Below are 461,373 nucleotides of genomic sequence, written 5' to 3' on the forward strand. Positions count from 1 at the left end.
TTGTAATGCTTACCCAGCATATCGATCTCGACGAGACCTGTGACATTGTATGGCATGTGGCAGAAGCGGCTGGAACCGGTAAGGATGTTGCCGTTGGCTGCACGTTTTATGTCGAACATGGTGTTAACGGTCAGCAGCCAGCGGATATCCCCTTTGTAATCATAGGCTGTGGGGAGATTTTTACCTGCCGGGCTGAGGAACATAAAATTATCCTGCAGATAATCCGCTGAAGTAGAGATGTTCCGACAGCGGCAGATATCGTCTGGCAGTTTGGGGGTGGTGATGGTCAAAGTTGACTCGGTTCCATCGGAAAGAGAGATGACAACCCTATTGGCGAAATCCTCATATAAACCGAGTACGGGCAGCTTATGCTCTTTGGCCGGACCAAAGGTGTGGCTCAGGTTTTCCCGCGCGTAACGCTTGCCGCAGACTGTTAAGGTGACTGCGACTTCTTTTTCAGTGCTGAACAAAACGAGAGCACAGAGCGGATTGATCAGATACGGGTTTTCAACAATAAAAGGATTCTCTATGGTGTAGTTGCCTTTACCATACTCGTCGAGAAACGCTTTTTCCGCTTTTGTCTGGCGGGTGATCAAGTGGTCTTCGCTGGTGTAGGTTACTTTATTGTACATTTTCTGCTCCTTATGGTTGGTATCAGCTCAAGGCTTCAATCTCTTTTACAATTGCCGGCTTCTGTTTGAGACCGGAGAGACGATTCACTTCTTCCCCGTCTTTCATAAAGAGCATGGTGGGAAATCCCTTGACGCCAAGCTGCTCCTTCAGTTCCTTGTTCTCGTCAAAATCGATGGTAAATATCTTGAAATCGGGTTTCATTTTGTCGATGTCCTTGAGGACAAAAGAGAGCATTTTGCATGGACCGCACGTCTTGGAGTAAAACTTCACCAACATGGGGCCGTTTTTTTCGAGAGTGTGGTATTGTTCTGTATTCAGTTCCTGAATCATTGTTGTTCCTCCCAACGAATTTTTAAAATATCAGTTTCGTAAACCCTCAACATATTTAGCGGCGCTGTTGGCAGCAATTGCGCCGTCGGAGCAGGCTGTAACAATCTGACGGAGCTTTTTAGAGGTGATATCTCCCGCTCCGTATATCCCTTCAACTCTGGTGTTCATTTCGTCGCCGACTTCGATGAAGCCAAATTTATTGGTTATGCCGAGGTTTTTGAAACTGTCGGTTGTCGCTTCCAGACCGATGTATTCAAAAACTCCGTCACATTTGACATAACGCTCGGTAGCATCTTCCTTTGTGGATTTAAAGCGTACCCCTTCAAGAGCCTCGTCTCCGGTGAACTCGAGGACCTCTTGATAGGGATAGATGGTGACATTGTCCTGTGATCTGAGCTGCTCACAGGCTTTGGGATCGGCGGTCAGATCGAACATCGTGACGATGGTAAGCGAGGTTGTGATTCCTGCGAGGTAAAGGGACTCTTCAACAGCAGAGTTGCCGCCGCCGATGACAACTACATTCTTGTCCCGATACTGTGCGCCGTCACAGATTGCACACCAGCTTATACCGTCTGCAGCGAACTGCTCCTCACCGGAAACGCCAAGCCTACGGGGTACCGTTCCGGTTGCGATGATAACAGTCCGGGTCTCATAGACGGTACCGTCCTCTTCGCAAATAACAGTCTTACTCTGGCCGTTGTCTTTAATCTCCAGTACCGTTTTGTAGTCAAATTCAACCCCGAGTTCCTGGGTATGCTCAAACATCTGCATACTGAGTTCGGCACCATTGATCTTTCCGGTCCCCGTATAGTTTTCGATTTCATTGGTGTTGACCATCTGTCCGCCTGGTGAAAGCTTGTCGAGAATAAGTACTGACATGTTCGCCCTGATTGCGTAAATCGAGGCTGTCATCCCTGCAGGGCCAGCTCCTATTATGATGACATCGTAGGTTTTCATAATTGTCTCCCAAAAAATTTATGCGATACTGCTGTAAAATGTTAAGCGTCCGTGGGACAGTTCAGTTGTCTCGGTTTTTTATGTGATTCAAGCCCAAAGGGTATAAAACCCATAACTAGGATGTTCATAACAGTAGCGTGGTGTCATTATTCTGGTCCAGCTGGTAGACCTAAACCGTGCTGTTGTGTTGGGGTTGTTTTACAAATGACGGCATAAGGCTTCTATGACGGCTGTCATAAAGGACCTATATTTGATGCTTTAAGGGTGAAAATTCGGCAATGAATATGACGACCGTCATATTAAGATCTGAAAATTGTACCTTTTGCTGTGAAGAGATGACTGTCTATAAGAAAATAGTCGGCAATGTTTTTTCTGGGGAAGGAGACGTTGAATTATTTTAATTTTGAAAATGAAGTGATATGAAAGAGGTAGATACGGAGGTTGCCAGATGATATCTCATCAAAAATAAGGCTGGACGTGGATTTTACATGCACCTATTCATACATAGCAAGCCCTTCGATTTATCCGGCACCGAGTTATTGTCAAATGTGTTGTACTAGGGTCAGGCAGCTTTCCTTTCTGGTTGATCGGTAACTCGTACTCCATCTTTGACAATAACTCGCTCTTGCTTTCCCAACATGGACAAGTGTCACTCTGTGACCTCTGGCCTAGTTAGCTCCTGGCTCATAGATACACTTTGTATATGCCCCCCTCTTAACAAAGGGAGGTATCTCGGCAGTGAATCTTCGTATTCTTTTTTCGTGGATAAAAAATGCTCAGCTTATTTTTTCTTCCTTGTTCCTTTTGAGTTTACCTCAACCAACTGAAATATTATTTTTTCAAGAACATTCGCCTAGTGAATAAGCAATATGGAATCACTCGTCACCATTGAAAAGAAAACTTCGCTTGAGCTAAAACTCTTCTAAAAGAGCAGGATAACCTTGTCTTCCGATAGATATTGACCTACAGTTGACGCGTCAACAGTTGACTAGTCAACAAATGGAGGTGTAATGCAAACACAAAACCATCAATCGTTCGGGTTTTACATCAATATGCTCTTTCGCCTGAGCAAAGTAAATATCGAACCTATGGCGCAAAGTCTCGGTCTGACTGGCAGTCAGATTCCGTTTATGGCAGCAATCTATCAAAACTCTGGGATAAGCCAGGGTGAGCTTTCATCCATGTTTTATATCGATAAAGCTGCAACCGCCCGGCAGCTTGGCAAACTTGAGAGTTCCGGGTTTGTTTATCGCGAGGTAGACCCTTAAAACCGCAGAAAAAACAAAGTATATCCCACCGAGCATGCCCTGAATTTGAAAGAGAATTTCTGGAACATGCTCCATGAAAGTAACCAGCGCTCACTTGATGGTCTAAGCGAACAGGAGCGTAAACAGTTCAGGGAGTTAATCGCCAAGGCTATTCACAATCAGCTCAAGTACTACCAGCAAGACAATTAGGGCTTGCTGAATAACGATTAGCCGCTTACGGCTTCGATGGCAACGACCCCGGCCAAAAGGCAAGCAAAGTTATGAGGCGCCCACCAAACATTCGCAAATCGAGCTTTTGTTCTTTGAAAAAATAATAAAACGACGATGGCCAGCCACCGTTTCAGGTTCATTACCAAGAAACTGATCATGATTGCGGTTTCACTGGTACATGACAGCTTGGTCATGATCCGGTTCAAACTATAGCGGCGTTTGCCTTGACCGAACTTGCCCTCAACCGCATTTCTGTCAATTTCATCCTGCCTGGCCTGCTGTTTTGCTGCTTGGAGTGCTTTGGCATTTTCCTGGGTTACTTTTGGCGGTCGGCCAAGCCTGGGGCCAGACAACCGAATCTGGTGGTGCTTGCAATATCGGCGGTTTTCGCGGTTACGATAAATTTTATCGGCATGCACCGATTCCGGGTAGCAACCATATCGCGTACGATACGCCTCGATTTGAGCAATAAGGTCACAACTTTCATTGTAGTTGTCCCAGCTGATATGGTCGACAAAGCTGATGCCGTGCACAAGGCTGATACTGATTTTGGCCCCGAACTCAGTGTCAGCAGCAGCTTTACCACGCTTGATCGGTCGAACATGCGGTTGACTAATGCTGACAATACGGCCATCAATACGATGACTGCGGTTCTCGTACATCCACTGTTGTTGGCGGTATACCTCAGAAATCACCAGCAGCTCTTTATAATGGCGACGGCCGAGCAGTGTAAATCCTTGATGCTCACCAAGTTGATCAATGGAGTTGAGATTGCGCCGCAGATACCCTAATTGCCGACGGAGGCACTTTCGAATCTTTTTGCGACTCATCCGCTTGTCTTTGGCAATAGACAAAAATTGTCTTCTGGCTCGTTGGCGGTAGGTGCGCGGCTTTTTATATCCTCGTCCTCTGGCTTCATGCAGGATATCAATGATCTGCTCGCTCTTTTCACGGGCCTTGTTGAGGAGTTTGATATCGGTAGGATAGGTGATATCCGCAGGAGCACATGTGGCATCCACCAGCAACTGGCCGCTGTTGCGAGATGGTTTTTGGTCGCTCGTCGTCTCGGTATCGCTTCCTGGGGGTGTTTGGCCGGGTGCCGGTGGGTCCTGATCTCCGTGCATCTTCTCTGCAATGGCATTGTTGACCTCGCTCAACACATCTGCCGGAAAGCGTTTACGGAAATGGACAAACATGGAGGCATCAAACGGCGGCATGGTGATGAAAGACTTGAGCCCGCAAAAGTACTGCAGATACGGATTTTCCGTGATCTGCTCAACGCATAATCTGTCACTGACACCTAGTTCTTCTTTGATGATCAGTGCGGCGAGGGCCATTCTCACAGAGAGAGCCGGGTGCCCGGTACCGGATTTCGAGAAATTTTCCCTATAGCGTTCTTCGAACTGCACCCAGGGGATCAAGGCAGATAATTTAACCCATTTGTTGTCAGGTGCCAGCTCTCCATGAAAGGGTAGTGAAAATTCAGGGAGTTCGAGCTGCTTCTGATTATGCTTGTACATGGTGTTACTGTCGGAAGGTGCAAGGGTTTTGGAAGGTGTCAGCCGTTTTCTGTGCACTTACGACGCCGATTATACTATTTTTTAACCACAAAATCATGGTCTTGCTTGTTGCTCAGCAAGCCCCAATTAGTAATAACTTTTTTTCTTAACAGCCTTTATAACAATGCTCGCTATTCAGTCTCAGAAATACGGTATAACCCTGCTCACCATTTGCCTCGTTCAGTTTATCACTCCATTTATGGCCGCAGGTGTCAATGTTGCCCTGCCTGCCATAGGAACCCATTTTCAGGCCTCAACTTTTCAGCTGAGCCTTGCATCTATGCTTTACATTCTCGGGCTGGGCTGTCTGCTGCTCCCCTCCGGTCAACTTGCAGATATTTACGGACGTAAAAAAATATTTTTTGTTGGGATCTCCACTTTTATACTGACTTCGACAATAATTATTTTCAGCCGGAATATCCTGTTTTTCCTGGTTATGAGATTGCTGCAGGGGATGTCCACCGCTCTTATTACCACCGCTACTTTTGCGATTCTCTCTTCGGTCGTGCCACAGGAGCACAGGGGTAGAAGTATGGGTTTGGTCATTGCTTCGATTTATGCAGGATTATCAGCCGGGCCTGCTTTGGGCGGTTTTCTAGTTTCGTATATCAACTGGCAATTTTTATTTATTTTCAGTGCAGCTTTCGCTGTGATAGGTCTTTTTTTATCCGTTCTTGTCTTAAAGGGGGAATGGTGGGGCAATAGATCACAACAGTTTGATTTTTCAGGCAGTCTGTTATTTGCTTTGACCATCTTCTGCCTGACAGTCGGTATCACAGGTAAAGAATTGATTGGCGGTTGGGCTCCATTTCTGATCTCGTTTGGACTAATAGGAATAATATGCTTTTTTATGCTTGAACGTCGAGTTTGCTCGCCCGTACTACCGGTAAACTTTCGGGTCTTTGTCATAGTTGCAGAACAGGGGGTGAAGCTTCCTGTCTGATTTTTAAATAAAGGTAGTCGAGGTCACGGTAGCCGCATGCCCGTTTTACGATCCTGCTGATTGTAGCATTGAATGCCTCGAGTTTTGCAGAAGTGACCCTGTGTTTAATCCAAGCCAGAATCTCTTTTCTGTCTCGATCTACCCCTTTAGCGAACTTCACCAAGGGCTTTAATTCGGTTTCCTTGGCCCATTCAATCCAGTTGTCGAGAAATTTTGAAGCCCATTTGGGGCGAACATAGGTCCACAAGGTACTGAACGCATCTTTAAGGAGATAGGCCTGCAACAAGGATTCATTGGCTTCAAATAATGCTGCCAACCTGTCGCACTGGTTACCTTTCAGGTTCTGTGCGTTACGGAGCAAATTAAAACGCTGCCCTTTTATGAAACGTTTTTCATCCTTGTTTGCATTGCGCCATTCATTGCGTCGAACCTCGTCAACAGCGGTATTGAGATTGGCAACGATATGAAACTTGTCATAAACAATCTGTGCTTTAGGTGCATACTCTTCGACAACAGCTTTATAGGCCCCGGCCCTGTCGATACCAACTGCTTTTATCTTCTTGATTTGCCGAGGAGAGAGCTTTTGAAAAAAAGACTCCAGAGATTTTTTCTTTTTACCTTCAGCAAGGTGCAGGATTTCGCCGGTATCGCCATTCATCACGACTGTCATGTATGAGTGGCCTGAGCCAATTGATTTTTCATCAATTAAAAGAACTCGCAGATTATCCAGGTCTGGTTGTGGTAAATGTTTGGCCAGTATCCTTTTGTCCCATCTCCTGGCAGTGCTAGTTGAAATAGGCAGGAAATATGGGACCTTATTGGCTGGCATAAACCTGCAGAGTTTACACACATAGTGCATCAGTCGTTTGGTGGCATGAGCATAACCCTCAACACCAGGTGGATGAAGAGTAAAGTGGGCTTTACAATGATTGCAATATCCCTGTAGAGCCTCATAATGAACCATGACGAGATTGACCGGCCCAATGGGCAGGTCATATGCTATTTGTGAAACTTTTCTGTTCAACCCGGCTTTTCGTATGCAGTGAGGACAGTAAATGGTGAGCCGTTTATCTCGGTGAAGCTTGATAACGGCCACTTCTGGCAACACTTTCATTTCCTGGATGACCCAGCCTGGAAAATCGTATAAACAGCGTAATGAGGGGTGATTGGACATAACTGAAACCTTCCATGATCAAATAATGTGAGAAACTATCTGATATGGATGAGTTTTCAGCCAGTCAACCCCTCTTTACTTTCTGCAACTATGACAAAGACCCAAACTTTCTTCTATCCAACAGTGCACTCAGTTTAAGTGCAGTAGCTGCAATGCTCAATTATGCGGCAAGCTTTGGTATCATCTTCTTTTTCAGTCTCTATTTGCAGAACGTGAAAGGGTCGTCGCCCCAAAGCGCTGGAATGTTACTCATGATACAGACCCTTGTGCAATGCGTCCTGTCTCCAGGGGCCGGCAAACTTGCAGACCGAATCTACCCAGGAAAGCTCGCAACCATGGGGATGGCCCTTTGCGGTGTTTCACTCTTTCTTGCAACCAATATAGAGCCTGACAGCTCTCTTATCCTGATAGTGCTCATCTTCATCATAATGGGACTCGGATTCGCTCTTTTCTCTTCACCAAATACCACCTTGATCATGAACTCCGTGCCGAAAGAGCTGTATGGTATGGCTTCCAGCCTCACTGCAATCATGAGAAATCTTGGCATGCTAATCAGTATGGCGATTTCAACCTATCTGATTGAACGCTTTATGGGACATGCAGCACTTACAGCAGAAACCGTTGGAACTTTCATGATCAGTATGCAATGGGGAATGGCCTTTTTCGCAGGTATCAGTTGCATCGGTATGATCTGTTCAGCTGGCAGGTTTAAAGAGAAAAAAGAAAATGGAAGTGGCTTCGAATAGTCACGATTGGGTGTGAAATAATGAAGCTTGATATTTTTACTTGCAAGATTTTGCAGGTAAAAATATTGGAATTATCGGAATATTTTTGAAAATTTAGCATAATCAGTTTTTTTCTTTCACGATGATGGATAGTTCGTTTATTGAAAAGGTAACCATGTTGAAGGCCTGATAATTTTTGTGATTACTTAAATGAACATTATTTCCTATCCATGTTCCATTCAATGCAAAGATGTGGGGAGATTTTACAGAACCACCTACTATTTCCGAAGTGAGACAGGAAATAATGCTAATTTATCTATCTTGGTGAAATCATAACCGTGCCAGTGTGCTTCTAAAATACGTCTCAATACTGTCAAATAATTCGACAACCCTCTGACTTTCATGGTAAATTTACCAATCGATTGAAGTCAAAAAAAATATGATTTTCTATGGAGTTTTAAATAAATACATGAGACTTTCAAAGAAATTCTTAAGGCACCGGGACGCTGCAAAAGTTGTCTTCATATATATTCTGTTTGGATCTTCATGGATTTATTTTTCTGATACTATAGTAGGTTGGCTAGTTCACGATGAAAAAATTATAACCAATATAGGTATTTTCAAAGGATTATTTTTTATTGTATTTACCTCCTGTCTTCTATTTTTCCTCATTGTTCGACTGCAGAATAAAATCAATCAATCAACAAATGAATTACGAAAAAATGAAGAACGGTTTCGACTTCTCGTTAAAAACTCCTCAGACAGTTTAGTAATCGTCAATGCAGATGGCAGCCAAAAGTACGTCAGTCCAGCATCGGAAAGGATGACAGGGTTCCCGGTCAGTGAGCTTGAAGGGAGGACGCTAGATACCATCATACACCCGGATGACATAGCCAATGTTATGGCAGCGTGGGATGAGGTTATGGCAAACCCTGAAAAGGTAATCACAGTACAGTATCGACATATTCATAAAACCGACGGGTGGGTATATTCGGAAGCAATTGCCCAGAATTTTCTAAATGAACCTGCGATTAACGGAGTAATCGCCAGTGTAAGGGATATCACCAAGCAAAAAGAATCTGCAGACTTGTTGAGCCTACGCGAGTCATATCTTTCTGCAATAATAGAAAATCTACCTGGTCTAATATGGTTGAAAGACAATGAAGGAAGATTCTTGACAGTAAATTCTGAATTTGCGAAATCCTGTGGCTTGAATGATCCCCAGCTTTTGATTGGCAAAACTGATTTGGATATTTGGCCAAAATATCTGGCAAAGAAATATATTGCAGATGATACGGAAGTTTTAAGATCAAAAAAAACACTCATCAAAGAAGAAGTCTTTTTTAACAAAGGTCAAACAAGATGGTTTGAAACATCTAAAGCGCCAGTAATTGACAACCAAGAGATTGTTATTGGTTCTACCGGTTATGCTTGCGATATAACAGACCGAAAGCGGGCGGAAGATGAACTGAAATCAAATTATGCACTGCTTCAGATTGCTAGCGAAACCGCCAAATTCGGTGGTTGGAGCGCCGATTTGGAAAAGAATATCTGCACATGGTCCGATGCTGTTGCAGAAATTCACGATGTTCCCCATGGGTATTCACCACCTGTGCAGGAAGCCATAAACTTCTACGCTCCGAAATGGCGAGAACAGATTACACGGTGCTTCAACGCCTGTGTCAAAGAGGGCACATCCTACGATGAAGAAATGGAGATCATCACACAACAAGGAAAGCATATCTGGGTAAGAACAACCGGCAAGGCAGTGAAAAATGAAAAAGGCGAGATCATCAAAGTGCAAGGTTCTTTTCAGGATATCACTAGTAAAAAGCAGGCAGATAAAGCCTTGCGGGAGAGCGAAGAAAAACTACAGGCGCTGTTTTCATCGATGACTGAGATGGTGGTTATGCATGAACTTTTATTTGATGACAAAGGTCTGCCTTGTAATTACCGAATTCTGGATTGCAATAAGGCCTTTTGCCGGATAACCAAAATCAAAAAAGAAACAGCTATTGGCAAGACAGCCACCCAAGTTTATAAAACCGATTCAGCTCCGTACATAGATATATATGCCAAAGTTGCTCTGTCGGGTGAACCGTTTGAATTTGTTACTCACTACGCCTCCATGAATAAACATTTTCTTGTTTCTGTAGTTTCTCCCCGAAAGAATTTTTTTGCCACGATTACTTCTGATATCACCGAAATCAAGCGGGCTGAAGCGGAAAAAGAAAACCTTCAAGAACAGCTTAATCAGGCCCAAAAGATGGAATCGGTTGGTCGTCTGGCTGGCGGCATAGCCCATGACTTTAATAACATGCTAGGTGTAATTCTAGGCTATGCTGAGCTGGCCCTCAATAAGATAGATCCTGCGTCGCCACTTTATAGCAATCTGCAGAGGATTCACCAAGCCGGTGAGCGTTCAGCCGACCTGACACGACAGCTGCTGGCCTTTGCCCGCAAGCAGACCATTGCTCCCAAGGTCATAGATATAAACGACACAGTGGAAGAGATGCTCAATATGCTCCGTCGGCTGATTGGTGAGGATATCGACCTGCTCTGGCACCCTGGTAGAAACCTCCAACGGGTCAAGATCGACCCCTCACAGGTCAACCAGCTCCTCGCTAATCTCTGCATCAACGCCCGAGATGCCATTGAGGGAGTGGGCAAGATTATCATAGAAACAGGTGTAAAAAGCATTGATAACGACTATTGCCATGACCACTTGGAGTCTCAACCTGGAGACTACGTACTACTCGCGGTTAGCGACGATGGTTGTGGGATGGACAAAAAAACTCTAAGTCATATCTTTGAACCTTTTTTTACCACCAAGGAAAAAGGTCAAGGTACCGGCCTAGGGCTGGCATCGATTTATGGCATAGTGAAGCAGAATAACGGTTTCATTAACGTCTATAGCGAGCCGGATCAAGGGACGACATTTAAAATCTATTTACCAGTGTATGGTACAAAATCATTCGAAGCGTCCGAAAAAGAGTATGACCTACGCACAGAACACGGAAACGAGACCATTCTCCTTGTGGAGGATGAGCCGGCTATTTTGGAAATGACCACCACGATGCTGGGAAGTCTTGGTTATACAGTGATAGCAGCCTCTACCCCTGGCGAGGCTATCCGCCTGGCTCATGAATATCAGGGACGGATCGACCTGTTGATGACCGATGTTGTGATGCCAGAAATGAATGGCCGGGAGTTAGTCATAAACCTTCTCTCCCACTACCCAGATCTCAAACGTCTGTTTATGTCCGGCTACACAGCGAACGTCATCGCCCAGCATGGCGTGCTGGACGAAGGCGTGCACTTCATTCAAAAACCTTTTTCAATGAAGGACCTGGCAAGGAAGTTGCGGGAACTTCTGGAAGGCTGACATGTTAATTTTGTCAAAATGGTTCCCGGTAGAATATCGCATCAACTCGGACTGGCAATTTCGCTATTTTTCACAGTAAGCCAGTTATGCAGAATAAGGACTGCTTCACCTGTTTTTAAAGGGGATATGGATAAAAGTTCAGTGGTGCAAATCCCGCTTGAGCCTGATCTTAATGGTAACCTTACCATATCGAAGTTCTGAATATCCTGCCGCCACTTGAAGTTGATATTCTTCCGGTCCAGGTATTGGGAGTAGCATGTTGGATAATTGCCGGATGACAAATTGGCATCGGTTCGGAGGTAACCGGTGCTTTTACCCCGATCTCTTTTGTTGGGTGGGTAGGTATCACGATCGCTGAGCCGAAGAGTCGAAATTGATGTACAAAAAAGCTACTAACACACAGGCAATGATGATGAAGCCCCTTTCTCAGCAATTTTCCCGAATATGAGGCATCCAGGCAGGGCATACAGTTTCCTGATCGGCTTGATTCCCCCGCATACTTCGACGGAAGCAAACAAGCGGGGGATAGTGGTATTCCAGACAGTTCAATCTGAGATTACGAACAAGAGTTATACTGAAGGCTGAAAACTTTTGCTCTGGGGCTTCTGGTAACGTTTGACTTCTCTTTTTATCTACTGCCCTACCATGTCTTTTGCAACTTTCATATTGTACCTCAGTTGCAGATTGAGCCAAAACTCAGGTTCAATTCCAAAATATTGCCCAAGTCTCAAGGCAGTGTCAGCTGTTATCTCCCTTTTCCCATGAACAATCTGATTGACCCGATTTGGCGGTACATTGAGATCTCTAGCTAATTGAGCCTGAGATATACCCATAGGCTCCATAAATTCTTCAAACAGGACTTCACCAGGGGTGATAGGAGGTAATTTCTTATTCATTTTTACCTCAATGATAATCTACTATTTCAACATTCCGTGCATTTCCGTCAATCCATTGGAAGCAGATTCGCCACTCGTTGATATTGCACTTCAGGATGTTGCAAACATATTAACTAGCGCCCCACCTCTTTTCCAACCCGCTTATCCGCTTTTCCAGGTCTGCAATTCGTTGCTTGAGGACCTGGTTCTCCTTGCTCTGCTTCGATGCCTCATACAGGACATCGATAAACCCTTCCAGCATCTCACTATATACATCCTGAGCGGAGAGTATATCATTCACCTTCTGGCTTTTTTCTCTATACTGTGGGCCAGCATGATACCTCGACCCATCCTCCCTAACGAGTAGCGTACGATCTGGCAGATCTATCGCCAGTGGTTTCGATTCTCTTGGAGTTGCATCTTCAGATGTATCATCTCTCGGGGATGGAGGAGCGCCGGTTTCTAACAAACTCCGCCCCAGAGCAAGCATTTCTTCATAGGTCAGCTGGAAATGCTCCGCTATCTTTGAACGAACCTCCTCAGATCCAGGTTTTCGCCCTTTTATAATCGCACTGAGATAGCCCTTATCAATCTGTTGTTGCCTTGCGAGTCTACTTTGCGCACCCCTCCCCCCTTTTTCTAACAAATGAACGAGTGCAGCCTGAAAATTGTCTGAAATCGATTGTGCCATAAGGCAAATCCTAGAGCATATGCTCAACTTTTAAAAGGATGGAATACCCATTCGGCAAAACATTCTCATTTTTCAGTTGACTTAAAAGTCTACCTATGGGTATTAAGTAGACCATTAGTTCTACTAAAAAGAGGATCACACAAAAAGAGATAGCCCTATCAGCCAACATTAGTCCAGACTTCCTCTCCCACATTATTCGCGGGAGGCGTCGCTGTCCACGAGACGCGGCTCTACGGCTCGAGAAAGTCACAGGCATAAGCAAAGTAGTCTGGGTATGGGGGACACCAGAAGAAATTCGTTCTGCTGTGCATAACTATAAACATCAGCAAGGACAAATAAATGGATATTGAAGCGAGACTGGCTGCCATCGAGGAGATGCAGAACAAGATCCTTGCCCTGCTATCAAATCCTCAACCGAAATCGCTGCCACTCATGAACCTCAAAGAGGCCGCTGATTACGTTGGGTATTCCTATCACCACTTCAGACGACTTGCTGTCGAGCAGAGAATGATTCCTTTCTCCCGACCATCAGGCCAGCAAAAAGGGAAATTGCTCTTTAAGAAGGCAGATTTAGACCAGTTCATAACAGATTCTACTAAGGAAAACTACCCATCGCTTTCCGCAGGAAGAAAAAGAAAGTCCAAAAAAATCAGCTTCTGGTAGGCCACGATGAAGAATCCAAGAGACATGGACCTTCCTCCAGGCATTGAGAAGTTGCCGCACGAGCTGCAGGAAAAGATTAAGCGATGCATCGCACACTCTCCCCTGCCCAAGTGGCCTGAACATTCCCGCGGGATGCCCAATATCTTCCTCAGATCCTCCCTCTTTGCCATCATCCAACGGGGGCACAGAGAGGCAGTGAAAGGGGAAAAGATCGAATCCGTTCACGGGATCACTATCCGCTATACCGGATGGCGCCTTGACCAGAGCGACCTCGATGTCCTGGCCCATGCATACCACCTGGTCTCAAACAATACAACCGCCACCGGCGGAGATTACATCCAAATCACCGCCAAAGGATTCCTGCGAGGACTGGGGCGCACGGCCGGTAAATCAGGCCGGGAGTGGCTCAAGGACGCCCTGAGAAGGCTCTCTGCCTCAGCGGTCGAAATCACCTTTGAGATCACCGATCAGTGCCGGAACGAGACCTACACCTATGTCGGCTCGCTGATTGATGAGTTTTGCCACAATGAACAGAGCCACACCTACTACCTCAAATGCAACAGCCGGCTGGTCAAGGTCTTTGAGGCAGGCTGGACACAGCTGCAATGGCAGCAACGACTGAGCCTCCGCACCAGCCTGGCAAAGTGGCTCCACGGCTTTTATTCCAGCCACCGCGAACCCTATTGCCTGAAAGTGATCACCATCAAGCGTCTCTGTGGCTCACGGTGCCGCCGACTCTCCGATTACCGAGGCAAACTCCGTCTCGCCCTGGATGAGCTGGTCATTGTCGGCGCCCTGCTCTCTTGGATCATCGATGAGAGTGACAAGGTGCATGTGCAGAAATGCGTCCTCTTTGCGTCTCGGGAAGGGGGGCATAGCAGTCGCACCGAGGGGGCATAGCGATCGCAACCAGGGGGCATAGCAGTCGCATGAGGGGGGCATAACGGTCGTAACCCGGGGGCATAGCGGTCGTAGCCGGGGGCATAGAGGTCGCACCCCAGGGGGCATAGCAGTCGCACGAGGGGGGCATAGAGGTCGTAAGGGCTCGAAAAAAACAACGCATAAGAGGCTGACATTACATGAAATCGAGAACAAGCCGAATTTCGCTAATCTTTTTTAATCTCTTTATAATCTTTTAAGGCCATGACACGCACCGACATATGGAACATCGCCATCCTGTGGACCAAGTCCCATGGAGTGCTCATCCGCTGTGTGGCCGCTCCCTACCGACCCTATATGGGGTGTAGCGCGCACGACATCGAGGGTGAGGCCCTCCTGACGGCCTATCTCACCCTCCGTGGCCTGCTCGACAGCGAGAAAGACCTGTCGCTCATGGACCGCTATTTTCGGGTTGTTTTCCGCTCTCGCTGTATCCACATGACCCTGGGGATCAAAGTGGCCCATGGACTTGATATCGAGCAAATACGGATCCCACTGGATAAAGAACAGCCACTCGACCCGGCGTTGGATCAACAGCTGATCGAAACCGCCCTCCGTTCTCTCACCAGACGGCAGCGACAAGTGGCTCAGTGGATATTACACCAGGAAACCCCAGCAAGTGTAGACCTGATTGGTCAGCACTTTGGCATCACCGCCAGAGGGGTACGAAGACTCATCAATACTGCAATAGATCGGATCGAACATGGACATCACCGAGTATGCCCAGCAGTCTCAGCTCACACGTAAGATCTTACGCTGGATGGTCACCAAGGAAGTGATCCAGAACCCTCTCCAGGAGAGCGATATCGTGGGTTTGCAACTCCTTGAAAAAGTGTGGGCCAAACAGGAGATCATTCGCAGCCAGCTGGCCAAGTACCCGATGCAACGCCGGTTGCGTTTACTGGAAGGTTCCCAGTTCGAGACCAAGTGGGAACGGTACGCCTATGGCCGCTACTGTAACCTTGAGCCGGGGAAGCGACTGGCCATGAAACAGCTCATCGCCGAGATTGCAACCACCTTTGGTTTCACTCCTGGCTACCGAGAGGTCAAGCGCCTCTATAAGGTCCGAGAGAGAGCGTACAACAAGCGCAAGTCGCTTCGTAAAAAGCAACAGCCCAGCGACGTGGAAGTTGAGTAAAAAACTACAAATAAAGAAAAAGAAACAACGTTTCTTTTATTTGGAAAAGACGGAGGGTCTATGCAGCGTAACGTGTTAGTACCGGGGCTCGCGCTCGTGGCAGCCACCAGCATGCTCCTGCCGGCCACAACCACCGGGGCGGAGATGGCCATTAGGCAGGAAGGATATCTCTACCAGCTACCCCATTGCCAACCCCTCATTGCCGAGACCTTTGTCATCGGCCCTGCTCCCAGCGCACAGCCTCCCCAGGAGCCAGCACAGTCGCCAGCACCGGGTCCTGCTCCAACGCCAGCGGTTTTTACTGATCCACTGACCATCTATTTCCCCATCGACAGCGCCACCGTCGACCCAGAAAAAAGAAGCAAACTGCTCGCCAGATTGCAGGAGCTGGATGTTGCTCCAGAGGCGCCGCTGGTGGTCACCGGATACACCTGCAATAAAGGTCCGGCCACCTTCAACCGTTGGCTCTCCCGCCAACGTGCACAAACGATTGCCCGGCTCCTTGAGGAGACGGGGTATACGGTCGCCCGGGTGAAGGGGATGAGTGACGCCGACCTGGTCAGCACCCGTTACCCATCGCTCAACCGCCGGGTTGAGATTACAGCCTTGCCCAATATCCCTGCCGCTGACAGGCAGATCCACCATTCCCATCAAGGAGGAAACCATGAACAGTGAACCCCACACCCGGAAAATCACCCTCGTCACCGCGCTCACCCTTGCCTGCCTGGTTGTGGCCAGCAATGCCCTGGCCCTGACCACCCCGGCGACCGGCTCTTTTGCCTACGACCTCTACGATATCGGGGTCAACCAGATGCTGCTCGGCCCCATCGGCTTTGTCGGCGGTTGCGGGGTAATGGTGCTGGCCGCCATCCTGGCCATCCGCCAGATGCTGTTGCCGGCAGCAGGGGCGGTCCTTGGCGGGGCCTTTCTCCTCAAGGCCGATACCGTAGTCCAATCCGTCGGGGCCCTTATCTCCTAACCTTCACGAGGCGCTGTTCCTGGAGGCTTATCGGGAGTCTCCAGGAGGCGATAACACGACCATGAGCGTCAACGGTCTGCACAAAGGCTTTCCCCAGTACCTCAACAAGCCCATTCAGGTGCTGTGGTTTGAGCTGGACGAACTGATCATCTTCATCTTTACACTGACCTTTGCCCTGATCTATGGCGGCGTGATGTGGCTCATCTTCATCGGGATACAGTGGTTCTACACCCGGACCAAGAGGAAGAATGCCAGGGGCTTTCTCAAGCACATCCTCTACCTGCTCGGCCTGGCGGAGATGAAGAACTACCCGGAATACTTTGAAAAGGAATTTCACGAATGAAAGCCAGCGATTACCTGCAAAAGTCAAGCGCCCTGTTTGACGAGAACAGGCTGCTCAAGTTCGCCTTTGTGGTCATGGCCACTGCCTTCTGCTTCAACTCCCTGATGGTGTACCGGGCCGTGACTTACCAGCGAACCATCCTGCTCCCGCCCAAGCTAAGCGGGGAGGTCGAGTTCGCCAAGGGCCGACCGAGCGAGCGCTATATCCGCGACATGACCCGAACCATTGCCGGGCTCGCCGGGACCTGGTCACCGTCCACGGTCAGGGAAAACTTCGAGGAGCTGCTCTACTATTTTCACCCCGAGACCTACCCCCAGGCTGCGAAGCGCTGGTACTCGCTAGCCAGCCGCGCCGAGGAGGGACTGGTCAGCTCGGTCTTCTACCTGGAGAAAATCAGCTTCGATGACCAGCTGATCGAACTCTTTGGCCGGCTGGTGCAGCACACCGGTGACACCTTGCTCGAGCAGACCTCCAGGACCTACCTGGTCGAGTACCGCCTCGAGGATGGCAGATTTTTCATCAATGCTATCAGAGAGAAAGGGACAAAACCATCCACCAACAGAGAAGAGGACAACAAATGAAGCAGCTGTGTGCAGCCATGGCCCTGCTCTTCGGGTGCAGCGCCACTGTCTACGCGGAACAGACCGTGGCTCCGGATGTAAGGACCACGGTCAGGGTCTCCAGCCATGACATCAACCGTTTTGTCTGCCCGGGCACCATGCAGGACCTGATCTACAGCAAGGAAAAGGACATCACCGGCCATTTCTCTCGGCAGGACGCCTTTATCAAGTTCAAGGTCAAGCAGGTCGGTACCAGCAAGCAATACGCTACCGAGGACAATGAGTTATTCCTGGTCTGTGACGGCAACGTCTACACGGTCATTGCCCAGCCAACGGACATACCTTCCACCACCATCCGGCTGACCCCGCCGGCAGGTGACAGTTTCAAGCGCAATGTGGCCATCTTCCGCAATATGCCCCTTGAGAAACAAGCCCTGCATATCATCAGGCAGGCCTACAGCGACCAGTACCCCTCCAGCTACACCCTCACCACCCCGGAAACGGGAGCACAGGTGGCGATCAAGCCAGAGGTCGAGGCACTCCTCGTCCAGTATGTGGATGTTGAAGGGGTAGGTTTGCGCCTTAAGCGCTTTGCGGTGAGCTCGCGGGCAGCGACCCCTATCAGGATCACTGAGACAGATTTCCTGCGTGCTAGTATCAGCCCTTCCCTGCTGGCAGTGGCGGTGGAAGACCATACCCTCGGGCCCCAGGCAACGACCAGGGCCTTTGTTGTGGAGCACAGGGGAGGCAGGTAAATGCGACGCTTTGACCAGCTCGAACCGCGGCACAAGAAACAGGTGATATGGGCCCTCATTGGCATAGTCCTCTTATCCCTAATCCTGGTCGGCTACAACCTGCGCACCAAGCGCTCGCTCAGTCTTGCCAGTGACCAGGAGACCAGGGCGGTCGAACTCGAACCTGACCTGATTGAAAAAACCATACTCAGAGAGGCCAGAAGGGAGCTGACCGAGCTGCGGGCCGAGGTCGAGGCGATCAAAAAGCAGACCGCCCTGCAAGAGCGAACGCCGCAGAACGAAGACGCACCCCTACCCCAGCTGCCAAGCGCTGAGGAGATAACCGCCCCCTCCTCTCCCCTGCCAACCGGGCAGACGGAGTGGCCCATGCCCCTGGAGGAAGTCCCACCGGGTCCTCGGACCCGAACGATTCCGCCGGCAGTGATTCCTGATCCAGAGCCGGTGGTGATCGGCGAGATCGGTGTCCTGAGTAACCCGGCAGCAGAGGTAAAAGGGCCGCTGGAAAAACCTGAGCGAACCGTCTACCTGCCACCGTCCTTCATGGAGGCCAGCCTGTTGACCGGTTTTGACGCCTCCACCAGCAGCAAGGGTACCGGCAACCCGGAACCGATGCTCCTCCGGATCCAGACCCCGGCAGTGCTGCCCAACGATGTGAAGGGCAATGTCGAAGGGTGCTTTGTGGTAGCCGAGGCGGTCGGCAGGCTCGATAAGGAGCGGGCTGACGTCCGCCTGACCTCGCTCTCCTGCCTCTCCAAGAATGGCCAGGCAGTGATCGACGAGCCGGTCAAAGGGTTTGTGACCGATGCCGATTCCAAGGTGGGGTTGTCCGGTCGGGTGGTCTCCCGTATGGGTGCAGCCACTGCCAGGGCGACGGTAGCGGGCATCTTCGGTGGCGCCGGGGACTGGCTCAAGGCGGCCTCGACCACCACCTCGGTCTCTCCGCTGGGCTCGACCCAGACAGTGGAATCCGGCGACGTGGTCCCCTATGCCCTTGGCGGCGGGCTGGCCGAAGGTGCTGACACCCTGCGCGACTTCTACCTGGATCTTGCCAGGCAGGCCACCCCGGTCATTGAAGTGGGCGCCACCAAGCAAATCACAGTGATCATTTCTGAGGGAAAAGACCTCCACATTCGGGAGATTGACAGTGGAACGATTTAAATGGCTAGCAGCCGTACTGATCATGGCAGGGCTTCCTGCCTGCTCCCCCCTGGAGCGGGCCGTGAACCCCTACGAAGAGACCTTCCAGTGCCGGGCAAGTGATGAAACCGGCAAGTGCATCGATACCCCCAGCGCCTACCAGGAGGCCAGGTACCCCCGGGTCGAACCTGGTCAGCAGGCCGGTACCAGCCAGGTTGACCAGCGTTACCAGCTGCTAGCGGGACTCCTGGAGGAACCGAAGCGACCGATCCTGCAGCCGCCGAAAATCATGCGGGTCCTCTTGCTCCCCTATGAGGGGGAAGAGAGCGAGCTGTTCATGACCCGCTACGTCTACCTCAGGGTCGAGGAAGCGGACTGGATCCTCACCGACATCAACGAAACCCCGGAGTAGATAGCATGCTGCTCAACTTCCTTCACCATACCGGTTTCAGGGGCCAAGATCACCTGCGGCTATCCGATCTTCGGCGGATGACCCGACGCACCCCTTTCTCCTCCTTTCTCAACTATGTCGCCTATGACGAGCACACCGAGGTCTACCTCAACCAAGACAACAGCCTGGGCATGCTATGGGAGTGCTACCCGTTGGTCTATGCAGGTTCCAAGACCATTAACGCCCTGGAAGGGTTGTTCCGTGCCGGGATCCCCAAGGACAGCGTCCTCCAGTTCACCTTCCATGCGGACTCCCATATCGAACCGATCCTGGCGCGCTACCGGCAAAGCCGAACCCGGCCCGATGAGATCATCCGCTCCAACACCGAGGAGGTGGTAGACTTCCTGACCCAGGGCAAGAAGGGGCTCAAGGCCTGCAGCAATATCCCGGTCCGCAATTTCCGCCTGCTGGTGGCCCTGACCATCCCTGCCGGCAGCCAGGGGATGCCCCAACCGGAGGCGCTCCATGACCCGGCCAAGGCCGCCCCCCTGCTGGAGATCAAGCGCCAGCTCAACGAGACCCTCAAGGCAGCGCTCCTCTCCCCCGGGCCGGTCCAACCGGCAGCCCTGCTGGAGTGGCTGCGGCGGTTGATCAACACCTACCCCGAAGGGTACCCGGAACAGAACTTCGGCGCCTACAGCGACCAGGTTCCCTTGAGAAAACAGATCATCACCGCGGACACCCTTATCCGCGAAGCAAAAGATCACATGGTGGTGGGCGACCACTATTTCTGCTGCACCACCCCCAAGATCATCCCCAAGCAGGTGGATGCCCTGCAGACCAACTCGCTCTTTGGCGGGATCTGGGGGGTGATCTCGGATGCCGACCAGATCAAGACGGACTTCCTTTACACCTTCAACATCATCTTTGAGCAGGGGCTGGAGATGAAGATCCACGGCAAATGCAACCTACTGCTCAACCAGCAGGCGGTCGGCTCTCTCTCGCCAACCCTGAGGCGCAAGCAGACCGAGTTCCTCGAGGCCACCGACCAGCTGGAGAGTGGCGAGAAGTTTGTCAAGGTGATCCCCATCGTCTGGGTGTGGCACCAGGACCTGGAAAAAGCCAGGGACTCCCTGACCAGGGTGAGAAGGTTATGGGAGAACCAGGGGTACGTGATGCAGAAGGACAACCTGATCCTCAAGATCCTCTTTCTCTCGGCCTTCCCCTTCTGCATGTACACCAGCGGCAACAACATCGACAACCTGGAGCGTGACTTTGTTGCCCCTGTTGGCTCAGTGACCCCGATTCTTCCGGTGCAGGGAGATTTCTCCGGCTCTGGGGGCGATCCCAACCTGATCTTTACCGGCCGCAAGGGCCAGCTGGTCTCTCTGGACTTCTTTGCCAAGGGTGCACCCAATCACAATGTGCTCTGTTGCGCGACCTCGGGATCAGGCAAGTCCTTTCTCATCAACTACATCGCGTTCAACTACTACGCCACCAACGCCATGGTCCGGATCATCGACATCGGCGGCAGCTATAAGAAGATCACCCGGATGCTGGGTGCCAAGTACCTCGATTTCCAGGCCGACACCGAGGTCTGCCTCAACCCCTTTACCTACATCCTCGAGCCAGAGGAGGAGCTGAAGTCAGTGGCAGCCGTGTTTGCTCAGATGGCCTACTCCAACTCAGCCACGGACAAGTGTGATGATACCGAGATGAACCTGATCCGCAATGCGGTTCGCTGGGCCTGGCAGGAAAAGGGGCAGGCGGCTGATAGCGACACGGTCTACGCCTTTCTCATGCAGTTTCCTGACCTGCCCAATGCTGACTTTACCGAGCTGGCCGACAACCAGCGGCTGATCGAGAGCGCGAGAAAGCTGGCCTTCAATATCCGGGAGTTCACCAGCCACGGGTTCCACGGTAAATTCTTTGTCGGCCCCTCCTCCTTTGATATCCGGCGGGACGAGTTCGTGGTCCTGGAACTGGAGAACCTCAAGATCCAGCCGGACCTCTACCGGGTCGTCACCCTGCTGATCATCAACGCGGTCACCCAAGACCTCTACCTCTCTGACCGCTCACGCCCACGTTTAGTGATCTTTGAGGAGGCCTGGCAGTTCCTGGACAAGGCCGCCATGCTCGCGCCGGTGGTGACCGAGGGCTACCGCAGGGCGAGGAAGTATAACGGCTCCTTCATGGTGGTCACCCAGTCGCTCTTGGACCTGCAGAACTTCGGCGACGTGGGCACCGTGGTCAACGGCAACTCCCAGTTTCGGATCCTGCTCGAGTCCGGTGATTTCACCCTGGCCAAGAGCATGGAGCTGATTGACTATGACGACTTCACCATGGAGCTCCTAAAAAGCCTCAAGTCCAATCCCCCCTACTACTCGGAGATCTTCTTTGATACCCCCTTTGGTCGCGGGGTGAGCCGACTGGTAGTTGATGACTATGCCTACTTCATCTACACCAGCAAACCATCGGAGATCGCGATGATCGACCAGCTGGTCAACGAGGGTCTGAGCCACCATGAGGCCATCCTCCACATGGTCCGCTTGAGGGAACACGGTGAGATCTAAGGGCGGAACAATCATTATCCTGCTGGTGGCGGCAACCGCCTCCTGGGCAGCAACCGATCTGGGTACCGTGGGCGAGGTCTATCCGGTGGTCGAGCCCGATATACGCCGGGAGCTGCGCCAACAGGCGGCCAGGAGCTGGGAGGCGAAGCGGCAGGCCTACCGGGAAAAACTGCGCACCTATCAGCCCTTTGACCTCCACCCCTTACCCAAGGCTACCCGGAACCGAAGTTATGCCGTGGACATGCGCTCCACCCTCAACGAAGACCTCACCGACCAGGACGGCAGGGTGCTCTATCCCAAGGGCTATACCTTTAACCCCCTGGACTTCGTGCCTCTCTCCATCGGCCTGGTGGTCATCGACGCCAGCGATCCGGCCCAGGTGGAGTGGTTCAAGGCCTCCCCCTACAGCCACAACCACCGGGTCAAACTCCTGCTCTCCGGCGGCTCGGCCCAGGCCCTGATCGAGGAGCTGCACCGGGCGGTCTTCTACCTGAACCGGGACCTGGCCCAGCGGCTGCAGCTCTCAGGGGTGCCCTGTGTGGCGGTGCAGCAGGAGCGGCAGCTGCAGGTAACCGAATTTTTACTCGAGGAGGAATGATGCAGGTTCGATCCCTACTGGTGGCCGCCCTGCTGGCCTGCACCCTCAGCTCCGATGGGTGGGCCAAAGCCGGCACCCCGTTCAATCCGCTGACCGATATCCAGTACAACGAAATCCAGCTGACCTTTCTCGGCTTCTGCGTCTGCCCTGCCCCGCCCCCGGCCTCCACGCTCATCGGGGTGCTGTGGACCTACTGGGAGCCCTTTGTGGCCATTGATACGGTCACCACCCCGTTCTACTCCCCCTTTTGGGGCGCCCCGACCGGGGGCTCGCTGCTCGATGAGCTTGGCGGCACCAACGCCAGCCAAGACTCGAGCAGTTTGGCCAATGAATCCACCTCGGCCCAGGCCCATGCCTACCCGATCCCCATCCTCAACTGGTTGCTGTGCAACCGGTGGGACTATCCCTTCTGGCTCACCGAGTTTGATCCCCAGTGGCAGTTTGACGAGCTCTCCCTGCTGATTCATCCGGAGGCCGCCCTCTATGCCAACCCGGCCATGCAGATGGCCTGTACCGCCGATGCGGCTGCCACCAATACCGGGTTTCCCCTGGACTCCATGCCCTGGTGCATCGGCTCCGGGGGTTCTTCGTATCCGATGACCGGCCACGTGGATAATGACAACATCGTCCAGGCCAACAATACCGCGGCGGCACGGCTGATCTACAAGCTCAACCGGATGATGCAGATCTGTGACCATGCCATCACCCCCTGCGGGTGCCTACCAACCCCGGTATGGATCAAGAGCAATTACAAGATGCATGTGGTCCGTCCCGGAGTGCGTGCTCCTGCATGGCCCATGGGAGTCAATGCCAACTATTACAATCCCGGACTCAATGTGCCTTTTGTGGGCGGTGGGCTGGGACCCAACGACGAGTTCCTCTGGATCGTCTACAGGAGGCAGTTTTGCTGTACCTGCTGCGATTAACCCTTTGCCTCTCTCTCTGCCTGTCGCAGGCCTTGGCCGCTGAGCCCGACCTGGCGGCCAAGGTGCAGGAGGTCATGGACCAGGCTAGAACAACTGGCGCTGCGATGCAGATGCCGGTCAACATCCATCAGGAGGCAGGGATGCGCGCGGCCCGGGCAGCGGCTGCTCAATTCGCGGCCCCTGCCTTTCAAAAGCAGCTCCAGTGTGAACAGGCGCGGATCGAGACCGAGATCCTGGCGGGTGCCCGGAAGACGGAGACGCCTGTTCCTGTCCAGCCACGCGGCCCCCTTGCCATGGAGGAAAAGCTCTACCTCTTTGTCTCCAGCTCCATGCCCGAGACCACGGTGCACACCTACGTACAGGCAGTGCAGGCGCTGAGCGAGCCCAATCTGGTCATGGCGATGAACGGCTTGGTCCCGGGAGAGCGGGAGCAGTACCTGCTGCGGATCACCAAGCAGGAGCTCCACTGCACGGACCAATTGGATACAGGAAACATCTGTGAACGCTACCGGCTGCCGATCGCCATCCGCCCTGCCCTGTTTGCACACTATCGCATCCTTCAGGTACCTGCGGTGGTGTATGCGCGCGGCGAGGACGCCTGGAAGATCTCAGGAGACGCTTCGCTTGCTCACCTGCTGGATCAGCTCAATCGGCACGCCGGCAGCCCGGGACTGGACCGACTGATCCAAACCTTACACGGAAACTGACACCATGGATGCACCAGTTAAACAATCTGTGACCACTGGCAAACTGACCCCGAGCTACATCGAGGTGATCCTGATCGTGCTGCTCATCACCTGTAGCCTCCTCTACGGCTATGACCGCTATGTGGCCCAGAAGGTCCGGGTCGTGGACATGGGCAGCTATCTTCGCCAGCAGAAGGCGCTCTTGGTGACCGGTGAGCTGAGCGCAGATGAGCTCAAGGAGGGGTTGGACCGGATTGACCAGCTCGTGCGCCAAGAGGCAGAGCTGCACCCCAACCACATTTACCTCCTTAAGGAGGTGGTGCTGCACAATGGAGAAGAACTTGACCTCGACTAACCAGCAATACCAGGAAAAGAGGCCCTCGTGGCAGCTGAGCAGACGGGAACGGGCAGTCGCCCTGGTCCTGGTGGCGGCCATCATCACCGGCACCTCCCTGCCCGGTCGGATCATTGTCGCCACCAGCGACTCGCTCGACCACCGGGTCTTTTTCCGGGTACCGGTACAACCGGCCAGGATCGAGCGAGGTGACTACCTGCTGTTTCGGCTCCAGGGGGAAGCCTACCGACCCTTTCTGCGCCAGGGCATCCGGGAAAACGACCTGCTGATCAAACAGGTGGGCTGCACCCCCGGTGCGCTGCTGCGCAGAGATAAGGCAGGGGTCTTTTCCTGTGACCAGAGCCGGCTTGGGCAGGCGCTGGCGACCAACAGCCAGGGGGAGCGGTTGCCGGTCTTTGCCTTTACCGGTCCGGTCCCCAATGACAGCTACTTCATGGTGGGGACCAATCCCCGCAGTTTTGATTCACGCTACTTTGGGTTCATTCATGGTGATGCATTTCTCGCACAGGCTCTGCCGATCTGGTAGCGCCCTGCTCCTCGCGCTGGGCCTGGTGTGCTGGCCCTGGTGGTGCGCGGCCCAGGAAGCAGGACAGGCAACCTTCTACCACCGGCACAAGGAGGGCTGGTTCTGGTACCACGACCCTGCCTTGGCAGTGGAAGAGGAGGTAGCCGAACAGGCCCCTGACCAGAAGATCTCACCGGACTCCCAGGAGGCAAACCGGTATCGGACCACTGACCTTACCCAGTACGACCTTCAGGAACTGTGGACCATGTACCCCGATGATTTTCAGGAACTGCTCAACCATGTCCAGAATCTGGCAGTGCAGGAGCCGACCGAGGACAACGTCCTGCGTTATCTGGTGATGCAGGACGTGGCCCGGAGAAAGGCCCTGGCCTACACCAACGCCTCCATGTACGTGACCCAGAAATATGGTCAGCTCCTCAGTGTCAATCAGGTCTACCCTACTGCCAAGCCCGGGGTAACCGCCAGGGTCCAGCAGCAACAGCAGGAGATTGAGCAGACCATCGCCAGGGCGAGCCGTACCCATGCCCTGCTCTACTTCACCAGCCCCACCTGCCCCTTCTGTGACAAGCAAGACGCCATTCTCCACTACTTTGCCGCCAAGTACGGCTGGCGGATTCGGCCAGTGGATATAGCACGGCAACCAGCGACCGCCGCCAGGTTCGGTATTGCAACCACCCCCACCCTGCTCTTGATCAATAAAGGGGTCCCCGAGTATATGCCGGTGGCCGTGGGGGTAGTGGCCCTGACTGAGCTGGAGCGCAAGCTCTACCGGGCTATCCGCTACCTGCAGGGTCAGACCGGTGATGCCACCTTTCTCCTGTACGACTTTGAGCAAGGATCTCCCCTTGATCCTACCTCCATCCTCCACCAAGGCGACCGGCTATGGCAAAACAATTAATCCTCGCACTCGCTATCTTCCTCCAGCTCGTCACCTGGGCCCACGCGGAATGGGTGGATGACTGGCTCCAGCAGCGCAGCACCAGCGGCCCCAACTATCTCCACGGCCAGGAGCGCGGCTTCTATCAGGCCGGGAGTTTTTCGACCCGCTGGCCCAACACCAACGACTATCCGCTGACCGTTGAATCGCCCCGGATCAAGGCCGGGTGCGGCGGGATTGACGTCTTTTTAGGCGGTATGAGCTTCATGAACGCCGATTACCTGGTGGATAAGCTCCAGAGCATCCTCACCAATGCGGCAGCGGTCGCCTTTGATCTCGGCCTCAAGACCCTGTGTGAACAATGCTCCAATACCATCAAGAACTTCGAGGCCCTGGCCGACTCACTCAACGCCATGCAGATCGAGGAGTGTGCCGCCAGCCGGAGCATGGTGGGGGTGGTGATGGATGAGAACGGCTTTCATTCCTCCGAGGTGATGCGGGAAAAGCTTGGCACCGCGATCAAGGAGAACAAGCTCGCCCAGGGGATCACCGAAATGTGGGATATCGCCACCAAGGAGGACCTGGCCCATGACAACGTGCCCCAAACCGCTGATGTGGTCCGCATCAACTCCGGCTGCAACGCTGATATCACCGCCACCTTCCTCTCCGGCGGTTCCCTACTCGCCAACCTTGGTGGCAGCATGGGGATCCCCAGTGGCCACACCGATCTGATCCGCGGCCTGGTCGGGGACGTGCTCCTCCAGGGGCCGGCCACGGCCTACAAGGTCGCCTATGAAGGCCCCTGCCCCCAGAACAACCCGAATGACCTCAAGGGGATTGCTGAGGGGGTACTCTATGCCAAGGATAGCGGCGGGACCTGCAGCCAGATTTCCGACGCCAACCGCGACCTGGTGCAGTACGTGACCGATACCCTGGAGGGGATAGCCACCAAGATTGAGGCCAAGGGGGCGCTCAGTACGGCAGAGCATGATTTTCTGGCCGCTACTCCCCTCTCCCCCTTACCGATCCTCAAGACCGCGATCGGCAGCGATATGCAGGAGAGCATGATCACCAGCCTAGCCGATATCACTGCCAAGGCCTACTCCCTACAGATGCTCTCCGACCTCTACGTCCGGGCAGAGTCCATCGGGGTCAAAGCCAAGGAGATGCTGGAGAAGCAGGCAGGAGCTGCCTCCGGTGCGCCCTCGGAGAACTGCAATCCGGCGGTCTTTGCCGGCCACATCGATGCGGATCTGGGGGTCATGCTCAAAAAAATCCGCCAGCTCCAGGCCGCCTCCAGGGAGGCCTACGTTGCTTCAGCCGAGGAAATCACCACCATCATGACCTACCTGGAGAGGATGCAGCGCATCGAGACCCAGATGGTCAGTGAAATCACCCGTCGCTACGGCAAAGACATGGCAGCACGAATACAACTCTAAGGTGAACCCATGAAAAAGCGCACGTTCCTGTTGGCATGTAGTGTCTGGTTGATTGCCACTCCGGCAATGGCCCTGGATATGGAGTTCTACACCTATGGTGGTTTTAACCCGGTGGTGCAGGCCTTCACCAAGGTGGCACTCATCTTTGGTGACAGTGGCTACAAGGGGCTGCTGGTAGTGGCCACGGTCCTCGGGGTGGTGGCAGCCGCGGTCTCGATGCTCGCCCGCTCAGCGGTCGGTGGCCGTTTCACCCTCACTTGGCCGGTGCCGGTACTTGCCGGGATGGGGATCTACATTGCCCTGTTTGTGCCCACCGGCAATATCACCGTCTATGACCCGACCTTGAACAGGTTCCAGATCGTGCCCAACGTCCCGGATGCGATCGTCTTTACCGCCGGCTTTCTCAACAAGCTGGAGAAAGGGCTGGTGGATATCATCGATAGCGCCGCTGCTCCGGATGCGGCCTATGCCGACACCGCCGGTGGGATCGGGTTCAAGGCGTTGGAGGCGATCAGGGGCTCTTCACCTAAGGACAACCATGCCAGGACCTCGATGATCCGCTACATGCGAGACTGCGTGACCTTTGAGCTGTTGCGGCCCGGCACCACCTTGGACCTCGACACCCTGCGCAACTCCAGCACCAATTTCCTGACCGAATTGGCTGAGGCCCAGAACCCGGCGATCTATACGGTCTACTATGACAGCGGGCACCCGGAAGGGCAGACCATGACCTGCACCGAGGCCTGGAACCATATCCGACCACTCTATGCCAATCCACTCCACTATGACGAGGCCATGAAGCGGGTCTGCAGCAAGGCCCACTTTGATCCCAGCAGTGCGGTGGAGATGACCACCTGCGAGAACCTGATACAGAGCACCATGCTCCATGTCACCGGTACCGTGCAGACACCGGAGCGACTCATTCAGCAGCGGCAGATTGCCGAGATCCTCTACCATTTTTACTACATGGATGACTATGAGACCTCGGTGCTGATGGAGGCAGATCGAAAGATCGTTTCCACCGGGATGGGGATCGGGATCACCATGAACGAGTGGATCCCGATTATCCGGGCGATCATGACTGCGGTAGCGATCGGTACCCTGCCCTTCCTGGCCCTCTTTTTGCCGACCCCGGTGATCGGCCGGGCAGCCTCGGTCATGTTCGGTTTTTTTGTTTTCCTCACCACCTGGGGAGTGACCGATGCGGTCATCCATGGGGCGGCCATGGATTATGCCTCTTATGCCTTTGAAGATGTGCGCCAGTCCAATCTGGGCGTCTATGCCATGGCCTCCTTTCCCAACATGAGCCTCAAGATGCTGGCCATGTTCGGGGTCATCCGTTCAGCCGGGATCATGCTGGCCAGTATCTTCTCCATGATGCTGGTACGCTTTGGTGGATCGGCGCTGGCCCACTTTGCGACCAACCTCAACAGTATTGCCCGGGGAGCCGGTGCCCAGGCCGGGTCGGTGCTTACCCCGGAGGGCAATGCCGCTGCATTGGCGGAACAGGCGAGGATTGCCGGGCTCCTGGAAGGGATGCCGGCGCATAAATTTACCAATATGGCGGCATCGAGTGCCTTCAGGCTGCACCGGGAGGTCGGCGGTTACCATGCGGCCATGAATACCAGGGGTGCCCTGCAGGACTCCGGCCAGCTCCCCCAGGGCACCACCGCTGCTGAGTATGCCCAGGCGGAGGCAGCGGCTGGCAGGTCCGTGGGGACAAGTTCAGGAATGGTTGGTGTGACGACGGGACTGGATGGAGCGGCCTCACGGATGCAGGGTGAGTCGGTCAACCCTGATGGTTCCACCACCACCATGACTACCGGTGCCGATGGGACCGGGCAAGCGGTGGATACCCTACCTGCAGGCACGGCCAGGTACGATGTGGATGGTGACGGCAACCGAAGCCTCTCCTATGCCCAGGTCAATGGGTTAAACCCGATCAGCATTGGGCAATCCCTCCAGCATCAGCTGCTCAGATCAGCGTCGAAGAGTCTTGGCGGATCCACCAACTGGAACATGCTGACTTCGCAGCTGCAGAAGGACAGCCTTACCAGTTCAACAGCCCAGAGCTACAGCAGCAAGCTCGATAATGCCATCCGGGAGAACTGGCAGCGGTCGTTTAATGATGCTTCGAGTTTTGTTCATTCGATGGATGAAACAACCAGAACTCAATTTACAACAGCAATTGGTGCTGGATTTAAAAATTTAGGCATAAATTCGAATGGTCAATTGTCAATCTATGGAAACGATAACGATAGCGTGAATTTTAAAGTCTCAGAAGCTACCGCACATGCTTTTACCCGAGATCAAATAAGGATAAAAGCTGAAGCCATACAAGAAACTTTCAGCGACTCACAAGGACTTGATTATCTGACCAATATATCAAAACAAATGGGAGCCTCCGAGGCTTACTCGTTCCTTAGTGACGCCAAGAGAGTAGAGGCAGCTACCGAAACCTATGGATCAAATGTGCAAACCGCATTTGTCAGGGATTTTGCCACTCAAAATTTTGGTGATGAATCACCGGAAAGTATTAGAAAATCGATGAGTAGCCTTGCTTATACTGCGCAACATTACCCTGCCAGGCTCAACAATATGGTTGAGGGTTTTGTCAGTGGGCATGGATATGGATGGGGCAATACCAGCAAGGCAGTTAGTAGTGCCATAGATACTACCAGTAACAGGATACATGATGATTCGATTTTGAAAGGTGCCATAAATCAAACTACTGGTAGTGCGAGTCAAAAGTCTTCTGCAGCTCTGACACCAAGTGACTTCCAACCTCCTAGCTCAAAAGGTATTCTCGAACCGAATACTACAGAAACAAGCAAGAGAGCAGATCATCTTCGCAGTATAAACAGACATGAAGAAACTGGTCGAGGCAACATCCGAACAACACCAGCTGGAATGGCCAATGAAGGCGTTGGAAAACTGTTTCAAGGGGTCGTGGATACTCAGGGGAACAAGCCAACAACAACTGGCTATTTCGACTCACAAACAATAGAGAACCAGAAAGATATAGAATTCGGGACAAGCTCAATTCCTAAGGATGCACCATCAACCCTTGGGGAGCAAAAGTAGCATTATTTTTCGTTATGCTGCCAGATATTATGAAAAGAATTTCCAGGAAGGTGAGCAAGGCCGGGGTCGTCTGAAGCGTCCACTTCAGGTACTTTGCAATCCAGTTCGAAGTTTTTTTCTAACGAAAGTAACCCCTCCTTCAAGCAGCTCAAAAGCGAAACATCACGAGTAGAGACGGCATCTTCGTCGAACAAATTGCCGCAGGCAGCACAGTATTCGTCATCTTCACAACGACAACCGCAATGAGGGCAAATATTGTGATCGATAGTCATAGATTCACCTTGATAGAAGGCAACTTATTCAAAACTCTACCTGAATAACTACTTACAACGATGCCTAGAAAAGTCAAGTTTGAGGACGAAAACAAGATAGAAGGGAAATTGATCCTTTACAGACATTAATTAGGGCTTGCTGAGCAACAAGCAAGACCATGAATTTGTGTTTAAAAAATAGTATAATCGGCGTCGTAAGTGCACAGAAAACGGCTGACACCTTCCAAAACCCTTGCACCTTCCGACAGTAACACCATGTACAAGCATAATCAGAAGCAGCTCGAACTCCCTGAATTTTCTCTACCCTTTCACGGAGAGCTGGCACCTGACAACAAATGGGTAAAATTAGCTGCCTTGATCCCCTGGGTGCAGTTCGAAGAACGCTATAGGGAAAATTTCTCGAAATCCGGTACTGGGCACCCGGCTCTCTCTGTGAGAATGGCCCTCGCCGCACTGATCATCAAAGAAGAACTAGGTGTCAGTGACAGATTATGCGTTGAGCAGATCACGGAAAATCCGTATCTGCAGTACTTTTGCGGGCTCAAGTCCTTCATCACCATGCCACCGTTTGACGCCTCCATGTTTGTCCATTTCCGTAAACGCTTTCCAGCAGATGTGTTGAGCGAGGTCAACAATGCCATTGCAGAGAAGATGCACGGAGATCAGGACCCACCGGCATCCGGCCAAACACCCCCAGGAACCGATACCGAGACGACGAGCGACCAAAAACCATCTCGCAACAGCGGCCAGTTGCTGGTGGATGCCACATGTGCTCCTGCGGATATCACCTATCCCACCGATATCAAACTCCTCAACAAGGCCCGTGAGAAGAGTGAGCAGATCATTGATATCCTGCATGAAGCCAGAGGACGAGGATATAAGAAGCCGCGCACCTACCGTCAACGAGCCAGAAGACAATTTTTGTCTATTGCCAAAGACAAGCGGATGAGTCGCAAAAAGATTCGAAAGTGCCTCCGTCGGCAATTAGGGTATCTGCGGCGCAATCTCAACTCCATTGATCAACTTGGTGAGCATCAAGGATTTACACTGCTCGGCCGTCGCCATTATAAAGAGCTGCTGGTGATTTCTGAGGTATACCGCCAACAACAGTGGATGTACGAGAACCGCAGTCATCGTATTGATGACCGTATTGTCAGCATTAGTCAACCGCATGTTCGACCGATCAAGCGTGGTAAAGCTGCTGCTGACACTGAGTTCGGGGCCAAAATCAGTATCAGCCTTGTGCACGGCATCAGCTTTGTCGACCATATCAGTTGGGACAACTACAATGAAAGTTGTGACCTTATTGCTCAAATCGAGGCGTATCGTACGCGATATGGTTGCTACCCGGAATCGGTGCATGCCGATAAAATTTATCGTAACCGCGAAAACCGCCGATATTGCAAGCACCACCAGATTCGATTGTCTGGCCCCAGGCTTGGCCGACCGCCAAAAGTGACCCAGGAAAATGCCAAAGCACTCCAAGCAGCAAAACAGCAGGCCAGGCAGGATGAAATTGACAGAAATGCGGTTGAGGGCAAGTTCGGTCAAGGCAAACGCCGCTATAGTTTGAACCGGATCATGACCAAGCTGTCATGTACCAGTGAAACCGCAATCATGATCAGTTTCTTGGTAATGAACCTGAAACGGTGGCTGGCCATCGTCGTTTTATTATTTTTTCAAAGAACAAAAGCTCGATTTGCGAATGTTTGGTGGACGCCTCATAAACTTTCTTGCCTTTTGGCCGGGTTTAAAGCCATCGAAGCCGCAAGTGGTTAATCGTTGTTCAGCAAACCCTAATTAGCCTCCTTGGAAAAAACGCAAGAGCTTGATTTTGCGCAGTAAATCTTGCAAATTATATCACTGTAAATTGCAGGTTATTGCGCTTTTACCCTCCCTTTTCGTTTTACCGGATTACATCTGTAAGGATTACGATCGTTTTCCTTACATTATGAAAAAATGGCTCCACAGCCCCCTTCATGTGCCAGAAAACTCATCAAAAAATCAATGTAAAGTTCTCCCCTTCTGCCTGTACCCTGACACAACCGATCCCTTCAGGATGAAAACTCAATCAAACCCACAGTTACCAGTAAAAGGTTCCCAAGCCTTGATGAGATCCGGTTATTATGAGCAACCTTCAATGTTTTTCTGGGATGCACTCAATATCATAAGTAGCTCACCACCGCCATTATCAAGCTATTCAACATCTTGGAATTCTGAAAAATATTTGATTTATACTGGCGACGGAGTTATCGTCCATCCTGTTAACTTGTGTTAGAAACGGCAATACCGGTCGTTACATATTTTTTGGAGATTTCATTTTTTCAATCTACTGAACACAGCGGTTAGCAATTCGAGGAAAGATGTTTGCCAAGGGGTAGTAATCAAATTTTCTCTGCCTTTTAAAAACGTCCCCCAGGCTATTCCCAGGTCGAAAAAATTTTACCGATGATAGTTATGCATTTAATTGGAATCGACTGTGCTGTTAACTCAAAAAAATGCGGGCTGGCCTTTGGTACATCCTTGGATGGGAAGGTTACTGTAGAGGATGTTATTACGGATATGAGTGAGGCCAGCTTGCTCAAGGTTACCTGCCAGTCAATCGAAAATAATCCAGCCACGCTGCTGGCAATTGATGCTCCTTTAGGCTGGCCAATTAGTCTGGAAGAATCATTACTTGGGCATAAAGCAGGAGAAGAAATTGCGCAGGATCCAAATATCCTGTTCCGCCGAGAAACAGACAGGTTTGTAAAAAAACACATCAACAAGCAGCCTCTTGATGTCGGAGCCGACAGAATAGCACGAACAGCCTGGGCAGCTCTTCGTTTACTCGAGAAAATTCGTAATCATACCCGGCAAAAGATACCTATCTCCTGGACGCCTGGAAGCATCAGCGTTGCTTCATGCATAGAAGTTTATCCAGCAGCTACACTTGAAGCAAGACAGATATCATCTGTTGGCTACAAGGGTCGAGGAGAAGAAAAAGCAAAAAAAAGATTAGAGCTGCTCAATAAGCTGCAGGATATTCTCCGCATTGATGAAAACCAACAAGAGTGCATGCTCAACAGCGATGACGCCTTTGATGCAGCCCTTTGCCTGTTAGCAGCCCATGATTTCATGCAATGTTCTGTATTTACTCCTCCTGATTTATCTATAGCCGAACGAGAGGGATGGATATGGGTAAGACAACCATTTGAAACCTCAGAAGAAAACCAAAATTAAGACCATTTCGCCCTAATCGGAGCAAAGAAACCTGTGCAAAAACAGAACGATAGAATAATTCTTGCCCCAACTGATCTCAGCATGTTTATGAGTTGTCGTCATGGTTCCAATCGTGACCTTCAAGCGGCAATAAGTGGAGCCAAAAGGCCAGTTCGATATGGGCCTGTTCTTGATGCCCTTAAAGAAAGAGGGAGAAAGCATGAAAAATCATACCTGGCGCATCTCAAGGGGAAGAAGCTGTCGATTGCAGAAGTAAACATACCAGAAAGAGCTGATACACCCCACTTAACATGTGGTGAAAAAACGTTAACTACGATGCGTGAGGGGGTAGATATTATTTATCAACCCACATTGATGGATGATGTCTGGTACGGGAGAGCTGACTTTTTAAGGAAAGTTGATAGGCCGAGTGATCTTGGCAATTGGTCTTACGAGGTAGTTGATACCAAGCTGGCTCACGAGACCAAAGCGGGCACCATTCTTCAACTTTGCGTGTACACCTATTTACTCGAAAGCTTACAGGGTGTGCGACCCGAATTCATGCATGTAGTGACACCAGGGGATAATTACACCCCTTCAAGCTACCGTACAGACGATTTTGGTGCATACTACCGCCTGATACAAAAAAGAATCAATCAGTTCATGATGGATCCGGGCGAGACCTATCCAGATCCTGTGTCTCATTGTGACCTATGCGCCTGGTGGACAGAATGTGAGGATCAACGACGCAAAGATGACCATCTGGGTTATGTTGCAGGCATTACAAAGGGGCAAATAAAATGTCTCAGGCAGCAAGGTATAGGGTGCCTGGAGGCCCTAGCCGAGGCAAGTGAAATCCAAAGACCGGAAAAGGGTTCCCTAGATGCTCTGTTAAGAACCAAAGAGCAGGCCAAAGTCCAACTGAAAGGGCGCAAGATTAACAGGCCTTACCATGAGCTGAAGGCACCAATAACCGAAAACCACGGCCTGACCTTGCTTCCCGAACCGTCACCCGATGATATTTTTCTTGATTTTGAGGGGAATCATTTTGTTGAATACGGTGTCCAAGAGTACCTGATTGGCTACATTTCATTTTCAGACGGCCAACCTGAATACACAGCTCTTTGGTCACACACAATTGAAGAGGAAAAAAAGGCGTTTGAGACCTTTATTGACCTCGCAGTAGAAACCCGTCGGCGAAATCCATCTGCCCATATCTACCACTTTGCACCTTATGAGCAAGCTGCACTCAAGAGATTGATGGGCAGATTCGCTACCCGTGAGGTGGAACTTGATGAATTGCTCCGGGGGAACGCTTTCATTGACCTCCATGCAGTGGTCAAACGGTCGTTGGTTGCAAGCGTTGAACAATATTCTATCAAGGACCTCGAGCCTTTTTTTAATTATTCAAGGAAACAGGATTTACGCGAGGCTTCTCTAAGTCGTCGACTAATTGAGTGCGCACTTGAAGCTAACCAGCTTGATACAGATCTCAACGAACATTACCGAATCGTAGAGAAGTACAACAAAGAAGATTGTGAATCTGCCAAGCGATTACGAGATTGGCTTGAACTGCTTCGCAGTGAGTGTATTGCCGAAGGCAATGATTTACCACGCCCCACTCTGCGTGATGGAGATGCCGGGGAAGCCATAAGTGAATTAGACCATGAGTTGCAACGCTTACGAGATTGTCTACTCGACGGCGTACCATTTGAGCCCAAAGAACGAACTGACGAAGATGCTGCACGTTTTATCCTGGCCCACATGATGGAGTTCCACAGAAGAGAAGAAAAGGCCGCCTGGTGGGAGTATTTCCGTATCCTCGACTTAGATGAGGCGGACTTGATCGATGAACGTCGAGCTATTACGGGGCTAGAGTTCACAGAGGAATTGGTAGCAAGTTCTGCTCCATTACATCGTTATCAGTATGATCCTGACCAAGAGCTTGACGTTCGACGTGGAGACGAGGTCCTCGGTGTTGATGGTAAAAAAATTGGGAAAATTGAGGAGGTTAACTACCCCGAATGTACCGTCGACATTAAAAAACGCAAGGATACAGCAACATCACATCCAAATGCTGTGCTGCTCTATAATTATATTTCCTCAAAGGTCCTGCGAGAATCACTTATGCGTCTCGGTGAGAGCGTATTAGAAAGTGGTTTTTTGGACCGGGAGCCATACAAAGCTGCTTTTGAATTGCTTTTACGGCAATTGTCACCTCTAGTTGGCCCAAATGGCTCGTTGCGAGGAGACGAGGAGACAACAGTTGACGCCGCATGCCGGCTTGTTACTGAACTTGATGGGAATGTACTTGTCATCCAAGGTCCTCCTGGCACAGGGAAAACCTATACAGGCGGAAAAATAATCTGCGCCCTAAAACAGCGCGGTTTAAAGGTAGGGGTGACCGCTGTTAGCCACAAGGTGATTGTCAATCTGTTGGAAAGCGCAAAAAAAGAGGCCGATAAATCAGAATTAGATCTGTCTATCGTGCACAAACAGACAGGAAAATACGAGGGCGAATGGGGTATTGTAAGAAGTACCAGCTATCCTTCGATTAAGGGTGGGCTTCAAAGTGGTGATATCGATGTGGTCGGGGCAACTGCTTGGTGCTGGAGTCGACCCGATTTCCAGCAAACAGTTGATGTACTTCTTGTTGATGAAGCCGGTCAGATGTCCTTAAGCAACGTTCTCGCCGTTGCACCTGCAGCACGCAGCCTGGTGTTATTAGGTGATCCTCAACAGTTAGAGCAACCGATCCAGGCAAGCCACCCCGAAGGCAGCGAAGTTTCAGCACTGCATCATTTACTTGATGGTGAAGAAACCATACCACCGAATAAAGGGCTTTTTCTTGGAGAAACCTATAGGCTTCACCCGGATATTTCACGGTTTACTTCGGAGGTTTACTATCAGGAGCGATTAACGTCCCGACCTATGCTTGATAACCAGTCAATTATACATCAAAAATCTATATATAGTGGGGCCGGGCTGAGATACTTTCCAGTGGATCACCAAGGGAATCAAGCCCGAGCGGATGAAGAAGTAAAGCTGATCAGAAATATCGTTAACGAATTGTTGGAAGGCGCTGAGTGGCAAGATAAAGACTTAAAACAACACCGTTTGACAGAAAATCACATACGTATCATAGCACCGTACAATGCCCAAGTTTCAGCATTGACGGCAGAGATACCCCACATGAAAAATCATATCGGCACTGTAGACCGTTTTCAAGGTCAAGAGGCTCCAGTGGTAATATATTCGATGACATCTTCCAGTGCTGAAGACGCTCCACACGGGATGAGCTTTCTATATGATCCCCACAGATTTAATGTGGCAACATCTCGAGCTTCGACCCTTTGCATACTGGTTGGTAGTCCTGTCCTATTTGATCCGGAATGCCGAACGCCCGCGCAAATGAAAATGGCAAATGGATTCTGTCGGTTTCGAGAATTGGCAGAAAAGATACTGCAATATTGACATGCGCCTATAGGGCCAACCGAACTTTACAAGTAACAGCCATAATACTTATTATTGAGGTAATTGCGCAAATAGAACAAAAAAAAGCATGCATCAAAGCGGAGCTCAACGAGTTGATTGAACCGGGATTAGTTCGCCCCCCCTTCCCCCGATTGTATTAACAAAATTACTCCCGAAGGGATAACGATCGTTTTCCTAAAACAATGAATAGATGGCTGTCCTTACACCGCCATCTCGTCTGTTAAGCACCAATCACTCAATATTGCTCAAAACCAGCATTAAGGGTAGCACGGACTTCCTCAACAAATGACTCAGGCTTCAGCACCTTAGCATCGGCACCCCAGGAAAGGATCCACCTTTTGAGTTCCAGCAGGTGATTTACCTTTAGGCTTAGGATGAGTTCGCCATTGGCACACCGCTCCACCTCCTGGCTCGGGTGCCAGTTCCTCTCCAAGATATAGTCCGCCACCCGCTGACGAAACAGGACCTTGACCGTGGTCTCACCGTCACTCCAGTGGACTCCGAAATGGTTTCCGGAATATTTCTGAAAATCAAAATCAGGGGGGATGGCAAACTCCCTCCCAGTTTTTTCCGCCGATAGTATGCGCGAAAGCCCGAAGGTCCGGATCTCTCCGCGCAGGTGACAATACCCCACGATATACCATTCCCCCTCAAATCGGACCGCGTGATAAGGGTCCAATTCCCTGGTGACCGGCTCCTTACCCGGCGTCCTGTATCGAATCGCCACCTGCTGCGACAAGCGAAGCGCACCGATTACCGTTTCCCAGATTGCGGGATTGATGGAAGTGCTGCTGGGAGGGATCACGGTAAACTTGGCCTGCTCGGCGGCAGGACTGGTGCTGACCTTGTCCGGCAGGGACTGTTCGATTTTGCCGAATAAGGAACAGAGACTCTCATAGACCGGTGTTCCCTCATACTGGACCAACAGCTTCTCGGCAAGGTAGACCCCGAAGAGGTCACTCTCCCGGATATCCATTGCCGGCAGCTGAAACCGCTCTTCAGTATAGTAGTATCCCCGCTGCCTGGCCGAATACTCGATGGGTGCATCGAGCTGGTAACGCAGGTAATCAATATCTCGCTGCATCGTCTTCCGACTCACCTCCCATTCCTCTGCCAGGGAGGAACAGTTCGGGTACCTTCCCTCTCGGATTTTTCGATCAATAAATAACAATCGTGAGTGCTGGGGCTTGTATTTTGCCATGCTGATGCCATATACCATTGGTAGGTCGCTATTTGTCCCACCAGGTATGCTATGGTGCTGCTGATGGATATCGACCGATTGTCATTGTGGCCGGCCCCACTACGGGTCCGGACTGCATTACCGACACAACAGATTGTAGGCCATTTGTCCACTCTCTTCAAATCGGAGGCTCAATTAATGACGGAAGCATCAACCATTGATCCAGCTTCACAGCTCCCCGCCTTCGGCGACTCCGCCCCCGCCTGCTGCACCATCTGTGGCACCCCCTTCCGCCTAGAACCTTTTTTTGAGGATACTTCCTCTATCAACTACCGGTTCGGTGTACGCCAAGGACACCGCCGCGAGGCAACCTGCCCCAATGCCATTCACGCCTGGCATTCCAGGGCAAAAGATATCAAGCAAAGCATCGACCTCTGGCCCGATTCCCAAGTTGCCGCCCTATTACACAACGAGCTGCAACAACTCCTCTCCGCTCATCTTACAGCAACCTGATCGCCCCCCCCTGAGCGTTCTACCGTTTCCACACTACAAGCAGGAACCGCATTGCTTCCGACTCGCCCAAAATTCTGCCCCCACTGGTGGGACACTGTTTGTCCTACCAATGGCGTTAAGATACTGCAAACCGCTCATGGCTCTGTCATGCAGCCTCGACTACTGCCCGCCAATCAAGGAGAAATATGACCACACCACTTCCTCTGCAACGTGCCCGCCAGTACACTGCCAACGACCAACTCCCCTTTCTTCGCACCAACAGTAGCGAACAACCGGTTATCCTCAAGGCCTTAGACGTCCAGGTAAAGGTTACAGGCCTGTTTGCTGAAACCACTCAGACGTTGATTTTTTTCAACCCCAACCACCGGGACCTGGAAGGTGAGCTCCGTTTTCCCCTGCCGGATAACGCGATGGTGTGCGGGTACGCCCTCGATGTCCAGGGCGAGATGGTTGATGGGGTAGTTGTACCGAAAGCCAAAGCCAGGCGGGTGCTGGAAACTGAGATCCGCAAAGGGGTCGATCCCGGCCTGATCGAGCAGGTGCAAGGCAACCTGTACACCACCAGGATTTATCCCGTACCGGCGGAAGGAACCCGAACCATCCGGGTAACCTACGTAAGCGACCTGGCGGTTAATGGCCAATCAGCCTCCTATCACCTGCCGCTTGGACACGCAGCAGGTATCGACCAGGCCACACTCAGGGTCGAGGTGCTGCAAAGCCCTGTCACCCCGATAGTGCAGCTGGACGACAACACCACCCTCAGCGGGTGGAGCAACCGGTGGGTAGCAGAGACAAACCTGGACACTGCCGCACCTGTCCCTGATCTCCTGGTCCAGCTCCCGCAACTCCCGGACCAGTGCGTGTTCTGTGAACAGTATAATGGTGAGACGTTTTTTGCAGTCAATCTGCAAACAGGACCCACCAGCCACACCCCCTGGCAACCACGGAAAATCGCTGTTGCCTGGGATGCCTCTGGCAGCCGCTGCCCTGATGAAGCGACCGCCAACGGCCACAAAAAGGCGCTTGAGTTACTCACCGCCATGTTCAAGCAGTGGCAATTGGAGCGCGTCGACCTGCTCGTTTTTCGTCATGCAGCAGCTGACCAGAGCCTTTCGTTTACCTCTGCCTCCGCCCTCACCGAGTTTCTTTCTACCATCGCGTATGATGGAGCTACCGCCCTCGGTGAACTCGATTTTCGTACTTTTGCCCCAGATGTTGAAGCCTGTTTCCTGTTTACAGACGGTCTCGAGAGTGCTGCACAGGAAAAAAGTCCGGTCATCGGCAGTGCACCGTTACTAACCATCAACGCAAGCGCAACCTGCAACAGCACGCTCCTCTCCCACCTGGCGACCATCAGCCGGGGACAGTATATCAACCTGCTGCGATGCCCGGTTACAGAGGCATTGGCGATCATAGAGCAGACCGGCAACTCCTTGTCATTCGCAGATACAACCGGCACCACGGATCTGCTGAGCACCACCAGCAACGGTCGTTTCACTGTTTTCGGTAAACTTGTCGCTGACCGGGGTACACTTCGACTGGCCGGGATGGCTGCTCCAGCACAGCCACTGGAGCTAACGGGAATAGATGCGGCCGAGTCATCGGCCATAGCCCGCTGCTGGGCCGGAAACAAGGTGCGCACGCTGGAAGCAACTGCGGCCAACACCGAGGAGCTGCTCACCTTCTGCAGGCAGTACGGGATTGTGTCGCAGGCGACCTCTCTGCTGGTCCTTGAAAGCCTTGAGCAGTATCTCGAACATGAGGTCGAACCACCGTCCTCCCTTCCCGTCATGCGCAGAAACTACCTGCGCATGATGAATGTCCGGCAGTTGAACGAGGAAAAGCAGAGAGAAGAACACATCGACCGGGTGGTTGCCCTGTGGCAGAAGCGGAAAGCATGGTGGGAACGCGACTTCAAAGCCGAATACCTGCAACATCTGGAACGAGAGAAACTCGTAAAACTGCTCTCCAGGCCCGGGAGTATAAGGGGACCGCAGCAATTTACCCCGCCAGACTCTTCGCACGAATCCGCCTCCTTTTGCCTGATGGACGCACATGAGTCGCTTGACGATACCCCCGAGCGCCTGGGAGATTTTATCGCCGAATCGGACGAAGAGGAGGCGCCAAGCAGACTTCCCACCCCTGCTGCTTCCATCGCCCTCCAGGCATGGGAACCGGGTACCCCGTATCTTCAACTCTTGCGGGATGCCGCACCGCAGGAAAGATATGCAACCTACCTGCATCTGCGAAAGGATTACAGTAGCAGCCCATCCTTCTTTCTTGATTGCGCCCACTTCTTTCTCGAACAGGGGGAAACCGAAACCGGACTGCTTATCCTCTCCAATCTGCTGGAGCTGCGGTTGAATGATGTGGCGCTCCTGCGGATATACGGCTGGCGGCTGCAGCAGGCCGGTCGCCTGGACCTAGCCATCCCGGTATTCGAACGCATCCGGACCATGCGCGACGATGAGCCGCAATCTCACCGGGACCTTGCCCTTGCCCTCAGTGAACGGTGGCAGGCCGAGCACGCCACTCCGGACCTCACTCGCGCCATGCACCTGCTCTACCAGGTTGTCAGCCGTGAGTGGGACAGATTTAAAGAAATTGAACTGATCGCCCTGATGGAGCTCAACCGCCTGGCCTGGTTGGCCGGGCAACACAATATACCAACCCCGAACCGCATCGACTCCCGGCTGCTCGATCAACTTGATGTGGATATCCGAATCAGTCTCTCCTGGGATGCGGACCTCACAGATGTTGATCTCCATGTATTTGAACCGGACGGAGGCCATGCCTATTACAGCCACCCGTTGACCCGGCAGGGCGGTCTGGTATCACGGGATTTCACTCAAGGGTACGGCCCGGAAGAATATATCCTTCGTCTTGCCATGCCCGGTAAATACCAGATCAAAGCCCACTACTACGGTTCCCACCAGCAAACCGTCTGCGGACCATGCACGGTGACGGCAACCGTCTTTACCAACTTCGGCAGACCAGCTGAGCAGCAACAGACCATGAGTCTCAGGCTTGATCAGGCAAGCGATCAGCACCTGGTGGGCGAAGTCGAAATAGCAGGTAATCCATGGCCTACGGACCTGCCGATCGCCCCCAGAAAGCCACCACGCGCAAACCTCACACTACAACATTTTCAGGCACTCCACCTGGGTATGACTATCAGCAACATTGTCAGCAAAGTCGGCACCCCTGATGTGGTGGAGGGAATGGATGCGATCCTTCTCGCCTACCAGCTCAACGAAGAGGAATCCGTCCAAATTATTCTTGCACCGAGATTAGAATCCGCAACCCTTCTTACGCCTGCAGGGGCGACAGTATTCATGAAGAAGGCTCACCGACAACAAAAAAGTAAAACGAAGAATCGAAGAATACAGATTGGCAACACGAGGTGTGCTGTTACTTGTCTGGAGGTGAGTAAACGCCTCAAAAACCATGGATACATCACCTCAAAAATGTACGAGGAGGCAAAAAGTATTCACCTGAGAACAGGCGGACGGCTCGATACTATTTTACTTGAACTCGGATATATCGAACGAGACACCCTTTGTAACTTCATCAGCAGAAACACCAGCTTCGAAATGATCAGCCTTGAGAGGAGAGAGGTCAATCAAGTCGCATTAGAGGTACTTTCCTATACTGTAGCGAAAAGATACCTAACCTTGCCTATTGACATTGAGGGCGATATGCTCCATGCCGCCATGGTAGATCCAACGGATGACAATCTTATCACCGAGCTGGAGAAGGTGACTGGGATGACCATCCGCCCCTCCGTCGCATATGAGTTTGAGCTTATTGATTATTTGGACAGCTATTACGGAGTGAACAATGAAACCATCTGCAATGATTGACTTTCCCTCTCTCATCATCCGTTGCCTCTTGATTCTGCTATACTTGCCCCTCCCACTGCATGCAGGCGGAGAGAGGGAACCGGTAACGAGCGATATCGAAGCAGCTCTCACCCAACTGGCATCCCTGTACACCGACCGCTATGCCACTGAGTTTGCAGCAGCCAGGCAGATCTGCACAGTGCCTGTGAGCGAAAAAGACATTTACCATGAAGAAACCTACGAGATGACCTTGGCCCTGTTTACCCTGGAAGGCTTCGGCGGCGGCAACAACCACACCCAATACCTTGCGGTATTCCGGGACAACAGCCTTATGGGCTCAATGCCGATTGGTGGTAAAGGGTGGCGTTGGGTCACCCTGGGCAAATGCAGTGATCTCCGGCTCACCCTGCACCCGGATGAAGGCGCCCTTCGCTTTTCCCTCAGGGCCATTGCCAATACCATCAAAGATCCACCGAATTTTCCCAGCAGAAAGGGCTCGCTACCGGTCAAGGTAAGCAATACAAGGGGGGTGAATGTTGCTCCCCTGGTCGATGATCAGCCGTAAGTTGATGGGCTCTCCTGATCCATTACCAGCAACGCCCCCCTCCCCCAACCAATTCAGGGAACGATACTGCCTATGAACCACACCGCAATCTCCACTATTTGTCCAATAGCAACGCTACTCTGTCTTCTCCTCTTGGCCAACTCCGCATCTGCCGCGCCAGGTGATGAGCCATCGAAGCAAGGGAGCGACAAACAGGTGATAAGCGATTCCATTGTTGAAAAACTTGTCGGCATTGAGGGAATGGCTACCAACTCCAAGGAAACCAATCAACTGGCCCAGGCCATATTTGAAGCCATCGGCGACCCGGCAACCGATCTGCAACCGTCGGAATTATTTGACGGATCCAAATCAACTACAGATCGGCGGACCAAGGACATCCTCTTCGTCTATGGGCTCATGCTGCTCGCCCTCAAAGATCAAGGTGTGGATGCCTTTGAGCTATTACAGGAATATCAACCGCGCCTGACCTATATGGACGAGCTGCCGGCTACCTATACTGGTGTTTTGGCCTTTACCTATGGGTGGCTGATCAACAACACCGAGGTCACGGTTCCCTGTTGGTTCATCCGTGAGCACACTGAAGTTTTCAACCACCACACCCCTTTTTGGGGAGCGACCAGAGATGCCTATTTTTCGGTCTGCATCCCTCAAAGCTGTGAGCCGGAAACGATCCCAGGGTATAAGGAACTGCTGAGCGCTCTGGAAGATGCCGACAACCCCGGCGGCTGCTGGCTTGGCTCTATAGCCTATGGGCGACATAAATCTACAGCCCTTGAGGTCGCATTGATTGCCAATCGACCTGACTATTATCTGGAGCATGCTCAATGGAACGAACGAGCCAACTGGCTCGACTACTGGCAATACCTTGGCCCATACAATTACCGGGTTGCAGCGCGCATTCGCCAGGCAATCGATACTGCCAAGCCAGCTCTGGCCGATATGCTGTTGACCGTGGGAGCAAGGGACAACAAGGCTGCTGCATCCTTGGCAGCGATCTTTCTCAACAACCTGGTGGCCAACAAAATCGGCTGGTCCTATGAACCGTATGCTGCAAATAAGCAAGCCTACACGCGCTACGGGCTCAGCTACTGGGAGGCCCCGCCTGACAGCGAGTTTGCCGCTGAAATCCTCGGCGGCTACATTCTCCGCAACCGGCCTCCACTTGAATTTAAACGGTATGTCGGCTGGCTGCTGGACCACAACCGGCAGGAGGTTATCCATTCCCTGATGAACTTTGCCGCGGCTGACAACGCAACCGCCCTCCGATGGTTGCTTGAGCTTGACCTCCCCCTACCCGCGCGATGGGGTGCGTTCAACAAGTCACCGCTGATGTACGCGGTACAGTACAACAACCATGCAAGTTACCGGCTGCTGCATGCAATAGCGGCAATGGACACCGTCACCACCCCAGATGAAGATGGCTGGGATTGCGAGGTACCATCCATCTGCCGGAGAACGGTACTAACCTATGCGGCGGAAAACGCCGACGCTGAGTTACTGCTCCAGGTGATCCATGACTTTGGCTCGAAATATGGTTCGACTGTGGACAGCGACGGGAGAGGATTTGAGGACTATTTGGCAAAGAACGCCCAGCTCAGCGAAAAGGAAAAGGCAAGGATGCGGTCAACCTTGGCGTTGGCCGCTAAAATGACTGCCCAAGGAGGAGAATAATGCGTCTGCTGCATGGCGGGAAATCACCGATCAGGCTGGCAAATGGCCTTCAAATTTTTATCAGTCCGCCCAACCAACCTCCATTAGTCCCGGAGAAAATGGTCTTTGAAGAGAATACCAATCTTGTGCTCACCGTGGATCAGACAATGACCTATGAGCAAGAGCACCCGATCAGGACCATGACCGACATCCTCCATGTACAACACCATAAACCGGGTAGCGTGATAAAAAAGCACAAAAATTAGTACGCGGTGGTTATCGATCTCGACACCGAACCGGTCTGCCAATCTTCATGGTGCGATCAAACTACCCGGGAAGTCTTTCGGTTAGTCAAGGAGAAAGGAATAACCAAACTGGCCATGACCATCTTTGGAACAGTCCATGCTGGCCTGAACGCCGAACACCAGCGGCAGTACCTATTTGACATCCTTGATTTTTTGACGTTCAATAATCTTGTTGACCTATGGTTAATCAATTGAGGTAGACCTTGTAATGAGTGCATTCGTCTACCTGACAGTGATCAGATGGGTAACTCGATCTGGCCATTGGTAGATGTAAACAATACGCCCTTAGAACCAAAACTAGTGGTCCAGGATTCAGAATGGTTGCTTCGCATAGTCGATAGTACCTCTCTACTTGCGAGTCGACTTTTGCTAGTCGTGAGGATTCAAGATTGAGGCCGTGGAGCCAATAAACACCAATTTTTACCTTATAAACCCAGCGCCTGTTAAATTTCGCTACTGTATATGCGTACCTCTTGCTCAGCAAGGACGCGATAGATGTCATTATCTATCCGGAACACAAGTCGACAAGGGGATTGCTCCAGGCCAGCTTAACCTAGCGTCCTCGGAGCAAGCACCTTCCTCTAACGGGATTCCTTCGATACATGAAATCGGGATATAATCTTTCAAGAGGGCCAGGGCAGTTTGAGTGCTAATTCAAAGGCAAAAGGAGAGAGTCCAGAATGGCCGGGTATATTCAGGATCCGTTGCACATCATCAACCTCATCACCGATAACCTGCGAGATCGATATGAAAGCGGTTTTCCGGTTCTAAAAGAGATCATCCAAAACGTTGATGACGCTGGCAGAGGGGAAGAAAAACTAAGCCTGGAGTTTGGTATCTCTCCAGGCATTCCTGATGCTGATCACCCACTACTGCAAGGCAATGCACTTTACTTTCTCAACAACGGTGATTTCAGCGACAACGACTCCCGCGCTATCCGATCGTTTGGCCTGAATAGCAAAGCAGCCGAGCAATCAGCTATCGGCAAGTTTGGACTAGGAATGAAAAGCGTATTTCATTTCTGCGAAGCTTTTTTCTTTCTGGCTAAGAACGACGAGAAAACATATGAAGAGGTACTCAATCCTTGGTCCGGGAGCCATGAATTCGAGTGCTTTCATAATGATTGGGATACGTTTTTATCCACAGACGCTCAACGAATCAGAACAGTCCTGAGCGAAACACTCGAGAGGCTGGTTAAAAACAATCAATCCTATTTTTTGCTCTGGCTTCCTCTGAGGAAAAAGGAACACCTGCTGGTTGATGGCCGGGAGGTTGGCTCCATCATCTCCGAATTTCCTGGGGAAGATGATACCCTACTCTCTTTTTTATACGAACATGATCTGGCGGAACGAATAACTGCGCTCTTACCTCTCCTCAGGAGGATCAGCTCCATTCGTTTCAATGATAAAGATGCTCAACCCCTATTTACTATTGATTTAGATAAACGCTCCAAGAGAGCTGGACTGGAAAAAGAAGACTGCGATCCGGAAATGCGTGGAGCAGCCGTCTATCACCCCTCAGGTTACGCAGAACAAAAAAAAACTACTACGCAGGTAGGCAGGCATGGCCCGATACTGCGGAACTAAGACGACTGAGAGAGTCGTCTCTCTGGCCAAAAACCTATATTCGCGATTCACAGGGCCAGAGCGTGGAGGCCCCAGATCGGGCTCAAGGCCATGGTGCCGCTGTATTCTCTCACAGCACTGGAGTTGGAGAAGGACGACTGGACATTCAATGGGCCGTTTTCCTGCCATTGGGAGAAAATCGAACGCCACCGATACGATGCCAGGGGAATACTGTTTTTCGTTTGACCCTGCACGGTCATTTTTTTATCGATGCCGGACGGGTTTCTGTTGAGGGGCTGGCCGATGAACTATGGGAGACTGATGGCGACCCCACAAACGAGTCAGATCTGCGCAAGAAATGGAATCGCTTACTTGCACAGCAGGGAACACTGCCCCTGATCATTCCCGGCCTTGAAACCTTTGTTGGCAAAACAAGGATATCTGCTGATAAAGTGTGGAATCTGTGCCAGGCTCTGGGACAGTCACAACTTTTTACACGCTACAAAAAATATATCTGCTCCAAGCATTCCTGGGTGTGTCTCCTGACACCCAAAGGTCGTTTGTGGGAAAGTGTCGCAAGTGGCAAAAACATCCTGACACTGCCTGCCCCACCTCAGACAGCTCCATCACGGCCATGGGATGTGTTTCCCCATCTCGACGAGCTGACCCGCGAAGGATCAGTATTGCTGCTTGAAGAGGCACCGCATCTGCATCTACTCGTGAGAATGCCTCGATCTTCGCAAGAAAGCAGCCAGCGAAAAGTTCTCGCGCAATGGTCGGAAACAGCCCTATTGAAAATACTCAACCTGGAAGAAAAAATCGTCTTCGCTGACCAAGGAAAACTTGATTACCTGCTTAAGTTTCTTCTGAGTGATTCGGTACACACACTGCTTAACTATGGCAGTGTGCAAGGCCGGCTGAAGGCTATAGCTGTAGAGGCATCTATACAGTTGCGAAATGAGCTCAATCAAAATCGAAGCAAGTTTCAGGAGTTTGTCGGCACCATTCATTCTAAACGCCGCTACCAATTAAAAGCCGGCAACCATCGTATAATACGCGAATTGCAGGGATGTAAGGTCGAGCATTTGATCATTGCCAAAGAGTATGATTACCCCAAATCACCTGGAGATGCCAAGCTCTCCATTGAAGACAGTTTGGCCTTGCTAAAAAAACTTGATGAGCTCATTGCCGCGTATGAGGCACAGGATGATTCAAAAAACTGTGACCACGCCCGGGAGGTTGCTGGAGAGATTCTGCAGCGACTTGAGAATGAAGCTCGCCAAACAGTACTTAACAGATCAATCAATCTGAAGATTCTTGCGGGATATGACTGTTTACGAAAAAAAGAGGTCTCGCTCTCTGTCCATGAACTTGAGCAATGTAGAAACGCTGGCCTTTTATTTCGTAATTCGCAGGGTACCACCAGTGCCGATTGGTATAGGCTCGGCCCAAAACTACAGGCCGTACTCAAGCACAGGGTGCTCCTAATCAACCGTGCGACTGCAGATCTTGTCTTTGGAGAGGAAGCTTCAACGGTGCAGCCATGCAATGCTAACGCCGTACTTTCCTCTTTGGGAAATACCATGCATCAGATTCGAAAAACTGGAGATCGCATAGACCTTATAAAAGGCATGGCGGCAGCAGATTTGTCGCTTACGGAAAGAGTGAGGGGCTTACGCTACCTTCTCCATGGTAATGAGAATTTGTATGACTATGATGGGACCTTATGGATATCAGGCTATGAGCAGAGTCTGGCATGGCGGAAGATCTGGCATCAGCTTGGACAAGAAGCGAGCGAACATATCCTTGATCGGTCAATAGTAGAGGAGCTGTCTAGTAAAAAATGGAGTCAGCTCGCTATTAAAGAAATCAAGCCGCAAGGGATTATCGATGAGTTACGGTTATCAGGGACTGAGCCCATTAATGGGGAGGTTTTTTCTCGTGACGAACGTGATGACATCTTGCGGGAGCTCGATGGTGATGAGCAGTTATGGAAGGCCCTACCGTTTCATGAAACATTGCGTGGCGAGTTGGTCAAAATAGAACAGGAAACTTACCTTGAGAGTGACATTGCACTTACCGGGGAACTAAGTAACCTGGAACATATCATTAAGCGTTCCACGGATAGCCACGTGGCAAGGCAACAACGAGATTGGTTACCCCCTTTAAGCCCTGTGGCAGTAGTGGCTGTTGCTTTGAAGCAGCACGAGCCTGCGCGCTTTTGGCAACAGATAATGGATTCCCTCAATGAGCAAACGATCTCTCATCACCAGGAAAAACTCAAAACCGTTCAATGGATTCTGGACAATGATAATACCAGTGTAAGCCCTGGAGATGTTATCAAGTTAGATGCCATTCAAGATGATGTTGACAGGCTAATAGCGGCTATTGAAGGAGTTTACAGTTCTCCTAAAAATCTGCACCAAGATATCCGGAACCACCCGTCATTTGAACTACTCGCACTACATTGTTTTGCACAGGATCGGGAAGGAATCGAAAATATGTCCATATTTTTGGCGGAAATCAAAGAGTACCATATCGGGAAGATTCACATCGATGAGCACGATATTCAAACAATAGCTAATATCTGCGCACATTTACCAGTTGAATGCCGATTACCTGGTTGGCGCCTGATAGATAATGTGATTTCCGCATACTCTACCGAAGAAACTTTTTTGCTTTTCAAGGAGATACAAAAGCCGGTGAGCCTTGATAAAATAAGAAAGGCTTTGTCCTGGCTGCAAAGGACGCACGAAAGTTCTGATTCTGAAAATGCTCAACATATTATTAAGGCATATAATGGGTATCTTGATGCAATGGCTCAGATGAGCGGAGCTCAAGAAATACTAGCGAATATCAAACTCCTCAACAAAGAGGGCCGATGGAAAGCAAGCAGTAAGCTATGTGCTAAAGCCGAAAGTGCTGCTGGCAGCCACTTACTGGATGAAGAGCAGCAACAAATCTTACATAAGGCAATTACCCTTGCCGACAAGCAAAAGGCAAAAGCTGGGGATAATCACCCTCAGCGACGTGATCTAGAACCGGAAATACGTGCAACGGCTTATAATCTTGACATTTTTTTTGCTGACTGGGAAGGTTTGGTGCCTCCAGAAATCATCTGTGCCTTTCTTTCTCTTCTAGGGGATGATCCGGATTTACTGGCGCTTGCAGAGAAATATCGAGGCAGGCGTCATTTGAAATGGATTAGGGACAACATCCCCTGGGCAGTTCATCAACGAGTTGATAGCAGTGGTAGGCGGGAATGGCTGTATGGTTTGAATAAGCACCAAGCACTGGCACAACACCGATTTATTGTAAGATATTCAGATGGAGAGACTGTTAATGTGTGTTCGATCCTTGGAGAAGAGATTGAGGTCCCGTTGCAAACAAGTTTCACATCGCTTCTAAGCGGCGGCTTGTACTACGAGTTGAGCAATAAAGCTGAAATTATTCCAGTTCGGATCACTTTACGAAAACCGAACCTGGATGAAGCTTCCCCGTCAGAGCTTATTGAATATTTACGTGCCACCTCTGAATATCTGTTGAAGAAGGCCTATAACCAAAAAGAATTCAGTCTGGCTTCCCTGTGGGATGAGCTTGGGAAATCTGAGCAGTTGGACATCCGTATCGCGCAGCAACTCGTGTTAAGCCATGTTCCTTTTTATTTACGTCAACTTGGAGTGCATAAACATGCAAAACTCAAAGAGTTACTCGATAAATGGAATGATGCTAGATATAAGCGGCAAGAATATTATGAGTCTGATGATAAAAAATTCGTGTATGAAAAGCGGCAGCGGGATTCTCTTTTTGAGATTCAGGAGTTGTTGAGAGGGGATGCGGGTGTGCAAAGAGCGGTGCTGGAGGCGGTACGGGCCAAGATGCGTGATTATCAATATACAGTTACCAGTATTCCTTTTGAACTGTTTCAAAATGCGGATGACGCCGTTGTCGAACTTGCGCAAATCCACACCTATCCAACACATCCCGAGGAAAGTGACGAGGATTTGCCTGGGCATATAAAACGGTTTGTTGTGGTGCAGGATGAAGATGCCCTTGTTTTTTTACATTGGGGAAGACCCATTAATGCAATTGGGACTGCTGGTTTTCCTGGAAAAGAACGAGGCTTTCACCAGGATCTTGAAAAAATGCTTGTACTTTCTTCTTCTGATAAACCGGCTGAAGGGGCGGTTACCGGTAAGTTCGGGCTTGGTTTCAAGAGTGTTCTTTTAGCATGTGATAGGCCCCAACTCGTTAGCGGCCAGTTGGCAACCGAAATTATCGGAGGTCTTTGCCCTTCGCCGATAAGTGACTCAAACAGGTTGCGTTCTCGTTTCAAGGGATATCAGGACGACAGGAGGTGGCCGGGCACCCTCATTGAATTGCCAATTAAAAAAGAGTCCCAGGTTGATATCACGGCTTCGTTTAGTCAGCTCTCCGGTATCATGACAATTTTTTCACAACAGATAAGAAAGATAGAGATTGTAGGAGAGGTTAAGAAGGAATGGCAATGGTTACCAGTGGTTACGGAGTTGTCTCAGGGGAGGAAGATTGAGTTCGGTATTTTGCCGTGGCAGGAGAGGCATACGAACCATCTGAGTGCGATATACCTCCGGCTGCCTGATGGAGGTGTTCTGTTTTCGGTTGGGCCTGAAGGGTTTCGGCCGCTTCCAGATATGCCGGCGATATGGGTTGTTGCTCCTACCAAAGAAATTGATGGCCTGGGATTTGCCCTTAATTGTGGTTTTGAACTTGATGCAGGAAGGGAGCGTTTGTCCGGCAGCAGTGCATTTAACCGGGATAAGGCTTCGCGTCTCGGATTGAGCCTGGGCAAAGCACTTGTCGATATTGCTAGCATGGTTAGTGGCAATTGGGAGGAATTGAAGCAAGAATTTTATTTGAAAAGCGACCTCAGTCGCTATGATTTCTGGTCGAGTTTGTGGACAACGCTCAAGCCAGGTGTACTTAGTCGCGGAAATGATAATGTCCGTTCCATTATGGTCAATATGTTCTGTGAGAATCAGGGGCTCGGGTACCTCGCCCAGAAAGTACCAGTACTACCCAATGGCCTTTGGAAAGAGTATCGCTGCCTAACTCGGCCTGAGAGTATCAGAACGGTTTTGAAAGGGTGCCTGGTGAAAGAAGGATTCTTTAACGGGCTCACTGGGTGGGATTTTTTCAAGTTAGTTCTTGGTGATGCCGAAAGTGTTATTGCCTACGATGAATTTACTCTTGCCAAGAGGGTGATACCGAAATTGGGTGAAGTGACCAATCAGTGGAAAACTCTTGAGATCGCCGATATTTTAAGGCGCTTTATCAATGAAGAAATACAAATTCTTCCTTCTGATGCAAAGGCTCTTGGAATAGTTTTTAACTCCAAACGTATGAAACACAAGGACTTGGAGCAAGAGCAAGAAGAATTGGAATATTTATTTCATAAAATACGATTTAAAGCGAAGGATGGGGCGTTCTATTCGTCCGAACTACTTATTTCTGACAAAAAGCATGAACTGGCGAATCCAGATGAAAGCCGTCGTGCTGGGTTTGCTCCTTCGCATTACGTGCTTTCTGAAGGTTATCAAGAAACAGCCCTGGACTTTTTCTTTGTTTGCAGGGAGAAAATTGGAATCGAAATTAAAACAATGGCTGATTGGCTTTTCCAGGCCGAGAGTGATGCCCAGCGAGCAAGTGGCCTACGTTATATCATGGAAGGCGAACATGGAGAAAAAGTTGCTACCCTAGTGAGAAAGAAAGGCATTGTTGGAACATGGCTGGCCGATCTTCAGCCGAGTTCGACTTATTTTAAGGGCTGGGACAAAGAGGAAGTATTAGAGCTGCTACTGAGAAAGTTACCTTCACTTGATGATCTGAGGCGCGAACATGAGGATAGTGAGTGGGAAATGCCTTTTAGTGGCAAACTTACTGGCTATGGATCAACCGAAGACATCTTGAATGCCATTTATGAATGGTGGAACTCTCATCAGGTCGATCACCTACAGGAGTATGAAAACAGCGTCTATCCTCGAAATATACAACTGAACCTTGAAGAAGACGAAGCAGGGCGTATTGATCGAGAGTCCTGGCTGACTTTATTTTGTCTGGCCCATTTTCAGACGATGGGCAGGCAGCGTGACCTTCAACATAGGGGATTTATTGAAACATGCATCAATAGAGGATGGTGGAGCACTTTTGCACGATCTAAACCTGAGAACAGATCCGATGAGTGGATGAATATTCTGGAGGAATACATCGGGGAGCAGGTTGATAGTTCAGATTTTGAGGTATGGATGAATAGATTTCCTGTCATCTATAAGTTTTCCAGATGGCTCGATGAGTACTACGAGGCGTTTTTAAGCATTAACCGCATGGAAAAAATTTCATCGTTATCCTTAATCTTGAGTACTCGCGCCAGTGATACATATCAAGGTGGAGGCTTAAGTGCGCCACCGATTGAAAAGAGTCTTAGTCTTGGCGCATGTTTTGTCATTCGGGAGTTGAAGAGGAAGAGTGTTTTGAACGGGAACCAGGTCGATCGTTATTGCTTTCTGCCTAATGGTCGTATGCGGGAGCTTTTTGAGGGGTTGGGCTGCAGGGGGCTTGAAGTTGGGCATCACGCTGAAAATTCTAAAACCATTCACCAGTTCCTGTGCAAATATTTAGGTGAGGAACGAGCGAAATTTTCCGGAGCTTATGACGTTCCTTTGCAAATTTTTACAGAAAATCAGGACGTTCGATCGTCGATCCTATAAAGATAGAGGCGTAAAATGACGGAGCTCAGCAGCGGTCAGACAGTACACCATGCACAACATGGAACCGGACATGTAGAGATTAGTAGAGGGGAGACCGCAATAGTCCGTTTCAAACATGGACTTGAGGAATGCCCAGTCAGTGAGCTACAAGCGCAAAAGGGTATATACGATTGTATCGAAACGGGACGATTCTACTCCCCGCAGGAAACGATATGCCGTGTCTTGGCCGAAGCAATCATCTCAGTCAATGATACCTGGGGTGTGTTCTCAAAATCGAGAATAGCGCTCTTGCCTCATCAGCTATGGGTCTGCCATCGAGTGCTTCAACACTGGCCCGCTCGTTTTTTGGTGGCCGATGATGTGGGGCTTGGAAAAACTGTTGAAGCAGGCTTGATACTTTGGCCACTTCTTGCCAAATTACGGGTCCGGCGGTTGTTGATCCTGTGCCCAGCTTCTCTTGTTGAGCAGTGGCAATATAGGCTTCGCGACATGTTTGATATTCGCCTAACCCAATATCTGCCGCAAGCTGACACCCCACGGTCCGATTTCTGGAATACGCATAACCAGGTTGTTGCTTCAATGCAGCAGACCCTTCGGGATGACCGAAACGGTCGACATGATCGGATTTTCAGTTCCGACCCGTGGGATCTTCTTGTCGTCGACGAGGCGCATCATCTAAACGCTGACGAGGATTCCGGTGCCACTTTAGGGTATCGCTTCGTCGATCGTTTGGTACGTGAAAACCTGACTCGTTCAAGGATATTTTTTACCGGTACTCCCCATCGCGGGAAAGATTATGGTTTCTTTGCCCTTCTGAGACTGCTTGATCCCGATACTTTCTCCCCCAACAAAGATTTGGCGGAACAACTCCCCTACCTCCGGGATGTGATTATACGAAACAACAAGCAAAATGTTACAGACATGAAGGGCAAAAAACTCTTCAAGCCGGTTACTGTTTCTTCTGAAACATACACTTATTCAGAAGAAGAAGCGGATTTTTACAATTTGCTTACAGAGTTCATTGCTTCAGGCCGAGCATATGCATCGGGGTTATCCGGTACCAATCAGCGAGCGGTAATGTTGGTATTAATCTCAATGCAAAAGCTGGCTTCGAGCTCAATCGCAGCAATCAGAAGGGCACTATCAGGAAGGCTGAAGCGTTTGCATCAAGCCGGTGACCGATTGCATGAAGCACAGGAGAGGCAACGAACAATTAGAAATATTATATCAAGAGCGGGTGAAGAGTATGTTTCCGCCTTATATGACGAGCTTCAAGAGCAGGAAGAGGTCATAACTGAATTATCGGCAAGTCTTCCCCTGATGGAAGATGAGATTCCCCAGTTGGAGACGCTTGTTCGTTTGGCGGAGGAGGTAAGCGTTGAAACCAAAATAGAGAAGATCCTTGAGCTGCTGGAAACCCAGTATACAGACAGGACTGTTCTTTTCTTTACTGAATATAAGGCAACACAGGCATTATTGATGTCCGAACTTATTAAGAGATTTGGTGATGACTGTGTTGCATTTATCAATGGAGATAATCGAATAGATGGCGTTGTCTGTAGTGATGGGAAGGCAAGAACTTTCAATATGGAAAGGTTTGTTGCTGCAGACCATTTCAATACTGGAAAAAAACGTTTTTTAGTTTCAACTGAAGCTGCAGGTGAGGGAATAGATTTGCAGGAGAATTGCCACTCACTCATCCATGTCGATTTACCGTGGAATCCGATGCGGCTGCATCAACGGGTTGGGCGTTTGAACCGGTATGGTCAGAAAAATGCGGTTGAGGTGATAACTCTCAGAAACCCTGCGACGGTGGAGTCACGGATTTGGGACAGGTTGAACACCAAAATTGAGCGGATCATGGCGGCTCTTGGTGGCGCAATGGATGAACCAGAAGACCTGCTCCAGCTTGTATTGGGTATGACTTCTCCATTGCTTTTTACGGAGTTGTTTGCCGACGCGACCTCTGTTGGATCGGAACGGTTGGACAATTGGTTTGATCAAAAAACAAGGACGTTTGGTGGTGAGGACGCTATTGATACTGTGAAGACGTTGATAGGCAACAGTTCACATTTCGATTACCAGGATCTTGAGCAAATACCACCAAAAGATCTCCAGGATCTCGTGCCCTTTTTTGAAACCATGCTGGGTTTGAACAAACGGCGGCCCATTAAAGATGAAAACGGGATGGCATTCAAAACACCAGATGAATGGCTTAAAGATCCTGGAATTAAGCAACGTTATGAGCAGTTAGAGTTCAGGCGTGACGTAAAAGGAAAAGATTCCGCATTGCGGGTAGTAGGAGTCGGCCACAAGGTTTTTGACCAGGCAGTTTCTCAGGCGGTAAATTATGAAGCAAACTTTGCTGTGGTAGCAGGCCTTAAAGAGCAGGTTGCCGTATTAAAGGTTTACGATCGGATTACCTCCAGGGATGGAAATATTCCACAGTTGGTCGTCGGTGTATCGTCAAACAGCACCTCTGTCTTACGGGATTGGCAACTTATTGATTTATTGAATATTTCGGTGAAGAAGAGACGAATTGAGGAAGAGGACAAGGTTGTTTATGACGCTGATGACCTGAGTCAATTTGTTGAAGTGGCGAAAAGTAAAGTAAAGAACTGTTTAAATGAAATGGATACGGCTTTCAGCGTTCCGGAAATCAAATTGATGAGTTTATTGATACCGGCGACATTGCTGCATTCAGAATGAGGTTAACATGTTGAAGTTAATTGTATTTGATAGGTGATCAGTCCTGCCTGTGAAGCAAGACGTCAAAGGAGAGCAGGGATGATAATTAGGGCCAGCCACAGGAGTGATATTCCCGCATTTTATTCAGACTGGTTTGTGAACAGGGTAAAGGCAGGCTATTGTGCGGTTCCTAACCCGTTTAATCGCAAGCAGGTTTCGTATATTTCACTCAAGCCGGAAGAAGTAAAGGCGATAATAACAGGGTACAATACATTTTACCAATTGGCGCTGCTTATGGGGAAGAATAATGAACTCCACCTATAGGTAGCAGTGAAAAAAACAAATAATATACTGATCCTTTTTGAAAGCCATTTCATGTTTTGTAAGGGTGCAATTAGTTACCTGGTTGAATAGTCATTCCTTAGATTAAATGAGACTGAGTGTGTGGATTGAGAGTAGGAAATAACTTTGATAGCAAGCGGTGCCTAAAAATATTGACTTAAAAAAATTATGTATGCATAATTATTTAAGTTAATAACGATTTTTTTCTTATAATTATGATGCTTTCGAGTTTTAAATAACTTTAAATATTAATAATAAACTCGGAAAAAATTAAATTAATACATTCATCAATGTGCAATCAAATAATAATTATTTTAAAAAAAATGAATTTATATTTAAGTTATATTTATAGCTTCACTATTTTTATTTAATTAGTACAGGTAATAAAATGTCAAGATATCATATAAATGAAATTGATGAATATCCATATGGAAGCTCCGATCGCCCGTTTACTGGAGGAAAATCTGCTAAAACAGAAGAGATAAACAGGCTCTATAATATTTCTGACGCTTTAAGCTCTCAAAAGATTATTAACCCTAAAACATCTGAACTTGACAAAAATAAAACAAATGATGCTCGATTAAAATATATTGAAGAGAATACAAGGCAAAAAACGAAGTATAAAAATGTTATTTACCTTAGGCGTGTCTATACTGACGACGAAGAATATATCAATGTTTCATTTGAGACGGAAAAAAATGAGTAAAAACTCTCTGCAACTATCATAAAATAAAAAAATTGGTCTATGGCTATCGATATTTCCAGCATGATCAATGAAAACAAATTCGCACTGGTCAATACCCTCTGCCATTCAGGAAAATGATATGAAAAATGTTTTTAAGAATTGGAAACGCAAAGAACACGAAGACAAGTCCCTGCAACCGTATACTCTTGTCAAAGCATTGTGGAAAGATAAATTCGTTTATTTAGCATTTTTACTATAATGTTGAAAGGATATAGCCCGTAGGCCCTATATCTTTGTTCTCCGATGGTTGGAGACCAAAGTGATTGCTCGTAAAATGCAATTTTATTGATATTAAATTACGCCATTGGACAGAGATGGTGTTGAGATCATTTGGTATGCAAAAATTTGCCGCTATTGATTTATTTTGTGGTGCGGGAGGATTGACTAAAGGACTGGAGGGGGCAAATATTCCAGTTTTGTTAGGTATAGATGTAGACCCAGCTTGCGAATACCCCTATGTGACCAACAATGAAGCCCGTTTTTTAAATAAATCTGTTGAAGTCGTTACCGGTGCTGAGCTGCAGGAAGTTTATGGGGAGACTGATATAAAGATTTTAGCTGGATGTGCTCCATGTCAGACGTTTTCGACTTACAATCAAAAAGCTAGCCCAGTTGACAAAAGGTGGTGGCTATTGCTTCAATTCGAACGTCTGGTTCAGGAGGTTGAACCCGAAATCGTGACCATGGAGAATGTCCCAGGTCTCGAGAAACAAAATGTTTTTAGGGAATTTGTGGCCTCTCTCGAAAAAGATGGCAAGTATCAAGTTAACTACCAAGTTGTCAGGTGTGAAGATTATGGACTTCCTCAAAATAGAAGTAGACTGGTACTTCTGGCATCAAAAAAAGGAAAAATTGAACTCCTGACACCGAAAGAAGTTGGCTGGAAAAGAAAAACAGTACGTAACGTCATTGGTGCACTTGCTCCGTTAGAGGCTGGCGGAGTCGACCCCAAAGATAACCTACACAGATGTTCTGAGCTTTCAAGCCTGAATCTCAAACGAATTAAGGTGTCGAAACCTGGAGGGACTTGGAGAGATTGGCCCCAAGATCTTGTCGCTGATTGCCATAAGAAAAAAAGCGGAAAGACATATCCGAGTGTTTATGGACGAATGCGATGGGATGCACCTTCTCCAACCTTGACGACCCAATTCTTCGGTTTTGGCAATGGACGATTCGGACACCCTGAACAGAATCGAGCAATTTCCCTCAGAGAAGGTGCTATCCTTCAAACTTTCCCAAAAGAGTATCAATTTACTGACCCCATAAAACCTGTAATGATTAAAGCGCTTGGCCGAATGATCGGTAACGCTGTTCCCGTCAAACTCGGTGAGATAATTGGTATGAGCATTGTTAATCATATCAATGAGCTTTAATTCGTTCACAAAAGTTCACCCTGAATTTGGAATATAGAATGGATTTGAATTCGGTAGGTACTGCTGTGCCTGAACCAGGCCAAACAGTTGAAGTCCGCCGACGTCAGTGGGTTGTGAGTGACGTTATGGGCAACAACTCGATAGCTGCCAATGGTCAGCACCTAATTAATCTTTCGTCGCTTGATGAAGATGCGCTAGGGGAAGAGCTCCAAGTTGTATGGGAGATAGAGCCTGGAGCGCAGGTTCTCGAAAAAGCCAGTATGCCAAGGGTTACCGGCGTTGATTCCGAGGAGAGAGCTGAGGCTTTTCTGGATGCCGTCCGTTGGGGGGCTGTAACTAATGCTGATAGGTCTTTCCTTCAAGCTCCTTTCAGGAGTGGAATCACCATCGAAGACTATCAACTTGATCCCGTGGTACGGGCAATCGACATGGCTCGTGTGAATTTGTTGATAGCGGATGACGTCGGTCTGGGAAAGACCATTGAGGCAGGACTCGTCGTGCAGGAGCTGCTTGTGCGGCACCGGGCGAGAACGATATTCATAGTGTGCCCCGCTTCTCTACAGGTCAAATGGCAGCTCGAAATGTGGGAGAAGTTCGGCTTGGAATTTCGTATCGTCGACACGGAGTACATCAAGAAACTCAGACGAGAACGTGGAATACACGTCAATCCATGGACCTCTTTTCCAAGACTGATCACTTCCATGGATTGGATGAAAAGCGGAGAAGGACTCCGATCAATCAAGGACTGCTTGCCACAAGGCTTCACCTACCCAAGAAAATTCGACATCTTGATCATCGATGAGGCGCACAATGTCGCACCATCGACCGCTTCCAAATATGCTCTCGAAAGCCAGAGGACCAGATTGATCAGGACCATCTCTCCACATTTCGAACATAGATTGTTTTTGAGTGCGACGCCGCACAACGGTTACCCGGAATCGTTCTCATCGTTGTTGGAATTGTTGGATGATCAGCGATTTGCCCGCACCGTCAAACCGGATGCGAAACAATTGGAACAAGTGATGGTGCGGCGTCTTAAAACCGCATTGACCGATGCCGACGGGAAGCCCCTGTATCCCAAAAGAAGACTGATGCCTTTGGAGGTCGACTATACGGAAGAAGAACGTGAAATACACGATCTCCTCAGACGATTCACGGACGCTCGCGCGAAGAGTGTCAGAGGCAGTGCCCATGAATTCGGTTCCGACTTCGTTCACAAACTTCTGAAAAAGAGACTTTTCTCTTCCCCCATGGCATTTGCCGGAACGCTGGCGAAACATAGGGAGAGTCTCGAACGGCCCAAATCGAAAAAACTGGGTGGGGCCATGGACGACAAAATCCTCAAAAAGGCAATCATGAAAGCGGAAGAGGATTTCGCCAACGATCAGCTCTATGAAAATGCCCAGGACGAAGCGGTTGAAACGGCCGGGACGTTGTCGGTTCCTCTGGATCAGGAACAAAGGCAGATGCTCGACGAGCTGACCGCATGGGCCGAAAAATCGAAATACCAGGTGGATGCGAAGGCGACGGCCATCATCGATTGGCTGGAAACGCATCTGAAAACCGATGGTGAATGGAACGGAAAACGCGTGATTCTCTTTACCGAATTTCGGGCCACGCATATCTGGATGGAGCAGATCCTCACCATTCATGGCTTCGGTGGAGAACGCCTGATGCTCATGCATGGTGGCGTGGACCAGAAAGAGCGCGAAAAGATCAAGGCCGCGTTTCAGGCTTCTCCCGATATTTCACCAGTACGAATTTTGTTGGCTACCGATGCCGCTTCCGAAGGTATCGACCTGCAAAACCACTGCAATTATTTGATCCACATAGAGATTCCATGGAATCCAAATGTCATGGAACAGCGTAACGGTCGAATCGACAGACACGGACAGAAAGAGTCGGAAGTCTTCATCTGGCACCCTGTCGGAAAGGGCTTCAAATCGAATGAATCTTACCGTTCGAAAAAGGTCGGTCAGATAGAAGGTGATCATGAATATTTGATGAGAGCGGTGCTCAAAATCGACACCATCAGGGAGGATCTGGGAAGTGTCGGCCCGGTCATCGCCCAGCAAATAGAAGAAGCCATGTTGGGTAAAAGAACTGATTTCAACACGGCATACGCTGAAAGCCAGGCCGAAAAAGCGAGGAAGCACGTTCCTACCGAACGTCGCCTCCAAGAAAAGATTGCCAGGTTGCACGAAAGACTCATGGAGGCGAAGACAGACTTTCACCTGTCCGCCGATCATATCCACAGGGCCGTCTCCATCGCGCTGGAACTTGCGGAAAAACCACCGTTGAAACCCGCCACCTTGGCCGGAGCCCCAAATGGCAGCGCGTTCGAGGTTCCGATTCTACCCGGATCGTGGGGACGAGCCACAGCAGGACTCGAACATCCCCATACAGGAAAAAGAAGGCCGATAACCTTCGATCACGATGTCGCCAAAAGTCGTGACGACGTCGTCTTGGCACACCTGAATCATCGACTCGTCCAGATGTGTCTTCGATTGTTACGGGAAGAACTTTGGAGTTTGGATGACGTGAAGAAACTGCATAGGGTGAGTGTCAAGGCCATGTCCGACAGTGAGCTGACGACACCGGCCGTGATCGTCTGGTCCCGTCTGGTCGTAACGGGTGGGGACCATCACCGGTTGCATGAAGAGATTACGATCTCGGGTGGCGAGCTCAAACACACGGGGTTCTCGAGAATACCCCAGCAAGGTCGATTGCGGGAATTGTTGAACAAAGCTGTAGCTCTCGAACCGAAAGAAGGTCTTCTGGGTATCTTGACCGAGCGATTCGAAAAACAGGAAAGTTCCATTCGTGCAACCATGGAAGCCCGATCGAAAGACAGGGTTCGCTTTCTCGAAAACACGTTATCTCGCCGGAAAGATAGTGAGATCAAGGACTTGACGAACATCCTCGACGAACTCGAGAAAACGATACAGAACGAATTGAAAGAGGATGCCCTACCGAAACAGATGCTTCTTCCCGGATTCGCTCCCGAAGAGCGTAACCAGATTCGCAAGGATATCGACGCGCTCCGCATGCGCCTGTCGAGAATCCCCGAAGAGAGGGAGCAGGAGAAAGCGGCGATAGAGAAACGTTATAAGGGATTGACCGATAGGACCTTCCCGGTGGCGGTGGTCTTTCTCGTACCTGAGTCACAAATGGGAGGTCGTTGAAAATGAGAACGATGTCACAACATACCGAGTGGCTCTCGATGATCGAAATTTCCGGCCCTTTTCTAGCCGTATCCGTGCTGGAAAATATTTTTCCGCAAGGGCTGGAATCACTTGAAACGTATAGAAAGAATCGTATCCGTTCCGCTTACGAGGAATGGCGTGATGCCGTCGAGGAAGACGACCCTCAACTTCCCGAACTGCATAGGGCATGGATCCAACTGGTGCTCGAAGAACTGTTGGAATACGAAGATTCGGTACTCGAAGCCGCCCCGGATGAAATTACCTACAAATCTCCGGACGGGAATGGCCAATTCAAGCCGGACTTTGTCTTGAAGGGTGACGGTGGCCCGATGCTGTTCGTCTCCATCATGCCCGAAGGCACGGATCTGGAAAAGGTCAAGGTCGGAGATGGTTGGCCGGTACCGATTTTCGAGCGTATGACTCTGCTTTGCCGGGACAAGGGAGTCCGACTCGGGCTCGTCACCAATGGTGAACGTTGGATGTTGGTGAACAGTCCGGTGGGCAGCACCTCTTCCAAAATATCCTGGTATGCCCGCCTCTGGTTTCAAGAGCCGGTGACCTTGAAGGCGTTTCAGTCTCTTTTGGGAGTTCGGCGTTGGTTCGGTCCTGATGACGAGACCCTCCCCGCCATGTTTGAGGATTCGCTCCAACATCACGAAGAGGTGACGGATACCCTCGGCGAACAGGTCAAGCGAGCCATCGAGGTGCTCGTTCAGTGCCTGGACAAGGCAGACCAGGACAGAAATCGAGAACTCCTGCATGACGTTCGTCCTTCGGAACTGTACGAAGCGGGATTGACAGTGATGATGCGACTCGTTTTCGTTCTCTGTGCCGAGGAACGAGGTCTTTTGCTGCTCGACGACCCGGTTTACGATAATTATTACGCAATCGCTACCCTGCGTGGCCAATTGGCCGAAGAAGCCGATCAGTATGGTCACGAGGTTCTGGAAAGAAGGCATGATGCCTGGTCGCGGCTGCTGGCCGTGTTCAGAGCCGTCTATGGCGGAATCGAACACGAGTCGTTGCGGATGCCGGCACTTGGTGGATCGCTATTCGATCCTGACCGTTTTCCATTTCTCGAAGGTCGTGAAAGGGGAACGAGCTGGCACGAAACGCCTGCACAACCCCTTCCGATAGACAACCGAACCGTACTGCTCCTGCTAGAAGCCTTGCAGGTCTTGGAACAACGAGGTGGCGCTCTGCTGCTCTCCTACAAGGCACTGGACGTGGAACAGATCGGGCATGTCTACGAAGGTCTGTTGGAACATACCGTTCGCAGACTGAAAAAAGACACGCTCGGGCTGATCGGTTCCCAGAAAGCCAAGAATCCGAACATCGCGCTCGCCGAGCTGGAATCGGCCCAGTTGGATAGTCTGGATACCGTGGCCAAATTGATCAAAGAGAAGACATTACGAAGTCTTCCAGCCATCAAAAACGCCCTCAAGAAAGAGGTCGATGAGGCGACCTTCGGCAAGCTAGTCACCGTTTGTGGTGGTGACATGGAACTGGCCGCTCGTTTGAAACCTTACGCTCATCTGCTTCGAACCGATGCATGGGGAGACTTCATCGTCTACCGTGCCAATTCCTTTGCCGTCACCCTCGGGGCCGACAGGCGGGAGACCGGAACGCACTATACGCCGAAATCCCTGACGGAAAGTATTGTCGAGACGACGCTTGAACCAGTTGCCTATTTCGGTCCAGCCGAAGGCAAGCCACGTGAAGAGTGGCAACTCAAACCGTCTGCCGAGTTGCAGGATCTGAAAATCTGCGATCCGGCGATGGGCTCGGGGGCTTTTCTCGTTCAGGTATGTCGCTGGCTGTCCGAACGTTTGGTCGAAGCGTGGGGAAAGGAAGCGGGGCAAGGAAAGTTCATTACCGTTGACGGTGTTGCACTCGAGTCGGCAGGAAGTGCCGAGCCTATGCCCGACTCATTAGACGAACGATTGTTGATCGCCCGTCGTTTGGTGGCAGAAAAATGTCTGTATGGTGTCGACCTGAATCCGTTGGCGGTGGAGCTGGCCAAGCTTTCCATCTGGTTGATAACATTGGCCAAGGGCAGACCATTCGGCTTTCTTGATCACAACCTTCGTTCCGGCGATAGCATGCTTGGGCTTCACAACCTTGAACAGTTGACTAAGTTTTCGTTGCATCCGGAAACGAAAAAAACCATATCCATGTTCGCCTCCAATATCGAAGCGGCGGTCACTGATGCGCTCACGCTCCGCAAACAGCTCCGGAAAACCCCGATTCGGGATATCCGGGATGTTCAATACATGGAGCGGCTGGATCAAAAGGTCCGGCAGAAGCTGGAACATATCGAACATATTGCCGATGCCATGATCGGGGAAGCCTTGGCCTCCGGTGGCAACCAGCGAGCGTTGGATGCCGCCATGGACAACCTGTCCACATGGGCGGCCGCCTACATCGAAGGTGACAACGATACCGGACGAAAGATCATCGACGAAGCCAGGAAGTCTCTGTCCATAGACCTTCCAGCAGGCAAACTGCCACGAAAACCATTCCATTGGGCACTGGAGTTCCCAGAAGTTTTCGAACGTGATGGGTTTGATGGGATTGTTGGAAATCCACCATTTTTGGGTGGGCGTCGGATACGTGGGGCATGTGGTGCAGTATACATTGGATGGTTAACAAAAATACTATATCCAGATAGCAGCGGAAATGCTGATTTATGCGCTTATTTTTTTATTAGAGCTTTTGCCTTATTAAGAGCAATCGGTAGCATGGGGCTGCTTGCTACTAATACAATATGTCAGGGAGACACAAGAGAGGTTGGTCTGGCCAAAATTTTAGAAAATGGAGGGATCATTTACAGGGCTAAACGTAGCGAAAGATGGCCTGGTTCAGCAAGTTTAGAGATATCTCACGTTTGGATTAAGAAGGGAATTTGGCGAAATAAAATAATATTAGAGGATCAGCTTGTAAGCGCTATCACATCTTACCTTTCTGATAAGAGTGTGCTTTCTGGCGATCCATTTATCTTAAATTCAAATAAAAATTTATCAAATCAAGGAACGATAGTCCTTGGGGATGGTTTTATATTATCCCCAAAAGATGCAAGTTTTTTGATCGAAAAGAATGAAAAAAACAAAGATGTTCTTTTCCCTTATATTGATGGTGACGATTTAAATTCATCGCCTAATTATACAGCACGCAGGTGGGTTATCAATTTTCATGATTGGCCTCTTGATAAGGAATCAGCTCCCAAAGGCTATAAAGGGCCTGTTGCTACTGATTACCCAGAATGTTTATCCATTGTTGAAAGAGAAGTTAAACAGGAGCGACTAAACAAATCTGCGTCTGTTGCGAAAGCACCCTGGTGGCAGTTTTGGCGGTCTCGCATAAAGCTATACAAAAAAATTCAAAATCTTCAAAAAGTTGTGGTTACTGCCCGAGTCAGCCCGAGCAATGCCGTTTCAATGCTGTCTCCTAATTATGTTTTTCATGAAAAAATAATAGTGTTTCCAGTCCAAAGCATTTCTTTTTTTACATTTCTTCAAAGCAGCATTCATTGGGAGTGGGCGCGCCATTATACATCAACATTGGGGGCTACTACTCTGAATTATTCGCCGACTGATTGCTTTCAAACACTCGTATTACCAAAAGCAACTACGAGTCTGGAAAACATTGGCAAAGAATACCTATCTTTCCGATCTGATATAATGCGGGAGCATATGATAGGACTCACAAACACACAAAACCTTCTCAATAATTCTTATGAGTGCTCAAACGATATACAAAAACTTCGGGAGCTACATATTAAAATTGATACAAATGTTGTTAATGCCTTTGGGTGGAATGATTTAGAACTCTGCCATGGCTTTTACGAAACCAAGCAAGGTATTCGTTTCACCATTTCCGAAGAAGCTCGACGTGAAGTACTGCAACGACTGCTCAAACTGAATTACGAGCGCTACGAGGAAGAGGTCGCCCAAGGGCTGCACGACAAGAAGAAAAAGAAGACCTCGACTCCCCGCAAAAAGAAAACATCCCCGACCAAAGACGACGGCAATATGGACTTGTTCAATTTCATGAACGCTTCATCGAAGGGGTCGAAATGATATGGAGGGTTGTAAATGACTGACGATGACAATGTGAATCCCGAACAGACCCCGCCGGTGCCTTCGGGAAGAAATAAAAACGCATGGCTAGTGAGGCTTGGTGAAGAAGCCCGCCTTGATGGCTATGTCCTCACTATCGACTTCGGCTCTTCCAGCTTGCGCGGTATCCAGATGGGAGACGCCATGCTGATCACCGAAGAGCGTGACGGGGAATTTATCGTGATCGGTGTTTGTCGTGTATTCAGGACACGCCAATCACTGGAAAACACCTCGTTCTATTTCGACGGCTATCTCCCGGCATCACCAACCGCCACTCTGGACGACTTGGCGATCCCCATTCCAGAAAACGAGACCCAGGTCAATAGACTGGAGTGGACACTTTTCGAGAACGCCCTGAAAACAACCACTGGCAAGACCTGGACGACATTCCCCGTCATTTCAGGTGATACCCCACAAGAACAGGCATACGTGCGGGAGCTGATGCAGAGAGCGATCGAAGACGATATCTTGGGCCCGGCGGATGGTCCGGAAGAAGAAATCATCGGTATGAGCGTCCGTGATCGATACTTGGTCGGCAAACTGGCCCCCAAATCTGCCGATTCGGGATCCTCCGATCCTGTCGTGCAGCAAATGACGGGAAATCCCGACGAGGGAGATGACCTTCCCGAAGATTTAGTCCCCTATGTCAATCCGGATCATATTTCACGGGACAAAGTAAGCGGGGTCAGCAGTGACGATGAGGACGAGCAGGAAACCGAAAGTTCAACCAACCAATCTCTCGTTCCTTCCGCATTCGGTTTCACGTTTTGTGTGGATTCGACAGTCGAAGATATCCGGGTCATCGCCCATTGGGGACGATATAGAAGGACGGAGAGTGAAAGAATAAACGAGAAGACAGAAAAACCGTATCGATGCTGGAAACGGATCCCCTCAGGGGGGGCGAAAGCGATCTCGTTAGGTGAAAGGAGAATACAGCCAATCTCCGTAGACTCTTCCTGTCCGGACGTAAAGATCCAAGGTTCGATCAGTGCACCACTCGCCAATGGAAATCGCTTGGTCACGTTGTTTTTCATGAACGATCAATATGTTCATGAATCCGACTCCAACAAGGATCAGGCCTGGATTTTCCAGCCGGAAATAATCGTCAGGGATGTCGAGGGCAGACCGATCTTCCAACGACGTCCGGTCCTGAGTTCCGATGGGTTCGATCCAGAGCGAGAGGCATTGGAAATGATCTATCGCAAACAGGTCGAATTTGCCGTTGGCCACGGAGTTTCGGTCCATGCAAAGACTTCCGAGGACGACACCGAACGTGCCGTTGAAATACGAACAACCATCTTGCCGAGCTACGAGGTGCCGGTGACCGAGGTCCCTGGCCAGGCGGATGAGGATCGTCCGGCCTTAAAGCGGATGATCGACGAAGGATTCCTCGATATGTCCAATTTGGCGAAGCTTGATCGTGGGGATCTGGTCGACGGTTTGAAGATTCTTACCAGCGACTATGCCGCATGGATAGACGAACAAAATGGCAGAATTGGATCCGAGGTATTGGGCTACGACAATGCAGCCAAGGATGCCGTGGACAGATGTAGCGAAATCATGCAACGGCTCGAAGAAGGTATAAAAGTCTTGCAAGACAGCGACGCCGCGCTCGAAGCGTTTCGTTTCGCCAACAGTGCCATGGCCTTGCAACGCATCCGTAGTATCTATGCCCTGCTCGTTCGGCGAGGTGAAAAACCCGACTTGAACAAGCTCGATGAGAGAAAAAACCGGTCTTGGCGTCCGTTCCAGTTGGCCTTCATGCTACTTTCCCTTCCCGCTTTGGCCGACCCGGAACACCAGGACAGAACCGAACCCCTGCAAGCGTACGCAGATTTGCTCTGGTTTCCTACAGGTGGTGGCAAGACGGAAGCCTATCTCGGCGTGGCGGCCTTCACGATGGCCATCCGTCGTCTGCAAGGTGACCTTGGTGGTTTGGACAGTCGAAGGGGATTGGCCGTCATCATGCGTTACACCCTGCGCCTGCTCACTCTTCAACAGTTCCAGCGAGCCACGACACTCATCTGTGCCATGGAAGTCCTGAGAAGGCAGGACGTCGAAAAATGGGGAGAATTCCCCTTCACCATCGGGCTGTGGGTGGGTAACAGGGTGACTCCTGGAACGACCGAGGAAGCCCACACGGCCGTTCAGGCGTTTCGAGACAAGAAACGGCATGGTCGAAATTCTCCTGCCCAGCTTACGACATGTCCCTGGTGTGGAGCGGAAATTGGCGAGGGAAGAGATATCGAAGTCAGGAGATTCTCATCGGACATAGGTCGTACTTTCATCTATTGTGGCGACAAGTTCGGGCGGTGTGATTTCAGTAAAAGCAAATCGAAGGATTCCGGTCTGCCCGTTCTAGTGGTGGACGACGAGATGTATCGACATCCTCCGACCATGTTGATCGCCACTGTCGACAAGTTCGCGATGATGGCGTGGAGAGGCCAGGTGCGAACCTTGTTTGGCAGGGCGAACCAGGAGTGCGAACGTCATGGCTTGATGTGGCCGGATGGTGAGTGTACCGGCAATCACAACAAAAGGGGAAGTTTACCTCGAGTTTCGGCCAAACCTATCTTGCCCATACGACCACCGGATTTGATCATTCAGGACGAATTCCATCTCATCAGCGGGCCATTGGGTACGATGGTCGGCTTGTACGAAACGGCTGTGGACGAGCTTTCGAGTTGGCAGTTGGGAGAGAAGAAGGTCCGTCCGAAAATCATTGCCTCCACGGCGACGGTGCGTAAGGCGGACGAGCAGGTGAACAACGTCTTTTTGCGAAAAGTGGGAGTGTTTCCTCCACATGGATTGGATGTGGAAGACAATTTCTTCTCCGTTCAAAGGTCGATCGAAGACAAACCCGGCCGTCGATATATGGGGATCTGTTCGCCGGGTAGTTCCCGGCCAGCGGTTCTCATTCGAGTGTATGTAGCGGTACTGACGGCGGCACAGTTCTTGTTCGAACGATTCGGGCAAGCTGCCGACCCGTACATGACGGTGGTCGGTTACTTCAATTCGCTTCGAGAACTCGGTGGAATGAGACGGCTAGCCGAAGACGACGTTCAAACCCGGTCCTACCGCGTGCAGATGGGTGATGTGATCAGACCGGGCTTGAGTCAACGATCGGTGAAAAATGTCGACGAACTGACTTCGAGGGTTTCGAGCAAGGAAATTCCCAAAAAGCTAGACCAACTCGAGGTGAAATTCAACGCCACCCATGATGGCAGCAAATACATTTCGCAGTGGAAAAAAGGTGAAATCAGGGCAATGGATATCGTCTTGGCGACCAACATGCTTTCCGTTGGAGTGGATGTAAATCGACTGGGTATCATGGCCGTCAACGGGCAACCAAAAAACACGGCAGAATACATCCAGGCGACCAGCCGCGTCGGCCGTTCTTTTCCTGGCTTGGTATGTACTGTTCTAACGTGGTCCAGACCACGTGATCTTTCACATTACGAAACATTCGAACATTATCACGCTACCTTCTACAAACATGTCGAAGCGCAGTCGGTAACGCCGTTTGCGCCACGGGCTTTGGATAGGGGGCTTACGGGAACTTTGATTAGCGTTCTGAGATCGGACCAAGAAGATCTCAACCCTAACTTGGGTGCGATGGAACTCAATGATGTCACCAACCCCGATGTACTGAACGTCAAGAAAGGTATTGCAAGTAGGGCCTGGAATGCGACGAACAAGCCGAGAGTGGGAAGTGACGTGGAAATGATGATTGCCGATAGGACGGATAGTTGGGTCAAGGAAGCAACCAAACCAGGCCGAAGACTTGGATATGAGGAGCGGAAAAGGCAAGGTGATATCGTTCCTTTACTGAAAAAACCCGGGCTGCTGGCGTGGACCAAATTTACGGTTCCCATGTCGATGCGGGAGGTTGAACCAGGCGTGAAGCTGATCATGGATGACGGTAAGTTGGATGATTCACCAGCATGGCGAATACGAAAGATGCAGAATGGCGAAGGAGGTGAATCATGAGTACTCATCCAGTGGGCGAGGTGAGACCAAGCCAATTACTATGGACGTACGGGCCGGGTGCGTTGATTGACCTGCCGAATTTGTCGGTAATCACCATGGGCCTGGATAGGTGGGATATCGACAGGTGTTTTCCACTAGAGGAAGCGAGACTGCTCGCTGCCGTCAAACGGGTTCTGGGGCCACAAGTCAACCAATTGCGAGTTCCGCCCTTCGTGAGAGACGAGAACGCTGATCCAAATTCCGCCGAAGGAAAGGTCGGAGTTCCCGTTCGCCCGTTTCCCCGATGGTTGCGATGTGTGCGATGTGGATTGCTGGCTGAATTTGATTCGGGACTCTTTGCCGTCAAGACGAATCCGTATCGACCGGAGGACACACACTTCGTTCACCCCAACTGTCCCAAAGGGAACAATTCCGATGCAGTACCGGCACGTTTTCTCATGGCGTGCAGAAATGGACATCTCGATGATTTTCCATGGCACTGGTTTGTTCACGGTGGTCCGGATCCTTGTAAAGGAACTCTGAGGTTCTTCGAAAGAGGTGCATCTTTGCAGACGGAAAATCTGTGGGTGAAATGTGATACGTGCGGCAAAGCTCGTTCATTGGTACACGCCTTCGGTAGAGAGGCGCAGTCCAATCTACCGGCTTGTAGAGGGAGACATCCGCACCTGGATACCTTCGACTCGGAATGTACGGCACCTCCAAGAGCCGTTTTGCTTGGTGCTACAAACAGTTGGTTTTCAGTAAGCATCTCGGTTTTGGCTATTCCACAAGCGAAAAACAATTTATCGCAGGTAATTATTGATGGATGGACGTATTTTCAAGGATTGCAAAGTCTGGAACAGCTCAAGGGACTCCTGACCGGGCTCGTGGCTGGTGGGTTGTTACCGGGTGCCGATAAATTCACGCCGGAACAGATTTGGCAAGGTATAGAGGATCATAGGGATGGAGAGGACGCGGAAGTAGTCTTCGAAGGTGATATAAAAGGTCCTGAGTGGGATGTTCTGACGGCGACAACCCTTCCGACAGATTGGCCTCATTTTCTCGGACGTAGAGCGAAAAGGCCTCCCAAATACAAGGCTGTTGTCCAGGACGTGTTGTTGCTCGAACGCTTGCGTGAAGTCAATGCATTGGTAGGCTATACCCGAGTGGAAGCGCCAGAAGAAACAGCAGATGCAGACGAACGACCTCCAATGGCAAGCCTCTGTAAAGGTAGGCCCGAATGGGTTCCGGCCAGTGAAGTGCACGGTGAAGGTATTTTCATTCGATTCAATGAAGAGGCCATTTCGACTTGGGAAAAAGTGGCATCTGTACAACGTCGAGATCGGATGATCGAGCAAGGCCATCGACAATGGCGAGCTGCAAGGGAATTGGACCCGGAAACAGGTTATCCCGGTATCCGATACGTCATGCTCCATACCTTTGCACATCTGTTGATAAGGGAGTTGGCTCTCGAATGCGGATACAACGCGGCGAGCATCAGAGAACGTATATATGCGAGCTCCGAAGAATCACCGATGGCTGGGGTTCTGATATACACTGCCGCTGCCGACTCCGATGGCACTCTTGGCGGCTTGGTGGAGCTCGGCAAACCAGACAGTCTCGAACGGTTGATAGAACAGGCACTTAAGAGAGCGAGAGTCTGTTCGTCCGATCCGTTATGCTCCGAGCACGATCCAAGCGAAGACAGATCTTTGCATGCGGCGGCGTGTCATTCCTGTGCGTTGGTCGCCGAAACATCCTGTGAGAGAGGAAATCGGTATTTGGATCGAGCTTTGCTGGTACCGACATTCGAATGCGACGATGCTTTTTTCTTTTGCGAAGACAATTTGACGACAGCCTGGAGTGAGCCGGAAATCGATGCAACGACCGGTTCCATGGAAACGGATGACGATCCCATGACATGCGTGTTGGAGGATTTGCCAAATTTGATGAAACCGGGCCGACAGGTAAAAGTCACCCTTCCCCAAGACCGGCAGCTCGCAATTTGTGATGATTCCGGTGCCGCGCCGTTCAGGTTTTTGAACGATGATGAAGAGGTCGCAATCGAAAAAGATGAGTTTCTCGTGATTGCCGATTCCACACTTACGGTAAATGGGAAATCCACGGAAATAATGGCAGGAAAAGTTATAAAGGTGAGCAATTTGTACGATCCGGAAACAGGTGCGAGACGTGTTCAGGTTAGATTGAAAGCAGGGAAAGGAATGGGAAAGCTTGAATTGAGCGAAAGTGAGTTCAATGATTTCCGGCCTCTTTGTATCGCAGTGGAGGTGTAGCTATGGCTCGTTTGATACCTGCAATCAGCGTGGATGAAATTTCCTTGAAGCCCGAACGTGATACTGCGAGATACCTCGTCGAAGGACTTCCGGACAATGTCGTTATATACCACAGCTATCCTTGGCTGAGGTCGGAGCGTAACGACAAATCAGGAAAAGTGACATTGAAGGAAGGTGAGGCCGATTTCGTGGTGGTCATTCCCGACTTGGGGTTCCTAATCGTCGAGGTCAAAGGTGGAACGATCGATTTCGATCCCGACGATCATGCCTGGTACCGCCTTCTATATACCGGAAATCGAAAGCAAATAAAGGATCCATTCAAACAAGCGAACGGCAACATGCACGAATTGAAGAGAAGAATCGTCGATCGAGCCTTTCCTGGCCAGAAGACTCCTCCTTGTGCCTTTGGTTACGCCGTCGTTTTCCCGGATTGTGATTATCAAGGGTCGGTTCCACCGGGAGCAGACGATTCAATCATCCTTTCTGCAAAAGATTTACCGCACATCGGTCGCCGTATTCCGGAGATATTGAAGAAATGGACTCCATACATACCGGATCAGTTGACGAAAGAACAACTCAGGGGAATTCGCGATGCCTTGACATCGACCTTCAATTTGATACCCGTACTGTCGAGACAGATCGATGAGGAAGGCGAACAGCTCGTCAAACTGACGGAAGAACAAGCGAGACTTTTGGATTTTCTGGAAGAACACGAACGATGCTTGATCGAGGGAGTGGCCGGGTCTGGAAAAACCTTGCTCGCGATCGAACAAGCCCGAAGATTCGCCAGCAAAGGGCTCAAGACTCTGTTCGTCTGTTACAACAAGATCCTGTCCCAATGGGTGTGGGAGAGTCTCGATGAGTCTCTTGGCGAACTGGTCGACGTCTACCATTTCCATAGCCTATGCAGCAGGCTATGTTACGAGGCCAAGGTTCCCTTCTCGCCTCCACAAAAAGATGCTGGTGAATTTTACAGTAGTGAAGCTCCGAGTTTGTTGCTGGAAGCGATCGGCATTATCGGTACGAAATATGATGCGGTGATAGTGGATGAAGGTCAGGATTTCGATTCCGAATGGTGGCTGCCTCTCGAAATGTTGTGTCACAAGGAGGAAGAGGCACCATTCTATCTGTTTTACGATCCTGTGCAAAAGCTCTTTGTCGACAGCATAGGATTACCGGACCTGGGAAAACCGTATTCTCTCAAGACGAATTGTCGAAACACTCGAAACATCGCGAAGGTATGTGCTTCGGTACGAGAAATAGATATCAAGGTACATGATGCCGCACCCGTGGGAGTCGATGTGGATAGTGGTGTATGGAAAAAAAGCGACGGCCAGCGAAGAAGATGCGAGCAGATACTCAAGGAGTTGAGCAAAGGTGATGTGCAGTCGAGGCAGATCGTCATCCAGTCCCCATTTCGCCAGAAAAACCCTCATTCATCGTTCAATAATATCTCGAAAATTGGTGGATTCAACCTCGTCACCGACGTCAAGGAATGGCGTGATGGTCAAGGAGTCTTGTTCACTACGGTGAGGAGCTTCAAAGGATTGGAAGCCGATGTGGTGATCATGGTCGATGTGCCGGAGCCAAGAGATCGTTCGATCTTCACTGTAAACGATTTGTATGTGGGAGCTTCTCGGGCGAAACACGTACTCCATGTTTTAGGTCAATCAGACGATGCGATCGAAAAAGTTGGCTGTGTCGCTCAAAAATAGAGTCAGGGATACAAGTGTGAGGAATGGCCGGTTATGACGCAATATGGAAGGTGGTGGCGGAGGTCGCTTCGGAGCTACATCCCGACAGGATAGCCGTTGTGGCGAGTGCCATTTCCAAGATCGACTCCGTCGTCGACTTTGGTAAGATTGGGTCGAGTTTTGGGCATGGTGTGAGGCCCGGTTTGATCGAAAAGTTGAAGGAAGCATGGTCGAGTTCATCAGATATTCAACCAATCGAGGTAGCCGCTGCATTCAGGACGGCCTCACTGGTATCGGAGCGGGCCAAGGTCAATGAGTCGATTGAAATGGTTTGGACCGGTCCTTCATCTGGCTTGGTTCCATCGAGACACACGGAACAAGTTCTCTTGCAGGTCATACAAGAAGCGCAACGGAAAGTGTTCATCGTGAGTTTTGTTGCAATTGGTGTTGGGCCGGTGATAGACACTCTGCAACGAGCGATAGATCGTGGTGTAAGAGTTGATATTCTGCTGGAATCTGCTAAGCACTACGGAGGGAAGGTCGATGTGGACTCAATCGAGTTTTTCAAAAAAGAGATCCCATCGGCCAATATCTATTCTTGGGATGGCAAGTTGGGTTTTTCCGATTCCTACACAGGGGCCGTGCATGCCAAGTGTGCCGTGGCCGATGAACGTATTGCGTTTATAACCAGTGCCAATCTCACCCAAGCTGCATTGGAGCGAAACATGGAGCTTGGTGTACTCGTTCGTGGTGGAACCGTGCCAAAGAGTCTGGCACGTCATCTGGAAGCCCTAATAGCCACAGGTATTATTCAAAGAGCTTGATGGATACCGTCGACAAAGATACCAGGTCCAAAATAATGCGGAGTGTTCCCCAAAAGAACACCAAGCCAGAAATAGTTCTCAGGAAAGCCTTGCATGGAATGGGGTTTCGCTATCGATTGCACGACAAAAGGTTACCTGGCAGACCGGATCTAGTTTTTCCGAGGTACAAAACTGTTATATTCGTACATGGCTGTTTTTGGCATCGTCACGGTTGTAAATACACAACGACCCCTTCTTCAAGAGAAGAATTTTGGAACGAGAAGTTCAAAGCCAACGTGGAGCGTGATCGAAATAATGTTCGAGAATTGGAAAATAGCGGATGGCGCGTATTGACTGTATGGGAGTGTCAACTCAAGAATGGGATTGACCGCGAAACAATCAAACAACTAACCGAAATGATGACAAATATTCGATAAGATTAGCGGTGTTTTTTGCTGAATATTTTGAAAGAAGGTTATTCTATGGTACCGCGTATCTCCCGCAGAGCGGAAGCCCTAGCTCCAGGTTCAGCCCCCAAAGGAACATAATAGCACTACTTCTTTCACGACCTATTGGATAATAGATTAAATTCCACCAACATCTAATCATTATATATTTCTTTTTTGGTCCCCTTCTCTTTTCACCGCATCAATTCACTTTGTCTCAAAACTTATGAATTATTAGACAAAGAAAACACTTCGCGATATATTGTCTTAAAAATCCTTTTGAGATAATTAAAAGACAAATATTCTCAAAATCGATTAATAAGACAAAATTATACCATGAGACTCTTTGGATACGCCAGGGTATCAACCAGTCAGCAATCCCTCGACATTCAGGTGAAAGCTCTCAAAGAAGCCGGGGTAATCCACAGTCGTATTTTTTCAGACAAGGCCACCGGCAGCAATACCGATAGAGAGGGGCTCGACCTCTTACGAATCAAAGTTGAACGAGGTGACGTAGTCCTGGTCAAAAAACTCGACCGGCTAGGTCGTGATACTGCAGACATGATCAACTTGATCAAAGAATTTGACCACCTTGGTGTCGCTGTCCGCTTTCTTGATGATGGAATTAGCACAGAGGGCACTATGGGCAAGATGGTGGTGACTATTCTATCCGCTGTTGCTCAAGCCGAACGCCAAAGAATTTTGGAGCGTACCAATGAGGGCCGGATTGAGGCCAAAGCCAACGGTGTAAAATTTGGACGCAAACCCACTGTCAACCGACAGCGAGTGGCACAGCTAAATGAACAAGGTGTGCGAGCTATAGAAATAGCGGAGCAGCTTGGTATCAGCAGGGCAAGTGTCTACAGGGTACTGAGTGAAGAAAAGTCACGAAACATCTAAAGGGGTGGGGATGAGATAAGCTTCAACAAATCACCAAATAATGCTCCTTGGTTAATATGACCAGCTTACCCCCCGATTGTCTCCAATGTCACAACAATACGGAATACAACTATATTGTGGCATTTACAGATGGGAAGCATAATCCATCCGCCCATGGAGAACGCGTACAATTTGGATTTTATCGTTTTCTATCTGACGATAAAAAACAACATGGGAGCCAACATTCATTTTCCTGTAGCCAATTTTAATCTCGCTACAGTCCCGGCCTTGGGTAGGGATTTGCGCAATAGACTTAAAGCTTTCGTCTAACAAGGTCAGATATTTGTCTCTTTGAACTTGGCCCCAATGTTTTTCAGTGTAGCGGCCTATTTCCAGTACGTCAGCAATGGCTTTATTTGTGAGAGAAAACGAAGGCATTAAAGAAGCCTTTCCCTATCCAAAGTTTCCAAAATGGTCTCCAAGGAATAATTACCTTCGCCGCTTTCTTCCCCTTCGATAAGGGCTTTGCGCAGGAGAGCTTTCTTTATTTCACGCTCTTCTAAAAGCTGCAATCCAGCTCGAATTGTCTCGCTTGCTGTACTAAAGTGGCCACGGGAAACTTGGTCGGCAATGAACTTTTCGTAATGCGCTCCAAGAGTGACACTTGTGTTCTTTTGCATATCGTTACCCTCCAGCAATACCAAAAAATATTATTTATTAATATAGCTCTTGAGCAAACTCAGGTCAACATCTGTCACTTTACCTAGACGATCCTACCGTGCAACCAGATGGAAGACAGGTGAGAACAATGGCTACTGCTTGAGAAAAAAAGCATGGGGATGGTTGTTCGTTACGTTAATGATGGAATCAGAGGGCACTTGCCGCACCAAAGGCAAAATAGTGGTGACAATTCTTTCCGCTGTCGCGCAAGCCGAGCGCCATAGATTCCGGAGCTTACCAATGGAAGGCCGATTGAGGCGAAAACCAACGGTGTAAACATATGCGGTGATTATAGGGTATTTGCCGCAAAGGCTATTCAATGGCGCAAATCATGCGGTGAATAGCAACCTTAATCACCGCACACGCACCCTCCCCTGCTGTCAAACAGCTTTCGACATTGTGCCCTATCAGCATCCAAAGCTGCCCCATTTGGCTTGAATATCTTTTCTCTTTAAATGGGTCTTACCCCTCTAAAATAAAGATACTTTAAAAAGAAAAAATATGCAGTCTTCACATAGCAAGAGGGTAAAATTCAAAGCTGAAAGGGGTCAAATTTCGACACTGATCAACACCTGCTCATGCAAGGCGACTGAGGGTTATTGCAATTGAAGACGATTGCTCTTTCTTTTTTCAAACTTTTTTATTTTAGGATAGAATAAAAAAGTAAAATAAGAATAGGGCTTATTTTAGTTTCAAGGTAGATAAAATGAAGCGAGAACTTCAAGGTAGATACGTGGCTATATCGACGGTAGGTGAGATGGTTCAAGCTTTTGTACCCTCTTCGCTACCACCGCATCCACCCATAGACTGGACACCAGAGCTACGCATTAAGTTTGAGCAGGCTATGTTAGCACTCGGAAGGCTTGATAGTGTCTCGGTCTTGTTGCCAGACACCTCGCTGTTCCTCTATATGTACGTCCGCAAGGAAGCTGTTCTCTCCTCCATGATCGAGGGTACCCTGTCTTCGTTGTCAGACCTTTTGCTGTTTGAACTGGATCAGGACCCGGGTGTGCCTTTAGATGATGTTCGCGAGGTCAGTAACTATGTTACCGCACTCAACCATGGCCTACACTTGTTGGAAAGCGGTCTTCCTTTATCACTGCGGCTGTTACGAGAAATCCATGGCGTATTACTGACCAAGGGCAGAGGGAGCAATCAGACCCCGGGCGAATTTAGACGCAGTCAGAACTGGATTGGTTGTACCCGACCGGGTAATGCTGCCTTTGTGCCGCCTCCGGCCGAAAAGGTGCTGGAGTGCATGAGCAGCCTTGAACTTTTCTCCACGACTAGCCGGAGCCGAGTCCAGTCCTGCTCAAAGCGGCGTTGGCTCATGTTCAGTTCGAGACAATTCACCCTTTCCTCGATAGGAACGGTCGACTGGGGCGTCTATTGATCACGCTGCTGTTGAGCGACCAAAAAGTGCTCAAAGAACCGATGCTTTATCTCAGTCTTTACTTCAAAACACACCGTCAATATTACTATGAACTCCTCAACAACGTGCGCCTAAACGGCGATTGGGAAGCCTGGCTTGACTTTTTCGCCGAGGCGGTCATTGTAACAGCTTCTCAGGCCGTAGAAACGGCGCAGCAACTTCTCGACCTGTCGAACAAGGATCGAAACAAGATCAGCGGTCTGGGCCGGGCAGCTGCATCCACCTTACAGGTCCATCGTGCGCTCATGGAACATCCCATAGCAACCTCAGGATCGTTAGTGAAAAAGACAGGCATTACCCCTGCGACGATAAATAAGGCTCTCGGGCACCTGGAGCAAATTGGCATAGTGAAGGAATTGACTGCCCGAAAACGTAACCGTCTGTTTAGCTATGCCGGATATATCGAGATCATGAATCGTGGCACGGAACTTCCGAGCAGATAAAAACATTCGACTATGAAATCAACCTAATTTTAAGGATTTACGAAGTGTAACCATAACCAACACGAGCCTATCCCCCTGCGCTAATGCTCGTCCTCACAGCTCCACAAGAAGAGCGGTAACCTTCTGAAATAATACGAAATTAACACCTTGAACTTGGCATTGTTAAACCCAGGGATCAGGTGCTGAAATCTCCTGACCAGGCAACAGAGCATAACCGATGCCGCTCCCCTCATGATGAGACTATCTTTGGGAAAGCTACACTCTCCAGTTGCTCCATTTGAGGCCAGATACATTGGCGTTGAAAGATCCTTCCTGTAAGAATCATCATGACTTCTTAAAGCAAGAGTATTTTGAGATTGCCAGTACAAATCTCCTCCCAGAACGTACAACAGTGTAATCATTGTCGGCATTTTCCTTGACCCCAAATCCTTCGACATATTATAATATTTGTTATTGTATAGTTATTATCAAACGTGTTGAGAATAGATCGCACGCAAAAGGTGAAGATATGGCTAAAACACAAAAGAACGTGAGTTTCTCACTCGGATCACATGACCGAAAATTCATTGAAAATCAAGTAAATGAAGGACGCTTTGGCAATCGCACCGAAGTTGTAAGAGCTGGATTACGCCTCCTTGAGGACTACGAGAATAAACAAAAACTGCAAAGATTACGCCTTGAAGTTGCAAAAGGAGATTCCGATCTTCAAGCCGGTCGAGTAACTGAATATGAAAACGGACAATCTCTTTTTGACGATATTGTTAAAAAATAGGAGATTGTCATCAAACCACTTCGCTTATTTTTAACGGATGTAGCAAGGTCTGACCTGAAAGCCATATATGAGTATATCGCAAAAGATAACGAAGCCGCAGCTATCTCGTTTATCCGGGATTTATCAGATAAACTAGAGCATCTTGCCCAAACGGGCATCACAGGATCCTCTAGAGATTGGGTCAGTGTAGGCTTGCGGGCTTTTCCATATAAAGGTCGGTGTTTCTATTTTCGAATTATTAAAGACCAAATGATAGTCATTCGTGTCTTGCATGGTAAGCAGGATGTGAGTGCTCAATCTTTCTACGATGAATTTTAGCTCAAGACATTGCCAAGAGCCGAACAGCCTATGTTGAAATACCTTTCTCCCGCATAGCCGTGGATGACCTGTGAAGCTTTCCCGGTTCTGCTTTCATTGCGGGCGCTCAGGAAGGTGAAGCCTTCGTTGCTCCCAACCGGTTGCAGACTATCTTTGGGAATCTCTACTTTAAAATTTTATTATTTTCTATCGATTTCGAGGAAATAGAGAGTTTTCCTATAGGTAAAACCTAAATTGAAAGCTTCGGCTTTAAAATATAGGCTGCCAGAAATAGTTACAACCCTTACATCTTGGCAATAATTTTTCCCAATAAATCTGAAAAGGTATTAATTTCTTTATTCGTCAACTACGTTGATATTTCATGAGTGAATGCTTCATAAAAGCGATGATGCTCTAGACTGATCAAGCACCTGGGTTTCAGGTGCTTGTCAAGTGGGATATAGTTCTGATCTTATTTAGATTAAAATATTCAAATTTAAACAGAGAGTATTTCTCGATTAATTAATGATGTTGATATTTGAAATGTTTGGTATTTTCCTCTCCCTGCTCTGAAAAATTGCAAGTCACCCCCCAGTCGCCAACTTCATCAAAACTGAAGTTTGCTGCATACATTCCGCCACCGAAAGGCATTAATTTACCGGTCTGTTTTTTACCAGATGGTGAGATAACTTCAATTTCTCCTTTGGCCTGTTTCAGTTGTTTGCTATTTTTTGAGAGCGAAACCATGATATGATGTGTCTTCCCCTCAGGATCTTTCATTTTCATGCTTTCCAGGCTCATAACTTGAAAGACGGCTTTTACCCCATTAGAATCATCTACGTACTTGAAGTGCTCTGCGGAATTTTTCTTGTCATGTGCCATTGAGCCGTGATCCATTTTGTCACCTGACATATCTCCGTGGCTTCCATGGTCACCACTTTTCATAGCCCATGCGGACGATACGGCAAAAAAAAGTACCAAGGCAACTATCATTCCTTTAGACTTGATCATACTATTCTCCAGAAATTTTACTGTTTAAATTTTTCAATCCCTTTCAAGAAATACACACCAGATAGGGCTCATTAATTTAGAATTAGATTATGATGCTATCAGCATTGGCTCCCCATAATGCTTAAAGCGTGAAATACTCAGTAAATCAACACATTGAGCATTATAAGAAAAGCGGCTCTTCGCAGGAAACGGTGCATAAAAAAACTTAACAAATTAAAAAGCATGAGTTCTTTTAGGTAGATAGAGGCCGGCCAGCCATCCTTCTACCTACAGAGGAACTCATGCTTGTTGAACAGATAATCAAACAGACGGTTGATTTGCAAGGTTTTCGAGTACATAGGGTCACCAATGATCCAGACGGATTTGTAGCTGAAATTCGACCTGACGCCCGGTATGGAATCCGCTGTGGAACATGCGGCCACCTTGCCACGTATCGAGACAGGCGTGATGAACGTTATTTCCGTCATGTGCCCTTGTGGAATATTCCAGTCTGGTTCAGGTATCAGCCCCGAAGGGTATACTGCCCCAGGTGCAGAGGTATCCGCATTGAAAAGCTTCCCTGGGTAAAGGGCAAGCACCGATTTACCCTGGCCTACAGCTGCTTTCTTGCCAAATGGGCTGAAATGCTTCCGTGGTACTCGGTGGCCAAACTGTTCAACTGCTCCTGGGGCACCGTGGCCGCGGCCGTAAAGAGCGTGGTCAGCTTTGGCATGGAGCACCGTGACCTCAGTGGTATCACCCACATCGGCGTTGATGAGATTTCGCGTAAGAAGGGTCAAGTGTATCTCACCAATGTCTATGATCTCCGCTCAAAAACATTGATATGGAGCGGAGTGGAGAGAACCAAGGACGCTTTGCGATCTTTTTTCACCTATCTCGGGCCAGAGCGTACGGCAGCCCTCCAGGGTATTTGTTGCGATATGTGGAAACCCTATGTCGAGGTGATCAAGGAATGCGCTCCCCAGGCAACTCTGGTCTTTGACAAATTTCATATCGTTCGCCACTTGATGGAGGCCGTAGACCAGGTCCGCCGTGACGAGATCCGCGAGAAAGGCAAAGAGCATAAAGCTCTCATGAAAGGCAGTCGGTATATCTGGCTCAAGAACCCTTGGAACCTGACTCCGAAGCAGCAAGTCAGGCTCAGCAGCCTTGAGCATATGAACCTGAAGATCAACAGGGCGTATCTCCTCAAAGAGCGTTTTCGCGACCTGTGGTCATACAAGACGAAACCGTGGGCCAGAAAGCATCTGAAGCAGTGGTTCTGGTGGGCGACCCATTCCCGCCTGCAACCCATCCGTGATTTTGCTTGGATGGTCCGGCGCCACGAAGAAAACATCCTGACCTGGTTTCACATGCCCATCAGCAACGGCACTGTCGAGGGGCTCAATAACAAGGCCAAGGTGGTCAGCCACAAGGCCTATGGGTTCCGAACTGCCGAGAACTTTATCTGCAATCTCTACCACTGCATGGGTAACTTACCGACTCCACCGATCTTGCACCGATTTGTGTGAGGAACCGTTTTTTTTATGGCCCGAAACCGCAACTGGCTTACGCGCTCATTGTTTCAGTATCAGTACTTATCATAGCCTGTCCCTGCGCACTTGGACTTGCCACACCGATGTCGATCATGGTTGCGACAGGTAAAGGCGCAAGCTTGGGAGTTCTTTTCAAAAATGCTGAAGCAATTGAAACATTATGTAAAGTTGACACGCTTGTTGTCGACAAGACCGGTACGCTTACCAGGGGACGACCTGAATTGACTAATGTAACAACGATAGGAAATATGGCCGAAGAGACATTGCTTTTCCATGCTGCAAGCCTGGAAAGGTTCAGCGAGCATCCCTTGGCTGAAGCGATTGTCCGCAATGCAAAAAAGCGTGATATAGCCCTAACCGACACGAGCGGATTTGAATCATATACGGGGAAAGGCGTTTCCGGTACTGTTGACGGTATCACCGTATTACTTGGCAATCTTAAACTGATGGAAGATTTTGAAATTGATACCTCTTCCTGTCATGATGAGGCCGATGATCTACGAGGTGAAGGCCGAACTGTTATGTACGTTGCTGTTGATAATAAGCTGGTTGGTATACTGGCAGTGTCAGATCCGATAAAAGAAACAACGCCGGAGGCAATTGCAAAACTACACAGCGAAGGGTTAAAAATTATCATGCTAACCGGTGATAACCGTTCTACAGCCAAAGCAGTCGCTGCCAATCTCAATATTGATGACGTGATGCCAGAAGTCCTGCCAGAGCAAAAAGCAGAAAAAATAAAAGAATTTCAGAGCTATGGCAGTGTCGTTGCCATGGCCGGGGACGGCATCAATGATGCGCCTGCCCTGGCTCAGGCTGATGTTGGCATAGCAATGGGTACCGGAACTGACGTGGCTATGGAATCAGCCGGAGTCACACTGGTGAAAGGAGATCTCAATGGAATTGTTCGTGCAAAAATCCTTTCCAATGCGACTATGACCAATATTAAACAGAACTTGTTTTTTGCATTCATCTATAACGGGCTGGGAATACCTGTCGCCGCAGGCATTTTGTATCCTTTTTGGGGCATCTTGCTTTCTCCAATCATAGCGGCAGCCGCCATGAGCCTGTCATCTGTTTCTGTTATCGGTAATGCTCTGAGACTGCACCATAAAGAAATCGACTAATATAATCCACGGTGTTGACATGAACAATAACATGAAAAGAAAGTACCTCCTTTTTCTCCTTTTGACAGTTCCTCTGGTGGTCTTGTCAGGTTGCTCCCACCAGAGAATGGGCCAGTCTTTCCAGGGATGGAATCACATGATGGGGGGAGGCTTTGGAGGGATGTTCATGTGGCTTATCTACCTTCTCATAGGAGGAGCAATTATCTATTTTATTTTTTCGCGGAGAAATGATGTGCATAAAAAAGATAATTCCGCACCGCAGAATTATCTCGATATTCTTAAAAAGCGATATGCCAGTGGAGAAATAGATAAAGAAGAATTTGACCGGCTCAAAAACGAGCTCGAAGATTAAGCAGTGTATCGTTTTGGGTAAAGATATCGAGTTCGTTACGATTGTTGTCAATTGACAAAGATTATGTTCATACAACAGTGGATTAATGCCATAGAGAGGAAAACCATATGCAGGGAAAAGACAAAGGCAGCATTAAAGAATATTTGAGATTCTTCGCAATGATTGGAACATCAATGGTGGTGATGTTCTTTCTGATGTATTTGCATTCTTACCAGATCATCAGTCATGCCTGGTTCAGCGAAACGCGATTATTTATGACCTTCATAATGGGTGGTGCAATGATGATTGTCATGCTGTCGTTTATGCTCGGTATGTATAAAAACAGCAGAGTCAACATGGTCATTTTTACTGGAGCCGCCATACTGCTATTCACTTCTGTATGGCTTGTCCGAAGTCAGGTGACTGTAACAGGAGTTGATTACATGGAAGGTATGATACCGCATCACTCAATTGCTATTCTTACAAGTGAGCGAGCCAAAATTTCAGATCCACGTGTACGTGAACTCGCAGATAAAATTATTGCTGCACAGCGAAGAGAAATCAAAGAAATGGAGTGGCTGATTGAAGATATCAAAACTAACGGTATAGCAGCGGACCGGCTAGAAGCCACAGCAAGGCCTGTGCCGCAATTTTCAGGCATGTGAGATTAAGAACCAAGATATCTGTCCTATACATGGTTAACACACCAAAATCACCAGAAACAGTTTATGCTAATTACGAACAGAAAAAGATCTTCTGACGGCGGATGGTCTAAGGCTTAATAAGCCAGCCGCCATACTTATTCGTGAGATTAATCTTGTCCTTTTCTCATTCTAAACGAACAATAGGTACGAACTTTGAAGTCGCCCAAATCGCGTTCTTGAAATTGAACTCGATCCTGTTGTTACTGCGGTCAGGAGGTTAGCCAGGCTTACCGTTTTGCGACATAGTTAATTTGCCTAAATTGTCTGTTGTTTTTTCGACCTCCTGCAAGGCCTTTAGGAGGTCTTTGCAATGAATGGAGTATCTTACCATGGCTGAACATATCAAGTTGCCTTTCGGCTTCATTTTTTTGATTTTATTATTTTCTTCGACTGGATACGGCATGGTCCGAGAATACCGCTTGGTTATCGATCAACAGGAGATCCGGATCGGCGACAAACATGCTTCCGGCATGACCATCAACGGTTCGATACCTGGTCCGACGCTCTATTTTGAAGAAGGTGATCTGGCACGTATCCATGTCGAAAACAGGATGGATGTATCGACCTCAGTACATTGGCATGGCCTTTTGGTACCACCCACCATGGATGGCGTTCCTTATGTTACCCAGGTGCCAATACAGCCTGGGACCACATTTATTTACGAGTTCCCTATCAGACAGACCGGAACTTACTGGTATCACTCCCATTCAGAGCTACAGGAGCAGAGTGGCCTGTACGGCTCCATCGTAATTGCCGATAACCAGCACCAGGTTGACCGCGATCTGATCCTGTTGCTATCGGATTGGACAACCGAAGAACCTGCTTCAGTACTGCGTACGCTTAAACGCGGCAGCCATTGGTATGCTCTGGAAAAAGGTTCTTCCCAGTCAATTTTCGGCGCCGCGACTGTCAATCATCTGGGTGACTATTTTATGCGGGAATTGCAACGGATGCCAGCCATGGATATTGCCGACATAGCCTATGACTATTTCCTTTCAAACGGTTCTCCTGAAACACGACTTGAAGCAAAACCGGGTGAACGTATCCGCTTGCGTGTGATAAATGGCTCTGCCACTACTTATTTTCATCTCAACTTTGGAGGGGGGCCAATGACCATTGTCAGCGCTGATGGGCAGCTGGTTGAGCCGGTGAAAAGCGACCTTTTCCTTATCGGTGTGGCTGAAACCTATGATTTGCTCCTAGACCTGCCATCTGCTGGAAGCTATGAGTTCCGGGCAACTGCTCATGATGGTTCGGGTTATACTTCTACCTGGCTTGGTTCCGGAGCCAAACACCCGGCCAAAATGATCCCAAAGCCGAACCTCTACCAGCCGATAAACCATGGTGAAATGACCTCCATTTTTGCCTTAACTCCTGCAGGGACAATGGGTATGCCTGATACGGCAGTGGACAAGGGGATGTTTGACCAACCCGGCATGTTCCATAACATGAAAGACACAATGTCCGGCCATTCGATGCACTCCTCAACTCATAACGGGAATCGACCTAATATCAAAAATGAGAATCAACGCTCCATGCCTATGAATTCTCACTCCATCGCGGATAACAAAGCAGGCAATGGAATGGATATTTCGGCAGAAAATCATCAGCCGCAATCTATGCCAACTATCCAGGAACATTCGGGTTCAGCCCGGCCATATGGTTCCAGTTTTGGCCTCTTGGTACCTGATATTGCCTCGCGTCTGTATCTTGCCAGTGAAGGTGGACCAAAGCGACCACAAACCCCATACAAAATGCTCAGTTCTGCTGCTCCCTCAAGTCTACCGGAAGATGCCCCTGTTCGGGAAATAAGACTGACTCTTGATGGCGATATGGATCGCTATACCTGGTTTATCAACAACAAACCAATCTCAGAGAGCGACTCTATTGTCATCCGAGAAGGTGAGATCACCCGCTTCATCATGATCAACCGGACTATGATGCACCATCCGATGCATCTTCATGGTCATTTTTTCAGGGTACTCAATGGTCGGGGTAGCAAAGCTCCGCTCAAACATACCGTAGACGTGGCACCCATGAACACCACGGTTATAGAGTTTTATGGAAATGAAGTTGGCGACTGGTTCTTTCACTGTCATCTGCTCTATCACATGAAATCAGGTATGTCACGTGTGATACATTACAAACAATACAATGCATCGCCAGAGATGGCAGCAGTCAGACATTTTATCTATAAAGATCCTTTCTACTTTTACGGCATGGCAGATATACTTTATTCCATGACCGAAGGCGAATTAACTCTTGCCAATTCACGCTGGGATTTTTCGGCTGCCTGGGAGGTAGGCTGGCAAGGTGTGGAAAAGACAGAATGGGAAGGTTTACTTAGCGCTAGTTACTATATCAATCGATTTACTTCTTTTTTTGCAGGAATGAACATTAGGGGTGAGGATTCTGAGTCTGAAGAAACACGTGGAGTATTTGGCTTTAACTATCTTTTACCCTTGAACTTCGAATTTGGAGCTTGGCTCGACACCGATGGGGGTGGACGTTTCATGTTAGAGAAAGAATTTGAACTGACGCCACGGCTTGGCCTGCACGGGGAAGCAAGATATGACACCCACGAACTATGGGAGGGCAAGATTCAGCTCGAATATATGATCAATAAGGATTTCTCGGGGATAGCTAACTGGCATTCAGAGTATGGAGTCGGGATAGGGGTTCAGGTTCGTTTTTAGACTGATAATTTTTAAAATAAGGGGCGATTTTTATGAAATATGTTGGTGTGTTTACTATCACGCTGTTATCTGTTCTGGGAGTAATTCTCGGAAATGCCAGAGCACATCAGTGGAAAGCACCGAAGAAAGCTGCAGAGCTGCGCAACCCTTTGACCGCTAATGAGCTTACTATTGCTACCGGAAGAACCTTGTACCGGCAGCACTGTAACTATTGTCATGGTGACGATATGCAGGGTATGACGGTCGAGTCGACTGGTCTCAGCAAGCCAACGCCGGATCTGATGAAAACTTGAAGATGCACAGTGAGGGAGGATTTTTCTGGAAAATACGTGAAGGTAGAGGTGATATGCCAGCCTTTAAAGAAGTACTTACGGATAAGGAAATATGGTCGATTATCACTGCCATAAAACAAGCTACAAAAGAGAAATGATTGCAATACTATTTGGCTATTAACAAAGCGGAGTTTGTGTTGTTTTTATTTGTGGCAAACTTTACGTATAATTTCTATCCAGAAAGATTGGTCACCCTTAAATTCTGCCCAAAACTACGAAATATTGGATTTAAGATTGTCCATGAGCATCTCAATGCGGTGCAGATACGCATAGGTTTGATGCGCCTACTATGTTTTCTACAGGGATTCATTTTTACCGCATTGACAGAGGCTAGAAATGGCAAGATCAACCACCCCTGCAATACTGCAGCTTACAGGCTTATCATCGCCAGGTCAAAGGGGGAAGGTTAGCAGTCCCGCTTTTCCCTTCAACTTGCGGTGTTCCCTGAAGGTATTGCGGAGAAATTAGTGGTGATTTAAGCGATCAGGAAACAAATCAAATAGATCTACCGGTTGGGTAACTTAGACCTATGACCTGGCAACGCTAACTATTAGCGTAACCGGCGGAAGCAGCAGGCTGGCGATCCTTGTTGGCGCATGCATTTTGCCCAGTAATTGCCTTAGCGGACAATTAAGGTGGAGTTTCATCAATATCTTCGTAATCACTTGTGGTGAACGGTGGCGTACAGAGTGCCAAGAACACCAAATCCTCCTGACCTGTGTTCGTAATTCGCTGCCGACACATCGGAGGAATAATTACGACATCACCTGGTTTCACATCTTCAGCCGACAACGTGCCAATCTCTACACGGCCAAAACCACTGAGAATATAGTAACGTTCGCCTGATTTTTTAAGACGATGCCATCGAGTTGTTACTCCTGGCTCGACGCGTGCTCTGGCAATTGACAAACTTTCATCATCAGCGGAATTGGATAACTCCACTATGAAGCATTTTTCAGGTGTGTAAAACTCGCCTGAAAGGTCCTGTTTTCTGATCGATTGCTTCATGGCTATTTCCTTTTATCTATCTCACCTTATACAGGGAGCGACCCTGTTTTTTCATGAAATAATTATTTCATGAAATATTTATTTTCCTCAACAGTTCGTTTATTCAAAACAATTATTTAGAATCAGGAGGTTACCACCTTACGAATGCCGATCGCGATACTCATAAAACATCACTTACCGGCTACTGCATCACAGTCATGTGCTCACCATCCGAGGCGACAGTTACCGATTAAGAGAAAAGCGGCGTTCAGGTCTGATGCGCTCAGAGGCCCAGTCTAAAGAAAAAAGAGCAACCCAATATCGACACAGGGGGGCAATTCTTCGTGTCGCTAGGGGGTCAATTTCTGATGTCGTTTGACACCCTCACCACCTGCTCCTGCAGCTCATTGAGGGTGTTCAGGTCTAATTGTGAGGCGGTGAGGCGCAATCAAAAGATCCGCCACGGTGGCCCCGGTAACCAGCTCCCGTGAATTCCGCCCTGCTACATCAACCACCACCATGTCAAATTTGTCATTCAAAATGCCCAGGTCCGAGGAAATGTTATTCTCCTTGGACACGACGAGTAATTCCGGCTGGTGCTGCTCTTCAATTCGGTACTGGTGCCACTTGGATGCACTGCGCTGACGGTCTGCATCAACCAAAACCACGTCCATTCCCCTCACTGTTATGGCATTAAAATAACCGAGGGAGCTGCTGTCTCGACGTTTTTTTTGGGTAATCATTAGAAGAAAACTGAACAGGAGGCTGTAGTATTATGGCCTGTTATTCAGATTTGTTTTTCACGAAAGATCTAGTTTTGAAGCGATTTTTCATGACAAAGAAACTTTTTTCGTGCCATAATAAACTCAACAATGGAAAAAGAAATTCATAACAATGACCATATATAACCAAAATTCACATACCGGAACCATTTTTCGTGGTTTTTCAATCCCAGAAAAAGGATCCTTCCTGGCAGGGTACGCTGAGCTCATTGCAGCGTATGGGCTAAAAGTACCTTTGCCTGATACCCTTTGTATCATAGGGACCAAGCATAAAAAATACGTAGATGGACGCTGGAATGTGTTTACGCCACGTCATAGGCCAGAAGATACGCTTTATGGGCACCTCACATTTGCTCTAAAATATGAAGCGATTGATTTAGGACTCCTTAACGCCTTGTTCCAGGTGGTAAGAGCGACAGACATTGAATCCATGGTTCGATCAGAGCCAACCGGGATGTATAGCCGGAAAATCTGGTTTTTATGGGAGTGGTTACGTGAAGAACTGCTCGATCTTGAAGACGCGGCAAAATGTAACTTCGTCTCCTTGGTTAATAGCAAGCTGCAGTTTGAAGGCATACACACCCTTTCCAAACGTCACCGGATCCGGAATAACCTGCCAGGAACTAAGAATTTCTGCCCTCTCATCAGAAAAACAAAAAAGCTTGAACAATTTCTGGGTAAAAAGCTCTCAGAGGCAGCTGTCAACAACATTGGCCAGACGCATCCCGACCTTTTGAGCCGCGCAGCATCTTTCCTTCTCCTGAAAGACTCCAAAGCCTCATACACAATCGAAGGGGAGAGCCCACCACATAACCGCATCGAAAGGTGGGGTAGAATTATCGGTGAGGCAGGAGGCCGCCCTTTAAGTGTCGAAGAGTTTGAGTACCTACAAAAGCAGGTTATTGCGGATAGCCGTTTCATTAAACCGGGACTGCGTACGGAAGGCGGTTTTGTCGGTGGACATGACCGGGTATCAGGCATGCCCATGCCGGATCACATTTCCGCACGTCCGGACGATCTGGAAACGCTCATGTCAGGCCTGCTTGATACTTACGGGCTTCTTCAGGAGAATGACTTTGACGCGGTCCTCATGGCCACGATCATCGCATTTGGCTTTGTGTTCATTCATCCTTTTGAAGATGGCAACGGCCGGATTCACCGCTACCTGTTTCACCACATCCTGATTGAGAGTGGTTTTGTTCCCCAAGGGCTCATATTTCCGGTGTCAGCCGTTATCCTGGAACGTATCGATGAATACCGGAAAACCCTGGAGCACTACTCAAAGCCCAGGCTTGGTTTAATTGAGTGGCGTCCAACAGAGAAAAATAACGTGGAAGTGCTCAATGAGACAATTGACCTGTACCGTTTTTTTGATGCGACCAAGCAGGCTGAATTTTTCTTTGAATGCATTGAGGAAACAGTGTCACAAACTTTGCCTGAGGAGGTTGAATATTTACGAAAATATGACCTGATCAACGAGTTTATAAAGAACTATATCGATATGCCAGACAACTTGGTTGACCTGCTGATCCGCTTTTTGTCCCAGAATAACGGTAAGCTCTCAAAGCGTGGTCGAACCAAAAAGTTTGATAAACTGACAGATAAAGAAATACAGGCTATTGAGATAAAATACGCAGAAATCTTTAGGTAATTGATGCATCAGACATTTCTGCACCGCCATGAGCTAGAAATTTTGGCTCATTTTTCGAGTAAAAACAATATTATTTCGCTTTTCTCTGAACGTGAGGAACCTGTCAAAATGTAAGTTGAAAGCGGATTATACAACTCTGCCAGCGAGGTCGCCCAAGAGGCCCTGAGGCTTCTCAAATCTCGTGAGGATCTCACTGAAAGCCGAATTAACGCTCAAAAATTAGACATCCAAAAAGGAAATACCTCTTTGGATGACGGGATGGGAATGGAGATTCACCGAGCTGTTTGAAAGATTTGAGATTAGCGTGCTAGCTAGTCTGCAAATTTCTGCTGTGCAGTACGAGGTTTTCGACCTCGTAGGGGCCGGTAAAACCCTGGAAACGTTGGGGTCAATTCTGTTATCTTTTGCATGGTGCAAGACTAACAATTTTTTACCATATTTTCAGGACTATATTAGGTAAATTAGGTAAACTTTAGTTTGAGAACTGTAGGCACGTTTTACTGCAGTCGAAAAATAAAATCACCAAATATCAGCACGTTGCACTTTCAAGTCTCCTGATTTTGGTCAAAACCTGTAGGCACACGTTTGAGTAGTTTGTTATTGACAGGTTGGGGATACGCATTTAGCATGATAGGCAATCATGTATTTGCGAACTACTCAACGAAAGAACAAAGACGGCTCGGTAACAAAATACTACCAGCTGGCCCATAACGAACGGCATCCGGTCACCGGTAAGGTGACTGCTAAAATTATCCACAGCTTCGGGCGGGCAGACCAGTTGGACCGTGAAGCCTTGGTGCGGTTATGCCGATCCGTTGCCAGAGTCTGCGGCGTCGAGGTTATTGATCCTCTGGACGGTGAAGTGCGCAAAGGCGGCTTACCGGAAGATGTCAAGATCCTCCGGACCGTCGATTTCGGTACAGTTAAAATCATCGAGGAACTGTGGGAGCAATACGGTATCGGCAAAATATTCAGGGAGGTTGCCAAAAAGAAGCAGGTTCCCTATGAAAAAGCCCTGCTTGCCATGGTTGCCAATCGACTGTGTACTCCGGAATCAAAACTTGGTGTTTGGGACAGGTGGCTTGAAACTGTATATCTGCCAGGGTGTGACAGCTTGCAACTGCATCACATGTATGAGGCCATGGACTTGCTCCATAGCCATTCGGATAAGGTAGAGCGGGAGATCTTTTACAATGTGGCCAACCTGCTGAACCTGACGGTGGATCTCATCTTCTATGATACCACTACAGCATCTTTTGCCATTGATTATGAGGATGAGGAAGGCCCGCGGCAGTATGGTCATACGAAAGAAGGGACATGGGCGCCTCAGGTCGTTGTCGCCCTGGCTGTTACTCGAGAGGGTATCCCTGTGAGAAGTTGGGTATTCCCCGGCAATACTGCTGACGTCAGTACTGTCGAGACCATAAAAAGCGATCTTCGAGGGTGGAATCTTGGCAGGGCGCTGTTCGTTGCTGATTCCGGGATGAACTCCGAAGGGAATCGAAAGGAACTGGCTAAGGCCTGCGGCACATATCTGCTTGCCACCAGGATGGCCAGTGTCAAGGAGGTTAAGGAAACAGTTCTTTCGCAGCCAGGTCGTTACAGGGAATTCTCTGAAAATCTTCATGCCAAAGAGGTGAACCTCGCCAACGGCAAGCGATATATCGTCTGTTATAATCCGTCGGAGGCCAGACGGCAGGCCACCCACCGAGAAAAAATTGTTGCCATGCTTGAATGGGAACTCAAGCAGCACAAAGACAAGAGTGCAACCAGGAAATGGGCTATAGCCCTGTTGGGTTCTCGAAGGTACAAAAGATACCTGACCATAACTGAGAAGGGCACCGTCCGGATCGACCGTAAAGCCATAAAGGCTGCGGCAAAGTATGATGGCAAGTGGGTACTGGAAACCAACGACATCCACCTGAGCCTTGAGGATGCGGCCTATGGTTACCGTGGCCTGATGGTCATTGAGCGGTGCTTCCGCTCACTTAAGCGTACGCAGATCAAAATGATGCCAATGTACCATTGGGCTGAAAGGCGAATAGAAGCCCATGTAAAAATATGTGTGTTGGCACTATTCGTAGAGCGGATAGCGGAGCTGAAATGCAAAAAACCCTGGTCACAGATTAGACGGGTTGCGTCTAAAATACAGGCAACGGAGTTCGCCACACCAGATCACAGTTTTTACCAATTAAATGAGCTACCCAAGGGGGCGAAGTCCATGCTGAACTGCCTTTCAATTGACCGACTTCACGAGGTTTTTGGTATAAAAACTGTTAAAAACGGTACTGCAATAACGTAGGCACACGCGAAAAACAGCGTCCTTTGCCAAGGCCCGCGGGAGCAGGCTTAGCGCCGAGGTGTTGATTTTGAATTTTAAACCCCAGGTAAAAAAAATGGCTTAAACTCGTGCCATTCTGGTCTGTCCCTTAATATTCACTTGGTTTTCAACCTTACTGCGATAATAGGTATCCACCATTGCTCAACGGGGGAAGAAAGAGGCAGGCTAAGAAAGAGGACAGAAAAAAAAGCCTGGAATGTATGACGGTCTTATAAGCGATATACACCCAGGCTTTATTCATAACGAGTGGGGTTACTCGTTATATTTGGTCGGAACGAGAGGATTTGAACCTCGCGCTCCGCGTTTAGTTAACTGAAATTAAATAACTTTTTTCATAATGAGATACCAGTGTGATACACATTGGCATCACGGAAGATGAGTTTATGCCCTACCCTTTATTTCAGTTTAAATTGATTTACAATCGCAGCCAATTTCTCCGCCAATGCGAGTAATTCATTGGCCTGACTATTTACCTTGTCACTATCCTGATTAATAACCCCAGCCACCTGACTCACCTCATTTATCTCTTGAGATATCTCCTGGGACACAGCAGAACTTTGTGCCACATTTTCATTTACCTCGGCGATTCCTTGCGCAGCTTGTGAGACATTGGTGGCGATCTCCGCTGTCGAGGCTGATTGTTCCTCCACCGCTGTCGCAATGGTACTCACTATATCATCTATATCATTTATGATATTACTAATATCATTCATCTCTCCAATAGTAAGATTTGTAGAATTTTGAATTGCCTCAATTTTATCACGGATTTCGAGAGTTGACTCTGAGGTTTGTTTGGCCAAATCTTTGATTTCATTTGCAACAACTGCAAAACCTTTCCCAGCTTCACCGGCTCTTGCAGCTTCAATCGTTGCATTAAGTGCGAGCAGGTTGGTTTGCTCTGAAATTTCCGTAATAGCCTCAGTGACTTTACTGATCTCAGTGGCTGCTAATCCCAATTCATCCATTCGACTGGAAGCCACTTTTGATTTTTTCACAGCTTGTTCAGTTACTTGCCTTGCCCTAGAAGCGTTTCCAGCAATTTCATTCACCGTAGAGCTCATTTCTTCGGCAGCTGAGGCTACCATGTTTACATTGGTAGCGGCCTGTTCTGAAGCAGCAGCCACGTTATTCATATTTGCACTCATCTGCTCGGCAGCAGCAGCTACTGTAGTAGAACGATTTGCTGCGTTCTCAGAACCAGTAGTCATGGTTTTCGACAAGCCCGATAATTCTACAGCTGAACCATTCAGATTTTTAATATTATCACCAATTTCGCTAATTACTCCATGGAGTTTCTCAACAAACGTATTAAACCAAGTAGAGAGTTCACCGACCTCATCTTTTGTTTTAACCTCCAATCGCATGGTGAGATCGCCCTCACCTTCAGCAATGTCCTTGAGACCAAAAACTGCTTGATTCAAAGGACGCACTATAGATCCTGAAACAATGAGTAGAAAAATAATTACTAAGACCGTTGAAATCAAAGCCGTTAAAATAATGCTATTTCTAATTGAAATCGCTGAACGCAAAAATTCATCTTTATCTTGTGTTAGAGCAACACTCCATCCTTTTAATGAAACTGGCGCATATCCGGCTATTTTGGGTACTCCTTTGAACACATAACCTTGAGAACCATTTTGGCCAGCAATCATAGCCTGAGTAATTTCAGACATATCCTTTAAAGTTTTTAGATCAAGCTTCATTTCAAGTTCTTTATTAGGATGAGCAATGACGATTCCATCCTGATCAGCCATGAACGCATAGCCAGTAGTCCCCATTTTCACTTCTGAAACCAATGTAGTTAATGGTTCTGCTTTTAGAGAAAGACCGAATATACCCAAAAACTCATTCTTTCTTGAGTAAATTGGAGAACTAACCACATAAATCCTATCACCGGTTACTTTAGAAACTACAACGTCACCAGCGACCGCTTTCCCGGAATTTTTTGCTTGTTTAAAATATTCCATATCAGCAAGATTGACGCCTTTATACTCCTGGCCATTCGTCAATTCACCAGTATACATATGCCCTGTACTATCGGTAACAAAAATGCCGAGATAATTTTTATCCAACAACTTGAACTTTTCTTTCATTTGCTGCCGTAATTCAGCAATTTCGGACAAGGCTCCTTCAACCCCAAGCTCTTTTACCTTTTCCCCCACTATCCTGACATTCATGTCAGTGGCATGAGCAGCTGCGGTTTTGGTTTGTGCATCCAGTGTCTTATCTATGATGGCCGCGATTTTTTCGGCCTGAGATGAAGCACTATCCCTTGAGATAGACACCAATCCGTTCGAGGCTTTTTTTACAGATACCATCCCCACTATCACAAGCGGGAGAATGACCGCAATGCAGCCACCTAATATCAACCTAAAGCCTATTGCCCTTACATTCATCTAACTCCCCCTCTCAAAAAAATTGAATCACACCAAACCCTTCCAAACATAAAACACATTTCTATGTTAGGATTCGGTTAAGTCAAAAGTCAAAAAAAAGATTCTCTAACAAGGGAAAAAAGTAAAAAATACGGAAACGATAATTCACCAAATCCTAGCATATACAAACAAAGAATATTGTTTTGCTTCAGATGGAAATGGAGAATCCGCCAAGTTGAGTTAGTGAGTTCTTTCTTTCAAGAGTTCTTACCTACCCTTTACCGCGAGGGTAGCCCCGCCAAGGCCCGATATCCGAGAATGGGCCTCGACTAAATGCTCGCCGGAGGATATCGGGCCTTGGCGGGGCGGATTATTTCCCTGAAACATACCTACTCTTTTTTCCTTTCTCGCCTGTCTGGCCATTTCAAGCTTCAGATCCCGTTTTTTAAATATTTCGTCTGCTGGCTCCTTCAATTTATCGATTGGTGCTATGTAACCAATGGCACTGTTAAGCCGAACATGATTGTAATGGTGGATATAATCGCAAACAACTCTTCTCGCATCATTGAGGCTCAGTAACACTCCAGGCCTAATGCATTCTCTTTTCAGGGTGCCGCGCCATCGTTCAAGCTTTCCGTTGCTTTGAGGGTAATACAGAGAAGGCCGGACAGGGGTCATCCCGGCAATCCGGAATACTCTTTGAAATCTTTGGCAACAAATTGCGGCCCATTATCCGATATGATTCTCGGCTTCTTATCCAGAAATTGTTCCCGTGCCCGTTTCAGCACAATTTCAATATCCTGCTTCGTCATGGATTTACGCAGTTCCCAGTGGACGATATAGCGGCTACACCCATCAAGAATGGAACACAGGTAGTAAAAGGTCCCGCATATATTGATGCAGGAGACATCGATATGCCAGTGCTCATGGATACCCAAAGGTTGGCGGAATCCATTCCCCTTTTTCGATTTTTTATTATTCCACTTCTGCAACAGCCCCTCAGCACTCGCTTAATACCCGATAGGTAGAGCTTAGGCTGACGGCAACAATATCATTGTCCAGCATCATAAAGGTGAGCCGTCGATAACCTTCATCTGGAAATTTATGATGGTACGCAATTATTGCCTGCTTTTCCCAGGCATCAAGCCAGAAATCACGAGGAACAAGACCGTTGTGCTCATTGGCCTTGCCGTAATGGTCTTTCCAGTTGTGTAGTACTTGCTCGATTGAATTTGCAGCCAGTTAATAAATGTCTTCACGGGGAGACCTGTGGCCTCTGACCAATACCTCACAAAATCGATAATGCTGTCCCGGATATCGTGAGGAACCCAGGTGCCTCTCAGATCTCCCCAAGATCTTTTTTTCGCTTTACGTGTTCCTCCATCAATTCAGAGAGCACTTCGTTCTTGCGCTGGAGTTTGTCTTCCAGGGCTTGAAGCTGAGCTTATTCCTGCTTCTGCTTTCTCGTCTTCGAGCGATCAAAAGCTGCTACACCGTGCTCGAAAAATTCCTTTTTCCACCGATAAAAAACCGGTGGGGTTGAGATTATATTCACATCATGGGGCACTCGCGAGAAAACTTGCTACCTTAACATTCAAAAACTTCAAGGTGGGCAGTTGATCCTTCTGCAATTATGACCGAAACCCAAAAAATTGTAATCTGCTCTATTCCGGTTCCTATCGTTGGATAAGGCACTATAATATCTATTGCAGGATGTTATAATGCTTTAATTTTACCATCAAATACATTAATTAAAGATGCTTTCCTTTAGCGTGATTCTGAAAATAGTACCGCCACTGGCATTATCCATAATCTGCAGTGACCAACCGTGGGCCATGACTATTTTATGCACTATTGGCAACCCAAGACCAGTACCATCCTTTTTAGTGGTGAAGAAGGGGGCAAATAGCTTTTGCCTCTGTGTAAACAGAATGCCGTTGCCATTGTCAGTCACATCAAGAATAGCATTTCCAAAAGATGTAAGGGAAAGTGTTACTGTTACGGTATCTCCCTCTGTAGAAGCCTCAATAGCATTAAGCACCAAGTTCACTATCACCTGCTCAAACCGTAAACTATCATAGTGGATGTCAACCACTTCGGCCGCAGGATCGGACTTGTACTTAATAGATACATTGTGCCTCCGAGCTACTTCCTTTATTCTAAGAAGAGAGTTCTGGATAGTTGTGCTAAAATTTTTTCGAATCAGATTTAGAGTCAAAGGTTTGGAAAAGTTGAGCATATCTCCAGTCATTTTTTCCATTTTATCTGCCTCTTTTATGATAAGCTCCAGTTTCAGGCGATCCGGATTTTTGTGATTATTTTGTTTTAAAAGTTGCCTAGCAAGACCGCCGATAAGCACAACGGGTGTTCTCATGTCATGAGCAGCTGCGGCTAGAGACCTGCCCATTACAGCCAGGCTTTCTGTTTGCAACACCTCCTCTCGGGCTTTTGCCTGATGGTTTTTCAGGGTACCTACGAGTATAGCCAGGCTGTTGTATAGCAAAAGGGACAGAATGCTATCTAGATCATTTTTGGAAAAATCCTGCCAGTTCAAGAGCATAAAGGGCAGATAACATACGGTAATAGTCGTAGAGACAAGCAGCGCCCCACGCAAACCGAACCAGAAAGCAGCCAGTACAATTGGCAACAAATAGAGTTCACCATAGAATACCTGAAAATGATTATGACTCTGATTGGTGCTGTAATGCAGCAATGTGATTCCTGCTATGAGCAGAGCCAACAACGTGATTTTTTGTATCGCTTTGGGAATGTTTTTCATTATAGTGTCCCTCTGCATCAAGAATGTCTCGGTCATCCGGCGTCACATTGACGAGTAATGTCACTGTCGCCAGTTGTGAGCAGAGCGGCATACAAATCGCCGCGTTCTCAACCGTTTCGATAGAAGCCGCTGGCGGGCAGCCCTGATGCAACATGAAAACCGGACTCGATTAAATTCTGAAAGTCTTGCCCTCTTTTCGTAAGGAGCCATTAAGAACGAAAATAGAAAAAACCGTTTTTCCGTGCGTTGCTGCTCAGACGTCTCTTAGCACCGGCGTCCTGAAGCCAAGGGGCTAAATAGTCAGAACAAGAAAATTGGTCGAGCATAGCCTCATCAGTATTGTCGATAATCATGCCCATGGCCTCTGTACGGAGGAATGTTCCCGAGATCATAAGGTCTGCGTCAACGTTGGTTGCAAGTGATGCTATTGTTTCTTGACCTACCCTTGAAGACGGTGAAAGCAGGTGGCGAGCCCAGCATAGGTATTTTACCGATCGCTTGACTTAATTCTTCCGTCAGCATGGCAAGAGCTCTTTTGTGCTGTGCGTAAGCCAATTCAGCATGACCGGGCAGTGAAAATTACGTAGCAAATGCAAGTCATTGTTGCTGAACAGCATGTGCGACTAGGCTGGCTTCTCAGCGGGCTTGATGACCAGATCGTGTCCATTTTTTATTACTGCGCGAATCAATTCAATAACTGCTTTGCCTATCCGCACATCCACACGCATGCTTGGGCATTTTTCATAGGACCGCAGCATGCTTTTCAGAGTGTTGCGGTGGTCAGCCGCGACAAAATCCTGTAGTTCTCTGGAGACTGGTTCACCCGGAAGGCCTCGATCGGGAACTACGTCTACGACTGTTAAAACCGCCTGGTTCTTTTTTGCCTCTTCGTTAAACAATTCACTGATTATGATAATTTTGCATGATGCACTATTTATTTTTTTGCCGGGATCGCCAGCCTCCACGTGGTACAAAGGTCGGCCTGAGTATTCTATTCATATTCCTTGCCGGTTCGATAACGTAAAAGATCTTTTCGTCAAACTCGATGATCATGGGCAACAACCATTTGAGGTGTCGTCGCCCACACGCGATATACAGTTCCAGAACCGGACCGTTCATACCTTCTCCCTGAAATACAGTCACCGGCTGTCCCGTGTTGCGAATTTTATCCGCGAGTACCTGTCCATTGGTGGCAGCAAAGACTTTGAGGATGATCTTGCCGAAGGCCAATTTGTTTTCGACCAGGATTCCTGTAACATTTCCACATGCAAAACCCAGGGAGTAAAACATAACCAGAATCGGTGACTGATCGATCTGTTTGATTATGGTGCTGATAGCGGTTATCCAAATGGTTACCTCAATTACGGCAAGAAAAAAGGCGACGATGGCTCGCCCTTGAACCGTAACAATAGTACGGATGGTGCCTAAAGAAACATCGACGACACGGGCAGAGAAAATAAAAAACCCGGTCAGCATAATGTGTGGATCAAAGAGAGAAAGCATAATTTGGGCCTCAGGCAGTCGTTAGAAAATATTAAAGTTTGTTTAAAAAAAATGTCATGCACCTCTCTTTATTGCAGAGCAGTCAACTTTGACGATGTAAACTTTTCCCACCTATGTTCCTTACCAATCCAGTAGTTTAATGATTGTCGTGCACCATTTATCACTGCATGCAATGGATCAACTGCAACTGTAACTTTGATGTTGGTTTTCGATGCTATCAGATTATCCATTCCTGCAATACATGCTCCACCACCTGTCAAAGTAATTCCTGATTCGAGTAGTTCGCAATATACGTTTTTCGGAATTTTTTTTAGAAATTCGACAACAATAAAAATAAATTTTATTAATATAGGTTCGATTGCATTGATCACATCTTTTATATTTACACAACAATTGACTCTTTTTCCGTTGACAGCATCAATGCCGTGAATATCAAATATTCCAACATAGGATTCTTGTTTATTGAATATAGATGAGGTGACATGGGTCAATTTTTCAAGAGAAGTATCTTCCAGTTGCACCCTGTGTCTTGAAAGGATTGCGGAACGAACCAATCTCTGAATATCACTGCACGCTATGTGCACTGTTGTATTATAAATAATGAGTCCTTCCCGAAACACCGCTATTTCTGTTACTCCAGCACCAATATCTACAAGCATTTGCGCATGGGGAAGAGCTGGATTCATTCCAGCTCCGATAGCAGCAGCTAGTGTTTCTGGGATTATTGCCACATGCGATGTTCCGGCATTCATAAGTGCTTTACGAAGGAGTTCGCGCTCTTTCTCTGTTGTACCTATTGGAGCGGTGGCCAAAGCCATTGGCGAAAAAAGATATTTTCTATTCTTGCTCACTAATCTTTTCAGCAAGATGGTTGCATTTTTTAAATCGACAATTACGCCACGACGAAGTGGTTTTGTAGTAATTTTATTATTGATATACTGAAAATAGTCATTTGATACAGGAGCTGTTTTTCCTGACACCTTCTTCATTGAGGAAGGACTATTTATAGTCTCACCATTGAGTGAACTATAAATACGAGTATTCGCGGTACCAACGTCTACTGCAATATTTGGCCGCAACATAAAGGGTAATAAATTGTTTAGCATAGCTTTCACTGCTGATCTATTTTTAATAATATGTCCCACTACCGCCCCAAAAATTAAACATCGATACTTTGTAAATGCTGCGTGCAGGCTGTTTATGGCTTCCCTAGCATCACACATCTTCATGTGTCGAACCTGATTGGATATTAGTGGTTAGCTTCACTCGCACCAATTTTTCTTATGGATAAGACCTGGAATAATGCCAGAGAAGATATTTCATGCTGTCAATATGTTCCTGCACTTTACCTGTCATATTCTCCCGAGCGTTCCGGCTGATAAACGATCTTTTCGATGGTGACCTCAAGAATACCACCACCCGGTCGAGGCCATTCGATGGACTCTCCCTCGGTAAGTCCGAGGAGAGCTCCGCCGACCGGAGCGAGAATTGAGATCGTCCTGCCGCTCTTGTCTATGTATTCCGGGTATACGAGGGTGAGACAGAGCACATCCTTGGAGGAGGATGTGCGGAAACTAATGGTCGAGTTCATAGTTACGACGTTTGGGGGTATGTCTTTGGCGTCTACTATTACAGCTCGTCCCAGCTCCTCTTCCAATTCGGTGATGTTCGGAGAAGGGTCACCGGAGTGATTGCTCAGGATGTCCTCGAGGCGATTAGCGTCTTGTTGTGAGACAATAATTCTTGGTCTTTTTTTCATTATAAATATCCTCTTTAATTTTTTATGAGATGACGGACACCGTCGTTATACTCTCGTTTTCAGGTAGCCCGTGAACCGCTTTGGGCGGTTTTGCTCTGCAGCGCTCTAAGCAGAGTGGTGGTCGTCTCTTTGGCGTCCCCAAGGATCATGATGCATTTAGGGTTGTCGTACAAAGGATTCGGGACCCCTGAATAGCCTGGTTTACGATCGAAGTTGCATACGATTATCTGCTTGGCCTCCTGGGCGAGAAGTATCGGCATACCTGAAATGGGCGTGTCCACACTCTCAATGGCGGCCGGGTTTACCACATCGCAGGCTCCGATGACCACTGCCACATCTGTTTCGGCAAAGCAGGGGTTGACCTCCTCTAACTCCAGCAGGTTTTTATAGTCGACGTCAGCTTCAGCCAGCAGGACGTTCATGTGACCGGGCATCCGGCCGGCCACCGGGTGAATGGCATATTTGACACTGGCACCCCGCTGTTCCAGAAAGGAAACCATCTCTACAAGCTTGAACTGAGCCTTGGCCAGAGCCATACCGTAGCCGGGAATAATGACCACGGTTTCTGCTTCGAAAAGAGCCTTGGTGGCACCTGATATGCCATCGACTTCCGCTCCGTCGTCGGCTTTGGTCTCCAAAGCAGGTGCGGCCGTCAAAGAATGGAACAGCTCTTCGACCGTCTTTTTGGCATCCCCTAAGAGGAGCACACAGTTGCCCTGCTCGTATAGCGCGTTTTCGACTCCTGAGTAGCCCGGTTTATGATCGAAGTTGCAGCAAATGACCCGCCTGGCCTCATGCGCCTTGAGAATAGGCATACCTGAGATGGGCGTACCCTCGACCTGGATGGCCGCCGGATTGACCACGTCGCAGGCCCCAACCACCAGGACCAAATCGGTCGAGTGGAATTCCGGATTGATAGTTTCCATCTCAATCAGCATGTCATAGTCGACACCGGCCTCGGCCAGCAGCACGTTCATGTGGCCTGGCATCCGGCCAGCCACGGGGTGAGTGGCATACTTGACGTCCTTCCCCCTGGCTACCAACTCGTTCGCCAAGGCCACCACCTCCGTCTGCGCTTTTGCCAGCGCCATACCATAGCCGGGAACAATGATAATTCTTTTAGCGGTCCGCAGGGCTTCGGTCGCTTCGGTAAGGCCCTTTGCGTCAAATGGTGGCGGTTGCACCGAGGAAAGGGAGGCAGCCCCTGGATCCCTTGTTGCTGTCTTCTGTACCTGGTAGTCGGGAAGGATCACCTTGAGGAGTTTACGGTTCATCGCTTTGCACATGACATAGGTGAGAATCGAGCCTGAGGCCGCAACGGTTGCGCCGAAAGCAATCAGCAGCTGACTTTCGATGATCATGCCACAGAGGGAGGCGGCCAAGCCAGCTGTGGTGTTGAGTGATGAAATAACTACAGGCATGTCTGCGCCGCCGATACGTATGGTCAGGAGGATGCCGAAGCAGGTGCCCAGCAGAATCTCGAGAAGAAAGAGAATGAAAGCGCCTCCTGCCGGCACCATCAGCGCCAGGACACCGACGACAACCAAAGCGCTCAGGTTGATGAGTACAAAGCGGTTATGATTTGCGAGAACTTGGGGGGTCTGCCGCATTTTACCTGCCAGTTTGGCGCTGGCGATCATGCTCCCACTGAAGGTGAGTGAACCGATGGCAAGACCGAGTACACCAGAGATCTCGCTCGTTAGGCTCAGGTCATGGCCGCTCCGATTTAGCTCCACAAGGGCGACGAGAAAGGCGGCCACGCCACCGCAGCCGTGCTGGAAGGCCACCATGGCCGGGACCTGGATCATATTGACCGCACGTGCCAGTGCGTACCCGGCTGCCGCCCCCACCAAAAGGGAAATGGCGACGGTACCGACATCAAGGATGCCGTTGCGATACAGCACCAGAATGAAAGCCAGGAAAAGAGAGAAGGCCGCAGTCCAGTTGCCGCGCTTGGCCCATTGAGGAGCACGGAACTGCCAGATACCGGAGATTAGAATGGCAATTACGGTGAAGTCGATTAACAGTCTCATTTACGTCGGTTTCCTTGTTGGAGTGTCGGGCTATATTCTTTTGGTGTCTTGGCCATAGTTGCAGAAAGGCCTCTAATCTCTTCTGCAACTATGACAAAGAGCCTCTTGTTTTATCTTTGAACATCTTCAGCATCTTGTCCGTAACAACAAAGCCGCCCACCACGTTGAACGTTGCAGTGACTATAGCAATGGAGCCAAGCACCTTTTCAAGAGGTGTCGTCGGCAGGGAAAAAAGGATGAGCGCCGCCAGAATGGTGATGGCGGAGATCGCATTAGTCATGGACATTAGGGGGGTGTGCAGTAACGGTGGCACTCTTGAAATCAGCAGGTAGCCGATGGCAAAGGAACCAAAAAAAACAACGACCATCAGGATCAGGTTACACACGGTACTTACTCCGGTTAGATGGGATATTGGTTGAGGGCGGAAGTGGTGAAAACAACCGTCCGGGAAATCCAAGAACGGTTGCTTGCTAGCTCAGCTTTTGTCTGCAGAGTGCGGGAGGCTACTTCATCGCCTTCAGGGCGCCCTCATGAATGATCTTGCCTGCATGGGTTACCAGAGAATTCTTCACAATCTCGTCCTCGAAGTCGATCTTGTTCCCTTCTTTTTTGAACAGGTTTTCCACATAGAAGTAGAGGTTGTTGGCATAAAGCCAGCTGGCGTGGACCGCCATCCTGCCGGGGATGTTCTGGATACCGCAAACCTGCACACCGTGCTTCTCTGTCCACCGGCCCGGTTCGGTCACGGCGCAATTACCGCCTTGATCGATAGACACATCGATGATAACCGAACCAGGCTTCATGGAGGTTATCATCTCGCCGGTGATTAGCACCGGGGCCACCTCACCCGGTACAAGGGCACTGAGTATGATGATGTCAGTGGCTGGCAGGTGCGAGGTGATGAGGTCGCGTTCTTTGGCGAGCCATTCTTCGTCCAGAGATTTGGCATAGCCGCCGTTGCTGGCGGCCAGCTCCTGCGGAATATCGAAATCAATAACCTTGCCACCCAGGCTATCCGCCTCGACTGCGGCATTTTTACGAATGTCAAGGGTCCGGACAACACCGCCGAGCCGCTTGGCGGTGGCTATCGCCTGCAGGCCGACGACTCCGGTGCCGATAACCAGGCAGTTGGCGGGCTTGATCGTGCCTATGGCAGTGCCGATCATTGGAATAAACTTGGGCATCTGGTTGGCGGCCATTAAGACAGACTTGTATCCAGTAACCGCACTCATCGAGGACAAGGCATCCATCCTTTGCGCGCGGGAAATTCTCGGAATACCGTCCATGGTCAGGGCGGTGATGTTCTTCGCCCGCAGGTTTCTCACCATCTGGTGGTTATCCGGTGCGGCGGGATGGAGGAAGGTTATCAGGATGCTATCCGTGCCCAGCATTGCCACTTCGTGCTTCTTCTTGGCCTCGTTGAAGACCGGTTGCTTGACCTTGAGGACTATGTCGGCCTCGGCTAACATCTGTTCCACGTCGACTGCGATGGTTGCTCCAGCTTTTCTGTAGTCGTTGTCGGAGAAAAAAACGCCCGCACCTGCTCCCGCCTCGACGACCACGCTGAATCCCATGGCTACGTACTTCTTGACAGTCTCAGGGGTGGCAGCCACTCGTTTTTCTTCTGGAAGGATTTCTTTTGGTATTGCAATCAACATAATTAGTCTCGTTTGGTAGAGTTTTTGCTCATTGTTCAGAAAGGTAGAAGCGCTCTCGTGCCTCTGAGGAAAGCTGACGAAGGGCATCTGTGAAAATCGGTGGCTGCGGGGTGGCTAGCTGTTTTTCGAGGGTTCCGATTATTGCGTCACTGATGATGGCATCGAATGGGTGACCTCTTCTTTTCAACAGTTGTATAATCGATTGGCAGGCAAGGATGCGTACTTCGAAGTAGAGGTTTTTATCGGCAATTATGTGCAGCACTTGCTCTATCAAGGCATTGCTCGGTTGTTCTATAGCGCTGATGCGATGAAGCGTTTCCTCCCGGAGACGCCAGTTGCCTTGGTAACGAAGAATGCGGATCAGCTCGGACTGATGATCGCCCAGTTTGCCTTCATGGGTCAATTGACGGAGTTGGTCCAGAACTGGTCCCCAGTCTTGCAGGTTTCCAAATGATTCGGGTTGCATTGTTATCTCCCTAGTTGGATAGATGAGTTGTTTAGCTGGGCTGGTCTGTATCCATGGCGCTAGCCTTGGCTACGTTTCCTTGAGCCTCTTTTCATCGCAAAGGAGATGCCAGGTGAAAAAAATACAGTTAATTATTTAGTATAACAGAACAAATAGGGAAAACTCAGTTTGGCGGGGTCCACTATAGCAGGGCGAATGCGCCCTGCTATAGTGTAGTTTTTCAGCTTAATTAATTGAATTTGTATTGTTTTTTTGCAAAGGGCGATATCGCCCAATGTGGGCGATTGTGGCGCTCACGGTCGAGCGATTTTTCGGAAAAGAGCTCTGCGAGAAATACCCAGCAAGGTAGCGGCTCGGGTTCGGTTACCGTTCGTCTGCGCTAGTGCCCGGGCGATCAGGGTCTTCTCTAGCTGCTGCACGGCTTGAGGTAGATCGAGATCTGCCGCCGCAGTACTCTCGAGCGCTGTGGCCGACTGTGACGTCGCCCCGTCCGGGGCGAGGAATTCTAGTTGTCCCAGTGTTAGATAGCGCTGCAGAACGTTGCGCAGTTCACGCACATTGCCTGGCCACTCGTATTCCAGGAGGATGTCCATAATGTGGCCGGGAATCTTGGTCGTAGCCGGGGCCGGTTTCATCATCTTGACAAAATGGTCCACCAGCAGGGGGATATCCTCCTGCCGCTTTCTCAGGGGTGGAAGACGAATCTGGATAACCTGGAGACGGTAGAAAAAATCGCTGCGCACCTGTCCCATCTTTACTTTTTCACCCAGAGCGACATTGGACGCAGAGATGACACGGAAGTTGCTCGTGACTGTTTGGGTGCCGCCCACCGGTCGGTAGCCGCTTCCCTCAATGGCTCGCAGGAGCTTGGCCTGCATGTTAACGGTGAGTTCGCTTACCTCGTCAAGGAAGAGGGTGCCCCCATCCGCAAGGTCGAGATAACCTGCGGCGTTGGCATAAGCACTCGAAAAAGCCCCCTTGCGATGGCCAAAAAATTCACGTTCAAAAAGTGATTCCTGGATGGCGCCGCAGTTAACTGCGACGAAAGCAGCGTGCTTTCTCGGACTGTGCTCGTGAATCGCCTGGGCAACCAGCTCTTTGCCGGAACCGGACTCGCCGAGAATGGCGACGCTGGCTTCCGAAGCGGCCGCTTTCAAAATCAGTTCGTAGACCTCTTGCATGACCGCCGAGCGGCCAAGGATATTGCCGAAGCGGTAACGCTCTTTCAACGATGAGCGCAGAGTCTTGTTTTCATCGTGTAATCGTTCCGCTAGGCGCTCGGCCGCCTCCTGCTGCTTTTTAATTTCGGTGACGTCGTTGAAAGTCGAGAGCAGGGCGGTTTGTCCCTGGAAACTGATCGGGCTGTGACAAACCTGGATCCAGAAGGTACCGTTCGGGCGTGCAAAGCGGTGTACGTGCCAGGAACGCTCGCTGATGCCAGCATCGAGGCAGGCCTGGTACATGCAGAGGACCTCATCCGCATTGCCGACGGTGACGCCGCGCATGAGCTCACCTTGGATCTTTACCGGATCGTCGATGTTGAACATACTGCAGAAGGCCGGGTTCACATAATAGAAACGGGAATTCTGGACGAGAGCGACGCCGTCGGTAACCTGCTCGGTGAGGGTGCGGTATCGTTCTTCGCTCTCCTTGAGGGCCTTTTCCGTACGTTTCAGGTCCAGTACCCTGCTCAAACGCTCACTGATGGAGCGCAGAAGATCTGCCTCCTCCTTTAGAAAAGCGGTTTTGTCGTCTCCGGCCACCGGTTGGCTGTAAAAAACTTCCAATGCGCCGATCTGTTCACCAGCTAAGCGAATCGGGGTATGTTGGCACCACTCGGTTCGTTGAAAATTCTTTGATACGAAGGTCTCGTTCTCTATTCGGATCAGGGCGCAGGCCAGTTTCGGAAACTGCAGAGCGGCAGGGATCAGCTCGACCGCACGCTCAAACACCCAGTTCAGAGAGACTTCCTGATTTTCGAGCAGATTGGAGATACCGTAGAGGCAGTTCAATTCTTTGATGCGCTCGGCTAAGGGATTCTGCTGGGCATATCGAGGTCGAGTAGCATGCAAAGAGCAGTCATTATCGGAGGTGCGAGTTTGATCGCTTTTGGCCTTCATGGGAATCTTTATTAATTGTTTTATTTACAGGTGAGATAAAAAGTCCCATATTATTTGGTTGAATATGTAGGCACAGTCCTGTTCAACATTTAAATTATCGTTTTTGGTTGATGGCTGTGGCCTCTTTTGCCACGCAAACTCGTACCTTTGACTATGTGGCAAGCGATGTCCCCAGCCGATCCGTGTTGTACGCAAGGTTTCTCATCCAAATTTTTGCCGTTGCCATTGCCAGGCAAACTGTTCTTACGAGTAGATTTCCTGTCTTCTGAGTGTGCATACCGAAAACATGCTCAACCCTTACGCGAAGCTTCGACTTGGTCCTGTTGTTCTTCTGGTCACGAGCTGTCAGTTTTCGATTCCGAGTTCCTTTGCGATGGATGTGCTCCCGATAACCTGCCTCCCCTGAGGCTTATATACAGTCTTTGGAATAGTAAGCTGAGTCTGCCCTGACATTACGATTCGTGTCTTCCGCCAGTATTTCTTTGAACATATTACTGTTATAGACAGAGGTGTCAGTTACTTTCCAACCGCAGATGAGTTTATGCTTAGCATCAACGGAAATATGATTTTTGTATCCAAAAAAAAGATTTCCTATTCTTTTTGATCCAGCGATCGTCAACATTTTTTCTCCGCCGCTTGTTCTTGCCCCATTGAATCGGGGTCTTGCCTTCGCCCTTTATCTGCTCATTTTCTTCACGGCTGTTAGGCTGTATCGGAGTTTTCACAATAGAAGCTGTCAATCAGCATCGAAAATTGACCCCCTATCAGCGCCCAAAAATGACCCCAAAAAGTCAAAGACTGCTTTATGGTTATTTCCTTCTATCTATCTCACCTTATACAAGGAGCGACGCTCTTGTTTCATGAAATAATTATTTTATGAAATAAATATTCCCTCAACAGTTCGCTTTTTCAAAAAAAAATCATATGTAATCAATTTGTTATTGTCTTATGAATGCCGATCGCGATACTCATAAAACATCACCTTGAAGAGCTCGGTCATGGTCATGTCGTTCTCCATGGCAAACAGCTTGACCTCTTTATGGAACCTGGCCGGCACCTTAAACTGCATCGGTTTGTATTTCTCTTCAGGTGGCTGGGCTGAGACAGGTTCATCATAGGTTTTGTCGGCCAGGGACTCAGCCAAAGCATCTGCTGCCGATGGATCGATCTTTTTCTTCGGCTTTTTAAATGACGTTGCCATTATTGTGCTCCCTCCAATATCTCTAATACCTCATCCACAAAAGATGTAACCTCGGCCAAGGCTTTTTGATTCTTGGTTTCAATCACTGATAGCCCACTGGGAACAACGTCTCGGTAGACCTTACGATAGTAATTGACCGACTGCAGTTGCTTGAGCTCAGCAAACTCATTCACGTAACTGACGAATTCTTCTCGCTCATTACCCATTACACTAGGATTGGTGTTGGCCATGGCATGATACACATACGCTTTAAGGCTGGGATTCAAGTCCCTTACCCTCACCACCTGCTCCTGCAGCTCATTGAGGGTGTCCAGGTCTAATTGTGAGGCCTGGTGAGGCGCAATCAAAAGGTCAGCCACGGTGGCCCCGGTAATCAGCTCCCGTGAATTCCGCCCTGCTACATCAACCACCACCATATCAAATTTGTCATTCAAAATGCCCAGGTCCGAGGAAATGTTATTCTCCTTGGACACGACGAGTAATTCCGGCTGGTGCTGCTCTTCAATTCGGTACTGGTGCCACTTGGATGCACTGCGCTGACGGTCCGCATCAACCAAAACCACGTCCATTCCCCTCACTGCCAAGCCAACAGCCAGATTGGTTGCCGAGGTTGTCTTTCCTGAGCCGCCTTTGTTACAACCGACGATGACGATCATCCCCTTCCTCTTAGTATGAAGTATACATGGTTGGTCAGCCAATCATACATACTTTCATGATTGGCCGTAGCCCACTCTCTTGCGAATGCAATCAAACAGGTTGAACGCCTGTTAAACAATTAATAATTTCATATAATCACTATATCAATATTTATGCAATTCATTATTTAATGACAGAGCCAAACCCCACCAATAAAGATGAAAAAACGATGACATAACTGCAGACACCTACCCTTTAATGATTTACTGATTGCATAATTTCATAATACAAAGTGTGCTTTCCGCCAGCGTTTGACCAATTCTTGAACACCTTACTTGCAGTGGTTGGGTTGTGGATGAGCTTCAGGGAGGAGGCACAAATTTGCTGGAAGTGATGACGTCTTTGACTTCAAGAAGAGTGCGGAGACTCCCTCTCATACGTCTAGAATATCTTGAATGGTTGAAACGAGTTCATCTGCACTGACGGAATCGCCAATTGCCATTGAATGGATCCGCCCAGGATCGCTATTTCCGCATTCGACAGGGTTGGGATGGAGTAAAATATCGGCGAGGTCTTCCGCTTCCTCTTCTGACCACCCCAAGACCAATACGGGCTTCGTGTTACAGGAGTCATGCATTATATTCTTCAGTTCCGTGATATACACCCTATCCCGAGACAAGCCGTATTTACGCGCAAATGATGTACTTGAAAATATCGTCAATTCGGCGTCTACAATATCCCAATCCGGTTCGTAGTTTCTTTTATTCGGCGGCAGGACGAGCACAATATCAGAGTCCATCATTCTCCCGCACGCATACTCTTGAATAAACTCTACCTTCTCAATGTGATAGCTGAGCGGGTAAGATACATCCTCAATTGACACTTTCTTTTGAGTCGTCAACAGGCTGGATAAAGTGGCCTGCAATTCGGACATATCTGACCTGTGAATCATAAAAACTCTAATGGGCGCGTCAACCATATATCCCCCCTTTTTTGCTCACGGCCTGTCTATCGCAAATGAGACGCACAGTTGTTGTGGAATACATCGGTTTCCGCCAGGGCAAAATAATGGGCTCTTGTTTCCATTGTAACTGATGAGCGCACTAACAAAAAATCTCTGAGCAAGTATGCTCTTGGCGGGTTGACAATGAAGAAATCATACCCTTTCTTCACCTTGGGGAACACTCACTTCTTTGAGTTCCTCTGGCGTATAGTAGCGAAAATCAACCTTCCTGCTGAGTTTTTTGGTTAACGCTGAAAACTCCATGGTAATCTCCCTGGCCTTCTCCATTAGCTCGGCCCCTTCTTCATACGAAATCCCGCCAGGCTCACCAAGCCGTCCCTTAAAATTTGCATAGGCCTGGTCAAACTGGCGTAACACGTTGAACATTATACTGCCCAGGGGAGAGTTGATCTTCACGACCCTGGCCCCCCTCTCCTTAGCCATAGAGATTTTTCGTTCAAGGATCTCTTCCCGACTGCGCTTGGGGCGTTGCTGTACACCTGAGGTTGCACTATTCATACTGTTCCCATCTTTCTTCTGGTTCTCCATGTGCTCTCCTTTTTGCTGTTGCTATTGAATTTGCTGTAAATTTTTCTTCACCCGGTGCTGCCTCCACCTGTCGAGGACATAGGCCGCCAGATACGGCAAGAGTGCAGCACAACACATTCCCACCGCCGTCTCGGTGGCAAGCGGTACCAACCGTGGCAGAATCTCCAGATAGCCATAGTAGATTCTCTCCGGACGGCTGAACCGCTGGGCAAGAGCCCACACGTATTCCGGAGTACTCAGCTTAAAGACTACCTGATACACCACATAGACCAGGAACCCCTTGAGCAGGAGCACCACACCTCTGCCGATGAACAGTGAATTGATCGCCCTCCTGGTAATATTACCCACGTAGTACCGGCTTATGTAGACGCAGAGAAGGGTGTTGATGACCAGGGCCAGGTAAGGAACGAGGGCGACCATTGCCTTGACAAAGGAATCCGAGGTATCGAAGACAAAGGGGAGGAGGTAAAAGGAAAACACCGGGAAGAGCAGAATAATAACCAGCCCTTCGCCAAATCCGCTGCGCATGCCGATCTTAAAGAGCCCCAGCGAACCCTCCAGGGTGAGAAACTCTGCCGGTATATCCTGCCCCTGGCTTTCAATCACGTAAAACTGCTGGATTTCCGAGATAGCGCTGATGAGGTTCCGTGGCCGATAGCCACCGCTTTCGCCAAAGGGAATAATCGTGGTGTTGGTGGAGTAATCGCCCCTTGCTGACATAACCGCCCCTTTATCCTTGGCCCTGAAAGATCTCGACCGAGCTAAAATTCTTGATCAATCCTTTTTTCTCTCCTTCCATTTCTGCAAGCGCGCCAAATGCCTCTGCCAGAAACGGGGTGTAATACCCCTTCATGGCCGCCTTTCCGCCCTTCAGGTGAATGGTGAAGTAGCCGCCGAAATAGCGCTCCTTGATAAGGCCCGGAGCAATCAGTCCCTCATTACGGAAGTGGTCCACTATGGCCAACAAGACCCGCTGCATGGTCTTGTCCTTCTCAGCCATGGTGGCAATATCCATTGCCCCTGCCTTTTCGGCCTGCCCTCTGGCCACCTCCTCCATGAGCTTAGGTTGCACATAGACATATCCATCGGGCATGGAAAAGGCCTTGAACCGTCTTCCCTGGACCAGGTTAATCGAAGGTTTGAGCGCCTCCAGGAAAGCCTGGCCATCAAACCAAGAGGAGATATTGATCTGCTGCCGCATGGGACCGTTGCCCCCGGAGGCAGCCCGCTCACGCTCGCCGTCACCATAGATGTCAGCATCTGCTCGCCGTGCCAGACCGTTTTGCGACATCGACCGCTGGCCCGGCTGGGAGACCGGCGGCCCCATTTTTTCCGGTTGCCCTACGTGGGAAGTTGGAGATTCATGGAGAACTTCTTCAATCGCTTGCGCGGATGCAGCCCTCCCCTGCTCTTCCCTGTCTGGTCCGGCCACGGCTACCCCCTCATCGAGTTCCTGCTGCCGGGCCTTTTGATCGGCCTTTTTCAGCATCTTGCCAATGAGCCCGTCCGCCTTCATATGGTGTTGCTTGATGGCCTTGGAGATCTCCTCTTTGCGTGCCAACTGTTTAAACAGCCCGATCTCCGCCAGCACTCGGCCGGCAGCCAGAGGATGCTCACCCAGGCTGTAGAGGTGAGGCCGGTTGGATGGCAGCTTGCCCAGGTCATGGGCCAGGGCCGCTATCATCGCATCGGGGATCACATGCTGCGCTTCGCCCTCGATCAGGAGCGAAACAATCTGCTCACCCACATGTAAGCTATGGTCGAGCAGGCTGGTCCTGCCCAGCAGGGTGTAGGTGTTGCTGTCCCAGGAGGCCTCCACGTCATTGGCCGGATTGACCACGGACGGGCAAGGGTCCTCCTCCTCGAGCATTCGCAGGATCTGGTAACAGATTTCCTGGTGGGCCTCGGCCTGGTCGAACCACGGCTCACTCACGATGTAGGCGTCAAACCATTGCTGCACCCCGGTGTACTTGAAGCGATAGGTGGATCGCTCAGCAGTATTGATGACACTTTTTCGCCATAACGGGGCAAGGTCCTTGATATGGATTTGCCCTGAACGCCTACTCGCAGCCCACAGCCTGGCAAGCTCGCCTAGGGGAATCTCCTGCTGCTGGACCACAACCTTTCGCCGTTTTCCGGACCACAAGAGCAAAGCAACAGCGTAGATAGCCAGTGCGAGGATGATAGAGAGCAAGGCCCCGTTCATGCCAGCGCCTCGGTGATATCCGGAAAGACAACCTTGATGGATGCCTCGGACACATCCTTGGTCACCCCGCGGTATACACCGCCGTAGGTGGTGAGAAAGAACTGGCGGGGAGCCAGGTGCAAAACCTCGGTGTGTTTGATCCGGGTTTCTTCAGTCTCGCGAATTGACAGGCCGCCGCCCAGGGAGATGATCGGGCTGTAGGTGCGTTTTTCGCCCAGGTGGGTGGAGACATACTTGGCGGTTTTGCTGTCGGGCACTCGCATAAACAGCTTGGTATTGCAACAATCAAGGATGGTATTGGCCCGGTCCTGGCCGATCTCTGCATACAACTGGCTGAGTGACTGGCAATAGCCATGGATAAAGATGCCCGCCCCGCCGGCCTTGGCAAAGAGGTCCTCAATGCCGTGATAGAGCACTGACTGCGCCTCATCGATGTGGAGCGCCAAGGGCGGTATGACCCGTTTATCACTGGAATAACGTCGGCCGACAAAGGCCTGGATCATAGAAACCAGAACCTTGCCTGCGGAATAGGCCGCCCGTTTGGTAAGGAGCGAGCCAAGCTGGACTACCAGGATGACCTGCTTGCCAGCCTCCAGCCGTTCGATGAACCGGTCCTCTTCGGCATGGCCGATGATCCGGCCGATATTACCGGAGGTGAGTTCGGTAAGGGCAACCCGTAGCGAGCTTCCGACCTTGGAGTTAAACTCTGCCGGGGTCATCAGGATCTTGCCGAGATCCCGGGAGAGCTGCTCTGCTTCCGGGTGATCGATATAGTCGAGCTTCTCCTTGAGCCCTGCCAGGTCCTCATGACCGATATTGTTTTTGATATCGCTGAGGTTAAACGAGGATTTCTGTCCGGTGGCCCGGGCGAGCATGATCAGCGACTGCACCACCAGCAAACTGGTCTCGTAGGCAACGGAGTAGTAATAGGGGTCCTTCCCCACGGCCACCCCGGCTGTGATATGGGCAACCAGCTCTTCGACCATGTAGTAGGAGGCAAGCGGGTCAAGGGTTGCGCTGTACTGGGGGAAGATCGGATTGATCAGCATCAAGTCCTCCTGCCGACCGGTTGCAAAGGCGACCTGGACAATCTTGGAGAACAGGTCGGCATCCCCCTTGGGATCGATTGCCACCACCGAATACCCCTTGCGAATATCCTGCTCGATAATGTTTTCCATGCAGCGGGTCTTGCCCACCCTGGTGGTACCAAAGCACCAGAAATGCCCCTTGCGATACCGGTCCGGATAACTGATCGGAACGATAGTCTCCGGCGTTTCCAGATTGATCCCGGTACCCAGCTCCACCCTGCATTCCCTGGTATTTTTTCGGCCGAACAGCATGCGGTTGCTCGTTATTGTTGGTGGTCTCGCACGACCTTGACCTGGATGTGTTCTCCCAATTCCCTGGCCGCTGCCACGATCACCCTTTTGGGGAGAAAAACGCTGGACTCCACAAAGCTCTTCTTGCCCACATAGCGTTTCCTGCAGCTGAGCCTGATGTCCCGGCCATGAGGCTGCTTGTCACCGATGAGCTGTTCAACCAGCGTTTTCGAGACCCGGTCCACGGTCAGCTGGGTCCGGGGTGTATCGCCAACCATGACCGCCTCAACCCGGCGCAGGTGAAAGGCCCGCCGCTCACCAACAGACAAGCGATACCGCTCATGGGGCCCCAGCAAACGCAAGGGGCAGCGGGCATAGAGGACAACCCCGAACTCCATCTCTAGCTCTATATCTAGCTGGTACTCCCTCCTGCCAGCCACCTCGCCCCAGACCAGCCTGTTTTCCCTCCGCTTGTACCTGCAGACCTCCTCCATGCAGGCTGCCATGCTGAGGTTCTTGTCCAGTATCCGCTTGATGGTCTTCCACCCCCGCATGGCGGTCAGGTCGATCGGGGTCTGCACAAGACCGGTGGGGTGATCATGGTAGCCCACCGCCGAGAGACGGCCCTCGGCAAAGACCACTACCACATTTTTCTGGTGCCAGCGGGAGAGCATGGAGGAGAAGGTGCGCTCGATCTCGGCAATCACCTGCCCCCTGCTCAGACCGTACTTGTCGACAAAAGCGCTGATTATATGGCTGTATGTAATATCCATGGCTGGTCGCGTCGGTAACATTCCCTCCTATCTACTCTTTCCCGGTGGCGGAACATTTTTGGTTGCATTTTCAGCAAAAAGGGATAATTTTTCGTATATTATTCCACTTGATTCATTCAAGTAATCCCGTGCATACGGGAACTAGCTGGACTCCGGACAGGATGTTTCATTGCAGCAGCAAACCTCTCCTGGTTCGTGGATGATCCTTGGAACCCATGTAGAGCCGTAAGGCCTGTTCAGGCGCAGCGTTTAATCGCAGAGGCGAACGTCCTGCATCCCCCTGCAGAAGAGATGCACCTTTCTGCATCCGACTTTCCCGAGAAAACACGTCCATGAACGATGCGTCCCTCTGACGCTGCACGATTGTCGTGCCCTAACTGGACATTTTTCTACAGGCAACACGCCGCCTCGCCACTGAGGCGCGAATGTAACTAGCAACCAACCCCACACAACGGGAGTGAGATCACATACTCCCGACAGGGGTACTGTTGTTTCACTCCAGAACTCAGAGGAGGAAACAACCATGGCAGAAAAATTTTCCCAGAAAGTAGAACAGATCAACGAGCGGCTTCGCGCCTTTGGTCCTGAGGCTGTGCAAGAGATCAAGTTCACCGATCGAGATGGCAAGCTCATAGGTCAAGTACGCTACGGCTATAAACCGCAGTATGTTTTTGATGCGGTTAACGAGATCCTGCAGCCGGAGAACTGGCGCTACGAGATTGTCAGTAAAGAGATCTTTGATTTCCAGGCAGTAGTTGAGGTACGGCTCTTTGTCCGCATCGAGGGTGAATGGCTTTGCAAGGGGTCACAAACCGGGCAGATGAACATCGTCAAGAAGAACGTTGGTGACGCCTATAAGGGCGCGGTGACCGACGCGATTCAGAAATGTTTGTCCCTGCTTTCCATCGGCTCCGACGCCTACCGCGGCCTGCTCAAAGCAGTGTTCTCCAGTGATCCACAGAGGAGCAGAACCCCACCATCATCCCGGCAGCAGCCCCAACACCCGCCTGCTCAACGCAACCAGACGCGCGGGCGACCAAAGAAACCACCGGAATCACAGGCACAACCTGCATACCAGGACCCACCACCCCATGGTGCTGCTGATCAACTCCCCCATGACCTGCCACAGATTACAGGGGTCAATTACCAGCAGAGAAACGGCAGAATCGTCGCCACAGGTGACACCTTTGACAAGAAGGAGTTGCTCAAGGCAGATGGGTTCCGCTGGGACAGGTCTGGCAAGCATTGGTACAAGGAGGTAGCTGTACATTAACTGTACATTTCATATTTGATGAAATAACTGAAGGTTACAACCCATTGAGGGAGATCCACACGCTCCCTCAGGGGAAATCCGTGTGTGCTCCCTCGTCTTATCAAGGAGTGATCACATGGATATTCGCGCAACCCTCCACAGCAGCCTGCAGCTGCTCTCCCAACAGCATACCCAAGAAACCCTTGGTGACCGTAAGCAATACCTGGGCGCATCCGATATCGGCTACTGCCCGCGGAAGGTCATTCTCGAACGAATCAACTCACCAGAGCACGACCTGGCCACCCTGCTTCGTTTTCAACGGGGACACATGGCCGAGGACATTGTGGCGGCTGCTTTTACCGCCGCTGGTTTCAGCAATTTCGAACGACAGCTGGAGATTGACATCTCTACCGACGCCACACCGATCCTAGTGCACATCGACTTTGTGTTCACCTCGGAGTCGCAAAAGATCAAATCCATTTTAGAGGTAAAGGCCGGCAAGGTACCGGACGGGCCATACAGCTCCTGGGAAACGCAGCTCTATCTCCAGATGGGAGCCCTGGCAGAGCAATACCCTGCCTACACGGTCAAGGGAGCACTCCTGTCACTTGACCTCAGCGAGGGAGAGGTTGGTTTCTTTAACGGCTACAGCCCCCGAGCGGGCCTCTATCAGGGGTTGAAAAAACGTGCAGTCTGTATCTGGAACGACTACCAGAATACCCTCAAAGGCCAACCGGCACAGCCGAAAACAGAGCCTGGACCGCTTTGCGGCTTCTGTGACCATATCACGACCTGCCCACGATTTGAGGCAGACGTTATCCCTGAGATGGATGAGATGATTGTCGAATTCCAGGAACTCAGGACTCTTGAAAAGAAATACAAGGACAAGGTAGCGACCCACAAACACATCCTCTTTGCCATGGTAAAGGCACGGGGTGACTTTTGTGCCGGCGGGCATCTCCTGCGAAAGGCGACCAGAACTCGCCAGAATCTGGATATAGCCGGCCTGGAAAAGTTTCTTGTTGAAAATGGGACCTCGCTGTCAGCGTTTCAACTCCCGAGCACCTTTTCCTTCCTGGATATCAAGAAGACACCGTCAAAAATTAAATAGAATACTCTACCCAACCCGACCGGGGGAACAGCATTCCCCTTAAAGGGGATCTTTCTGTTCTCCGGGCTCATTCGAACTCGAACTTTTCAAGGAGAACACCATGCAAAAAACTCTACTTATCGGCAACCTGGGTAAAGATCCGGAACTGCGAGAAGTACAGGGTAAACCTGTCTGCGCCTTTTCCATGGCCACCACCGAGCGGTGGAAGGATCAACAGGGAAACCGGCAGGAACGAACCGAATGGCATAGAATCGTCGCCTGGTACGAACTGGCCACCACCTGTGCACGTTACCTAAAAAAAGGCTCAAGGATCTATATTGAGGGGAAAAACAGAACCCGAAAATGGACGGACCAGGGTGGCGTAGAACGTTACGTCACCGAGATTGTCGCCCGCAAAATGGAGATGCTGGATACCGCCAATAGCGCCACCTCTGATGGTAACCAGGGCAATCCTCCGCAAAGCTTTTCCGACGATGTACCGTTTTAGGAGGTAGTCGTTACCCACCCTTTCCCCAGGGGAACCTTCCCCTGGTAGGGCATTGGTTCCCCTTCGGCTATCGAGGAGGACGAAACAATGCTCTATGTTCTTGAACAAAGCGGCCAATACGCTCTGGCACCTACAGAGAAAATCCTCGCAGCTGCCACCACCATCAGTAAGGCGCGGCTGCAGGCGGGTGTTCAGATCAACTCGTCACGCGACGCCATTGACGCCATAGCATGGCAATTGCGGCCCTACCAGGTGGAGGTCTTTGCCTGCCTCTTTCTTAACAGCAACCACCAGTGCCTCGGATTTGAAGAGATCTGCAGCGGGACGATCAATGCCAATGTGATCCATCCGCGCGAGGTGGTCAAACAGGCGTTTGCACTCAATGCTGCGGCGGTTATCCTGGCCCACAACCACCCCTCGGGCAACCCGACGCCCAGCAAACAGGACAAGGAACTCACCACGCTGCTGGTCAAAGTCCTGGAGCCTTTGCGCATACAGGTCCTGGACCATCTGGTAATTGGCGATGAGGTGGTCTCCTTTGCTGATCTCGGTTTTTTCCGCTAACTAACCATCCCTTTCACAGAGGGGCAATTCGCCCCGACAAGGGAGACTTGCCCCTGCACCACGGAGGCAAGACATGCACCCAGAACCACGCTCACCCACCACAGCTGTTGCCACCCCCCTGGAGCGGGTGACCAGTCTGTTGCTCAGTACTGTTCAGGGGGATATCCTTTTCATTCGCACACCGCACGCGACTACCGTTTGCCAACGCGCTACCAGAAATACACGGAGTAAGGTACTCTCCTGGCTGCACCTGGCAGGGAGAGCCCCCACAGCGATTTTTATCGCTGGCAAGGTCTCGAAGCGGGGCGGTTGGTTTCAAGTCATTGACAGTAACCAGGCGCAAGGATTGCTCACCATCTGGATAATCCAGGAACTGCAGCGTGGCGTGAGCACCACACAGATAAACCAGACGTAAGTCCTCCCTGACCGACAGGCAGGATTTCCCTTATCAGGGGCAACATACCTGCCCCGTCGGGGTGCGTATCTTGTCCCTGATTTCTTTTTTCAATCAAGGAGACAAGACCATGACCCGAAATATTTCCATCCTTTCCAACGACCAAATCATTGAAATGGCCCCTGCAGCTGGTGCCTGGGGACCAATTGATGGTGTATCCTCCAGGTATTCCTTTGTCCCCACTGTCACTGCTGTCGATCTGCTTCGTGATGTAGGGTGGCAGCCGATTCATGCGGCGCAGAGTGGAGTGAGAAAGAAAGAGCGTGAAGGGTACCAGAAACATCTCATCCGGTTTGCGCAGCCAGACTTCATCATGCAGGACGAGCGAATTGATTTGTTGCTCTACAACAGCCATGATCGCGGCTGTTCCTTCAAGCTCATGGCCGGCATTTGGCGGTTTGTCTGCAGCAATGGGCTGGTTGTTGGCGATGAATACGCCAATTTCAGCCACAAGCACGTTGGGTTCAACCCTGGCGATTTTATGCATTCGGCGGTCCAGATCGCCGGTTCCGTTGGCGAGATTGCCGGCCAGATGAATGCGTTCAAACAGATCGAGCTTCATCCGGAGGCCCAGGACATCTTTGCCGAGGCAGCACATAAACTCATCTATGATGAGCCTGAGCAGGCACCGATCCAGCCACATGATCTCCTGCAAGCCCGTAGATCGGAGGACAGAGGCAACGATGTCTGGGCGACCTACAATAAGATTCAGGAGAATATCATTGATGGGGGGATCCGCGGAGTAAAAGTCAGTGGCAATGGACGCCGGAGACGGGTGACAACCCGACCGGTAAAGGCCCTTGATAAGAACCTTAAGCTGAACCAGGCATTATGGGTCATTACCCAAAAAATGGCACAGCTTGCGAACAATCTCCTCTTGTAAAACCCACAGCCGCTTCCTTTCAGGGAGGCGGCTTTTTTTATGGGCGGAGTTTAATTATCACGGAGAGTTGGTAAGAAATGAAGCGCATCAAAGCATGCCAGCTTGACTTTAGTCCACGCATAGCATATGCTATGTCTATAAATAGACTACCAGGGGTTCAAAATGATACTTCCACTACTGAAAGAAGAAAATTTAACGATTCCACAAGTAATACAGGAAATTGAAAATGGACTGCCGTTATCAACTTTCATCGCAATACGTGATGAACTTGGGATAACGGATAGAGAGCTCTCTCAAGTAATAAGAATTCCCAAAAGTACGCTTGCCACCAGAAAAAAAAGGGGCAGGTTTTCATTTGAAGAGTCAGAGCGACTGTATCGGGTCCAGCGTCTTATAGAAAAAGCTGTCGATGTACTTGGTGATATAGACGTGGCTCGAAAGTGGTTAAAGAATAACGCATACGGCCTGGGCGACGTTTCACCACTTGAGTTCGCACAAACGGAGGTCGGGGCAAGGGAAGTCGAAAACCTCCTTGGCCGCCTTGAACACGGCGTTTTTTCTTGATGGAGATATCTTCCTATCGACTGGTTAAACAACGACACGCCGGTTCTGCTTTTGATGGAGAAGGTGCCAGGCTCTATGGTGGTCGTTGGAACAGCCCAGGAACACCGCTTGTTTACACATCAGACTCTCTTGCCCTTTGCTGCCTGGAGATTTTTGTCCATTTGCCATCGTATGAGTTGCTGTACGACTATGTCTACATGCAGGTGAGTTTCGATGCTGAGCTTGTCGAAGATGCTCAACTGGCTGTTGGATGGGAGTCCAGGCCCGTATCCAAGATGTCACAGGCAGTAGGCGATCAATGGGTGAGTGCCAACACCTCTCCTGTTCTTCGGGTGCCGAGTATCATTATTCCGGAAGGTATAAATTATTTGTTCAACATAATCCACCCTGAGTTCCAAAAAATCAAAATTGGCAGAGAGATGCCGATTGATTTTGACCCGCGTTTACGCAAATGAATAAGAAGCAGAAAATGAGAGACAACATACTCATTATCGATATTGAAACTACGGGCTTTCAACGTGATGGAGGGAGTATTGTAGAGGTAGGGATGGTTTCTCTTAACCTCGAAAGTGGGCAGACCATTACACTCTTTGATTCTACCTGCCGCGAATCTATTCTTACAGCCAAGCACAGAGCAGAACCCTTTGGCTGGATCTTCCGCAATTCAAGCCTAACGATTGAGGAAGTTCGGAAAGCACCACCATTTGAAGACCTCAAGCCAGACGTGCAGTCCATCATTGACAATCATCCTTTGGGAGCAACCGCTTATAATCGATCTTTTGATTTTAACTTCCTTGAAAGCAGGGGGCTTCGATTCGGGATCAAGCTTCCCTGCCCCATGAAACTGTGTACACCGATTTGCAAATTACCGTCTCTGCATCCAAGTCATGGTCTTTATAAATGGCCTAAAGTTGAAGAAGCCTGGCAACACTTCTTTCCGGCTGAACCATATGTGGAGCAGCATCGCGGTGCTGATGATGCCTTACATGAAGCATGGATTGTGCATGAACTGTATAAAAGGGGAGTATTTATTCAGCTCTGAAGGAGCAGCATCTTGTTACCCGCTCAAAACCGAGCGACTAACTAATTGATTTCATAATGTAAATACACATATAGCATTTCAATGATTTTCTGTTTCATTGTACCCTCGTCCACTATTATAGTTATACTCCTCCATTCACATGGACAAGGACATACAGTGACAGAACAGTACCATGATGAGGCACAGGTACAAACGTTATGAGTAAGCACAGCGAATTCCTCCAACAGTGCCTACTCCTAGACATTGAGGTAAATGAGAAGAATGTCATCTATTCCATTGGCGCTGTTTTGGGAGACCAAGCCTTTCAGAGTGAAAGTGGCAAGGCGGTTGACAGCGTTACCCTCAGCACCATAGACACGCTGTCCCAAGAGGCCGAGTTCGTCCTTGGGCACAATATCCTGGCCCACGACATCCCGCGCCTCCATCAGACAGCTCCCTCACTCAAGCTCCTTCATAAACCAGTAATAGACACGCTCTACCTCTCCCCTCTCGCCTATCCGGCCAACCCCTATCATCGACTGGTAAAAAATTACAAGATCGTTCGCGACAGCATCAACAACCCGTTTGAAGACGCAAGACTTGCCGGCCAAGTTTTCTGCGAACAATGGGAGGCGTTGGTCGATCAGCTTGACAATGGTTCTGAGGCACCGGTCTTCTATCGTAGCTTTCTCCAGAAAGAAGCAAAGCTTGCAGGAACAGCCGCTGCCCTGGAGGCAATGGGGATTCCCGCACTCACCGGAAATGACCTCTATGAAGCCTTTGCCTGGTTTGCGAAAAAATACGTCTGTGCCACTGCGGTTGAACACCTCCTCGACCAACTGTATGACAAACAGTTCGACAATCCAATACTGGCGTATGTCGTGGCATGGCTCTCCGTTGCCGGGGGTAATTCCTTACTGCCACCATGGGTCAGGCACCAGTTCCCACAGATCGGTCCTTTGCTCCATCAGCTCCGCGAGGTCAACTGCGAGGAGCCTGCCTGCGAATACTGCGCAACCAACCATAATCCACAACACTTCCTGCAGAACTATTTCGGTTTCGATGATTTTCGGCCCCACCCTGCGACGCCAGAGGGAAAAAGCCTCCAAGGAGAGATAGTCAAAGCCGGAAACCGAAACGCCTCTCTCTTCGCCACCCTGCCTACCGGCGGAGGCAAGTCCTTGTGTTACCTGCTGCCAGGGATCATGCGCTATCAACGCCGTAACCTCCTAACCATTGTGATCTCTCCTCTGCAGGCCCTGATGAAAGACCAGGTCGACAATTTCTCCAAGTTGACCGGCACCAAGATCGCCACCGCCCTCTATGGGATGTTGACCATGGTCGAACGGACAGAGGTTCTGGAGTCGGTGCGACTCGGCGACGCCGGCATCCTCTTTGTATCGCCCGAACAGCTCCGCAACCATACCTTTGTCTCCACCCTGAACCAGCGGGAGGTTGGAGCCTGGGTCTTTGACGAAGCCCACTGCCTCTCCAAGTGGGGCCATGACTTCCGGCCGGACTACTTATATGCCATACGGTTTATTCGCGAGTTCGCCAGTAAAAACAAAACCCAAATCCCTCCAGTCCAGTGCTTTACAGCGACAGCGAAAAAAGATGTTCGCTCAGAAATCATCGACACCGTACAGAGCGAGCTTGGTCTTCGGGTTAAGGAGTTTGAAGGGGGTCATGAACGGACAAACCTGCAATACGCTGTCTACCCTTCCGCAACCCATGAAAAGCGGCAGGTAGTGGCGGACCTCTTACGGGACCGTTACACTGGTGAGGGTAGTGTCATCATCTACTGTGCCACTAAAAAAAGTACCGAGCGCTGGGCTGAATTTCTCCACGACCTGGGGTATTCGGCGGAAGCCTTCCATGCCGGTCTCGACAGTTCATTGAAGAAACGTCTTCAGGAAGGTTTTGTTAACGGTGAGATACCGATCATTTGTGCCACCAATGCCTTTGGCATGGGGATTGACAAAGATGACGTACGCCTGGTCATCCACGCCGATATCCCGGGATCGCTGGAAAACTATCTGCAGGAGGCCGGGCGGGCCGGTCGAGACCGAGAACAGGCCGAGTGTATCCTGGTCTTTGACGAACAGGATATCGAAAAACAGTTCCAACTGGGCAGTTATTCACGGCTGACCAAGCGGGAAATCGCCCAAATGCTTCGTGGTATTCGCTATGCTTCCCGGGGCCATCTAGAAGTTGTCCTTACCTCTGGAGAACTCCTTCGCCAAGACGTGGTTGATATCGACCCCGATGATATCCCGGACGCAGACACCAGGGTGCGAACCGCCATCGCCTGGCTGGAGCGCGCCGGTTTTCTGGAGCGCAATGAAAACAAAAACAAGGTATTCCAAGGCAAACCACTGGTCAAAAACCTGCATGAAGCAGCTGATCGTATCAACGACCTGAACCTCTCGCAACGACAGCAGGACCGATGGCTCGCGATCATTAGCGCGCTAATGGACGCAGAAAAGAAAGATGGGTTCAGTGCCGATGAACTGGCCGGACTATCCGCCTTTGCCAAAGATGCAGGAGATATCGACCAGGAAACAGAGACCCAACGGGTCCTCAAGACACTCCACGACATGGCAGAGGCCGGTATTCTCTCTAAAGAGATGACCATGAGTGCCTATATCCGGTACAAGGTCTCCAACAATGCCAAACAACAGCTGCAAAGGGTCTGCGAGTTGGAACGGGAATTCATCAAGGTCCTGGAACAGGAGGCGCCGGAAGCAGAAAAAGATGTGGCCCTGGCCCTTGATCTCCGACAGGTGAACCAGCGGTTGTTCGACGCTCGCTTTGACTATAGCAACCCAGAGGTCCTCAAGCGCCTGCTGCATGGGTTGAAAAAGGATGGACGTGGGCTGGCCGGGCAAACCGGAAGCATGTCCGTCCGCGCAAAAGGCGGGAACTGTTTTTCCGTGTACCTGCACCGTGACTGGGAATCGCTCAAAAAAACGGTCAACATCCGTCAACAGGCTGCCACTGCATCCTTGCAAACCATCCTGGAAACGATCGCCCCAGCCGAAAAACCAAATGCCAACTTACTGGTTGAGTTTTCCTTGGAGCAACTCGTCGAAGGCCTGAAGAAGGACCTGCTTTTGTTACCATTGTTGAAGAAACCGCTGGCTGCGGCAGAGCGAGCGTTAATGTTCATGCATGAGCAGGATGTTCTTGATCTGCAGCAGGGGCTTGCCGTATTTAGCCAGGCGATGACGCTCCAGCTCAACCCGGAGGCCCAAAAACGCCGATATACGGTTACAGATTTTACTCCCCTCGACACGCATTACACAGAACGTAACTTTCAGATCCACGTAATGAATGCATACGCCAGGATGGGACTTGACAAGGTAAGTACCGCCATGCGCTTGGTCAGGGCATATTTTGATGCCGACAAGGATGAATTTGTTCAACGTTACTTTCCCGGTAAAAAGAAAATGCTGGAACGGGCCACCAGCGAGCAGTCCTACCAACGCATTGTCGACGACCTCAACAACAAGCAGCAATCCGCCATAGTGGCTGCTGCACCAAATAAAAACATGCTCGTCCTGGCTGGACCTGGAGCAGGAAAAACCAGGGTAGTCATCCACAGGGTTGCCTACCTGCTCCGAGTTGAACGCGTCAAACCTCAATCTATTCTGGTTCTCTGCTTTAACCGCAGTGCGGTAATCGGTCTGCGAAGACGGCTGAGAGACCTTGTTGGTAACGATGTTGGCCAGGTAACCACCCTCACCTTCCATGGTTTGGCCCTGCGTTTAACCGGCAGGTCACTGGCAGCTGCTCAGCAAAAGGGACAAGAAGAGTTCGACTTTTCAGGACTGATCAAGGATGCCAACCTGCTCCTTAAAGGTGAGAAAGATGCCCTGGGCATTGCAGGTGAGTCAGCAAGGGATGTCCTGATTGGTCGCTACAGCCATATCCTGGTGGACGAGTACCAGGATATCGATGAGGATCAGTACGAACTGGTTGCCCTCCTTACCGGCAAGACTATTGAAGAAAGTGATCGGAAAATGGCTATCATGGCCGTTGGGGACGACGACCAGAACATCTATCGTTTTCGCGGTGCTAACATCGGCTTTATTCGCAGGTTCCGCGACGATTATCAGGCAGACATTCACTATCTTGTCGAAAATTATCGTTCAACTGCCCATATCATTGCTGCCTCCAATGACCTCATTCGGCACAATGTTGACAGGATGAAGACCGATCATCCGATTCAAATCAACCAAGCGCGAGTGTCCCTGCCGGCAGGTGGTAATTTTACCATCAATGACCCTGTGAGCCACGGAAAAGTGCAAGTGCTTAGGGTAAAAAAGAGAAGAGCTCAGGGCTATGGACTTTTAGAGGAACTGAGACGGCTGCAAACAATTGAGGGAGACTTTGACCTGGCAAACTGCGCCATCTTGGCTCGGGAATGGAAAGAACTCGGATTTGTACGCTCCCTGCTAGAACAGGAGGGAATACCGGTCAATTTTCACTGGGGCAGAGGGGGTGGGTTTCCCAGCCTATCGAGAATCCGTGAGCATGCGGTCATTTTAGATTTTCTAAAAGAACAGCGTTTGCAGTCTTTTCCTGGCTCCGCCCTGCTCCCCCTTCTCCCGGAAAAAGAAGAGGAAGATAACCTCTGGCAGGCAAATGCCCGGCGAATCATCGACGAATGGATAGAAGAGACACGGAATAGCCCCCAACCTGCCACAGTTATCGAGGATTACCTGTATGAGGTTTTCTCCGATCAGCGGCGGTCGAGGAATCTGGGAAATGGTATCTTTCTCTCAACCGTACATTCCGTCAAAGGGCTTGAGTTCGACCATGTATTTGTCCTGGGAGAAAACTGGAATACAGGTAAGGGAGACGAAATCGAAGAAGAACGGCGCCTCTTTTATGTTGGCATGTCAAGGGCTCGCCAGACATTACATCTCTTTTCCCTTCATGACCAACCGCACCCCCATCTATCGCTGCTAAAAGGTGAATACCTGGCAGAAAGAGAGCTGTTACCGTTAATGGACAGTAATATAAAAGAGAAGCAGTACCTCTTGCTTGGAATGAAGGACCTGTTTATCGATTTTGCCGGAATCAGGCAAGGACATCACCCCACCAGAAAAGTGCTCACACGTTTACAACCTGGAGACCAGCTTAGGCCTGTCCTCGTTAAGGGACATATAGAGCTTGTTAATGATACTGATGTGCCGGTCGGGTGCCTGTCAAAAGCTGCCTATTCGGTCTGGAGTAGCAAACTGCGCAGTATTCATAAAATGACTGTTGTGGCAATGGTAAAACGATGCAAGGAAAATATTGAGGATCCTTCTTTCAGCAAACGATGTCACGGTGATACCTGGGAAGTACCCATTGTTGAGGTTTGTTTTTTCCAAGGATAAACTGAAATAGTTGAAAGCTGACCCGACTGATTGAAGATGCAGGTCCTGACCCTACCTTGCAGCCCATCATAGAATTTACGGAATAGGAAGGTAGGAAAAAAGTAAAGTTGACGGTTTGACCAGGATGTTAATCTTGGTAGCGCTAATGTAAACTTTAATTAGTCTCCGACACTGTTCAAAAAAAGCCAGCTCTGAGTGTGTAAGCAATACCTAAATACCAATGGTTAGACAACATAACAGGCCGATATCAGAACGCTGTAGAGATAAGATAAAAGTGGTATCCCACGTAGCATATGAGAAGGGTCGCTCCTTCGAGGCGGTTAATGCGCCCTGGACCTCGAAAACCAAAACCAATGAAAAAGAGGGAAACGGTCAGCACGGCCATCACCATCAGGTCCCTCTTGAACACTTCTGGTCCTACGGCCATTGGGTAAATCACCCCAGCGATACCTACGACCGCTAGAGTATTGAACAGGTTGGACCCCAGGACATTACCCAGAGCTATATCATGTTCCCCTTTACGGGTAGCTATCACAGACGAAGCCAGTTCCGGCAGAGAAGTGCCGACAGCGACGATGGTCAGGCCAATGACAAGGTCGCTGACCCCAAAACCATGAGCGATCGTTACTGCGCCCCAGACAAGAATTCTGGAGCTTACAATGAGCAGCATCAACCCCAATATCAGCCAGAAAATCGCTCGCTGGATGGGCATGACGTGAGTAACCAGTTCCTGTTCAATCTCTCTTGCCAGCGCATCTTCTTTCCTCTTCATCCCCTGGTGGAAGGTCCAGACCATTAAGCCGCAAAACACGCAAAGCATAAATATAGCATCAATCCTGGAAATATTGCCATCCCAGAGTTGTCCCGCGGATAGAGCAGTCACCATTGTAAGTAGTGGGAGCTCCTTGCGTAGGACTTGTGAATGAACGGTTATTGGACTGATTAATGCGGTTACTCCCAAAATGAGTGCAATGTTAGTGATGTTTGAGCCATAAGCATTACCAAGAGCAATCCCAGGATTTCCCTGAGAAGCGGCAAGTGCCGAAACGACCATTTCTGGAGCGGAGGTTCCGAACCCGACTATCAACATGCCAATCAGCAATGGTGGCATACCGAAATGGCGGGCAGTGGACGCAGATCCTTCGACAAAGCGGTCTGCGCTCCAAACTAGAAGCGCCAACCCAAAAAATACGGCTATAAAGGCCAGTGTCATACAATTCCTTTTTTCATATTAGACAAGCTACAGTAAGACGCCTGATTAGCTCCGCCAATTACATTCAAATGTTGGTGGGTTAATTTCGTTCTTTCTTTGCCATTCTTGCCAATTCTATACCTTAGATTTTATTCGACCACTTGAGCAACACCAGCAATTTTTAACTAGTGCCTGAAAAGTAACCGAAAAAATGGCACTAAATCTGGTCGATACCACTACAGATGACTTGACACTACCCATTGGCAAAAAAATATTAAGCCCACTTCAGGAATGGAGCAACCGCCATCTGTAAATTTCCCTCTAGAGTCCAAGCTAGCTTTCTTCCGCAGTGACTTTACCTACTTCCTGTGCAGGTATACCTGCTTATTTGGATGGATTTGCACAGAAATGGAGCAACCGCAAAGAAAATATATCCAAAGACAATCTACAGTCGAGGTGTAAGAAAAAATTCGAACTTGATACTGAAAAATATCAGATGGTATCGGAACTACTACATCTAAGTCATTCCCTTGTCTCGCAACTCCTGCAATGCCTGATCCGATTTGCCAAGATCTCCAAGACCCATTGCTTTGAGAACTTCTGTTGTTTTGGTGTACTGGATGTTCTTGTACTCGACTATCTGAATATGGTTGCCCCAGGGATCCATGAAATCAAGGAACGGACCGGAGAGAATTTCTACTCCCTTTTGCTCCAAGATTTTCCTGACTTGATCCTTGTCTTCGACCACCAAACCAAAGTGACGGTGATCATCTCTGGATGTCTCGCCGGTCTCCATTAGGGCTAGAAACTGATCACCCATATCAACAAATGCAGAACTGCTTGTTTTGCCTCGCAGCTCAATTGAAAAAATACTGGAGTAGAATTCGAGAGCTTGATCGATGTCACCCACTTCCAAAGCTACATGATTTATTCCAACAAGTTTAGGTAATTTCATCTATTTTCCTCTATTTTCTTATCCTGTAACTATGCCTATGATGAAATTTCTCACATACTATGTTAAGGTTCTGTTCGGGGGAGTGTCCAGCTATTTCCGCACATCTGATTTCGAGGTAGCTGTATAATTGATTCTTTTCCTTTCTTTCAATTTTCGATCAAGAACAGCAGAGGGGCAAAATACAAGGTTGCGAGCGTTAGCGAGCACTCGAGGCTTAACTTGTTTTGACACTGCTGGGCTCCCTTAGGCTACCTCCTTTTGTTTTTCCTACTCCTGCTGCCTCAGCAATTGCATATACAAATAACGCTTATTGCTCTATGTCGTTCCGGCTAAATGGCGAAGCGGATAGAATTGATCGGAAATAGAGCAACAGCAGATCAGAGAAATCCAAAGATCAGTTAACCCCATTCAATGATTACCGAGCTTGACATTGCCACTACGAAGGTGAGTAATCTACCCATTGTCCCCAATAGAAGATTTCTAGACTGTTAATCAACCCAAGGATTGATAACGTTGCCCCCCGCTGCTTGGAATGGGCCGACGTCTCTTGTCGCGACGCTAAATCGGTTAGCAGCCGCAATAGCCGCAATATATCCATCTGCTGCTGCAATCGCTAAACCGGTGGATTTTGCTTTTACCATGATCTCAGCATAAACAGCTGTGCGGGCCACATCAAACGGAAGCACACGCCCTGAAAAAACCAGTGGTGCTTTGATGCATTGTGCTCGGGAATAAAACAGCTTGTCTTCGTTGGGTACACACCCTTCAAATCAAGAGATTGCCTGCTCAGCTATTACCCGCACCGTATTTCAAATGGCCCCCTTGAAGGGCTGAACAACAAAATCAAGACGATGAAGCGCCAGGCCTATGGATTCCGGGATAATGAGTATTTCAAATTATGACTCTATGACCTGCATAGCTCCAGGTACACGTTTCCCGGATGAACCTTAAAAATGCGCTACATGGTACTTACCACCATGTGAGTTCCCGTCACTTGCCAAGGTATCTTGCTGAGTTCTGCTATCGGTTCAACCGAAGATTTGAGTTGCATACCATGGTCGACATGTTGGCATACATGGCAGTGCGAACACCGCCGATGCCACAGCGTCTCCTAAAGTTGGCTGAAGTTCGTTGGTAATCACGTTTTGATTATGGCTGACCTGGTTCTGATTTCCACCTTTATTCTCAACTCCAATGATAGCCATGCTCATTGCGCAGCCCTAAATAAATGCAATACAATGCGTTTCAAAACCATTGATTTTATTATTGCTTTTTTTTTATTGCTCTGTAAATGTATGATCATATTGTTTGAAGATGGTCAGCGCCCCGGCAGCTGGTTGCATAGCGCTGACCGGCGTGGGAGATGTGCTCAAAACAGAGGCGCTGCCAAGGACGAAAATGGCATTTGCAGAACCTATATTCTGTCACCCATTCAGCCTTCACCTTTTTTCAAACGCCCCAAGCTTTATTGCGCAAAGGCAGAACTTATTGCACTCCAGCATGTTTGGAATTTTGCGGGAAGACTTTGGGAATGAGGTGCTTTTGTTTTAACGGCCTTGTCCTCATTTTGAGTCCGCATCTTTAAGCGATTTACTGTTATAAATCTCTGACTCTGCCGTAGTATGCTGCCTATAGCTGCCGGCTGGAATATCGTATTGGCATTGTTTACTCGGCGACTGAAAGGAATTGCGATGGAAAATAACAAGCAAAACAACTCGACCGACGATCAAGGCTGGTTTCACCTCGATGTCCATCCCTGGGTATTTTTCGTTTCCGGTGGGATGATCATAATGTTCGTTGCGCTGACATTGATCTTCCAATCGACGGTAGATGATTTCTTTTCCAACCTGCAGGCCTTCATCGGCAAGTATACCGGCTGGTTCTTTGTCTGGACGATGAATATCATCCTCGTCTATGTGATATCCCTGCTGCTCGGACGTTTTTCGGGAATCCGCCTTGGTGGTGCCGAGGCGGAACCGGAATTTACCACCTTGGGCTGGTTTTCCATGCTGTTCTCCGCCGGAATGGGGATCGGCCTGTTGTTTTACGGAGTTGCCGAACCGATGTTTCACTTCGTCGCCTCGCCGTTGGTCGAACCGGGTACAGCCGAGGCAGCTCGGGTCGGCATGGACCTGACCTTTTTGCACTGGGGGCTGCACCCATGGGCCATCTATGCTATCGTTGGCCTGTCCCTGGCGTTCTTTTCGTTTAACAAGGGTTTACCCTTGTCGATCCGGTCGGTTTTTTATCCGCTGTTAGGTGAACGGATTTACGGCCCTATCGGCAACATTATCGACATTATGGCCACCGTCGCCACCCTGTTCGGTGTAGCCACATCCCTGGGCCTTGGCGTCCAACAGGTGAATGCGGGCCTGCATCATCTGTTCGACATTCCCCAGAACACCACGGTTCAGGTGCTGTTGATCGTTGCCATAACCGCCGTTGCAACCTGGTCGGTGGTGCGCGGCATTGAAGGCGGCATCAAGTTCCTCAGCCAGATGAACGTCTACCTGGCTGCAGGATTGATGCTGTTTGTCCTGCTGCTCGGACCGACCCTGTTCATCATGAAGGCACTGATGGAGAATATCGGCTTCTACATTCAGAACCTGCCGCAGCTGGCCACCTGGAACGAAACCTACGAAGCAACTGACTGGCAACAGTCCTGGACAATCTTCTACTGGGGCTGGTGGATCTCCTGGTCGCCTTTTGTCGGCATGTTTATCGCTCGGGTTTCCTATGGGCGAACGGTTGGCGAATTCATCAAAGGGGTGCTGCTGGTGCCTACGTTTATTACTTTTGTCTGGATCACCGTGTTCGGTAACAGCGCCATCAATATTGAAATGTTCGGCGCCGGAGATATTGCCAAGGCGGTTCAGGAAAACGTTCCGGTCTCACTGTTCAAACTGCTTGAGCACTACCCGTTGCAATCGGTGACTTCATTATTGGCCGTGATTGTCGTTATCACCTTTTTTGTAACCTCGTCCGACTCCGGCTCGCTGGTGATCGATATCATCACTGCCGGCGGCAATCCAGAACCACCGGTCATTCAACGGATTTTCTGGGCAGTGATGGAGGGTGTCGTGGCCGCAGTACTGCTCTATGGCGGTGGCCTGATTGCCCTGCAAACGGCGGCAATAACCACCGGGTTACCCTTTTCAGTGATTCTTCTGGGAATGTGCGTCGCTCTCCACAAAGGGCTGGCGGAATACAAAGAAGGGCAGAGTTTTGAGCTGTCGATCGGGAAAACCAAGACGCGTGAATTCCGCACCAAGCCAACTGCCAAGCTGCCGACTTATGGTCGGCGCCGTTTCTGGTAAGCAGCCCTTTTAAGTTCCAGCTATTCCATGGGAGGATAAGATGATAGCTCTGTTGCGATACACATTGTCGATTTTACTTCTATCCAACATCCTGCTGCTACCGACATCAAGTCTGGCTCAGCAAACAATCAGGCTGGCCTATGTCGACTGGTCGTCTTCTATCGCCAGTGCTCATATGGTACAGGCAGTGCTGCAGGAAAAACTCGGCTACCGGGTCGAATTGCTGCGCATGGACGCCGATGATATGTGGCAAGCGGTGGCTGAAGGCCGCGTCGATGCCATGCTTTCTGCCTGGCTGCCGACGACCCATGAACACTACCTTGCCAAATATCAGGACCGGCTCGTCAACCTCGGCCCTAATCTGCGCGGAGCGCGCATCGGCCTGGTCGTCCCCGATGTCAGTGTCGGCCGTCAGACCGGAGGACTTGGCCAGCGCGCCCGTTCTCTTATCAAGGCCGAATCGATTCCCGATCTGCAAACGTACGCCGAACAGTTTCGCAAGCATATCATCGGCATCGACCCTGCCGCCGGGATAATGAAAAAAACGGTTGAAGCCCTGCAGGCCTACGGTCTGGAAGACTATCGACTGGTAGAAGGCAGTGAGGTGTCAATGACCGCTGAACTGTCCAATGCCGTCCGCCAACAACGCTGGCTGGTCGTAACCGGCTGGACTCCACACTGGATGTTCGCACGCTGGAAGCTCAAGTTCCTGGAAGATCCGAAAAATGTCTTCGGTGGCACCGAAGACATTCATACCATGGTTCGCCCGGGCCTACGTGAGGCCATGCCGGAGGCTTATGCCTTTCTGGACCATTTTTCATGGACACCTGAGGAAGCCTCCCAATACATGATCTGGAATCAGTCCGATCAAGGACTTTTCCCTTACGAAAAAGCCTTGCGCTGGCTGCGGATGTATCCCGACCGAGCTGCTGACTGGTTGGACAAGTAGCTTTTTGAAATTGGGTGGCAACATACTGAGAACGGCACAGTACAAAGGAGAATTGAATATGCTAGGAACAGTTTTTCAAAAATTCAGCGGTGGCTGCATGATGATCTTTCGCCGCGATGGCGAAACGGTTCAGTTTCTGGGAACAGCTTTTCTGGTCCATGAAGAGGGCTATTTACTGAGCGTTTCGCACATTATACCACAGGAGGGACAGCTGATTGTCGTGCCTGCCGAACCGAGCAACGAATTCACCTCCATCAACCAGGAAACTGTCACCTCGATTCCGGTCGCAGTGGTGCGGCGTGATGTTGAGCGGGATATTGTTCTGCTGAAAATGCAACAGGAAATCGAAATGCAGCTGCCGGATCATTTCATCGGCACTGCAGAGAGCACACTGGTCGGCAATCAGGTGATGACGCTTGGCTTTTCCTTCGGTCACCAAACACTGCACACGTTGGTGACCAGTTCCGCCGTAACCAGCGGTAAAGTTTTATCACGTAACCAGAGTAAAATTCTGCTGTTCGACACCATGATCCACGATGGTGATCGCGGCGGTCCCTTGGTCGGTGTTGAAGACGGCCTTGTGATCGGCATAATCAGCGGTCGCTTCGATCCACTGGAAGCCGCGAAAGATTATACCGACGGCAGCAAGACGATCACAGCAAACACGAATTTCTCTTATGCCGTGGCTATTGATTACGGGATCGCCCTGATGGAAGAAGTGAAACTAGATATCCATTAAAAAAGCGACATGTTCATTGAATCCAAGAAGCCTCGTGAAGTGAAAAAAACTTCACTTGATGGTGCAATGTCACTGATATGAATCTGGCCGGTACGTTTACCTTTCAGGCCAGATCCCGGCAAGCTCACTGAGGGGATAGGTGTCGAACCTGTGATAGGCGGTCAGGGCGTTTTTCACCTCCTGCATCTTGCGGGGCGGAGCGATGCCCCGTTTGTCTTCCAGAATCAGGGTGACCAACCTCCCTTGGCCACGGGCCGTCGATCCAGCGGTAAACGGCGTCATTGCTGTTACTGATATATTCGGTATTCACTTCGGTCAATCCAATCGAGACGGTTTGCGTGATACTGATGTCCTTTTCAATGATAGGCTGTTCGAAACAGCGGATTCGTACAGGTTCCTGCCCCTATAAAAATTAGCTCACCTTGTAAATCGGGTTCGCAGCTTCACTGCCTGACCAACCAACAAGGGAATCAGGCTGGCCGTGAGGATCAGCAGCCATTCCTGAGTGTCTGGTGCAACCAGACCAAGGATGTTGGAGAGTCCGGGTAGATAGATAGCAAACAGCAGCAACCCCAGACCAATGCCGATCGCGCCCCAGATGTAAGGGTTGGTGGTGATCTCGTTACGAAACAACGGGCTTGCGGGGTCGCGCATATTGAAGACGTGCCACAGGCGCGCCAGCACCAAGGAGGAGAACGAGATGGTAACGGCACGTTCGGCGGAAACTTCCCAGAGAACCAGTGCCACGGCAAAAGCACCTAATACTGCGATTGTGAACACTAGTGTGTGCCCTCCGATTCCCAGCCAGTGGCGACGCGTCAACACCGGCTCTTTGGGCTCACGCGGCGGCTGTTGCATGATCTGCGCTCGGGTATCCCCCATTCCCAGTGCCAGGGCGGGGAAAACATCACCGATCAGATTAATATAGAGGATCTGCAGCGGCAGTAGCGGCAGTGGTGCCCCGACCAGGGTCGCCAGAGTAATGATGGCGACCTCGCTGACATTGCCGGAAATCAGATAGTAGATAAAATTACGGATGTTGTTGAAAATACCCCGCCCATAGCGGATTGCCACAACGATGGTGCTGAAGCGGTCGTCCTTGATGACCATATCGGCAGCTTCCTTGGCAACCTGGGTGCCGCGCTTCCCCATCGCCACACCGATGTCGGCTTTTTTCAGTGCCGGTGCATCGTTGACTCCGTCGCCGGTCATGGCGACAATCTTTCCCCTTTCCCGATAAAGTGAAATCAGCGTGAGCTTCTGTTCAGGTGTGACCCGCGCAAAGATCGAAGCGTTCAGAACTCTTTCCAGTTCTTCAGACGAAAGAGAGTCCGTACCCTGCAGGACATCTCCTTTCAGGGTCTTGGATTCATCTGCCTCAAGGCCGACTGCCGCGGCAATCCCTAGGGCGGTGGCCGGGTGATCACCCGTAACCATAATGACCCGTATGCCAGCGGTGGCACATGCTTCAAGGGCGTCTGGAACATCCTTGCGGGGCGGATCGTGCAGGGCGGCAAATCCCAACAGGATCAGATCGGCGTAGGGTTCAGAGCTTTTGCTGTCAGCCTCTTTATATGCCAGGGCAATCAACCGCATCCCCTCTTCGGCTAGCGATCGGTTCTCCTCCACCCATTCATTGCGCGTGTCCTGAGACAGTTCAACTAGCTCATCGCCACCGGCTACGCGGGTGCAGCGCTCCAGCACCTCTTCCGGCGCGCCCTTGACGGCCACCAGGATCTTGCCTTCCTGTTCGTGAAAGGTGGCCATCATCTTCGTTTCGGCACTGAAAGCTTCTTCACGGATTTCGGGATATTCTTCCAACAACTGCTGACGATGAACACCCGCTTCCTCAGCGATGCGCAGCAGGGCGGTTTCGGTGGGATCTCCTATCTCCTTTTCCTGGTTGAGGGAGGCGTTGTTGCAGAGCGCGCCGATCTCCAGGATTTTCTGCAGCCGCACGTCCTGTTCCGGGTCAGGAGTCTGATCTTCATCGATCTCGATTTCCTCGCCGGATAGGATGAAGCGGCGTACGCGCATGCGGTTTTCGGTCAGGGTGCCGGTTTTGTCGGTGAAGATAACCGTTGTTGCCCCTAAGGTTTCTACCGCGGAGAGGCGACTGATCAGCGCATTATGCTCGGCCATGCGCCACATGCCTCGCGCCAGGGCGATAGTTGCCACCACCGGCAGTCCTTCCGGGACGGCTGCGATGGCCATGGCGATGGCGGTTTCCATCACCAGCACGACGTTCCGCCCGCCGATCAACCCGGCTGCTGCCACCACAACGCCCATCACCAGGGTAAGCAACACCAGCCGTCGGCCCAACCGCTCCAGTCTTTTTTCCAGTGGTGTCATTTCATCTTCCGTCCCCTGTACCAGGCCGGCGATGGCCCCCAGTTCCGTGCCCATGCCGGTGGCTGTGACGATACCGGCTCCCGAACCGGAAGTGACGGCGGTGCCTTTAAACAGCATGTTGACACGCTCGGCCAGAGGCGTGGATTGATCGAGTGGATCGGTCATTTTGTAGGCCGGGACCGATTCTCCCGTGAGAGCGGATTCATCGGCCCGCAGCCGGTTCGCCTCGATTATCCGCAAGTCAGCCGGGACGAGATCCCCCGCATCGATCAGCACCAGGTCTCCCGGCACCAGCTCGGCTGCGGGGATTTCGCTGTTTTGCCCATCCCGGTGAACGCGAGCGGTAACCTGCTCCAGGCGGTGCAGCGCTTCCATGGAGCGGGTCGCCTTGAGTTCGGTGAAAAAACCAATCGCGGCGTTGAGCAGCAGCGCAATCGCCACCGCAAAACCTTCCAGCCATTCACCGAACAAAAACGCTGCAACAGAAGCGATGCCGAGCAAGATGATCACCAGGCTCTTAAACTGATTAACCAGGAGCTGCCAGGCAGTGACTTTTTGCTTCTGACGCATCCGGTTGGGGCCATATGAGCGGAGTCTCTTGCCGGCTTCTTCTTTGTTGAGGCCCTGATCCGGATCAAGTTCAAACTGCTCGGCAACTTTCTTTGCCGAAAGATTCCATGGGGATTGAATCTGTTCTTTATTCTTCTCTTTTCTTTCCATGGATTTTATAGGCATTAGCATTCTTTTCCTGATCTAACACATCAATATTCAATTAAAAATTCAAAATTGCCTTGGCAATCAGGAAATATACCAGGAGGCCGCTGGCATCGACAATGGTCGTCACAAAAGGAGCACTGGCCACCGCTGGATCGACCCCTATGAAGCGAGCAATGAGAGGCATCATCGATCCGACCACAGAGGCCAGGGCACAGATGGAAACCAGGGTCAGCGAAACCACCAGAGCCAACGATTGTCCCGCATACACGCTGACTGGCAGGTAGCTGAGCAGGCCCAGCATAGTGCCCAGCAACAGCCCGACGCGCCCCTCCCGCAGGATGATCCTGACAAAGTCCCTCGGCAGTACGTCACCGACGGCCATGCTGCGTACGATAGTGGTAGAGGACTGAGCGCCGGCATTGCCGCCGGTGCCGATCAACAGCGGAATAAAGAGCGCCAGACTGACCGCCGTTTCCAGCGTCGCCTCAAACAGGTTGAGCACCTGCACAGTCAGGGTTGCTGCGACAATCAGCACCACCAGCCATAGCACCCGCGACTTCGCCAGGCGAAAATCGGAAACGGAAAAATAGGGCCGCCCTAAGGGTTCGGTTCCGCCGGAGCGGGCCAGGTCTTCGCTCTCCTCCAATGTCAGAATATCCATGGCATCGTCAACAGTCACGATCCCCAACAACATCTCATTTTCATCAACGACCGGCACGGCCAGCAGATCCGCTGCCTGTAGCAGGCGAGCAACCTTTTCCTGGTCAGCGTCCGGTTTTACGAAGTGAGGGTTTTTATGCATGATTTTAGATACCTGGTTCTCGCGATTCGCGAGGACTAGATCGCTCAGTTCGCATAAGCCCACCAGCCGCTTCTGCTCATTGGTTACCGGCAGGGTGTGAACGGTTTCGGCCTTGTGACCGTTTTTATGGATGTAGTCCAGCGCCTCCAAAACCGTCTGCGCTGGGCAAAGGGCAAGAAATTCCGGGCTCATGATGCGTCCGGCCGACTCTTCCGGATAACTGAGCAGCTGATTGGTCAGGCGTTGCTCCTCGGCGCTCAGCTCCTCCTGATATGTTGCGGCGACATCAACGGGCAGTTCATTGAACAGCCGCGCCCGGTCATCGGGATCGAGTTCCTCCACCAGAAAAACCGCATGTTCCCGCTCCACCACAGCCAGCAATCGCTCCTGCTGAGCAACGTTGAGCTGTTTGAAAACATCCAGCGCCAGGTCCCGGCTGATCTGCTGGAAAATGATCTCCTGCTGGCCAGGTTCCATGCGGGCTGTCTCTTCAGCGATCTGCAGCGGTGTTTTGTCTCTGAGCCAGGCGTTGATTTCACTGGAGGTTTTATACTTGCTTTTTTTTTCAGTCTTCAAGGTAGCCTCTGCTGATCAGTCTTTTCGATAAGCTAAAGTCGGGCCACAGCGATTACCTGATCACGACCGGATTCTTTAGCCTGGTACAGGCTTGTCATTGATTGGGTCAATTTTCAATCGATATTTCTGCATAAGGATCAAAAAGGCCAAATAAAAAGCAACATCGGCACTGAAACAGCTGTCACGATAATTTCCAGCGGCAGGCCCATCCTCCAGTAGTCACCAAAACGAAAACCGCCGGGACCAAGGATCAGGGTGTTGTTCTGATGCCCGATCGGTGTCAAAAACGCGCAGGAAGCGCCAATGGCTACGGCCATCAGAAAAGGATCAGCACTCACCTCCAGTGTCGAAGCGGTTCCGATGGCAATAGGACACATGACCGCTGCGGTAGCGGCATTGTTCATCAGGTCGGAGAGAAACATTGTGCCCACAAGAATCAGTGCCAGGACGGCAATGGAATGCCCCTGTGCCACGTTCTCTATCAAAAACCGTGAGATAAGGTCTGCTGTACCGGTGGTTTCCATCGCACCCGCAACCGGTATAAGGGCAGCTAGCAGCACGATCACTGGCCAGTCGATCGACTCATAGACCTGCCGTGGCGGCACGGTATGCAGCACCATCGAAGCAAGCACGCCCAGCGAAAATGACACGGCAGCCGGCAGGAAACCAAAGGCGGCAGCGCCGATTGCAAGGAGCATGATCAGACTCGCCTCAATAACTTTGCGCTTGTCTGGAATCCGAAAATCTCGCTGGGCCAGCGGCACGCAACCGTTGTCACCTGCAAATTCGGCAATCGACTCCGGTGGACCCTGCATCAGCAACAAGTCACCGGGTTGGAGGGCAATTGATCGAAGACGCTTCATTGATCGTATGCCATCACGGGAAAGCGCGAGCAGATTGATCCCGTAACGTGTTCGCAGCAGGATGTCGCTGGCCGAGCGCCCGGATAATGGCGAGCTCGGCAGTACAGCTAATTCCATCAAGGTAATCTCGCCGGATTTCTCTAGAGTGTCAGAGGTGGATTCTTCTTCGCTGTCGGCACTTCGCTGCTCGGCCTGGCTTTTGGTCGCGGCATCCGCCGCTGGAGCAGAATCTTCGTCTTCGTCAGAGTTCTCGGAGTCGATCGACTCCTCGAGCTTCAAGCCCAGAATGGACAGAACATCGGTCAGCGAGTCTGCTTCGGCCTCGATCATCAGGATATCACCCTTATGCACTCTGCGGGCGGGGTTTGCTGCGATGATCCGAACCTCTTTTTGTACCAGGCCAACGATCTGCGTGTCGACCTCAACGAGTTCAGTCTCAATCTCACACAGACTCATGCCGTCGGCTTTACTCCCTTCCAGAATCCGAACTTCAGTGACATAGGCGCCGGATTCGAATTCTTCGATGCCTGATTGTTGGCGCGCTGGCACCAGGCGCCAGCCGATGAGTGTAACGAACAACAAGCCCGCCAGGGCAACGGCCACACCAATTGGCGTGAAATCAAACATGGCAAAACTGCCCAACCCTGCTTCAGCACGAAAACCGGAAACGATCAGGTTCGGGGGGGTGCCGATCAGGGTAGTCATACCGCCGAGGATAGTACCGAAGGCCAACGGCATGAGCACCTGTCCGGGGGATAGTTCGAGCCGCTGTGACAGGTGGATGGCAACCGGCATCAACAGTGCCATGGCACCGACGTTATTCATAAAACCTGACAACAAGGCGCCGAGCCCCATTAACGCGGCAAGACTGACGAGACGCCCCGCGTTGGCAGGCAACATGATGCGCGTCAAGGCATCAACCGCCCCCGAGTTTTGCAGACCACGACTCAGAACCAGAACACAGGCCACGGTGATCACTGCCGGATGGCCAAAACCGGTGAACGCCTCGCCAGGAGCGACCAGTCTGGCCAGCACACAACCTAACAGTGCACCGGCTGCCACCATGTCATGACGCCAGCGTCCCCAAAAAAACATAGCGATAGTAGCCGTCCCGATTAACAAAATTATCCATTGATCATTTGTCATGAGCACTCTCAGCGTTTATGTAGAGTGTAAAAAGAGTCACAAAACCTGCCGTTCCATGAAAATTCACCCAGCAACAAAAAGCAGCGATGGTGAGAAAAAAGCCGCTACCAAGTTTTTTCAATCCAGCGCCTCGGAAGGCATGCAGCTTACCCTGCCACACGTTGCGCCATTGGTGCCATGGTTGATCAAAATAAAATTATCGCTTTTCTTTTTGATCTGTCGCACGGCAACCAGCCCCACCGAACCAGCACCCATAACGATGACGTCGAGTTTCATAATCATGCCTGTTCCTTTCATTCACATGTTTGTTGTTGACCAGGTGTTCGCCGGCACTTGACGCATCTTTTTTGACATCATGACTTAATACGCGCTTCTGTTCGAGCTCTTTTTTATTGCAGTTAACACTGCCAATTCGAAGATTTCAATTCCCTCTTTTCTCAACCGGTTAATACTATTCCTGTTGCTCTAAAGTTGGGCGTGTGTAAGGAGCGGTTCAAACCTTTTGAATAGCAAAACCGGTGATGCACAGTAAAAGGTTAACCGTCGCATTTTCACCGTCTATTAACCTTACCATATCGAAGGTTTGAATTTCCAGCTGCGACATCGGATTAATCTTTCTACTAAGGTCATTTTTTTGCTCATGTGATCAAATACCACTCAGTTCCCTTGCTTTCTCAATACACCAGACCATATACTATTGTTATGTAATTGCAGTATTAAGCCAGAAAAAAAGGGTCTTTGTCATAGTTGCAGAACAGGGGGTGAAGCTTCCTGTCTGATTTTTAAATAAAGGTAGTCGAGGTCACGGTAGCCGCATGCCCGTTTTACGATCCTGCTGATTGTAGCATTGAATGCCTCGAGTTTTGCAGAAGTGACCCTGTGTTTAATCCAAGCCAGAATCTCTTTTCTGTCTCGATCTACCCCTTTAGCGAACTTCACCAAGGGCTTTAATTCGGTTTCCTTGGCCCATTCAATCCAGTTGTCGAGAAATTTTGAAGCCCATTTGGGGCGAACATAGGTCCACAAGGTACTGAACGCATCTTTAAGGAGATAGGCCTGCAACAAGGATTCATTGGCTTCAAATAATGCTGCCAACCTGTCGCACTGGTTACCTTTCAGGTTCTGTGCGTTACGGAGCAAATTAAAACGCTGCCCTTTTATGAAACGTTTTTCATCCTTGTTTGCATTGCGCCATTCATTGCGTCGAACCTCGTCAACAGCGGTATTGAGATTGGCAACGATATGAAACTTGTCATAAACAATCTGTGCTTTAGGTGCATACTCTTCGACAACAGCTTTATAGGCCCCGGCCCTGTCGATACCAACTGCTTTTATCTTCTTGATTTGCCGAGGAGAGAGCTTTTGAAAAAAAGACTCCAGAGATTTTTTCTTTTTACCTTCAGCAAGGTGCAGGATTTCGCCGGTATCGCCATTCATCACGACTGTCATGTATGAGTGGCCTGAGCCAATTGATTTTTCATCAATTAAAAGAACTCGCAGATTATCCAGGTCTGGTTGTGGTAAATGTTTGGCCAGTATCCTTTTGTCCCATCTCCTGGCAGTGCTAGTTGAAATAGGCAGGAAATATGGGACCTTATTGGCTGGCATAAACCTGCAGAGTTTACACACATAGTGCATCAGTCGTTTGGTGGCATGAGCATAACCCTCAACACCAGGTGGATGAAGAGTAAAGTGGGCTTTACAATGATTGCAATATCCCTGTAGAGCCTCATAATGAACCATGACGAGATTGACCGGCCCAATGGGCAGGTCATATGCTATTTGTGAAACTTTTCTGTTCAACCCGGCTTTTCGTATGCAGTGAGGACAGTAAATGGTGAGCCGTTTATCTCGGTGAAGCTTGATAACGGCCACTTCTGGCAACACTTTCATTTCCTGGATGACCCAGCCTGGAAAATCGTATAAACAGCGTAATGAGGGGTGATTGGACATAACTGAAACCTTCCATGATCAAATAATGTGAGAAACTATCTGATATGGATGAGTTTTCAGCCAGTCAACCCCTCTTTACTTTCTGCAACTATGACAAAGACCCGAAAAAAATTGGTTCAACACCTGAGTACAAAAGGACTTGCTATGGATAATTATCTACAGCCTGTGGATCGACGGTACCATGACCGCTACCTAATAAAGAAAGGTGAAGATATTCTTATAAACTTTGAGGAAGATATAATAAAGGGTGTCCCCACCGTAAGGGATCTAAGCGAGGGGGGTTTAGGGTTTTACGCACAAGGCGTAAAAAAAGACGTGACGTGCAAAACTCTCCGAATTGATTTAGTTTTTGGAAATCACGATGTGATTTTCCGTTCTCTTGTATCACAGGTTGTCTTCTGGGACCATTGTTCGAGGTATGGCTTGAAATTTTTGCACCTTTCTGATTTTAAGAAAAGAGCATTGAGAGTGTTTATGAATCAATATTGTCAGTAAGTTTTTTTCCTCTCCAAAAGAAAACACGAAACTGTTCAACGAAGAAGGTGAATTTGCAGACCTGCTTAAATGGTTGATATAGCCAATGTGCTAGCCTTTGCCATCATACAAATCTGTCTTGGTGTTTAAAAAAGATTTTAGTCAATGTTAAACGGATAGAATATTAGAAAGGAAGTATAAGGCTGCTCGACGATTAACTGAATAGCTTCTTCAAAAACCGGCCCAACGCCGTAATCCTAGAAAAAAAGGTGAATGCATGAAAAATATTGTTTTTTTTGTCACGGTGATCGGATTTGTTCTCAGCTTCCAATTAACGGCGCAGTCGGCAGATTATGCTGCTCAAGCTTTTCTGCAGGGAACGGATGGCAAGAATGTGGGTACAGTTTGGTTTACCCCAACAGGTTCCGGCGTAAAAATAATGGCTGAAATAACTGGGCTCGCTCACGGCATACACGCTTTCCACATCCACGGGACCGGAGTCTGCGAGCCGCCGTCTTTCAAATCGGCAGGCGGACATTACAACCCGGGCAACAGAAAGCACGGTTTTCTAAACAGCATGGGCCCCCACGCTGGAGATATGCCCAATATCACTGTGGGCGAAACTACCAGCTATGAATGGGTCACATCTCTGGTGAGCCTGGACGACAATGCAGACAACACACTTTTCCCGGAGTCTGGAACGGCCATTGTCATTCATGAGAATCCGGATGACTATATAACAGACCCTGCCGGACGTGGCGGGAAACGAATCGCCTGCGGAGTCATCAAGAAAAGCAAAATGTAGCAATGTCGCTTACGCGCAAAAAAAATGGCAATCTTGTTCCACAATCTTTTCGACCAGGACAGTGAACAGGATTGCCCGGTGCGCCGGTGGCAGTCTCCTCGTTCGATTTTCAGCCAACCATAAAAGTGAATATGCGCTGATCAATCATTTGCCCATTTGTCTATAGGCTTTGGGGAATGCCCGCTTCACTCCTTCTGGTACCCCCTAGCAAAATTACCATCACTGTTGCAACCGAAATTAGATGCCATTGAACAAACAGAATTGATCAGGAATGGAGTAACTTCCGACTATATATATCCAAAGAGTATATCAAGATGGCCTTATGGAAATTGGAATTGAGCGTAGACTTAACTTAAATCCGTACTTTCAGTAACTGATCTATGAGCTTGATATTGGCAAGTCGAAGGTCACAAATCCATTTCCATCTGAAGCAAAACACTTGATATGTTTTACTGTCCATGACCGATGCTGCCAAGTCGGTCTTCAACGCCATATCTTCCCAAAAATATTACTCCAATTTCATGACTATTGGTCGGTTCACCGTCATACATCTAACACAAAGGGAGTGGAGAGGCGCTCTGGTTGGCAATATTGCAGTATCAACGAGAAAAAAGGAAAGAGGAGGAAGGTGCCGTTTATATCATCCTATAAACAGGCTTTAAGATAGATGTTTCAGAGGCAGGTTAATGTTCTGCAGAAATTGCTGATAAGGTTAAATCATACCTCAAATGACCTGTCTGCAGCCGTTTTCTGTACTAAAAACGCCTCTTCCGACAAATCTGTGGGTAGATTTTCACCCAGATTTATATAACTGGTTAATATGATAACAATTTAGCCTCGAGATAAGGCTGTTCGTTTTGAACGTTAATTTCATATTCCTTTTCCGGAGGTAAAAAATGGCGTTCCTCCGCCATTGGCACCCACAGGTGCAGCGGCAAGTAAACAGGTTGTCAAGGCTGCGGAGCACCCGCGGAGCGGGCTTGGCCTTTACCACCTGTTTGCCTTGTTGCTAACTGCCATACGATAGTGTGGGGTTAACAGTACATGTGGTTCCTGCGATAATGGCGATTTTACCCACAAATTCTCCAGAAGAGCCCTAAAAACTGGTTCAATTCACCTTCATCAGGAGTTATTTCCGAAATACAGGAAGAATATCAACTTCAAGTGGTGGCAGGATATTCAAAACTTCGATATGGTAAGGTTAGCATTAAGATCAGGCTCAAGCGGGGTTTGCACCACTGAACTTTTATCCATATCCACTTTAAAAACCGGTGAAGCAGTCCTTATTCTGCATAACTGGCTTACTGTGAAAAATAGCGAAATTGCCAGTCCGAGTTGATGCGATATTCTAACGGGAACCATTTTGACAAAATTAACATGTCAGCCTTCCAGAAGTTCCCGCAACTTCCTTCCCAGATCGTTCATTGAAAAAGGTTTTTGGATGAAGTGCACGCCTTCGTCCAGCACACCACGGTGAGCGATAACATTGGCGGTGTAGCCGGACATGAAAAGTATCTTCAAGTCAGGATAGTGCTGTTTCAAACACTCAGATAGCTCGCGACCATTCATCTCGGGCATTACCACATCGGTGATAAGGAGATGAATCGGCTGCTTTGCAGCAGTCTCGATCGCCTCGCCTGGCGTGTTGCAGGCCAGCACCGTATAACCTAGCCTTTTGAGCATAAGGGAGGTCATCTTCAGGATCGATTCTTCGTCTTCAAGCAGTAAGATGGTTTCATGCCCCTGATTGATCGTATGGACCAAAGCAGGTTTTGATTCGGTGGGATATTCTTTTTCCAAATAGCGAGGGAAGTAGATGGTGAACGTGGAGCCTTGACCGGGTTCACTATAGACGTTGATAAAACAATTATTTTGTTTGAGGATACCATACACGGTGGCCAAACCGAGCCCGGTGCCCTTGCCTCGAGCCTTGGTAGTAAAAAATGGTTCGAACAGTTTGTCCCGAGTTTGCCGGTCCATTCCGCAGCCATTGTCAGTAACGGACAGCAAGACAAAGTCCCCGGGGATGAAGTCAAAATGGTTTCGACAATATTCTTCGTCGATGGTGGTTTTGTCGGTTTCGATTGAAATTGTACCCACGTCGGTAATGGCATCTCGGGCGTTGACACAGAGGTTGATTAAAATCTGATCCAATTGGACCGGATCCATATAGATCGGCCACAGTTCGCTTCCGGGATGCCAGATGATCTCGATATCCTCGCCTATGAGGCGTCTGGCCATTGATTTGAGCTTTGCTATCGCCTCGTTCACGTCCAACATCTTGGGCGCAATCGTCTGCTGCCTGGAAAAAGCAAGGAGCTGCCTGGTAATGTCGGCCGATCGTTTAGCCGCTTGTAGAACTTCCGTGAGATCCTTGTGGAGCGGATCGTCTTCATAAAGCTTTTCCAGCGCCATTTCGGTATAGCCGAGGATGACCCCGAGCATATTGTTGTAATCGTGCGCAACGCCACCGGCAAGTCGACCGATCGATTCCATCTTCTGGACCTGTATCAGCTGTGCCTGGAGATCGTCCCGTTCCTGTTTCGTCCGCTTGTAACTGGAGATGTCTTCGATCATGGCTAGCATACCGTTGACTTTACCAGCAACATCATAAATGGGTGCTATGGAGAGGCTAATCTCAACGAGCGAACCATCTCTTCTGGTTCTTGTCTGATCGATTTTTGATAGCGTTTCACCGTGTATCACGCGTTCACGCAACTTGAAAAACTCTTCCTGCTGCTCAGCAGAAAAGAATGGTAGTAATTGACCTCGCACTTCATCTTCGCTCCAGCCAAAAATACGCTGAGCAGCTATGTTCCAGCTCTGGACCCCCCCTTCAACATCGGTGCTGATGATTGCCATGGGCGCCGAGGAAATCATAGCCCGCAGATATTCCTCGCTCTCTCGCAAAGCCTCCTCGGCACGTACACGATCAGTGATCACCTCCGTATAAACGATGAATCCACCGATGGTACCGTCCGGCTCAAACCAAGGAAGGCAGCTCCACCGGGTCCATTCGATACTGCCGTCTTCACGTGGATAGGCATCCCGCTCGGAACCAGATATTTCTCCTTGCAGGGCTTTTTGGTGGACGTCACGCCACTTCTGCGGTAGGTCGGGAAAAACCTCATAATGATTCCTGCCAATCACCTCGCTTTCGGTAACATTATATTGCTCCAGATAATTCTTGCTGACGTACACATAGCGAAGCTCGCGATCATGGATCGCGATGGCGCTGTTGGCATGTTCAATGATATAGCGCAGCAATTCGTTGCTGTGCGTGATAGCCTCTTGTGCTTTTTGACGCTCGGTGATGTCGACATTGATAGCGAGATAGGCCTGCTGTCCTTCCCAATCGATCGGCCGAACCATGACGTCCACTGGGAAGCGATTTCCGTCGCGGTCGACCTGCGTGGATTCAAATCGTAGCTCGTTCTGTTCAGAGATTTGTTTGATACGCTGAGAAAACAAATCTTTCATTTCGGGAACCATGAACTCCGTGAGGTTCCGTTTCATAAATGCTGCTCGGCTTTCGTAACCGTACATGGTGCAGGCGACCTGATTGGCAAAGATCAGCCTGCCGTCGTGGTCATGCAGCAAGACGGCAACAGGTGCGGCATCGAGCATCTCGCCAAGGGCGGCAATCTGTTTTTCCTGCTGTTTACGGTCTGTGAGATCGCGGCAGAAGCAGACAAAGGTGCCGTTTTCATCACCGATGTAGCTGACCGAGATCTCCACGGGGAAGGTGCCTCTGTCGGAATGATAATGGGTTGATTCGAAGATCAGAGCTTGTTTTTGCTTGATGTGCTGGAGGCGTGCTTTGGTCTCCTCTGCCGACTCTGTCGCGTCGAGTTTGCCAATATGCTTGCCGACCAATGTTTCACGAGAAAAACCGGACATGGAACAATAGGTATCGTTGACTTCGGTAACGAAACCAGCGGCGTCGATGACCAAGAATCCGTCCGCGGTTGTTTTGATAATGCTCCCGAGAAACTGCTGGCGTTCGGCCAACTGGCGCTGAGCTTCTTTGCGCGCGGTAATGTCGTGTATGATCGAATGTAGATACTTATGACCGTCAATACTCACCGTGCTGCTATACACCTCGACATCCTTGCAGGCCCCCGAGGCGGTATGATGACGAAATTCGAAGTAGTTACGGTTGCCCGCTTTGGCCAGGACCATCTCCGAGGCGACTTGGTCGGAGGTAAGATCGTTGATATCCGTGATGTTCTTTTTTTTGAGCTCGCTGGTCGACCAACCATAGAATTTCCCCGCTGCCTCGTTGGCTTCGATTATATTTCCCGTGTCAGGTTCGATCAGCAGTTTGACCGCGGAGTGGTGCTGGAAAATGCTTCTGAATTTCTCCTCGCTCTGCTTGAGGCTAAGATCAGCGAGTTTGTGGATCCTCCGATTTTCCATCAGCTTGCCGAGGATCGCGGTAGCGAGTGGATAGATCAGCAATACCGGCACACTGATGTGTTTGAGCACCTCGATACCGGTCTTGACCGGCAGCATGAGCATCCAGGCCAGCATGGCCAGGTGGACGATGATGCCGAGCAGGTATAGTTCAGCAAATGAAGGTGTCTTGCCCTTGTGCATTCGTAGATGCCGCCAAGCAAGGCCGATAGCACCGGAGGTTATTATGACGCCGACGCCGACAAAAATGCCGCCCCCGCCCAGGAAGATCCGGAAGGTACCGGTAAACAGTATGGCCAGGAGCGTGGGAATGGTGCCGAAAAAGAGCCCGGTGATGCATAACAACACGGAGCGGGTATCAAAAAGGACGCCTTGCCCGAAACTCCATGGATTGAGCATGATGGCGATGCCGATGACACCAAGGATGCAACCGATGAGAAGTTGTTGAGAAACCGAGCCGGAGTCCTTGAGCCGAAAGCCGGCAAGTTCGTAGAGCAAACCCAACGACAGCAGTAATGCCGCATTATTGATCAAACCCAGATAGATGGCATCTTGCATGGCTACATGTCCAGCTGATAATGGATTGTTGAAAGCAAGGGCCAGCAGGGTCGGCCGCAATTTTTGACTAGCAAACCTATCCGATTTGATATCAGGTTTCAAGGTTTGAGTGCTGCCGTTGCTTCTCGTTCCTTTTGATTTTATGAAAAAAATACCCTCTGTCCCGACCGCCTTCCACGTAACCTGGGGGAAGTGTTGTCTTCTGGAAAGTTTATCAAATGCCTAGAGCGGTCGGTAGATCTTATTCCTGTAGATATTCAGATCGGCGGATTTTTCCTCCTGGGAAATGACAAGCCAACGATGCATATAGAAATGATCGTTCCTCAACTTCAATACCCTCTATGAGCTTGATATTGGCAAGTCGAAGGTCACAAATCCATTCACATGCCTCAACTTGATATGTTTCCTGTTATTGAAGTGGCTAGTTACTCGAAAATGGCCAGAAATGGAGCAGCTGCAGTATCAAGGCAACCAAAGATATTTTTCTGTAAGAAGCATGGATATTGTAAGGCAACGGTTTGATCAGGCCGGAATTGCGCCAAATAAAATGGCACGATAGTTATTTACGCCGGAAGAGTGAATTATTGTGGCGTGATTTTTTCAATCGCGCCATAATAAACGAACTATGCCAAAAAAAATCTCTCAAAGCGACCTAGATAGCATTGTCAAAATAGTGGCCATCTTCCCTAACGGGGCTGGCATTGAAGAAATCTCCTCCGCTCTTGAAGGTAGAGTGCCTCGTCGGACCTTGCAAAGGCGTCTGGCACTACTTGTAGAACAAAAACGCCTCATAAAAGAGGGGCTGGCGAGGGCCAGTCGATATCGGTGTTTGCCTGGCCTCACCGGTAAGGCAAATCTAGAAAAGGAATCCGATGTATTGGTTGACAGTCAGGAAGCATATATTCCATTATCCCCTGAAGGCGAAGAAAGTAAAAAGGCTATTCGAAAGCCTATCCACCGCCGCCAACCTGTAGGATATAATCGCACTTTTCTTGATTCATACCGGCCGAACAATACATTCTATCTTACCGAAGAAAATCGACAGCAGCTTTACGAAGTTGGCCGTTCGCCGGAAGAGCTGAGAATAGCCGGAACCTATGCACGGCAGATATTCAATCGTCTATTAGTCGATCTCTCATGGAACTCGAGCAGATTGGAAGGGAATACTTATTCGCTTTTGGAAACCGAGCGCCTACTTGAGCTTGGCGAAGCTGCAGAAGGCAAAAAAGCAGCGGAAACACAGATGCTCCTCAACCACAAAGACGCAATCGAACTTGTTGTGGAACAGGCCGACGAGGTGGGTTTCAACAAATACACCATTCTTAACCTGCATGCCTTGTTGTCCAACAATCTTCTGGCAGACCCACATGCATGTGGTCGATTGAGAGCAGTCCCGGTAATGATTGGCGGGTCAGTCTATCATCCCTTGGAAATACCCCAGCTGATAGAGGAATGCTTCGAACAAATCCTAACCCTTGCATCAGAAATAGAGGATCCATTCGAACAGTCCTTTTTTGCAATGGTACATCTCCCATATTTGCAGCCGTTTCTCGATGTAAATAAACGTGTTTCCCGACTTGCCGCAAATATCTCGCTGCTTCACCGGAATCTCTGTCCTCTCTCATTCCTCGATGTGCCAGGGCAGGCTTACATTGATGGTACAGTGGCTGTTTATGAGCTCAACCGGGTTGATCTGTTACGTGATGTCTATATCTGGGCCTATCAACGATCATGTGCACGTTATTCTGCGATTCGACAGTCTCTTGGTGAACCCGATCCTTTTAGGTTGCGATACCGTCTGCAAATAAAAAATCTCGTGGCAGAGGTCGTGAAAAATTGTATGGATAAACGTAAAGCCATTCAATGGATAGCCAAATGGTCTGAAAAAGAGATTCCATCCAATGATCAATCACGTTTTATTGAAGTGGTTGAGACAGAACTCAGCAACCTGCATGAGGGGAATTTCGCCCGTTACGGATTACGCCCATTGGATTTCTTGGGTTGGAAAGAAGCTTGGCGTTAAGAGGAGACAATCTAAAAATGGAAAATAGAGTTTACACCGTCCAAAATGCTAATACACATTATCTTAAAAAGATAACTGGCAATGTCAAATGAAGAAACAGAATTTATTGCGTAGGTAGGGCTTGCTGAGCAACAAGCAAGACCATGAATTTGTGTTTAAAAAATAGTATAATCGGCGTCGTAAGTGCACAGAAAACGGCTGACACCTTCCAAAACCCTTGCACCTTCCGACAGTAACACCATGTACAAGCATAATCAGAAGCAGCTCGAACTCCCTGAATTTTCTCTACCCTTTCACGGAGAGCTGGCACCTGACAACAAATGGGTAAAATTAGCTGCCTTGATCCCCTGGGTGCAGTTCGAAGAACGCTATAGGGAAAATTTCTCGAAATCCGGTACCGGGCACCCGGCTCTCTCTGTGAGAATGGCCCTCGCCGCACTGATCATCAAAGAAGAACTAGGTGTCAGTGACAGATTATGCGTTGAGCAGATCACGGAAAATCCGTATCTGCAGTACTTTTGCGGGCTCAAGTCCTTCATCACCATGCCACCGTTTGACGCCTCCATGTTTGTCCATTTCCGTAAACGCTTTCCAGCAGATGTGTTGAGCGAGGTCAACAATGCCATTGCAGAGAAGATGCACGGAGATCAGGACCCACCGGCATCCGGCCAAACACCCCCAGGAACCGATACCGAGACGACGAGCGACCAAAAACCATCTCGCAACAGCGGCCAGTTGCTGGTGGATGCCACATGTGCTCCTGCGGATATCACCTATCCCACCGATATCAAACTCCTCAACAAGGCCCGTGAGAAGAGTGAGCAGATCATTGATATCCTGCATGAAGCCAGAGGACGAGGATATAAGAAGCCGCGCACCTACCGTCAACGAGCCAGAAGACAATTTTTGTCTATTGCCAAAGACAAGCGGATGAGTCGCAAAAAGATTCGAAAGTGCCTCCGTCGGCAATTAGGGTATCTGCGGCGCAATCTCAACTCCATTGATCAACTTGGTGAGCATCGAGGATTTACACTGCTCGGCCGTCGCCATTATAAAGAGCTGCTGGTGATTTCTGAGGTATACCGCCAACAACAGTGGATGTACGAGAACCGCAGTCATCGTATTGATGACCGTATTGTCAGCATTAGTCAACCGCATGTTCGACCGATCAAGCGTGGTAAAGCTGCTGCTGACACTGAGTTCGGGGCCAAAATCAGTATCAGCCTTGTGCACGGCATCAGCTTTGTCGACCATATCAGTTGGGACAACTACAATGAAAGTTGTGACCTTATTGCTCAAATCGAGGCGTATCGTACGCGATATGGTTGCTACCCGGAATCGGTGCATGCCGATAAAATTTATCGTAACCGCGAAAACCGCCGATATTGCAAGCACCACCAGATTCGATTGTCTGGCCCCAGGCTTGGCCGACCGCCAAAAGTGACCCAGGAAAATGCCAAAGCACTCCAAGCAGCAAAACAGCAGGCCAGGCAGGATGAAATTGACAGAAATGCGGTTGAGGGCAAGTTCGGTCAAGGCAAACGCCGCTATAGTTTGAACCGGATCATGACCAAGCTGTCATGTACCAGTGAAACCGCAATCATGATCAGTTTCTTGGTAATGAACCTGAAACGGTGGCTGGCCATCGTCGTTTTATTATTTTTTCAAAGAACAAAAGCTCGATTTGCGAATGTTTGGTGGACGCCTCATAAACTTTCTTGCCTTTTGGCCGGGTTTAAAGCCATCGAAGCCGCAAGTGGTTAATCGTTGTTCAGCAAACCCTAGGTAGATTGTGAGGGTAGGAGGAAATATTTCATTGGAATTGCCCAGAAATGGAGCAATTACTGACTTTACCTTACCAAAGAATCCGTTAAGTTCTGTGGTTGATTACCGGCATTAACATTGCCAGTACGAAGGTGAGTAGTCAAGCCGGCTACTCCGGTTGAAGATGTTTCCTGTTTATGACCGATACTGACGAGTCGGTCTTCAACTCCATATCTTCCCAAAAATGTTACTCCATTTCCATGATCATTGGAGGGACCACCATCATGCTTCCAACACAAAAACAAGTGGTGAGGCACTCTGTCAGGTAATATTATCGTGTCACCGAGAATACAAGAAAAAGAAATAATGTGCCGTTTCTTTCACCCTGAGAACGGGATTTAAGGTAGACATTTCTGAGGTAGTTTAATGTTCTGCAGAAATGACTGGTAAGGTTAAATTATACCTCAAATTACCTACCTACTGCCGTTTTCGGCACTAAAATCCGGTTCAATTTACCTTCATCAGGAGTTATTTCCAAAATAGACAATCAAGAAGGTCAATCCAAAATAATTTTCCATTTGCTTAACCTTATCAATGGTCACCTACAGTTAGATTGCCATCGGCCACGGGTTAAGATGCTGCTTGTCAGGTGGCCGCAGGCAACCTAACTTACAGGCACTATATATATCAAACCGTAGCCTAAAGTCCTTTACTTTCGATTTTTTCTTGCCACCTCATCACCAAATTGTTCCAGTTCTTTTGCCGTGATCAGACGGTAACTTGTACTTCGTCCTCCGCCCGGATTTTGAATTAGAATATGCCGGGTGACGAGTTCTCGTATATCCCTAAGTGCAGTGTCCGATGAACATTTGGCGCACTTGGCATATTTCGATGTGGTCATGTGTCCCTTAAAATTATCGAGCATGCGATTTATAATAAGGCGCTGTCGTTCATTCACTGGGTCAAAATTGACCCGGTTCCACAGTTCCGCCTTAAATAGGACCAAGGACAGTGTATCTTCTGCATTATCAACAGCATGCGAAAAACAGTTCAAAAACCATGACAACCAAGAGGTAATATCGACATTACCTTTTTGCTGTCTCTCAAGCTGTGTGTAGTATGCTTTGCGTTCCTTCTCAATTTGTCTGGACATAGAATAGAAACGACTGGATGTTCCATCTGCCCTTGCCAGAGCCATATCCGCAATTGCACGAGCAATTCGTCCATTGCCGTCTTCAAATGGGTGAATAGTGACAAACCATAAATGGGCAATACCCGCTTTAAGCACCGGGTCCAGCCTCAAGTCAGTTTCGAACCACGAGAGAAACTTCGCCATTTCCGCATCAAGCCTGGATGCCTCCGGCGCTTCATAGTGCACCGTTTCATGCCCTATTGGACCAGACACAACCTGCATCGGGCCCGCTTCTGCTGGTCGCCAAGCACCAACGGTGATACGATGTATACCGCTTCGACCTGTCGGAAACAAAGCCGCATGCCAGTCGAACAGACGTTCCTCTGTCAAAGCCTGATTGAAATTTTGTGTCGCATCCAACATCATCTCAACAATGCCTTCAACATCGCGACCGACAGACTTGTTGTTTTGTAGCGGAATACCTAATCTTCGAGCAATAGAAGATCGGACTTCATCAGTATCAAGTTTTTCGCCCTCTATAGCTGACGAGTTTACAACATCAGTTGTGAGGATATTCAGGCTGGCCTCCTGTCTGATCGGGAAACCTAACGCCTCCATCTTACCCAGTAAACGCCCCTGCCGGTGCCGAGCATCGGCGAGCAACAACGCAAGGGTTTGATCGTCCCAAGTAAAATTTGGCCAGTCTTTCTCTTCATAAATCCACATGCATAATCTCCGTATCATATGCGGTGATTATATAGAATATTTGCCGCAAAGGGTATCAAAAACGCAAATCATGCGGTGAATAGTAGCCTTAATCACCGCAAACGGCCCCTGCTTCGAAGCAGCAAAGGAATACTCTTAACTTTTGATATTTTCCTTTAATCGAGCGGGGAAATTATTATCTCGGTTGCCGTTCTCAGGTAGCACTTTAAGGTGCAATTGATTTATGCCACAACAGAATCGTACAAAAACAGATCGAAGATTAGAACTAGCAGTTCTAAACACAGAGCATTGCCACTGATTTTACATTCTTCCTGTTTCCTTCAAAATCAACTACCGACCGATATTTTTATTCTCCAGAAAGGTAAAACTGTATCTGCACAGGAACAGCCTAAAGTTCAGACACCTCTAGCAAAGATGCGGTTAACAATTAAACACATGCTTGACAATCGATCTGTCGGCAATAATGTAATTTTGAGATCGCTCGTTTCGCAATTTCTTCCACTAACCCATCCAACTACGAGCCGTTGTCAATGACGGCTTAATTAAGGCTTTTCGACCGCGGCGTTATTTCCTTTGGGGAGTATTATGAAAACAACACTTTTTCTTTCAGTTTCAATTGACGGGATGATCGCTGACAAGCAGGGTATACCTCTCTTCCCAGAGGGCGCGTGGGAAGATTGGTGCTCTTTAGTAAATGATACTGGAAACGTCATTGCAGGGCGTAGTTCTTTCGAACAGGTGAACAACCCGGAAATGGGTGCGGCTCTGCATCCGGAATACAAAGTTGTTCTTTCTTCCAAAGACCTAGATTTGGCCGATTCTGGTTGGCAACAAGCAAAATCTCCTGAAGAAGCGTTAAAAATTTTAGAGGAGGCAGGGGTTGAAGAGGCTATTATAGGTGGAGGCCGCACTGTCGCACGTACTTATATGAGCGAGGGACTTATTGACTACATCGTTATTGACTTACAGCCGGTTGCCTTTGGTGAAGGCACCCCTATGTTTGGTGACACTATCGAGTTCCCCCAACTGAAACTTTTAGAATATAAGCCCTTGAATGAAAATACACTTCGCTTACGATATGAGGTTGTTAAATTAGAGGGATAACAACGCAATGCTCGCGTAGTTAACCTTATTCGTTATATCAAAGGGCTGAATATCTGCCAGCACTATTCGTTGAGGTAATTACTGTTAATCAACCCAAGGGTTGATAACGTTGATACCCGCTGCTTGGAATGGGCTGACGTCTCTTGTCGCGACGCTAAATCGGTTAGCAGCCGCAATAGCCGCAATATATCCACCTGCTGCTGCAATCGCTAAACCGGTAGATTTTGCTTTTGCCATGAGCTCAGCGTAAACAGCCGTGCAGGCCACATCAAACGGACGCACACGTCCTGAAAACAACGGCAGAAGTTGATTTTCAATACTGGTATGCAGTTCATCTCGTCGCTTTCCAGCTGGAAGGCTTGCAACTCCAAAACGCAGTTCAGCGACAGTGATAGCTGATAAATATAGTGTTTCTAGTGATTGTGCATCAATCCAGTCAATAACACGGGCCTCAGGGGCGCGACGCAACGGTTCCGAAATTACATTTGTATCTAAGAGTATCATTCAAAATCCATCGGTTTCGCTGGAGCTTTATCTCGGCTCTGCTCAAAAATCGTAAACTCATCATCGGTCAAGTTGATTTTACGACCAATGCGAGCAAGCAGTGAGCCAAGTTTTACCCTTCCTTCTGGCTGGACGGCATTTTCCAATATCTCACGAATTTCAGCTTCGGCGCTTCGGCCATGCTTTGCGGCTCTAACCCGCAGAGCGCGATGCACCTCATCCGGTACGTTTCTGACAGTGATTGACGGCATGATTTCACCTTTACCCCATGCTTTATTTGCTTGCATTTTAACATAATGCAAGCAACCGTCGCAAGCCTACTTTTCACAGATCGGAATAGCTTAGCCCAACCGCTACCCTGTTTCACGTTTAGGACGTCGAACCATTTTTAAAAAAACTGCAACCGATGATATTTCATCATCAACCAATTAAAAACTCAAGACTTTCAAAGGCAGGCCAAATACCAATTACAAGTATTTCAGAATTTAGATTGCTCCCGGGAACAATCACACGACATCTTTCCTCGGTTGGCGACATGGTACTCATCCCATTGCTTCCACAGGTCACTGAAAATTCGACAACCATCATCGATACAATTCTGGGGCTCCACCCCCAGTTCTATTCTTCCCTGAATAACAAGTATTGCATCATAAAAATGACCCATATCCAAAAAACCCAGGTCAACGACATTAAGCTGTGAAGGCCTCTCCATTGAAAGCCGACAACAACACCTGTGCCGCCGCTCTACTGCCGCTTGTGTCATTCTGCGCTGCTTTCACCAAAGTTTCTACAGCTAATCGGTATCTTTCTCGCTTTACAGCCATTACCCAGACCAGATTCTGACTGGTTTATATTGATGCTTGAAGCGTTCTTTACGCACCCGTTCAAACTCTTTCATCATCGCGCCTTCATCGAGGAAACGCTGGGTTAGTTTTGGTTGTCCTCGGGTGCCGATTCTGCCCCAATGTCGAATGACAATGCATCCAAAAAGGTCTCGACCAGCGATTAAATTATAGAAAGCTCGTTTATTTCGTTCAGGGATAACACACTCGAAATATATCCTCGTTTGACAAATCATCCCTCAACCTCTCCGCATTAAAGGCTCCTTGCTATTTTCAGCTACCCCCTACCTTTTTCCCCAATCCAAGCTCCAGCGAACCGTAACCTGGGTAAATCAACCACTAGGATATTAATGAAAAAATGAATTATTGAATTCATAATTTACTGCCAGCAACGATGACAGAGTCTCTATAACTCGTAACACTCTCAACAGCACCGATCAACTTAAAATATCGATATATCAAGCATTAGCAAAAGATAGCGAATAATAGAAACAAACAAGTTATTACGAAAAAACAGGTCCAATCTGATTTATAATCGGAAAATCCGTAAAGGATATGGCGGGTAAATTTTAGAAAAAGCTTTTGCTGGAAAGGTGGTTACCTGTTGACACACTCAGAGAAGGAAAATACGGGTTACATGGTGCCAGCTACTTAAAATCTCATTATGACGTCAACCTGTTTGCCATATGAAAAATGGATCGCTACAATAATCTTGTGCCACAGTGTTGCTGCCAGCACCAGTGTAGACAACTTTTGCTCACAGTACCGTGGCACTTCCTTCATACTCCATATCCGCCACCCCTCTTTTACATAAATCCAAGATGAAACACTTGCTTCTCGTAGCATCCCTGATCGTAATCACCACATTCCCGTTGCCAGTGAATGCCGAACCGAACGATGAGCCTGGGGACGACAATTACTGCACAGATGAATCAAGCTGGCACGAGTGGCATGCCCTCCTCGAAAAGCATCCAGATGATGATGCCATCTATTCACTCTATGCCTTACGGCTGGGTCTATGCTCGATGGTAGAGTCTGGCGCCATAGACAAAGAACGAGCTATCAACATTTTTGAACGAATGCGAGACACTGTGATTCAATTCCACCAAGAGAGAGGAAGTAATCAGGAAAGAAAAAATGATGGTAGGCTGAACTTGACCTGACAGACTCTTTAAAAGGGCCGAAAACTGACCGGTCAAACCCAAGCTACAAAAGTTAAACCTCAACCACCTTTGCCTCAGGAGCAGCTTTTTCAACCGCCTTGGCACCTGACCTTGCACCACTTGCTGACGCATATCCCTGTGAACTGAGAATAACTTGGTGGTTTTTGGCTTTGAGATTGAAATAGTGTTTACCGTTTTTGCCTTCCTTAAAATCATAGAGGGTTGCTTCAGCGGCATTCTTCTTGACTGAATCAATCCCCTTCTGAGCAGCTGCTTTCGTTGTATACGCTTCAGACGATCCAATATTTTCCCCATTACCTGCTTTCAGACGGAAACGAAATTGGCCGCTCTTGTCTTTGTACAGTTCGAATTTACCAGCCATGATGCACCTCTTAATGTTTATCAATACTTGTTGTTGAGACCACAATCGTATCATTCAATAGGATGATAATACCTGGTTTGCGGACCTGCTGTAAACATTTGGGAAATACATAGTCCTCAAGCTCTGGCCATGGGTATAAAAACGTACTAATGACAACCTGAATTAAAATGGAGCAAAAATGGAGCAAAAATGGAGCAAAAATTAAAAAAACTCAATTTTTCTACATTAAAACAGATAAATAATTACAAATAAACCTAGGTTCAGGGTCTAGTGAGGGTTCCCTCGTGGGAGTTCGACTCTCCCCTTCGGCACCATAAAAAAACAAGGCTTTATCCTTTAATTTCAAGGATAAAGCCTTTTTTTGTGCTTTTACAGACGCTTCCACCACCTGCCTTGGCCGCAGAACTTTGCAGATGGTACAACGGTATCCCCCCCCTCATCCATGACCACAAATGAGCTGTCATAGACAAAATTGGTCTGCTGGGCCAGTCAAAGAATTAACGTACACGCCTGCAAGCAATCTGTGTCTACTATCCTTCAAACTGAGCCATCAAGTTTTGCAAGCAAAAATGATCTGTTGAGATTGCATCGCAGGACCTTTACCCCCATTGAAATGGTGCTTGAGGAAGAAAACCGAAGGGCTTTACAAAACGCCTCCGCCCATAGACATCTTCTATTTCAATAATTGCTTTTATTGTTTTTTCCATTTGGACAGATGTGCAAATATCCTTTTATATTTACGGCAATTATACTGAGGTCAATGGATAAACCTGCTCGTTTTCAACCACCCTGCACATAACGACAGCACCATTGATAATTCTGTTTTACAAACTAAGGAACGAAGAAAATGGGCGAAGATTACACACAAATGTGGACGGATTTGGGGCTTGATTTGGAAGGTCATGATGCACTGCTTGGAGTACTTGGAGCAGCATATGGTGATATCTATATGGCCCAGAAGGATCGGCCGGAGGGTATGGGCTATTTTGACTTTGTAATGAGCGAGGTTCATGGCCTTCGTATCAAAGAACTGCTTGATGAAAAAGCCTCGGGCAGAAAAATTATCGGCTCCTATTGCGTTTTCGTGCCTGAAGAGATCGCCCTTGCAGCAAATGCCACACTGGTTGGCCTCTGTTCGGGAGCCGACTTTGCCATGGAAGAAGTGGAAAAGCTGCTTCCGCGCAACACCTGTGCGCTTATCAAATCCTCATTTGGTTTTAAGATCGGCAAAGTCTGTCCGTATCTTGAAAGTGCTGACATGATCGTTGGAGAAAACACCTGCGACGGTAAAAAGAAGGCCTATGAGACCTTGGGCGGGATGGTCGACAACCTTTATGTCATGGACCTGCCGCAAGTAAAATCTGCAAACGGTAGAGAACTGCTCAAAGCTGAATTTATTCGTTTCAAAGAAGCGGTAGAAGAACTTACCGGAGTACAAATCACTGCCGAGTTACTGAAAGAGGCAACAAAAACAGTCAATGCCAAACGCGCAGCAGTGCATAGGCTGTCAATCCTGCGTAAAGCTGACCCTGTTCCCATTTCCGGCCTTGATGCCTTGCTTGTCAATCAGGTCTTCTTTTACGATAATCCTGCACGATTTACAGAATCAGTAAATAAAATCTGCGACGAGCTTGAAAAACGAATCGCAGATAAAACAGGTGCCTTTGAAAAGAGCAGGCCAAGAATTCTGATATCCGGCTGTCCGATGGCAGTGCCAAATTGGAAACTGCCCCTCATTGTTGAAACTTCAGGTGGTGTTATCGTTGGCGAGGAGTCCTGTGTGGGCGAACGAGGTACCAGAAACCTGGTAGACAATTCTGCACCAAGTGTCGATGACATGATCGAAGCCCTTGTTGAGAGGTACTTCAAAGTCGATTGTGCCATCTTTACCCCAAACAATGACCGCTTAATGCATATTGAAGAGATGGCAAGAACCTATAATGCTGACGGCGTGATCCATTACGGTTTGCAATTCTGCCAACCATATCTCATGGAAGCGATTCCTGTAGAGAAAAGCCTGGAAGACAAAGGCATTCCCTGCCTACGAATTGAAACTGACTATTCTATGGAAGATATGGGGCAATTGAAAACTCGGGTGGAGGCATTTGTTGAGCAACTCAGTTAGGAATACATTATGCGCTACGCTGGAATAGACATAGGCTCCAGATCCATTGAACTTGTTGTGATTGATGAATCCGGCAAGAAGGTGAATTCCTTGCAGGCGGATACAGGCTTTGATCCAATCTCCGAGGCTAAAAAAATGATCACCGAGGTAGAATATGACCATATTCTCGCCACAGGCTATGGACGCAGCCTTTTTGAAGTTTCGTTTGATGCGTCTACGGTGACGGAAATAAAGGCCCATGCGACAGGCGCATGGGCTAGTTTTCCAGGCGTCCACACAATTCTTGATATTGGAGGTCAGGACAGCAAAGCAATTTCCTTACGGGATAACGGCAGTGTAAAAAAGTTTGAGATGAACGATCGATGCGCCGCCGGCACAGGAAAATTTCTTGAAATAATGGCCAAAAGCCTTGGTTTTGATATTAGTGATTTTGGAAACGAAGCTCTTTTATCAGAAAAAGAACTTAACATTTCAAGCATGTGCACTGTATTTGCAGAATCCGAGGTCACATCACTGATTGCAAGAGGTGAAAATCCAAGGGAAATTGCCAGAGGATTACACGACAGCGTAGTGCGAAGGGCTGCGGGGATGATTAACCGGGTGTCCACAGAAGGAAAAATCGTCTTCACAGGAGGGGTTGCAAAAAATCCCTGCATGGTTGCACTGCTCTCCGAGAAACTGGGCCGCCAAGTCCTTATCCCCGAAGACCCACAGTCTACGGGAGCATTTGGAGCTGCGCTCCTTGCTCAGAAGGCTGGTTCGACCACCGTAGGATAGTTTTTATATATTTGATTATCAGGAAACACCTCGGATAGCACATCTATCCGAGGTGTCACTTTTTCACCACCCCTCTTACAGCACCTCCTACCAGGAATTCGGTCCCGGTGTCAGGTCTTGAAATGCTACATTATCTGTTGCTGGCACTATCAGATGTTTAGCAGTTCCCTGCTCAACCAGCATTAAGCCTGGGGTTTAAAATCCAAAATCAACACCTCGGCGCTAGGCAAGCTCCCGCAGGCCTTGGCAAAGGGCGCTGTTTTTCGCGTGTGCCTACGTAATTGCAGTACCGTTTTTAACAGTTTTTATGCAGAAAACCATTTCAAGTCAGCTGGTTGCAAGGCTACTCAGTATCTTCTTCTCCCCCTTGGGCAGCTCATTTAATTTGTAAAAACTGTGGCCCGGGGTGGCGAACTCCGTTGCCCTATTTGAGACGCAACACGCCTGATCTGTGACCAGGGTTTTCGCATTTCAGCTCCGCTATCCGCTCTACGAACAGCGCTGTCTAACAGCTTGCTACATTGCCCCCATTAGCATCCAAAGCTGACTCTTTTGACTTGAGCATCTTTTCTCTTTTAACGATCCTAACCAATTAAAATAAATATACTTTTAAGAGAAAAAATATGCAGCCCTTCGCCGAGCACGAGGGAAAATTCAAAGCTGAAAGGGGTCAAACTTCGACGCTGATCAACAGGAGTACGAGTGGAACAGGGGGATTCCCCCTATTGAAACCTGACATTTAATGACTATTTTGTAATTTATGTCTTTTTGTTAAAATGAAAAAAGGACTTCTAGCTGGTTCACCTGGAAATTCAGCAATGCGTCATGGGTTGTGGATACGCCATGGCAGCGCAGCTAACCTATCAATCGGCCACCTTGCGAAGATAGGGGGGCTGGTGCTCTAGCGAGGTAAAGTTGGACTCTGGAGGGTACCGTTGGGGAAGCGAATTGTGGCTTGTGCGCAAATCGGCGAACAGCTGTCAGCGGCTGATACAGCAAAAAGAAAAAGGACTAAAAGGACTATATGGGGTTAGACAGGATATTTTGATTTGTAGGTATTGATCGGCACTACCTGCTTATCTGAAAGTTTTTTCCATGTTGAGAAAATACAGGACCTGTTCAGTACAGGCTGTAAACACCAATTCATTATTTGGCCTCCCTATGAATCCCTATGAATCCCTATGAAATACTTAATTCATTAGCTAGCCATATAAGTGTCATTGATTCAAATGGAATTATTCAATTTGTCAATGAATCATGGCTGGATTTTGCCCAAAATAATGATGGTGATATCGAGAAAATAAGCAAAGGTACCAGCTATGTAGAAGTCTGTGAGAAAGCATGCAAAACTGATAAATTACCAGAGGTTCAATCCGCACTAGATGGTATAAAACAACTTCTTCTTGGAGAGCTCGACACCTTTGAGATAGAGTATCCCTGTCATTCGCCCTTGGAAAAAAGATGGTTCCTTATGCGATGCTCGAAAATGGCAACGCATGAAAATCTCATTGTTATCTCCCACATAAATATATCGAGACAGAAAGAGCTTGAAATCGCAATAAGAGAGGAACAGGATAAGTATCAAACAGTTGTGGAAGCTTTAATGGTGGGTGTTGCGATTGTAAATTTAGACGGGATAATTCAGTATGCAAATTCAGCCTTCTCCGAACTGTATCAATATACGAACAATGAGCTTATTGGTATGCATGCAACTCAGATTATACACCCAGATTTTCGCACTGAGTTCAATAGGTTCACAGAGGAACTGGCAGCCACGGGTCGATTTACAGGTAGCACGATAGATATAAGAAAAGATGGGAGCACATTCCACACTGAAATAAGCGGTGTGGCAATATGGTACAAAGGAAGTCCGTGCCTGTTGGCAGTGGTGCATGATGTCAGCGACAAAATAAAAGCAGAAGCGGCGAGAAAGCAAGTCCAGGAGTTGTACACAGCGCTGTTTGAAAACAACCATAGCATGATACTTCTTTTGGACCCACTGAATGGAAAAATAGTCGATGCCAATCCATCTGCATGTGAATTTTACGGGTATCCAAGATTAAACATGCAAAACATGAATATATCCCAAATCAATGTACATTCAAAACCTGAAATCAAGACGGAAATGACACATGCTGCTACGGAGGAGAAGAATTATTTCAATTTCAAACACCGTCTCGCAAATGGTTCTACACGTGACGTCGAAGTGTTCTCTGGGCCTATAAAAGTAAGTAAAAAAACACTTATTTGTTCAATAATTCACGACATCTCAGAGAGAAAAGCATTTGAACAGGAGCGTGAGAAGTTGATTGAACAGCTACAAAACGCTATCGAGGAAATAAAAACATTACGAGGGATAATCCCCATCTGTGCGCACTGCAAAAAAATTAGAGATGACCAAGGGTACTGGCAACAAATTGAAAAGTATATAACCGAACATTCAGAGGCTAAGTTTAGCCATGGCCTCTGCCCGGACTGTATAGTTACGCTCTACCCAGATTTTGTTTCTTCCAATAAAGACTGAACCTCACACCTGCCTATCTATCTGATACGTATGATAGATTTTTGGCTCTACGCAGGAAACGGTGCATAAAAAAACTTAACAAATTAAAAAGCATGAGTTCTTTTAGGTAGATAGAGGCCGGCCAGCCATCCTTCTACCTACAGAGGAACTCATGCTTGTTGAACAGATAATCAAACAGACGGTTGATTTGCAAGGTTTTCGAGTACATAGGGTCACCAATGATCCAGACGGATTTGTAGCTGAAATTCGACCTGACGCCCGGTATGGAATCCGCTGTGGAACATGCGGCCACCTTGCCACGTATCGAGACAGGCGTGATGAACGTTATTTCCGTCATGTGCCCTTGTGGAATATTCCAGTCTGGTTCAGGTATCAGCCCCGAAGGGTATACTGCCCCAGGTGCAGAGGTATCCGCATCGAAAAGCTTCCCTGGGTAAAGGGCAAGCACCGATTTACCCTGGCCTACAGCTGCTTTCTTGCCAAATGGGCTGAAATGCTTCCGTGGTACTCGGTGGCCAAACTGTTCAACTGCTCCTGGGGCACCGTGACCTCAGTGGTATCACCCACATCGGCGTTGATGAGATTTCGCGTAAGAAGGGTCAAGTGTATCTCACCAATGTCTATGATCTCCGCTCAAAAACATTGATATGGAGCGGAGTGGAGAGAACCAAGGACGCTTTGCGATCTTTTTTCACCTATCTCGGGCCAGAGCGTACGGCAGCCCTCCAGGGTATTTGTTGCGATATGTGGAAACCCTATGTCGAGGTGATCAAGGAATGCGCTCCCCAGGCAACTCTGGTCTTTGACAAATTTCATATCGTTCGCCACTTGATGGAGGCCGTAGACCAGGTCCGCCGTGACGAGATCCGCGAGAAAGGCAAAGAGCATAAAGCTCTCATGAAAGGCAGTCGGTATATCTGGCTCAAGAACCCTTGGAACCTGACTCCGAAGCAGCAAGTCAGGCTCAGCAGCCTTGAGCATATGAACCTGAAGATCAACAGGGCGTATCTCCTCAAAGAGCGTTTTCGCGACCTGTGGTCATACGAGACGAAACCGTGGGCCAGAAAGCATCTGAAGCAGTGGTTCTGGTGGGCGACCCATTCCCGCCTGCAACCCATCCGTGATTTTGCGTGGATGGTCCGGCGCCACGAAGAAAACATCCTAACCTGGTTTCACATGCCCATCAGCAACGGCACTGTCGAGGGGCTCAATAACAAGGCCAAGGTGGTCAGCCACAAGGCCTATGGGTTCCGAACTGCCGAGAACTTTATCTGCAATCTCTACCACTGCATGGGTAACTTACCGACTCCACCGATCTTGCACCGATTTGTGTGAGGAACCAGATTTTTTATCCACCAAGAGAAATCCTTCCACCACATTCGCTGAAGGAGTGTCAAACAGCTTGCAACTTTGTCCCTTATCAGCTTCCAAAGGTGAAAGAGGGCAAACTTCGACGCTGATCAACACCCGGATGTCAAGAGGGGGAGAATGCTGTGGAATTTTATCGGTCACACTATTCGTTCCTTTCCTATACATTATTAATCCTCCATGCCGCACAGCCGGCGTCAAAGCCGGTATCAATGCTGACCACGGTCATTGCTTACTCCTTTACATCATTCACGGTCACAAGCCGTAAAGGCAAACCATTTGTGATAGAGATTACTCCCTACTCATGCCGACCAATGAGACCAGAGCCTTCAGCCAGAGGATTACCTTTTCTCCGGGCTACCTCTCGGCATCCCTCAAATTACGGTTTGGAGCAAAGAAGTTCACCATTGAGCAGTACCCGCTTCATGGTAACCGAACCAAGCTGGGTTTCCATATCACCGCTAATGCCGAAAAAGCAGTCGTAGTGTAAAATTTTCATTGCAGTATGTCATGCGGACGCCGAAGCTGCCGGGCGCCCGCACGGAGGTTTTGGTTAATGACTCTGGTCGCCGGACATGAACTGCTTGACTATCTGCTCGATACCGTCGGTTTCACAGTATTCCGCCACTTCCTTGAGGCGCTCGGGAATGTCGATGTGCTGGGGACAATGCTCCACGCATTGACCGCACTCAACGCACAGAGACGCCTGAGTCTCCTTGCCGGAGACGAATCCGTTGAACACAGCATACCTGAACTGGGTCACTTCTTGCGGCTCTTCAAACATTGTGCCGGTATTGTAGTACTCAAAACAACCAGGAATGTTCACCCCTTCCGGACAGGGCATGCAGTACTGGCAGCCCGTACAGCCCACAGGCATGAGTTCGCGATACTTGTCCGCCACCTGGTCGATGAGGGTGAGCTCGGCATCGGTCAAGGAATCAGTCTCGGCCTGTTCGGCAAGAGCGATATTCTGCTCTATGTGTTCATCTACATTCATCCCGGACAGGACCACGGTGACCTCGGGAGCGTTCCACACCCAGCGCAGGGCCCATTCCACGGGTGTGCGCCTGGTTTCGGCTGTGTCCCAGATGGTCTGGACCTGGGGCGGAGCGGCAGGACGGCTCAGGTTGCCTCCACGAAGGGGCTCCATGATGATCACTGCCATATCCTTGGAGGCAGCATATTTGAGCCCAGCGGTACCGGCTTGGTTCCTGGTGTCCAGAAAGTTGTACTGGATCTGGCAGAAGGTCCAGTCATAAGCATCAACGATGCGATTGAAATCCTCGTTGGTGCCGTGGAAAGAAAAGCCAATATTAGCAATCTTGCCTGCCGCCTTGGCGTCTTCCAGGAAGGCAATGACACCCAGGTTCTTGATGCGGTCCCAGGATTCTCCCTCCAAAGCGTGCAGCAGGTAATAGTCGATGGTGTCCACGCCGAGCTTTTCGAGCTGTCTGTTGAGGATAGAATCCATGTCCTCGCGGTTGTTACACATCCACACCGGCAGTTTATCCGCAATTTTGACTTTTTCGCGGTATCCATCCTTGAGGGCTTTGCCGAGCACCACTTCGCTCTTGCCATGGTGGTAAGGCCAGGCAGTATCAAGGTAGTTGACGCCTGCGTCAATGGCCATGCGCATCTGAGCAATAGCGGCCTCTTCATTGATGGACTGGTCTTCGTTCAGCGGCAGGCGCATGGCGCCAAAACCCAATATGGATAATTCATCGCCATTCTTCGGTACCTTTCTGTACAGCATCTTTGTCTCTCCTTAACATCAAATATAGTCAGCCAATAGTGTGCAGTGGTATCAACATCAACCCCAAACCGGGAATACAGGATCAAGAAGATCAAGCGTGTTTTCTGCGTTAATCATCCCCACAACCTTATCGCTCTCGTAAAGCTCGTAGGCATATTCCGCAAGCTGCTCGGCAGTGATAAAGATGCTCTTGTCGGTAAAAATATCATCAGGATTCATGGCCGCATTTTTACCCGATTCTATCATAAATTCACTCTCGGTAGCTCCTGGTGCCAGTACTTTTGCACGGAAAGGCTTGCCTGCTGACTTTGCCGCAGCGGCAATACCTTCGGTGAATGATGAAACATAGAACTTTGTCGCGCAATAGGTTACTGCCGGAGGAAATTGATAATACCCGCCCACTGATGCGACATTGATCAGGGTTACATCATCGTCCGACCGATCTTTTGCAAAACGAAGCGAAAGATCGGTCAGCGCTTTGATGTTCAGCTCAATCATCGTGTCCGCTTTTTCCAGGTTCATATCCCATGGCATGCTGAAATCGCCAAAGCCGGCGTTATTGATCAGCACATTGACGTTGTATTGGCTCAGTTTTTCGTAAAGCTCAGCCGGTTTGCCGCTTTTGGCGAGATCGCAAACATAAACGATGACCTCCACCTGATACTGCTCCTCAATATCCTCTTTAATAGAGTGGAGTTCAGCTTCACGGCGAGCCGTGATGATGAGGTTGTGCCCCTTGGCTGCAAACCTGTAGGCCAGTGCTTTTCCGATTCCTGAGCTTGCGCCCGTAATTGCCGTATATTGCATTGTTCTCTCCTGTGCTTAATGACGTGATTGGTTTTGATGAGCAACATAAACAACCGAGGGCGAAAGAGCCATACACGGAACTACGCAATATGGATACATTTCAGTTCAGCGCCTGATACTCTCTGGGACTCATTCCGGTTTTCTTTTGAACATGCGAGAAAAGTACTGCGGGTATTCAAAGCCGTGCTGACAGGCGACATCAGAGACCGTAACCCCTGGAGATAAAAGTAAGCTTTTGGCTTTTTCCACTAAATAAAGATGAAGATGCTCCATGGCGGTTTTACCGGTTTCCGCTTTCAATGAATCACTCAAATATCTGGGCGAGAGGGCAAGCTCCTCTGCAATCATATCGACATTGGGCAGCCCTTTTTCCTTGAAGGCTCCTGATCCGAAATATTCTGTCAGTACTGCCTGAAAACGGGATCCAATATGGGTGTTAATCTCTTTTCGGTTAATAAACTGGCGGTTATAAAACCGGGTTGCATAGCGAAGCAACGAGTCCAGATGAGCCAGAATTATATCCTTGCTGTACTCATCGGGGTTCCCGAGATACTCATCGTTGATGGAGTCAACTATCTGTTTGACGATATCCTCTTCTCTGGGAGAGAGATGCAGGGCCTCATAAACCGCATAGGAGAAAAAAGCCGCCTTTTTAAATCGTTTTTCAATCGCAGAGCCAAGCAAATAGTCTTTATGGATCAAGAGCATCACCGCATTCTGCTCGATCTCCCCCACTGACGCATCCCACCCGAGGGCCTGGCCGGGGGCGACAAAAATAAGGGAACCACTGGCAAAATCATACTTGGTTCGACCATAGAGCAGTTCGCAGGTGCTGTCCCATTTAAGCTTAATGGTATAGATATCGGTACTGAAGGGGGGAGAGCTTGGACGTAGATCGTACCGATGCCCCGGGCCAATGATGACGACACTGAACATCGGGTGCATCGGTCATGGAAGTCCCAGATATTCATGATACTCCTGGAGTGAAGCGAAATGCTGCATGCCCTATCCTTTTCCTTTTTTTCTGTAATTGCTCACTGGCGCCCCACGGAGTCTCACTATGCTCGCTTACCTGCAAGGAGGAATGCTTGGCCTAATCCGGGTCACCTGAGAACAGTTACGGTTCAGAGGATAACGATACTGCGGAGTGACCACCCTGTGAGGGGTTACCTTTTTCTTACGATATACAACGGGCGGTTTGGTAGCAATGCACAAAACTGCAGAATTTGGATACAAAATGTGGGGTCCGATAAAACCACGTACCCATTTTGAGTCTCCTCATCTCTATCAGGAATCACTTCAGGGGTATTCTGGTTGAGTTCAAGACAGCCGAGCGGATAACCTTTTGCGCACTCACCACACTGATTACATGTATCGTCACCTGCAACACATTCAAGAGCTTTGGTTGCCACTGCTTTTCCTATGCTCCCATTAAATTTTCTGCGAGAGCGACAGCTTCAGCCTGAGCGCTTGATACATCCTCATCGGCTCTTCCACTTAAAAGGGAGGTCGCCCGAATAATCTTCAAATCGTAGCCATAGAGTTCAAAAAAGGGACGGTACCGCTCGATAATGTCTCCATGTTTTTCATCCACATCTCCCTGGGTCAGGATAAAGACCGCTGTTTTCCCTTCCGGCAGGCGGGATGTGAACGGATTGGCGTTGGCGTAATCCACAGAAACCTGCGACCAGGTTCGGTCAAAGAACAGCTTGAATTGACCGGAGACGTCGCTGTAATAGACAGGACTGGAAAAAACCGCCACTTCTGCCGAGCGCATAGCATCCAAAACCGGAGCGAGATCGTCTTTGAGAATGCAGCGGTCTTTGTCTGTATGGCATTTTTCGCACCCCTGACACCCTTTGTAATTCATCCCATTCAGGTAATACTTTTCGACTTCAGCACCCCGTTTTTCCATTACTTCGGTAAAACTCTCAGCAATGCGGGTACTGGTTCCTCTCTTTCTTGGACTTCCTACGATGTTCACGACTTTCATGACTTGATCCTTTTGTAATTGAATTTTTTTAAGGGAAAAACTAGACTAGTACACGTGACCTAGTGCGAATTTAGGTCACGTGACCTAATATGTCAACGCTCAATTTGCCTGTAATTACCCACGGGGTGATAACTCATCGATATCATTACCCTACGAACCGTAACTGTTCTCAGGTACCCCAGATTTGGCCGAAGAGATAAGCGACCAACGGGAGACTCCGTAGAGTGCCTGTGAGCGGTTACTTTTGCTTGATGAATCGGTTTTCACCCTGAATAAAGACCTAAGCGACAGAGGAGTTCCGGATTGTCTGAAATTACAAAAAAACAACAGAATCCCAAAATCGCCCTTATCATCGATTGTACCATTGAGGTCCTCAGGGAACATGGCGAGCAGGGGCTGTCCGTACGCAAGGTAGCGGCAAAGGCCGGTATGTCTCTGGGGAATCTCCAGTTTTATTTCAATAACAAGGATGAGCTCTTAATAGGTGTGGTTGATACCTATTTTGAACGATGCTACGCGGATTACAGCAAACGCCTCATACTGCGTGCACCAAAGAGCAAACAGGAGGTGATCGAGTTTCTGGTGAATTATGGAATGGATTATGCTCATTCCGAGATAGGTGAAGTGTTCAGGGCGCTCTGGGGTATGGCAAACCGAAATGAGGGCATCAGAGAACGCCTCCATGAATATTACCGGGTCTATGGAGAAGAACTCACCCAGCAGCTTACCCCTTTTGCGAAAAATCCGATTTCCATTCCAAGGGTGGTGTCTCTACTCATTTCCTATTTTGACGGGCATGGCATGATTACCTGCCCAATGCCGGTGAATACACAGGAAACTGTCCAACTTCTCGTGCATATCGTAGATTCGCTGCTTGAGGATAGTGATCCACATATTCAAGCTCAACAACATGAAAAATCAGGAGAATAGAGTGGGATACGTCTACCTTGCAATCGCAATTATTGCTGAAGTGATTGCTACAAATACCTTGAAGGCATCAGAAGAATTTACCAAACTCGTCCCCAGCATAATCGTACTCGTGGGTTATGGAATCGCATTCTACTTTCTGGCGCTTGTTCTCAAACACATCCCGGTTGGGATCGCCTACGCAATCTGGGCTGGCATGGGGATTGTTCTGGTCGCAATCGTTGCTGCCGTAGCGTTCAAGCAAATACCCGACTGGCCGGCAATTATCGGCATGGCACTGATCGTCGCGGGTGTAATTGTCATCAATGTGTTTTCTACAACTGTCAGCCATTGACGATTGCTCCAGGAGACGAGCGAGAGTGTGACTCCCGGCAGCTTGCTTCCCTATTCACTTGCAGCGTGGATTCATCATGGTTCCTCACCCGGATAACAATTATCCGATGAAATCGTAGATAAAACCGGAAATAACTGCTCCGGAGAAGCCGAGAAAAACATACGCGGCAAAAACCTCCCGCCTAACCAAGGCGTACACTGCGGTCATGGCCGGAATGGAACTGATGGCACCAGCCACTATAAAGGCCATTCCCGACCCCACGCTCATCCCCTGCTCTATCAGCCCGGAAACCACCGGCGGTGCAATGTAGGAGTTGAGATACGCCGGCACCCCGACCAGGGCACTGGTGACAATAGGCAGGATCCCCTCTCCGCCTACAAACGAGGCAATTCGCTCGGCCGGTACGTACTGGATCATAAGACTCTCAAGGGTGTAGGCAAAGAGCATCCACTTTAGCAGGAACAGGGCATTGGATTTGAATTCCCGAGCAAAGGTGGTTCTCCGCGCCTGCTCTCTCCAAAACAACCACATTGGCTTGTCTGCTGCCGGTATTTTCTCGTCTGTACAGCAACTCGTCAGGGGAATTTCAATCTGTGGTGAGCAACAACTGGAAGCCTGAATACCATCCTTAGGCTTCAGAGGATTGCTGAGATGCCCGGCTCTATTCAGGAATTTTATGGCAAATCCACCGCCCAGACCGAGAACGACGGCGAAAAATGTTTTGCCGAGGGCGAACTTCCACCCTAGGGCCCCGGCGGTAATACAAAGCGTCGGCGGATCAATGAGCGGAGAAGATAACCAGAATGCCATGATGGGAGCAAGCGGAGTGCCAAGTGCCAACAATCCAGCGATAAACGGAATAACCTCACAAGAGCAGAATGGTGCTAAACCGCCAACCAGGGCCGCCAGGACAATCATCCGGTTTTCCCTCCCTTTGAAAACCGCTGCCACCATGGTTTCCGCCCCGGTGGCCTTTACTGCCGCGATCAGAAGGACAGCAATGGCCATGTACATGGAGGTATGGGCAAGGTTAGCCAGAGTAAGTGTACCCAGGGGCACTACACGCCCAGGGTCCAGGAGGCTGATCCCCATGAATATGGCAAAGATCAGGAGATACACCCTGTCAATATTCTTCAGGACAGCGAGGCCAAGAGATCTTCGGGAGATTGACATTGTTTTCAGTTGCGGCATTTAAATCTCTACAAAACTAGTTTATTGGTTATATTTGAGCATAAATAAGCACTGATGATACCCTATTGTACCTTTTCATTTGTGCAGCACTCAAGCAGGAGAAAGTTGCCCAATTCCTCAAGATGATGGAAATGTGCTGTATTTCTGACTTCCCGCCCCTGCTTTTCCTGGATCACCATCCCTGCAGTGACCAATTGCCTGAGGTGGTGGGCCAAGGTGGAAGGAGCCATTTTGAGCTCTGCTCCTATTTCGCTGATAGTAAGTCCACGCTCACCGGTTCTGACAAGAAGCAAGAGGACCGCAAGGCGTGATTCTGAGCCTATTGAGGCGTACCCTTGTGCTGCCTGTTTGATGTTGATCATGTTGTACCTCTAGCGTAGACTTTATCCATAAAACTAGTTTTATAGTTTTATTTCAGTACACAGTCAAGGTATTATTTCTTTCATTATTTTTCTTTTATTTACCTGACCCTGCAAGACTCGCTGCAGTCGCTTTATGGGAAGGCAGTCAGGAAAACCTAAACTACGGGATGCTTGCACACCAGACAAGGTGTCTATTTTTTTGCCATTAATAAGAGTCAAGTTGCTGAGTTGGTAATGAAGACAGAAAAGGAGGGGTGGACTACAAATATCATGTACTGGACTCGCGGGTCAGTGGCGGAGAATTCCTGGTCGATCCGTAGCTGTTACCTTCTACGGCATTCACCAATGCGTCACGCAGGTTTTTTAATACGCCAGATCCAGGATGTGTGTATGACATAGTGCCCATGCCATATATACCCACCACAAGAAACTGTGCCAGCAAAGGTGACATCACGGTAACTTTTAGTTAAGAGTACGTTGTCAAATCAGCTCTACCCTAAAATACAGAACCAAAGAGTTAAAAATGCCCCAGCAATCCATTACCGCCATTTTCTTCAGTCCCACAGGAACCACCAGAAAAGTCCTTGAACACATTTCCGCAGGTCTGGGCGGAGAGACTGAACTCATCGACATCACCGTACCCGCGACAAGAAACCATTCCCCGGTCCCGCCCAAAGGAGACGTTGTCATCCTGGGAGCCCCTGTATACGCCGGCCGTATCCCCAGAGACGCGGCCCAATACTTCAAACGTCTCAAGGGCAATGGTAAACCAGCCATACTGACCGTGGTATATGGCAACCGTGAGTTCGAAGACGCGCTCCTTGAGCTGAAAACCATTGCAAAGGAAGCCGGATTCATTCCTGTGGCAGGTGCCGCCTTTATCGGAGAGCATTCTTTTTCATGTGAAGAGTTCCCTATTGCCGACAACCGTCCCGATGAAGACGATCTTGCCCTGGCCGCAGATTTCGGCAAACAGATTGCGGCGCGCCCCGACCTGCTAGACCAACCGGAAGGTGTCGGAGACCTTAACGTCCCCGGCAACTCCCCCTATCGGGATGGAATGGGAGAAAAGGCCTTTTCGTTCATCGAAATCTCAGAGGCCTGTACCGGATGCGGCACCTGCGCCGAGGTCTGCCCTAAAGAAGCCATTGATGCAGGCAATGGCTACACCACTATAGACGACCGGTGCATCTTCTGCTGTGCATGTATCAAAGCCTGTCCAGAGAACGCCCGCTCCCTCATGGACGGCCCCATGAAAGACATAGCCAAGCAGCTCCACAACAACTGCACATCCCGCACCCCCCCCCAACTGTACGTTTAGAACATAACTGGTATCTGCACATGAGTTTGTGTCCGTAAGCTCATAAAAACCGCCTGACAAAAAAACATAACTATCTACAATAATTAATCATTTAAAAAAAGAGCATGGAAAAGGGTACAGGAAAAACAAAATCACACACCATCTCATCGATCGAAACAAGGGTGCCTGGTTGAATGAGCAGTGCGATCTTATCGTGCCTGCACAACTGTGGGCCCAGGCGTAGATAGCACAGAGTGATTTAGTAGTGTGGATGACACAACTTGCCTGATACACCCTGACGACCTAATATACTAAGGAAACAGTGGACCGTGCCTTGGACCGCAGCAAATTTGGAATAATATGTAGGTGAGGCAATTATGAGTGATCTACAGAAACAGCTGGACGAGACTGTCCAGTCCATCAAGCAGAGCGTTCCGGCGGACATGTTTGACACCATTGTCAGCGAGACGGAACAACTGAAAGCCACTGGTATTGAAGGACGAACTGTCCAGAACGATGAAACGGCTCCGGATTTTACGCTGAAAAACCACCTTGGAAAGGTAATGAACCTGGGAAGCATGCTCAAGGAGGGCCCCTTGGTTGTCAGCTTCTACCGAGGCGGTTGGTGACCATACTGCAACCTGGAGCTGGCAGCTCTGCAAAAACACCTTCCTGAAATGGTATCCCTGGGCGCAAATTTGGTATGCATAACCCCCGAAACCCCGGACAACTCACTGTCCACCAAAGAGAAGAATGAGCTTACCTTCGAGGTACTCTTCGACGCCGGAAACCAAGTAGCCGAATCATACGGCCTGGTCTTCACCCTGAGCGATTCGCTTAAGGAGGTGTACAAGAACTTCGGTATCGACCTTGAGGCGAGCAACGGAGACGGCACCTGGTCCCTGCCCCTTCCCGCAACCTATGTGATACGACAGGACAGAACCGTGGCCTATCATTTCGCTGATGCTGACTACACAAAGCGGCTCGACCCGGAAAAAGTCGTCCAGGCGCTCAAGGAGATTACCCCATAACAGGGAGCAGCAAGGAGGTTACCGGGTTACTCTCGAACGCTCATTGCGATATGGGCCGAGGCTTACCTGCAGGTGGTCTTGACCACCAGGTTGGACAACACATCGCGCCCCTCCCAGACGGTCTGGAGGAACATCAGCCCGTTGCATCGTGCTCGGTGGGCATTGGTGGAAAAGAAAGGATATTTGTTGAACATAGACCTCTGGCCACACAACTTCCGCAGCCATGCAGCCACCCAGCTCCACAATCGAGCACTCCCGTAGAAATTGTCAGCAAATGCTTCTTACCAAATGTGGACCTTTCAACCAGTCAACGGTACCCGATAACCTTTGGCTGGGGAGATTGAATGACAAGATGCAGGTAATTGAGAAACTGAATAGGGTGGACGGTAAGGTGAGAAGTCCAAACCGGCAGACAAACAGAAAACAGGTCGATTCCTCCTATGAATGAGTTAGAGGTGCCCCCACAATATTTAGCTGCCATAGACCTTGGCTCCAATAGTTTTCATATGGTCGTTGCCCGTATCGAGAACGGACATATCCATATCCTGGACAATCTCAAAGAAATGGTACGCTTAGGAGGCGGCCTGGATAAAAATGGCAGATTGTCTGAAGAAGCACGCGTACGCGCTCTTTCCTGTCTTGATCGTTTTGCAGAACGTGTACAAAAATTACCTCAGGGCAGTGTGGCTGCCGTAGGAACAAATACCCTGCGTCGAGCGGTAAATTCTCGTCAATTTCTGGAAAGCGCCAGTGAGGTTCTTGGTCATCCAATCTCAATTATTGGAGGAAAGGAGGAGGCTCGTCTGGTTTATCTAGGAGTTTCCCATTCCCTTGTGGCGGAAGAGGGAAAACGATTTGTGATGGATATTGGTGGTGGAAGCACAGAGTTAATTATCGGTGAAGGGTTCAAACCTCTTCATCTACGCAGCCTTGAAATGGGTTGTGTGAGTCTGAGCCAAGCTTGTTTTAAAAACGGGAACCTTGGCAAAAAGAATTGGGAGAAGGCGCGCATTGCCGCCCATATGGAACTCCGTCCAGTGCGACGCGATTATCGAAAAGTCGGCTGGGCTTCTGCTACCGGCGCATCCGGAACGATTAAAGCCGCGGGCAGCATCGTCAAAGCACTTGGACTTGAAAGCTATCATATAACGCTGGAGAGTTTATACGAAATACGAGAAAAAATGATCGCTGCCGGACATGTATACAACCTTCGCCTTCCCGGTTTGGATAGTGATCGGCAACCTGTTTTTGCAGGAGGACTAGCTATCCTTATCGCCACCTTTGAAGCACTGAAAATTGAAACCATGCAGGTTTCTGAGGGAGCCTTGCGCGAAGGTCTTCTGTATGAGCGCTTGGGACGGATTCAGAGTGAAGACACACGATTAAAAACCATTTCCAGTGTGCAGCAACGATTTAAGGTCAGTCAGAGACATGCGCGAAGGGTGAGCTTGGCTGCGCATCGCCTTTTTTCAGCCTGCGAAAAAGCCTGGAATCTGGAACCGGTAGACGCTGAACGACTTCACTGGGCAAGCAGCCTGCATGAGATTGGCCTTGCGGTTTCATTGAGTGGATACCAGAAACATGGCGCGTACCTTTTAGCCAATGCAGACCTTCCTGGATTTTCTCTGGAGGAGCATGACTGGATGAGTGTTCTGGTACGGAGCCAGCGTAAAAAAATATCCAAAACATATTTTAAAAGTTTACCGAAAAAAAACCGCAAGACGGCATTGAGGCTTGCAATTATACTGCGTCTCGCGACCCTTATTCATCGTTCCCGGAAAGATGAGACGGCAGTTATTGAGCAGGTAGTTGCCAATGAAAACACTTTGACTCTGCAATTTGCCCAGCATGAGTTGATAAACCATCCTTTGCAAAAAATAAGTTTTAAGCAGGAAGCAGAGTATTTAAAAAAGGTGGGATTTACTCTTAAGATTATCTCGTAATCGTTTTGAACCTCAAGCGAACAAAAATATTATACGATGAATTTGATTTTTAAAAAATCGTTTCCTGTCAATCTCGCGCCGTAGTAATGTTTGTACATTGCATCGTATTGCTTTGGCAGCATTGACATTCCACAGATATCTATCTCTGAACCGTGGCCTAAGTCGGCATGGCGTAAAATTAGGCTATAGCCGGGGTTTCCAAAAGGGTTTACCCCGTAAACTCGCACTGCTGTAGGGATTGAGGCGACTATAAGCATTTTCAGCAATTCAATGCTGCTTGCCCTCAATTATTGCAGTAATTGTGACCTCTCCTTCAGGCCCAAATGCTACGAGAGCCCCCCTTCCACTCCGTCACACTGCCCACTGCCGTCATTCCAGGCTTTTCAGGTAAGACTGAAGCCCATGATGACGAAGCTACAGGGGGGGTAAGCCCAACGCTGTTACATCCCTAATGCAGTCGGGAATTCCGGACAGACCCATTTTTTTCCATTCAAGCACGGGGTTCGTGCTCTGAATTTAGGGATTTCAGGTACTAACCCATTGACGAAATAAAATACCCAGCAGCAAGGGCACTACCGATGACCCCGGCCACGTTGGGTCCCATGGCGTGCATGAGCAGGAAATTGGATTTATCCGCCTTCTGCCCTTCTACATGGCTTACCCGAGCAGCCATGGGAACCGCAGAAACGCCAGCTGAACCGATCAAAGGGTTTATTTTGTTTTCTCTCCAGACCAAGTTCATGAGTTTGGCCATAACAACACCAGATGCTGTGGCAATACCAAAAGCAAAGATGCCCAGGACCAAAATGCCAAGGGTCTTGGCATCAAGAAAGTTGGCTGAAGACATTTTTAGACCAACGGTCAAACCGAGAAAAATGGTAACTATGTTAATAATTTCGTTCTGAGCAGCTTTCACGAGTCGCTCGGTAACCCCACATTCGCGTAGAATATTACCAATAAAAAGCATGGAGATAAGTGGGGCAGCATCAGGGACACAAACAAGGCAGAATACCATCACCACCAGGGCAAAGACCAGCTTTTCAAGCCTTCCAACCTGGCGCAGTGATTTCATCCGGATACACCGTTCCTTCTCGGTGGTGAGCAGCCGCATAATGGGCGGCTGAATCACAGGGACCAGTGCCATATAGGAATATGCTGCCACGGCAATGGCTCCCATGAGATCAGGTGCCAGCTTGTTGGCAACAAAGATTGAGGTCGGCCCGTCTGCTCCCCCGATGATACCGATGGCAGCAGCTTCTTTCAGCCCAAAAAGTCCACTGGACGCTGCCCCCAAGAAGGTGGCAAAGATTCCGAACTGTGCGGCTGCACCTAAAATCAGGGTCTTGGGATTGGCGATAAGCGGACCAAAGTCGGTCAATGCGCCAACACCCAAAAAGATGATCGGCGGGAAAAGTTCCAGCTTGACCCCCTGCTGGATATAGTAAAACAGACCGCCTGCTTCAACCAGATGCCCCGCCTCATAGACCGGAGCTTTAAGAATAATGTGCTCAATAGGCAGGTTAGCCAGCAGCGCACCCATGGCAATGGGTACCAGTAAAAGCGGCTCATACTGCCTGCCAATTCCCATGTACAGGAGCGCAGCCACGATGATCCACATAAAACACATCTGCCAGCTAAGTAAGGAAAACCCTCCAGCCTGCAAGGTAGCAAGTATTTGTTCCATAATTAGGTTTCCTTTGACCTATCAACCGATGGTCATGAGCGCCTGTCCCTCTTCAACACTTTCTCCCTGGCTGACACTTACTGTTGTTACAGTGCCAGCGCTTGGAGCGGTCACCTCGGTGTTCATTTTCATTGCTTCCAGCACCAGGAGCACGTCACCGGCAGCCACCTGGCTCCCTTCTGTCTTGGCTATGGAGACAACGGTTCCTGCAAGGGGGCTTGGTACAAGCCCAGGCGTTCCGCTACTCACAACTTTTGCCTTTGGTGCAGGGGCTGCTTTCGGTGCAACAACACCGGCTACACCACCTACGGCGGCAGAGGAAGCAGGTGCAGCAGCTTGATTATCGTCAAGTATCTCTGCTTCCACCTCATAGGTGTGACCGTTAACGGTAATCCGCATTCTTTTCTTCATGATGACTTTGTCCTGTGTACTCGAAATCTGAATTTGAAAACCGCGAGGTTGCAACTCTGCGGTAGTGTTATCGTCTATGCTGGGGGAACCTGTGAGCGGTTACCTGAAACTGTGGGAATGTAAATGCTGTCTCCGTCCCTCACGGCCCCAGTTTGCGTTGGCATCACGGATGGAAACCAGTCGGTGTTGACTGCCAAGCATTAAGGTGACAGCGGCGGTGATGGCAACCAAATGTTCTTCCGGCAGAAGATCCGGCTTATCAACAGGTTGAGCAGCAGGTTCAGCTTGCTTCCGTGCCAAGGCTTTTGCCGCTGCCTTTTTCTCCTGATCCCGGAAGAACAAGCCTATACCGTCTACCACCAGCCACAGCACAAGCAGCACCAATAACACGAAAAGGAAACCAGATAGATACGGTGCGGCTTCTGCAAACCCAGGCGTTGTAGCAACATTTTCCATAATCGTTCCTTTTACAGCGGGATATTACCGTGCTTTTTGGGTGGACGGGTTTCCCGCTTGGAGTAGAGGCTGCGCAGACCAAGGGAAATAATCCCTCTGGTTGCAGCAGGATTAATGACATCTGTAATCAGATCATTTTCAGCAGCCTGATAAGGAGAGGCAAACTCTTCCCGGTACTGGGCGTTAAGCTCAGCCATTAACTCTTCAGGATGTTCTGCATCTTTGAGCTCTTTGCCATAAATAATTTGCACAGCACCATCTGCTCCCATGACCGCTATTTCCGCTGTGGGCCAGGCATAGACCAGATCAGCGCCCAAATCTGAGCTGCACATGGCAAGATAGGCGCCCCCATACGCTTTACGCATGATGAGGGTAATCTTGGGAACGGTGGCTGCGGCATAGGAAAAAAGCATTTTTGCACCGTGGCGAATGATACCGCCCTGCTCCTGGGCAAGACCAGGGATAAAACCAGGGACGTCCACCAGAGTGACAATGGGAATCTGGTAAAGGTTACATAGACGAATAAAACGTGCCCCTTTATCAGATGCATCAATATCCAGGCAACCTACCTTGTAGGCAGGCTGATTGGCAACAATGCCCACCACCATGCCGTCGATTCTGGCAAAACCAATGACCAGATTTTTGGCAAAGTCCTTCATAATTTCAAAAAAGCTGCCCCCGTCCACCAATAAATCAACGACCTTGAGGACATCAAAAGCCATTTTTGGATCTGCTGGAATCAGCTCGTTAAAGGCTTCTTTTTCGTCAAGGCTGATCTGTTCAGTGAGCTGATGTGGCGGTTCATCCATATTGTTGAGCGGCAGATACGAGAGCAGCACCTTGGATAATTCAACTGCGTGTCGATCATCTTCAGCGACCAGATGAATATTACCGCTCACCGAAGCGTGGGCCGCTGCACTGGCAAACTGTTCAAGCTCCGCTTTCTCGCCGGTAGCGCTCTGGATTACCTGCGGCCCGCAGATGAACATATTGGAATCTTTTCTGGTCATGATAAGAAAATCGGTCAGCGCTGGCGAGTATGCTGCTCCACCGGCACAGGAACCGGCAATCACCGATATCTGTGGCACCAAACCAGAAGCCTGGACATTTCTAAAAAAAATCTGCCCATAACCCGAGAGCGCCTGCACCCCTTCCTGGATACGAGCACCACCCGAATCGTTTATACACACCACAGGAATGCCGACTTTCATCGCATAATCCATAAGCAGACAGATTTTTTTAGCATGGGTGTGTCCCAGAGAGCCGCCGCTCACAGTGAAATCCTGCGCATAAGCCGCGACCTGTCGGCCATCGACATAACCGATGCCGGTAACAACACCGTCACCGGGAAGTCTTTTCTTTTCCATGCCAAAGCCGCGGGCACTGCTTTCGGCATGCATGCCAAACTCCTGAAATGAGTTGGCATCAAACAGGATATCAAGCCGGTCCCTGGCTGTCAGCAGCCCTTTTTCCTTCCTTTTGGCAAGCTTCGCCTTGCCGCCACCTTCAAAGGCTAACTGCCTTCTCCGTTCAAGTTTCTCCAGTAACGATGGATCAATTGCCATGGATATTAACCTTTATATGTTTTATCATAATTCTGATCGTGCCGTTCCACTTCAAGCTCGGCATAAGCATACAAGAATGCGTTTAAATCTGGGTGTACAGGGAGTTTACAGGATGTGCAAAGTCAAGATTATATGTTCTTCAGATAACGGTAGTACGCATCTATCTGATATACTGCCCCCAAAGGATTATGAGCTAAAACGCGATCTTTTACCGCAAGGACAGTTACCGGAGCATTTGCGTGCATGATAAAAAGAGAATCATGTCCTACGCACAATCCTAAAAGGATATTCAACTCTACACCGGATTCGTTAGTGACTTCGGCCTGAAATACCGGATTGCACATAGTTTCGTCTTCAACAGTTGCATCAACTTGTTCATCCTGGCGCAAACCAAGTTCAGCCTTTGGAACACGTCCGGCTTTGCAGACCACCGAAACAACTTCAAATCCTGCTGATTCAAACAGCTCATGCACCACCTTGGCTTCTGAGCGCACGCCAACACAAAAAGCCAAACCAAGGCGTTTGTACTTCATTCTCCGGGCAAATTCGATAATCTCTTGGATGCGAGGCTTGCAGGGTTTAACTGCAGCATACCCTTTTTCACTATTGGCATACCCTTCACCCTCCTGACGGGAAGCTTCGCTGGCAAAAGGGAGTACATCGTCACTCAACGTGGCTTGATTGGCTCGTTGGAGAGCGTCTCTCATCTGGATTGAGGGACAACTTTTGGGACCTTTACCGCCTGGCTTTCGGCAAAAACGCTCAGACCAGTCGTAAGGACAAACCGCACACTGGGGATATACATCTGACATGGTACCTCCTGAGTAAGTATATTAGGAATGGATTTAAGTCTGGAAAAGATATCACTCAGAGTGCAGAAACTAGAGGTTTTCTTGGAAAGAACACACCTTATGTGGGTATGCATTATACTGCCAGGCTTTCACTCCATCTTAACCAGAGAACAGAAAAACATCCAGCAAACTTGAAACAATCTTTAAAAGTGCTGGTAAGTTACTATTCTATCAGAAAAAAGCGTAACCTTACTTTGGGAGAGGTAGTGAAACATCAACCCGGATAAGGGGAATAGCTCATGACAATTCTTGACTTCAGACGAACTGGAAAGCTACCCTACAGGGTTATTATCCCTTCGGAATAAGTAACAGCCCTTCCGGAAATCAGGACCCTCTCTCCCAAGTTTTGACACATAAGTTCACCGCCTCTTGATGATAGTTGCAACGCGTGCATGGACTTTTTGTTCAATCGCTCACTCCAATATGGAATCAATGAACAATGGGCAGAACCAGTCACGGGATCTTCGAAAATGTGAGCTTGAGGAGTAAAGAAACGGGATACAAAATCAACTTCATCCCCCTTTGAGGTGACACAGATACCGCCGGGATCGAGATTTATTTGATTCAGCAAAGTTTGATCAGGTTGCAGATTGCGAACGATTTCTTCTGATTCAAACACCAACACATAATCTCTGGATTGTAAAATTTCGATTGGATCGATTTTCATCGCATCCGCTATGAGTTGCGGCATTTCGCTCGGGCCTGGTTTACGGGCAGGGAAATCCATGACGAACATTTCACCATCAACACTCACCTTCAACGTCCCGCTTTTCGAATAAAAAATTACCGAAGGCAATGCAGGGTTCAGGTGCCTGACCACAACATGCGCAGAGGCCAACGTTGCATGACCACACAAGTCCATTTCGATCTCCGGGGTAAACCATCTAATCCCAAATCCATCCTGAACTGGTTTAAGAAATGCGGTTTCAGCAACTCCATTCTCTGCGGCGATGCTTTGCATTATGTCGTCGGTCAACCATTGTTCAACAATGCAAACAGCTGCAGGATTGCCACAAAACACCCTGCTGGTAAAGGCATCAACTTGGAAAATTGGCACGCGCATTACGAATTATAATAAAACGCTTCATTTATCGATCTCAATCCTGCCCATGGCGACCTTTCAGGCTCTTCACTTCCGTACTTTTGTGACCAGCCAATCAGGAACAGATAAGCTCCAGTATATGGCTGCAGCACGAATCGCAAATATGAACAAACAACATCCAACGGCACAAACTAATCGGTATTCAGGGAAAATATACAAAATAACAACGTAGGATACACAACCCGTTAACACAGGCGTTGCATAGAGTTCTTTTGTCATCAACAGGGTTGGCCGCCCTGTAAGGACGTCACGGAGAAGGCCACCACCAATTGCTGTAACGACCCCCAGAATAATTGGGGCAAGAGGCTGCCCAAACCCAAGAGCCCATACTTTGTCCACCGCTTGGATGGCAAACAATGCTGCGCCAAATCCATCAACGTATAAAAGAAGACTGTATATTTCTCTTCGTGAAAATAGTGAATGTGCCGTAAAAGAGGCCACACTCGCTGCCAAAGCAACCCAGATATAGTTTAAATCCAAACCCCAAAACACAGGTACATCAAGAATCAAATCTCTTATAGTCCCTCCGCCGATGGCTGTTATTATTCCAAGGACAATAGCGCTAAAAAGGTCAATTCCTCCGGGGGCCAAAGCGAGCACAGCTGTAATGGCAAAAGCAACAATGCCAGCCATTCCTATCCAGTAGATCAATACATCCAATTGGTATATCTCCTCTAGGGGCAAAAAAGTTTTAGAGAATAATGTACGCCTTCATACCAACCGAAAAGCATCGCAGCATTACCATAGAAACCATATCGAGCCAACGAGTCTCGTAATCTACTCATATAAAACTGCAGGATGAAATAAACTCACAGGAGATAAAAAATGACATATAAAATGGAAATTCCTGCGGCCGGCCCCCAGATGAAGAGCTAGGGGCTGATTTTGTCATCGATTATCGTACAGGAGACCTTAAGGCCAAGGTGATGGAGTACGGTTATTCCAACATTTCTCTAATTTTTGCAGCAAGCTCCCTTATGGAGAAAGGTTTTTGAAGAAAGGATACCCCTTGGTCTAACACACCGTGGTTGGCTATAATATCGGCAGTGTATCCTGATATGAAAAAATATCGAATTCCTGGCCGCAAGCTGAGTATTTTTTTAACTAGCTCACGACCATTCATCTCGGGCATGATCAAGTCTGTCAGCAGAAGATCAATTTTTTGATTCATATTTTTCGCCAATTCGATAGCCTCGCTGGGACTAGATGCGTTAATGACGGTATAACCTAGATGTCCGAGCATGGCGGCGGTCATCTCAAGGAGCGCTGTTTCATCTTCCACCAGTAATATGGTTTCGTTTCCACCAACTATTTGTTCATCGAGCTTCTGGTCAGTTTTGTTGTCAATTTCCAAATGACGTGGCAGGTGTATGGTGAAGGTTGTTCCCCTTCCCGTCTCGCTGTAGGCGTTAATGAATCCTTTGTTTTGGTGTACGGCACCGTGTACTGTGGCGAGCCCAAGGCCAGTTCCCTCTCCGATTTTTTTGGTGGTGAAGAAAGGTTCAAAAATACGGGGAAGAATGTCTTCTTTAATACCGCAGCCATTATCGCTGACCGAAATCTTGACATAATCGCCCGACAAGAACTCCGGAGACGCACAATTGTACGTTTTGTCTAACGTTATGTTTTTCGTTTCCACGCTGATCTTGCCGATACCGGCGATGGCGTCTCGTGCGTTGAGGCAAAGGTTGGCCATTATTTGGTCAATCTGGGTCGGGTCTATTTTTACCGGCCAGAGATTTGTGCCGGGTATCCAGGTAAGGGAGATATTTTCACCGATGAGTCTTCTGAGCATTTTTAACATGCCCTCTATGGTCTCATTTATATCGAGAACCTTGGGCGTAACGGTCTGCTTGCGTGCAAAGGTCAATAGTTGCCTGGTTATGTCGGCTGAGTGGCTCGCAGCTTGGTGAATCTGCTGGATGGAGGAAGAAAATCTTGTGCCTGCCCCTAGTTCTTCCAGGAGAAGTTCCGAGTAGCCTAAAATTACACCGAGCATATTGTTGAAATCGTGTGCCACTCCCCCGGCGAGTTGGCCAACTGCTTCCATTTTCTGAGATTGACGTAATTGCCGTTCCAGCTCAAGCTTTTCATCTGCAGCTTGTTTTTGCAGGGATATATCTTGAATAACACCTTCGATTTTCAAAAGATTGCCGGACGCATCTCGTTTCGCCTCGGCAATCGATCTGACCATACGAGATGGTGGACCGGATACCGGATGGATTTCAAACTCGAGATTGTACGGGGTATCGTGCTCGATCAAGTCAACTAAGGCTTGGTGCACCCGCTCTTGATCTGGAATACAGTTTTCAACTTTTTCTATACTAAAATCGTCCTCATCCAGATTAAAACCATAGATACGCTTTGCCTGATCGGATCCCCAGAAGGTCTGCCCAGTGATATCATATTCCCAGTTGCCCACCTTACCAAGACGTTGCGCGCTTTTATAACGCTTTTCACTCTCTCTTAGGGCAGTTTCCGTTTGTTTTCGCTTTGTTATGTCCCGGGCAACCCCGAGAACACCTACAGGGTTGCAATTGGTATCATAAACTGGGGCTTTAATAGTCTCCAGAAGGTATTGGCAACCATCTTCGGCGAAGGTTACCGACTCCTCATTGATGACTGGGCAGCCTGCATCTATGGCCTTCTTGTCGTGAGCAAGAAAAAAATCTGCTAAATCTATATCGACAAAATCGTAGTCGGTTTTTCCTACGATTGCCTGCTCCTTGGCACCAAAGAACCTTTCAAATGTTCTGTTACAGCTCAGGTAGACGCCATTCAGGTCTTTCAGCCATACAAGATCGGGAATGGTGTTGATCAAAGCACGATAATGGGCCAACGCCTTATTAAGGGCGTTATGGGTTCGTTTTTGTTCTGTAATATCTCTTAAAAATACAATGATCTCTTTGACCTCACTACCAGGATGCAGTTGGGCATTAATTTCCAAATCCAGAACTTCACCATTCTTCTTGCGGTGGGTAGTTTCGAATCGGAGCTTTTCTCCTGCGATAACTCTGCGCATTTTTCCGGCAATTTCTTCCGGTGTTTGGCTGGTATCGAGCTGGGTAAAGTCGATGCCGAGCAGTTCACTGGGTTCAAATCCGCTCATCCTACAGTAGACATCATTGACCTCCATCAGATAACCGTCCTCACTTACACACCAGAAACCATCCATTGCTGTTTGCAGAATGCTTTGGGAACGCATCTCGCTTTCCCGTAACTCCTTTGTTCTTTTATCGACAAGTTCTTCCATATTTCGATAAAGATAGGAGTTTTTGAGAACCAATGACAAAACGCCAGAAATATCCTGGAGGGTTTCAAGAATTTTCCGGGAGCCGGAGTCATCCATGAGATCTAGGAGCAACAAAAGACCAACTCGCTCACCTCCTGCCTGCAGCGGGACGGCAAACGACTGTTGCATATCTAATTTAGTCAGACATTTACCCGCTTCTCCCTTATCTCTTTCTATAAAGGTCGCATTCACAAGCTGGTCAGTGGAGTCCAGCAACTGTGTCATTTCCTCCAAGTTGAAAATGGCACGTTTTCTTTCTGGACAAGTTGCCAGCAAAAGGTAATTGCCGTTATGGTCCAGTCCCATCAGGGCGACAACCCGTGCCCCGATAATCTCCCTAATCTGGTGGGTAATATGCTTACCGCACGTGGTAACATCCGAGGCATATGCCAGAATGTTTTTGATAAGGTCGTTTTTAAGAATAAAAAGTGGCCAGTCAGGATTCATCAACATCTCCTCGAACCATAGTATCAACGGCTTCTTTCACAGCTTGCCGGAGTCGTTCTAAAGTAACAGGAAGAACATCTATCGGCATATCGAAATAATCGGCGATGTTATCGAGTGTATCTTGGGGGACTGGAACTAAGCCGGTATCGAGATAGAGAAGTTTTCGCTGGTTCTCGTGCATAAACTCCCGTGCCAACTCTCGATCTGTAAATCCCAGCTCTTTTTCAAAAACTTCATGCCACCGTTCTGTCCACTCCGGCAGAAAGAGAAAGATTTTGGAATTACGACAGGCGCGGTACTCTTCAGTGCCGAGAAGCAGGTGACCACAGTTGACACCGTTCACCTTTGTACAACGTGGTCCCTTTGCAGTTTCACGCATATGTGCATGGCAGTCTCCATATACTAAGAGACAACGTCTCTCTGGTCTGGCTTCGACCTCTTTGTCGATGGCTTCACGCATCTTTTGAGGGTGCATATGGAGCATGGAGTCGAGAAAAACCAACTCAGCCTCCGGGTATTCCTCTGAGAGCAGGTCTTCAATTTCCCGACGGAGGACCGAGCAGCAAATTACGGTAAGAGGCTTCATATCGGCATGTTGAACTTACGTATTTCCAAGGAAACGGCCTGGATAATTTCAGGTGGCGTATCGAACGGAATATCAGCATTGGCGGTTGCAAAGACAAAGTATGGGTCATCTTTACGATCTTCAAGTATGCGATGGACATTTTCGAGAATCTTTTTCGGTGTGAGGTGCGGAAAGCTGAGACCATTGAGGTTACCGAGGATGACCCGTTCCGGACCAAGAATGGTTCGGCCTTTGGCAAGAGAATCCCGATGATCGACTGCAAAACCGGCAACGTTGGGCAGCTCGGCGCACTCTTTGAGATTCGGCACCATGGGGTTCCCTCCGTGATGTAAAATAATCGGGCCTTCTACTGAACGGAAAGAAGTAACCAAGGCCGGCAGGATGGTCTCTTCAATAAGGTACGGGTACAAAATCCGAGGATTGGTAAACATCGTCGGTACACCGATAAAATCAGCACCGTCCGCCAGAAGAGCATTGGCCATGGCGATGAAGTGAGCGGTTGTTTTCTTGAGGATGCGTGTTGCTTTATCCGGCTCAAAAAGCAACGTTTCCAACCACTGATCAATACCAAGAATAATTGCCGGCAGATCGACAGCGGCGGTGAGCAGTGCGCAGATTGGGACGGTGCCGTGGTATTTGTTGGAGAGGAGTGCGGTACTTTCCCTGAGGTATCGGAGGGTTGGGTGGCTGTCGATATCAGGACTTTGCTGATTGATAAGCGCATCAGCGGAACGATAGGCGGGCTTTCGAACGTTAGGTGGATTATTCGGCAAAAACTTCAGTTCGCTTCCAAAGGCTTCGGCTTCCAGGCTCAAACTGAATGGAGTAAAAAGGATATCAGGGCGACAAAGTGCCATGACCTCGTCTTGGCCTTTGGCATAACAATGTGGTCGGCGATAATAGTCGACTAGGGGGCAACCGGTAAGTCGTGCGCCGTACAGGCTCAGGGTGAGAGTGAAGGGGCGCCGTTGTTGGGGCTTCCCCTGTAGAGCACTCAACACCTTTTCCATGGAGTTCATAGTTCTTTAAGTCACTGATAATTGGCGCATAAGCCTTGGAACATCCACAGCGTTTGCAGCGGTGCCGTCGCCTCCCACTTCCTTCACCAGCTCTGGCCTTATTCTAAAAACCGCGCCACCAACCGCCAGTTTGATTTTTCCGGCATACCCTCGCCGATCAATCTCCTGGCGGATGGCAACAATATTCTCAGCAGTGGTGAGCATCATGGCCGATACTCCGATGACTTTCGCCCCGTTCTTCACAGCGACATCGACAAAGGTTTCGGGTGACACATCGTTTCCGAGGTCGATGACTTTCCACCCGCTGGTCTTCAGGAAAATTCCTACCAACTTTCGGCCCAGGGAATGAAAATCGTCCTCGACATTACCAAGCACAACCGGCCCCTTAGTCTCTGGCACGCTTTCTTCAGATTCAGCAGCTTTTATCAACACATCTTCAGCAATTTTACCAGCCATATAGCCTGCGGCCAGACTAATCTTTTCCGCAGTCCAGAGTGTACCGATCGCCTCCAGAGTGGGTTCGAGCAGGATACTTATTACTTCCCGCCAATCAGAACAGGCGGCTCGCTCTTCAAGAAGGGCCATCGCCTCCTGACGGTTACCATGAAGAATAGCGTGAAGTAATTTTTTGCGAGTGTTTTCTATGTTCATGTACAAAGGCATAATTTATAGGGTAAACCTAATGATTTTCATTATTTTTAGTATCATATGGATTAATGGTGAGTCAAGATTGACTGCGTTGGCCACTGTTTTCCCCTTATCTCTATCAGGCTGTTGAAAAAACAAGAACCTTGAAATCAGAAAATACAAATTTAGCGGATTCCGCTAACCTAGATCCAGGGAACTACGCAAGCAAAATTATTTGCTTTGCTGTGAAGGAAAACGTTTTGGAGAGCTTTTCAACACCCTGCTCAATACCGGTGATCAAATCTGGTAGAAAACTTTAAAAGAATGAACTCACAGGTTTTGACGGTGTTTTTTTTGGAATTAGCCCGTTGGCACTGAAGGTGGAAATCGACGGCTTGAGCAATTTTCATGGTGTAGTGTATCTCCTATGGTTGGCGCTGTCGTAAATTAGCTTCCTCATTGGTTTATACGCCATGATACGCGTTGAACGCAGGGGGCAGAGTGGATGGGGAAACATTTTTCAGTGGTACTGTTTCGACATATTTACATTGCCCGGATTTAGTGAGTTCCTTTGCCAGTTGTGAGTATGGCAGATTCTATCCTCTCGGTAAAAAATCCAGGACTGGTACTATAGCAGCCTTGGATAAGCGATTTTCAAGCAGTTTCACAATATTTCTAAAGAGGTCGCCAGTAAACCCGGTGAGACTGCTGTTGGAAAGGACGATGATGGTGATATCCTTTTCAGGGTGGTGGTAAGCTTCTGTCTGGTAATAGTCAGTATCACCACTATGTCCCAGAAAACCGTTATAATCGATCAGACCGAAATGATAGATGTAGTTTGGGGCTTCAGGAAAAGGACGACCTTTGACTAATCGCTTCTGATGTGTTTCTGGTGTGGTCATACTGCCGGTAGCCAGTGCCTTGGCCCATATTTTCAAATCACTCAATACAGAGTAAGCGTTTCCGCAAGCATATTCCGGCGAGTAATCCATCTTATTCGTCCAATCTTCAGACGTATCGGGGTGGTAGCTGTGTGCATTGGGCGCTGGCATATAACTGCCTGATGCCGGGGCACCTGAACGGGACATGCCTAGTGGGGTGAATAAACGTGCTTTCAACTGGGTTTCCAAAGGCTGGCCGCTAATTTTTTCGATAATCTGACCGAGAATAACGGTGTTGGTGTTGCTGTAATTCATGCCGTTTCCCGGGTGGTAATGCATAGCATGCCGCAGGCCTTCATCTATCAATTCCTGCGCTGTGGCAGTAAGGTTTGGTGTATTGTCGAACAATTCTTCATATTCGCCTGAGAGGTAGTCGTAATAACCGCTCGTCATATCGCCCAGCATCCGGATGGTTATATCTTGGGCCTGCTTGAGTGTTGGATAATATGTGGAGAGAGGGGTGTCAAAGGTCAGCAACCCCTCATCCATGTATTGGGCGATCACGGTGGTGACCATTGATTTTGTTACGCTGGCGATTTTGAAACTGTGTTCTTTAGTCAGCACTTCATCTGTCTCGGTATTGGCTAGCCCAAGAGCATAGGTCAGATTCAGGGATTGACTGCCGCTCCATACACCAACAAGTAGACCTGGAGTTTGGTCACTATAGTTTCTTGCGGCAGCGAATTTCTCGTCGGCAAGAGTGATGATCTTCTGTTTCAATTCGTTTTGTCCGTATGACTCGGAAAAGGCACAAAAAAAGAAAACAAATAGGATGCTTACAAGGACAGAGGGCTTATTACCCATTTCAAATTTTCCTTGTGATTTGAAGATTAATGAGCGGCCCCAACCCTTCCGAACAGACTGAACATATTGAACAAACATGATGGAAACAAGCTATTATAATATTAATATAGCCAGCAAAAAGGAAAGTGGCTTCCATTTCACCTAAGCGGTTTTGTATCACTAATTGAATGAATAAGATAAATAGAATAGGGTCATCAACACTTGCATTCCATTGCCCTTCAATCTACTTCGGAGCATGTTGCAATTATTGCTAGTCCTATCCTACTCATATTCAAACATGTTCAATCGCAGTATAGTTAGATATCTCTGAATTGGTCGTGCATAAATCACGAACGGAAAGTTTATGCACATCATCATTTCCAGTTAAACGGGCAAAACTTTTCAGTTCCTCTGTAGAAACTCGTAAAAAGTTTTCAAGCCATCCTGCGGCCTGATCGACATCCAACCGCCTACATAATTCAGGATCCTGAGTGGCTATTCCTGCCGGACATTTACCAGTATTACATACCCTATATTGACCACAACCAATGGCGATTAGAGCAGCAGTACTTATTGCTACTGCATCCGCTCCCATTGCCAATGCCTTTGCAAAATCGGAGGATATCCGTAACCCTCCGGTAATGATCAGACTGATATCTTCGGCGTTGTTCTCATCCAAATATTTCCTTGCCCGGTGAAGAGCAAACAAACTAGGGATGGAGGTACTTGCTTTGACAAACTTAGGGGCAGCCCCAGTTGATCCCGCTCTACCGTCAATGGTTATAAAATCAGGCTTTGCATAAACCGCAAACTCCAAGTCAGCCTCAATATCACCTGCTGCCAGTTTAATCCCTATAGGTCTGCCTTCAGACTTTTCCCTCAGCCAGTCCACTCTACTTTTAAGATCCTCTTTGGTTCGAATATCTTTAAAGTGAGAAGGACTGACAATATCCTCGCCCTCTTTTTTCCCCCTAATATGAGCAATTTCAGCTGTCACCTTCTTCCCCGGTAAATGCCCACCTAATCCGGGCTTCGCCGACTGCCCTATCTTCATTTCGATGGCATCCACTTTTTTCAGATTATCATCGCTGACACTATAGAGGTTGGGAACATATTCAAAGATATAGCGATAAGCGGCATCAAACTCTTCCGGCAGTATACCTCCTTCACCTGAACCAATTAACGTACCGAGAGCCGCACTCCCTTTTGCCAAGGCGGTCTTCGCCTGCTTTGACAAAGCGCCAAAGGACATGTGCGAAATGTATATAGGTGTTTCAATAACCAGCGGCTTGTCAGCTTTCGGTCCGATAACGGTTGTAGTGTTTACCGGATCCTCTTGATTTAACGGTACCCTGGCAAGCTGTGCACCTTTAAAGAGAACCTCATCCCATGAAATGACAGGTTCTTTGGTGCGCATGGGTTCATTCATTGTATCGCTGGACCGAGCAATTGCCTGAATGTCCGAGAAATATGGTTCTGCAGAGGCCATGGTTTTTTGAAGATCTACAGGGACAGTCGTTTCCTCAGCCTTTTCTGAGGGGCTTTCTGTAGGTGTCTGGACAGTATCTCCCTCTGCTATTTTCGTGAAATAATCTTTAGGTGAGTCACAGATCGGGCATACCCAGTCCTCCGGCAGTTGATCCCATTTTTCGCCCGTTACTTCTTCATCATGGATATATTCACAGACATCGCAAATGTATTTTGCCATAACTCCTCCTACACATCCAGATTAGCAGGTTCGTAGTATTCCTGCGGACGCTTACAGTAAGGACAACGTTTTGGCGGCTCCAGACCATCGTGAGTATAGCCGCAGATGCTACATTTCCACTTTATTGGACTATCACGCTTAAACACTTTGCCGGATTCCACTATTTCAAGGAGCTTTTGAAAGCGTTCGTAGTGCTCTTTTTCAATTTTGGAAATCTGAGTGAACAAAACAGTGGCTGCCCGATTATCTTCAATCTCAGCTTCGGTGGCAAATCTGGGGTACATTTCCTCCGATTCATATTTCTCACCCTGAACAGCCTCCCTCAGGTTTGTCAAAGTATCCCGTTTGCCTAAGAGGAGCTTGAGCTCTTCAATAGCATGATATTTTTCATTTTCTGCAATTTCTTCGAATATCTTAGCTATATATCGATATCCATCTCTGTTGGCCATTTCTGCATAGTAGGAGTAACGGTTGCGGGCAAGCGATTCACCGGCAAAAGCTTCCTTCAGGTTTTGCTCTGTTTTGCTCATAAGACTACCTCCTTATGGTAACCTCCAGGGAAGATGGTTTTCGAATAATCGTATAATATCAAATGAAATAACAGCTCAATTGCTTCACTTTATTGAGGCTGAACTTCTTTGTTTTTTACGGTTATTATGACCAGATAATTAATCGTATGATACGAATATTATGCTACATTGGCAAGAAATGCCGCGCCCTACTATTCAAGCCTCTACAATCTGCCGTTGATTGCTAACGCGTACATTCGCATCTCCTTGATTGTTACATTGTTCGACACATTTCGAACCATTAAGACAAAAAACACTACACCGAAAAAAAATCCTGCACCCTACGTAAAGCGTCCTGGTCTATCCAAAGCGCAACATTTTTCCCCCTACGCTCCATATGGATAAGACCAGCTTGTCGTAATTCTTTATAATGATGATTAAGTGTTGAAGCGGCAATCCCAAGTCTTTCAGCAAAGGATCGCTGACACTCTTGTATCTGCTTGTCCGGAGCTCCTGCTACTCTTTCACCATGATATTCAACAAGTGTTTTATAAATAAGAAGCCGATAGGGGTTCGACAGTGCCTTCATGAGTACCGCGACATCTTTAGCCTCTTTAATTTTAGGAGCTGGAATAGCGTTCGACATTCTTCGAACATACCCTTTGTTAAAGCCCCTGGTCAAGGCAGAAAAATAGGAATAAAGTAAACGGCTGCACTCAAGCCGAAACACTACCGCCTTGTACGACGAGGGCTGAAGGATAATATGCTCCTGATCAGCTAAAATTTTCTAATGAGCATAACGCCTGCTATGATTAATGATATCCCGGCAATTCTTTGCCAGTTCATGGCATGTACAGGGATATTAAGCAATCCATAATGATCTATGATGATGGATATGCTTAATTGACCTGCTACCACCAACCCAAAAGTCAACGCGACACCAAGTTTTGGGGCTAATATGATTACGCAGGTAACATAAAAAGCACCGAGGATACCTGCCATCCAAACGCTCCAATGAACATTTCCGGCATGTGCGATGGTCGATAGGTCTGTTTTCATTGCCAATACATATATCAGTAGACCAAATGAGCCGACCACAAAAGAAATGAGTGCAGCATAAACAGGGTCTCCTACCACCTTTCCCATTTTTCCATTCAATGCAGCTTGTATGGGTAAAGCTGCTCCCGATACTATTGCCAGTAAAATGAATATAAATTTCATTGCAGTTAAATCTGTCTCTCCTTGTATTCCGCTGCGGTTGCGGAGGAGAATAGCCAATGGAAAGAGGCCATTCCACTGGCTAAATAAAGATGTTTGGCGCCTCTGGCTTGTGAGATGCTCCTCCAACACCCTGTGCTGAAAAAATAGTTGACATATCTCAGTCACAGGTTATTTGTATGTGCAACTAAGGAGCGACCACTATGGAATGTAACAAAACAACTCCACTCGATTGCTGTCTTTTTTTCACAGCTAATTCACTTGCCCGTGACATCACGAGAATGGGAGAGGAAGAATTTGCAAGTATTGGCATGACACCGTCCTATGCTTTTTTAATGCTCATGGCTCTCGATTCCCCGGGTATTTCTCAAAAAGAAATCTCCACAGGGATGAACATGGCCCCATCAACTGTCTCCCGCTTCATTGATGCCCTGGTGAAAAGAGGACTCATAAAAAAAGACGTGCAAGGACGTTCTACCTATATCCATCCTACTGACAAGGGAATTCATCTACGGGCGAGTATACTGGAAGTTTGGAAAAATCTCTACGAGCGCTACAGCAAAATTCTCGGTCAGGAGAAAGGAAAAGAACTGACTCGTCTTTGCCTGGAAGCAAGCAAAAAGCTGCAGCAAGAATAGCTGTAAATATTTCAACATGATAGTTGCATGCACAACAAACTATACTGTGCGCCGCTAAATCAACGCTCAAGACGAGCAGGTACCTTGTTGCCGCCCTGGAAAGTTACATCGGAAACACGTCAAGAGAGAGAAGCAATGAGCAAGTCACAATTCAAACATACACTTTTTAATGTCCCTACCTCGCAGATGATTCTCGGTGCTATGCGTGAGGGGAAAGCAACCTTTATGGCCCTTGCGTGGGTGACAAGGGTCAATTTCCAGCCTGCCCTTTTTGCCATTGCCGTCAACAAAGGACACGCAACACACGAGGCAATCTTAAAATCCGGTGAATTCAGTCTTTCTTTACCCTCCACCAAACTGGTCGAAATTACAGACTATACTGGGCTTGTTTCCGCAAAAAAGACGGACAAATCACAGTTATTCAACCTGTTCTACGGAGCATTAAATTCAGCGCCAATGATTCAGGAATGTCCTCTAACGCTTGCGTGTAAACTCCATACCACCGTGGATCTACCGACAAATACTGTATTCATTGGCGAACTGGTAGAATCCTGGTGCGAGGACTCCTGCCTGATTGCGGGTAAGCCCGATATGACCACTATTCAGCCATTCATGTTAACCATGCCGGACAATCAATTCTGGGCTATGGGCAAGAAAATAGGTGATGCCTGGAACGCTGGAAAAGCGTTGCTAAAGACCTGATTAGAAAAAAATCGGCAATTCAGCCCTATGCTTTAATTTTCCGCATGCTTGCATGCACAACTTACCAAGTGAGAATACATATCCCATGAACCGTATAGCGATTGGCGACAAAAACGCTCTCTACCCATCACTTACAACCATTGTCGGTGCTGAGGTGGAGGGTAAACCAAACTGGATCACTATAGCCCACGTGGGGATTATGAATCACGGCTATGGTGATTTTTCACAATATCTTTCCATAGGGCTGCACCCTTCGCATCATACAAACAAGGGCATTCATGAGCATGGGGAATTCAGCATCAACATCCCCTCCCAGGCAATGCTCGAGATTACCGACTATACAGGACTGGTCTCCGGAGAAAAGGTTGATAAGAGCCAACTCTTCCCGGTTGAGCGCGGCAGCTTGAATCATGCACCGTTAATCGCCACCTGCCCTGTATCGATGGAGTTAAAACTTTCCCAAACTGTTCAGGTCGGGGAGCATGAGGTGTTTATTGGCGAACTCGTCAACACCTATATTGATGAAACCTGTCTGACGGATGGTAAACCGGATCTGGCCAAGATAGACCCTTTGCTCTTCGATTTTATGAAAATTGATTATTGGTCCATCGGCAAGCGCACGGGCAAACCGTGGCGAGATGGGAAGGCACTGAAAAGATAAAATACACCTGAATCCGTGACGGATTCAGGACACAGAAAAAATATACCAGGGAGAAAGAGGTAATGCCTGTAATCAACTATCAAGGGTCGAATCTCAGCAAGGAAAAAAAGAAAGAACTGATAGAAAAACTCACTGCTACGGCAGTTGAGATAACCCAGATTCCACCCCATTTTTTCACAGTGGTTATTCAGGAATTGAGTGAGGACAATCTTGGTGTGAGCGGCGAAACAGTTTCTGCAATAACAGCCCGCATGCAGAATACAGCCGGGTGAGATGCACAATGAAGATAATCGGGATGAATGGAAGCCCCAGAGTAAAGGGCAATACCGCACAACTCCTCGATGAAGTCCTCGAATATGCCGCAGAAAATGGTGCGGAGACAGTCAAGCATGACCTGAACCGCTTAAATATCAAGGGGTGCCAAGGCTGCTACAAATGGAAAGAGCCGTTCAATGAGGGCAGCTGCATTCTTAAAGACGATATGCATGGGATTCTAGATGACATCCTCTCGGCAGACGGAGTGGTTCTCGCCTCACCTGTCTATATGTGGCAAATGAGTGCTCAGGCAAAACTTTTTACAGACCGTTTGATGCCACCGCTCAGATCAGATTATACCTCGCTTCTCGACGGCCAGAAACTGCTGACAATCTACACCCAGGGACAACCGGACATCACCAAATTTGAACAATACTTCAATTACGTGAACGCCATGTTCTCCTTTTTGGGATTCAAGACGCAACCACCCCTGATTGCAGGCGGGCTTCCGGCCGTCGATGATATACATGGCCAACCAGAGATAAAAGAGAACGCACGAAAAAGTGCAGAAAAGCTGCTGCACAAAGAAGAGTAGCAAACGGATACGTGATATATGCCCTCTTTTCTCCTCAACCCTCAAATAAAGCAGCATTTTCCAGCGCAAAGCCTGTAATATCAAGTAAATCTAAATCAATGAGACCTGCCTGGATAAATCGTACCATATCCCTGGCCGCAGTTTTCGGATACATGAACTTCCCTTTGAGGATGAGTTCTTTTACCATAATTTCTACCTAGGGAATGGTGATCGGTTCCTGCAACGCCCCCATCAACGCTGCTCTGCCCCATTACAGCAACAACCTGCCATACCCCCGCGTAGTACCCATCGATCATGGACAGTGAAAAAACAATTCACGACTTGACATATACACCGGAGTGAATAATTTGACATTAAACATTTAGATATCAAAACAAATAAAGGTATGCATTGAAATACAAAGAACTACCAGATCAACAACGCCAGGCTTTGAACGTCTTTGTCAAGCTCATGCGTGCTACCAATAAGGCAGCAAACAGGATTCATGAGCATTTGAAAGAAGACAATCTGACCGTCAGTCAATTTGGCGTACTTGAGGCGCTTTACCACCTTGGTCCACTTTCTCAAAGCGAACTGGGGGAAAAAATTTTGAAGAGCAATGCAAATCTCACAACAGTTGTGGACACCCTGGAAAAGAAGGCATTGGTGGTCAGAGTAAGGGCAAGCGAAGATAGACGCAGAGTGACAGTTAACCTTACAGCATCTGGCACAGAGCTCATATCACGAGTGTTTCCGAGGCACGCGCAGATCGTGACAAGGGAATTGGAGTTTCTTAATGATCAAGACAAAAACACCCTGGAAAAATTACTGAGAAAATTCAAATAGATATTTCACTTACCCTTTTATTTCGACATCGAAACAAAAGATCCATTCAATCACCCTTTGGCTCAAAGGAGCAATACATGAACGTAACGTATCATAAAAACAACTCAAGGGGTTTGGCCGATCACGGTTGGCTTGTAAGCAGGCATACCTTCAGCTTTGCGAATTACTACGATCCGGACCGGATAAACTTCGGGCAACTCAGAGTACTCAACGACGACATTGTCCAACCTTCAAAGGGATTTGGCACTCACCCGCATGACAACATGGAAATAGTTTCCATTCCTCTATCCGGCTCGTTACGTCACCAGGACAGCATGGGCAATAAGCACATTATCTCTGCCGGCGAGGTCCAGATCATGTCGGCTGGCAGCGGTATAACTCATTCAGAATACAACAACTCCTCTACTCAAGATGTAAACTTTCTCCAGATATGGGTGTTGCCCAAAGAAAGAAACATCACCCCCAGGTATGACCAAAAATTTTTTGATGCCAACCAAAGAAAAAACAGGTTTCAGCTGCTCGTTTCACCACAGGCCTCTGATGAAACAGTTCGGATCAATCAGGATGCCTGGTTTTCGCGTGCTGATATTGTCGCCGGACAAGAGGTCGTCTACGACAAAAAGAAGAAAGAAAATGGTTCCTACTTCTTTGTTATCAAAGGTGATGCATCTATAGATGGAAACAGTGTTCATCGACGTGATGGACTGGGGCTGACAGAAGCTGAAAACCACACTCTCCAGGCAGAAACCAACACCCAAATCCTGGTAATCGAAGTCCCATTAACCTAATACTACGAATCCTAAACTGTTGATTATATGTGAGGAACCAAAGAATGAAACCACTACATGTGCTGGGCATCTGCGGTAGTCTGCGGCAACAGTCAACCAATATGGGGTTGCTCAGGTACGCAAAAAATCATGCCCCGGCAGGGCTTGAAGTTAAACTGGCAGATTTGCGTGATGTACCCTTTTACAATGCAGATATAGAGAACATTCCGCTCTCCGTGGAGTATCTGAAGGAACATATCAGGGAGGCGGATGCTTTACTCCTGGCATGCCCTGAATATAATTATTCCATTGCGCCCGCTCTAAAGAATGCTCTTGATTGGGCATCACGCACACCTGAGAATAACCTGCTTGCAGGCAAACCAGTAGCTATAATGGGAGCAGGAGGTGGCATGGGCACAGCAAGAGCCCAGTACCATCTCAGACAGGTTTGCGTATATCTGGATCTTTATCCCCTGAACAAGCCGGAGGTATTCAGTAACGCCTTTAATGGAAGCTTTGATGGAGAGGGTAATCTTGTTGACCCAACAATTCAGGCATTGATCGTTGAGCAGCTTCGTGCCTTGCAGACCTGGGCCGAGGTTATCCATTAACACCTATTTACAAACAATTGGAGGTCAATCAGGGCTAATATACTTCCAGATACAGATGGTGGACTGCTGACAAAAGAGAACTGCGCAGTAGTTTTTATTGATCATCAGCCGCAAATGACTTTTGGCGTATCCAACATTGACCGACAGCTCCTGGCAAACAACGTTGTAGTGCTGGCAAAAGGAGCAAAAGAATGCCGGGTTCCCGTTATTCTCACAGCTGTAGAGACCGAGTCATTCAGTGGATTTATATGGCCCGAGTTGATGGATGTCTTTCCGGGTCAGCACCCCATAGAGCGCAACCGTATGAACTGCTGGGATGATGAAAAATTCAGGAAGGCCATTGGCGCCACAGGCAAAAAACATTGTTATAGCAGGTCTCTGCACAGAGGTATGCGTTGCCAGGCCAACCCTTAATCTTTTAGATGAGGGGTATAACGTCTATGTTGTAGAGGATGCTTGCGGTGCGACCTCTTTTTCCCGGGACGCAATGACGACAGGAAGCACGAAAAATTTCCTTGATCGTTGAAACAGGGGAAAAACGTTTCAGGCTCCATGGGATTTTTTGACGTCCTCTCAGAAGTGATGCAGAGAAAAACAGTTCAACATAATCAACCATACATGACAGGGACGTATCAGCGACGAATTCCTGTACACCAAAAGGATTGAAAGACAATGGATATTCAAGAAGCAATTTTTTATCGTAGAAGCGTTCGAAACTATACCGACCTTCCCGTCTCTGACGAGCAGGTTACAGGCCTCCTTGAAGCGGCCATGATGGCGCCTTCAGCCGGCAATGCCCAACCCTGGCAGTTTATAGTGGTCAGAGACAAAGAACGACTGTCCGCCATCAAGGAGATAAACCAATACGCCGGCATGGCCGCAAAGGCCCCGGTAGGCATCCTTGTGTGCGGGGACCTCTCTCTGGAAAAGTATCAGGGATTCTGGGTGCAGGACTGCTCGGCTGCTGTGCAAAACCTGCTCCTTGCCGCCCATGGAGAGGGTCTTGGAGCAGTCTGGACCGGCATCTACCCTCTGGAGGACCGAGTGAGAGGTTTTCGCGAACTCTTTCATTTACCGAAGCATGTAGTACCCCTGGCCTTTATTCCCATCGGACAACCGGCACATCAGCCCAAATCGGCGTCACGATATATTCAGGAGAGAATCCACAAGGAACAGTGGCAGGGATAGCGCAGCCATCAGCAGTGGGTCTTGCATCAGTCCCCGGTTCTGCTTTTGACCAAAATTCCAGTGAGCCCAGGCTTCAGTTCATGACCTCATATGGCTGTCCACCTGGCAGTGCTCCATGGACCCGTTAGCATTATCGCGACGATCACGGTTGATTGACCGATCCACAAGGAACACAGCATGAAATACACAGAGCCCGTTTTTCGTCCTCCTTTTGAGGCTGACTCTCTCCTCCTCCAGGTGACGGTGGGGTGCAGTCACAACAAGTGCAGCTTCTGCACAATGTATCGTGATGTCCCTTTCAGCATGGAAAGCATAGAACAGATACAAAAAGATCTCCTCGAGGCAAGGGAAGCCATTCATCACATAGAGAGGATATTTCTTGTCAATGCGGACCCTTTTGCCCACAGTGCAGGAAAACTGCGAGCAATAGGCGATCTGATAAACGAAATCATCCCAGAGGTGCAGACCATCTCCATGTACGCATCCATCCTCAACGTGATCAACAAGACAGACGAGGAATTAAGGGAACTGCGCGACCTGAAATTCAACGATTTCAATATCGGCGTTGAATCTGCTCTGCCCGGCATGATGGAGCGTTTGAACAAGGGATATGTCCTTGAGACCGCCAGAACCCAGTTAGCCCGGTTAAAAAAAGCCGGGTTTGACTTCAGCCTGAACATCATCATCGGCGGGGCCGGGACCGAGCTTTATCTGGAAAATGCCAGGGCCAACGCGGCCTTTGTCGATGAAGTGAAGCCTCGCCTCATCTTTGTGGCCAACCTGCACATCGACCCGGGCAGTGAATTATTTGAGGAGAGACAACGCGGTGAGTTTGTTGAAAACACCTTACGCCAGAATCTTGAGGAAGAGATTGAACTGCTGAACCAGTTGACGCTTGACGCCTGCTTCTTTTATGGGATGCACACCTCGAACGTTATACCGGTGCAAGGCATGTTACCCCTAGCTAAAGCGACGATGCTGGAACGACTGCAAGCCGGACTAGAAGAAATTGACGAGCGCGTGCTTGATTCCCGTCACCTGAAAAAAGGACGAGAAGGGAATCTGATCCTTTCCGTGTAAACGGCTAGCTGCAACCTTTTTCACTCCAACTAACAACAACTCGATTAAAAATGTCAGGTCCATGCAGCTTGTTGCAGCAACGCAAAGCGGCAACATGACCGTCAATAGTCAATGTACCCGCTCTGCTCTCGGGCTGAAGGGAGCAGAGCATGACCGGGTGTACCCATGATTTCATTCTTGATGCCTATGAACAGCTGGCCAGGGGGTAACCGCTCATATCAGCCATGGCTGCAGAAAGTAACGACACCAAGTGAAGGACAAGGGACATGGTCAGTCCATCCTCATACCTGTTCCCACGAATCTAGCCACCGTAGGCATCGTCAGCACCAGCATTGAATCGACTATGGACGAAGCTTTCGACACACTCATGCAACAATTGATTAAAAAGAGGCATGACGCGAGAAGAGCATTTGCCCTTGATCAGGCAAAAGCGACCCGAAAAGGTACCTGAACTGGATCATGTGGAAGCGGGCTTTTCTGGAACAGAGGAAATGACCCTTGGTTCTGAAGCTGCCAATTTAATGTCCCCTGTCAGTTCTCCAAGGCCTGAGCTACGCAATATATAATCTATTCATATCATTGTGTGATATAAAAAAACAATTATCTACCTACCAGAAGGTTGACACTCTGCAGCTGATTGATTACTCTTAGTTCCACCATACAACAAAGCCAGATCTTTTGGCAAAAGCAAGGCACAGCCTATCTACCATTCAGCATGGGTATGCGCGCACGCAACTTTTCATCACAATACTAGACCCAGAGAGCAGAACTGGAGCATTACCATGAACAAGGTACTTCTTATCAATGCCCATGAGCCCTCCCCTTTCTCGGAAGGCCAATTGAATAAAACACTGGTACAGGTGGCTCAGGAGCACCTGGAAAACAACACGGCACCGGCGGACCCCTCAATGGCAAGAAATATATGCTCTCCCTCACCTTTAACGCTCCGGCAGCGCGTTCAATAACCCGGAGCAGCTTTTTTTCAAGGGAAAAGGCTATGACAAACTGTTCTGGCCTACCCACCTCAATGCCCATTTTCCTGAAATAGTCGAGTAGGCCTGGCCTGAAAAAATTCTGAATGGAAGGCATACTCTCATCTGCCCAGCCGATGGCATCCGAGAGATCTGGTTTCATGCTCATTGGTACGATGAAGAGTGTATTGAAAAGGAGAAATGTTCCATGGCAGACATGTTGCGTTCATTTGACCCAAGCACCGGTGAACTGCTTGGTACGGTATCTGTTAGCTCAAAAGAGCAGATAGACAGTATCATCACTGGTGCCCGAAAAGCTGTTTTACCGTGGAAATCACTCCCTGCTCAGGAGAGGATACGGTACATAGAAGCCGCCTACTCTGTTGTAGAGCCTGAAATACCACGACTTGCCGAGCTGCTGAGCAGGGAGATGGGCAAAGATATACGACGGGCAACCGGTGAGGTGCATGGCACCATTTATGGCGGACCCTCTATTGCCCAGGCCGTGCTCCAGGCATTGCAGCCGACACGCATCGGAAGATCCACGGTCCAGTATACCCCCCACGGCGTTGTTGTTGTCATCTCTCCATGGAACTATCCACTGGCAATGGCCAATAACCTCATCATCCCGGCACTTGTCGCCGGCAATACCGTGGTATGGAAGCCTTCGGAAGAAACGCCGCTTATCGCCGAAGAATTATACGGTATTCTTCGAAAACATCTCCCGGAAAATGTGCTGCAGCTCGTTCACGGCGATGGCACTCAGGGTCGCCTGCTTGTGGAGAGCGAAGCGAACATGATCGCTTTTACCGGCTCTCAGGTTGCGGGCAAAGAGATCATGCAGCGCTCGGCAGCCAACCTGAAACGACTGGTTATGGAGCTTGGCGGCAACGACCCGATGATTGTCATGGCTGATGCCAATCTCCAGGCTGCAGCCCGATTCGCCGTGGCCAGCAGTGTTGAAAACAGTGGCCAGATGTGCACCTCAACCGAACGGATTTACGTGGACAGATCTGTGGCTGAGGAGTTTGAACAGCTGGTAACTGCCTATGCTGGAAATTACCGTGTCGGTCCCTGGAATATGGAAGGGGTAAACATCGGACCGATCAACAACCATCGACAGCATGCCAGGATACTCACACATATCAGCGATGCCCTAAAAAAAGGAGCTACACTGCTTCTGGGAAACGAACAGCAGCAACCGCCCTATATTCACCCAACGGTTATCAGCGGCATGCAACCGCAGATGCTGATCGAGCAGGAAGAAACGTTTGGCCCGCTTATCTGTATCGGCCGCTATGCGAACATTGAGGAAGCAATCGAACGTGCAAATGAAAGTTCCTATGGCCTGGGTGCCGTGGTTTTCGGCGCAGCCGATGCGGAGAAGGTGGCAGATCGCCTTGAAGCAGGGATGGTCGGTATCAACCAGGGCGTTGGCGGTGAAGGCGACTCCCCCTGGGTTGGAGCAAAACAGAGTGGTTTTGGCTTTCACGGCTCACCTGACGGACACAAGCAGTTTGCCCAGGTTAGAGTCGTCAATCACTAAATGAATAACACACCAAGGAGAGAATCATGAGCCTTCAAGACACCCTCAACGCATTGAAAGAGGAACTTGAGTCCGCTTTGCCGCCTGAAATAAGAACGATGATGCATAAGGCCACCGACGAGCTTGCTCACTCAGGCATCATGGAAAAGGTTATACAGCCAGGGAGCACAATGCCTGAATTCATCCTGCCAGACGAGCGGGGAAATGCAGTGAGCTCAACGGCACTCCTGCAAAGAGGTCCTCTGGTGGTGAGCTTCTACAGAGGTGTCTGGTGACCCTACTGCAATACAGAGCTGGAAGCTCTGCAGGCAGTACATGCTCAAATCCTGGCCTCTGGAGCAACCCTTGTTGCCATCTCTCCACAACTCCCGAAATATTCACGGCAGATCGTCAAAAAGCACAACCTCACCTTTCCCGTGCTTGTCGATATAGACAACACCGTCGCCTCGCAGTTCGGTCTCACCTTCTCCTTACCGGAAGAACTGATAAAAATTTACAGCGGTTTCGGGATCGATCTGGATCGTTTCAACGGCAACGATGCGTGGCAACTGCCGATGTCCGGACGTTTTATAAGTGATCGGCAGGGGATCGTCAGAAGTGTCGAAGTCCATCCGGATTACACCCAGCGTCCTGATCCTTCCGAGATTCTGACGATCCTGAAAACCCTGTAAACGTCAAAACTCATCCTCTTATAAAAGAGTGTATCCATGCAAAAAGTGCTCATCAATTTCGTGCACCCGGCAAAAGCGCGTTCAATCATCAACAAGGCGCTCCGGTCGGCAGTCGAAAATCTTGAAGAGGTGACAATCAATGATTTGTATGCTGCCTACCCTGATTTCCTGATTGACGTCAAGCAAGAGCAACACCTCTGCGAAAGTCATGATGTTATCATCTTCCAGCATCCATTCTACTGGTATTCCTCACCAGCACTCATGAAAGAGTGGCTCGATCTTGTGCTTGAGTATGGTTGGGCCTATGGCAGCCAGGCCAAGGCGCTCAAGGGTAAACTTTTCCTTCAGGCAATCACCGCTGGAGGCGATGACAGTACCTACCAAAAGGACGGGTATAACGAGTTCACGATCAGTGAACTGACCTCGCCCTATCGTGCTGCGACAAAGCTTTGTAAAATGGAATGGCTTCCGCCATTTACGGTGCTGGGTATCCACAGGGGACTGCCAGAAGATCAGATTAACGCCCACGCAGAAGACTATCGACGAACGGTTATCGCCCTGCGAGACGGCTCACTGAATATCCAGAAAGCTAAGAAAGGGAAATATCTGAACAGTGATCTCAATGCAATTATCAGGAGACCGTAAATGGAGCACTTCCTCCTTCAGCTTTTCATTTTCCTTGCCGCTGCCGCAATTGCTGTGCCTGTCGCCAAAAAATTCGGCTTGGGCTCGGTGCTCGGATATCTGATAGCGGGCATTCTCATCGGTCCCTTTGGCCTCTCCCTTATTGGAGACATTGAAGAGGTGATGCACTTTACCGAGTTCGGCGTTGTCATGATGTTGTTTCTTGTCGGCCTGGAACTCAAGCCTTCGCTGCTCTGGCAGATGCGCACCCCCATATGTGGAATGGGCGGTGCACAGGTGGTGCTCTCGAGTATCATCATTGGCGCGGTAGCTTTCTTTTTCTTACCCTGGCAGCAGGCGGTTGCCATCGGCCTGATCCTTTCTCTTTCATCGACAGCCATTGTCCTGCAGACCTTACGAGAAAAAGGGATAATGAACACCTCCTCCGGCAGATCAATCTTTTCCGTACTGCTGTTCCAGGACTTGGCGGTCATTCCCATGCTTGCCGTCCTGCCCCTGCTGGCTACAGTTGTCATGCATGGGGGTGACCATCACGGCTCAGCGATGTTTGACATCGGTTCATTGCCCGGCTATCTGCAGATTCTGGTAATCCTGGCTGCCGTTCTCTCTATCTTCCTCCTCGGAAAATTTGCCAGCAGGCCGATGTTCAGAACCATTGCCGCAACCCGAGTCAGGGAGATTTTCGTGGCCGCTGCTCTTGCCCTCGTGGTCGGCATATCCTTACTCATGACCGCCGTTGGGCTATCGCCTGCCCTGGGGACATTTCTTGCCGGTGTTGTTCTGGCAGACAGTGAATATCGCCATGAACTGGAAAGCGATATAGAACCGTTCAAGGGACTGTTACTGGGGATTTTCTTTATCTCGATAGGCGCCAGTCTCAACTTCAACCTGATCGGCGAAAAGATTTTTCTTATTGCAAGCCTGACCGCAGGTCTCATTGGATGCAAATGGCTGGTCCTTCTCTGCGTGGGGTATATTTTCAAAATCCCTCAAAAGGAGCGTTCGATCTTTGCCGTCGCTCTCGCTCAGGGAGGTGAATTTGCCTTTGTGCTGTTCCAATTTTCTAAAAGCAACGGCGTGTTGCCGGCCGCAACTATCGAGCCTCTCATCTCTGCGGTCGCTATCTCCATGTTTCTTGCCCCTCTGCTGTTTCTTGTTCACGATAAGTTCGTCATGAGCCGCCAGGGAGAAGAAGAAGCACAACGTGACGCTGATACCATAGATCGCAGCGGTCATAAGGTCATCGTTGCAGGTTTTGGCCGTCTGGGGACTGATCTGGGTCGATTCCTCATTTCGGCGGGTATCAAGCCGGTTATTCTCGATCATGACGCGGTAAACGTTGATGTGTTGAGGAAGTTCGGTTTTGAAGTGTACTACGGCGATATCACTCGTCTTGATCTTCTTGAAGCAGCAGGAGCCGCTGAAGCGGAACTTCTGGTGATCACCATAGGCGATGCAGAGAAGACAAGCGAGTTGATTGAGCTGGCAAAAAAACACTACCCGCATCTGAAAATTGCGGCCAATGCAGCTGATCGTTCCTCGGCATACCAGCTCATGGACCTGGGGATTACGACAATACGGCGAGAAACCTTTGGCAGTGCCCTGGCCCTTGGGCAGGATGCCTTACAACTGCTCGGGATGGATCCCTATGAAGCCTACAGGCTGATGCGTATTTTCAGGAAAAACGATGAGAAGATGATGCCTGAGTTGCATAAGATACATCGCCAGGATGAAGAGAACTACATTTCCATGTACCAGAAACATAATGCAGATCTTGAGGAATTAATTCGCCTGGATCAGAATGCAAACCTGGAAGAACTCGATAAGGCCTGGACGGTCAAGAATCCGCAAGTGTGATCGACCTGATCGCTCAGCCATTTTCGTGCAGGCCTGGTCAGCGCAGTGTAATGCTATTCCAGGGGCGAAAAAACCGGTGTGCAACCGTTATAGCGACTATCAGCGATTTGTATTCATCAGATGAAGTGCTAATATTTGCACGTAATGTGAAAATATAGACATAGCGTGCCTGGAAATCCCCCCAGTCGAGCTATACTGCCAGCCAGTAGCCAGATCGAGCATAGAGACCAAGGTGCCCAGCGATGAGTCTAACGATTGATTTCAGTAACAAAACGGTGGTGGTGATTGGTGGAACCAGCGGCATCAACCGCGGTATTGCCGAGTTGTTTGCTCAGCATGGAGCCCGCGTTGCTGTTGCCAGCCGCACAGACCATAAGGTACTGGACACGGTAACTTCCCTGAAAACACTGGGTGCTGAAGCCATAGGTTTTTCAGCTGATGTGCGCGATCTAACCGCCATAGAAGAGGGACTGGCAAAAGTCCATGCGACCTTTGGCGAATTTGATGTCCTCGTCTCAGGCGCAGCTGGTAATTTTCCTGCCAAGCTCAATGGAATGTCAGCCAATGCCTTCCGAAGTGTAGTGGAAATCGACCTTCTTGGAACCTTTCATGTCATGAAAGCCGGTTTTGCCTACCTCAAAAGGCCTGGCGCCAGTGTCATCAATATTTCCGCGCCGCAGGCTTTTTTGCCGATGGAAGCTCAATCTCATGTCTGTTCCGCGAAAGCTGGGGTGGACATGATCACCCGTACCCTAGCGTTGGAGTGGGGCCGTGAGGGTGTTCGGATAAACTCAATCGTTCCCGGTCCCATCGACGGCACCGAAGGGATGGCCCGGCTTGCTCCCAACGAATCAGGACGGAAACGGGTGATCCAATCAGTACCACTCGGTCGAATGGGAACACCGGAGGACATCGGTCACGCATGCCTGTTTTTAAGCTCAGACTTGAGTAACTATATCAGCGGCGTGATACTGCCGGTTGATGGTGCCTGGTCCCAGAGAGGGTGTGGCGACATGAGCTCCTACCTCGGTAGCCTCGCCAGTCAAAAAGAACAAAGCTGAGGGACAGACATAACCGTATCTCTCCCCTATTGCCTCGGTACCACGCGCCGGGCCTGTCGTGCTGGACAGAAACAATCCAAAACAGCCCTCTGGGTGGATCCACAGCTATCAAAAACGATACCCCTCTCTATAATGAAGGTTCAGATCATAGATCCATGCAATTGACAACGCTCCTCACGCTTATTTCTCCTTATTGTCTCTAGCTTATACCCCCACCATTTTCTGAGGACGGGAAGCTGATTGAGCGGTTCGCTCGAGAAAGAAAATCCGTTTAACTCATTGAGATGTCCGGTATGTCAACATCGGCAGGGCTAACTATACAGAGTCGATACTTGAGGGACCGTTTGCCGGGATTTGTCTGTTCATATATACGAAGTATACCGAGAACAGGCCGTTGCTCGATGACCCCGAAGGCGTCCTCAGGCTGGACGGTGATATTTCTCCTCTGCACTTCATTTTTAAGATCTTTGTTCAGAGATTCAAAGGTGAATGTGGCAAACTCTCCATACTTCCCCAAACCAAGTATTCTTGTCAGTCCTGTAAAATTGTTCTTTTTATATCGGGTATCGTGACACACGATGATGTAGGGCGGAAAGAGTACGAGCCCTTCAGATGACAAGACGTTCTCCCTTATCTTCCCAAGGTCTTCGGCAAAACGACGAGCCTGTTTTTCTGAAAAATTAAGCTCCGTTTTGTTGTAGGCGAAATACATTGGCGGATCAATCAGGCCAACAGAGGCGCAGGTACTGATTCTTGTGCGCGCTCCGTATGGCTGGCTCATAAAGGTGGGACAATGGCTTTTAATGATATCGTTTGAAGTAATCTCTAAAGAAGAAACACTACTAATTCTCTTTGTTCGTCGAAATGCCGCTTTCTTGTAAGTAAAAATTCTTCTTGCCGCTTTTGAAAAAAATCCGCCATCCAGATTTATCGCTGAAGCGATGCCATCATGGTAGAGGAGCGTGGCGTTATCATTCTGCATGGAACTTCTGATGGCTGCCCTGAAGGCCTTTGCTGAAATCTTGCCATAGCTTTCATATCTGATAAATTGTTCGTCGACATCCTGGTAGACTAAACCTCCAGGAATGAAAATTGCGCCCTTGTTGTCATACTTACCTGTTGCGCCCTCCTCGTTAACTCCTGGCATTTGTCCCGCTTCATATTGCTCAATCATTTTATTCAGGGTGTGGAAACGAATTGTAATTACCTCCTTAATTAATTCGTTCCCTAAAATTCTCTTTTTATGCATAGCGAATATGTTATTTGGCTGGACGTTAATGGCTTTTATCTGACCTGGATCTCTTTACAGGAGCATTGATCTCGCGCATTCAGCAGGCATGGGGCGCTACCTCATCACCTCAGACTCGTAGATGTGGACACCGGTGTCTGTCTTTTCAAGAGCTGCTTTGACCATGAATCTGGCAACAGACTTGGCTTGAACAGGTCGATATTTTTTCAAAGGACCAATGAGCAGCAGATTCAGTAACGGCGTTAGCAGAACCGCTAGCTGCTCTCCCAGGCGAAATTCCTCTCGTGGGCCCAAGAGGAGAGATGGGCGAAGGATATGTAGAGATGGATACCTCAATTCCTGTACCGCCTGTTCCATCTCTCCCTTAACCCGATTATAAAATATCTTTGATTGGATATCGGCTCCCAACGAAGAGATTACCAAAAACTGTTGTGCGCCCTGCCTTCGCATGACCTCTGCAACCTTGAGGACCAATGAAAAATCGACTTTTTTAAAGGCTTCCCGTGAACCAGCTTTGTTCATCGTTGTGCCCAGGCAACAAAAGACATCATCGACCTCTATGTCGTGGAGGTCCCTTTCAAGATGGCCAAAAGTGGTAACGACTGTTTTGAGTTTTTGATGGGATCGAGAGAGCGGTTTTCGCCCAATGGCGATGACTTCTGAATAGTTTGGGTTCTCGAGAAGTGATTCTACACAGTACCCACCTGTCAATCCGGTAGCACCAACTATCAATGCTTTACGAGAATTGGTTATCGGCTCCATAGTTAGCCCCACTCTGCTTCAACCATAGATAGCGTCTCTTCAGCGTATCTTTGACCGGCAAGGTTAACCGTGTGTTTGAAAGGTCTTTGTCTTGTAAACACACTTGCACATATTTTTACGGGTAAAAGCCAAGTACTGATGCATCCGCTCCTGGCCTGTTCGTCGATTACAAAGGTGTTAATAGTTTATTTACTGTGCCTTGAGTTTCATGCGAAAGGCATGCAGAAGTGGTTCGGTGTACCCACTTGGCTGTTCCCTTCCTTTGAACACCAACGCGCAGGCTGCTTTAAAGGCCGCACCATCATAGCTGGGCGCCATGTCTGCATAAGCGGGATCACCGGCATTCTGTTCGTCCACGATCACAGCCATGCGCCTCATGGTTTCCATCACCTGCTCTTTGGAGCAGATGCCATGTTGCATCCAGTTGGCAATGTGCTGGCTTGAAATACGCAATGTGGCACGGTCTTCCATTAGGCCGACATTGTGAATGTCAGGCACCTTGGAACAGCCCACCCCCTGATCAATCCAGCGTACAACATACCCCAGAATGGATTGGGCATTATTGTCGAGTTCAGCCTGAATTTCTTTTTCAGACAGGGTGTTTTCTGTCATCAGGGGAATCTGGAGAAGAGTGTCAACGGAGGCGCTCTCGCGTGATAGCAATTCCTGCTGTACAGCTTTAACATTAACCTGATGATAGTGGGTTGCGTGCAGGGTGGCAGCAGTGGGAGAAGGTACCCAGGCGCAATTGGCGCCGGCTTTCAGATGTCCGATTTTCTGCTCCATCATTTCAGCCAAACAATCAGGCTTGGCCCACATGCCCTTGCCGATCTGCGCCCTGCCGATAAAGCCGGAAGTCAAACCTACGTCCACATTGGCGTCCTCATAGGCTGCAATCCATGGTTGCTCCTTCACTGCATCCTTGGGAAGGAAGGGGCCTGCAAGCATGGAAGTATGGATTTCATCTCCGGTGCGATCGAGAAAGCCGGTGTTGATAAAGAAGATGCGTTCCTGAACAGCGCGCACACATTCCTTGAGGTTGATACTGGTGCGACGCTCTTCGTCCATCACCCCGATCTTGATGGTGTTCCGGGAAAGACCGAGGGCATCTTCTACAGCGATCATCAGGTCGTTGGTGAAAGCGACTTCTTCCGGACCATGCATTTTCGGTTTCACGATATAGATGCTGCCGCAACGACTATTCTTGTGTTTGCCGAGGCCTTTCAGATCGTGCATGCCGCACAGTGACGTTACGAGAGCATCTACAATACCTTCCGGCACCTCATTCCCTTCACTATCCAGTACGACATTGTTGGTCATCAGGTGGCCGACATTCCTGACCAGCAGCAGGGCGCGGCCATGCAGCGCCAGTGGCTGGCCATCGGCGCCCGTATACTCACGATCGGCCGTCAGTACCCGAGTTATGGTTTTATCGCCTTTTATTACTGATGCCGAAAGTTCGCCAGTCATCAGGCCAAGCCAGTTGCTGTACACCAGCACCTTGTCCGCAGCATCAACAGCGGCAACCGAGTCTTCACAGTCCTGAATGGTAGTCATTGCTGATTCCAGAATGATGTCAGCGACACCGGCATGGTGCTGCTTGCCGATCAGGTGTTCAGGGTTGAGCTGTATATCCAGATGCATGCCATTATTCTCGAACAGCAGGGCATTTGGCGCTTCAACAGTACCCTGATAACCGCAGAACTGGTCAATAATGGCGAGCCCTGTCATGCTGCCATCAGTCAGGGCGGCGGAGATGCTGACCCGCCCGCCATGGTCACGCAGATGATAGGCGGTTACCTGCGAATGACTGCCACTGGCAAGCGGAATCGCTGTATCGAGGAAGGTATCGGCCCAGGCCATGACTTTTTCTCCACGAACCGGGTTATAGCCATTGCCCTTCTCTGCACCGTTGCCTTCTGGAATCAGGTCTGTGCCATAGAGGGCGTCAAACAGGCTGCCCCATCGCGCATTGGCGGCATTCAGTGCGTAACGAGCATTCATGACAGGAACCACAAGCTGTGGCCCGGCCACTGTTGAAATTTCGCTGTCTGCATTGGCGGTGGAAATGCATAAATCGTCGCCTTCGGGGACCAGGTAGCCGATTTCCGAGAGAAAGGTTTTGTACGCGTTGAAGTCGTTCAGGTAATCCTCTACAGTGTTCTCCATGTGCCAGGCATCAATCTGCTGTTGGAGAACCTCACGCTTTGCCAGCAGTTCCCGGTTGCGTGGGGTCATGCGGGTCAGGATGTCTTCCAGTGCTGCCCAGAATGTTTCGGGAGTGACACCCGTACCGGGAGTGGCTTTATCCACGATGAAGTCGTGAAGCTGGTTGGAAATCTGCAGGTTGCCGATGCAAGTGTATTGCGTACTCATTCAATCCTCAAGTTCCGTTAGACTAGGTAAAAAGGTAAAAAAACATCACCCCACCACTTCTACTGGGCAACTCGACACAGAGAAAAACGCCATCTTCAATGATAGAGGCAATGAGGGACCTTAGCTGAACCTGTCTCCACAGCAAGGCATTCCAGGCTTCTCTCTGTCTTCGAAATATCAGCATGTACGACGAGGAAAAGTTTACAAAATACCCTTCTAGTGTTCGAATACCGTTTTTGATTGACGACGTATCGAGAACACCAGAAGTCTTTCCACAGGTGATGTTTTTCGCTCGCAGGCGTAACAGTGACTATAGTCCTTTCAACCCGAAACCTCAATGAATCGACCATGCTCATCACCTAGGGGCATCCGTGAAAGGAAAAATTTTGTTCAAAATCAGCTATGCGAAGAATCCAAGGCATGAGACATCATGACCGCAGGCATATTGTTCATAGTTAGCCAGTTAACAGCATTTGAGTCCTCCACGATCCTCGTCAGTGAGGATGAACGTAAAGTGTGGACAACAAGGCAGAGCCTTATGCGTGGAACTGAAAGATCAGATCAAGTGAACCTGTGAGACTATGTACCACGGGAGGGTGCAGCAAGCGAAGTTGACTGATTGTTTGTTTATCTGTGTTTATTATTTGCTTTGTAGCAACTGTTGTTTTTTCAGTTTCTAACTCAACTGCACATTCAATCAATACCACTAGCATTTTACAAAAGAGAGCACCTAACAGCAAAGGCACTACTTTTGATCACACCTTTGAAAAAAACCAAACAACATCAAAAAGATTCATAGTCTTCATTTATCATATTTACCTCATCAACCAATTCGATTGCTTTCGCCTCGTCACCAGGAAGGAGGATTGTACCATCCTCTTCCCCGTATTTTTCCTTGAGTTTGCTTTCCAGATCCAGGTTGATGTCAAATAAGCCAAAACCACGCATGAGCCACCGGGAGAACAAGGGGGAGGTTATGTTGCTGGAAAATATAATGTCAATCTCTCTATGCCTGGGGTCTTGTTCTATCTTTGCAAACGTATCTTTTACCGCTGCTTCCTCTCCTTCCAAAAATTGAAGATAGCTACTTCTTGTTGCTATGAGTGCGCCATTGATGCCATGAAGGCTATTCATCTGAAGACTTGTGTAAAGAATATCCCGAAAAGTTTCCTTGTCAATACTCCCTGCTGCACGACTTTTATAGATTATTCTGTACATATACACTCCATTTCACATAATTGTATTTAACTGATCATTTATTTGTTTTTTTATATTCACCCTTTGCGCTCCCCTTTGTTCCCTTTTTCATCACGCCATTTACACATTTCTGGCGGGAAATCGCCACGAATATGTAAGTACCTGGGACCTGGGTGGCATAGCCCATTTCCCCGGTAGCAAAAAGCCGAACACTACGCAGTCTATGCTATTTGTAGAGCTATTGGCAACCTAAGTCGCAGGCCAATGGGACCGGTATAGATTTTTCCTGCCCCTCTGGAGGCAAGCAACAGGAAATCGAACGCCGCCTCCTTTGGAAAAAAACCGGCGATGAAAAGAAACGACGTTCCCCGGATTAACACTTCACCTTAAAGAAGCGCATGGGCACTGCTCGTGTCGCTGACAAATTCAGGCATTGCTTCAGACACTTTGAGCTGCCAGCGGGTGCTGGTTGATATCAACCACCGCTTTTGGTGCATATGCACCAACACCCGCGGTCGCCCTCCTGCTTTTTTCCTTTTCCTATTAAAATCCAGCCAGTTAGAACGCGGAAGGTTTCTCAACAGCCATGGCACAGCACCTGCAAATTTATCTGCAATAGCGTGCAGAAAAAATACGCACACCCTGAGAAAGACAAACCTGCACTGCCTGGCGCGTCAACCATCATCACCAAAACAATACCAGGAGAAGCAACCATGTCTGATTACGAAAGTGTTTCATCAAATGATTGGGATGAGGATGAACTCGAATTGCACACCGAGGTTTCAAGTGAGGGCAGCACCGCATCCACTGGGGCTTATCAACCTGAATCCGGAGATGATATCGAAGAAGACGGGTTTGATGTCGCCACCCATGGCGGAGGCAGCCTGGAAAATGTGGCAGAGTTCGACGGTTCGTACGCACTCACCGAGGGTTTTACCATACTGGACGAGGGAGAAGCGATTGATCTTGCCACGGTCCCTCCGGCCTGCGATGAAACCTTTGAGCAACCCGAGTCTGTATGCGGCCGCGATGATCGCATAAAAATTTCCGGAACCACATCAATACCATGGCGCATGATCTGCAAGCTCATCATTACCACTGCCAGTGGCAGCAGGTCCGGCTGTACAGGCTGGTTCATTGGCCCGCGGACGGTTATGACAGCCGGGCATTGTGTTTACAGTCATACCAGGGGTGGTTGGGCGAAAAAGATTGAGGTCATTCCGGGCATGAACGGTACAGTCAAGCCCTATGGCTCTCAAATTGGCACCTCATTCAGGAGTGTCAAAGGATGGACGAAAAACAAAAAATCCACCCATGATTATGGCTGCATCATCCTCCCCAATGACACCCTTGGCCGTCGCGTCGGTTGGTTTGGTTTTGCCAACCTTTCTGCAGTTTCGCTACGAAATCTGCTGGCCAACAACTCCGGATACGCAGGGGATAAACCCTTTGGAACCCAATGGTATAATGCAGGAAGAATCACCAAAGTAGAAACCAGGCGACTGCATTACATGCTCGATACCTTTGGCGGCCAAAGCGGCAGCCCTACATGGCGATACCGTAACGGGAAAAGGCATGCCATCGGTATTCACGCCTATGGCGGTTGTCCCAACAAATCAACCAGGATCACCAAATCGGTTTTCAACAATATGAAGAACTGGAAGAACGTATAGAGCTGGTGACGGTCTGCATTGAGAAACGCCGGGCTGCACAGTCAAGGCGCGTCTCAATGCAGCCTAGAGCAACGGGGTGGGAGAAGGCAATCACAAGACCTGTGTGGAGGAAAACAATGGACAACGATGACAAGACTGTAAGTAGTAACGATAGCCCTTCTCCACCTGCAAAGCAATCGTCGTCTGGATGGACGACTGCGATTATCACAGACATCATGGAAAGCTGGCCGCTGCAGCTTAGTCTCTCTACTGACGGCAACCACATGATGATTGAACTCGCTGCAGATGCCGTGATTGAGTCAGAGGGAGTCCCCCTGTCGCCTGGAAACCTCTCACCGGGTGATCGCGTCAAAATTCGCACGGAACGCGATCCTGCAGGTTCCGGAGAGTGCCACGCCGTGCACATCAAAAAAATACGCACGTGAATGTATAATTGTCCCTCCCACCCTGACACTCTTTAACCTGTCTGAATCTGGAGAAGATATCAACATCATTTGCTCGAACACCACAACGCCTGGCCCTTGCCTCTGGTTATACCCAGCGTCCCCCCCCCCGCATCGAAGAGCTGCAACCTGCCGTCAATAGGACAAATGGCTAACGCGCACGAAGGATTCCCTCTTGGTGTTCAATGACGAGTCGGACAGCTCGTCCATGTACTTCGAAACTGTATTTTTTCCATGACTCCATTTTCTCAAAGGATGCAGTCTCCGACAGCATCAAGACGCTTCAGTTCCCTGCATGCAGGTATTGAGTGATTTGGAGTGATCTCCACCTGGGTAGCTGGTATGCTGTTGGCTTCCATGGTGGCATTCTTCGGCTTGACGCCCACCACAACGCGAGGTGTCATAGAAATCGCTTCTTTTGCTTTGTATTTGTTTTCAAGGATATCTCAAAACTTTTTTGCCGAGGCGCTGCTGGTTCGCTCGCGCAATCCTTGGGAAAACGTTGATCTTTTCCAATGGCAGGCTGCAATGTACGTTACCTCAATGCCATTTTGAGCCTAAGCCTATGGTGTAAATGGACGGGGGGCGGTGGAAGGTTTCAGTACTGTAAATGGTTCAATGGAGATGGAAATCGAGCCCTCCTCCCCCACCGGAACCTTACTTTCAACCCCCCCTCCGGTTGTCCAAAGACCAAGCTGAAAAATTGGTAACGTAAACCATCGAATCCAGGAGCCAACACCGGATTGAACCTTGCTGGAGGCATTATACAATGAGAGCATCCACTATCGTTGATACCCCGTGGTCCATGGCTGAATCCAGGCCTATCCTGTTGCAGGTTCTGATGATCCTTGTCCTGCTCTCCCCTTTTGCCCCGCTGTGCCTGCATGCCGATACCGCCAATGCAGTAGAAAAGGAAAACAATGGAACAACACCTCCAGCCATCGAAACAAACAAAATCGTAGCCGTGGAACCGGTCTCACCGGATGCGAAGATAAAGAAACGGCTGGAACGTATTATGAACTCAACCGACTGGTTTTCTCAGACGGAAATTCGGGTAGAGGAGGGAATTGTCTTTATAACCGGCCTCACAGTTGACGAGAAATACAGTGAATGGTTGAGCAATGTGGCGAATCGGACTCAGGATGTTGTGACAGTGATAAACAACATCACCGTGGCGGAGCCTCCCTTGCTCGATTTTTCCACCCTCCTCCAGGAAGTACAACAGATTGGGCCTCGGCTTATAAGAGCGCTTCCAACGGTTCTGTTTGGCGGCCTCATTCTGCTCGGCACAGTATTTTTTGCTCGAATCGGCAGCACCATTGCTGCCAATTCATTGCGACAGCGTCTGAATCCGATGGTACTCAGTGTTGTCTCGCGCGCACTGGCTACTCTCATCTTCTTTATTGGCCTCTACCTGGTACTCCAACTGGCCGGTTGGACCGGATTGGCAGCCACAGTCATCAGCGGCACGGGTGTGGCAGGCATCGTTGCAGGTATTGCTTTCCGTGACATATTGGAAAACTACCTGGCCGGTATACTGATCAGTTTACGAAATCCCTTTCGCCTTAATGATCTTGTGGATATCGGTGGCTACGTGGGAATCGTTCAGCGAGTCACTTCCCGCTCCACGGTCTTGATGGATATGGATGGTAATCATGTTCAGATTCCAAACGCGACGGTGTACAAAAGCATTATTCAGAATTTCACTGCAAATCCCAACCGCCGGCTCTCCTTTGGTGTCGGCATCGGTTATGACGCAGATATCGCCTTTGCCCAAAAGGTCGCTTTGGATGTTCTACGAAAACACCCTTATGTGATAGATGATCCTGAACCTCTTATCCTCGCCGACGCCATGGGTGCGGCGACCATTAATCTTGTTGTGTACTTCTGGTACAACGGGACAACCCACAACGGCCTGCAGATACGATCATCCTTGATACGGATGGTGAAAATTGCCTACCTGGAAAATGGTATCTCCATGCCGGACGAAGCCAGGGAAATCGTGTTCCCTGACGGCATTCCGGTACAGTTGACTCAGGGAGAGACAATGGAAAATCCCCCCAAAGAAAACGAGCAACAATCTGATTTTTCTGAAATATCTGAACAGGCCAATGTTATTATAAGTGCCGAGGGAGAAGGACAAAGTGAAGCCGCGCAGATCCAAAAACAGGGACGTTTGGCCAGAAACCCTGAAGAATCACCCAATCTACTTGAGAAGGATGCATGACTGTCCGGTATGGATATAGTTTCTAAGAAAAAATTGAAGGGCAATTGAAAAAACGGGCATTGTCAAATGGTATCATCAGCAGCAGAGCGAGGCTTCTTGCCGTTTCCAAATCTATCACTGCATTGTGTTGATGAAAGGGAAAGACAACCGAGCCGACTCTTCCCAGAATCCGTCAGGTAGTCGGATACCTTCGTTTTTTAGCTGTTGCAGCATTACACCAAGAGATGAGCTTTTCCCGTCATCTTTGTCAGCGCCTTCCTTACATCAGTTCCTCGAAACGTCAACTATATCATATCCTTTATCTTAGCGACCTCGCTGTCACGTATTTCCCGCATTTCACAAGGGATACGCCGTTGAGCAAAGCAAGAACGCAAGCAGATCATTTTCCACGCGGTAAAGAGAATACAAAATATCATTCCGTATTTAGTGATGCCGCTTGCCATTTATCGGCAAAGATTTTGCATGGATTGAGGTGTGGCTGTCAGAGTTCATCTACAGCAAGGCGGTATCATACCGCAGAAGAAAAGAATAACACCTCAAGGAGGAGAATATGCCCACATTAGAATGGCAAACAAACATTGGCTATGCTGTGGATTCTGCTAAAGCAACCAGAAAACCGATTCTGCTCGATTTTTTTAACCCCCAGTGAATTGGCTGCCAACAGATGGATGCAGTTACGTATCCAGAAAAAGAGGTTATCGACTTTATCAACCACTTTATGATTCCCTTGCGCATCAACATAAAAGACCTTGCTACCCAAGATAAGTTCAAGGCTATCTGGACACCGACTCTGGCCGTTCTCGACTTTAGCGGCGATGAGGTGCAGCGCAATATTGGCTTTTTTGATTCCCGTGAGCTCATGGCCAGTCTCCACCTTGGCATCGCCAAAGTGCATCTGGACGAAGGAGAGAACGACACGGCGGAAGTACATCTGAAGAAGTTGTTGGATGATTTTTCCGACAGCTCCATAGTTCCGGAAGCCATCTACTTCAGGGGCGTTAATCTCTATAAATGGCACCATGATCCCAATAACCTCAAAGCAGCCTATGAAAAACTTGTCGATGAATATCCCGATAACACTTGGACCAAGCGAGCGTTGCCATACAGATTAATTAAATAACCGATTTATACTGAATAAGAAAAAGCCTACAGGTTGGAGAAGACACCCTCTTCCCCAGCCTGTAGGCGACTACAACGCTTGTAGTCCTGCTAGGAGAGATTTTGTCCTCCCTTAAAGGACAGCCCTTCAGGGCAACCCGCACCGTTGCTCTTTCTCCACTTCCTGTTGGAGTCCAGAAACGACGAACCTACTGTTGACACCATATCAGTTATCTGCCTCTCCGCTCATGCCGTCATAGGCATCATGACGACGTGCTTTTCAGAGAGTGGTTGCTGCTATGGCGTACCAGGGGGGCCGCATCTTCAACGAACCTGCTATTCGAATGTGCAGTAACTATCTCATTTTATATATAAAGAGGTGATTGTGGTTTCCTTTTATGCGCTTAGCCCTGTTGCCCAGGCACTACTTGCAACGCTCTTCACCTGGTGGGTTACTGCTGCCGGTGCGGCATTGGTATTTTTGGTACGCGATATTAACCAAAAGGTGATGGATTCAATGCTTGGCTTTGCTGCTGGGGTAATGATTGCCGCAAGTTTTTGGTCATTGTTGTCACCAGGTATTGAAATGGCCGAAAGCTTAGATCAAGTCTCCTGGTTAACTGCTGCGATTGGATTTATGGGTGGGGGAATCTTTATGCGAATAATAGATAAATTCCTTCCACATTTACACCCAGGTTTGAGCGTTGATAAAACTGAAGGCGTGAAGACCTCATGGCAACGTAGTACGCTCCTTGTGCTCGCTATCACTCTTCATAATATCCCAGAAGGCTTAGCTGTCGGTGTAGCTTTTGGTGCTGTTGCTGCCGATTTACCTTCAGCTACTCTTGGAGGAGCAATAGCCCTTGCTCTTGGCATTGGAATCCAGAATTTCCCTGAAGGCACTGCCGTTTCCATGCCTCTAAGGCGGGAGGGAATGTCAAAAACAAAAAGTTTCCTTTATGGACAGGCTTCCGGCATGGTAGAGCCCGTCGCAGGTGTGGTGGGAGCCTTGTTTGTCATGAACATGCGTTCAGTACTTCCCTATGCATTGTGTTTTGCGGCCGGTGCAATGATTTTTGTTGTTGTAGAAGAACTTATCCCTGAGTCCCAGCGAGAGTATAAAAATATTGACCTTGCCACCATGGCAACCATGGCAGGCTTTTCAGTAATGATGATCCTTGATGTAGCACTTGGCTAGTGTAAACGTATTGCTTTGCTTTTGGCAAACTCGCTAGTCATTTGGTTATAGGCGACCTCGAAACTTGTAGAGGCTGTTCAACGAGGTTCATATAATGCGAACAGAACATCGACATTCTATCTAATTCGCCGAAGAGGAGCACTCTGCAGACCAGGGATACAGAGGAGGAAAGCGCATCGGCTTTACCTTGCCCATGCCAAGGAGCGCAAACAAGCCAGTCGACACAGGGGCAAAACCCCTGGTCAACAATGGCATTTCCTCGGTCGGAACGTCAGAACCATAGAACGGTTGAGCAAACAGGTCCCCCTGAATACTCTGCCCTGTCGCTGATACGAGCCTGGCGTGAGGCAAATACCCTGAGATAAAACTTAACGTTCCGATTTTTTTAATATTTTTCAACTTTGCACACACCACTTCCTTGAGGACATGGCACAGAACTGATGCGCATGGTGATCCGTGCGGTAGAACATCTGCAGGAGTTTGTACACAAAATCCCGCCTGGTTGCCGACAGTTCGAGCATGGTTGCTGAAAATAAAGTTGTGGCTCTCACTACTTTGCTTGGCAGGAAAGGCCAAGACCTGATTTTCAGGCGCTTCAGATTCTGCTGCGACAGGACACTGTCTTGTCTGATCAGACAAATGAACGGTTCATCCGGGAAACGCGTACTTTTGAGAAATGAAAAAGTACATGATTTGAGACAACTTGTTTGTTTTCTGGGCAAACAACCAGGAGGTCTCCGTCATGTTCCAATCCATACTTACCATATTTTTGGCATCAAGGGTGTAAACTTACAAATCCACATACGTCCTTGGCACTGCTCTTATCTTTTGTGTTGAAGCAAAACATCGCCATCGATGTTGCCCTCAATGTGGTCAAAGAGAATGCATCTTCAGAGGGTCAAAAATTCGACGGTTGCGTATGCCGTCAATTGGTAGAAAACAAGCCATACTTGAGATCCAAAAACAGGGACGTTTGGCCGGAAACCCTGAAGAATCACCCAATCTACTTGAGAAGGATGCATGACTGTCCGGTATAGATATAGTTTCTAAGAAAAAATTGTGTAATGTACTCACACGAGTGGTATTTCCTGTCGAAAACCTGTCGTGGAGAGAAAGAAAGCCTATCAAACACAGAAACTGAAAACAACCTACTCTGCATCCTCAGCTGCTGAAAAAATACTCAATGGAGATAATAATGAATGAGATACCTGAATCCATGCGAGGTGTCCAGCTTACAGGCCACGGCGGTTTTGATAAATTGGTACTTCGCGATGATATCCCGGTGCCCAAACCGGGGCCTTGCGATGTTCTCATACGAGTAGCTGCAGCTGGAGTAAATAATACCGACCTCAATACTCGACTTGCCTGGTACTCCAAGTCAGGTGGAGACAGTGACGATGCAAGCTGGTCTGGAACCCCCCTTCAATTCCCAAGGATCCAGGGGGCTGACGTTTGCGGCAAGGTTGTTGCTGTTGGGGATAAAGCTGACAAAAACCTCCTCGGCCAAAGAGTGCTCATTGAGCCCTGTATACGGGAAGCTGGGGGGAAAAAACTTGCTTCACCATGGTATTTCGGCTCCGAATGCGACGGGGGATTTGCGGAATACACTGTTGTTGCTGCCAGACATGCCTATAAGATAGACAGCACATTTAGTGATATTGAACTCGCTTCCTTTCCATGCTCATACTCTACAGCCGAGAATCTCCTTACCAGGGCAGATGTCACAGCCAATGAGAGAGTACTGGTAACCGGTGCATCTGGAGGCGTCGGGTCAGCAGCAGTACAACTGGCAAAAGCACGTGGGGCAAAAATAATTGGGGTTACGAGTCCATCCAAAGCAGAAGGAATTCTGAGTCTTGGAGCGCAGCAAATCATATCACGCACTGACAGTATTGTATCACAACTAGGAAAAAACAGTGTCGATGTTGTCATTGACCTGGTAGCCGGAAAAGGCTGGCCTGAACTCTTAGACGTTCTCAAACCGTTTGGCAGGTATGCCGTGGCAGGTGCAATAGCCGGGCCGCATGTGGAACTGGATGTACGAACACTGTACCTGAAAGACCTAAGCCTGTTTGGCGGAACAGTACTGGATGACAATGTTTTTAAAAATCTGATCGATCGCATCGAAGCAGAACACATTCACCCGGTCATTTCAGACACCTTCCTCCTGAGCGAAATTGTTCAGGCGCAAAAACAGTTTGCCACAAAACAACATATCGGCAAACTCGTGATTGACATGATCAGCTCCTGACCTGTAGCCGGTAAAAACCAGGCTAAAGGATACACAGCGCAGGGATGATTGATTCATCAGGGGTCTTGAGCATGGTCTGCTCTCAATAACGCAGTTGTGCGCAAATATTACTCTTGGTAGGCATGTCATGCAGTTGCTTGACATAGACAGTCCCTTTTGTGTTGCAGGTGAAAAAAACAGCCTCATCCAGGAGATTGACAACCGGTCCCTCATCAGAATTTTTCACCGTTACCTGTCGGTTTTCTATATCGAATCCCCCCCACACCTGCTCATTTTCCGCGACAAGAAGAGTTTCCACCCTCCCGTCAAGAGCCGCCGTCAGAATCGACTCCAGATCATCAACAACCTTGCCGGTCCCAAGGTTATCCCGGAAACTGCGAACAACTTCCTGTTCTTGTTCTGAAAAGTATTCGCCAGCGATGTCCCAGGCTTTTTGATGAAGGATTTCAACCGACAAGTCATCCACATTCCCGGCAATACCACGGGGAAGGATGGTGTGACTTTTCGTGACACCTCGATAGGCTGCATGTAACTCCTCTGTACCGGCCAGCACTATTGGCAATCCCCTCTTCTCCAACCGGGGAAAGAGAGAACGATCAATTGCCTGAAAATAGCGTTCAAGGGCATTGTCCCGATCATCAATTCCCACCCCCTGTCCATGAAACATAGCGTCCCTTTTGCCTCCAGTAAGGCCTGTTTTGGTATGAAGTTGCAGCTGTCGCTCCGGATCGTCATACTTCAACGCTTCCGACATACTTTGCGGTGTACCTTCGGGAAGGTCAATTTCATTGAGTTGATAACGGTCTCCCTGGAAAAGCCGGAGGTTATTCCTGCTCAATGCAAGAACAAGGTATTCTCCTGCGGCCGTTAGCGAGAGAAGCGGCCGTACATGAAAGTGCAACCCCACCATGGCCAACTCATGAAACGATACCGGCAGCGCATAGCGTATAACATGCTCCGCTGAAAGGAATACCGCCAATCCATCCTGGCCAAGGCTCTTCCAGTATTCCGCATGCTTTACCAACTCATATTCCGAGGCCAACAGATTTCGTGCTTCTGCTGCTCGCATCCCTCTATGGATAAGTCTGTCTTCCACCTGGGTAAGCAGGTTCTTATAGCGAAGAGAATCCTGTGGATCACCTATCCTGCTCACTGGCATATATATTGATATTGTCGGCCATTCCTCTACTTTTACTAGCTGTTCTATTGCATATTTCTCAAGAGTTTTCATGCCCAAGCCATCCTTATCTTTTTGAGTTAGGACTCCGGGTTTTACGCTGAGCGCGATAACCAATGAGCATACAGACCGGGGTGCCACGTCCAGCCAGCCCTCTGCATTGGAATAATTCAACCATCAACCGAGACGGTACCGGAGCAGGGTTGTTGCTGCCCTCTTGGCATACCTCATTCAATATATATGCCACCTGATAAAAGAGTGCCTCTACGTGAAAAGAGCTATGACTTCTCCTAGCCCGCTGTTTACCTGACCGGCAATATCAGCAGGGACCATGCAACGGGCCAAGCCTTTCACATCGGCCAACAGCGCTGTTCAACCTGGTGACTGCCAAAGACTACCGACAACTGACGTATTGGCATTTTTTTTGCTCCATCGAAGATATTGGACAAAGTATCAATGACGATCCCACGTCAACACTAAAGGCTACAGTACTGGCAGCAAAGCTGACTGAGCAGTAGGGAGAGTTACGCGACAACAAGGAGTGAGGAGGATCACGAATGCTATTAAAAAAAATAAAATCAAAGGGTATCGCTCATTTATCCTATATTATTGGCGACGGCAACGAGGCTGTCGTTATTGACCCTCGCCGCGATTGCCAGATATATATCGACATTGCAGCCGAGAACGGGATGAGAATTACCAGGATATTCGAGACCCACCGAAACGAAGATTATGTTATCGGCTCGCGTGATCTGGCTGCTGCAACCGGTGCGGTAATTCACCACGGTGCTGCTCTGAAATTTTCCTATGGCGAACGTGTCGTGGATGGCGATAGATTTACCATCGGTGAACTCGAGCTGACAGTTCTCGAAACACCCGGACATACGGACGAATCAATTTCCGTCGTTGTCAGAGACAGCAATTTTGGTAATGACCCTGTCGTCGTCTTTACCGGCGATGCGCTCTTTATCGGTGATGTTGGGCGTACCGATTTTTATCCGGATCGAGCAGAGGAAGTAGCCGGGTTGCTCTATGACTCCATATTCGAAAAGCTCCTTCCCCTAGGAGACCAGACAATACTCTGCCCTGCCCACGGTGCCGGTTCAGTCTGCGGTGACGGGATGGCCTCCCGCGAATTCTCAACCATCGGTTATGAGCGATGCAATAACCCGGTACTGCAGAAGCGTGAACGTAGTGAGTTCATCAACCACAAGGTACATGAACAGCATTACCAGCCCCCTTATTTTAAAAAAATGGAGGAATATAACCAGTACGGGCCGCCGCCGCTCAAGGGCCTGCCTCATCCGGTTCCGATGACTGCCCCTGAAGTCAAAGCGGCTCGCGAGGCAGGGGCCCGTCTCATCGACCTTCGCAGCCCCGAAGCCATCGCCGGAGCCTTCATCCCTGACAGCCTTGCACTGCCTGCAGACATGATCCCAGCCTATGCCGGTTACCTCCTTGAATATACTAATGATATTATATTGATACCGGAAGACCAACACCAGTTGCAGGAGGCTGTTACCCACTTCTGCCGTATCGGCTATGACTGTGTCACCGGCTACCTCAAAGGGGGGATGCACAGCTGGGAAGTGAACGGCTTCAAATATGACAGGATAGGTGCAGTGCATGCTGAAGAACTCCAGAAACGCCTGGATCAAGACGAAGACTTCACTCTGCTTGATGTCCGCCAGGTCAACGAATACAAAGCAAGCAGGCTTGAGCAGGCTACCCACATCTTCTTAGGCGAACTTCCCGACCGTCTTGATGAGCTCGATCGGTCAAAACCGGTGGTCACCTTCTGCGGCAGCGGACAACGCGCGATTATCGCTGCTTCGATTCTCAAGCAGAACGGGTTTGCTATGGTCGAGGACAGCCTCGGCTCCATGCAGGCCTGCATTAATGTGAACTGCAACGTCACGAGGGGGTAACAGCTGATGGATACGATTCTGCAATTCCTCCAGGAACCCACCTGGTCACCCTATCTTGTCGGCATCGGTATCGGTATGCTCTCCTGGTGTGCATTCTTCTTTTCAAGTCATCCCATCGGGGTGTCGACAGCACTTGCCAAGAGTGCCGGCCTGGTTGAGGAAGCAATCAGAGGTCCGAAGGTACGGGAAAAGCAATATTATCAGGAAACACCGCCCTCTATCGGCTGGGAATGGATGCTTGTGGTCGGGCTTTTCCTGGGGGCGCTGACGGCAGCCCTATCGGCGGGAAACTTCTCCTGGGTTTGGATTCCCGCCATGTGGCAGGAACAATTCGGTTCGAACCTGTTGCTGCGTCTTTCGGTCGCTTTATTAGGCGGTGTTCTGGTTGGATTCGGTGCCCGGTGGGGGAGAGGATGCACCAGCGGTCATGGTATCAGCGGCTGCCTCCAGCTTGTCCTTAGCAGTTGGCTGGCGGTCATCTGTTTTTTTGTCGGAGGCTGTACGGTCGCCTTCCTGATCTATTAACTCCAGCAGCGGAGCCCTATTATGACGAACACATTCGCGGACCAACCGCCGATACAATATTTTCTCGGCCTGCTGATTGGTTTTGTCTTCGGCTTTCTCCTTCAGAAAGGCGGTGTATGCAATTACGAAGTCATCCTCGGACAACTCCTATTGACCGATTTTACCGTGATCAAAGTTATTCTTACCGCTATAATAACCGGGATGATCGGAGTCTACGGGATGCGTCAGGCCGGTTGGGTGAAACTCCACAAAAAATCTGGATCAGCTGGAGCCACCATTCCCGGGCCGCTCATTTTCGGTGTCGGCTTCGCCCTGCTCGGCTACTGCCCTGGCACCTCATTCGGTGCTGTTGGGCATGGTGCAATGGATGCACTGGTTGGCGGTGTTATCGGCATCACGATGGGCACAGCCCTGTATGCGGCAGTCTACCCCATAATAAATAAAAAGGTGCTCCATTTCGGCACATTTGGGGATATAACTCTGATCGAGCTTCTCGGAGTAAAAAATGTCTGGGTCGTGATCTTCCCGCTAGCAGTGGCTTTTACAGCCTTTCTCTATTTCCTGGAACGATCCGGTTTTTAGCCTTGAGACTCTCTTAATGAAGTTTTTCGCAGGGCAAGACACAAGCCGCGCAGCTGTAATACATCAACGCAAATGGTTTGCAACGCAGATCCACCGGAAGCAGGAACCAATTGGTGCCAATACAGTATACCTTCACTTTTTAGCATTCATCTTCACAGGCAGCTCTTCCAGAAGAAGAGCCTCCTATTTCTGTACGAACGAATCGGACATATACAGGCGATTTCCTGTCTGACAGGACGGCTATTCCTCTCGAAAGGCAACACGCACGGGACTGAGGAATAAATCGATTACAATTGTATAAGCCAAAAAGTAGTTAGATATCCATTGCAGCAGGGCATCGCTAGGCAGTAACCACTACAAATTTGATCCTTTTCTCATCTAATCAGTCAACCTTGAACCGATTAACCAGCTGATTGAGTTGCTCAGCAAGTTTCGAAAGTTCACTCGCACTTTCCCTCACATTGATGCTGCCGCCGTTTATTTCATCATTTCCTCTACTAATCTCTGCAATTTGCCGGGTTATATCACCGCTGGCTATTGAAGACTGAGCCACATTTTCATTGACCTCAGAGATTCCTGCCGAAGCTTGGGCAATATTTTCGGCGATTTCAGAGGTGGCAGCAGATTGTTGCTCTACAGCACTTGCTATAGAATTGATCACATCATTAATCTCAGTGATAATTTGGCCGACCTTCTCAATATCAGCAATGGTACCGTCGGTTGTCTGTTGCATTTCTTCGATCTGATTTTTGATGTCAACAGTGGCATCGGCAGTCTGCCTGGCAAGAGCCTTGATCTCATTGGCAACAACCGCAAACCCCTTACCGGCCTCACCGGCCCTAGCCGCTTCTATAGTCGCGTTAAGCGCAAGCAGGTTGGTCTGCTCCGATATTTCTGTAATTGCTTCAGTCACTTTACCAATCCTGACGGCCGCCTGGCCAAGTGCATTCATTTTCTCCGATGTCTGGACAGACTGCGCTACAGCTTCTCCGGTAATTCCCTTCGCTTTGGCTGCATTCTGAGCAATCTCACTCACCGTAGAGGTCATTTCTTCGGTAGCGGTTGCTACCATACCGACATTGCTGGAAGACTGCTCCATAGCAGCCGATATAGAATGAAGGTTGGCGCTCATCTCTTCTGCAGCAGAAGCTACGGTATTGGAACGAGTGGAAGCATCATCTGTATTTCCAGACAACTGGGAAGAGATCGCGGAAAGTTCGGTTGATGAAGAAGTTAAAGTATTTACACCTTGAATTATCTCTTTAACCATGTTGCCAAGCTCGACCACGGTTTTCCCCAAGACGCCGGACATCTTGCCTATTTCATCCTGCTGATGGATATCGAGCTTGGCTGTAAAATCTCCTTTCGATAAAAATTCTACATAGTTGACTACCTTCTGCACTGGACCGGTTATTGATTTCGTTATGACAAAAGCGGATAATACCCCTATCAGTATTGCCACCGTGGAGACTATGAGAGCAACTCTTGTGGCGTTTTTGCTTTGGGCCTGAACGATCGGTCCAAGGGTATCCTGGTCGTCCTTCACCGAAAGCTTGACCTCTTCAATATCCGATGCAAACTCAGGACCCAATACATCGAGGGTATTTTTAATTAAATCATTACGGGTAAAAATCGTTTCGGCAACTTTGCCAAATGTTTCCCGGTATTGTTTCGCCTCTTCGGAAACCTTTTTGTTCAGGCCACGTCGTTGAGGATTTTGAAGCTCGTTGTTGAGTTCTTCGGTTTTCTTGAATACCTTTTCAAACTCAGCATATACACGTTCCTCGTCAGCTTTGGCATTGGTATCAAGAAACTTTTGGGCATATAATCTCCCCAGTAGCATATGCCGCAATACTATACCTGCGTCATATGCCGCCTCGACATCATTATCCTCCATGGCTGTCTGCATAATGGAGGTGAGATTCATCTCCATGGAAGGACCTATACCATCGAGTACGCCCTTAATGAGCCGGTCCCTTTCTTTCATCAGCTCAACTACTTGTATAAATGTCTCTTCGTACCCCTTGAGATTGGTCGTCAGATCATCGAGCTTGGCGGCTCGTTCCGGATCCTGGATTGCTTTATGCGCTTCCTCCAGGAAAGTGTTGGCTTTTTCAAGATATTCATTGTACTGCTCAACATCTGTACTACTGGCGGTGATGATAAAATCCTTGACGTTCATTCGCATCATCAACATCTGGGCCTGTAGTCGGCCAGCCAGGTTGGTGTCCCGGGCTAGGCCGCGATACTCTACAAAGCCATCAGCCACACCAGACAAACCTCGCCACGAGACGAGAGAAACTATGACCAGAAGCAGTATTACTGACCCAAAACCGGCGCCAATTTTTGCCGCTAAACTCATTTTCTTAAACATCCTTGTTCTCCTTTCTGTGTCTAAGAGCTAATTCAACTCTCGCGTCTAGAGTTAACAACATTTACCTCTGGGCATGTTCTATGTGCAGATCCATATGACTTCACCCACTCTCAAGCACTACGCCGGAACGAAATAGCCACCGCTAATTACTATTTTCCACGAATAAACCAAACTGTTACCCTTCTCCCCTCTCTCAAAGTAACAGCCTCTATCTTGTTTCGAAGAGTTCCAGTACTACCCAACCTGCAGCAGCTCAAAGCACGAAGCATGCCAGAGAGCGTCTGCAATCATTTGGCATCCATCAACCGCCTAGAACCAGGACCATTCTCAGGAGATTTGATAAATGCATTTCGAGATTACCGTATCGCAACCCAAGATCACGGAATGAAAGGTGGCAAAAAGGGTACCTCCAGTAGGGCTCTGAGCTACCAGCGCTTGCCAAACACATACCTGCATGATCACAACCAATTACAATGGTTATTATTTTTTTTATGTTCTCCAGGTGGTTTTTTTACCACCATTCCTACCTGCGTTTGCCTGCTCCAACAAAAATAAAAATCTCGTACTGACAACTCGCCAGCTACAACAACTCTTCAACCAGAAGCAAAAAAAAGCGTATGTATTCAGTCCTGCCATTCACATATACAATCACAAAGGCAACAAGCCTTGCCTTGGAAAACTACGTATTCATGCTTCTTGCACAGACTGGTGGCATTTTTGCTACCTTGGGCCTCCTCTATTGCTTTACCAGCTCATCCTTTTACACATTACATTTTTATAATTTAAAAATATTTCAGCATGTTATTGATAATAGAAATATCCAATTGGCGTTTCTTTGTTTTCAGCTCAGCGACAATCACTGTCGACTAAGGTGATCCCATTTTCATGCTGAAACTGTGTCGTTGCAGCAGTTGCCATACTCCTGGACGCAGTTGACAAGAAAAGGAATTCGCTGGCACTGAAAATGCTAGAATAAAGTGAGTCTTTTTATATCAGCAGTGAAGAGTGAAAGTGGCTATGACCAATGTCAAAGAAAATCAGCGGGATGTATTACAGACCCAACATGTCCAACACAAATCCCGAGACTGAATTAATAATACTGCTCACAGGTATTGAGATGTCCTCTGAAAGGGCGGAGAGGCTGGGACAAGTTGGGCAGTTGCTGTGAACCCGTGAGGACCTGCCAATACTTCTCTGCACAGAAAGCATGGGCAAGGGGTTCAGCCCCGAAATGAACAAGCTTGGTACTCCTTAGATAAGGACAACGCCATGTGCATGGCAGGAAATTACTGCAGCCATGTGCCGGTTGTTTCCTCACGAGTACAGAAAACAACACTATTTTCAATCTACCAAAGCCCATATGATGAAAAACTTTTTAGAGAGATGACAGTATATGCCGCGGAAACCACAGCAAAACAACACGCTGAAAACTCTCCAACAATTGAAATACCTACGCTCTTTGCAGCTCATCACCAGAGGTATCACACACAACTTTAACAACATTTTTACAGGGATTTTGGCTCAGACCCAGTCGGCGAACAACACCTCGACTAGAAACGAGGAGCTGCTTGGCCAATTGGTTGCACGGGGCATTGAAGAAACAGAAACCCTTTTTCATTTTGCAAGGTTACACTGCGTAAAAATGACGGTGCAACATGTTGGCAATCTTATAGAAACCACCGCCAGAAGCCTTAGATCAATTTCCCCCATGCATACCATCACCTTCCATCGGCAGCAGGAGATCGCAAAGGTTAGAGGGTGCCACGAAGAACTCGTGCTGATGCTTTTCTATATAGGAGAAAATGCCCTGGAAACGGGTGTGCATGGCATCAATCTTCGCTTTTATGTCTCCCATTCAACAGGCACCAAGTCACCCTATGTCCAAATCATCATTGAAGACGACGGTCCTGGTATAGATCCTCAGCTCCATGACGATATTTTTTCACCTTTCACCACTACGAAAAATGAGCCGAATAGTGGCCTTGGATTGCCCATGGCTAGAGAGATTGCCAACCGTCACGGAGGGGAGGTAGAGCTTGTTCGATCTAGCCATAACGGATGTTCCTTTTCTCTTCGGCTGCCCATGGTAAATGAGGAAGAGGCAGAGAAGACGAGACCCATAACCTCGCAAAAAAAAATGCGCTGGACCAGACAGGTATTCTTCATCATCGAAGACGACGGCACCATGCTCGAATTTCTCCTCAGAGGTTTACAGCGTAAAGGGCATATGGTTTTCTCCGCTGGCAGCTGCGAAGAAGCAATGGAGGAATTCGGTCATGTCAGCGGTATCGTCACCGTTCTGCTGATTGACATCAATCTTACCGACAGCGACGGCTTCTCCTGTATGAAGCAGCTGCTTGCCACGCATGCTATCCCGTCTGTCATTTTCATGTCAGGCGATGAGGAAAAAGAGCGGCTCAAGGAATTTCCTGATGCTGTTTTCCTCGCTAAACCCTTCTCAATAGGCCGACTGGAGGAAATAGCCGCATATGTCACCGTTTGATGCAAGCAAAAAAGAGAACATTCATGTGCTCGTGGTCGATGACGAGGCAGTCATTGTTGACGCTGTCGCCGATACACTCAACAGTCACGGCTATCACGTGGTTCCCTTCACAGATTCCCTGGAGGCAGGAAAGTACCTGCCAGGCAGGTCGTTCAACTTGGCCCTCATTGATATTAACATGCCAAACAAGGATGGTGCCGTTCTTACACAAGAATTTCTACGCCACAACAGGGGAGCTGAAGTGATTATCATTACCGGTATTCCCGACGAGACAAATCTCGACAGCTTCCTCAACATGGGCTTAACCCACTTCCTGTTCAAGCCCTTCAACAAGTCCCAGCTGATTTATACCGTATACGCCGCCCTGCATTTCCAAAGGTTACGCATGTCGTATGTCAAAAAAATAGCTGAAGGCAAAAGTAGCAAGCTCGTAGGCATCTCTCAACCCATTCGGGATCTTCGCCAAGAGATACTGATGTTAACCAATATCGAAATTCCTGTTTTTATCACCGGAGAGTCAGGCACAGGGAAAGAAATTATAGCTCACGAGCTCCACAGCCACAGCAATAGGAGTTCAAAACCTTTTTTACCAATCAATTGCGCCACGCTTAAAGATCTGGCTGAGTCTGAATTGTTCGGTCATGCCAAAGGCTCCTTCACCGGATCCGTTGCTTCCACATCCGGTCATGTCGGTGCATCCGAAGGTGGAACCCTTTTTCTCGATGAAATCGGCGAACTCTCTCTCGACATTCAGGCAAAACTCCTCCGCTTTCTTGATACTGGCGAATACATGAGGGTGGGTGAATCTATTCTTCGTTATGCTGATATCCGCATAGTGGCTGCGACCAACAGGGATCTCGATGACATGTGCAACAAAGGCCTTTTCCGCGAGGACCTCTTTTACCGCCTATCCGGGGTGACAATTACCACGGTGCCGTTGCGTCGGCGAAAGGAGGACATCGTGCCGCTGATCTGGCACTTCCTCTCGCAATTCGGCACTTCACAGAACAGGACCTTCAATATCTCCGCTGAGGCAAGTGATCGGCTGGCAATGGAAGCCTGGCCGGGGAATGTCCGACAACTCAAGCAGACCCTTTTCAAGATAGTGCAGATGTCCGACAGTAACAAAATCGTCCTCTATGATGTTGAAAAAATAATGGGTGAAGGGGAAAAAAAGGACCATCCGCCCTTTAAAGCAGCTAAGCAGCATGCAGTTGAGGAGTTCGAGCGTAACTATCTGTTAAAGACCTTACAAATTTCCCAGGGCAATTTGAAAAAGGCCCTTGCCTTGAGCGGCATGCACAAAAAAAACTTTTACACCAAGATCAACAATCTTGGTCTTTTGCTGAAAGATTTTCATCCGCCCAACGATTAATTCTCTTCTATCATGAAACTGATTTGTTCATATTGTCGCAAGTTACTGGGTGAAAAAGTACCTTTTGAAAACTCAGCAGTCACCCATGGACTGTGCCCGGAGTGCCACCAAGCCATAATGAAGCAGCTTGAGGGAGTTTCTTTCAGTGAATATCTTGAAGATTTCGGATTCCCTGTGCTCATCGTCAATGAGGAAGGAAGAGTGTTGACAGCTAATGAGCAGGCACTTGCCACGTTGCAAAAGCGGCTACAATCGATACAGGGATTCCTTGGAGGTGAAGCTTTGGAGTGTGCCTATGCTCGGCTACCCGAAGGTTGTGGTGAAACCGTACACTGTGCCACCTGCACAATCCGACGCCTTGTTGATGAAACCAGGGGCCAGCGGCAATGCATTTCTAAGCGGGATGTTACTCTATATACAGAGAAGGGGGAGATGAGAATGACCATTTCAAGTTCTTACTTCGAAAGTATGGTTCGACTAGTCATTCACGATGCCGTTTATTGATAGAGGAAATTGCGATTCATAATTTTCCAGCTCAAATATTTGCTCTGCGAGATTGTGTCCTCGATTTATATGGCCTTTTTCCCTGTTCGTCTCAACTGTTCATATTTTCCATCGAAATACCGGCCAACTTTTCAACATTCATCTTTTCAAACTATCATCAACAGTTACATAGAATTTTATTTTTTTCTGGAAAAGCTCCACCTCCCAACCATAGTATTACAGAGTAAGCACTTTAATGTATTTTAACTGGTAACGAAGAATTGCACGCATAACCCTACTCCCATGTCTAATAAGATTCTGTTTGTTGACGATGAAATACAGGTACTTAACTCGATGAAAAGACAACTGCGCAAACGCTTTCAAGTCGTAACAGCGGAAAGCGGCCAGGAGGCTATGGAAATCATGAAAAGGGATGGCCCTTTCAGTGTTGTCGTCTCCGATATGCGCATGCCGGTCATGAATGGAATCCAGCTACTGACCACCATAAAGGATATCTATCCGGATACGGTTCGCATGATGCTCACCGGAGATGCCGACCAAGAGACAGCCATAGAGGCCGTCAACAAAGGGCAGATTTTCAGATTTCTTAACAAACCCTGCTCCACTCCACTGCTGGTCACATCTCTTGCCCTTGCCCAACGACAATACAGGCTTATCACTGCTGAACGGGAACTGCTTGATAAAACCTTGAAAGGCAGCGTCAAGGTACTGTCCGAACTCCTCAGTTTTGCCAGTCCGACAGCGTTCAGCAGCGGACTGCGCATCCGCTCGATGGCTGCTCAAATTGCCGAAGAAATGGCGATTGAGCAACTGTGGCAGTTGGAAATCGCCGCCCTTATGTCACAGATAGGATGTGTGACCCTGCCCGAGGAAATCATCAACAAGGTGCACGCTGGCCAACAACTGGATGAAAAAGAACAGGAAATGTATGCTGAGCATCCCCAAACAGGTGCCCGTATGCTTGAAAACATTCCCCGTATGAAGGGGGTAACCGCAATCGTCCGCAACCAGTTGAAAGATTTCGAGAAGTATGACCCTGAGGATCAAGAGGATGCCGAGACTCAGCTGAGCGCCCAGATCCTGCGGGTTGTTTTCGAGTATGACCGCATGCTGCTTCAAGGAAAAAATCATGATGAGATAATCCGCCACCTCCACCAAAGAAAACACATCTACCATCCTGAAATCGTTAGGCAACTGGGAAAAACACAGGGAACCGGAGATGTTGCCCGAATCATCAGCCTGAAAATAAAAGATCTTGCCACCGGTATGGTGACTGAGGACGATATCTATGCCAAAAATGATACGTTGTTGGTTCGAAAAGGGCAGGAACTGACCTGGCCGATAATCCAAGGCCTGCAAAATTTTACCAAAAAGGTAGGGGTTAAGGAGCCTGTCCGGGTCAGGGTGAACACCAAATGAGCACTGTAAACACAACTGCTTCCAAGAAAGCAACAACGCTTCTGCTGGCTGAAGACGACGCTGCCTTGCGTAGAATGATGACTCGTTTTCTCGTCAAAGAAGGATACAACGTTATCGGGACGGCAAACGGTTCAACGGCACTCAAGTATATTCGAGAATTTGAACCGGATTTAATCATCGCCGATCTCCGCATGCCTGAACTTGATGGTATTGAATTGTTGAACATCGTCAAAGATGAATTTGGTTCTACCCCGTTCATCATCGTTTCCGGGGCCGGTACGATGGAAGATGTTATCCATGCTCTTCGCCTGGGTGCCTGGGACTATCTCGTCAAGCCCATCCAGCCTCTGGAGTTGCTCGTCCATAGTATTGAGCGGGTCCAAGAAAAAGCTGAATTGCTGAAAAATTTGCATCGCCAGCAGCTGCATCTCGAGGATACTCTCCGGCTGCGTACTTCGGAACTGCTTAGTCAGAACCTCAGCTATGAAAGAGAACTGATAAGGCGGCAGCAGTTGGAGGAGCAAACACGAATTGCCGAAAAAGAATGGAAGCGGACAGTGGACGCGCTTCCGGAAATGATCGCCATCATCGATAGAGACAGAAAAATCACTAGGGTGAACAAATCAATGCTCTCCTACTTCGACAAAACAGAGGCTGAGCTCATCGGCCAACGCTGTTTTCTCTGCAGTGAGGATAACCACTGCCTCCATAAATCATGCCTTGTCAAAAACCGATCCTATTCCAAGGAGATACACCTTGCAAAAGAGGGCAAAGACCTGGAAATGAAAGTTATCCCCTACACCTCCCAGGACGGCAAGAGGCTTGGCTCCATACATGTGTTCCGTGATATTACGGAAATCAAAAAAAATAAAAAAAAGCAGCAGTTGCAACAAACAAAGGCCCTGCATAGTCAGAAACTCGAATCGGTCGGCCAATTGGCCTCAGGCATCGCTCACGAAATCAACACCCCCATTCAGTTCATCAGCTCCAATATTACTTTTTTTGATGAAGCATTCACCGACCTGCAGACCGCAATCAACAATATCGTCAAGGCGTGTTCTACCGAGGCCGTTTCAGCACAAACAATTTTTAACGAGTTAAAGGGAGCGGATTGGAACTACCTGGAAGAGGAAATTCCAACAGCTCTTCAGCAGTCCAAGGAAGGACTTAACCGGGTTAGTTCCATCGTCCGCGCCATGAAGGAGTTTTCTCATCCTGGCGATAGAGAAACTCAAGATGTTAATATTAATAACGTCATTAAAACTACGGTCACCGTTTCTCGGAATGAGTGGAAATACGTTGCCGATATCAAACTGGAACTGGATCCGGAGCTCCCTAAAATATCATGCCTCTCCGACGAGATGGGTCAGGTGATCCTTAACCTTCTTGTCAATAGCGCCCATGCCATCGAAGACAAGCTGGGAGAGACTCCGGAGGAAGAAAAAGGCACGATCACCATTGTAACCGCTCAGCAACCACCATGGGTGGTTATCCGCATTTCCGACACGGGCAATGGAATGCCCAAACATGTCATGAAAAAGATTTTCGAACCATTTTTTACGACAAAATCCACGGGAAAAGGCACAGGCCAGGGATTGGCCATTGCCTATGACGTCGTTGCCAACAAACACGGCGGTAGCATCCAGGTTGACAGTCAGGTCGGCCAGGGAACAACCTTTACCATCGAACTGCCACTGTCATCCATACAGAAAAAGCAGTAGATCAAGAGAGAGGATATGAACAAAAAAGGTGTCCTGTTTGTCGATGACGAACCCAACATCCTCTTAGGAATAAAACGAATGTTGCGCTCCCTGCGCAAAGAGTACGACTTTTATTTTGCCGATAGCGGTCGAGCGGCACTTGAAATCATTGAGAACCACAACATTGATATCGTTGTCTCGGACATGCGCATGCCTGGCATGGATGGGGCAGAGTTCCTTACGGCTGTACAGGAAAATCATCCCCAGATCATCAGAATCATGCTTACCGGCCAGGCAGATGAAGAGTCTGTATTTCGAACGGTGAATGTCGTCCACCAATTTCTCAGCAAACCCTGTGAGCCTGAATTGCTTAAAGATGTCCTGTGCCGATCCAGCGACTTGCACGACCGATTAAGCAACAGTGAATTGAAAAAGATCATATCAGGCATTGACCACCTGCCCAGCATCCCAGCCGTCTATGCCGACTTGCAGCGCATGCTAAAAAAAGATAATGCCACTGCCAATGATATTGCCGAGTTGATCGAAAAGGACATCGGCATGACGGCGAAACTGCTTCAACTGGTAAACTCGTCGTTTTTCGGCCTTTATAAAAAAGTAGAAAGTCCGACCAAAGCAGTGAAATTACTGGGCTTCGATACCATTCGGATTCTTGTTCTCGGCGTACAGATTTTTTCCGAGTTAAAAACCAATTCATCAGCGGTTTCTCTCGCTTTTCTCAAAGACCACAGTATGAAAGTCGCTCAGTGCAGCAAAAAAATAGCCCTTGAGACTTCGGACAATCCGGATACCATTAATGATTGTTTTCTGGCGGGAATGCTTCACGACATAGGGCGCCTGCTTCTGTTGGCCAACTGCCAAGACACGTATTTGTCCGTAGTGGAAACAGCCAAAAATGAAAACGCTCTACTGGTGGAAAAGGAACTGCAACACTTCAAGGCAACCCATGGCGATGTCGGTGCCTATCTTATCGGACTTTGGGGCTTCAGTGGAAATATTCTCGAGGCGATTAGTTACCACAATAACATTAATGCATACCCGAGAGTAACTTTCAGTCCAGCTTTGGCCGTACATATCGCTGATGCCCTCTACTACAAATTCCATCCGCAGCATACGTTAGGTGTGCCCCCTACGATCGATCTTAAATACCTCGAAAAAACAGGCTTGAGCGAAAAACTGGAAGCGTGGGAAAAGCTTTGCACCAGCGTATTGGAAAAAAACGGGGATAACGTCTGAAAAAAGAGTTAGTAGTGAAGAATATCAACGCATTCTCGACGCCACTGTCAGTCAGTTTCGTAAAGCATTATCCCGAAAACTTGTACTAGGGCCGGAAAGCACTGAAGAAAGATAATTGCTGCCACATCGTTGATGTCCTATTTACGCATGCCCTGCACGTTCCTCACAAGCTCAATCATGATTTGAGAAAAATCTTTGGGCAAAGAGTGGCATGCAAAATGCCGCCTTGTGTTTCTCAGAGTATGTTCAGCGCCCTCACCTCAGAGTAATTGACAACTCTCTCTTTATACTGTTTCCCCAGAAAACATATTTTGATATGCCTTTCTTACAGCTTTTTCGAGGAGTTCAATTTCGACAGGTTTAGTGAAATACTTCCATATGGCCCCCTGATTGATAGCATCGATAATGGTTGAAACATCTGAATGTCCCGAAAGAATTATTCGAATAGTATCTGGATATAGTTTCTTAATTGCAGAGAGCAGTTCAACTCCTGTCATACCAGGCATAAGATGATCAGATATGATTATTTGCACCCGATTCAACGCCAATATCTCCAGAGCATCCCTACCGCTATGAGCAGAAAGTACCCTGTAGTCACTTTGCCGGAAAATCCTTTGGAGCACCCTCACCATCTGAGGTTCGTCATCGACCACAAGGATGGTAAAACGATCTTGCTCTGGCAGGGCATCAGCGAACGACCATTTCCCTTTCTCTTGTAACAAAGATGTTATTTGTGCTACCGGAAGGGGCTTACTGAACAGAAAACCCTGTAGAAAATCACAGCCCTGGCGACGAAGAAAGTGCATCTGGGCCTCTGTCTCGACGCCTTCTGCTATGCTGTCTTTATCCAGTTTTTTTGCCATGGCTATTGTAGCCGAAACTATTGATGCGTTAATTGGATTGACAGTGACATCAGACACAAAGGATTTATCGATCTTGACTTGGTCAACAGGAAGCTGGGAAAGCCATACAAGCGAAGAATGACCGGTACCAAAGTCATCGAGGGATACACGAATCCCTAGTGATTTCAATTCACTAATATTTCTTTTAACTTCAACAGGATTTTGCAATATCGCGCTTTCGGTCAGTTCCAATTCCAGGTAATGTGGTTCAAGTGCAACCTTTTGAAGCAGTTTTTTGATATATGGGACAAGATCTGTTCTATGAAAGTGCTTCGCAGAGAGATTTACAGCGACCCTGGTAGACGGCAGGCCCTGTTTGCGCCAACTTACAATTTGCGAAACAGCCTGGTCCAAGACCCACTCACCTAACGCAACAATGAGTTCACTTTTCTCGGCAATGGGAATAAATATATTAGGCGGTATAAGCTCATCTTCATTCCTGAACCATCGCAAGAGAGCCTCAACTCCTACTATTTCTCCGGAAGCGCTGTTTATCTGCGGTTGATAATATAGCTCGAGCTGGTCACGGTCGATGGCGTGAAGCAAATCATTGGCCAGATCGTGACCCGGTTTTTTTACCGTACAAGAATTCGAAAATAGATGGTAGGTGTCTCCACCTTTACTTTTGGCAGTCTTCGTTGCCAAGCGAGCAGCGCTCAGCACTTCCTCGGCATCACCTCCACATTCAGGAAAAGATGCACTCCCAATACTGGCTGTGATAAAAATTTGGCGTCCGCCAACGTTAAAAACCTCACGTATTATGTTGAGAAGACGTTCTATTGTCTTGTTATCATCATCGTTTTTCTTTGGTTCAGAAAGAAAAACACCGAAATTATCATCCTCAAGTCGCGCAACCATGTCATTGAGGCGAAAACAACGCTTTAATCGGCGTGCTATTTCAGCCAGAAGAATATCTGCGGCTTGATTTCCCAGGTTTTGATTAATCGAGTGGAATCTGTCAATGTCGACATAATACACGGTGATGGTACCAGAAGACTGCTCTCTCTTTTGTTCCAGTATAATCTTGTTAAAGTTAAGCAAAAAACCGTTTTTATTAAGTAAGCCGGTGAGGGGATCAATCTGGGAAAGTGCTTTTGTATCATGCTTCTGAACATTTCTTGGGTAACAATCTTTTTTAATGGCCCAAAACGAAGTTACTTCATTCTCATGATTCAGAACGGGGGCGACATACACATTTTCCCAGTGCGCATCTCCATTCTTCTTTTTATTGAGCAACTGACCCTGCCAGAGCTGTCCGGATAGTATCGTGGACCACATTTCCTGGTAAACAGCATGCGGTGTTTCACCAGACTGAAATATTCTGGCATTTTTTCCGATCAGCTCGTCATATCCATAACCACTAGATGCACATTGTCGACTGTTGACATACGTAATGATGCCTTGATGATCAGTTACCACGATACCGACGGCACTGTTTTTCACTGAATGAGCGATTAAGTCGTTAATGTTTTCACAATGCATAGCAATTCTCAAAGTATTTTCAGCCTTGGATGGATGATACGCTACGTATATTGTCACTATTCTTTCGGTATTTCATCGGTATCTGATGGAGTTTTACAAGTCAACAATAGTGACATTATCCTTTTCCCCGTTTCTGAACTTTTTTGCAAATTTACCTTGGAAAATGTTCAATGTTGTAAAGTTCAATTAAAAAACATTCATCAATGTCTATCTCTCTTTTCCACCCTTTTTATCCAGTATTTTTCGTATTACTCTTGCCAGGTCTGCTATAACAATAGGCTTATATAATATCTGATCTGCAGGCAGGTCCACTGAGGGCCAAACTGAGTTGTTTCCGCTGAAGCCTGTGCAGATGATTATCGGCATACCCGGGCAAAGCGCAGAAATTTCAGCAGCCAATTCGTCACCGGTCAGGTTAGGCATGGTCATATCCGTTATGACAAGGTCAAAATTCGATGGTTGGGAACGGCACATATTAAGAGCTTCTAAACTGCTTGTTTGCGTCGTGACAGTGTATCCAAGATCAGCGAGTTGCTGTTCCAGCATTCGTACAAGCGAAGCTTCGTCGTCAACCACTAATATGCGTTCATGTCCTCCAGGAATTTTTTCGTCCTCTTCCGCCCCCCATATTCTTTCATCGTCTACGACCGGGAAAAACACGGTAAAGGTGGTTTCTTTTCCCGGTATGCTCTGCACAGCTATTTTCCCGCCATAGCTCTCTACTATACCGTATACTACGGACAGGCCGAGCCCCGTTCCTTCTCCAATGGCTTTGGTGGTGAAATAAGGGTCAAATATCTGGCCAAGATGCTCAGGCGCGATACCAGCGCCGTCATCGGTAACCTGCACTTGAATGTAATTTCCGCCCGGGAGGTCAGGGTAGGAATTATCACCTGCATCCAGCACCACATCCTTGACAGTGACGAGCACAGTACCTTTTGCCCTGTGCATCGCCTGAACCGCATTGGTGCACAGGTTCATGACCACCTGGTGGATATGTGTTGGATCACCCTTGATCAGCGATTCACTGCGAATGTCGGATTTTATTATAATGGAGGCGGGTATTGATGACCGAAGAAACTTAATTACCTCCTTGATAATTGGGTTGATTAATAGGGGCTGGAGATCGTAATCCGATTGTCGTGAAAAAGTAAGGATCTGCTTGACCAGTTCTTTGGCTCGTATACCTGCTGAAAAAATTTCTTCAAGGTCACGCTTGAGATGCCCATTTTGCCCGACCTCATTGAGGGCCAGTTGGCTAAAACCAAGGATAGCAGAGAGTATATTGTTAAAATCATGGGCAATACCTCCGGCAAGTATTCCAATTGACTCCATTTTCTGGGCCTGCATGATTCGAAATTCCATTTCCTCGGTCTTTTCCTGCAAGAGCTTCTGTTCACTTATATCCATCGTCAGAGCCATCACCGCCGGCTGATGATCCCACTCAACCTTAACGGCATTGACGCGTAACCAATGGATATCTTGCTTATTATCAACGACCCTTATCTCTCTGTCTTGAGGAAACAACTCGCCTGACATTACTGCCTGATAAAGCTCTTTCACACCCTGCTGCTCTTCGACATGAACGTGGTTGAGATAAGGCAGGCCCAGCAGATTCTCTTTTTCGTAACCTAGAATTTGCTCCATTTGCCTGTTTACATAGGCGATAAGCGTATTTTGGATGACGATGATACCTTCCTTGGCATTATCAAGCAGATGTTTGTATTTTAGTTCACTGGCTTTTAATTCCTGTTCGAACCGCTTCCTCTTGGTCACATCTCTCACCATACTTATCACTCCATGAGTCCACCCCCCTACATCATCAATAGGAGTAACCGTGTTTTGGGTGAGTATTTCATGACCATCTTTGTGGCGCATGGTATAGGCGGCAGTGAATGTTTCTCCTCTTTCCAGCACCTGTTCGCTGATTTCGCCGAATTTTTCAAAAGCACGATCGTCGACATGGAGCTGACGGGTAGATCTATCAATCATCTGTTCCTGTCTGTAGCCAAATATTCTTTCCGCCGCCAAGTTACAAATAACAACCTTCCTGTTCTTTGAATCAACAACAAAGACTGCTTCACTCAGATTATCAAATACTTTCTCAAGCAGAAGTTTTGCAGTCGTGAGATTTTTTTCTCTATCAATTTTTTCGGTAACATCAATAAAAAAAATAAAAATAGCGGTATCATCTTCCCATGGGGTGATGGAAAATTTACATTCTGCCCAATGAACATCACCGTTGTAATCAAGGACTCTACAAATCCGATCAATATTTTCCTGCTCCTTTTCGCACTGCCTGAGAGCTTCAAAAAATGCTGTTCTGTCATCGTGGTATACATGTTCGGATACGCCGTTGTCATATGATGCACGTGTTGACAGGCCAAATAGATCCTTGGCTTTCCTGTTCGCAAAAAGAATTTTTTGTGACCTCACAACCAGCACCGCCTCACCGGTACTCTCCACAAGACACCTGTATTTTGACTCGGAGAGCGTCAATCTTCTAATCACCGTCTCAAGATGGGTGATGTCAAAGGCGGAAACAAGGACACGGTCATACTCTTTTTCATGTCCGGGCAGAACTTTCCAGTGAATGCTCAAAACGAGATCTTTGTTCACCCCATCCAATGCTATGGATTGCTGCGTTTCAAATTCCTTTTTTTGCTCTGTCAGAGCTTCTAGTTCTTTTCTTAAAAAAGTATACTCCTCATCCAAAAAGAGTTCAGTACAAGGGGGATGCGATGTACTGTGATTTTTTTTGCCAAACAGATCGTGTACAGCTTCATTGATCCTTACAACTCGGATTTTAGAGAAACACTGCTCACGCAGCTCGGAGTTGTGCGCCACCTGCTCCTGTAGAGCGAGCCTGGAAGACAGACTCTGCGAATCAAGGTAGGCTTTAAGCCGCGAGAAATCGACCTCCCACAGAGGATGAGGAGTTTTTTCGAATGCAGTTCTATACCTCTTTTCACTGCTTGCCAGCTTCTGCCATGCAGCCTTCATTTTTTTTAAATCATAGAGCAGCAAAAAATAGAGCAGAATGGCCGTAACCAGAATATAGCCAACGCCTTTCAACATCTGCATATATTTAAAAGAAAACCCTACCTCTGCCAGGTAAAAAGCGACATAATCACTGAGCAGAATCCAAAGTGAACCAATGATGAGGTATAGTAGAACAATTTTATGGAATTGCTTCTTGTTGGGAGGGCGCATATTTTACTCACCCGTACAGTTGAACAGCTGTTTAAGCCGTTGTCAGCGACCTTAGTTTGCCCCTACATAATAAAGCCAGACATCCTGTAATATTATGGTTGGCCGTGGTAACCCCGCTTCTGTAGACAACTCCTTTGTCTTTTTTAAACACAGCCCGTCTAGAAAGATGACCAGGACAGCATCGCAGGTGCGCTGCATGATCTCTGGAAAGCGGACAGCTCCTGCCTACTGTTCAGCAATATCAGGATAATAGTGATCTAAACATGGAGTACAAATACTGTGGGAGACATTCGGGAGTCGATTTTCCACCAACTCGGGCACCCAGTACCACTTTTCCATGTTTTGGGGATCTCGTATCTTTCCACAATTCGAGCATTGGGTTACAATTTTGGCATTATCCTCAAAACGGCTACTGAAAGCTACTCCTTCCTCAGGATGTTGTTTTTCTATAACGAGATGATTGGTTATCAGCAGTCCTTCTGAACCAATGATTGGATATGCATTCTGGTAAAAAACTCTATATATTTCCGGTGAAGAACACTCATACTTATGAGCAAATGGTGCATTTTCTCTTAAAGCTCTTTCATAAGCTTTGACAATGTAACCTTTAATTGGCTCTACACATACCGCAGCAATATCTGTACCCAGTGGAAACCGTGTAAGTATTGCTTTTCCATTGTTATTCTTGGCAAAACTACACCACGCCTCATTAAAAGCCCTAATTTTCAATGAATTATCAACAATATACACAACATCATTACTATTACTTAGGAAGTCAACGTCTAAGTGGAAAATTAGATTCTTAAAAATAGGATCTATATGCACAGCCATCATCCTCTTTTTTTCGATACATTTTCAATTTATGGTTTATACGCACCAGTGATAAAAGGGGTCAGCAGGTCGTTACACTTTCTTGAAACGATAAAAAATATCCTGAGCGTATACTCAAGTGTATATAAAAACATGCCTATATCAAAGAAAATAGCGCAGCAAGAGTACTTGAACATTGGAACAGACAGGTATCTGGAGCGGATTCTCAACTGTGGAAAAAAGTGCGACTCATCTACGGCCTCACACAGCAAATGTGGGAGACAAGGGTATCCAATAGAACATTCCGTGAGCTGCCGGGCAAGCCAAGGCTAGCCACCGGTTTAAATAGTCATTACAGGGCTTTTGCTCCAGAATAAGGCGTAAACAGTGGCAGAATTGTTGATAATATCAACATCTTCATTTTTTAGACATGCTGCATGGCACCATCACGAGGTTTCGAAAGGTCGCGGAATCAGCGAGTTTACCCTATAATAAGGATCGACAAAATATGTTACTGCAAGGGCAGGAAGCCGGTCACCTCTGACCTGAAACTTTTCAAGGTGCCCTGGGGTGAGGAAAGGTAACGGTCTAGAAACTCTCGACTGCTGTTTTGCTAAAAATCTGAACCAGTATCAGCCAAAACAGATTATCGTTACATGGAAACAGCAATCAAAATCACAGTTTATTGGAAAAGACCTGAGGCACTGGCCAGGTTCATAACCGGTAAAATAGCAGGCGGTTCATCGTTGCTCAGCAACGCCCAGGGTATAATGTTCAGTTCCTCGACAGCCCGATCGCAAAAAACGGCCAAAATGCCGGCACGCTGCCGGTGATGCCTAAACACGCCAATATCCCAATGAGCCGAGAACAGGTAGAGCTGAAGTTGAAACCAGCCCTCCGCCCATGCCAGGCTGATAAAACGACTGTTTCTCGGAGTAAGCACGATGAGCACCAGTTCGTTGATAAGGATCCGCAATGCGGATTAACAGCAGGTCGGAAGCCGTAGTTGCAGTGTCCCCATCGAAGTCACCCAGACCGTAAGCATACCAAGGTTAAGGATAAACCCGAAGCCCCGAACACAAAAAAAACCAAGGGGGTTCCATGCTAACCCCGTGGCAGAGAGCACGGTGACAATCCATATATAGTTTACGACTATGGTAGGCTGAGGGTTGCCAGTTCTCGTGCGATCACCATATCAAAAGAACATGCGAAGAAACGTACAAAATACTCTCAACGACGAGTGGCATAGTGTTGAGTTCGCATCTTTATCAAAACTGGTCCCCTCACCTTTTCAAGTGAAGTGTCAGATCAAATCGAAACTATCTCACATTACTCATGGGCAATGGGTTTTTCGGTGAAGAGATAGTCCTTTAGCTCTTTATTAAAGGTTGGATCTTTACGTCGAATCCATTCAATCAACATGGCGGCATGTTCCTTCTCTTCATCTCGATTGTGCGCAATTATTGCTTTGAGCTCAGCATCTTTACAGGCATCTACTCGCTGGTTGTACCAGTCGACCGCTTCGAGTTCTTCCATCAGCGAGGTGATTGCTCTATGCATGTCCCTCGTGTCGTTGGTGAGTTCGCTGACTGGCTCATGATACCCTTCGCTTGTCATGTATATTTCCTCCTTGTATTCTCGTGTTTTTCCCTGTCACTTGCATCTTCTGCGCTCCTACCGGCTTTTAGACGATGGAGAGGATGGCGCCTGGTCTCGGTACATATTCCTTGGTTGCATCCTTGTGCAGGGGAATAAAGTTTTCCATTCGACAGCACCGTATAGGTGCAGAACAATGAGCGTCTTGGGACTATGACTTTTCTTGTGATTGCAGCTTGTCCACCGCTTTCTTGAGCGCGCTCTCGAGTTCACCTGCTGCCTTTTCAAACCCCTGCTTCAGCTCATCCCAGCCATCCTGCCCGGCTGTTTTGAGGTCGGACCACCTTTGCTGCAGCTCTTTTTCCTTTTCCGATGCTTCCATTACCTGCTGGTAATATTCGCTTTTCTTTTCATAATATTTTTCAGCGGCAGCCGTTTTGGCCTGTTCCAAATCCGCCTGCCATTTTTTCATTCGTACTTTAGCCTGGTCAAGATATTGTTGTGTTTCAGACATAATGCCCTCTTTGTTGTATCCGCGAGAAGTGTGTCGGATGATGAGTATGGTGGAAGATATCTGTTATTGTAAACAAGCAAAAGACATGCCACCGCTACGGTGGAGGAATCTTCTTTTTAAAATATCCCTTTTGCCTGAGCCCTTTACCCTTGAAATGGTACAATCGCCTGCTTGAGCCATGCCTGGTGCTCGCCATCTTCTCATATGGTTGTCTGAAATATCCGGACATGGTCTTGCCGAAAAAGATAAACGGGACAAAGGGAAAAAGGTTCGCATGGAGTGTCGTAAAACAAAAAGGCCTCCTTGTCGAATTGCAGCCGGAACAAACAGGATCAAGTATCGGGGGGAGTTTTTTCCTTGGGCAGATCGAGCAGGGTATGAATTTCCGTTGAAGTCAGGGTTTCCTTTTCCATCAATTCCCTGGCAAGGGTCTGCAGCGCTTGTCGGTGCTCGGTGAGTATCCGGGTGGCCTTGTCCGAACTCTCCTGCAGGAGTTGCCTGATCTCAATATCGATGGTTTCTGCGGTCTTTTCACTGTAGTCTTTTTCCTCGGTCAGTTCACGGCCGAGAAAAGGATGAGGCTCCCCTTTCTTGAATACGAGCAGACCGACTTTTTCACTCATCCCCCACTGGCATACCATACGACGTGCTATCTGGTTGGCCTTTTTCAGGTCATCGCCGGCACCGGATGTGGGCTCTTCAAACATCAGCTCTTCCGCTGCCCTCCCGCCGAGCATGACTGCAATGCGATCAAGCAGGTAGGATCGGCTCAGGTTGTGCCTGTCTTCCTCAGGGACCTGTTCGGTGGCGCCCAGGGAGCGTCCGCGGGGGATGATGGTTACTTTGGCAAGAGGGTCAGCGCCTGGCAGCACGAGGGCGGTGAGGGCGTGGCCTGATTCGTGATAGGCAATGACCTCTCTTTCCTCTGCAGAGAGATGGTCTTCGCGCTTGATACCGAGGATGATTTTGTCGCGGCTTTCGGTAAAATCTTCCATCTCCACCTGTTTCTTGTTTTTGCGGGCCGCCAGAAGAGCTGCTTCATTAACCAGGTTATGCAAATCCGCACCGCTGAAACCGACCGTTGCTCCGGCAAGGAGATCGAAGTCCACCTTTTCCGCCAGTGTGATTTTCTTGGCATGCAGTTCTATAATTTTCCGCCGGGCCTCCTTTTGGGGCAGATCAAGCGTTATCTGGCGATCAAATCTTCCCGGACGAATCAGTGCCGGATCGAGCACGTCCGGCCTATTGGTGGCTGCCAGCACGATGACCGATTCCCGGGAACTGAATCCGTCTATTTCCGACAATATTTGATTCAGGGTCTGTTCCCGCTCATCGTGGCCCCCGCCGATGCCTGTGCCTCTGGCACGTCCGATCGAATCGAGTTCGTCAATAAATATCAATGCCGGCGCATTTTCCTTGGCCTGTTTAAACATGTCGCGTACGCGTGAGGCCCCCACCCCGACAAACATTTCAATAAATTCAGATCCGCTGATGGAGAAGAAGGGAACGCCGGCCTCACCGGCCACAGCCTTGGCCATGAGGGTTTTTCCCGAACCTGGAGGGCCGGAGAGCAGTACCCCCCTGGGGAGTTCAGCGCCAATCTGCTCGAAACGTGCCGGATCCTGGAGGTACCTGACCATTTCCTGCAGTTCGCCTTTGGCATTGTCCAGCCCAGCCACCTCATTAAAGGTGACATCGACTTCCTGCTGACGAATTTTTTTCGCTTTTGATTTGGCAAAGCCAAACGGACCGCCGGCCGACCCCATCTGGTCGCGCATGCGTTTGTTGAGAAAAATGAACAGGCCGATGATCAGTACCCACGGCAGCAGAGAAATGAGCAGGGTCATCAGCCAGGATTGATCATCTGTCCTGACTTTGACCGTCACCTTATGCTCCTCGAGCAGAGGGAGCAACGCCGGATCACCTATCGATGGGACCACCGTGGTGAAACGCCGTGGAGCATCTGCAGCACCCGTTTGCTGATTCGCCCGCTCATTGGCGTCAGTCGCAGGTTGCTGGCCATAAGTCCCGGTAATTTCTTCACCAACCATCTCGACCTGAGCGACCTTACCGGATTCCACTTCGGCCTTAAATACTGAATAGGATATCGCTGTTTGCCGTTGCTGGGAAAAAAATGCCATGTATGCTGAGGAAATAAGTATCCACAATAACATAAAAAGCAGCAATCTGCCCCAGAGCGGTATACGTTCCAAACGGTTTCTTGACAAGTTGGATTGATCACTCATAACGATTGGTTGTTGGGTTCAAGGAGAAGGGGCTGTCCACTCAAGGCGCATCCTCTGGAGCGGCTTGTTCCCCGCCAGACTCTTGATCGGCCAGCTCTGCAAGCCTTGTCAGCGACTGCTCAAGGCGCTGCAGGGCATCGGCAGCCTGCTGAAACTGCCTTTCACCCAACGCCTGCAGGTAGGCGGTAAACGAAGCACCGGCCGACCTGATAAGCGAGGGCATGGAGCCGCTTTTCATGGTTGCTGCCTGCCGGGGAGCCGTGTTCTGGTCCTCGCTGAAAAGTCCGGACAACGCCTCTTCAAATGATTGCCCATACCTGAGTTTATCGTTGTGCATCACCGCCACAAGGCGCAACTCAGGATAGGCGGCAGTTTCAGCCTGCAGGTAAATGGGTTCAACATAGATAAGGGTTTCTTCAACCGGAATTGCCAATACATTCCCCCTGATAACCCGCGAACCGCGTTGATCCCACAAGGTCAACTGGCCGGCAAGGAAACGGTCCTGGTCAATCTTTGTTTCGACCTGCTGCGGTCCCAGTACTCTTCGTTCTTTAGGAAATTTGTAGGCCAGGAGCCGGCCATAGTTGTCTCCATCGCACATGCCGGCAATCCAACCGATGGATACCTGGCGGTTTTTGGGGGTAAAAGGAAGCATGAGGACGAATTCCGGGCTGTTGGAGCCCGGCAGTTCCCACATAATGTAATAAGGCTCAACCGGCTGCACCTGGTTGTAGTATTTTTCCGTTGCCCGAACCCACAAATCCTCCTGATTGTAAAAGACCGTGGGATCACTCATGTGATATTTGGCATACAACAACCCCTGCAGAAGCAACATATCGGTTGGATAGCGGATATGCCGCCTGAGCTGTTCCGGCAGAGTGGAAATGTCTTGAAACATGGCAGGAAAAATCCGTTGCCAGGTTTGAATGAGAGGGTCCTCCGGATCGATCACATAGATATCCACCGAACCTTCGTACGCGTCAATGACCATCTTGACGCTGTTGCGCACATAATTTTTATCGTAGAATTGTGCCAGCTGCTGGCCGGGGGCCAGCGGACTGCTGTAGCGCCCATGCCGCATCCGCCCCTCTCCAATAAAGCGCTCGCTGTATGGATACATTCGCGAGCTGGTATATGCATCGATGATCCAGTACAGCTTTCCCTCTGAGAGTACAATGTAGGGGTCATTGTCAAAACTGAGGAAGGGGGCGACTGCCTCGGCGCGCTCGAGTATCTGGCGGTGAAACATGATTCGGCTTTCGGTGGTCGGGTACCCGGAAAAAAACAGTTTAAGCCCGTCAAATTTCCAGCCGTAGAGAAATTTACGCCACAGGTTTTTCAGGTGCACGCCTCCCTGACCACCATACCTTGCGTAGGCATTCGCTTCCCCCTTGGGGTAATCGAATTCTTCCTCCCTGGTGTTTACCAGCACCGGTGTTCTGGTCAATTCACCGAAATAAATTTCCGGACGCTGGACCTGCAGATCCTGGGAGCTGCTTTTGGGCGGGATGTCGCGGATGAGAAGATCCGGTAATCCCTGGTCAGTGAAGGCGCTGACGTTGGTCATGGTGATGCCGTAGCCGTGGGTGAACTTGAAGCGACGGTTGACAAAGGTCTGGCTTTGGCGGGGCAGGTTGTCGAGCTCCATTTCCCGTGCGGAAACCATCACCTGCTGGTACCTGCCGTCAATGGTATAGCGGTCGACATCCACATCATCAAATTCATAATAAAGGCGAATTTCCTGGAACTGCTTGTACACAGCATCAAGAGCGCGCCAGTCCCACAGTCGTATATTGTTGAATATGGACTGGTTTTTAGCAACGGTTTCACGACTGATAGTCGCGGCGGCCGGAAACTCCCGCTCCTCCACCTCCATCAGGCGGAATCCCTGACGGGTCATGCGAATGTTGTGCTCGATGTAAGGCTTTTCAAAAGTAATTTCATTGGGTTCTACCCGTAACTGCTGAAACGCTGAAGGAAGCAGGGTAAGCAGACTGATATTGAGTGCCGCAAGTATTCCCCCCAGGCTGCACAAAACCGCGGCGTGGGGTCCGGCAGGAACGAACCGCTGGGCCACAGCTGCTAGCCGCCGTCGTAATGGAGCAACCAGCAGCACCGCGCCGGTCGCCGACAGCAACACGGCCATGGTCGTCAATCCCGGAAGGAGAATATGTACATCCGTCCATCCGGGACCGGTTACCACTCCGGTCTCGGAAAATAGCAGGTGAAAGCGATCCAGGTATTTGCCCAGCCCGAGGATCAGGAGCAATACCCCGGCCGCCCGATACAGCTGGCCTGTCTGTTCAGGTTGGGTCGGACGAGTAAGGCTGACCCTGTTGTTCTTGTCCAGGGTCAGATAGCAATCGGCAACAGCAAGCAAGAGGCAGAGCGCACTGAGCAGCAAAAGGTGGGCCGTGAGGGCGTCAAACAGGGGGAGAGAGAAGAGGTAAAAACCCACCGGCTTGGAAAAAACAGGCTCCAGCGTCTCGGTGGGGGCGCCATAAACGAATTGGAGGATTATCTGCCAATGGGTTTCACCCCATTTCACTCCGGACAGTGCCGCTAGAACAAGAACGCCATAGCGACTGTATGCGCCAAGCTTGCGCGAAGGTTTGGAGACCAGCAGAACAAAAAAAATGGAAACAACCAGAACCACCCCTCCGCCAACTGCCTTTACCCCGAATGTTCGCCAGAATCGCTCACTCAATCCAAGGGCTTCAAACCAGAGCATCTCGCCCCAGAATCCCATGAACCAGAAGAAAAAGGCGGCACCTATCGCCAGAATGCTCCCGGCAGCAAGCCGGAGTGGACGGCGCCGTGTGCCGCCGGTAATGATGAGCCACAGACCTGAGGCGACCAAGGCAAAAAGGAGAAAAGAATACATGGCTGCTCCGCACACGTGGATATGTTCGATGACCAACTTTATCGGTGCAGGCGAAATGTCGGTTCGCGCTATCCTATGCCACCGATTATCGGATTGCCCCTCACCTGTTCCTCTTCGGTTGAAGGAGGACGGTGAGCGGATCTATATAAGTGGTTCAATTGTCATGCCATCTTGTCGGAGCATCCCTGGATGGGCGACCTCCATCCAGCTCTGGACGGACCGGAAAGGTGCGTCTTTAACCGCAACATGCGAGGCGAAACCGGCCGTGGACCTCTCTGCTGAATATCCTACGGGTGAGCCAGAAGGCACTGGACGAGGAAAACCCGGCCATGAGGGCGCCCAGGGGGCACCGTTTGCACCAACAGGACGAGTGGGGAACTGTCTGTCCGATATTATGCGCATGTGTCCGGGAAAACCGGACGGCAATGGTTGCAATTCAGCGGAGCAGCCGTGGCGCAAACAGCACCTGAAGAATCGAGTCCGGCGCCCCCTGAACACTTACAGGATGATCACGGGCAAGATGGTCCCCCCGATGAGCCATAGCATGGCCATAGTGACAAAAAAGCGCAGCATGTAGGTGGTTATAGAGGTTGCCTCCTGATCTCCATGGTCATGGTGGTGGTGTTCACCACCTGAACTCTGCTTTCTGGCCGACCACCAGAACCACCCCAGGACACCTGAGATGCAGAGAAAAAGGATATTGAGATAAAAACCATAATTCAGCTTGAAGTGATCGCGATTTGCCATGGAGTCAGCATTGATGGGTTGCGGCAGCAGGTCCAGCCCGGCAAGGGAATAATGCAATACCAGAGAGACAGCAACCAGGCCGCTGAGGAGCATAACCAGGATATACAGGGCCATTTTCCATCCATAATATTGCGAATTGATGCGTAGCACCGGGAGTACGACCAAGTCAGAGAATATAAAGGCCATAACCCCGGCAAAACTGACACCATGACCATAAAGGAGGGCGGCAAGCGGTATATTGCCCATGGAGCCGATGAAGGTAAAAAATGCCGCCAGAGGTCCGATCAGGGTCTGCGTGAGAACGAAAAAAAATCCAGGATTAGCGGCTTCTTCCGTTCCTGAACCAATAAACAGGGAGGTAAAAAAACTATCAGGGACAAAAGCGGCTATGATGCCGGCAACCGTAAACCCTATCAGCACGTCTTGCCAGACCATCTGCCATTCCATCACGTACGTTTGGCCGATTTCCCGCCAGCCTGCCAGGCTGGCAACCTTTTGCTGCCAGTCCTGTCCTTTGTCTGAACTGGAGTCATGTTCTTCGTCCAGCTTCTTGCGTGCTTTGTGTATGAGTTTTTTCGGATAAAAGAGACGAATGAAAAGCCAGGCGAACAAAATGAGTAAAATGCCGCCAAGGTATTCACCTACAACAAACTGCCAGCTTAAAAAAAGGGCAATGATGATCCCTAACTCGATAACCAGATTGGTGGATGCGAGCATAAATGCCATTGCCGGCGCCAAACCGGCGCCTTTTTGAAAGAGGGCACGGGTGGTCGAAAGGGCCGCAAAACTGCAGGAGGAAGAGATAAAGCCGAAAAAGGTACCAAGGATCATACTTTTAGGGCCGGTCGTGCCCATGAAACGTTGCATCCGCTGACTCGTCACCAGCACCTGAATCAGGCTGGAGATGAGGTACCCCAAAGCAAATGCCCAGAGCGCCATCCAGAAAAAGCCGAGAGTCGTCATTGCCGCATTGTGCCATAGTTCCAGGAATTGTTGCATAAGTAAGTGTCTGATGTGATTGTTCAATTACAGGATCAGGCGATGAGCCGGAAAGAGTTTGCTGGGCATATCGAGCAAACTGCCTCTTTCCCCGGTGACGAACCCTCCGTGCCTGATGAAGGGCGTAATCCTCCGCATCACCGGCCTGTGCGTGTGCCAAGCATGGCAGCCAAGGGCCAGGCTCTTGCAACCTCTTTTTTGCGATACTTGCAACAATCATTCCTTCAGAGAATGCTGGAATGAAACCTGCATCACTCTTTTTATAGCAGGATGTATCCAAGGAAACGCACGTTCCTGGATTGTGCATTGCCTCAATCAGGAGTTTCCGGAAAACGCATGCACACCCCTAGATAAACGAGTGGACAGCCCAATGGCTTGCGCCACTGAAAACCCCAAAAAAAAACAACACACCATGTGCTATGAAACCACAGGACCCGCAAACGAAACAGTATGTGAATACCTCGGTCGAAAAGAAAGTTACTCAAGAATACCACCGGTATTTACAGGAAAATGAGCTAGAGGATACCGTTGCGGCAGCAGAATCTTTTGTCCACAGGGTAACAAACGATGGGACAAATAATTACTATGGAAGAGCTGGCGCACAACTATTTGATATTATATGCAAAAAAGGATGACCAAAGGAATTCGAGGAAAACGATAACCATGCGGCGGCTGGCCCGTTGCACCACCCTACCTGGAGGAATACCTCATGGCTGTTCCAGATTTTCTCTTTTCCTTTATCATTGCGTTCTGTATCAGCGCTCTTTTTGCCTGGCTATTGTCGCGGAAAGGCCCAAGAAAAGGATTTGTCTGGTTTTTTCTGCTCATTCTCTTTGCCATCCTCACCGCTGGCATGGTGATTACCACGCTGCAGTCACCGTCCACCGGCAGCAGCTGGATACTGCTCCTGCTTGCCGGCATGCTGATGGCGCTCTTATTGTTCTATCTTGCTCCCAGAGTGCCTCCGGTCAACCGCGATACCCAGTTGAACAGGGAGGAAACCATGGCGTTGCTCGATTCCGTTGAACAGGGAAAACAGGCTGCTGCCCTGGCCTATATCTCGTTAAAGGTGTTTTGCTGGATAGAGGCTCTTCTGCTGCTGATCCTTATCCTCAGTGTTGTACTCTAGCAATAGTGCTCTACCTTGGGAAGATGGCGATGCATGTTCATTGTCGGCCAACAGAGTGACCGATAGGTCCCTTGCTCCTTTTGCCGAACGGGAGGAGTTGCTCAGCCAATGACGGCATCGGAAGGTCTATTTTAAGCACCATCAAGGAGGGGCCGAATGTGAGCACCGCATTTGTGGTACTGGCAGCACTCTGTTGGGGTCTCTCCGGAGGGATCGGCGGTATGCTGATGGATGAGGGGTGGGATCCTTTTGTGGTGTCGTTTTATCGGGGAGCGATCGGACTGGTCTTTGTTGCTCTGTGGTTAACGCTGAGACCGCAGAGCAATGGATTGGCAAGTCGGCGACTATGGTTCTGGTCGACGGTTGCCGGTCTGGGTGTCACCGGCAATTTCACTTTCTATTTTCTGAGCATCGCCAAGGGCAGTGTGGCTGTGGCGTCAACACTGATGTACTGTGCCCCAGTGTTTGTCTATCTCGTGTCCTTCACACTCAAGCTTGAACGCCCCTCTCCACGCAAATGGAGTGCGATCAGCATAGTAATGGTTGGCATCGTTCTGCTAACGCGTATCTACGAGGCTGGCGAAGACAGCATCACGATTTTCGCCATTGTCGCGGGTCTGCTTTCCGGGCTGTCCTATGCAATGTTTATCTTTGGGTTTAAGTACGCAGCGCCGCATGGCAGTCCACAGGCTATTCTCGTTATAGCGTTCACAGTACTCGTCGCTCTCCTCACCTGGCCGGTAGATGCCGATCAGGCCGTTGCCGTTCTGAGCACGTCTAGTTGGCCACTATTTGGCGCATTGGGAACGCTTGGTGCAGGACTATCGTTTATTGTGTACATCGTCGGCCTCAGGCATACCGCTCCGGTAGTGGTCTCGATTGTGGCAATGGTTGAGCCGGTGACAGCTTCCCTCTTCAGTATGGTGGTGTTACATGAAACCCTGATCGGCCCGCAACTACTCGGGATGGGGATGATATTAGCCACAGTGACTGTGCTGAGTTTCTATTCAAGCGATCAAGATGCAGATGCAATCTCTGATTGAACCGCATGCCAAAAAATGATGAACCATACATATTTCGATCGACAGGCCAGGGAAGTGCTGGAACAGTTAGCAGTGGATTTCGATACCGGTCTCCCATCGGAGGAAGCAGAGCAGAGGAGACAGGGGTACGGACCGAACCGGCTTGAAGCTGAATCCCGCCGCAGTAAAGTGCACATACTGATTGACCAGTTTAAAAGTATTGTCATTATTATCTTGCTTGTTGCCGCCCTGTTGGCCCTGATCACGGGTCGGTATCCTGAGGCGATTGCCCTGGTGGCGGTGACGCTAATTAATACCGCCCTTGGATTTTTCACGGAGTGGAAGGCGATCCGTTCCATGGAGGCCCTGCGTCAACTGGGCGAGCATCGCACCCGTGTTCTTCGCGATGGCGAGCTTCAAGAAATAGGCGCCGAAGCACTGGTTCCCGGCGATATTATCCAATTGAGTGACGGTGAACTTGTTCCTGCTGATATTCGCATTGTCGAAACCCAGGGAGTGAGGGTAAACGAGGCGGCGCTTACCGGTGAGTCAGCCTCGGTAAACAAAGGCATCGAGCCGGTCGATTCCTCAAGCAGCCTGCATGAAAGAGCCTCCATGCTCTACAAGGGAACCAGCATCGCCGAGGGCACCATGCGGGGAGTAGTCACTGCCACAGGGATGGAAACCGAACTTGGCCATATTGCACGACTCACCGCTGCTGCTGAAGAGGCAGCAACACCACTGCAGCAGCGACTGGACGGGCTCGGCCGCAGACTCGCCTGGATAACCCTTGCTGTCGCTTTCCTGGTTGGCGCGGCAGGCCTTGTTGCCGGCAGGGAGACGGTACTGATGATCGAAACAGCCATTGCCCTTGGTGTTGCTGCTATTCCTGAGGGATTGCCAATCGTTGCGACCATTGCCCTGGCTCGGGGAATGTGGTTGATGGCACGGCAAAATGCCCTGGTTAACCGGCTCACTGCCGTGGAAACCCTGGGTGCTACCACGGTAATCTTTACTGACAAAACCGGAACCCTTACCGAAAACAGGATGCAACTGGTCCAGGCGGTGACCACAGCGCAATCGTATGCCCTCAACAGCAATGAAAAGCACCTCGACCAGCACCCACAAAAGGAGTTGGCTGCTGATCTGCGAAGGATTCTGCAGATCGGCGCACTTTGCACCAACGCCAAAGCAGCCGAGAACGGTGAGGACAGGTATACCGGCGATCCTACCGAGGTGGCGCTGCTTGAAGCAGCGGAAAGATATGGTCTCAACCGCAAGGACCTGCTCGACAAGATGCCCGAAGAGCAGGAGGTATCCTTTGACTCCAATACCATGAAAATGGCCACCACTCATCATCAGAAAAGCGGCGAATATCCATATTACGTTGCTGTCAAGGGTGCACCGATGGCGGTCATCAAGCACTGTGAATACATCTGGGACATTGACCAATTTTCCGAGATGAATGAGCAACAGCGCACGGAATGGCAGGAACAGGCTGACAAGATGGCTGCCGGTGGCCTTCGCTTGCTCGCCCTGGCTGACAAAGAAATGGAATATGCTGACGGGGAGGTCTACAACAAACTACGGTTCGCGGGGCTGGTGGGCCTGGAAGATCCGCCCCGTGAGGAGGTCGCTGCGGCAATCGAGCAGTGCCGCCATGCGGGCATTCAGGTATTGATGGCCACCGGTGACCGTCCCGATACAGGAGCCTCCATCGGCAGGCAGGTGGGATTGGCGGATGATATGACGGCAATGCATGGCGATAGCCTGCAGGCGCCGGAGAGGATGTCAGCCGAGGAGCGGGCAAAGGTGCGCGATACAACGGTGTTTGCCCGCGTAACCCCCGAGCAAAAACTGGACCTGGTCAAACTTTACCAGGAGGAAGGCCAGATCGTCGCCATGACCGGCGATGGAGTCAACGACACTCCTGCCCTCAAACAGGCTGATATCGGGGTGGCCATGGGAAAACGCGGCACCGATGCAGCCAAACAGGTCGCCGACATGGTACTGCGCGATGATCAATTCTCCACCATCGTCGAGGCGGTGCGGGAGGGACGCATCATTTATGCCAATATTCGCAAGTCGGTCATTTTCATGCTCTGCACCAACATAGCCGAAGTGCTGGCAGTGACCGTCGCTTCCCTGCTCCAGATCCCCATCCCGCTCAAGCCGCTGCAAATCCTCTACCTTAACGTGCTCACCGATGTGTTTCCGGCTCTCGCTCTTGGTGTGGGTACAGGCGGGGATGACGTCATGCAGCGGCAGCCGCGGGCTCCGGAAGAGGCGGTGCTGACCGGGCATCACTGGAAACGCATCGGCCTCTGGAGCGGGATTATCTGTGTCGATGTGCTGCTCGCCCTTGCAGTGGCCCTTTTTGGTTTTGGCTATGGTGAAAAACAAGCCGTGACGATCTCGTTTCTCACCCTTGCCTTTGCCAAGCTCTGGTTTGTTATTAATCTGCGAGACAAAAATACCCCGGCCTGGAAAAATGATGTGGTCGCTAATCCTTGGATATGGGCAGCTTGGGGGATATGTCTCGTGCTGCTGCTTGCGGCTGTCTATTTTTCGCCTCTGGCCGCTGTCATGCAGACAGCCTCACCAAAGACAGCCGGGTGGTTGCTGGTCCTGGGCCTCAGCCTTATACCGGTAGTGCTGGGCATGGTTCTGCCAGGGATACATTTTTACTCAAGCAAAAGCAGCAAGGAATGAAAAGAGAGGGGGATCAACCACCTCATGAATGCAATACGTGCTGAAAAAGCAAGGAGCATTGACTCTCCGCATACATTCTAAGCGATAAAACCAGACAAGGTTAAACAATCCTTGGTTATAAACCTCCAAGCGTCATCGCTCCCGGTATTAGCATATCTTTTTTTGGGGTGTTTCGGAGAATCAGCAATAACTCTGGAGTATCATTCCAACGTTTTCTCCTTTACGGGCATAGAGTGGAGTCGTTCGATCAGGATGCCCCTTTTATAAGGTGAACAAGGAGAACACGATGAATTTCGAATTTTATAATCCCACCCGTCTTATTTTTGGTGCAATTCCCTCGTCACTCTCTCAGTTACAACAGGGTCCCTTTGACGAGTTGCTCAGCCTAATGGCGCGGCGTTCTTGAGCTCCCGGGGCAAGGGTTGACCTGAAGCCGTTATCTGTCAGGCCAATTTACTGGAATCGTTGGGCATCTGCATTTTTACCGTTTGGGTGGGATAGGCAAATTCAATCCCCGCTTCAGAGAATCGATGGAACAGGTCGAGGTTGATAGCCTGTTGAATATCCATATATAATGTATAATCAGGATGTTGGATCCAATATACAACCTCAAAAAGCAGGGCATAGTCACCAAAAGCCTTGAAGTGGGCCCTATCAAAACGAACCTTGGGATTTTTTTCCACTACCTGGCGAATTATCTCAGGAATCTGTGCAACCTTTTCGTAAGGGGTCTGATAGATCACCCCTAGAGAAAAGACGACTCGCCGCTCATACATACGTTTATAGTTACGAATCCGGCTCTTCAGCAGATCGGCATTGGAAAAGATTAACTGTTCACCGGAAAGGCTTCGAATACGGGTGGTCTTCAGGCCGACATGCTCTACCGTGCCCATACAATCGTCGATAATAATAAAATCGCCCATGACAAATGGTTTATCCAGGACGATGGAAAAAGAGGCAAATAAATCGCCTAGTATATTCTGTAGCGCCAGGGCCACGGCGATACCGCTGATCCCGAGTCCGGCAATGAGGGTAGTGATGTTAATACCAAGATTATCGAGGCTCAATAAAACGAGTAAAAGCCAGATCAACATCCGCAGTACAAAGCCAACGGAGATGAGCGTAGTAACTGCCCCGGCATTGCTTTCCAATTTTTCCTTGCGGTAATTGTCAACCCAAAAACTGACGGCATGGGTACACAGCACCGCCGTCTGCACAAGGATGATAATCACAATGCCATGTTCGAGGAATCTCTCCACAGCTTCTGGCAGAGAGATTCTTGTTGTCCCGAGAGAGACTGCTAGTGCGAAGAAAAAGAGTGGGTGCAACCGATTAATCAGCTCAACCACCAGATCGTCCCACGTAGTTTCGGTTTTGGCTGTAAAGGCAACGAGTTTCTTATGGAGAATCTTCTTTACAATCAGGAACACAACAAAGAAGGCCACCATGGTTCCAATTCCAACCAACCAATCGTGGACGAGCTTATTGTGTATCACTTGATCCGGGATCATATAGTCCATTGATTAAATGTTTTTCTTTGCGCCTCAGCATAACAGCTTTGGTGGAGTAGCCCAGGCTTGACCTGATAAGCACCCGGTCAAGCAATACAGGTATTTGTCAAATCAAAACTACCGGGCAAATCCACTGGTATGACGGCACTACGATCAATCACATCCCCCCCTTGCAGATGGTGGGGACGTCTCCGTGTACCAAATCACACCTCAGCGGTCATACACCATCAAGGCCTATTTATTTACTCAATAGAGGAGCGCATAACGCTTGTACCTACACTATTTTCACTTGCGCGCGTACTGTGCTCTTTGCGGCTTCCTCTGGCAGAGAACAATTGGGAGAGATGCAGAGAAAAGGGAGTAAGCTACAGTTTGCTCACGAACTCACGTCCGTATGCTCTGCATCTGTTTTTGCTCTCCTCATCAGGAGACCAGGTCAGACGCAGCCCTTCGTCAACCACCGCAAATCCGGAATCAACCAACCTTTCGCTGATTATTTTCACGGCTTCACCGCTCCAGCCATAGCTGCCAAATGCGGCGGCTTTCTTGTTGCTGAATTTCAACCCTTTTATTTCTTCGATGAGCCCGGCAACGGCAACAAGAATGCCGTTATTGACCGTAGGCGATCCCATCAGTATCGCTTTGGACTTGAACACCTCTGTAATCGCATCGTTTTTATCTGTTTTGGCCAGGTTGTACAGCTTGACCGTGACTGCAGGGTCGGCTTCCCTGATTCCGGCTGCAACCTGCTCAGCCATGATCCGAGTACTGTCCCACATGGTATCGTAGAGCAGAGTAATCTGGTCTTCCTGGTAACTATCTGCCCATTGCAGGTACTTTTCCACAATCTGGGCCGGATTGTCGCGCCAGATGATGCCATGGCTGGTGCAGATCATATCAAGCGGTAGATTGAAGTCGAGCACCTCCTTTATTTTTCGAGTGACCATTGGGCTGAACGGAGTAAGGATGTTTGCGTAATACTTAACGCATTCATTCATCAATTCCCCTTGATCGACCAGGTCGTTGAACATCTTTTCTGAGGCATAATGCTGGCCGAATCCATCATTACTGAAAAGGATCGCATCACCGGTCAGGTAGGCAAACATGGAGTCTGGCCAGTGCAGCATGGGGGCCTCTATAAAAATGAGCTCTTTTGAACCCAGAGAGAGCTTGTCCCCGGTCTTGACAACATGAAAATTCCAGTCCTGATGATAGAGCCCCTTCAGGGATTTTACTCCGTTCCCGGTGCAGTAAATGGGAACATCGGGCAGGTGGCGCATAAGTTCGGGCAAGGCCCCGCTGTGATCGTTTTCAGCATGGCATGCAACGATATAGTCAATCTTCGCAAGATCGATTTGCTGCTTGAGGTTTTCCACATATTCCTTGGCAAACGGGGTCCAAACAGTATCGATCAGTACAGTTTTTTCCTCTTGTATGAGGTAGGAGTTGTATGAAGACCCCTTGTGGGTTGAATACTCATCGCCATGAAATTTTCTTAACTCCCAATCTATCTTGCCAACCCAATGGACGTTGTTTTTTACTTGAAACCCCATGTTGGTTCCTCTTTAATGATTTTCAATGATTCGTGGCTGCAGCGAGAGTTCTCTCCTGCAGAAAGGTCGAGGGTAACAGGCCCTTGTCGCCTCTCTTCTTAAGAATTTATAGCTTTCTCATGTCCTCCGAAGGGCAAGAGGCAAAAGCCTCTTGCCCTCTTCTCCTTTCCTCTCGGATTGTCATGCCTGTTAAATCGGTGGGGCAATGGTCACCAGAATCCGCATCTTTGAGGAGGCACGAACCCCGTGGGGTTCCCGAATCTTCGAGATGAGGAGATCGCCTGCCTTCGCCGGGATTTCTGACTCCTTGTCACCAAGAAAATACCCTTCTCCTTCCAGGACCAGGATGGATAACTCCCCATCGAGATCATGGGAGTGAACAGGAAAGGTCACCCCCTCATCAAGGTTAAAATTAATAATCTTGAAGTTTGGGGAATCCTCCACAAGGAAGAAACGTTTCATCTGGCCTGGGCTGAATTCGTTTGTTTGATCAAGTTGCATGACTTTCATAATTGCTCCTTTATCTTCTGTTATGAGGGAGCCTCCCTCGTTAGTTTCACTGTCACCCTTTGTATAGCGAATACCGTGCCAATATTTTTTTCACCACATTTCAATGGATTGACCCAACCGTTGTGTTTTTGTATACAAAATACACGTTGTGAAAACGATAACATCGTTGTAGAAAGTACACCATGAAGCGACTCGACACCCTTTCAGCCATCGCCAATGACCTGACAGCAGTTATCAATGCAGAGGACCGGTACAGCCGATTGCTGGACGCCCTGCGAATTGCCATTCCCTACGATGCCGCCACTCTGCTGCGGGTTGAAGGGAGCAACCTGGTGCCACTTGCAGCCAAGGGCCTTACCCCGGATGCCATGGGACGGGTCTATAATCGCAGGGAAAACCCCCGGCTTGATATCATATGCAATGCAGCAGATCCGGTTTTTTTCGCTCATGACAGCAGCATGCCAGACCCCTTTGACGGGATGATCCAGCGTGCATCCTCCGCCGCTCACCATATCCATGCCTGCCTCGGTTGCCCGTTGTATGTACAGGAAGAACTCGTTGGTGTACTTGCCTTTGACGCCGTCGATCCGGCAGCGTTTGACAATTTGCCTGCCAAGTATGTGAAAGTGGTGGCCGCCATTGCCGGAGCTCATTTGCAGACAGTCGACCTCTTCAGTGCACTGGAAAGGGAAGCAAAGAAACAGGGGCAGATTACTTCCGACCTCATGCAGGACATCAAGCAGTATAGAGGGCATGAGATCCTTGGAGAGAGCAAAAAAATTCAGCAGCTGCGCAGAGAAATCGAGCTTGTGGCAAAATCAGACTTCACCATTCTGGTACTGGGAGAGACCGGAGTGGGTAAAGAACTCGTGGCACGAGGCATACACAATTATTCAGCACGAAGCAGCAAACCACTGCTTTACCTCAACTGTGCCGCACTTCCTGACGCACTGGCTGAAAGCGAGCTGTTCGGACACGTGAAAGGATCGTTCACAGGTGCGGTAAACAGCAGAACCGGCAAGTTTGAACTTGCGGATGGCGGCACGCTTTTCCTCGATGAAATCGGTGAACTATCCCTGGAGATCCAGGCTAAAATTTTGCGGGCTATCCAGGAGGGAGAAATCCAGAAGGTCGGTTCGGAAAAACTGGTGACGGTCGACGTAAGGCTGCTTGCCGCCACCAACAGGAATCTGGAGGCCGAGGTAGAAGCAGGAAGATTCAGAGCCGACCTGTATCACCGATTAAACGTCTATCCGCTCACGGTGCCGCCACTTCGAGAAAGAAAAGACGATATCCCGATCCTCGCCGGTTTTTTTGCAGAAAAGACCAAAAGCAAACTCGGCCTTCGCCAGGCAAGGCTGAGCGAAGAAGCGTTGACCTTACTGCAGCGGTACAGCTGGCCGGGAAATGTACGTGAGCTGGAAAATGTTATCTCCAGGTCACTTTTAAAGGCATCAGGTCCCCTCGCCTCTGGTGAAGCCGTCATTCTTCACCCAGACCACCTGACGGCGGATCTGGGCGTTGCAGCATACACCAGCAGTCCTGATGATACAGCCCAGCTTCCAGCGGTTTCGCCGACCATGTCGCTGCGTGAGGAGGTGAAAACGTTTCAGGTCAAACTGATCAATCGCGCCCTTGAGCGGAATAACCGAAACTGGGCTGCAGCCGCCCGTGAGCTTGGCATGAACAGGAGCAACCTGCACAACCTGGCAACCCGGCTTGGTATCAGAAAAAAAGGCGAGAACGCCTGAAGGGGCCTTCCCGCTCCATCATTATTCCCATTCCAACAGACGACGCTGGCCAGTAAGCGATCGAACATGCGTGGCATCCTGGCCCACTTCAAGGCACCCGAGGTACGTTCCGGCTTCGTTCCTGAGGGCTATATACTGAATGTGAATGAAGGTACCTCCCAGCTCCAGCCAGAACTCAGCCTTGTCTCGTTCTCCGCTTTTCAACTTTTCCAGAATCTCTGTCACCATGTGGACAGATTTGGGCGGATGACAGTTCTTGACATCCCGTCCAATAACAGCGGGACTGCGGGGAAAAATACGGTGACGAGAATCGGAGTAATAGGCGACTTTGCCATCCGGATCGACAAGGCTCATATCAACAGGGAGATTGCAGAGCATGGTGTTGATAACTTCCTGGCTCAGTTTTCCTGTATCCAGGTCCACAAGGCCGGTGAGCGCATGTCCGTTTTCGTTCTGCAGCGGTACCGGCTCCCATTCCGTACCCGGGGTCACCCCAAAGCAATAGCCGATTTCATTGTCACCATGCCGGATTATGGCCCAGTCCTGAGCAGTGAAGGTCTCTATTGCCATGGGAAACAAAATTCGCTCCTCTTTGTATATCATGTCGTTAATTGCCTCTGCCAGTGCAACAAGCGATTTGATGGCCGCCTCCCGGTCCTGCTCCTTGAGCAGTTCGGTACTCTTGCGCAACTGCTCCCGGATATCATCGTGGACCTCCCACATCACTTGTGCAGGGGCCTCTATCCCATGCTTTTCCAGCAGCGGAAACAGCTGGTTTTCTTTTCGAGTGTAGTGCATTTTGACCTCAGTAAGTTCTGTGACCAGGGTGCGCAGATGGTTGACGGTAAATGACCAGAGGGTATCGCTCGGATCTTGTCCCAGCCGCTGCAACTCCTGATTGAGCACTTCAGTCAGATCAGAAATTTTCTCATTTTCCTCCATGTAGGTATGAACCGGATGGCCAGCCGGCATGACAGGAGGATCCTGGGCATCAAGAGATGTCTGGAAAAGTTCGACATGCAGATTACAGAGTTTTTTAATTTCTGTTTCCTCCAGGCCTTCGTTGACCAGGGTCTGCTCCAGCCTCGCAATTTCTTTTGGGCTGATATCCCCAACAGTCTGCGCAAATTTATCCTGCAGCACCTTGAGGTCGGTACCGTCGTGGAGTTCCCGAATTATCGCCTTCAGGCCGTCCAGACGTTTTTCATCGGAAAGGGCCGGTCGTGAAGCGCTGTTTTTCCCCGCATCGGGCGGCACAATTGCCACCTGCTCACCGGTTGCCGCCATGATTCTTCCGGCGATAAAAAGCAGGAGGTCAAGCGGCTCTTCTTTTCCCATGTGGGCAGCCTTCTCTATGGTGGCAACCCGACCGATGGTGTTGCGCAGTACTGGATTGTGCAGTTTCTCGAAAACAGGGTTTCGTTCTGCAAGGGCTTCAATCAGAAAGGGATAATCCTTTATCAGGCGTAAAATGGTCGTGTCCTGTGTCAGCTGCATATTCGTATCTCCGTAAGCTATGGATGATCAATAGTATTCTCCTGTACCACCGCTTATGAAAGCATACTGCGTGCCAAAAAAAATACCTTTAAATATCAAAATATTATATTCAAAGTTGTTGTTTCAGCAACGCTGCTTCGTTTTCAAAAAAACAACAATGTTGTGGATATGCAAACATTCACCGGGCTCTCAACCAGCCTGGTGTACCCCCTCCCTGGTGGAATACTGCAAAACAGTGCTGGTTAACAGTCCTTGGTTTTGTTGCCTTCCATATCTTTTGCGCAACCATAGACCTCTTTCACCCTTGGGGCCTTGCGGTTGTACACCGAATCACCCCTACCACGAGCATCCCTAACCGTTTCCTCATATTTTCGGTATATAGTCTCCCTATCTCCCTCGGGAATGGTCTACAACCAACTGTTTTTCCATGTGCCAAATTTGACAGATCACACCTTGATGCTATGATAAAAGGAAGTCTTTCTTCTTTCATGCATGCACAACCTTTTGTCAACACCTCATGATTTTCTCCGTGTACACAGCTCACAGAACATGCATTCCCAGCCTCACCTCTTTTACCTGCAACGCTGCAACGACCACCATCCTGCTGCTTGTTCTGTTGTTCACACCTCCCGCTGTTGGTGGCGCGGTTCAAAACATCACCGCAACAGAAAAGGCCTGGCTTGCAACCCATACAACCGTCCGCGTGCAACTTGCCGAAGACTGGGCACCTTATAATTATATCGAACAGGGGGAACCCAAGGGGTACGTCAATGAATATGTCCTGCTGCTTGCTGAAACGTTGGGCATAACTATCGACTTTGTGGGCGGTCATAGCTGGAAAGAGTACCTGGCCATGCTGGATGATGGACAAATCGACTGCATCAGCAATATGACCATCACCCCAGAAAGACGGAAACGGTATCTTTTTTCAAAAGAGCCTGTAGTTGAGGTCATTAATGGTCTCCTCACGCTCAAGCACCACTCCAGCCAGGCAAACCTTGAAAAACTGCAGGGTAAAAGGTTGGCCGTTGCAAAAGGATATGCACACGAGGAGTTGCTCAGCCGCTATTATCCGGATATTGACCTGCTCACTACGGAAAACCTGCTTGACTCCATTCTTCAGGTCGTTGCAGGCAACGCTGATGCTGCCATAGGTGCTCACGAAGTTTTTAACTATTACATACGGCAAAACCACTTTAACGAGGTGATAAGCGCTCCCATCAACGACAATCGCTTTTTCCCCGTTGCCCCCCACCACCTGGCTGTCCATCCTGATAATAAACCTTTGCTGAGCCTGTTGGACAAGGCAGCTTCTTCTGTAGACGCAGCAGAACTCACCCGGCTGAGGGAGAGGTGGTATTCGACAAAAAAGGAAAAGATTTACCTGCAATTCAGTCCTTCCGAACAGGCGTATTTGGCCGAGAAAAAACAACTGAAACTATGTGCTGATCCGGACTGGATGCCCATGGAAAGCATTCGCGAAGGCCGCCACATCGGCATGGCTGCCGACTATATGCAACTCCTGGAAAACAGGCTGGGAGTTGACATACGGTTGGTTCCGACCACAAGCTGGCAGCAAACCCTGGATTTTGCTGAGAGCAGGGCCTGCGATATTATTTCTCTTGCCATGTCAACCCCGAAAAGAAGGCTCTTTCTCAACTTCAGCGCTCCCCTGTTCACTGCACCGTTAGTCGTCGCCACCAAAGCATCATCACCATTTATTGCCGACTTCGGCGCCCTCAAGGGAGAGCGTGTAGGTGTCAAGAAAGACTATGCCTTTGGTCACGTCCTCAAAGAAAAATACCCAGAGATAGATATTGTCAGCGTCGATACGGTGGAACATGGCCTTGGCATGGTTCAGGACGGCAGGATCCATGGCTTCATTGGCTCCCTGCCAAAGCTGGTGTATACCATTCAGAAAAAATTTCCCGCTGGGTTGAAAATTGCCGGAAACATAGGGGAAGACCTTGAACTCCGCATGGGATTGCGGAACGACGAGCCGCTCCTGCTCACGGCTATGGATAAAGCAATTGCGTCATTATCCCCGGAAGAGCATCAGGAGATTCTCAATCGATGGATATCTGTGAAATATGAGGAGGGGGTTGACTACCGACTCATTACTCGCATCCTGGTTGGTGGAGCAATACTCTTTGCCCTGCTCCTGTACCGCCAGGTAACCCTCAGGGGCTTCAACAAAGAACTTCAACAAAGAAACAGAGAAATTGTCAAACAAGCCGAACTGCTTCAAAAAACCCAACAAAAACTGTTGTTAACGCAGCATGCTGTCGACTCGAGCTCTTTTCCTATTTTCTGGATTCACTATGACCTTGATTCCGGCAAAGGGCACATCGTCCATGCGAATACCGCGGCTTCAACAAGCCTTGGCTACACCGTAGATGAGCTCCTCCATGTTGAGCCCGCACGCATTGCCGGGTGCCTGGCGACGATGGAAAATAAACAACCTCCTGCTGCCGGCCACAATAACCTCAGCTCGCCGCCAGCAACTGCATTTCACCGAAAAGATGGCTCTTCCTTTCCGGCTGAGCTGCACGACAGCACCTTTGTGTATGAAGAAAAACAGTACCGCTTTATTTTCTTTTACGATATCACCATGCAGCAAGAGATGGAGGCCAAGCTGCACCGCTCCATGAAAATGGAAGCTGTTGGACTTATGGCCGGTGGAGTCGCGCATGACCTGAACAATATCCTCTCTGGCGTCATCTCCTACCCTGAGCTCCTTTTACTGGAGCTTGAGAAAAACAGCCCTCTGCGCCCACAGATTGAAGCGATTAAACGATCTGGCGAACAGGCGGCGGCGATTGTCGACGACCTGCTCACCATGGCCCGCGGCATAGCAGCGGTGCGCCAGACCGCAAATTTCAACGACATACTGCAAGAGTATCTCGACTCTCCCGAGTTCAGGCAATTACAGAAGCGTTTTCCTCGCGTTCGCTACTCGCTCCACCTGGCCACCGAGCTGGAGAATATTTATTGCTCAGTATTGCATATGAAAAAATCTGTGATGAATCTGATAACCAATGCCTATGAGGCCTCCCCCAGCGAAGGGACGGTGGTCTTGTCAACCTTCAATCGTCACCTAGAGCGCCCATTGGCGAGCAAGAACTATCTCCCTGCCGGGACCTATGCGGTTTTTCAGGTACAGGATACCGGACCCGGCATTCCGGATTCGGTCATCAGCCATATTTTTGAGCCTTTTTACTCGAAAAAAGAGATGGGCAAAAGCGGCACTGGTTTAGGACTGGCCATTGTGTGGAACAGTGCACAGGACCATGGCGGCAGTGTGCTTGTTGAAAACAACAGTACAGGAGTAAAGTTTGAGCTCTACCTCCCGACCACGAGTAAGGAAATAGACAATAAGGGTGAATTCAAGGTGGACCAGAAGCTCTTGGGCGATGGCGAAAAAATCCTCGTCATTGACGACGAGCCTCAGCTGCTGGATATAACCTGTCGCATGCTGGAACGATTGGGCTATGCGGCCCACCCCGTTCCCTCAGGGGAGGAAGGCATCAAGCGCCTCAAGAAGGACGATTTTGACGTGGTTGTGCTTGACATGAAAATGCCAGGAATGAACGGCAAAGATACCTATGCCGCCATGTGCACAATGAACCCCGGCCAAAAAGCTATTGTCATGAGTGGCTTCTCTGAAGATGCAAACGTGAGAGCCACTCTCTCCATGGGTGCCAACGCCTTTATACGCAAACCTTTTTCCCTGTACACCCTAGCTCAATCGGTACACAACGCCCTTAAGGAAAGTTCTTGATTACGGACAACACCAGACAAATCCTCTATTGCTCGGCTTGGTGAATCATGTTGTGCTTAACGGGCTGTATGCACCCTTTTTCTTTCCTCTTCCACAATAGAATTACCTTGAGCAGAACGGCACCTGCCGCAAGGCCGACCACCCAGTGTCCCAACAGACGACCTTACTTCCGTTCATTGCATAAAATACCGGTGCTGGAACTGATCATTGCATCAAAGATACACAGTACGCGGCACCCTTACGTTACGATCGTTGCGTAAAGTCCTCTCATCCTGCACTCCTGCTCCAGGCAACGCATAGAGGATTTTCTGATGCTCTGTACCAAGCCCTCCGCGCCCTGCTTTATTCTTACCAGGCATGAGAATTGCTTTTTATTTTCAAGATCTTTTGATTATTGTCTATCACATGAGCAAGCACCATATTCATTCATCCTGGAGAAGCTCTTATGGCGCAGAATAAACAGGCTATCTCACATGTTGGCCGTTATGAACAACTCATGAAAACGGTTTCAACCAATGATACCGTCTGTATTCCCATCGTTGCAGACCCGGATGCGGTTGCCAGCGCTCTTGCTCTTAAAAGGCTGTTCTGGAGAAAGGTGAAGAAAACGATCATCTGTCGAGTTAACGCCATAAAACGATCAGATAATCTTGCCCTGATCAGAGATTTGAAAATAACGCTCCCGTATATAAAAAGAGCAAAGACCAGTGATGTGACCAAGTGGGCGCTTGTGGATTCCCAGCCACACCACCATAAACTGCTCGGTAATATTGACTTCAGCATCATCATCGACCACCACCCGCCCAACCCCGAACTTGATGCCCCTTTTATCGATATACGGCAAGAATATGGTGCTGTGGCCTCAATCATGACCGAGTACCTGAAAGCTGCCGGCATTCCTCCCTCGGAAAAACTGGCCACTGCTCTTTTTTATGGTATCAAATCAGATACGGATAATTTTGCCCGGTCGTCTGTAAATGCTGATATCAAGGCGTTTCGCTTTCTTTACCCCCATGCAAATCTCAACCTCATCAAAAAAATTGAATCTTCGGAGATCAACAAAAAAAATATCACCGACTTTCGCAAGGCTTTCGAGGTCCTCAAGATTGTCGGCGATACGGCCTACATCCATATGGAGACAGTGGATGATTCGGATGTCCTGGTGATCCTCGCTGATTTTTTTCTCAAGATGGCTGAAATTTCCTGGTGCATGGTATCCGGTGTTTATGGGAAAAAACTCATTATCATCATCAGAAATGCCGGGTTTCGCCTTGATGCGGGAAAGGTTGCACAGCGTTTGTTTGGCAAGCTGGGATCCGCAGGGGGACATACGAGTGCTGCACGTGCCGAAATACCCCTTTCCGATATTGCCGCTGAGGCAGGGGGAGTTGAAAAAATTGAAGGCTACATTATAGCCCAGATAAAAAAGCGGTGAGCACCCTCTTTTGTTGCAAACTATATTCCTCGAGAATGAACCATGTCCGATCAAGAAACGAAGCAGAAAGTGCCTGAACAGCTTCACGCGGCCTGATCCCTCGCTGTCCAGGCTGGTTTGGAGAAACTGCCGACATGGCAGTTTCCAGTTCGAGCAGTTACCCGTTGTTTATTGAGGTCTCCTATGCGTGTCCTGCAATATGCTGTTCGCCTGCCCATGCTGTTGAGATACTTCGGCCAGTTGTGTATTGCTCTTGCTGCGCTGACCATTATCCCTTTTTCTGTTTCCCTCTACTTCGGCGAGTTTGCGGTTAGCCTTCGATACGGCATGGTGGCCCTGTTGGTAGCCGTGCTGGGCATCCTTCTCTCCCGACAGAAAACCGTTGAAACCATGCAGAGTAACGAAGCAATGGTGATTACGGTGCTCATCTTTCTCTTTTCCCCACTGGTCATGACCTGGCCGACCATGGCAGCGGGATTACGTTTTGGCGATGCCCTGTTTGAAACAGTCTCCGCCGTCACCACTACCGGGCTCAGCACCCTCCCCACCCTCACTGATGCCTCCCCATCCTTTCTTTTTTCCAGGGCGTGGATGCAGTGGATCGGCGGTCTGGGAATCGTGGTCCTCTGTATGGCTACTCTCATCCAACCGGGATTGAGCGCCAAACGGCTCGATCTTGCTGAAAGCTTTGAGGAAGATATCATCGGCAGCACCCGCAGCATTGCTCAACGCACATTCTTCATCTATTGCCTCTTGACCCTCATCGGAATTTTCGCCATGGTGCTGGCCGGTGCCGACACCTTCAATGCCATACTCTACGTGTTGGCTGCTGTCTCAACCGGTGGTTTTTCGCCTCACGATACCAGTATAGAGGCGCTCACCCCACCCGCTGCCCAAATCATTGTCCTCGCACTCTCAATGGCCGGCGGGGTTTCCCTGCTGCTCTACTCGAGAATCCACGAAAAGGGCTGGCGCTTCGTCTGCACCGACCAGCAACTCAAGGCGTTTCTTACCGCCAGCATACTGGTTATCCTCCTGCTTGCCTGTTTTCTGCGACTGCAGGACGGACTGCTCTGGAGTGAGGCATTTCGTCATGGCACCATCAACGGTCTTTCAGCAATCTCCACTGCAGGCTTTTCCTCTACCGATATTGCACAAATGGGCAATGGCGCACAGCTCCTCCTCATCCTGGCCATGGCCACAGGCGGGTGCGCCGGCTCCACTGCCGGCGGAATAAAAATGATCCGCCTTCTCGTTTTGTTTCGCATGCTCTACCTGGTGATCCAAAGGGCAGGCGCACCTCCACGAGCAGTTCTGGAGGCTCGGTTGAACAACAAAAAACTCGGCTCAGCAGAGATCATCAACGCGGTGAGCCTTTTTATTCTTTTCACCAGCACCACCGCAATTTCGTGGTTGCTGTTTCTCGCCTTAGACCATGCGCCGCTCGCCAGCCTGTTTGAAATCGTCTCAGCTCTCGGCACAGTCGGTCTTTCAGCAGGGATTACCACAGAAGCACTCCACCCTGTATTGAAAACCATCCTCTGTCTTGATATGCTGTTGGGACGCCTGGAAATAATAGCGTGGCTGATCTTTTTCCATCCAAAAACATGGATCGGGCTGCGCAAGGAGGAGTAAAGATGCGAATAGTTTTCTCAGGCATTAACTCGACCGTCATAAAGGCAGCAAAACAATTGATCGCTCAGGGCCACGAGGTGATCCTCATAGAAATAAACAAAGAAAAAATTGAGGAAATCTCTGACGAGCTGGACTGTAGTTTTCTTCGCGGTGATGCAGGCAAGCCGGCAGTTCTCCGCCAGGCGTCACCCAAAGACTGCGACTTCCTGTTTTGCCTCACCGACAATGATCAGGCGAACATCATTACCTCTCTTTTGGGTCGTTCCATGGGCTTCCACGCTATTATCACCTGTATCCAGGATGAGGACCTGCTGCCCCTTTGTGAAGAGTTGGGCATCGAAGACATCATTATTCCTGACCGAACCATGAGCCAGTATATCGACAACATGGTACGCGGCCTCCACACTGTAGAAATATCAACTCTTTTACGGGGAGATGCCAGGTTTTTCTCGTTCATTGCCGATGAGGATGACGCGGTCCAGGTCAGTGAAATGGAGCTGCCCGATCGCTCCAAAGTGATGTACTACTACAGAGATGGAGCCTTCTTTTTTGCCGACCAGGAGACCCAGCTACGCCCGGGAGACGAGGTGGTCATCCTGACAAGCAGCGAGCACCTGGTCGATTTGAGTAAGCGCTGGCATGCCGAAAAAAAAGAGGAAGGAGCGTAAAGCCCAGGCCAAAATCCTCCGCATGCCCCTTGCGTCAATTTCAACCCAACCTGTGGATATGGGAACTGATTGGGATCTTATATCAAATTTTGCTATCGCCATGCTGGCCATTGTCAACCCCATGGAAAAAATTCCGCTATGGGTGGCCGCTTCTTCCGGAGAGCATCGCTCCTTTCGCTGGCTACTGGCAGGGCTGGTCATCGTAACCTGCGCCTCTATCCTGCTCTTTTTCCTCTTTTTTGGCCAATTCCTGCTGCTGAAGCTGAAAATTGACCTGGCCAGTTTCAAGATCGGCGGCGGGCTTATTTTACTGCAATTTGGCTTTAGTGTCCTTAAAGGCACGGCTGTAGAATTCGACGAGGTGGAGCGCAGCGAATCAACCACCACCCTTTCCAGAGTCCTTCAACGCTACCAGCAGATCTTTATTCCCATAGGAGTGCCGGTCATTGCCGGGCCGGGAGCTATAACGACCGTCATTATTTACGGTCACGAAAGCGGTTCCCTGCTGACGACCATTTTTCTGAGCGTGACCCTGGTCGCTGTCCTGCTCATCCTCCTGATGGCCCTTCTCAGCGGTTCCATCATCCAGAGGGTCACCGGCACCCTGCCGCTTGACCTTGCTTCTCGGGTTTTTGGCATGATCCTCATCGCCATCGCCGTCCAGTTCATGGTCGAGGGCCTGGTGATCACCTTTCCCGGATGGGCCGCTGTGCCTTAGCCGAAATTGCTTTGGCTGCACGATGCCGCGCCCTTTTTCATTGACATATTAATGCGATATGTTCTGTTAGCCGGGATGGGGGCTGCAATACTTTCATAGAAATCTTAACTTTCACCAGGAAAAGGGTAGCGTAAGGTATGCAACAGACACAAACGGATGATTTGGTTGTGGTTGGCATCGGTGCATCAGCCGGAGGGCTTGAGGCACTGAAAGCACTGCTGCCCTCGCTTCCGACCACAGGTAATGTCGCCTATGTGGTGGTGCAGCACATGGACCCACAGCACCACAGCCTGCTCGCCTCGCTGCTGAAAAAGACCACCGACATGGCTGTTGTCGAAGTGGTAAACGATCTTGCCCTGGAGGCCGGAAAAATATTTACTACCCCTGCCGGCCACAATATTACGGTGCGAGATTCAAGGCTCCTCCTTTCCCAAACCAAGTCAGAAGGTGGTCCCACGCCCAATGTTGATCTTTTCTTCACCTCGCTTGCAAACCACTATAAAAAACGCAGTATTGGCATTATTCTTTCCGGCACCGGCAAGGATGGCGCCAGAGGCCTGCAAGCCATCAGGGCCGCCAACGGGATCACCCTGGTGCAGCAACCGGAGACTGCCAGATATGACGGCATGCCCAAGGCTGCTATTGGCCTGGGATGTGTTGACCTTGCCCTTTCCCCGGAAAAGCTCGGCCAGGAAATCGCCTCAATACTGGATACCGGTACCGTCAGCGAGCCCACCCGTGACAGCGAAATCAATCCTGGCGACCTGAACCGCCTGATTACGGCCATACAGGAGCATACCGGATACGACTTTTCCGACTACAAGGAAGCTACCCTGCAACGTCGGGTATGGCGGCGCATCGCTGTCCTCAAATTGAAAAATATAGCAGACTATCTCGCATACACCCACAAAACACCTGCTGAATACCAGGAACTGGTAAAGGATGTGCTGATATCGGTCACTGGTTTTTTTCGCGATCCAGAAGCCTTTGAGGCACTGGGTAAAGAGCTCAAGCGATTACTGGGATCAGAAAACAGGGAACCGCCCTTTCGGGTATGGATTCCCGGTTGTTCAACAGGAGAAGAGGCGTACTCCCTGGTCATCCTGTGCGCAGAAATCCTCGGGCAGGCCTTTTTCAATTTTGATCTCCAGTTCTACGCAACAGACATTGACGCGGAAAATATAGCCTATGCCCGCCAGGGCATATACCCGCTCTCCAGCCTCGAAGCCATCTCTTCTGAACGTATAAGCAAATACTTTACCCATGATGAGGGATTTTATCGGGTCATCAAGCCGCTCCGCGAACGCATTGTCTTTGCAAAACAAGACGTCATTCACGACCCGCCTTTCGCCCGCCTGCAGCTCATCGCCTGCCGCAACCTGCTCATCTACTTCAAGCCGGAACTCCAGATGAAGATCCTGGAGACCTTTCACTATGTCCTGAATGCCGATGGCCTCCTTTTTTTAGGAAAAAGCGAGTCAGCCTCCCAATGCAAGGGACTTTTTCTGCCGGTCTCCAAAAAGCATAAACTCTTCAAAAAAGAACAGGCTGCAGTTCGCTATCTCCCCCTTGAAAGGCGGAATTTTTACTCCACTTACCAGCACTCGCACCTTGGCAAAGCAAAGACGGAAAAAAGCAAACCCTCTTTTGGCGAAATCATCGACAGCGCCATCGCCAGTATGTTTTGTCCCTCTGCGGTACTGATCAACAACAAGACCGACCTGCTGTTTATTAAAGGAGAAGCAAGCAAATACTTCCAGCTCCGTGAAGGCAGCCTGGGAGCGAGTGTCATTGATCTGGTCAATCCGGAAATTCGCCCCGCTTTGCGTTCATCCATCATTCGCGCCCAACGTGAAGAGCGGGAAGTCAGCTGCAAACGCATACGCTACAACGACCCGGACGCCGGAAACAGGTACGTGGATATCCGGGTTCGCCCTCTGGAGGCCACAAAGGAACAGGGAGGGTTACTGGTTGCCACCTTTAGTGAAACAGCGGCGCCTGAGCTTGTCCAGGCGATAGAGGAAGCGGATATAGACGAGAAGGATAGACAACGTATAATTGAATTAGAACAAGAGCTTGCTGCTGCCTATGAACGATTGCAAACCACGGTGGAAGAGCTTGAGACGTCTAACCAGGAGTTACAGTCGCTTAATGAAGAGCTGCAATCCTCCAATGAGGAACTGCAGGCAACCAATGAAGAGTTTGAGACCAGCAACGAAGAGCTCCAGGCAACCAACGAGGAGCTGAACACGGTCAATCAGGAACTGCAGGTAAAATCACAGGAGCTCGGCGAAGCAAACGATGACCTGGAAAACGTGTTCCGCAGGCTCGATATCCCCCTGGTGGTGATCGACAAAGAGATGCGCATTCGACGCAGTACGCCTGCAGCAGCATTGATCTTTGACATCAGGCCAGGGGAAGAAGGGCAGGTGATCACCAACGTCGGCACCCGTTGCACCCTGCCGAATTTTCGCGAGCACCTTGATCAGGTGATAGCCACGGGAGAAGTCATCGAGTTGACCATCTCCGGTGCAACCAGGGTCTATAGCAGTAAATTCCATCCGTATCATGATGAAGCTGAGACCATCAGCGGAGCCATTCTCTCTTTTTATGACGTAACCTCGAGCCATAGGCGCCAGCAGGAATTTCAAGCACTGGCGGAAAACGCTCCTGACATAGTGGCTCGATTTGACCTGCAGTTGCGTCACCTGTATGTCAACGATGCCGTTGAAGAGTATGCGGGCCTGGAGAAAGAGGCGTTCATTGGCAAGACCAATCGCGAACTGGGCATGCCAAAGGATCTCTGCTCGCTATGGGAAGAGGAGATGCGCAAGCCGCTCCTTACCCAGCGTGAACATGACTTTGAGTTCACCTTTCCTTCTGTTGACGGAAAAACCAGCCATTTTCACGCTCGGATTGTGCCGGAATTCTCTGCCAATGGCGCCATATCCTCTCTGCTGCTGGTATCTCGCGATATCACCGAGGAACGAAAAAAACTCCTGGAACTCAACGACACCTTGAGCAGTATCAGCGACGGCTTCTTTTCCCTCGACCAGGACCTGCGTATCACCTATTTCAATCGGGCCGCGAGCATACTCTTGGATCGAAACCCTGAAGAGGTGCAGGGAGAAAAAATCTTCGATGTGTTTCCAGAGGCTGCAGGATCAATTTTTGAAAAAGAGTACCGAGCTGCCCTGCGCGACAAGCAACCTCGAAATTTCGAAACCCACTTTGAGGTTGAACCGTATGCGAACTGGTACAACGTCAGAGTGTTCCCGAAAAAAAACGGGATATCCGTCTATTTTCAGGTCACCACTGCCCAACATACAACCCTGCTGGAACTGGAACGAAACAAAAAAATTCTGCAGGCCATCATTGATAACATCCCGGTAATGATAACCACCTATGATCAGCACCACCATATCACTCTGGTCAACAAAGCCTTTGAGCACATTAGCGGGTGGACCCAGGAAGAGGTCAATACCGTTGACGTGATGGCACAATGCTACCCAGACCCTGAGCTGCGGAAAAAAGCAGCCCAATATATGGAAAAAGGGAGTACTGAATGGAAAGAGTTTCCCTTGACCAGTAAAAGTGGCACAACCGTGGATACAGTCTGGTCAAACGTAAAGCTCGATGACGGGTTCCGCATCGGCATAGGACTGGACATCTCAGAAAAAAAATTGATCGAGAAAAATCTGCGCGAACACCAAAACGTTGAGTCACTGGGGACCCTTGCCGGGGGGATTGCCCACGATTTCAATAATATTCTGGCGGTTATCCTTGGTAATGCAGAGATAGGCCTCGATGCTGTTGACGATTTCAACCCGGCCAAACGCTCCCTGGAAGCGATCATTCAATCAAGCAGGAATGCTGCTGAACTCGTCAAACAGATCTTAACCTTCTGCCGCAGGGAACAGATAAAAAAAGTGGAACTGGATACGCCGGCAGTGGTCAGGGAGGCACTCCATTTTACCCGCGCTACCATCCCAACCACTATCGAGATCAGTGAACGAATCAGCCCGGATTGCGGTCCAATTCTGGCGAACAAGACCTACATCCACCAGGTCCTGATCAACCTGTGCACCAATGCCGCCCACGCACTCACGGACGAAAAGGGAGAGATAGCGGTGGAGTTGCGCCAGGAACAGCTTGCTGAAAGGGATCTCGTCAATGAACCGACAATCGATCCCGGCTATTTTGCCGTCCTCACGGTGGAGGATACGGGGTGCGGCATGAGCAAGGAGACGATGGATCGAATTTTCGAGCCCTACTTCACGACCAAGGAGGTCGGCAAGGGCAGCGGAATGGGTCTTGCCGTTGTCCACGGTATCATCAAGCGAAGCGGCGGATTCATTCGGGTCAGCAGTACCGAGGGAAAAGGAACCCGGTTCAGGGTCTATTTCCCCATCATACCCAGTCGACAACACCAGCAGGCTGCTGGCGGAGAACAGCCACAGACCGGGCAGGCACCACCCAATACACACATCCTCTTTGTTGATGATGACGACGGGATAGTACAACTCAACCAACGCCTGCTCCATCACGCTGGATACGCGGTCACCGCAATCAGCGACAGCGAGCGCGCACTCCAACGCTTCCGCAAGACACCTGCTGCCTTTGATCTCATTATCACCGACCAGACAATGCCTCACCTCTCCGGTGCTGAACTGGCAAAGAAAGCGCTCGCCATCAGAGCGGATATACCGATCATTCTCTGTACGGGACACAGCGCCGTCATCGACGAAGAACAGGCAAAAGCCATCGGCATTAAGGCGTTTTTGATGAAGCCAACAGCCAGAGAAGAGCTCCTTGCCACCATACAGGAAGCGCTCGACCAGCAAAAGGAGGATTCCTTTTCTGATCAGTAGCGGACCAAGCGCCCGTGAGAACCCAGCCCCTGAGGCGTGGAATGTACTTATTCTTTGCCAAAAAACGGCAATCAATCGTGCACCGCAGGCGCACGCTGCCGCCCTGTGAGCGCGAACTATGGATCGCGTTTTTTCAACAAGGAATACGCCCCGATTCCCAAAACAAGGAGAACGGCCAGACCGGCCAGAACAAGCGGATCGACCCGGACAAGCCCTCTGCCGAGCACAATAAAGGGGACATTCACAATAAGGTTGGCCAACCAGCCAATAGCGAGATATTGTCGAAAGGGGAGATCAGCCATGGCCAGCATATAGTTTTTCAATGCATAGGGCAGCCCGGGAACGACCATTAAGGTAAAGCTGAGCCGTTTGCGTTTTTCCTCGGGAAGCTGTGGGATGGTTAGCGCATAACTTTGTAAAATCCGGACGAGCAGTGGTCGAAGCATCGAGTGAACGATACCGTATGTTGTCACGAGATGGAAAAACGTTACACCACTTGCCAGCACTATCCCCTTACCGATCCCAAACAGGACACCAATCAGCACAAGAAAAATACTGATCGGCAGACCAAGGAGCGGCAGCAGCGCCATCAGCAAAAGAAAGACATACCGATTGGCCTCTGCTTGCAGGTAAGCAGAGAGGGTGTCCAATGAGGCATCGGTAAAAAAGAGGAAATAAAAGACGGTCCCCGCAGCAGCCGATGCCATGAACAGCCCAGCAATTTTTTTACACCTCGGTTTACTCTTGCCCATCCTCTTGCTCAGTTCAATGTACTCCACATCCTATGCACGATTTGATGAACAATCATGGAGAAATGCTCTGCGCAAGGGCTGACGCCTTTTCCTGCAGCAGATCCCATTCAACCCGAATTCGTTGGATCAGTTCATCCAAGCTGTCGGTCTCGACCGCCTCTGCCCGTTGCTGCTGGAGCGTACGGGTATAGAGCTGTAAAAGCAGCTCGGTGCATTTTTCCCTGGAAAAATTGCGTGCGGTTTGGCTCGCCTGCGCTCTCCATTGGGCCATGGCATTCCGAGTCAGCACATCGGCTATGGCCGCTGCAAAGGCATCAACCGAGCAATCCGCAGGCAGCACCCGGCCGTTCTTTCCATCGTCAACAACGTCATTGACCCCGGAGGCGTGCAGAGCAATGACTGGTGTTCCGGCAGCCATGGCTTCCATGAGTACCAGCCCCTGGGTTTCTGATTTGGAGGCAAAAACAAAAATATCCATAGCGTTATAGCAGTCTGCCAGCTCATCACCTGCCAGGATTCCGGGCATGATCAGCCGCTCCTCAAGGCCGGCCCGGGCAAAAATCCTTTGAATCTCCTGTTCTGCATCTCCACCGCCTGCAACAACAAAAACAGCATCCGCTCGTTGTTGCATACAGCGTGCTACGGCCCTGGCCAGATAAGGAAGGTTTTTCTCGTGAGCAAGTCGGCCAACATGGCCAATTATGGTGCGCTCTCGGTCCAGTCCCCTGGCTTCTCTGAACCGGAGACCGTTGCCCTGCTGAAATGAATCAAGATCTATACCTGTCGGCAGCACCTCGACACCCGTGGTGACCCCTCTCTCCTGCAAGAGCTTTTGTATGCTTGTGCTCGGTGCAATCACCGTATCGCACAGGTTAGCGTACTCCGTGGCTAGGTGGGTCACAAACCGCTTCAATGCTGCAGAATCAAGGGGAACATAATGGGTGTACTCTTCGTAGCGTGTATGGTGGGTGAATACGATCGGCACGTTCAGGCGCTGGGCCGTACGCAGGGCCGTATCACCAAGCAGAAAAGGATGGTGACTGTGGATAATATCAGGCGCAAAGGCGTCGATATCATTATCCACCAGACCGGGAACCGGAACGCGTACCGAAAAGTCACTGCCGTTGAAATTCTGGATCGCCGTCACCCTGCGTACATGCTGCTCATCTTCCGGAGGGGCTTTTCCGTCAAACGTTGGAGCGACGACCATCACTGCGTGCCCCATTTTCCGCAGCTCCCTGGAAAAAGTAGCAACCGAGGTGGCCACACCGCCCACATGCGGAAGATAGGTATTGCTGAACATGCATATTTTCATGGTTGTACTCCTGGGTTCTTATACGCTGACGGGTTCCAACCTGCAGCGATACTCTGGCGGCGTCAGGTTTACTGCAGTATAACCGGGTATCTCCACCCGAATGTCGGGAAGCCCATTACCTGTTTCAGAAAACTCCACCCGGAGTTCTCGATTAACAACTTCCACCGTGAAACTGCCGTACGGGGTCCTGGTCGGTCCAAAAGAGATCCGGTGTCCGTGCTGCAGCCACTCCGGCCGTATGCCTCTTCCAATGATAACCTGTCCCGTTTCCTCAGCCACAAACATATTTCGCAGCAGCATCACATACTCGGCAGCAGCCCACCCGTGCTGCCCATCACCCATACAGCCTCCATGCGTAATGGGATGAATTGCCTCTGGCCACTGACCGGTGGGGGAAGCCAGATCAACCACACCGCTGAGCAATTGGTAAAATCTTGCATCGCCTGCCCGCAAATAGGATTGAGCCAGCATCAACGTCATGTAGATATTAATACCTGAGTGAATCATGTCTTGAAAAAAACACCCGCCATGGAGGCAGTTCTCCATAAGGAAATCAGCGGTCGCCAAAACCCGCTGTTCCCCCGGCTCCATAAGCTGGAGCGGATAGTCAACCGCAAGCGCGCCAATGGCCCCGGAATCCATACGTCGGTTGGGCGAAGTGGGAATGGCATGCAATTGCCGCTCTTCCATTACCCGTTCGATACTGCGAAAAATGCACTGACGCATTTCCGCTGCATATCGCCTGTAACTCGAGGCCTTGCGTGGAGCATCCGCTTCCTCCATCACTTGGGCGGCTGCCTCCAGGCCGGCAACAGCCCAGAAATCGTCCCAGTAGTAATAATCATTGGGGCCGAAATGCTCAGCACTGAAACCAGGCGGCAGAAGGCCATCATACTTCGCGTCGGCAGAGGAAACCCTCTTGCGGTTGATCCATTCTGCACCCTTGCTGATGGCATCCAGCCACTGCTGGGGCAACTCGCCGCCATACAGCTGCCGGTAACGATTATACAGCCACAGTACCTGGCCGTTGGCATCCCACTCACCCTCCTGGGAATGAAAAAAGCCGTCCCTGTCCTGCAGCTGGGCAAAATGATCGATTTGCCGAAAACCTCTCTCCTGGAATCCTACGGCCAGCATGGGATGAAGCATCAGGCAGGCATCCCGAAACCAGAACCGGTTATAGGTATATGGGCCGGGGACGATAGCATCAGCAGCCAGATGAATCAGGGTGCGAATGGCTGTATCGTAAAGGAACTGGATATTATCATCAGGAATGACCAGGCGGGCAGAGGGTGCGACGGCCTCCTTCCACTCTGAACAGGGGGCGGCTTTAATCCTGGAAACCGGCTGGGCAAGAGGAACTCGGACTCGCACCCTTTTCTCGTTGCCGTGTTCGCCAGCGGCAAAAAAAGCCGCTGCCGATGCCATTCCGATCCGGGACTCCACCTGCTGAACGCTTTGCTCGTCCGGTAAGCGGTGACTTATATCGCCATCGCGATAATTGGCAAAAAGAAGCTTTTCCGCAGGTTCACTGAACACGACCTCCTGCGCCTTGTTTACCAGCCATCCACTGTTCCTGCCGACCCCTTCGACCGACTCAATAAACTGAACCCCCTCGGGGTTATATGGCCGCAGAGCAACAACAAGCCATCCACCTGGAGGAGCTGCGGCAACCGCTGCAGAAATGTTGACCACTGCCTGCTCCCCGGTTCGTTCCAGGTTCACAGTGGTCTCAAGGCACATGCCTTCTGCCTGGCACCGGGTTGTAACGGTACGGTTTTCGTCGTCGACCAGGCGTTGGTCCACCTGCTCCAGCCTAGAGGGAAAAACCGTTTTCCCGTCGCGGCCGTAAAACCAGCAATCAATTGACCAGCCATCTTGTAATGGGGTCACCAGACCGCGTGGATCAACGATGGGATAGAGAGCGATATCGGGCAACCCGACCGCGGTCCAGTTACGATGAGTGAGGTTGACATGGGAAAAGGAAAACGCTCTGGGGATAAACGAAGGATCGCTTGGATTAAACTGCCTGACAGTCCAATAGGGCCAGACCCAGTCCAGATTATGTTGGATGGCTTTGGTATTCAGCAACCCGCGAGCATGAAAGACCATCCCAGCTCGGAGCAGTTCTATAGGCTCCTGAACCTCCGAAGGTTGCGCAAAACTACGCAGTCGAGCCAAAAAGGTAACCGGATCGAGAAAACCATATTTTCTTGCAGCTCGATTGAGCAGGAACTTCCAGGGAAAAAATCGAAAAATCATAGATCACCGTTTATTCACCATCATCTCGGACTCGAATCCTGCCCCAGAGAGTCACCCCCGTAAACAGCGGGCCCCCTCCATCAGCAACACGTGCCCCCCGGCTGTCCGATGCAACCGGAATTATCCTCTATTTTCGGAAAAAACCTCTGCACCGGGCAACCCAGCCACCGCTCTGCCATCGTGCTTGGCATGTACTCGCCCTCTCTCCACATCCCCTCTCCCCCAAGGTACCGGAAAAGTTTATCCCAGCCCCATGCACCAATCATGCTAACCGGCACCAAGATTGCAATGATTCGTTGAAAGCGCGGGCACCCAATAGAGGAAGTGCAGGAGCGCATTGTAGCTCAGCGGCTGCGTTGAGGGGTTAGTACAGGAAGGCATCCCGCAAAGCATTCACGGCAGTCTCAGGTATGTCGTGTTCTTTCATAACCTGTTTGAGCTGCTCAAAGTGCTCTTCTTTTCTGATCAATGACTTTTCTTCGTCGAGCCCTTCTTGAATAAAACCAACGACAACCTCTTCTACTTCGACATCTTTTGCCTCAGCAAGGACGTGTAATTTGTTAAATACATCAGATGCAACAGTAATTTCCATTGTATGCTTTTTATCAGAAACATTATGTTGTGCAGTTTTCATTTTACCTCCTGCTGTTTTTAGAACAATTGACCCGTTATAGGTTTTCACCCCATCCTGGTCATGAAAAATTTAATGAATAATCTCTTCAAATTTTCCATGCCCCCATTTTTATGAAAACACAGGCAAAATATTTCTACATAACCGCATGTACCTCTTGTGGACATGCATTCACCAACCTTTATACAAGGAGATGTAATGGCAACTAAATCAGAGATTTATAAATGTGAAGCTTGCGGCAATATCGTTATGGTTCTTCATGGCGGCGATGGCGACCTGGTCTGCTGCGGAGAGGACATGGTGTTACTCACGGAGAATACGGTCGACGCTGCCACGGAAAAGCACGTTCCTGTTATCGAAAAAGTCTCCAACGGATACAAAGTTACCGTAGGGAGCACCCCTCACCCCATGGAAGAGAAACATTATATTGAGTGGATTGAGCTTGTTGCCGACGGCATAAGCTACTACCAGTTTCTCCAGCCAGGAGCAGCCCCTGAGGCCTTTTTCTGCCTTGAAGCAACCGATGTCTCGGCCCGGGAGTACTGTAATATTCATGGGCTGTGGAAGGCATAGCGACTTCCGCTTCCTGTTTCCCTTTTCTGCCATGGAGGAACCGCAACGCACTGTCCCTTGGGTACGGTGCGTTGCTCCTGTTCTCCGTGCAAGGCCCTCTCCAGCACCAACTCCTGGTTGGGTGCGCTCACGACGATCAGCAGCAGGTCTCCATCTGATAGTGCTTGCCGTCGACATTGACAAAATGTATACCGTCTAGCTTTGGCAACCCGGCTATTTTCCAGGCTTTCATCGGATTGATAAACTCGTTGTTCATACATTGTTTCGGCTGGTCCACATGCTTGCACACATAATTGAGCATGGGAAAGGCCTCGTACTGGCGGTAGTACTTTCGTATAAACTCAATAATTTCTATCTGTTCTGTCGAAAGTTCATCGATATCAAGCCGTCGGGCAATAGCCCTTGCCACATCATGGCTCCAGTCATCCTGGTTGACGAGAAAATCTTCCTCATCCAGAACAATTGTTTTTCCGGCTACAGGTAATTCAGGCATAATGGACTCCTTGTTCAATTCATGGTTTACCCTCATTTTTGCAAAAGGCATACCATGAGCGCGGGGAGTACAGCGAAACCGAGGAATGAAAACGGCGGGGGGCTACTCCGGCTAGGAGGAGGACTGGCGTGCAGGAAGGTTGTATTTTTTCAACAGATCATAGAGGCGTGATCGGGAAAGATCGGCAATCTGGCAGCATTGCTTTATATCGCCGCCGGTCAGGGCGAGCACTTTCTGCAGGTATCTTTCCTCCTGGTAGGCAATGGCCTGTTCGCGCGCTTGCTTTAGGGTCGGCACGGCCTGCCCTGATTCTTCAGCCGAAAAATCGTCGGGAACGTGACGATCTGCAGCTTTACTTTGCTGCAGTTTTTTTTGGGCGACCTGCACCCGAATACCGGGAGGCAGATGAATCGGATACAACACCGTACTTTCCCGCGCATCGACGATCGATCGTTCTATGGCCTGGAAAAGTTCCCGTACGTTTCCAGGCCACTCGTACTGGGTAAGCACCAGGAGAAAGTCCGGGGAGAATTTTTTTTTCTTCAATTTCTCCCGCTTACAGAACTTATCACGGCAGTAGTAGGCAAGCTCGGCAATATCCGCAACCCGGGTCCTCAACGCAGGGAGTTCCAGATGAAAGGTCTTTAAGCGAAAAAGCAGATCCTCTCTGAACTCGCCCGCCTCTGTCATAGCGTGCAGATCTTTGTTGGTTGCAGCTATCAGCCTGAAATTGATTTTTCTTTCCGTGGTTGCCCCAACCGGAAGATAGGTGCGTTCCTGAACAATACGAAGAAATTTTTTCTGGATATCAATTGGCAGCTCTCCTATTTCGTCAAGAAACAGGGTGCCGCGGTCAGATTGCGGGATAAGGCCGGGCTGCTGTTTATCGGCTCCGGTAAACGAGCCTTTGGCATGGCCGAAAAGAATGGATTCTGCCAAAGAGGGGGGCAGTGCGGCGCAATCGACTATGGCGAAGTTGTTTTCCGAGCGGGAGCTCAGGTTATGAATGGTGGCCGCAAAAAGTTCCTTGCCAGTCCCTGATTCCCCGGCTATCAACACGTTTGCATCAGACTCTGCAATGCGCACAGTCAGGTCGATACAGTTTTGCATTATCTTGCTGCTGCCGATAATGCCGCTGCTCCTTAGCTCGGCCCGTACGCCCTGCAGGCGCTTCTCGAGGTCTTCAACTTTGTTCTTTCGATAGCGCAGCGCCCGGCGGACAATTTTCGGCAAGATATCCGCCGGCGATGAATCGATAATATACTCCCACACCCCTGCCTTGAGTGCTTTTTCCGCCTCTAGGGGATCGCCGTCTATGGTGAAGATAATAATTTCAGGACTGTCCAGGCCTGCCTGCAGATCAGGAATTATCTCACTGGCAAGCCCATCGGAAAGGCGATCCCGCAAAAGCACGACGTCGTAGCCGTCTTCCCTGTTTTTCCCTACACCTTCCTGGAGCGTAGATGCGCAAACAATGCGGCCTGCACTGTCAGAGAGATTGTCCTCCAGTAGGGCCCGCAGCTTCGGGTCGCTGTCGATAAGCAGGAGGGCTGGATGTGACGGGGTGGTGGTCATAAAACCGACAACTCGAGTGAGTGAAAGGGTATGAAATCGATAAAACAGTGTTTCCCCATAACCGCTCTATTTAACCATACAATTTAACAAAAACACAACAAAATCAGGAGGAGAAGGTCATGTGCGCCGGCGCGTTATCCATCACCAGACGGTGAGCGCTGCCATACCGCGCCCTGGACTGAGATGGCGGGTGTTTTCCTTTGCTTGACATGCCGGAGCAGATTTTATAAGTATCTGCACTATAGTGGCCTGCCGGCAGCGCACATAGGTGTGCGGGCACACCCGTCAATAAGAAGGAAGGCCCTCGAAAAACTCCTTTTGTCTCTAATCAAGAACGATTCCTGCATGCAACAAGGTATCTAGGCAAAGCACGTTTTCTTGTACAATCGAGGTCTACGAAATACAGTTCGCACCATCTACACAGAGTAAAAAATTGGTCACTACCTACGGGGTGGTAACTCCGCAGTATCGTTATCCTCCGAACCGTAACTGTCCTCCACAGGAACCGCCCTTACACCCGCAGATTCCGCATGCATGCACTGTCAATATTGATTGTAGAAAAACATAGCGATGACATCATCCTGATAAGAAAGTGCCTGGAACAAAAACAGGCCGACAGCGATGCAATCGAGGAGGCTGGCACGTTGCAGAGTGCGCTGGCCCTTCTGGACCATTATGATTTTGATGTGGTGCTCACTAACCTTTTCTTGCCAGACTCTCAAGGGCTGGACACTGTTCGCCGATTAAGCAAGGCTTCGCCCCATTCGGCAATCATCGTTATTACCGATCGGGAAGATGAGGCACTGGCTCTTCAGTGCGTACGATTTGGCGCCCAGGACTATATCGAACGGCAGAATCTCTCGCCCTCCTCACTCGGCAAGTCTATCGCTCACTCCATCGAACGAAGAGGTATTCTGCAGAGTAAAGAAGACCTGCTCAATGACCTCACCTCAGCTCTGGAGCAAATCAACAAACTGGAAACGATCCTCGCCTTATGCGTGGGATGCAGAAAAATAGAGAGTGACGATAAGGGGTGGATGGATATCGATGAATATTATCAGGAAATAATTCAGTCTCATCAGGGAAGAAAGCTTTGTCCGGAATGTCGGGCAACCTTTACCGCACAATTCACTCCAACCAAGAAAAATGAACGATAATCAGGCACACCGCCCACTGCAGGGTAATCGTCTGTGCACGATCAGGTAAGTATCCGGCCGTCATGCTGCAGCAATCTGCCACTTTGCTCCAAAGTAAAGGCCTGGATAATGCTTCTCATTCCAGCAACGCTTTGTTGCGGCGAAATGCCCTCTGTTCCCCCCATACGGCTCATCACCCGGCCGGGATGAAAGAGCAGCACCCCGATTTTTCGCCGCTTCAAGGCCTTGACCTGGCCTTGCATTGCCACATTGAGCGCAGCCTTGCTTGAATGGTAATATATCGCATCCACCTGATCAAGGCCATCGCAGCCCGCTGTTGCACAGCTCAAGACCACCACCAGTCGGACCTGACTGCTTTGTTCGATATTGTCTAACAGGGCCTGGGTTACCCGGACAGTCCCCATGGTATTGGTCTCAAAGGTGCGATACCAGAGATCGTACTGGAAACAATCCGTGCCAGCGTGACCGCTCTTGAAGCGTACGCCGGCATTGTTGATCAATACATTGATAGGGATGTTGTTCAGTTCCCGGATGACACTGCTGATGTCCTCGCTTTTGGTTATATCAAGACGCAACAGGCGAACTTCACTGTAAATCTGGGCAAGGCGGAGTAGCTCTTCTGCTTCAGCCGGTCGACGACAGGTCGCATATACCCGCCACCCGTCCTCCAGGTACTGGCGAACAAACTCAAGCCCCAACCCTCGATTACTTCCGGTGATAAGAACTCTGTTCAAAATATTGCTCCATCCCGCTTCATTCCTGGTATATACAGCACATCGTGCCATACTCCGCAATGCCCGCGCCATTTGGTGCTTGCCCAAAGGGAGCAAGCCATGATGCAGGGAGGCAAAGTGTCCGATTGTTCCTCCTGCAGGTTCTTCAAGTACATGCAACTCTTCACCATCAGGTCACCCGTTTTAGGCATTGTCCGCAGGTTTTTCGGTTGTTTCGTCCTGGCCGAGAGGAATGACAAACAGGGGCACAGGACAGTGCCTGATGGTCGATTCGGCTACGGAACCGATGAGCAGGCGATCAACACCGCTTCGCCCATGGGTTGCCATAACAACCACATCGATGTTTTTCTCTTCGACAAAATCGAGAATCACATCACGCGGATGACCGACTACAACATGGGATTCAGCATCCATACCTTCGGGCACCTGCTGCCTGGCAACAGCAGCCAGGCTTTTTTTCGCTGTTTTCACCAACTCATGCTCGTAGAGTCCAACGTCAAAAGTCGGTACCACTTCCACAGCTGAAACAGATTCGGGAAATATCGGTATGGGTGTTACCGCGTGCAGCACATATATTTTTGCCTGAAACCGCTCTGCCAGGGTGACAACGGCATCAATAATTTTCTGTGACGGGGTATAGCTCTCGGTCGGCCAAAGAATAGCTCTGATTTCCATGCTTAAACACTCCCTGCTGCAGGTAAGATAGCGTAGTCAAGTGCTGCGCCCGGTAAACGATGCGCGTCAAAGAGGACTACACGGTCTACATGTACACTCAACGGCGACTGTCAGCCGTGCATGTTTTTTCGATCTCCGATACCTTTCTTCCCCTGGTCCGGCGCTTTCTGCCTTGTTTTCTCTGTTCGCTGTTTTGCTTTTCCTCCACAATCGCATCAATCTGCTCAAATGTGGCTTGTAATATTTCCTTGGCGCTAGCTGTCGACATTGATCTCCTCGTGTGGGTTGGTTGATCGGTCTGTATACCTGTAATTGTCTCTTCAAATAGCATGCCAGGCCCAGCCGCCATGCCATCCTGAAAGCCAATGCCCTTTGTGCAGCCTGCCCCTCCCACCTGTTGCCATCTATGGCATGCGTGACTGGAACAATATTTGAATCGTAGTCTCCAAACGCTTCGGGGATATTCCCCCAGTTCAGGGAAACGAACCTACCCTGGGAAGAGGAGAAAGAGAAATGGGCTATCAACTGGAGAAGGGAAAAAACATAGAGGATGCCGTTCACAGCGTCGCAGAAGAGCAGGTAAAAAAAGCGATCGATGAATTACGCGACTCGGCATTGGACCCTCACCCCACAGTCCACCAGGTCCGGAAACGGTGCAAAAAGCTGCGAGGGCTGATACGGCTCATCCGCCCTGCGTTTGATGCTTACCGACAAGAGAATGTATTCCTGCGTGATGCCGCACGCGAGCTTTCCTCTATACGCGACGCCCAGTCGATCATCGAATCCGTTGACAGCCTGCAGACCTATTATGCCGGACAGGTGGATGAACACGTCTTCCACCAACTGCGGCAAGAGCTTGTCGCTCGTCGACAACGTATTACGGACGATCAGGAAGATATGGCTCAGCGACTGGAAATTTTCCTGGGAAAGATGCATAAACTGGAGCATCGAATAGAGGAATGGCAGGTAAACGAGGAGGGGTATGCCGCGGTTGCCGATGGCCTGCGCAAGACCTTTCGCAGGGGAAGGAAAGATTTTTCCCGTACCTACCTTTCTCCATCGACAGAGCGTTTCCATGAATGGCGCAAACGGGTTAAATACCACTGGTATCACCTGCGCCTGCTCCAAGGCATCTGGCCGGAAATGCTTACCGTACAGGAAGAAACCGCTGACAAGCTTGCCGATGCTCTTGGAGACGACCATGACCTGGATGTACTGTTGACGACCGTGCTGGCCACCCCGGATGCATTCGGTGATGACCGACAGCGCCAGGTGCTGTACGGACTTATCGACCGCCGACGCCACAGCCTGCGCACAGATGCCAGGCTTCTCGGCACCTATCTGTTTGCGGAAAAACCCGGTTCCCTGGTTCGGCGGTTTGGGACGTATTGGGAGATGTGGCAAAAACAATAACCAGTGAATGGCCCTGTTGAACCATTCTTTTCTAAAAAATCAGCTGTTATTGGGCCAGCGCAGCGCTGGCAGAACGGAAAAAATGAGGCAGGGAATAAAAACATCACGCGCCCTCCCAACTGCGGGAGGGCGCCTCAACTGTTTACAGGTAACGTATGATCAACGGCCATTCATAGGCGGTAATGCATGCCGGATACCTCCCTGTTTAGAACCGGTCTACTCTCCGGCTTTCCCTGCTGCCGAAGCGGCCTCCTCCTTACTGGTGTTAAAGGCATCAACAGCGTTTTCATAGGTCGCAGCAAACCCCTCTTTGACCTCGTGCCATGCTTTATCCGAACTATATTTCATACTTCCATACCATTCGGAAAGCTCATTTCGCTGCTGCTGTAACTGCTTGACCGATGCCCTGTACTTTTCTCGGGAGGAATCTTTCATTGCCGCCCACTGTTCGTCCATTGTTCCCTCCCAGGCCTCCACCTGTTCATCAAAGGATGCCATCAACTCTTTGGCTTTGGCCAGAGCAGCATCTTTCTGGGCGTTACTGTATTCGCCTATGGCGGCAACAGCTTCTTCTATCTCTTTTTTGGTTTCTTTTTTGCTTGTTTCCGCCAGTGCGGTGCATGAGGAAAAAAAGATAAAAAGAACAACAAGATAAAGCATCCTGAGGTAGATAGAACGATTGTTTGTATACATTGATTGCCTCCGATGTATGTGGTGATAAAAGTTTTTTAATAAAAAAACAAAATGTTAAGGCACTACGCCTCCTATCGCATCCTTCTTTTTCTCGCGGTCCCTGCTACCAGGGAAATGACGAACAAGACGATGAAAAGAAAAAATAAAATTTTGGCTATACCAGCCGCAGCGCCTGCAATACCGGTGAAGCCAAGTGCTGCGGCAACCACCGCCACAACGAGAAACAGCAGTGTCCATGTCAACATACGACCTCCGTTTACGTGATGATGAGCGCTAAAGCTACCCTGACAAGAGCGCAAGGACTTCACCCGTTCATCTGTGGACACAGGTTGTCCATATCCGCAGGAACCAGTCCCGAAAAGGCGGACAGGATCTACGCCCTGGTTTACCTAAAACTGCTTTCCCTGGATATGCTTTTTCAACTGGGCGATTTCCAGCCCCAATGCAACGCACTGTTTTCCCTCCATGCAATCGTCTGCATCGGGGACTTCCAGGTGGTGCTTGAGTTCGTGATCATCTTTCTTCAGGTCGACGACCCATGCATTTTTTTCCTGGTCAAATGCAACGTTGACATCAATTCCGCATTCACCGATTTCAGGGTACATAGAAATAATCTGACGACATAATTCATCTTTATCGTGCATCATCCACCTCTCTCTTTCTCTTTATCTGACGTTCGCTTCACTTCATGCGGCATTGTATAGAGCCGAGTAGAAGATGTGCCGAGTTTGGAGAAACTCGATCCATGCTCACGCTTCTACGAAAGAACTTACAAAAAGTATACCATTCACGGCGTAGACCAACGCCTGAACAAAACGACGTGGCCTGCCACCATGCCTGGGAAACGTCTGGGCACATTATTTGCTGGATATGGTGTAGGTGTACCCTCAATCTACGGTTGAAGGTTGAGCGACACTGGAGCGACATCGCCTGCTCTCGGACCTGTAGGTACATGATGATGGTTGAGCAAGTGAACGACCCCGTGAGTACGCCACTACCGCAAATCAACATACGGAGCATGATATGGAACGTCAAAAAGTAATGGAAGAATCGTTTCAACGGGCACATCGGGATTTCATCTCCAGCCTCTCTGAGACTATCGATCTGCTGGAAAAAGATATAGGTGAAGCCGCAGAGATGCAGCAAATATGCACTGACGAGTGGTGTAAGGCGACAGAGCATTATCTTGATGAATTGGGAAAATCCATCTTCTCCATCAGCGAGCCTCGTTGGCTGGGAGAGGAAGATTCAAACAAAATAAAAGAGCTGCGCAAGCGCCTGCATGACCTGTACGCCCAGTTCAAAAACGCAAAATCTGCATAGTTCGTCGTTGTTGTTCCGTTCCTGGCTGCAAATCAACCGGATAGGGGCATGAAGCGCTAACAGTTCCAATTGATACGTGCCCTCTCCTTATCCAACCCGGGGGGCAACATGGTGGAACAATCCGGTGGGACAGGCAACAACGGTTAGCATGCCAGCAGTGCAGGCTGAGGAAACTCATCCCAGCCTGCACCACGAATGGAAGCAAGAAAAGGATCTTAACAGCAGGTCACGGCTTCCTCGGTAAGCAGACTCCCCCTGCTCTTTTTTCCGGCAATACCGGACGATGTCCGATATGAAAGGATTTTTACAGACGTAACCGGTTCACCGGTTTACCACATGACAATAACGGCAGGCACAGCCAGCCCTGCAAAACAGAGCAGCACGTACCAAGCCATCTTCATGGTGCCAATGAAACCGACAAGCGCCAGTTTGAACGCCAAGTTGGCTACAAAAGCGATGAGCAGACTGATACCTGCCTGAGAAAGGGCAAGGACTTCCTGGCCGGCCAGCCTGGAGTTGGACAGGGTAATGGCATCTACATCGGTTAAACCAGAGAGAAGCGCGACAATATACACCCCTTTTTCACCAAAAAAATCCTTACCGCCTGAAACCGCGACCAGGATTATTGCGTAGAGCATACCAAACAGAACGGCCTGTTTTAACTCTGCAGGGTTTTTGGTCTCCGGCACTGGCACCTCCTTGTTGCCGAGACGGTGCCAAATCCACAGCGCCGGCACCAGACCGCCAATAAACATCGTGCCAAGCGGCACCACCAGCTCTTCAAACAGCGGCAGATAAATCACACCAATAAGCAACGCCATGCGCACCAGAGCTATGGCCGAGGCCAATGCAATGACCAGCGCCCCGGTCATCGAGAATGTGGGATTGGCACGGGCATGTCTGCTGATGGAAAAGGTGGTTGCAGTGCTGGACACAAGACCACCTATAAGACCGAGAAATGGACCTCCCCAGCGGCTGCCGATCAGCTTGAGAGTAACATAGCCCACCACGTTGAGCCCGCTGATCATGACGACCATCAACCAGATGTTATACGGGTTGAGCGTTCCATATGGGCCGTATGAACGGTTTGGCAATACCGGCAGGATAACAAATGCGAGCAGACCGAACTGAAAAATCGCCACAAGGTCCTGTCGCTTGAGGCGATGGGTGAATGCATGCAGCTGCGGCTTGAAATAAAGAATAACCGTGGTAGCGAGGCTGAGAGCAACAGCAGAGGATTGGAGATCAAAAGCAATCAGCGCGCCGATCGTAAAGGCAATGAGCAGCGCCGACAGGGTTGTTAAACCAGGCTCCTCGTTCTCCCTATCCAGGCGGAGTATCTGAACGGTTATCGTCTGCGCGGCCACGGCAAGCATACCAGCCATCAGCAGCCACTGATTATCGATGATCTGGCTCAACTGGCCGCAAATAGCACCAAAAAGTACCACGAGAATAAAAGTGCGCAGGCCTGCCAGCCGACGCTCCTTTCGCTCCCTCTCCAAGCCAAGCAAGGCACCAAGCAGCATTGCCAGCACATATGTCTCGAAGTGTTGATAGATGATTGAATCTGTCATGGGTCCAAACGATCTCTATCCCCCTCCTCTCTTCTCCGCTCCTGCTCGTTGATTGCAGATGGCCACGCTGATGGAGGTTTCCCTTTACTCCAACCAGCGTGGTGCGGATGTTGGTTAAGCTCAACTTATCGCCGTGTGCGGAAAATGCACCTGCACCATTTTCGTCCACTCCCGAGGTTCAGCTCTAATCATCCATTTGCAACTTACGGGCCATTGCCCCTGAGGTCCACATTCCTGTCGTTTGCCAACTAGGACTACTACAGAGGATGCGATGCTGTGAGGTTTAAGGAAGGAGGGGGGAGCTGGTCGTGTACCTTGCCGCTACGGGACCTGCGAAAAGGAGCATGAGGAAGGCCACGGTTTATGGGAACGCTGCATGGAGATGCAGAGGCATTTGCAGTTCAGCGCTGTTCACTGTTTCCGGCGCTGCCAATGCCCTCCGTCTTTTTCGTATTTTTGTTTAACGGCAGCCCAAGCAACCTTGTGCGCCACTTCCTCTCGGGAATCATCGCCTTGGCGGGCATCTTGGTCTTTATACTGCTCCCATGCACTGTTGAATGCGGCACGATAAATATCCTGCGCCGCTTCGGGTAAAGCATCTCTGACAGGTTGCGGAAGGTCGCTAGGACGTTGGTAAGGCATGGAATCCTCCGGATACAAACACCAATGGTAAACCCAGGGAGTGGTTGCTTACAGGCGCCAGGTATGTGCTATTGATATATCCCCGGTCAACGATGAAAATCCACCAGCACCCCACGGAGCACTACCGAGGAGACACGACAGTTCCACCAACAGGAGAACGCGGCCGCCTGCGAACAGGGCTGGAGCAGCCCCTGATCAGCCTTCTTCTATCCAGTCTCGAAGTTCCGGAAAAAAGTAGAGCATACCTTCCACTACCCCGGCTGCATAGTTACCGTTCAGCGAAGAGAGGCTGCCCTGAGCACAATACAGCCTGGACTGCTGCTGTTTTTCTGTCAATGCTGCAATCGCCTCCCTGCGGACATCTGCAGCAGCGTTTTTTACCAGTATCGCCTGCAGTCCACTGGTCAACGCATCAAGATCATTGCCGCTGTCTCCTGCAAAAACAGCCTGTTGTTGGGGGATACCCTCCTGATCCAACAAAAAAGTGATAGCCTCGAGTTTGTTGGCCGATGCCGGCAATACGTCAAGCAGTCCCAGGTTTTCGGCCTCATCAAGGCTCCAAATCAGGTTGGCGGCGACCTTGTTGGCTTCCAGAATGGTACGAATCTCCTCTATGAGGCGGCTCCGTTCAACATCGGGATCGGTAAAATAACTGAGTTTGAACGTGTTCTGCTTCTCCGGCGGCTGCAGCCATATATGCTCGACCTCTTTGGCTGCGATCAGTTCATCGAGTTCTCCTTGTTCGAGCCCATTCCAATCCGCTCCGATATGTTCCTGCCACGCCGGATCGAGCAGCCATGCACCATCGCGCAATCGGTAGAGAGTCGTCCCCACATCGCCGATAACAAAATCAGGAGCAGGCAACTGGTAATCGGTCAGCGCCTGCTCCACCAATTTCCTGTCGCGTCCGCTCACATATGCCAAACGGACCTTTGGATGAAGAGCAAGCCTTGTCAGCAGCGGACGAGCAAGCTCCGACTCGGCTTGACTGCCATTGGGAATAAGCGTTCGATCCAGGTCACTGCAGAGAAGTAACGTCTTCATTGGTAGCAAAAACCTTTTTACCTTGTACGGCATGAAATCCCATCAGTGCTGCAGAAGCACTCCAGCACTGGGCTGAATTTCCGCCGGGATGAAAATGTTGGCCATGTATATACTCAGCAAACCCCCATTCGCGACCATCCATGGGCAACTGGTTGGCCTGGTTGATCCCATCCAGATAAGCCCGGGCGCTGCTGACCTGTCCGCGCTGAGCGAGATCAGCCACATAAAAGCCTGTAAGCATCTGCCAGAGGCCACCGTTATGAAACTCATAGGGGTGATTCTTAAAATCGTAGGAAAAGGTGATCTTCAGGTCCTCCCAGTCCCGATCGACCGGTTGAATGACTGGGTAAAAAGCCGGCAGCAACTTCATTGTCTGCGGCGTCACATATTTCTCCACATACTGGTCCACTTTCCCACGGCGTGCATCACTGGCCACACCGAGCAGAGAAACGAGAACGTTGGCAAATGCGTCAAATCGGTACCCGTATCCATGGGGCGAAAAAAACGGCATCCAATACCGTTGCGTACATCGGTCAGCTGCTTTTCGTCCTTTCTCGAACAGCACCTCATGATAGACATGGGTCGGAATTTTATCCTGGGAACCAAACCAGTAGTTGTCTTGTATCATTTGCTCCAGCCGGCGTATCTTGTCCACCAGATCGGGGCGCTCGACATGCCTGAAGCGGTTATGAAGAAAACACCAGGAGCGCAATGCCTGCAGGTAGATCAACTGATCGTAGAGGATATAGCCATTGTGGATGTATTCATCCGACCAGTCACCTGTAGCCGGGACGTACAAAAAACCACGGTTGTTGAATTCCCAGGCACCGAGAAGAAACATGACCCGGTCAAGGACTGGCATGAGCTGTTCAAGAAAGCGGTCGTCACCACTCGAGCGCCAGTATTCGGTTGCACCGATCACAAACCAGAGCGCGGCGTCTACCCGACCGGCTGTACCACCATAACTGACCCTGCCGTTATTCATGTCGACATTGCTGGGAATCTCCCCATGCGGCCCCTGGTGGTCGGCTAATGTCTTTAACGTCAGACGGAATGCATCATGCAGATCCAACTCCTCGGTCATCAGAGCGCCAAGCCCGACAATAACGCCGTCTCGCCCCCAGATACGCCGGTAGTTGTCGTTATCGGCCAGACTGGCAATGAAGCCATGCTTTGTGGCGCACTTTCGCACCAGTTGTACCGCCCGCTCCAGTGGTTCTTCTCCGTAGGTTGGATACATTGCTGTCATCGTCTTTTCAAAGAATAATGGTTCATTGGCATGCATTACAATGGACGGTAAACACCCTAGCCCGACAGCACAAGCAAAGAATTGGGCTCCTCTCCAGCCCCTGCAACAGGCACTGCCCTGCTGAATGGCAAACAATTTGCAATACTTACAATAAAAGGAGGAAAAAAACAGGCGACGTCGGACAAATAGTGCCGACGCGCACTGTACGTTGCTGACCAATAAATCGGACGAAAAACCACCGTCCAGTGAGATGGGAGTATAAAGTATGCAAAATCAACAACAGCTGAGAAGTCTCGATGCGCTGCTCGGGTATGGCCTGGGTGCTCAAGATGGGAACATAGGCTCCTGCAAGGATTTCCTGTTTGATGATAAAGACTGGACAGTGCGATATGTGGTTGCTGATACACGAAAATGGCTTCCAGGCCGTAAAGTGCTCCTTTCACCTCTATCCATCGGCCCGATCGATGTGATAAGCAGGACTATGATAATAGAACTGACCAAGGAGCAGATCGAATCAGCGCCTCCCCTGGATAGCGATGCTCCTGTTTCCCGCCAATATGAACAATTCTACAATCAGTATTTTCAATGGGATGATTACTGGGCCGGGACAGCAATTTGGGGCAATTACCCTTCCCCTCGGCCTCATCAACGGGAGAAAAAGCCACCTCAGGAGGTGAAACTGGTTGAAGAAGACAAGGTCAACCTCCGTTCGACTAGGGAAGTGCTGGGATACAGGATCCGCGCAACGGATGACAGTATAGGCCATATTGAGGATTGCATCGTTGATGAGCAGACCTGGGAAATTCGTTACCTGGTGATCGACACCAGTAATTGGCTGCCTGCAAGTAAGCGGGTCATCATTTCTCCACAGTGGGTTCGCTCCGTGGACTGGGCCGAACGCACCCTGGAGGTTAAGGTAACAAGAGAGCAGGTCGAGAACAGTCCGCCTTATGACCAGACGGTCCCGGTATACAGGGATTATGAACAATCAATTTTTGACCATTACAATTTTCCCTACTACTGGTAGGCACATGCTGTTCACTGCTCCCACAATCGAACCATTGGCGTAAGGTGGCTTCGTACGGTGCATGAAAGATTGGGCGGCAGCGAGCGTATCCGCCTCATCAATCACCAGATAATCATGCACTCTTTACATTGCTGCACAAAAAGGTACACATTGTGCAACATCAGGATACGCAACCAATGTGGTAAAAAATAATGCAAAGGAAAAGAGTGGGGGATGAACGCCCCTCTGATCACAGAGGGAAAAACGGGCAGAGTGCCCCCATTCCCCGATGTTTAACGAGTCGTCTGGAGGAGCAACAATGGAAACAGGGTTTGGTGGATTGATTGGCTTGTTGATTTTGATAGCTGACATATGGGCAATTATCAATGTTTTCAAAAGTGGTATAAGCACTGGCGCCAAGGTCTTATGGACGCTGCTCATTGTTGTGCTGCCACTCATCGGACTGATTATATGGTTTTTTGCTGGTCCCCGCAGCGCCACGATCAGATAGCTTTCCTTTGTCATCAAAACATAATGAGATGACTGAATATCTATCGTTTGATGCGACGCTTGTTCTGCCACACGCCCTCCACCTGGCAATTGCATACCTTTTGGCACTGCCGCTTGGGTGGGAGCGAGAACAAAGTGATCGTCATTTCGGCCTCAGGACGTTTCCTCTGGTTGCCGTTGTGACCTGCGGATTCATGCTTGTGGGGATATCCGTGGTTGACAGCACGGATGGAGAGGCGCGAATAATCCAAGGAATTATTACAGGGATCGGGTTTATCGGCGGGGGGGCCATCTTAACCCAAAAAGACAAAGTTCGGGGTACAGCAACGGCTGCCAGCATCTGGAATACCGGAGCGATCGGCCTTTCGGTTGCTTTTGGCAGGCTGGAGATTGCTCTTATTTTGTCGCTGTTGAATTTTGTGACGTTACTATTATTCGGTAAGGTCAAGGACAGCGACATAATAGATGAGGAAGACAACTAACCTGCATTCTCATGAACTCCCGGCCATGTGCTAATTTTCCATACAGCCCGCAAACGAGCTGCCACAAGGTATATCTCCTGAATACTTGGCAACATTCTCTGGCATTATAATGCTGGATATACGTAGTCATTTACCTGCAAAGTGCCATCGGTTTTGCACGGCGGCAACGGGACTGTGCAGTCCCCGTGATGAACTACCAATGCGCAGCAACAGAGCAAGCCTGACATCCTCCTTTCCCCTTTCCTCCCCCTCTACGCACCAATGCATGATCACCCAGTTGGGATTGAATGGCTTTTCCCCAAGATATGTCGTCCATTCCGGCAAGATTGAGTCCGGACATACCGGACAAACAGGCCGAATGGAACCTGTGCGCGTGGTCTTTCCTGGCGAGAAACACCAGGTCGGTTGAAAGAAAGCATTCTAACCAATTGAAAAAATTAAGCAAAAGGTCGGCTGCAACCACAATGGCACAACAACTGCACCTCTTCTCTACACGTACTCTATTCACTCCTCATCCGACAACCTTTTGCGCGGATACAAAAAAAGAGGTTAAGTATGTCTGATACACAAACGTATCTTAAACAGGCTGAAACACAGATGAAAAAATGGCAGGCGGACCTGGAGCGGGCAAAAGCCGCTGTCGCCGAAAAACAGTATGAAACGAAAAGTGAATATTACCAACAGGTAATGGAAGCGTCTCAAAAAGAAAAAGAACTGCAGGAAAAAATGGCGGCGCTCAAAAAAGCCGGTCAGGAAAGCTGGGATGAACTGAAGCATGGTTTCGAACAGGCCGCAGGGGAACTGGAAAAGGCGGTCAATAAATCGCTGGAAACGATGAAATCCCAAGAAAAAGGATAAGCACGTCCGAGGGATAGTTCGCTTCACTACATGTCACTGTACGCATGTATACCTCTACCTTCCCTACCGGCAAAAGAGATAATGTTCCGGGCAGGACCAAACGTTTTTCTCTCATAGCCTCGATTACCACTCTCCGCTTGCCGCTCTTCCCGGACCGCTAAATTGCATCCCCCAAAAGGCGTGTGTATTTACCACGCCTTTTGGGTTCAGTACCTATATCTTCCAGAGTCGCAGGCAGTTCCAAGGAATAACCATGAGTGATTATTCTTTCGGCACACTCACCTTTCCGACGAGTTCCTCCACTGCTGTCGACAGATAATATACACAGGTACTTGCTTTTCGTATCAATGCCACCAATGAAAAATTTTCCCTAACCGCCCCATTTCATATACCATTGTTCATTTTTTGAATTACAGGGCAAATCCTAACACAGAGCTATAACGTACTGACGACTTGAATCACTTTTAGCCTGGTACATCGCCTGATCGGCAGCTTTCAGCATGGCTTCCTCGTCGGCAAAGCCTGCACAACTGGTGGCGACGCCTATGCTGGTGGACACCTTCATTTCATGTCCCGTAATCGAAACCGATTGCGCACATTTTCGATGAATTCTGGCAACGATACTTCCTATTGTTTCTTCGTCCTCTACATTGTCAAGCAGGACGATGAACTCATCGCCTCCCAGCCTGGCAACGATGTCTCCATCACGTACCGCCTCCTGGAGTGTTCGTGCAAAAAATTTAAGGAGCTCATCACCAGCATCATGACCATAGGTATCATTGATCAGCTTAAACTTATTAAGATCAAGAAAACAAATTGAAAAATGATACCCTTTTCCACGTGAGGCCTCGCGGCAGGCTGCGTGGAGAATAGTCATAAACTCCGCTCGGTTTTTCAGACCGGTGAGGCCGTCATGCCCTGCCTGGTGGGCAAGCCGCTTCTCGTAGAGGACCCTGTCGGTAACATCTCTGGCAACAACATAAAAAAGGCCATCATGTTTATACGATGCCACACTACAGGACAGCCAGCGCTCACCTCCGTGTTTCACCAGAAACCTGGCTTCAATGAGTTGTCTCCCATCATTTTTTTTCAATATGCCGAGCACCTCCTGAAAGAAAGGGAGATCGTCTGGATGAATAAACGAAAAGATGCTTTTGCCATGAATATCATGTGCCTCGTAACCAAGAATCCCTGCCCAGCCGTCATTCCCCTGCTTAATCAGGCCAGAAATATCCACAATCGCCATAACATCCAGGGACAGCTGAAAAAACCTATCTCGCTGGATGATGGTCTGCTGCAACTCCAGCGTTAAAAACGCTTGAGCGGCAAGAGGTGAAAAACGCATGGCCTTTTTGACATGGCTGGGTCCGAAATGTCTGGCTTCCGGATGGGTAATAACCAGAATAGCCTTCCATCCACCGCCGTGAAGCCCTATATGCAGAGCGGATGTCACCCGAGTGGTTATTGCCGAAGGCATGTCTTTCCATTCCGGCACGAGGCTCACATCATATGAAGCTATTGGACGTCCAGCAAGTACCCGAGAAAACAAAGAACCAGGGATCCATTCACTGCGCCTGATTGCTTCCAGGGTAGAAACCAGGGCAGTCATCCTGTTGTCCAACCTCATCTCTAAAATGAATGCGTGTTCAAAGGGGATGACTTTACGAAGGGCTCCAACTAAGGAAAGAAACAGTTCCTGATGATCTGTAGCCGCAGATATTCCACGCAACCCCTGCAGCATAGATTCCGCTTCAATCCGGGTGCGTTGTTCCCGTTGTCTGGACCGTTCAAGATCAAGAAGGACTTCTAACAACTGTTCAGATTTAAAAATCATTTCAGCTCGCTAAATCGCTGGCTTCTCATTTTTTCAGCAATCAGACACTGTTTTTTGCAAACAATAAAACGGATATCATCAGGTTTCCGTGGCGGTTCTCACCATTTAAAAAACACCCTTGCTCTCCAAAAGTAAACGTGCCAAGAAAAGGTACTCCCGGCAAAGCCTGACGAAAACTTTCCACAACCTCATCCAGCCGATGCCGGACACTGAGCATGCACCCCGCACAATACACTACCACGGCCCCTGCCACCTCATCGGCATGCGCCATATTTGTCTCCAAGGCCGATGTGGCGACTCTACCAGCACGAGTAATCAGGCTGTCCACGGTGCCGCGCATCAAAACAATCTCTTCTCCCTCTCTGATGTCTGAAAAAAGGGTAATCCCCCCTTTCTTTGTCACCGTCTCTGGGTGGGAAAGCTGGTAATATGGGACATCACCAATATAGCCCGCCACTCTTCCCAACGGGTGCAAGGTTGTCTGTTGCAGGACGTCTCCGCCTTCTTCGAGCGCCTCTGCAATGGCGCCACCAACCCAGCTGTTGTAGAGATCAGCTGCAGGACGCCCATCGATCTCCAGAAGTGTTCGATTGGATGTCTTTGTAATTTTCCCTTTTTTATCCGTTGCCTCAAAACCACCGGCTTTGGTGATGATGCCTTTGGACTCTGTGGGTTCATATCCGCTATGAAAAGCGCACATAACATCTGTCGATGGAAAAAGAGCGGTTACAATCACTCCATTTGTATATATTTTTTCATGGGTAAATTGCTTCCATTCTCCACTAACCGTGTTATCTGCTGAACTCCCTCCAGCTATTGGCACATCTTTTCCAAGTACATTACCAATCCCCGTGATGAGTTGTTCTTCCCAGCCGGGAGATGAAGTCAACCAGATCATGGCGGGCACCTCTCCCGGACATGCTGAATTCTCCAGAGCTTTCCTGACCGCCAACTCCGCGGCTTCAACAGGGTCGTCTCCTATCGTAGCGGAACCAACTCCGTAATTCCCAAAATGATCGGCAATGCCAAGCATGGCCATGCCGTGATCGTTTTTGGACATGACACCCAACTGGGTCATCGCTCCGGTGCAGGAAGTGGCACCATGTAAAACGGTATTTGGGCTGATTGCCCTGATTTTTTGAGTAATCTCCTCTATATCATAATTGACAGAGCAATACATGATCAGGAGGTTGGGTTCGGCGTCGAGCTCTTGAGTCAGTTCCCTATATCGCGCAATAACTGTATCAGTATCCACTTCAACAGTCGCTGCTGTTGTTATTTTCATGGGTAACTCCGGATCATAATTTGCATTGAATCAATATAGCCATACGGATACCAGGCAGCACTAGCTCCTGGCGACTTTGATTTAGATGAACTTTATAGTAAAAGTATATTGGTCAGAACACCTTGCGTCAAATGGCTATACACGTTTACCCAAACGCCCATGGTAAAATTTCAATGATACGACACCTAGGTCTCCGACATGACCCGATGAATAACTCAGCTAGACGCATGAATAAAAAATCCGTGAACAGAGCATGCTAACCAGGCCTCACTTTTCTGCTGTGTTGCATCCATCCTTACTGCCTGACAGGTGATTTCAATCATATCCTCTTTATGAACGTAAAAACACAATACTCCCTCTCCGTTTTCACCGAGCAAGTCAGGCTGTTGTATGCAGATGCGTTGGTTATACTGCTCGCCTCGCTTGCAGCCGGCATTCTTCTTTGCTGGTCGCAATGGAGCGTCATCGATCACGCTCTCATTGTCGCGTGGTTTGCCGTTTTTTTTCAATTTCAAGTTGTCGAATTGTTCTCGTCTACCTCTACCATAAAAAAAACCCGGGCATGGAAACCATCCACCCCTGGTACACAGTTTATCTGATTGGAACGTACGCGGCCGGCTTCATGTGGGGCATGGCATCGGTTTTTCTTTTCCCGGAAACCAGTCAGATGCACCAATTACTCTTCTGCCTGATCATGGCCGGCCTGGCGGCCGGAGCTATCACCACCCATTCTTCGAGCACATCCGTTGCCATCGGGTTTCTTTCCATTGTCCTTCTTCCACTTGGTGCAAGAATGCTCACTCTGGATGCAGAGGAGTATCGATTCCTCAGTTTACTCATATTTATATTTTGGGTATTTGTCCTTATCGGGTCCAGGAAAATTCATAACAACATCAAGGAAAATATTGAACTTAGGCTGAAAAGTACCGCCCGGGAGAATCAATTAAAAATAAGCGAGGAACGCTATCGGCACCTGTTCAACAGTGCCCCTGTGGGTATTCTCCAGTATGACAAGCATGGCATTATCATTGATTGCAACAACTATTTTGTTGACCTGATTGGATCCACCAGGGAACTCCTTATCGGGTTTGATCTTTCTTCAAACATAGCGGATAAAAAAATGAGGGCCGCAATCATGCGCTCCCTGACAGGGAAAGACGGGTATTTTGAAGGAGACTACCGGTCCGTCACCGGAAACAAAAAAACTTCTATCAGGGCATTTTTCAAGGCTCTGCAGCCCCTGGAAGGAAGCTCCATTCATGGTATGGGCATAGTGGAAGATTTTACGGAAAAAAAACAGTTTGAGGAAAAGCTCTATTATCACGCTACCTATGATTCCCTGACAGGCCTTCCCAATCGACGCCTCCTGCAGCGCAAACTGGAAAAAGAAATATCCCGAGCTATACGCTATGGTCACATCGGTGCGCTCCTTTTCATCGATCTAGACAATTTTAAAACAATTAATGACTCCCTCGGCCACGCTGTTGGCGACGACCTGCTAAAACTGGTCGCCCAACGAATCAGGGAATGCATTCGCCAGGAGGATGCTGCTGCACGAATGGGCGGAGATGAATTTGTTATTATCCTGACAGAACTTGATAGTCAAAGACACATGGCCGCCAATAAAGCACAATCGATTTCGGAAGAAATCCGTCTCTGTCTCTCTGCTCCCTGCACCGTATCGGGATATGAATTGCGCACCAGCCTAAGCATCGGCATTTCCCTTTTTCCAAAACCTGAAAAAAATGCTGATGACATCCTCAAACAGGCCGACACGGCCATGTACAGGGCAAAAAGTGACGGCCGCAACACTATCCGTTTTTTCTCTCCTGATATGCAAAAAGCGGCCGATGAACGGCTCCAGCTCACGCTTGAGATTCAACAATCCCTGCAGAACGATGAATTCATCCTATATTACCAGCCCCAAGTCGATGCTCAGGGCTACCTTGTCGGTGCAGAGGCGCTGTTACGGTGGAACCACCCGCAACAGGGCCTGCTCTCCCCTGCCCGCTTTCTTGAGACAGCTGAAGAAACAGGTCTCATGCCGGATATTGGGAAATGGGTGCTCAATAGCGCCTGCAGCCAAATAACAAACTGGTGTGAACAAGACCTGCTTGGACCTGGCATGACAATCTCCATCAATATCAGCGGCAAAGAACTCTCTGATTCAGCCTTTTTCGACACCATACAAGAGACGCTTACCGCGCAGGGAACCGATCCCGCTCGCCTGGGCATTGAACTCACGGAAGGGAGCCTCATCACGACCAACTCAGAGACCATAGAACGTATGATTGCCCTCCAACAGTTGGGGATCAAGCTCTCGATTGATGATTTTGGGACAGGATACTCCTCGTTGAATTACCTGAACAAACTGCCACTCAACACATTGAAAATTGATCGATCTTTTGTCCAGGAAATCAAGGACAAAGGCCATAGAACTTCAATTGTCGACACCATCATTGTGATGGCACACAATCTGGGTTTGGAAGCTGTCGCAGAAGGCGTTGAGTCCGTAACAGAACTCAATTATTTACAAGCCAAAGGCTGCTCAGTATACCAGGGATACTATTTCAGCAAGCCTCTCCCCCCTGCAACCTTTACACAAATGCTCAGATCAGCAAATAAAGATCAGGTTGTTGCCACCGCCTCCGCCCCATGACCGTTATTCCCCTTTACTGCTGTAAGGCCAGCTAAACAAAGGTCACGACTGATTTTTGCCATTATTTTCTCTTATGCGGCAATCCAAAAAATGGTTGTATTTCACAGGTGCTTTCTGCACCCTTTTCGTCATGTGGCAGCTGCTTTCTCCCATTTTTTTCAAGCAACAGGTTGCAATACACCGCTACATCCGAGACAGGGCCGCCGACCTCTTCCCACAACAGGTGGAAGACTTTACCGCCACCCTTGGGTTCACCCCGTTCATCGGTTCCAAAAAGCGGGAAAAATCGTCAGCTCACAACCGGCAGACGGTCCTCCTTATCTATGGCCTGGATGATCCGGGCAGGGTATGGATGAACCTGACACCTGCTCTGGCGGACAAAGGATTTGATGTTCACCTCTTCCAGTATCCCAATGACCAGCCCATTGCCCAATCCACCGCTTTCTTTCTCCGGGAACTCATAGCCCTCCGCGCTCGCGGCATATCCCGCGCCGCAGTTGTCGCCCACAGCATGGGGGCCCTCATTACCCGCAACCTGTTGACTGCTCCTCATATTGATTACCCACAGCTGGTGCAAGAGCAGCGGGTTCCATGCCTCCACCAGATGATCATGGTCGCTCCGCCAAACCATGGTTCGCAGATTGTCCGCTTTCGGGTACTCGGGGAGGTGCGAGATCAATTGGAACGGCTCATCAACGGCCAGTTCAATGGGCTCGGTTTTCTGCTTGATGGTGCCGGCGAGGCCAAACTCGACCTCTTGCCCGGCAGTCGCTTCCTGACGATCCTCAATCAACGCCCCCACCCTTCCGGGGTCAAGATGCTGATCATTGCAGGGATCGCTGCACCGTGGGGTGACGGGGAACTGCAAACCGGAATCAAGACAGCGCAGGATAATACCGGCCCGGGACACGCTCGGAAGGTCGACCCGTTAGAACACTTCATCCGCTCCCTTTCCCACAGGGTGGGTGATGGCCTGGTGCCCCTCGAGTCGACACGGCTGCCAGGTATCTCTCACCGGACTGTGCAGGGTAGCCACCTGACCATAATCCGTAACTTTACAAAAGACAGCACCAGGATTCCACCTGCAGTCCCGATTATTCTTCAGGCACTCCAGCAAGAGGAAAACACAAAAAAGCGGGAGCTTGACGCCCAGGACCGCAAACAAGGGTGAGCACGCAGAGCACACAGCGGCATCATGTGTTCCTCCATCCTTTCGCGTGAAGATTTGCAACAAAGTATTTACTTGTCCCCCCAAGAATACGTGGTATCTTCCAACCGCAGGAGCATCATTTTCTTTTTCTTCCCTCCCTCACCTAAACCACAAAAAGAGCATCATGTATCACCACCTTTTTGGGCCGGTCCCTTCACGAAGACTGGGCATATCGTTGGGCGTGGACCTTGTCCCACATAAAACCTGTACTCTGGACTGTATTTACTGTGAATGCGGCGAAACCACCAACCTGACCGTTGAACGAAAAGAATACGTCCCCGTGGATGCGGTACTCAAGGAACTGGCAGACTACTTTGCCAAGAACCCGGATCCGGACTACATCACCTTTTCCGGGGCAGGTGAACCGACCCTCAACTCCCGAATAGGCGAGGTTATCGCTTTTATCCGGCACCACAAGCCAAGTATAGCCATCGCGGTCCTTACCAATGGGACCCTGCTCGGCCAGGAGGAGGTAAGAAATGAGCTACTCGGTGCTGACCTGGTCATGCCCTCCCTGGACGCGGCATCTGCGCGCGGCCTCCAACAGATTAATCGACCTCACCCGTCAATTAATATAGAGGGCTATCTCCAGGGGCTCATTGCGTTCAGGTCGGCCTTCAATGGAAAATATCACCTGGAGGTTTTCATCCTGCCAGGATGCAATGACAGCCCGGAAGAACTCTCCCTGCTCAAGGCAGCGTTCGATCGAATACAGCCTGACCTGGTGCAACTCAACACCCTTGATCGCCCGGGTGTCATCGCCCAACTCGATCCCGCCGACAGCAGCGCATTGCAACGCATTGCCGATTTTTTCCTTCCCCATCCGGTGGAGGTCATCGCTGCGCCACCTGAACGCAAAGATCACCGTTCGTTTCGCAAAGATATGGAATCAGCGATCCTGGAAACCGTCATGCGCAGGCCCTGCACCATCCAGGACCTGGCTACTATTCTCGGAAGCCATATCAACGAGATTAACAAATACCTGGGAGTTCTTGAGGAGTCCGGCAAGATAGAAGCCGTCCGGGAGCAACGAGGTGTCTTCTACCAGGCCAAAAACAAATTTAGCGCCTGAAAGACCTCAGCTGGCCGCTTGACATCAGCATCACAAGAAAAATCGTAGAGAGAAGTACCCGACTAACGGACGTTTCACCCTGGCAGCGGGACACCCGTACCCTGCCCCTGGTGCTCTTCCATGGGATGTTGACTGCCTGGTTCAGGCCGTTGCAAGAAACATAGACGGCGTCAGAAAAAGGGGAATTTTTCGGGTATCCTGCCGCGCGGACCAGCTCCTTTACCACTGCTCCGCAGGAAAGACGAGAAGTGCTGATCACCCTGCCGTTTTGCAGAATTCACCACACAGGAAAAGCTTCCTGCGTTCAGCCCGCCAGCTGCAGCACAGGAAGCTTTCATTGGCAACGTGAGAAAGGCGAACGGGAGGTATATGATGCAACAGACGTTACTGCGCTGCCACCATGCGTCGGTTCAACCGAACAAAGCGGATACTGCCTGACCAATCACGGTTCCTGGAAAAACACCCATTCCGATAACGCCAAGCAGGGCCAGACCAAGCACAGCTGCAATGCCTGGCGAATAACTGACCTGAAAGCTCTCCTGCGGATCATCCATGTACATGTAACGGATCACCCGCAAATAAAAATATGCCGATATCGCACTGAAGACAACAGCCCCGATAACCGTGAAGGTATATCCTGCTGACAAGGCGGCTTTAAGCAGATAGAACTTCCCGGCAAATCCGGCCGTTGGCGGAATACCTGTGAGGGAAAACATAAACACCAGCATGAGTATCCCGGCCAGGGGATTAGCTTTGGCAAACCCCTTATAGTCTTCCAGATTTTCGCGACTGGAGTGTGGACTGTTCATCAACAGCAGCACTGCAAATGCCCCCATATTCATAAAAGCGTAGATAAACAGGTAACTCATGGTAGCCGCCACCCCTTCACTGGTTCCGGCGAGCAGACCCAGCAGCGCATATCCTGCATGCGCAACCGCAGAGTAGGCGAGCATTCGTTTTATGTTTTTCTGCGCCAGGGCTGTGATGTTGCCAATTCCCATGGTAAGCAGGGCAAGCAGAGCAAGCATATTTCCCATATCGCCATGCAGCTCCGGAAAACCGACGCTCAGTATTCTTCCAAAGATGGCAAAGCCGGCGGCTTTTGGGCCAACAGACATGAAGGCTGTTATAGATGTGGGAGCCCCTTCATACACATCCGGCGTCCAGAAATGAAATGGCGCAACTGCAACCTTAAAGCAGAGTCCGACCACCATCAGACCAAGCCCTGCCGCAAGAGCCCGGTTTTCCAGCAACCCTTCGGACACAACCAGCTGCGAAATATTGGCGAGATCCGTTGTTCCTGTTAATCCATACACCAGGGAAAGGCCGAACAGAAACAGTGTAGAGGAAAAGGCACCCATCAGAAAATATTTAATCGCCGCCTCTGCACTGCGTCCATCCGTCTTGTTCATGCCAACCAGACAATATACCGACAGCGCCATCAACTCCAGTCCAAGATAGAGCACCATCAGATCTGCTGCGGAGGCCATGATCAGCATTCCCACACAGGAGAGGAGGAGAAGACTGTAATATTCCCCTTCATGCATATTACGTATTCGCCGATAATGCTCACTCATAAGGGCGACCATGATGACCGACAGCAGGCAGATGGTCTTAAAAAAGATCGCGTATCTGTCCACGACAAACATTCCGCCAAAGCTGGAAGAATCCTGACTTCCAAGAACCATCCCCAGAACGGCGAGCGCTCCCAGAACCGTCATCCAGGGCATCAGGTCACGATATTTACTGCCAAGCAGGTCTAAAACTATCACCAGCAGTGCTATCGCTACCAACAGCATCTCCGGCAACAGCGGGGCAAACGTTGTCCAGTTAATCATTGCGGCCTCCCCTGCCGACTCCTTTGCGGTGCATCATTTAAGCTCTTCATCATCGTTCCATTGTTACTTGATCAAATGAGGGACAACCTGTACAGCTGTCTCAACAACCTGTTTTCCATGCACCTGATCCAGCAGATGTGCCACGGATACATGCACGAAGCTTAACAGAGCGTTCGGAAACAGCCCGATCCAGAAAATAAGCACAACCATGGGTACGAGGGTCACTATTTCTCTGGTATCCAGTTCCGGTAAACCACGCACTTTATCATTCACCGGATTGAAAAAGATCCGCTGGTAAAGCCACAACATATACCAGGCACCAAGAATGAGCCCGGTTGCGGCGAACACCGCAGCCCAGGGGCGGGCAACAAAGCCCCCAAGCAGGATAAGAAATTCACCAATAAACCCATTGGTTCCGGGCAGCCCAACAGCTGCCAGGGTAAACAGGAGGAAAAACGATGCAAAGACAGGCATGGTCGAAGCAAGCCCACCGTAATCAGCGATAGCCCTGGTGTGGGTACGCTCATAGACCATACCAATCCCTAAAAAGAGCGCCCCGGTCACAATACCATGGTTTATCATCTGTAAAATGCCGCCTTCAATGCCCTGGGTATTGAGGGCATACAGCCCTAAGGTGACAAATCCCATATGACTGACCGAGCTATACGCTATGAGCCGCTTCAAATCTGTCTGAGCAAGACAGATGATCGCTCCATAGACAATGCCAATGAGTGAGAGGACGATCATGGGAATCATCATTGCCTGGGTGGCATCCGGCAGGATGGGCATAGAGAAGCGCAGAAAACCGTATGCACCCATTTTAATCAGGATTCCTGCCAGGATCACCGAGCCGGCTGTCGGCGCTTCAGTGTGAGCATCCGGAAGCCAGGTATGTAACGGCCACATGGGCACTTTCACTGCAAAGGCCGCAAAAAAGGCCCAGAAAAGTATCAGCTGCAGCTTGAACGAATAGCTCTGCTCCGCCAGTTTCACGATATCAAAAGTCTGCCCGCCCTGGTTATACAGGGCAATAATCCCAACAAGCATCAGCAGGCTTCCCACCAGGGTATAGAGAAAAAACTTGACCGTTGCATACAACCGGTTTGGTCCACCCCAGATGCCGATGATGAGGAACATGGGGATGAGCATTGCTTCCCAGAAAATATAGAAAAGAAAAAAATCAAGAGCACAAAATACCCCGATCATTGCTCCCTCAAGAATGAGCAGGGCAACAAAAAACTCAAGCACCTTGGTCGTCACCGACTTCCAGGAAACCAGAATAGAGAGCAGGGTAATCAGGGCAGAAAGCAGGATAAAAAGGACAGAAATACCGTCGATGCCGACGCTGTAGTTGATGTTTAACGCCGGCACCCATGGATGGAACTCGGTAAACTGCATCAGGTGGGTGGTCTTGTCAAAAAGGAACCAGAGCGGCAAAGTGAGCAACAGTTCCACCATACTGATCGTTAACGCCATAGTGCGAATGGCCCAAAGGTTGTCCCGCTTTACGGTCAACAGAGAAAGGCCGCCAATGATGGGAAAGAAAATCAGAGTACTGAGCAGTGGAACTGACATACCGAATTACCGTCTTAAAAGGAAGGGCAAGTGCCCGGTTGATAGTCCAATCAGAAAATACACATCCAAATCAACACGCAGACCGCACCGCCTCCCATCCACGCAAGGTAGTGAGAGACCTGGCCATCCTGCAGCTTGCGCAGTTGAAAAGAAAAATTACCGATGGAAGCCGGGACACCATTGACCACCCGCTCGATGATATTGGTGTCGATGACCTTAAGTAAAACACGCTTGCTGAACTGCAAGGTCGGCTGAACAATTGACCTGTCATAGAGTTCATCGACAAAGTATTTATGTTTCAGCAACGTGTAGATGCCGCTCAAGCGTGCAGCGACTTTTCCCGGCAGTTCAGGGCGAGCAATATAGAGCAGCCAGGACAGCCCGATACCGCATATCCCGGCCACAATGGAACAGAGCATAAGCAGGAGTTCGCCTGTTGCAGAGATATCCACATGGGGATGGCCGAGGACAGGGGTAAGAAAAGCAGCCCAGTGATTATCTCCTCCAAGCACGGCAGGGACGCCAAACCAGCCAGCACACACAGCCCCTATGGCCAGGAAAACGAGGGGAACGGTGACCACTGGAGAAGATTCATGGAGATGCTCTTTCTGCTTTTGCGTGCCCCGGAACTCACCATGGAAAATGAGAAAAAAGAGGCGAAAAGAGTAAAAGGCGGTCATAAAGGCAACCAGCGTGCCAATGGCCCAGGCAAATTTTCCTGCACCAACAGGTGAGGTGAATGCCATCAGCAGGATTTCATCCTTGCTGAAAAATCCGGCCAGTCCTGGAATGCCGGCAATGGAGAGGGAGGCCAGTAAAAAGGTCCAGTAGGTAATGGGCATTTCTTTTCTCAATCCACCCATGGAGCCGACTTCCTGCTCATGATGCATGCCCAGAATGACTGAACCACAGCCGAGAAAAAGCAGCGCCTTGAAATAGGCATGGGTAAAGAGGTGAAAAACGCCAGCGGAATATGCTCCCACCCCGCAGGCCATGAACATGTATGCCAGCTGACTGACCGTGGAATAGGCAACGACCCGCTTGATGTCTGTCTGCACCAGGGCAATGGTTGCTGCGAACAAACAGGTCACAGCGCCCAAAATGGTGATCACGTTGAGGGCAAATGTTGACAGGGCAAAAAGCGGATTACACCTGGCGATGAGAAAGACCCCGGCAGTAACCATAGTGGCGGCATGAATCAGGGCACTGACTGGTGTTGGCCCTTCCATGGCATCAGGCAGCCAGACATGCAGCGGTATTTGCGCAGACTTGCCTATGGCCCCACAAAGCAGCAGGAGAGCAATCGCGGTCGGAAGATCAAAGGACCATCCGAAAATATTGAACGTCTGACCGACCATGGTCGATGCGGAGCCAAAAACGTCGTGGTAATGCAGTGAACCGAAGGTGACGAATATCAGGAAAAGGCCGAGGATAAAGCCGAAGTCACCAAATCGGTTGACAATAAAGGCCTTCTTGCCTGCATCGGCAGCAGATTTTTTCTCATAGTAAAACCCGATCAGCAGATACGAGGAGAGCCCCACCGCTTCCCAACCAAAAAAAAGCTGCATGAAGTTGTTCCCCAAAACCAGCATAAGCATGGAAAAGGTGAACAGGCTCAGGTAGGAGAAAAAACGATAATATCCCTCCTCCCCTTTCATATATCCAACCGAATAGATGTGTACCAGGGCACTGATGCTGGTTACAACTATCAGCATGACGGTCGTGAGTTGATCTACCAGGAAACCAACGGCAACCCTGGTATTGCCCGATTCAATCCAGGTGTATAGGTCCTGGTTAAAGGTGTGCCCGTTTTTCACGTTAAAAAAAGTCTGCACAGCACAGAAGAACGAAATCAGCACGGTACTGATCGGCAGCCAGTGCGCACGTACGCCCAGGTATTTTCCCCCCAGAAAAGTGATTACAAACGATGCTAGCGGTAAAAACACCAGGAGGAGTACAGGAGCGGGAATACTCCCGCCATCCACCGGTTGAACGATTTCTGGTCCCTCGGTTGCATGGTGCAGTGCATGCTCAGCATGTGCGCCTTCATGGTCAACAGGGGCACCATCGGCATGCGCGTCTGCCTGCATGGTCTCGGCAGTGGCTGCCTCTGCGGTGCCAGAGGCGGCGGGAAACTCGCTTGCCTGCGTGGAGGCCCAAGTGGTTGATACAGCCAGGCCGGCGAACAAAAACACCAGAATATACAGCAACGATCCTCTTTGGCGACTCATGCTCATCCCTTTAACTCATTCATTTGGTTGACATGGATGGCTCTTCTGCTTCGATAAAGGGAAATGGCAATGCCAAGCCCTATCGCTGCTTCTGCCGCAGCCACTGTGATGATAAAAAAAGTCAATACCTGTCCACGCATGGATTCGAGATAATAGCTCATGGCGACCAGGTTCAAGTTGACAGCGTTGAGCATCAACTCAACAGAAAGGAACATGATTATTACATTTCGCCGGGTGAGGAACCCACAGACACCAATGGCAAACAAGATGATCGCCAGGGTCATGTACCAACTCAAAGGTATCACTGTTTACACTCCTGAAAGGGCTTTTCCTGCCTTGTATTCAAGGAACAGGCACTTATTGCAATTGTTGGTTGTGCGTCGCCCAGTGGGACGATCACTCCATGTTCTCCGTCACGGCACCCTTTTTTCTCGCCAGCACAAGTCCGCCTATAACCGCCACCAGCAGTATCAATCCGGCAATTTCAAACGGCAGAATATAGGTGGTATACATGGCCTCACCCAGGGCTTTGGTGTGGGTCACTTCCTGCACCTTTTCCGGTGACCAATTCCCCTTTTGCCCCAGGACAAACGCGGGCAGAACTGTAATCAGCGTAACACCAAGGGCAGTGGCAATGGTGCGGCCAATCCACGATTGGGGAACAAAAGCATCCACTTTCAGCTCTTCACGCAGGTTGACCAGAAAAAGAACAAACAGGTAAAGCACAAGTATGGCTCCGGCATAGACAATAATCTGTACAGCGGCTAGGAACTCTGCGTGCAGGGTGAGATAGAGGCCGGCCATATGGAAAAAGAGAATCAAAACCATCAAGACCGAATGCACAGGATTGCGCAGGGTAATGGCCAGCAGGCCCGTACCAACGATGACCACAGCGCAGTAACAAAAAAATAGCTGATTAAACAGTTCCATGAATTTTCGTCCCAGGGAAAACTTTTCCTTATCCTTCCTTGCTCATCTGCAGAAAAAGGCGAGTAAGGCTGCACCTCTTCCGTTGCCTACCAGCTGCTCACCCTCCAGGGGCCTCATCGGTCCCCAGCCGGGTGCTATCGAGGCTCTGGAATGGTGGCCTTTGGTCCTACATACTGCCCTTCAATCGTCCAGTCAGGCGGCACTTCTCGTCGTTTGTCTGCTGTAAGAAGATGTTCGGGCATACCACGTTGGCGCCAGAAAGGGTTCACGTAGGCTTGGCCATCTTTTCCTGCAATGAACCGGTCCCACTCCCCCAGCATTGTCTCCATGTCAAAATACAGGGAATCCCGGTCAAAAGAGGAATATTCAAAAGCCTCAGTCAAGACAATGGCATCTACCGGACAGACCTCAACGCAATAAGCGCAATAGATGCACCTGAGCGCATCTATTGCATAACTGTCCACCACCCGACGTCCAGATTCATGGGTATGAAAACGAACTTTAATGCAACGCGAAGGACACACCATGACGCACCGCATGCAGGCGACACACTTGGTCTTCCCGCTTTCCTGATCGCGTACCAGGGCATGCTTGCCCCTGAAACCGACCCGTATTTCAGGTTTTTCCTGCGGGTATTCGCGCGTAATCGGCTTTGAAAACAACCGCCGCAAGGTTAACGCCATCCCCTGCAAAATCTCGGTTTGCAGTATGGTCTGAAAAATATTTCGTTTCGGCTTGTACTGGATCTGCATGTTCTCTCCTAACCGGCCATTCCTTTTATGACACCGGTAACAACAATATTTGCCAGGGCCAGAGGTATCAGGAGTTTCCAGCCAAGCGCCATGAGCTGATCATACCGGTATCGTGGAAGAGTGGCCCTGATCCAGATAAACAGGAACATGAAGCCGTAAATTTTGATCACCAGCCAGAAAGGTGGAAACAGTGGTACCGCAAATGGTCCATGCCAGCCGCCAACAAAACAGATAGCCCCAATGGCAGCCATAACCATCATGCCGATATATTCTGCCATGAAAAACATGGCATAGCGCATTCCACTGTATTCTGTACAATAGCCGGACACCAGTTCGGTTTCCGCTTCGGGTAAATCAAACGGAACCCGGTTGGTTTCTGCAAGCATGGAAATGAAAAAGACAAAAAAGCCGATAATCTGCGGAAAGAGATATATCTGTGTCCACCCTCCGCTCTGTGCCTGAACAATCTCCGAGAGATTCAGCGAGCCGGCCATCATCATCACGCCAACCAGGCTCAATCCCATGGAAATTTCATAACTGATCACCTGGGCCATGGAACGCAGACCGCCCAAAAAGGTGTACTTTGAGTTGGACGCCCACCCGGCAAGGATGATCCCGTAGCTGGCCAGTGAACTCATGGCAAAAATAAAGAGCAGGCCAATGTTGATATCTGCCAGGACCCATCCATCGGCAAATGGGAGGACAGCGAGCGAGGCCATCATTGCCACCAGGCTGATCACCGGGGCTACCCGGAAAGAAAAGGCATCTGCCTGCTCGGGGATGATGTCTTCCTTGAAAAAACTCTTGATGCCATCAGCAATTGGCTGCAGCAACCCGTGATATCCGACGCGCATGGGGCCCAGGCGGACCTGCATATGCCCGATTATTTTGCGTTCGAAATAGGTTGCGTAAGCCACGTGTAACATGACAATGGCAAAAAGAAGTAAAATCTGAATGAATATGAAGATAACCTGCATAGTATATCTCTCTCATCCGGTCCGGGCTGCTGCCCGTCCTGTTCAGGTGCTCAGCGGTCGCATTCCCCAAGCACCACGTCCAGACTGCCGATATTGGCAATCAAATCAGCAATGAGCTCACCTTTGCTCAAAGCCGGCAACGCTCCGATATGAATAAAGGATGGTGCTCTGATGTGCATGCGGTACGGTCGTGCGGTTCCGTCGCTGATAAAGTAAAACCCCAGCTCACCTTTCGGCACCTCTGTGGAGACGTAGATATCACCTTTCGGTAAGTGCTCTCGCTCCCGCGATATCCCTACAAGCCGGGTACCGTAGGTGGAGCGGCCATAGTGCACCTTTCTCGCTCCTTGGACCGGCATCAAGAGTTCTGGTGCATCTTTGGAAATGATTGGCCCGGGAGGCAGTTGATCGATACATTGCTGGAGTATGCGGTTGGACTGGTGCATCTCCTCCATCCGGCAGCGATAGCGCGCATAAATATCGCCATCTGTGCCCAGAGGAACCTCAAAATCAAGCTGACCATACACCTCATAGGGACGATGCTTCCGGATGTCGTAGTCTACACCGGAACCACGCAGGCAGGCGCCGGTCAACCCAAGCGAAAGGGCCTCCTCGCCTGATACGTATCCTACACCGACCGTTCGTTTCAGCCAGATGCGATTGGTATCTATGAGGGTTTCATATTCGGCAATCTTGCTGGGAAAGATATTGATAAAACGCTGCAGCTCTTCAATGAAACGAACGGTGACATCCTGACGCACCCCGCCAATGCGAGGATAGGAAAAAGTCAACCGAGCCCCGCATAACTCTTCAAAAAGATCGAGCAGAATTTCCCGTTCCCTGAAGCAATAGAGAAACACCGTCATCGCCCCTATGTCGAGGGCATGGGTGGCCAGCCAAAGCAGGTGTGAGGCTATACGCGACATTTCGCAGGCAATGGTTCGGATATACTTGGCCCTGACCGGTACGTTGATGTCGAGCAGCTGCTCGACAGCGAGGCAGAAACCGACATTGTTGGACATAGCCGCTATGTAGTCCAAACGGTCGGTCAGGACCATGGCCTGAGCATAGGTCCTATTTTCGGCAAACTTATCAAACCCCCGGTGCAGGTATCCAACATGGGGGGTGCATTCAACGATGGTCTCCCCATCCAACTCCAAATCAACCCGCAAAACCCCGTGGGTTGCAGGATGCTGAGGCCCCATCTTTATGGAATACCGGTCACCATCAGCAACAGGGACCTCGATGCTGGTCTGCTCTGTATCACTCATGCTTTTCCCCTGGTTCCTGTGCGGTGCTCCCTTTGTCCGTGCCAGATTGCTGGCTGGAAAAGTCGTATTTTGCCAACTTCGCCACCTTTTCCTGCAGGTCGATCATACCCTGCCATTCCTTTTTGCCTTTAAGGCTATATTCCTTGCGCAACGGGAATCCTTCCCAGTCATCTGGCAGCAGGATCCGCCGCAAATCGGGATGATTGTTAAAGGTGATGCCGAACAGGTCAAAGCATTCACGTTCGTGCCAGTTTGCCCCTGTCCACACTCCGGTCACAGAATCAATCGACGGATCATTCTCCGGAATCATTGCACGAATGCGCAGCGAATGGCGGTGGCTGATAGAATAAAGATTATACACCACCTCAAACCGCTCCCCCTTTTCAAGTTGTCGTTTCTTATTGTCAACCCCGCAAAGGTCCATGAGATGGTTCATCTGCACTTCAGGCATGTCGCGCAGCCACTGCATCATTGCAACGATCCGTTCTCGCCGAACGAGTACACCGACCTGTCCCTGGTAGGCAATAGATTCAAGGACCTCACCAGGAAACGCGGTATCAAGCCGCCTGACTATCTCCATTGGCTCCATCGATATTGCTCCTGGTCAATTTTTTCCTGGAGTTTGAGAAACCCTTCCAACAGGGCCTCCGGACGAGGCGGGCAGCCGGGGACATACACATCCACAGGCAGGATCTGATCAACCCCCTGAGTAACTGCGTAGGTTTCAAATATGCCACCGCTGCAGGCACAACTGCCCATGGCCAAAACGTAGCGTGGTTCAGGCATCTGATCATAGACCCGACGCAGTACCGGCGACATCTTTTTGGTCAGGGTACCGGCCACAACCATACAGTCTGCCTGGCGGGGGCTGGCCCGAAAGATGATGCCGAAACGGTCCAGGTCATTGGTCGAAGCTCCAGCATCCATCATTTCGATGGCACAACAGGCCAAACCGAATGTTACCGGCCAGATTGATCCTGATCGACTCCAGTTGACGATTTTGTTGAGTGGTCCGATGAGGGTATTTGCGCCGGGAATCATCCGAACGCCTTCCTCAATTTCGACCAGGCCCGGCGCCTTTATTTCTCCCATTGCAGAATCTCCTTCTTCCAGGCATAGATGTAGCCGATCAACAGCAGGAAGATAAAAATACACATTTCCACCAAGGCGAAGAGGCCCAGTTTATCGTACACAATCGCCCAAGGATAGAGATAAATCGCCTCCACATCAAAGACCACAAAGAGGATGGCGATCAGGTAAAACTTGACCGAAAAACGCATCCGTGGCTCTTCGGTCGGCTCGTTACCCGACTCGTAGGCAATCAACTTTTCACGGTAAGGCCTGGACAGTCTGAAAAAACGACCAACAAACAGAGTGACCAGACCAAAGCCGATCCCAAAAAGCGTGAGTAAAATCAGCGCGAGGTACTCTTGGGGAAACGCCTGTTCAGTCATGATGTATCCTGCGGTTTTAGTCTCTGTACTTTCGGAGTCCCTCGGCAAACTGCTGCCGCTTTTCTGCCGATGCCTTGTCTGGTGTGGTGAAGGTGAGGGCGTCGGTCACGCACTTGGAGACGCAGGCCGGCTCCAATCCTTCATCAATGCGATCCATACATAGATTACATTTTCCGACTTTGCCGGTCTTCCCGTTCCATTGCGGCACGCCCCACGGACAGGCAGTGATGCAGGCTTTACACCCTACACACTTGCTCTCTTTGACAAAGACGATCCCGTCCTTGCTTCTGCGCTGCATTGCATCTGTGGGACAGGCATCGATACACCATGCCTTTTCACAGTGGAAGCATGACATATAGATAAATTCGTATTTTGGCACCCCTTTGGTCACCTGAGGGCCGACGGTCATAATTTTACAGAAATTTATGTCGCCCGAGGTATCGTTTTGCACCGAACAGTGCGCTTCGCAGGCACGACAGCCAATGCACTTGTCAACATTGTGCGATACGTAATATTTACTCATTCTCTACTCCGCTTGCTCGCCATGAGGCGGCTGGTTATTTCTCGTTTAGCAACAGATCCTGCTTATTCAGCTTCTGGCGGCTGATCACAACGCTTTACCGCAACAAAGGCCTCGCAGAGGTTGATACCACCCCCCAGTTTATCCCATTGATCAATCAGGCCTGCCATAAGTCGCTGATCACTGACGCCTCTTTTGTAGGTGCGCTTCTGCAAGGGGACCTGACGACCGAATCCGTGCAGGGTAAACACCGCTTCCGGGTGAATGTAGTCGGTCACGAATGCAGGTGCCACGCCATTGTAGCCGTCTTGCCCCGTAACCTCAACCCAGTCGCCCTGCGCAATGCCGAGTTTGGCCGCAGCATCAGTATGAATCCACAGGGTATTGCGATCCATCATTTTGTTGAGCAAAGGATTGTTTTGCGTATGGCTATGCGTATGCACGGCACTGCGCCCGAATATCAGACGGAACTGGCCTTCAGGAGGGGCCTCGGGACTCTCGTACGGCTTCAAGGATTCCAACCCAAGATCTGCCAACTTGTTGCTGATAATTTCAATTTTCCCTGATGGCGTCTTGAATTTGGAACCAAGATCCTCCCGATCGTAGTACACCGCTGTATCGCTCAAGGCAATATAGCCTTTCTCCTCAAAATCTTCCACGCTGTACCCTGTGGGTTCAAGCTGCCAATTCCAGAGATCTTCGATGGTCTGATAGGGGAAATGCTCGCTTACGCCCATCTTCTCTGCAAGCAGCTTAAAAATCTCCCATCCGCCTTTGGTATCAAAACGCGGGGTCACCGCCTGCTGGCGCCGAGCAAGCCGGGGTTTCAGCCCTTTCTGTACGACAATATGATTATCCCGCTCTAGAAAAGTGGACTCCGGAAGAATTACGTCACTGAACCAGCCGAATTCGCTGTAATGGGCATCGATGGATACCAACAGTTCGCAATTATTAAAATATTCAAACTGTTTTGCCGGATCGGGCATGGCGGTAAACGGGTCATGACGCATGGCGATCCAGGCCTTGACGGGATATGGCTTGCCGGTTTCCATTGCAGGGAAAAGCAGATGGGCCAGGCCGGGACCTTTATCGAATTGCGCCAGCTCTGTGCCGCACCCGTCTGCCCGGTCAATTGCAGGTTTTGCCAGATCAATGGTATTGATCCCTTTTTTGCCGCAATCACCTGGTCCCTTGGGAAAAAACTGACCGCCGACGATCTCTATATTTCCCATTAATACATTGAGGATGTGGATCATGCGGCTGGAATAGAACGAATCCCTGTAGCGGGCCAGATTCCAACCAGGATGAAAAATCACTTTCGGGCGATCCTCATTGAGTTCCTGTACAAAATCCTTGATAGACTGTTCGTCAACGCCACATTCCGCAGCTGCCCAGGCGGGGGTGTAAGGTTCAACAAAGCTGCACAGCTCATTAAAGCCGCTTACATACTTTTCAATGAATTCAGCATCATAGGCATGCTGCTTGATGATCTCATGCACCATCGCCAGGGCAAGAGCGTAATCTGTTCCCGGTTTTACAAGAAAAAGTCTGGTAGCCTTACTTGACGTTTCATTTACCCGAACTTCGACATGGGTCATTCGACCGCCGTTTTGCAGCATGTCTATAACAGCGCGATTCTCACTGATCTTCAATGCGGAAAACATATCCCGGCCAAAGGAAACGACATGTTTGGCGTTTTTGAAATCGTATTGCAATCCTTTGCGTCCCAGTCCGTACACTGAAAGGCTGGCATGGTGCGTGTTCCGGCCGCAGGTGTTATCATGGTTTGTGTAGTTGGGCGAACCGATGGCATGGCAGAATGTTTTATACAGGTTTTGCCAGGGGCCACCCCTGGAGGAGACAACAACAGACTCTTTTCCATGCTGTTCCTGAATGGACTGCAATCGCTCGGCGATATACTCAAGAGCCTCGTCCCAGGTTGCCTGCTTCCACTTGCCGGCGCCTCTTTCTCCATCACGAATAAGTGGAGATTGCGGCCGCTGGTTATCGTTCACCAGGGCAACACCGGCAGCACCTCGTGCACACAGGGCACCCCCAATCAAATCACGATTCCCCTCCATCCAGGTCACCTGGTTGTCCTCTACTTCTACTCGGATAGGACAACGCACGGTGCACATCCCACATATGGAATAAACTGACTTTTTCATACTCACCTCTTCTTCCTTCACAACGTTTTATGGCTCTTCACGATACAGCATGATCGTAAAATAGATTTTTACAGCGCACCATTTTCTCGACCTAAACGACCTAAGCGAAGAAATGCTGAGTGGTAAAGCAGCCGTACGCTGAACAGGGTGAGAAAATTCCTTCGTCTTCCTCAGTTTGCCAGAAAAAGAGGAAACAGGGCAATCTGCCTGGTAATCCGGCAGAACCGCTATCCAATTCATCGATGACCTGCGCTGGAAACGCTCTCACCGTAACTATTTGATGTAACTTTACTATTTCTCCGGTCGTGCACAGTAACGAAAAACCGGCAGAAAAAAAACACTATTTTTATTTACAATAGAATCAGTAAAATTGATGAAATATACCACTCGCTCTTGCCCGCATTTTCAACAGCACTGTCGGACAAGCTTTTGCTCTCAGTGCTGGGCCCTATTGCAGCGGCACAACCGGTCAAGCGCAACAGAACGAACGAGGCTTTGGCCATGACCCTCCACGGTTTTCCTGCCACCTTGTAACCAAGGGACGCAGCTTTGATACCGATTTGACCTGACATCGCCTTCACGTCGCAATTTCATGCAAACATCACACCACATTTGAAGGGCAAATCCCCTCACCCCCCCTTTTGATCTGATCAGCACCAGAACACCCCTTTGCCGTACCAGGCGTTCCCTGGACGGACATATACTCTGACCACATAATCGCCCAACAAACGTAGCGAGAACGCTTGAACAACAAAACAACCTTCAATCGGTCTTTCACTCTGCACCTTGCCTTGGGAGAGGTGCAGAATAATTAGCTCCATCTTTGGAGGCTCGCGTTCGGGAGATGAATCGCGTATAGAGTGCAGACATAATGCAACAAAAATGTTGCACCACGTGTACTTATCCAACGTAACCTTTTTCAGCTAACTTATTAAGTTTACATATATTACCGATGGCGCATCAAAAAAGATGCACCGCCCTTTGCCATGTCCTCTCTTTTGTTATTTCAGGTAGATCACGGCAGAAAGAGATTTTTCCCTCTTTCTTTTGTGCTTTTCTGCAACTTTTTGGTTGCACCCTGTCGCCATTTTTCCGTAATCTTCCATTTCACCATTTCTCCGCAGGAACAAACAACCATCTAACAAAATGACATTGCGTTTAAAAACAGCTGATAATCGACACAGCCTTCAGTCAGGCATGAATAGTGCTTGCCTTCCTGTATTCAACAAAAATACTACGATATGACACGATACGCTTTTCACATAGGGTTCTCTGCCATCGTCCTGCTCCTGTTGCCCGACTGTGCCCTTGCTCTCCAGCCGCACAGCGCTCCGGAAGGGCTGTATGTACATCAGATGTCTCACCTGCTGTTCATGGGTGCGCTTATCTATCTCTACCTGCATACACGGCATACTCCTGAACTCGACAACAAGGGCTGGCATTATCTGCAGCTTTTCTGCATCCTCTTTGCCGGATGGAACCTGCTGGCCCTCATAGGCCATGAAGCCGCCAAATTTCTTGAACCAACAGATTTTTTCCACAGGGCTAGCTGGCGCGAACAGATATCACCGCCCATGACGCCGATAAAGCTGCTCTATTTCATTACGAAAATGGACCATCTGCTCTATGTACCTGCACTCTTGTTTCTGGTGATTGGGCTGCGCAGCTTCTGTAAGGATGTTCGCCGTCAGGAGAAAGAAAGATGACCAGCCTGCCGTTGCTGCCCGCCCATATTGTCGACATCTTCGGTTCAGGAATGGCTATCTTCCTCTCGTTTCTTGCATTCCGTTACTCCAGAATCCTGGTCAAAACTGAGCCGAACAACTTTATCTGGGGCTTTCTCTTCTATTTTTGCGTAGCCATGGCAGCCTTTTCCCTGAGCCGCGGAGTGGGACATATTGCCCGTATTCTGCTGGTATTCAGTGGGTATGCAGACGTCTGGAAAAAACTCTCCCCCTACTCCGGGGGGTTTAACACCATGCTGATCATCTCCACCGCGGCTGTTACCATCTATTATCATAAGGGACTCGATGCTTACAAGGCACTCCGCTTTGAAGCCGAAAAACTCGCTGATGCCAATACCCGGTTATTCGCCAGTGCCGCGCAACTCAAAGAGCTCAACACCCACCTGGAAGAGATGGTGGAGGAGCGTACCCGCAACCTGTCCAAATCAGAAAAAAAATTCCGTAAATTTTTCGAAAATTCGAAGGATATCATATATTTTTGCGACGCGCTCGGCTACCTCTCCAGTATCAACAGAAGCGGTAAGGAGTTGCTGGCGCTCCCCAACGACCTGAACAACATCAGTTTATTTGATCTCTTTGCTAATGAGAAGGACCGAAAACAGTACATCCAAGAACTGGAACACAATGGTTTTGTTCGTGACCTCGAGGTTGAATGCCAGGGGCTTGACGGATCGACCCACCATATCCTGTTCACCGCCAACACCGTCTATGACCAAGAGGACAACATGATTGGCTGCGAAGGCATCGGGAAGGATATGACCAGATTGAAAACCATCACCAACCAGCTTATTAACCGTGAAAAAATGGCATCTGTCGGCGAAATGGCTGCCGGCGTTGCTCATGAGATCAATACCCCGCTCGGCATTATCCTGGGCTACACCCAGCTAATGATGGATGATTACCCGCCTGACTCAGAAGCCCATGCCAACCTCAAGGTCATGGAAAGGCAGACCAAAGCCTGCCGAAGGATAGTCGCTGACCTGCTCAAATTTTCCCGTCAATCAGAGAGCATAAAAGCTCCGTTGGATGTCAATGGCGTCATTGAGGAGGTTCTTGCTGTATCCGAGCACTCACTCAATATCCAGCAAGTGACCGTGCTGCGCGATTTTGAGCAGGGATTACCTCAAGTCGTCGGCGACGCGGAAAAGCTCCGCCAGGTATTTATCAACCTGTTCAATAACGCACAATACGCCATGGGTGAGGCTGGCGGACAGATCATTGTTCGCACAACCACCCAGGAGCAGTATGTACAGATTTCGGTCATAGACACGGGGACAGGCATCCCGGAAGAGATACAAAACAGAATTTTTGATCCCTTTTTCACTACCAAGGAAGTGGGTAAAGGCACCGGACTCGGTCTTTCCGTCATTTATGGCATTATCCAGGAGCATGGCGGCACCATTGGAGTAGAAAGTCCGGTGACCGACCCGAAAACCGGGGACAAGATGAAGGGTACAGCATTCATCATTCAGCTGCCCATACCAGTAGCCGACCACAGTCAACCCAAGGAGAAGAGATAACCATGGCAGAAATAGTTGTGTTGGACGATGTGCTTGATGCAGTGGTCCTTGTCCAGAAGATTCTCACCCGCCAGGGCCATAACGTCCAGACATTCACCGAAGAGCAGGAAGCAATCGATTATGTGGGGAAAAACGAAGTTGACCTCGCCATCCTGGATATCAAGCTGAAAAAAATGAGCGGAGTCCAGGTGCTCGAGGAAATGAAAAAACGCAGACCCGAGCTCAAAGCCATCATGCTGACCGGCTACCCCACCCTTGAAACTGCCCAAACAGCCATTGAACTGGGTGCTGCCGAATACTGCGTCAAACCCATTGACATAGCAGAGCTGAAAGAAAAGGTGACCCAGGTCCTGTCGAGTTGATCAGCCAGTACCGGTGTATGCCGCACCACAGAAAACGAAAGCAGAGGATGGAACAATCGATTGTTTCCCTCAGAGGATTGGGCGCTCCGTGCTGCTCAGTTCAACTCAAGCCCCAACGAGATGAAATGAGGTTGAGTGAAACGAACCTATCAAGAATGCGCTGGACGCGGAGAACGTGTGAACACCGTCTGTTCATGCATTCCGCAGGCAAACACTTTTGCTTTGGCCGGTGATCGATTTGGATACGCCCGTGAAGACCAAACGACACATGATCGACAGTGACTTTCTCAAAGTATACCAGGAAGTTACTCGCTTAACAAGCACGGTGCATTCACCCCAGGAGGTGATGGACCTGGTGGTTTGTCGGCTCCCAGCCCTGCTTGAGGTGGATGCTGCCACGATCAGACTTTATGACCGGGACACAGACACCTTTGTTCTCGGAGCCGCCTGGGGGGTCTCGGACGAATACCTCTCCCGTTCCACTATTGATACGAAAGAGGTCATGTCCACCCTGATGCAGGGCCGCCCTACTGCACGCAACAATATTGACGTAACCTGCGACCATGATAGCTGCGCTTTTATCTCCGACGAGGGGGTCAAGAGCGCCATGTCGCTGCCAATCATCTATAAAGAAAAGATTACCGGCCTGTTGCGCCTTCTGACCAAGGATCAGCGGGAATTCTCCCAGGTCGAAATCGATTTTGCCATGTCGTTGGCCGAACAGGTGGGGGTAGCCATTTCCAACAGCGCCATGTTTCAGCAACTGGAAAACCAGGTCCATTTTTTCACCGCGCAAAGGGAAATATCCAAGCTGGTCAACTCCACCCTCAATCTGGAGGAAATACTGGCGGCCATTGTGGAGAAGCTCCCAGGAATAATGAACGTAACGGGGTGCACCATCCGGCTCCTGCAGCCGGCAACCAACCGTCTCGAGCTGGTGGCGGCATCCGGTGTATCGGAGAATTATCTCAATCGCGGCAGCATCAACCGTGAGGACTCGATCTTTAAAGTCCTCAGAGGCAAACCGGTTGCAATCTACGATGCGGCCAATGACCCACGGGTCGATTACCATGAGGAAATCAGGGCAGAGGGGATCAAGTCCATTCTCGCAATCCCGATCAAAAACGAACAGGAAATCATTGGGGTGTTGCGCCTGCTCAGCGACAACCATCGCTCCTTTTCAGCCAGTGATATTCATTTTGCGGAAACCGTGGCCAAGGAAGGCGGCAATGCCATTGAAAAGGCCAGGCTCTACCGCAAAATCAACCTATTGTTCAACCAGATCGAAGAACATGAACGGTTTCTACAGACCATTCTTGACGCGCTCTGGCTGGAATTGCTGGTTGTAGACCCTGACCATCGAATCATCATGGCCAATCGACATTTCCTCACCCGGCACGGGTGGACAGAGGAGGACATTCTTGGACGTCGATACCGTTCTGTTTCCCCCTGGCTGGACAAGAACCGGCAGGAATGCCCGCTGGAGCAGGTTTTCAGCTCATGCCGTCCGGTGACGGTAGTAAAACAGTACCAGGAAAGAGACCGTACCCGCTGGTACGAACGCCACCTGACCCCTATCGCCAATGAGGGCGGCGAGGTGGAATTCGTTGTTGAGGCCGTCAATGACATCACTGATCAGGTCATGCTCGAACAGGAGCACTCCCAGCGAATGAAACTGGAAGGAGTGGTTGAAATGGCCGGTACCGCCGCCCATGAACTCAATACGCCGCTGTTTGCTGCGCTTGGCACTGCCCAGTTGCTGTACGATGACCTGCCTGAGCAGGAAATGAGGGAAGAGATGGACACGATCATCACCAACCTGCAAAAGCTGAGCACCCTGACCCGTAAGATGATCGACGTAACCGGCTATTCGAGCAGTGATTATGTGGGTGAAACCCGCATTGTCGCTCTCCACGGTGACCAACAACCGCCCGACAAGGGCGATAAATAAACAGACCTGGAGGTATAAGGTGATTGATATGTGTATGGATACGGCTCGCGTGATGATGGAACGATGGAAACAGTTTCTTCTCTCTCCGACAGGGGTGTACCTGTACGCCGTTATTACCAGCGGAATCGGGGTGTTGATCCTGTTGGGGTTCTTTTCCCTCTTCCTTTCGCCAGGAGCACTCCCGCTGCTGATGCCGCTGATGATCGCCTTTAACGCGGCAGGGGCAGGCTATGGGCTGCTCGATAAATGCCAAACCTTTCCCCGGCCTGCCATCGCCCTGATGAGCATAGCCGTTGTACTCGCTCTGGTCGGTGTCGTTGGCCTTGCCTACCTTCAACCGTGGCGATCACCCTTTGCCCCGACCATGGCCATACCGGCCCTGGTCGGTAGTGTGGCTGCCACCTGCTTCGGAGCATGGATAGCGCGTAAAAAACACTCTGACCACTAAGGATATGACAACCCATTTTGACTGAGGAGGTGCCGCAACAAGACTTTTTCCATCACCCTTTGTGCGCAATTTACCATCAATATTAATAAGGAGAAATCAGTATGAAAATCATGCGCATCCCGATGCTTACGCTGATGAGTCTCACCGCCTTTCTTCTGGTGAGCCTGCAGAACGTAAGTGCAGCAGTTAACATCACCACCGACGGCAAGGTCGGCGATACGGTTACCATTGAAGGGACCATTGAGCCCGGCAAGGAACTCTACCTCACCATTGCCCAGCAAAGTGAGTTCAAGCCGGCAGATGCCACCATGCCCCATGAGAAAAAGAAATTCAGTAGCGAAACCCAGAAACAAGGTTTCGGGATGGATACCTCTATCCCGCCTCTGTACTATGTCCTTACAAGCAACCCGGGAGCATTTGGTCAAAAAACGGATACCAAGTTCGGCGGCCCCAGCATAATCTTCAAAAAAGGCCAGGGACTCTACTCCACCACCAAGTTTCAGCTGACAAAAGATTTCGACGCTATTGACGCGACCGCAAAAGCTGGCCTTGGACCCATCGCCTCTCAAGAGGAGTGGACATTCCTCAAGTGGGCCAATGAAAGCAGCTACGGTATCAACACCATCGTTAAAGAAGGCAGCAAGGTTGGCAAGATCGTTATTTTCTCCCGAACCGTTCTCCAGGACGAATCCAGCGGCAACTACTGGGACAAGGGAACAAAGGTCAATCTTGACAAGGCAACCGGTAAATTCACCGCTACCTTTGACACCTTCCGTCACACCCCACCAGACACCAAGTTTGACGTATATGTCAACGGCGCGAAAGAAGCTGACTTCTCCCTTGCGGGTAAAGGTTTCTGGCTCGCTAAAGGATACCGCTACATGAATCCGCTGTGGATCACCATCGGCGCCATCCTGGTTGGTACCTACTTCTCCATGATCGGTGCCGCAGGCGGTCTGCTGATGGCGGCCTTCCAGGTACTCGTGGTGCAGACCGCAGGTCCGGTTGGTGTGAACGCTGCCAACGTACTCAAGCCTTCCAACATGGCTCTGACCCTTTTCTCCCCACTGGGCTCTTTCTACAGATTCGCCGTTGTTGAAAAGCGAGTTGCATGGCCTGTCGGTATTTCTTTTGGTGTTGGTATTTTCATCGGCTCCATCTGGCTGGGTAAATACGTTTCTGCACTGCTGCCGATGTCCTCCTATAAAGAGTGGCTCGCTATTCTCGTTGTCCTCATGGGGATCAAGACCCTCACCGAGATGACCCCCAAGGCCATGAACAAGCGCAAGAACATCAAGGCAATGACCCAGAAGTTCAATGCGGCGGTGAAAAAAGCCAAAGAGACCGGCGAGGCCATGGAAATGGGTTCGATCGAACCTGTAAAAACTGGTCTGACCGACTACCGGTTCAAGTTCTGGGGTGAAGAGTTCCGCATCAACCCACTGCTTTTTGCATTCCTCGGTGTTCTCATCGGTATCGTTTCCCGTGCCTTTGGTATCGGCGGAGGGTTCCTCCTCGTACCAGCAATGACCTCTATTGGTGCGCTGCCAATGTACGTTGCCGTACCTATCTCTCTGATCGGTACCTGTTTTTCCAGTATCGGATCTTTCTTTGGGTATGTTGTAATCGGGTACTGGCCTGACTGGGTTCTTGCCGGTGCTATTATCATCGGTGGTTTTGCCGGTGGTATGCTCGGCAGCCGTGCACAGAAGCTGTTTAGTGAAATGCAACTCAAGGTCGTTCTGGCCTTAACCCTGTTCTTCCTCTTTTTCCGTTTTTTCAAGATCGAAGTATGGATCTAACAGGAAAAAAGCTATAGTGTAGCTACAGCCGGAGGAAAACCATTTTCCTCCGGCTTTTATCTCACCCATCAACCGCGATTATCCATGGATGCCTTTCTCGATACACTTTGGGACTACATTGCCGCCGGCTTCACGCTGCTTGGCGACAGCTTCTTTGCCCTGCTGCAGCACCTGCACTTTCTTGGTCCGCTCCTCCTGATCACCCTCCTGGCCGCCGTCACGATCGGGCTGACCAAACTGCTCAATCGCCTGATTGTCACCCGCCGCTTCCTTGAACTGGAAAAGGAGTACCATCACTGGCTGAAGGTCCGTCAGGAGGCTCTCCGTTGTTCGGACAGCGAGAAAGGACGACGAATGGCGCGCAATATAGACAAAGCTGAACTCAACAGGGCCTATTATGATTATTTTTTCGAAGGGCTGCTCCTCGGGATCGCCCGCAAGGTACTCCCGATATTCTTTATCTTTGCCTTTCTCAACGAATATTACCGGCCGGAACAGATGGCTGCCCTTTTCGGTCATGAATACGTGGTTCAGCTGGTTTCGCCTGGAGGCACCCCTGTGCCGATAGGAGCTGTTTTCTGGTATTTTCTCTCGCTGCTGAGCGGGTATCTTCTGTGGAGCGTCATCGCCACCGTCCGCAAGCGAAAGAACGCACCGGACAAGGCGTCCGCAACCCCGGGTATGGCAGAGGAAATGCACGCCTAAGGGATAGCTTAGCCGACAGAGTGTTTTTTTCCATAGGCTCTCGGAGTCTGCGCTTACCTGGAGTCTGCGCTTACCCGGAGTCTACGCTTACCTGATCGGGGATCATCCCCTTTAACTGCCCGCCTGCAATCTTTTAGAGGAGAGGGAAATGCTGCTCAACTCGCTGTTCAAGCATTGGAGTTACCGCATATTTGCTCCGGGCACCATCTTGCGGGAGAAATACGAAGCCCTCAAACACCTGCTGCATCATGATATCCGCTGCCATGAACAGATGGCTGAATTTCAGGATATGCTCCACGAAGGATGCCCGGAGGATCTGGCCGCCATCCGTAAACGCTTTGCTGAATTCTCCTCCCATGTCCGCGGCATGGTAGACGCCCTGGAAACCATGGCTCCTGGGAGCTATCTTTCCCTGGGCAGCTATCATAAAAAATTTGACTTTTACACCCGCTTTCTCCTGGCTCCACCAAAACTCGACTTCAGCCCTCCTTATGTGCTTGACCTGGAAAAGGTTACAGCAACCCACAAGGGCATCGGTAATAAAGCGAAAAATATAGCCCTGGTATGTAACGAAATCGGCTTGCCCATACCCCGAGGTTTTGTCATTACCGTCAGCGCTTTTCATTACCTCATCGAGTATAACAATCTGCGCGACACCATCGATGCGCTGCTGGCCGAAATTCATATACACGATACCCGCTCGCTCGGCACGATCGCTGAAAAGCTTCAGCAACTCATACGTGATGCAGAAATTCCACCGGCAATTGCAGAGGAAATCCAGGATGCCTGCAGCCAGCCACTTCCTGCAGGTCAGCCCGCAGTTGGCTATGCGGTCCGCTCCAGCGCCATCAGCGAGGACGGCGCCTTCTCTTTTGCCGGTCAATACCTGACCGTTCTTGACACCCCTGCAGAGGAAATCGATGCCGCCTACCTGGAAGTACTCGCCTCCAAGTATACCCCGGAAGCGCTCTTTTACCGCATAAGTCACGGACTCGGCGATGAAGAGACAGCCATGTCGGTACTGGTGCAGGAAATGGTCGAAGCTCGATGCAGCGGCGTGGTATATACCAGCGATCATCCGACGGACGACAGTCAGGCCGACCTCCTCCACCTCCATGTCATCGAAGGGCAGGGAGACCGTTTGGTCAGTGGCCGGGCCACACCGAAAATCTATTCCTTTTCCAAAGGGGAAAAACCGAGCCTGCTGCCACCTTCACCCAACGACCAGCAGCTGAATCCCGACCAGGCCCTGACCATCGCTCAAATGGGCGTACAGATCGAAAGCTACTTCGACTGTCCGCAGGATATTGAATGGGCCATGGCACAGGACGAGACTATTCTCCTACTCCAGGCCAGACCGCTCCACCCTGAACAAGCCGATCCTTCCGCACTAGAATGGGACCTCAGCGGCCTCGAACTCTATCTGGATGACTGTCGCCGTGCGTCAACCGGCATTGGTTCGGGTCCTGTGTATAAGGTAGATGAAGACCATCCCCTGGACAATATCCCCCATGGAAGCGTGTTAGTCGTTCGCGACGCTTCCCCGGATTACGTGCGGATCATGAACCGGCTTGCCGCTGTCCTGGCCGAGCGGGGAAGCAGAGCCAGCCACTTTGCTACCGTGGCCCGGGAATTCGGTGTTCCCTTTCTCACTTCCATTCCCGATTGCTGCACGCGCTTTGATCAGGAAAACCCCGTTACCGTAGATGCGATACACGGTGCCGTCTATAAAGGGCTTCTCGACACCTCTAACAGGGAAAATCCAGTCCGGCGGTACCAGGACAAATATCATCGTATACTGCGGCAGGCGCTGAAATTTATCACCCCGTTGGAATTGGTCGACCCGACGGACGAAAATTTCATCCCTGAAGGCTGCCGATCCATGCACGATATTATCCGTTTCTGTCATGAAAAGGCCGTGCTCTCCATGTTCACCGCCGGCAGGCCGGGGAGCGGTAGAGGAGCACTGCGCCTGGAAGCCGATATTCCCCTGGACGTCTTTCTCTTCGACGTAGGCGGTGGTTTTTCCACTGAGCCTGGAAAAAAACAGGTCGTCCCTCTCCAGCAGGTGGCCTCCCTGCCCTTTCAGGCACTCTGGAAGGGCCTGAGCCACCCGGGGGTGCAATGGAAGCAAAAACCCTTTGACTGGGAAGCCTACGATAAAATTGAATTGGCAGGCGGCGTTCCCCCCAAAAAGGACAGCTTCGCTTTTGCCAGTTATGCGGTGATCGGAACGGACTATCTTCATTTCAATATCCGTTTTGGCTATCATTTCACCATTGTTGATGTACTGTGCGGCGAAAACAGTGCCGAAAATCACTGCATGCTCCGGTTTGCCGGGGGAGGTGGGGATTATGACCAACGCATGCTGCGTATCGACTTTATTGCCGGAGTGCTTGAGCGGCTTGAATTTCAGATCGACAAAAAAGGCGACCTGCTGGAAGCCAAGCTGCCGAACCTGAAGTCCGAAGTGCTCACCCGCAAGCTTGACATGCTGGGTCGACTGCTGGGAGCCACCAAATTAATGGACATGGTCCTGACCGATCAGCAAATGGTTGCCGATTATGTGGAAGATTTTTATAAAGGACGATACTCTTTCTCCCAGCAAGGATAAGCATCCGTTCTGCAGTGCAACATTCCCGCCTGCAGCCACCACAAACAGGTGTGAATGATGGCGAAATACACAGTAACCTGGATCACCGATTACCTGGCAGTGGGACACGCTCCCATGTCCTACGATGATCTCGACAATATACGAGCACAGGGCATAAGCGGTATCGTCAACCTGTGCGGAGAGTTTTCCGACCTTCACGAAATCGAGGAAAGTGCCGGTTTTGAGGTCTTTTATCTGCCTATCCCCGATGAAACCGCTCCCAATATGGAACAGATGGAAAAGGCGCTGGAGTGGCTGGACGAGGCAGTCTATCTGGGGAAAAAGGTTCTTGTCCACTGCAAACTCGGGGTCGGCCGTACCGGGACCTTTGTTACTGCCTACATGCTTCGCCGCGGCTTTAATCTCAAGAAGGCGGGCAAACTGCTGAAAAAAACCAGGGCCAACCCAACCAATTACTCCCAATGGTGGTTGCTCCGCAAATTCGGAAAAAAAGAGGGGCAACTCAAACTCATCGAACCTTCAGCTGCCAATCGATCCTCCTCTGACCTCAGTCGCTTTTTTGAGCGCTACGAACAGCTGCTGGAAAAAATCGATGCTCACCTGGAAAGCGGCAAGGGCGCATGTTGCGGTAAAGACGCTGAGGCATGCTCCCGTTCCTTTCAACTTTCCCTTATCGAAGCCCTCTATCTCAATAACAAGGTCAATGTTGCCCTCTCCTCCGCACAGCGCAGCAGCGTCATTGAAAAAGCAGCATCCGCCACTGGCAGCGATACACCAGCGGGCAGCGAACCTCCCGCTGTCCAGGGCGACGACGATGCAGGTTCTCCACTGGCCAGTAACGATGCCTGTCCACTTCGTCAGGGTGACCAATGTTTGCTTGAACAGTACCGGCCGATTCACTGCCGGATCAGCGGCTGCGAAACCGGGCTAGATATGGAGGAGATCAATCGCGAAATTGCGGCACTCTCTGAAGAGGTCTTTCAAACCCTGTTTGCCGCATCAGCGAACCAGCCCCTTTCCCTGCCGGAAGTAAGCAACCGGGAAACCATTTCCGGTAAATTCATTCAACGTTACTTTCAATATCTTGTCACCCAAAAAGCAAAGGAAGAGCAGCACAAGAGCTGAGACTGTGGAAAATCGTCGCAGACTGGTCATGATTGTTGATGACGAACCGGACATGCTCTCCATGCTGGAGTTGGTGCTGCGGAAAAAATGCGCCTGCGATGTCATCACCGCCACCTCCGCGGCAACCGCCCTGGAGCAGCTGGTAAATCAACGACCGGAGGTGATTGTCTCAGATATCAAAATGCCGGGCATGGACGGGCTGGAGCTCCTCAAGCGAGTCAGGCAGACTGACCATTCCATCTCGGTGGTCATCATGACCGGGTATGGAACCATCGACATGGCGGTTCAAGCGCTCAAAGAAGGGGCCTACGATTTTCTCCAGAAGCCGTTTGATAAAGACCATATCGTTCGAGTGGTCAACAACTGCCTGGAACGCACCGCCCTGCTGCGCGCCAATTTCCACCTCCAGCAACAACTTCAGGACCTTACCCTGCCCGATGGTTTTGTCGGCCAGAGCCCTGCCCTGAGGGCTGCACTGGAACTGCTGAACAGGGTTGCCGACACTGATGCAACGGTCCTGATCAGGGGAGAAAGCGGCACCGGCAAGGAACTGGCGGCTCGGGCTCTGCATCAACTGAGCAGCTGGCGAGACAAAAAAATCATCACCGTAAATTGTCCGGCATTGCCCGAAAGTGTACTGGAAAGCGAGCTTTTCGGGTATTCCAAGGGAGCGTTTACCGGTGCGGAGAAGGAAAAAAAAGGCCTTTTTCAGGAAGCCGAGGGCTCGACTATCGTGCTTGACGAAATCGGCGACATCCCGGTTTCTCTGCAAACCAAGCTGCTCAGGGTATTGCAGGAAAAAGAAATACAGCCGCTGGGACAAAACAAAACCATTCGCGTGAACGCTCGGGTGGTCGCCTCCACCAACCAGGACCTGGAAGCAAAAATACAAAGAGGAGAATTCCGCGAAGACCTCTTTTACCGGCTGAACGTAGTGACGGTGGTCATGCCGAGCCTGCGGGAAATGAAGGAGGATATCCCGTTGCTGATCCATCATTTCCTGACCCGCTTTAAAGAACAGTACGGCCGGGATGATCTCTCCATCTCGGGTGAGGTGCTGCAGCACCTTTCTCATCGCGAATGGCAGGGCAATGTTCGCGAATTGCGCAATACGGTCAAACGCATTGTCCTCCTTGCCGATGGAGGCAAAGTGCAAATGGCTGACCTCCTCCCCCTTTTACCCGAATCCGACCTTCCGGCATCAGGAATCGATACATGGGATATCCGGGAATATTATCAACTCCCTTACAACGAGGCCAAGGCGGCCTTGCTTGCCGCCTTTTCCACCGGCTACATCACTGCCAGGCTGACAGAGCACAAGGGCAATGTCACCGGTGCGGCTGCTGCCTGCGGCCTTGAACGGCAGGCACTCCAGCGTCTGATGCGAAAATATGCGATCATTTCCTCCCGCTTCAAGCCGGACAAGTAGACCGACGCTCCCAGGTGACCGCTCGCAGGATACGCGGATCAGCCCTTTCTCCTCAACTCAAGAGCGCTGGCAATGCGTCGCGTTAACCTGCTGGTGCAACCGCAAACCAGTCAAGCCTTTCAGGCCCTCAATCCTGTCGGCAGAGAGCACCTTCCACTCCCGCAAGAAAAGGGCTATAACCATCTTCATTTCACGGAAGAAAAATGCGATTTACGCATTGGCTCATAGAAAAAAAAGCAGAAAGCAGCTAATCTAGCCCCTGGACAATCATCTGCTTCACATTCCATATCCGGTAATTTTCCGACTCTCAATCATCGATGAAAACCCTGGCCAGCCAACTTATCTTTTTCTTCCGCCACAAAACAGCGCGGAAAAATTTTTCCGTACTATGGAAATTTTTCACGTCCCTTTTCCTCATCATTAGCCTCTATTCGGTACTCTTCCATCTATTGATGGTGTACGAAGGCCGCGATTTCAGCTGGATTACCGGTTTTTACTGGACCTTGACAGTCATGTCGACCCTTGGCTTTGGAGACATCACCTTTCACAGTGACCTCGGCCTCCTCTTCACCATGATCGTCCTGTTTTCCGGCGTCCTGTTTCTTCTGATCATGCTGCCGTTTATCTTTATCCAGTTTTTCTATACCCCCTGGCTTGAAGCTCAGCAGCGTGCAAAAATACCCAGGGTCTTGCCGGAGCATATAGAAAACCATGTCATCCTGACCAACCACGACCCTATCACAACCCGGTTGATCGAACGCCTGGAAAAATATCACATCCCATATGTCCTGGTGACGCCCGACCTTCAGCTGGCCAACGAGCTGCACGACCAGGGCTACCAGGTGGTAATCGGCGAACCGGATAAGCCCAGCACCTACCAGGCCCTGCGCATTGGCCATGCCTCCATCATAGTGGTCACCAATGACGACCTCATCTCCACCAATATCTGTTTTACCATCAGAGAGGTAGACAGAGTGGTGCCCATCGTAACCAATGCCGACAGGGAGCACTCAATCGATATCCTTGAATTCTCCGGAAATACCAGTGTTTTCCAATTTACGAACATGCTGGGCACGCACCTGGCCAAACGAACCCAGGGGGTGAGCATGACCGCGAATATCATCGGCCGATTTGAAGAGCTGATGATCACGGAAATGCCGGTCAAGCAAAGTGAACTGGTTGGCAAGACCTTGCTTGAGGCGAGTATACGAAGCCTTACCGGGGTAACGGTGCTTGGCCTGATGCAGAAAGGCATCTTTAGCCCATCAGCTCCCAACGCGGTTATGACAAGGGAAACAATACTGGTGCTGTCAGGAACGGCAAAACAACTCAAGACCTTTGAAGATCGCTTTGCCGTCGACAATGTTGCGGCTAAAAAAGACAATCATGTCCTTATTCTCGGTGGGGGGCGGGTTGGGCTCTCTGCCGCCAGAACCCTGACCGAACACGGCATCAATTGCCGAATAGTTGAAAAACGTCCCCTCAAGATTGCCCACGAAAACGAGGAACAATTTATTATCGGTGATGCAGCGGACATCAACACCCTGGAAGCAGCAGGTATTCAGACGGCACAGTCGATTATTGTCACCACCCACAGTGACGACATGAATATTTACCTGACCTTTTATTGCCGGCAGCTGCGCCCGGATATCCAGATCATCAGCCGTTCCATTCTCGAACGCAACGTATCCAAACTTCATTCCGCAGGGGCCGACCAGGTTATGTCCTATGCTTCATTGGGCGCTGGTACTATTTTTCAGTTGCTCAGGCCCAACGAGATCTCGCTGTTTATCGAAGGGCTGATCGTATTCAATAAAAAGGCCGGTTCTTATTTCCATGGCCGTTCGATCATGGAAAGCGGGGTGAGGGACAAGACTGGCTGCAGTATTGTTGCCCTCAGACGAAAAGACCGTCTCCAGGTCAACCCTGAGCCGGAGACCATTCTCGATGTTAACGACGAGTTGATCTTCATAGGCACTGCAGAAAATGAACAACTGTTCCTCAAGCTTACACAATAGCTTGTTTCATCAACTATCACTGTTCCCTCCTCCCACGTCAGCCTCAAGAGAAAGTAAGCTGGCGCTGCTGCAGCTTGTGCCTGCCTGTTGCATGCCCAAAGTATGGAGGCAGGTGATGTTCCATCACTTCGTCCGGCGAACGGTGAAAAAAAGTCGAGCAAGCGCCCCTTCTCCAGCAACACCAACAGGTCAGCCGTCCTTTCTTCCGTCAGGATGACGTGTGCCCTTGACGGCACCAGGCTCTCCGGTGACGAAGTCGTTCTTCAGATAGCCTATCACGTCATCGGTCGGCAGTACCTTTGCAACCGTGCTGCTGGCTATCTTGAGTGCAATCTCCTGATTTGCTGTCGCAGTCGCGACGGCGTCACCCACCACCACCACATCATACCCGCGCGAATTGCCCGCATAGGCCGTGCTGAGAATACATTCATCCGTCCATAAACCGACGAGCACGATTGTATCGATACCGGCTACCTTGAGTTTTTCATCCAAATAGGACTTGCCGTTTTCATCAAAATTCCAGAACATATCCAGATGCTTTCCATGGTAAAACCAACCGTCGGCCACCTCCTCCTCTGTGGGGGCGATTTCCGCCAAGGTCTTCATGCCTGGTGCTCCGGTGAACACATATACAGCATTCTCCGGATCTTCCGGACGGAGGCCTTTGGGACCATACCAACGATCCATCGCATTGCTGATGCCATCGTCAAACCTGCGGGTCCATGCACTCCACATAATTCGGATACCGTCACTTTGCGATTGCGACGCTCGGAACGCATCCACCAGCTTGATGAGGTTGGGAAGAATTCCTCCAGCATAGGGTCGGTACTCTTCTTGACAGTCATCAAGAAGCAAGGCTATTCGCCGAGGCCGATCCTTCAGGTTCCAGGAAGCCCAAAAGCTTAACGGCTGCTTGTTCGGCCCTCCTGGAGTGCAGCTATAGTTTTCCATCGGCTGGAAAGCCAGTTCCATATCACGGTGTTTACGCGGCTCCTGTAGAGCTTCCTCAAGTGATCGTATCTTGCCTTCACTGTTTGTCATGGTCAAGTTCCTCCCGCATAATTTCCATCCATAGACAGCCACCTACTCGACCGCCAATCAACGTAAAAAAACCACTGTTCTTTTCTTTTCCGGAAATGTTACGCTATCTGTTGTCAGGCAAGCTGTCAACAGCATTGACAGAGCGCCCTCGAACATTCCTTTGGAATAGCAAGATAAATAGCTCACAGGCAAGGTGTATCCAGTATGTTAATCACCACGAGGAGTTTCGCTGGTCTGCTCTTGCCAGAGAGGAGTTAGCCCATGGTAAATCCGGATATGGCTGGTACCTTTTCCCTTCAAACATTCCTGTACCTCTGATGCGTGCCTATGATTTCATCGTTATCGGTTTGGGCACGGCGGGCTCTGCGACCTGCATGACCCTTGCTCGTCGGGGCTTCAACGTACTGGGTTTGGATAAATTCCACCCCCCGCACGAAATGGGCAGTCACCATGGCTCATCACGGAGCGTACGCTGCGCTTACCTTGAGGGAACCTCCTACGTCGCTATGGCATTGAGGTCATGGGAACTCTGGCGTAAACTTGAAAAGGACTCGGGCCGAAAGCTGCTGGTTGAAACCGGCAACCTGACCATTGGCCCTCCCGATTGCCCGGCGGTTTCTGGATTTGTAAAAAGTGCTCAGTCATATGGAATCCCGCATGAATGCTTATCTGGTGCGGAGGTTCGAAAGCGCTGGCCGCAGTTGGCCCCGCCGGATGCCTTCGTAGCCGGGTTGGAGAAGAAGGCAGGTATAGTTTTTCCCGAACAAAGCATCATGACCTTCCTGACTGAGGCGAGAAAGGCGGGAGCAACGCTCGTTGTGAACGAACAGGTGGATTCCTGGACTGAAGCGCACGACAAAGTGCTCATCCATACTGGCAGAAAAACCTACTCAACCGATCGATTGCTCATAGCGGCAGGTGCCTGGACGAGCAGACTGCTCAATCTGCCGGGCAGCCAAGTGCAACCAAAACGCGTTCCAGTGCACTGGGTAGACGTACCGGAAAACAGTGTGTTCCATCTGGGAGCGTTTCCTGTGAATTTCTGGCAGATTCCCCTTGAAAAAAATATCCCTTGCCCTCCAGCGTACAGGGAATTCTACGCGTTACCGGTCATTGGCAAGGGAACAAAAATTAAGGCCGCCTTCCATAACAGGCTTGTCGACTGCAATCCAGACACGGTCAACCGTGAAGTATTGCCTGGTGAACAGGACGAGATAAAAAAGACTATTGCGGAATTTCTTCCGAGTCTTGACCGGCGTCCCATTAGCTCTGAGGTGTGCCTTTACTCCATGACACCCGACGGACACTTCTTTCTTGGAAGCAAACCAGGTTCAAAGCGAGTTATTGGCGTCGCACTTGCGGGACACGGTTTCAAATTCGCTCCAGTTCTGGGGGAAATATTAGCCGATCTATTGGCTGATAAGACGCCCGCATTCGATATCAGCTTGTTTTCACCAACTCGATTCGGCCAGGAGCCAGAGAAAGCCCCGCTGACAAGAAATTAATGCCACAGCACCAGAAGGGAAAAAAGAGGATGTCCATTGCCGTGAAAACACCTATCAACGTACCGGCAGCAGGTGCATGGGCTTTGAAGGGTTGGCAATACGAAGGGAATAAACGCGTTGCTCGTTCCGTTGTGCAGATAGAGCAATGAATGGCGCTGCCGGAGGAAACATCCCTCTATTCTTCCCCCATTAATCTCTCCCGCCCGATCCTGGCGGCCAGGACGTTGGGATTAATAGAGACCAGCAGAATACCCAAGAGGGTCATTGCCCCCCCGCCTATCATTTTCCATCCGAGTTCATCACCAAAACAGAGAACTCCGAAAATCGAGGCCAGAATAGGGGCCAGCAACAGAAGCGGGGTAACCGTGGATACCGGGTAGCGGCCCAGCAGAAAATAGACGATGCCGTGCCCCACTACCGAAGCACCAATAGCGGAATAAAGCGGCGCCCATAACTCAAACAGTTCAATCTCGGAGAGAATCTGGCGGTGTCCGTTTTCAAATAGCAGTGACAAGAGCAGCAGCGAAGGCGTTGCAACCAGCGCGATCCAGGCCTGCAGACGAAAAACCCCGAGATTGGGACACTGACGCATAAGAATGGTCGCAACAGCCATAGCCAAGGCTGCACCAGCAACCCACAGGACCGCATCCAGATGGTTGAACACAATGGGGTCAAACCCGATGACCATAATCCCCAACAAGGCAATAATTATAGCCAGAATACGAAGCAGAGAAATGCGTTCGCGAAGCAGGACCGTTGCCAGAATAGCGGAAAAAGGAACATACAGCTGCGTGGTAATGGCTATGGATGCTATGTTTCCTCCGGCATTTAAGCCGATGAAAACCATCCCGAAATGAACAACCCCCAAAAGAAAAGAGACCCGCAGCAAAGGCAGCATATACCCCGGTGCCGGCTTAAGCCAGGGCAGCATAAGAATCAATAAGAACAGAAACCGAATACTAGTAAAAAAGAGGGGTTGAAAGGTGCCGGCACCGATTTTGCCGGCAATAAAGTTAAAGCCCCAGGCAAAGTTGGCGAGCAGAACCAGTAGAAGATCTGGTAGATTCATCGTGTTGTGCGGTGCGGCGCCGACAGTTGCCGGAGCGGAAAATCGACAAACCGGCTGAATTTCCTGTCGGTTATCGCTATTTGAACAGTGTATCTATCCCCATGGCTTTTTTACGTGCAAACTTAGGGATGAGCTTTGGTTTTAACAGAACTATTCCCCTAAATGCAAAGGCCAGTAAATGCAAGGTGAAAAAATAGTCCACCATCCTGTACCCCCTTTTCCTGCGCAGCGCGAGGCGAAGAAACCATCGCATCTGCACACCGTTGAGCGCAAATGGCTTGAAGCTGGTCTTCACCCGATATCGGGGCCGGGTTCCATTGGGATACTGTTGCTTATACCTCTTTTTTGCCTTTTTAATCCGCTTTTTGACGCGCTGATTATAGGGAAGAAAATAATATTCTCTTGCTACGGCTAGCAGGGTAAAGGTGTCATACATATAACGAATATCCGCTGCCGGCAATCCACATTTCTCGGCAAGCGCCTCCATCTGCGGGATTTTTTCCAACGCCTTGTAGCCCTTTTCAACGCTCTGCGCACCGTTGCCTACCAAAGTCCGGAGCACCTTCCGTACCGAATGATTGATAAAAATATTGTTCCAGAAAACCGGAACCAACGGGGGGATACGTATCCGGCGAAAAAATAATTTCTGCTCTGCCACGTCTTCGATGTACAGCAGTTCCTTGATCACTTGATCATCAAGGCGAAGCAGCGCAAGCAGGGCCGAGGGGTCCGGGCAATCAATGGCTTGCGCAAAAGCAGCCACAGCCTCTTCCACATTTCGCCTGTAGCGAAAGAGTTGAATGCAAACAAAGCTGTTCAGCTCATTCCAGATCCCGGCATCCTCCAGGAAAGTCAGCCGACGAAAAGGCAGCCATCCTCCGGTCTGACACCAGACGCTGATCCCGACCATGTTCTCCGCTCCTGCAAGCTGTCGCCTGTACTCCTGATAGTCCCAGCCGATAAACGAGGGGTATTCGCCGGCACCCTCATATTCCCTTCGTGCCTGCAATTCGATGATTTTTTTCACCTTGCTGCGAAAAAAATGCTTATTGAGGGGGAGATAGCGAAAAAAATCCGATTCACCATACTTGAGAGAGAGAATAAACCACTCACTCTCAATGCCATGAAGTACCCTGGATAAGGTTCGCCGGTGCCAGATAAAATCACCGATGGAGTAGGCGCCTACAGTCCAATTGCGCAGAATAAGGTACCGATGAGACCGCTCAAAGAGAGGGAGCAACTCGTGCAATAGACAATTGGCCTGCCCCGGTCGCTGCAAGGTCAATTCACTGACAAAATCACCCCGCACGTCTTTTCCGTCGCACTCACCAATGCGCAAAATAATCCCTTTGACCTCAGGAAACTGCTGGAGGACCGTTTGCACCTGTCTGCGAATAAAGACGTTAGCTTTCCGGGTACTCTTGCCTATCTGCCGCTTCAAACCGGGAGTGAAGGACAGAACATCCATGGTCAGGTATACGTCGAGTTCATGAAGCCGGCAAACAGCAAACAGCTTTCGGTACTGCTCCGCAAGAACAGCAATTTTTTGGTTTATTTCAGGCTCGAGCCAGGGGTCTGGAGCCAGGTGGGTCACATCGTCAAGGGTAATTCCATTGTAGCCTATTTGGCGTACCCTGCCGGCAAATGTATCCATATCCCGGCGTATTTGGGCAAACTGTTGCCCCAACTGGAGAGGCTCTTCACTCAGGCGCTGAAAAGGCACCTTGGACCAATTCACCTGCTGCTTGCCGTACCCGCGAAAAAATGGTCCTATCCCATCTATGAGAAAAATATCCATTGCATTGGACATTAAAGAAATATATCAACAAGCTTAGAAGTGAAACCAAGCCGCACTTTTTCATTTTTATGGTACCGGATCAGTGATCAGATATGATAAGAATATCATTTCATTGTGGTTAGGGTCAGGTAATTCCTCTGTATGCAGTATACCAACAGGGAAAAAGCCACCCCTCTTCTGTTCATGATGCCACTCTTCCCAAACGAGGCTGAGTCAGTTGCCTCGCATGGCCTATGGCGATGATCCCCCTGCGGTACGGCGCACATGAGGCATGACGATGTCGAACCAACCCACCTATGATGAGCTGCGCAGAAAAGTTGATGCGCTCGAACGACAGCTTGCACAGCAGAATACCTCCCTGCGCAAGGACAGCCATGATCGCCCGTTGACGATCTCCGAGAAAGCGCAAACGACAAACGATGTGCTGTCTCTGAAAGCCAGCGAGGAAAAATACCGTACCCTTTTTGAACAAATGGCCCAGGGAATCTTTATTCGCCAGGCGGACGGGACGGTGGCTGACTGTAATCAGGCCGCACTGGACATGCTGGGGCTTGAACGGGAGGAGTTCATCGGTACGACCTATATTGATTCTCCGTGCACAATGCTGGATGAGGGTGGCAGGAGTGTTCCGGCTTCCCAGCAACCATCGGTTCGCGCCCTGCGGGAAAAAAAACCGATCCTAAACTTTGTTGCCTCCATCGTTCACCCTCACAAACAGGACAAAGTCTGGCTCAGCATCAACGCCATTCCCCAGTGGAAAACCGGGAATGCAGCCCCTCTCCAGGTGTTGGTCACTCTGGACGACATCACTGCCATACGGCAGGTCGAGCAGGAGTTACGTCACAGCAGGCAGCGGATACGTGATGCCCATAAACTGCTGCAACTGGTCATCGATACCATACCGGTACGCCTTTTCTGGAAGGATCTGGACCTTTCCTATCTGGGCTGCAATCGGCTCTTTGCTCTTGATGCCGGCTTTTCAAGGCCTGAACAGCTTATCGGGCTCGATGATTACACGATGGGCTGGCGGGAACAGGCAGAATTATATCGGAACGACGATATGGAAGTTATCCGTACCGGCAGGCCGAAACTCCACTATGAAGAACCACAGACCACCCCTGAAGGGAAAAAAATTTGGCTCTCCACTTCCAAGGTTCCCTTACGCGATGCCGAGGACAATATCGTTGGTCTGCTTGGAGCCTATGAAGACATTACCGCACGCAAACAGGCGGAAGCGAAACTGCTCAACGTCCAGAAACTCGAGTCCCTTGGACGCCTAGCTGGAGGAATAGCCCATAATTTTAACAACATACTCATGACCATCATGGGTAATATTTCCTTTGCAAAAATGGAGGCAAAGCCAACCGAGAGACTATACCAACGTTTGCTCAATGCAGAACAAGGGTGCCTGAAAGCCAAAGATCTGTGCAGCCAGTTTCTCACCTTCTCCAAAGGGGGGGCACCGGTAAAAATCCAAACACCGGCTGCTCATGTCATTAGGGCCAACAGCCAACTCGCACTGAGTGGGACCAGATCGCTGTGTGAGTATGCTCTTCCACCCGACCTCTGGGATATTCATGCAGACAGTGACCAACTCGGTCAGGTTCTCACCAACCTGCTGCTCAATGCCGATCAGGCCATGCCGGAGGGCGGCATTATCCGAGTAAGTGCAAAAAACAGGATTCTGGAGAAGGAAAACAGCTACGGACTGGAAGCTGGCAACTATGTACAGATTCTGATTGAGGATCACGGCACCGGCATCGCGGAGGAAGATCTGCCGAACATATTTGATCCCTATTTCACGACCAAAGCCAATGGGAACGGACTGGGCCTCGCTTCGGCCTACTCGATCATGCAACAGCATCAGGGGGCGATCACGGTGGAGTCGACTAACAGTTCAGGGACAATTTTTTCCCTCCTCCTCCCTGCAGCGGCCTCCAAGGTCACGGTAGACACCAAACAACACCCTTTGCCGGTAAAAAAAAGCAGCGGCAACATCCTGGTTATGGATGACGACCAGTCTGTTCTCCATACCATTGCGGCCATGCTGGAACACCTGGGGTATACCGCTCACCTGGTGGTGGACGGTGAAGCAGCGATCAGGGCCTACCTTCGAGCCATGGATACGAACAGCCCCTTTGACGTGGTCATAATGGACCTCGTCATCCCTGGAGCCATGGGCGGCGAAGCAACCGCACGTCATTTGCAGGAGATTGACCCCAAGGTAAAGATGATCGTCTCCAGCGGCTTCAGCCAGGACACCATCATTGCCAATTACGAAAAATATGGTTTCACCGGATTCGTGGTCAAACCCTACCGGTTGGAAGAATTGGCCTCCCTGCTGCGCCAGGTCCTGGGGTCCTGAACAATGAGGTTAGCTGGCTGATCAGGACGATGCCCTTTGTCCATACCCAGACAGCCAGCCCACAACAGATCTCATGGTCGATGAATTCTGGCCAGGTAGCTGCCGTCTGCTCCAGTCACGACTTTTTCGCAGACCAATCCATGGGCGACGGCAACCCTCTGCAAGGAGACATAGTCGATATAAATCCAGGAAAAGGGTTCGGACTCTATGGAGTTATAGGTCATGACAAACTCAGTTTCACCATAATAGCCATCCAGCCGGTCAAGGTCTGTTTCATCTGCGTACAACCCGCTGATATCCGTTGAATCAGCAAGAATCTGTCCATCACCCTCCAATAAATCCCAAGCGAGCTGGAAAAAATAATGTATTCCGGCAAGCGAGCCGCAGATTCCCATACCGTTCATCAACATAAGGATGGTGTTATAGCACTGTTCTCCTTTCAAGGAAAAAACACTCCCGTGCATCGGCCGCTGCACTTGCCGTTGGCGCATGACCTCTATGCAACCTGGTGATATTTCCAGTGCATCCACCTGGAATCCCCGTTCCTGCAGGCGTAAGGTATGGCATCCGCTGCCGGCACCCACATCAAGGATACGCCCGTAGCAACGATGCAGGGCCTGGCGCTCAATTTCTCCCATGTCCGCAAAGGCTCGAAACATAGTCTGCCCGTCCATTGCTGACATTTCCAGCGTGGTGGAATGCACATCCACCTGAACGGAGTGATCACCATGAAGATAATCCAGCAGCATAACACCAAGCGGGTCTTTCTGCCGGTCGCAAATAATCTGCTGCATAGACAACACGAAATAAAAAGGAGTATTGGCATTTACAGGGAGTACCAGGAAAAATCCAGTTTCAAGCCGAAAACATCCCTGTGTAGAAGGGCGGTGGACGAGTGGGCCGGATCACCCTTGCTCACACCAGTCCCATGACCTCTTGGCAGGGACATACGGTGAGGCCAACACTTAGCATAAAGAGTGGAGAATCGCTACCGATAGCTTGCTACACGTATTACTGACTGCGATGTTCGCTCCCGGTATAACGCAACTGCGCCTTCTCTCCTGCTTGTGCAGCCGAAGAATGCGGCTCACCCCAAGGCTATATTTCGTGCTCCCCGCTGCTGCAATGTCCAACGGGATGGCTCTGCGAAGTAGGATAATAAATGGCGACAAATCATGCTAGCGACGGTATAGTACTGTCTGTCTGTGGTGGCAGCAGTCTCTGTCGCCTCGCCTGTTTTGCCTGGGCGCCTGCAGATGCTGCCGGACACCGTTGCGCATAGTTCCTTATCCGCTCACCCAGCTGACCAGGCATTTTCTCCTCTTCATCCTTTCTGCTCTTTGTTCTGATGCCCGCTACACATCGAATTGTTCACCCCTGTCCCGCGACCAATGCGCTTATCGACACCACAAGCGGCGAGTCCCTCTTCCCTCCCGCCCATTGGGCCTTTCTTCAGGCAGGGGACGCTCCGCTCACTAAAAGCGTGAAAAACCGCACCACGACCTGGCTGGTGCAAGTTCGACACGGTAAACGATTGATTGCGCGAGGTGTGTGGGCAGATAGGGCGGTCATTGATGCAGCGACCAAAGAACTGGAAAAGAAGCGGTCGACGCCTGAATACCAGCAAAGACGTACCGCTGATCTTCAGCGGAAACAACGCAAGCACCGGAAATATGTCGAGACATTTTATCAGAGCGTTCTCGACTTTCTTGCCTTTCCGCCTGTACACCATTCCATTGCAGAGCGACTTGCCTGCGCCGTGACCGAACTTACCACCCCTATCGGCTCTGGGACAGTGGCCAGAACCTCCAGGCTGCCGTTGAATAAACGGGCTGAGGCTGCAGTCATTGCCTGGCTTCGCCACCATACCACCGGGTATGACCAGATGCACATTGCCCGGCGAAAGGGACTGCGCAGGGAAGTGCGCCGAAGGCTTGCACAACAATCCATTACCCTGCTTGATCAATATAGGGCCGGTCAGCCTCCGGAGACCGACTGTCCTCTGCAGCGGTCACTCGCACAGGCTTGCACCCGGGCGGCACCCTCTGGGGAGCGCAACATATCAGGATGTCTACACCGGGCTGAATAAAGCCATTGGTGGGATTTTTTAAAAATGGAAAGAAACCACATGCAAACAATATCCAGGAGGAAGAGAGTATGTATGCACTCGCCATAAACGGTAGCCCGCGCAAAGGCGGCAACACGGAACTGCTGCTCAAGGCAGCGCTGGAAGAATTGACAAAAAACGACTGGGAAACAGAACTGGTCAAAGTCGGCGGAACCGCCATTCGGGGATGTATTGCCTGCGAGCAGTGTTTTGCCAATCAAGACAACAGGTGCGCCGTCAACAAGGACGAATTTAACGATATTTACGCCAAAATGCTTCGAGCAGATGCCATGCTCCTCGGGTCGCCCACCTATTTTGCAGCAGTCTCAGGCGATCTGAAGGCACTGATCGAACGGGCAGGTTTTGTGGCGTACGCCAACGATCATGCATTTTCCGGAAAAATTGGCGCAGCAGTTGTAGCTGTTCGACGAGGCGGCGCGGTCCATGTTTACGACTCCATAAACCATATGTTCCAGATGTCTCGAATGATCATTCCCTGTTCAACGTATTGGAATATGGGCATTGGGCTGCAAAAAGCAGAAGTCGCCAATGACGACGAAGGCATGGCCAACATGCGGCACCTGGGCCAGGCCATTGATTGGCTCGGCAAAGCCATTCATCCCCATCTGGCTTCCTACCCTAAAGGGTAAGCGCCTGCACCGTCAAAGCCAAACCACATGCTCGAGAAAAGGCACCTCGGGTTTTGGCCAGCAAACCTCCCATGCATGAACCGATGATGCTGATCGCTGTGAGCGCAGTTTTCCTGCTCGCCGGAGTAGTGAAAGGGGTAATTGGTTTCGGCCTGCCAACCATTGTCCTGGCGCTGCTCACCGTCATCATCGACCTGCACAGTGCCATAGCACTGGTTCTGGTGCCGTCGCTGGCTACCAACATCTGGCAGGCCTTTGCAGGCGGCCATGGTAAACTGCTTTGGAAGCGCTTGTGGCCATTTCTCTGTACCGCCGCCATCACCATTCAGGTGGGGGCGGCAGTACTCACCAGGGTCGCACCTCCAGCCCTCTCGGCATTGCTGGGGGGGCTGCTGGTCACTTACGCCCTGTTCAGCCTCTCGGGTGTCCGACCGGTGCTGAGTAAACAACAGGAACAATGGTTCGGCCCTTTATCCGGCTGCCTCAACGGCATCTTTACCGGTATGACCGGCTCCTTTATACTGCCTGGAATACCCTACCTGAACGCCTTGCGCCTCCCCCGGGATCAGCTCGTACAGGCAATGGGAATACTGTTTATGCTCTCAACCTGTTTCCTGGCAATGGCCCTGGGAGACAACGATCTCTTATCGCCGCAACAAGGACTCCTTTCCTTTATGGGTCTGCTGCCGGCAAGCTGCGGCATGGTGCTCGGCCAGCGAATAAGGCGACGTCTTGCTGGAAACCTGTTCAGAGTCCTCTTCTTCCTGTCGCTGCTGCTGTTGGGCATTTACCTGGTAGTCCGTAACATCCTCTTTTTCTGACCAGTCACCACAACCGTGCGGGCAAGCTAAAAAAACAGATTGCCGATCTACCTGTAATGGTGGTAAAAAATATTTTTCTCTATCTTTATCAGAGGTATGCCTCAAAACGGTAATGAACAGTACGGGCAAACATTTTTTTTTCCTGGTTCTGCTCTCCCTGGGCGCAGCCGCACTCTTGTTCCTGCTCACCGACAGCGGCAGCTTGACCAAACATGCGGCAACCACACTGCTCCGCCGCGAGGTTTTTCCTCTCCAGGATAGTGCACCTTTTCCACTCTATGGCAATAATGCGTACCTCATTGCGAAAAAAGCACTGGAGGTGGACCCCGAGCTCCATGCCCGCCTGTTGCCCCTTGAACGGGGTGGATATATCAGCCTGCAACCGCTCACCCCTCCACCGAAGAAATATATGCACGATCCGCACAACCGGGTGTTCGTCATACAGCCAACCGAAAAAGCAACGTCGTTCATCGAAAAAAGGACGCCCTCAACCATCTGGGTCAAGACGTGCACGCTAAACCTCAGCAAGGTGAGCGCAACAGTAACCGATACCAGAGAGAGTTCGGCGGTTGCCTATGTCACTTATACCACAGTGGACAAGACACCGTTTGCCTCCTTTTCCGATAACTGTGACGATAAAGAACATAAAGCACAGTTTATCTTTTCCAAGGAGGGAAACGACTGGAAACTGGCAGCCGATTAACTGCTCCCAGCTTACCCCCTGTCAACGGCAAACGGTTTCACCTGTATTATTCTCTACAAAACAAGGAGGAAACAATGGGTTTAACATCTGCTCTTTCCGGCCTACTCTTGCTGGGCGTAGGCAGTATGGTTGTCCTGAGCTGTTATAACGCTATACTTCTTTCGAGACTGCGACGGGAAAACGCAGCTGCCCTGCGCCATCTCCTCTCCATGGTGGAGCAGCTGGACACCCAGGTGAAAGACCATTTCCAGTCGAGAGCCTTTCCAAGGGCAGCCAAATTTTGCCCGGATTGCGGCAAAGAGGCCAAGGCGGACGATCTCCTCTGTGTTTACTGCCATGCCGCATTGCCGCATTAATTGCGGTGCTATGAGCGTCTGCTGCTGAGCGACCATTACTTCAAAACGAGCAGTTCGGTGCCTGCGCTCCAACCGTCGCAGATGAGGGTGGAAGCGCCCGCCGACAGGTACTGTTTCCAAGAAAATTCTCATCTATTTACAAAGAGTTCGCCTTCATCAACAGCAAAAAAACTTGTTTTTCCTTGCCGCTTGCGAGTAATCTACTCTACCAGCAACCCAATACTATGCAATGCGTTGCTTCCCGGCATTTACCGCACCTTTTCTCGCGAGGTTATCATGGCCCTTCTCATTGGCATCGATGTAGGCGGAACTCACGCTGACGGCGTTCTGGTAGACGGCGAATCAATCCTGGTCAAAAATAAAGTACTGGTAGATCAAGACAACCTGAGCGAGTCCATCATCGCCCTTCTCCAGTCTCTTGTCCCTGACAATCCGGGCGATGTGTCACGCATTCATCTGAGCACCACCCTCTGCACCAACGCCATCGTCAACCAGACCTACGAACCGGTAGGCATGCTGATCCAGTCGGGTCCGGGAATGAACCCCGCCTTCCTTGACTGCGGAGAACATGTCTGTTTCATTGACGGCGCCATTGATCATCGCGGTCACATCATCAAAAAACCCAGTGACCGGATAATTGAGGATGCTGCCACTGCCTTTCAGCAACATGGCATCACCAGTGTTGGGGTAGTAACGAAGTTTTCGCACCGAAACAATGCCCATGAAGAGTATATCAGCAACCAGCTGACAGATGCTTTTCCCCACATCAGCAAGGGGCACCGCATATCCGGTTTGCCCAACTTCCCCCGGCGAGTCTATTCCACCTGGTTGAATGCGGCCTTGAAATCACGCTTCATGTTCTTTAAACAAGCCATGGAAACCGGGCTCCATCGCTTGGGCCTAACCTGTCCCTGCCACATTCTCAAGGCCGATGGAGGCACCATTCCCTTTGGGGTTGCCGGCGATACTCCCTGTGAAAGCGTGCACTCTGGTCCGTCGGCCAGCGTTATGGGCTGCATGGCCCTGAAAACTGACACCCATGATGCCATCCTGCTCGACATTGGCGGGACAACCACCGATATTGCCATCCTGGCCGACGGGTCTCCCCTGCTGGAACCCTATGGGGTTACCATCAGGGAGCGGCCGACCCTGATCAGGGCGCTCAATACTACCAGCGTGGGTCTGGGAGGCGACAGCGCTGTCTTTCCATCGAATGATGGATTTACCATCGGGCCGCATAAGAGCGGGCCGCCCATGGCGCTTGGCGGTAGTACACCAACCCCTACAGATGCCATGATCGTGATCGGATCCATGAAAATCGGCGATAAACAACGAGCGGTTGATGCCATGCTCCAGCTCCATCCGAACCAGAAACCTCACCAGACCGCAGAACAGTTGCTGGCTGCCTTTGCCGATCAGATATACAACGCAGTGGATCACATGATTGACGAGGTCTTCAGTCGTCCGGTCTATACGGTGGCAGCGCTGCTCAACCGGAAACGGATCAACCCTGAGGAAATCATCATCGTCGGCGGACCGGCTCAGGCCATGCAGGAGATTCTTGCCGAGCGTTTTCAGCTGCAGTGCAGTGTCCCGCATCATTTTGAAGTGGCAAATGCCATCGGCGCAGCAAGGACGCGGCCCACAGTACAGGCAACCCTCTACGCCGATACCACAGACAAAACCCTCTCCATTCCTGAAATAGGCTGCAGGGAAAACATTCGCTCCTATTTTGACATGGAAGATGCGGAGAAGCGACTCACGGAAGTGATCACCACGCTGGCCGGCAACTTCGGCATGGATACCCTGCCGGAAATCGATTTTCTCGAGCGTCAGGAAATGAATACCGTCAAAGGATTCAGCAGTTCCGGCAAAATTATCTCGCTGAAGGCCCAGATTCGTCCCGGTCTTGACCTACTTCAGCAGGAGGACAGAACATGACCCACTTTATGCCCGTCGCCCCGCACCCCACAGGTCTGGTCCTTTTTCCGGCGTTTGACTGGTGTATCAGCCCTACCCACCCGGAACGAGAGGAGCGATTGCTCTATACCAAGGACCAACTTATTGAGGAAGGACTTGAAGATGTAGAAAACATACAGTTTTTCAATCCTGAGCTGGCCCGGTATCACGATGTCGACCGGGTGCACCTCTGTGTGCCGTCATCGCGACAACTGCTAACCGAATCTCACCTCATCTCGGCAGGTGGGGCGATCAGGGCGGCACGGGCCGTTATGGAAAAGGAAGTGGAAAAAGCCTTTGCTGTGGTCAGACCACCCGGCCACCATGCCATGCAGACCGTCTTTGGCGATCGAGGATTCTGTATCGTCAATATTGAGGCCATTATGGTGGAGTATATTCGCCGTCATTACGGGGTGAAAAAAATAGCCATCGTTGATACCGATTGCCATCACGGCGACGGCACCCAGGACATTTTTTACAACGATCCCGATACCCTCTTTATCTCACTGCACCAGGACGGCCGAACGCTCTACCCTGGAAGCGGTTTTCTCCATGAATCCGGCGGTCCCTCTGCTCCTGGCTACACCATCAACCTGCCATTGCCGCCCGGCACCTCGGAAGAAGGGTTTGACATGGCCATGGAACGGACAATCATGCCGATTCTTGAAGACTTTCAACCGGAAATTATCATCAACTCTGCTGGTCAGGACAACCATTACACCGACCCGATTACCAATATGAATTTTACCGCCCAGGGGTACGCCCGCCTCAATCGCCGGCTAAATCCTGATATCTGCGTACTCGAAGGTGGCTATTCCATTGAAGGAGCACTTCCCTATACCAACCTGGGGATTATCCTGGCCATGGCGGGTCTGGATACATCCAACGTGCGAGAGCCGGACTATGATCCGCGAAATTTTACCCAAACGCCGGATATGAACAGTCATATAGCAGCGGTATGCGACCAGGCGCTGGAGTTGTACCGCCAACGGGACAACTTAAAAAGAGAAATGGCCGGAGAAAAAGTGGTCACCACCAACAAGCGTATCTTCTACGATACCACCGGATTTGACGTGGAAGAAAGCAGGTCCTATCATACCTGTCCCGACTGCCCAGGATTTACGGAAATCACCGCATCTGGCCTCAACAACTCTGTCCATGCCTTTTCCGTCCCATTCAACAGCTGCAGACGCTGTCACGACACGGCAAAAAACCTGTATCACGCAACCGATCCATTGGGCTTTGGCGCTGTTGTCCTTCAGGACCGGATAGATGACACCTATGAATCGAAAAAAAACGAAAAGAACGACTAAAAAAATAGCAATCACCGCAGGGCAGGCCAATGTGCACAGGAAAGCCGGTTGCTTGCCCTGCCCCCGACAACCAAGACGAGCCCTATTCAGCCAGTACGCGAGAAAGCAGTGCGGCCAGTTCCCCGAGTTCAAAGGGTTTTGCCAATGCACCGCAAAAGCCATATTCCCTGAAACCGGCCAGTATCGGGTCACTGGAATAGCCGCTGGTTACAATGACCTTGGCCTCCGGATACCTGCTATGCAACCTCTTCACCGCCTCCTTGCCCCCCATCCCTGACGGGACGGTCAAATCCATAATCACCAGGCAAATGGGCGCTTTGCGGTGTGCCTCTGCATAGAGCCGAATCGCTTCCTCCCCATCATGGGCCGTAACGGGCTCAAATCCTAGATATTGCAGCATTTCGCTGAACAGGGTGCAAATGACAGGTTCGTCATCCATCACCAGTATACGTCCCTCCCCTTTGACCACCGGCAGCTGACAGACACTCTCCGCCGCCTCTGCCGGCAGGTCGCTTGCTGGCAGGAAAAAGGTCAACGTCGCGCCCCGTTCACTCCTCTTTTCTGCCGTTATATATCCGCCATGTCGGTTTATTATCGAATAGCAGACAGCCAGCCCTAATCCGTTTCCCTTTGGCTTGGTACTGAAATAGGGGGTAAAAATCTGCTGACAGATCGACTCGGGGATACCGGGTCCCTGATCGCTGACAGTCACAGCAACGCATCGATCACAATCAAGCAACGGGGGAAAATCAAGGTCCTCTCTCACCAAATTACGGCAGTGGATGCCAATGGTTCCACCTTCGGGCATGGCTTCCTTGGCGTTGAGCACCAGGTGATGAACAACCTGGCTGATCTGTTCTTCATCTACATCAACCGGCCATGATTCTGGAGGAAAATCAAAACTGCAACGGACCTGGCTGCCGCTCACCATAAACTGGGCGGCTCCCGGTATTATCGAATCCAAGGTTGTTACGCGGCGAACCGGTGCTCCGCCTTTGGCAAAGGTCAGTAACTGGTTGGCCAGTTCTTTGGCCCGATAGGAGGCGTCTTCCGCCTTTTGTATCAAGTCGGCGACCTTTTTCTGCTCCTGCAGGTAGAGTGCCGCAAGGTTTAAATTCCCTAAAATACCAACGAGTATGTTATTAAAGTCATGAGCAATGCCGCCGGCTAGCTCGCCTATGGACATCATCCTGTCGGCCTGCACCATCGCTTCTTCCATTCGTACCCGTTCGCTAACGTCGTCCACACGGATAACAGCGCCCTTGCTTCCGTCGCCAGAAAGGGGGTAGACGGTAAGTTCCTCATGGAGTACCCCTCCCCCCTGCTCCCGAATATTTGGCACATTGGAGAACATGGATTGGCTGTTGACCGCTGCCTCTATTTTTTTCAGTATCCCGGCCGAAAAATTGGGATAGACCGCCGCCAAAGAACGCCCGACTGCCTGCTGCTGGCTGACACCAGTCTGTTTCTCCGCCTCCAGGTTCCACTGCGTAACTTTTCCTTTTTCGTCGACGCCAATGAGTACCGAAGGCATGGAGTCGATGGTATCGGACAACATCCGCCGCAGCAGCGCTTTATCCTCCTGAACTTGGTGGTGTTCAATAGCGATTGCCGCCAGGTGGGCCATGGTCTCCATCAGCTGAATCTCCTCCCTGACCGGAGATTTCGCCTGATTGTAGTACAGTGCAAAGGTACCGGCCAGCTTGCCGTTGGAGGTAATAATTGGCTCTGACCAACATGCCCTGAGCTGTGCACGTTCGGTCAGCTCCCTTACCCGCCGCCAGTAGGGGTGGGTCTGCAGGTCTTCAGCAATAACCCGCTGTTTTCGAAAAGCAGCGGTTCCGCACGATCCCATCTGGTCTCGTATAGGCGTACCGTCGATGGCGCGCTGGAAAAAGGCGGGCAATCTGGACGGCAAAGGTTGCCGCAACACCCCGGCTACGGTATCAGCCAGTAGAATAGAGGCCGTCATCCCATCGAACTGTTCCTCGGCAATCTCCAGAATCATGCCGAGCACCTTTTCCCTGGTCCCTCCAAGCGCCAGGGTTTCGAGCACCCTGTTGACCTGCCGTTCATTTGCAGTGCAGCCGCAGGATTGACCACCAATCCGTACCACCCCAACCAGAACAGGTTCACCTTGCCCATCCCTGCAGACCGTTTTTGAGACAACCAGGCTATGGTACACGCCCTGCCCATCAACCATCTGCTCCGTGGTGGTGGCCGCGCTCTCTGTGCGAAAGAGCAGATCATCCCGCTCACGAATCATGCTGGCCGTACTTTTCGGGTAGATGGAAAGCGACGGGTCGCTGGGGCTGGTATCGATAGTGGGGAGAAAAAAACGGTGGAAGGCTTGATTGGCGAACACCCTACGGTGTTGCCGGTTGTGGACAAACACCGGGTCTGGGATGGCGTGGACAATGGCCTGAAGAAGGTCCGCATCAACCATCTGATTGGTAAAAAAAAGCGAAGGGGACGATTTCCGGTTCATGCTCCCTCTAGTATGCGATACGGCTGCAAGAGCAAGGCAGGATTTCCCCATGCCGAACCGCTCGCCTTCTGTTCATGTTGACTTCACCGGCACGACTCACCGGACATTATGCCTTGTCGAGATAGCCGCTTACACTGATTGTATCATATTCATTGGCAAAATAAAGGGTCTTGCATTACACTCTTCAAGGTATAATCAATTCTTTTCTGCAATTATTTCTTTTCCCTACCTTTCACCAACCCAAGGAGAGGCTATGGACCTGCATACGGAAACTCCCAATTCTCAAGATGCCTACACATTCATTTTCGGCGAGGCCGGCATTGATCAACTCAAGGCCTGCATACGCCATCACCTGGTGAGCTACCAGGGAAGAGATCCGCAGATGGCCGGCAACCAGGATGTATATCGAGCACTGTCCTATGCACTACGCGATATGCTCATGGAAAAATGGATCACCACGCAGAAAACCGTCTATGCCCGCAACCAGAAGCGGGTATACTATCTCTCGCTGGAATTTCTTGTAGGCCGCTCCCTGGGCAATGCGATCATGAATATGGGTATTATGGGCCAGGTCACCGAAGCACTGGAACAACTCGGGTATGACCTTGAAAAGCTTCAGGAATTCGAGGAGGATGCGGCCCTGGGCAACGGTGGTCTGGGACGCCTCGCCTCCTGCTTCATGGACTCCATTGCCACCATGAAAATTCCTGCTTACGGATATGGAATTCTCTATGATTTCGGTCTATTCAACCAGGCCATTGTCGATGGGTACCAGGTCGAGGCTCCTGACAGCTGGATGCGATTGGGTTCACCGTGGCTCTATGAGCGCACCTCGTTTATGTATCCGGTGCACTTTTACGGCCGGGTCAGCAGCGGTACCGATGCCGATGGAAACTACAGGGCACAATGGGTCGATACCGAAGTCATTATGGCCATGGCCTGCGACATGCTGGTGCCGGGTTTCAACAACGACCATGTCATCAATATGCGTCTATGGAAGGCAAAAGCGTCGCGTGAGCTGGACCTCAACTTTTTCAATGCCGGCGACTACATCAGTGCGGTAGAACACAAAGTACGCTCGGAAACACTCTCCAAGGTCCTCTACCCTTCCGACGATATTCGTGAAGGGCAGGAGCTTCGGCTCAAACAGCAATATTTTTTCGTGGCCGCCACCTTTCAGGACATCCTTCGACGGTACCGCAAGGACAATACAACCTTTACCGATCTACCCAACCAGGTGGCAGTCCAATTAAACGACACCCACCCGGCCATCGCCATTCCCGAGATGATGCGCATCCTCCTTGACCAGGAAAAGCTGGGCTGGGTGGAGGCATGGGACATTTGCGTCAAAACCTTTGCCTACACCAATCACACCCTGATGCCAGAGGCGCTGGAAACCTGGACCGTGGAGATGCTCTCTCGGGTGCTGCCACGACACATGGAAATAATCTATGAAATCAACCGCAGATTCCTAGAAGAGGTTACAGATCGATACCCCGGCAACATGCGAAAATTGCAGGAAATGTCCATCATCGACGAAGGAGAGCCCAAAAGAGTGAGGATGGCCAACCTTGCCATTATAGGGAGTCATTCAGTCAACGGGGTCGCCGCCCTGCACACCGAACTGCTGAAGCAGCACCTGTTTCGCAATTTCCACGAAATGTACCCCCGAAGGATCAACTCGAAAACCAACGGCATTACCCCGCGTCGGTGGCTGCTGAAATGCAACCCGCGTCTCTCTACGCTGATCAGCGAAAAAATCGGACATGATTGGGTTACTGACCTTGATCAACTTCGCCGCCTGGAACCCTTGTCCACGGAACCAACCTTCCAACAGCAATGGCAGCAGGTAAAACAGGAGAATAAACAGCGCCTGGCGGCATTGATTGAAAATCAAACCGGAATCGTCGTCCACCCGGACTCCATGTTTGATATTCAAATCAAGCGTATTCACGAGTATAAGCGACAGTTGCTCAATGTCCTTCATGTCATTGACCTGTACCAGCGCCTCATCACCTCCCCGGAAACCACTTCTCCGGCACGAACCGTCATTTTTGCCGGCAAGGCCGCGCCCTCCTATCACCGGGCAAAACTCATTATCAAGCTGATCAACTCCGTGGCTGAGGTTATCAACGATGACCCTCGGGTAGACAACCGACTCAAAGTGGCCTTTATCCCCAACTACAATGTCACCCTAGCGGAGATTATCATCCCGGCGGCCGACCTCTCCGAGCAGATATCCACTGCCGGTACCGAAGCATCGGGCACCGGCAACATGAAATTAGCCCTGAATGGAGCATTAACCATCGGCACCCTGGATGGCGCCAATATAGAAATCCGGGAGGAAGTCGGTGAGGAGAATATCTTTATCTTTGGTATGACTGCCGAAGAAGCTGCACATGAAAAAAGGATAAAATCCTGCACTCCCTATCAGGTGTATACCAATAATGCTGCGGTGCGTAATGTTATCGATGCCATAGCCGCCGGTGTCTTCAGCGAAGGCGATACCGAATTGTTCCGGCCCCTGGTCAATGATCTGCTCAGTGAAAACGATCAGTACCTGCTGCTCCTGGATCTGGAATCCTACCTGGAGTGCCAGCGCTCCGTGGAAGCGTGCTTCACCGACACCGCCGAATGGACCCGTCGCTCCATATTGAACGTAGCCCGGATGGGCAAATTCTCCAGTGACAGGACCATACGGCAATATGCGGAGGAGATATGGGGAGTAACCGTGGAAAACAACTGAAAATGGTCGCTGCAGTCGCTGTCGTCCTGAAAGAGCAGCGCTGCATCAAGGAAGGCAGCTGATAAAACAGTCCCTGTAATAGAGCAACTCGGCAATGGACTCTCTAATATCATCCAGGGCCAGGTGCCGGTGATTTTTCCTGACCCCTTCGGCGAGTTCTGGGGCCCACCGTTTTGCCAATTCCTTCAGGGTTGAGACATCGATATTCCGGTAATGGAAATACGCCTCCAACTCCGGCATAAAACGACCTAGAAATCGTCGGTCGTGGCAGATGGAATTACCGCACATGGGTGACATTCCCTTTGGCACCCACTGACGAAGAAAATCGAGGGTTTGCTGCTCGGCACTGCGGTAATCCGCCTGGCTGTTGCGTACCCGTTCCAGCAGCCCTGAGCGGGTATGGTGGGAGGTATTCCATTCATCCATGTCCTTGAGGATATCCTCGCTCTGGTGGATGGCCACTACCGGTCCCTCGGCAAGGATAGCCAGGTTATTGTCGGTCACAATAGTAGCCACTTCAATAACGTGGTCAGTGAAAGGGTCTCGCCCCGTCATCTCCAGATCAATCCAAATGAGGTTAGTCGGCTCTTTCATTTTCCCCTCCGCTTTTACAGCAATTGCGCAGGTTGACCGGTGGCGGCAAGGACACTCGACCACAGCCTTCCTTTGGGGTCCACCTTCTTCCGCCCCCGAGTGGCAAGCGGTATCGGAACATGGGTAAATCTATTATTCCAATGACCGATCAGAACATTGGTCAGCCCCGCCATACCCGCATGGACCGCATAATGCCCCAGCTGCAGGCAGAACGCACTATCATATGCCGAAGCCGCCGTGGAACGGATCATATAGCTGGGGTCAATGTACTTGAGCGTGATTTCCGTGCCAATGGAGTGAAAATACCTGGAAATCTGTGCCTTCAACAACATCCCGATATCACCAAGTCTGCAATTGCCCGAGGCATCCTGCCCCAGGTCGTCCTCGAAAAGCTGCTGACCGGCTCCTTCACCGACAACGATAACCGCATGACCGCGTAGCCGAAGCCTGCGCTCCAACGCTTTGAGCAAAGCCTCAAGACGAAATTCCACCTCCGGAATCAAGCAGAAATTCACCTCGCTATTTGCCAACGCGGCCGCTGCGGCAATAAATCCGGACTCGCGTCCCATCAGCTTGACCAGACCCACTCCGTTGCGCGCTCCCACCGCCTCCACGTGCGCGGTGTAAGTAGAGTGCCTTGACTCGGCTACAGCCGTCTCATAGCCAAAAGAAAAATCCACATGGCAGATATCGTTGTCAATGGTTTTGGGAATACCGACCACTGCGATATCCAGACCGCGCCGGTCTATCTCTTCGACCAGGGCCGCAGCACCCCGCAAAGTACCGTCGCCGCCAATGGTAAACAGGATACTGATCCCCAGGTGTACCAGGGTATCCACCATTACCCCTACATCCTGCGGCCCTCGGGATGACCCGAGAACACTGCCTCCCTGGAGATGTATCCCTTCGACCAGGGTGGGCGTCAGCTCGATGGGAGTATGATAATAGCAGGGATTCAATCCTTCGTAGCCGTAACGAAAGCCAAAGACCCGTTTGACGTTGTAATGATGATGCAGGCTGAGCACTATGGCCCGCACAACATCATTGAGTCCGGGACAGAGACCACCGCAGGTGACGATACCGCAGGATATGGTGGGGGGATCGAAAAAAATATGTTTCCTGGGACCGGCAACCTGAAAGGAGGGCGGATCGACCCCTCGTTCAAAATAAGGCCGTATATCCTCATACTGGTTATGGTACAGGACCGACTGTGCCGGGTCAGTAAAACAGACCCCTTGCATGGGAGAAGCGTGTTGGCACTCTCCCAGACACTGTACTTTCAGGTCGCTCGAATCCACTCCTCTCCTCCCTTTTGTGGCAGTACCATTGAAATCACATTAATAGATAGTGTCACTGCCATTCATGTCCTTGCAATGAACAGAGGTCTGACAGGGATCTCAATTCATCAACCGGTTATAGTGTAAGGTATTCCTCATGGGCAATATCCGCAATTTCTTTTTCGTGCCCTAGTTTGGTGCACATAAAAATGCACTGGCCAACGCCGATGAAATATGGCAGAAAGATAGGCGGTCTTGGCTCCGTGGCCTTCGGGCTCACGGCTTTTTCTTCTCTATTTATCCGTGCACGTTCACAAACGCACCATACGAGACACCGTCAATGGATACACCCACCAGCCCCACAACCTATGATGTGATCATTGTCGGCGGGGGACCAGCCGGTCTCTTTGCCGCCTATTACCTCTGCGAACACTCATCGCTTCGTGTGCTCGTTATTGAAAAAGGTAAACCGCCCCTGCAGCGAAAATGTCCCATTGGCGATAAGGGCTGTATTCGATGCCAGCCGTGCAATATTCTATGCGGCATCGGCGGTGCCGGACTTTTTTCCGATGGTAAGCTCAATTTTATTCATAAACTCGGTAAAACCGACCTGACCCAATTTCTCTCCACTGCCGACGCCTGTGCACTCATTGACGAGACGGAAGAAATATTCAACCGCTTTGGCATGGACGGGCAGGTCTTCCCAACCGATCGAGAGGCAGCTGGCCAGATCCGCAAGGAAGCGAGAAAGTGTGGGATCGACCTGTTGATTATCAAACAAAAGCACCTCGGGTCGGACAATCTGCCCTACCATATCGATGCCATGAGGCAATACATTGCCGACAAAGGCGTCACTTTTCACCACTCCGAAATCGTTGAAGACGTGGTGGACGATGGCAGCAAGGTGACCGGTGTCGTCACCAGCAAAGCCACCTATCACGCACCTCATGTCATTCTTGCTCCAGGCAGGGTTGGGGCAGAATGGGTTGCCGGGGTCGTCAAACGCAGGGGCATTAATGTGAGCCAGCGGGGAATCGAAGTCGGGGTTCGGGTGGAGGTACATAATGAGATCATGCAGGATATCTGTTCGATCATCTATGACCCCACCTTTTTTATTCGTACAACCAAGTATGATGACCAGACCCGGACCTTCTGCACTAATTTCGGCGGCTATGTCGCCCTGGAAAACTATCAGGACTTTGTCTGTGTCAACGGCCATGCGCTCATGGATCGCAAGTCGGAAAATTCCAATTTTGCCTTTCTCTCCAAGGTGGTATTGACCGACCCGGTGGAGGATAATCAGGCGTACGGAGAATCCATAGGCAAGCTCGCGACCCTTATCGGTGGTGGAAAACCGATCCTGCAACGTTTCGGCGATTTAAAAAGAGGGCGACGCTCGACCTGGAACCGAATCAACAACAGCTATATCGAACCGACCCTGACCAATGTCGTCTGCGGCGATATTGCCATGGCGCTGCCGGAGAGAATCCTCACAAACCTGGTCGACGGCCTGGAGCAGCTCAATCAGATAGTCCCCGGGGTGGCTAATGACGAAACCCTGCTCTATGCCCCGGAAATTAAATTTTTCGCCACCCAGGTCGAAACCGACAATGAGCTTGAGACAGCAATAAAAGGGCTCTTCGTTGCAGGTGACGGGCCTGGTGTAGCAGGAAACATTGTTTCGGCAACTGCCACCGCCCTTATTCCGGCAAAGGCCATCATTCGCCGGGTACAGGAATAATCACCCCTTTCCCAGGGCCACAAGAACCTCAATAATAAGGAAAACCCATGCAGGTTGATGCAGGCAAGTCCGTCACCGTCCATTATGTGCTGAAGCTGGAGAACGGATCAGTGTATGAGAGCACCCTGGAGGAAGAACCGCTCATCTACATCCACGGCGCAGGGGAGATCGTTGCCGGTATGGAAAAGGCGTTGGACGGGATGAAGGTGGGCGAAGAAAAAGCCTTTGTTGTGGAGCCGGATGAAGGCTACGGTGAACTTACCCTTGACTCCCTGATAGAGATACCACGCGAGCACATCCCCGTAGAGGCGCGGGAAGTGGGGGAAAAAGTGACCGCGATCAACTCCAAAGGGCAGCGGATGGAAGGGGTGGTATACGAAGACAAATTCAACACGCTGGTGGTGGATTTCAATCATCCCCTTGCTGGCATGACGCTCTATTTCGAGGTCACGGTGGTCGACATTCAGGACCAGGAAGAAAACAAAGGCGGGTGACACGGCGTATTGGGGGGAAGCGGAAACCGGCTCCTCCCCCCGTTGACATTCCGGCATGACCAGGGCGTACGGTCACCCGTTTTTATGGGCGGTCAGCCGTTTGACGGAAATCATCCGTAGAATCCGAAGGAACGTTTTTCGATTTCGATACTTTGTAAACAACACAGTGCTCCGATTGTAGTAATTCACCGGAACCTCGATCAACCGTTTGCGATCATTCAGGATCTCCACCGCCATCTCGGCAAGCAGTTCCGGCCCCTTGCCGTGCAGACGGGGCCGGAGATCATCATAGCAGGATCGCCACATGGCCCTAAACGTACATCCTACGTCGGTCATCCTTACTTCACGCTTCCACCAGAGCAGTTGAATAATTTTTGCCAGCAGAACATTGGCTATTCTTACCAGTCCGCGCATGTCTGAGCCCTGCTCGATAAGCTGACGAGTGGTCCGGGTTCCGACCACCATGTCTGCCTCCCGAATATACTGCAGCAACTTACAGATATCATGTTCCGGAAAAGTGTAGTCTGCCTCGGCCATGACGATGATATCACCAGGCATGCGGTCGAGGGCATAAAGCATTTTTTCTCCGTACAAGGTTATTTCCGGCGGACAGGAAATGAGGGTGGCGCCGCATGAACGTACCTTTGCCTCCACCGCATTCTCTAGCGGTGCGACAACATAAATATCGGCAATAGAGCTGTTTCGACGATATCGGTTAATGGTAAAATCTATATTCTCTTCCACCCCCTCGGAGTAGATGAGCAGAGTAATGTGGTTGTCGGCAAAGGTGATATTGCGTTCGTAGTACCCGGCAAGATTAAGGCTGTCCCGATCATTGATATTGACATACGTGCCCTTGATCTCAAAACAACGCACCCCGCGCTCATGGCTACACAGGGAATCCAGAAACGTGACAAACTCGACGTACCCTTCAGCAGAACGGGCAAAGGCCTCCTCAAGCAGAGGAAAAAATTCCGGTGTCAGGATAAACGTTCCCAACCCGAGCAGGTTGTTTTCCAGCACCTGGGGTTTTTCCACCAGACCAAGGGCTGTTATCCCCTCCTTACGTACCGAATAGTTCCGTTTAATCAATTTGGTGTCGTCGGCATCCATCACCGTGCAGGTGGCAATCGCCCGGTCATAGTCAATGCCAAGCAGTTCGCAATGGTTTGATCCGACATAGCATTCATCGCTGAGCATCACGCAGCAGGGCTGTTGGATCTGTCGTCCTGCCAGGAGAATAGACCACGCCAACCCTTTGTCCAGCTCATGGTTATCGACGTAGTGCAGCTTTACCCCAAACCTGGAGCCATCTCCAAAATATTCCTTGATGACATGGGAGAGATACCCGACTGTCATATAGATTTCATCAATTCCCAGCTGGTCGCGCATCAGACAGATAATCCGCTCCAGGTTGGGTTTGCCGTTCACCTGAAGCATTCCTTTGGGGACCATGCTGGTGTAGGGGCGCGCACGCACGCCTTTGCCGGCTGCAGGTATCAGCCCGGTAAGCTTTCCCATGACATCACCTGGTGAAAAAATAAAAGAAAGTGAGGTACAGATATTTCAGGGTCTCAGACAGGTGCTGCATTTTCGCCTCACCTGTGTGACGGGGGGTAAACTCAACCCCTATTTCTCTGATGTCTATTTTTCTCCGGGCAAAAGCCACTCCCAGTTCCAAAACATGTTCAAACCCTTTTCGGGTAAGCTTGACTTCGTACAGCGCCGAACGCCGAAAGGCCTTGCAGCCGGTATACAGGTCAGTCACCTGCTGATCAAACAACAGATTGAACAAGGCTGAGATCAGCTGATTGCCCCATCGTTTGGTGCGCGGCATGAACCGATTCCTGCCCCCCAAAAATCGGCTCGTATAGACCACCTCAACGTGATCGAGCTGCTCGACCAATTCCGGGATGGCTTCAGGCGGATATTCGCAATCTGCATCAATAATGACGATCTTTTCATTGGTTGACTGAGCAATACCATCCAGGAGTGACCCGCCATACCCTTCGTTGGTCTGGTGACGGATCAGGGATGCCCCTTCAAAACCGGCGATGATCTCCACCGAACAATCAGTAGAGGCATTATCCACATAAATAAGGTTAAGCGGAAGGTTCAGCGCGGTCACCCGCCGATGAAACTCCGGCAGAATCTCCTCTTCATTATACACAGGAACGATAACGTCAATATATTCAGTAGTGGTCTCTTGCATGGTAGTGTAATAGGCAAAGGATGGATCGTTGAGCAGGGTCGATTGACGCCCGAAAATCACCTATCCTAGCGATAATCGCCCGCGCCCACAACCCAATTAGTTGCTCATCGGCGGAAAAACAGGCGCCTGCTCACTTTCTGCTTGCTCTTAGTAAGGCTTGGGAGGAAAAAAAAAGCTGCATGCCGAATAACGGCATGCAGCTTTACCGGATGGGAAGAGGAAGTGCTCAGCCTTCGACCACTTCCACTCCTTCAAGTTTCCATTCTTCGGTGCGCTCCGGTCTTGCCCAGGTCCATTTTTCCGCAAATTTGACTGGCTCGCTGGTACTCCCCTCGACCACATCGCCAGTTTGGTCATCCACGGTGTAATCGAGGAGGTTGGCGGTGAACAGGACGGTCACGAAATCTTCGTTTCCCTGCTTACCGGCATCAACAATTTCTACCTTCCTGATGGCGATACTCTCCAGTTTATTGATGTGCCCTTTTGCCTTCATCTCAGCAAAGTGCTCTTCATATTCACTGGCAAGCTGGGTGCCGATCAAGTGGCGAAAACCATCCAGTTCCCTGCGCATCCAGCCGGCCTGCAACTTGAAAAAAACGTCTGACGCGACTTCCAGGAAGTAGTTCTCGTCAAATCCCGGATCAGTGGTGCGGATTTCGGTTAATCCGCTTTCCACAGGATCGGCATCTCGTATGGGAGGAACCGGAGGGGGAGTGGTTTGAGCCTGGTCGGCAGGGGCTCCGGAAAAAGAGTTCCTGTCGAACGGTGGCGGTTGATAACCGGCAGAAGAGGACCCAGCAGGCCGGGTGACAAACCGCTTGTAGAGAAAGTAACCGATAACTCCGAGAACAATCAGCGGGAGAATACCGAAACCGGAGCCGCCCATACCAAAGAGACTACCAAAGAGGAGGCCGCCCAGTGCGCCACCCAGAAGACCGCCGGCAAGACCACGGCCAAAGCCTGATTTATTGCCCTGCTGGGCCTGTTTGGTCTGTGCAGGGGCCTTGTAGTTCTGACTGGGTGCAGACCGACGGAAACTCTTGCCGCCCATCTTGAGACGGGCCTCTGCATAGTCTGTGGTTATCCCTGCTTCGCAAAACAACACGCCGAAAAGAATCAGGAACAACGGTGCTAACTTTGTGAGGTGCTTCATCATTGTTTGTGTGAGTAGTAGTTTTTGGTTTCACTCCGAACCGTCATGGATTCAGATGCAACGCCGACAATTAAAATGTGGGCTTTGAAACTTGAGTGTTTACATTAACTCCAACCGAACTGCAACAATGATAATGACTTTTTCTCCCGGGTCAAGGCAATGTCGACAAAACTACCACACTGTAACCCCGCACCACGATGACATTCCACTCTGCTGAAAACAGCACCACAAGAAAAAAGGGTCTGGTTATCGTAGCCACCGGCTCCCCTGAGGAACTGCACACCTTTTCCCTGGTTCTTTCGGCCATGCATATTGACCATACCATCGACTATGCTGATCAGGTCCTGCTTGTCAGCCAGGAACAGGCAGAAAGTGCCCGGAAGCAATTGGCAGCCTATCGCATGGAAAACAGGAACTGGCCGCCCAGAACTGAGCAACATTGGCAGCCGGAATTTTTCTCTCCCCACATCACTCTCTGCCTGATGGCCCTGCTTGCCGTATTTTTCTGGATAACCGGCGGGTGGTATTCAGGAAACCTGTGGTTTTCGGCTGGCGCCATTGACGGCCTGGCGATTCTCAACAACAATCAATGGTGGCGTTTGGTCACAGCCCTGACCTTGCACGCTGACACGGTCCACCTCGTCGGCAATTGCCTGATCGGCGGACACATTATTCTCCTGCTCAGTCGCTCGGTCGGTTACGGTTACTGCTGGCTGCTCCTCCTGCTGGCCGGTGCCGGCGGTAATCTGCTTAATATAGTGGTACGGGAGCAGCAGCACCTTTCGGTCGGCTTTTCTACCGCAGTATTCGCTGCAATTGGCCTCTTGACCGGCATTCGCCTTCACTTCCCTTTTCGTGAACCACTCAGGCAGCTGATACTGCCGCTGGGTGCGGGCGCCGGTCTGCTCGCCCTTTTGGGCGGGGAAGGACCTCGTACCGACATCGGTGCCCATCTGTTCGGCTTTCTCTGCGGCATGTTCCTTGGCATCGTGAGCAATATGCTGCAGCTGATACGAATAATGGCTTCGGCGCAGGCGCAAAACCTCTGTTTTCTGCTGGTTGTAGCAGTACTTCTTTTCAGCTGGACCCTGGCACTGCAGGGAGGAATCCCTTAGGCTGGAGCCTGTCTGCTTTCTCCGTTTTTCTTGTTATTCGTGATTGACGGCGACTGGCAATGTGCATAGAGTATGGGCGTTTAACTTACACCCAGCAGGAATGACGACAGATCCTTCTCTTTTTTCCGCCACGTTGATACGGCTGACAGCGGTCGGTTTGTCTGTTCCTGCAGCCACTTTGAAAAACCAGAGGTACTTTTCCATGCCAATGAATGAACAACCGCCCTGGGGACAAAAAAAACGCCCCTCCTCACCCGAGGATTTCCTCACCGAACTGATTCGTAAGATCCGGGACTCTTTCACCTCCGATCAAAAGAATAGCGGCCAGGGTGGAGATGAAGAAGGAAAGCCATCCTCCGGCGGCCCTGGAATGTTTGCCGGAATGGGTAAGATCGTCCTGATCGTGGGCGCTGTATTTCTGTTTCAGTTGATCTACTCCTCCTTTTACACCATTCAGCCGGGAGAAGTAGGGGTGATGCTGCGATTCGGGCAGTACTCCCGGACGACTACCCCGGGACTCCATTTCAAGATTCCCTTCATTGAACAGCTGAATAAAGTCAACGTAGAAGCTGTACGAAAAGAGGAGTTCGGCTTTCGCACCAGAACCCCCGGTAAATCAAGCAACTTCAATCGACGAGGGTTTGACATGGAAGCGCTGATGCTGACCGGTGACAAAAATGTTATCGAGGTCGCATGGATCGTCCAATACATTGTCAACGATCCGGTTAAATATCTGTTCAAGGTGCGCAATGTTTCCCAGGCTGTTCGGGATGCTTCGGAAATGGTCACTCGCAGGATTGTCGGCAACATGGACTTCGACTATGTCCTCAGTAATCGTGAGATTCTGGCAGCTGATGCAAAAAGGGAACTGCAGGGCGAGCTGGACAATCTTGAGGCCGGGGTAAATCTTATTGCCCTTCAGCTGCAGGACATCAATCCACCTGAGAAGGTGAAACCTGCCTTCAATGAAGTGAATGTTGCTGACCAGGACATGAAACGGCTGGTCAACGAAGCGGAGGAGACCTACAACCGGGTAATTCCCAAAGCTCGTGGTAGCGCCAAGCAAACCATTGAGGAGGCAAAAGGGTATGCCATTGATCGCATTAACCGAGCCAAAGGAGAGACAAACCGATTTGCGGCCATTGTTAAAGAATACCAGGGAGCCAAGGAAGTGACCCGGCAGCGGATGTACCTTGAAGCCATGCAGGATATTCTGCCCAATGTAGAGCAGGTTTATGTGATGGATAACAACCAGCAGGCGGTTATCCCTTTTCTTGACCTGACCGGCAAAGGAATAAAAGGCACCACCTCCCAGGCCGAATAGTACAACGGCAGACTCTCAAACTATAAGCGAGACCATGAAAAAACTACTGCAAATAATCGGATTACTTATTGTTGTGGCCCTCGGTGTCACTGTCTGGGATGGATTCTTCATCCTCAAGGAAGGACAGCAGGCCGTCATCACCCAGTTCGGAGCGCCGGTAGGTGAACCGCTCACCGAAGCCGGCCTGAAGCTGAAAATGCCTTTCATCCAGAATGCCCGCTTCTTTGAAAAGAAAATACTCATATGGGACGGTGCCCCCAACCAGATCCCGACCAACGATAAAACCTTTATCTACCTGGACACCACTGCCCGTTGGCGGATAGTGGACGCGCTACGCTTTCTCCAAGCTGTGGGTTCGGAGAATCGTGCACGATCCCTCCTTGACGACATCTTGGATGGTAGCCTGCGCGACCTGGTCAACAAGCATGACCTGATCGAAATCATCCGCAGTTCCGACTGGACGACGGATTATGTGACCTCCACCAATCAGGCCAGGGACATGATCGCCCCCCCAGAGCTCGGTCGCGACAAAATCAGTGATATGGTCCTGGAGGCAGCAGCAAAGATAACGCCTCAATATGGGATTGAACTGATTGATGTAATGTTTAAACGCGTTAATTACATCGACTCTGTTCGGGAGAAAGTTTATGATCGTATGATTTCCGAACGTAAACGAATAGCTGCCGAAAAACGATCTGTCGGTGAAGGACGGAAAGCAGAGATCCTAGGCCGGGTTGAACGTGAACTGAAGGAAATCACCTCAACGGCCAATCGTCAGGCAACCGAAATACGCGGTGAAGCGGATGCGGAAGCAACTAAAATCTATGGCGAGGCGTTTTCTACAGACCCGGAATTTTTTGCCTTTATCAAAAGCCTGGAAAGCTACCGGGATATCATTACCAACAACACCTCTCTGGTGCTCTCCTCAGAATCGGACCTGTTCAAGTACCTGGAGTCAGTGGAAGTGAAGTAAAAGCAGTTTTCTTCAACAACAAAAAAGGCCGCGTCCATCCGGACGCGGCCTTTTTTGTTGTACTTGTTTCCCGCTCCTCCCGCGACTACTCAAACACAACTCCCGGCCCCTCATCGGCAAAGCTCGGGCGCTGCTCCGGGGAGTAGGGAATGCGTCCGCGCTCATCCAGCAGGGTCTCGAATTCCTCCAGTTCCTCCTCGTCGGTAATGGCGTCCAATCCAAGCTGCTCAAACCGGCAGTTGCATTGAATCAACTGGCCGCCGCACCAGGGACAGACCTCCACAGGACACCCCAATTCATGTTCTTCACCGGTAAGAGCATGACAAGCCGGGCAGGTATCCACATCGGTCTGTAAAGGTTCATAGGAATTCAACTGCTCAATACTGGCACAAGCCTGACCAAAATCCTCCTGGCTCTCGTACTCGAAAAAATCAAGGAGTTCATCAGCCAGGAACTTATCCTCCATACTTCCTTGGAACTCAATTCCCTCGCTGGAGACCAGGTAAAGATAGCCGGCACCGGTTCCGGTGATAGTACCCAAGAGAAATATTCCACGCTGCCGGGCAATGATCACGATATCATTGACCCACGTTTCAACGGCATCGGGCAACGTACGATAGAACTCATACAGTACGGTCAGGCCGATGCGGTCATCATAGTATACATCCAGCAACTCCTCGGCCTGGTCCATATATCCCTCAGGCACCGCATACTCCATAGCCCGTCTAATATCCCGTCTGACCTCACTCAATTCTTCTTGCATAACCTTACCATTTTTTCCAGACAACCAACCGCTCGTCCGCTTTCAACATACCGCACGGTAAAATACTCCAAGTGCGGTGCTTTGGGCCGGAATCACATGTGAGCTTGTTTTTCTTCGATGAATACAGTATAGTACGCGCTTGATATCAAAGCCGGCCTCAACCACGACCGTGGGAAAGAAACCACTTACGATGCCTTTTCTTTCCTGCAACGGAACCGAAATTCCACCTCGACACATTACCTGAAGCAGCAGTCTGCCGCATCTTTTTTTCGAGGTGACCCTTGTAATCTGTAGTGCTCCATCAATCCCGTTGCCCGCCGTACAGGGCACACGGCGTGACCATTCATCTGCAGAAAAATTGTAACAATACCGGTACTATGAAAAAAAAGACCCATGCGCAACTGATCATTGGTGACAGCACCTTCGAACTCCCTATTCTTAAGGGTTCCGAAGGTGACAAAGCAATAGATATTTCTCAACTGTTGAAAAAGACAGGCTACACAACCTATGATATCGGCTCAAAAAATTCCGCCTCCTGCAGCAGTTCCATTACCTACCTGGATGGAGACAAAGGTATCCTGCGCTATCGAGGGTACGACATTGAGGACCTGGCGGAAAAATGTCTTTTTATTGAAGTGGCCTACCTGTTGCTGCACAATAAGCTGCCCAATCGTGAAGAACTCGAACACTTTCGCACACTGTTAGAGGAGTACGCCCTCCTCCATGAGGACATGATCCACTTTTTTGATCATTTCCCGCCCAATGCGTCCCCAATGTCCATCTTATCGGTAATGGTAAACACCCTCCATAACTACTATCCGGAGATGGGTGATGATCCTCTACTCAATATCGATAATACGGCCGGCCGCTTAATCTCCAAAATTCGGACCATTGCCGCCTTTTCCTATAAAAAGTCTCTTGGACACCCGCTCGTCTATCCGCGCAACGACCTTTCCTACTGCGGTAATTTTCTCAACATGATGTTTGACACCCCGGTTCGTCCGTATACGGTGCAGCCGGAAGTGGTCGCCGCCATGAACAAACTGCTGATCCTGCATGCGGACCATGAACAGAACTGCTCCACTTCAGCCGTCCGCCTGGTCGGCAGTTCCGGCGGAAACCTGTATGCGTCCATTTCTGCAGGTATTAACGCCCTGTGGGGCCCCCTGCACGGCGGTGCCAACGAGGCGGTTATTCAGATGCTGCAAGCTATCTATGACGACAACGCCGATTACAAGAAGTATATCGCCAAAGCCAAAGACAAAAATGATCCGTTCCGGCTTTCAGGCTTCGGCCACCGGGTGTATAAAACTTACGATCCGCGCGGGATGATCATCAAAAAAGCCTGCGACGGTATTCTCAAAGTACTGGACGTTTCCGACCCATTGCTTGAAATAGCTACGACTCTGGAAGAGATCGTGCGCAATGATGAGTACTTTATTGAGCGCAACCTCTACCCCAACGTGGATTTTTATTCAGGGATCATTTATCGCGCCATCGGTATCCCAACCAACATGTTTACCGTCATGTTTGCCCTGGGACGCCTGCCCGGGTGGATCGCCCAGTGGAAAGAAATGCGGGAAGACCCGGCAACCAAGATTCATCGGCCGCGCCAGGTCTACACCGGTGAACCGGCCCGTATCTTTACCCCGCTCGGAGAGCGAGCTTAATCGAGCCAGCCTCCCTTGACTGAAACATTCCTCCTGTTTCCTGGGCCGTAACCTGAAGACAGGAGGGAAACGCCTACATGCGGACCCGAACCCGGTACTGGAGCTGCTGCTCTCCACCTGCGACGACCGGCACCTCCCACTCAAGCAGGCCTGCGGCCGCCTTTTTCGCCGGCATGGATGATGAGATGAGTTCCCAGTCACCAGGAACCGGTTCCTCCACGCTAACGGTTACCGTTTCGGATTTGGCATTTTTCAGGGTAAGGACATATTCGCTTTCAAAGACGTATTCCCGTGCGGCATTTCCGGCAATCTTTTGAAAATCAACCTGGGTTTTCTCCGCTGTAATATCAAACGCCTTGCCCAGCTTAAGCCGTACCTTCTCATTTACAGGGGTATGCTCAATGGTATCTTCTCCCACAAACTGAAGCGCATTTCTACTATCCCTGGTATACACCCGAATCACGCCTCCGGGCAAAGGGTTCCCCAAGCCGCTGGAGTGATCGTTGATCATCTCCACATACACCACAACCGGTTGCCTGTCGGCCTTATCCCGTACTCCACTATGGTAATAGTGGGGGGCTCCACGCACGATATACTGCTGCCGGTAGGCGACGTCGTCGGCTTTCATCAGGGCAACCTGTTTCTGCTGGTTTTCCTTGATGGTCGTTCGTCGTCCAAGGCTGTACAGATGATATTCGAACATGGACTCTTCACCCATATCATCAGCAAGCATTGCCGACTCCGCCATGGCCTGAACCATTGCCCGCTGGAGCCCCTGCTGCTGTACCGGTACGGTATGTACGTCACCGGCTACCAACTGAAGCTGGGCATCGGTATAGGTTGCGCCGCTGTTGTTATTCAGGGTTACCCAACCGTTCAGCTGTAGCCGCTTCTCTCCAGCCTGGAGTTCCGCAACATAGTCGGCCCGCCAGGACAATCCGGTAGTGAGATAGGTCAGGGCAGCCAGTCTTTCACCCTGTTTGGCAGCAGCAATCTGCATAGTCAGGGTGGGCCGGTCCCGTAAATCAGCCGGGACATCGGGGAAAAAAATTTGGCTGTTTCCCTTGGCCCTGATATGTTGGGCGGTCTGCAGAATAGGACCATTGAGCGCACTGAGTACCTGTGCCTCTTCAAGTCGTTCATCGCCGCTCACCGGATTCATTGTGGCAAGCAGCACCGTGCGTCCTACATATTTCCGCAGCAGAGATTGGGGCGAGAGGAGATCATACTCAAAATTCTGCTCGAACACCTGGAGACCATCGGCTGCGAGTAAAGCCGTCTCCGGTCGCATCTTGCTGCTCACCTCGCGAAAGGCCACCGTGGATTCCCCCTTATCGAGCACCAGACGCCGCTGATCATACACCAACGCAAGATCGGTAGTATAAATGGTGAGGCGAAGATCCTGCTGATCCTCCTGAGTTGTCAGCACTTCTGCTGTTCCAGCCGCGCCGACAGCGGCAACAGCGTTCGCCGTCCACAAAACCAAAACAGAAAGTGCAGCCACAATGTGCATTACCATAACGTTGCTCCTGTTAAATGAAGTATCTTCGGCTACAGCAAAAGAAATACCACACTTTCAGCCAAAGGTTGCTCGAATAATGGCAGTATGTACTCCACACACCGTAAAAAAACACATACTCAACGCGAAACCATCACGTTAACACATTCCTACCGTTTAACCTGCCGGATGAATGAGCGGAGCAATGATTGTTGTGTGGCGGTCAGGGGGTCAAATTGTATGCACAGTCGCTTGGTTTGGAGGGTGCAAAACATGGGGATGGGATCGGGAGCTACTTCGGCAATGATTTTGCCTGGAATAGCGGGAAGATAGGCACGCCTTGGGGGGTGAAAAAGGTCAAAAAAATAGGGAGCTGCAGGCTTGTTCCTGAGGGCAATATAGTTGACAGCCATACCCGATTCGCTGATATCGACTATGACATAGGGTGTTGCTCCCCAAAAGGCAAAGGTTCTGTCCTTGGCCGTATAGCGAGGATGTCTCCGCCGCTCTTTTCTACTGTTACTGTGCGGCGGGTTGTCTCTCATTCTGTGCGATCAAAAGGTTACGTCTTGCACGTCTTTACCAGTTCGCAGTATTCGCAAACCAGTTTCCAGCGTTGAGCGGGTCTTAAACGAAAATAGATAGGACTGAGCATCAGGATTCGAATGGCTTCTCGTATACTCATGTGGACACCTCCCGTCTGTCACTGATCTCTGCCCTATACCATGCAATACTCGATCCACCCTCTTATCCTTTCATTTTCCTCTAAAAATGGTTCAATAAAGGCAATATGGTAGAAAAAAGCAACAAAAAACCAGAGAAAAATTCGCAAATGCGGAACAGGCTGAGATTCTATCCACGATTAGGGAAAAACGGCGCCCTTCAATGAAACATCAAGCCGAAAATGTCTAATCCTTGCCGAGATTTTGACCGCTATTGAGGTGAACAGTCAATGGTACATCAAGATCAGCGGCATTTTCCATGGATTCCTGCAGCAATTTCCCCACGGCTGTCATTTCTTTGTCAGGGACTTCCAGGACCAGCTCATCATGAATCTGCAGGATCATGCGTGCACTGTACCCTCCGACAGCAAGGGCATCATCTACCCGTAACATGGCCTTTTTCATAATATCTGCCGCAGTTCCCTGTATGGGAGTGTTGATGGCGATCCGTTCAGCAAATTCTCGTTTGGTACGGTTAGAGCTGTTGATTTCCGGAATGTTTCGCCGCCGGCCGCTCATGGTGCTGACATACCCCTGTTCCCGTGCCTGGGCAACAATATGCTCCATAAATTCCATTATTCCGGAAAAATGAACAAAGTATCGATCAATAAACTGCTGCGCCTCCTTGCGACTGACATCCAACTGATTAGCCAGGCCGTAACTGGACATGCCGTATACAATGCCGAAATTAATAGCCTTGGCAGCACGCCGCATCTCGGCTGTAACCAATTCAGGAGCCACTGAAAAAACCAGGGAAGCAGTCTGTCGATGAATGTCCTCTCCCTTCCTGAAGGCATTGAGCAAGGCCTGATCCTGGGAGTAGTGGGCCATTACCCTGAGATCGATCTGCGAGTAGTCGCCGGAAAGCAGGCAGCATCCCCTGGGGGCAACAAATGCCGAACGGATCCGCCGCCCTTCTTCGGTACGGATGGGGATATTCTGCAGGTTGGGATTACTGGAACTGAGGCGGCCGGTTGCCGTCCCACACTGGTTATAGGAGGTGTGCACCCTCCCGCTTTTGTGGTCGCGCAGAACCGCAAGTTTATCCACATAGGTAGACTTGAGCTTGGCAATATTTCTGTAGTGGAGAACCAGTCCCGGCAACTCATGAGTCCCCTGCAGCTTTTCCAGTACCTTGACATCAGTGGACCAGCCGGTCTTGGTTTTTCTCCCTCTAGGCAACTGCAGCTCTTCAAAGAGTATATCTCCCAGCTGCTTGGGAGACTGAATATTAAACGACTTGCCTGCCGCGTCATAGATCTGCTGTTCACAGCGGGTGAGCTCCTCTGAGAAATCGCTGGCAAGCTCGGCCAACGCCTCCTCGTCAACCATGATCCCTGCCCTCTCCATGGCCGCAAGCACGCTGATCAGGGGTCCCTCGACCTCGGTGACGAGTTCGAGCAAATCCCACTCCTGTAACGTCAACACCTGTTGCCGGTAAAGCTGCAATGCTCCGTATACATCTTCACAGCTATAATCTTTGGCAGCCTGCAGCTCCACCCGGGCAAAAGCGTCATCACGCTTGTCGCCCCCGGTGACCTCCGCATAGGGAGTCATCCGAATATCCATTTCCTCGCACAGGTCATCAAGCTTGTATGAACGCCTGCCGGGATCCTCAAGCCAGGCGCCAATCATGGTATCATGCAGCGGCCCCTGAAGTATAACTTCGCCGTTTTGGGGCGCAGCAAGTACCGCGTAATCATACTTTAGGTTATGCCCGATCTTGGTCGATCTGGTGCTTTCCAGATAGGGGCGGAGTTTTTCCACCAGCTCCCTGCGCTCAAACTGGCCGGAAATCGGTCCCTGATCGTCCAGGTGGCCGCAAGGCAGGTACCATGCTGCAGACTCATCCACACAGAGCGATATCCCGACCAAGCGCGCCTGACGGGGATTAAGGGAATCAGTTTCAGTATCCACCACTATGATGCTGCTCTGGTCCAGTTGTCGACACACTTCCTCCAAACCTGCCGCGTCCGACACCAGAAAAAAATTCTCGGTGTTTATTTTGGCGGACCTTACTTCATTTTTCAACAGGGTATGAAACTCGAGCTCTGTGTAGAGGGAACGCAGCTTCTCGTTGTCAGCGGACTGGAGAGTATACGCGTCTAAATCCACCGGCACCTGTGCCTCACAGTTCAACTGAATCAGGTCACGGGAAAGAAATGCATCATCACGATGGGCAATAATCCGTTCTTTCATCTTAGAGGCCTTCAGCCCATCAACGGCCGAATAAAGATGTTCCAGGCTGTGGTACTGGCTTATCAATTTCTGAGCCGTCTTGGGCCCGACTCCCGGAACGCCGGGCACATTATCAGCGCTGTCGCCGGTAAGGGCAAAATAATCAAGCAGTTCGTCCACTGCCACCCCATATTTTTCTCCGACAGTGGCTGCGCTCATCAACCGGTCATTCATCGGATCCCACAAGGCTACCCGGTCTGAAACCAACTGGAGCAGGTCTTTATCACCGGAAACGATCATCACCTGGCACCCGCGACCGGTCATACGGGTCACCGCAGAGGCGATCAGGTCATCGGCCTCCTGTCCTGACTCCCTCAAGCTGAGGATATTATACGCCTCGATCAATGCATGGATATAAGGCACCTGGACCGCAAGATCATCGGGCATCGGCGGACGATTGGCCTTATACTTCGGATACATCTCATGACGAAAGACCGGTCCTCGACTATCAAAGGCCACGGCAAGGTACTGGGGCTGTTTATCATTAATAAGTTTTTTCAACATGGTGGCAAAGCCGTACACCGCATGGGTGGGCAGGCCGCTACTGTTGGAGAGCGGCCTCACCGCATGATAGGCACGATAAATATACGAGCTGCCGTCTATGATATATATTTCCGGAGTGTTCATATGCATATGCACGATTAAAGGTATGGACTGAGGAGGATGAGTGGTACCCATTTACCGGGTTTCCCCCCAGGGGGCAAATAAAAAGCCCCTGCCGAATGACAGGGGCTGATAAATAAAAAAATCAAGCTGAGGGAATCAGGCGCTTTTCACCCACGCTGCCTGCGGTCCCTTTTCCCCCTCTTCAACGAGCAGGGTAACGGCATCGCCTTCTGCGAGGTCACTCATTGACATATCTTTCAATGCTCCGGCATGGAAGAAGATTTCCTGCTCATCACCGGTAAGAATAAACCCATAGGCTTCTTCGGGAAACAGCCTTCTAATCACTCCTGACGCCGTGGAGTCGACCGTTGCTCCCGCCGCCTTGGCTCCTTTATGATTATGCTTCTTTCGCACCTTCTCTTTCAACTGCATTCCAAGCACGTCAAATGCCTCAACCAACAGTGGTCTGACCATTTCCCCCCAACGCTTCACCACAACGGTGTCGTTTGGAACGGAAGCAACCAGTCGAACCTCATAGCCCCCTTCCTTGTATCCGGGGGTGGCCTCAATCGTTACGCGGAGGTGGAGAACATAATTGGCATAATTTCGGATCAGCTTGGCCCGCTCATCCTCAATCTTTTCCTGCCAACTTTTGCGTATATCCAGATTTTTGGCTTCGATTTTCAGTTCCATACATATCCTCCACTGTTAAAAGCGTTGGCGGCCCCACGCCGCCCCTGTTTCGGCAACTGTCTTCCCCACAGCCATCGCCCCACGGCACAACGCACCTCTGCGTCCGGAATGCAGTAGATCTTGCAGGCATATAGATGCATGGAAAGAGAGAGGCGGGTTGGATGGAGGAAACAACGTAACCATATCTCTACTATAGCCACTCGTTACTCAAGAAATCAAGGGGCTCAATCACATTTTCTTGACGCCCACTCAACCATAGGGTTAGTATTTTCCCTATGAATACAAACAGTCACAAAGCTGTTCTTTTATTGAACCTCGGTGGACCGGAAAAACCTGAAGATATCCGGCCGTTTCTCTATAACCTCTTTTCCGACCGGCAGATCATCCGGCTGGGACCGCCTTTTCTGCAAAAGCCGCTTGCCGCACTTATTGCCAGACGCCGTGCTCCTAAAAGCATGCGCAACTATCAACAGATAGGCGGTGGCTCCCCCCTGCTCCGCATCACCAACCAGCAGGCGGAGGCATTGGCAGCACGACTGGAGCAGGATGGCCACTACCTGGTCCGCTCCTGCATGCGCTACTGGTATCCTTTTGCAGGTGAGGTCGTCGCGGAACTGGCGGAAAAAGAGATAAAAGAGGTTATCGCCCTGCCGCTCTACCCTCACTACTCCATAGCAACCAGCGGTTCATCCTTCATTGACCTGGAACAAACCATCGATACCCTTGGGCTGCGGATAGAGCTGCAAAAAATCACTTCCTGGCCGGTCCAGCCGCAATACATTCAAAGCTTGGCTGCCAGAATAGAAGAAGGGGTCAACGCTTTTAAAGGCGAACCGGTGGAAATTGTCTACAGCGCCCACAGCCTGCCGGTACGATTTATTGAGGAAGGCGACCCTTATGTGGACGACCTGAAAAAAACAATCACTGCGATAGAAGCCCTCACCAAGAAGTGCGGTCATCTCTGCTACCAGAGCCGCAGTGGGCCGGTGGAGTGGCTGGGGCCCTCAACCCCGGAAACCATTGAAACTCTGGCGGCTCAAGGAACAAAAAACCTGTTGATGGTGCCGCTCTCTTTTGTTTCCGATCACGTGGAGACGCTCTACGAGCTGGACATTGAGTATCGCGCAATGGCGGAAGATCTCCAGCTGGGATACCGGGTCACTCGGGCACTCAACGACGATCCCCTGTTTATCGAGGGATTACGGCAACTGGTACTCGATTGCTCGCAAGCCACAGTGCCCCGTTCCTCCTGAACGGTACCCGCCCCCTGCAATCCATGCTTGCCCCGCCGAGAGTGCAGCAGCGCCTCACCCCGTCTGAAAGCGACGCATACGAATGTTCATCAGGATACCGATGGCAACCATGGTAGTCATCAGCGAAGAACCGCCGTAACTGAACAGGGGCAGAGGGATTCCCACTACCGGAAGAAAGCCCATGATCATAAACAGATTGATCACGGCCTGCCAGAAAATCATCATCACCAGCCCGTAAGCCAGTAGAACGCCGAACTTATCCCGCGCAGTCAGGGCAATATTCAGCCCCCAGAGGAGAAGAAAGAAGTAACAACCTAAAAAAAAGACAGCTCCGGCAAATCCCCACTCCTCACCCCACACAGAAAAGGCAAAATCGGTATGCCGTTCCGGCAGGAAGTTCAGGTGGCCTTGAGTCCCCTTCATAAATCCTTTTCCAAAAACCTTGCCGCTGCCCACCGCTATCTTAGACTGCATAACCTGATAGCCGTGATTCATTGGATCCCCCTCGGGGTTAAGAAAGGTCTCGATGCGCCGCCGTTGATAGTCCTTGAGCAGATATTTCCAACCAATCACGATACAGGCTATTCCGGCCCCGCCGAGGATGCCGATGGTTGACCAACGCAATTTGACAAACAGGGTCATGGAGACAAACAAAATCCCCAGCATCAGGGCAGTGCCCAGGTCAGGCTGGATCAGAATGAGCACAAAGGGAACCCCGGTCAATATCCCCGGCTTGATCAGATCCCGAATCCGATAACCGTCATGGATCTCATTTTTTGCATAGCAGGCCGCCAACACGATCACCAGCAACAGCTTAGCCGGCTCCGATGGTTGCAGTCGAAAAAATCCTAGGTTGATCCATCGCTGGGTCCCAGCGATGGTATCCACAAACAAGGTGGTATACAGCAGCAAGAGAACCACCCCGCCATAGAGGAGATAACCAAACTTGGCCAACTCAATATAATCCATCGATATAAAGAGCAATATCAGTACAAAACCAGCAATGCACAGGTACAGCTGCTTAAAAAAAACCGATGAAGGGGCACCGCTTCCATTCCAGGTGGAACTGTACAGGTTGGCAAGGGCCATACCGGTCACCAGGACCAGCATGAGCAACATAACCCAGTCAAAATGAAGAATAAGTCGACGATCGAATCGGAGCATGGTCACTTACCGTAGGAGGTGGGATTACTGAGTGATTGTATTACCGTCCGGAGTGCTGGAAAGCAGATGAGCGTTCCTCCTGACCCCAGTCTGCGACAGGCGTGCTGAGTCAGCCTCGGCAGGCGCCTGTTTGGCGGCAAAATATTCTTCCAGCACTGCCCGAGCCACCGGCGCTGCTGCACTGCCTCCATGGAGGCCGTGTTCAACCACCACTGCAACAACAATTTCCGGATTCTCGGCCGGGGCAAAGCAGATAAACAGGGCATGATCCCGATATTTATAGGGAATATCCTCTTCTTTAAGGTGCATGTACTGCTTTAAGCGCACAACCTGGGCAGTACCAGTTTTGCCGCCAACAACGATGCTCTGGTCGGAAACCCTGGCCCGTCGACCGGTTCCCCGTTTGCCATTTACCGCCTCGACCAGCCCCTCGCGCACCAGGCGAAGATTTCTGCCTTGCCCCTTCAGACGTTCCAATACCACCGGTTCAAATGTATCGATTACATGGCCGTCGGGGTCCTTGACCTCCTCCACCAACGATGGTTTATACAATGTACCACCGTTGGCAACAGCGGCGGTCATCATAGCCAGCTGCACTGGCGTTACCAGGTTGAACCCCTGGCCAATGGCTATAGAGAGGGTCTCTCCTTCCTGCCAGGCTTTGCCAAAACGCTGCTTTTTCCATGCTGCAGTCGGAACCAGCCCTGCCTTTTCGTGCTCCATCTCGATACCGGTTCGCTTGCCCAGACCAAGCAGCGCGGCATACTTTGCCAGCCTGTCCACCCCTAGCCGCTGGCCGACCTGATAAAAGTAGACATCACACGATTCGGACAGAGCGCGTTTAAGGTTTACCGCCCCATGCCCGCCGCGTTTCCAGCACCGATAGGTCCTGTTGCCGAAACGATGATAGCCGGGACAATAGACCACCGAGTCAGGAGTGATCACCCCTTCGGCCAATCCAGCCAGGGCGGTAATGACCTTGTACGTGGAACCGGGTGGATACTGTCCCTGCACCAACTTGTTGACCAACGGATGATGCGGATTTTCCAGCATAGCCTTCCACGCCTTATGGGAGATCCCGCCCACAAACTCGTCCAGGTGTAGGGCCGGTGCACTGGCCAGAACCAGCATCCGGCCGGAATTGGCTTCCATGGCCACCACTGCGCCCGCAAAATCCTCCTGCTCCATGATTTCCTCAGCCGCAGTCTGCAAATGCATGTCGATGGTCAGCCGAAGATCATTGCCGGGCAGCGGCTCCACCCCTTTAAGGTTTTTCTGTTCAAAACCCAAGGCATTCACCTCCATATAGTTGCGGCCCTTTTCCCCGCGCAGGTCTTTTTCCCGCAACCGCTCAAGTCCCATCTTGCCGACAAGGTCGCCACCTCGATAGATGCCAGACTCAGAGGCTTCAAGCTCTTTTTTATTTATCTCACCTAGATAGCCGATCAGGTGGGAAGCATGGTTTCCCCAATGGTAGACCCGTAGCGGCACCACCTCAATCTTGATCCCCGGGAGGTTCATTCGGTTGTTTTCGATCTTGGCCACGGTTTCCCAGTCGATATCTTCTGCCAGGCGTACGGGTATATGGCCTGGATTGTGAGCCATCTTCCTGATTTTTTCCAACAGCTCGGAGACATCCACGTCGAGCACCTTGGTCACCTTTTTCAACCACTCGTCGTCAATCTTGTTATCTTCCCGTACCCAGACCACATTAAACGAAGGCCGATTGGTTACGATTTCCCGATCATGGCGGTCGAGAATATTGCCCCTGGGTGCTGCCACTTCCAGGTACCGCACCCGATTTGAATCAGCAAGTGATCGATAATGCTCGCCTTTCTGCACCTGGAGATACCATAGCCTGCTGACGACGACGGCAAAGAAGAAGAAGAGTACAAAACCTGCATACAGAGCCCTCTTCTTCAGTCCGTCAAGCTCGTTGTCATCCCTGGGAATGAGCTTGGTGACGCCGCCATCCTTTTTTCGCTCCGCATCGAGCATGGGTTCAGGACGCCTGCGGTTTTTCCGTCGAATATTCTTCATTGCACGTTCTCTGCTCTTACCGCGTTGAGCGGCTACGGTATCGGTTGTCGGTCCTCACACGTACTTTTCGCCAGGTAAGCACCCCCTTGCGCAGCCGCTGCTCCGTAGCGTTAAACAGTCGAAACAGCGGATAGGCAAAAAGCACTATCAGACCTGTACGCACCATCATCTTCCACCAGGACCACTCGACCAGAACACCTGGCTCAAACAGGGAAAGCAGCACGTAGGCCACCCAGGAGATAGCCACAAAACTAACCCCGATCAACGGCACCTGATACAGGGATTCATTAACCGGCATCTTACGGCTAATAAAGCGAAGGAGGAAAAAGGCGCTCAGGCACATCAGGGAATACATTCCCAATACGGTGCCTGAAAAGACATCCAACATGCAACCGAGGAAAAAGAGAATAATCAGACTGCGAAGCAGATCGAACCGGTAGGCCAGATACGCCACCAGAATATAATAGAGGTCTGGCGCAAGCAGCCACACTGGGCTTAACAGGCAGATGGAGGTCTGCAGGACCACTGCAAGCACGGCAAACAGGATAAAAACGATTAATAACATGCAGGACTCTTTTCTTTATTTCCTCCTGCATCCGTAACGCGTCGCAGGCCGACGACCTGGTGAGCCAGGGCCGTTTTCTTGATTACAGCACCACCTCACAGGAGGAAACAATGATTCAGCACCCGGCTCTTAGCCGTCACCCATTCAGCCCCTTCCGCATGGTTGACGGAGAGGGCCAGCGCGGATAGGTTCGGTCGCGGCAGCACTATTACTCTGAATGCACAGCTCCCGCCTCTTCCCGCTGAATCACAACAACATTCTCCAGGGTTTTGTAATCAACGGCCGGGGTAACTTCGATTTCATGAAACATTCCTCGGCGCTTGCGTATCACCTTGGAGACCACCCCCACAGGCAATCCTGTGGGAAACATGCCGCCGTAGCCGGCAGTAACTACCACATCACCCTCTTCCACCTCGACGGTTTTCAACACATATTCCAGCCGGTAGGTGAGTTTACCGGTCCCTTTGAGGATGCCACGTACCCGGGATTTCTGCAACAGCACATCGATTGCACTCGAGGGGGCAATGGCCAGCAATACCTTAGAATAACCAGGAGAAGCCGACCAGATCTGGCCGACGATGCCATCGCTACTGGCAACTGGGCTGCCTTTGACAACCCCGTCGTTGGTTCCCACATCCAGCATGATGGAACGAAACCACATGGACGGGTCCTTACCGATAACCGATGCGGCAACAACCGGATAATCCGCTGCATCCTTAAAGTCCAGCAGTTTCTTCAAACGGGTGTTGGTGGCCAGAGCCTCGCGGCTTTTATGCACCAGTTTACGATAGGAACGCAGTTCCTCCCACAGCCGCTTATTTTCTTCCCGAACCCCAAGAATATCGAGGTACTCGCGTTTAAAGGAAAGGAGATAGTTCAGCCCCGAGGCAGCCACCTTCTGCACCGGACCAGTGGCTTCAAGCACCATTTTGTGGAGTCCGCCAAACTTCTGGTTTCCCAGAGTGGACACCAGAAATATCAACGCCAGGGTCATGATCACCCCGGAAAGAAGGACCACCCGAAATAAGCGAAATCGGTTGCTGCGTTTCCTTGTACTCTGTTTTCGCATGGGAACTGGGAATGGAACCGCCGGCTGAAGTGGAGGTCAGATCTGCAATCAAACTCTACATCTATTTTTCCTGACGCCGTATTGAACGCCCAGCCGACCGGATACGCTTCAAAGGCGTCAGGCGAGAGTAAACGCTGACGCAAGGATGCGTCAGCGATCAGTCAATGGCAATTTCACGCAGGATTTCGAGATTATCCAGGGCCTGACCGGAACCAAGCACCACCGAAGAAAGTGGATCCTCGGCCACAATGATCGGCATACCGGTTTCATCGCGCAAGAGCTTGTCCAGATTCTTGAGTAGGGCGCCGCCGCCTGTGAGCACGATACCCTGGTCGACGATGTCTGCCGAAAGCTCCGGAGGAGTGACCTCCAGTGCCACCCGAACAGCGTCGACAATGATGTCCACCTGTTCGGCGATGGCTGACTGAATTTCCTTGGAGGTGATGCTCAGGGTCTTGGGAATGCCGGAAACCAAGTCCCTTCCCTTGATCTCCATGGTCTCGTATGGCTCTTCGGGCTGAACATTTCCGATGGTGGTCTTGATTTCTTCGGCGGTACGCTCGCCAATAGCGAGATTATGTTTACGCTTGATGTACTGCAGAATCGATTCATCCATCTTGTCACCGGCAACCCGGACCGACTTGGCATACACAATGCCGGCCAGGGAGATAACCGCGACCTCAGTGGTACCGCCGCCGATGTCAATAATCATATTGGCGGTGGGCTCGGTAATGGGCAGATTGGCTCCTATGGCCGCGGCCATGGGCTCCTCGATCAGATACACTTCCCTGGCGCCAGCGGATTCTGCCGATTCACGTACTGCCCGCTTTTCCACCTGAGTGATCCCTGAGGGTACGGAAATAATTATGCGCGGGTGAACCAGGGTCCGACGGTTGTGCACTTTGTTGATGAAATAACGAAGCATGGCCTCGGTTACTTCAAAATCTGCTATTACTCCGTCCTTCATCGGCCGGATGGCTGCAATATTTCCCGGCGTCTTCCCCAGCATTTCCTTAGCCTCCCTGCCGACAGCCAGCACCCGGCTGCCGCGAAGATCGCGGCGAACAGCCACCACCGACGGTTCCCGGAGGACAATGCCCTTTCCTTTGACATACAACACGGTATTGGCCGTGCCCAGGTCAACCGCAAGGTCGTTGGACATCCACCCAAAAAGAAAATTAAACGGAGAAAACATCCCGGAATCACCTGTTAAAGTATATATGGTATCAACTGTCCGTCCGGCTGAAACTGCAGGGAAATGCCGGCGCAGTATTTTTTTACTCAGTTGCTGAAACAAACAAGGCACATTACCAAGTGTACCGGGAGTTGGCAACGTATAAGGTTTCTCTGCCGAAAAAGAAGCAATATTCTTGACAGCCACCCGCTCCCCATGGTAGAGAATCGTTCAACAAAGCAACACGGGGCTATAGCTCAGCTGGGAGAGCGCTTGAATGGCATTCAAGAGGTCAGCGGTTCGATCCCGCTTAGCTCCACCACATACGAAAAAGGGTGATGAACAATAATCGTTCATCACCCTTTTTTCTTTTACTTGCTTATCCTCTGTTTGCCTTATGTCCTCCCTAAGGTCATTTCCGAAAGATCGTCACCAGAACGGCTGAGACAATCAGCGCTGCGCCGAGGTAGCCCAGTGGAGTAAAATACTCGCCAAAGAACAGGTAGGCGGCAATGGCGGCCACCACCGGCTCCAACGTTGCGACGACCGAGGCACGGCCGGCTTCAAGACGAGTCACCCCTTTGTAGTAGCAGATATTGGCAATAAAGGTGGAAACAACGGAAACCCCAATCAAGCACGCCCAGGCGGTTGGCGACTTGGGACTGAAGCTGACAAAGGGGAAAATGCACAGCGCTCCCAGGGGAAGAATGATGGAAAATAAATTTGCAGAGGTATATTTTGTAGAGAAATGTTTACCGATAATGTAATAGAGCGAGTAACAAAACCCGGCTGTCAATCCCGCCGCGATTGCGAACAGGCCGACCGGTGCAGCTGAAGCTGCCCCTCCTCCTGTGGAGATAAAAAACACGCCGACGACCACAAGTAACACAGCCAGGATTTTGAGCCGGGTAAGGGGCTCACGAAACAAGAAATAAGCGATGAGCACCACCCAGCCAGGAGCTGTGTACAGCAGAACCGCCGCCAGTGCAGCCCCTCCGGTTTTTACTGCGAACTGATAGGAAACATAAAAAAGGGTTATCCCGAACACGGAGAAAAGTGCCAGAAGCGGTATGTCTTTGAAGTCCAAATGCATTTCTCGCCGAATCACGGCTTGCAGGGCAAAGCAGAGCCAGGCAAGCACGGCGCGCCAGAAGGCGACTTCCATTGGAGCAACACCTTCGGCAAAGGCCAGTCCGGAAAAAATACCGATAAACCCCCAACAGGTCGCTGCCATCAGTATGAAAAAATAGCCGGCCAGATCCCTTTTTATTGTCGTTTCCATCGCTGGTCCCTTTCCTCCATTGCACACACCCACCTTCTTGCCGCACGCAGAACTACCACAGGCGGGGGAACCCAATCAGCCAGTGCAAATGGAGCGCTGGCTTTCCTTTGCAGTGTTCTGGGCTCACGATTTATCCGTGCACCGTGCTCCGGTACGGATGGGCAGGATAGGTGCCGAGCATAAGCACCCGTTTGGCAAAAAACTCCAACTCCTGAAAAGCCCGCTGCAGGGCAGGATCATCAACATGGCCCTCGACATCGGCATAAAAACGGGCAACGTTGAAATGTTTGTCCACATAACTCTCCAACTTCACCATCTGCACCCCGTTAGTGGCAAAGCCGCCAAGGGCTTTATACAGGGCAGCTGGAATGTTGCGGACCTCAAAAAGAAACGTGGTCAGGTAGTTGAGATGATTTTCTCGAAAAGGTATCCTTGCTTCCGGAGCGAAGGTCAGGAAGCGAGTGGTATTATGGTCGGCATCCTGAATGTCTTCCCGAAGGATTTCCAAACCGTAAATTTCGGCGGCAAAGGCTGAACTGATGGCGGCCTGGGTCGGATCGTTCCACTTTTTCACATCTGAAGCAGCCTTGGCGGTGTCAGCTACCACGTGCTTGTTCAAATCGTAATGCTCGATAAACTGCTTGCACTGGGGAATGGCGTGAACATGACTGTGCACATCGGTCAATGCCTCCAGGCTTGCCCCTGGGAGCCCGAGCAGGCAGTGCCGAATAAGTTGAAAGTGCTCCCCAACAATGAACAGCTCTCCATTGGGGATCAAATTATGCACGTCAGCCACGCGACCGGCAAGGGAGTTGTCCACTGGAATAATGGCCAAGTCGGCCTTGCCGTTCCGTACGGCATGGAAGGCCGCCTCAAACGAAACACAGGAAACGGTTTCCAGTTCGGGATAGGCATGATGACAGGCGAGCTCGGAATATGCGCCGGGCATCCCCTGGAAAGCGATGGTTCGGTACTGCTGCTTCATGGACTTCACCTGAGAAAAAACACTTTATCGAAAATGATCCTCATCTTCGGAGAACGAATACTTTAAGTAGCAGATGAATTAACTCCTCTCGGAAAAAGAAAGCAAGCCCTTTGCTGGGCTAAAAAGAGACAAAGCTGGTCACAGCAAGCCTGAGAGTACTTTTCCACCCTTTTGCATCACTTCCGCACTTGCCTGATTGTCAGCGCAATGGTAATGCTATAGCATATTGTCCAGCAATCTGAACAAGGTTCACTCTTTCCGCGCCGTTACCTGGTCGAATGTTGTTCACCGTTCTCCAAGAGGTGCGAGTTTAAGGAGCAAATTATCATGGAATGGATAGCGATTGCCTGGCCCACCCTGTTGGCGATATTATTTGCCCGCGCTTTTCTTTTAGCTTTTACTCCCCTCCTGTACAGAAAACGGCAAACCATCAGCTTAGGTCTGCGTGAAACGCGAATTATCCGCGGCGATGCTCCCCTCCAGGACCGAATCCAGGTCTTTGGCGGAGCGCTTTTCAGCGGCATTTTCTCCCTTTCAGTATACTTGCTCACCGCCTTGGTTTCCTGCACCCTTTATGGGGCACAGCTCTATCTCCAGTGAGGTATCTCCCCCTGCTTCTTCCCGACACGATGGTTTTCCATATCCACTCGATCGATCAACGCTCCACTCTCAACCCATTGACCAAAGAAATTTTGCGGTACTATCTCTCCTGCAACGCCTCATCGATCATTCCATTTTTCCAGACAACTACAGCCCAGCTTTGCGCGCCACCCAGCGACAAAAAACGAACAACTTATTAATTTTATTTAAATAAAAAGCAAAAACAAAGAAGAAGTACTAGGAAATTCCACCCCACCGGACTGTCTGGTTTTCCAGACAAACCATTTTTAAACCCCATCCTGGCGACTGTACCCCAAAAAAATCTCCTCATTGCTGCACCACACCCTCAAGCCAATATCTCCACTCGGCCATGATTGCCTGCAATGTTCCCTACCAAAAAAGACTACGCACTAGCCACTTAAAAATTTGATATTATTATTATTTAATTCATATAGTTCCTGAACTATTTTTCCTCCCCAGGTAAAACCCCTCAAACGAAACCACGATGCATGCCCGTTGCCTGTCACACCTTTTTTTCAAAAAAAAATGTGAAAAAGAAAAATCCTTTCAGACAAAAGGGAGGAGACCAGGTCGGACACGCTGGAACAGCTCCATCCTCAACTTATTGAAAAAACTCAATTTACCAAAATGGCACACAGCTTGCTTAGGTACTGCTACAAGCCGCATTTACCCGGCAGCGTACATGGGCCTGACCATCCCATGTTCTCTTTGCCCGAATGTGTTGGCTAAAACACCACGATGCTTTGACATGAGAGCTTCTTTGGTGCAGCAAGAGGAGAGGGCCCGCTCATACCTACCACGACGTATTTCGGGCCACCTCCGATCTCTTCCTGAGAGCTGATAGAAGTAGTAGACGCAGTAACCTGTGGAAGACGGACAAAAAGGATGTACCACGCTTTCTGTTTCGTCTGGTCGGTCACACAATGCAGGCCATTTACTCCTTACTCCCCTGCATTGTCTGACCACCACCACTGCCCTTTTGTCCAATCCAGGGACAGAAAGGCAAGCATTCCCCCTCACTTGGGAAATGGAGCGAGCCCGTTATATGCCGCTGCCAACGACGTATCCGAACGGGCCTTCTCCGACCTTATCCTCCGACTGTCTGTGGTTGGCAAGGTAAGGTAGCAGGAATGAACAGAGAGGAACACCCAGACTTCTCGTTCATTTGGTCGCGTGATGCAGGGCCCCCTTCTCCTTACACCTCTGCATCACGCGATCACCATGTTGTATCATATGTATGGTCAGACTCCAAGGTTCACCCCCACCTTGGAAAAGGAGTACGTCCAGAGGGATGTGATTGTCAATGATATCCCTGAGCGGGCCTTCTCCTTCCTCTTTCTTCTGTCTCATTAAAGGAAGAGGTCAACGGTGGCAAACGGATCTCGCCTGCATATTCCATTATGCTCAACCCGTTTGCTCGATTATGTGGTGCGGGGCCATTCATCCCTCACACCCCTGCACCACATAACCACCTCCTGGCGCGACCATCCTCTCCTCTCCGACTACGGTTCTCATCATGGTAACGACATCCTGACGGAGGACAGATCGTAATCCAACACCATTCCCCCAATATCGGAAAATCCGTCTGCTCCGTGCTGCACATGGACCTTCATGTCTAATCGGGGCGCTCCTGTGTTACGTTTTTGACGAGGTCACTTCATCTACCAGGTACATGATCGACATATAGGGAATACCGATCTGGGCTGTACAGCCGATTTCACATGTCCGGCTGTTAGAATACCCGACCACGGCAGCCTCGTTTTCAATCACCGGAACCGCTTTCCTCAGGCCATGCGCATTAAGATCGGGCAGGTGAAAGCCTTTATCGCCGGCGAAGCCGCAACAGTTTACATCAGTGGGCCAAACAACCTTGTCCGCGCACATCAAGGCAACATCTTTCAACAGTTCGGCCAGGCCCATTTTTTTTGTGGAGCAGGTCGGGTGAATGGCTACCGTTTGTTTTTTAGGGGTAAAATGCAAGGTATCGAGAAGGAACGTATGGACAAATTCAACCGGCTCGAAAAGCTGCAGCTTGCTGTTCATGACTTTACGCATTCGATATAAACAGGGCGATGTGTCGCACAGCACGGGATACCTACCCTGGTCGGAAGCGATGAGCAGCGCCTGTTCCAACTCGCTGGACTTCATGTCTGCAGTTTCGCCAAACCCCTTTGACTCCCACGGGGTACCGCAACAGAGATTTTTCATACCCTCAGGAAAAATTATGCCGTAACCGGCCTTCTTGAGTACCCGAATGGTTACCTCCGTCACAGATTCCTTGACCGGGTCATCTTTTGCCGGTCCCATGGATCGGGTGATGCACGAGGGAAAATAGACAACTTTCCGCTCGGCGTGGGGGTTGATCGGTGTTGTTTTGGGAGCAGACACACCGCTGGGCATGGCTGGTGTCCACTGTGGAATGCGATTGCCGCTTATACTCCGAGCGGTATCGCATATCTTTCCAAAATTCTTGGTACCCAGAAGACTATGCATTCCGCCCACCACCCCGAGTGCGACCGAAGCGCTGCTGCAGACCAGGTCAAGGTGTTCCCCTGTAAACTTACCAACTTTTTTGCCGAAGGTACTGCGATTTGCAGCACGTATCTGCTTGATATACTTCCCGGTATCGATAGAGACAGGGCATGAGGTTTCGCACAGGCCATCACCGGCGCAGCTTTCATCACCCTCGTAGACAAATCCTTTTTCCAGCTCAGCAAGGCGTTCAGGGTTTTCTCCACTTTTTTTCAGCCTGGCGATCTCCCGCTGCACAACAATGCGCTGACGGGCGGTAAGGGTGAAATGATTCGACATGCAGTTGACTTCACAAAAACCACACTCTATACACTTGTCGATTAAGGGGTCGCACTGTGGCAATGGTTTAAAATTTTTCAAATAGCAGTCAGGATCATCATTAATGATCACGCCAGGGTTGAGGATAGTGTCCGGGTCAAAGAGTTGCTTGATTTCACGCATCAGGGCGTAGCCTTGCTCACCCCATTCCTTTTCGACAAATGGCGCCATATTCCGCCCGGTGCCGTGTTCTGCCTTAAGGGAGCCGTCGTACTTATCGACCGTCATCGCAATGACCGCGTGCATCATTGCATCGTAGCGTTCGACCTCCTTGGGATCGCTGAAATCCTGGTTGAGGATGAAGTGAAAATTTCCCTCAAGGGCGTGCCCGTAAATTACAGCATCGGTGTATCCATACTCAGCAATAATATCCTGCAGCTCTTTTGTCGCCTCGGGCAGGGTTTCCATGTGGTAGGCCACGTCTTCAATAAGACAGGTCGTGCCGATTTTCCTCATGCCACCCACAGCAGGAAACACCCCTTTTCGGATATTCCACAACTGCTGGTTTTCGAACGGGTCGGAAGTGAATTCCACTGGACGAATGGTTGTGAAGTTGCTTAAAATATTTTTGATCTGCGCTATATTCTCAGCAAGGATATCCTGATCCGGAGCCATGGTTTCCATGAGTACCGCGGTAGTTGTTGCATCAAACTCCCTGATAAAATCCGGAATGCCCTCTTTGTTTTCCACCGACTTCAATGCCAACCGATCAAGGAGTTCTGCGCCGTCCACCGGTCCGTCTTTAAGCGCTACCACGGCCTTACACGCGGTGGTGATGTCCGGGAAATAGACCATGGAACTTGCCTTGCAGGGAGACACGGGTACAGATCGCATAACCACTTCGGAAATGAATGCCAGGGCGCCCTCTGACCCGATCATCAGGTTGATAATGATATGAAATGGGTCGTCGTAATCGATAAAAGGATTAATGGAGAAACCGGTGGTGTTCTTTATGGAATATTTTTTTCTTATTCGATCGGCAAATGCCTCATCTGCACGCACCCGGTCTCTGATTTCCTCGATTTTTTCCACGAATCCAGGTCGTGTGCGTAGAAACGCTTCCCGGCTGTCGGCATCTCCTGTATCGAGCAGGGTGCCGTCTGCGAAAATTATTTTTGCCGATTCGATGGTCTGGTAGGCATTTTCATGGGTACCGCAGTTCATACCCGAAGCATTGTTTATGATGATTCCACCAACCATCGCCGAGTTGATGGAAGCAGGGTCCGGACCAAATTTGCGACCGTAAGGGGCCAGAATGGCATTCACTTTCGCCCCGACAATTCCCGGTTGCAGGCGAATTTTATGGCCCTCATCCAGGACTTCGTAGTCTTCCCATCCTTCATTGGCCATCAACAGGATAGAATCGGAGATAGTCTGGCCTGAAAGCGAGGTGCCTGCGGCTTTGAAGGTTACCGGCAGTTTACGGGCCGATGCTTCGCGCAGGCACAGCTGCATCTCCCCTTCATTGAAAACCCTTACCACCACCTGTGGTTCCAACCGATAAAAGCCCCCATCCGTCCCATAGGCCAGGCGATGGAGGGTGTCGGTAAAGATTCGTTCCTCGGGAATAAAGGTGGAGATTGCCTTTACATACTCTTGATATTCAACGTTTTCCATGGCAGCCTTTCCTTCAGATTGGGGTTAATTTTCAGCGCATAGGCACATGCTGGAAGGTTTTGCGCATTCTACATATGACCTCCCTGTCTGGTGGATAAAAGGGTCAGCTTTACAAGCTCTTATTGATCAAAACCACCAAAAGAGAGAAAGAGCAATCATTTTATTTCTTATTCGCTCCTGAATCTGTTCGCGTTCAGGAAAGGGCCAGGAGCAAAGCGGCAACGGCTTCGACAAGACTGCAGGGTGGGAGATGTAACTACTTTGATTTTTCAATCAAACTGAAAAGAGGAGAAAATTTTTCCCACTGGCCTATACCTCATGTGCCGATGAAAAAATTTTGAGCATAACCAAAAAATTGGCAGAAAAAGCATTGATGCAATGTGACATGTATCTGCCCAAGACCTATTGAGTAGAAAAAGCTTATTTTTTCAACATCTCATACAGGCGGGCACGGGATATGCCCGACACTGCACAGGCGGTTTTGACATCACCTTCGCAATAGGCCATGAGCTGTTTGAGATACTGCGACTCCATATTTGCCTTATACTGCTTCCACTTTATCGGCTTTGCTTTGGCACTGAAAGCCTGCTGAGTGGCTTGTTCCTCGGCTGCATGCAGGTTGGCCTGGGCGGCACTGATGCGAATACGACCGGGCAGGTGAAAACCGAACAGGGTCTGGTGTCCATGAGAGCGGGCAACTACTTGCTCAAGCGTCTGTTGCAGTTCCCGTACATTCCCAGGCCAGGAGTAACTCTCTAGAAATTCAAGGAACTCGCGACTGATAGCCTTGGGTTCCAACTGCTGCAGCTTCCACAGTTGACCGAGAATCTGATGGGTCAGCTCGGGTATATCCCCTTCCCGCTGTCGAAGGGGGGGCAGTTCAATATGAAAGGAGCGCAGCCGAAAGAGCAGGTCTTCGCGAAATTCTCCGTTGGCTGCCATCTCTTCAAGGTTTCTATTGGTGGCCGCTATCACCCTGAAGTGAGATGACATTTCCCTGGTACTTCCCACAGGACGATATCGATGCTCCTGGAGGACCCGGAGAAAAGCCTTTTGAATTTCCAGGGGCAGCTCCCCAATCTCATCCAGGAAGAGCGTACCTCCATCGGCCTGATGAATAAGCCCAGAGCTTTCCTTGTCCGCCCCGGTAAAAGCCCCCTTCACATGGCCGAACAGACTGCTTTCAATGAGGGTGGATGGCAGGGCCGCACAATCCACAATAACAAACCTGGCCTCGCTCCTTTTTGAATTGTCGTGAATGGCATGGGCGAAAAGCTCCTTTCCTGTACCGGTTTCACCGGTTACCAGCACGGCGGCATCACTGCCTGCTGCATAGGCAACCTGCTCAAGGACCGAGGTAATGGCATCACTGTTGCCGATGATACGCTTTCGCTTCAGCACAACCGGCGGGCCAGATATTCTGTGCTTTTCCTCCCTGTATTGCAGTGCCCGGGTCACCGGGAGGAGGAGTTCCTTGATTATATGCGTCTTCTCAATATAATCCCATGCTCCGGACTCAATCGCCTGCTGCGCACCATCCGAGTCGGCATCACCGGTCATGATAATGATCTCCGGCCGGGAGGGAACGGTAGAAAATCGAGGGATGGAATCCAGCCCATTGCCGTCAGGCAACTGCACATCCAGCATGAGAATATCAAACGCCTCCTCTGCAGCGAGCGCATAGCCGTCTGTCAGGGAAGGAGCGCTGCGGACGACGAAGCCTGAAGACTCCAACAGGCTGGTGATCATAGTGCACAGCATCTGGTCATCATCAATGATCAGTATACGCTTCATCGGCTTTATTTTCCTCTGGTTGGCGGCCCCAGAGGAGCCCGCACGTTCCGTTCACGTTATCGGTCGACTCGCATATTCCTGTTTTTCTCCTTGCGATTGCTCGTCCAGCACCTCCCGCACTCCCAACGCCAGTTTGGTCATCGACAACGGTTTCTTCAATATCCTTCGTACTCCCGCGCCCCTGGCCTGCTCGACCTCCACCTTGTCACCATATCCGGTACAGATGACGATCGGCACATCTGGTCTGACCCGATGTATCTTTTCGGCAAGTTGGACCCCGGTCATATCCGGCATGTTAAAATCACTGAAAACCAGATCAAACCGCATTGGGTGCTGTTGGAAAAGCTCCAAGGCGGAAACGCTTCCCACAGCAGTGCTGACCGTATATCCGAGATGGATCAGCATCTCGGAACTTATCCGCACCAATGTCTCTTCATCATCCACAACCAGTATATGCGCATCACCCCTCAGCAGCCGCTCTTCCTGTTGCGGCTGTTCCACGATATCCGAACCCGTGAGCGGGAAATACACGGAAAAAGTTGTTCCCTCACTCACCGAACTGGAAACGGCAACCGCACCACCATGCTGACGCACAATCCTGTGCACAATCGCCAACCCCAACCCTGTTCCCTGGCTCTTCTCCTTGGTGGTAAAGTAGGGTTCAAAAATTTTCTCTTTATGCTCTGGAAGAATGCCAACACCTGTATCGGATATACTCAGTCGCACGTATCGCCCCGGCACCAGTTCGGAAAAAAGGGAATCTGGAGTCTTCTCCTCGTCCTCAGTCTCGGCAACTCGGATAGTAAGCTCCCCTCCCCGTTCCTGCATGGCATGATAGGCATTGGTGCATAAATTCATTATAACCTGGTGTATCTGGGTAGGGTCACCGAGTATGGGCGCTACCGCGTTCAATTCTGTCTTGATGGTTATAGTGGCTGGCAGTGAGGAGGAAAGCAGCTTGACCACTTCCCGGACAACCGGAATAATGTTCATGGATATCTGCAGTTGCTTCTGCATGCGGCTGAAGGCACGTATCTGCTCGACCAGTTCCCTGGCTCGCTCAGCAGCCTCCTTAATCGCCTCCAGTTTCCCATGGACCGGTCCTGGTTTGTTTCCAAGATCAAGCAGTCCCAGATCAGAATAGCCGATAACTGCACTGAGGATATTATTGAAGTCATGGGCCACGCCACCAGCCAGAGTGCCGAGCGCCTTCATCTTGTCGGCATGCAGGAGTTGCCTCCTCAAGGACGCCTTCTCCTCTTCCGCCTTAACCTGGGCGGAGATATCTATAAAGCACTCAATAGAGGCATTTCGCCCTTCAATGGTTGTTAGCGATACTTCTTTCAGGATCATGAGGTCCCTGTTGTTAACCCGCAGAGTCAACGGCGCCAACTGCCCGCTCCTGCCGGCCCCTGTCACCTCTCTTTTGGCCTGCAAGACCTCACCATAAGGTTTTTCCAGCAGGTTGTCCCACGACACGCCCAGGATGGCCTGTGCATAGGGATTGGTGTATTTAATCGTATCGGTTTCAGTATCAATGATGAAGATACCCACCGGCAAGGTATCCAGTATTTGCCGTAATCGGGTTTCACTTTCCACAAGCGCCTCGTGGGCTTTCACCGCCCGCAAGGCTTCACAACTGTACGAGGCAAGGATCGCACCTATCTCCTTGTCCTGGGCATTCAACGCAGGCGCCTGTTTTTTTTCAAGGAGAACAATTGCGGCTATTGCCCCTGCCTCATCCTTCACGGGAAAAACCAGAGTGCTGATCAGTTCGGGAGTCACGTCGCTATTCGTACCTTCTTCCTCTTTTATCGCCGGCTGCTGGTGGAGGAGCGGTTCGGAGCGCTTCATCACCTGCTGTAAGAGGGACTGCTCCGGCAACGGAAAAGGAAGAAAAGCGTCGACTGCCTGGTTGTTATCGAGGGCGTGAAGGAGGCGCAGGCCATTGGTTTCCTTAACATAGATCGCACCATCTGCGACCTGCATATGTTGGGCAAACTCGCTGAGCAACAGGCTGGCGAACTGATGCACATCGGTGCAAAAAGAGAGAGAGGTGGTCGTTTCAACAATGTGGTGCATACGCCGGTTGATCTGCTCGAGTTCGGCTGTTCGTTCCTCGACCACATCCTCCAGGTACTGTTTATAGGTAATATTTTCTCTCTGCAGGCGGGCCTTTTCCAATGCCTTGTCAATGGCGTGTTTAACCAACGACAGGTCTTCCACCGGTTTGAGGAGGTAATCCCACGCTCCTTTTTGCAGAGCCTCGGCCGCGTCTTTAATATTCCCGGTTCCGGACACCACGATAAGCGGAGTGAGCGGCGAGCTTTCACTGATACGCTCTAGAACCTGTATTCCCCCAAGTTCAGGCATCCGCAGATCTACCAGCACCAGGTCGGGATGCTCCCGGGCAAAAACGTCCAAGCCTTCACGTCCGTTACCGGCCGTTACCACCTGGTACCCGAAATCCTCGAGGTACTCCTCAAAGGAATCGACGATGGCCTGTTCGTCATCAATGATCAGGATGAGCTTTTCGGTCATGTTATTCATGCACCAGGTGATGTACCGATGAGGCCTCCTCAGCCTGAATTGTCGCCGACCGCCCTCTTTTGGGCAGATGAATGACAAAGGTTGTCCCCTTCCCCCTGAAGGCCTGCACCTGCATTTTCCCCCCATGGTTTTCGGTGATGATGTAGTACGAGACGGAAAGCCCCAGTCCTGTTCCTTTTCCTACGTCCTTGGTGGTGAAGAAGGGCTCAAAGATCCGTTTTCTCGTTGCCTCCTCCATACCCGGACCGTTGTCCGCTATTTCGACCTTCACCCACTCCCCGATTTCCTGCACCAGGAGGGTAAATGTCGGTGTAGCGGTTGCTCCATCTTCGGCCATAGCCTCGGCACCGTTTTTCAGTATATTGAGAAAGACCTGCTGGATCTTGGCCGCCTCGCAGGGGACAGGAAAATCCGTTTCATACCTGCGCACGATTTTCACGTCCTTGAAGTCGTATTCCTTTTTCATGTCGTAGTCCGTCCGTGCCAGTTCCACCGCCTGATCAAGGAGGGTGGCCAGGTCATGACTGGAAACAATCTGCTCACTTTTTCGCGCAAAACTCAACATATTGCGCACAATGGAGGAAATCCTGCTTCCGGAATTTTGTATATGTCCGATAAATTTTGGTATTTTCCGCTCTTCCATGTAAGCATGCAGCGTGGGCAGGGTGATGCCTGCGTGTTCAGCCGCCTTGATGTTTGCCGGGAGTTCGCTGAGCAGCCTGTTCTCCAGCACCTGAATATTTTGCAGCAGGCCAGCCAGCGGGTTATTGATCTCATGAGCCATTCCCGCAGCAAGTCCCCCGACGGAAAGCATCTTTTCGCTCTGGATCATCATTTCTTCCATGTGTACCCGCTGGGTTACATCATCAATACGAATAACCGCTCCCTCTTTTCCGTCCATGACAGGGTAAATGGTTATATCTTCATAACAGGGACGGTCATCGATCGTGACAGGGATATTGGAGGTAACTCTCATTTCCCCCGAATGCAGTGCAGCCCTGATCTGCTCTTCAAGATTCTCTAGCCGGGTGAACACCCTGGTCAACGGCTGGAGTGCAGCCTCTTTCAACGAAATTCCCGTATAGCGTTCAGCCTGACGGTTCCAGTGGGTGACCCTAAGCGTGGAATCTACCCCTATCAGCACCGAGGGCATAGAATTATAGAGATTGGTCAGAAAAACACGTAATTTATCCCGTTCCCTTTCCACCTTCTTGCGCTCGGTATTGTCAAGGTACATGCTCCTGGTACCGATGATTTTACCATGCTCATCATACTCGGGCGTGGAATCAACAATTACAGGTACCACTTCCCCATTGTGTGCGACAAGCTCTCTTTCCGTAGGAATAAAAAAGCCCTCATCAGCACCCGGCACACGCTCCTGCTTCTTTCGTTCTCTTCTTGACCGGGGTGTATAATACTCGGTCAGGAAGGTAGCGACGACCTCCTCCCGGCTGTACTCTAGCCGCTGGAGGAAGGTATCATTTACATCCAGAATGACAGGTTCCTCGTCATTGTTGGCAATCACATACATCATCGGTGCATTGTTAAACAGGTTCCGATAACGGCGTTCGCTCTCTTTGAGCTCTTTTTCCCACTGCTTGCGTTCGGAAATATCTTTCACAAAACAGATAGCGAGCTCCTGTTCTTCAAAAATCAGGTAATTGGTGTGGACTTCAACAGGAAACAAGCGCCCATTCTTGTGCTGATGCCTGGCTTCAAATTGACTATGGGCCATTTGGCGCAGCCTGAAGAACGCCTTGGTCATCACCTCCTGGGTAAAGTCAGGATCCACGTCAATAATGGTCATCTGCAGCATCTCTTCGCGTGAATACCCCAGCGAGGCGCACCCCATCTCGTTCACCCCGAGTATTTTCCCTGTGGAGCCGATAAGGTAAATACTAAACGCCGCCTTTTCAAAGCAAAACTGGGTCAGACGCAGCGAAGCCTCCATCTGTTTCCGCTCGGTAATATCTGTCAGTACGCCATAATAGGTAAGGGCATCCCCATACATTTTCGGATTGGCATGTGCACTGAACCATATAACCTGGCCGTCTGGTTTGATAAACCGCCCCTCATATTGCCACGGTTGCACATTATCAATGGCCTCGTGCATTGACTGCCGGTAACGCTCCTTATCCTCATCCGGGATACATCTGTAGAACTGATCCAGGAGAGTGTCTGTATCCGGCTCAAGTCCGAAAATATCGATGGTTTTTTCACTCAAAAATTCGTTTCGATACATGTGATCCCGGGTGGTTCTGATCTGGATAACGGCGCCCGGGATATTGTTGGTCAACTGCCGTAACCGGCTCTCACTGTCACGAATGATCAACTCCTGGGTAAAGGTCTCGGTGACATCGCGAAAGACCATAACCACACCGACAACCTGTCCATCGACATCATGAATGGGAGCTGCACTGTTTGCGATCAGATACTCATGCCCTTCCCTGCTGATGAGGATGTCGTATTCGCTTCTTTCCGCGGTTGATCCGGTAGTCAAAACTATTTCAACCGGGTCGGCCGGGACGGCTTCGCGGGACTGATTAAGGACATGCACCACAGTGCTGAGTTGTCGACCGACTGCCTGCTCAGCCGTCCACCCTGTGAGTTGTTCGGCCATCGGGTTGAGCTGAGTAATATTTCCCTTTTCATCGGTGGTGATAACCGCATCAGCGATGGAATCCAGGGTAGTGCGCATATGCGCTTCGCTGGCAATCAGCTCCTGCTCCCGCATGTCAATCTTACGGGCCATCCGCTGCAGGCTTTCCCCCAGCTCGCTGTACTCCTTGATCGTTGATTGTGGCCATTGGTGCGTATAATTCCCTTTGGCAATCTCCCGGGCATGGCCGATATAGCGGGCGACAAGAGAGGACAGCCGCGCCCCTTGTCGCAGGGAGACGAGAAGAATGATGCACAGGCATCCCAGAAAACCGACAGCATTGATCAATAATGTTATCCGCACCGGCTGAGCGGCGTTGGCTTCTGGGAGCGATACCTGGACTTTCCATCCAAGTTTTTCCATAGAAGATACGGAGCCGACAAATTGTTTTCCCGCAAGCGTAAAAGGATGGAGTCGCTGCTGACTGCTGTCAGAAGGTGCAAAGGCAAGCGCACTGGACAATTGCTGTCCTGTCAATTGCAGCAACGAATCGGCAAGGATACGCTCATTCCGGTCCCACACAATAGTTCGCAGCTCGGATTGCAGCGGCAGATGGCTGATAAAAGAAGAGAGTTGCTCAAGGGTAATTTCTCCAATGAGCAGTTCAACGCCAATCGGTACAATGACGGCAACCGCAAGGCGGCCGCTGACCGTGGAGAGAAAGGGATCTGACCAGGCAGGCTCACCCTGGTGGCTGATGAATCGCCGGTAGTCTCTTGTTGATACATCAATCCCCTGCAGGTCATTTCGCTGATAGCGACGGCTATCTGCCAGGCCGACGGTATCGATACGTCTACCGGTATCCCCGGTAAGATAAATCGCCTCAAAAATTTCACCATCACCGCAGGTATAATCAAACAGCGCCTCCAGTGCTCTGGCTGTTTCCTTTTCCCTGTCTTCCATTATGCGCGCCAGGGTGTTCAGCTGTCGTTCTCCTCCCATGAGGTGAGCATAGAGCTGCCCCACCACTGTTCGCGCAACAGACTGATTCTGATTGACAATATTTTTTCGTATCAACGGTGAGAGGGAAAGCCACACCAAGACGGTGATAATCACCACTGGTACCAGAGTGGCGACGATAAAACGGCTGGCTATGTAACGTTGAAGAGAGGTGGAGCGCATCATAAATTATTCAAGCACCACAAACTGCTGATTGGACACCTTGCTGATAGTGGCATTGGAGCGCTGCACATCACCGTAAGCATCAAAACGAATTGGTCCCTGGATTCCGTGGTATTCGGAAACTGCAAGTAAACAGGCCTTCAAAGTCTGCCCTCGTTTTTTCCTCCGCAAGGCTTCAATCACCACCAGTGCCGCCTCGCATGCCAGGACGCCGGCATACCCCGGTTCCTGGTTATATCGCTGCACATATTGCTCCCGAAAAACCTGGTAGCCCGGATTCAGGTTGTTTTTATTAAACACCTGGATCGCTGTGGCCCCTTCTACAGCTGCCCCCCCAAGGTCAAGCAGCCTTTCCGTGGCGCCCCAATCGGAGAGAATGATGTGCATATCAGCATCAAACTTGCGAATCTGCTGACAGATCAGGGCCGAATCCATGGAGTTGGCAATGATGAGTACCCCGTCCGGCTGCTGCCGTAACAGGCGATCAATAAGGCTGTAAAACGTTTCACCGGCATGGGCATCAAACCCGACGGTCTCAACTATTTCGCGCCCCTCTCCGGTAAAGTTGGCAGTAAAATATCTCAGCCAGTCTTCACTATAGGGTCGGTTTCGTTGATCATAGATGGCTACAAGCCTGCGCAATGATCCCATTGCAGCATGATAGGTGCCGCTTCTGGAGGCATATTCCTTGCTCGTCGCAGCAACTCTGAAGAAATAATCATCGCGTCCAGCGAGTTGCTCGGTACTTACCGTCGGCGAAATGCCAACGAGATTCGCTTCATTCAACAGCGGGGTGGTGACCATGGCCATGGCGCTGGTCATGGGGCCGATAACCGCCTCCACACCTTCCCTGATCAATGCCTGGACCTCCTTTTTCGCCTTTTCCTGATCCTGCCGATCATCCTTGATAATCAGCTGAATCTTGCGACCATGTATGCCTCCCTCCAGATTGGCCTGCTCAACAATCAACTGAACGGCATCACGCCCGGAAATACCCATATCAGCCACTCTCCCGGTGGTTCCGGCAATAAAACCGATTTTCACGGGCTGATCGGAAGTACAGCTGATAAGTAAAACCAATGGAATACTCCACCAGCAAAGGGAGAAAAAAGGTGCTAACGCATGTAGAAGAGACAACATAGGTCGGTTCCCCATTCCTGTTTCTGCAGGTGTCTTGATTGGTTAATGTATTGCCGTGTGGAAAGGCAAGCCTTTCTTTCCAGGGAGTGGGGATGCCTACCGGGACACTCAATTCTCTGCTTCCCCTTCTTGAGCCGGACGGACATTCCTTCACCGCTTCACCCGGAAACGAGGATGCGACCGCTGCCACCAGGGCAGGCTTACCGGAAGTGGTCCACCGTAAGTATAGCACAGAAAGGAACCGACCGTAACACTGTTCACCGTTCCTCCTTTGCATTGTGCCCCAATCGCAACAAATCACGATCAGTATGGAAAACTAGTACGCAATAGGCCCATAAACATGATAAAGTCCAGCAGTCAGGAGAATACCGGAGCAAAAGCTCCACGCCTTCCCCCCAAGGAAACAACTCGTAGAAATAACGGCCTCATAACGCATGCATTTCCCGAAAAAAGACAATCCCACATGGGCAGCAATTGTTACTGGCAAGGAAGTGTATACCCTGAAATTCCTCGGCGCTAAAATCCTGCTCAGCCGACTGATCCGTACTGTGCAGGCTGAACCCTCAAGCGCCAACGTACGTGCCGCGGTAGACGAGTTGCATGCATTGTATACGAGAAATATTACTTTGCCTTCCGCACGGGACGATATACGCACTATTTTTGGAAAGAAGCAGGAGAGACCATGTCACAGGAATTGCTCGGGGTAGATGAAACAGCAGCTCTTATCACTCAAGGAAAAACACTGCTGATTGCCGGCGATGAACAACTCCTCCACCAACTCCCCAAAGGGAAATGGATCGCTGGAAGCACTCCCTACCTCATCCGCCCGGACCGAAAAAGCCTTTCAGTACGTGACAGGATTCACGTTACCGATATTTCAGCCATTGCAGTGAATGCAACCATCAGAGTATACGACAGGGAGGCACTCAGCACCCTCTATACCGATGCTGGCTGCGGTGGTTTCAGCTTCATCATCATTCCTGCCTCCAGCCCCGCGCATATACGTTTCGCGCTCAATGCCCCTGTATATGAAAACTTCGCCAGCCAGCCTTTAGTCGGCTGGATTGCCGGGATCCACCTCGATGACCTGGGCACCATCCCCCCCTGTGTGTTTGACGGTGAAAGCGGAAAAAAATATACAGATGAAGCCATTGTCATGCACACACGGCCTGTTGCCGGAAAAACAGTTGATGTGGGGATAATCAATATTTTTGAGCAGGGAGACGGCGACTCCCTTACTTTTACCACTGATGGTTTCTCCGCCACGGAACTACTGGTGAACGGCGTACCGAAAAATTTTGCTGAATATATTGCCAGCAACAATCTGGACACACGCCTCCCCCTGGTAGCCGATTATTACGGCGCCTCTATCAACACCAGTTTCCAGAGTATTACTCCAGACGGAACCGTGAACTTTTACGCGCCGGTATTTCAAGGTGTCCGGTATAAGCATGCGAGACCGGTTGCCGATTATGTCAAACTGTTTAATAAGCGGCTGAAGGAAGACAGGACAGCTGATCGGAATATTATTTTCTCCTGCAATTGTCTTGTCAACTATCTCTACCAGGGAGAGATGGTAACCCAGGTCGACTCCTTTTCCGGCCCGGTCACTTTTGGGGAAATTGCTTACCAACTGCTGAACCAGACCATGGTCTATCTGCAACTCAGTGAAGAGTGATGCGTGCCCTGGGCCAGGGTATAAGATTACCCGAATTCACGGCGTTAACGAACAGACTAACCTCTGCAAAGGCCGGTGTTGCTCTGAAAAAAGAATGTCCCGACAGAGCGGGGCGACCAGGGACGTCAGCAGTTCATGTCCTTTCCTGCAGAGCTGTCGGTGATTCGGCGATCTGCCGGAGCTGGTGGAGCAAGAGATCGCGCATCTGTCCGGCAGCCTCGGTCCCCTGCCAGCCAGCCGTGGAAATGGCCGCACGGAAAAATCGCCCGCAGACCTTCCGCTCCTCCGCACTCCATAGGCTTGTTACGCCCTTTTTACCAGTGTCATCTTCCATCTCCTTCAGCGCGGCATCGTAATCCCTGCGCCCGTGGGACCAGTTCACCACGTGGGAATAAAACAGTAAACTGCGATCCAGCAGGATGTAGAGCAGTTGAATGTTGGTCACCGGCCCGATATGCAGTTGCTCACCGCCGACCCGCATACCGAGCAACCGAATCCCTGACAACCATTTCTTGCCTTTGAAAGCCGTGCCCGCCGCCCCAAACAATCCTCCCAACGCTGAAAAAACACCAAAGGAAATACCGGCCGCCGCCACATCCAGCCCTGCCCCCAAAGCTGCTCCTCCCATGGCACCGGCAAGGATAATCTGCCTGTCGGTCAGACCGAGAAACTCCCAGGTGGTTTTGCTAAACAGGTCCTGTTCCAGGATAGAGTGCTCGGGGAGAACGATATTGAAAATGTTGTGTTTAAACAACCCGCGAATAGCCGTATGGGTTGCGCTCTCCCTGTGGGTGACATAGCGCTGGTATTCCTGCCACATCTGCCGGCACATCTGTTGTTGTTCGGCTTGATTGCAGGGAACGGTCTTGCTGTAGGCAAGCACCTCGCCCAGGAAAGCGAGCAGCAGGTCGGCACTCTCTTCGGTACGCGCCTGCCAATCAATACGGAAGGCTTCCACCACCTTGCGCAAGGCGGGTTCCCATTGCTGATCAATGGCCTTGAGGTTTTCCAGGAGTTCGATCCGCTGGGCATAAGTGGCCCTGATCGAGTTAAATATTCGTATTGCATTAAAATGTTTGCGAAATTCGCTCTGCCACTGACTCAGGAAAGCGGTCTCCGATCCCTTGCTGTTAATCACCGCCATTCTCGGTGCACCGCTGAGGCGGAGAATTTCCATCTCCGCCCGGTCAGCATTGCGAACCGGTCGGGCACCGTCAACCACAAAAATGACCCCTGCTCCGGCAGCCACCGGTCGAAGCAGTTCGCAATCATCCCGAAAGGACGGGTCTTCATTATGGGTGGTGATGAACGAACGGATCAGCTCCTCATCAGGCCCCTGGTACTGCTCCATCCACTGCAATGTCCTGCGCGGATTCTGGAAACCCGGTGTATCCACAAAGCGGATGATTTCCTGCCCATCGACAATGACCGGAAAGTCCTGACAGACGACCGTCTCTCCCGGGATGGGACTGACCCGAACCGAGTCGTCTTCAGCTAAAGTGGAGAGGACCGAAGACTTCCCCTCATTGGGATGACCGATAATGGCGAAAACCGGTACCTGTTGCTTGCTTTTCATTCTACCAATGACCTGACCTGTACTTTCGTCGAGTTAAGCGCTGCGATCTTCATTGACCAGATGGCCTGCTGCTCTTCTGTTGCCGGAGTAAGCCAGTTTGTCCCGAGAGGGGCCCCAACGAGCCCGACTACGAGCTCTCGGCCGTCTCCCAAGGCAACACAAAGATCACGCATAAACGACAGAATTTCCTCGATAGGCGGCTGCCAGGCCTCCAGCACCAGAGTGATGTTCATCCGTTCGTTTGCACGGGAATATTCGCTCAGTTCGTGCAGCAGCTCGCTGTCCATCCTGTCAAAATCACCAAAACGCCTCAACCGCAACGCCTCCTCTTTTTTTGGGGCGAACAGGGCCTGCACCTGCTCTTCCATCGATGGAGCGTCCACCTCCTCAGGAACCAGGACCCAATGGACCATTTGTTCCTGTCCACGGACATGTTCCGTTGCAGCCTGTTCCTCTGCCTCTTCGTCTGACGACTGCACCTGTGTCGCCGTTGACCGCACTTCCCGGTTCACGGTACCGCCGGTTTCCACCGTCGGGGTACGCATTCGGCGTATCAGTTGCCGCAGCTCAGGTTCCTCAGGGCTGGGCAGCGAACGGAGCAATCGTCTGCGCAACACCAAACCGAGTCCCAGCATTCCCAGCCTTGGCAACAGCCCGTAAAACAGGACCGCACAGCACATGAACGGCCACCAGGAAACAAGATTTTCAGTTGTAAGTCGGTATATCCCGTCCTTGAGCACAATACGGCTCCCTTCGATCGCTTCTACTCCCGGATAGGCGAGGTGTTCGGGTAAGAGCCAGCTCCATGGCAGGGCGATCCACCGGACTATTTCGGCAAGCACCGAGGTCTCCACCTGGATGGTTGATTGCCAGCCAAAAGCAGTGTCGAAAAAAAAGACTTTGGCCAACGTCACCCCGATGATACCGCAATTGAGCCCTATCCCAAGCAGCTGAAGGGCGAAAAACACCGACCAGAGAAAAAGTACCCCATAGGTGGTTCGCGCCTGTAGCCGTTCCTGCAGCTGGGTAAGGCTGCTCTCCATTTGACTGGAGCGATGGCGATGCAACAGTGAGAGCAGCCATTTCAAGGTGACGACTCCCAGCCTGCCTGCCAGTTTACCGAGCAGCGAAGCAGGTAATGGGCGGCGGCGGAGCCTTCTCCATCCCAAGGCCGCAAGTTGCCCGGCCACTACCAGGAGCTGCAGCAGGACAAAGAGGGCAAAATAGGCGGTAACATTGACTGGTGCCTTGCCAAAGTAAGCAAGCAGGGGTGCGGCAAGGCTGATACCGATGACCAGTCCTGCTGCGGCCCCAATACATGCAATCAAGGTGCGCAACTCCTTCCAGAGTGTTCCCGGCAACTCCTGCTTTTCTCGGGGGTCGATCCCGTTTCGCCGCTCCTGCAACCACCGCCAGATCAAGCTGCGTCTGTCCGGATGCCTGTCTTCAAGCGGAAGCCCAAGGCGGCTATACAGGGCCCGGTCCCGGCGGGCCAGCCCGTCCTCGCCCTCCGACTCCCGGTGCTGACGATCTTTAAGAAGAAAATACTCAAGATCAAGCAAATCGCCAACTTTCCATATTAAACGACTCATGACGCCTTCCCGGTTTTCCCTGCGCTTAAAGCCACCGAAAAACAATTGCAGGAGCAAACTATTTTGTATACAACAGCTCCTTGAGCAGCCCAAGGCGCCTGGAGCAGGCAACCACAGCGTTGACTGGCCTGGTTCGTTTGATCTCTCTTCTGTATGTACATATTGCTATCCATGAAAAACGATACTTCCGATCCATCTCAGGCTGGTGAAACAGCCATGACCGAGACAATCCGTCAGGGGTTTGGCGCCGCCTGGCCCATCTGTCTCGGTTACTTTCCCATTGGTTTGGCCCTTGGCGTGCTTGCCCAACAGGCAGGGATTCCCGTATGGGCGGTGGGCCTGATGTCCATCCTGGTTTTCGCCGGCAGCGCGCAGTTCATCTGCGTTGCCATGCTGGCCAGTGGCGCTTCCACCGCCGCCATCATCCTGACCACCTTTGTGGTCAACCTGCGCCATGCGCTCATGAGCTCGGCGCTGGCTGTCCATCTTCGAGGAGTTGACCGTCGGTTCCTCTCCCTTTTTGCCTATGGCATAACCGACGAAAGTTTTGCCGTCAACATGGCCAGATTCAATACTGGTGCCTGGAGCCGCTGGAGCGCACTCTCGGTCAACCACTTCTCCAACCTGGTGTGGATCATCTCCACCATGAGCGGAACCTTGATCGGGCAATTTATCCCCCAGGGAGCCCTGGGCATTGATTACGCGTTGACCGCCATGTTCATCTGCTTACTGGTCTACCAACTCAACGGGCTGATCTTTCTGCTCACAGCAGGCATTGCCGCCCTGATCTCCGTGCTCTGGTACCTGTTGATTCCCGGTGACTCGTACATCGTCGGTGCCTCCATGACCGCGGCCACGCTCGGCTATCTTATCAAACGGACACGGAGGTGCAGCCATGCAACTTCCTGAGTATCTTCTGCTTTTCGCGGCCATGGGGCTGGTTACCTACGGTCCCCGCTGGTTTCCGCTCTTTTACCTGGCGCACCGACAGCTTCCCCAGTGGCTGGTCGATTGGCTCAGCCTGATCCCTGTGGCCATTCTCAGTGCCCTGTTGGCGCCCATCTTATTCGCAGAGGCGAGTCCCCGTGCTTTAGACCTTACCCGGCCGGAACTGGTGATCGCCCTGCCCACCCTCCTTTTTGCCTGGCGGACCCGAAGCCTCGGCGGAACAGTTGTCGTGGGTATGGGATTGTACTGGTTTGCAGGGTTGTTGGGATAACTTCACGGCAGGCGCTCTCACGGCCCCGGCTCCATTGAACCGGTCGACAATGCCTCAGGCTGCTTCCTGCCGTCTCCCCTCGAGAAAATAGGTGGCTTGCAGTCCTTTCCCCTTCATGTGGATCCGAATAGGTTCGGAAAATATAAACGTCTGCTGCAATCGTGATTGGATCTCCTGGGAGACGTTGATGCGCATTGGCAGGGAGAGGGCCTCCAAGCGGGAGGCAATATTGACCGTATCGCCGAAAATATCATACAGGTATTTATTAGTCCCAACGATTCCCCCCACCACATTCCCGGTATGAAGGCCGATGCGTACCTGCCATCGATGGTCCGCTTCCCTGTTCCGCTGCTTGAGAAAGGTGATCATCTCCAGCGCGGCGTCGGCCATTCGATGAACATGCTGAGGATCGGCCTTGGGAATGCCGCAGGTGCACAGGTAGGCATCGCCAATGGTCTTCATCCGTTCACAACCGTAGCGATTGGCAATGTCATCAAATCCGGAAAAAATATCGTTGAGTTCCCGGATCAGCACTTCCGGGTCAAGCCGGGAGGCAGCGGCCGTAAATTGGACAAGATCAATAAAACAGACCGTCACATTGCGGTAGGATTGAGGGGTGAAGGTCCCTTTTTCGATCAGCTCCTGGGCCACCCGCCTCGGCAAGACATTCAGTAGGAGCGCTTCTGATTTTTGTTTTTCATTATGCAGCTGGCGGTTTTTCTCTTCCAGTTGTCGCTGCAGGCGGCATAGTTTGAGATGGGTATTGATCCGTACCAGCACTTCTCCGGAATGAAACGGCTTGGTAACGTAATCCACACCCCCGGCCTCGAATCCGCGCACCTTGTCCTCGGCATTATCAAGTGCTGAAATAAAAATAACCGGTATATCCCGAAACGCGGGCCGGCTTTTCAGCCGGCTGCACAGCTCTATGCCGTCCATACCTGGCATGATGATATCAAGGACAATCAGGTCGGGGAGACCTGCACCTCCTTTTTCCAAGAATTCCAGTGCCTCTTCGGCACTGCCGGCAACATCCACCGCGAAACCGTTGCGGGTCAACAGCCTATACAGCAGTTTCTGATTGACCGTGGAGTCCTCGACAACCAGTATATGTCCGTACACGGTATCCATGGTCATGCGCCGATCAAGCTCCCAGCTACCGACCTAGCATTCCCTGTATCGCTGTTGCAGGGCCAGATCAATCAGTACCAGAGCGGCCATGGATTCAACAATGGGAACCGCCCGAGGAACCACGCACGGATCATGACGTCCCTTTGCTTCCAGGGTGACCGGGTTCCCCTGGAAATCAACCGTTTCCTGGGCCATACCGATCGTTGCAACCGGTTTAAAGGCCACGCGAAAAATGATCGGTTCACCATTACTGATTCCACCTTGTATTCCACCTGAGTTGTTTGAACTGGTGCCCAACGATTCCCCTTTGCGGATAAAGGGATCATTATGCTCGCTGCCCCGCATCTGGGTTCCGGCAAATCCGCTGCCAACCTCAAAGCCTTTGGTGGCCGGCAGGGACAACATGGCCTGGGCCAGACGAGCCTCCAGCTTATCAAATACAGGTTCGCCCAGACCGGCCGGCACATTCCTGCACACACACGTAAGTACTCCACCGGTGGAATCCTTGGCTTCAAGGATTTCAGCCACCCGCTCCTGCATCCGTCCGGCAGTGTCGCCATGGGGGCAGCGTATGGGGGTAGCATCCACCTCCTGTCGGGTAATGGCTCGATAATCAACGTCAGGGGCTGTAATATCGCCCACAGCACTCACCCAAGCAACAATCTCGATACCATGGGTTTCCCGCAGCCATTTTTCGGCAATGGCCCCACCGGCCACCCGCCCGATTGTCTCTCTGGCACTGGAACGACCACCACCGCTGGAGGCACGGGTACCATACTTGCTTTGATAGGTAAAATCGGCATGAGAAGGCCGGGGCACGGTACTCATTTCCCCATAATCACCGGGCCGCTGGTCTTTGTTATGAACCAGCAGCATGATCGGCGTCCCTAGGGTACGTCCGAACTCGGTTCCCGAATAGATGGTTACCCGGTCCGCCTCCTGACGCGGAGTGGTTAAATCACTCTGCCCCGGTCGTCTCCGCGATAATTGCGGCTGAATATCCTCTTCGGTCAGTTGCATCCCCGGAGGGCAGCCATCAACCACCGCACCGACGCCCTTGCAGTGCGATTCGCCAAATGTGCTCACCCTATAGAGGGTTCCAAGTGTGCTGGACATACATCCTCCCTAATTCCTCTCCCAGCGTTCAGCTGATTCGTTCTTGATGAAGCCATTCTCGGTTTCCGCCCGCACCCAGCCTCCGGAGAGTAAACAGCAGGCAGCAGATTTCTTAGCATAAATCGGTAGCATTGTCTTTGAGATTTCATTCGTGCCTCTGCCACCGGAACGGGCTAACCGCGACTAAAACGATCCAGGTACCACCCCCCGGCCTCCTCTAGTCCAGCGCGGATGGAATAGCGCGGATCATAGCCAAGCAGCCGCCGCGCCTTGTCAATGTCGGCGAGCGAATGACGCACGTCTCCGGCCCGAAAATCACGATACACCGGCTTTACCCGCCGTGCTGAGGGGGTATGGGCTCCCACCAGCTCCTGAAGAAGCGCGTAGAGGGTATTGAGGCTCGTTTGTTCACCAAAGGCCACATTATACACCTGGTTGACAGCATCCGGGTCAACTGTGGTGGCAGCCAGGATATTTGCCTGCACACAGTTGTCAATAAAGCAGAAGTCGCGGCTAGTCTGCCCATCGCCGTTTATGAAAACGGTTTTGCCCTTGAGCAGTCCTGCAAACCACTTTGGGATCACTGCCGCATATGCACCTTCCGGGTCCTGGCGTTGGCCGAAAATGTTAAAATAACGCAAACCAATGGTTTCCAGACCGTAACTTTTAAAAAACACATCCGCATACAGCTCATTCACCAGCTTGGTCACTGCATAAGGGGAAAGAGGGGTACCGATGATATCCTCCTTTTTGGGCAGATCGGGGTGATCACCATAGGTGGAGCTGGAGGCGGCATAAACAAAACGGCTCACCCCCGCATCCCTGGCAGCGACCAGCATGTGAAGGAATCCAGAGATATTGTTCTCGTTGGTCAGTACCGGATCTTCCAGGGAACGCGGCACCGAGCCCAGCGCCGCCTGGTGGAGGACATAATCGACTCCCTTGCAGGCAGTATGGCAGGTTTGCTGGTTTCGGATATCCCCCTCTATCAATTGAAACCTACCCCATTGCTCCGGAGATACCGCTCCCCTGACCTCTGTCAGGTTGTATCGATGCCCGGTGGAAAAATTATCAAGCCCGACCACCTGCTGGTCCAATTTTAACAATGCTTCCAAGAGATTGGAACCGATAAAACCTGCCACTCCGCTTACCAGCCAGGTAGAGGGCTGCTGGGCGAGCTGTTTTTGTTGTTTCTTGTACATGAGCGTAGTATCTTTGCGAAAAGGTAATATATAGAATTAGTGTATGCTCATGCTTACAACATTACCATAGAATTATCAAAGCATACGCTCTTGTTCGCGAGCTTTCCATCCTTTCCGGCGAAATCGTGTCCGCACAGACAGAGCAACCACCTTCCGCGCTCCAACGAAAGATCATCCATATCGACATGGATGCTTTTTTTGCTTCGGTTGAGCAGCTCGACAATCCGGCTCTCCGAGGCAAACCGGTGATTGTCGGTGGCGCTCCCGGAGGCAGGGGCGTGGTCGCAGCCTGTTCCTATGAGGCCAGGGCTTATGGCATTCATTCCGCCATGCCCTCCTCCCGTGCCCATGCCCTCTGTCGCCATGCGATTTTTGTACGGCCGAGAAAAGAACGATACCAGGAGATATCGCGACAGACCATGGCCCTCCTCGCTCAATACACTGATCTGGTAGAGCCGGTCTCTGTGGATGAAGCTTTTCTAGACATCACCGTCAACACCCTGCATAACCCATCAGCCACGCGCGTGGCTCAGATAATCCGGGAAGAGGTCCTTCGCACAACCGGCCTCACTGCCTCTGCCGGGGTTTCGTACAACAAATTTCTCGCCAAGTTGGCCTCGGACCAGCAAAAGCCAAATGGGTTAACGGTCATTCCCCCCGAACAGGCCAGAGATTTTTTGCGCAGTCTGCCTATACGAAGGTTTTTCGGGGTCGGCAAGGTCACGGAAAAAAAAATGCTCAACCTCGGCATCCGTACCGGCATGGATCTTGAGCGGTTCTCGCGAAAACAACTGGCCGCGTCTTTCGGCAGCAGCGGCAGCAGTTTTTATGACCTGGTCCGCGGCATCGACTATCGCCCGGTTCAGCCGCAACGGCTGAGAAAATCCATCGGCACCGAAACAACACTACAAAGCGACATTATCAACCTGGAAGAAGTGCTCACTATTGTCGAGCGATTGAGCTCCCAGGTGGGTAACTCCCTTAAACAAAAAAACTCCGGAGGCAGGACCCTGACCCTGAAAGTCCGCTACGAGGACTTTACCACCATCAGCAGGTCCTGCAGCCGCAGAGAGGGCTTTTTTTCCCACAGGGATATCTGGCAGCACGTCCCACAGCTCCTGGCAGCCACCGAAGCGGGGGTGCGGAAAATAAGGCTGCTTGGTCTGACCGTATCCAACCTGTACAGTGATGAACACCCACGGCCAGTAAAGTGGAAACAGCTGCCCCTGCCTTACACCACGGACGGTACGGCCTCCCCCTTGGCGCAAATTACAACCATGAGAAAGGAAAGAAGCCATGTTGATTTTTCACGGTGACCGGCCATGATTGATGTCACCTTTGGGCTGGCCATTCTGCTGACCGGAGGGATGTTATTTGCAAAGATTGTCCAACTGTTCAACCTCCCTTCGGTAACTGGCTTCATTCTGGCAGGACTTGCCCTCGGACCATCTGGTTTCTCTATCATCACCGCTGAAACGGTCGGTCATAATCTTGACCATTTTATCCAAATAGCCTTAATGCTCATCGCTTTTGGCATTGGTGAACATATTGAATTGCGTCGTCTCGGCAGTATCGCCAAACAGGTTACGTTTATCTGCGTCGGCCAGGCAACGGCAGCTTTCACCATGGTTACCCTCTTCTGCTTTCTCCTGGCCATGGCCATCTCGCCGGAGCAAACGCCGGCGCATCATGCAGTTCTTGCCCTGATCCTGGGGGCGGTATCGCTGGCAAACGCCCCTGCCGCCATTCTCCATATAGTGCGGGAACTGGACGCACGGGGTCCCTTCACCTCCACGTTGATTGCCGTTATCGCCTTGGGAGACGGCCTCTCGATAGCGACCTTCGGGGTGGTGGTTTCCATCGCCCATCAAATGGTAAGCCCGAACCAGGTCTCCCTGCTGGCAGGCATCTTTGGCTCATTCTATGAAATTGGCGGTTCCATAGCCATTGGTGCCGGTACCGGCTTGCTGATCGACCTGGTCCTGCACAAAACCCATAAACGGGGAGAAATGCTCACTACCGGACTTGCCATGCTCCTGCTCTGTGGCGAGATCACCCGCCTCCTTGCGCTGAGCCCGCTGTTGGCCGGCATGACCGCCGGCTTTATCCTTATCAATCGCGAAGAACGTGACATCCGGCTGTTCCGCATCCTCAATGGTTTTGAGCCGCCGGTATATGTCCTTTTCTTTACCTTGGCCGGAGTCCACCTTGACCTTGGGGTGCTCAAGCTCGCGGGCTGGGTCGGTGCGGTCTATTTTCTCTTTCGTTTTTTCGGGAAATATCTCGGCTCCTGGCTGGGCGCCCTCCTGGCCGGAGCTCCTGAAACCGTTAAAAAATACATTGGATTAGGGCTCTTTCCCCAGGCCGGGATTGCTATTGGCCTGGTGTTTGTAATTAACAGCGATCCACTGCTTGCCCCATGGTACGAGAAAATCACCCCCATCGTCCTGGCAGGGGTTGTCCTGGCCGAGCTGTTCGGACCAATCACGGCCAAAAAAGCCTTTGCTGAAGCCGGAGAAATATCCCCGGCAGCGCAGCTGAATCAGCACACCGCAAACACTCCGCTGGCAACCCTGCTTTTCAGTCGCTCCCGGGAGCTGCACCTCAGTCCATGGGCAAGCGATGAACTCTACCCCGCCGCCAATCCTCAAGGTGTTGTTATTTTCGGGTCAGCCAATTACGCGACAGTGCGGGGACTGGCTCGAGTAGCAACTATCCTGGCACATCATTTTGATGCCCTGCCTCTGTCAGTACGGGTGAAGGTTCCGGGCTGCAGATGGACTGACACAGGACCGCAGTGCAAGTCTCTTTTCCTTCCGGAAACCGACGAGGTAAAAAGTCTCGGCTATCCCCTCCAAACCATGGTTATAGAGGGACAAGCTGTCTCAAGCCTTATTCAGGCCGTGCAGCAGACCCAGGCCAAAGCTCTGGTACTCGGATATCCTCTCGGCCGCAACCCGCTTGCCATGCAGAAAATCGTCGAACGGGTCGCCAGAAGTGTCTCCTGTCCGGTAGTGGTTGTTCGCTTTATAGGAACCTTTTCCTGTGACCGTATCCTTGTTCCTTTTCTTTCCCTTAAAGAGCTGGACCTGATCCTGCCTGTTATCGAGGCCATGGGTACGGCAAGGGAACCGGCAATCACCCTTATGCACCTCCTGCATGCCGATTGCACCAGAAAGGAAATTCTTCTCGCTGAAGATGCAATTGGGCAGTGGCTTGCTTCCAACCTCCTTGAGTTATCAGTTGAATCCATTGCTGTTCCTGCCGGCTCCCGATTAGAGGCTATTTTAGATGAGGCACGACACCATGACCTGATCATCATGAAAGCAACCAGGCGCAAAGGAATCAGTAAACTCTTTATCGGTTCCCTGGCAGCCGCAGTAGTGACCAACTGCCCTCACCCTGTTTTTACCGTCTACCCTGGAAAAAAAGCAGATATTCATCAGCAACCGTTCGCCGATCCTCCGGAGGAGCCCTGAAAAGCTCACCTGCCAGGCGCCATGGCTTTTTCTTTGAGTGAAGGGGAATAGACCCTGGGCAGCCCGTTGAAGATGCTTACTTTGTACCCCTGTATGGGTCACCTTGTATATTGCGTCCTATGGTCGGATTATTTAGGGCTTCCTGATTATTTCTCAACCAGTTGAAATTAAATAGGAATTCTTTTGACTACGTGTTATTATGTGCAGGAAAAACGGATAGTTACCTATCAAACCCTTGCACTTTTATTTGATAATGTATCGAAAAAGGTATAGCAAACAACTCAGTTTCGTAGACTTTGTACTCCCCTTTGGAGGTAAACTCCGAAGTGATAATCGTTGGGTCAAACTGGCCGACATGATTCCCTGGGAACTTGCTGAGTCGTTCTATGCAAAGCAGTTTGCTGGAAGCGGCCTTGGTCCTTCTGCTAAACCGGCTCGTGTTGCCTTGGGTGCTCTCATCATCAAAGAACGTCTTGGCGTGAGTGATGAGGAGGCCGTACTGCAGATCCAGGAGAACCCTTACCTACAGTTCTTTCTTGGGTTCAAAGAATTTCGCGATGAACCTCCATTCGATCCCTCCATGTATGTCCATTTTCGCAAGCGTTTTAACCTGGAGCAGCTCAATCAAATCAACGAAGCCATAGTCAATGCCGAGCAAGCGACACAGCAAGCCACTGCTGAGAAAGAACAAGACGATAACGATGATGAGGATGATTCACCGGGCAGCAACAAGGGCAAGCTGATTGTCGATGCGACCTGTGCCCCGGCTGACATCCGTTACCCTACTGATATCAGCCTGGTCAACGAGGCTCGGATAAAAAGCGAACAGATCATCGATATTCTGTTTAAGCCGCTGAAGGGGACGCAGCGCAAACCGCGGACATACCGCAGGAAAGCGCATCGTCTTTATCTTGCCCATGTCAAAAAACGCAAACATGCCAGTCGTCACAGACGCAAAGCCCTTGGGCAACAGTTACGTTTCCTCGGCCGTAACCTCAGAACCATAGAACAGTTGAGCAAACAGGTGCCCTTGACTCATCTGCGCCCTCGCCGATACCGTGATCTGCTGGTCATTCATGAACTACACCGTCAGCAACTGTGGATGTATGAGAACCGGTGCCATCGAGTTGATGACCGGATCGTCAGCATCAGTCAGCCACACGTGAGACCCATTGTACGGGGTAAGGCATCTGCTCCCACTGAGTTCGGGGCAAAACTCTCAGCCAGTCTGGTCGAAGGGGAGGTGTTTCTTGACCATCTTTCCTGGGATCCCTACAACGAGTGCGGAGACCTGATTCCTCAGCTTGAGGACTACAGAAAACGCTTCGGGCATTATCCGGCATCAGTCCATTGTGATAAGATTTATCGCACCCGAAATAATCGGAAGTTCTGCAAGAAGCACGGGATACGCATGTCTGGACCACCCCTGGGGAGGCCCCAGAAGAAGACGGAAAAGAATGCCGGGGCACTCAAGGCCCAAAAGCTTCAGCAGCGACAGGATGAACGTGATCGGATTCCCATCGAAGGGAAGTTTGGACAGGGTAAACGCCGTTTCGGCCTTGCAAGAATAATGGCCAAACTCTCGCAAACCAGTGAAACCATGATCGCCATCACCTTCATTGTGATGAACCTGGAAAAATTGCTGCGGGAGGCGTTTTTGTGTCTATTCTTTCTTTTTTTACGACATGCTGCAGCCCCTCTAACGGCTTTTTTCGGCGTCATAGTAGGGGTGATAGAGGGGCTGTGCTGGTTAGCCCTACAGCGTGCGAGTTGTCAAAGATCATGAGCCAATCTGTTTTCGGCTCAAAACACATTATTCAGGAAGCCCTATTTATTGCCGGCAAGAACAAAGGAATACTTTCGGCATGACAGACTTTCTTCCCACCACTCCCGACGAATTGGCCGAACTCGGCTGGCAGACTCTGGACGTAATTATCGTTACCGGAGACAGCTATATCGACTCTCCCTATATAGGTGCTGCAGTCATCGGTAAAGTGCTGGTCAATGCAGGCTATCGGGTCGGCATCATCGCTCAACCGGATGTTCATTCGGCCAAGGATATCCGTCGGCTCGGCGAACCACGCCTCTTCTGGGGCATTACCGGGGGCTCAGTTGACTCCATGGTTGCCAACTATACGGCAGGCAATCGGCGACGTAAACGCGATGACTACACTCCAGGCGGTCACAACACCCGTCGTCCGGATCGAGCGGTACTTGCTTACGCCAACCTTATCCGCAGATACTTCAAGCAGACCGTTCCTCTCGTACTTGGCGGGATTGAAGCGAGCCTGCGCCGAATTGCCCATTACGATGCCTGGTCCAATAGCATCCGTAAATCCCTCCTGTTTGACGCCAAAGCCGATTACCTTCTCTACGGCATGGCCGAACATTCTGTCGTGGAATTTGCCAGTGCGCTGAGCAGTGGCACCCCCCCCTTCCACGTTCGGGGCCTATGCTACAAATCTGCAACCCCGCCACAAGACGCCGTGATCCTACCCACCTTTACCGAGTGCCGGGACGATAAACAGGCATTCCGGGATATGTTCAGCCTTTTTTATAGCCACACCGATCCGTTAACCGCTCGACACCTTGTTCAACAACAGGATACCCGCTTCCTGGTTCAGAATCCCCCATGCCGCTATTTGTCCACTGAAGAACTGGATGCCATCAGCGCATTGCCGTACGAACGCGAACTTCATCCCTACTACGCGCAGTTTGGCAATGTACGAGCGCTTGATACCATTCGCTTTGCCATAGCCACCCACCGGGGTTGCTATGGTGAATGTAACTTCTGCGCCATCGCCGTTCACCAGGGCAGAACCGTACAGAGTCGCAGTGAACAGTCAATCCTGGAAGAGGCCAGGATATGCAGTACTCACCCGGCATTCAAGGGAATTATCGCTGATGTAGGCGGTCCCACAGCCAATATGTACGGGATTGAGTGCAAAAAAAAAGTAGCAGCAGGGGCGTGTCAGGACAAACGCTGCCTTTTTCCTGCCATCTGCACGTCCATGCCTGTGGACCACGGCCGGCAGATCCGCCTGCTGCGCAGGCTGCGGGCACTTCCCGGCATAAAGAGAATATTCATTGCTTCCGGTATTCGATACGATCTGATCCTGGCCGATAAAAAAAACGGGCGAACCTACCTGCAGGAACTGCTTCGCCACCACATCTCGGGACAGATGAAGATCGCGCCTGAGCACACCAGCAGCAGGGTGCTTCAGGCAATGGGCAAACCAGGCGTCGAAACCCTGACTGCCTTTCGCAGCCTCTTCACTTCGCTGAATAATAAAGAAAAGCGCAAAAGCTTCCTCACCTACTACCTGATTGCAGCACATCCCGGCTCTACCCGGCAGGATATGGAACAGCTCAAGACATTCGCTCGCAGGGTGCTCAAGGTTATTCCTCGACAAATCCAGATCTTCACGCCGACCCCTTCCACCTGGTCTACCCTGATGTACTGGACAGAAAAAGACCCCTGGACCAATGCCCCCTGTTTTGTGGAAAAAAATGGAGATGGCAAACAACGCCAAAAGGCCCTACTCACTGACGCCATTACGGAAAAACCCCATGCACAGCGCAAACAGATAGCGCACAGCCATGGAAAAGCCAAAACTTCCCGACAGCCGCCGCCAGCACATCGCAGGAAAAAAAACAGGCAAAAATAGCCCAGCCCAGAGCGATCGCTTACCCCAGTGCTTATCATTGTCTGTAAGAAATACTCACAGGCGACCTCAAAGGGGTCTCAAGCAATGCAACAGGTCTCTACGCTGCTCAAACAATGCGGGATGTGGATTTTGGTAGTACTGCGGCTGGTGGTGGGATTGACGGTTATGAAAACCGGCTATGATCTGGCAGTGGGTAGCCTCTATGCCGATCGATCAATAGAAACGGACCCTCTTACGCCGCTATTCATTATCGTGCTGGGTGCGTATTTTGCTTTTTCCAGCCTGCTGAGGCGCCTGTTTCCAGAAGAAAAGAAAGAATAATAGGCCCAAAGAATGCTGCCCGCCTCAGTCAGAAACATGAGGCGGGCAGCGGGGTGTTGATGTGTCCTTCAGAGGCGCTTAGAAATTCCAGAAAGTATCGATTTCCTCACCGGAAATGTCCCAAACCACATTATGAGGAGCAATGGGCTCTTCAGTGAAGAACTCAGGCAGACGATCATCCAGGTTGGTGAACCCGGCAGCCTGGTTGAAGGCACGCTCGGTCTTCAGGATGTGTTTACCCAGATTGGTTACATCGTCAGCGGTCAGGCTGATGCCGAACCGGGCATTAATCATATCGATCAGGGATGGCAGACAGGTTGCATCGTCAAGAGCTGCAAAGGCGATGAACAGACACATTCCGGTGGAATCGATGGCCGCGGTGGCAATCTGCAGATTCCTGGAAAGTTCAACCTGCCCTTCGTGGGTCAGCGGATCCAATGAACCACCCACTCCAAGGATATTGGTAGCAATGGTGTAGCCCATGGTATGGTCGGCTCCCTGAGTGGAGGTGGCATAGGTAATGCCAATTCCTTTAACCGCGCGCGGATCGTAGGCCGGAATCGCCTGATTCTTGACCACCGGCACGCGGGTTACGCCAAACGACCTGCCTACTGAGCCGGCGCCGTTACCGATGATGCGTCCGATCGGGGTCCCCTTGGCGACATCTTCTTTGAGCATGCGACAGATGCCGGCACCGTCGCCAAATTCGAGCACACCTGCTTCCATGGCCACGCCAAAGGCTACTGGCGTCTCTATGGAATCGAGTCCTATATCATCCATCAGGTTGTCGGCTTCGGCAACGTAATCCAGGTTGTCCACTGCACAGTCAGCGCCCAGGGCCCAAATGGATTCATACTCAAAACCAGAGGTACGGTATTCCTTGTCCGGTCCGTTGAAGACCTGGGAACATTTGATCACGCAACCCGCATGGCAGTTGTGAGAAGGCTTGCCGCCACGCTCGACAATGGTGTCGTGCATGGTCTCACCGGAGATCTTTTCGTGCCCCTCAAACTGGCCGCTGGTAAAGTTACGGGTCGGCAGCGCGCCAGCTTCGTTGATGATGTTGACGAGCACATTGGTGCCGTACTGGCCCAGTGCCTGGCTGATCGGATTGTCGATCAGCGCCTTGGCAAAGGTGCGGTTGGCGGCCTTAAAGGCATCGGGATCGGCGATTTCCACTTTCTTGTCGGTTTCTGCCACTGAGATGAATTTCACCTTCTTGGACCCCAAAACCGCACCCATGCCACCACGGCCGTTGGAGCGCATTTTTGAATCTGGATCCTTAACAGAGATATTGGCAGCAGACATTTTCATTTCACCTGCAGGACCAATGGTGATAACTCCGGTCTTCTTGGTGTAGCGCTGTTCAACCGCTTCAGCCACGGCAAAGTTACCCTTGCCAATCAACTCGGTTTCCTCGTTAACCGTTATACCGTCATCGCTCAGATGAATATTGTACCAGGCATCGCCTTGTGGCTGTCCTTCGATAATCAGAGCTTTGACACCAAGACGGGCAAGCATCTGAGCCGAGGTTCCACCGGCATTAGCTTCCTTGATGGTGCCGGTAAGCGGACTTTTGGCCCCGCAGGAAAGACGACCGGAATTGGCTGCAGTGGTACCGGAGAGCAGCCCTGGAGCGAACACAATTTTATTTTTCTTTCCCAGGGGATGACAGGTCGGCTCTACCTCTGCTGCCACGATGGTAGAGGTCAGGCCTCTGCCGCCATGCCCTGCCCAGTCCGCCGGCACGTCCTCGATGGAGGTGCTCAGGTCAGTCATGTTTACACGATAAATTTTGTCTGCCATAATCTCTACCCTCTTGTTTCCTTTTCTAATTTTGCATTTACTTCACTTGTCAATGTTTCTGCATGCACCTTTGACCGGGAAAAGCAAGCTAGATTCCCGTTTGTGCAGGTAGAAATCGCACTCGATAGAGTAACGACCGAAACCAAAAGAACGGTCGGTGGTTCCTTACATACAGTGGTCATGCGATGCAGAAGGGTAAGGAGAATGGCTCCTGCATCACATGACCAAGCAAACGGAGCAAGCATGGCGCCCCATAACGCCGGACACTCTCTCCGTTTGCCACATGCCGGTCATACTCCATACACCGGCAGAAAAAACCCGCCCGAAATGTCACAGGCAGCGGTGAGCGGGCTTCTCATCAACCTCTTACAGTGCAGCCTTATAAATCGCAGCCACGTCCATATCGCTCGGACAGCGCGGATTGGTCAGACCACAGGCATCTTTCTGCGCATTACCGGTCATGGTGTCAATGTCTTCCGCCTTGACATCCTTGCCATACCGCTTGCCAAGCTCAACCAGGCCCGCAGGAATACCGATATCCGTGGACAGCTTGGTGATTGCCTCAAGGGCAAGCTCGGCTGCATCGCGCGGAGACAGTCCGTTAACATTCTCGCCCATCAATTCAGCAATCTTGACGAAACGATCCATCTTGGCAATCAGGTTGAAGCGGCTTACGTGCGGCAGCAGGATGGCATTACACTCACCATGGGGCAGATCATAGAATCCGCCAAGCTGATGCGCCATTGCATGCACGTGACCAAGGCTGGCGTTGTTAAAGGCCATACCGGCAAGGTACTGGGCATAGCACATGCCTTCACGGGCTACGATGTCGTCGCCGTTGGCAACTGCTGGGCGCAGGTGGGTGGCGATCAGTTCAATCGCTTTTTCGGCGGCAGAGTCGGTCATCGGGGTGGCGATGGTGGATACATAGGCCTCAACAGCGTGGGTCAAGGCGTCCATACCGGTCGCTGCAGTCAGCGCTGGCGGCATACCCATCATCAACAGCGGATCGTCAAGGGCGATACCCGGGGTGACGCGCCAGTCAACGATGGCCATCTTCACCTTACGGCTGGTATCGGTGATAATGCAGAAACGGGTCATTTCAGAAGCGGTACCGGCGGTGGTATTGACCGCTACGTACGGAGGCATCGGATTGGTTGACTTGTCAACGCCTTCAAAGTCGTGAATCTTGCCGCCATTGGCGACAACAAGGCCTACGCCTTTACCGCAGTCATGGGAGCTTCCGCCGCCAAGGGTGATCAGGCTGTCGCAGTTGTTGGACTTGTAGATATCAACACCATCGTGCACGTTGGTGTCGGTCGGGTTAGGAATGGTATCATCAAAGACGACGTAGTCCATTTTGGCTTCATCAAGCAGATCAGTGATCTGTTTGGTGATGCCGGCACCGGTGATACCTTTATCGGTAACGATTAAGGGCTTGCTGCCGCCCAGGTCTTTAATTTTGGCAGGGATCTGCTTGGAGGCACCAATACCGATCAGGGTAACGCTGGGAATGAAATAACCGTATACTTCTTCACGAATTGCCATAATGAAACCTTCCTCTCAATGTAAGTTGATGAAATACAAGCTTCAGGCGTGTGGATCCAACACAGCGCGTACCCTCTAGGCCTAGCAACCTGCGTGCCAAAGTAAAAAACCATACCATTTCATAAAGTTAACAATTACCCCAGATAACCAATATGGACAACGCTACCCTTCTACTCCAGGAGACCCAAAATTCCATCGACACATCCAGGAACCACAACATACACAAATTCAATAAGTTACAGAACAAAAGACATAATGACCCGCCAAAAACACGAAACGTGTCATTATGTCTCACAAATACCAGGAATTACCTATATGCAGAATGCGATCTCATACAGCAGCTCCACTCAGTACTCTTGGATGGTTGTTGCCTTGATTTAGATCAACACTGGAAGTGAATGCACCAGGGAAAAGACGGGTGGTACGGCAGGATAAAAAAAACGAGGCAGACTCTAAAACAAAGAGAGTGCCTCGCTAAAAAGGAGCATTGAAGAGATTATATTCTCCAACGTTTTTTCTTCGTTAACAGGGCGGTCGACCGAGGACCGCCTGGAGGGGTGGCTGGTATGTCGTGGTGATCATGTGATGCAGAAGGGTAAGGAGAATGATGGCTCCTGCATCACATGACCAAGCAAACGGAGCAAGCATGGCGCCCCATAACGCCGGACACTCTCTCCGTTTGCCACATGCCGGTCATACTCCATACACCGGCAGAAAAAGCCCGCCCGAAATGTCACAGGCAGCGGTGAGCGGGCTTCTCATCAACCTCTTACAGTGCAGCCTTATAAATCGCAGCCACGTCCATATCGCTCGGACAGCGCGGATTGGTCAGACCACAGGCATCTTTCTGCGCATTACCGGTCATGGTGTCAATGTCTTCCGCCTTGACATCCTTGCCATACCGCTTGCCAAGCTCAACCAGGCCCGCAGGAATACCGATATCCGTGGACAGCTTGGTGATTGCCTCAAGGGCAAGCTCGGCTGCATCGCGCGGAGACAGTCCGTCAACATTCTCGCCCATCAATTCAGCAATCTTGACGAAACGATCCATCTTGGCGATCAGGTTGAAGCGGCTTACGTGCGGCAGCAGGATGGCATTACACTCACCATGGGGCAGATCATAGAATCCGCCAAGCTGATGCGCCATTGCATGCACGTGACCAAGGCTGGCGTTGTTAAAGGCCATACCGGCAAGGTACTGGGCATAGCACATGCCTTCACGGGCTACGATGTCGTCGCCGTTGGCAACTGCTGGGCGCAGGTGGGTGGCGATCAGTTCAATCGCTTTTTCGGCGGCAGAGTCGGTCATCGGGGTGGCGATGGTGGATACATAGGCCTCAACAGCGTGGGTCAAGGCGTCCATACCGGTCGCTGCAGTCAGCGCTGGCGGCATACCCATCATCAACAGCGGATCGTCAAGGGCGATACCCGGGGTGACGCGCCAGTCAACGATGGCCATCTTCACCTTACGGCTGGTATCGGTGATAATGCAGAAACGGGTCATTTCAGAAGCGGTACCGGCGGTGGTATTGACCGCTACGTACGGAGGCATCGGATTGGTTGACTTGTCAACGCCTTCAAAGTCGTGAATCTTGCCGCCATTGGCGACAACAAGGCCTACGCCTTTACCGCAGTCATGGGAGCTTCCGCCGCCAAGGGTGATCAGGCTGTCGCAGTTGTTGGACTTGTAGATATCAACACCATCGTGCACGTTGGTGTCGGTCGGGTTAGGAATGGTATCATCAAAGACGACGTAGTCCATTTTGGCTTCATCAAGCAGATCAGTGATCTGTTTGGTGATGCCGGCACCGGTGATACCTTTATCGGTAACGATTAAGGGCTTGCTGCCGCCCAGGTCTTTAATTTTGGCAGGGATCTGCTTGGAGGCACCAATACCGATCAGGGTAACGCTGGGAATGAAATAACCGTATACTTCTTCACGAATTGCCATAATGAAACCTTCCTCTCAATATGAGTTGATGAAAAATATGCTTCTGATGTGTGGATCCGACACAGCGCGTACCCCCTCAACATAGCAAACTACGTGCCAACTAAAAAACCATGCCATTTCAAGTGATTACATCTTCACTCTTCTTCCTGCAGGGGACAATAACGCTATCCCGGGCAAACGACAAACGACTAAAAACTCAATGCGACCATCAAATAAACCGCATGAATTTAAACAGTTACAAGTAATGTCTCAAAATAACCCAACAGAAAAGCTGTTTGCGTCAGAATGACCGATGGTAACCGTTCAGGGATTTCATCTTACTCGTAAAAGAAATCCAGGGACGACCTGGACTTTCCCGTTGTCGCTCGGTCCCATGGCTCATGACATTCTTCAAAAAGATCATCCACAGGACACTCATGAGGAGGCGCATCTCCATTATCTGGATCCGGATTACTCGGCCAGACGCCGCCCCAGGAATTGCCGGGACCAAGAACCAGGGGGGGAGCATATTTCGGGTGTGACAGACAAAATTCAGGGTTATGCGGCTTGTAGCAGTATTGCCAATAGGTGGCACCCTTATCCTCGGTTTGCCCAGCCAGTTTTTGCAGGACCGCGTTTATCTCCGTCAGATCAAGGCTGCCGTCATCGTTTTGGTCTACCACGGCAAACTTCTTCTGATTATGCGAAACAAAGTCCTCTTCAGAGATCCGGTTATCACCGTCGGCATCAAAGGCGGCCAGTATTTTCTGGAATCCCTGGTGGTGATACGCCTTAAACTCTGTGGAGGTGATCCAGCCGTCGGCATCAGTATCCATACTTTTTGCCAAAAATATATAGCGCAGTGTGGACCGCCGATGAAAAAACTCCTCACTGGAAACGGTACCATCCCCATTTAAATCTAGTTTTCTTTTAACGAGCTCAAAGAGTGCCACCACAAACTGATCGAATTCCTCCCGAGAGACCCTTTGATCGCGGTTAATATCGAGAAATGGCGTCTCGACAGGCGCTTCACAACACGATACCTCATGCTTCCGCTGCTTTTCCCTAATAGGAGCAATCTGTGAATCCACATACTCCCGTGTAGCACAGCCGGAAAGAACGATGCAATGGACCAGTACCATCATAATATACCTCTTCATGTTTGCCTCCGATGCATATATGCCTGGTTTTCTGTGGAAATAAATAAGGGGGATGTGTTTTTTCTCTCTGTATTTTCCTGGTCGTAGATCTCGGTCCGATGGGTGAATTCCCAGCCATGAACAACACCGGCAATCATCCGCCGAGCTATTGCTTGCAGCAATGGGTGGTTATCAATTTTTGCTGCAAGGTGGGGCGAGAGGATGTAATACAACTCCACTACCCTCCTGCCCATGGAGTTGGTGAGCAGATACCGATCACGAATTTCCCTGAGCACATTCACTTTATTTGCCAGCGGTGTTCCCTGAACGGCTTTGACAAGAAAACAAGGGCCACCGGGTTGATGTGGACTATAGCCCAAAAAGGCAACGGTAAAGCTCTGCTCATATTCTCCTGCAAACCGTAGCGCCAGCTGTTCTGCAAAGCTCCCACTCTGTTGCGGAGTAAAAGTGACTTCCACGGTGCAGCTCGCATCCGGTGTAAGGGTAGGCTCGATATCGCCGCAAGGGGACGGACCACCGTTGCTGTTGAGGACAAAATTACTGGTATCTGAAAGAGCAATCATTGAGACGGTAACTTCCCGGGCGCCTCGATTGGCAATGGTAATGACAGCAGGTTCGGATCTATTGCCAGCAGGAATGGCGCGGAAATCGTGACTGCCAGGGGTAACAAACAGCGTTGGGCTCCCCCGAACAGGCCAAACCTGAAACGTCCGTGTTTTTTCCCAGAATCCCAACACCCCGCCGCCTCGTATCTGGGCATACGGCTCAAAACTGTAGGCCCAGACGCCATTGCAATCATTTAAGGTTGTTGAGGTCCAAAAATGATCGTCTGCTCCGGGTGAATCCAGCCAGGGAAACGCCTCCTTGTATCCGTGCGGCAGGGCCAGATTCGATGTTGAGAAATCCAGCAGACTCTGCAGCTCTTTACGGTTGGCAAAGCGCCAGTCATTGTAGGTTGCAAAGTATGCTGCGCAGCCAAAGAAATCTGGCTTACTATTAAGCTGGACAACAGCATCAGCCGCTTCCTCCCAACTGTGAACGTCTAAACAATGGGGATCCTGGAACCACATGAGCCCCGTGAGGTTATCGGTCACCGTCCCATCATGGTTGTCTATGAATCGGGGCTGCGGCCAGCTTACCCCTATCTGTGACGAGCCATCATCTCCGGCAGTGTAGGATGTTTCCTGCCCGGTTTTCCATAGTCGGGCAGGCCCATCACTTTCCCCCCGTACCGCAAGCACGGCAGGAATCTGATAAACCTTCGGATTGCCAAAAAAATTCTTTTCTCTGTTCCCTATTCCGCCATTGCACATCACCCACGGTTTATCCTGACCGACATCCCACAAGCCGCCAATCGAGGCTTCCCAGGCATATGCAGGGTTGAAATCAAAGCTGGTAGAGGTCCAATAAAGGTGCTGGACATTTTCAAAAGCCCCCACCTCGGTCAGCCTTGCTCCGGTGCTGCAAAATTGCATATCCGCCAGGCTTTCCTGTTCAACTACATTGGGAAGTCGCCAGTCGGTATATTGGGCAGCATATCCTGCACAAGGATATTCGCCTGGCGTGCTGTTAAAGGTGAGTATCGTTTCCATTGCCTGATGCCAGGTCAGCCTTCCCAGGCAACCGCCATCCGCCAGCTACATCAGCCCGGTCAGATGATCGGTGACAGTCCCATCTCCATTGTCAGAGAATCGTGGCTCAGGCCAGGCAAGACCGACTTGAAGTTCACCATCGTCCCCCGGCGCATAGCTTGTTGTCTGTCCTGTTTTTGGCAACCGGACAGTACCGGGTTGTGTGGCATAGGTGTAATGGCCACGGCGCATGATACTGCCATTTACCCCGCCAGCGAAGACATGATGGCCCAACTTGCCGAGGTGTACTCCACGGGCGGCATGCAGCAATTCTTCGACACCGCTGTCCTCAGCTGGCCATAACGTACCATTATAGTGTCGAATAGCCCCTTCCTCCCCAACCACATATATATTCTGCGGGCCTGCACCCCACACTCCAGTCAAACCGACCCCAACCCCAGAGGTCATAGGCGTCCAGCTTTCCCCATCATAGTGGAGTATGGTCCCCTGCTCCCCCACAGCCACGACATGCTGAGCTGATTCTCCCCAAATAGCCAATAGTGTCCTTTCAGTCGGACATTCCATGGGTTGCCAACTTTGACCGTCGTAATGGAGGATTATTCCGGAGCCAACAGCATAGACATCAGCGGCAGAACTACCCCACACCCCATAAAAACTTGAAAACACGCCGCTATGCATAGAGGTCCAGCTGCTTCCATCATAGTGGAGTATGGTTCCTTCCGACCCCACGGCAAAAACCCTATCCGACGCATATCCCCAAACGGCAAAAAGAGGATTAACAGACGGTACATCCATTTTCCGCCACTGGTCACCATCGTAGTGGTACGCCATGCCAACGGGGTTCCCTCCACTGCCTTTACCCACGCCGACGACAAAGACATCTTCGGCGCCACCTGCCCACACGGCTTTAGGGAAGTCCTCTGGCAGGTATCTGCTCTGAGTCCAGTTGCGCCCATCAAGCTCAAGAACAACTCCACTCGAAGATAATTGGTTGGCGAGCTGGCCGACGGCAAAGGCTTTACTTGGCGAGAAGGGCCATATGTCAAGAATATCAAGACGAGTCACCGCTGCCATCTTAGACCAGGTCGAACCGTTGTAATGCAGAATGGTCTCCTTACCACCAACAGCAAAGATACTGTTCGCTGAACTCCCCCATACACCACGTAGAATATTCGCTGTTCCTGTATCGATGGTATGCCAGCTATCTCCATCATAATGCAGGAGGGTGCCTGCATAGCCAACGGCATAGACATTATATGGGGATGATCCCCATACATGATAGAGCGATTCGTTCGTGCCGCTGTCCATCGCACTCCACTGGTTTCCATCAAAATGAAGAATCCTGCCTGCGCCGCCTACTGCAAACACGTTGTCATAACTACTCCCCCAAACGGAAAGGAGAAAAGCAGTTGTTCCACTCTCCATGCTGACCCATCGCTGCTGCTGGTCGAAAACCAGGATTGTACCATGGCTACCAACGGCGAAGAGCTTCTCACCAACACTAGAAATACCGTACAGCTCATTGAGGGTCGGATCATCCATCTCGTACCATCTTTGGCCATCGTAACGAAGGATGATGCTGTTATCGATTTGAGAGCCCACTTGACGAGGATACTTGCCTACGGCAAAAACATCTCCATCACTAAGACCGCCTACGCCGTACAGTTCCGATGGCGCGTAGACCGGCAGGGGCGTTTCCTGCTCACTCCATTGGTTACCGTCAAAATGAAGAATCGGTCCCTGATTACTTACGGCAAAAATATTTGCTGCCGAACTGCCCCATATTCCATTGAGTGTCGTTCGAGAGGGCGTTTCGACTTCCTGCCATTGGCTGCCGTTATAGTGGAGCACTCCATTTCTTTGTGTACCGACGATGTATACATTATCAGCAGCACTTCCCCATATCCCGATCAGCATGGAACCAAATTCAGGGACCTGCTGCCTTTCCCAATGCTCGGCGGATACATGAGAGACGGTTGCAATCATCAAACATAGAACCGCCCCACATAAACATGGAAACGGATGGAGTAGAGCGAATGGTCGATGCATCGTTTCCGACCTCAAAGGTACTTTTTCAGGTATGGTATTTTGCTTGCTGGATCCTTGCTGACACCTCCCTTGCAGGTTTCACGCCATCTTCACCCAATTCCATACAACCAACTATTATTGCTGCAATTTTCAATTACCCCTGTAGTAATTTTCTTTCCTAGCAAGAAAAAAGTGGTGCATTTGAAACAGGGGTGGTGGTGCTTTTCAACCAGGAATTTGCGAAGTACTTGCAATAATGAAACTAGGAGAAGTGGAGGCTCCCCCCTGGGATTACTGCTGTTTCAACTGCCGCCAGAGTTTATGCGTTTACAGGTGGAGAATACAGGCAAAAAAAGCCGGGGGACGTGAGGCTTTGTGACAGGACATAAAAGTGAGGACATCACACCTGTTACAGTTATTGTCCTCACTTTCAAAAAAAAGGAGTAGGCTTTTCTATCGGATACGGTTTCTCCGGTTGGGGGAAAACAGGAGTTAACGATCCGTAAAACAGGGGAAACAGTGGGTGCCGTGGTGATCATGCGATGCAGAAGGGTAAGGAGAATGGCTCCTGCATCACATGACCAAGCAAACGGAGCAAGCATGGCGCCCCATAACGCCGGACACTCTCTCCGTTTGCCACATGCCGGTCATACTCCATACACCGGCAGAAAAAGCCCGCCCGAAATGTCACAGGCAGCGGTGAGCGGGCTTCTCATCAACCTCTTACAGTGCAGCCTTATAAATCGCAGCCACGTCCATATCGCTCGGACAGCGCGGATTGGTCAGACCACAGGCATCTTTCTGCGCATTACCGGTCATGGTGTCAATGTCTTCCGCCTTGACATCCTTGCCATACCGCTTGCCAAGCTCAACCAGGCCCGCAGGAATACCGATATCCGTGGACAGCTTGGTGATTGCCTCAAGGGCAAGCTCGGCTGCATCGCGCGGAGACAGTCCGTTAACATTCTCGCCCATCAATTCAGCAATCTTGACGAAACGATCCATCTTGGCAATCAGGTTGAAGCGGCTTACGTGCGGCAGCAGGATGGCATTACACTCACCATGGGGCAGATCATAGAATCCGCCAAGCTGATGCGCCATTGCATGCACGTGACCAAGGCTGGCGTTGTTAAAGGCCATACCGGCAAGGTACTGGGCATAGCACATGCCTTCACGGGCTACGATGTCGTCGCCGTTGGCAACTGCTGGGCGCAGGTGGGTGGCGATCAGTTCAATCGCTTTTTCGGCGGCAGAGTCGGTCATCGGGGTGGCGATGGTGGATACATAGGCCTCAACAGCGTGGGTCAAGGCGTCCATACCGGTCGCTGCAGTCAGCGCTGGCGGCATACCCATCATCAACAGCGGATCGTCAAGGGCGATACCCGGGGTGACGCGCCAGTCAACGATGGCCATCTTCACCTTACGGCTGGTATCGGTGATAATGCAGAAACGGGTCATTTCAGAAGCGGTACCGGCGGTGGTATTGACCGCTACGTACGGAGGCATCGGATTGGTTGACTTGTCAACGCCTTCAAAGTCGTGAATCTTGCCGCCATTGGCGACAACAAGGCCTACGCCTTTACCGCAGTCATGGGAGCTTCCGCCGCCAAGGGTGATCAGGCTGTCGCAGTTGTTGGACTTGTAGATATCAACACCATCGTGCACGTTGGTGTCGGTCGGGTTAGGAATGGTATCATCAAAGACGACGTAGTCCATTTTGGCTTCATCAAGCAGATCAGTGATCTGTTTGGTGATGCCGGCACCGGTGATACCTTTATCGGTAACGATTAAGGGCTTGCTGCCGCCCAGGTCTTTAATTTTGGCAGGGATCTGCTTGGAGGCACCAATACCGATCAGGGTAACGCTGGGAATGAAATAACCGTATACTTCTTCACGAATTGCCATAATGAAACCTTCCTCTCAATGTAAGTTGATGAAATACAAGCTTCAGGCGTGTGGATCCAACACAGCGCGTACCCTCTAGGCCTAGCAACCTGCGTGCCAAAGTAAAAAACCATACCATTTCAATTGATTGCATCTATACTCTTCTTCCTGCAGGGGACAATAACGCTATCCCGGGCAAACGACAAACGACTAAAAACTCAATGCGGTCGTCAAATAAACCACATGAATTTAGCCAGTTACAAACAATGTCTCAAAATGACCCAACAAAAAGGCTCTTTGCGTCAGAATGACCGGAAGGAAAGGGGGGGGGAGAGGAAAAGCACCACTCACAACAGCATATTTTTCCTCGCCGAGCGGCATTGGCGGGTGTGCAGAAACTGCACAGAAAACCGGATGAGCAACACGCAAGAGCTATGCTGATAGTTTACCAGTGGTGGAGAAAATACCTTTGGAGATACCAGAAAAGGGATGGAACAAGCCGGTGTTTTCCACTCAGCGCCGGTAATACAAGGCAAAATACATCACGTCCTGCGCCGAGGGCATACCGAACAAAACCAGATATAGAAAAGCGTAAATCTACTTAGGTTCCGGTATAGTTCAACAATTTCCGATAGAGTGTCTTACGGCTTATACCAAGGGTTTCAGCGGTTTTTTGCCTGTTGCCCTCAAACATATCCAACATTTTCATGATATGCTGCCGCTCCACTGACTGCAACGAGAGGGCATTACCCTCTGCTACAGCCCTTTCCACAAGCTCACGAGGCAGGCACCGTTCCGTAATAATGCCATTTTCCGCCAAGATCATGGAACGTTCCAACACGTTTCGCAACTCCCTGACATTACCAGGCCAATCATAGCTGAGCACACAGTTCATGGCGCTCTCCACCATCCGGTACGATGTTCCGTCGGTATTGAGTGTTGTCAGAAAATAATCAACCAGCAACGGCAGGTCCTCCTTGCGCTCAGCAAGTCGCGGCACATGGATATTAAAGGCATTAATCCGATGATAGAAGGCCTCATTGAACCTTCCTTTTTCCACCTCCTCGGCAAGGTGACGATTGGTGGCAAAAAGAAAACGGATATTAGCCTTCCGTTCCTCCTTCTCCCCTACCCGTCGAAAGGTCTGGGTTTCCAGGGCACGAAGCAAAGACGCCTGCACTTCCATAGGCAGCTCCCCTATCTCGTCAAGAAAAAGGGTACTGCCGTCCGCAAAAGCCAACAGACCGTCTCGGGTATCGTCGGCACCGGTGAATGCTCCTTTGATGTGGCCAAAGAGTTCACTACGAGCCAACTCCTTTTGCAAGGAAGCGCAGTTTTTTATGATCATGGGTTGAGCGCAGCAGGTGGAGCGCATGTGGATCAGTCGGGCGATAACATCCTTGCCCGCTCCCGACTCGCCGGTAATCAATACGGGAATGCGTGCTGGAGCGACTTTATTGACCAAAAACATGATCTCATTAATGGCTTTTGAGTTGCCGATAAAGGCAATATCCTCTTCATCGCTGCCGGTTTTATGGCGCAGGATCGCGTTCTCCCTGGCAAGGACTACACTCTGGTGCGCTTTAGCGACCAGTAAATCGAGCCGCTCAAGGTTAAAGGGCTTACGTATGAAATCATATGCACCCAGCTTCATCGCCTCCACCGCAGTATCCACATCTCCGTGCCCGGTGATCATAATGATTTCGGTATTGGTCAGCATTTCACGAAATTTGACCAGCAGATCGAGCCCGGCCACATCAGGAAGCCTGAGGTCCATGATGATAACCGTAAAATGGTTTTCAGCTATCATCCTCAGCGCCTCCTGGGAGTCCGCTGCAGTGAGAATCTCACGGTACTCGTCACGCAACTCTTTTTGGAGAAGACGACGAATAGGCTCCTCGTCGTCAATCACCAAAACATTGTATCTTTCAATGGGCATTATTCTCTCATTCCTGGCAGGGTTACAAGAAAGGAAGTCCCCTCACCTTCCACACTGCTTACTACAATCTCGCCATGGTGGTTTTTCACAATGGAGTAGCAGGTGGAAAGACCAATCCCAACGCCTTTACCTACCGGTTTGGTTGTGAAAAATGGTTCAAACAACTTATCAATAACATCCGGTGCAATACCGTAGCCCGTATCTTCAACAGCCAACTCCACCCTGCTGTTTTCACTTTCCCTGGTGGAAACCAGGATCTTCCCCCCGTCCACCGTAGCATCAAAGGCATTGGTCAACAGGTTGATGATCACCTGTTTGAGCTGCGATTCGTCACCCATTACAAACGGAAGTCCCTCTGAGAGCTGTGTCTCCACCTCGAGGTTTCTCCGGTCCCGGAGGTGATGCTGCAGAATGAACAAGGTATCCTTTACCGAACGATTGATATCCACCGGACGAAGACTTGATGCCACCGGCCTGCTAAACGTAAGCAGGGTTTGCACAATGTCCCGGCAGCGGTCGCACTCCTGGATAATGGTGTTTGCATATTCGGCAAAGTCTGCCTTCAGGTCCTGGTCAAGTTGCCCTTCTAATTTGCTGAAACGACGCTTGAGGCCTTCGGCAAAGCCGCTGATTGCGGCCAGGGGATTATTGATTTCATGAGCCACCCCGGCAGCCAGGGTACCAACGGTAGCCATTTTTTCTGCCTGGTAAAACTGTGCCTGGAACTCCTTTTCCATGGTCACATCCCGCTTAAACAGCAGCACCTGCCGCTCTCCCGTTGGTTCACTTTTCAAGGGAGAGGCGATAATCTCAAACTGTTTGAATTTACCATTCACCTTGTATATCGCCAGCTCCTTGACGATCTCACTCCGATCAAGGGATTTGATGGCCGGACAGCTGTCACATACCGTCATGTTCCCGCGAAATACCTCATAACAGTATTTCCCCACCGGATCAGAATCATTAAACCATTCACAAAAAACATGATTAATCCGCTGGATACGCATATCCTCTGAAAGGACAACCATGAGGTCGGTAATGCCGTCGAGTACAGCCTGCATCTCCTTGCGACCTTTATCCAATTCCACGTTGGAGGTTTTCAGCTGCTCCACCTTCTGCTGCAATTCCTGGTAAAAGCCTTGCTTGCAGTGTTCGATTCCTATCAAATCGTGAAGGGTTGTTACCATTACCACACCTCCTCACATATCTTGAGAAAATCACGCCAGGAAAAGGTTCCAGGATTAGTCAGATTGCAGGCATCGTTGACCGCCATCTTGCAGATCGGTTCCATCTCCGATTTCTTGCTTTCATCAATAATATCGCGCAAGCGCAAAGAAACATCTAAAGAGGCAAAAAACTCATCCAGTTTATCCAGCCCTTGGAGCGCAGTATCAAGGTCCGACCCTTTTTGCCCCCCCAGGATAATCCGACCAATATCCGCCATCTTCTGGATATTGTACTTCAAATTGAACCGCATGACTTCGGTCAGTAAAATGGGGTGGATAACACCGTGGCTCATATCAAAATGCCCCCCCAGGGAATGGGCAAGGGCATGCTCTGCCCCGAGCCCTGCATTACTGAAAGCCATTGAAGCGGACACAGCAGCGGAACTGAGCTGTTCAAGCGCATCAAGTGACCGTGTTTCCACGGCATGATGAAGATTTTTATATATCAGCTCCACCGCCTTCAGCGAATGCATTTCAGTAAACGGCGACGCAATCCGGGAAAGATAGGCCTCAATGGCATGCGCCATGGCATCAGAGGCGGATTGAACAATCAGTGTTTCGCTCTTGGTCCGCAATATTAGCGGATCAACGATGGAAATATTAGGTACCAGGGTGCGTGTGATAATCGACATTTTCACTTCGCGTTCCACATCGGTTATGATGCAGAACTGGGAGACATCCGAACCGCTTCCAGCAGTGGTAGTAATCAACACCATTGGCGGCAACGGCTTTTCGACCTTGTTTGCTCCCTCATAATCTCTTATTTTCCCCCCATTGCTGGCAAGAATGGCGATACCCTTGGCCGTGTCCATGGGGCTGCCCCCACCAATGGCAATGATGACATCAGTACCGTTTTTTCGATACAACTCGGCGCCCTGCTCCACCTGGTAGTCACGCGGATTGGAGGTTACCCCTGGATAGTACACCCATTCGATCCCCTCTTTTTCCAGAATATCCATCAAACGCTGGAGCCAGCCGGCCTTCTCAATGCCCTCGTCACTGACCAGAAAAGCTTTTCTTGCTCCCAGCCGGCGGGCGCAAATACCAGCATAGTTCAGACTACCGCGCCCGAATATTATCTCCGGGACAGCAAATTTTGTTATTTCCATACAAATGCTCCTTTGGCGCCAAGTGCTGGGGAAAAACAGCCGGTCAACAAGCCTACCGTGCGCTTCTCGGCATCAGCACATTCATCCCATTCTGCGTTCACGCTCTGCTCTGGGCAAATACAGCAGCCACCAAACAAGAAAACAGAAACAGCCTTGGGAATATAGCGTATAAGAATAAAAAACAAACGATATTACGGCAAGGTGAAATTACATCCAGAAACAGGTCCGGAACTATTGCGCAGATTGTATTTCTGCGCGGCAGGATCAGTCTGCCAGACTGGGGGTGCTGTGAAGAAAAAGTTGCAAGTCGTCGATGTCCTCAGCAGTCAAATTCAACATACCGGCCTCCTCAGTTGCGAGCAGGTCGAGTTCCTCCTCGTGCTTCATGCCAATCCCAAGATAATGGCAAACATGGTTGGCCATGCGAACCAGTAACAGCAGATAGTTATCCTTCTCCAGTTGCGACTGGTGATGCTCCCGAGCGATATGACAGGCTTCCTCGGGCAGCCCAAGCTGCTTCATCAGCTTGGCCCCCTGCTCCGGGTGCAGGACAGTCATCGCCTCCTGCAGCAGGGCACTGTCGATGCGTGTGTTCCGCTCCTTCTTGGTTCGTTGCTCTATCACTACCAGAATCAACAGCTTGCCGACATCATGAAACAGTCCGGCAAAAAATGCCTCATTCTGCATAACCCCAAAATCCAAACGTTTGGACAACCAGCCGGCAGCAAACGCGCAGCCAACCGAATGTTGCCAGAGCCTCTTCATAATCACCCTGTTTTTGGGATCTTTACTTCTATAGTACCTCCTGTTCATATCCAGCAAAATAATGTTGCCGATCTCGGTAGTTCCCAAACGGACGATGGCCGATCTGACAGTCGTAGTCTTTACCAGCCCGCCGTAGCGAGCGGAGTTGGCGACTTTGAGAATATTGCTGGAAAGCGACTGGTCGGCAATGATAATCTTTTCTATCTTGCGTACATCAGGGTCCTTCTTGATCAGCTCCATCTGTACCCGCATTGCGACGGGGTCAAAGATAGGAAGTGATAGCTTCTCTGACTCTATGTATTTTTTTACAGTTTCTGCAAACTTCCCGGATTGTGACATTATGCGACAACAGGTAAAGGTAGGAATGGCGATAATTGAAAGCCGGTTGAGATTAAGACGGTCAATATACCATAAACTCAACAAGTTCTCACACTATCTTTTCCTCCGCCTTGAGCCGCCCTCAAGCCCATTTCTGCCAGGAAAATTTCCCCTGCAACAGAACGACAACCCATCAAAAAAACCACATTATTTCATAAAGATAAGCACTATAAGAGCGAGCGAACAAATCAATCACTTTTATTGATACCTTGAAATTTTCTTGACGAAAACTATTGCCGACAGTAAAAACTGAATGAGCACTCAGTCAAAAATGCTAATTGACCTTCTCTCTGCAATGCCCCGACTACACAGCAAAAAAGAAGCTATTCTCCGCGAGGCAACCAAGCTTTTTTCAGAACACGGTTACTGGGACACGTCCATCAACGATATCTCCCAGGCTACCGGTGTTGCTGACGGCACCATCTTTTATCATTTTCACAGCAAGGAAGAGCTTTTTCTGGAAGTACTGGAAAATTTCAAGGAAGAGTTCATCCGCAGTTTCACCCAGCACCTGGAAAACCAGGAATTTTCCAACGGGATGGCCATGGTTGAGGGAGCCATTTCCTTTTACCTTTCCCAGACCCACAAGATGGAGGAACGTTTTCTTCTCCTGCACCGTCATCACTATTACCAGATAGCCGAGGACAACCCCAAATGCTGGAACCATCTGGAGGAACTCTACTCCGGACTCATTAGCATTTTTGAACAAGCTATCCTGGTCGGCCAACAGGATCGTTCAATCAAAACGGTCAACGCCTCCAAAAAGGCGCTGCTCATATTTACCTTGGTGGATGGGCTCGTTCGGTTCAACACCTATAAGTTATTCCGGGCAGATGCCGTGTACGACGACCTCATCGAATCGTGCCGAAGCATGCTGCAAAACCCAACCAATTAATTACAGACGACGGAAACCTCAATTATGCTACTCACACGAATCTTTCCCTTTCTCGGCTGGTTTAAAGGCTATAATGCCAAAAACCTGCAAGTTGATCTCCTGGCTGGTTTGACGGTAGCCCTGGTACTTATTCCCCAATCGATGGCCTATGCCCAGTTGGCCGGTCTACCTGCCTATTATGGACTCTACGCTGCTTTTTTGCCGCCCATGGTAGCCTCCCTTTTTGGCTCCAGCCGCCAACTTGCAACCGGTCCGGTTGCCGTGGTCTCACTCATGTCAGCCGCATCGCTGGAACCACTGGCTACCGCCGGCAGCCCTGAGTTTATTACCTACTCCATCGTGCTTGCTCTGGTGGTGGGAATTTTTCAATTTTCCCTCGGGGTTCTTCGTCTGGGCCTGGTAGTTAATTTTCTTTCCCACCCGGTGGTCAACGGTTTCACCAATGCGGCAGCGATTATCATCGCCTCTTCACAGTTTTCTAAATTTTTCGGTGTATACGTCGACAAAGCACCCCACCACTACGAAACAATGATCAGGGTCGTCCAGGCTGCATTTGATTATACCCATTGGCCGACGCTTGCATTTGGTGCCGGGGCGGTGACCATCATGGTTGTATTGAAAAAAATCAACCCCCGTATTCCCAATGTCCTGGTGGCGGTAGCGATCACCACTCTTATCTCCTACTATACTGGTTTCAACAAGGATGCTACTGTCCCCTACCAGACCATTGAACTGGAAGGGATTGAGCAGACCATCACCTCTTTTAATCACAGCGTTGAAGAGATCAAACGACTGGGTAACGAACGTGCGGAAATCGGCAAGGAAATAGATGCCCTGAAGAAAACGGTCACCGGACATGGACCGTTTCTGGATATTATCAACCTGGAGAACCAAGTCACCATCCTAAGTGCGAAAATCTCCCAGGAAAAACATCACAGCCATGAGCTGCGTAAACACCTCCGTGACCTTAAGTTTGAAGCAGTTGTCGAAGCTGACCACTATACCTTTTATCCCAAGGAGCAGGTTCCGACCGGCATCACCACCGATGGCGGTACATGGAGGATCAAGGTATCCAACTCCCCGCTCAACCCTGAAGAGCTCAAAATGATGGGCGGCGGAGCCATTGTCGGAAAAATTCCAGAAGGACTTCCCACCCTGACCATTCCCCAGCTTTCCGTTAAATCCTTCTTAAAACTGCTGCCAACAGCCATCATCATTTCCCTGCTCGGCTTTATGGAGGCGATTGCCATTGCCAAGGCCATGGCCGCAAAAACAGGACAAAAACTTGACCCCAACCAGGAGTTGATCGGCCAGGGACTTGCCAATATCTTCGGCTCCATCGGTTCCTCTTACGCGGTTTCCGGATCGTTCTCCCGTTCAGCGGTCAACCTGCAGGCCGGAGCGGTATCGGGTGTTTCCTCGGTCGTAACCAGCATTATGGTGGTCATTACCCTGCTGTTCCTTACTCCACTGCTCTACCACCTGCCACAGGCTGTTCTGGCGGCGGTCATCATGATGGCGGTCATCGGGTTGGTCAACACCAAAGGCTTTGTCCATGCCTGGCATGCGCAAAAGCATGATGGTATCATTTCCATCATCACTTTTATCGTCACTCTGGCCTATGCACCGCACCTGGATAAAGGGATCATGGTAGGGGTCGCCCTTTCCATGGGTGTTTTTCTCTACCGTTCCATGCGCCCGGTTGTTGCCAAGCTATCCATGCACAAAGATGCCTCTCTGCAAAGCATGGAGCACTATCGTCTTCGTGGCTGCCGACACATTGCAGTTGTTCGTTTTGATGGCGCACTCTTCTTCGCCAATGCCAGCTACCTGGACGAACAGATCATTAAATTCCGTACCGAGATGCCCGACCTCCGCTACATCCTACTGGATGCCAGCGGAATCAATGATATCGACGCCTCTGGTGAGGAAGAACTGGCTCTGATCGTCTCCCGTATGCATGCTGCCGGCTTAGGCTTTGCCGTATGTAATGCAAAGGGACCGATCCTGGAGGTACTGGATCGCACCCATCTTTTTGAGAAAATCGGTGGTGAAAACTTTTACCCGACCACCAAGGATGCCGTTGCTGACATCATTTCCAAGGTCCACGACAATACCGATCTGCCGTCAGAAGGGTGTAAAAATTGCCCCTTGACCCAATACATCCCGCGCTAGTCCTCAGTCATTCGGGATTTTTTAGCAGCTGACGCTACACCCAACGGGCGCTTCTTTTGAGGCGCCCGTTTCTTTTACATCCGATCGGCCGGAATCCATATGCCTCAACGGTTTTCTCTGGCGGTTAGGTCTGTAGTCGATGAAAAAACTCAAGCATTTGCCGGCCTATTATCGTAATATATGCCGCTGGTGTAAGAAACGCCTTCCATACTGTGCTCCCACAGAAACTTCCTCTACGACAATGAACAGCAAATGAACCACTCACAAGGAGAACCCCACATAGCTGCCGATGCCGACTGCCTGCCTGCGGGGAGATGGTACCCGGCCAATCACCAGTATATTCTCAAGACAATGAACGAACTGTTTTCCACACCTGCCGGAAAACAGCCGGTTGCGGTCTTTGATTTTGATAATACCTGTATATTCCGCGATATTGGACAGGCCGTCTTTCGTCATCAGTTGCTGACCCTGCAATACAAGATCCCTCCCCAGCTCTTCACGTCCCTTCTGCCGGAAGAGCAAAAATCGCTTGCCGACAGGCCCATGCAGCAGATTGTCGATACCCTGTCGACACTTTACACCTCTCTCTGGTCATCAATACGAAAAAACAAGCAGCAAGACATTATCGAAACTACCACGCACAGGCAGTTCACCGCGCTCTTGCTCTGGTTTACCGAAAAAGCCCGCCAGGACCCAGCACTCGGGCCACGCTATGTCCTCCCGCTGATGGCAAAGCTCCTTGCGGGGCATACCACCGTCGAGTTACGTGCACTGGCGGAAGAGGTCATCGACTCGCTTGCCGAAGAACCATTGGAAACAGCAGCGGTTTCCGCAGACTTTGATGGGCCAATCGGTGGCGTAACCAGTTCCTATGCCTTGGGCCTCAGACCCTTTGCCGAAATGCAATCCCTGGTCAACTGGCTCACCGCCTCGGGCGTCCAGTGCAATATTATTTCCGCGAGTACGGACTGGCTGGTCAAGGCGACGGCAAAAAAACTAGGCTTTGCTGTTCATCCGGAAAACATCTACGGTATCAGGGTGGAACTTGATGACGGCGACGTGCTCAGTCATCGCGATCTTCCGGAGTATCCGGTGACCTTCAGAGAGGGGAAAGTGGAAGTGATTACGAAGTATATCGGCAAGACTCCCCACTTGGTGGCAGGGGATGCTGATACAGATTACGAGATGCTCACCCTTCCTCATGTACCTGTCCGGTTGATTATCAATCGCAACCAGACAGGTATCATCAGTTCCTTATACGGCGATGAGCGGTATCTCCTGCAGGGAATCGACACCAGCACCGGGCAGTTTCGACCGTCAACCGACACGCTCGGCGCATAAGAAAAGACAACGCCATCACTTCCGCATTGTGGCCGCAAAATCGAGCATTCGCTGAATGGGCAGTTTGGCCTTTTCGGCCAACTCCGGTGATACCAGGATCTCATTTTCACCGGTTTCCAGGACCCATGCCAGCTTCTCCAGGCTGTTCATCCCCATCCAGGGACAATGCGCACAGGTTTGACATGTTGCCCCTTCACCGCTGGTCGGTGCCTCGATCAGCGTTTTTCCCGGGGCCAGCTGCTTCATCTTATTAAAAATACCGGCATCCGTAGCCACGATGAATTTTTCATTGGGCATTGATTGCACAGCTTTGATCATGGCGGTGGTAGAGCCAACCACATCCGCCTGATCAACAATGGCTTGTGGCGACTCGGGGTGAACCAGCACTGCAGCATCAGGATGTATTTTTCGCATTCGTTCCAGGGCAAAGGATTTAAACTCTTCATGGACCACACAGGCACCTGGCCAGAAAAGCATTTCCACCCCGGTTAAACGCTGTACATAACGTCCCAGGTGTTTATCCGGCCCCCAGAGTATCTTCTCGCCCTTTTTTGCCAGGTGCTCTACAATGGACAGGGCTATACCGGAAGTGACGACCCAGTCAGCCCGGGCCTTTACCTCCGCGCTTGTATTGGCGTATACCACCACGGTATGATCAGCGTGTTTATCGCAGAAATCACTAAACAAATCGGCAGGACAGCCTTCATCAAGCGAGCAGGTGGCCTCAAGATCCGGCATCAACACCCGTTTCTCGTTATTGAGAATCTTCGAGGTTTCGCCCATGAAACGGACCCCACTGACCACCAACGTAGAAGCAGGGTGCTGGGTACCAAACCGTGCCATCTCCAGGGAATCGGCAACGCAGCCACCGGTTTCCTCGGCCAGATCCTGCAAGTCGCCGTCAGTGTAATAGTGGGCGACAAGCACAGCATCTTCCTGCTTGAGCAATCGTTTTATTTTATCCTTCAGCTCCGCCTTCTCTTGTGCAGATAGGGCCTTCTTCTCCGGATGAGCGGGAATATTGACTTCAGGTATACGTACATCGGCCTCTTTTTTGGGTAATGCGGTTTCCATAGTTCGTTTACTTCACTTACTTAATATATTGTTGTCATAACCTGTCATTCCCTGCACCTTCTTCTCCAAAGGCACGCCAGGAAAGAAAAAATGCCCCTTTTCCTGGCGGAGTATGAGAGGTTGCCGAGCAATGCCGAATACATGCCCCATGTTCCACTGGTACCAGCAGCGCACTTCAGGCAGTCCACCTGGGGTGTATACCTGCTCCTTTTCAACAATGCCAGCCTTAATGTAAATAATGTAATGCACTATATGCATTAAACCAGGTAATATACCACATTATGCAACCACTTTACCATTCTTCCTGTCAGCGGCTTCTCTGCTGGGTTTTTGATGTACATCGGTATCCAACAGCGATCATGCTCCTCATCATTGGCTGTTGTTTTCTTTTCCAGTGGGAAAAGCCTGCCTTTGCCGAGCAACCCACCAACCTCAACCAGCAGATAGTCGAGGCTCCTGCCGCCTCCATACCATCCGGTCAGGAGGTGGAGGAAACCATGGAAATGCTCTCTTCTCTGCTTGAGTTGCAGCACAGCCTCCAGGAACAGATACAGCTCACGCAGAAAAAATATAAACAGAGCAATTCAGAGACCGAAAAATCCAACCTTGCCCAGGAACTGGAGCAACTGGACAAGCAACTTTCCGAAACGTCCGCCGATTTTGAACGTATTGCCACCGGGGTCGAATCGGCTCTTTTTGTAGAAAAAAAGCCTGAAACCTTTCAATGGAAAGAAGAGCTGGCCAGTCTGGTTGAACCGGCAATCAAAGAACTCAAACGTTTTACCATCAGGGCCAGAAAAAAAAGCAGCCTCAAGGAGTCCATCAGCGAATTTTCCTCCCTCTCGCAAACCGCTCACCAAGCAGTAGCCCACCTTGAAGTCGTTCTTGAAAACGCCACTGACAACAAAATGAAAATGCAGGTTAAAGCCCTGCTCCCGGAATGGAAAAATATAGAAAAGCGACTGCAAAACAAACTGGAACTGGCACAGCTGGAACTCGACCAACTGCACCAGACTGAACGCTCGCTCGTGGAGAGTTCCCGCCACACCGTTCGCGCCTTTTTCAGAGACCGGGGATTCTACCTGATTGTCGCCCTGCTCACCTTTGTTGCGGTTTTGCTCTCTTGCCGCCTACTCTACCGTCTTTTCGTCTTTATTCTGCACAAGCTCCGCCAGTCGAAGCAGCGTTCCTTTCAGCTGCGTCTGCTGGATATCATCTTTCAGGTTGCCTCTATCGTTTTAGCTGTGGCAGGACTGTTTTTCGTTCTTTACCTTGCTGAAGACTGGTTCCTGCTCAGCATGGCCATTATCTTTTTTCTTGGCGTTTTCTGGACCATTCGCCAAGGCCTGCCCCGTTTATGGCAGCAAGGACGACTGATGCTCAATATAGGCTCGGTTCGTGAAGGCGAACGACTCGTTCTCTACGATGTTCCATGGAGGGTGCGCTCACTCAATGTCTTCTGCATACTGGAAAATCCCACCCTGGACGTCCAGTTGCGCATCCCCATCGAAAGCCTGGTGGGCCTCTCCTCTCGACCACACCACCATGATGAACCGTGGTTCCCATGTAAAAAAGGGGACTGGGTAGTTGTCGGCGGCGCTCCCCGGGGTCGCGTTGTCAGCCTTTCCCACGAACAGGTCGAACTGGTACAGCGGGGCGGCAAACGGGTCACCTACCCCACCCGGGTGTTTCTTGACGAGTGTCCGGTAAACCTCTCACGAAATTTTCGCCTTCGGGTGGTGTTTGGGGTCAGTTATTCTCTGCAGGAGCAGATCTGTTCATCCATTCCAGCGATCCTCAAAGAATACCTGCAACAGCAGATAGAAATCCAGGAGTGGGCAGAGCAGTGTCTCAATATTCGGGTTGAATTCTGCCAGGCCAATAGCTCCTCACTCGACTTGATCATCCTTGCGGATTTCAAAGGAGAACTCGCTGATATTTCCAAACGCATTGAACGCACGCTGAACCAGTGGTGCGTCCAGTGTGCTACGGAAAATGACTGGGAGATACCTTTTCCCCAACTCAGTGTGCACCTTCCCGTCAATACTCCGCCTCCGGTGCTTACAACAATACAACCAGCTCACACGTCCCCCCCTACTGGCTAATTGTCATGCATGTCTATCCATCAGAATTAGTCCCGCTCATTATCGAAAAATGGGAATCCTTGCGCGAAAAGAAGATGCAGCGGGCGGGTCACAGCCCCTTCCCCCCCCTGCCTGAATTGAAGGTATTGGAGGAAATGCTGTCCACCTGTTACCAGGTCAGCATGATGCGTGAAGAAAATAGACCGGTCTCCATCCGTCTCATCATTGCTTCTCCTGATATTTTTCCATCGGATAAAGGACCGCCACGGGGCTTTCTCCGCCTGATATTCTCTACGACCAGACCCTTTAATGAATATGAGCTGCGCCGACTATCACCAGCTGTTGATTTCGAACGATCACTGGTCGGCGTGGAATACACTAAAGAGGGAGAACTCCTTATCTGGGGGCTGATCAATTCGGGCACCAGATGGCTGCAAAGCGAACGAGGGGGAGCCAAACAGCCAAACCAGCTACCTGACTCATTGGTCGTCCATGTGCATGGCCCCGGCATGTTGACCGTCAGTTGCGGCATCAAAAACCTGGCCGTGCTCAGTGCCGGCAAGATTATCAACGCCTCTACCAATGTATTCCAGGCGGTGTGGATGAAAAAACTGTTTGCCGATGCCAGGGAAGAACTGCTTGCCGCCCATGAACGATTGCGTACCCACTCGTCCATGCCGATGGCTAGGATCGAAGAGGATTTTGTCGAAAAACTGCAGGGACAGATGCTCAAACGCATTATCAGTGTTGCCCGCATGGCCAACCATGGTGGCACCTTTCTTATATTTCCCGAAGATACCCCTCCGGGCATCGCAAACGACGAACACATCCAACTCAAATACCGGTTTGTCGAGGATGAAGCCATCGGTCGTCAGAAACGACTGTTTCTACGAATCATCGAGACGGTAACCACCGCCCTGGGCGACCCGAACGACCCGGATCGGCTGGTTACCTGGCACGATTATGTAGCCCTGCGTAATGAGGTCATCTATGATCTCGAAGAGGCGATTTACGAACACGCGCAATTTGTAGCCAGCCTGGCGGCCGTAGACGGAGCGGTTGTGGTTACCAAAAACGGTGCCATCGGTTTTGGCGGAATGATAGTCGGCTCGCTGGACCAAGTGACCGAGATAGCCTTGGCCAGCGATATAGAAGGAAAATTGGTAAGCCTGAACAAAATTGAAGGTTCAGGTTCTAGGCATCGTTCGGTCTACCACCTCTGCAATGCCTTGCATCACGCAATGGCCCTGGTGGTCAGCCAGGACGGCGGAGTGCAACTCGCCAAATGGAGAAACGGCATTGTGACCTGCTGGGACCTAACCTCAACCACTTTTACTGAGGACAATTGAGCGGGCATCCATACTGCTGAAAGAAGGATCAACCCCCTGCATGAACTGCAGAGGGCTGACCCACTTTTCCCTCCAAGGGCGCCGCACCTCTGCTGGAGAGCCGAGTAAACCTCGCAGCAACGCGACGAAAAACCCTAAGGGCAGTATACCTTCTACTCGAGTTCTATGGCCATTCCTGCGGCCACTTCCCGTTTCTTCTCATCGCCCATGAGCATGCCCAGCATTTCCAAACTGAACTCTACCGCCGTCCCCGCTCCCCTGCTAGTAACGCAGTTCTCGTCAGTCACCACCGTGGTTGCGGCATAGGCATCACTGGCAAGTTGATCGATAAATAGCGGATGGCAGGTGGCGTTCTTTCCTTCCAGCAGCCCGTGTTCCTTGAGGACAACCGCCGGAGAGGCACAGATCGCGCCGTACAGTTTCTTTTCTGCAGCCTGTTTTTTGAGGATCTCAGCCAGCACAGTTGAGTTACGGAGGTTCTCAGCACCCGGTATCCCCCCTGGTACAGCCACCAGGTCATAGGTTTCGTCAGCACACTCTTCAATCCGTTTGTCCGCCTCAATCTTGACATTATGCGAGGAAGTAATGACCAGTTCGTTTACCGACGCCGTGTCCACCTGTGCACCTGCTCGCCGAAAAACGTCTACAATACTGAGCGCCTCGACCATCTCTATGCCGTCTGCAAGGGGCACCAATACTTTAATATCCATTCTTGTACCTCGTTGTAATTAATGGGAAAGCCTGGATTTTTCCTCACCGATGCCGCAGACCGGAAAACCCACTGTTGCGGAAAATCGGTAAAGACCTCGTCTGCATGATAGTTCAACAAGAGCCGAGCAATTGCAAATAAAAAAAAGCAGCGATTGTGCCACTCCTCCGGTTTCGCTGTTCACCCGCCCTGCACCGTCCTCATTCGTTGCCATACAACCCACAGCACCAGGGAGCAGAGCACCGGGACAACCGTCATCATGCACAGGACAGACAACTTGTCGCTCCATTCGAGGGAGAAAAACCACATGGCAAGGGACCCGGTCAGGAAATAGGAGAAAACCATGAGCGATGAAGCGGCCCCGGCATCGCGATCAACCTGTTCAAGTATCAGGTTGCTGCCTCCCGGCCTGCAGAAGGAAAAAAAGAAGGTAACCACGAACATGGGGCCGGTCAGGCGCCACGGCATGGGTAGCGCAGTACAGAGAAATCCCAAGGATGAGATAGCCATGCCCAGAAACGCCAGCGGAATCATGCGGTGCGGGTCATAGCGACGCGCCAACCTGGAAAAAGTCAACGGCGCAAAAACAAAAGCCATGGCATTCAGGGCAAAAAAGTAGCCAAACTGCCGCTCATCGTACCCCATTCGGGTTATATACAGATCAGATGACCCGGCAATAAAGGCAAATACCGGCATGCCGAAAATAGAGAGAGCCGTTAACAGCAGCATATACGGCAGGTTGGTCAACAGCCTGCCATAACTGGCAAAGGCCAGCAACACCCCCTCTGTCCTCCTTTCCTGTAGAGGGAGAGAATCGTCCATCAACCACACCCCGGCAAGGGCCACCACCGCCATGCCGGCCTGCAACAGGAACACCCATTGCCAGGAAAGCAACTCCATCACCCATGCCCCCAGGACAGGTGCAATCACCGGTGCAGCGGCAACAATCACCCCAATCTGCACAAATACACGTTGCCGCTGGGCACCACTGAACAGATCCTTGCAGATGGCAAACACAATGGCAGAGGCCGCTGCCGCGCCGGCACCCTGTACCACCCTGGAAACAATCAACATGTGCACATTCATGGACATGGCGCACAGCAGACAGGCGACAATGTAGAGGACAATGCCGGTCAACAGCGGCGGACGGCGCCCATACTTGTCCGAAAGCGGCCCATAGAGCAGCAGGCATCCGCAATAGGTGACAAAAAAACCTACCAGGGTCATGTTTACCATGACCAGCGGCTGCTGCCACTCTTTGACCAGCAGAGGGATGGCCGCCAGATACATGTCGGTGGAGAGCGGGGGAAACGCCGCCAACAGGGAAAACAGGAGTATGGGCCAGGAGATTAACTTCAACGATGCCTCGCAACAGGGAAAAAATATATCTCCACCTGATGAGTTTTGGTTCACCTGGCAGAAGACATTGCCATATGCCGCTTGAACGCATTCCGAATCCACGCTGTGCGCAGCATGCAGCAAAAAAAGCACCAACCCTACAGTGAAGGAGGAAAAAGATAAACAACAGAATGGGGCATGCACATGAAAACAGCCGTGATCCTGAACAGAACTGTAACCTTGTCTGGATTCGTCCCGCCGGGACAAACACGCATGCTCGGCAAGCGGAGGCCCCTCCGAAAGGGGCTCCAGGTCCTGGTCATCCCTGGTTCATCGCGGTGGCCACACAACAACACAGGTCATTTCGCCGATACGGTTTGGGCAGGACTTCGCAAAATCCGTGCTCCCGGTAATGGGCCAGTACCGGGTCATTGGAATACCCACTGGAAACAATGAGCCGGGCCTGTGGATGAAATTTTCGAATCTCCCTGGCCGCTTCCTTTCCCCCCTTGCCACCAGGGACAGTGAGATCCATAATCACCACATCCGGTGGTGAAGCCGCCTCCTGCATCTGGTGGTATATGGCGATGGCCTCGTCACCATCCTTTGCAGTGGCGACCACGTAGCCCTCCTGCTGGAGAATTTCGGTTACCAGGCGACGTATCATCTCTTCATCGTCCATGACCAGAACACATTTTTTTCTTCTATCATCATCTTTAAGCGGAGCAACAGGGAGTGGTTGCTGCTCCGGCAAATGCGTTGCTGCCGGTAGATATAGATGAAAGGTCGTTCCCTGGCCGGCAGTGGAGTCAACGGTAATGGTGCCGCCGTGATTCTTTACCACTGAGTGACATATGGCAAGCCCAAGCCCCTGCCCTTTTTTACGGGTGCTGAAATAAGGGTCAAAGATTTTTTCCTGATGCTCTGGCGGTATGCCCTCTCCTTGATCGCTAATGGTAAGGTGCACATACTTGCCGGGCAGCAGCAGAGAATCACCCTCTCCCTCAAGCAGGTGGTGATTGGCAGCAGTTATGGTCACTACCCCGCCGTGGCTCATCGCCTGCACCGCATTGCTCACTATATTCTGAAAAACCTGCGACAATTGCGAGCTGTCTGCCTCCACAGGCCAGAGGTCGGGAGCACAATTATAGATTAGCTCAACTTCGGCCTCTCCGATGGCCAACCGTGCCGCTTCTGCGGGCAAGGAAGCCAGGGAAATGCTTTTTTTCACCGGCTCCCCTCCCCTGGCAAAGGTGAGCAGTTGCTGGGTCAGGTCCGCCGCACGGACAGTCGCCTTATCTGCTGCCTTCAGATAGCCGCGAACCTTACTGCCTGCTTCCAGGGTGGAGAGGGCAAGATGAATGTTTCCCTGGATACCAAAAATAATGTTATTAAAGTCATGTGCCAGCCCACCTGCCAGGACACCGATGGATTCAAGCTTTTTCATTTTGAGCATTTCCGCTTCCATTCTCAGGGTATCGCTGATGTCCCTGAAAACGACTACCGCACCATAGACCTTTCCATCGCGTCCCTTAATCGGCGCCCCGCTCAAGGCTACATGTTTCTCTTGCCGATCTCTGTGGCTGACCAGGATTACGTCCTCCTGCTGGTAGCTGCCATCTTCAATCAACTGCTTTATCAGGTGCTGATCACTCTGTTCTCCCGCCGGTGACCTGATCATGAAGACATCTTGAAAGTGGGTTCCTCTGGCTCGGCTCTGCTGCCAACCGGTCAACTCCTCACCGATATTGTTCAACAACACTACCCGACCGTTCTCATCGGTCGCGATAACGCCTTCGCCGATACTGCGCAGGGTGACTGCCAGTCGCTCCTGTTCTTCTTCCAGGGCCTGGACGGCAACTTTGCGCTCGTGTATATTTCTGGCCACGGCCAGCAGGTACTGGATTTCACCAAATGCTGTCAGCTTAAGCGATATCTCCATCCAGAAGGTATCCCCGTTCACTTTTTTTCCCATCCATTCGAAAGTCTGCGGTCCCTCGTCGATCACTTTTTTTATTTTCAACTGCCCATCCCTGAAGGAATATGGCCGCGTTGCCGGCAGGAGCTCCTTGAGCTGCATCTGCATGGCCTGAGAATAGGAACAACCAAACATCTCCAGCATGCCCCTGTTCACGTCGGCAATCGCACCGGTCTGTGCATCAATAAGCAGGATGGCATCTGTCGGCGTATTAAAGATTTCGCGGTAGCGCATTTCACTCTCAATCAGCGCCGCTGTTGACTGCTTTCGTTGCCTGATCTCTTCCTTGAGCGTCTTGTTCTGCCGTTCGATATCATTGATCTGCCTTTTAATCGCATCCTGCATGAGCCCAAAATGACGGGTCAGGTCACCCACCTCATCACGACGATCACTGGTCAGCTCAATATCCAGGTCTCCCTCGGCAATCGCCTTGGAGGCCTTGGTCAGTGTGATGATGGGCATTACTGCGCGGTAGAGCAAAAGGGACATAACCACCAGGGCCACCAGGCAGATAAAAACAAGCAGGCTGCTGATTTCCCGTTTAAATTGACTGACCTCACGGTATTTGTAATGTTGTGGAGCCGTAAACAACACCACCCACTCCCACGAGGGAAACGACCGAAACACACACCATTTCGGCCCCTCCTGCTCATGGACATAGTCCAATTCTCCTTCGGTCTGGTTTAAGATGGCCTGCACATATGCTTTGTCAGCCAAAGACATATCGCCGGCCGGCAGGGTGGGATGAAGGACTATTCCGCCTTTGTAATCGAGTATTACAGGGTATTCAGGGGTAAAATTCGTATGATAAAAACTGGATGCAACAGACTGCAGCGCCAATTCCTGAAACCCCTGCTTGTAGGCGTCGACCAGACCGGTCTCGGCCAGCTTATCATTATTGAGCTCAAGGATGGAAAGGATGGTGGTCAACTTATCGGTGTAGATAATCTCCTGTTCGGTATCAACAATTGTTGTCAATTTTTTTTCACCGAAATAGAGAACAACCGCCCAGGTCACCACAAAGGTCGCGGCAAGAACACTCAAGAGACGAATAAAAAGAGACTGATGCTTTATCATCATTCTACCAGCATAGCTTGATCAATCATCTGCATTGGAAACGTGATGCCAAGGCGTTTTGCCAGCCGCATATTCAGATACATTGTGGCCGACTTATTGAAGGCAATGGGTACAGATGCGGGTGCTGCACCCTCCAGAATACGTAATGCCGTTTGCGCAGCCCACTGACCTTGCTCCTCGGGCATGGTTGCCAAGGAGATGAGCGCATAGGAAGCCATCCATGTGTCCCAGTTGCCGGTGGGTACCCGTGTCTTTTCATGGATCAGTTGCCGCGCGGCCTCGGCATCCCAGTCACCGAGCGCAGCGGCATTACCGATCAGCAGCATATCGCACTCCTGCTGAAGACGGAGGTACTCCTGTTTCCACTGGGGGAAGGAGCCAACAAAACGTTTATCCAGCGTCCTGCCGATAGACTGTTCAAAATATGCGGCTTCCTTTCGGGCAGAGGCATCATCGCCTTTGAGAAAGGCTATTCGATCGCCCTTGGCGTATGGACGCAGGCTGTTAAGTAACTGGCCGATGAGCTGGACCTCAATCATGCCAGTCACATTGTCGGCTGGAAAACCATACTCGTCCGCACTCCAGTTTATGCCGCAGAAAACAACGGGAAGTGCACTCCCGACCAGGTGGGGAGCCACCAGGTACCTGGCAGCATTGTCATCAGAGATGATCAACAGGTCCGGTCTCCAGGTTTCTATTGTCTGCCTGGCCTGGAAAGCTGCTGTGGTAACAGAGGTTTCGTCAGCATTGCGTTTACTGTCCATGTAGATTATTTTCAGTTCAACCGTCCCTTGCTCAGTAGACAGGACCATACCCTGCTGATCGAGCATTACCTGAAAATAATCAGCTATGGATGCGGTTATGCCTCTGGTCCAGGGAAACTGATAATGGTAGGAGTTGACCAACAGTATTTTTGGGCGCTGTGCTACTGTAACGGTAGTGGTCGTGGTTGAAGAGGGTTGTTTTTTCTGGTCGTCAGGGGGGGAACAGCCAACGCACAAAAGCAGGATGCCGAAGGCCAGGCAAGAGGAGAGCAGTGCGGTGAGAAAAAACTGCCGTCTGTCGGGTGCTGAGAAGTGAACCAGAACTACATTCGCCATAAAGGGTATACCTAGTGGCCCAAGTGCGTCACAACAGGTGGGACCATGAGCTGATAACAGCAGGCCGAAGCTATAGGATAATTGTGCATCGACGCTACCGAACTTCTCTTATATATTCCAACTTTCAACAAGAAAAGCAAGCAGGAGAGCACCTCAAGCCCTGGGTATGGAGTGATAGGTCATCATTGACTCAACCACCTTTCCTGTCAGCCGACATCTTTTTCGCGCCGCGCCCATGCGTGGAGAAAAACCCCTCATGGACCTGAATACCGCTTTCCGCATCCTCCAACTTAACCGACGAGCAACACCCCGGGACGTCAAGCGCGCCTATAGAACGCTGGCCAGCAAGTGGCATCCCGATCGTTTTCCTGACGACCGGAAACGCAGACAGCTCGCCCAAAAAAAAATGCAGGCACTCAACAGTGCCTACAGCCTTGCCATGCAGCAACTAGAGACCGGTCGACAAGAAGCAAGGAGCCCCTGCACCATTTTTTCAGCCCCCCTGCCGGTCAAGCATCGGTTCTGGACCCATCTTTTTTTGGGACTCCTTGTCTGCGGCCTGGTCCTGACCCTGGCAATGAAATTCATGGTCCCTTCCCCGGCAGAGCACCCCTCACCTGAGCGCACTCACTCTTCCCCGGGTCACAGCTTTACCGACAATGCAGCGACATTATGGCTCAAGGCCGAGCGCTTTAACCACTTCCCCCGGTCCGCCCTGAAAACCGTCCAGCGCAACCTGACCCGCCTCGGTTATGATGTCGGACAGCCGGATGGTTTTTTTGGGCCTCGAACGATGAGCGCTCTGCGCCTGTTTGTCAATGATTTCGGTCCAGTTGCGGCCATGCACACTCCGAAAGACATCCTGGAAGCGTTGACCCTTCACGTCCGGGTGGCGGATGCTCATCCCCAGTGGCGGACAATCGTCGGTTTGCAGACCTTTCATCGCTGGCTTGAGGATCACTCATTTTCCGAAACTTCAGTTCAGAGCGGTTCAGACGCAAAAAGCAACCTGTTGATCCAGCTCACAGATCAGTACCTTTTCTCCACCAGCACCCCGCCTCCTCTTCCTCTGCCGGCCACAGGTATCCTGTGGAAAAAATCGCAGGAACCAACGATGGACTCGCTGCTCCTCACAGGGGCTCCGCGTGCAGGAGTGCACTGCCTGATTAAAATGGTGGACGGGACAAACGGAGAAGAACTGGTCTATGGATTTGTACGCGCAGGAGAAGTACTGGAAGTACCCTGCCCGGAGACAAGTTGCCTGCTGAAGCTGGCTGGCGGATCCCATTGGTATGGTAAAAATTTTCTATTCGGCCCAGAAACCATTCATGCACAGGCCAGGATTGCAGGGAACAACGCCCAGAGCTCTCCTGCCCAACGACGGATCGATCTGGCCGCCCACCTTTCCGGGCACAACCACCGGAAAACCACGCGGTCTGTCTTTACGTTTTAAATACAACAGGGCAGCGCCGACACAATCCGGCTGCTGCCCAGCAGAAGAGAGAAAATGGTGTGTACCCTAGCCGCATCCACCACCGGTTCCGGTACAGGCACCGCTTGCGCAAGGGTTTCTTCCCTTTAACCTGGTGGTGGTTTTTCCCTCATACACCACGCGCAGCCCCTCTTCAATAAAGCCAGCGGCCTCCACCGGCCTCACCCCTGAGCTCTTCAGCACTTCAGCCGGTGTCTCGCCTATTCCGCTGACCAGCACTGCCCGGCAATCGCCAAGCAATCTTGCCAGTTGGTGCCACCGTTTCAAACCTCCTCCAGCCTGAACAGCAGGGCGATCCTCAACCTTGCGATAACCATTCCCATCTGGCTCCCATATCTGGAATGAGGCCGCCTCGCCGAGGTGCTGATTAATGAGAATGCCTTCGTGGGTCGCTACGGCAACATACGGACGCCTATCAGCTGGTTGAGGTTTCATGGATGTACAGGCAGAAAGACAGCTTCGAAATTCCTCTGTTCGGTCATCGTCAAGCAGCCCCACCGCATCTGCTCGACATCGGGTGCAGTGACGCATCTGCGGCAGATACTGTTCGGCCATACTGCGGATACTCTCCATGGCTTCCTTTCCAGGCTGTTCCAGGTGCCCAAAGGGCGTATTGGCGTTGGGGAACAGGGCCATACAGTTGAGCAGGTCCACACCCAGCTTTTTCATGGTTTGGGCGATTTCCTCCACATGGTGATCGTTCACGCCCGGGATAACGATACAGTTGACCTTCACGGTGATATCATGTGCCTTCAGTTGTTGAATGGCGGCAATCTGCCTGGAGAGCAGGAGCCTGGCAGCCTGCAGACCTCGGTAGACCACCTTATCATCCTTGACCCAGGCGTAAACCTCTTTCCCGACTTCAGGATCAACCGCACACACGGTAATCGTTACATGGCTCACTTCAATTTCGGCCAATTCGGGGATATAGGGGCCTATGTTCATTCCATTGGAAGATATGCACAGCAGCATTTCCGGATGGTTCTTGCGTACCAGTCGCAGGGTCGCCATGGTCTCTTCGCCGTTGGCAAAGGGGTCTCCTGGACCGGCAATACCGGCAACGGTAATCCGTGGCTCCTTCTCCAGCACCCGCTGCATGTAAATTCCTGCCTGTTCAGGGGTGAGTACCTTACTGGTAACTCCTGGCCGTGATTCATTCACGCAATCATATTTGCGGTCACAGAAGTTGCATTTGATATTGCACTTGGGGGCTACAGGGAGATGCACTCGACCATACTGCCCTTTTGCCTTGGCGTTGAAACAGGGATGCCGATGATAATCTTTATCGGTAATTTTTTTCATCTTTTCTCCTCTTCTCATTCAGGGCGATGGGGTTACATGTAGGTGTAGCCAACCGGAGAATCGCTCTGCTTCTTGGCGATAATGGTATTTGTTACAGTGTCGAACAGGCTCTGGGCGCCGTGATAACCAAGATGGAGTATGCGCTGCCCTCCAACCCGGTCATGAATGGGAAAGCCGACCCTGATAAGGGGGATGTCTAACTTCCTGGCAAAGGTGTAGCCTTTGGAGTGACCGACCACCAGATCCACCTCCAACTCTTCCGCCAGCGCCTCGATATCGTAAAAGTCGACGTTTTCTTTCACCACGGGCATTGCACCTTCCATCCCTTCCATCACCCGGCTGATGGCCTGCTGCATTTGACCGCTGTTGCCTCCCGACGCACACAACACCGGTTTGATTCCTATCTCGGCCAGAAAGGAGGTCAACCCCACCACCAGGTCCTCTTCGCCGAAAACCACTGCCCGTTTGCCGAAAATATACTTATGGCCGTCAACCATCGCGTCAATCAACCGGCCTCGGGCTGCACGATATTTCTCCGGCATCTCTCTGCCGGATAGTGTCGACAGCACCTCCATCAAGGCATCGGTTTCCCGCAACCCGATGGGCAACCCTTCTTCATAGCGCGGGGTTCCGAACTGTTTTTCCAGCACCTTGCCGGCTGTTTTGCCTGGCAGGGTGGAGCCCAGTTCGATACTGGCCTTTGCCCCGCCCATCTGGCGTACTTCATCAAAGGGGGTGCCACCCTTGGGAACGAGAGGGTAGTCATTGAGTGCCGGTCCATCCAGGGTGTCCGAATAATCGGGCATGAGGGTAATGGGCAGCTCGAAATCCTCACACACCTCTTTCAGGTACCGAATATCAGCTGCGGAGATAAACCCGCTAAACAGGTTAACTCGATCGTGCATGGCGGCCGTCGGCTCAACAAGTTGTTCCACCATCGCGGTAGTGGCAGCATGAAACCCCTCCATGTGGGTGCCCGCATAGCTGGGAGTGGAAACGGTGACTACCAGCGGAGAGTCTTCGCTCCCGAACTCCTCATGATATTCCTGAAGAATCATGGGAACATTATCGCCAATGGTCTCCGTAAGGCAGGTCGTGGCCACCCCGATGATCGCCGGCGTGTACTTTTCCGTGACGTTTTTCAACCCCAGCTTCAGGTTGGCTGCACCTCCGTAGACAGCATGCTTTTCCCCCAAAGAGGAAGAGGCAATATCAATGGGCTCATTAAAATGGCTGATGATGTAGCGGCGCATGTAGGTAGCACATCCCTGAGAGCCATGAAGAAAAGGGACGCACCCCTCAACCCCGCGAAACGCCAGCGAGGCACCCAGTGGTTTGCAGAGTTTGCAGGCATTAGTCGTTGAAGTGTAATTGGGCATCTTAGTCATCACGCACGCTCCTCTGATCGACGGGGAACAAATTTCCAGACCGGACTCATCACCGATCCATAGACTTCACGGGCAAAATTGAGCATACCCTGAAAACCGGCCAGCATCTCTTTGCGTTCATGGTTGTGGTCGCAGAAGGCAACCCCAAGTTTATAGGCGATGGGCCGCTCCTTCACCCCCCCCACAAAAAGGTCCACGTCTTTTTCCTTCATGAACGCGGAAAGCTCCAGCGGGTTGGAATCATCGACGATGATGGTGCCTTCATCGGTAATCTCTTCCAGTTCATCGTAATCCTGACGCGTTCCAGTCTGCGAACCAACCATCACCACGTCCATGCCTATCAAGCGGAAGGCCTTGACCAGGGAAAAGGCCTTGAAGGCTCCACCAACATAAATGGCCGCTTTCTTTCCTTGGAGTGCTTCCCGGTAAAACTTCAGTTCGGGAAGCAGGGCTTCCAACTCACTGCGGACCACCTCGGCAGCCTTCTCCATCAATGCAGGATCCTTGAAATACCTGGCCACTTCGTACAGCGCATCAGCCATATCCTCGACCCCGAAATAGGATACCCTGATAGAGGGGATCGCATATCGTTCCTCCATCATATCGGCGAGTTCCATGGTGGCTCCGGAACACTGAACCACATTCAGGGCTGCTCCATGGGCCCGCTGGATATCAGCTATACGCCCGTCGCCGGTGATATTAGCCACCACCTGAATCCCTATCCGCTCGAAATACTCACGAATCAGCCAAATCTCTCCGGCGAGATTGAAATCACCAAGGATGTTGATGGAATACGGGGAGACATCACTGATGTCGCCAGTGCCCACCAGACGGCCCATGGCCTCACAGGCTGCTTCATAACCGGCCCGCTTGTTGCCTTTAAATCCTTCCGACTGCACCGGCAGCACAGGTATCCCCTTGTCCTCGGAGACCTTTTTACAAACAGCCTCCAGGTCATCACCGATGAGGCCGACAATACAGGTGGAATACACAAACGCGGCAGCCGGGTGGTGGCGGTCGATCAACTCACGCAATGCTGCCTCCAGCTTCTTTTCTCCGCCAAAGATCACGTCCATTTCCTGAAGATCGGTAGAAAAAGAAAGCCGGTGCAATTCCGGTCCGCTTGACAGGGCACCGCGGATGTCCCAGGTATACACGGCACAACCGATCGGCCCATGCACCAGATGCAGGGCATCAGCAATGGGATAGAGTACAACCCGTGAACCGCAGAATACGCACGCCCGCTGACTCACGGCTCCCGCAAGGCTGTCTTTGTTGCAGTCAATGTCAAAAGGTGCCGTCCCTTTGGTGTGGACTTGACCTTTTCGCTGATCCAATACATGTGCAGCTTTCATTGCCGGGTATCCTTTAATCATGAATTTGCAGAAAGTAGTTTCCCTTATAGGGCAAGCAGCGTGCCACTCCCCAGAATAAAATTTTAGTAAGTTATATCAAATTGTTATAAAAAAACTCTTCAAATCCAGACTCCTCTGCGATAGAAGGCCCGGTAGGCAACAACACTTAATTGAAAAAAAAACTACAATTTTGAACAATACGATCGACAGTCACCTCCCATGCCGACAAAGAGGTAAACACCGCACACAATCCTTACCTCGTCTATATACTCAAGGACTGTTAAACCGCAGATTGACAAAAAAAAGTATATCTGGTAGGACCCTGCTTGTTTCTGCAAATAGAAACGGAGAGATACATGGACTCATCAAGCGAGCTGGCAACCGTACTTGCCAAAATTGACGACCCGGAAACTATGGCCGGATTTCTTGAGGAAATCCTCACGCCGGGGGAAAAAAAAGATATTACCCTTCGCTGGCGTTTACTCCTCGATCTCTATGCAGGAAAAACGCAAAGGGAAATCGCTGCACAGTACGGCATCAGCCTGTGCAAAATCACTCGAGGATCAAAAATTCTCAAAAAAAGTGCCTCCGTTACCAGAGGACTGCTCAAACGATACGGCGAAACAGGAGAAAACACGTCATGAGTAACAAGCTGATCAGGAAAACGACCCAGTGTCTGGCCGCCTCCATACTGGTAACGACCCCGGCCATAGCCTACGAATTGCCGGCCGTCAACCTGGGATTCACATCCTTTGTGGACGGTGGGCCGCCGGCAGGCCCTGGGCTGTACTTTACCCAGTACCTTCAGTATTACAGTGCAGACAGCTTAATGGATGGTGATGGAAACGAGCTTCCCCTACCTGATCCTGATCTTGACGGCTGGATCAGTTTAACCCAGTTCATCTATCAATCTGATCAAGCTGTACTCCTGGGCGGCAAATGGGGGATGGACGTCATCATCCCGTATGTCTCCCTGGGCCTGGACTACGACGTCGACAACTCCATGCTGCCGCAGGCCAACGGTGCCGGATTCGGTGACCTGCTTGTCGGCCCCTTTCTTCAGTGGGATCCAATCATGGGCGCCAACGGTCCGAAATTCATGCACCGGGTAGAACTGCAGCTGATCTTTCCCACCGGGAAGTACGACCAGGATAAATCCATCAATCCGGGAAGCAACCACTTCTCCTTCAACCCCTACTGGACCGGAACTTATTTTTTCACCCCGGAGTGGACCATCACCAGCCGTATTCATTACCTCTGGAACGCCGAAAACGACAAGCCGCACTCGTCCTATGGAGCGATCGATGATATTCAGGCAGGACAAGCCATCCACCTCAATTTTTCCACCGCCTATGAGGTATTGCCCAAGCAACTGCGCATAGGATTGAACGGGTATTACCTCAAACAGCTCACCGATACCGAAGCAGATGGCAACGAACTGGAAAACAGCAAAGAGCAGGTGCTGGGCCTCGGCCCCGGTCTGGTGTGGCATATTTCCCCAGATGATCACCTGTTTTTCAATGCCTATTGGGAAACGAGTGTGGAAAACCGCCCCGAAGGCAGTCGCTATAACCTGCGCTGGGTCCACCACTTCTAAAAGCTCCTGCCCTATCCATCGGAGTGTCGCCACCGATGGATAGGGCTCGGCTCACCCTTAATTCCTTTCACTAATAAGGCGCTCCCCCAGAAGAGGGTACTCCTTTCCACGGCCAAATTCCGATCCGCCTTTTTCTCTTTCAATGGAGACAAAACTGACCTTTTTTATTACATTCCCTGCAAACTTGTTTACCTGACCCAGGCAGAAATATACCCGAATACTCCCACGGTTAAGAGGCAAGATATTGGCTCCGCATACCAGGCATTCTGTGCTCCTGAAATTCCTGCTCCACCTGCACCCGAAAAAAGTTGCAGCAGACACCCTCCGCTTTCGTCTCAGCTTTGGTCTGGGCGGCATGTGTGTCACCTTGCTCCTGGTCCTCTTTTTTTCGGGCATAACCCAACTCGTTGCCTACACTCCCGAGCCAGCAACCGCCTACGATTCGGTTTCCGCGATGTATGCGCAAGGCTCCCTCAGCGGCTGGATACGAAATATCCACTACTGGGCTGCCAATCTCCTGGTCATTGTTGCCGTCCTGCATTGCTGCCGCGTCTATCTTACCGGCGCCGTCACTCCTGAGCGGGCGTGGAACTGGTACATGGGACTGGGGCTGCTCTTTTTGGTACTTTTCGCCAATTTCACCGGCTACCTCCTTCCCTGGGACCAACTCGCCTACTGGGCAGTGACCATTTTTCTCAACATGCTCGAGTACCTCCCTCTGCTTGGTCCCCAACTGACCGCGCTTCTCCAGGGGGGCGACGAGCCTGGCAGGCAGACGCTCGCGGCCTTTTACGCCCTGCATACCGGCATATTACCCATGTGTCTGCTCATTGCCTCGGCCTACCATTTCTACATGATCCGCAAGTGCGGGGGGCTTGTCCGCAGACGTTCACTGGATAAAGACCGTTTGGTTTTTACTGCCCCTCACCTGATCGTTCGGGAAGCGGCTGTCGGCTGTAGCCTCATTGCCGCTGTCGCTGTGTTTGCAGCGCTGGTGGATGCACCACTGGCGGAAATGGCCAATCCCGGCATGACCCCCAATCCGGCAAAGGCGGCCTGGTTTTTTCTTGGTTTTCAGGAACTGCTCATTCACCTGCATCCCCTGTACGCCATCGGTATCATTCCGGTATTCATGGGTGCGGCCCTTCTCGCTTTACCATGGATAAACGGCGGCTACCTTGAGGAGGGGCAATGGTTTGATGGACGCGGAGGCGGTACGATTGCCTGCTGGTCTGCTGCTGCCGCCGTGGTCGTCAGTGGGGTCCTCATTCTCATAGATGAACAGATCCTCAACTCCAGCAGGACCCTGGCCGCACTTCGTCAGAGTCCGCTGCCGGCGGCCATCCTGATCGGCTGGTACGCTATTCTGTATGCGGTGCTTGTCCGCTGGGGTAAAATCGGACGGGCCCGTGCCATTATGGCAGGATTCATTTTCACTGTTGTCTCCCTTTGCTGCCTGACCCTCACAGGTCTCTGCTTTCGCGGAGCAGGGATGCAGCTTCTCTCCTTTTCCTAAGACGTGCCGGTCATGCTGTCGAACCATCAAACAACCGCAACACCGCCGAAGAAAGAGCTCGAGCCGTCACCAAGGCGACGATTCCTCAATGGGGTGTGGAAACTGCTGGCATTAATCGTCAGCCTGGAATTCGCCTGGGTGTTTGCGTCAATTCTTCGCGCTGCACACCGAAAAAGGAGCGGCCGGACACAGGAAAACTTCGTGCCGGCCGGCAATACGGAGGACTTTGCCAACAGCTCGGTGACCGCCATACCCAGAGGACAATTTTACTTGGTACGACAGGCTGACGGCAGTTTTTTGGCCCTGTCTAAAACATGCACCCATCTAGGCTGCTCCCTGGTCTGGGATGAAGAAACCGACCGCTTCATCTGTCCCTGCCATCGATCAAGTTTTGATCGATCCGGGGAGGTTCTGACTCCTCCTGCCGTACGCGGGCTGGATAATTACCCTATACGCATAGAAAACGGTCTCGTCCTCGTCAACGTGGCAGCTCCGCAGAAATGGACAGGAGCCCAGCAAAATCGATCGGTGAGCCTGTGAACCGCAATCAATCGCCCGGTACAGCATCCTCTACCGTCAAGCAGACCGCGTGGTGGGAAGGTCTCGCTTTGATCGCCCTGGTCATCCTGCTGAGCACCCCGTTTATCTACGGTTATCGACAACAGGCCATGCCTGCCGATCCGGATGCCCCACGGCCAGCCTTTGTCGGTTCAGGTCAATGCCAGGCCTGCCACCTGGCTGAGTACTCCCAATGGAAAGGATCCGACCATGATCTTGCAATGGCGGAAGCCTCGGTTGAGAGCGTACTCGGCGACTTTGACGATGCCACTTTTCTCGATCCACATACAGGCAAAACCAGCCGTTTTTTTACCCGTAACGGCCGCTATATGGTCGAAACAGAAGGACCGGACGGCACCCCGGCCACCTTTACCATCACCCATACCTTTGGCCACCGACCGCTCCAGCAGTACCTCATCCCTTTTCCCGGAGGACGTCTGCAATGTTTACCGATCGCCTGGGATACGGAAAAACAGCAGTGGTACAGGCTTCCTCCATACACCGTTGACGGACCTGATGACTGGCTCCATTGGACCAATGGCGGCCAAACATGGAATGCGATGTGTGCGGAGTGCCACTCGACCAATGTGAAAAAAAACTATGCAATGGCAACCGACAGCTATGCTACCACCTGGTCGGAAATCAATGTTGGCTGCGAAGCCTGTCACGGTCCGGCCTCGGAACATATTGCCTGGGCCAAGAGACCGCCCCTGGGTCGCGGAGATACCCCCACTTTCGGCCTGGTTGTCTCCACCCAAAGCATGTCGCCAGAACAACAGATAGCCCTTTGCGCACCCTGCCATTCCAGAAGATACCAGCTGGGAGACAACACCCATGAAAGCCATGAGGTCCTGGACCTGCTTGTTCCTTCACTTCCGAGCGAACCGCTGTATTTTGTTGATGGACAGATAAAGGAAGAGGTGTATGTATACGGGTCGTTTGTGCAGAGCAAGATGTATCATCGGGGGGTCAGGTGCAGCGACTGCCATAATGTTCACGCCCTTACCCCACTGCTTGATCACGAGCGCTCAAACGCCCTCTGCTTGCAATGCCATCGGCAGGCCGAATACGATGCCTACAGTCACCATTTTCATAAAGCGACCTACAAGGGCAAGCCCAGCAAGGGGAACTCATGCGTGCGCTGCCACATGCCCGGGCGCTATTATATGGGTATTGATTATCGGCCGGATCACAGTCTCAGAGTTCCCCGACCGGATCTCAGCCAGAAGCTGGGCACCCCTAACAGCTGCTCTGCAGCGGATTGTCACAGCGACAAACCCCTTGCATGGATCACTCAGCACTATACGCAATGGTATGGAGAAACACG

363 protein-coding genes, 1 tRNA gene and 12 pseudogenes (2 of these 376 cut by a window edge) are annotated in these 461,373 nt (G+C 50.3%); 196 read left to right on the forward strand and 180 right to left on the reverse strand.

Annotated features, from left to right (window positions below; all coding sequences use genetic code 11):
• The 3 genes in view from ACZ52Z_RS07740 to ACZ52Z_RS07750 are tightly spaced (at most 30 nt apart) and all read right to left on the reverse strand, a layout consistent with a single transcriptional unit that may run on beyond the window.
• Window positions 1-632: the 5' portion of an aryl-sulfate sulfotransferase gene (locus tag ACZ52Z_RS07740; RefSeq protein ID WP_464270172.1), read on the reverse strand. 1,252 nt of this gene lie to the left of the window's left edge; the window shows 632 of its 1,884 coding nt (coding positions 1-632); the start codon lies at window positions 630-632; its stop codon lies off the left edge, out of view.
• A gap of 22 nt (window positions 633-654) precedes the next feature.
• Window positions 655-963 carry a thioredoxin family protein gene (locus ACZ52Z_RS07745; RefSeq protein ID WP_464270173.1) on the reverse strand — a complete coding sequence of 103 codons (309 nt, stop codon included), beginning with the start codon at window positions 961-963 and terminating at the stop codon, window positions 655-657.
• A 30-nt stretch (window positions 964-993) separates the two neighbouring features.
• Window positions 994-1,920: an NAD(P)/FAD-dependent oxidoreductase gene (locus ACZ52Z_RS07750; RefSeq protein WP_464270174.1), complete on the reverse strand. Its 927-nt coding sequence runs from the start codon at window positions 1,918-1,920 to the stop codon at window positions 994-996.
• 1,010 nt (window positions 1,921-2,930) lie between these two features.
• Between ACZ52Z_RS07750 and ACZ52Z_RS07755 the strand changes: the two genes are divergently transcribed.
• Window positions 2,931-3,188 carry a MarR family winged helix-turn-helix transcriptional regulator gene (locus tag ACZ52Z_RS07755; protein ID WP_464270175.1) on the forward strand — a complete coding sequence of 86 codons (258 nt, stop codon included), beginning with the start codon at window positions 2,931-2,933 and terminating at the stop codon, window positions 3,186-3,188.
• A 45-nt stretch (window positions 3,189-3,233) separates the two neighbouring features.
• Window positions 3,234-3,377, forward strand: a complete 144-nt coding sequence (locus ACZ52Z_RS07760) for a hypothetical protein (protein ID WP_464270176.1) — start codon at window positions 3,234-3,236, stop codon at window positions 3,375-3,377.
• Window positions 3,378-3,394: 17 nt separating this feature from the next.
• Here ACZ52Z_RS07760 and ACZ52Z_RS07765 read toward each other — a convergent pair whose 3' ends face one another.
• Window positions 3,395-4,918, reverse strand: a complete 1,524-nt coding sequence (locus tag ACZ52Z_RS07765; RefSeq protein ID WP_464270177.1) for an IS5 family transposase — start codon at window positions 4,916-4,918, stop codon at window positions 3,395-3,397.
• Window positions 4,919-5,081: 163 nt separating this feature from the next.
• On the opposite strand from ACZ52Z_RS07765, the gene ACZ52Z_RS07770 reads away from it, so the two are divergent.
• The gene (locus ACZ52Z_RS07770; protein WP_464270178.1) at window positions 5,082-5,900 is read left to right on the forward strand and encodes an MFS transporter; all 819 of its coding nucleotides are present in this window, start codon (window positions 5,082-5,084) and stop codon (window positions 5,898-5,900) included.
• Here the strand turns inward: ACZ52Z_RS07770 and ACZ52Z_RS07775 are convergent.
• A complete protein-coding gene (locus ACZ52Z_RS07775) occupies window positions 5,863-7,074 on the reverse strand; it encodes an ISL3 family transposase (protein WP_464268293.1) in 1,212 nt (403 codons plus the stop codon). The genes ACZ52Z_RS07770 and ACZ52Z_RS07775 overlap by 38 nt on opposite strands.
• Window positions 7,075-7,226: 152 nt before the next feature.
• On the opposite strand from ACZ52Z_RS07775, the gene ACZ52Z_RS07780 reads away from it, so the two are divergent.
• Both ACZ52Z_RS07780 and ACZ52Z_RS07785 read left to right on the forward strand, forming a co-directional pair.
• Window positions 7,227-7,820 (forward strand): MFS transporter, encoded by a 594-nt coding sequence (locus ACZ52Z_RS07780; RefSeq protein ID WP_464270772.1) that lies wholly within the window; start codon window positions 7,227-7,229, stop codon window positions 7,818-7,820.
• A 418-nt stretch (window positions 7,821-8,238) separates the two neighbouring features.
• Entirely contained in the window at window positions 8,239-11,184 is a 2,946-nt protein-coding gene (locus tag ACZ52Z_RS07785) for a hybrid sensor histidine kinase/response regulator (protein WP_464270179.1), read from the forward strand.
• A 632-nt stretch (window positions 11,185-11,816) separates the two neighbouring features.
• Here ACZ52Z_RS07785 and ACZ52Z_RS07790 read toward each other — a convergent pair.
• Together ACZ52Z_RS07790 and ACZ52Z_RS07795 are read right to left on the reverse strand one after the other, a co-directional pair.
• A complete protein-coding gene (locus ACZ52Z_RS07790) occupies window positions 11,817-12,080 on the reverse strand; it encodes a HigA family addiction module antitoxin (protein ID WP_464270180.1) in 264 nt (87 codons plus the stop codon).
• A gap of 109 nt (window positions 12,081-12,189) precedes the next feature.
• On the reverse strand, window positions 12,190-12,750 hold the full coding sequence (locus ACZ52Z_RS07795) for a hypothetical protein (protein ID WP_464270181.1): 561 nt from the start codon (window positions 12,748-12,750) through the stop codon (window positions 12,190-12,192).
• A gap of 134 nt (window positions 12,751-12,884) precedes the next feature.
• Between ACZ52Z_RS07795 and ACZ52Z_RS07800 the strand changes: the two genes are divergently transcribed.
• The 21 genes from ACZ52Z_RS07800 (at window position 12,885) to ACZ52Z_RS07900 (ending at window position 30,719) form a co-directional block, all read left to right on the forward strand.
• The gene (locus tag ACZ52Z_RS07800; RefSeq protein WP_464270773.1) at window positions 12,885-13,100 is read left to right on the forward strand and encodes a helix-turn-helix transcriptional regulator; all 216 of its coding nucleotides are present in this window, start codon (window positions 12,885-12,887) and stop codon (window positions 13,098-13,100) included.
• The gene (locus ACZ52Z_RS07805) at window positions 13,090-13,413 is read left to right on the forward strand and encodes a MerR family transcriptional regulator (RefSeq protein WP_464270182.1); all 324 of its coding nucleotides are present in this window, start codon (window positions 13,090-13,092) and stop codon (window positions 13,411-13,413) included. The genes ACZ52Z_RS07800 and ACZ52Z_RS07805 overlap by 11 nt, the downstream gene beginning before the upstream one ends.
• A 6-nt stretch (window positions 13,414-13,419) precedes the next feature.
• Window positions 13,420-14,313: a plasmid replication initiator TrfA gene (gene trfA / locus ACZ52Z_RS07810; RefSeq protein WP_464270183.1), complete on the forward strand. Its 894-nt coding sequence runs from the start codon at window positions 13,420-13,422 to the stop codon at window positions 14,311-14,313.
• Window positions 14,314-14,556: 243 nt separating this feature from the next.
• The gene (locus tag ACZ52Z_RS07815; protein WP_464270184.1) at window positions 14,557-15,099 is read left to right on the forward strand and encodes a sigma-70 RNA polymerase sigma factor region 4 domain-containing protein; all 543 of its coding nucleotides are present in this window, start codon (window positions 14,557-14,559) and stop codon (window positions 15,097-15,099) included.
• A 61-nt stretch (window positions 15,100-15,160) separates the two neighbouring features.
• Entirely contained in the window at window positions 15,161-15,490 is a 330-nt protein-coding gene (locus ACZ52Z_RS07820) for a hypothetical protein (protein WP_464270185.1), read from the forward strand.
• A 60-nt stretch (window positions 15,491-15,550) separates the two neighbouring features.
• Window positions 15,551-16,165 carry an OmpA family protein gene (locus ACZ52Z_RS07825; protein ID WP_464270186.1) on the forward strand — a complete coding sequence of 205 codons (615 nt, stop codon included), beginning with the start codon at window positions 15,551-15,553 and terminating at the stop codon, window positions 16,163-16,165.
• Window positions 16,155-16,469, forward strand: coding sequence for a hypothetical protein (locus tag ACZ52Z_RS07830; protein WP_464270187.1), 315 nt, complete (start codon window positions 16,155-16,157; stop codon window positions 16,467-16,469). Before ACZ52Z_RS07825 ends, ACZ52Z_RS07830 begins: the two co-directional genes overlap by 11 nt.
• Window positions 16,470-16,530: 61 nt before the next feature.
• Entirely contained in the window at window positions 16,531-16,812 is a 282-nt protein-coding gene (gene traL, locus ACZ52Z_RS07835) for a type IV conjugative transfer system protein TraL (RefSeq protein ID WP_464270188.1), read from the forward strand.
• Window positions 16,809-17,393 (forward strand): TraE/TraK family type IV conjugative transfer system protein, encoded by a 585-nt coding sequence (locus ACZ52Z_RS07840; protein ID WP_464270189.1) that lies wholly within the window; start codon window positions 16,809-16,811, stop codon window positions 17,391-17,393. The genes traL and ACZ52Z_RS07840 overlap by 4 nt, the downstream gene beginning before the upstream one ends.
• On the forward strand, window positions 17,390-18,127 hold the full coding sequence (locus tag ACZ52Z_RS07845) for a TraK domain-containing protein (protein ID WP_464270190.1): 738 nt from the start codon (window positions 17,390-17,392) through the stop codon (window positions 18,125-18,127). The genes ACZ52Z_RS07840 and ACZ52Z_RS07845 overlap by 4 nt, the downstream gene beginning before the upstream one ends.
• The gene (locus ACZ52Z_RS07850; RefSeq protein ID WP_464270191.1) at window positions 18,128-19,285 is read left to right on the forward strand and encodes a TraB/VirB10 family protein; all 1,158 of its coding nucleotides are present in this window, start codon (window positions 18,128-18,130) and stop codon (window positions 19,283-19,285) included.
• A complete protein-coding gene (locus ACZ52Z_RS07855) occupies window positions 19,272-19,676 on the forward strand; it encodes a TraV family lipoprotein (protein ID WP_464270192.1) in 405 nt (134 codons plus the stop codon). The genes ACZ52Z_RS07850 and ACZ52Z_RS07855 overlap by 14 nt, the downstream gene beginning before the upstream one ends.
• Before the next feature lie 5 nt (window positions 19,677-19,681).
• Entirely contained in the window at window positions 19,682-22,228 is a 2,547-nt protein-coding gene (locus ACZ52Z_RS07860; RefSeq protein ID WP_464270193.1) for a TraC family protein, read from the forward strand.
• Window positions 22,218-22,826 (forward strand): hypothetical protein, encoded by a 609-nt coding sequence (locus ACZ52Z_RS07865; RefSeq protein WP_464270194.1) that lies wholly within the window; start codon window positions 22,218-22,220, stop codon window positions 22,824-22,826. The genes ACZ52Z_RS07860 and ACZ52Z_RS07865 overlap by 11 nt, the downstream gene beginning before the upstream one ends.
• Window positions 22,823-23,752, forward strand: a complete 930-nt coding sequence (locus ACZ52Z_RS07870) for a TraU family protein (protein ID WP_464270195.1) — start codon at window positions 22,823-22,825, stop codon at window positions 23,750-23,752. Before ACZ52Z_RS07865 ends, ACZ52Z_RS07870 begins: the two co-directional genes overlap by 4 nt.
• Window positions 23,731-24,459, forward strand: coding sequence for a TrbC family F-type conjugative pilus assembly protein (locus ACZ52Z_RS07875; RefSeq protein ID WP_464270196.1), 729 nt, complete (start codon window positions 23,731-23,733; stop codon window positions 24,457-24,459). Before ACZ52Z_RS07870 ends, ACZ52Z_RS07875 begins: the two co-directional genes overlap by 22 nt.
• A gap of 4 nt (window positions 24,460-24,463) precedes the next feature.
• Window positions 24,464-24,793 carry a hypothetical protein gene (locus ACZ52Z_RS07880; protein ID WP_464270197.1) on the forward strand — a complete coding sequence of 110 codons (330 nt, stop codon included), beginning with the start codon at window positions 24,464-24,466 and terminating at the stop codon, window positions 24,791-24,793.
• Window positions 24,768-25,319, forward strand: a complete 552-nt coding sequence (locus ACZ52Z_RS07885; RefSeq protein ID WP_464270198.1) for a S26 family signal peptidase — start codon at window positions 24,768-24,770, stop codon at window positions 25,317-25,319. The genes ACZ52Z_RS07880 and ACZ52Z_RS07885 overlap by 26 nt, the downstream gene beginning before the upstream one ends.
• Window positions 25,279-26,217 carry a conjugal transfer protein TraF gene (locus ACZ52Z_RS07890; RefSeq protein ID WP_464270199.1) on the forward strand — a complete coding sequence of 313 codons (939 nt, stop codon included), beginning with the start codon at window positions 25,279-25,281 and terminating at the stop codon, window positions 26,215-26,217. The genes ACZ52Z_RS07885 and ACZ52Z_RS07890 overlap by 41 nt, the downstream gene beginning before the upstream one ends.
• Window positions 26,202-27,635 (forward strand): conjugal transfer protein TraH, encoded by a 1,434-nt coding sequence (locus ACZ52Z_RS07895; RefSeq protein ID WP_464270200.1) that lies wholly within the window; start codon window positions 26,202-26,204, stop codon window positions 27,633-27,635. The genes ACZ52Z_RS07890 and ACZ52Z_RS07895 overlap by 16 nt, the downstream gene beginning before the upstream one ends.
• A gap of 9 nt (window positions 27,636-27,644) precedes the next feature.
• Entirely contained in the window at window positions 27,645-30,719 is a 3,075-nt protein-coding gene (locus ACZ52Z_RS07900) for a conjugal transfer protein TraG N-terminal domain-containing protein (protein ID WP_464270201.1), read from the forward strand.
• Window positions 30,720-30,721: 2 nt separating this feature from the next.
• Here the strand turns inward: ACZ52Z_RS07900 and ACZ52Z_RS07905 are convergent, their stop codons facing one another.
• On the reverse strand, window positions 30,722-30,991 hold the full coding sequence (locus ACZ52Z_RS07905) for a hypothetical protein (RefSeq protein WP_464270202.1): 270 nt from the start codon (window positions 30,989-30,991) through the stop codon (window positions 30,722-30,724).
• Window positions 30,992-31,246: 255 nt separating this feature from the next.
• Here ACZ52Z_RS07905 and ACZ52Z_RS07910 point away from each other — a divergent pair, with 255 nt between their 5' ends.
• The 3 genes from ACZ52Z_RS07910 (at window position 31,247) to ACZ52Z_RS07920 (ending at window position 37,666) form a co-directional block, all read left to right on the forward strand.
• Entirely contained in the window at window positions 31,247-32,770 is a 1,524-nt protein-coding gene (locus ACZ52Z_RS07910) for an IS5 family transposase (RefSeq protein WP_464270203.1), read from the forward strand.
• 678 nt (window positions 32,771-33,448) lie between these two features.
• Window positions 33,449-34,213 carry a DUF429 domain-containing protein gene (locus ACZ52Z_RS07915; RefSeq protein ID WP_464270204.1) on the forward strand — a complete coding sequence of 255 codons (765 nt, stop codon included), beginning with the start codon at window positions 33,449-33,451 and terminating at the stop codon, window positions 34,211-34,213.
• 33 nt (window positions 34,214-34,246) lie between these two features.
• On the forward strand, window positions 34,247-37,666 hold the full coding sequence (locus tag ACZ52Z_RS07920; RefSeq protein WP_464270205.1) for a TM0106 family RecB-like putative nuclease: 3,420 nt from the start codon (window positions 34,247-34,249) through the stop codon (window positions 37,664-37,666).
• 256 nt (window positions 37,667-37,922) lie between these two features.
• Here the strand turns inward: ACZ52Z_RS07920 and ACZ52Z_RS07925 are convergent, their stop codons facing one another.
• Window positions 37,923-38,786, reverse strand: coding sequence for a helix-turn-helix transcriptional regulator (locus ACZ52Z_RS07925; protein WP_464270206.1), 864 nt, complete (start codon window positions 38,784-38,786; stop codon window positions 37,923-37,925).
• A 279-nt stretch (window positions 38,787-39,065) separates the two neighbouring features.
• On the opposite strand from ACZ52Z_RS07925, the gene ACZ52Z_RS07930 reads away from it, so the two are divergent.
• The 19 genes and pseudogenes from ACZ52Z_RS07930 to ACZ52Z_RS08020 all read left to right on the forward strand — a co-directional run bounded on the left by ACZ52Z_RS07930 (window position 39,066) and on the right by ACZ52Z_RS08020 (window position 76,631).
• On the forward strand, window positions 39,066-39,380 hold the full coding sequence (locus ACZ52Z_RS07930) for a hypothetical protein (RefSeq protein ID WP_464270207.1): 315 nt from the start codon (window positions 39,066-39,068) through the stop codon (window positions 39,378-39,380).
• 185 nt (window positions 39,381-39,565) lie between these two features.
• Window positions 39,566-43,243, forward strand: a complete 3,678-nt coding sequence (locus ACZ52Z_RS07935) for a VIT domain-containing protein (protein ID WP_464270208.1) — start codon at window positions 39,566-39,568, stop codon at window positions 43,241-43,243.
• Window positions 43,221-43,787: a hypothetical protein gene (locus tag ACZ52Z_RS07940; protein WP_464270209.1), complete on the forward strand. Its 567-nt coding sequence runs from the start codon at window positions 43,221-43,223 to the stop codon at window positions 43,785-43,787. The genes ACZ52Z_RS07935 and ACZ52Z_RS07940 overlap by 23 nt, the downstream gene beginning before the upstream one ends.
• Before the next feature lie 72 nt (window positions 43,788-43,859).
• Window positions 43,860-45,458, forward strand: coding sequence for a hypothetical protein (locus ACZ52Z_RS07945; protein ID WP_464270210.1), 1,599 nt, complete (start codon window positions 43,860-43,862; stop codon window positions 45,456-45,458).
• On the forward strand, window positions 45,458-45,703 hold the full coding sequence (locus ACZ52Z_RS07950; protein WP_464270211.1) for a hypothetical protein: 246 nt from the start codon (window positions 45,458-45,460) through the stop codon (window positions 45,701-45,703). Before ACZ52Z_RS07945 ends, ACZ52Z_RS07950 begins: the two co-directional genes overlap by 1 nt.
• 719 nt (window positions 45,704-46,422) lie before the next feature.
• Window positions 46,423-47,328: a sacsin N-terminal ATP-binding-like domain-containing protein gene (locus ACZ52Z_RS07955; protein ID WP_464270212.1), complete on the forward strand. Its 906-nt coding sequence runs from the start codon at window positions 46,423-46,425 to the stop codon at window positions 47,326-47,328.
• A gap of 62 nt (window positions 47,329-47,390) precedes the next feature.
• Window positions 47,391-54,053 carry a hypothetical protein gene (locus tag ACZ52Z_RS07960; protein WP_464270213.1) on the forward strand — a complete coding sequence of 2,221 codons (6,663 nt, stop codon included), beginning with the start codon at window positions 47,391-47,393 and terminating at the stop codon, window positions 54,051-54,053.
• 15 nt (window positions 54,054-54,068) lie between these two features.
• On the forward strand, window positions 54,069-56,762 hold the full coding sequence (locus tag ACZ52Z_RS07965) for a DEAD/DEAH box helicase (RefSeq protein ID WP_464270214.1): 2,694 nt from the start codon (window positions 54,069-54,071) through the stop codon (window positions 56,760-56,762).
• A gap of 78 nt (window positions 56,763-56,840) precedes the next feature.
• A pseudogene (locus ACZ52Z_RS07970) lies at window positions 56,841-56,999 on the forward strand (DUF1848 family protein); the annotation flags it as partial.
• Between the two features lie 472 nt (window positions 57,000-57,471).
• A complete protein-coding gene (locus tag ACZ52Z_RS07975) occupies window positions 57,472-57,789 on the forward strand; it encodes a hypothetical protein (RefSeq protein WP_464270215.1) in 318 nt (105 codons plus the stop codon).
• A gap of 374 nt (window positions 57,790-58,163) precedes the next feature.
• Window positions 58,164-59,201 carry a DNA cytosine methyltransferase gene (locus ACZ52Z_RS07980; protein WP_464270216.1) on the forward strand — a complete coding sequence of 346 codons (1,038 nt, stop codon included), beginning with the start codon at window positions 58,164-58,166 and terminating at the stop codon, window positions 59,199-59,201.
• A 38-nt stretch (window positions 59,202-59,239) separates the two neighbouring features.
• On the forward strand, window positions 59,240-62,386 hold the full coding sequence (drmD, locus tag ACZ52Z_RS07985) for a DISARM system SNF2-like helicase DrmD (RefSeq protein ID WP_464270217.1): 3,147 nt from the start codon (window positions 59,240-59,242) through the stop codon (window positions 62,384-62,386).
• An 11-nt stretch (window positions 62,387-62,397) separates the two neighbouring features.
• The gene (locus ACZ52Z_RS07990) at window positions 62,398-66,486 is read left to right on the forward strand and encodes an Eco57I restriction-modification methylase domain-containing protein (protein ID WP_464270218.1); all 4,089 of its coding nucleotides are present in this window, start codon (window positions 62,398-62,400) and stop codon (window positions 66,484-66,486) included.
• A gap of 15 nt (window positions 66,487-66,501) precedes the next feature.
• Window positions 66,502-70,515 (forward strand): DISARM system helicase DrmA, encoded by a 4,014-nt coding sequence (gene drmA, locus ACZ52Z_RS07995; RefSeq protein WP_464270219.1) that lies wholly within the window; start codon window positions 66,502-66,504, stop codon window positions 70,513-70,515.
• A pseudogene (gene drmB / locus ACZ52Z_RS08000) lies at window positions 70,512-72,329 on the forward strand (DrmB family protein); the annotation flags it as partial. The gene drmA and the pseudogene drmB, both read left to right, overlap by 4 nt.
• Before the next feature lie 461 nt (window positions 72,330-72,790).
• Window positions 72,791-74,503 carry a nuclease-related domain-containing DEAD/DEAH box helicase gene (locus tag ACZ52Z_RS08005; protein WP_464270220.1) on the forward strand — a complete coding sequence of 571 codons (1,713 nt, stop codon included), beginning with the start codon at window positions 72,791-72,793 and terminating at the stop codon, window positions 74,501-74,503.
• Window positions 74,504-74,526: 23 nt separating this feature from the next.
• Window positions 74,527-75,306, forward strand: coding sequence for a DISARM system phospholipase D-like protein DrmC (gene drmC / locus ACZ52Z_RS08010; protein ID WP_464270221.1), 780 nt, complete (start codon window positions 74,527-74,529; stop codon window positions 75,304-75,306).
• Entirely contained in the window at window positions 75,306-75,722 is a 417-nt protein-coding gene (locus ACZ52Z_RS08015; RefSeq protein ID WP_464270222.1) for a very short patch repair endonuclease, read from the forward strand. Before drmC ends, ACZ52Z_RS08015 begins: the two co-directional genes overlap by 1 nt.
• 345 nt (window positions 75,723-76,067) lie before the next feature.
• Complete coding sequence (locus ACZ52Z_RS08020; RefSeq protein WP_464270223.1) at window positions 76,068-76,631, forward strand: recombinase family protein; 564 nt, start codon at window positions 76,068-76,070, stop codon at window positions 76,629-76,631.
• A 123-nt stretch (window positions 76,632-76,754) separates the two neighbouring features.
• On the opposite strand, the gene ACZ52Z_RS08025 is transcribed toward ACZ52Z_RS08020, so the two are convergent.
• Together ACZ52Z_RS08025 and ACZ52Z_RS08030 are read right to left on the reverse strand one after the other, a co-directional pair.
• Complete coding sequence (locus tag ACZ52Z_RS08025) at window positions 76,755-77,048, reverse strand: type II toxin-antitoxin system RelE/ParE family toxin (RefSeq protein WP_464270224.1); 294 nt, start codon at window positions 77,046-77,048, stop codon at window positions 76,755-76,757.
• Entirely contained in the window at window positions 77,048-77,290 is a 243-nt protein-coding gene (locus ACZ52Z_RS08030) for a type II toxin-antitoxin system ParD family antitoxin (protein WP_464270225.1), read from the reverse strand. The genes ACZ52Z_RS08025 and ACZ52Z_RS08030 overlap by 1 nt, the downstream gene beginning before the upstream one ends.
• 746 nt (window positions 77,291-78,036) lie before the next feature.
• On the opposite strand from ACZ52Z_RS08030, the pseudogene ACZ52Z_RS08035 reads away from it, so the two are divergent.
• From ACZ52Z_RS08035 to ACZ52Z_RS08045, 3 genes and pseudogenes are all read left to right on the forward strand, one after another.
• A pseudogene (locus ACZ52Z_RS08035) lies at window positions 78,037-79,205 on the forward strand (Fic family protein).
• A 508-nt stretch (window positions 79,206-79,713) separates the two neighbouring features.
• Window positions 79,714-79,977, forward strand: coding sequence for a type II toxin-antitoxin system ParD family antitoxin (locus tag ACZ52Z_RS08040; RefSeq protein WP_464270226.1), 264 nt, complete (start codon window positions 79,714-79,716; stop codon window positions 79,975-79,977).
• 9 nt (window positions 79,978-79,986) lie between these two features.
• The gene (locus tag ACZ52Z_RS08045) at window positions 79,987-80,295 is read left to right on the forward strand and encodes a type II toxin-antitoxin system RelE/ParE family toxin (protein WP_464270774.1); all 309 of its coding nucleotides are present in this window, start codon (window positions 79,987-79,989) and stop codon (window positions 80,293-80,295) included.
• 501 nt (window positions 80,296-80,796) lie between these two features.
• Here the strand turns inward: ACZ52Z_RS08045 and ACZ52Z_RS08050 are convergent.
• Window positions 80,797-81,285, reverse strand: coding sequence for a hypothetical protein (locus ACZ52Z_RS08050; RefSeq protein WP_464270227.1), 489 nt, complete (start codon window positions 81,283-81,285; stop codon window positions 80,797-80,799).
• A gap of 281 nt (window positions 81,286-81,566) precedes the next feature.
• On the opposite strand from ACZ52Z_RS08050, the gene ACZ52Z_RS08055 reads away from it, so the two are divergent.
• The 6 genes and pseudogenes from ACZ52Z_RS08055 to ACZ52Z_RS08080 all read left to right on the forward strand — a co-directional run bounded on the left by ACZ52Z_RS08055 (window position 81,567) and on the right by ACZ52Z_RS08080 (window position 87,971).
• Entirely contained in the window at window positions 81,567-82,796 is a 1,230-nt protein-coding gene (locus ACZ52Z_RS08055; RefSeq protein WP_464270228.1) for an ISL3 family transposase, read from the forward strand.
• A 17-nt stretch (window positions 82,797-82,813) separates the two neighbouring features.
• Window positions 82,814-83,947, forward strand: a pseudogene (locus tag ACZ52Z_RS08060) (heavy metal translocating P-type ATPase); the annotation flags it as partial.
• A 166-nt stretch (window positions 83,948-84,113) separates the two neighbouring features.
• On the forward strand, window positions 84,114-84,299 hold the full coding sequence (locus tag ACZ52Z_RS08065) for an SHOCT domain-containing protein (protein WP_464270229.1): 186 nt from the start codon (window positions 84,114-84,116) through the stop codon (window positions 84,297-84,299).
• 107 nt (window positions 84,300-84,406) lie between these two features.
• A complete protein-coding gene (locus tag ACZ52Z_RS08070) occupies window positions 84,407-84,943 on the forward strand; it encodes a DUF305 domain-containing protein (protein ID WP_464270230.1) in 537 nt (178 codons plus the stop codon).
• A 368-nt stretch (window positions 84,944-85,311) separates the two neighbouring features.
• Window positions 85,312-87,678, forward strand: a complete 2,367-nt coding sequence (locus tag ACZ52Z_RS08075) for a multicopper oxidase domain-containing protein (RefSeq protein ID WP_464270231.1) — start codon at window positions 85,312-85,314, stop codon at window positions 87,676-87,678.
• A 32-nt stretch (window positions 87,679-87,710) separates the two neighbouring features.
• On the forward strand, window positions 87,711-87,971 hold the full coding sequence (locus ACZ52Z_RS08080) for a hypothetical protein (RefSeq protein ID WP_464270232.1): 261 nt from the start codon (window positions 87,711-87,713) through the stop codon (window positions 87,969-87,971).
• 669 nt (window positions 87,972-88,640) lie between these two features.
• Here ACZ52Z_RS08080 and ACZ52Z_RS08085 read toward each other — a convergent pair.
• Complete coding sequence (locus tag ACZ52Z_RS08085) at window positions 88,641-89,018, reverse strand: cupin domain-containing protein (RefSeq protein ID WP_464270233.1); 378 nt, start codon at window positions 89,016-89,018, stop codon at window positions 88,641-88,643.
• A 178-nt stretch (window positions 89,019-89,196) separates the two neighbouring features.
• Between ACZ52Z_RS08085 and ACZ52Z_RS08090 the strand changes: the two are divergent.
• A pseudogene (locus ACZ52Z_RS08090) lies at window positions 89,197-89,376 on the forward strand (hypothetical protein); the annotation flags it as partial.
• Window positions 89,377-89,401: 25 nt separating this feature from the next.
• Here the strand turns inward: ACZ52Z_RS08090 and ACZ52Z_RS08095 are convergent.
• On the reverse strand, window positions 89,402-89,740 hold the full coding sequence (locus ACZ52Z_RS08095; protein ID WP_464270234.1) for a hypothetical protein: 339 nt from the start codon (window positions 89,738-89,740) through the stop codon (window positions 89,402-89,404).
• A gap of 151 nt (window positions 89,741-89,891) precedes the next feature.
• Between ACZ52Z_RS08095 and ACZ52Z_RS08100 the strand changes: the two genes are divergently transcribed.
• The 3 genes and pseudogenes from ACZ52Z_RS08100 to ACZ52Z_RS08110 all read left to right on the forward strand — a co-directional run bounded on the left by ACZ52Z_RS08100 (window position 89,892) and on the right by ACZ52Z_RS08110 (window position 93,732).
• A complete protein-coding gene (locus tag ACZ52Z_RS08100) occupies window positions 89,892-91,430 on the forward strand; it encodes a Fic family protein (RefSeq protein ID WP_464270235.1) in 1,539 nt (512 codons plus the stop codon).
• A 126-nt stretch (window positions 91,431-91,556) separates the two neighbouring features.
• Window positions 91,557-91,718: pseudogene (locus ACZ52Z_RS08105) on the forward strand (type II toxin-antitoxin system ParD family antitoxin); the annotation flags it as partial.
• A 352-nt stretch (window positions 91,719-92,070) separates the two neighbouring features.
• Complete coding sequence (locus tag ACZ52Z_RS08110; protein ID WP_464269885.1) at window positions 92,071-93,732, forward strand: IS1634 family transposase; 1,662 nt, start codon at window positions 92,071-92,073, stop codon at window positions 93,730-93,732.
• A 434-nt stretch (window positions 93,733-94,166) separates the two neighbouring features.
• Here ACZ52Z_RS08110 and ACZ52Z_RS08115 read toward each other — a convergent pair whose 3' ends face one another.
• From ACZ52Z_RS08115 to ACZ52Z_RS08130, 4 genes are all read right to left on the reverse strand, one after another.
• A complete protein-coding gene (locus tag ACZ52Z_RS08115) occupies window positions 94,167-96,167 on the reverse strand; it encodes a methyl-accepting chemotaxis protein (RefSeq protein ID WP_464270236.1) in 2,001 nt (666 codons plus the stop codon).
• Between the two features lie 246 nt (window positions 96,168-96,413).
• Window positions 96,414-96,824 (reverse strand): integrase core domain-containing protein, encoded by a 411-nt coding sequence (locus tag ACZ52Z_RS08120; RefSeq protein WP_464270237.1) that lies wholly within the window; start codon window positions 96,822-96,824, stop codon window positions 96,414-96,416.
• The gene (locus ACZ52Z_RS08125; protein ID WP_464270238.1) at window positions 96,821-97,138 is read right to left on the reverse strand and encodes a DDE-type integrase/transposase/recombinase; all 318 of its coding nucleotides are present in this window, start codon (window positions 97,136-97,138) and stop codon (window positions 96,821-96,823) included. Before ACZ52Z_RS08125 ends, ACZ52Z_RS08120 begins: the two co-directional genes overlap by 4 nt.
• A 755-nt stretch (window positions 97,139-97,893) precedes the next feature.
• Window positions 97,894-98,925 (reverse strand): sensor histidine kinase, encoded by a 1,032-nt coding sequence (locus ACZ52Z_RS08130; protein ID WP_464270239.1) that lies wholly within the window; start codon window positions 98,923-98,925, stop codon window positions 97,894-97,896.
• A 590-nt stretch (window positions 98,926-99,515) separates the two neighbouring features.
• Between ACZ52Z_RS08130 and ACZ52Z_RS08135 the strand changes: the two genes are divergently transcribed.
• Entirely contained in the window at window positions 99,516-99,728 is a 213-nt protein-coding gene (locus ACZ52Z_RS08135) for a hypothetical protein (protein ID WP_464270240.1), read from the forward strand.
• 127 nt (window positions 99,729-99,855) lie between these two features.
• Here the strand turns inward: ACZ52Z_RS08135 and ACZ52Z_RS08140 are convergent, their stop codons facing one another.
• From ACZ52Z_RS08140 to ACZ52Z_RS08220, 17 genes and pseudogenes are all read right to left on the reverse strand, one after another.
• Window positions 99,856-100,428, reverse strand: a complete 573-nt coding sequence (locus tag ACZ52Z_RS08140) for a DUF2179 domain-containing protein (protein WP_464270241.1) — start codon at window positions 100,426-100,428, stop codon at window positions 99,856-99,858.
• 68 nt (window positions 100,429-100,496) lie between these two features.
• Entirely contained in the window at window positions 100,497-101,657 is a 1,161-nt protein-coding gene (locus tag ACZ52Z_RS08145; protein WP_464270242.1) for a rod shape-determining protein, read from the reverse strand.
• Between the two features lie 116 nt (window positions 101,658-101,773).
• Entirely contained in the window at window positions 101,774-102,187 is a 414-nt protein-coding gene (gene rnk / locus ACZ52Z_RS08150; RefSeq protein ID WP_464270243.1) for a nucleoside diphosphate kinase regulator, read from the reverse strand.
• Window positions 102,188-102,246: 59 nt separating this feature from the next.
• Window positions 102,247-104,220 carry an NAD(P)(+) transhydrogenase (Re/Si-specific) subunit beta gene (locus ACZ52Z_RS08155; RefSeq protein WP_464270244.1) on the reverse strand — a complete coding sequence of 658 codons (1,974 nt, stop codon included), beginning with the start codon at window positions 104,218-104,220 and terminating at the stop codon, window positions 102,247-102,249.
• An 88-nt stretch (window positions 104,221-104,308) separates the two neighbouring features.
• On the reverse strand, window positions 104,309-104,605 hold the full coding sequence (locus ACZ52Z_RS08160) for an NAD(P) transhydrogenase subunit alpha part 2 (protein WP_464270245.1): 297 nt from the start codon (window positions 104,603-104,605) through the stop codon (window positions 104,309-104,311).
• A 118-nt stretch (window positions 104,606-104,723) separates the two neighbouring features.
• The gene (locus ACZ52Z_RS08165; RefSeq protein WP_464270246.1) at window positions 104,724-105,878 is read right to left on the reverse strand and encodes an NAD(P) transhydrogenase subunit alpha; all 1,155 of its coding nucleotides are present in this window, start codon (window positions 105,876-105,878) and stop codon (window positions 104,724-104,726) included.
• A gap of 28 nt (window positions 105,879-105,906) precedes the next feature.
• Entirely contained in the window at window positions 105,907-106,344 is a 438-nt protein-coding gene (locus ACZ52Z_RS08170) for a hypothetical protein (protein WP_464270247.1), read from the reverse strand.
• Between the two features lie 293 nt (window positions 106,345-106,637).
• On the reverse strand, window positions 106,638-108,464 hold the full coding sequence (locus ACZ52Z_RS08175) for a sigma-54 interaction domain-containing protein (RefSeq protein ID WP_464270248.1): 1,827 nt from the start codon (window positions 108,462-108,464) through the stop codon (window positions 106,638-106,640).
• Between the two features lie 151 nt (window positions 108,465-108,615).
• Window positions 108,616-109,086, reverse strand: a pseudogene (locus ACZ52Z_RS08180) (transposase).
• A gap of 324 nt (window positions 109,087-109,410) precedes the next feature.
• Window positions 109,411-109,665 carry a hypothetical protein gene (locus ACZ52Z_RS08185; RefSeq protein WP_464270249.1) on the reverse strand — a complete coding sequence of 85 codons (255 nt, stop codon included), beginning with the start codon at window positions 109,663-109,665 and terminating at the stop codon, window positions 109,411-109,413.
• A complete protein-coding gene (locus ACZ52Z_RS08190; RefSeq protein WP_464270250.1) occupies window positions 109,665-110,321 on the reverse strand; it encodes a division plane positioning ATPase MipZ in 657 nt (218 codons plus the stop codon). Before ACZ52Z_RS08190 ends, ACZ52Z_RS08185 begins: the two co-directional genes overlap by 1 nt.
• A 413-nt stretch (window positions 110,322-110,734) precedes the next feature.
• A complete protein-coding gene (locus ACZ52Z_RS08195) occupies window positions 110,735-111,235 on the reverse strand; it encodes a hypothetical protein (RefSeq protein WP_464270251.1) in 501 nt (166 codons plus the stop codon).
• A 222-nt stretch (window positions 111,236-111,457) separates the two neighbouring features.
• The gene (locus ACZ52Z_RS08200) at window positions 111,458-111,853 is read right to left on the reverse strand and encodes a recombinase (protein ID WP_464270252.1); all 396 of its coding nucleotides are present in this window, start codon (window positions 111,851-111,853) and stop codon (window positions 111,458-111,460) included.
• 21 nt (window positions 111,854-111,874) lie between these two features.
• Window positions 111,875-112,573, reverse strand: a complete 699-nt coding sequence (locus ACZ52Z_RS08205) for a hypothetical protein (protein ID WP_464270253.1) — start codon at window positions 112,571-112,573, stop codon at window positions 111,875-111,877.
• Between the two features lie 10 nt (window positions 112,574-112,583).
• Entirely contained in the window at window positions 112,584-114,059 is a 1,476-nt protein-coding gene (locus ACZ52Z_RS08210) for an HD domain-containing protein (protein WP_464270254.1), read from the reverse strand.
• Entirely contained in the window at window positions 114,056-115,399 is a 1,344-nt protein-coding gene (locus ACZ52Z_RS08215) for a type IV secretory system conjugative DNA transfer family protein (protein ID WP_464270255.1), read from the reverse strand. The genes ACZ52Z_RS08210 and ACZ52Z_RS08215 overlap by 4 nt, the downstream gene beginning before the upstream one ends.
• An 11-nt stretch (window positions 115,400-115,410) precedes the next feature.
• Window positions 115,411-116,172: a hypothetical protein gene (locus ACZ52Z_RS08220; protein WP_464270256.1), complete on the reverse strand. Its 762-nt coding sequence runs from the start codon at window positions 116,170-116,172 to the stop codon at window positions 115,411-115,413.
• A gap of 502 nt (window positions 116,173-116,674) precedes the next feature.
• Here ACZ52Z_RS08220 and ACZ52Z_RS08225 point away from each other — a divergent pair.
• The 10 genes from ACZ52Z_RS08225 (at window position 116,675) to ACZ52Z_RS08270 (ending at window position 127,874) form a co-directional block, all read left to right on the forward strand.
• Entirely contained in the window at window positions 116,675-117,424 is a 750-nt protein-coding gene (locus ACZ52Z_RS08225; protein WP_464270257.1) for a hypothetical protein, read from the forward strand.
• A 115-nt stretch (window positions 117,425-117,539) separates the two neighbouring features.
• Window positions 117,540-118,514, forward strand: a complete 975-nt coding sequence (locus ACZ52Z_RS08230; protein ID WP_464270258.1) for a PD-(D/E)XK nuclease family protein — start codon at window positions 117,540-117,542, stop codon at window positions 118,512-118,514.
• 100 nt (window positions 118,515-118,614) lie between these two features.
• Window positions 118,615-119,001, forward strand: a complete 387-nt coding sequence (locus ACZ52Z_RS08235; protein WP_464270259.1) for a single-stranded DNA-binding protein — start codon at window positions 118,615-118,617, stop codon at window positions 118,999-119,001.
• 87 nt (window positions 119,002-119,088) lie between these two features.
• Window positions 119,089-119,565, forward strand: a complete 477-nt coding sequence (locus tag ACZ52Z_RS08240; protein ID WP_464270260.1) for a JAB domain-containing protein — start codon at window positions 119,089-119,091, stop codon at window positions 119,563-119,565.
• Between the two features lie 73 nt (window positions 119,566-119,638).
• Window positions 119,639-119,980, forward strand: coding sequence for a hypothetical protein (locus tag ACZ52Z_RS08245; protein ID WP_464270261.1), 342 nt, complete (start codon window positions 119,639-119,641; stop codon window positions 119,978-119,980).
• 109 nt (window positions 119,981-120,089) lie between these two features.
• The gene (locus tag ACZ52Z_RS08250) at window positions 120,090-120,902 is read left to right on the forward strand and encodes a DUF932 domain-containing protein (protein WP_464270262.1); all 813 of its coding nucleotides are present in this window, start codon (window positions 120,090-120,092) and stop codon (window positions 120,900-120,902) included.
• Between the two features lie 162 nt (window positions 120,903-121,064).
• The gene (gene parS / locus ACZ52Z_RS08255) at window positions 121,065-121,466 is read left to right on the forward strand and encodes a type II RES/Xre toxin-antitoxin system antitoxin (RefSeq protein ID WP_464270263.1); all 402 of its coding nucleotides are present in this window, start codon (window positions 121,065-121,067) and stop codon (window positions 121,464-121,466) included.
• Window positions 121,466-121,921 carry an RES family NAD+ phosphorylase gene (locus ACZ52Z_RS08260; protein ID WP_464270775.1) on the forward strand — a complete coding sequence of 152 codons (456 nt, stop codon included), beginning with the start codon at window positions 121,466-121,468 and terminating at the stop codon, window positions 121,919-121,921. The genes parS and ACZ52Z_RS08260 overlap by 1 nt, the downstream gene beginning before the upstream one ends.
• A gap of 14 nt (window positions 121,922-121,935) precedes the next feature.
• On the forward strand, window positions 121,936-122,508 hold the full coding sequence (locus ACZ52Z_RS08265; RefSeq protein ID WP_464270264.1) for a 3'-5' exonuclease: 573 nt from the start codon (window positions 121,936-121,938) through the stop codon (window positions 122,506-122,508).
• 197 nt (window positions 122,509-122,705) lie between these two features.
• Entirely contained in the window at window positions 122,706-127,874 is a 5,169-nt protein-coding gene (locus ACZ52Z_RS08270; RefSeq protein WP_464270265.1) for a RecQ family ATP-dependent DNA helicase, read from the forward strand.
• Between the two features lie 247 nt (window positions 127,875-128,121).
• Here ACZ52Z_RS08270 and ACZ52Z_RS08275 read toward each other — a convergent pair whose 3' ends face one another.
• The 3 genes and pseudogenes from ACZ52Z_RS08275 to ACZ52Z_RS08285 all read right to left on the reverse strand — a co-directional run.
• Window positions 128,122-129,087: a calcium/sodium antiporter gene (locus tag ACZ52Z_RS08275; protein ID WP_464270266.1), complete on the reverse strand. Its 966-nt coding sequence runs from the start codon at window positions 129,085-129,087 to the stop codon at window positions 128,122-128,124.
• Window positions 129,088-129,583: 496 nt separating this feature from the next.
• Window positions 129,584-130,021, reverse strand: coding sequence for a VOC family protein (locus tag ACZ52Z_RS08280; protein ID WP_464270267.1), 438 nt, complete (start codon window positions 130,019-130,021; stop codon window positions 129,584-129,586).
• 488 nt (window positions 130,022-130,509) lie between these two features.
• Window positions 130,510-130,722: pseudogene (locus ACZ52Z_RS08285) on the reverse strand (PIN domain-containing protein); the annotation flags it as partial.
• Between the two features lie 3 nt (window positions 130,723-130,725).
• Here ACZ52Z_RS08285 and ACZ52Z_RS08290 point away from each other — a divergent pair.
• The 6 genes and pseudogenes from ACZ52Z_RS08290 to ACZ52Z_RS08315 all read left to right on the forward strand — a co-directional run.
• Window positions 130,726-130,923 (forward strand): annotated as a pseudogene (locus tag ACZ52Z_RS08290) (transposase); the annotation flags it as partial.
• Window positions 130,924-130,964: 41 nt separating this feature from the next.
• Window positions 130,965-131,159, forward strand: a pseudogene (locus ACZ52Z_RS08295) (transposase); the annotation flags it as partial.
• Between the two features lie 13 nt (window positions 131,160-131,172).
• Window positions 131,173-131,556, forward strand: coding sequence for a hypothetical protein (locus tag ACZ52Z_RS08300; RefSeq protein WP_464270268.1), 384 nt, complete (start codon window positions 131,173-131,175; stop codon window positions 131,554-131,556).
• A 156-nt stretch (window positions 131,557-131,712) separates the two neighbouring features.
• Window positions 131,713-133,338: a BCCT family transporter gene (locus tag ACZ52Z_RS08305; RefSeq protein WP_464270269.1), complete on the forward strand. Its 1,626-nt coding sequence runs from the start codon at window positions 131,713-131,715 to the stop codon at window positions 133,336-133,338.
• 64 nt (window positions 133,339-133,402) lie between these two features.
• Complete coding sequence (locus ACZ52Z_RS08310) at window positions 133,403-134,287, forward strand: glycine betaine ABC transporter substrate-binding protein (RefSeq protein WP_464270270.1); 885 nt, start codon at window positions 133,403-133,405, stop codon at window positions 134,285-134,287.
• A 58-nt stretch (window positions 134,288-134,345) separates the two neighbouring features.
• Window positions 134,346-135,026, forward strand: a complete 681-nt coding sequence (locus ACZ52Z_RS08315; protein WP_464270271.1) for a S1 family peptidase — start codon at window positions 134,346-134,348, stop codon at window positions 135,024-135,026.
• Window positions 135,027-135,122: 96 nt separating this feature from the next.
• On the opposite strand, the gene ACZ52Z_RS08320 is transcribed toward ACZ52Z_RS08315, so the two are convergent.
• The 6 genes from ACZ52Z_RS08320 to ACZ52Z_RS08345 form a co-directional block, all read right to left on the reverse strand.
• Window positions 135,123-135,308, reverse strand: coding sequence for a hypothetical protein (locus ACZ52Z_RS08320; protein WP_464270272.1), 186 nt, complete (start codon window positions 135,306-135,308; stop codon window positions 135,123-135,125).
• A 135-nt stretch (window positions 135,309-135,443) separates the two neighbouring features.
• The gene (locus tag ACZ52Z_RS08325; RefSeq protein ID WP_464270273.1) at window positions 135,444-138,119 is read right to left on the reverse strand and encodes a cation-translocating P-type ATPase; all 2,676 of its coding nucleotides are present in this window, start codon (window positions 138,117-138,119) and stop codon (window positions 135,444-135,446) included.
• Between the two features lie 31 nt (window positions 138,120-138,150).
• On the reverse strand, window positions 138,151-139,473 hold the full coding sequence (gene mgtE, locus ACZ52Z_RS08330) for a magnesium transporter (protein ID WP_464270274.1): 1,323 nt from the start codon (window positions 139,471-139,473) through the stop codon (window positions 138,151-138,153).
• Window positions 139,474-139,610: 137 nt separating this feature from the next.
• The gene (locus ACZ52Z_RS08335) at window positions 139,611-141,482 is read right to left on the reverse strand and encodes an SLC13 family permease (RefSeq protein ID WP_464270275.1); all 1,872 of its coding nucleotides are present in this window, start codon (window positions 141,480-141,482) and stop codon (window positions 139,611-139,613) included.
• A gap of 117 nt (window positions 141,483-141,599) precedes the next feature.
• A complete protein-coding gene (locus ACZ52Z_RS08340) occupies window positions 141,600-141,764 on the reverse strand; it encodes a hypothetical protein (RefSeq protein ID WP_464270276.1) in 165 nt (54 codons plus the stop codon).
• A gap of 459 nt (window positions 141,765-142,223) precedes the next feature.
• Complete coding sequence (locus ACZ52Z_RS08345) at window positions 142,224-143,435, reverse strand: ISL3 family transposase (RefSeq protein WP_464268293.1); 1,212 nt, start codon at window positions 143,433-143,435, stop codon at window positions 142,224-142,226.
• Between the two features lie 751 nt (window positions 143,436-144,186).
• On the opposite strand from ACZ52Z_RS08345, the gene ACZ52Z_RS08350 reads away from it, so the two are divergent.
• Window positions 144,187-144,714, forward strand: a complete 528-nt coding sequence (locus ACZ52Z_RS08350) for a superoxide dismutase family protein (RefSeq protein WP_464270277.1) — start codon at window positions 144,187-144,189, stop codon at window positions 144,712-144,714.
• 1,380 nt (window positions 144,715-146,094) lie between these two features.
• Here ACZ52Z_RS08350 and ACZ52Z_RS08355 read toward each other — a convergent pair.
• Window positions 146,095-149,688, reverse strand: coding sequence for a PAS domain S-box protein (locus tag ACZ52Z_RS08355; protein ID WP_464270278.1), 3,594 nt, complete (start codon window positions 149,686-149,688; stop codon window positions 146,095-146,097).
• 625 nt (window positions 149,689-150,313) lie between these two features.
• Between ACZ52Z_RS08355 and ACZ52Z_RS08360 the strand changes: the two genes are divergently transcribed.
• Both ACZ52Z_RS08360 and ACZ52Z_RS08365 read left to right on the forward strand, forming a co-directional pair.
• Complete coding sequence (locus ACZ52Z_RS08360; protein WP_464270279.1) at window positions 150,314-151,711, forward strand: Fic family protein; 1,398 nt, start codon at window positions 150,314-150,316, stop codon at window positions 151,709-151,711.
• A gap of 240 nt (window positions 151,712-151,951) precedes the next feature.
• Window positions 151,952-153,475, forward strand: coding sequence for an IS5 family transposase (locus ACZ52Z_RS08365; RefSeq protein ID WP_464270280.1), 1,524 nt, complete (start codon window positions 151,952-151,954; stop codon window positions 153,473-153,475).
• Between the two features lie 709 nt (window positions 153,476-154,184).
• On the opposite strand, the gene ACZ52Z_RS08370 is transcribed toward ACZ52Z_RS08365, so the two are convergent.
• A complete protein-coding gene (locus ACZ52Z_RS08370) occupies window positions 154,185-155,333 on the reverse strand; it encodes a Fic family protein (protein WP_464270281.1) in 1,149 nt (382 codons plus the stop codon).
• Window positions 155,334-155,918: 585 nt separating this feature from the next.
• On the opposite strand from ACZ52Z_RS08370, the gene ACZ52Z_RS08375 reads away from it, so the two are divergent.
• Window positions 155,919-156,437, forward strand: a complete 519-nt coding sequence (locus tag ACZ52Z_RS08375) for a dihydrofolate reductase family protein (protein WP_464270282.1) — start codon at window positions 155,919-155,921, stop codon at window positions 156,435-156,437.
• An 84-nt stretch (window positions 156,438-156,521) separates the two neighbouring features.
• On the opposite strand, the gene ACZ52Z_RS08380 is transcribed toward ACZ52Z_RS08375, so the two are convergent.
• Together ACZ52Z_RS08380 and ACZ52Z_RS08385 are read right to left on the reverse strand one after the other, a co-directional pair.
• The gene (locus ACZ52Z_RS08380; protein ID WP_464270283.1) at window positions 156,522-156,941 is read right to left on the reverse strand and encodes a PIN domain-containing protein; all 420 of its coding nucleotides are present in this window, start codon (window positions 156,939-156,941) and stop codon (window positions 156,522-156,524) included.
• Complete coding sequence (locus ACZ52Z_RS08385) at window positions 156,938-157,192, reverse strand: FitA-like ribbon-helix-helix domain-containing protein (RefSeq protein ID WP_464270776.1); 255 nt, start codon at window positions 157,190-157,192, stop codon at window positions 156,938-156,940. The genes ACZ52Z_RS08380 and ACZ52Z_RS08385 overlap by 4 nt, the downstream gene beginning before the upstream one ends.
• 284 nt (window positions 157,193-157,476) lie before the next feature.
• Between ACZ52Z_RS08385 and ACZ52Z_RS08390 the strand changes: the two genes are divergently transcribed.
• Window positions 157,477-157,641 carry a hypothetical protein gene (locus ACZ52Z_RS08390; RefSeq protein ID WP_464270837.1) on the forward strand — a complete coding sequence of 55 codons (165 nt, stop codon included), beginning with the start codon at window positions 157,477-157,479 and terminating at the stop codon, window positions 157,639-157,641.
• On the opposite strand, the gene ACZ52Z_RS08395 is transcribed toward ACZ52Z_RS08390, so the two are convergent.
• The 3 genes from ACZ52Z_RS08395 to ACZ52Z_RS08405 form a co-directional block, all read right to left on the reverse strand.
• Complete coding sequence (locus ACZ52Z_RS08395; protein ID WP_464270284.1) at window positions 157,631-157,765, reverse strand: DUF7673 family protein; 135 nt, start codon at window positions 157,763-157,765, stop codon at window positions 157,631-157,633. The two genes, ACZ52Z_RS08390 and ACZ52Z_RS08395, sit on opposite strands and share 11 nt — an antisense overlap.
• Window positions 157,765-158,019, reverse strand: a complete 255-nt coding sequence (locus ACZ52Z_RS08400) for a WGR domain-containing protein (protein ID WP_464270285.1) — start codon at window positions 158,017-158,019, stop codon at window positions 157,765-157,767. Before ACZ52Z_RS08400 ends, ACZ52Z_RS08395 begins: the two co-directional genes overlap by 1 nt.
• A 979-nt stretch (window positions 158,020-158,998) precedes the next feature.
• Window positions 158,999-159,328, reverse strand: a complete 330-nt coding sequence (locus ACZ52Z_RS08405; protein ID WP_464270286.1) for a YegP family protein — start codon at window positions 159,326-159,328, stop codon at window positions 158,999-159,001.
• Between the two features lie 847 nt (window positions 159,329-160,175).
• Here ACZ52Z_RS08405 and ACZ52Z_RS08410 point away from each other — a divergent pair.
• From ACZ52Z_RS08410 to ACZ52Z_RS08425, 4 genes are all read left to right on the forward strand, one after another.
• The gene (locus ACZ52Z_RS08410) at window positions 160,176-161,453 is read left to right on the forward strand and encodes a double-cubane-cluster-containing anaerobic reductase (protein WP_464270287.1); all 1,278 of its coding nucleotides are present in this window, start codon (window positions 160,176-160,178) and stop codon (window positions 161,451-161,453) included.
• A 9-nt stretch (window positions 161,454-161,462) separates the two neighbouring features.
• A complete protein-coding gene (locus tag ACZ52Z_RS08415) occupies window positions 161,463-162,230 on the forward strand; it encodes an acyl-CoA dehydratase activase (RefSeq protein WP_464270288.1) in 768 nt (255 codons plus the stop codon).
• 1,171 nt (window positions 162,231-163,401) lie between these two features.
• Window positions 163,402-164,754, forward strand: coding sequence for a PAS domain-containing protein (locus ACZ52Z_RS08420; protein WP_464270289.1), 1,353 nt, complete (start codon window positions 163,402-163,404; stop codon window positions 164,752-164,754).
• Between the two features lie 501 nt (window positions 164,755-165,255).
• Entirely contained in the window at window positions 165,256-166,089 is an 834-nt protein-coding gene (locus ACZ52Z_RS08425; protein WP_464270290.1) for an ISL3 family transposase, read from the forward strand.
• 586 nt (window positions 166,090-166,675) lie between these two features.
• On the opposite strand, the gene ACZ52Z_RS08430 is transcribed toward ACZ52Z_RS08425, so the two are convergent.
• From ACZ52Z_RS08430 to ACZ52Z_RS08445, 4 genes are all read right to left on the reverse strand, one after another.
• The gene (locus ACZ52Z_RS08430; protein WP_464270291.1) at window positions 166,676-167,875 is read right to left on the reverse strand and encodes an aldo/keto reductase; all 1,200 of its coding nucleotides are present in this window, start codon (window positions 167,873-167,875) and stop codon (window positions 166,676-166,678) included.
• 57 nt (window positions 167,876-167,932) lie between these two features.
• Window positions 167,933-168,682 (reverse strand): SDR family NAD(P)-dependent oxidoreductase, encoded by a 750-nt coding sequence (locus ACZ52Z_RS08435; RefSeq protein WP_464270292.1) that lies wholly within the window; start codon window positions 168,680-168,682, stop codon window positions 167,933-167,935.
• Window positions 168,683-168,811: 129 nt separating this feature from the next.
• The gene (locus tag ACZ52Z_RS08440; RefSeq protein ID WP_464270293.1) at window positions 168,812-169,618 is read right to left on the reverse strand and encodes a helix-turn-helix domain-containing protein; all 807 of its coding nucleotides are present in this window, start codon (window positions 169,616-169,618) and stop codon (window positions 168,812-168,814) included.
• A 484-nt stretch (window positions 169,619-170,102) separates the two neighbouring features.
• Complete coding sequence (locus ACZ52Z_RS08445) at window positions 170,103-170,675, reverse strand: flavodoxin family protein (protein ID WP_464270294.1); 573 nt, start codon at window positions 170,673-170,675, stop codon at window positions 170,103-170,105.
• Window positions 170,676-170,978: 303 nt separating this feature from the next.
• Here ACZ52Z_RS08445 and ACZ52Z_RS08450 point away from each other — a divergent pair, with 303 nt between their 5' ends.
• Together ACZ52Z_RS08450 and ACZ52Z_RS08455 are read left to right on the forward strand one after the other, a co-directional pair.
• Window positions 170,979-171,605 (forward strand): TetR/AcrR family transcriptional regulator, encoded by a 627-nt coding sequence (locus ACZ52Z_RS08450; RefSeq protein ID WP_464270295.1) that lies wholly within the window; start codon window positions 170,979-170,981, stop codon window positions 171,603-171,605.
• Window positions 171,586-171,936, forward strand: coding sequence for a DMT family transporter (locus ACZ52Z_RS08455; RefSeq protein WP_464270296.1), 351 nt, complete (start codon window positions 171,586-171,588; stop codon window positions 171,934-171,936). The genes ACZ52Z_RS08450 and ACZ52Z_RS08455 overlap by 20 nt, the downstream gene beginning before the upstream one ends.
• Before the next feature lie 99 nt (window positions 171,937-172,035).
• Here ACZ52Z_RS08455 and ACZ52Z_RS08460 read toward each other — a convergent pair whose 3' ends face one another.
• Both ACZ52Z_RS08460 and ACZ52Z_RS08465 read right to left on the reverse strand, forming a co-directional pair.
• Window positions 172,036-173,127 (reverse strand): permease, encoded by a 1,092-nt coding sequence (locus ACZ52Z_RS08460; RefSeq protein WP_464270297.1) that lies wholly within the window; start codon window positions 173,125-173,127, stop codon window positions 172,036-172,038.
• Between the two features lie 62 nt (window positions 173,128-173,189).
• Window positions 173,190-173,489, reverse strand: coding sequence for an ArsR/SmtB family transcription factor (locus tag ACZ52Z_RS08465; protein WP_464270298.1), 300 nt, complete (start codon window positions 173,487-173,489; stop codon window positions 173,190-173,192).
• Between the two features lie 523 nt (window positions 173,490-174,012).
• On the opposite strand from ACZ52Z_RS08465, the gene ACZ52Z_RS08470 reads away from it, so the two are divergent.
• Together ACZ52Z_RS08470 and ACZ52Z_RS08475 are read left to right on the forward strand one after the other, a co-directional pair.
• Window positions 174,013-174,810, forward strand: a complete 798-nt coding sequence (locus tag ACZ52Z_RS08470; protein WP_464270299.1) for an EFR1 family ferrodoxin — start codon at window positions 174,013-174,015, stop codon at window positions 174,808-174,810.
• Window positions 174,811-175,166: 356 nt separating this feature from the next.
• On the forward strand, window positions 175,167-175,820 hold the full coding sequence (locus ACZ52Z_RS08475) for a peroxiredoxin-like family protein (RefSeq protein WP_464270300.1): 654 nt from the start codon (window positions 175,167-175,169) through the stop codon (window positions 175,818-175,820).
• A 62-nt stretch (window positions 175,821-175,882) separates the two neighbouring features.
• Here the strand turns inward: ACZ52Z_RS08475 and ACZ52Z_RS08480 are convergent, their stop codons facing one another.
• On the reverse strand, window positions 175,883-176,014 hold the full coding sequence (locus tag ACZ52Z_RS08480) for a hypothetical protein (RefSeq protein ID WP_464270301.1): 132 nt from the start codon (window positions 176,012-176,014) through the stop codon (window positions 175,883-175,885).
• A gap of 246 nt (window positions 176,015-176,260) precedes the next feature.
• Here ACZ52Z_RS08480 and ppx point away from each other — a divergent pair, with 246 nt between their 5' ends.
• Window positions 176,261-177,763 carry an exopolyphosphatase gene (ppx, locus tag ACZ52Z_RS08485; protein ID WP_464270302.1) on the forward strand — a complete coding sequence of 501 codons (1,503 nt, stop codon included), beginning with the start codon at window positions 176,261-176,263 and terminating at the stop codon, window positions 177,761-177,763.
• 532 nt (window positions 177,764-178,295) lie between these two features.
• Here ppx and ACZ52Z_RS08490 read toward each other — a convergent pair.
• The 16 genes from ACZ52Z_RS08490 to ACZ52Z_RS08565 all read right to left on the reverse strand — a co-directional run bounded on the left by ACZ52Z_RS08490 (window position 178,296) and on the right by ACZ52Z_RS08565 (window position 195,022).
• Window positions 178,296-179,447, reverse strand: a complete 1,152-nt coding sequence (locus tag ACZ52Z_RS08490; RefSeq protein WP_464270303.1) for a sodium ion-translocating decarboxylase subunit beta — start codon at window positions 179,445-179,447, stop codon at window positions 178,296-178,298.
• A gap of 21 nt (window positions 179,448-179,468) precedes the next feature.
• Complete coding sequence (locus ACZ52Z_RS08495) at window positions 179,469-179,858, reverse strand: acyl-CoA carboxylase biotin carboxyl carrier protein subunit (RefSeq protein ID WP_464270304.1); 390 nt, start codon at window positions 179,856-179,858, stop codon at window positions 179,469-179,471.
• 99 nt (window positions 179,859-179,957) lie between these two features.
• On the reverse strand, window positions 179,958-180,314 hold the full coding sequence (locus tag ACZ52Z_RS08500; protein ID WP_464270305.1) for an OadG family transporter subunit: 357 nt from the start codon (window positions 180,312-180,314) through the stop codon (window positions 179,958-179,960).
• An 11-nt stretch (window positions 180,315-180,325) separates the two neighbouring features.
• Window positions 180,326-181,879 (reverse strand): acyl-CoA carboxylase subunit beta, encoded by a 1,554-nt coding sequence (locus tag ACZ52Z_RS08505; RefSeq protein WP_464270306.1) that lies wholly within the window; start codon window positions 181,877-181,879, stop codon window positions 180,326-180,328.
• A 128-nt stretch (window positions 181,880-182,007) separates the two neighbouring features.
• Entirely contained in the window at window positions 182,008-182,691 is a 684-nt protein-coding gene (locus tag ACZ52Z_RS08510) for a DUF1847 domain-containing protein (RefSeq protein WP_464270307.1), read from the reverse strand.
• Between the two features lie 316 nt (window positions 182,692-183,007).
• Window positions 183,008-183,793 (reverse strand): PhzF family phenazine biosynthesis protein, encoded by a 786-nt coding sequence (locus ACZ52Z_RS08515; protein ID WP_464270308.1) that lies wholly within the window; start codon window positions 183,791-183,793, stop codon window positions 183,008-183,010.
• Between the two features lie 66 nt (window positions 183,794-183,859).
• Entirely contained in the window at window positions 183,860-184,492 is a 633-nt protein-coding gene (locus tag ACZ52Z_RS08520) for a trimeric intracellular cation channel family protein (RefSeq protein ID WP_464270309.1), read from the reverse strand.
• Between the two features lie 277 nt (window positions 184,493-184,769).
• The gene (locus ACZ52Z_RS08525) at window positions 184,770-187,571 is read right to left on the reverse strand and encodes a PAS domain-containing hybrid sensor histidine kinase/response regulator (RefSeq protein ID WP_464270310.1); all 2,802 of its coding nucleotides are present in this window, start codon (window positions 187,569-187,571) and stop codon (window positions 184,770-184,772) included.
• Window positions 187,561-188,157 (reverse strand): DUF1638 domain-containing protein, encoded by a 597-nt coding sequence (locus tag ACZ52Z_RS08530; RefSeq protein ID WP_464270311.1) that lies wholly within the window; start codon window positions 188,155-188,157, stop codon window positions 187,561-187,563. Before ACZ52Z_RS08530 ends, ACZ52Z_RS08525 begins: the two co-directional genes overlap by 11 nt.
• Window positions 188,154-189,176 carry a uroporphyrinogen decarboxylase family protein gene (locus tag ACZ52Z_RS08535; protein ID WP_464270312.1) on the reverse strand — a complete coding sequence of 341 codons (1,023 nt, stop codon included), beginning with the start codon at window positions 189,174-189,176 and terminating at the stop codon, window positions 188,154-188,156. The genes ACZ52Z_RS08530 and ACZ52Z_RS08535 overlap by 4 nt, the downstream gene beginning before the upstream one ends.
• A gap of 6 nt (window positions 189,177-189,182) precedes the next feature.
• Window positions 189,183-189,839 carry a cobalamin B12-binding domain-containing protein gene (locus ACZ52Z_RS08540; protein WP_464270313.1) on the reverse strand — a complete coding sequence of 219 codons (657 nt, stop codon included), beginning with the start codon at window positions 189,837-189,839 and terminating at the stop codon, window positions 189,183-189,185.
• Between the two features lie 560 nt (window positions 189,840-190,399).
• The gene (locus tag ACZ52Z_RS08545) at window positions 190,400-191,548 is read right to left on the reverse strand and encodes a serine hydrolase domain-containing protein (RefSeq protein WP_464270314.1); all 1,149 of its coding nucleotides are present in this window, start codon (window positions 191,546-191,548) and stop codon (window positions 190,400-190,402) included.
• Window positions 191,549-191,819: 271 nt separating this feature from the next.
• Window positions 191,820-193,235 carry a glutamate synthase-related protein gene (locus tag ACZ52Z_RS08550; protein WP_464270315.1) on the reverse strand — a complete coding sequence of 472 codons (1,416 nt, stop codon included), beginning with the start codon at window positions 193,233-193,235 and terminating at the stop codon, window positions 191,820-191,822.
• Window positions 193,236-193,243: 8 nt separating this feature from the next.
• Window positions 193,244-193,765 carry a rubrerythrin family protein gene (locus ACZ52Z_RS08555; RefSeq protein ID WP_464270316.1) on the reverse strand — a complete coding sequence of 174 codons (522 nt, stop codon included), beginning with the start codon at window positions 193,763-193,765 and terminating at the stop codon, window positions 193,244-193,246.
• A 295-nt stretch (window positions 193,766-194,060) separates the two neighbouring features.
• Window positions 194,061-194,390, reverse strand: coding sequence for an ArsR/SmtB family transcription factor (locus tag ACZ52Z_RS08560; protein WP_464270317.1), 330 nt, complete (start codon window positions 194,388-194,390; stop codon window positions 194,061-194,063).
• 131 nt (window positions 194,391-194,521) lie between these two features.
• Entirely contained in the window at window positions 194,522-195,022 is a 501-nt protein-coding gene (locus ACZ52Z_RS08565) for a DMT family transporter (protein ID WP_464270318.1), read from the reverse strand.
• A 143-nt stretch (window positions 195,023-195,165) separates the two neighbouring features.
• On the opposite strand from ACZ52Z_RS08565, the gene ACZ52Z_RS08570 reads away from it, so the two are divergent.
• The 5 genes from ACZ52Z_RS08570 to ACZ52Z_RS08590 all read left to right on the forward strand — a co-directional run bounded on the left by ACZ52Z_RS08570 (window position 195,166) and on the right by ACZ52Z_RS08590 (window position 197,813).
• Window positions 195,166-195,600: a MarR family winged helix-turn-helix transcriptional regulator gene (locus ACZ52Z_RS08570; protein WP_464270319.1), complete on the forward strand. Its 435-nt coding sequence runs from the start codon at window positions 195,166-195,168 to the stop codon at window positions 195,598-195,600.
• Window positions 195,601-195,627: 27 nt separating this feature from the next.
• Window positions 195,628-196,302, forward strand: a complete 675-nt coding sequence (locus tag ACZ52Z_RS08575) for a flavin reductase family protein (protein WP_464270320.1) — start codon at window positions 195,628-195,630, stop codon at window positions 196,300-196,302.
• 85 nt (window positions 196,303-196,387) lie between these two features.
• Complete coding sequence (locus tag ACZ52Z_RS08580; protein ID WP_464270321.1) at window positions 196,388-196,963, forward strand: flavin reductase family protein; 576 nt, start codon at window positions 196,388-196,390, stop codon at window positions 196,961-196,963.
• Window positions 196,964-197,025: 62 nt separating this feature from the next.
• On the forward strand, window positions 197,026-197,235 hold the full coding sequence (gene dmpI, locus ACZ52Z_RS08585) for a 4-oxalocrotonate tautomerase DmpI (protein WP_464270322.1): 210 nt from the start codon (window positions 197,026-197,028) through the stop codon (window positions 197,233-197,235).
• Between the two features lie 8 nt (window positions 197,236-197,243).
• Window positions 197,244-197,813, forward strand: coding sequence for a flavodoxin family protein (locus tag ACZ52Z_RS08590; protein ID WP_464270323.1), 570 nt, complete (start codon window positions 197,244-197,246; stop codon window positions 197,811-197,813).
• Between the two features lie 34 nt (window positions 197,814-197,847).
• On the opposite strand, the gene ACZ52Z_RS08595 is transcribed toward ACZ52Z_RS08590, so the two are convergent.
• Entirely contained in the window at window positions 197,848-198,000 is a 153-nt protein-coding gene (locus ACZ52Z_RS08595; protein WP_464270324.1) for a hypothetical protein, read from the reverse strand.
• Between the two features lie 203 nt (window positions 198,001-198,203).
• Here ACZ52Z_RS08595 and ACZ52Z_RS08600 point away from each other — a divergent pair, with 203 nt between their 5' ends.
• From ACZ52Z_RS08600 to ACZ52Z_RS08655, 12 genes and pseudogenes are all read left to right on the forward strand, one after another.
• The gene (locus ACZ52Z_RS08600) at window positions 198,204-198,638 is read left to right on the forward strand and encodes a MarR family winged helix-turn-helix transcriptional regulator (protein ID WP_464270325.1); all 435 of its coding nucleotides are present in this window, start codon (window positions 198,204-198,206) and stop codon (window positions 198,636-198,638) included.
• 77 nt (window positions 198,639-198,715) lie between these two features.
• Window positions 198,716-199,426: a pirin family protein gene (locus ACZ52Z_RS08605; protein WP_464270326.1), complete on the forward strand. Its 711-nt coding sequence runs from the start codon at window positions 198,716-198,718 to the stop codon at window positions 199,424-199,426.
• Between the two features lie 44 nt (window positions 199,427-199,470).
• Window positions 199,471-200,016, forward strand: coding sequence for an NADPH-dependent FMN reductase (locus ACZ52Z_RS08610; RefSeq protein ID WP_464270327.1), 546 nt, complete (start codon window positions 199,471-199,473; stop codon window positions 200,014-200,016).
• Between the two features lie 63 nt (window positions 200,017-200,079).
• Window positions 200,080-200,488: pseudogene (locus ACZ52Z_RS08615) on the forward strand (isochorismatase family protein); the annotation flags it as partial.
• Between the two features lie 200 nt (window positions 200,489-200,688).
• Entirely contained in the window at window positions 200,689-201,204 is a 516-nt protein-coding gene (locus ACZ52Z_RS08620) for a nitroreductase family protein (protein ID WP_464270328.1), read from the forward strand.
• A 177-nt stretch (window positions 201,205-201,381) separates the two neighbouring features.
• A complete protein-coding gene (locus tag ACZ52Z_RS08625) occupies window positions 201,382-202,284 on the forward strand; it encodes a radical SAM protein (RefSeq protein WP_464270329.1) in 903 nt (300 codons plus the stop codon).
• Between the two features lie 1,179 nt (window positions 202,285-203,463).
• Complete coding sequence (locus ACZ52Z_RS08630; RefSeq protein ID WP_464270330.1) at window positions 203,464-204,801, forward strand: aldehyde dehydrogenase family protein; 1,338 nt, start codon at window positions 203,464-203,466, stop codon at window positions 204,799-204,801.
• A 26-nt stretch (window positions 204,802-204,827) separates the two neighbouring features.
• Window positions 204,828-205,076, forward strand: coding sequence for a hypothetical protein (locus ACZ52Z_RS08635; protein ID WP_464270331.1), 249 nt, complete (start codon window positions 204,828-204,830; stop codon window positions 205,074-205,076).
• A gap of 12 nt (window positions 205,077-205,088) precedes the next feature.
• Window positions 205,089-205,472: pseudogene (locus ACZ52Z_RS08640) on the forward strand (redoxin domain-containing protein); the annotation flags it as partial.
• 36 nt (window positions 205,473-205,508) lie between these two features.
• On the forward strand, window positions 205,509-206,117 hold the full coding sequence (locus ACZ52Z_RS08645) for an NAD(P)H-dependent oxidoreductase (RefSeq protein WP_464270332.1): 609 nt from the start codon (window positions 205,509-205,511) through the stop codon (window positions 206,115-206,117).
• Complete coding sequence (locus tag ACZ52Z_RS08650; RefSeq protein WP_464270333.1) at window positions 206,118-207,974, forward strand: monovalent cation:proton antiporter-2 (CPA2) family protein; 1,857 nt, start codon at window positions 206,118-206,120, stop codon at window positions 207,972-207,974.
• Window positions 207,975-208,216: 242 nt separating this feature from the next.
• The gene (locus ACZ52Z_RS08655) at window positions 208,217-209,035 is read left to right on the forward strand and encodes an SDR family oxidoreductase (RefSeq protein WP_464270334.1); all 819 of its coding nucleotides are present in this window, start codon (window positions 208,217-208,219) and stop codon (window positions 209,033-209,035) included.
• Between the two features lie 271 nt (window positions 209,036-209,306).
• Here the strand turns inward: ACZ52Z_RS08655 and ACZ52Z_RS08660 are convergent, their stop codons facing one another.
• The 4 genes from ACZ52Z_RS08660 to ACZ52Z_RS08675 all read right to left on the reverse strand — a co-directional run bounded on the left by ACZ52Z_RS08660 (window position 209,307) and on the right by ACZ52Z_RS08675 (window position 214,640).
• On the reverse strand, window positions 209,307-210,284 hold the full coding sequence (locus tag ACZ52Z_RS08660) for a hypothetical protein (RefSeq protein ID WP_464270335.1): 978 nt from the start codon (window positions 210,282-210,284) through the stop codon (window positions 209,307-209,309).
• Between the two features lie 96 nt (window positions 210,285-210,380).
• Window positions 210,381-211,046 (reverse strand): NAD-dependent epimerase/dehydratase family protein, encoded by a 666-nt coding sequence (locus ACZ52Z_RS08665; RefSeq protein WP_464270336.1) that lies wholly within the window; start codon window positions 211,044-211,046, stop codon window positions 210,381-210,383.
• A gap of 189 nt (window positions 211,047-211,235) precedes the next feature.
• Complete coding sequence (locus ACZ52Z_RS08670) at window positions 211,236-213,422, reverse strand: malate synthase G (protein ID WP_464270337.1); 2,187 nt, start codon at window positions 213,420-213,422, stop codon at window positions 211,236-211,238.
• Between the two features lie 783 nt (window positions 213,423-214,205).
• Window positions 214,206-214,640, reverse strand: coding sequence for a BLUF domain-containing protein (locus ACZ52Z_RS08675; RefSeq protein WP_464270338.1), 435 nt, complete (start codon window positions 214,638-214,640; stop codon window positions 214,206-214,208).
• 692 nt (window positions 214,641-215,332) lie between these two features.
• On the opposite strand from ACZ52Z_RS08675, the gene ACZ52Z_RS08680 reads away from it, so the two are divergent.
• Entirely contained in the window at window positions 215,333-216,292 is a 960-nt protein-coding gene (locus tag ACZ52Z_RS08680) for a trypsin-like serine peptidase (RefSeq protein WP_464270339.1), read from the forward strand.
• A 116-nt stretch (window positions 216,293-216,408) separates the two neighbouring features.
• Window positions 216,409-216,717: a hypothetical protein gene (locus ACZ52Z_RS08685; RefSeq protein WP_464270340.1), complete on the forward strand. Its 309-nt coding sequence runs from the start codon at window positions 216,409-216,411 to the stop codon at window positions 216,715-216,717.
• A gap of 266 nt (window positions 216,718-216,983) precedes the next feature.
• Here the strand turns inward: ACZ52Z_RS08685 and ACZ52Z_RS08690 are convergent, their stop codons facing one another.
• The gene (locus ACZ52Z_RS08690; RefSeq protein ID WP_464270341.1) at window positions 216,984-217,139 is read right to left on the reverse strand and encodes a hypothetical protein; all 156 of its coding nucleotides are present in this window, start codon (window positions 217,137-217,139) and stop codon (window positions 216,984-216,986) included.
• 365 nt (window positions 217,140-217,504) lie between these two features.
• Here ACZ52Z_RS08690 and ACZ52Z_RS08695 point away from each other — a divergent pair, with 365 nt between their 5' ends.
• From ACZ52Z_RS08695 to ACZ52Z_RS08705, 3 genes are all read left to right on the forward strand, one after another.
• Window positions 217,505-218,962 (forward strand): mechanosensitive ion channel domain-containing protein, encoded by a 1,458-nt coding sequence (locus tag ACZ52Z_RS08695; protein WP_464270342.1) that lies wholly within the window; start codon window positions 217,505-217,507, stop codon window positions 218,960-218,962.
• A gap of 664 nt (window positions 218,963-219,626) precedes the next feature.
• Entirely contained in the window at window positions 219,627-220,082 is a 456-nt protein-coding gene (locus tag ACZ52Z_RS08700; protein WP_464270343.1) for a hypothetical protein, read from the forward strand.
• A gap of 363 nt (window positions 220,083-220,445) precedes the next feature.
• Entirely contained in the window at window positions 220,446-221,258 is an 813-nt protein-coding gene (locus ACZ52Z_RS08705; RefSeq protein WP_464270344.1) for a ZIP family metal transporter, read from the forward strand.
• A 120-nt stretch (window positions 221,259-221,378) separates the two neighbouring features.
• Here the strand turns inward: ACZ52Z_RS08705 and ACZ52Z_RS08710 are convergent, their stop codons facing one another.
• Entirely contained in the window at window positions 221,379-221,897 is a 519-nt protein-coding gene (locus ACZ52Z_RS08710; RefSeq protein ID WP_464270345.1) for a hypothetical protein, read from the reverse strand.
• A 184-nt stretch (window positions 221,898-222,081) separates the two neighbouring features.
• Here ACZ52Z_RS08710 and ACZ52Z_RS08715 point away from each other — a divergent pair, with 184 nt between their 5' ends.
• Together ACZ52Z_RS08715 and ACZ52Z_RS08720 are read left to right on the forward strand one after the other, a co-directional pair.
• Window positions 222,082-222,282, forward strand: a complete 201-nt coding sequence (locus tag ACZ52Z_RS08715; RefSeq protein ID WP_464270777.1) for a transposase family protein — start codon at window positions 222,082-222,084, stop codon at window positions 222,280-222,282.
• 171 nt (window positions 222,283-222,453) lie between these two features.
• Complete coding sequence (locus ACZ52Z_RS08720; protein WP_464270346.1) at window positions 222,454-223,509, forward strand: alcohol dehydrogenase family protein; 1,056 nt, start codon at window positions 222,454-222,456, stop codon at window positions 223,507-223,509.
• 82 nt (window positions 223,510-223,591) lie between these two features.
• Here the strand turns inward: ACZ52Z_RS08720 and ACZ52Z_RS08725 are convergent, their stop codons facing one another.
• Window positions 223,592-224,740 (reverse strand): baeRF3 domain-containing protein, encoded by a 1,149-nt coding sequence (locus ACZ52Z_RS08725; RefSeq protein ID WP_464270347.1) that lies wholly within the window; start codon window positions 224,738-224,740, stop codon window positions 223,592-223,594.
• 503 nt (window positions 224,741-225,243) lie between these two features.
• Here ACZ52Z_RS08725 and ACZ52Z_RS08730 point away from each other — a divergent pair.
• Genes ACZ52Z_RS08730 through ACZ52Z_RS08740 form a run of 3 tightly spaced genes read left to right on the forward strand, consistent with a single transcriptional unit; the run spans window position 225,244 to window position 227,721 of the window.
• On the forward strand, window positions 225,244-226,614 hold the full coding sequence (locus ACZ52Z_RS08730; protein ID WP_464270348.1) for an MBL fold metallo-hydrolase: 1,371 nt from the start codon (window positions 225,244-225,246) through the stop codon (window positions 226,612-226,614).
• Window positions 226,615-226,620: 6 nt separating this feature from the next.
• Window positions 226,621-227,139, forward strand: coding sequence for a YeeE/YedE thiosulfate transporter family protein (locus ACZ52Z_RS08735; RefSeq protein WP_464270349.1), 519 nt, complete (start codon window positions 226,621-226,623; stop codon window positions 227,137-227,139).
• A 21-nt stretch (window positions 227,140-227,160) separates the two neighbouring features.
• Window positions 227,161-227,721: a YeeE/YedE thiosulfate transporter family protein gene (locus ACZ52Z_RS08740; protein WP_464270350.1), complete on the forward strand. Its 561-nt coding sequence runs from the start codon at window positions 227,161-227,163 to the stop codon at window positions 227,719-227,721.
• A gap of 382 nt (window positions 227,722-228,103) precedes the next feature.
• On the opposite strand, the gene ACZ52Z_RS08745 is transcribed toward ACZ52Z_RS08740, so the two are convergent.
• Window positions 228,104-230,095 carry a HAMP domain-containing methyl-accepting chemotaxis protein gene (locus tag ACZ52Z_RS08745; protein ID WP_464270351.1) on the reverse strand — a complete coding sequence of 664 codons (1,992 nt, stop codon included), beginning with the start codon at window positions 230,093-230,095 and terminating at the stop codon, window positions 228,104-228,106.
• A 1,516-nt stretch (window positions 230,096-231,611) separates the two neighbouring features.
• On the opposite strand from ACZ52Z_RS08745, the gene ACZ52Z_RS08750 reads away from it, so the two are divergent.
• The 6 genes from ACZ52Z_RS08750 to ACZ52Z_RS08775 all read left to right on the forward strand — a co-directional run bounded on the left by ACZ52Z_RS08750 (window position 231,612) and on the right by ACZ52Z_RS08775 (window position 238,850).
• Window positions 231,612-232,598: an ATP-binding protein gene (locus ACZ52Z_RS08750; RefSeq protein WP_464270352.1), complete on the forward strand. Its 987-nt coding sequence runs from the start codon at window positions 231,612-231,614 to the stop codon at window positions 232,596-232,598.
• A complete protein-coding gene (locus ACZ52Z_RS08755) occupies window positions 232,585-233,973 on the forward strand; it encodes a sigma-54-dependent transcriptional regulator (protein WP_464270353.1) in 1,389 nt (462 codons plus the stop codon). Before ACZ52Z_RS08750 ends, ACZ52Z_RS08755 begins: the two co-directional genes overlap by 14 nt.
• 117 nt (window positions 233,974-234,090) lie before the next feature.
• Window positions 234,091-234,477 (forward strand): hypothetical protein, encoded by a 387-nt coding sequence (locus ACZ52Z_RS08760; RefSeq protein ID WP_464270354.1) that lies wholly within the window; start codon window positions 234,091-234,093, stop codon window positions 234,475-234,477.
• 282 nt (window positions 234,478-234,759) lie between these two features.
• Window positions 234,760-235,896 carry an HD domain-containing phosphohydrolase gene (locus ACZ52Z_RS08765; protein ID WP_464270355.1) on the forward strand — a complete coding sequence of 379 codons (1,137 nt, stop codon included), beginning with the start codon at window positions 234,760-234,762 and terminating at the stop codon, window positions 235,894-235,896.
• The gene (locus tag ACZ52Z_RS08770; protein ID WP_464270356.1) at window positions 235,893-237,617 is read left to right on the forward strand and encodes a response regulator; all 1,725 of its coding nucleotides are present in this window, start codon (window positions 235,893-235,895) and stop codon (window positions 237,615-237,617) included. Before ACZ52Z_RS08765 ends, ACZ52Z_RS08770 begins: the two co-directional genes overlap by 4 nt.
• Window positions 237,618-237,632: 15 nt before the next feature.
• The gene (locus ACZ52Z_RS08775; protein WP_464270357.1) at window positions 237,633-238,850 is read left to right on the forward strand and encodes an HDOD domain-containing protein; all 1,218 of its coding nucleotides are present in this window, start codon (window positions 237,633-237,635) and stop codon (window positions 238,848-238,850) included.
• 284 nt (window positions 238,851-239,134) lie between these two features.
• Here ACZ52Z_RS08775 and ACZ52Z_RS08780 read toward each other — a convergent pair whose 3' ends face one another.
• The 9 genes from ACZ52Z_RS08780 to ACZ52Z_RS08820 form a co-directional block, all read right to left on the reverse strand.
• Entirely contained in the window at window positions 239,135-241,234 is a 2,100-nt protein-coding gene (locus ACZ52Z_RS08780; RefSeq protein WP_464270358.1) for an EAL domain-containing protein, read from the reverse strand.
• Window positions 241,235-241,441: 207 nt separating this feature from the next.
• Window positions 241,442-244,309, reverse strand: coding sequence for a hybrid sensor histidine kinase/response regulator (locus tag ACZ52Z_RS08785; RefSeq protein WP_464270359.1), 2,868 nt, complete (start codon window positions 244,307-244,309; stop codon window positions 241,442-241,444).
• Between the two features lie 363 nt (window positions 244,310-244,672).
• Window positions 244,673-245,272: a hypothetical protein gene (locus ACZ52Z_RS08790; protein WP_464270360.1), complete on the reverse strand. Its 600-nt coding sequence runs from the start codon at window positions 245,270-245,272 to the stop codon at window positions 244,673-244,675.
• 667 nt (window positions 245,273-245,939) lie between these two features.
• Window positions 245,940-246,200, reverse strand: a complete 261-nt coding sequence (locus tag ACZ52Z_RS08795) for a hypothetical protein (protein WP_464270361.1) — start codon at window positions 246,198-246,200, stop codon at window positions 245,940-245,942.
• Between the two features lie 386 nt (window positions 246,201-246,586).
• A complete protein-coding gene (locus tag ACZ52Z_RS08800; protein WP_464270362.1) occupies window positions 246,587-246,874 on the reverse strand; it encodes an encapsulin-associated ferritin-like protein in 288 nt (95 codons plus the stop codon).
• 190 nt (window positions 246,875-247,064) lie between these two features.
• Window positions 247,065-247,367, reverse strand: coding sequence for a sll1863 family stress response protein (locus tag ACZ52Z_RS08805; protein ID WP_464270363.1), 303 nt, complete (start codon window positions 247,365-247,367; stop codon window positions 247,065-247,067).
• 332 nt (window positions 247,368-247,699) lie between these two features.
• Window positions 247,700-249,613, reverse strand: a complete 1,914-nt coding sequence (gene ftsH / locus ACZ52Z_RS08810) for an ATP-dependent zinc metalloprotease FtsH (protein WP_464270364.1) — start codon at window positions 249,611-249,613, stop codon at window positions 247,700-247,702.
• A 40-nt stretch (window positions 249,614-249,653) separates the two neighbouring features.
• Window positions 249,654-252,497 (reverse strand): UPF0182 family protein, encoded by a 2,844-nt coding sequence (locus ACZ52Z_RS08815; protein ID WP_464270365.1) that lies wholly within the window; start codon window positions 252,495-252,497, stop codon window positions 249,654-249,656.
• Window positions 252,498-252,995: 498 nt separating this feature from the next.
• Window positions 252,996-254,243, reverse strand: coding sequence for a permease (locus ACZ52Z_RS08820; protein WP_464270366.1), 1,248 nt, complete (start codon window positions 254,241-254,243; stop codon window positions 252,996-252,998).
• A gap of 6 nt (window positions 254,244-254,249) precedes the next feature.
• Between ACZ52Z_RS08820 and ACZ52Z_RS08825 the strand changes: the two genes are divergently transcribed.
• The 4 genes from ACZ52Z_RS08825 to ACZ52Z_RS08840 all read left to right on the forward strand — a co-directional run bounded on the left by ACZ52Z_RS08825 (window position 254,250) and on the right by ACZ52Z_RS08840 (window position 259,106).
• Window positions 254,250-254,486: a hypothetical protein gene (locus tag ACZ52Z_RS08825; RefSeq protein ID WP_464270367.1), complete on the forward strand. Its 237-nt coding sequence runs from the start codon at window positions 254,250-254,252 to the stop codon at window positions 254,484-254,486.
• A 466-nt stretch (window positions 254,487-254,952) separates the two neighbouring features.
• Window positions 254,953-255,372, forward strand: coding sequence for an LPXTG cell wall anchor domain-containing protein (locus ACZ52Z_RS08830; RefSeq protein ID WP_464270368.1), 420 nt, complete (start codon window positions 254,953-254,955; stop codon window positions 255,370-255,372).
• A 158-nt stretch (window positions 255,373-255,530) separates the two neighbouring features.
• Window positions 255,531-256,415: a DMT family transporter gene (locus ACZ52Z_RS08835; RefSeq protein WP_464270369.1), complete on the forward strand. Its 885-nt coding sequence runs from the start codon at window positions 255,531-255,533 to the stop codon at window positions 256,413-256,415.
• 15 nt (window positions 256,416-256,430) lie between these two features.
• A complete protein-coding gene (locus ACZ52Z_RS08840) occupies window positions 256,431-259,106 on the forward strand; it encodes a cation-translocating P-type ATPase (protein ID WP_464270370.1) in 2,676 nt (891 codons plus the stop codon).
• Between the two features lie 443 nt (window positions 259,107-259,549).
• Here the strand turns inward: ACZ52Z_RS08840 and ACZ52Z_RS08845 are convergent, their stop codons facing one another.
• From ACZ52Z_RS08845 to ACZ52Z_RS08855, 3 genes are all read right to left on the reverse strand, one after another.
• Window positions 259,550-260,626, reverse strand: coding sequence for a mechanosensitive ion channel family protein (locus ACZ52Z_RS08845; protein ID WP_464270371.1), 1,077 nt, complete (start codon window positions 260,624-260,626; stop codon window positions 259,550-259,552).
• A gap of 356 nt (window positions 260,627-260,982) precedes the next feature.
• Complete coding sequence (locus ACZ52Z_RS08850; RefSeq protein WP_464270372.1) at window positions 260,983-262,170, reverse strand: anaerobic nitric oxide reductase flavorubredoxin; 1,188 nt, start codon at window positions 262,168-262,170, stop codon at window positions 260,983-260,985.
• A 189-nt stretch (window positions 262,171-262,359) separates the two neighbouring features.
• The gene (locus ACZ52Z_RS08855; protein ID WP_464270373.1) at window positions 262,360-262,680 is read right to left on the reverse strand and encodes a cupin domain-containing protein; all 321 of its coding nucleotides are present in this window, start codon (window positions 262,678-262,680) and stop codon (window positions 262,360-262,362) included.
• A gap of 182 nt (window positions 262,681-262,862) precedes the next feature.
• Between ACZ52Z_RS08855 and norR the strand changes: the two genes are divergently transcribed.
• Window positions 262,863-264,431, forward strand: a complete 1,569-nt coding sequence (gene norR / locus ACZ52Z_RS08860) for a nitric oxide reductase transcriptional regulator NorR (RefSeq protein WP_464270374.1) — start codon at window positions 262,863-262,865, stop codon at window positions 264,429-264,431.
• A gap of 21 nt (window positions 264,432-264,452) precedes the next feature.
• On the opposite strand, the gene ACZ52Z_RS08865 is transcribed toward norR, so the two are convergent.
• Window positions 264,453-265,928: a DUF438 domain-containing protein gene (locus tag ACZ52Z_RS08865; protein WP_464270375.1), complete on the reverse strand. Its 1,476-nt coding sequence runs from the start codon at window positions 265,926-265,928 to the stop codon at window positions 264,453-264,455.
• 529 nt (window positions 265,929-266,457) lie between these two features.
• On the opposite strand from ACZ52Z_RS08865, the gene ACZ52Z_RS08870 reads away from it, so the two are divergent.
• From ACZ52Z_RS08870 to ACZ52Z_RS08895, 6 genes are all read left to right on the forward strand, one after another.
• A complete protein-coding gene (locus tag ACZ52Z_RS08870; RefSeq protein ID WP_464270376.1) occupies window positions 266,458-269,709 on the forward strand; it encodes a transporter substrate-binding domain-containing protein in 3,252 nt (1,083 codons plus the stop codon).
• A gap of 445 nt (window positions 269,710-270,154) precedes the next feature.
• Window positions 270,155-271,144 carry a DHH family phosphoesterase gene (locus ACZ52Z_RS08875; RefSeq protein ID WP_464270377.1) on the forward strand — a complete coding sequence of 330 codons (990 nt, stop codon included), beginning with the start codon at window positions 270,155-270,157 and terminating at the stop codon, window positions 271,142-271,144.
• 183 nt (window positions 271,145-271,327) lie between these two features.
• On the forward strand, window positions 271,328-272,779 hold the full coding sequence (locus tag ACZ52Z_RS08880) for a TrkH family potassium uptake protein (protein ID WP_464270378.1): 1,452 nt from the start codon (window positions 271,328-271,330) through the stop codon (window positions 272,777-272,779).
• 2 nt (window positions 272,780-272,781) lie between these two features.
• Window positions 272,782-273,447, forward strand: a complete 666-nt coding sequence (locus ACZ52Z_RS08885) for a potassium channel family protein (RefSeq protein WP_464270379.1) — start codon at window positions 272,782-272,784, stop codon at window positions 273,445-273,447.
• Window positions 273,419-274,165: a MarC family protein gene (locus ACZ52Z_RS08890; RefSeq protein WP_464270380.1), complete on the forward strand. Its 747-nt coding sequence runs from the start codon at window positions 273,419-273,421 to the stop codon at window positions 274,163-274,165. Before ACZ52Z_RS08885 ends, ACZ52Z_RS08890 begins: the two co-directional genes overlap by 29 nt.
• Window positions 274,166-274,302: 137 nt before the next feature.
• Window positions 274,303-279,036 carry a chemotaxis protein CheB gene (locus ACZ52Z_RS08895; protein WP_464270381.1) on the forward strand — a complete coding sequence of 1,578 codons (4,734 nt, stop codon included), beginning with the start codon at window positions 274,303-274,305 and terminating at the stop codon, window positions 279,034-279,036.
• Window positions 279,037-279,152: 116 nt separating this feature from the next.
• Here ACZ52Z_RS08895 and ACZ52Z_RS08900 read toward each other — a convergent pair whose 3' ends face one another.
• The 4 genes from ACZ52Z_RS08900 to ACZ52Z_RS08915 all read right to left on the reverse strand — a co-directional run bounded on the left by ACZ52Z_RS08900 (window position 279,153) and on the right by ACZ52Z_RS08915 (window position 283,999).
• Window positions 279,153-279,788: a VTT domain-containing protein gene (locus ACZ52Z_RS08900; protein WP_464270382.1), complete on the reverse strand. Its 636-nt coding sequence runs from the start codon at window positions 279,786-279,788 to the stop codon at window positions 279,153-279,155.
• A gap of 52 nt (window positions 279,789-279,840) precedes the next feature.
• Window positions 279,841-281,103 (reverse strand): glycosyltransferase, encoded by a 1,263-nt coding sequence (locus ACZ52Z_RS08905; protein WP_464270383.1) that lies wholly within the window; start codon window positions 281,101-281,103, stop codon window positions 279,841-279,843.
• An 18-nt stretch (window positions 281,104-281,121) separates the two neighbouring features.
• Window positions 281,122-283,365, reverse strand: a complete 2,244-nt coding sequence (locus ACZ52Z_RS08910) for a hypothetical protein (protein ID WP_464270384.1) — start codon at window positions 283,363-283,365, stop codon at window positions 281,122-281,124.
• A 364-nt stretch (window positions 283,366-283,729) separates the two neighbouring features.
• Window positions 283,730-283,999 (reverse strand): hypothetical protein, encoded by a 270-nt coding sequence (locus ACZ52Z_RS08915; RefSeq protein WP_464270385.1) that lies wholly within the window; start codon window positions 283,997-283,999, stop codon window positions 283,730-283,732.
• A gap of 195 nt (window positions 284,000-284,194) precedes the next feature.
• On the opposite strand from ACZ52Z_RS08915, the gene ACZ52Z_RS08920 reads away from it, so the two are divergent.
• Window positions 284,195-284,569 carry a desulfoferrodoxin gene (locus ACZ52Z_RS08920; RefSeq protein ID WP_464270386.1) on the forward strand — a complete coding sequence of 125 codons (375 nt, stop codon included), beginning with the start codon at window positions 284,195-284,197 and terminating at the stop codon, window positions 284,567-284,569.
• A gap of 136 nt (window positions 284,570-284,705) precedes the next feature.
• Here the strand turns inward: ACZ52Z_RS08920 and ACZ52Z_RS08925 are convergent, their stop codons facing one another.
• Window positions 284,706-285,062, reverse strand: coding sequence for a TusE/DsrC/DsvC family sulfur relay protein (locus ACZ52Z_RS08925; protein WP_464270387.1), 357 nt, complete (start codon window positions 285,060-285,062; stop codon window positions 284,706-284,708).
• 111 nt (window positions 285,063-285,173) lie between these two features.
• On the reverse strand, window positions 285,174-286,637 hold the full coding sequence (locus ACZ52Z_RS08930) for a sigma-54-dependent transcriptional regulator (RefSeq protein ID WP_464270388.1): 1,464 nt from the start codon (window positions 286,635-286,637) through the stop codon (window positions 285,174-285,176).
• Between the two features lie 530 nt (window positions 286,638-287,167).
• Here ACZ52Z_RS08930 and ACZ52Z_RS08935 point away from each other — a divergent pair.
• A complete protein-coding gene (locus tag ACZ52Z_RS08935; protein WP_464270389.1) occupies window positions 287,168-287,794 on the forward strand; it encodes a response regulator in 627 nt (208 codons plus the stop codon).
• A gap of 41 nt (window positions 287,795-287,835) precedes the next feature.
• Here the strand turns inward: ACZ52Z_RS08935 and ACZ52Z_RS08940 are convergent, their stop codons facing one another.
• From ACZ52Z_RS08940 to ACZ52Z_RS08950, 3 genes are all read right to left on the reverse strand, one after another.
• Window positions 287,836-288,528, reverse strand: coding sequence for an SDR family oxidoreductase (locus ACZ52Z_RS08940; RefSeq protein ID WP_464270390.1), 693 nt, complete (start codon window positions 288,526-288,528; stop codon window positions 287,836-287,838).
• A 183-nt stretch (window positions 288,529-288,711) separates the two neighbouring features.
• Window positions 288,712-289,203: a universal stress protein gene (locus ACZ52Z_RS08945; protein WP_464270391.1), complete on the reverse strand. Its 492-nt coding sequence runs from the start codon at window positions 289,201-289,203 to the stop codon at window positions 288,712-288,714.
• Between the two features lie 97 nt (window positions 289,204-289,300).
• A complete protein-coding gene (locus ACZ52Z_RS08950; RefSeq protein ID WP_464270392.1) occupies window positions 289,301-289,471 on the reverse strand; it encodes a hypothetical protein in 171 nt (56 codons plus the stop codon).
• 245 nt (window positions 289,472-289,716) lie between these two features.
• Between ACZ52Z_RS08950 and ACZ52Z_RS08955 the strand changes: the two genes are divergently transcribed.
• Window positions 289,717-290,616 carry a CHAD domain-containing protein gene (locus ACZ52Z_RS08955; RefSeq protein WP_464270393.1) on the forward strand — a complete coding sequence of 300 codons (900 nt, stop codon included), beginning with the start codon at window positions 289,717-289,719 and terminating at the stop codon, window positions 290,614-290,616.
• A gap of 216 nt (window positions 290,617-290,832) precedes the next feature.
• Here ACZ52Z_RS08955 and ACZ52Z_RS08960 read toward each other — a convergent pair whose 3' ends face one another.
• From ACZ52Z_RS08960 to ACZ52Z_RS08970, 3 genes are all read right to left on the reverse strand, one after another.
• Window positions 290,833-291,309 (reverse strand): sll1863 family stress response protein, encoded by a 477-nt coding sequence (locus ACZ52Z_RS08960; protein WP_464270394.1) that lies wholly within the window; start codon window positions 291,307-291,309, stop codon window positions 290,833-290,835.
• A gap of 71 nt (window positions 291,310-291,380) precedes the next feature.
• Window positions 291,381-291,554 carry a DUF1328 family protein gene (locus ACZ52Z_RS08965; RefSeq protein ID WP_205223806.1) on the reverse strand — a complete coding sequence of 58 codons (174 nt, stop codon included), beginning with the start codon at window positions 291,552-291,554 and terminating at the stop codon, window positions 291,381-291,383.
• Between the two features lie 144 nt (window positions 291,555-291,698).
• Window positions 291,699-291,956, reverse strand: coding sequence for a hypothetical protein (locus tag ACZ52Z_RS08970; protein ID WP_464270395.1), 258 nt, complete (start codon window positions 291,954-291,956; stop codon window positions 291,699-291,701).
• 376 nt (window positions 291,957-292,332) lie between these two features.
• On the opposite strand from ACZ52Z_RS08970, the gene ACZ52Z_RS08975 reads away from it, so the two are divergent.
• On the forward strand, window positions 292,333-292,632 hold the full coding sequence (locus ACZ52Z_RS08975; RefSeq protein WP_464270396.1) for a hypothetical protein: 300 nt from the start codon (window positions 292,333-292,335) through the stop codon (window positions 292,630-292,632).
• Window positions 292,633-292,961: 329 nt separating this feature from the next.
• Here the strand turns inward: ACZ52Z_RS08975 and ACZ52Z_RS08980 are convergent, their stop codons facing one another.
• The 4 genes from ACZ52Z_RS08980 to ACZ52Z_RS08995 form a co-directional block, all read right to left on the reverse strand.
• A complete protein-coding gene (locus tag ACZ52Z_RS08980) occupies window positions 292,962-294,206 on the reverse strand; it encodes an MgtC/SapB family protein (protein ID WP_464270397.1) in 1,245 nt (414 codons plus the stop codon).
• A 411-nt stretch (window positions 294,207-294,617) separates the two neighbouring features.
• Window positions 294,618-294,848, reverse strand: coding sequence for a ChaB family protein (locus tag ACZ52Z_RS08985; protein ID WP_464270398.1), 231 nt, complete (start codon window positions 294,846-294,848; stop codon window positions 294,618-294,620).
• 195 nt (window positions 294,849-295,043) lie between these two features.
• On the reverse strand, window positions 295,044-295,892 hold the full coding sequence (locus ACZ52Z_RS08990; RefSeq protein WP_464270399.1) for an HAD-IIB family hydrolase: 849 nt from the start codon (window positions 295,890-295,892) through the stop codon (window positions 295,044-295,046).
• The gene (locus ACZ52Z_RS08995; protein ID WP_464270400.1) at window positions 295,867-297,141 is read right to left on the reverse strand and encodes an amylo-alpha-1,6-glucosidase; all 1,275 of its coding nucleotides are present in this window, start codon (window positions 297,139-297,141) and stop codon (window positions 295,867-295,869) included. The genes ACZ52Z_RS08990 and ACZ52Z_RS08995 overlap by 26 nt, the downstream gene beginning before the upstream one ends.
• Before the next feature lie 265 nt (window positions 297,142-297,406).
• Here ACZ52Z_RS08995 and ACZ52Z_RS09000 point away from each other — a divergent pair, with 265 nt between their 5' ends.
• The 4 genes from ACZ52Z_RS09000 to ACZ52Z_RS09015 all read left to right on the forward strand — a co-directional run bounded on the left by ACZ52Z_RS09000 (window position 297,407) and on the right by ACZ52Z_RS09015 (window position 299,997).
• A complete protein-coding gene (locus tag ACZ52Z_RS09000; RefSeq protein WP_464270401.1) occupies window positions 297,407-298,168 on the forward strand; it encodes a PRC-barrel domain-containing protein in 762 nt (253 codons plus the stop codon).
• Window positions 298,169-298,466: 298 nt separating this feature from the next.
• Complete coding sequence (locus tag ACZ52Z_RS09005) at window positions 298,467-298,658, forward strand: PLD nuclease N-terminal domain-containing protein (protein WP_464270402.1); 192 nt, start codon at window positions 298,467-298,469, stop codon at window positions 298,656-298,658.
• Between the two features lie 28 nt (window positions 298,659-298,686).
• Complete coding sequence (locus ACZ52Z_RS09010; protein ID WP_464270403.1) at window positions 298,687-299,139, forward strand: MgtC/SapB family protein; 453 nt, start codon at window positions 298,687-298,689, stop codon at window positions 299,137-299,139.
• Window positions 299,140-299,694: 555 nt separating this feature from the next.
• On the forward strand, window positions 299,695-299,997 hold the full coding sequence (locus ACZ52Z_RS09015; protein ID WP_464270404.1) for a sll1863 family stress response protein: 303 nt from the start codon (window positions 299,695-299,697) through the stop codon (window positions 299,995-299,997).
• Between the two features lie 424 nt (window positions 299,998-300,421).
• On the opposite strand, the gene ACZ52Z_RS09020 is transcribed toward ACZ52Z_RS09015, so the two are convergent.
• The 3 genes from ACZ52Z_RS09020 to ACZ52Z_RS09030 all read right to left on the reverse strand — a co-directional run bounded on the left by ACZ52Z_RS09020 (window position 300,422) and on the right by ACZ52Z_RS09030 (window position 303,631).
• Window positions 300,422-301,831, reverse strand: coding sequence for a diguanylate cyclase domain-containing protein (locus ACZ52Z_RS09020; RefSeq protein WP_464270405.1), 1,410 nt, complete (start codon window positions 301,829-301,831; stop codon window positions 300,422-300,424).
• Window positions 301,832-301,871: 40 nt separating this feature from the next.
• Complete coding sequence (locus ACZ52Z_RS09025; RefSeq protein WP_464270406.1) at window positions 301,872-303,116, reverse strand: FIST signal transduction protein; 1,245 nt, start codon at window positions 303,114-303,116, stop codon at window positions 301,872-301,874.
• A gap of 215 nt (window positions 303,117-303,331) precedes the next feature.
• Complete coding sequence (locus tag ACZ52Z_RS09030; RefSeq protein ID WP_464270407.1) at window positions 303,332-303,631, reverse strand: hypothetical protein; 300 nt, start codon at window positions 303,629-303,631, stop codon at window positions 303,332-303,334.
• A gap of 47 nt (window positions 303,632-303,678) precedes the next feature.
• Between ACZ52Z_RS09030 and ACZ52Z_RS09035 the strand changes: the two genes are divergently transcribed.
• From ACZ52Z_RS09035 to ACZ52Z_RS09045, 3 genes are all read left to right on the forward strand, one after another.
• Window positions 303,679-305,775, forward strand: coding sequence for a putative bifunctional diguanylate cyclase/phosphodiesterase (locus ACZ52Z_RS09035; protein WP_464270408.1), 2,097 nt, complete (start codon window positions 303,679-303,681; stop codon window positions 305,773-305,775).
• 130 nt (window positions 305,776-305,905) lie between these two features.
• Window positions 305,906-306,946 (forward strand): esterase/lipase family protein, encoded by a 1,041-nt coding sequence (locus ACZ52Z_RS09040; RefSeq protein ID WP_464270409.1) that lies wholly within the window; start codon window positions 305,906-305,908, stop codon window positions 306,944-306,946.
• 163 nt (window positions 306,947-307,109) lie between these two features.
• Window positions 307,110-308,057, forward strand: a complete 948-nt coding sequence (locus ACZ52Z_RS09045) for a radical SAM protein (protein WP_464270410.1) — start codon at window positions 307,110-307,112, stop codon at window positions 308,055-308,057.
• Window positions 308,058-308,467: 410 nt separating this feature from the next.
• Here the strand turns inward: ACZ52Z_RS09045 and ACZ52Z_RS09050 are convergent, their stop codons facing one another.
• The 13 genes from ACZ52Z_RS09050 to ACZ52Z_RS09110 all read right to left on the reverse strand — a co-directional run bounded on the left by ACZ52Z_RS09050 (window position 308,468) and on the right by ACZ52Z_RS09110 (window position 321,773).
• Window positions 308,468-309,895: an NADH-quinone oxidoreductase subunit N gene (locus ACZ52Z_RS09050; RefSeq protein WP_464270411.1), complete on the reverse strand. Its 1,428-nt coding sequence runs from the start codon at window positions 309,893-309,895 to the stop codon at window positions 308,468-308,470.
• Window positions 309,896-309,958: 63 nt separating this feature from the next.
• Window positions 309,959-311,470, reverse strand: a complete 1,512-nt coding sequence (locus ACZ52Z_RS09055; RefSeq protein WP_464270412.1) for an NADH-quinone oxidoreductase subunit M — start codon at window positions 311,468-311,470, stop codon at window positions 309,959-309,961.
• A gap of 50 nt (window positions 311,471-311,520) precedes the next feature.
• On the reverse strand, window positions 311,521-313,701 hold the full coding sequence (gene nuoL / locus ACZ52Z_RS09060; RefSeq protein WP_464270413.1) for an NADH-quinone oxidoreductase subunit L: 2,181 nt from the start codon (window positions 313,699-313,701) through the stop codon (window positions 311,521-311,523).
• Between the two features lie 2 nt (window positions 313,702-313,703).
• Window positions 313,704-314,006, reverse strand: a complete 303-nt coding sequence (nuoK, locus tag ACZ52Z_RS09065) for an NADH-quinone oxidoreductase subunit NuoK (RefSeq protein WP_464270414.1) — start codon at window positions 314,004-314,006, stop codon at window positions 313,704-313,706.
• A 91-nt stretch (window positions 314,007-314,097) separates the two neighbouring features.
• A complete protein-coding gene (locus tag ACZ52Z_RS09070) occupies window positions 314,098-314,631 on the reverse strand; it encodes an NADH-quinone oxidoreductase subunit J family protein (protein WP_464270415.1) in 534 nt (177 codons plus the stop codon).
• Between the two features lie 134 nt (window positions 314,632-314,765).
• Window positions 314,766-315,383 (reverse strand): NuoI/complex I 23 kDa subunit family protein, encoded by a 618-nt coding sequence (locus tag ACZ52Z_RS09075; RefSeq protein ID WP_464270416.1) that lies wholly within the window; start codon window positions 315,381-315,383, stop codon window positions 314,766-314,768.
• Between the two features lie 8 nt (window positions 315,384-315,391).
• A complete protein-coding gene (gene nuoH, locus ACZ52Z_RS09080; protein ID WP_464270417.1) occupies window positions 315,392-316,360 on the reverse strand; it encodes an NADH-quinone oxidoreductase subunit NuoH in 969 nt (322 codons plus the stop codon).
• Between the two features lie 50 nt (window positions 316,361-316,410).
• Entirely contained in the window at window positions 316,411-317,631 is a 1,221-nt protein-coding gene (locus tag ACZ52Z_RS09085) for an NADH-quinone oxidoreductase subunit D (protein WP_464270418.1), read from the reverse strand.
• Window positions 317,624-318,220, reverse strand: a complete 597-nt coding sequence (locus ACZ52Z_RS09090; RefSeq protein ID WP_464270419.1) for an NADH-quinone oxidoreductase subunit C — start codon at window positions 318,218-318,220, stop codon at window positions 317,624-317,626. The genes ACZ52Z_RS09085 and ACZ52Z_RS09090 overlap by 8 nt, the downstream gene beginning before the upstream one ends.
• Window positions 318,202-318,672: an NADH-quinone oxidoreductase subunit B gene (locus tag ACZ52Z_RS09095; protein WP_464270778.1), complete on the reverse strand. Its 471-nt coding sequence runs from the start codon at window positions 318,670-318,672 to the stop codon at window positions 318,202-318,204. The genes ACZ52Z_RS09090 and ACZ52Z_RS09095 overlap by 19 nt, the downstream gene beginning before the upstream one ends.
• Window positions 318,673-318,710: 38 nt before the next feature.
• Window positions 318,711-319,085, reverse strand: a complete 375-nt coding sequence (locus ACZ52Z_RS09100) for an NADH-quinone oxidoreductase subunit A (protein ID WP_464270420.1) — start codon at window positions 319,083-319,085, stop codon at window positions 318,711-318,713.
• Between the two features lie 16 nt (window positions 319,086-319,101).
• Complete coding sequence (locus tag ACZ52Z_RS09105) at window positions 319,102-319,608, reverse strand: 4Fe-4S dicluster domain-containing protein (RefSeq protein WP_464270421.1); 507 nt, start codon at window positions 319,606-319,608, stop codon at window positions 319,102-319,104.
• A gap of 62 nt (window positions 319,609-319,670) precedes the next feature.
• Window positions 319,671-321,773, reverse strand: a complete 2,103-nt coding sequence (locus ACZ52Z_RS09110) for a molybdopterin-containing oxidoreductase family protein (protein WP_464270422.1) — start codon at window positions 321,771-321,773, stop codon at window positions 319,671-319,673.
• A gap of 1,241 nt (window positions 321,774-323,014) precedes the next feature.
• Here ACZ52Z_RS09110 and ACZ52Z_RS09115 point away from each other — a divergent pair.
• The 12 genes from ACZ52Z_RS09115 (at window position 323,015) to ACZ52Z_RS09170 (ending at window position 337,492) form a co-directional block, all read left to right on the forward strand.
• Complete coding sequence (locus ACZ52Z_RS09115) at window positions 323,015-323,479, forward strand: hypothetical protein (RefSeq protein WP_464270423.1); 465 nt, start codon at window positions 323,015-323,017, stop codon at window positions 323,477-323,479.
• A complete protein-coding gene (locus tag ACZ52Z_RS09120) occupies window positions 323,476-325,038 on the forward strand; it encodes a two-component system sensor histidine kinase NtrB (protein WP_464270424.1) in 1,563 nt (520 codons plus the stop codon). Before ACZ52Z_RS09115 ends, ACZ52Z_RS09120 begins: the two co-directional genes overlap by 4 nt.
• A gap of 2 nt (window positions 325,039-325,040) precedes the next feature.
• Window positions 325,041-325,400, forward strand: a complete 360-nt coding sequence (locus tag ACZ52Z_RS09125; RefSeq protein ID WP_464270425.1) for a response regulator — start codon at window positions 325,041-325,043, stop codon at window positions 325,398-325,400.
• A gap of 250 nt (window positions 325,401-325,650) precedes the next feature.
• Window positions 325,651-327,351, forward strand: coding sequence for a GAF domain-containing protein (locus ACZ52Z_RS09130; protein ID WP_464270426.1), 1,701 nt, complete (start codon window positions 325,651-325,653; stop codon window positions 327,349-327,351).
• Window positions 327,352-327,370: 19 nt separating this feature from the next.
• Window positions 327,371-327,799 (forward strand): hypothetical protein, encoded by a 429-nt coding sequence (locus tag ACZ52Z_RS09135; protein ID WP_464270427.1) that lies wholly within the window; start codon window positions 327,371-327,373, stop codon window positions 327,797-327,799.
• A gap of 101 nt (window positions 327,800-327,900) precedes the next feature.
• Window positions 327,901-329,601 carry a sulfite exporter TauE/SafE family protein gene (locus ACZ52Z_RS09140; RefSeq protein WP_464270428.1) on the forward strand — a complete coding sequence of 567 codons (1,701 nt, stop codon included), beginning with the start codon at window positions 327,901-327,903 and terminating at the stop codon, window positions 329,599-329,601.
• Window positions 329,602-329,685: 84 nt separating this feature from the next.
• Window positions 329,686-330,306, forward strand: coding sequence for a hypothetical protein (locus tag ACZ52Z_RS09145; protein ID WP_464270429.1), 621 nt, complete (start codon window positions 329,686-329,688; stop codon window positions 330,304-330,306).
• A gap of 148 nt (window positions 330,307-330,454) precedes the next feature.
• Entirely contained in the window at window positions 330,455-332,920 is a 2,466-nt protein-coding gene (locus ACZ52Z_RS09150; protein ID WP_464270430.1) for a PEP/pyruvate-binding domain-containing protein, read from the forward strand.
• Between the two features lie 54 nt (window positions 332,921-332,974).
• Complete coding sequence (locus tag ACZ52Z_RS09155) at window positions 332,975-334,045, forward strand: protein-tyrosine phosphatase family protein (protein WP_464270431.1); 1,071 nt, start codon at window positions 332,975-332,977, stop codon at window positions 334,043-334,045.
• A gap of 4 nt (window positions 334,046-334,049) precedes the next feature.
• Window positions 334,050-335,474, forward strand: a complete 1,425-nt coding sequence (locus tag ACZ52Z_RS09160) for a sigma-54-dependent transcriptional regulator (RefSeq protein WP_464270432.1) — start codon at window positions 334,050-334,052, stop codon at window positions 335,472-335,474.
• 72 nt (window positions 335,475-335,546) lie between these two features.
• Window positions 335,547-335,702 (forward strand): hypothetical protein, encoded by a 156-nt coding sequence (locus tag ACZ52Z_RS09165; protein WP_464270433.1) that lies wholly within the window; start codon window positions 335,547-335,549, stop codon window positions 335,700-335,702.
• 89 nt (window positions 335,703-335,791) lie between these two features.
• Window positions 335,792-337,492 (forward strand): potassium channel family protein, encoded by a 1,701-nt coding sequence (locus tag ACZ52Z_RS09170; protein WP_464270434.1) that lies wholly within the window; start codon window positions 335,792-335,794, stop codon window positions 337,490-337,492.
• 189 nt (window positions 337,493-337,681) lie between these two features.
• Here the strand turns inward: ACZ52Z_RS09170 and ACZ52Z_RS09175 are convergent, their stop codons facing one another.
• On the reverse strand, window positions 337,682-338,533 hold the full coding sequence (locus ACZ52Z_RS09175; protein WP_464270435.1) for an isochorismatase family protein: 852 nt from the start codon (window positions 338,531-338,533) through the stop codon (window positions 337,682-337,684).
• 317 nt (window positions 338,534-338,850) lie between these two features.
• Here ACZ52Z_RS09175 and solA point away from each other — a divergent pair, with 317 nt between their 5' ends.
• Window positions 338,851-340,038 carry an N-methyl-L-tryptophan oxidase gene (gene solA, locus ACZ52Z_RS09180; RefSeq protein WP_464270436.1) on the forward strand — a complete coding sequence of 396 codons (1,188 nt, stop codon included), beginning with the start codon at window positions 338,851-338,853 and terminating at the stop codon, window positions 340,036-340,038.
• Window positions 340,039-340,213: 175 nt separating this feature from the next.
• Here the strand turns inward: solA and ACZ52Z_RS09185 are convergent, their stop codons facing one another.
• Entirely contained in the window at window positions 340,214-341,107 is an 894-nt protein-coding gene (locus ACZ52Z_RS09185) for a DMT family transporter (protein ID WP_464270437.1), read from the reverse strand.
• A 76-nt stretch (window positions 341,108-341,183) separates the two neighbouring features.
• On the reverse strand, window positions 341,184-342,905 hold the full coding sequence (locus tag ACZ52Z_RS09190) for a hypothetical protein (protein WP_464270438.1): 1,722 nt from the start codon (window positions 342,903-342,905) through the stop codon (window positions 341,184-341,186).
• 277 nt (window positions 342,906-343,182) lie between these two features.
• Between ACZ52Z_RS09190 and ACZ52Z_RS09195 the strand changes: the two genes are divergently transcribed.
• Window positions 343,183-345,270: a PAS domain-containing hybrid sensor histidine kinase/response regulator gene (locus ACZ52Z_RS09195; protein WP_464270439.1), complete on the forward strand. Its 2,088-nt coding sequence runs from the start codon at window positions 343,183-343,185 to the stop codon at window positions 345,268-345,270.
• A 71-nt stretch (window positions 345,271-345,341) separates the two neighbouring features.
• Here the strand turns inward: ACZ52Z_RS09195 and ACZ52Z_RS09200 are convergent, their stop codons facing one another.
• Window positions 345,342-346,064: a class I SAM-dependent methyltransferase gene (locus ACZ52Z_RS09200; protein ID WP_464270440.1), complete on the reverse strand. Its 723-nt coding sequence runs from the start codon at window positions 346,062-346,064 to the stop codon at window positions 345,342-345,344.
• A gap of 554 nt (window positions 346,065-346,618) precedes the next feature.
• On the opposite strand from ACZ52Z_RS09200, the gene ACZ52Z_RS09205 reads away from it, so the two are divergent.
• From ACZ52Z_RS09205 to ACZ52Z_RS09220, 4 genes are all read left to right on the forward strand, one after another.
• Window positions 346,619-347,359: a DUF2293 domain-containing protein gene (locus ACZ52Z_RS09205; RefSeq protein WP_464270441.1), complete on the forward strand. Its 741-nt coding sequence runs from the start codon at window positions 346,619-346,621 to the stop codon at window positions 347,357-347,359.
• Window positions 347,360-347,427: 68 nt separating this feature from the next.
• Window positions 347,428-348,027, forward strand: a complete 600-nt coding sequence (locus ACZ52Z_RS09210; RefSeq protein ID WP_464270442.1) for a flavodoxin family protein — start codon at window positions 347,428-347,430, stop codon at window positions 348,025-348,027.
• A 71-nt stretch (window positions 348,028-348,098) separates the two neighbouring features.
• On the forward strand, window positions 348,099-348,848 hold the full coding sequence (locus ACZ52Z_RS09215) for a sulfite exporter TauE/SafE family protein (protein WP_464270443.1): 750 nt from the start codon (window positions 348,099-348,101) through the stop codon (window positions 348,846-348,848).
• A gap of 112 nt (window positions 348,849-348,960) precedes the next feature.
• The gene (locus ACZ52Z_RS09220) at window positions 348,961-349,551 is read left to right on the forward strand and encodes a hypothetical protein (protein WP_464270444.1); all 591 of its coding nucleotides are present in this window, start codon (window positions 348,961-348,963) and stop codon (window positions 349,549-349,551) included.
• A gap of 101 nt (window positions 349,552-349,652) precedes the next feature.
• Here ACZ52Z_RS09220 and ACZ52Z_RS09225 read toward each other — a convergent pair whose 3' ends face one another.
• Window positions 349,653-350,027: a hypothetical protein gene (locus tag ACZ52Z_RS09225; RefSeq protein ID WP_464270445.1), complete on the reverse strand. Its 375-nt coding sequence runs from the start codon at window positions 350,025-350,027 to the stop codon at window positions 349,653-349,655.
• A 156-nt stretch (window positions 350,028-350,183) separates the two neighbouring features.
• Between ACZ52Z_RS09225 and ACZ52Z_RS09230 the strand changes: the two genes are divergently transcribed.
• Together ACZ52Z_RS09230 and ACZ52Z_RS09235 are read left to right on the forward strand one after the other, a co-directional pair.
• Window positions 350,184-351,848: a hydantoinase/oxoprolinase family protein gene (locus ACZ52Z_RS09230; RefSeq protein ID WP_464270446.1), complete on the forward strand. Its 1,665-nt coding sequence runs from the start codon at window positions 350,184-350,186 to the stop codon at window positions 351,846-351,848.
• Window positions 351,845-353,179, forward strand: coding sequence for a histone deacetylase family protein (locus tag ACZ52Z_RS09235; RefSeq protein WP_464270447.1), 1,335 nt, complete (start codon window positions 351,845-351,847; stop codon window positions 353,177-353,179). Before ACZ52Z_RS09230 ends, ACZ52Z_RS09235 begins: the two co-directional genes overlap by 4 nt.
• An 82-nt stretch (window positions 353,180-353,261) precedes the next feature.
• On the opposite strand, the gene ACZ52Z_RS09240 is transcribed toward ACZ52Z_RS09235, so the two are convergent.
• Window positions 353,262-355,667 carry an ATP-binding protein gene (locus ACZ52Z_RS09240; protein WP_464270448.1) on the reverse strand — a complete coding sequence of 802 codons (2,406 nt, stop codon included), beginning with the start codon at window positions 355,665-355,667 and terminating at the stop codon, window positions 353,262-353,264.
• Between the two features lie 253 nt (window positions 355,668-355,920).
• Between ACZ52Z_RS09240 and ACZ52Z_RS09245 the strand changes: the two genes are divergently transcribed.
• Window positions 355,921-358,413, forward strand: coding sequence for a glycogen/starch/alpha-glucan phosphorylase (locus ACZ52Z_RS09245; protein WP_464270449.1), 2,493 nt, complete (start codon window positions 355,921-355,923; stop codon window positions 358,411-358,413).
• Between the two features lie 45 nt (window positions 358,414-358,458).
• Here the strand turns inward: ACZ52Z_RS09245 and orn are convergent, their stop codons facing one another.
• Together orn and ACZ52Z_RS09255 are read right to left on the reverse strand one after the other, a co-directional pair.
• Window positions 358,459-359,007 carry an oligoribonuclease gene (orn, locus tag ACZ52Z_RS09250; RefSeq protein ID WP_464270450.1) on the reverse strand — a complete coding sequence of 183 codons (549 nt, stop codon included), beginning with the start codon at window positions 359,005-359,007 and terminating at the stop codon, window positions 358,459-358,461.
• A gap of 14 nt (window positions 359,008-359,021) precedes the next feature.
• Window positions 359,022-360,305 (reverse strand): ATP-dependent 6-phosphofructokinase, encoded by a 1,284-nt coding sequence (locus ACZ52Z_RS09255; protein ID WP_464270451.1) that lies wholly within the window; start codon window positions 360,303-360,305, stop codon window positions 359,022-359,024.
• 319 nt (window positions 360,306-360,624) lie between these two features.
• On the opposite strand from ACZ52Z_RS09255, the gene ACZ52Z_RS09260 reads away from it, so the two are divergent.
• Together ACZ52Z_RS09260 and ACZ52Z_RS09265 are read left to right on the forward strand one after the other, a co-directional pair.
• Entirely contained in the window at window positions 360,625-362,025 is a 1,401-nt protein-coding gene (locus ACZ52Z_RS09260) for an NAD(P)/FAD-dependent oxidoreductase (RefSeq protein WP_464270452.1), read from the forward strand.
• Window positions 362,026-362,072: 47 nt separating this feature from the next.
• Window positions 362,073-362,519 (forward strand): FKBP-type peptidyl-prolyl cis-trans isomerase, encoded by a 447-nt coding sequence (locus ACZ52Z_RS09265; protein WP_464270453.1) that lies wholly within the window; start codon window positions 362,073-362,075, stop codon window positions 362,517-362,519.
• A 72-nt stretch (window positions 362,520-362,591) separates the two neighbouring features.
• Here ACZ52Z_RS09265 and ACZ52Z_RS09270 read toward each other — a convergent pair whose 3' ends face one another.
• The 3 genes from ACZ52Z_RS09270 to ACZ52Z_RS09280 all read right to left on the reverse strand — a co-directional run bounded on the left by ACZ52Z_RS09270 (window position 362,592) and on the right by ACZ52Z_RS09280 (window position 365,887).
• A complete protein-coding gene (locus ACZ52Z_RS09270; RefSeq protein ID WP_464270454.1) occupies window positions 362,592-364,040 on the reverse strand; it encodes a nucleotidyltransferase family protein in 1,449 nt (482 codons plus the stop codon).
• 4 nt (window positions 364,041-364,044) lie between these two features.
• Window positions 364,045-364,791 carry a glycosyltransferase family 2 protein gene (locus ACZ52Z_RS09275; protein ID WP_464270455.1) on the reverse strand — a complete coding sequence of 249 codons (747 nt, stop codon included), beginning with the start codon at window positions 364,789-364,791 and terminating at the stop codon, window positions 364,045-364,047.
• 166 nt (window positions 364,792-364,957) lie between these two features.
• Window positions 364,958-365,887, reverse strand: coding sequence for a Tim44 domain-containing protein (locus ACZ52Z_RS09280; protein ID WP_464270456.1), 930 nt, complete (start codon window positions 365,885-365,887; stop codon window positions 364,958-364,960).
• Window positions 365,888-366,081: 194 nt separating this feature from the next.
• Between ACZ52Z_RS09280 and ACZ52Z_RS09285 the strand changes: the two genes are divergently transcribed.
• From ACZ52Z_RS09285 to hflC, 3 genes are all read left to right on the forward strand, one after another.
• Window positions 366,082-366,999: a rhomboid family intramembrane serine protease gene (locus ACZ52Z_RS09285; protein ID WP_464270457.1), complete on the forward strand. Its 918-nt coding sequence runs from the start codon at window positions 366,082-366,084 to the stop codon at window positions 366,997-366,999.
• A gap of 100 nt (window positions 367,000-367,099) precedes the next feature.
• A complete protein-coding gene (hflK, locus tag ACZ52Z_RS09290) occupies window positions 367,100-368,323 on the forward strand; it encodes an FtsH protease activity modulator HflK (RefSeq protein WP_464270458.1) in 1,224 nt (407 codons plus the stop codon).
• A 34-nt stretch (window positions 368,324-368,357) separates the two neighbouring features.
• Window positions 368,358-369,296 carry a protease modulator HflC gene (gene hflC, locus ACZ52Z_RS09295; RefSeq protein WP_464270459.1) on the forward strand — a complete coding sequence of 313 codons (939 nt, stop codon included), beginning with the start codon at window positions 368,358-368,360 and terminating at the stop codon, window positions 369,294-369,296.
• An 85-nt stretch (window positions 369,297-369,381) separates the two neighbouring features.
• Here hflC and ACZ52Z_RS09300 read toward each other — a convergent pair whose 3' ends face one another.
• Window positions 369,382-370,059, reverse strand: a complete 678-nt coding sequence (locus tag ACZ52Z_RS09300) for a hypothetical protein (protein WP_464270460.1) — start codon at window positions 370,057-370,059, stop codon at window positions 369,382-369,384.
• 377 nt (window positions 370,060-370,436) lie between these two features.
• On the opposite strand from ACZ52Z_RS09300, the gene ACZ52Z_RS09305 reads away from it, so the two are divergent.
• Window positions 370,437-371,729 carry a citrate synthase gene (locus tag ACZ52Z_RS09305; protein ID WP_464270461.1) on the forward strand — a complete coding sequence of 431 codons (1,293 nt, stop codon included), beginning with the start codon at window positions 370,437-370,439 and terminating at the stop codon, window positions 371,727-371,729.
• Between the two features lie 73 nt (window positions 371,730-371,802).
• On the opposite strand, the gene ACZ52Z_RS09310 is transcribed toward ACZ52Z_RS09305, so the two are convergent.
• The 4 genes from ACZ52Z_RS09310 to ACZ52Z_RS09325 all read right to left on the reverse strand — a co-directional run bounded on the left by ACZ52Z_RS09310 (window position 371,803) and on the right by ACZ52Z_RS09325 (window position 377,486).
• Window positions 371,803-373,248 (reverse strand): DUF4139 domain-containing protein, encoded by a 1,446-nt coding sequence (locus tag ACZ52Z_RS09310; RefSeq protein ID WP_464270462.1) that lies wholly within the window; start codon window positions 373,246-373,248, stop codon window positions 371,803-371,805.
• 149 nt (window positions 373,249-373,397) lie between these two features.
• Window positions 373,398-373,772 carry a PilZ domain-containing protein gene (locus ACZ52Z_RS09315; RefSeq protein WP_464270463.1) on the reverse strand — a complete coding sequence of 125 codons (375 nt, stop codon included), beginning with the start codon at window positions 373,770-373,772 and terminating at the stop codon, window positions 373,398-373,400.
• A 363-nt stretch (window positions 373,773-374,135) separates the two neighbouring features.
• Window positions 374,136-376,814, reverse strand: coding sequence for a DNA polymerase I (gene polA, locus ACZ52Z_RS09320; protein WP_464270464.1), 2,679 nt, complete (start codon window positions 376,812-376,814; stop codon window positions 374,136-374,138).
• 135 nt (window positions 376,815-376,949) lie between these two features.
• Entirely contained in the window at window positions 376,950-377,486 is a 537-nt protein-coding gene (locus ACZ52Z_RS09325) for a cold shock domain-containing protein (protein ID WP_464270465.1), read from the reverse strand.
• A gap of 275 nt (window positions 377,487-377,761) precedes the next feature.
• Here ACZ52Z_RS09325 and hemH point away from each other — a divergent pair, with 275 nt between their 5' ends.
• Entirely contained in the window at window positions 377,762-378,739 is a 978-nt protein-coding gene (hemH, locus tag ACZ52Z_RS09330) for a ferrochelatase (protein WP_464270466.1), read from the forward strand.
• A gap of 54 nt (window positions 378,740-378,793) precedes the next feature.
• Here the strand turns inward: hemH and rodA are convergent, their stop codons facing one another.
• From rodA to ACZ52Z_RS09355, 5 genes are all read right to left on the reverse strand, one after another.
• On the reverse strand, window positions 378,794-379,903 hold the full coding sequence (gene rodA / locus ACZ52Z_RS09335; RefSeq protein ID WP_464270467.1) for a rod shape-determining protein RodA: 1,110 nt from the start codon (window positions 379,901-379,903) through the stop codon (window positions 378,794-378,796).
• A gap of 24 nt (window positions 379,904-379,927) precedes the next feature.
• Window positions 379,928-381,943, reverse strand: a complete 2,016-nt coding sequence (gene mrdA / locus ACZ52Z_RS09340) for a penicillin-binding protein 2 (protein ID WP_464270468.1) — start codon at window positions 381,941-381,943, stop codon at window positions 379,928-379,930.
• A 16-nt stretch (window positions 381,944-381,959) separates the two neighbouring features.
• Window positions 381,960-382,508, reverse strand: a complete 549-nt coding sequence (mreD, locus tag ACZ52Z_RS09345) for a rod shape-determining protein MreD (RefSeq protein ID WP_464270469.1) — start codon at window positions 382,506-382,508, stop codon at window positions 381,960-381,962.
• Between the two features lie 208 nt (window positions 382,509-382,716).
• The gene (gene mreC, locus ACZ52Z_RS09350) at window positions 382,717-383,577 is read right to left on the reverse strand and encodes a rod shape-determining protein MreC (RefSeq protein WP_464270470.1); all 861 of its coding nucleotides are present in this window, start codon (window positions 383,575-383,577) and stop codon (window positions 382,717-382,719) included.
• 157 nt (window positions 383,578-383,734) lie between these two features.
• Window positions 383,735-384,772 carry a rod shape-determining protein gene (locus ACZ52Z_RS09355; RefSeq protein WP_464270471.1) on the reverse strand — a complete coding sequence of 346 codons (1,038 nt, stop codon included), beginning with the start codon at window positions 384,770-384,772 and terminating at the stop codon, window positions 383,735-383,737.
• A 225-nt stretch (window positions 384,773-384,997) separates the two neighbouring features.
• Between ACZ52Z_RS09355 and ACZ52Z_RS09360 the strand changes: the two genes are divergently transcribed.
• A tRNA-Ala gene (locus tag ACZ52Z_RS09360) sits at window positions 384,998-385,073 on the forward strand.
• Window positions 385,074-385,163: 90 nt separating this feature from the next.
• On the opposite strand, the gene ACZ52Z_RS09365 is transcribed toward ACZ52Z_RS09360, so the two are convergent.
• Both ACZ52Z_RS09365 and ACZ52Z_RS09370 read right to left on the reverse strand, forming a co-directional pair.
• Entirely contained in the window at window positions 385,164-386,033 is an 870-nt protein-coding gene (locus ACZ52Z_RS09365) for a DMT family transporter (protein ID WP_464270472.1), read from the reverse strand.
• A 130-nt stretch (window positions 386,034-386,163) separates the two neighbouring features.
• Entirely contained in the window at window positions 386,164-387,018 is an 855-nt protein-coding gene (locus tag ACZ52Z_RS09370) for a prephenate dehydratase (RefSeq protein WP_464270473.1), read from the reverse strand.
• A gap of 327 nt (window positions 387,019-387,345) precedes the next feature.
• On the opposite strand from ACZ52Z_RS09370, the gene ACZ52Z_RS09375 reads away from it, so the two are divergent.
• Window positions 387,346-387,618, forward strand: coding sequence for a hypothetical protein (locus tag ACZ52Z_RS09375; protein WP_464270474.1), 273 nt, complete (start codon window positions 387,346-387,348; stop codon window positions 387,616-387,618).
• A gap of 1,656 nt (window positions 387,619-389,274) precedes the next feature.
• Here ACZ52Z_RS09375 and ACZ52Z_RS09380 read toward each other — a convergent pair.
• From ACZ52Z_RS09380 to ACZ52Z_RS09400, 5 genes are all read right to left on the reverse strand, one after another.
• Window positions 389,275-392,106 carry an FAD-binding and (Fe-S)-binding domain-containing protein gene (locus ACZ52Z_RS09380; RefSeq protein WP_464270475.1) on the reverse strand — a complete coding sequence of 944 codons (2,832 nt, stop codon included), beginning with the start codon at window positions 392,104-392,106 and terminating at the stop codon, window positions 389,275-389,277.
• A 420-nt stretch (window positions 392,107-392,526) separates the two neighbouring features.
• Window positions 392,527-393,900 (reverse strand): sigma-54-dependent transcriptional regulator, encoded by a 1,374-nt coding sequence (locus tag ACZ52Z_RS09385; protein WP_464270476.1) that lies wholly within the window; start codon window positions 393,898-393,900, stop codon window positions 392,527-392,529.
• Window positions 393,901-393,951: 51 nt separating this feature from the next.
• Complete coding sequence (locus ACZ52Z_RS09390) at window positions 393,952-396,441, reverse strand: ATP-binding response regulator (RefSeq protein WP_464270477.1); 2,490 nt, start codon at window positions 396,439-396,441, stop codon at window positions 393,952-393,954.
• A 1-nt stretch (window position 396,442) separates the two neighbouring features.
• The gene (locus ACZ52Z_RS09395) at window positions 396,443-400,234 is read right to left on the reverse strand and encodes a PAS domain S-box protein (RefSeq protein WP_464270478.1); all 3,792 of its coding nucleotides are present in this window, start codon (window positions 400,232-400,234) and stop codon (window positions 396,443-396,445) included.
• Between the two features lie 3 nt (window positions 400,235-400,237).
• A complete protein-coding gene (locus ACZ52Z_RS09400) occupies window positions 400,238-401,311 on the reverse strand; it encodes an ABC transporter substrate-binding protein (protein WP_464270479.1) in 1,074 nt (357 codons plus the stop codon).
• A gap of 742 nt (window positions 401,312-402,053) precedes the next feature.
• Here ACZ52Z_RS09400 and ACZ52Z_RS09405 point away from each other — a divergent pair.
• Window positions 402,054-403,049 (forward strand): DUF6976 family protein, encoded by a 996-nt coding sequence (locus ACZ52Z_RS09405; RefSeq protein ID WP_464270480.1) that lies wholly within the window; start codon window positions 402,054-402,056, stop codon window positions 403,047-403,049.
• A gap of 133 nt (window positions 403,050-403,182) precedes the next feature.
• Here the strand turns inward: ACZ52Z_RS09405 and ACZ52Z_RS09410 are convergent, their stop codons facing one another.
• Both ACZ52Z_RS09410 and ACZ52Z_RS09415 read right to left on the reverse strand, forming a co-directional pair.
• Window positions 403,183-404,625 (reverse strand): GTPase/DUF3482 domain-containing protein, encoded by a 1,443-nt coding sequence (locus ACZ52Z_RS09410; RefSeq protein ID WP_464270481.1) that lies wholly within the window; start codon window positions 404,623-404,625, stop codon window positions 403,183-403,185.
• Complete coding sequence (locus ACZ52Z_RS09415) at window positions 404,622-406,217, reverse strand: DUF2868 domain-containing protein (RefSeq protein ID WP_464270482.1); 1,596 nt, start codon at window positions 406,215-406,217, stop codon at window positions 404,622-404,624. The genes ACZ52Z_RS09410 and ACZ52Z_RS09415 overlap by 4 nt, the downstream gene beginning before the upstream one ends.
• Window positions 406,218-406,433: 216 nt before the next feature.
• Between ACZ52Z_RS09415 and ACZ52Z_RS09420 the strand changes: the two genes are divergently transcribed.
• Complete coding sequence (locus ACZ52Z_RS09420) at window positions 406,434-407,126, forward strand: AzlC family ABC transporter permease (protein ID WP_464270483.1); 693 nt, start codon at window positions 406,434-406,436, stop codon at window positions 407,124-407,126.
• Complete coding sequence (locus ACZ52Z_RS09425; RefSeq protein WP_464270484.1) at window positions 407,113-407,436, forward strand: AzlD domain-containing protein; 324 nt, start codon at window positions 407,113-407,115, stop codon at window positions 407,434-407,436. The genes ACZ52Z_RS09420 and ACZ52Z_RS09425 overlap by 14 nt, the downstream gene beginning before the upstream one ends.
• Window positions 407,437-407,490: 54 nt before the next feature.
• Here the strand turns inward: ACZ52Z_RS09425 and ACZ52Z_RS09430 are convergent, their stop codons facing one another.
• The 3 genes from ACZ52Z_RS09430 to ACZ52Z_RS09440 all read right to left on the reverse strand — a co-directional run bounded on the left by ACZ52Z_RS09430 (window position 407,491) and on the right by ACZ52Z_RS09440 (window position 410,885).
• On the reverse strand, window positions 407,491-408,573 hold the full coding sequence (locus ACZ52Z_RS09430) for an adenylate/guanylate cyclase domain-containing protein (protein WP_464270485.1): 1,083 nt from the start codon (window positions 408,571-408,573) through the stop codon (window positions 407,491-407,493).
• A 27-nt stretch (window positions 408,574-408,600) separates the two neighbouring features.
• The gene (gene aroC, locus ACZ52Z_RS09435; protein WP_464270486.1) at window positions 408,601-409,683 is read right to left on the reverse strand and encodes a chorismate synthase; all 1,083 of its coding nucleotides are present in this window, start codon (window positions 409,681-409,683) and stop codon (window positions 408,601-408,603) included.
• A 173-nt stretch (window positions 409,684-409,856) separates the two neighbouring features.
• The gene (locus tag ACZ52Z_RS09440) at window positions 409,857-410,885 is read right to left on the reverse strand and encodes an SDR family oxidoreductase (protein ID WP_464270487.1); all 1,029 of its coding nucleotides are present in this window, start codon (window positions 410,883-410,885) and stop codon (window positions 409,857-409,859) included.
• A gap of 125 nt (window positions 410,886-411,010) precedes the next feature.
• Here ACZ52Z_RS09440 and dinB point away from each other — a divergent pair, with 125 nt between their 5' ends.
• The 5 genes from dinB to ACZ52Z_RS09465 all read left to right on the forward strand — a co-directional run bounded on the left by dinB (window position 411,011) and on the right by ACZ52Z_RS09465 (window position 418,353).
• Complete coding sequence (gene dinB, locus ACZ52Z_RS09445; RefSeq protein ID WP_464270488.1) at window positions 411,011-412,201, forward strand: DNA polymerase IV; 1,191 nt, start codon at window positions 411,011-411,013, stop codon at window positions 412,199-412,201.
• A gap of 6 nt (window positions 412,202-412,207) precedes the next feature.
• Complete coding sequence (locus tag ACZ52Z_RS09450; protein WP_464270489.1) at window positions 412,208-414,364, forward strand: cation:proton antiporter domain-containing protein; 2,157 nt, start codon at window positions 412,208-412,210, stop codon at window positions 414,362-414,364.
• A 253-nt stretch (window positions 414,365-414,617) separates the two neighbouring features.
• Entirely contained in the window at window positions 414,618-416,150 is a 1,533-nt protein-coding gene (locus ACZ52Z_RS09455; RefSeq protein WP_464266804.1) for an IS5 family transposase, read from the forward strand.
• A 79-nt stretch (window positions 416,151-416,229) separates the two neighbouring features.
• Window positions 416,230-418,032 carry a YgiQ family radical SAM protein gene (locus ACZ52Z_RS09460; RefSeq protein ID WP_464270490.1) on the forward strand — a complete coding sequence of 601 codons (1,803 nt, stop codon included), beginning with the start codon at window positions 416,230-416,232 and terminating at the stop codon, window positions 418,030-418,032.
• An 84-nt stretch (window positions 418,033-418,116) separates the two neighbouring features.
• Complete coding sequence (locus ACZ52Z_RS09465; protein WP_464270491.1) at window positions 418,117-418,353, forward strand: hypothetical protein; 237 nt, start codon at window positions 418,117-418,119, stop codon at window positions 418,351-418,353.
• 78 nt (window positions 418,354-418,431) lie between these two features.
• Here the strand turns inward: ACZ52Z_RS09465 and ACZ52Z_RS09470 are convergent, their stop codons facing one another.
• From ACZ52Z_RS09470 to ACZ52Z_RS09520, 11 genes are all read right to left on the reverse strand, one after another.
• Window positions 418,432-420,159, reverse strand: a complete 1,728-nt coding sequence (locus ACZ52Z_RS09470; protein ID WP_464270492.1) for an aldehyde ferredoxin oxidoreductase family protein — start codon at window positions 420,157-420,159, stop codon at window positions 418,432-418,434.
• Window positions 420,160-420,525: 366 nt separating this feature from the next.
• Window positions 420,526-421,707 carry an iron-containing alcohol dehydrogenase gene (locus ACZ52Z_RS09475; RefSeq protein ID WP_464270493.1) on the reverse strand — a complete coding sequence of 394 codons (1,182 nt, stop codon included), beginning with the start codon at window positions 421,705-421,707 and terminating at the stop codon, window positions 420,526-420,528.
• Between the two features lie 769 nt (window positions 421,708-422,476).
• Window positions 422,477-423,658 (reverse strand): iron-containing alcohol dehydrogenase, encoded by a 1,182-nt coding sequence (locus ACZ52Z_RS09480; protein ID WP_464270494.1) that lies wholly within the window; start codon window positions 423,656-423,658, stop codon window positions 422,477-422,479.
• A gap of 317 nt (window positions 423,659-423,975) precedes the next feature.
• Window positions 423,976-424,797 (reverse strand): EF-hand domain-containing protein, encoded by an 822-nt coding sequence (locus tag ACZ52Z_RS09485; protein ID WP_464270496.1) that lies wholly within the window; start codon window positions 424,795-424,797, stop codon window positions 423,976-423,978.
• Window positions 424,794-426,434 carry an Lcl domain-containing protein gene (locus ACZ52Z_RS09490; RefSeq protein ID WP_464270779.1) on the reverse strand — a complete coding sequence of 547 codons (1,641 nt, stop codon included), beginning with the start codon at window positions 426,432-426,434 and terminating at the stop codon, window positions 424,794-424,796. The genes ACZ52Z_RS09485 and ACZ52Z_RS09490 overlap by 4 nt, the downstream gene beginning before the upstream one ends.
• On the reverse strand, window positions 426,435-428,378 hold the full coding sequence (locus tag ACZ52Z_RS09495; RefSeq protein ID WP_464270497.1) for a sialidase family protein: 1,944 nt from the start codon (window positions 428,376-428,378) through the stop codon (window positions 426,435-426,437).
• A 762-nt stretch (window positions 428,379-429,140) separates the two neighbouring features.
• Window positions 429,141-430,322 (reverse strand): iron-containing alcohol dehydrogenase, encoded by a 1,182-nt coding sequence (locus ACZ52Z_RS09500; protein ID WP_464270493.1) that lies wholly within the window; start codon window positions 430,320-430,322, stop codon window positions 429,141-429,143.
• Between the two features lie 580 nt (window positions 430,323-430,902).
• The gene (locus ACZ52Z_RS09505) at window positions 430,903-432,240 is read right to left on the reverse strand and encodes a sigma-54-dependent transcriptional regulator (RefSeq protein WP_464270498.1); all 1,338 of its coding nucleotides are present in this window, start codon (window positions 432,238-432,240) and stop codon (window positions 430,903-430,905) included.
• Window positions 432,240-433,427 carry a two-component system sensor histidine kinase NtrB gene (locus ACZ52Z_RS09510; protein WP_464270500.1) on the reverse strand — a complete coding sequence of 396 codons (1,188 nt, stop codon included), beginning with the start codon at window positions 433,425-433,427 and terminating at the stop codon, window positions 432,240-432,242. The genes ACZ52Z_RS09505 and ACZ52Z_RS09510 overlap by 1 nt, the downstream gene beginning before the upstream one ends.
• The gene (locus tag ACZ52Z_RS09515) at window positions 433,427-434,575 is read right to left on the reverse strand and encodes an iron-containing alcohol dehydrogenase (RefSeq protein WP_464270501.1); all 1,149 of its coding nucleotides are present in this window, start codon (window positions 434,573-434,575) and stop codon (window positions 433,427-433,429) included. Before ACZ52Z_RS09515 ends, ACZ52Z_RS09510 begins: the two co-directional genes overlap by 1 nt.
• Window positions 434,576-434,839: 264 nt before the next feature.
• Entirely contained in the window at window positions 434,840-435,760 is a 921-nt protein-coding gene (locus tag ACZ52Z_RS09520; protein WP_464270502.1) for an HDOD domain-containing protein, read from the reverse strand.
• Window positions 435,761-435,989: 229 nt separating this feature from the next.
• Here ACZ52Z_RS09520 and ACZ52Z_RS09525 point away from each other — a divergent pair, with 229 nt between their 5' ends.
• The 3 genes from ACZ52Z_RS09525 (at window position 435,990) to ACZ52Z_RS09535 (ending at window position 440,129) form a co-directional block, all read left to right on the forward strand.
• Window positions 435,990-436,613 (forward strand): TetR/AcrR family transcriptional regulator, encoded by a 624-nt coding sequence (locus ACZ52Z_RS09525; RefSeq protein ID WP_464270503.1) that lies wholly within the window; start codon window positions 435,990-435,992, stop codon window positions 436,611-436,613.
• 24 nt (window positions 436,614-436,637) lie between these two features.
• Window positions 436,638-438,788 carry a SulP family inorganic anion transporter gene (locus ACZ52Z_RS09530; protein WP_464270504.1) on the forward strand — a complete coding sequence of 717 codons (2,151 nt, stop codon included), beginning with the start codon at window positions 436,638-436,640 and terminating at the stop codon, window positions 438,786-438,788.
• Between the two features lie 252 nt (window positions 438,789-439,040).
• The gene (locus ACZ52Z_RS09535) at window positions 439,041-440,129 is read left to right on the forward strand and encodes a haloacid dehalogenase-like hydrolase (RefSeq protein ID WP_464270505.1); all 1,089 of its coding nucleotides are present in this window, start codon (window positions 439,041-439,043) and stop codon (window positions 440,127-440,129) included.
• 15 nt (window positions 440,130-440,144) lie between these two features.
• Here the strand turns inward: ACZ52Z_RS09535 and nadA are convergent, their stop codons facing one another.
• Complete coding sequence (nadA, locus tag ACZ52Z_RS09540) at window positions 440,145-441,203, reverse strand: quinolinate synthase NadA (RefSeq protein ID WP_464270506.1); 1,059 nt, start codon at window positions 441,201-441,203, stop codon at window positions 440,145-440,147.
• 281 nt (window positions 441,204-441,484) lie between these two features.
• Between nadA and ACZ52Z_RS09545 the strand changes: the two genes are divergently transcribed.
• Together ACZ52Z_RS09545 and ACZ52Z_RS09550 are read left to right on the forward strand one after the other, a co-directional pair.
• Window positions 441,485-443,308, forward strand: a complete 1,824-nt coding sequence (locus tag ACZ52Z_RS09545; protein ID WP_464270507.1) for a hypothetical protein — start codon at window positions 441,485-441,487, stop codon at window positions 443,306-443,308.
• A 5-nt stretch (window positions 443,309-443,313) separates the two neighbouring features.
• Window positions 443,314-444,636, forward strand: a complete 1,323-nt coding sequence (locus ACZ52Z_RS09550; RefSeq protein ID WP_464270508.1) for a putative sensor domain DACNV-containing protein — start codon at window positions 443,314-443,316, stop codon at window positions 444,634-444,636.
• A 152-nt stretch (window positions 444,637-444,788) separates the two neighbouring features.
• Here the strand turns inward: ACZ52Z_RS09550 and ACZ52Z_RS09555 are convergent, their stop codons facing one another.
• The 4 genes from ACZ52Z_RS09555 to ACZ52Z_RS09570 all read right to left on the reverse strand — a co-directional run bounded on the left by ACZ52Z_RS09555 (window position 444,789) and on the right by ACZ52Z_RS09570 (window position 450,838).
• Window positions 444,789-445,346 carry a DJ-1 family glyoxalase III gene (locus ACZ52Z_RS09555; RefSeq protein ID WP_464270509.1) on the reverse strand — a complete coding sequence of 186 codons (558 nt, stop codon included), beginning with the start codon at window positions 445,344-445,346 and terminating at the stop codon, window positions 444,789-444,791.
• Window positions 445,347-445,525: 179 nt separating this feature from the next.
• Window positions 445,526-446,704, reverse strand: a complete 1,179-nt coding sequence (locus ACZ52Z_RS09560; RefSeq protein ID WP_464270510.1) for a multidrug effflux MFS transporter — start codon at window positions 446,702-446,704, stop codon at window positions 445,526-445,528.
• Window positions 446,705-447,002: 298 nt separating this feature from the next.
• Window positions 447,003-449,741, reverse strand: coding sequence for a PAS domain S-box protein (locus ACZ52Z_RS09565; protein ID WP_464270511.1), 2,739 nt, complete (start codon window positions 449,739-449,741; stop codon window positions 447,003-447,005).
• Entirely contained in the window at window positions 449,738-450,838 is a 1,101-nt protein-coding gene (locus ACZ52Z_RS09570) for an ABC transporter substrate-binding protein (protein ID WP_464270512.1), read from the reverse strand. The genes ACZ52Z_RS09565 and ACZ52Z_RS09570 overlap by 4 nt, the downstream gene beginning before the upstream one ends.
• 256 nt (window positions 450,839-451,094) lie before the next feature.
• On the opposite strand from ACZ52Z_RS09570, the gene ACZ52Z_RS09575 reads away from it, so the two are divergent.
• Window positions 451,095-452,291, forward strand: a complete 1,197-nt coding sequence (locus tag ACZ52Z_RS09575; RefSeq protein ID WP_464270513.1) for a DnaJ domain-containing protein — start codon at window positions 451,095-451,097, stop codon at window positions 452,289-452,291.
• Between the two features lie 66 nt (window positions 452,292-452,357).
• Here the strand turns inward: ACZ52Z_RS09575 and ACZ52Z_RS09580 are convergent, their stop codons facing one another.
• The 3 genes from ACZ52Z_RS09580 to nifE are packed head-to-tail and all read right to left on the reverse strand — an operon-like array spanning window position 452,358 to window position 456,375.
• A complete protein-coding gene (locus tag ACZ52Z_RS09580; RefSeq protein WP_464270514.1) occupies window positions 452,358-453,632 on the reverse strand; it encodes a NifB/NifX family molybdenum-iron cluster-binding protein in 1,275 nt (424 codons plus the stop codon).
• A gap of 32 nt (window positions 453,633-453,664) precedes the next feature.
• Entirely contained in the window at window positions 453,665-455,020 is a 1,356-nt protein-coding gene (locus ACZ52Z_RS09585) for a nitrogenase component 1 (RefSeq protein ID WP_464270515.1), read from the reverse strand.
• Window positions 455,020-456,375 (reverse strand): nitrogenase iron-molybdenum cofactor biosynthesis protein NifE, encoded by a 1,356-nt coding sequence (gene nifE / locus ACZ52Z_RS09590; protein ID WP_464270516.1) that lies wholly within the window; start codon window positions 456,373-456,375, stop codon window positions 455,020-455,022. The genes ACZ52Z_RS09585 and nifE overlap by 1 nt, the downstream gene beginning before the upstream one ends.
• Before the next feature lie 356 nt (window positions 456,376-456,731).
• On the opposite strand from nifE, the gene ACZ52Z_RS09595 reads away from it, so the two are divergent.
• The 5 genes from ACZ52Z_RS09595 to ACZ52Z_RS09615 all read left to right on the forward strand — a co-directional run.
• Window positions 456,732-457,019: a Trp family transcriptional regulator gene (locus ACZ52Z_RS09595; RefSeq protein WP_464270517.1), complete on the forward strand. Its 288-nt coding sequence runs from the start codon at window positions 456,732-456,734 to the stop codon at window positions 457,017-457,019.
• On the forward strand, window positions 457,016-457,972 hold the full coding sequence (locus tag ACZ52Z_RS09600; RefSeq protein WP_464270518.1) for a SphA family protein: 957 nt from the start codon (window positions 457,016-457,018) through the stop codon (window positions 457,970-457,972). Before ACZ52Z_RS09595 ends, ACZ52Z_RS09600 begins: the two co-directional genes overlap by 4 nt.
• Before the next feature lie 268 nt (window positions 457,973-458,240).
• Window positions 458,241-459,488 carry a cytochrome b N-terminal domain-containing protein gene (locus ACZ52Z_RS09605; RefSeq protein ID WP_464270519.1) on the forward strand — a complete coding sequence of 416 codons (1,248 nt, stop codon included), beginning with the start codon at window positions 458,241-458,243 and terminating at the stop codon, window positions 459,486-459,488.
• Window positions 459,489-459,500: 12 nt separating this feature from the next.
• The gene (locus ACZ52Z_RS09610; RefSeq protein WP_464270520.1) at window positions 459,501-460,028 is read left to right on the forward strand and encodes a QcrA and Rieske domain-containing protein; all 528 of its coding nucleotides are present in this window, start codon (window positions 459,501-459,503) and stop codon (window positions 460,026-460,028) included.
• Window positions 459,989-461,373 carry the 5' portion of a tetratricopeptide repeat protein gene (locus ACZ52Z_RS09615; RefSeq protein WP_464270521.1) on the forward strand. Its footprint extends 964 nt past the window's final position, so 1,385 of the gene's 2,349 nt are visible here — the first part of the coding sequence; the start codon lies at window positions 459,989-459,991; the stop codon falls past the right edge of the window. The genes ACZ52Z_RS09610 and ACZ52Z_RS09615 overlap by 40 nt, the downstream gene beginning before the upstream one ends.

Source organism: Desulfogranum aggregans (assembly GCF_055398265.1).

Coding starts and splice junctions, on each gene's coding strand:
- ACZ52Z_RS09150 (WP_464270430.1), top strand. CDS start 330,455: ATGCTGCTCAACTCGCTGTTCAAGCATTGGAGTTACCGCATATTTGCT.
- ACZ52Z_RS07825 (WP_464270186.1), top strand. CDS start 15,551: ATGCAGCGTAACGTGTTAGTACCGGGGCTCGCGCTCGTGGCAGCCACC.
- ACZ52Z_RS08050 (WP_464270227.1), bottom strand. CDS start 81,285: ATGATCAAGTCTAAAGGAATGATAGTTGCCTTGGTACTTTTTTTTGCC.
- ACZ52Z_RS09230 (WP_464270446.1), top strand. CDS start 350,184: ATGGCCCTTCTCATTGGCATCGATGTAGGCGGAACTCACGCTGACGGC.
- ACZ52Z_RS09355 (WP_464270471.1), bottom strand. CDS start 384,772: ATGTTTTCTCCGTTTAATTTTCTTTTTGGGTGGATGTCCAACGACCTT.
- ACZ52Z_RS07900 (WP_464270201.1), top strand. CDS start 27,645: ATGAAAAAGCGCACGTTCCTGTTGGCATGTAGTGTCTGGTTGATTGCC.
- ACZ52Z_RS09005 (WP_464270402.1), top strand. CDS start 298,467: ATGGAAACAGGGTTTGGTGGATTGATTGGCTTGTTGATTTTGATAGCT.
- ACZ52Z_RS08140 (WP_464270241.1), bottom strand. CDS start 100,428: ATGCTTTCTCTCTTTGATCCACACATTATGCTGACCGGGTTTTTTATT.
- ACZ52Z_RS09140 (WP_464270428.1), top strand. CDS start 327,901: ATGAAAATCATGCGCATCCCGATGCTTACGCTGATGAGTCTCACCGCC.
- ACZ52Z_RS08555 (WP_464270316.1), bottom strand. CDS start 193,765: ATGAGCAAAACAGAGCAAAACCTGAAGGAAGCTTTTGCCGGTGAATCG.
- ACZ52Z_RS08725 (WP_464270347.1), bottom strand. CDS start 224,740: ATGAAAACTCTTGAGAAATATGCAATAGAACAGCTAGTAAAAGTAGAG.
- ACZ52Z_RS08730 (WP_464270348.1), top strand. CDS start 225,244: ATGCTATTAAAAAAAATAAAATCAAAGGGTATCGCTCATTTATCCTAT.
- ACZ52Z_RS08265 (WP_464270264.1), top strand. CDS start 121,936: ATGAGAGACAACATACTCATTATCGATATTGAAACTACGGGCTTTCAA.
- ACZ52Z_RS08300 (WP_464270268.1), top strand. CDS start 131,173: ATGGCTGACCTGGTTCTGATTTCCACCTTTATTCTCAACTCCAATGAT.
- ftsH (WP_464270364.1), bottom strand. CDS start 249,613: ATGAGTGATCAATCCAACTTGTCAAGAAACCGTTTGGAACGTATACCG.
- ACZ52Z_RS09025 (WP_464270406.1), bottom strand. CDS start 303,116: ATGAAAATAACAACAGCAGCGACTGTTGAAGTGGATACTGATACAGTT.
- ACZ52Z_RS09105 (WP_464270421.1), bottom strand. CDS start 319,608: ATGAGTAAATATTACGTATCGCACAATGTTGACAAGTGCATTGGCTGT.
- ACZ52Z_RS08990 (WP_464270399.1), bottom strand. CDS start 295,892: ATGAAGACGTTACTTCTCTGCAGTGACCTGGATCGAACGCTTATTCCC.
- trfA (WP_464270183.1), top strand. CDS start 13,420: ATGAAGAATCCAAGAGACATGGACCTTCCTCCAGGCATTGAGAAGTTG.
- ACZ52Z_RS09500 (WP_464270493.1), bottom strand. CDS start 430,322: ATGGCAATTCGTGAAGAAGTATACGGTTATTTCATTCCCAGCGTTACC.
- ACZ52Z_RS08510 (WP_464270307.1), bottom strand. CDS start 182,691: ATGTCAGATGTATATCCCCAGTGTGCGGTTTGTCCTTACGACTGGTCT.
- ACZ52Z_RS09420 (WP_464270483.1), top strand. CDS start 406,434: ATGACCGAGACAATCCGTCAGGGGTTTGGCGCCGCCTGGCCCATCTGT.
- ACZ52Z_RS09085 (WP_464270418.1), bottom strand. CDS start 317,631: ATGAGTGATACAGAGCAGACCAGCATCGAGGTCCCTGTTGCTGATGGT.
- ACZ52Z_RS08315 (WP_464270271.1), top strand. CDS start 134,346: ATGCTAGGAACAGTTTTTCAAAAATTCAGCGGTGGCTGCATGATGATC.
- ACZ52Z_RS08580 (WP_464270321.1), top strand. CDS start 196,388: ATGAACCGTATAGCGATTGGCGACAAAAACGCTCTCTACCCATCACTT.
- nadA (WP_464270506.1), bottom strand. CDS start 441,203: ATGGAAACCGCATTACCCAAAAAAGAGGCCGATGTACGTATACCTGAA.
- ACZ52Z_RS08515 (WP_464270308.1), bottom strand. CDS start 183,793: ATGCGCGTGCCAATTTTCCAAGTTGATGCCTTTACCAGCAGGGTGTTT.
- ACZ52Z_RS09095 (WP_464270778.1), bottom strand. CDS start 318,672: ATGATTCCCGGCGCAAATACCCTCATCGGACCACTCAACAAAATCGTC.
- ACZ52Z_RS09210 (WP_464270442.1), top strand. CDS start 347,428: ATGTATGCACTCGCCATAAACGGTAGCCCGCGCAAAGGCGGCAACACG.
- ACZ52Z_RS09425 (WP_464270484.1), top strand. CDS start 407,113: ATGCAACTTCCTGAGTATCTTCTGCTTTTCGCGGCCATGGGGCTGGTT.
- ACZ52Z_RS07955 (WP_464270212.1), top strand. CDS start 46,423: ATGGCCGGGTATATTCAGGATCCGTTGCACATCATCAACCTCATCACC.
- ACZ52Z_RS08910 (WP_464270384.1), bottom strand. CDS start 283,365: ATGATTTTTCGATTTTTTCCCTGGAAGTTCCTGCTCAATCGAGCTGCA.
- ACZ52Z_RS09240 (WP_464270448.1), bottom strand. CDS start 355,667: ATGAACCGGAAATCGTCCCCTTCGCTTTTTTTTACCAATCAGATGGTT.
- ACZ52Z_RS07750 (WP_464270174.1), bottom strand. CDS start 1,920: ATGAAAACCTACGATGTCATCATAATAGGAGCTGGCCCTGCAGGGATG.
- ACZ52Z_RS08145 (WP_464270242.1), bottom strand. CDS start 101,657: ATGAAGATGTGTGATGCTAGGGAAGCCATAAACAGCCTGCACGCAGCA.
- ACZ52Z_RS09185 (WP_464270437.1), bottom strand. CDS start 341,107: ATGAATCTACCAGATCTTCTACTGGTTCTGCTCGCCAACTTTGCCTGG.
- ACZ52Z_RS08935 (WP_464270389.1), top strand. CDS start 287,168: ATGCATGCACTGTCAATATTGATTGTAGAAAAACATAGCGATGACATC.
- ACZ52Z_RS08760 (WP_464270354.1), top strand. CDS start 234,091: ATGAAGCAGCTTGAGGGAGTTTCTTTCAGTGAATATCTTGAAGATTTC.
- ACZ52Z_RS07770 (WP_464270178.1), top strand. CDS start 5,082: ATGCTCGCTATTCAGTCTCAGAAATACGGTATAACCCTGCTCACCATT.
- ACZ52Z_RS09070 (WP_464270415.1), bottom strand. CDS start 314,631: ATGGAACTGTTTAATCAGCTATTTTTTTGTTACTGCGCTGTGGTCATC.
- ACZ52Z_RS08800 (WP_464270362.1), bottom strand. CDS start 246,874: ATGACAAGCGAAGGGTATCATGAGCCAGTCAGCGAACTCACCAACGAC.
- ACZ52Z_RS07935 (WP_464270208.1), top strand. CDS start 39,566: ATGACCACACCACTTCCTCTGCAACGTGCCCGCCAGTACACTGCCAAC.
- ACZ52Z_RS07790 (WP_464270180.1), bottom strand. CDS start 12,080: ATGAATAAGAAATTACCTCCTATCACCCCTGGTGAAGTCCTGTTTGAA.
- ACZ52Z_RS08920 (WP_464270386.1), top strand. CDS start 284,195: ATGGCAACTAAATCAGAGATTTATAAATGTGAAGCTTGCGGCAATATC.
- ACZ52Z_RS07845 (WP_464270190.1), top strand. CDS start 17,390: ATGAAGCAGCTGTGTGCAGCCATGGCCCTGCTCTTCGGGTGCAGCGCC.
- ACZ52Z_RS08975 (WP_464270396.1), top strand. CDS start 292,333: ATGGAACGTCAAAAAGTAATGGAAGAATCGTTTCAACGGGCACATCGG.
- ACZ52Z_RS08745 (WP_464270351.1), bottom strand. CDS start 230,095: ATGTTTAAGAAAATGAGTTTAGCGGCAAAAATTGGCGCCGGTTTTGGG.
- ACZ52Z_RS08890 (WP_464270380.1), top strand. CDS start 273,419: ATGCCGAAAAAAAAGAGGAAGGAGCGTAAAGCCCAGGCCAAAATCCTC.
- ACZ52Z_RS09170 (WP_464270434.1), top strand. CDS start 335,792: ATGAAAACCCTGGCCAGCCAACTTATCTTTTTCTTCCGCCACAAAACA.
- ACZ52Z_RS08740 (WP_464270350.1), top strand. CDS start 227,161: ATGACGAACACATTCGCGGACCAACCGCCGATACAATATTTTCTCGGC.
- ACZ52Z_RS09565 (WP_464270511.1), bottom strand. CDS start 449,741: ATGATGATAAAGCATCAGTCTCTTTTTATTCGTCTCTTGAGTGTTCTT.
- ACZ52Z_RS09305 (WP_464270461.1), top strand. CDS start 370,437: ATGAAAAAAAAGACCCATGCGCAACTGATCATTGGTGACAGCACCTTC.
- ACZ52Z_RS08855 (WP_464270373.1), bottom strand. CDS start 262,680: ATGAAAGTCATGCAACTTGATCAAACAAACGAATTCAGCCCAGGCCAG.
- ACZ52Z_RS08190 (WP_464270250.1), bottom strand. CDS start 110,321: ATGATCGTCATCGTCGGTTGTAACAAAGGCGGCTCAGGAAAGACAACC.
- ACZ52Z_RS09410 (WP_464270481.1), bottom strand. CDS start 404,625: ATGAAAAGCAAGCAACAGGTACCGGTTTTCGCCATTATCGGTCATCCC.
- ACZ52Z_RS08930 (WP_464270388.1), bottom strand. CDS start 286,637: ATGACCACCACCCCGTCACATCCAGCCCTCCTGCTTATCGACAGCGAC.
- ACZ52Z_RS08210 (WP_464270254.1), bottom strand. CDS start 114,059: ATGAACGGGGCCTTGCTCTCTATCATCCTCGCACTGGCTATCTACGCT.
- ACZ52Z_RS08040 (WP_464270226.1), top strand. CDS start 79,714: ATGGCTAAAACACAAAAGAACGTGAGTTTCTCACTCGGATCACATGAC.
- nuoH (WP_464270417.1), bottom strand. CDS start 316,360: ATGCAGGTTATCTTCATATTCATTCAGATTTTACTTCTTTTTGCCATT.
- ACZ52Z_RS08840 (WP_464270370.1), top strand. CDS start 256,431: ATGATGAACCATACATATTTCGATCGACAGGCCAGGGAAGTGCTGGAA.
- rnk (WP_464270243.1), bottom strand. CDS start 102,187: ATGAAAAAAAGACCAAGAATTATTGTCTCACAACAAGACGCTAATCGC.
- ACZ52Z_RS08440 (WP_464270293.1), bottom strand. CDS start 169,618: ATGTTCAGTGTCGTCATCATTGGCCCGGGGCATCGGTACGATCTACGT.
- ACZ52Z_RS08985 (WP_464270398.1), bottom strand. CDS start 294,848: ATGCCTTACCAACGTCCTAGCGACCTTCCGCAACCTGTCAGAGATGCT.
- dmpI (WP_464270322.1), top strand. CDS start 197,026: ATGCCTGTAATCAACTATCAAGGGTCGAATCTCAGCAAGGAAAAAAAG.
- ACZ52Z_RS07945 (WP_464270210.1), top strand. CDS start 43,860: ATGAACCACACCGCAATCTCCACTATTTGTCCAATAGCAACGCTACTC.
- ACZ52Z_RS08070 (WP_464270230.1), top strand. CDS start 84,407: ATGCAGGGAAAAGACAAAGGCAGCATTAAAGAATATTTGAGATTCTTC.
- ACZ52Z_RS08845 (WP_464270371.1), bottom strand. CDS start 260,626: ATGGACTATATGATCCCGGATCAAGTGATACACAATAAGCTCGTCCAC.
- ACZ52Z_RS08135 (WP_464270240.1), top strand. CDS start 99,516: ATGCAAGTCATTGTTGCTGAACAGCATGTGCGACTAGGCTGGCTTCTC.
- ACZ52Z_RS08375 (WP_464270282.1), top strand. CDS start 155,919: ATGAAAACAACACTTTTTCTTTCAGTTTCAATTGACGGGATGATCGCT.
- ACZ52Z_RS08645 (WP_464270332.1), top strand. CDS start 205,509: ATGCAAAAAGTGCTCATCAATTTCGTGCACCCGGCAAAAGCGCGTTCA.
- ACZ52Z_RS09215 (WP_464270443.1), top strand. CDS start 348,099: ATGCATGAACCGATGATGCTGATCGCTGTGAGCGCAGTTTTCCTGCTC.
- ACZ52Z_RS08075 (WP_464270231.1), top strand. CDS start 85,312: ATGGCTGAACATATCAAGTTGCCTTTCGGCTTCATTTTTTTGATTTTA.
- ACZ52Z_RS08240 (WP_464270260.1), top strand. CDS start 119,089: ATGCTCTATGTTCTTGAACAAAGCGGCCAATACGCTCTGGCACCTACA.
- ACZ52Z_RS09220 (WP_464270444.1), top strand. CDS start 348,961: ATGAACAGTACGGGCAAACATTTTTTTTTCCTGGTTCTGCTCTCCCTG.
- ACZ52Z_RS09020 (WP_464270405.1), bottom strand. CDS start 301,831: ATGATTTTTAAATCTGAACAGTTGTTAGAAGTCCTTCTTGATCTTGAA.
- ACZ52Z_RS07755 (WP_464270175.1), top strand. CDS start 2,931: ATGCAAACACAAAACCATCAATCGTTCGGGTTTTACATCAATATGCTC.
- traL (WP_464270188.1), top strand. CDS start 16,531: ATGAGCGTCAACGGTCTGCACAAAGGCTTTCCCCAGTACCTCAACAAG.
- ACZ52Z_RS08535 (WP_464270312.1), bottom strand. CDS start 189,176: ATGAACTCCATGGAAAAGGTGTTGAGTGCTCTACAGGGGAAGCCCCAA.
- ACZ52Z_RS07805 (WP_464270182.1), top strand. CDS start 13,090: ATGGATATTGAAGCGAGACTGGCTGCCATCGAGGAGATGCAGAACAAG.
- ACZ52Z_RS09470 (WP_464270492.1), bottom strand. CDS start 420,159: ATGGCAGACAAAATTTATCGTGTAAACATGACTGACCTGAGCACCTCC.
- ACZ52Z_RS08955 (WP_464270393.1), top strand. CDS start 289,717: ATGGGCTATCAACTGGAGAAGGGAAAAAACATAGAGGATGCCGTTCAC.
- ACZ52Z_RS08325 (WP_464270273.1), bottom strand. CDS start 138,119: ATGCTAATGCCTATAAAATCCATGGAAAGAAAAGAGAAGAATAAAGAA.
- ACZ52Z_RS07990 (WP_464270218.1), top strand. CDS start 62,398: ATGTCACAACATACCGAGTGGCTCTCGATGATCGAAATTTCCGGCCCT.
- ACZ52Z_RS08490 (WP_464270303.1), bottom strand. CDS start 179,447: ATGGAACAAATACTTGCTACCTTGCAGGCTGGAGGGTTTTCCTTACTT.
- solA (WP_464270436.1), top strand. CDS start 338,851: ATGCGTGCCTATGATTTCATCGTTATCGGTTTGGGCACGGCGGGCTCT.
- ACZ52Z_RS09110 (WP_464270422.1), bottom strand. CDS start 321,773: ATGAAAAAGTCAGTTTATTCCATATGTGGGATGTGCACCGTGCGTTGT.
- ACZ52Z_RS08915 (WP_464270385.1), bottom strand. CDS start 283,999: ATGAAAACTGCACAACATAATGTTTCTGATAAAAAGCATACAATGGAA.
- ACZ52Z_RS09365 (WP_464270472.1), bottom strand. CDS start 386,033: ATGGAAACGACAATAAAAAGGGATCTGGCCGGCTATTTTTTCATACTG.
- ACZ52Z_RS09010 (WP_464270403.1), top strand. CDS start 298,687: ATGACTGAATATCTATCGTTTGATGCGACGCTTGTTCTGCCACACGCC.
- ACZ52Z_RS08460 (WP_464270297.1), bottom strand. CDS start 173,127: ATGCCGCAACTGAAAACAATGTCAATCTCCCGAAGATCTCTTGGCCTC.
- ACZ52Z_RS07780 (WP_464270772.1), top strand. CDS start 7,227: ATGCTCAATTATGCGGCAAGCTTTGGTATCATCTTCTTTTTCAGTCTC.
- ACZ52Z_RS07785 (WP_464270179.1), top strand. CDS start 8,239: ATGATTTTCTATGGAGTTTTAAATAAATACATGAGACTTTCAAAGAAA.
- ACZ52Z_RS08410 (WP_464270287.1), top strand. CDS start 160,176: ATGGGCGAAGATTACACACAAATGTGGACGGATTTGGGGCTTGATTTG.
- ACZ52Z_RS08500 (WP_464270305.1), bottom strand. CDS start 180,314: ATGGAAAATGTTGCTACAACGCCTGGGTTTGCAGAAGCCGCACCGTAT.
- ACZ52Z_RS08595 (WP_464270324.1), bottom strand. CDS start 198,000: ATGGTAAAAGAACTCATCCTCAAAGGGAAGTTCATGTATCCGAAAACT.
- ACZ52Z_RS09525 (WP_464270503.1), top strand. CDS start 435,990: ATGCTAATTGACCTTCTCTCTGCAATGCCCCGACTACACAGCAAAAAA.
- ACZ52Z_RS08170 (WP_464270247.1), bottom strand. CDS start 106,344: ATGCAACCCGAATCATTTGGAAACCTGCAAGACTGGGGACCAGTTCTG.
- ACZ52Z_RS08685 (WP_464270340.1), top strand. CDS start 216,409: ATGGACAACGATGACAAGACTGTAAGTAGTAACGATAGCCCTTCTCCA.
- ACZ52Z_RS08735 (WP_464270349.1), top strand. CDS start 226,621: ATGGATACGATTCTGCAATTCCTCCAGGAACCCACCTGGTCACCCTAT.
- ACZ52Z_RS09460 (WP_464270490.1), top strand. CDS start 416,230: ATGACAGACTTTCTTCCCACCACTCCCGACGAATTGGCCGAACTCGGC.
- ACZ52Z_RS08235 (WP_464270259.1), top strand. CDS start 118,615: ATGCAAAAAACTCTACTTATCGGCAACCTGGGTAAAGATCCGGAACTG.
- hemH (WP_464270466.1), top strand. CDS start 377,762: ATGAATACAAACAGTCACAAAGCTGTTCTTTTATTGAACCTCGGTGGA.
- ACZ52Z_RS08660 (WP_464270335.1), bottom strand. CDS start 210,284: ATGCATAAAAAGAGAATTTTAGGGAACGAATTAATTAAGGAGGTAATT.
- ACZ52Z_RS08260 (WP_464270775.1), top strand. CDS start 121,466: ATGGAGATATCTTCCTATCGACTGGTTAAACAACGACACGCCGGTTCT.
- ACZ52Z_RS08765 (WP_464270355.1), top strand. CDS start 234,760: ATGTCTAATAAGATTCTGTTTGTTGACGATGAAATACAGGTACTTAAC.
- ACZ52Z_RS08120 (WP_464270237.1), bottom strand. CDS start 96,824: ATGACCCCTGTCCGGCCTTCTCTGTATTACCCTCAAAGCAACGGAAAG.
- ACZ52Z_RS08830 (WP_464270368.1), top strand. CDS start 254,953: ATGGCTGTTCCAGATTTTCTCTTTTCCTTTATCATTGCGTTCTGTATC.
- ACZ52Z_RS08635 (WP_464270331.1), top strand. CDS start 204,828: ATGAGCCTTCAAGACACCCTCAACGCATTGAAAGAGGAACTTGAGTCC.
- ACZ52Z_RS09610 (WP_464270520.1), top strand. CDS start 459,501: ATGCTGTCGAACCATCAAACAACCGCAACACCGCCGAAGAAAGAGCTC.
- ACZ52Z_RS07870 (WP_464270195.1), top strand. CDS start 22,823: ATGATGCAGGTTCGATCCCTACTGGTGGCCGCCCTGCTGGCCTGCACC.
- ACZ52Z_RS08215 (WP_464270255.1), bottom strand. CDS start 115,399: ATGCTGTTCGGCCGAAAAAATACCAGGGAATGCAGGGTGGAGCTGGGT.
- ACZ52Z_RS09570 (WP_464270512.1), bottom strand. CDS start 450,838: ATGGCGAATGTAGTTCTGGTTCACTTCTCAGCACCCGACAGACGGCAG.
- ACZ52Z_RS09390 (WP_464270477.1), bottom strand. CDS start 396,441: ATGACCGAAAAGCTCATCCTGATCATTGATGACGAACAGGCCATCGTC.
- ACZ52Z_RS08155 (WP_464270244.1), bottom strand. CDS start 104,220: ATGAGACTGTTAATCGACTTCACCGTAATTGCCATTCTAATCTCCGGT.
- ACZ52Z_RS08085 (WP_464270233.1), bottom strand. CDS start 89,018: ATGAAGCAATCGATCAGAAAACAGGACCTTTCAGGCGAGTTTTACACA.
- ACZ52Z_RS08525 (WP_464270310.1), bottom strand. CDS start 187,571: ATGAATCCTGACTGGCCACTTTTTATTCTTAAAAACGACCTTATCAAA.
- mrdA (WP_464270468.1), bottom strand. CDS start 381,943: ATGAAGAATATTCGACGGAAAAACCGCAGGCGTCCTGAACCCATGCTC.
- ACZ52Z_RS09535 (WP_464270505.1), top strand. CDS start 439,041: ATGAACCACTCACAAGGAGAACCCCACATAGCTGCCGATGCCGACTGC.
- ACZ52Z_RS09580 (WP_464270514.1), bottom strand. CDS start 453,632: ATGAAAAAAATTACCGATAAAGATTATCATCGGCATCCCTGTTTCAAC.
- ACZ52Z_RS07930 (WP_464270207.1), top strand. CDS start 39,066: ATGACGGAAGCATCAACCATTGATCCAGCTTCACAGCTCCCCGCCTTC.
- ACZ52Z_RS08220 (WP_464270256.1), bottom strand. CDS start 116,172: ATGTTACCGACGCGACCAGCCATGGATATTACATACAGCCATATAATC.
- ACZ52Z_RS08770 (WP_464270356.1), top strand. CDS start 235,893: ATGAGCACTGTAAACACAACTGCTTCCAAGAAAGCAACAACGCTTCTG.
- ACZ52Z_RS09145 (WP_464270429.1), top strand. CDS start 329,686: ATGGATGCCTTTCTCGATACACTTTGGGACTACATTGCCGCCGGCTTC.
- ACZ52Z_RS08680 (WP_464270339.1), top strand. CDS start 215,333: ATGTCTGATTACGAAAGTGTTTCATCAAATGATTGGGATGAGGATGAA.
- ACZ52Z_RS08025 (WP_464270224.1), bottom strand. CDS start 77,048: ATGCCTTCGTTTTCTCTCACAAATAAAGCCATTGCTGACGTACTGGAA.
- ACZ52Z_RS09530 (WP_464270504.1), top strand. CDS start 436,638: ATGCTACTCACACGAATCTTTCCCTTTCTCGGCTGGTTTAAAGGCTAT.
- ACZ52Z_RS09045 (WP_464270410.1), top strand. CDS start 307,110: ATGTATCACCACCTTTTTGGGCCGGTCCCTTCACGAAGACTGGGCATA.
- ACZ52Z_RS08895 (WP_464270381.1), top strand. CDS start 274,303: ATGCAACAGACACAAACGGATGATTTGGTTGTGGTTGGCATCGGTGCA.
- ACZ52Z_RS08655 (WP_464270334.1), top strand. CDS start 208,217: ATGAGTCTAACGATTGATTTCAGTAACAAAACGGTGGTGGTGATTGGT.
- ACZ52Z_RS08065 (WP_464270229.1), top strand. CDS start 84,114: ATGTGGCTTATCTACCTTCTCATAGGAGGAGCAATTATCTATTTTATT.
- ACZ52Z_RS08540 (WP_464270313.1), bottom strand. CDS start 189,839: ATGCCTTTGTACATGAACATAGAAAACACTCGCAAAAAATTACTTCAC.
- ACZ52Z_RS09370 (WP_464270473.1), bottom strand. CDS start 387,018: ATGAAGCAGCAGTACCGAACCATCGCTTTCCAGGGGATGCCCGGCGCA.
- ACZ52Z_RS08880 (WP_464270378.1), top strand. CDS start 271,328: ATGCGTGTCCTGCAATATGCTGTTCGCCTGCCCATGCTGTTGAGATAC.
- ACZ52Z_RS08030 (WP_464270225.1), bottom strand. CDS start 77,290: ATGCAAAAGAACACAAGTGTCACTCTTGGAGCGCATTACGAAAAGTTC.
- ACZ52Z_RS08110 (WP_464269885.1), top strand. CDS start 92,071: ATGTATTTGCGAACTACTCAACGAAAGAACAAAGACGGCTCGGTAACA.
- ACZ52Z_RS07745 (WP_464270173.1), bottom strand. CDS start 963: ATGATTCAGGAACTGAATACAGAACAATACCACACTCTCGAAAAAAAC.
- ACZ52Z_RS09385 (WP_464270476.1), bottom strand. CDS start 393,900: ATGAAGCGTATACTGATCATTGATGATGACCAGATGCTGTGCACTATG.
- ACZ52Z_RS08755 (WP_464270353.1), top strand. CDS start 232,585: ATGTCACCGTTTGATGCAAGCAAAAAAGAGAACATTCATGTGCTCGTG.
- ACZ52Z_RS09050 (WP_464270411.1), bottom strand. CDS start 309,895: ATGATTAACTGGACAACGTTTGCCCCGCTGTTGCCGGAGATGCTGTTG.
- ACZ52Z_RS08175 (WP_464270248.1), bottom strand. CDS start 108,464: ATGAAGGCCAAAAGCGATCAAACTCGCACCTCCGATAATGACTGCTCT.
- ACZ52Z_RS09100 (WP_464270420.1), bottom strand. CDS start 319,085: ATGACTGAACAGGCGTTTCCCCAAGAGTACCTCGCGCTGATTTTACTC.
- ACZ52Z_RS09375 (WP_464270474.1), top strand. CDS start 387,346: ATGGAATGGATAGCGATTGCCTGGCCCACCCTGTTGGCGATATTATTT.
- ACZ52Z_RS08335 (WP_464270275.1), bottom strand. CDS start 141,482: ATGACAAATGATCAATGGATAATTTTGTTAATCGGGACGGCTACTATC.
- ACZ52Z_RS07775 (WP_464268293.1), bottom strand. CDS start 7,074: ATGTCCAATCACCCCTCATTACGCTGTTTATACGATTTTCCAGGCTGG.
- ACZ52Z_RS08690 (WP_464270341.1), bottom strand. CDS start 217,139: ATGACACCTCGCGTTGTGGTGGGCGTCAAGCCGAAGAATGCCACCATG.
- ACZ52Z_RS09415 (WP_464270482.1), bottom strand. CDS start 406,217: ATGAGTCGTTTAATATGGAAAGTTGGCGATTTGCTTGATCTTGAGTAT.
- ACZ52Z_RS09600 (WP_464270518.1), top strand. CDS start 457,016: ATGAGTAACAAGCTGATCAGGAAAACGACCCAGTGTCTGGCCGCCTCC.
- ACZ52Z_RS08945 (WP_464270391.1), bottom strand. CDS start 289,203: ATGGAAATCAGAGCTATTCTTTGGCCGACCGAGAGCTATACCCCGTCA.
- ACZ52Z_RS09395 (WP_464270478.1), bottom strand. CDS start 400,234: ATGATGCGCTCCACCTCTCTTCAACGTTACATAGCCAGCCGTTTTATC.
- ACZ52Z_RS08545 (WP_464270314.1), bottom strand. CDS start 191,548: ATGGGTAATAAGCCCTCTGTCCTTGTAAGCATCCTATTTGTTTTCTTT.
- ACZ52Z_RS09595 (WP_464270517.1), top strand. CDS start 456,732: ATGGACTCATCAAGCGAGCTGGCAACCGTACTTGCCAAAATTGACGAC.
- polA (WP_464270464.1), bottom strand. CDS start 376,814: ATGAACACTCCGGAAATATATATCATAGACGGCAGCTCGTATATTTAT.
- ACZ52Z_RS08570 (WP_464270319.1), top strand. CDS start 195,166: ATGGAATGTAACAAAACAACTCCACTCGATTGCTGTCTTTTTTTCACA.
- ACZ52Z_RS08305 (WP_464270269.1), top strand. CDS start 131,713: ATGGAAAATAACAAGCAAAACAACTCGACCGACGATCAAGGCTGGTTT.
- ACZ52Z_RS08505 (WP_464270306.1), bottom strand. CDS start 181,879: ATGGCAATTGATCCATCGTTACTGGAGAAACTTGAACGGAGAAGGCAG.
- ACZ52Z_RS08780 (WP_464270358.1), bottom strand. CDS start 241,234: ATGCATTGTGAAAACATTAACGACTTAATCGCTCATTCAGTGAAAAAC.
- ACZ52Z_RS07880 (WP_464270197.1), top strand. CDS start 24,464: ATGGATGCACCAGTTAAACAATCTGTGACCACTGGCAAACTGACCCCG.
- mreC (WP_464270470.1), bottom strand. CDS start 383,577: ATGCGAAAACAGAGTACAAGGAAACGCAGCAACCGATTTCGCTTATTT.
- ACZ52Z_RS08165 (WP_464270246.1), bottom strand. CDS start 105,878: ATGTTGATTGCAATACCAAAAGAAATCCTTCCAGAAGAAAAACGAGTG.
- ACZ52Z_RS09450 (WP_464270489.1), top strand. CDS start 412,208: ATGATTGATGTCACCTTTGGGCTGGCCATTCTGCTGACCGGAGGGATG.
- nuoL (WP_464270413.1), bottom strand. CDS start 313,701: ATGAGTCGCCAAAGAGGATCGTTGCTGTATATTCTGGTGTTTTTGTTC.
- ACZ52Z_RS09550 (WP_464270508.1), top strand. CDS start 443,314: ATGCATGTCTATCCATCAGAATTAGTCCCGCTCATTATCGAAAAATGG.
- ACZ52Z_RS08630 (WP_464270330.1), top strand. CDS start 203,464: ATGGCAGACATGTTGCGTTCATTTGACCCAAGCACCGGTGAACTGCTT.
- ACZ52Z_RS09190 (WP_464270438.1), bottom strand. CDS start 342,905: ATGGATATTTTTCTCATAGATGGGATAGGACCATTTTTTCGCGGGTAC.
- ACZ52Z_RS08950 (WP_464270392.1), bottom strand. CDS start 289,471: ATGTCGACAGCTAGCGCCAAGGAAATATTACAAGCCACATTTGAGCAG.
- ACZ52Z_RS08665 (WP_464270336.1), bottom strand. CDS start 211,046: ATGGAGCCGATAACCAATTCTCGTAAAGCATTGATAGTTGGTGCTACC.
- ACZ52Z_RS09485 (WP_464270496.1), bottom strand. CDS start 424,797: ATGAAGAGGTATATTATGATGGTACTGGTCCATTGCATCGTTCTTTCC.
- ACZ52Z_RS08415 (WP_464270288.1), top strand. CDS start 161,463: ATGCGCTACGCTGGAATAGACATAGGCTCCAGATCCATTGAACTTGTT.
- ACZ52Z_RS08675 (WP_464270338.1), bottom strand. CDS start 214,640: ATGTACAGAATAATCTATAAAAGTCGTGCAGCAGGGAGTATTGACAAG.
- nifE (WP_464270516.1), bottom strand. CDS start 456,375: ATGAAAGCTGCACATGTATTGGATCAGCGAAAAGGTCAAGTCCACACC.
- ACZ52Z_RS08185 (WP_464270249.1), bottom strand. CDS start 109,665: ATGGCAACGTCATTTAAAAAGCCGAAGAAAAAGATCGATCCATCGGCA.
- ACZ52Z_RS08850 (WP_464270372.1), bottom strand. CDS start 262,170: ATGGGGTTTCAAGTAAAAAACAACGTCCATTGGGTTGGCAAGATAGAT.
- ACZ52Z_RS08435 (WP_464270292.1), bottom strand. CDS start 168,682: ATGCAATATACGGCAATTACGGGCGCAAGCTCAGGAATCGGAAAAGCA.
- ACZ52Z_RS09405 (WP_464270480.1), top strand. CDS start 402,054: ATGTCACAGGAATTGCTCGGGGTAGATGAAACAGCAGCTCTTATCACT.
- ACZ52Z_RS09475 (WP_464270493.1), bottom strand. CDS start 421,707: ATGGCAATTCGTGAAGAAGTATACGGTTATTTCATTCCCAGCGTTACC.
- ACZ52Z_RS09455 (WP_464266804.1), top strand. CDS start 414,618: ATGTATCGAAAAAGGTATAGCAAACAACTCAGTTTCGTAGACTTTGTA.
- ACZ52Z_RS07815 (WP_464270184.1), top strand. CDS start 14,557: ATGACACGCACCGACATATGGAACATCGCCATCCTGTGGACCAAGTCC.
- ACZ52Z_RS08245 (WP_464270261.1), top strand. CDS start 119,639: ATGCACCCAGAACCACGCTCACCCACCACAGCTGTTGCCACCCCCCTG.
- ACZ52Z_RS08390 (WP_464270837.1), top strand. CDS start 157,477: ATGGTACTCATCCCATTGCTTCCACAGGTCACTGAAAATTCGACAACC.
- ACZ52Z_RS09575 (WP_464270513.1), top strand. CDS start 451,095: ATGGACCTGAATACCGCTTTCCGCATCCTCCAACTTAACCGACGAGCA.
- ACZ52Z_RS09545 (WP_464270507.1), top strand. CDS start 441,485: ATGCAACCACTTTACCATTCTTCCTGTCAGCGGCTTCTCTGCTGGGTT.
- ACZ52Z_RS08590 (WP_464270323.1), top strand. CDS start 197,244: ATGAAGATAATCGGGATGAATGGAAGCCCCAGAGTAAAGGGCAATACC.
- ACZ52Z_RS08380 (WP_464270283.1), bottom strand. CDS start 156,941: ATGATACTCTTAGATACAAATGTAATTTCGGAACCGTTGCGTCGCGCC.
- ACZ52Z_RS09585 (WP_464270515.1), bottom strand. CDS start 455,020: ATGACTAAGATGCCCAATTACACTTCAACGACTAATGCCTGCAAACTC.
- ACZ52Z_RS08995 (WP_464270400.1), bottom strand. CDS start 297,141: ATGACAGCAATGTATCCAACCTACGGAGAAGAACCACTGGAGCGGGCG.
- ACZ52Z_RS08720 (WP_464270346.1), top strand. CDS start 222,454: ATGAATGAGATACCTGAATCCATGCGAGGTGTCCAGCTTACAGGCCAC.
- ACZ52Z_RS07840 (WP_464270189.1), top strand. CDS start 16,809: ATGAAAGCCAGCGATTACCTGCAAAAGTCAAGCGCCCTGTTTGACGAG.
- ACZ52Z_RS08350 (WP_464270277.1), top strand. CDS start 144,187: ATGAAAAATATTGTTTTTTTTGTCACGGTGATCGGATTTGTTCTCAGC.
- ACZ52Z_RS08530 (WP_464270311.1), bottom strand. CDS start 188,157: ATGAAGCCTCTTACCGTAATTTGCTGCTCGGTCCTCCGTCGGGAAATT.
- ACZ52Z_RS07975 (WP_464270215.1), top strand. CDS start 57,472: ATGTCAAGATATCATATAAATGAAATTGATGAATATCCATATGGAAGC.
- ACZ52Z_RS08610 (WP_464270327.1), top strand. CDS start 199,471: ATGAAACCACTACATGTGCTGGGCATCTGCGGTAGTCTGCGGCAACAG.
- ACZ52Z_RS08960 (WP_464270394.1), bottom strand. CDS start 291,309: ATGTATACAAACAATCGTTCTATCTACCTCAGGATGCTTTATCTTGTT.
- ACZ52Z_RS09000 (WP_464270401.1), top strand. CDS start 297,407: ATGCAAAATCAACAACAGCTGAGAAGTCTCGATGCGCTGCTCGGGTAT.
- ACZ52Z_RS07910 (WP_464270203.1), top strand. CDS start 31,247: ATGTACAAGCATAATCAGAAGCAGCTCGAACTCCCTGAATTTTCTCTA.
- parS (WP_464270263.1), top strand. CDS start 121,065: ATGATACTTCCACTACTGAAAGAAGAAAATTTAACGATTCCACAAGTA.
- ACZ52Z_RS08195 (WP_464270251.1), bottom strand. CDS start 111,235: ATGTCCGAATTGCAGGCCACTTTATCCAGCCTGTTGACGACTCAAAAG.
- ACZ52Z_RS09125 (WP_464270425.1), top strand. CDS start 325,041: ATGGCAGAAATAGTTGTGTTGGACGATGTGCTTGATGCAGTGGTCCTT.
- ACZ52Z_RS08360 (WP_464270279.1), top strand. CDS start 150,314: ATGCCAAAAAAAATCTCTCAAAGCGACCTAGATAGCATTGTCAAAATA.
- ACZ52Z_RS09265 (WP_464270453.1), top strand. CDS start 362,073: ATGCAGGTTGATGCAGGCAAGTCCGTCACCGTCCATTATGTGCTGAAG.
- ACZ52Z_RS09115 (WP_464270423.1), top strand. CDS start 323,015: ATGACACGATACGCTTTTCACATAGGGTTCTCTGCCATCGTCCTGCTC.
- ACZ52Z_RS09515 (WP_464270501.1), bottom strand. CDS start 434,575: ATGGAAATAACAAAATTTGCTGTCCCGGAGATAATATTCGGGCGCGGT.
- ACZ52Z_RS08365 (WP_464270280.1), top strand. CDS start 151,952: ATGTACAAGCATAATCAGAAGCAGCTCGAACTCCCTGAATTTTCTCTA.
- ACZ52Z_RS09280 (WP_464270456.1), bottom strand. CDS start 365,887: ATGATGAAGCACCTCACAAAGTTAGCACCGTTGTTCCTGATTCTTTTC.
- ACZ52Z_RS08130 (WP_464270239.1), bottom strand. CDS start 98,925: ATGAAAAACATTCCCAAAGCGATACAAAAAATCACGTTGTTGGCTCTG.
- ACZ52Z_RS08200 (WP_464270252.1), bottom strand. CDS start 111,853: ATGGAGAACCAGAAGAAAGATGGGAACAGTATGAATAGTGCAACCTCA.
- ACZ52Z_RS07850 (WP_464270191.1), top strand. CDS start 18,128: ATGCGACGCTTTGACCAGCTCGAACCGCGGCACAAGAAACAGGTGATA.
- ACZ52Z_RS07915 (WP_464270204.1), top strand. CDS start 33,449: ATGCATTTAATTGGAATCGACTGTGCTGTTAACTCAAAAAAATGCGGG.
- ACZ52Z_RS08695 (WP_464270342.1), top strand. CDS start 217,505: ATGAGAGCATCCACTATCGTTGATACCCCGTGGTCCATGGCTGAATCC.
- ACZ52Z_RS08900 (WP_464270382.1), bottom strand. CDS start 279,788: ATGGGCAAGAGTAAACCGAGGTGTAAAAAAATTGCTGGGCTGTTCATG.
- ACZ52Z_RS08230 (WP_464270258.1), top strand. CDS start 117,540: ATGGATATTCGCGCAACCCTCCACAGCAGCCTGCAGCTGCTCTCCCAA.
- ACZ52Z_RS08280 (WP_464270267.1), bottom strand. CDS start 130,021: ATGAAATTACCTAAACTTGTTGGAATAAATCATGTAGCTTTGGAAGTG.
- ppx (WP_464270302.1), top strand. CDS start 176,261: ATGAATGAGTTAGAGGTGCCCCCACAATATTTAGCTGCCATAGACCTT.
- ACZ52Z_RS09155 (WP_464270431.1), top strand. CDS start 332,975: ATGATGGCGAAATACACAGTAACCTGGATCACCGATTACCTGGCAGTG.
- ACZ52Z_RS08275 (WP_464270266.1), bottom strand. CDS start 129,087: ATGACACTGGCCTTTATAGCCGTATTTTTTGGGTTGGCGCTTCTAGTT.
- ACZ52Z_RS08455 (WP_464270296.1), top strand. CDS start 171,586: ATGAAAAATCAGGAGAATAGAGTGGGATACGTCTACCTTGCAATCGCA.
- ACZ52Z_RS09120 (WP_464270424.1), top strand. CDS start 323,476: ATGACCAGCCTGCCGTTGCTGCCCGCCCATATTGTCGACATCTTCGGT.
- ACZ52Z_RS07795 (WP_464270181.1), bottom strand. CDS start 12,750: ATGGCACAATCGATTTCAGACAATTTTCAGGCTGCACTCGTTCATTTG.
- ACZ52Z_RS09285 (WP_464270457.1), top strand. CDS start 366,082: ATGACATTCCACTCTGCTGAAAACAGCACCACAAGAAAAAAGGGTCTG.
- drmD (WP_464270217.1), top strand. CDS start 59,240: ATGGATTTGAATTCGGTAGGTACTGCTGTGCCTGAACCAGGCCAAACA.
- ACZ52Z_RS07765 (WP_464270177.1), bottom strand. CDS start 4,918: ATGTACAAGCATAATCAGAAGCAGCTCGAACTCCCTGAATTTTCACTA.
- ACZ52Z_RS08345 (WP_464268293.1), bottom strand. CDS start 143,435: ATGTCCAATCACCCCTCATTACGCTGTTTATACGATTTTCCAGGCTGG.
- ACZ52Z_RS08820 (WP_464270366.1), bottom strand. CDS start 254,243: ATGCAACAATTCCTGGAACTATGGCACAATGCGGCAATGACGACTCTC.
- ACZ52Z_RS07905 (WP_464270202.1), bottom strand. CDS start 30,991: ATGACTATCGATCACAATATTTGCCCTCATTGCGGTTGTCGTTGTGAA.
- ACZ52Z_RS07980 (WP_464270216.1), top strand. CDS start 58,164: ATGCAAAAATTTGCCGCTATTGATTTATTTTGTGGTGCGGGAGGATTG.
- ACZ52Z_RS08430 (WP_464270291.1), bottom strand. CDS start 167,875: ATGCTGTACAGAAAGGTACCGAAGAATGGCGATGAATTATCCATATTG.
- ACZ52Z_RS08965 (WP_205223806.1), bottom strand. CDS start 291,554: ATGTTGACATGGACACTGCTGTTTCTCGTTGTGGCGGTGGTTGCCGCA.
- ACZ52Z_RS08015 (WP_464270222.1), top strand. CDS start 75,306: ATGGATACCGTCGACAAAGATACCAGGTCCAAAATAATGCGGAGTGTT.
- ACZ52Z_RS09505 (WP_464270498.1), bottom strand. CDS start 432,240: ATGCCCATTGAAAGATACAATGTTTTGGTGATTGACGACGAGGAGCCT.
- ACZ52Z_RS07885 (WP_464270198.1), top strand. CDS start 24,768: ATGGAGAAGAACTTGACCTCGACTAACCAGCAATACCAGGAAAAGAGG.
- ACZ52Z_RS09260 (WP_464270452.1), top strand. CDS start 360,625: ATGGATACACCCACCAGCCCCACAACCTATGATGTGATCATTGTCGGC.
- ACZ52Z_RS08865 (WP_464270375.1), bottom strand. CDS start 265,928: ATGCAGCTGACACAGGACACGACCATTTTACGCCTGATAAAGGATTAT.
- ACZ52Z_RS09035 (WP_464270408.1), top strand. CDS start 303,679: ATGGAAACCATCCACCCCTGGTACACAGTTTATCTGATTGGAACGTAC.
- ACZ52Z_RS08205 (WP_464270253.1), bottom strand. CDS start 112,573: ATGTCAGCAAGGGGCGATTACTCCACCAACACCACGATTATTCCCTTT.
- ACZ52Z_RS08925 (WP_464270387.1), bottom strand. CDS start 285,062: ATGCCTGAATTACCTGTAGCCGGAAAAACAATTGTTCTGGATGAGGAA.
- ACZ52Z_RS08080 (WP_464270232.1), top strand. CDS start 87,711: ATGAAATATGTTGGTGTGTTTACTATCACGCTGTTATCTGTTCTGGGA.
- ACZ52Z_RS07940 (WP_464270209.1), top strand. CDS start 43,221: ATGAAACCATCTGCAATGATTGACTTTCCCTCTCTCATCATCCGTTGC.
- ACZ52Z_RS09440 (WP_464270487.1), bottom strand. CDS start 410,885: ATGTACAAGAAACAACAAAAACAGCTCGCCCAGCAGCCCTCTACCTGG.
- ACZ52Z_RS08875 (WP_464270377.1), top strand. CDS start 270,155: ATGGCGCAGAATAAACAGGCTATCTCACATGTTGGCCGTTATGAACAA.
- ACZ52Z_RS09315 (WP_464270463.1), bottom strand. CDS start 373,772: ATGAGAGACAACCCGCCGCACAGTAACAGTAGAAAAGAGCGGCGGAGA.
- ACZ52Z_RS09245 (WP_464270449.1), top strand. CDS start 355,921: ATGGACCTGCATACGGAAACTCCCAATTCTCAAGATGCCTACACATTC.
- ACZ52Z_RS09200 (WP_464270440.1), bottom strand. CDS start 346,064: ATGCAGCAGATTATTTGCGACCGGCAGAAAGACCCGCTTGGTGTTATG.
- ACZ52Z_RS08400 (WP_464270285.1), bottom strand. CDS start 158,019: ATGATTTGTCAAACGAGGATATATTTCGAGTGTGTTATCCCTGAACGA.
- ACZ52Z_RS07860 (WP_464270193.1), top strand. CDS start 19,682: ATGCTGCTCAACTTCCTTCACCATACCGGTTTCAGGGGCCAAGATCAC.
- ACZ52Z_RS08005 (WP_464270220.1), top strand. CDS start 72,791: ATGGCTCGTTTGATACCTGCAATCAGCGTGGATGAAATTTCCTTGAAG.
- drmA (WP_464270219.1), top strand. CDS start 66,502: ATGACTGACGATGACAATGTGAATCCCGAACAGACCCCGCCGGTGCCT.
- ACZ52Z_RS08625 (WP_464270329.1), top strand. CDS start 201,382: ATGAAATACACAGAGCCCGTTTTTCGTCCTCCTTTTGAGGCTGACTCT.
- ACZ52Z_RS08055 (WP_464270228.1), top strand. CDS start 81,567: ATGCTTGTTGAACAGATAATCAAACAGACGGTTGATTTGCAAGGTTTT.
- ACZ52Z_RS07895 (WP_464270200.1), top strand. CDS start 26,202: ATGGCAAAACAATTAATCCTCGCACTCGCTATCTTCCTCCAGCTCGTC.
- ACZ52Z_RS09040 (WP_464270409.1), top strand. CDS start 305,906: ATGTGGCAGCTGCTTTCTCCCATTTTTTTCAAGCAACAGGTTGCAATA.
- ACZ52Z_RS08775 (WP_464270357.1), top strand. CDS start 237,633: ATGAACAAAAAAGGTGTCCTGTTTGTCGATGACGAACCCAACATCCTC.
- orn (WP_464270450.1), bottom strand. CDS start 359,007: ATGAAAGAGCCGACTAACCTCATTTGGATTGATCTGGAGATGACGGGG.
- ACZ52Z_RS09175 (WP_464270435.1), bottom strand. CDS start 338,533: ATGACAAACAGTGAAGGCAAGATACGATCACTTGAGGAAGCTCTACAG.
- ACZ52Z_RS08385 (WP_464270776.1), bottom strand. CDS start 157,192: ATGCCGTCAATCACTGTCAGAAACGTACCGGATGAGGTGCATCGCGCT.
- ACZ52Z_RS09235 (WP_464270447.1), top strand. CDS start 351,845: ATGACCCACTTTATGCCCGTCGCCCCGCACCCCACAGGTCTGGTCCTT.
- ACZ52Z_RS09055 (WP_464270412.1), bottom strand. CDS start 311,470: ATGTCAGTTCCACTGCTCAGTACTCTGATTTTCTTTCCCATCATTGGC.
- ACZ52Z_RS08270 (WP_464270265.1), top strand. CDS start 122,706: ATGAGTAAGCACAGCGAATTCCTCCAACAGTGCCTACTCCTAGACATT.
- ACZ52Z_RS08445 (WP_464270294.1), bottom strand. CDS start 170,675: ATGAAAGTCGTGAACATCGTAGGAAGTCCAAGAAAGAGAGGAACCAGT.
- ACZ52Z_RS09205 (WP_464270441.1), top strand. CDS start 346,619: ATGCCCGCTACACATCGAATTGTTCACCCCTGTCCCGCGACCAATGCG.
- rodA (WP_464270467.1), bottom strand. CDS start 379,903: ATGCTCCGATTCGATCGTCGACTTATTCTTCATTTTGACTGGGTTATG.
- ACZ52Z_RS09510 (WP_464270500.1), bottom strand. CDS start 433,427: ATGGTAACAACCCTTCACGATTTGATAGGAATCGAACACTGCAAGCAA.
- ACZ52Z_RS08560 (WP_464270317.1), bottom strand. CDS start 194,390: ATGTCGAACGCTATTCCAGCTCCTAAAATTAAAGAGGCTAAAGATGTC.
- ACZ52Z_RS08700 (WP_464270343.1), top strand. CDS start 219,627: ATGGATGCAGTTACGTATCCAGAAAAAGAGGTTATCGACTTTATCAAC.
- ACZ52Z_RS07890 (WP_464270199.1), top strand. CDS start 25,279: ATGGTGATGCATTTCTCGCACAGGCTCTGCCGATCTGGTAGCGCCCTG.
- ACZ52Z_RS08575 (WP_464270320.1), top strand. CDS start 195,628: ATGCACAACAAACTATACTGTGCGCCGCTAAATCAACGCTCAAGACGA.
- ACZ52Z_RS08020 (WP_464270223.1), top strand. CDS start 76,068: ATGAGACTCTTTGGATACGCCAGGGTATCAACCAGTCAGCAATCCCTC.
- ACZ52Z_RS09555 (WP_464270509.1), bottom strand. CDS start 445,346: ATGGATATTAAAGTATTGGTGCCCCTTGCAGACGGCATAGAGATGGTC.
- aroC (WP_464270486.1), bottom strand. CDS start 409,683: ATGTCCAGCACACTTGGAACCCTCTATAGGGTGAGCACATTTGGCGAA.
- ACZ52Z_RS08250 (WP_464270262.1), top strand. CDS start 120,090: ATGACCCGAAATATTTCCATCCTTTCCAACGACCAAATCATTGAAATG.
- ACZ52Z_RS08395 (WP_464270284.1), bottom strand. CDS start 157,765: ATGGCTGTAAAGCGAGAAAGATACCGATTAGCTGTAGAAACTTTGGTG.
- ACZ52Z_RS09465 (WP_464270491.1), top strand. CDS start 418,117: ATGCAACAGGTCTCTACGCTGCTCAAACAATGCGGGATGTGGATTTTG.
- hflK (WP_464270458.1), top strand. CDS start 367,100: ATGACGACAGATCCTTCTCTTTTTTCCGCCACGTTGATACGGCTGACA.
- ACZ52Z_RS08370 (WP_464270281.1), bottom strand. CDS start 155,333: ATGTGGATTTATGAAGAGAAAGACTGGCCAAATTTTACTTGGGACGAT.
- ACZ52Z_RS08905 (WP_464270383.1), bottom strand. CDS start 281,103: ATGAAAATATGCATGTTCAGCAATACCTATCTTCCGCATGTGGGCGGT.
- ACZ52Z_RS09325 (WP_464270465.1), bottom strand. CDS start 377,486: ATGGAACTGAAAATCGAAGCCAAAAATCTGGATATACGCAAAAGTTGG.
- ACZ52Z_RS08670 (WP_464270337.1), bottom strand. CDS start 213,422: ATGAGTACGCAATACACTTGCATCGGCAACCTGCAGATTTCCAACCAG.
- ACZ52Z_RS07965 (WP_464270214.1), top strand. CDS start 54,069: ATGACGGAGCTCAGCAGCGGTCAGACAGTACACCATGCACAACATGGA.
- ACZ52Z_RS08225 (WP_464270257.1), top strand. CDS start 116,675: ATGGCAGAAAAATTTTCCCAGAAAGTAGAACAGATCAACGAGCGGCTT.
- ACZ52Z_RS09075 (WP_464270416.1), bottom strand. CDS start 315,383: ATGCAGATCCAGTACAAGCCGAAACGAAATATTTTTCAGACCATACTG.
- ACZ52Z_RS07950 (WP_464270211.1), top strand. CDS start 45,458: ATGCGTCTGCTGCATGGCGGGAAATCACCGATCAGGCTGGCAAATGGC.
- ACZ52Z_RS08550 (WP_464270315.1), bottom strand. CDS start 193,235: ATGGCAAAATACATTTGCGATGTCTGTGAATATATCCATGATGAAGAA.
- ACZ52Z_RS08480 (WP_464270301.1), bottom strand. CDS start 176,014: ATGTTCAACAAATATCCTTTCTTTTCCACCAATGCCCACCGAGCACGA.
- ACZ52Z_RS08320 (WP_464270272.1), bottom strand. CDS start 135,308: ATGACGCCGTTTACCGCTGGATCGACGGCCCGTGGCCAAGGGAGGTTG.
- ACZ52Z_RS08465 (WP_464270298.1), bottom strand. CDS start 173,489: ATGATCAACATCAAACAGGCAGCACAAGGGTACGCCTCAATAGGCTCA.
- ACZ52Z_RS09015 (WP_464270404.1), top strand. CDS start 299,695: ATGTCTGATACACAAACGTATCTTAAACAGGCTGAAACACAGATGAAA.
- drmC (WP_464270221.1), top strand. CDS start 74,527: ATGGCCGGTTATGACGCAATATGGAAGGTGGTGGCGGAGGTCGCTTCG.
- ACZ52Z_RS08970 (WP_464270395.1), bottom strand. CDS start 291,956: ATGATGCACGATAAAGATGAATTATGTCGTCAGATTATTTCTATGTAC.
- ACZ52Z_RS08095 (WP_464270234.1), bottom strand. CDS start 89,740: ATGATTACCCAAAAAAAACGTCGAGACAGCAGCTCCCTCGGTTATTTT.
- ACZ52Z_RS09480 (WP_464270494.1), bottom strand. CDS start 423,658: ATGGCAATTCGTGAAGAAGTATACGGTTATTTCATTCCCAGCGTTACC.
- ACZ52Z_RS09430 (WP_464270485.1), bottom strand. CDS start 408,573: ATGACCATGGATACCGTGTACGGACATATACTGGTTGTCGAGGACTCC.
- ACZ52Z_RS08495 (WP_464270304.1), bottom strand. CDS start 179,858: ATGAAGAAAAGAATGCGGATTACCGTTAACGGTCACACCTATGAGGTG.
- ACZ52Z_RS08650 (WP_464270333.1), top strand. CDS start 206,118: ATGGAGCACTTCCTCCTTCAGCTTTTCATTTTCCTTGCCGCTGCCGCA.
- ACZ52Z_RS08980 (WP_464270397.1), bottom strand. CDS start 294,206: ATGACAGATTCAATCATCTATCAACACTTCGAGACATATGTGCTGGCA.
- ACZ52Z_RS09195 (WP_464270439.1), top strand. CDS start 343,183: ATGTCGAACCAACCCACCTATGATGAGCTGCGCAGAAAAGTTGATGCG.
- ACZ52Z_RS08470 (WP_464270299.1), top strand. CDS start 174,013: ATGCCCCAGCAATCCATTACCGCCATTTTCTTCAGTCCCACAGGAACC.
- ACZ52Z_RS08100 (WP_464270235.1), top strand. CDS start 89,892: ATGACCATATATAACCAAAATTCACATACCGGAACCATTTTTCGTGGT.
- ACZ52Z_RS09310 (WP_464270462.1), bottom strand. CDS start 373,248: ATGGTAATGCACATTGTGGCTGCACTTTCTGTTTTGGTTTTGTGGACG.
- ACZ52Z_RS08420 (WP_464270289.1), top strand. CDS start 163,402: ATGAATCCCTATGAAATACTTAATTCATTAGCTAGCCATATAAGTGTC.
- ACZ52Z_RS08605 (WP_464270326.1), top strand. CDS start 198,716: ATGAACGTAACGTATCATAAAAACAACTCAAGGGGTTTGGCCGATCAC.
- ACZ52Z_RS08620 (WP_464270328.1), top strand. CDS start 200,689: ATGGATATTCAAGAAGCAATTTTTTATCGTAGAAGCGTTCGAAACTAT.
- ACZ52Z_RS09300 (WP_464270460.1), bottom strand. CDS start 370,059: ATGCAAGAAGAATTGAGTGAGGTCAGACGGGATATTAGACGGGCTATG.
- ACZ52Z_RS09165 (WP_464270433.1), top strand. CDS start 335,547: ATGCGTCGCGTTAACCTGCTGGTGCAACCGCAAACCAGTCAAGCCTTT.
- norR (WP_464270374.1), top strand. CDS start 262,863: ATGAAGCGACTCGACACCCTTTCAGCCATCGCCAATGACCTGACAGCA.
- ACZ52Z_RS08405 (WP_464270286.1), bottom strand. CDS start 159,328: ATGGCTGGTAAATTCGAACTGTACAAAGACAAGAGCGGCCAATTTCGT.
- ACZ52Z_RS08885 (WP_464270379.1), top strand. CDS start 272,782: ATGCGAATAGTTTTCTCAGGCATTAACTCGACCGTCATAAAGGCAGCA.
- ACZ52Z_RS08805 (WP_464270363.1), bottom strand. CDS start 247,367: ATGTCTGAAACACAACAATATCTTGACCAGGCTAAAGTACGAATGAAA.
- hflC (WP_464270459.1), top strand. CDS start 368,358: ATGAAAAAACTACTGCAAATAATCGGATTACTTATTGTTGTGGCCCTC.
- ACZ52Z_RS08115 (WP_464270236.1), bottom strand. CDS start 96,167: ATGAATGTAAGGGCAATAGGCTTTAGGTTGATATTAGGTGGCTGCATT.
- ACZ52Z_RS09380 (WP_464270475.1), bottom strand. CDS start 392,106: ATGGAAAACGTTGAATATCAAGAGTATGTAAAGGCAATCTCCACCTTT.
- ACZ52Z_RS08355 (WP_464270278.1), bottom strand. CDS start 149,688: ATGCAAGATGCCATCTATCTGGGTTTGATCAATAATGCGGCATTACTG.
- ACZ52Z_RS09270 (WP_464270454.1), bottom strand. CDS start 364,040: ATGGGAAAGCTTACCGGGCTGATACCTGCAGCCGGCAAAGGCGTGCGT.
- ACZ52Z_RS07830 (WP_464270187.1), top strand. CDS start 16,155: ATGAACAGTGAACCCCACACCCGGAAAATCACCCTCGTCACCGCGCTC.
- ACZ52Z_RS08340 (WP_464270276.1), bottom strand. CDS start 141,764: ATGATTATGAAACTCGACGTCATCGTTATGGGTGCTGGTTCGGTGGGG.
- mreD (WP_464270469.1), bottom strand. CDS start 382,508: ATGTTATTAATCGTTTTTATCCTGTTTGCCGTGCTTGCAGTGGTCCTG.
- ACZ52Z_RS08815 (WP_464270365.1), bottom strand. CDS start 252,497: ATGTATTCTTTTCTCCTTTTTGCCTTGGTCGCCTCAGGTCTGTGGCTC.
- ACZ52Z_RS09090 (WP_464270419.1), bottom strand. CDS start 318,220: ATGGAGCCAATGGAGATAGTCAGGCGGCTTGATACCGCGTTTCCTGGT.